The organism is Pectobacterium brasiliense (genome assembly GCF_016950255.1).
Classification (GTDB): domain Bacteria; phylum Pseudomonadota; class Gammaproteobacteria; order Enterobacterales; family Enterobacteriaceae; genus Pectobacterium; species Pectobacterium brasiliense.
On record NZ_JACGFN010000001.1, the window covers coordinates 1,383,203 to 1,844,575 of the forward strand.

359 protein-coding genes, 10 tRNA genes, 2 other RNA genes, 3 pseudogenes and 1 riboswitch (2 of these 375 only partly in view) are annotated in these 461,373 nt (G+C 52.3%); of the genes and pseudogenes, 196 read left to right on the top strand and 178 right to left on the bottom strand.

Annotated features, from left to right (window positions below):
• Positions 1-491 carry the beginning of a taurine ABC transporter substrate-binding protein gene (locus H4F65_RS06295; RefSeq protein WP_010285224.1) on the bottom strand. 523 nt of this gene lie to the left of the window's left edge, so only the first 491 of its 1,014 coding nucleotides appear in the window; the start codon lies at positions 489-491; its stop codon lies off the left edge, out of view.
• 65 nt (positions 492-556) lie between these two features.
• Positions 557-1,579, bottom strand: a complete 1,023-nt coding sequence (locus H4F65_RS06300) for a malate/lactate/ureidoglycolate dehydrogenase (protein WP_039320413.1) — start codon at positions 1,577-1,579, stop codon at positions 557-559.
• 319 nt (positions 1,580-1,898) lie between these two features.
• On the opposite strand from H4F65_RS06300, the gene H4F65_RS06305 reads away from it, so the two are divergent.
• The 4 genes from H4F65_RS06305 to H4F65_RS06320 all read left to right on the top strand — a co-directional run bounded on the left by H4F65_RS06305 (position 1,899) and on the right by H4F65_RS06320 (position 5,888).
• Positions 1,899-2,921, top strand: a complete 1,023-nt coding sequence (locus H4F65_RS06305) for an ABC transporter substrate-binding protein (protein ID WP_039320410.1) — start codon at positions 1,899-1,901, stop codon at positions 2,919-2,921.
• Between the two features lie 53 nt (positions 2,922-2,974).
• Entirely contained in the window at positions 2,975-3,841 is an 867-nt protein-coding gene (locus H4F65_RS06310; RefSeq protein ID WP_010285221.1) for an ABC transporter ATP-binding protein, read from the top strand.
• Entirely contained in the window at positions 3,801-4,667 is an 867-nt protein-coding gene (locus H4F65_RS06315) for an ABC transporter permease (RefSeq protein ID WP_010285220.1), read from the top strand. The genes H4F65_RS06310 and H4F65_RS06315 overlap by 41 nt, the downstream gene beginning before the upstream one ends.
• A 117-nt stretch (positions 4,668-4,784) precedes the next feature.
• Entirely contained in the window at positions 4,785-5,888 is a 1,104-nt protein-coding gene (locus tag H4F65_RS06320; RefSeq protein ID WP_010285218.1) for an iron-containing alcohol dehydrogenase family protein, read from the top strand.
• 81 nt (positions 5,889-5,969) lie between these two features.
• Here H4F65_RS06320 and gltP read toward each other — a convergent pair whose 3' ends face one another.
• Positions 5,970-7,286, bottom strand: a complete 1,317-nt coding sequence (gltP, locus tag H4F65_RS06325; RefSeq protein ID WP_010285217.1) for a glutamate/aspartate:proton symporter GltP — start codon at positions 7,284-7,286, stop codon at positions 5,970-5,972.
• Between the two features lie 318 nt (positions 7,287-7,604).
• Here gltP and H4F65_RS06330 point away from each other — a divergent pair, with 318 nt between their 5' ends.
• Positions 7,605-7,793: a hypothetical protein gene (locus H4F65_RS06330; protein WP_010285216.1), complete on the top strand. Its 189-nt coding sequence runs from the start codon at positions 7,605-7,607 to the stop codon at positions 7,791-7,793.
• Here H4F65_RS06330 and cbl read toward each other — a convergent pair.
• Complete coding sequence (gene cbl / locus H4F65_RS06335) at positions 7,781-8,734, bottom strand: HTH-type transcriptional regulator Cbl (protein WP_010285215.1); 954 nt, start codon at positions 8,732-8,734, stop codon at positions 7,781-7,783. The two genes, H4F65_RS06330 and cbl, sit on opposite strands and share 13 nt — an antisense overlap.
• Positions 8,735-9,095: 361 nt before the next feature.
• Here cbl and H4F65_RS06340 point away from each other — a divergent pair, with 361 nt between their 5' ends.
• Together H4F65_RS06340 and H4F65_RS06345 are read left to right on the top strand one after the other, a co-directional pair.
• Positions 9,096-9,929, top strand: a complete 834-nt coding sequence (locus H4F65_RS06340) for an AraC family transcriptional regulator (RefSeq protein ID WP_010285214.1) — start codon at positions 9,096-9,098, stop codon at positions 9,927-9,929.
• A gap of 123 nt (positions 9,930-10,052) precedes the next feature.
• Positions 10,053-11,030, top strand: a complete 978-nt coding sequence (locus H4F65_RS06345; RefSeq protein WP_010285212.1) for a DMT family transporter — start codon at positions 10,053-10,055, stop codon at positions 11,028-11,030.
• A 35-nt stretch (positions 11,031-11,065) separates the two neighbouring features.
• Here H4F65_RS06345 and H4F65_RS06350 read toward each other — a convergent pair whose 3' ends face one another.
• The 8 genes from H4F65_RS06350 to H4F65_RS06385 all read right to left on the bottom strand — a co-directional run bounded on the left by H4F65_RS06350 (position 11,066) and on the right by H4F65_RS06385 (position 21,036).
• A complete protein-coding gene (locus H4F65_RS06350; protein WP_010285209.1) occupies positions 11,066-11,563 on the bottom strand; it encodes a TlpA family protein disulfide reductase in 498 nt (165 codons plus the stop codon).
• Complete coding sequence (locus H4F65_RS06355; RefSeq protein ID WP_010285208.1) at positions 11,550-12,266, bottom strand: ABC transporter ATP-binding protein; 717 nt, start codon at positions 12,264-12,266, stop codon at positions 11,550-11,552. Before H4F65_RS06355 ends, H4F65_RS06350 begins: the two co-directional genes overlap by 14 nt.
• A gap of 4 nt (positions 12,267-12,270) precedes the next feature.
• On the bottom strand, positions 12,271-13,410 hold the full coding sequence (locus H4F65_RS06360; protein WP_010285205.1) for an ABC transporter permease: 1,140 nt from the start codon (positions 13,408-13,410) through the stop codon (positions 12,271-12,273).
• A complete protein-coding gene (locus H4F65_RS06365; protein ID WP_010285203.1) occupies positions 13,400-14,689 on the bottom strand; it encodes an ABC transporter permease in 1,290 nt (429 codons plus the stop codon). Before H4F65_RS06365 ends, H4F65_RS06360 begins: the two co-directional genes overlap by 11 nt.
• Positions 14,690-14,691: 2 nt before the next feature.
• Positions 14,692-16,089 (bottom strand): Fe-S-containing protein, encoded by a 1,398-nt coding sequence (locus H4F65_RS06370; RefSeq protein WP_010285200.1) that lies wholly within the window; start codon positions 16,087-16,089, stop codon positions 14,692-14,694.
• A gap of 154 nt (positions 16,090-16,243) precedes the next feature.
• On the bottom strand, positions 16,244-16,771 hold the full coding sequence (locus H4F65_RS06375; RefSeq protein WP_010285198.1) for an iron transporter: 528 nt from the start codon (positions 16,769-16,771) through the stop codon (positions 16,244-16,246).
• Positions 16,772-16,890: 119 nt separating this feature from the next.
• Entirely contained in the window at positions 16,891-18,795 is a 1,905-nt protein-coding gene (locus H4F65_RS06380; protein ID WP_039320358.1) for an FTR1 family iron permease, read from the bottom strand.
• A gap of 561 nt (positions 18,796-19,356) precedes the next feature.
• On the bottom strand, positions 19,357-21,036 hold the full coding sequence (locus tag H4F65_RS06385) for a methyl-accepting chemotaxis protein (RefSeq protein WP_039320354.1): 1,680 nt from the start codon (positions 21,034-21,036) through the stop codon (positions 19,357-19,359).
• A 321-nt stretch (positions 21,037-21,357) separates the two neighbouring features.
• On the opposite strand from H4F65_RS06385, the gene H4F65_RS06390 reads away from it, so the two are divergent.
• The 5 genes from H4F65_RS06390 to H4F65_RS06410 all read left to right on the top strand — a co-directional run bounded on the left by H4F65_RS06390 (position 21,358) and on the right by H4F65_RS06410 (position 28,831).
• Entirely contained in the window at positions 21,358-21,570 is a 213-nt protein-coding gene (locus H4F65_RS06390) for a hypothetical protein (protein WP_010286967.1), read from the top strand.
• 2 nt (positions 21,571-21,572) lie between these two features.
• On the top strand, positions 21,573-23,723 hold the full coding sequence (gene fdhF / locus H4F65_RS06395; protein ID WP_010286966.1) for a formate dehydrogenase subunit alpha: 2,151 nt from the start codon (positions 21,573-21,575) through the stop codon (positions 23,721-23,723).
• A gap of 815 nt (positions 23,724-24,538) precedes the next feature.
• Positions 24,539-25,852 (top strand): CitMHS family transporter, encoded by a 1,314-nt coding sequence (locus H4F65_RS06400; protein ID WP_010286965.1) that lies wholly within the window; start codon positions 24,539-24,541, stop codon positions 25,850-25,852.
• Positions 25,853-25,960: 108 nt separating this feature from the next.
• Complete coding sequence (locus tag H4F65_RS06405; RefSeq protein WP_039320352.1) at positions 25,961-26,854, top strand: GntR family transcriptional regulator; 894 nt, start codon at positions 25,961-25,963, stop codon at positions 26,852-26,854.
• Between the two features lie 666 nt (positions 26,855-27,520).
• The gene (locus tag H4F65_RS06410; RefSeq protein ID WP_039320350.1) at positions 27,521-28,831 is read left to right on the top strand and encodes a dicarboxylate/amino acid:cation symporter; all 1,311 of its coding nucleotides are present in this window, start codon (positions 27,521-27,523) and stop codon (positions 28,829-28,831) included.
• A gap of 87 nt (positions 28,832-28,918) precedes the next feature.
• On the opposite strand, the gene hypT is transcribed toward H4F65_RS06410, so the two are convergent.
• Complete coding sequence (gene hypT / locus H4F65_RS06415) at positions 28,919-29,818, bottom strand: hypochlorite stress DNA-binding transcriptional regulator HypT (protein ID WP_010285882.1); 900 nt, start codon at positions 29,816-29,818, stop codon at positions 28,919-28,921.
• Between the two features lie 239 nt (positions 29,819-30,057).
• Here hypT and cuyB point away from each other — a divergent pair, with 239 nt between their 5' ends.
• Positions 30,058-30,774, top strand: a complete 717-nt coding sequence (gene cuyB / locus H4F65_RS06420) for a cysteate racemase (RefSeq protein ID WP_010285881.1) — start codon at positions 30,058-30,060, stop codon at positions 30,772-30,774.
• A 144-nt stretch (positions 30,775-30,918) separates the two neighbouring features.
• Here cuyB and H4F65_RS06425 read toward each other — a convergent pair whose 3' ends face one another.
• Both H4F65_RS06425 and H4F65_RS06430 read right to left on the bottom strand, forming a co-directional pair.
• Complete coding sequence (locus H4F65_RS06425; RefSeq protein ID WP_010285878.1) at positions 30,919-31,863, bottom strand: pectate lyase family protein; 945 nt, start codon at positions 31,861-31,863, stop codon at positions 30,919-30,921.
• 221 nt (positions 31,864-32,084) lie between these two features.
• A complete protein-coding gene (locus tag H4F65_RS06430) occupies positions 32,085-32,897 on the bottom strand; it encodes a MetQ/NlpA family lipoprotein (RefSeq protein ID WP_010285876.1) in 813 nt (270 codons plus the stop codon).
• 263 nt (positions 32,898-33,160) lie between these two features.
• Between H4F65_RS06430 and H4F65_RS06435 the strand changes: the two genes are divergently transcribed.
• The 13 genes and pseudogenes from H4F65_RS06435 (at position 33,161) to H4F65_RS06505 (ending at position 96,902) form a co-directional block, all read left to right on the top strand.
• The gene (locus H4F65_RS06435; RefSeq protein ID WP_010285873.1) at positions 33,161-33,790 is read left to right on the top strand and encodes a response regulator transcription factor; all 630 of its coding nucleotides are present in this window, start codon (positions 33,161-33,163) and stop codon (positions 33,788-33,790) included.
• A 3-nt stretch (positions 33,791-33,793) separates the two neighbouring features.
• Positions 33,794-35,368 (top strand): MASE1 domain-containing sensor histidine kinase, encoded by a 1,575-nt coding sequence (locus H4F65_RS06440; RefSeq protein ID WP_010285871.1) that lies wholly within the window; start codon positions 33,794-33,796, stop codon positions 35,366-35,368.
• Positions 35,369-35,457: 89 nt separating this feature from the next.
• Positions 35,458-36,783 (top strand): MFS transporter family glucose-6-phosphate receptor UhpC, encoded by a 1,326-nt coding sequence (uhpC, locus tag H4F65_RS06445; RefSeq protein ID WP_010285867.1) that lies wholly within the window; start codon positions 35,458-35,460, stop codon positions 36,781-36,783.
• 160 nt (positions 36,784-36,943) lie between these two features.
• A pseudogene (locus tag H4F65_RS06450) lies at positions 36,944-37,980 on the top strand (ABC transporter substrate-binding protein).
• A gap of 198 nt (positions 37,981-38,178) precedes the next feature.
• Positions 38,179-40,257 carry an ABC transporter permease gene (locus H4F65_RS06455; protein WP_010285863.1) on the top strand — a complete coding sequence of 693 codons (2,079 nt, stop codon included), beginning with the start codon at positions 38,179-38,181 and terminating at the stop codon, positions 40,255-40,257.
• Positions 40,258-40,262: 5 nt separating this feature from the next.
• The gene (fbpC, locus tag H4F65_RS06460; protein WP_039320346.1) at positions 40,263-41,321 is read left to right on the top strand and encodes a ferric ABC transporter ATP-binding protein; all 1,059 of its coding nucleotides are present in this window, start codon (positions 40,263-40,265) and stop codon (positions 41,319-41,321) included.
• A gap of 199 nt (positions 41,322-41,520) precedes the next feature.
• Positions 41,521-42,597: a LacI family DNA-binding transcriptional regulator gene (locus tag H4F65_RS06465; protein WP_010285859.1), complete on the top strand. Its 1,077-nt coding sequence runs from the start codon at positions 41,521-41,523 to the stop codon at positions 42,595-42,597.
• A 329-nt stretch (positions 42,598-42,926) separates the two neighbouring features.
• Positions 42,927-46,058: a beta-galactosidase gene (locus H4F65_RS06470; protein WP_010285858.1), complete on the top strand. Its 3,132-nt coding sequence runs from the start codon at positions 42,927-42,929 to the stop codon at positions 46,056-46,058.
• Between the two features lie 135 nt (positions 46,059-46,193).
• Complete coding sequence (locus H4F65_RS06475; protein WP_039320344.1) at positions 46,194-47,456, top strand: MFS transporter; 1,263 nt, start codon at positions 46,194-46,196, stop codon at positions 47,454-47,456.
• A 142-nt stretch (positions 47,457-47,598) separates the two neighbouring features.
• Positions 47,599-47,674: transfer RNA gene (locus tag H4F65_RS06480), tRNA-Asn, on the top strand.
• Between the two features lie 611 nt (positions 47,675-48,285).
• A pseudogene (locus H4F65_RS22000) lies at positions 48,286-74,015 on the top strand (non-ribosomal peptide synthase/polyketide synthase).
• Positions 74,008-95,148 carry a non-ribosomal peptide synthetase gene (locus H4F65_RS06500; protein ID WP_205536105.1) on the top strand — a complete coding sequence of 7,047 codons (21,141 nt, stop codon included), beginning with the start codon at positions 74,008-74,010 and terminating at the stop codon, positions 95,146-95,148. The pseudogene H4F65_RS22000 and the gene H4F65_RS06500 overlap by 8 nt, the downstream one beginning before the upstream one ends.
• An 89-nt stretch (positions 95,149-95,237) precedes the next feature.
• Positions 95,238-96,902 (top strand): cyclic peptide export ABC transporter, encoded by a 1,665-nt coding sequence (locus tag H4F65_RS06505; RefSeq protein ID WP_010281474.1) that lies wholly within the window; start codon positions 95,238-95,240, stop codon positions 96,900-96,902.
• On the opposite strand, the gene H4F65_RS22130 is transcribed toward H4F65_RS06505, so the two are convergent.
• A complete protein-coding gene (locus H4F65_RS22130) occupies positions 96,874-97,203 on the bottom strand; it encodes a DUF1348 family protein (protein ID WP_420850627.1) in 330 nt (109 codons plus the stop codon). The two genes, H4F65_RS06505 and H4F65_RS22130, sit on opposite strands and share 29 nt — an antisense overlap.
• Before the next feature lie 80 nt (positions 97,204-97,283).
• Positions 97,284-97,922 (bottom strand): NAD(P)-dependent oxidoreductase, encoded by a 639-nt coding sequence (locus H4F65_RS06515; protein ID WP_010281471.1) that lies wholly within the window; start codon positions 97,920-97,922, stop codon positions 97,284-97,286.
• Positions 97,923-98,167: 245 nt separating this feature from the next.
• Between H4F65_RS06515 and H4F65_RS06520 the strand changes: the two genes are divergently transcribed.
• Entirely contained in the window at positions 98,168-99,067 is a 900-nt protein-coding gene (locus tag H4F65_RS06520; RefSeq protein WP_039319213.1) for a LysR family transcriptional regulator, read from the top strand.
• A 277-nt stretch (positions 99,068-99,344) separates the two neighbouring features.
• On the opposite strand, the gene H4F65_RS06525 is transcribed toward H4F65_RS06520, so the two are convergent.
• Positions 99,345-99,935 (bottom strand): flavin reductase family protein, encoded by a 591-nt coding sequence (locus tag H4F65_RS06525; protein ID WP_010281466.1) that lies wholly within the window; start codon positions 99,933-99,935, stop codon positions 99,345-99,347.
• Positions 99,936-100,316: 381 nt separating this feature from the next.
• Here H4F65_RS06525 and H4F65_RS06530 point away from each other — a divergent pair, with 381 nt between their 5' ends.
• From H4F65_RS06530 to H4F65_RS06575, 10 genes are all read left to right on the top strand, one after another.
• Positions 100,317-100,649, top strand: a complete 333-nt coding sequence (locus tag H4F65_RS06530) for a TehB family protein (protein ID WP_014914776.1) — start codon at positions 100,317-100,319, stop codon at positions 100,647-100,649.
• Positions 100,650-100,659: 10 nt separating this feature from the next.
• Positions 100,660-100,998, top strand: coding sequence for a DUF1869 domain-containing protein (locus tag H4F65_RS06535; RefSeq protein ID WP_010281463.1), 339 nt, complete (start codon positions 100,660-100,662; stop codon positions 100,996-100,998).
• A 464-nt stretch (positions 100,999-101,462) separates the two neighbouring features.
• A complete protein-coding gene (locus H4F65_RS06540; RefSeq protein ID WP_010281459.1) occupies positions 101,463-103,328 on the top strand; it encodes a beta-glucoside-specific PTS transporter subunit IIABC in 1,866 nt (621 codons plus the stop codon).
• Complete coding sequence (locus H4F65_RS06545) at positions 103,328-104,791, top strand: glycoside hydrolase family 1 protein (protein WP_010281458.1); 1,464 nt, start codon at positions 103,328-103,330, stop codon at positions 104,789-104,791. Before H4F65_RS06540 ends, H4F65_RS06545 begins: the two co-directional genes overlap by 1 nt.
• Positions 104,792-104,885: 94 nt before the next feature.
• A complete protein-coding gene (locus H4F65_RS06550; RefSeq protein ID WP_010281457.1) occupies positions 104,886-105,725 on the top strand; it encodes a PRD domain-containing protein in 840 nt (279 codons plus the stop codon).
• 233 nt (positions 105,726-105,958) lie between these two features.
• On the top strand, positions 105,959-107,008 hold the full coding sequence (locus H4F65_RS06555; RefSeq protein WP_010281456.1) for a Fe(3+) ABC transporter substrate-binding protein: 1,050 nt from the start codon (positions 105,959-105,961) through the stop codon (positions 107,006-107,008).
• On the top strand, positions 106,992-108,689 hold the full coding sequence (locus tag H4F65_RS06560) for an ABC transporter permease (protein WP_010281454.1): 1,698 nt from the start codon (positions 106,992-106,994) through the stop codon (positions 108,687-108,689). The genes H4F65_RS06555 and H4F65_RS06560 overlap by 17 nt, the downstream gene beginning before the upstream one ends.
• Before the next feature lie 21 nt (positions 108,690-108,710).
• Positions 108,711-109,400, top strand: a complete 690-nt coding sequence (locus H4F65_RS06565) for an ABC transporter ATP-binding protein (RefSeq protein WP_010281453.1) — start codon at positions 108,711-108,713, stop codon at positions 109,398-109,400.
• 77 nt (positions 109,401-109,477) lie between these two features.
• The gene (locus H4F65_RS06570) at positions 109,478-109,756 is read left to right on the top strand and encodes a type II toxin-antitoxin system ParD family antitoxin (protein WP_010281452.1); all 279 of its coding nucleotides are present in this window, start codon (positions 109,478-109,480) and stop codon (positions 109,754-109,756) included.
• Positions 109,756-110,076 carry a type II toxin-antitoxin system RelE/ParE family toxin gene (locus H4F65_RS06575; protein ID WP_010281451.1) on the top strand — a complete coding sequence of 107 codons (321 nt, stop codon included), beginning with the start codon at positions 109,756-109,758 and terminating at the stop codon, positions 110,074-110,076. The genes H4F65_RS06570 and H4F65_RS06575 overlap by 1 nt, the downstream gene beginning before the upstream one ends.
• A gap of 102 nt (positions 110,077-110,178) precedes the next feature.
• Here the strand turns inward: H4F65_RS06575 and iolB are convergent, their stop codons facing one another.
• From iolB to H4F65_RS06625, 10 genes are all read right to left on the bottom strand, one after another.
• Positions 110,179-111,015 carry a 5-deoxy-glucuronate isomerase gene (iolB, locus tag H4F65_RS06580; RefSeq protein WP_010281449.1) on the bottom strand — a complete coding sequence of 279 codons (837 nt, stop codon included), beginning with the start codon at positions 111,013-111,015 and terminating at the stop codon, positions 110,179-110,181.
• A gap of 87 nt (positions 111,016-111,102) precedes the next feature.
• On the bottom strand, positions 111,103-111,993 hold the full coding sequence (gene iolE, locus H4F65_RS06585) for a myo-inosose-2 dehydratase (RefSeq protein ID WP_010281447.1): 891 nt from the start codon (positions 111,991-111,993) through the stop codon (positions 111,103-111,105).
• 33 nt (positions 111,994-112,026) lie between these two features.
• Positions 112,027-113,931, bottom strand: a complete 1,905-nt coding sequence (locus H4F65_RS06590; RefSeq protein WP_010281444.1) for a bifunctional 5-dehydro-2-deoxygluconokinase/5-dehydro-2-deoxyphosphogluconate aldolase — start codon at positions 113,929-113,931, stop codon at positions 112,027-112,029.
• Between the two features lie 57 nt (positions 113,932-113,988).
• Positions 113,989-115,122 carry a Gfo/Idh/MocA family protein gene (locus H4F65_RS06595; RefSeq protein WP_010281440.1) on the bottom strand — a complete coding sequence of 378 codons (1,134 nt, stop codon included), beginning with the start codon at positions 115,120-115,122 and terminating at the stop codon, positions 113,989-113,991.
• 29 nt (positions 115,123-115,151) lie between these two features.
• The gene (locus H4F65_RS06600) at positions 115,152-116,183 is read right to left on the bottom strand and encodes an ABC transporter permease (RefSeq protein ID WP_010281439.1); all 1,032 of its coding nucleotides are present in this window, start codon (positions 116,181-116,183) and stop codon (positions 115,152-115,154) included.
• 12 nt (positions 116,184-116,195) lie between these two features.
• Complete coding sequence (locus H4F65_RS06605; RefSeq protein WP_010281438.1) at positions 116,196-117,743, bottom strand: sugar ABC transporter ATP-binding protein; 1,548 nt, start codon at positions 117,741-117,743, stop codon at positions 116,196-116,198.
• Positions 117,744-117,815: 72 nt separating this feature from the next.
• Positions 117,816-118,754, bottom strand: a complete 939-nt coding sequence (locus H4F65_RS06610; RefSeq protein ID WP_010281437.1) for a substrate-binding domain-containing protein — start codon at positions 118,752-118,754, stop codon at positions 117,816-117,818.
• An 80-nt stretch (positions 118,755-118,834) separates the two neighbouring features.
• Entirely contained in the window at positions 118,835-119,821 is a 987-nt protein-coding gene (gene iolG, locus H4F65_RS06615) for an inositol 2-dehydrogenase (protein ID WP_010281436.1), read from the bottom strand.
• Between the two features lie 754 nt (positions 119,822-120,575).
• Positions 120,576-122,507 (bottom strand): 3D-(3,5/4)-trihydroxycyclohexane-1,2-dione acylhydrolase (decyclizing), encoded by a 1,932-nt coding sequence (gene iolD, locus H4F65_RS06620; protein ID WP_010281431.1) that lies wholly within the window; start codon positions 122,505-122,507, stop codon positions 120,576-120,578.
• A gap of 187 nt (positions 122,508-122,694) precedes the next feature.
• A complete protein-coding gene (locus tag H4F65_RS06625; RefSeq protein ID WP_010281428.1) occupies positions 122,695-124,206 on the bottom strand; it encodes a CoA-acylating methylmalonate-semialdehyde dehydrogenase in 1,512 nt (503 codons plus the stop codon).
• A gap of 327 nt (positions 124,207-124,533) precedes the next feature.
• Here H4F65_RS06625 and H4F65_RS06630 point away from each other — a divergent pair, with 327 nt between their 5' ends.
• The 3 genes from H4F65_RS06630 to H4F65_RS06640 all read left to right on the top strand — a co-directional run bounded on the left by H4F65_RS06630 (position 124,534) and on the right by H4F65_RS06640 (position 127,174).
• The gene (locus H4F65_RS06630; RefSeq protein ID WP_010281425.1) at positions 124,534-125,391 is read left to right on the top strand and encodes a MurR/RpiR family transcriptional regulator; all 858 of its coding nucleotides are present in this window, start codon (positions 124,534-124,536) and stop codon (positions 125,389-125,391) included.
• A 47-nt stretch (positions 125,392-125,438) separates the two neighbouring features.
• On the top strand, positions 125,439-125,744 hold the full coding sequence (locus H4F65_RS06635; protein ID WP_010281423.1) for a putative quinol monooxygenase: 306 nt from the start codon (positions 125,439-125,441) through the stop codon (positions 125,742-125,744).
• A 326-nt stretch (positions 125,745-126,070) separates the two neighbouring features.
• Positions 126,071-127,174, top strand: coding sequence for an ABC transporter substrate-binding protein (locus H4F65_RS06640; RefSeq protein ID WP_010281412.1), 1,104 nt, complete (start codon positions 126,071-126,073; stop codon positions 127,172-127,174).
• Positions 127,175-127,290: 116 nt separating this feature from the next.
• Here the strand turns inward: H4F65_RS06640 and H4F65_RS06645 are convergent, their stop codons facing one another.
• The 12 genes from H4F65_RS06645 to H4F65_RS06700 all read right to left on the bottom strand — a co-directional run bounded on the left by H4F65_RS06645 (position 127,291) and on the right by H4F65_RS06700 (position 141,401).
• Complete coding sequence (locus H4F65_RS06645) at positions 127,291-127,743, bottom strand: hypothetical protein (RefSeq protein ID WP_010281407.1); 453 nt, start codon at positions 127,741-127,743, stop codon at positions 127,291-127,293.
• Positions 127,744-127,889: 146 nt separating this feature from the next.
• Complete coding sequence (gene adrA / locus H4F65_RS06650) at positions 127,890-128,951, bottom strand: diguanylate cyclase AdrA (protein ID WP_039319221.1); 1,062 nt, start codon at positions 128,949-128,951, stop codon at positions 127,890-127,892.
• Positions 128,952-129,168: 217 nt separating this feature from the next.
• Entirely contained in the window at positions 129,169-130,005 is an 837-nt protein-coding gene (gene licT / locus H4F65_RS06655) for a BglG family transcription antiterminator LicT (protein ID WP_010281399.1), read from the bottom strand.
• A 94-nt stretch (positions 130,006-130,099) separates the two neighbouring features.
• Positions 130,100-131,524, bottom strand: a complete 1,425-nt coding sequence (locus tag H4F65_RS06660; RefSeq protein WP_010281398.1) for a glycoside hydrolase family 1 protein — start codon at positions 131,522-131,524, stop codon at positions 130,100-130,102.
• Positions 131,525-131,852: 328 nt separating this feature from the next.
• Positions 131,853-133,481, bottom strand: a complete 1,629-nt coding sequence (locus tag H4F65_RS06665) for a S53 family peptidase (RefSeq protein ID WP_010281397.1) — start codon at positions 133,479-133,481, stop codon at positions 131,853-131,855.
• Positions 133,482-133,499: 18 nt separating this feature from the next.
• Positions 133,500-134,057, bottom strand: a complete 558-nt coding sequence (locus H4F65_RS06670; RefSeq protein ID WP_010281396.1) for a chorismate mutase — start codon at positions 134,055-134,057, stop codon at positions 133,500-133,502.
• 388 nt (positions 134,058-134,445) lie between these two features.
• Positions 134,446-136,587: a YjbH domain-containing protein gene (locus H4F65_RS06675; RefSeq protein WP_010281395.1), complete on the bottom strand. Its 2,142-nt coding sequence runs from the start codon at positions 136,585-136,587 to the stop codon at positions 134,446-134,448.
• Positions 136,584-137,366 carry a capsule biosynthesis GfcC family protein gene (locus H4F65_RS06680; RefSeq protein WP_010281394.1) on the bottom strand — a complete coding sequence of 261 codons (783 nt, stop codon included), beginning with the start codon at positions 137,364-137,366 and terminating at the stop codon, positions 136,584-136,586. Before H4F65_RS06680 ends, H4F65_RS06675 begins: the two co-directional genes overlap by 4 nt.
• Positions 137,367-137,375: 9 nt before the next feature.
• Positions 137,376-138,053, bottom strand: coding sequence for a YjbF family lipoprotein (locus tag H4F65_RS06685; RefSeq protein ID WP_039319224.1), 678 nt, complete (start codon positions 138,051-138,053; stop codon positions 137,376-137,378).
• A gap of 75 nt (positions 138,054-138,128) precedes the next feature.
• Positions 138,129-138,419, bottom strand: a complete 291-nt coding sequence (locus H4F65_RS06690) for a hypothetical protein (protein WP_010281383.1) — start codon at positions 138,417-138,419, stop codon at positions 138,129-138,131.
• Between the two features lie 448 nt (positions 138,420-138,867).
• Positions 138,868-140,274 carry an NADP-dependent phosphogluconate dehydrogenase gene (gndA, locus tag H4F65_RS06695; RefSeq protein ID WP_010281382.1) on the bottom strand — a complete coding sequence of 469 codons (1,407 nt, stop codon included), beginning with the start codon at positions 140,272-140,274 and terminating at the stop codon, positions 138,868-138,870.
• Between the two features lie 230 nt (positions 140,275-140,504).
• Entirely contained in the window at positions 140,505-141,401 is an 897-nt protein-coding gene (locus tag H4F65_RS06700; protein WP_010281378.1) for a sugar phosphate nucleotidyltransferase, read from the bottom strand.
• A gap of 244 nt (positions 141,402-141,645) precedes the next feature.
• On the opposite strand from H4F65_RS06700, the gene rfbA (H4F65_RS06705) reads away from it, so the two are divergent.
• Genes rfbA (H4F65_RS06705) through rfbD form a run of 3 tightly spaced genes read left to right on the top strand, consistent with a single transcriptional unit; the run spans position 141,646 to position 143,895 of the window.
• Complete coding sequence (rfbA, locus tag H4F65_RS06705) at positions 141,646-142,515, top strand: glucose-1-phosphate thymidylyltransferase RfbA (protein WP_010281375.1); 870 nt, start codon at positions 141,646-141,648, stop codon at positions 142,513-142,515.
• Position 142,516: 1 nt separating this feature from the next.
• Positions 142,517-143,053: a dTDP-4-dehydrorhamnose 3,5-epimerase gene (gene rfbC, locus H4F65_RS06710; protein ID WP_010281373.1), complete on the top strand. Its 537-nt coding sequence runs from the start codon at positions 142,517-142,519 to the stop codon at positions 143,051-143,053.
• Complete coding sequence (rfbD, locus tag H4F65_RS06715; protein ID WP_010281370.1) at positions 143,050-143,895, top strand: dTDP-4-dehydrorhamnose reductase; 846 nt, start codon at positions 143,050-143,052, stop codon at positions 143,893-143,895. The genes rfbC and rfbD overlap by 4 nt, the downstream gene beginning before the upstream one ends.
• A gap of 42 nt (positions 143,896-143,937) precedes the next feature.
• Here the strand turns inward: rfbD and glf are convergent, their stop codons facing one another.
• The 15 genes from glf to wecA all read right to left on the bottom strand — a co-directional run bounded on the left by glf (position 143,938) and on the right by wecA (position 159,263).
• Positions 143,938-145,089 carry a UDP-galactopyranose mutase gene (gene glf, locus H4F65_RS06720; protein WP_010281367.1) on the bottom strand — a complete coding sequence of 384 codons (1,152 nt, stop codon included), beginning with the start codon at positions 145,087-145,089 and terminating at the stop codon, positions 143,938-143,940.
• Between the two features lie 22 nt (positions 145,090-145,111).
• Complete coding sequence (locus H4F65_RS06725) at positions 145,112-146,026, bottom strand: glycosyltransferase family 2 protein (RefSeq protein WP_010281364.1); 915 nt, start codon at positions 146,024-146,026, stop codon at positions 145,112-145,114.
• Positions 146,027-146,080: 54 nt separating this feature from the next.
• Positions 146,081-147,079: a glycosyltransferase family 2 protein gene (locus H4F65_RS06730; protein WP_010281361.1), complete on the bottom strand. Its 999-nt coding sequence runs from the start codon at positions 147,077-147,079 to the stop codon at positions 146,081-146,083.
• Positions 147,067-148,161 carry an EpsG family protein gene (locus H4F65_RS06735; RefSeq protein ID WP_010281357.1) on the bottom strand — a complete coding sequence of 365 codons (1,095 nt, stop codon included), beginning with the start codon at positions 148,159-148,161 and terminating at the stop codon, positions 147,067-147,069. The genes H4F65_RS06730 and H4F65_RS06735 overlap by 13 nt, the downstream gene beginning before the upstream one ends.
• Before the next feature lie 112 nt (positions 148,162-148,273).
• The gene (locus tag H4F65_RS06740; RefSeq protein WP_039319229.1) at positions 148,274-148,948 is read right to left on the bottom strand and encodes a glycosyltransferase family 32 protein; all 675 of its coding nucleotides are present in this window, start codon (positions 148,946-148,948) and stop codon (positions 148,274-148,276) included.
• A gap of 64 nt (positions 148,949-149,012) precedes the next feature.
• On the bottom strand, positions 149,013-149,927 hold the full coding sequence (locus H4F65_RS06745) for a glycosyltransferase (protein WP_039319231.1): 915 nt from the start codon (positions 149,925-149,927) through the stop codon (positions 149,013-149,015).
• 48 nt (positions 149,928-149,975) lie between these two features.
• Positions 149,976-151,226 (bottom strand): O-antigen translocase, encoded by a 1,251-nt coding sequence (locus H4F65_RS06750; RefSeq protein WP_010281349.1) that lies wholly within the window; start codon positions 151,224-151,226, stop codon positions 149,976-149,978.
• A complete protein-coding gene (locus tag H4F65_RS06755) occupies positions 151,223-152,335 on the bottom strand; it encodes a DegT/DnrJ/EryC1/StrS family aminotransferase (protein WP_010281347.1) in 1,113 nt (370 codons plus the stop codon). Before H4F65_RS06755 ends, H4F65_RS06750 begins: the two co-directional genes overlap by 4 nt.
• 16 nt (positions 152,336-152,351) lie before the next feature.
• Entirely contained in the window at positions 152,352-152,885 is a 534-nt protein-coding gene (locus H4F65_RS06760; RefSeq protein ID WP_010281343.1) for a GNAT family N-acetyltransferase, read from the bottom strand.
• Positions 152,875-153,282: a sugar 3,4-ketoisomerase gene (locus H4F65_RS06765; RefSeq protein ID WP_010281340.1), complete on the bottom strand. Its 408-nt coding sequence runs from the start codon at positions 153,280-153,282 to the stop codon at positions 152,875-152,877. Before H4F65_RS06765 ends, H4F65_RS06760 begins: the two co-directional genes overlap by 11 nt.
• Positions 153,283-153,286: 4 nt before the next feature.
• Positions 153,287-154,162, bottom strand: coding sequence for a glucose-1-phosphate thymidylyltransferase RfbA (rfbA, locus tag H4F65_RS06770; RefSeq protein ID WP_010281337.1), 876 nt, complete (start codon positions 154,160-154,162; stop codon positions 153,287-153,289).
• 128 nt (positions 154,163-154,290) lie between these two features.
• Positions 154,291-156,465 (bottom strand): tyrosine-protein kinase Wzc, encoded by a 2,175-nt coding sequence (gene wzc / locus H4F65_RS06775; RefSeq protein ID WP_010281333.1) that lies wholly within the window; start codon positions 156,463-156,465, stop codon positions 154,291-154,293.
• Positions 156,466-156,481: 16 nt separating this feature from the next.
• Positions 156,482-156,916: an arsenate reductase/protein-tyrosine-phosphatase family protein gene (locus H4F65_RS06780; protein WP_010281330.1), complete on the bottom strand. Its 435-nt coding sequence runs from the start codon at positions 156,914-156,916 to the stop codon at positions 156,482-156,484.
• Positions 156,917-156,924: 8 nt separating this feature from the next.
• The gene (locus tag H4F65_RS06785; protein ID WP_010281326.1) at positions 156,925-158,061 is read right to left on the bottom strand and encodes a polysaccharide export protein; all 1,137 of its coding nucleotides are present in this window, start codon (positions 158,059-158,061) and stop codon (positions 156,925-156,927) included.
• A 125-nt stretch (positions 158,062-158,186) separates the two neighbouring features.
• On the bottom strand, positions 158,187-159,263 hold the full coding sequence (gene wecA / locus H4F65_RS06790) for a UDP-N-acetylglucosamine--undecaprenyl-phosphate N-acetylglucosaminephosphotransferase (RefSeq protein ID WP_010281322.1): 1,077 nt from the start codon (positions 159,261-159,263) through the stop codon (positions 158,187-158,189).
• 648 nt (positions 159,264-159,911) lie between these two features.
• On the opposite strand from wecA, the gene H4F65_RS06795 reads away from it, so the two are divergent.
• Positions 159,912-161,498, top strand: coding sequence for a TerC family protein (locus tag H4F65_RS06795; protein ID WP_010281320.1), 1,587 nt, complete (start codon positions 159,912-159,914; stop codon positions 161,496-161,498).
• 82 nt (positions 161,499-161,580) lie between these two features.
• Here H4F65_RS06795 and dcuC read toward each other — a convergent pair whose 3' ends face one another.
• The 5 genes from dcuC to apbC all read right to left on the bottom strand — a co-directional run bounded on the left by dcuC (position 161,581) and on the right by apbC (position 167,723).
• Complete coding sequence (gene dcuC, locus H4F65_RS06800) at positions 161,581-162,933, bottom strand: anaerobic C4-dicarboxylate transporter DcuC (RefSeq protein ID WP_010281317.1); 1,353 nt, start codon at positions 162,931-162,933, stop codon at positions 161,581-161,583.
• 264 nt (positions 162,934-163,197) lie between these two features.
• Positions 163,198-165,033 (bottom strand): outer membrane assembly protein AsmA, encoded by a 1,836-nt coding sequence (gene asmA / locus H4F65_RS06805; protein ID WP_010281314.1) that lies wholly within the window; start codon positions 165,031-165,033, stop codon positions 163,198-163,200.
• 62 nt (positions 165,034-165,095) lie between these two features.
• Positions 165,096-165,677 (bottom strand): dCTP deaminase, encoded by a 582-nt coding sequence (gene dcd / locus H4F65_RS06810; protein WP_005974037.1) that lies wholly within the window; start codon positions 165,675-165,677, stop codon positions 165,096-165,098.
• Between the two features lie 106 nt (positions 165,678-165,783).
• Positions 165,784-166,425, bottom strand: a complete 642-nt coding sequence (gene udk / locus H4F65_RS06815) for a uridine kinase (RefSeq protein WP_010281304.1) — start codon at positions 166,423-166,425, stop codon at positions 165,784-165,786.
• A gap of 188 nt (positions 166,426-166,613) precedes the next feature.
• Positions 166,614-167,723 carry an iron-sulfur cluster carrier protein ApbC gene (apbC, locus tag H4F65_RS06820; protein ID WP_010281301.1) on the bottom strand — a complete coding sequence of 370 codons (1,110 nt, stop codon included), beginning with the start codon at positions 167,721-167,723 and terminating at the stop codon, positions 166,614-166,616.
• Between the two features lie 223 nt (positions 167,724-167,946).
• Between apbC and metG the strand changes: the two genes are divergently transcribed.
• The 6 genes from metG (at position 167,947) to H4F65_RS06850 (ending at position 177,482) form a co-directional block, all read left to right on the top strand.
• The gene (gene metG / locus H4F65_RS06825) at positions 167,947-169,977 is read left to right on the top strand and encodes a methionine--tRNA ligase (protein ID WP_010281293.1); all 2,031 of its coding nucleotides are present in this window, start codon (positions 167,947-167,949) and stop codon (positions 169,975-169,977) included.
• Positions 169,978-170,258: 281 nt separating this feature from the next.
• Positions 170,259-173,306 carry a formate dehydrogenase-N subunit alpha gene (gene fdnG / locus H4F65_RS06830; protein WP_072013538.1) on the top strand — a complete coding sequence of 1,016 codons (3,048 nt, stop codon included), beginning with the start codon at positions 170,259-170,261 and terminating at the stop codon, positions 173,304-173,306.
• 12 nt (positions 173,307-173,318) lie between these two features.
• Positions 173,319-174,227 (top strand): formate dehydrogenase subunit beta, encoded by a 909-nt coding sequence (gene fdxH / locus H4F65_RS06835; RefSeq protein WP_010286866.1) that lies wholly within the window; start codon positions 173,319-173,321, stop codon positions 174,225-174,227.
• Complete coding sequence (gene fdnI, locus H4F65_RS06840; RefSeq protein ID WP_010286863.1) at positions 174,220-174,855, top strand: formate dehydrogenase-N subunit gamma; 636 nt, start codon at positions 174,220-174,222, stop codon at positions 174,853-174,855. Before fdxH ends, fdnI begins: the two co-directional genes overlap by 8 nt.
• 285 nt (positions 174,856-175,140) lie before the next feature.
• Positions 175,141-176,217, top strand: a complete 1,077-nt coding sequence (locus H4F65_RS06845; protein WP_010286861.1) for a sugar ABC transporter substrate-binding protein — start codon at positions 175,141-175,143, stop codon at positions 176,215-176,217.
• A 14-nt stretch (positions 176,218-176,231) separates the two neighbouring features.
• Positions 176,232-177,482, top strand: coding sequence for an LVIVD repeat-containing protein (locus H4F65_RS06850; RefSeq protein WP_010286858.1), 1,251 nt, complete (start codon positions 176,232-176,234; stop codon positions 177,480-177,482).
• A gap of 54 nt (positions 177,483-177,536) precedes the next feature.
• On the opposite strand, the gene pgl is transcribed toward H4F65_RS06850, so the two are convergent.
• Positions 177,537-178,535: a 6-phosphogluconolactonase gene (gene pgl / locus H4F65_RS06855; protein ID WP_010286855.1), complete on the bottom strand. Its 999-nt coding sequence runs from the start codon at positions 178,533-178,535 to the stop codon at positions 177,537-177,539.
• 248 nt (positions 178,536-178,783) lie between these two features.
• Between pgl and H4F65_RS06860 the strand changes: the two genes are divergently transcribed.
• Positions 178,784-179,146, top strand: a complete 363-nt coding sequence (locus H4F65_RS06860) for a DUF4186 domain-containing protein (protein WP_010286853.1) — start codon at positions 178,784-178,786, stop codon at positions 179,144-179,146.
• A 91-nt stretch (positions 179,147-179,237) separates the two neighbouring features.
• Here H4F65_RS06860 and H4F65_RS06865 read toward each other — a convergent pair.
• Positions 179,238-179,325 (bottom strand) — tRNA-Ser (locus H4F65_RS06865).
• 273 nt (positions 179,326-179,598) lie between these two features.
• Between H4F65_RS06865 and H4F65_RS06870 the strand changes: the two genes are divergently transcribed.
• A complete protein-coding gene (locus H4F65_RS06870) occupies positions 179,599-180,420 on the top strand; it encodes a pyridoxal phosphatase (RefSeq protein ID WP_039319237.1) in 822 nt (273 codons plus the stop codon).
• A 69-nt stretch (positions 180,421-180,489) separates the two neighbouring features.
• Here H4F65_RS06870 and glk read toward each other — a convergent pair whose 3' ends face one another.
• Positions 180,490-181,455 carry a glucokinase gene (gene glk, locus H4F65_RS06875; protein ID WP_010285338.1) on the bottom strand — a complete coding sequence of 322 codons (966 nt, stop codon included), beginning with the start codon at positions 181,453-181,455 and terminating at the stop codon, positions 180,490-180,492.
• Between the two features lie 187 nt (positions 181,456-181,642).
• On the opposite strand from glk, the gene H4F65_RS06880 reads away from it, so the two are divergent.
• From H4F65_RS06880 to H4F65_RS06895, 4 genes are all read left to right on the top strand, one after another.
• On the top strand, positions 181,643-182,887 hold the full coding sequence (locus H4F65_RS06880; RefSeq protein WP_010285337.1) for an MFS transporter: 1,245 nt from the start codon (positions 181,643-181,645) through the stop codon (positions 182,885-182,887).
• A 130-nt stretch (positions 182,888-183,017) separates the two neighbouring features.
• Entirely contained in the window at positions 183,018-184,088 is a 1,071-nt protein-coding gene (locus tag H4F65_RS06885; protein ID WP_010285336.1) for a sugar phosphate isomerase/epimerase family protein, read from the top strand.
• Positions 184,085-185,236: a Gfo/Idh/MocA family protein gene (locus H4F65_RS06890; RefSeq protein WP_010285335.1), complete on the top strand. Its 1,152-nt coding sequence runs from the start codon at positions 184,085-184,087 to the stop codon at positions 185,234-185,236. The genes H4F65_RS06885 and H4F65_RS06890 overlap by 4 nt, the downstream gene beginning before the upstream one ends.
• A 124-nt stretch (positions 185,237-185,360) precedes the next feature.
• The gene (locus H4F65_RS06895; RefSeq protein ID WP_010285334.1) at positions 185,361-186,341 is read left to right on the top strand and encodes a LacI family DNA-binding transcriptional regulator; all 981 of its coding nucleotides are present in this window, start codon (positions 185,361-185,363) and stop codon (positions 186,339-186,341) included.
• A gap of 76 nt (positions 186,342-186,417) precedes the next feature.
• Here H4F65_RS06895 and H4F65_RS06900 read toward each other — a convergent pair whose 3' ends face one another.
• The 5 genes from H4F65_RS06900 to H4F65_RS06920 form a co-directional block, all read right to left on the bottom strand.
• Complete coding sequence (locus H4F65_RS06900; RefSeq protein WP_172644994.1) at positions 186,418-187,281, bottom strand: sugar phosphate isomerase/epimerase family protein; 864 nt, start codon at positions 187,279-187,281, stop codon at positions 186,418-186,420.
• A gap of 237 nt (positions 187,282-187,518) precedes the next feature.
• Positions 187,519-188,577, bottom strand: a complete 1,059-nt coding sequence (modC, locus tag H4F65_RS06905) for a molybdenum ABC transporter ATP-binding protein ModC (RefSeq protein ID WP_039319241.1) — start codon at positions 188,575-188,577, stop codon at positions 187,519-187,521.
• Positions 188,577-189,266 (bottom strand): molybdate ABC transporter permease subunit, encoded by a 690-nt coding sequence (gene modB, locus H4F65_RS06910; RefSeq protein WP_010285331.1) that lies wholly within the window; start codon positions 189,264-189,266, stop codon positions 188,577-188,579. The genes modC and modB overlap by 1 nt, the downstream gene beginning before the upstream one ends.
• A complete protein-coding gene (modA, locus tag H4F65_RS06915) occupies positions 189,266-190,036 on the bottom strand; it encodes a molybdate ABC transporter substrate-binding protein (protein ID WP_010285330.1) in 771 nt (256 codons plus the stop codon). Before modA ends, modB begins: the two co-directional genes overlap by 1 nt.
• Positions 190,037-190,181: 145 nt before the next feature.
• The gene (locus tag H4F65_RS06920) at positions 190,182-190,337 is read right to left on the bottom strand and encodes an AcrZ family multidrug efflux pump-associated protein (protein ID WP_010285329.1); all 156 of its coding nucleotides are present in this window, start codon (positions 190,335-190,337) and stop codon (positions 190,182-190,184) included.
• 196 nt (positions 190,338-190,533) lie between these two features.
• Here H4F65_RS06920 and modE point away from each other — a divergent pair, with 196 nt between their 5' ends.
• From modE to gpmA, 10 genes are all read left to right on the top strand, one after another.
• Entirely contained in the window at positions 190,534-191,325 is a 792-nt protein-coding gene (modE, locus tag H4F65_RS06925) for a molybdenum-dependent transcriptional regulator (RefSeq protein WP_010285328.1), read from the top strand.
• A gap of 40 nt (positions 191,326-191,365) precedes the next feature.
• On the top strand, positions 191,366-192,841 hold the full coding sequence (modF, locus tag H4F65_RS06930) for a molybdate ABC transporter ATP-binding protein ModF (protein WP_010285325.1): 1,476 nt from the start codon (positions 191,366-191,368) through the stop codon (positions 192,839-192,841).
• 198 nt (positions 192,842-193,039) lie between these two features.
• Entirely contained in the window at positions 193,040-194,059 is a 1,020-nt protein-coding gene (gene galE / locus H4F65_RS06935) for a UDP-glucose 4-epimerase GalE (RefSeq protein ID WP_010285324.1), read from the top strand.
• A gap of 185 nt (positions 194,060-194,244) precedes the next feature.
• Positions 194,245-195,291 (top strand): galactose-1-epimerase, encoded by a 1,047-nt coding sequence (galM, locus tag H4F65_RS06940; protein ID WP_010285323.1) that lies wholly within the window; start codon positions 194,245-194,247, stop codon positions 195,289-195,291.
• 138 nt (positions 195,292-195,429) lie between these two features.
• Positions 195,430-195,882 carry a hypothetical protein gene (locus H4F65_RS06945; RefSeq protein ID WP_010285322.1) on the top strand — a complete coding sequence of 151 codons (453 nt, stop codon included), beginning with the start codon at positions 195,430-195,432 and terminating at the stop codon, positions 195,880-195,882.
• 74 nt (positions 195,883-195,956) lie between these two features.
• Complete coding sequence (locus tag H4F65_RS06950; RefSeq protein WP_010285321.1) at positions 195,957-196,310, top strand: copper-binding protein; 354 nt, start codon at positions 195,957-195,959, stop codon at positions 196,308-196,310.
• 12 nt (positions 196,311-196,322) lie between these two features.
• Complete coding sequence (locus tag H4F65_RS06955; protein WP_010285320.1) at positions 196,323-197,582, top strand: TolC family protein; 1,260 nt, start codon at positions 196,323-196,325, stop codon at positions 197,580-197,582.
• Entirely contained in the window at positions 197,579-199,081 is a 1,503-nt protein-coding gene (locus H4F65_RS06960) for an efflux RND transporter periplasmic adaptor subunit (protein WP_010285319.1), read from the top strand. Before H4F65_RS06955 ends, H4F65_RS06960 begins: the two co-directional genes overlap by 4 nt.
• Positions 199,078-202,215 carry an efflux RND transporter permease subunit gene (locus H4F65_RS06965; protein ID WP_010285318.1) on the top strand — a complete coding sequence of 1,046 codons (3,138 nt, stop codon included), beginning with the start codon at positions 199,078-199,080 and terminating at the stop codon, positions 202,213-202,215. The genes H4F65_RS06960 and H4F65_RS06965 overlap by 4 nt, the downstream gene beginning before the upstream one ends.
• Positions 202,216-202,352: 137 nt before the next feature.
• Positions 202,353-203,105 (top strand): 2,3-diphosphoglycerate-dependent phosphoglycerate mutase, encoded by a 753-nt coding sequence (gene gpmA / locus H4F65_RS06970; protein WP_010285317.1) that lies wholly within the window; start codon positions 202,353-202,355, stop codon positions 203,103-203,105.
• Positions 203,106-203,250: 145 nt separating this feature from the next.
• Here the strand turns inward: gpmA and aroG are convergent, their stop codons facing one another.
• Complete coding sequence (aroG, locus tag H4F65_RS06975) at positions 203,251-204,306, bottom strand: 3-deoxy-7-phosphoheptulonate synthase AroG (protein ID WP_010285316.1); 1,056 nt, start codon at positions 204,304-204,306, stop codon at positions 203,251-203,253.
• 296 nt (positions 204,307-204,602) lie between these two features.
• Here aroG and zitB point away from each other — a divergent pair, with 296 nt between their 5' ends.
• Complete coding sequence (gene zitB, locus H4F65_RS06980; protein WP_010285315.1) at positions 204,603-205,565, top strand: CDF family zinc transporter ZitB; 963 nt, start codon at positions 204,603-204,605, stop codon at positions 205,563-205,565.
• A 6-nt stretch (positions 205,566-205,571) separates the two neighbouring features.
• On the opposite strand, the gene pnuC is transcribed toward zitB, so the two are convergent.
• Complete coding sequence (pnuC, locus tag H4F65_RS06985) at positions 205,572-206,297, bottom strand: nicotinamide riboside transporter PnuC (RefSeq protein WP_010285314.1); 726 nt, start codon at positions 206,295-206,297, stop codon at positions 205,572-205,574.
• Positions 206,298-206,355: 58 nt separating this feature from the next.
• Positions 206,356-207,417: a quinolinate synthase NadA gene (gene nadA / locus H4F65_RS06990; protein WP_010285313.1), complete on the bottom strand. Its 1,062-nt coding sequence runs from the start codon at positions 207,415-207,417 to the stop codon at positions 206,356-206,358.
• Between the two features lie 222 nt (positions 207,418-207,639).
• On the opposite strand from nadA, the gene H4F65_RS06995 reads away from it, so the two are divergent.
• Positions 207,640-208,038 carry a YjaA family stress response protein gene (locus tag H4F65_RS06995; protein ID WP_010285312.1) on the top strand — a complete coding sequence of 133 codons (399 nt, stop codon included), beginning with the start codon at positions 207,640-207,642 and terminating at the stop codon, positions 208,036-208,038.
• Positions 208,039-208,052: 14 nt separating this feature from the next.
• Here the strand turns inward: H4F65_RS06995 and H4F65_RS07000 are convergent, their stop codons facing one another.
• The 23 genes from H4F65_RS07000 to sdhC form a co-directional block, all read right to left on the bottom strand.
• A complete protein-coding gene (locus H4F65_RS07000; RefSeq protein WP_010285311.1) occupies positions 208,053-208,769 on the bottom strand; it encodes a DUF554 domain-containing protein in 717 nt (238 codons plus the stop codon).
• A 235-nt stretch (positions 208,770-209,004) separates the two neighbouring features.
• Positions 209,005-209,117: non-coding RNA, RtT sRNA (locus H4F65_RS07005), on the bottom strand.
• 46 nt (positions 209,118-209,163) lie between these two features.
• Positions 209,164-209,239, bottom strand: a tRNA-Lys gene (locus H4F65_RS07010).
• A 45-nt stretch (positions 209,240-209,284) separates the two neighbouring features.
• A tRNA-Lys gene (locus H4F65_RS07015) sits at positions 209,285-209,360 on the bottom strand.
• A gap of 175 nt (positions 209,361-209,535) precedes the next feature.
• Positions 209,536-210,312, bottom strand: a complete 777-nt coding sequence (gene cpoB, locus H4F65_RS07020; protein WP_010285310.1) for a cell division protein CpoB — start codon at positions 210,310-210,312, stop codon at positions 209,536-209,538.
• Positions 210,313-210,321: 9 nt separating this feature from the next.
• Positions 210,322-210,834: a peptidoglycan-associated lipoprotein Pal gene (pal, locus tag H4F65_RS07025; protein WP_010285309.1), complete on the bottom strand. Its 513-nt coding sequence runs from the start codon at positions 210,832-210,834 to the stop codon at positions 210,322-210,324.
• Between the two features lie 40 nt (positions 210,835-210,874).
• Positions 210,875-212,167 carry a Tol-Pal system beta propeller repeat protein TolB gene (gene tolB / locus H4F65_RS07030; RefSeq protein WP_010285308.1) on the bottom strand — a complete coding sequence of 431 codons (1,293 nt, stop codon included), beginning with the start codon at positions 212,165-212,167 and terminating at the stop codon, positions 210,875-210,877.
• 138 nt (positions 212,168-212,305) lie between these two features.
• Positions 212,306-213,481 (bottom strand): cell envelope integrity protein TolA, encoded by a 1,176-nt coding sequence (gene tolA, locus H4F65_RS07035; protein WP_039312154.1) that lies wholly within the window; start codon positions 213,479-213,481, stop codon positions 212,306-212,308.
• Positions 213,482-213,545: 64 nt separating this feature from the next.
• The gene (gene tolR / locus H4F65_RS07040) at positions 213,546-213,971 is read right to left on the bottom strand and encodes a colicin uptake protein TolR (protein WP_010285025.1); all 426 of its coding nucleotides are present in this window, start codon (positions 213,969-213,971) and stop codon (positions 213,546-213,548) included.
• 12 nt (positions 213,972-213,983) lie between these two features.
• Positions 213,984-214,670 (bottom strand): Tol-Pal system protein TolQ, encoded by a 687-nt coding sequence (gene tolQ, locus H4F65_RS07045; protein WP_039275589.1) that lies wholly within the window; start codon positions 214,668-214,670, stop codon positions 213,984-213,986.
• A complete protein-coding gene (gene ybgC, locus H4F65_RS07050; RefSeq protein WP_010285019.1) occupies positions 214,667-215,071 on the bottom strand; it encodes a tol-pal system-associated acyl-CoA thioesterase in 405 nt (134 codons plus the stop codon). Before ybgC ends, tolQ begins: the two co-directional genes overlap by 4 nt.
• Positions 215,072-215,204: 133 nt before the next feature.
• Positions 215,205-215,498, bottom strand: a complete 294-nt coding sequence (gene ybgE / locus H4F65_RS07055; RefSeq protein ID WP_010285015.1) for a cyd operon protein YbgE — start codon at positions 215,496-215,498, stop codon at positions 215,205-215,207.
• On the bottom strand, positions 215,495-215,611 hold the full coding sequence (cydX, locus tag H4F65_RS07060; RefSeq protein WP_010285013.1) for a cytochrome bd-I oxidase subunit CydX: 117 nt from the start codon (positions 215,609-215,611) through the stop codon (positions 215,495-215,497). Before cydX ends, ybgE begins: the two co-directional genes overlap by 4 nt.
• A gap of 16 nt (positions 215,612-215,627) precedes the next feature.
• Positions 215,628-216,767 (bottom strand): cytochrome d ubiquinol oxidase subunit II, encoded by a 1,140-nt coding sequence (cydB, locus tag H4F65_RS07065; protein ID WP_010285010.1) that lies wholly within the window; start codon positions 216,765-216,767, stop codon positions 215,628-215,630.
• 13 nt (positions 216,768-216,780) lie between these two features.
• The gene (gene cydA, locus H4F65_RS07070; RefSeq protein WP_010285007.1) at positions 216,781-218,349 is read right to left on the bottom strand and encodes a cytochrome ubiquinol oxidase subunit I; all 1,569 of its coding nucleotides are present in this window, start codon (positions 218,347-218,349) and stop codon (positions 216,781-216,783) included.
• Positions 218,350-219,079: 730 nt separating this feature from the next.
• A complete protein-coding gene (gene sucD, locus H4F65_RS07075) occupies positions 219,080-219,952 on the bottom strand; it encodes a succinate--CoA ligase subunit alpha (protein ID WP_010285005.1) in 873 nt (290 codons plus the stop codon).
• Complete coding sequence (sucC, locus tag H4F65_RS07080; protein ID WP_010285004.1) at positions 219,952-221,118, bottom strand: ADP-forming succinate--CoA ligase subunit beta; 1,167 nt, start codon at positions 221,116-221,118, stop codon at positions 219,952-219,954. Before sucC ends, sucD begins: the two co-directional genes overlap by 1 nt.
• 202 nt (positions 221,119-221,320) lie before the next feature.
• Positions 221,321-222,547: a 2-oxoglutarate dehydrogenase complex dihydrolipoyllysine-residue succinyltransferase gene (odhB, locus tag H4F65_RS07085; protein WP_010285003.1), complete on the bottom strand. Its 1,227-nt coding sequence runs from the start codon at positions 222,545-222,547 to the stop codon at positions 221,321-221,323.
• Positions 222,548-222,562: 15 nt separating this feature from the next.
• On the bottom strand, positions 222,563-225,370 hold the full coding sequence (gene sucA / locus H4F65_RS07090; protein WP_010285001.1) for a 2-oxoglutarate dehydrogenase E1 component: 2,808 nt from the start codon (positions 225,368-225,370) through the stop codon (positions 222,563-222,565).
• A gap of 275 nt (positions 225,371-225,645) precedes the next feature.
• Positions 225,646-226,362, bottom strand: a complete 717-nt coding sequence (locus H4F65_RS07095; RefSeq protein WP_010285000.1) for a succinate dehydrogenase iron-sulfur subunit — start codon at positions 226,360-226,362, stop codon at positions 225,646-225,648.
• Between the two features lie 16 nt (positions 226,363-226,378).
• Entirely contained in the window at positions 226,379-228,145 is a 1,767-nt protein-coding gene (gene sdhA / locus H4F65_RS07100) for a succinate dehydrogenase flavoprotein subunit (RefSeq protein WP_010284998.1), read from the bottom strand.
• Positions 228,145-228,492: a succinate dehydrogenase membrane anchor subunit gene (sdhD, locus tag H4F65_RS07105; RefSeq protein WP_010284997.1), complete on the bottom strand. Its 348-nt coding sequence runs from the start codon at positions 228,490-228,492 to the stop codon at positions 228,145-228,147. Before sdhD ends, sdhA begins: the two co-directional genes overlap by 1 nt.
• Positions 228,486-228,875 carry a succinate dehydrogenase cytochrome b556 subunit gene (gene sdhC / locus H4F65_RS07110; protein WP_010284996.1) on the bottom strand — a complete coding sequence of 130 codons (390 nt, stop codon included), beginning with the start codon at positions 228,873-228,875 and terminating at the stop codon, positions 228,486-228,488. The genes sdhD and sdhC overlap by 7 nt, the downstream gene beginning before the upstream one ends.
• A 652-nt stretch (positions 228,876-229,527) precedes the next feature.
• Between sdhC and H4F65_RS07115 the strand changes: the two genes are divergently transcribed.
• A complete protein-coding gene (locus H4F65_RS07115) occupies positions 229,528-230,814 on the top strand; it encodes a citrate synthase (protein ID WP_010284995.1) in 1,287 nt (428 codons plus the stop codon).
• Between the two features lie 54 nt (positions 230,815-230,868).
• Here the strand turns inward: H4F65_RS07115 and H4F65_RS07120 are convergent, their stop codons facing one another.
• The 10 genes from H4F65_RS07120 to H4F65_RS07165 form a co-directional block, all read right to left on the bottom strand.
• Positions 230,869-231,294: a bleomycin resistance protein gene (locus H4F65_RS07120; RefSeq protein WP_010284994.1), complete on the bottom strand. Its 426-nt coding sequence runs from the start codon at positions 231,292-231,294 to the stop codon at positions 230,869-230,871.
• Between the two features lie 15 nt (positions 231,295-231,309).
• Positions 231,310-232,101: an endonuclease VIII gene (nei, locus tag H4F65_RS07125; protein WP_010284993.1), complete on the bottom strand. Its 792-nt coding sequence runs from the start codon at positions 232,099-232,101 to the stop codon at positions 231,310-231,312.
• Positions 232,102-232,144: 43 nt separating this feature from the next.
• Positions 232,145-232,792, bottom strand: a complete 648-nt coding sequence (gene pcp / locus H4F65_RS07130) for a pyroglutamyl-peptidase I (protein WP_010284991.1) — start codon at positions 232,790-232,792, stop codon at positions 232,145-232,147.
• Between the two features lie 29 nt (positions 232,793-232,821).
• Positions 232,822-233,559 (bottom strand): 5-oxoprolinase subunit PxpA, encoded by a 738-nt coding sequence (gene pxpA / locus H4F65_RS07135; RefSeq protein WP_010284989.1) that lies wholly within the window; start codon positions 233,557-233,559, stop codon positions 232,822-232,824.
• Positions 233,549-234,493, bottom strand: coding sequence for a 5-oxoprolinase subunit PxpC (pxpC, locus tag H4F65_RS07140; protein WP_010284988.1), 945 nt, complete (start codon positions 234,491-234,493; stop codon positions 233,549-233,551). The genes pxpA and pxpC overlap by 11 nt, the downstream gene beginning before the upstream one ends.
• Positions 234,487-235,143: a 5-oxoprolinase subunit PxpB gene (gene pxpB / locus H4F65_RS07145; RefSeq protein WP_010284986.1), complete on the bottom strand. Its 657-nt coding sequence runs from the start codon at positions 235,141-235,143 to the stop codon at positions 234,487-234,489. Before pxpB ends, pxpC begins: the two co-directional genes overlap by 7 nt.
• 156 nt (positions 235,144-235,299) lie before the next feature.
• Positions 235,300-236,043, bottom strand: a complete 744-nt coding sequence (locus H4F65_RS07150; RefSeq protein WP_010284983.1) for a type 2 GTP cyclohydrolase I — start codon at positions 236,041-236,043, stop codon at positions 235,300-235,302.
• Positions 236,036-237,514, bottom strand: coding sequence for a deoxyribodipyrimidine photo-lyase (phrB, locus tag H4F65_RS07155; protein ID WP_010284978.1), 1,479 nt, complete (start codon positions 237,512-237,514; stop codon positions 236,036-236,038). Before phrB ends, H4F65_RS07150 begins: the two co-directional genes overlap by 8 nt.
• 21 nt (positions 237,515-237,535) lie before the next feature.
• On the bottom strand, positions 237,536-238,495 hold the full coding sequence (locus tag H4F65_RS07160; protein ID WP_010284976.1) for a YbgA family protein: 960 nt from the start codon (positions 238,493-238,495) through the stop codon (positions 237,536-237,538).
• Positions 238,496-238,779: 284 nt separating this feature from the next.
• A complete protein-coding gene (locus H4F65_RS07165; protein ID WP_010284974.1) occupies positions 238,780-238,986 on the bottom strand; it encodes a YbfA family protein in 207 nt (68 codons plus the stop codon).
• Positions 238,987-239,407: 421 nt separating this feature from the next.
• Between H4F65_RS07165 and kdpF the strand changes: the two genes are divergently transcribed.
• The 7 genes from kdpF to H4F65_RS07200 all read left to right on the top strand — a co-directional run bounded on the left by kdpF (position 239,408) and on the right by H4F65_RS07200 (position 248,002).
• On the top strand, positions 239,408-239,497 hold the full coding sequence (gene kdpF / locus H4F65_RS07170) for a K(+)-transporting ATPase subunit F (protein ID WP_039312172.1): 90 nt from the start codon (positions 239,408-239,410) through the stop codon (positions 239,495-239,497).
• Entirely contained in the window at positions 239,497-241,185 is a 1,689-nt protein-coding gene (kdpA, locus tag H4F65_RS07175; protein ID WP_010284972.1) for a potassium-transporting ATPase subunit KdpA, read from the top strand. The genes kdpF and kdpA overlap by 1 nt, the downstream gene beginning before the upstream one ends.
• A gap of 15 nt (positions 241,186-241,200) precedes the next feature.
• Positions 241,201-243,345 (top strand): potassium-transporting ATPase subunit KdpB, encoded by a 2,145-nt coding sequence (gene kdpB / locus H4F65_RS07180; protein ID WP_010284970.1) that lies wholly within the window; start codon positions 241,201-241,203, stop codon positions 243,343-243,345.
• Positions 243,346-243,364: 19 nt separating this feature from the next.
• Positions 243,365-243,940, top strand: coding sequence for a potassium-transporting ATPase subunit KdpC (gene kdpC, locus H4F65_RS07185; RefSeq protein WP_010284967.1), 576 nt, complete (start codon positions 243,365-243,367; stop codon positions 243,938-243,940).
• 102 nt (positions 243,941-244,042) lie between these two features.
• The gene (gene kdpD, locus H4F65_RS07190) at positions 244,043-246,805 is read left to right on the top strand and encodes a two-component system sensor histidine kinase KdpD (protein WP_010284965.1); all 2,763 of its coding nucleotides are present in this window, start codon (positions 244,043-244,045) and stop codon (positions 246,803-246,805) included.
• 5 nt (positions 246,806-246,810) lie between these two features.
• Positions 246,811-247,491 (top strand): two-component system response regulator KdpE, encoded by a 681-nt coding sequence (gene kdpE / locus H4F65_RS07195; RefSeq protein WP_010284964.1) that lies wholly within the window; start codon positions 246,811-246,813, stop codon positions 247,489-247,491.
• A gap of 82 nt (positions 247,492-247,573) precedes the next feature.
• Positions 247,574-248,002 (top strand): EamA family transporter, encoded by a 429-nt coding sequence (locus H4F65_RS07200; protein ID WP_010284963.1) that lies wholly within the window; start codon positions 247,574-247,576, stop codon positions 248,000-248,002.
• Between the two features lie 62 nt (positions 248,003-248,064).
• Here the strand turns inward: H4F65_RS07200 and pgm are convergent, their stop codons facing one another.
• Entirely contained in the window at positions 248,065-249,708 is a 1,644-nt protein-coding gene (gene pgm, locus H4F65_RS07205) for a phosphoglucomutase (alpha-D-glucose-1,6-bisphosphate-dependent) (RefSeq protein ID WP_039319251.1), read from the bottom strand.
• A gap of 47 nt (positions 249,709-249,755) precedes the next feature.
• Positions 249,756-250,292 (bottom strand): replication initiation negative regulator SeqA, encoded by a 537-nt coding sequence (gene seqA, locus H4F65_RS07210; protein WP_010285468.1) that lies wholly within the window; start codon positions 250,290-250,292, stop codon positions 249,756-249,758.
• A 261-nt stretch (positions 250,293-250,553) separates the two neighbouring features.
• Between seqA and ybfF the strand changes: the two genes are divergently transcribed.
• Positions 250,554-251,321, top strand: a complete 768-nt coding sequence (gene ybfF, locus H4F65_RS07215; protein ID WP_010285462.1) for an esterase — start codon at positions 250,554-250,556, stop codon at positions 251,319-251,321.
• 287 nt (positions 251,322-251,608) lie between these two features.
• Positions 251,609-251,890, top strand: coding sequence for a LexA regulated protein (gene ybfE / locus H4F65_RS07220; RefSeq protein ID WP_010285457.1), 282 nt, complete (start codon positions 251,609-251,611; stop codon positions 251,888-251,890).
• Between the two features lie 164 nt (positions 251,891-252,054).
• Here the strand turns inward: ybfE and H4F65_RS07225 are convergent, their stop codons facing one another.
• Positions 252,055-253,722: a methyl-accepting chemotaxis protein gene (locus tag H4F65_RS07225; protein ID WP_010285455.1), complete on the bottom strand. Its 1,668-nt coding sequence runs from the start codon at positions 253,720-253,722 to the stop codon at positions 252,055-252,057.
• Between the two features lie 884 nt (positions 253,723-254,606).
• Here H4F65_RS07225 and fldA point away from each other — a divergent pair.
• Positions 254,607-255,134 (top strand): flavodoxin FldA, encoded by a 528-nt coding sequence (gene fldA / locus H4F65_RS07230; RefSeq protein WP_010285453.1) that lies wholly within the window; start codon positions 254,607-254,609, stop codon positions 255,132-255,134.
• A gap of 331 nt (positions 255,135-255,465) precedes the next feature.
• Entirely contained in the window at positions 255,466-255,915 is a 450-nt protein-coding gene (gene fur / locus H4F65_RS07235; RefSeq protein WP_010285452.1) for a ferric iron uptake transcriptional regulator, read from the top strand.
• Between the two features lie 63 nt (positions 255,916-255,978).
• Here fur and glnS read toward each other — a convergent pair whose 3' ends face one another.
• Positions 255,979-257,637: a glutamine--tRNA ligase gene (glnS, locus tag H4F65_RS07240; protein WP_010285451.1), complete on the bottom strand. Its 1,659-nt coding sequence runs from the start codon at positions 257,635-257,637 to the stop codon at positions 255,979-255,981.
• Between the two features lie 188 nt (positions 257,638-257,825).
• A complete protein-coding gene (gene nagE, locus H4F65_RS07245; RefSeq protein ID WP_010285449.1) occupies positions 257,826-259,322 on the bottom strand; it encodes an N-acetylglucosamine-specific PTS transporter subunit IIBC in 1,497 nt (498 codons plus the stop codon).
• A gap of 358 nt (positions 259,323-259,680) precedes the next feature.
• Here nagE and nagB point away from each other — a divergent pair, with 358 nt between their 5' ends.
• From nagB to H4F65_RS07325, 16 genes and pseudogenes are all read left to right on the top strand, one after another.
• Positions 259,681-260,481, top strand: a complete 801-nt coding sequence (gene nagB, locus H4F65_RS07250) for a glucosamine-6-phosphate deaminase (protein ID WP_010285448.1) — start codon at positions 259,681-259,683, stop codon at positions 260,479-260,481.
• An 18-nt stretch (positions 260,482-260,499) separates the two neighbouring features.
• On the top strand, positions 260,500-261,645 hold the full coding sequence (gene nagA, locus H4F65_RS07255) for an N-acetylglucosamine-6-phosphate deacetylase (protein WP_010285444.1): 1,146 nt from the start codon (positions 260,500-260,502) through the stop codon (positions 261,643-261,645).
• A gap of 97 nt (positions 261,646-261,742) precedes the next feature.
• On the top strand, positions 261,743-262,966 hold the full coding sequence (gene nagC, locus H4F65_RS07260; protein ID WP_010285441.1) for a DNA-binding transcriptional regulator NagC: 1,224 nt from the start codon (positions 261,743-261,745) through the stop codon (positions 262,964-262,966).
• A 203-nt stretch (positions 262,967-263,169) separates the two neighbouring features.
• Complete coding sequence (asnB, locus tag H4F65_RS07265) at positions 263,170-264,834, top strand: asparagine synthase B (RefSeq protein WP_010285438.1); 1,665 nt, start codon at positions 263,170-263,172, stop codon at positions 264,832-264,834.
• Positions 264,835-265,053: 219 nt separating this feature from the next.
• Positions 265,054-265,130, top strand: a tRNA-Met gene (locus H4F65_RS07270).
• An 8-nt stretch (positions 265,131-265,138) separates the two neighbouring features.
• Positions 265,139-265,223: transfer RNA gene (locus H4F65_RS07275), tRNA-Leu, on the top strand.
• 56 nt (positions 265,224-265,279) lie between these two features.
• Positions 265,280-265,354, top strand: a tRNA-Gln gene (locus H4F65_RS07280).
• 35 nt (positions 265,355-265,389) lie between these two features.
• A tRNA-Gln gene (locus H4F65_RS07285) sits at positions 265,390-265,464 on the top strand.
• 53 nt (positions 265,465-265,517) lie between these two features.
• A tRNA-Met gene (locus H4F65_RS07290) sits at positions 265,518-265,594 on the top strand.
• 6 nt (positions 265,595-265,600) lie between these two features.
• Positions 265,601-265,675 (top strand) — tRNA-Gln (locus tag H4F65_RS07295).
• A gap of 538 nt (positions 265,676-266,213) precedes the next feature.
• Positions 266,214-266,321, top strand: a pseudogene (locus tag H4F65_RS07300) (phage repressor protein CI); the annotation flags it as partial.
• A gap of 91 nt (positions 266,322-266,412) precedes the next feature.
• The gene (locus H4F65_RS07305; RefSeq protein WP_010285436.1) at positions 266,413-266,733 is read left to right on the top strand and encodes a hypothetical protein; all 321 of its coding nucleotides are present in this window, start codon (positions 266,413-266,415) and stop codon (positions 266,731-266,733) included.
• 98 nt (positions 266,734-266,831) lie between these two features.
• Positions 266,832-267,353 (top strand): hypothetical protein, encoded by a 522-nt coding sequence (locus H4F65_RS21850; RefSeq protein WP_236146233.1) that lies wholly within the window; start codon positions 266,832-266,834, stop codon positions 267,351-267,353.
• An 18-nt stretch (positions 267,354-267,371) separates the two neighbouring features.
• On the top strand, positions 267,372-268,328 hold the full coding sequence (locus H4F65_RS07315) for a hypothetical protein (protein WP_010285431.1): 957 nt from the start codon (positions 267,372-267,374) through the stop codon (positions 268,326-268,328).
• Between the two features lie 98 nt (positions 268,329-268,426).
• The gene (locus H4F65_RS07320; protein WP_010285429.1) at positions 268,427-269,413 is read left to right on the top strand and encodes a phage integrase; all 987 of its coding nucleotides are present in this window, start codon (positions 268,427-268,429) and stop codon (positions 269,411-269,413) included.
• 294 nt (positions 269,414-269,707) lie between these two features.
• Complete coding sequence (locus tag H4F65_RS07325; RefSeq protein WP_010285426.1) at positions 269,708-270,307, top strand: hypothetical protein; 600 nt, start codon at positions 269,708-269,710, stop codon at positions 270,305-270,307.
• A 22-nt stretch (positions 270,308-270,329) separates the two neighbouring features.
• On the opposite strand, the gene ubiF is transcribed toward H4F65_RS07325, so the two are convergent.
• On the bottom strand, positions 270,330-271,496 hold the full coding sequence (ubiF, locus tag H4F65_RS07330; RefSeq protein ID WP_010285425.1) for a 3-demethoxyubiquinol 3-hydroxylase: 1,167 nt from the start codon (positions 271,494-271,496) through the stop codon (positions 270,330-270,332).
• 227 nt (positions 271,497-271,723) lie between these two features.
• Here ubiF and miaB point away from each other — a divergent pair, with 227 nt between their 5' ends.
• The 9 genes from miaB (at position 271,724) to H4F65_RS07375 (ending at position 281,235) form a co-directional block, all read left to right on the top strand.
• Positions 271,724-273,148, top strand: coding sequence for a tRNA (N6-isopentenyl adenosine(37)-C2)-methylthiotransferase MiaB (gene miaB / locus H4F65_RS07335; protein WP_010285423.1), 1,425 nt, complete (start codon positions 271,724-271,726; stop codon positions 273,146-273,148).
• 341 nt (positions 273,149-273,489) lie between these two features.
• Positions 273,490-274,548 carry a PhoH family protein gene (locus H4F65_RS07340; RefSeq protein WP_014914633.1) on the top strand — a complete coding sequence of 353 codons (1,059 nt, stop codon included), beginning with the start codon at positions 273,490-273,492 and terminating at the stop codon, positions 274,546-274,548.
• On the top strand, positions 274,545-275,024 hold the full coding sequence (gene ybeY / locus H4F65_RS07345) for an rRNA maturation RNase YbeY (protein WP_010285418.1): 480 nt from the start codon (positions 274,545-274,547) through the stop codon (positions 275,022-275,024). The genes H4F65_RS07340 and ybeY overlap by 4 nt, the downstream gene beginning before the upstream one ends.
• A 128-nt stretch (positions 275,025-275,152) precedes the next feature.
• A complete protein-coding gene (gene corC / locus H4F65_RS07350; RefSeq protein ID WP_010285415.1) occupies positions 275,153-276,031 on the top strand; it encodes a CNNM family magnesium/cobalt transport protein CorC in 879 nt (292 codons plus the stop codon).
• Positions 276,032-276,038: 7 nt separating this feature from the next.
• Entirely contained in the window at positions 276,039-277,568 is a 1,530-nt protein-coding gene (gene lnt, locus H4F65_RS07355; RefSeq protein WP_010285413.1) for an apolipoprotein N-acyltransferase, read from the top strand.
• Between the two features lie 406 nt (positions 277,569-277,974).
• Entirely contained in the window at positions 277,975-278,871 is an 897-nt protein-coding gene (locus tag H4F65_RS07360) for an amino acid ABC transporter substrate-binding protein (RefSeq protein ID WP_010285411.1), read from the top strand.
• A gap of 220 nt (positions 278,872-279,091) precedes the next feature.
• Positions 279,092-279,832, top strand: a complete 741-nt coding sequence (locus tag H4F65_RS07365) for an amino acid ABC transporter permease (protein WP_010285409.1) — start codon at positions 279,092-279,094, stop codon at positions 279,830-279,832.
• A 3-nt stretch (positions 279,833-279,835) separates the two neighbouring features.
• On the top strand, positions 279,836-280,510 hold the full coding sequence (gene gltK, locus H4F65_RS07370; RefSeq protein WP_010285407.1) for a glutamate/aspartate ABC transporter permease GltK: 675 nt from the start codon (positions 279,836-279,838) through the stop codon (positions 280,508-280,510).
• A complete protein-coding gene (locus H4F65_RS07375; protein WP_010285405.1) occupies positions 280,510-281,235 on the top strand; it encodes an amino acid ABC transporter ATP-binding protein in 726 nt (241 codons plus the stop codon). Before gltK ends, H4F65_RS07375 begins: the two co-directional genes overlap by 1 nt.
• 48 nt (positions 281,236-281,283) lie before the next feature.
• On the opposite strand, the gene H4F65_RS07380 is transcribed toward H4F65_RS07375, so the two are convergent.
• Positions 281,284-281,766, bottom strand: a complete 483-nt coding sequence (locus H4F65_RS07380) for a zinc ribbon-containing protein (protein ID WP_010284060.1) — start codon at positions 281,764-281,766, stop codon at positions 281,284-281,286.
• Between the two features lie 310 nt (positions 281,767-282,076).
• On the opposite strand from H4F65_RS07380, the gene leuS reads away from it, so the two are divergent.
• The 13 genes from leuS to lipA all read left to right on the top strand — a co-directional run bounded on the left by leuS (position 282,077) and on the right by lipA (position 295,926).
• A complete protein-coding gene (gene leuS / locus H4F65_RS07385) occupies positions 282,077-284,659 on the top strand; it encodes a leucine--tRNA ligase (protein WP_010284056.1) in 2,583 nt (860 codons plus the stop codon).
• A gap of 14 nt (positions 284,660-284,673) precedes the next feature.
• On the top strand, positions 284,674-285,228 hold the full coding sequence (lptE, locus tag H4F65_RS07390; protein WP_010284054.1) for an LPS assembly lipoprotein LptE: 555 nt from the start codon (positions 284,674-284,676) through the stop codon (positions 285,226-285,228).
• Entirely contained in the window at positions 285,225-286,250 is a 1,026-nt protein-coding gene (gene holA / locus H4F65_RS07395; RefSeq protein WP_010284052.1) for a DNA polymerase III subunit delta, read from the top strand. Before lptE ends, holA begins: the two co-directional genes overlap by 4 nt.
• Positions 286,217-286,906: a nicotinate-nucleotide adenylyltransferase gene (gene nadD, locus H4F65_RS07400; RefSeq protein ID WP_010284050.1), complete on the top strand. Its 690-nt coding sequence runs from the start codon at positions 286,217-286,219 to the stop codon at positions 286,904-286,906. The genes holA and nadD overlap by 34 nt, the downstream gene beginning before the upstream one ends.
• Before the next feature lie 194 nt (positions 286,907-287,100).
• On the top strand, positions 287,101-287,418 hold the full coding sequence (rsfS, locus tag H4F65_RS07405; RefSeq protein WP_010284049.1) for a ribosome silencing factor: 318 nt from the start codon (positions 287,101-287,103) through the stop codon (positions 287,416-287,418).
• Between the two features lies 1 nt (position 287,419).
• Positions 287,420-287,890: a 23S rRNA (pseudouridine(1915)-N(3))-methyltransferase RlmH gene (gene rlmH / locus H4F65_RS07410; protein WP_005976291.1), complete on the top strand. Its 471-nt coding sequence runs from the start codon at positions 287,420-287,422 to the stop codon at positions 287,888-287,890.
• Between the two features lie 33 nt (positions 287,891-287,923).
• Positions 287,924-289,828, top strand: coding sequence for a peptidoglycan DD-transpeptidase MrdA (mrdA, locus tag H4F65_RS07415; RefSeq protein ID WP_010284048.1), 1,905 nt, complete (start codon positions 287,924-287,926; stop codon positions 289,826-289,828).
• A 9-nt stretch (positions 289,829-289,837) separates the two neighbouring features.
• Positions 289,838-290,950, top strand: a complete 1,113-nt coding sequence (mrdB, locus tag H4F65_RS07420) for a peptidoglycan glycosyltransferase MrdB (protein WP_010284047.1) — start codon at positions 289,838-289,840, stop codon at positions 290,948-290,950.
• A gap of 13 nt (positions 290,951-290,963) precedes the next feature.
• Positions 290,964-292,082, top strand: a complete 1,119-nt coding sequence (gene rlpA, locus H4F65_RS07425) for an endolytic peptidoglycan transglycosylase RlpA (protein WP_010284046.1) — start codon at positions 290,964-290,966, stop codon at positions 292,080-292,082.
• A 166-nt stretch (positions 292,083-292,248) separates the two neighbouring features.
• On the top strand, positions 292,249-293,460 hold the full coding sequence (dacA, locus tag H4F65_RS07430) for a D-alanyl-D-alanine carboxypeptidase DacA (RefSeq protein WP_010284040.1): 1,212 nt from the start codon (positions 292,249-292,251) through the stop codon (positions 293,458-293,460).
• A gap of 149 nt (positions 293,461-293,609) precedes the next feature.
• Positions 293,610-293,873, top strand: a complete 264-nt coding sequence (gene ybeD / locus H4F65_RS07435) for a DUF493 family protein YbeD (protein WP_005976281.1) — start codon at positions 293,610-293,612, stop codon at positions 293,871-293,873.
• A 176-nt stretch (positions 293,874-294,049) separates the two neighbouring features.
• Positions 294,050-294,733, top strand: coding sequence for a lipoyl(octanoyl) transferase LipB (gene lipB / locus H4F65_RS07440; protein WP_172644995.1), 684 nt, complete (start codon positions 294,050-294,052; stop codon positions 294,731-294,733).
• A 227-nt stretch (positions 294,734-294,960) separates the two neighbouring features.
• Positions 294,961-295,926 (top strand): lipoyl synthase, encoded by a 966-nt coding sequence (gene lipA, locus H4F65_RS07445; RefSeq protein ID WP_010284032.1) that lies wholly within the window; start codon positions 294,961-294,963, stop codon positions 295,924-295,926.
• An 82-nt stretch (positions 295,927-296,008) separates the two neighbouring features.
• Here lipA and tatA read toward each other — a convergent pair whose 3' ends face one another.
• Entirely contained in the window at positions 296,009-296,206 is a 198-nt protein-coding gene (tatA, locus tag H4F65_RS07450) for a Sec-independent protein translocase subunit TatA (protein WP_010284028.1), read from the bottom strand.
• A gap of 245 nt (positions 296,207-296,451) precedes the next feature.
• Positions 296,452-296,556: riboswitch (Fluoride riboswitch) on the top strand.
• Between the two features lie 84 nt (positions 296,557-296,640).
• On the opposite strand from tatA, the gene crcB reads away from it, so the two are divergent.
• Positions 296,641-297,024, top strand: coding sequence for a fluoride efflux transporter CrcB (gene crcB, locus H4F65_RS07455; protein WP_010284026.1), 384 nt, complete (start codon positions 296,641-296,643; stop codon positions 297,022-297,024).
• 81 nt (positions 297,025-297,105) lie between these two features.
• Here crcB and cspE read toward each other — a convergent pair whose 3' ends face one another.
• A complete protein-coding gene (gene cspE, locus H4F65_RS07460) occupies positions 297,106-297,315 on the bottom strand; it encodes a transcription antiterminator/RNA stability regulator CspE (protein WP_005976270.1) in 210 nt (69 codons plus the stop codon).
• A gap of 217 nt (positions 297,316-297,532) precedes the next feature.
• Here cspE and H4F65_RS07465 point away from each other — a divergent pair, with 217 nt between their 5' ends.
• Positions 297,533-298,243, top strand: coding sequence for an aspartate/glutamate racemase family protein (locus H4F65_RS07465; protein WP_010284016.1), 711 nt, complete (start codon positions 297,533-297,535; stop codon positions 298,241-298,243).
• A gap of 207 nt (positions 298,244-298,450) precedes the next feature.
• Positions 298,451-300,337 carry an autotransporter outer membrane beta-barrel domain-containing protein gene (locus H4F65_RS07470; protein WP_052051604.1) on the top strand — a complete coding sequence of 629 codons (1,887 nt, stop codon included), beginning with the start codon at positions 298,451-298,453 and terminating at the stop codon, positions 300,335-300,337.
• A gap of 230 nt (positions 300,338-300,567) precedes the next feature.
• Here H4F65_RS07470 and ypfM read toward each other — a convergent pair whose 3' ends face one another.
• Positions 300,568-300,627, bottom strand: coding sequence for a protein YpfM (gene ypfM / locus H4F65_RS22135; RefSeq protein WP_137739554.1), 60 nt, complete (start codon positions 300,625-300,627; stop codon positions 300,568-300,570).
• A 233-nt stretch (positions 300,628-300,860) separates the two neighbouring features.
• On the opposite strand from ypfM, the gene H4F65_RS07480 reads away from it, so the two are divergent.
• The 4 genes from H4F65_RS07480 to H4F65_RS07495 are packed head-to-tail and all read left to right on the top strand — an operon-like array spanning position 300,861 to position 303,235.
• Positions 300,861-301,238, top strand: coding sequence for an ArsC family reductase (locus H4F65_RS07480; protein ID WP_010284003.1), 378 nt, complete (start codon positions 300,861-300,863; stop codon positions 301,236-301,238).
• A gap of 1 nt (position 301,239) precedes the next feature.
• On the top strand, positions 301,240-302,367 hold the full coding sequence (gene dapE, locus H4F65_RS07485) for a succinyl-diaminopimelate desuccinylase (RefSeq protein ID WP_010284001.1): 1,128 nt from the start codon (positions 301,240-301,242) through the stop codon (positions 302,365-302,367).
• Positions 302,364-303,038 (top strand): M15 family metallopeptidase, encoded by a 675-nt coding sequence (locus tag H4F65_RS07490; protein ID WP_010283999.1) that lies wholly within the window; start codon positions 302,364-302,366, stop codon positions 303,036-303,038. The genes dapE and H4F65_RS07490 overlap by 4 nt, the downstream gene beginning before the upstream one ends.
• Positions 303,039-303,040: 2 nt before the next feature.
• On the top strand, positions 303,041-303,235 hold the full coding sequence (locus tag H4F65_RS07495) for a YpfN family protein (protein WP_010283998.1): 195 nt from the start codon (positions 303,041-303,043) through the stop codon (positions 303,233-303,235).
• 55 nt (positions 303,236-303,290) lie between these two features.
• Here the strand turns inward: H4F65_RS07495 and H4F65_RS07500 are convergent, their stop codons facing one another.
• Complete coding sequence (locus tag H4F65_RS07500) at positions 303,291-304,190, bottom strand: LysR family transcriptional regulator (protein ID WP_039319259.1); 900 nt, start codon at positions 304,188-304,190, stop codon at positions 303,291-303,293.
• A gap of 482 nt (positions 304,191-304,672) precedes the next feature.
• Between H4F65_RS07500 and H4F65_RS07505 the strand changes: the two genes are divergently transcribed.
• The 6 genes from H4F65_RS07505 to H4F65_RS07530 all read left to right on the top strand — a co-directional run bounded on the left by H4F65_RS07505 (position 304,673) and on the right by H4F65_RS07530 (position 310,351).
• Entirely contained in the window at positions 304,673-305,995 is a 1,323-nt protein-coding gene (locus H4F65_RS07505; RefSeq protein WP_010283996.1) for a CitMHS family transporter, read from the top strand.
• Positions 305,996-306,056: 61 nt separating this feature from the next.
• A complete protein-coding gene (locus H4F65_RS07510) occupies positions 306,057-307,397 on the top strand; it encodes an acyclic terpene utilization AtuA family protein (protein ID WP_010283994.1) in 1,341 nt (446 codons plus the stop codon).
• Positions 307,397-307,696, top strand: a complete 300-nt coding sequence (locus H4F65_RS07515; protein WP_010283992.1) for an AtuA-related protein — start codon at positions 307,397-307,399, stop codon at positions 307,694-307,696. The genes H4F65_RS07510 and H4F65_RS07515 overlap by 1 nt, the downstream gene beginning before the upstream one ends.
• 161 nt (positions 307,697-307,857) lie before the next feature.
• A complete protein-coding gene (gene atoD, locus H4F65_RS07520) occupies positions 307,858-308,514 on the top strand; it encodes an acetate CoA-transferase subunit alpha (RefSeq protein ID WP_010283989.1) in 657 nt (218 codons plus the stop codon).
• Positions 308,514-309,161, top strand: coding sequence for a 3-oxoacid CoA-transferase subunit B (locus tag H4F65_RS07525; RefSeq protein ID WP_010283986.1), 648 nt, complete (start codon positions 308,514-308,516; stop codon positions 309,159-309,161). Before atoD ends, H4F65_RS07525 begins: the two co-directional genes overlap by 1 nt.
• Positions 309,162-309,172: 11 nt before the next feature.
• Entirely contained in the window at positions 309,173-310,351 is a 1,179-nt protein-coding gene (locus H4F65_RS07530) for an acetyl-CoA C-acetyltransferase (RefSeq protein WP_010283984.1), read from the top strand.
• An 86-nt stretch (positions 310,352-310,437) separates the two neighbouring features.
• Here the strand turns inward: H4F65_RS07530 and H4F65_RS07535 are convergent, their stop codons facing one another.
• The 3 genes from H4F65_RS07535 to H4F65_RS07545 form a co-directional block, all read right to left on the bottom strand.
• Entirely contained in the window at positions 310,438-312,108 is a 1,671-nt protein-coding gene (locus H4F65_RS07535; RefSeq protein ID WP_010283983.1) for a methyl-accepting chemotaxis protein, read from the bottom strand.
• Between the two features lie 273 nt (positions 312,109-312,381).
• Positions 312,382-312,999, bottom strand: coding sequence for an esterase (gene ypfH, locus H4F65_RS07540; RefSeq protein WP_010283978.1), 618 nt, complete (start codon positions 312,997-312,999; stop codon positions 312,382-312,384).
• Positions 313,000-313,162: 163 nt separating this feature from the next.
• Positions 313,163-313,390, bottom strand: coding sequence for a DUF1272 domain-containing protein (locus H4F65_RS07545; RefSeq protein WP_010283977.1), 228 nt, complete (start codon positions 313,388-313,390; stop codon positions 313,163-313,165).
• 203 nt (positions 313,391-313,593) lie between these two features.
• On the opposite strand from H4F65_RS07545, the gene H4F65_RS07550 reads away from it, so the two are divergent.
• From H4F65_RS07550 to H4F65_RS07560, 3 genes are all read left to right on the top strand, one after another.
• Entirely contained in the window at positions 313,594-316,563 is a 2,970-nt protein-coding gene (locus H4F65_RS07550) for an autotransporter domain-containing protein (RefSeq protein ID WP_236146234.1), read from the top strand.
• Positions 316,564-316,930: 367 nt separating this feature from the next.
• Positions 316,931-317,695 (top strand): AAA family ATPase, encoded by a 765-nt coding sequence (locus tag H4F65_RS07555; RefSeq protein WP_010283973.1) that lies wholly within the window; start codon positions 316,931-316,933, stop codon positions 317,693-317,695.
• A 37-nt stretch (positions 317,696-317,732) separates the two neighbouring features.
• The gene (locus tag H4F65_RS07560; RefSeq protein WP_010283970.1) at positions 317,733-318,104 is read left to right on the top strand and encodes a hypothetical protein; all 372 of its coding nucleotides are present in this window, start codon (positions 317,733-317,735) and stop codon (positions 318,102-318,104) included.
• Positions 318,105-318,153: 49 nt separating this feature from the next.
• On the opposite strand, the gene H4F65_RS07565 is transcribed toward H4F65_RS07560, so the two are convergent.
• On the bottom strand, positions 318,154-319,956 hold the full coding sequence (locus H4F65_RS07565) for an ABC transporter ATP-binding protein/permease (protein ID WP_010283968.1): 1,803 nt from the start codon (positions 319,954-319,956) through the stop codon (positions 318,154-318,156).
• A gap of 74 nt (positions 319,957-320,030) precedes the next feature.
• A complete protein-coding gene (locus H4F65_RS07570) occupies positions 320,031-322,406 on the bottom strand; it encodes a TonB-dependent siderophore receptor (RefSeq protein WP_010283966.1) in 2,376 nt (791 codons plus the stop codon).
• 409 nt (positions 322,407-322,815) lie between these two features.
• Between H4F65_RS07570 and H4F65_RS07575 the strand changes: the two genes are divergently transcribed.
• The 8 genes from H4F65_RS07575 (at position 322,816) to trxA (ending at position 330,931) form a co-directional block, all read left to right on the top strand.
• Positions 322,816-323,337: a sigma-70 family RNA polymerase sigma factor gene (locus tag H4F65_RS07575; protein WP_010283962.1), complete on the top strand. Its 522-nt coding sequence runs from the start codon at positions 322,816-322,818 to the stop codon at positions 323,335-323,337.
• Positions 323,338-323,346: 9 nt separating this feature from the next.
• Positions 323,347-324,315 (top strand): FecR family protein, encoded by a 969-nt coding sequence (locus H4F65_RS07580; RefSeq protein WP_100068799.1) that lies wholly within the window; start codon positions 323,347-323,349, stop codon positions 324,313-324,315.
• Positions 324,316-324,456: 141 nt separating this feature from the next.
• Positions 324,457-325,338, top strand: a complete 882-nt coding sequence (locus tag H4F65_RS22060) for an energy transducer TonB (protein ID WP_010283957.1) — start codon at positions 324,457-324,459, stop codon at positions 325,336-325,338.
• Between the two features lie 78 nt (positions 325,339-325,416).
• Positions 325,417-326,157 (top strand): MotA/TolQ/ExbB proton channel family protein, encoded by a 741-nt coding sequence (locus tag H4F65_RS07590; RefSeq protein ID WP_010283955.1) that lies wholly within the window; start codon positions 325,417-325,419, stop codon positions 326,155-326,157.
• Between the two features lie 14 nt (positions 326,158-326,171).
• On the top strand, positions 326,172-326,594 hold the full coding sequence (locus H4F65_RS07595; protein ID WP_010283952.1) for an ExbD/TolR family protein: 423 nt from the start codon (positions 326,172-326,174) through the stop codon (positions 326,592-326,594).
• 162 nt (positions 326,595-326,756) lie between these two features.
• Positions 326,757-328,121 carry a TldD/PmbA family protein gene (locus tag H4F65_RS07600; protein ID WP_010283951.1) on the top strand — a complete coding sequence of 455 codons (1,365 nt, stop codon included), beginning with the start codon at positions 326,757-326,759 and terminating at the stop codon, positions 328,119-328,121.
• Between the two features lie 34 nt (positions 328,122-328,155).
• On the top strand, positions 328,156-329,601 hold the full coding sequence (tldD, locus tag H4F65_RS07605) for a metalloprotease TldD (RefSeq protein WP_010283943.1): 1,446 nt from the start codon (positions 328,156-328,158) through the stop codon (positions 329,599-329,601).
• A gap of 64 nt (positions 329,602-329,665) precedes the next feature.
• A complete protein-coding gene (gene trxA, locus H4F65_RS07610) occupies positions 329,666-330,931 on the top strand; it encodes a thioredoxin (protein ID WP_010283941.1) in 1,266 nt (421 codons plus the stop codon).
• A 32-nt stretch (positions 330,932-330,963) separates the two neighbouring features.
• On the opposite strand, the gene H4F65_RS07615 is transcribed toward trxA, so the two are convergent.
• From H4F65_RS07615 to dapA, 5 genes are all read right to left on the bottom strand, one after another.
• On the bottom strand, positions 330,964-333,039 hold the full coding sequence (locus tag H4F65_RS07615; RefSeq protein ID WP_039319265.1) for a tRNA(Met) cytidine acetyltransferase TmcA: 2,076 nt from the start codon (positions 333,037-333,039) through the stop codon (positions 330,964-330,966).
• Between the two features lie 17 nt (positions 333,040-333,056).
• Positions 333,057-333,509, bottom strand: a complete 453-nt coding sequence (locus H4F65_RS07620) for a DUF441 domain-containing protein (RefSeq protein ID WP_010286516.1) — start codon at positions 333,507-333,509, stop codon at positions 333,057-333,059.
• A gap of 218 nt (positions 333,510-333,727) precedes the next feature.
• Positions 333,728-334,441, bottom strand: coding sequence for a phosphoribosylaminoimidazolesuccinocarboxamide synthase (gene purC / locus H4F65_RS07625; protein WP_010286515.1), 714 nt, complete (start codon positions 334,439-334,441; stop codon positions 333,728-333,730).
• Positions 334,442-334,588: 147 nt separating this feature from the next.
• Entirely contained in the window at positions 334,589-335,626 is a 1,038-nt protein-coding gene (gene bamC, locus H4F65_RS07630) for an outer membrane protein assembly factor BamC (protein ID WP_010286514.1), read from the bottom strand.
• Positions 335,627-335,642: 16 nt separating this feature from the next.
• Positions 335,643-336,521 carry a 4-hydroxy-tetrahydrodipicolinate synthase gene (gene dapA / locus H4F65_RS07635; protein ID WP_010286511.1) on the bottom strand — a complete coding sequence of 293 codons (879 nt, stop codon included), beginning with the start codon at positions 336,519-336,521 and terminating at the stop codon, positions 335,643-335,645.
• 440 nt (positions 336,522-336,961) lie between these two features.
• Between dapA and H4F65_RS07640 the strand changes: the two genes are divergently transcribed.
• Both H4F65_RS07640 and bcp read left to right on the top strand, forming a co-directional pair.
• Positions 336,962-337,513 (top strand): glycine cleavage system transcriptional repressor, encoded by a 552-nt coding sequence (locus H4F65_RS07640; RefSeq protein WP_010286503.1) that lies wholly within the window; start codon positions 336,962-336,964, stop codon positions 337,511-337,513.
• Positions 337,514-337,575: 62 nt separating this feature from the next.
• Positions 337,576-338,043: a thioredoxin-dependent thiol peroxidase gene (gene bcp, locus H4F65_RS07645; RefSeq protein WP_010286501.1), complete on the top strand. Its 468-nt coding sequence runs from the start codon at positions 337,576-337,578 to the stop codon at positions 338,041-338,043.
• Here the strand turns inward: bcp and H4F65_RS22005 are convergent.
• On the bottom strand, positions 338,025-338,150 hold the full coding sequence (locus H4F65_RS22005; protein ID WP_263866344.1) for a hypothetical protein: 126 nt from the start codon (positions 338,148-338,150) through the stop codon (positions 338,025-338,027). The two genes, bcp and H4F65_RS22005, sit on opposite strands and share 19 nt — an antisense overlap.
• A 62-nt stretch (positions 338,151-338,212) precedes the next feature.
• Between H4F65_RS22005 and bepA the strand changes: the two genes are divergently transcribed.
• Both bepA and arsC read left to right on the top strand, forming a co-directional pair.
• Positions 338,213-339,676 (top strand): beta-barrel assembly-enhancing protease, encoded by a 1,464-nt coding sequence (gene bepA / locus H4F65_RS07650; protein WP_039319270.1) that lies wholly within the window; start codon positions 338,213-338,215, stop codon positions 339,674-339,676.
• A 14-nt stretch (positions 339,677-339,690) separates the two neighbouring features.
• The gene (arsC, locus tag H4F65_RS07655; protein ID WP_010286497.1) at positions 339,691-340,068 is read left to right on the top strand and encodes an arsenate reductase (glutaredoxin); all 378 of its coding nucleotides are present in this window, start codon (positions 339,691-339,693) and stop codon (positions 340,066-340,068) included.
• A 37-nt stretch (positions 340,069-340,105) separates the two neighbouring features.
• Here arsC and hda read toward each other — a convergent pair whose 3' ends face one another.
• The 3 genes from hda to upp form a co-directional block, all read right to left on the bottom strand.
• Positions 340,106-340,813 (bottom strand): DnaA inactivator Hda, encoded by a 708-nt coding sequence (hda, locus tag H4F65_RS07660; RefSeq protein ID WP_039319412.1) that lies wholly within the window; start codon positions 340,811-340,813, stop codon positions 340,106-340,108.
• Positions 340,814-340,912: 99 nt separating this feature from the next.
• Positions 340,913-342,202 carry a uracil permease gene (gene uraA, locus H4F65_RS07665; RefSeq protein ID WP_010286494.1) on the bottom strand — a complete coding sequence of 430 codons (1,290 nt, stop codon included), beginning with the start codon at positions 342,200-342,202 and terminating at the stop codon, positions 340,913-340,915.
• A gap of 216 nt (positions 342,203-342,418) precedes the next feature.
• Positions 342,419-343,045, bottom strand: coding sequence for a uracil phosphoribosyltransferase (gene upp / locus H4F65_RS07670; RefSeq protein WP_010286492.1), 627 nt, complete (start codon positions 343,043-343,045; stop codon positions 342,419-342,421).
• Positions 343,046-343,382: 337 nt separating this feature from the next.
• On the opposite strand from upp, the gene purM reads away from it, so the two are divergent.
• The 6 genes from purM (at position 343,383) to H4F65_RS07700 (ending at position 350,646) form a co-directional block, all read left to right on the top strand.
• Positions 343,383-344,420 (top strand): phosphoribosylformylglycinamidine cyclo-ligase, encoded by a 1,038-nt coding sequence (gene purM, locus H4F65_RS07675; RefSeq protein WP_010286490.1) that lies wholly within the window; start codon positions 343,383-343,385, stop codon positions 344,418-344,420.
• Positions 344,420-345,058: a phosphoribosylglycinamide formyltransferase gene (gene purN / locus H4F65_RS07680; protein WP_010286487.1), complete on the top strand. Its 639-nt coding sequence runs from the start codon at positions 344,420-344,422 to the stop codon at positions 345,056-345,058. Before purM ends, purN begins: the two co-directional genes overlap by 1 nt.
• 284 nt (positions 345,059-345,342) lie before the next feature.
• Positions 345,343-346,449, top strand: coding sequence for an ABC transporter substrate-binding protein (locus H4F65_RS07685; protein WP_039319273.1), 1,107 nt, complete (start codon positions 345,343-345,345; stop codon positions 346,447-346,449).
• A complete protein-coding gene (locus H4F65_RS07690) occupies positions 346,442-348,556 on the top strand; it encodes a TonB-dependent siderophore receptor (RefSeq protein WP_010284159.1) in 2,115 nt (704 codons plus the stop codon). The genes H4F65_RS07685 and H4F65_RS07690 overlap by 8 nt, the downstream gene beginning before the upstream one ends.
• A gap of 167 nt (positions 348,557-348,723) precedes the next feature.
• Positions 348,724-349,299, top strand: coding sequence for a spermidine N1-acetyltransferase (speG, locus tag H4F65_RS07695; protein WP_010284156.1), 576 nt, complete (start codon positions 348,724-348,726; stop codon positions 349,297-349,299).
• A 357-nt stretch (positions 349,300-349,656) separates the two neighbouring features.
• Complete coding sequence (locus tag H4F65_RS07700; protein WP_010284153.1) at positions 349,657-350,646, top strand: IS110 family RNA-guided transposase; 990 nt, start codon at positions 349,657-349,659, stop codon at positions 350,644-350,646.
• A 271-nt stretch (positions 350,647-350,917) separates the two neighbouring features.
• Here the strand turns inward: H4F65_RS07700 and ybbP are convergent, their stop codons facing one another.
• Complete coding sequence (ybbP, locus tag H4F65_RS07705; protein ID WP_010284148.1) at positions 350,918-353,347, bottom strand: putative ABC transporter permease subunit YbbP; 2,430 nt, start codon at positions 353,345-353,347, stop codon at positions 350,918-350,920.
• Entirely contained in the window at positions 353,344-354,075 is a 732-nt protein-coding gene (ybbA, locus tag H4F65_RS07710; RefSeq protein ID WP_010284146.1) for a putative ABC transporter ATP-binding protein YbbA, read from the bottom strand. The genes ybbP and ybbA overlap by 4 nt, the downstream gene beginning before the upstream one ends.
• On the opposite strand from ybbA, the gene tesA reads away from it, so the two are divergent.
• The 3 genes from tesA (at position 353,998) to H4F65_RS07725 (ending at position 356,451) form a co-directional block, all read left to right on the top strand.
• Positions 353,998-354,681, top strand: a complete 684-nt coding sequence (gene tesA, locus H4F65_RS07715) for a multifunctional acyl-CoA thioesterase I/protease I/lysophospholipase L1 (RefSeq protein WP_072014198.1) — start codon at positions 353,998-354,000, stop codon at positions 354,679-354,681. The two genes, ybbA and tesA, sit on opposite strands and share 78 nt — an antisense overlap.
• A gap of 28 nt (positions 354,682-354,709) precedes the next feature.
• Positions 354,710-355,480: an SDR family oxidoreductase gene (locus H4F65_RS07720; RefSeq protein WP_010284136.1), complete on the top strand. Its 771-nt coding sequence runs from the start codon at positions 354,710-354,712 to the stop codon at positions 355,478-355,480.
• Positions 355,481-355,590: 110 nt separating this feature from the next.
• Complete coding sequence (locus tag H4F65_RS07725) at positions 355,591-356,451, top strand: co-chaperone YbbN (RefSeq protein WP_010284135.1); 861 nt, start codon at positions 355,591-355,593, stop codon at positions 356,449-356,451.
• 421 nt (positions 356,452-356,872) lie between these two features.
• On the opposite strand, the gene H4F65_RS07730 is transcribed toward H4F65_RS07725, so the two are convergent.
• A complete protein-coding gene (locus H4F65_RS07730; protein WP_010284134.1) occupies positions 356,873-358,066 on the bottom strand; it encodes a nicotinamide mononucleotide deamidase-related protein YfaY in 1,194 nt (397 codons plus the stop codon).
• A gap of 223 nt (positions 358,067-358,289) precedes the next feature.
• On the opposite strand from H4F65_RS07730, the gene tyrP reads away from it, so the two are divergent.
• Positions 358,290-359,498, top strand: coding sequence for a tyrosine transporter TyrP (gene tyrP, locus H4F65_RS07735; protein ID WP_010284133.1), 1,209 nt, complete (start codon positions 358,290-358,292; stop codon positions 359,496-359,498).
• Positions 359,499-359,699: 201 nt separating this feature from the next.
• Here the strand turns inward: tyrP and H4F65_RS07740 are convergent, their stop codons facing one another.
• Entirely contained in the window at positions 359,700-360,239 is a 540-nt protein-coding gene (locus H4F65_RS07740) for a YfaZ family outer membrane protein (protein WP_010284132.1), read from the bottom strand.
• A 251-nt stretch (positions 360,240-360,490) separates the two neighbouring features.
• Between H4F65_RS07740 and H4F65_RS07745 the strand changes: the two genes are divergently transcribed.
• Positions 360,491-360,700, top strand: a complete 210-nt coding sequence (locus H4F65_RS07745; protein ID WP_010284122.1) for a catalase — start codon at positions 360,491-360,493, stop codon at positions 360,698-360,700.
• 1 nt (position 360,701) lies between these two features.
• Here the strand turns inward: H4F65_RS07745 and menE are convergent, their stop codons facing one another.
• The 6 genes from menE to menF all read right to left on the bottom strand — a co-directional run bounded on the left by menE (position 360,702) and on the right by menF (position 367,991).
• Entirely contained in the window at positions 360,702-362,156 is a 1,455-nt protein-coding gene (gene menE / locus H4F65_RS07750) for an o-succinylbenzoate--CoA ligase (protein ID WP_010284119.1), read from the bottom strand.
• Positions 362,144-363,115: an o-succinylbenzoate synthase gene (gene menC, locus H4F65_RS07755; protein WP_010284117.1), complete on the bottom strand. Its 972-nt coding sequence runs from the start codon at positions 363,113-363,115 to the stop codon at positions 362,144-362,146. Before menC ends, menE begins: the two co-directional genes overlap by 13 nt.
• Complete coding sequence (gene menB, locus H4F65_RS07760) at positions 363,115-363,972, bottom strand: 1,4-dihydroxy-2-naphthoyl-CoA synthase (RefSeq protein WP_010284115.1); 858 nt, start codon at positions 363,970-363,972, stop codon at positions 363,115-363,117. Before menB ends, menC begins: the two co-directional genes overlap by 1 nt.
• 5 nt (positions 363,973-363,977) lie before the next feature.
• A complete protein-coding gene (gene menH, locus H4F65_RS07765) occupies positions 363,978-364,778 on the bottom strand; it encodes a 2-succinyl-6-hydroxy-2,4-cyclohexadiene-1-carboxylate synthase (RefSeq protein ID WP_039319278.1) in 801 nt (266 codons plus the stop codon).
• The gene (menD, locus tag H4F65_RS07770; RefSeq protein WP_010284111.1) at positions 364,766-366,448 is read right to left on the bottom strand and encodes a 2-succinyl-5-enolpyruvyl-6-hydroxy-3-cyclohexene-1-carboxylic-acid synthase; all 1,683 of its coding nucleotides are present in this window, start codon (positions 366,446-366,448) and stop codon (positions 364,766-364,768) included. Before menD ends, menH begins: the two co-directional genes overlap by 13 nt.
• Positions 366,449-366,668: 220 nt before the next feature.
• Positions 366,669-367,991: an isochorismate synthase MenF gene (gene menF / locus H4F65_RS07775; RefSeq protein ID WP_010284109.1), complete on the bottom strand. Its 1,323-nt coding sequence runs from the start codon at positions 367,989-367,991 to the stop codon at positions 366,669-366,671.
• Between the two features lie 342 nt (positions 367,992-368,333).
• Between menF and H4F65_RS07780 the strand changes: the two genes are divergently transcribed.
• From H4F65_RS07780 to rcsB, 3 genes are read left to right on the top strand one after another with little or no spacing between them, the layout of a single operon-like run.
• Positions 368,334-369,503 carry an MFS transporter gene (locus H4F65_RS07780; protein ID WP_010284106.1) on the top strand — a complete coding sequence of 390 codons (1,170 nt, stop codon included), beginning with the start codon at positions 368,334-368,336 and terminating at the stop codon, positions 369,501-369,503.
• A gap of 16 nt (positions 369,504-369,519) precedes the next feature.
• A complete protein-coding gene (gene rcsD, locus H4F65_RS07785; protein ID WP_039319282.1) occupies positions 369,520-372,204 on the top strand; it encodes a phosphotransferase RcsD in 2,685 nt (894 codons plus the stop codon).
• Between the two features lie 8 nt (positions 372,205-372,212).
• Positions 372,213-372,863, top strand: coding sequence for a response regulator transcription factor RcsB (rcsB, locus tag H4F65_RS07790; RefSeq protein WP_005976164.1), 651 nt, complete (start codon positions 372,213-372,215; stop codon positions 372,861-372,863).
• Between the two features lie 37 nt (positions 372,864-372,900).
• On the opposite strand, the gene rcsC is transcribed toward rcsB, so the two are convergent.
• The 3 genes from rcsC to H4F65_RS07805 all read right to left on the bottom strand — a co-directional run bounded on the left by rcsC (position 372,901) and on the right by H4F65_RS07805 (position 380,347).
• A complete protein-coding gene (gene rcsC / locus H4F65_RS07795; RefSeq protein WP_072014191.1) occupies positions 372,901-375,756 on the bottom strand; it encodes a two-component system sensor histidine kinase RcsC in 2,856 nt (951 codons plus the stop codon).
• Between the two features lie 115 nt (positions 375,757-375,871).
• Complete coding sequence (gene gyrA, locus H4F65_RS07800; RefSeq protein WP_010284092.1) at positions 375,872-378,511, bottom strand: DNA topoisomerase (ATP-hydrolyzing) subunit A; 2,640 nt, start codon at positions 378,509-378,511, stop codon at positions 375,872-375,874.
• A gap of 282 nt (positions 378,512-378,793) precedes the next feature.
• Positions 378,794-380,347, bottom strand: coding sequence for an amidohydrolase (locus tag H4F65_RS07805; protein WP_010284089.1), 1,554 nt, complete (start codon positions 380,345-380,347; stop codon positions 378,794-378,796).
• An 81-nt stretch (positions 380,348-380,428) separates the two neighbouring features.
• Between H4F65_RS07805 and ubiG the strand changes: the two genes are divergently transcribed.
• The 6 genes from ubiG (at position 380,429) to H4F65_RS07835 (ending at position 386,810) form a co-directional block, all read left to right on the top strand.
• On the top strand, positions 380,429-381,148 hold the full coding sequence (gene ubiG / locus H4F65_RS07810; RefSeq protein WP_010284087.1) for a bifunctional 2-polyprenyl-6-hydroxyphenol methylase/3-demethylubiquinol 3-O-methyltransferase UbiG: 720 nt from the start codon (positions 380,429-380,431) through the stop codon (positions 381,146-381,148).
• Positions 381,149-381,497: 349 nt separating this feature from the next.
• Complete coding sequence (gene nrdA, locus H4F65_RS07815; protein ID WP_010284084.1) at positions 381,498-383,783, top strand: class 1a ribonucleoside-diphosphate reductase subunit alpha; 2,286 nt, start codon at positions 381,498-381,500, stop codon at positions 383,781-383,783.
• A gap of 122 nt (positions 383,784-383,905) precedes the next feature.
• Positions 383,906-385,036 carry a class Ia ribonucleoside-diphosphate reductase subunit beta gene (nrdB, locus tag H4F65_RS07820; RefSeq protein ID WP_010284080.1) on the top strand — a complete coding sequence of 377 codons (1,131 nt, stop codon included), beginning with the start codon at positions 383,906-383,908 and terminating at the stop codon, positions 385,034-385,036.
• Positions 385,037-385,039: 3 nt separating this feature from the next.
• Entirely contained in the window at positions 385,040-385,300 is a 261-nt protein-coding gene (gene yfaE / locus H4F65_RS07825; RefSeq protein WP_010284079.1) for a class I ribonucleotide reductase maintenance protein YfaE, read from the top strand.
• A gap of 140 nt (positions 385,301-385,440) precedes the next feature.
• Entirely contained in the window at positions 385,441-386,355 is a 915-nt protein-coding gene (locus H4F65_RS07830; RefSeq protein ID WP_010284078.1) for an SPFH domain-containing protein, read from the top strand.
• Positions 386,355-386,810, top strand: coding sequence for an NfeD family protein (locus H4F65_RS07835; RefSeq protein WP_010284077.1), 456 nt, complete (start codon positions 386,355-386,357; stop codon positions 386,808-386,810). The genes H4F65_RS07830 and H4F65_RS07835 overlap by 1 nt, the downstream gene beginning before the upstream one ends.
• Positions 386,811-386,846: 36 nt before the next feature.
• Here H4F65_RS07835 and cueR read toward each other — a convergent pair whose 3' ends face one another.
• Positions 386,847-387,254 carry a Cu(I)-responsive transcriptional regulator gene (gene cueR, locus H4F65_RS07840; RefSeq protein WP_010284076.1) on the bottom strand — a complete coding sequence of 136 codons (408 nt, stop codon included), beginning with the start codon at positions 387,252-387,254 and terminating at the stop codon, positions 386,847-386,849.
• A 117-nt stretch (positions 387,255-387,371) separates the two neighbouring features.
• On the opposite strand from cueR, the gene copA reads away from it, so the two are divergent.
• The 3 genes from copA (at position 387,372) to ybaK (ending at position 391,640) form a co-directional block, all read left to right on the top strand.
• The gene (copA, locus tag H4F65_RS07845) at positions 387,372-390,098 is read left to right on the top strand and encodes a copper-exporting P-type ATPase CopA (protein WP_205536106.1); all 2,727 of its coding nucleotides are present in this window, start codon (positions 387,372-387,374) and stop codon (positions 390,096-390,098) included.
• A gap of 174 nt (positions 390,099-390,272) precedes the next feature.
• The gene (locus H4F65_RS07850; RefSeq protein WP_010284071.1) at positions 390,273-391,091 is read left to right on the top strand and encodes a TraB/GumN family protein; all 819 of its coding nucleotides are present in this window, start codon (positions 390,273-390,275) and stop codon (positions 391,089-391,091) included.
• Between the two features lie 69 nt (positions 391,092-391,160).
• Positions 391,161-391,640 carry a Cys-tRNA(Pro)/Cys-tRNA(Cys) deacylase YbaK gene (gene ybaK, locus H4F65_RS07855; protein ID WP_005976136.1) on the top strand — a complete coding sequence of 160 codons (480 nt, stop codon included), beginning with the start codon at positions 391,161-391,163 and terminating at the stop codon, positions 391,638-391,640.
• Between the two features lie 233 nt (positions 391,641-391,873).
• Here ybaK and H4F65_RS07860 read toward each other — a convergent pair whose 3' ends face one another.
• From H4F65_RS07860 to ushA, 7 genes are all read right to left on the bottom strand, one after another.
• On the bottom strand, positions 391,874-393,256 hold the full coding sequence (locus H4F65_RS07860; RefSeq protein ID WP_010284069.1) for a glycoside hydrolase family 28 protein: 1,383 nt from the start codon (positions 393,254-393,256) through the stop codon (positions 391,874-391,876).
• Between the two features lie 281 nt (positions 393,257-393,537).
• Positions 393,538-394,524 carry a GTPase gene (gene yjiA / locus H4F65_RS07865; protein ID WP_039319287.1) on the bottom strand — a complete coding sequence of 329 codons (987 nt, stop codon included), beginning with the start codon at positions 394,522-394,524 and terminating at the stop codon, positions 393,538-393,540.
• Positions 394,525-394,540: 16 nt separating this feature from the next.
• Positions 394,541-394,744: a YbdD/YjiX family protein gene (locus H4F65_RS07870; RefSeq protein WP_005976130.1), complete on the bottom strand. Its 204-nt coding sequence runs from the start codon at positions 394,742-394,744 to the stop codon at positions 394,541-394,543.
• Between the two features lie 145 nt (positions 394,745-394,889).
• Positions 394,890-397,043, bottom strand: a complete 2,154-nt coding sequence (locus H4F65_RS07875; RefSeq protein ID WP_039319290.1) for a carbon starvation CstA family protein — start codon at positions 397,041-397,043, stop codon at positions 394,890-394,892.
• Between the two features lie 292 nt (positions 397,044-397,335).
• On the bottom strand, positions 397,336-399,387 hold the full coding sequence (locus tag H4F65_RS07880; RefSeq protein WP_039319293.1) for a discoidin domain-containing protein: 2,052 nt from the start codon (positions 399,385-399,387) through the stop codon (positions 397,336-397,338).
• 165 nt (positions 399,388-399,552) lie between these two features.
• Complete coding sequence (locus H4F65_RS07885) at positions 399,553-401,562, bottom strand: discoidin domain-containing protein (RefSeq protein ID WP_039320876.1); 2,010 nt, start codon at positions 401,560-401,562, stop codon at positions 399,553-399,555.
• A gap of 234 nt (positions 401,563-401,796) precedes the next feature.
• A complete protein-coding gene (gene ushA, locus H4F65_RS07890) occupies positions 401,797-403,446 on the bottom strand; it encodes a bifunctional UDP-sugar hydrolase/5'-nucleotidase UshA (RefSeq protein ID WP_010286258.1) in 1,650 nt (549 codons plus the stop codon).
• Positions 403,447-404,114: 668 nt separating this feature from the next.
• Between ushA and ybaL the strand changes: the two genes are divergently transcribed.
• Complete coding sequence (gene ybaL, locus H4F65_RS07895; protein ID WP_010286256.1) at positions 404,115-405,800, top strand: YbaL family putative K(+) efflux transporter; 1,686 nt, start codon at positions 404,115-404,117, stop codon at positions 405,798-405,800.
• Between the two features lie 106 nt (positions 405,801-405,906).
• Here ybaL and hemH read toward each other — a convergent pair whose 3' ends face one another.
• The 8 genes from hemH to H4F65_RS07935 all read right to left on the bottom strand — a co-directional run bounded on the left by hemH (position 405,907) and on the right by H4F65_RS07935 (position 414,353).
• Positions 405,907-406,869, bottom strand: coding sequence for a ferrochelatase (gene hemH, locus H4F65_RS07900; RefSeq protein WP_010286254.1), 963 nt, complete (start codon positions 406,867-406,869; stop codon positions 405,907-405,909).
• 222 nt (positions 406,870-407,091) lie between these two features.
• The gene (gene adk, locus H4F65_RS07905; RefSeq protein ID WP_010286252.1) at positions 407,092-407,736 is read right to left on the bottom strand and encodes an adenylate kinase; all 645 of its coding nucleotides are present in this window, start codon (positions 407,734-407,736) and stop codon (positions 407,092-407,094) included.
• A 263-nt stretch (positions 407,737-407,999) separates the two neighbouring features.
• Complete coding sequence (htpG, locus tag H4F65_RS07910) at positions 408,000-409,883, bottom strand: molecular chaperone HtpG (RefSeq protein WP_172644998.1); 1,884 nt, start codon at positions 409,881-409,883, stop codon at positions 408,000-408,002.
• A gap of 180 nt (positions 409,884-410,063) precedes the next feature.
• Entirely contained in the window at positions 410,064-410,669 is a 606-nt protein-coding gene (gene recR / locus H4F65_RS07915) for a recombination mediator RecR (protein WP_010286244.1), read from the bottom strand.
• The gene (locus H4F65_RS07920; protein WP_010286242.1) at positions 410,669-410,998 is read right to left on the bottom strand and encodes a YbaB/EbfC family nucleoid-associated protein; all 330 of its coding nucleotides are present in this window, start codon (positions 410,996-410,998) and stop codon (positions 410,669-410,671) included. Before H4F65_RS07920 ends, recR begins: the two co-directional genes overlap by 1 nt.
• A gap of 40 nt (positions 410,999-411,038) precedes the next feature.
• The gene (gene dnaX, locus H4F65_RS07925; protein ID WP_010286240.1) at positions 411,039-413,111 is read right to left on the bottom strand and encodes a DNA polymerase III subunit gamma/tau; all 2,073 of its coding nucleotides are present in this window, start codon (positions 413,109-413,111) and stop codon (positions 411,039-411,041) included.
• A 74-nt stretch (positions 413,112-413,185) separates the two neighbouring features.
• Positions 413,186-413,740: an adenine phosphoribosyltransferase gene (gene apt / locus H4F65_RS07930; RefSeq protein ID WP_010286238.1), complete on the bottom strand. Its 555-nt coding sequence runs from the start codon at positions 413,738-413,740 to the stop codon at positions 413,186-413,188.
• A gap of 217 nt (positions 413,741-413,957) precedes the next feature.
• Complete coding sequence (locus H4F65_RS07935) at positions 413,958-414,353, bottom strand: DUF454 family protein (protein WP_010286235.1); 396 nt, start codon at positions 414,351-414,353, stop codon at positions 413,958-413,960.
• A 208-nt stretch (positions 414,354-414,561) separates the two neighbouring features.
• Here H4F65_RS07935 and priC point away from each other — a divergent pair, with 208 nt between their 5' ends.
• Both priC and rsmS read left to right on the top strand, forming a co-directional pair.
• Positions 414,562-415,098 (top strand): primosomal replication protein PriC, encoded by a 537-nt coding sequence (gene priC, locus H4F65_RS07940; RefSeq protein WP_010286232.1) that lies wholly within the window; start codon positions 414,562-414,564, stop codon positions 415,096-415,098.
• A 37-nt stretch (positions 415,099-415,135) separates the two neighbouring features.
• A complete protein-coding gene (gene rsmS, locus H4F65_RS07945) occupies positions 415,136-415,306 on the top strand; it encodes a pleiotropic regulatory protein RsmS (RefSeq protein ID WP_010286217.1) in 171 nt (56 codons plus the stop codon).
• A gap of 56 nt (positions 415,307-415,362) precedes the next feature.
• Here the strand turns inward: rsmS and acrR are convergent, their stop codons facing one another.
• Complete coding sequence (gene acrR, locus H4F65_RS07950) at positions 415,363-416,004, bottom strand: multidrug efflux transporter transcriptional repressor AcrR (protein ID WP_010286215.1); 642 nt, start codon at positions 416,002-416,004, stop codon at positions 415,363-415,365.
• 165 nt (positions 416,005-416,169) lie between these two features.
• Here acrR and H4F65_RS07955 point away from each other — a divergent pair, with 165 nt between their 5' ends.
• From H4F65_RS07955 to H4F65_RS07980, 6 genes are all read left to right on the top strand, one after another.
• Positions 416,170-417,363, top strand: coding sequence for an efflux RND transporter periplasmic adaptor subunit (locus tag H4F65_RS07955; RefSeq protein WP_010286208.1), 1,194 nt, complete (start codon positions 416,170-416,172; stop codon positions 417,361-417,363).
• A gap of 28 nt (positions 417,364-417,391) precedes the next feature.
• Complete coding sequence (locus H4F65_RS07960) at positions 417,392-420,520, top strand: efflux RND transporter permease subunit (protein ID WP_039312320.1); 3,129 nt, start codon at positions 417,392-417,394, stop codon at positions 420,518-420,520.
• A gap of 232 nt (positions 420,521-420,752) precedes the next feature.
• Complete coding sequence (locus H4F65_RS07965; RefSeq protein WP_010282248.1) at positions 420,753-421,001, top strand: type B 50S ribosomal protein L31; 249 nt, start codon at positions 420,753-420,755, stop codon at positions 420,999-421,001.
• A gap of 17 nt (positions 421,002-421,018) precedes the next feature.
• Positions 421,019-421,162: a type B 50S ribosomal protein L36 gene (ykgO, locus tag H4F65_RS07970; RefSeq protein WP_005976091.1), complete on the top strand. Its 144-nt coding sequence runs from the start codon at positions 421,019-421,021 to the stop codon at positions 421,160-421,162.
• A 598-nt stretch (positions 421,163-421,760) separates the two neighbouring features.
• Positions 421,761-422,129 (top strand): Hha toxicity modulator TomB, encoded by a 369-nt coding sequence (gene tomB, locus H4F65_RS07975; protein WP_010282247.1) that lies wholly within the window; start codon positions 421,761-421,763, stop codon positions 422,127-422,129.
• Between the two features lie 53 nt (positions 422,130-422,182).
• A complete protein-coding gene (locus H4F65_RS07980; RefSeq protein WP_005976087.1) occupies positions 422,183-422,386 on the top strand; it encodes an HHA domain-containing protein in 204 nt (67 codons plus the stop codon).
• 459 nt (positions 422,387-422,845) lie between these two features.
• Here H4F65_RS07980 and ffs read toward each other — a convergent pair.
• Positions 422,846-422,942: signal recognition particle sRNA small type (gene ffs / locus H4F65_RS07985), an RNA gene on the bottom strand.
• 185 nt (positions 422,943-423,127) lie between these two features.
• On the opposite strand from ffs, the gene H4F65_RS07990 reads away from it, so the two are divergent.
• Complete coding sequence (locus H4F65_RS07990; RefSeq protein WP_010282239.1) at positions 423,128-423,448, top strand: MGMT family protein; 321 nt, start codon at positions 423,128-423,130, stop codon at positions 423,446-423,448.
• Between the two features lie 19 nt (positions 423,449-423,467).
• Here the strand turns inward: H4F65_RS07990 and H4F65_RS07995 are convergent, their stop codons facing one another.
• Complete coding sequence (locus H4F65_RS07995) at positions 423,468-424,049, bottom strand: YbaY family lipoprotein (RefSeq protein WP_010282236.1); 582 nt, start codon at positions 424,047-424,049, stop codon at positions 423,468-423,470.
• 212 nt (positions 424,050-424,261) lie between these two features.
• Between H4F65_RS07995 and tesB the strand changes: the two genes are divergently transcribed.
• Complete coding sequence (gene tesB, locus H4F65_RS08000; RefSeq protein WP_010282232.1) at positions 424,262-425,125, top strand: acyl-CoA thioesterase II; 864 nt, start codon at positions 424,262-424,264, stop codon at positions 425,123-425,125.
• Positions 425,126-425,264: 139 nt separating this feature from the next.
• Here the strand turns inward: tesB and amtB are convergent, their stop codons facing one another.
• The 5 genes from amtB to H4F65_RS08025 all read right to left on the bottom strand — a co-directional run bounded on the left by amtB (position 425,265) and on the right by H4F65_RS08025 (position 431,370).
• Complete coding sequence (amtB, locus tag H4F65_RS08005; protein ID WP_010282229.1) at positions 425,265-426,551, bottom strand: ammonium transporter AmtB; 1,287 nt, start codon at positions 426,549-426,551, stop codon at positions 425,265-425,267.
• Between the two features lie 39 nt (positions 426,552-426,590).
• Positions 426,591-426,929, bottom strand: coding sequence for a P-II family nitrogen regulator (gene glnK / locus H4F65_RS08010; protein ID WP_002208627.1), 339 nt, complete (start codon positions 426,927-426,929; stop codon positions 426,591-426,593).
• A 360-nt stretch (positions 426,930-427,289) separates the two neighbouring features.
• Entirely contained in the window at positions 427,290-429,068 is a 1,779-nt protein-coding gene (locus tag H4F65_RS08015) for a SmdB family multidrug efflux ABC transporter permease/ATP-binding protein (RefSeq protein WP_010282171.1), read from the bottom strand.
• Positions 429,061-430,830, bottom strand: coding sequence for a SmdA family multidrug ABC transporter permease/ATP-binding protein (locus H4F65_RS08020; RefSeq protein ID WP_010282170.1), 1,770 nt, complete (start codon positions 430,828-430,830; stop codon positions 429,061-429,063). The genes H4F65_RS08015 and H4F65_RS08020 overlap by 8 nt, the downstream gene beginning before the upstream one ends.
• 78 nt (positions 430,831-430,908) lie before the next feature.
• Positions 430,909-431,370: an Lrp/AsnC family transcriptional regulator gene (locus tag H4F65_RS08025; RefSeq protein ID WP_010282169.1), complete on the bottom strand. Its 462-nt coding sequence runs from the start codon at positions 431,368-431,370 to the stop codon at positions 430,909-430,911.
• 266 nt (positions 431,371-431,636) lie between these two features.
• On the opposite strand from H4F65_RS08025, the gene H4F65_RS08030 reads away from it, so the two are divergent.
• The 3 genes from H4F65_RS08030 to queC all read left to right on the top strand — a co-directional run bounded on the left by H4F65_RS08030 (position 431,637) and on the right by queC (position 434,140).
• On the top strand, positions 431,637-432,083 hold the full coding sequence (locus H4F65_RS08030; RefSeq protein ID WP_010282167.1) for a hypothetical protein: 447 nt from the start codon (positions 431,637-431,639) through the stop codon (positions 432,081-432,083).
• 155 nt (positions 432,084-432,238) lie between these two features.
• On the top strand, positions 432,239-433,315 hold the full coding sequence (locus H4F65_RS08035; RefSeq protein ID WP_039319299.1) for a PLP-dependent cysteine synthase family protein: 1,077 nt from the start codon (positions 432,239-432,241) through the stop codon (positions 433,313-433,315).
• A gap of 129 nt (positions 433,316-433,444) precedes the next feature.
• A complete protein-coding gene (gene queC, locus H4F65_RS08040; RefSeq protein ID WP_010282163.1) occupies positions 433,445-434,140 on the top strand; it encodes a 7-cyano-7-deazaguanine synthase QueC in 696 nt (231 codons plus the stop codon).
• 96 nt (positions 434,141-434,236) lie between these two features.
• On the opposite strand, the gene H4F65_RS08045 is transcribed toward queC, so the two are convergent.
• The 9 genes from H4F65_RS08045 to bolA form a co-directional block, all read right to left on the bottom strand.
• Positions 434,237-434,635 carry an acyl-CoA thioesterase gene (locus H4F65_RS08045; RefSeq protein ID WP_010282161.1) on the bottom strand — a complete coding sequence of 133 codons (399 nt, stop codon included), beginning with the start codon at positions 434,633-434,635 and terminating at the stop codon, positions 434,237-434,239.
• Positions 434,636-434,740: 105 nt separating this feature from the next.
• A complete protein-coding gene (locus tag H4F65_RS08050) occupies positions 434,741-435,106 on the bottom strand; it encodes a helix-hairpin-helix domain-containing protein (protein WP_010282155.1) in 366 nt (121 codons plus the stop codon).
• 138 nt (positions 435,107-435,244) lie between these two features.
• Positions 435,245-437,125 carry a peptidylprolyl isomerase gene (ppiD, locus tag H4F65_RS08055; RefSeq protein WP_010282148.1) on the bottom strand — a complete coding sequence of 627 codons (1,881 nt, stop codon included), beginning with the start codon at positions 437,123-437,125 and terminating at the stop codon, positions 435,245-435,247.
• A gap of 268 nt (positions 437,126-437,393) precedes the next feature.
• Positions 437,394-437,666: a nucleoid-associated protein HU-beta gene (gene hupB, locus H4F65_RS08060; protein WP_005976031.1), complete on the bottom strand. Its 273-nt coding sequence runs from the start codon at positions 437,664-437,666 to the stop codon at positions 437,394-437,396.
• A gap of 197 nt (positions 437,667-437,863) precedes the next feature.
• A complete protein-coding gene (lon, locus tag H4F65_RS08065) occupies positions 437,864-440,245 on the bottom strand; it encodes an endopeptidase La (protein ID WP_010282144.1) in 2,382 nt (793 codons plus the stop codon).
• A 192-nt stretch (positions 440,246-440,437) separates the two neighbouring features.
• The gene (gene clpX / locus H4F65_RS08070) at positions 440,438-441,712 is read right to left on the bottom strand and encodes an ATP-dependent protease ATP-binding subunit ClpX (RefSeq protein ID WP_010282142.1); all 1,275 of its coding nucleotides are present in this window, start codon (positions 441,710-441,712) and stop codon (positions 440,438-440,440) included.
• A gap of 163 nt (positions 441,713-441,875) precedes the next feature.
• Positions 441,876-442,499, bottom strand: a complete 624-nt coding sequence (gene clpP / locus H4F65_RS08075; RefSeq protein ID WP_010282141.1) for an ATP-dependent Clp endopeptidase proteolytic subunit ClpP — start codon at positions 442,497-442,499, stop codon at positions 441,876-441,878.
• A gap of 534 nt (positions 442,500-443,033) precedes the next feature.
• Positions 443,034-444,338: a trigger factor gene (tig, locus tag H4F65_RS08080; RefSeq protein ID WP_010282139.1), complete on the bottom strand. Its 1,305-nt coding sequence runs from the start codon at positions 444,336-444,338 to the stop codon at positions 443,034-443,036.
• A 314-nt stretch (positions 444,339-444,652) separates the two neighbouring features.
• Complete coding sequence (gene bolA / locus H4F65_RS08085; protein WP_010282137.1) at positions 444,653-444,967, bottom strand: transcriptional regulator BolA; 315 nt, start codon at positions 444,965-444,967, stop codon at positions 444,653-444,655.
• A 324-nt stretch (positions 444,968-445,291) separates the two neighbouring features.
• On the opposite strand from bolA, the gene H4F65_RS08090 reads away from it, so the two are divergent.
• From H4F65_RS08090 to H4F65_RS08125, 8 genes are all read left to right on the top strand, one after another.
• Positions 445,292-445,870, top strand: a complete 579-nt coding sequence (locus tag H4F65_RS08090) for a lipoprotein (protein WP_010282135.1) — start codon at positions 445,292-445,294, stop codon at positions 445,868-445,870.
• A 59-nt stretch (positions 445,871-445,929) separates the two neighbouring features.
• Complete coding sequence (gene ampG, locus H4F65_RS08095; RefSeq protein ID WP_010282111.1) at positions 445,930-447,417, top strand: muropeptide MFS transporter AmpG; 1,488 nt, start codon at positions 445,930-445,932, stop codon at positions 447,415-447,417.
• A 424-nt stretch (positions 447,418-447,841) separates the two neighbouring features.
• Entirely contained in the window at positions 447,842-448,804 is a 963-nt protein-coding gene (gene cyoA, locus H4F65_RS08100; protein ID WP_010282108.1) for a cytochrome o ubiquinol oxidase subunit II, read from the top strand.
• A 4-nt stretch (positions 448,805-448,808) separates the two neighbouring features.
• On the top strand, positions 448,809-450,800 hold the full coding sequence (gene cyoB, locus H4F65_RS08105; protein ID WP_010282105.1) for a cytochrome o ubiquinol oxidase subunit I: 1,992 nt from the start codon (positions 448,809-448,811) through the stop codon (positions 450,798-450,800).
• On the top strand, positions 450,790-451,404 hold the full coding sequence (locus tag H4F65_RS08110; protein WP_010282102.1) for a cytochrome o ubiquinol oxidase subunit III: 615 nt from the start codon (positions 450,790-450,792) through the stop codon (positions 451,402-451,404). The genes cyoB and H4F65_RS08110 overlap by 11 nt, the downstream gene beginning before the upstream one ends.
• The gene (locus H4F65_RS08115) at positions 451,404-451,736 is read left to right on the top strand and encodes a cytochrome o ubiquinol oxidase subunit IV (protein ID WP_010282099.1); all 333 of its coding nucleotides are present in this window, start codon (positions 451,404-451,406) and stop codon (positions 451,734-451,736) included. Before H4F65_RS08110 ends, H4F65_RS08115 begins: the two co-directional genes overlap by 1 nt.
• A gap of 14 nt (positions 451,737-451,750) precedes the next feature.
• The gene (cyoE, locus tag H4F65_RS08120) at positions 451,751-452,641 is read left to right on the top strand and encodes a heme o synthase (RefSeq protein WP_010282097.1); all 891 of its coding nucleotides are present in this window, start codon (positions 451,751-451,753) and stop codon (positions 452,639-452,641) included.
• A 237-nt stretch (positions 452,642-452,878) separates the two neighbouring features.
• A complete protein-coding gene (locus H4F65_RS08125) occupies positions 452,879-454,243 on the top strand; it encodes an MFS transporter (protein WP_010282095.1) in 1,365 nt (454 codons plus the stop codon).
• Between the two features lie 55 nt (positions 454,244-454,298).
• Here the strand turns inward: H4F65_RS08125 and H4F65_RS08130 are convergent, their stop codons facing one another.
• A complete protein-coding gene (locus H4F65_RS08130) occupies positions 454,299-454,790 on the bottom strand; it encodes a YajQ family cyclic di-GMP-binding protein (RefSeq protein ID WP_010282093.1) in 492 nt (163 codons plus the stop codon).
• Positions 454,791-454,977: 187 nt separating this feature from the next.
• On the opposite strand from H4F65_RS08130, the gene panE reads away from it, so the two are divergent.
• Together panE and yajL are read left to right on the top strand one after the other, a co-directional pair.
• The gene (panE, locus tag H4F65_RS08135) at positions 454,978-455,886 is read left to right on the top strand and encodes a 2-dehydropantoate 2-reductase (protein WP_010282092.1); all 909 of its coding nucleotides are present in this window, start codon (positions 454,978-454,980) and stop codon (positions 455,884-455,886) included.
• Positions 455,849-456,439 (top strand): protein deglycase YajL, encoded by a 591-nt coding sequence (gene yajL / locus H4F65_RS08140; RefSeq protein ID WP_010282087.1) that lies wholly within the window; start codon positions 455,849-455,851, stop codon positions 456,437-456,439. Before panE ends, yajL begins: the two co-directional genes overlap by 38 nt.
• Positions 456,440-456,474: 35 nt before the next feature.
• Here yajL and thiI read toward each other — a convergent pair whose 3' ends face one another.
• Positions 456,475-457,923 (bottom strand): tRNA uracil 4-sulfurtransferase ThiI, encoded by a 1,449-nt coding sequence (gene thiI, locus H4F65_RS08145; protein WP_010282084.1) that lies wholly within the window; start codon positions 457,921-457,923, stop codon positions 456,475-456,477.
• Positions 457,924-458,176: 253 nt separating this feature from the next.
• On the opposite strand from thiI, the gene xseB reads away from it, so the two are divergent.
• Genes xseB through dxs form a run of 3 tightly spaced genes read left to right on the top strand, consistent with a single transcriptional unit; the run spans position 458,177 to position 461,217 of the window.
• Positions 458,177-458,425 (top strand): exodeoxyribonuclease VII small subunit, encoded by a 249-nt coding sequence (gene xseB / locus H4F65_RS08150; RefSeq protein WP_010282080.1) that lies wholly within the window; start codon positions 458,177-458,179, stop codon positions 458,423-458,425.
• On the top strand, positions 458,422-459,333 hold the full coding sequence (gene ispA, locus H4F65_RS08155) for a (2E,6E)-farnesyl diphosphate synthase (protein ID WP_010282077.1): 912 nt from the start codon (positions 458,422-458,424) through the stop codon (positions 459,331-459,333). Before xseB ends, ispA begins: the two co-directional genes overlap by 4 nt.
• An 18-nt stretch (positions 459,334-459,351) precedes the next feature.
• Positions 459,352-461,217, top strand: a complete 1,866-nt coding sequence (dxs, locus tag H4F65_RS08160) for a 1-deoxy-D-xylulose-5-phosphate synthase (protein ID WP_010282074.1) — start codon at positions 459,352-459,354, stop codon at positions 461,215-461,217.
• A gap of 72 nt (positions 461,218-461,289) precedes the next feature.
• Here dxs and pgpA read toward each other — a convergent pair whose 3' ends face one another.
• Positions 461,290-461,373 carry the final stretch of a phosphatidylglycerophosphatase A gene (gene pgpA / locus H4F65_RS08165; protein WP_010282072.1) on the bottom strand. Its footprint extends 453 nt past the window's final position, so the window shows 84 of its 537 coding nt (coding positions 454-537); its start codon lies beyond the right edge, outside the window — the gene reads right to left on this strand; its stop codon occupies positions 461,290-461,292.

Sequence of the window (461,373 nt, forward strand, 5' to 3'; positions counted from 1 at the left end):
GCCGGACGTAGTGGAATAAGGGTAATCTTGCTGCGGTCGAGTTTATTTACCGCGATTGCCGCTTCCAGCGCGTACTGCGCTGTGGAATTTGGCGGATAGGCGACGCGCTTACCTTCGATATCTTTCAGCGTGGCGATACCAGACTTGGCAATCAGGCGTTCGTACGTGGCGATCACACCAGATACACCGACGATCTCCACTGGCAGTTTTCTGACAATACCGGCTGTCGCCGGGCTGGAACCAAAGTTGGCGATATCTATTGCATTACTGGCGAAATAATTCAGCGCATCAGCACCAGAAGCAAACTGCACCCACTTTACTGGCGCACCCAATGCTTTTTGCAGCGAACCATCGGCTTTAGCTAAGACTAATACCTGCGAACCACCGCTGTAGGCCACGCGCACTTCATCAGGCTGCTTTTCCGCCGCCAATACGGATGTCGTGATTAATAACAAGCCACTGACGCCGACAGCACTCAATCTATTTTTCATTATTTTTCCCTATGGAATTAAAAAAATAATCAGTTAAATAAGTTAATAAATAATTAATTAATACATCAGGCCACTTTTTTATTTAAATAAGAGAGCTGTCCCCAACTGACATCATCGACAAAAATACCGTTCTCCCGCCGATGGCGATAGGCTTGCTTTTCTTTATCGCCCGGCAGTAATAATTCATTATCATCACGGGATTGACGCACCCATTCTAATAACGCCGGTATTTCCTGCTGATAGGTGGCCGCCCCGCCTAATTTCTGCGGATCGATTAAAATCGACAGCATACTGTTAATAATCTGCTTGCCCTCGCCTTTCGCCGTGCGCTCAGTTTTCCCACCGGTCAGCGCCGCCCCCAGTAAAGAGCAAACCAGCGAGAGTCCCGATCCTTTATGCTCGCCAAACGGCAACAGCGCGCCCAAGGGTTGTTCCATCAGCCAGCGGGGATCGACCGTCGGGTTACCTTCGTTATCGACGATGCAGCCGGGCGCGACCGATTTGCCCTCATTCCAGGCGATACGCGCTTTGTTACCCGCAATCACGCTGGTAGCAAAATCCAGAATCACCGGATCGTCATGTTCGACCGGAATCCCGGCACAGAACGGGTTCGTCCCGAAGCGCGCCTGCTGGCCCTGCCACGGCAGCACCACTGGTTTGGTATACACATTGGCGAAATGCAGCGATACCAACCCGACTTCTGCGGCCTGTTCCGCCCACGCGCCGATACGCCCCAAATGGTGTGCATTGGCTAAACTTACTACCGCCAAACCGTGCGCTTGCGCACGCGCAATGCCTTCCGTCAGTGCCTGCTTCGCGACCACCTGCCCGAAGCCCTGCTGCCCGTCAAACGAGATCAGCGGGCCGAAATCCAGCGTTTTCTCCGCCAGAGCGTGAGGCGAAAGCCCGCCTTCCCGAATGGCGTCGATATAGCGCGGCAACATACTGACGCCGTGCGAGTCATGCCCTTTCAGGCTCGACTCAACGAGATTATCCGCCACCGTTTCTGCAATTGATGCGTCGACGTCATTCTCTGTCAGGCGGTCACGTAAATAATCGCGTAAATAATGGTGAGTAAAGACAGGCATATTTTTCTCGGTATAAAAAATGACAATTAACATTAACGCCACTATAACGCGCCGATTTTTATCCATAACTGACAAATAAGACTATCTATAGCGAATATTTAGCTAAGGTGGTTATTTACTTGTTTTCTCTTATTCATCACCAATGACAAACACCTTTCTTCTAACTTATTCCAAAAAACACTTTATCAGTGACGCGCCAAGAAAATAGGATGCCTTCTTTCATACCACCTTTATTACGCATTATTTATTGAAATAATAAATGATGGCTTTGAGCTACTTTATTACCGATTCTATTACTATTAAAAATGAGACAACAATGATGAATCACTCACTCCCCGCGAAAAAATCGACACGTTTCACACGCCTTGCTGCCCTGCTTGGCCTAACGCTAACGGCCTTTGGTGCCAGTGCGGAAGGCACAATCAGCATTGCGCAGCAGTTTGGCATTGGTTACCTGATTCTAGATGTGGTGCGCGACCAGAACCTGATAGAAAAGCACGGTAAGCAGCAAGGCCTGGATATCAAGGTAGACTGGCGCACACTTTCTGGTGCGACAGCGATTAACGAGGCGCTGCTATCCGGCGCGCTGGATGTGGCCTCCGCCGGGGTTCCTCCAATGCTGACCGTATGGGATCGCACGCAGGGTCGCCAGAATGTGAAAGCCATCGCCTCACTCGGCTCCATGCCCAACTATTTACTCAGCAATAACCCAGCAGTGAAATCTATCCGCGATCTGAGCGATAAAGACCGTATCGCCGTGCCTGCGGCAGGCGTAGGTTTCCAGTCCCGCACGCTGCAAATCGAAACCGCGAAGCTCTATGGCGCGGAAGATTTCAAACGTTTCGATAAGATTTCTGTCAGCCTGCCGCATCCCGATGCCAGCGCGGCGCTTATCGCCGGCGGTTCCGAAATCAATGCTCACTTTTCCAGCCCACCGTTCCAATATCAGGCGCTGGAGCATGACAATGTGCACAAGATTCTAAGTTCTTATGACGTGCTGGGCGGTCAGGCAACGTTCAACGTGCTCTACACCACGCAGAAATTCCATGATGAAAACCCAAAAACCTACCGCGCCTTCTATGAGGCGCTGAAAGAAGCGTCCCAGATTATCAAAGCAGATAAAGCCGCAGCGGCAGAAACCTATATTCGGGTAGAAAAATCGAAACTGGATCCTGAACTGGTCAAACGCATCGTCGCCGATCCCGAAATCGATTTCACTATCACGCCGGAACGTACCTACGTTTATGCCGAAAAGTTGCAACAGCTTGGCGTGCTGAAAAACAAAGCCGCCTCCTGGAAGGACTATTTTTTTGCTGAAATCCACGACCAACCGGGTAGCTAAGCGGTCAGCACGCCCCATTCGACAAGCATCTCGTCGCTACGCAGGAGAACAATATGACACACCGCTCCCACGATACCGTCGCTCAGCCGCTGTTGCAGGTTGATGTCGTCGGACTGGAATACCGAACCCGCCGCAGTTTAGTTCGCGCCACCCACGATGTGAGTTTCGACGTCTTTCCCGCCGAGCGTTTTGTACTCTTAGGACCTTCAGGCTGCGGAAAATCCAGCTTGCTCAAATCTATCGGCGGTTTTTTGTCTCCGGTAGACGGCGAAATCCGCCTTGAGGGTCAGCCCGTCACACGTCCGGGCCCGGATCGCATCATGGTCTTTCAGGAGTTTGATCAACTGCCGCCGTGGAAAACCGTGCTGGAAAATACGCTGTTTCCTCTGGTTGCCAGCCGTCAGGCAACGCGAGCCGAAGCCGAGGAACGTGCCCGTTATTTTCTCGATAAAGTTGGGCTGGCGAAATTTACCGATGCCTATCCGCATACGTTATCCGGAGGAATGAAGCAACGCGTCGCCATCGCGCGGGCGCTGACCATGCAGCCGAAAGTGCTGCTTATGGATGAGCCATTCGCCGCGCTGGATGCGCTGACCCGACGCAAAATGCAGGAAGAACTGCTGGCGCTGTGGGAAGAGGTGCGCTTCACGCTGCTGTTTGTCACCCATTCGATTGAGGAAGCGCTGATCGTCGGCAGCCGGGTTTTGCTGCTCTCACCGCATCCTGGTCGCGTGCGAGCGGAAATCAACTGCCATCAGTTCGCGCTGAGCGACCAGGGCAGTGAAGCTTTTCAAACCACCGCACAGCGTATTCACCATCTTCTTTTTCCAACTGATACTGACGTGCCTTCACCCGCCACCTCAACACAAGGTAAATCTTATGAGCATCCAGCCCCCCGTGCGGCCCGAGTATCAGCGTGAACTGGCGCCGCTGAAAGACTTCACACTGACCCAGCCTCTGCCGCTGACCACGCGCCTGTGGAACCAGACCTGGATTCGCAAGCTGGTGCTGTTGGCAGGGCTGCTAGTGCTGTGGGAGTTCGCCGCACGCTGGCAAAACAACGATCTAATGCTGCCAAGTTTCCTGCAAACCTTTCAGGCATTTCGCGACGATCTCGCCAGCGGCGAACTGCCACATAAGATGGTGGTTTCCCTCGGCACATTGCTAAAAGGCTATGTCATTGGCAGCCTGCTGGCACTGGCCCTCAGCGCGTTGGCGGTATCCACCCGTTTCGGACGCGATCTCTTAGGCACCTTAACCTCCATGTTCAACCCGCTCCCTGCGATTGCGTTACTGCCGTTAGCGCTGCTGTGGTTTGGGCTGGGAGAAAAGAGTCTGGTATTCGTTCTCGTCCACTCCGTGATGTGGCCGATGGCGCTGAATACCTATTCCGGCTTTCTCGGCGTTTCGGAAACGCTGCGTATGGCGGGTCGCAACTACGGCCTGACAGGCTTTCGCTATATCAATGCCATCCTAATCCCCGCTGCGCTGCCGTCGATTCTCTCCGGTCTGAAGATCGGCTGGGCGTTTGCCTGGCGCACCCTGATCGCCGCTGAGCTGGTCTTCGGCGCATCAAGCGGCAATGGCGGTTTGGGCTGGTACATCTTCCAAAACCGTAACGAGCTTTACACCGACCGCGTTTTCGCCGGACTGGCGTCCGTCATCATCATCGGGCTGCTGGTTGAAGGGCTGGTGTTTTCCACCATCGAAAAGGTCACGGTGAAACGCTGGGGAATGCAGCGCTAAACGTCATTCTGGTTATGCGAAATCTAGCCATTGATAGCCAGAATTGTTCTTTTGCGGCGCTCGATATCGCTGTTACAACTGATTTGTCTTTTCCCACAGAGATGAGAGATCGCGACCATGATTGCAATACAAGCGCCACAAACCTATCTGAATCGTGACGGCGTCATTCGTTCTGTCGGCGACTATGCGGCGCCTTACGCCAGCACAATACTGATTATTACCAGTCCACAGGCATGGAAAACGACGGCGGATGCTGTCGAACGCAGCCTCAATGAGCACGGTTTACGCTATCAGGTCGAATTTTTGCCGGGTGATTGCACCAAACCCGCGATAGAAGCGCTGACCGCACAGGCGCGCGCCTTCAACGCGGAACTGATTTTAGGGATTGGCGGCGGCCGCGTGCTGGATGTCGCCAAAGCCATCGGCGACATTTTGGGGCAGTTGCCCGTCATCGCCGTCCCCACCATTGCCGCTACCTGCGCCGCCTGGTCACCGATCAGCGTGATTTACAGCGAGAGCGGCGCACACAACGGCCCCTTTCCGCTGACGCGACTACCGGTATGGGTACTGGTGGACAGCGAGATCATCGCTCACAGCCCTTCACGTTATCTCAAAGCAGGTATCGTGGATGCGCTAGCGAAGTGGTATAAATTCCAACCTTATTTGCGTCACGGCGATGACGGGCTGGCGTTAGCGCTTAAAGCACAGGCGGCGAAGCTGGCTGTGGAAACATTTAATACGTATGGCGAACAGGCCATCGCGGATAACGAGCAAGGTCTGGTCACGCCGGCGCTGCGCCGTGTGATCGATGCCGTTATCGCGCTAGCGGGCGTCGCGAACAGCATGAAAGATGAGGTGCCACGCATCGGCGTTGCCCATGCCATTCACAACAGCATGACGCGCCTGCCGGAACTGCACGACTGGCTGCATGGTGAGAAAGTAGGTTTTGGTCTGGCCGCACAGGCCTTTCTGGAACACGATAGCGACGCTGACCGAGAAGAACTCTTCACCCAACTGCGCCGCTACGGTAGCCCAATAACGCTAAGTGCCCTCGGCCTGAATGAACACCCACAGCTAGTGGAAAACATCGCGCAGCACGTGAAAATCGCACCGAAAATTGCCGCGCGCCTCCCTTTTGCAACAGATGCCGAACGAATCCAACAGGCGCTGTGGCGCACGCAAACGTTAGAAACCCGCGTGATAGATAGCCACGCGGCATAGTCAGTATTAGATCAAGAAAAGAAACGGGCACCTCGATCGCTCGACGCACCCGTTGCATAGGCTATTTGAAATAGTCCGGGATTATCCCTGCTGGGCAGGCTGCGTGCTTATCCCTTTAAGCTCACGCTCATAAGCCCGCGCTTTCTTCTCATCGAACTGGTTTTCCCACTTGGCAATGACCAGTACCGCCAGCGCATTCCCTACCACATTCAGCGCGGTACGCGCCATATCGAGGATACGGTCAACGCCCGCAATAAACGCCAGGCCTTCCAGCGGAATACCGACGCTGCCCAGCGTTGCCAGCAGTACAACAAACGACACGCCCGGTACGCCGGCAATGCCTTTGGACGTCAGCATTAGTGTCAACACCAGCACGATTTCCTGCCCAATCGACAGTTCGATACCGTACAGCTGCGCGATGAAGATCGCCGCAATACTCTGGTACAGCGTAGAACCATCAAGGTTAAAGGAGTAACCGGTCGGCACCACAAAGCTGGTAATCGACTTCGGCGCACCATAGGCTTCCATTTTTTCGATGATACGCGGCAGCACGGTTTCGGAACTGGCTGTGGAGTACGCGAGGATCAGCTCATCTTTGAGGATACGGATCAAGATGGTGATACGCAGCTTACACAGCCGTGCGACGATACCGAGCACCACCAGCGCGAAGAAGAAAATCGCGGCATAAACCAGCATAACCAGCTTGGCTAACGGCCACAGCGACGCAAAACCGAAGTTGGCAACCGTGACGGAAATCAGCGCAAACACCCCAACAGGCGCGTAACGCATGATCATGTGCGTCACTTTAAACATGGTTTCCGACACGCCGCGGAAGACGTTCAACAGCGGTTCACGGTGATCTTTCGGCAATGAGGATAACCCCAGACCGAACAGTACCGAGAAGAAGATAATCGGCAGCATGTCGCCGTGTGTCATCGCGGCGAAGATATTCGGCGGAATCAGCGACAGCACCGTCCCCACCAGACTGTGCGAACCGCTCTGCACCTGCTCGGTGGTCTTTTGATACTGCGAGATATCAACGGCGGTCAGCGTCGACATGTCGATGCCGTGACCCGGCTGGAAGACATTCGCCAGCGTGATGCCAAGAATAATCGCCACCGTCGTGATAATTTCAAAATAGAGGATGGTTTTGAAGCCGATGCGCCCAAGCTTCTTGGCATCCCCTACGCCTGCAATCCCGACAATCAACGTGGCGATGACAATCGGGACAACGATCATTTTAATCAGGCGGATAAAGATGTCGCCCGCGGGGCTAAGAATATTGCTGATAAGCCACTGGCGGCTTTCTTGCTGTTCATGCAGCACGGCGCCGAGTGCAATACCCAGAACCAACGCGATAAGGATTTGCCAGGCAAGGCTGATTTTTTGTGTTTTCATCGTCATTTTCCGTTTTAAACTCCCCGCCATCACAAACATGGCGCTAGCGCGACTCCGGCGCAATACGAACCGAAAAATCAACGTGGAGGTGACTGACTAGTGAGAAGGATGTCTGATGGATTAACCCGTCATACTTCAAGCTGCATACGCACTGTTCAAAACGCACACGTTTTTGTCCTGCAACTCGAATTATTTAGGGTAAATGTTCTATTGCGATACCAAAATCGTTAACATAATTATTCAATAAAAACGCACAAGTATTTGTATCGCTTAGCAAAAATTCAGACATAAGTTATTGTTATGGCGAGGATGCTACTATTGCAGCACGATCAGATCAAGCAGATTATCGGCACGATAAACCATATTTATGCTAAATCGAGCACAGAAAAAGGTGGGTATCGCGATACAAAAAATCGCGACGAAATCGAAAGGAAAAACCCTGCCCAGTCAAAAAAACGCTGGCTGGGCATCGGGTTAGGAAACTGCGCTATCAATCAGATTTGGTAATCAATCACCGCTTCATCGTTATCCGAGAACACCTTATCTTTAATGTCATCCAGCGACAGTTCTGTATTACACAGCTGAATAAATTTCCAGGCATAGTTACGTTGTAACTGACCCTTTTTTAACCCCAGCCAGACCGTGTTCGCTTCAAACAGATGCTCGGCATTCAACCGCACCAGCCCTTTGTCTCGCACCGGATCGAATGACATATCGGCCACAATCCCCACCCCGAGCCCCAGCTCGACATAGGTTTTAATCACATCCGAATCCTGCGCGCTCAGCGTAATATCCGGCGACATCCCCACCGCCTGAAACGCGCGATCCAGGCGCGAACGACCGGTAATTCCCTGACGATAGGTAATCAACGGCTCCGCATTGAGCATTTCAAGCGTAATCACCGGCTCCTGCGTCAGCGGATGGTGCTCCGGCACAATCACCGAATGGTGCCAGCGATAGTAGGAGAACGCCGCCAGCGAGGGATCGTTAATCAACTGCTCACTGGCAATACCGATATCGGCCTCACCGGAATGGAGCATCGCCACGATCTCATCCGGCGTGCCCTGATTCAGCACCAGACGCACCTGCGGATACAGCGAGCGGAAGGCTTTAATCACCGGCGGCAGGCTGTAACGCGCCTGCGTATGCGTGGTCGCGATCACCAACTGGCCAGTGTCGTTATTGGTGAAGACATTTGCCAGCCGCCGGATATTGCTAGCGTCATTCAGGATACGCTCTGCCACCACCAGCAACTCTTTTCCCGGTTCGGTCATGCCTAACAGGCGTTTGCCGCGACGGATGAAAATTTCAATCCCCAACTCTTCTTCCAACTCGCGGATATGGCGACTCACGCCGGATTGAGAGGTAAACAGCGTATTCGCCACCTCGGTCAGGTTGTAATTGCACCGTGCTGATTCACGAATAATCTTCAGTTGCTGAAAGTTCACCTTTCACTCCCTTGTCCTTTATTACACATAGCAATATTGATGCAAGTAATGAGAGCCAGAACAAATAAGCAAATGGAGTTGATTATATTTTTTTATACTAACGGTATGTGTGTCGCGCTATCTTATCTAACAAGGAATAGAGATAAATAGTAGAATCAAATAGTTAGATAAAACCACTTTTGTCACGCACGCACCGTTAATCAACCATTTCGCTATGATTTATGCCTTTCCGATCTATTTATCCCGGTGCTTTTATTCCCTTCTTCCCGTATTTCTGCTCAGGCTAAATAGGACACACGACTTCAAGCTGACGCGCTATCACTGCTATGATGGCGGTCAGAATCAGAGACAAGGTGGCAGCATGCAGGGTGTACCGGAACATTTTACCGATGAAAGAGACTATGCCCAGTTCCGGCATTTACCGGCGCTGCCCGGCATTGAGCTTTACCATGCGCACATCTGCCGTTATGCCTTTGAGCCGCACACGCATGAGGCGTTTGGCATCGGCACCATTGACGACGGTGCCGAGCGATTCCGCTATCGTGGCGCCAGGCATATTGCGCCTGTCGATTCGTTAGTGTTGATGAACCCTGATGAGCTACATACGGGGGAGTCCGCGACGGAAGACGGCTGGCGCTATCGCATGATCTACATTCCACCCGATGTGTTGGAGAACATCTCCGGCGAGAAAGGCTGGTGGTTTACCGACGTCGTGCGCCACGATCCCGCAACCGCACGCCAGCTGGCGATGACGCTGGCCGCGCTGTGGCAAACGACCGATCCATTGGCAAGTGAGAGCCTGCTGCTGTCGCTGATTGCGCTTTTCCGACCTCACGCGCACATTGCCCAGCGCCAGAGGATTGAGCCGCTGCATCGCTTTGATGTGGTGAAAGCCTATCTGCGCGAGAATTTCGCCCACACCATTACCTTAAAAGAGCTGGCGGCGCTGGTTTCCCTGAGCCCGTATCATTTCCTGCGCCAGTTCAAAGCCCAGTTCCACGTCACGCCGCACCAGATGCTGATGGCAATCCGGCTGTATGAGGCTAAACAGATGCTGACACGCGGTATGGCAGCCGCCCATATCGCCGTCGCCGTCGGCCTGACCGATCAGGCACATCTGACCCGCACCTTCGCCCAGCGCTATGGCGTCACGCCCATTCGCTACCAAAAGCAGGTGTATCCGGTTCGGCGCTAACGCTTTCAGCACGCATGCCGTCATCGCTCATCTGCCGATGAAAAACAGCAATATCCTACAATCATTCATCGCCGACTCCCCCTAGACTGGCGCGATGCACTATTGTGAACAAATGGGTTTATCATGCTGATAGGTGTTTTATTTGCGCTTGCCGCCGGGCTGATGTGGGGGCTGATTTTCGTTGGGCCATTGATCGTACCGGACTACTCTGCGGCCTTGCAGTCCACCGGACGCTATCTGGCTTTTGGGCTGATTGCCTTACCGCTGGCGTGGCTCGATCGCCGTCGTCTGCGCCAGTTGACCCGCAGCGACTGGCTGGAGGCCACGAAGCTCACCATCATCGGTAATCTGCTGTACTACTTTCTGCTCGCCAGCGCGATTCAGCGCACGGGTGCACCGATCTCAACAATGATTATCGGCACCTTGCCCGTGGTCATTTCCGTTACCGCCAATGTGTTGTACAGCAAGCACGATGGCCGCGTAGCCTGGCGTCGGCTGCTGCCCTCGCTGCTGCTGATTGCGGCTGGGTTGGTTTGCGTCAATATTGCGGAACTGAAAGGCACCACCGTCGCATTCGATTTATGGCGTTATGCCAGTGGGATTGCGATGGCCTTTCTCGCCGTGGTTTGCTGGACCTGGTATCCGCTGCGCAACGCCCGCTGGCTGCGCGACCACAAAGGCAATACGCCGACCACCTGGGCCACGGCGCAGGGGCTGGTCACGCTACCGCTGGCGCTATTGGGTTATCTGCTGGTGTGCGGCCATCTGGCGCTAACGGATAGCACCTTTACGCAGCCGTTCGGCCCACGGCCTGAAGTTTTCATCCCGCTGATGCTGGCGATTGGGCTGTTTTGTTCCTGGATTGGTACGCTGTTCTGGAACGAAGCCAGCCAGCGCCTGCCGACGGTGCTGGTAGGGCCGCTGATTGTGTTTGAAACGCTGGCGGGGCTGACCTATGCCTTCATCATCCGGCAATCCTGGCCGCCGCTGCTGACGCTTTGCGGCATCACCTGCCTGATTGTCGGGGTGATCTACGCCATGCGGGTGAAACCGGAACCTGTCGTCGTAGAAGTTCCGATGCCGGTTTCACGGACAGAGTAAACGTACACCTGACACGCTGTGAAAATAGCCGGCCTTTATGTCCGGCTTGCCAGCTTCTGAAACAGCGTGGTCAGCTGCGCTTCATCCCTCGCGCCCTGATGCTGATCGGTCACCTTACCGTTGGCATCAATAATAAATGAGGTTGGCGTGCCGCTGACCTGATAGCGCTCTTTGGTAATGCCCAACTGATCGCGCACCACCGGATAAGTCACCTTGTGGTGCGCCAGCATCGATGTGATATCCACGCCGTCAGGATCGGTGTTAACCGCAACCACCACCACTTTATCGCCATACTCCTTGCTCAATTTCTCCAACGCGCCCATTTCAACCATGCAGCCGCCACAGCCCGACGACCAGAAATTCAGGTACACACTTTTCCCCTGCCAGCGCGACAGATCCACCTGCTGCCCCGCCAGATCGTAGGCCGCCAGCGCCGGTGCCTGCGCCCCGACGCTCACCTGTTCTTCCTTACAGCCGCTTATCGCCACTGCGCCCAGCAGGCAAAGCGCGGTAATCCCGTTACGCCATTTCATGATGATTCACCTCTTCACCAAAATACTTGCCGTGTTGCAGGCGGATAATACGGTCAGCAAACCGACCTAACTCAGGATTGTGCGTCACCATCACAATGGTACGCCCCTGCCGATGCAGATCTTTCAGCAGATCCAGCACCCGCCGTTCATTCTCTTCATCCAGATTCCCCGTCGGTTCATCGGCGAAAATCACAGGAGGCTCATTCACCAGCGCACGGGCGATACACACGCGCTGCTGCTCACCGCCGGAAAGCTGGCTCGGTAAGTGATCGACGCGATGCGCCAGCCCCACCTGTTCCAGCACGCGCTGCGCCGCCGCTTCATCCACCACGCTGTGGTAATGCTGCGCCAGCATCACGTTTTCCAGCGCGGTCAAAAACGGAATCAGGTGGAACTGCTGGAATACCAGCCCAATCTTATCGGCTCGGAACTGGCGTCGCCCTTCTTCATCCAGCCCAGCGGCATCGACGCCGTCCAGCAATACCTGCCCTTCACTCACCGTATCCAGACAGGTGAGAATATTCATCAACGTAGTTTTACCCGAGCCAGACGCGCCCATGATGGCGACAAACTCGCCGCGCGCGATGCGGATATTGATGTTCTCCAGCGCGGTAACCTGACCAAAGCGTTTATAGAGCTGGCGAGTTTCAATCACCGCCTCCGCGGCCTGCGCCCTTTCCTGCGCGTTCACCTCTACAGACATCGAGCTACTCTCCTTTCAAGACTTTGGCTGGTTCGACGTAGATTGCACGCCGGGTAGGAACCACTGCCGCGACAGCAGCAACCAGCAACGATAGCACCAGCGTGAGCGGGAACACGGGTAAACGCAGCGAGATCGTCGCGTTGAATACCGCCATCCCCAACACTTGTGCCAGCAAATAGCCCAATAGCAAACCGCATAACACGGCCGCCAGCGCGATGATGCCGGTTTCCGCCAGCATCTGCCGGATGATGTCTCGTCCGCTCGCCCCCAGCGCTTTCTGTAGCGCAAATTCGCGCGCGCGTTCGCCGACAATCGCCATCAGCGTGGTGTTCACACACAGGGAAGACAGCACGAGAATCACTGCCGATACCAGCCCCATCAGCCCTTTAATTTTATTCAGCACCTGACCTTCCGACGCTGATACTTTCAGAATCGGGCGGATCTCCAGCTGTGGATACTGCTGTTGGAGCTGTGCAGCGAAGCGATCGACCTGCCCCAGATCGTTGCTGACGCTCAATAGCGCATTACTGATCGCACCTTCTTTATCCAGCCACTTTTGCGCCAGATCCAGATTCACGATCAGCATGTTGTCCGTCGCATCGCCGGATTCCACGATGCCTTTGATCTGCAATCGCTGTTTCCCGCCGTCGCCCACCAGCGTGATGCTATCGCCGACTTTGACGTTCAGCCGCTCCGCCAGCTTCACTCCGATCATGGCATTACGGTCATCGAAGCTCACGCCAATCCAGTTACCCGTGACCTGCCAGTACGGTGCCAACTGCCGCAGCGATTCGAACCACACGCCCATCAGCACCACTTTCTCCAGCTCCGTACGTGCCATGCCGTACAGGTAAGGGCTGGACGCATTGATTAACCCAACTGGTGCGTTGTCGATAATCGGCTGAAACGTGCTCTGTGGAATCGTATTGCCCCGCGCCGGGCCGATGTAAAAATTCGCGCCGAAGGTGCGCAGTTCCTGACTCATCTTGGCGTTGATATCGAAATAGACGGCAGACATCGCCGTCACAATCGCCGCCCCGACCATCAGCGCCGCGAATACCACGCTAACGCGCTGCATACGCAGCCGTAGCGCACGGAATACCAGCCGCCAGAACATGCTGTTCATCCAGCCATTAGCGCCCATACAGCACCTCCACCGGATACAGTTTGGCGATCCGGCGTGCCGGGAACCACGTTCCGATGATGGCGATCAGCATTGAGATCACCAGCACGCAGGGAATCACGATCCACGCGAAACTCAGCGGTACGCCGAACAGCATCAGGCCAATGGCTTTCGCCAGCCCCCAACCTGCGACGCAGCCCGCGATCCCGCCCGCCAGCCCGCTCAGCGCCGCTTCGAGATAAAACAGCAGCATGATCTGCCACTGGCGCGCCCCCAGCGCCTTCATCAGCCCGATCTCTTTGGCCCGTTCCATGATGGTGCTGGTCATCAGCGAGGCAATCCCCATCGCTGCCGCTACCAGCGCGGCAAAGGTCACCACCGCCAGGAGCAGTTGGATCTTGTCGATCACCACACCTTCCGAGGCGGCGACCTGCCAGATAGGACGGACCACCGAGCCAGAAATGGCTTCTTCCAACTGGTGCGCAATCGAAGATACATACGCGGTGCAGTACCAGAGGTCATACTCTTCGGCATTCAGCGCTTCCAGATTTTCCCGCGCCCGCCGCGACAGCTCGTTTTCCGGCACGGTCAGCGCCGACACGCGAATGGCCTGAATTTTACCGGCTAACCCCAGCAGCGATTGCACCGTTCCCAGCGGCATCACCAGTCGGCTTTCTTCATCACCGCCGCTGCTCAGAATGCCGCTCACCTCTACCGTTGCGTCGCCTTTTGCGCCGTGCAGCGCGAGTTTATCCCCGACTTTCCAGCCCGTCTGCGCCGCCAGCTGTTTTCCCACCAGCGTTTGCGCCACATTGTCCGTCGTCACCGGTTCCTGCGGCCACTGCCCGGCCACCTGCCAGTAAGGGCTGACGGTCATTTGTCCCGTGCGATAGTCTTCTTCATCCGGTACCGCGACAGGCTGAGAAAAGAAGGTGCCCAGCACGGCAACCGGCTGTCCGTTGATCTCGACATCACCGCTTAACAGCGGCGCAAAGCCGACAATGTTATTGCGCCAGAAGATATCTTTGATGTTCGGCAGTTCGGCCTCATCGAGGAAATCCTGCCCTTCCAGCGGGTTACTACGTTCACCAAACAGCGCGGGCAACGCCGCTTGCCCTGCGGGCTCAATCAGAATATTCGCGCCGTAAGACTTCAGCTCGCGTGCCATTTTGTCGCCGATGTCGATGGACACCGCCAGCAGCGCGGAGATCAGTCCCGCTGCCAAAAACACGGTTAGCACCGCCAGCGATTTACGCCGAATATTTCTGCGCCAGGACTGACGTAACAGTCGCCACAGCATGATTATTCCTCCTCAGCCTGCTCGCCAGCAGCCGCTTTGGCAGTGGCAAATTTCGCGGGACTTTCGCGGAAGCGGTTGTAGTTGGCCTCCGACGAGAAGAAGTACGTTTTACCGCCGTAGCGATATTTATGTTCCGCGTTCACGTTGGTGAGTTTGGAGCCATCAACCGGGTCGATAACCTCCATCGACACCACCGTCGAGAAGTAGTTAGTGCCTGCCGCCAGTGACGCTCGCCCAATCACCAGTTCGTTATCGTCGTTGCTCCATCCTTCAATCGGCACGGGATTACAGCCGCCCGCCTTCCCGATAGAAGGAATGAAGATATGCACGCCGCAGGCGACACAAATCACCTGATTGCCTTCCATCACATAGCCTTGATCGCCGCACAGCAAGCAGGCATCAAACACCACGCCAAGACGCAGGCGATCGGGATAGCGGTTAATGATGAAAAAGCGCACGGCCTTGCCGTCATCGGCAATCCACACGAAGCGATGCAGCTTGCCATCACGCACTTGTTCAATCGGAATATGCACTTTGCCATCGGCCGCCAGCGTCACCGGCTGTGCTTCCGACAGACGAGGCGGCTGTGACGCAACCTTGTCCCAATAGAGTTGAGCCAGCACCACTACTAGCAGCGCCGTAAGCGTCGCCAACAACGTACGGCGCAGTGTGCGATAGCCTGCCGTCGCTTTACGCTTTTCAATCGCTTCATCCGCGGCCAGCATCTGGCGACGCGCATGTCGCAGCGGCCAAACCAGTCCGGCAGCCAACGCCGCCATGAACAATGCACTGAGGTAATTTAATAAATACGCGCTGTTGGTGACGTGCGCCACATAGCTCAGGCGCGGCTTAGTGAGCCCCAGCGCCTGCAATTTCATCAATAGCAGCAGCAGGTTGCCGCTTATCGGCAACAGCAGAAGTGCGACCAGCAGCGCCAGAAGCGGCCAGCGCAGTAAACGAATACGGCGCACGATCATGCCGCACAGCGCGGCACAGAACACCAGCCAGCCAAACGCCAGCAGCACGGCGCTGAAATTCAGCAGCAGATCGGTATTCACAACGTGGGTGGTTGTCAGCGCGGTCAGATTGGGATCGTTGCCCCAATGTACCGCCGCGCCCGACACCAGCAGCGCCTGCCACAGATAGCCAATACGCAGGTGGGAAAAACACTGACAGACAAGAAACAGGATCAAGGCCAGCGCCTGAAGCGCCGTAAACCCCAGCAGAAATGCCTGCCCGTTAGGAAAATGCACGCCAATAAACGTACCGGCGAACAGCGCCAGCAGCGTAGTCCAACCCAGCGCTTTGACTGTCGGCGTGGACCGATGGCTCCAGTTCAGCCCCAGCAATAACGCTATCGGCAGGAAGGATTGGAGGGTCGTGATAAAGAAATAACTCATATACTCCCGTCACCTTTCAAGTTGCAGGTGCGTCGGTTGAGCGTGATGCCGATGGCATCAGTACACGAACCGAAAAATCGCCGCCTCTGCGGGCGCGATAACGACCCACAGAGGCGTGAACATGACCGCGACAGAACATCGCGGACAGAAGACCTTATTCTAAGCCGACGTATTTGAAGTCAAAGCTGACATCAAACGGTTTCCACCAGCGGCCTACGCCCGTTTCACCATCGGTGTGACGGTGCATACCGGCTTTTGATGGCGGATCGATGTGGTAAGTCACTTTGTAGTTACCCACGCCCATCATTTTGATGTTCGCGCCGTAGTGCGGGCCATCGCTGGCAACCATCGGCATGAAAGTGCCTTCCTGCTTCGCACCGGTATCGGTGTTAGTCAGGGTGTAAGCGATGGTCAGGAACGGCATCCACTCACCGGCACCGAAGCCATTCTTGTTACCTTCAGCGGCGTGGATATCGGCTTCCAGATGGATGTCCGCTTTCGCAGCAGGCAGGCCCATCCCACGTGGTTCCATATCGATAGGTTGCAGATAAACAGCGGCAATTTCCATTTCGTTCATGGAAACAGGCTCACCCGCTGGATATTCCTTAAACGCCAGCGCGGCAGGCGCAGTGAAAATACCGGCAATAACGGCACCCGCAATCAGACTTTTTTGCATATTCATCAAACCCATCCTCATCTCAGTCGTCCCTCTTCGCTTAATTCGCTAAGCGATTGGGGTTGTTATGGTTATTTGCTGCTCTTATTGCTTTCAGTATTAATTAACGTCGGACGCTTTTTTTATCAGACAGCAGACGCCCTGCGCCGCATCACCCACAGAGCGATTAACGCCGCGACCACCAGCACACCCTGTGGAATCAGCGTTTCCACATAAGGATAAATCCCCAACCCGCTGATTTCCGGCACGCCGGTCAGCAACGTCGGTTCAAACAGTTTGCCTTCGATCAGTTCCAGCACGCCTTTACCCGCAAACACAAACGCCATCAGGTACATAAAGCAGCCGGTAAACATGAAGAACGGCTTCAGCGGTAGTTTGACGATGGTGTAGCGCATCACGAGATAGGCGATCAGCAGAATCACACAACCGATAGCAAACCCGGCCAGAATCGAGAGATGCCCCGACATGTTGCTGGCATCACCGACCAGCGCGTAATAGAACAACACCGTCTCCGCACCTTCGCGGTACACGGCCAGAAAGCTGGTGAGCCATAGGCCAATCATGGAGCCGCTGCTTAGCGAATGGGACAGCTTGCCTTCGAGATAGGCCTTCCAGTGCCGCGTTTCCACTTTGGACAACAGCCAGTAGCTCATGAAGAACAACATCACGACAGCAATCAGCATCGTAATGCCTTCCAGCAGCTCGCGGCTGGCACCGGAATTGGTGAATACGAGTTGGAAAATGACAGCGGTAATCACGCTACACAGCAGCGCAACGTAAACCGACTGGCGAATCAGCGACAGCTTGTCCTGCTGATTGTTTTTCACCAGATAGGCCACGATCGCCGCCACAATCAGCAAGGCTTCCAGCCCTTCGCGCACAATAATCAGCAGGCTGTAGATCAACAGGCTCCAGTGGGTTTCGCCACCGTCGCCCAGCATGGTCACAGCCTTCGCCAGTTCCTGCTGTAGCGCATCGGCCTGCCCTTGCAGCTGTTCCGCCGGCTGTTTGGCGTTCATCAGGCTCACCAGACGGGTGAAATAGCCTTCCAGCGTCGATTTGAACGCCGCATCGCGAGAACCAATTTTGTTCTCCATGCCGGTGGCTTCAAACAGATCGAAATAGGTGTCCTGCACCGCCATGATGGCGGGTTTGACGTGACCCTGACGATACTGCGCGATCGCCGCGGCAATGGCCTGATTGATATCGTCGGCAACTTTCGCCCAGTTCGCGTCCGGCACGGCACCCGTATCGGCGTTCGCGGTAGGTGCTGCCGTCGCCTGCTGGCTGTCGCGCGTTGTCGGCAATCCCGGCAAGACATCTTCAATATCCTGCAACAGCGTGGTGACCCGATAGGCGACATCCGTCAGTTGATCGGGTTGACTGGCTAGGGTAATCAGCGCGGAGAATTGTTGATTAATGGAAGCCGCCTGCTGCGCTGAGCGATTCTGCCTGACCGACATCTCCATTTCAGAGTTTTTAAACCCCTGATAGTGCGCCTGCTGCACGCTCTGACTGGCCTTTTTGTAATCGCCAGCCTGATATTCGGTCACGGCCTGCGCGAGCTGGTCATCGATGATTTTGAAACTCTGCTGCCAGTACGGCGCGATCTCAGCATTGTCATAGGCACCGTGCTGCTCCTGTGCGACCAGCTTGTGCCCTTCCGACAACACGGGCAGAACGGCATCCAGTTCGCCCTTCAGCCAAGAGATTTTTGCCTGTACCTCGGCCTGCGGCTTTCCTTCGCCAATCATGCGGCGAATTTCACCGAAGGTCGCTTCCAACTGATAGCTTTTTTGCGCGGAAATGTTGATACGGATAGGGCCTTCAAGGTTTTCAAACACCTCGAAATAGGCCATCTGAACTTCGGTGCGGGCATCATCCGGCTTTTGCTGCTCATAGAGCTGAGCCGTTTTATCCAGCCGGGTTTCGATATCTTGAATAAATGAGGCGTAATCGGTCGCGGCAACTGCCACTGAACAACTCAACAGCCAACACAACAGCAGAAGCGTTTTTTGCCAGATAGACATAAGCGTGTGATGAAGCACAAATGATATTTATTCTTATTATCACTTTGAAGCCGCCATCTGTCTTGATTTACGTCACGAAAACATAAGCAACAATCACTTTAATATGTAACAAATAATTTCCATTTTAACGTAATGCCAGAAAATTCCGTTTTATTTCTATAACCCCAGAAAAATACGACTTTTTGATCTCAAAATCGGCAAAAAATCACCAATAAAATAATGCAATCATTATGCCAATAGATTAAATAATCTATCTCAGCGTTGGATGCGCCCGTCTTAAAATAGTATTTCTTTACACTAACGCAGTCAGATTTACAGAGAAAAACGCCATTTTCCCTCTGTAATCCAACGCATTACACGCGTCACGGTTAACGCGTTTCACCGATCACTTTTAGGCGATTACTCTAGCCATTCAAGTAAACGTCGCATTTAAGTCAACCTGGCGTTCAAGCGATAACCCACGAGAAACAGAACCGGGCAGATTCCTTTCCGCCCGGTTCGTCGCCAGTCTCATGGGTTATCTTACGCCCAGCGTCTATCCCGCATTTAACCCGCAACGGATCAGAATTTTTCCCATCCCTCACCGTTGCGACCCTGTGCCGATAGTAGCGGCGTGGTGCTCTGCCCAACCGCGCGATGAGCAGGAGCAGAGACCGCTGCGCGGGAAAAAGACATTGTCGGATCGCAATCCGAATCCAGATCGAACACATCCACCACGGCGGACAGCTCGCTGGTTTGTTCATCCAGACGGGCCGCAGCCTCGGCCGATTGCATCACCAACGATGCATTCTGCTGCGTGACGCTATCCATTTCGTGCACCGCCTGACTAATCTGCGTAATCCCGCGCGTTTGCTCATCCGTTGCCGCTGCAATTTCACCAATCAGATCGTTCACATGCGAAATGGAGGCAATAATTGCCGTCATCGCTTCACCGGACTGTCGAACCTGCCCTGCACCGGTTTCAACCCGTGAAACCGACTCAGCAATCAGCGCCTCAATCTCTTTCGCCGCCTGCGCACTGCGCTGTGCCAGCGTGCGAACCTCACCGGCGACCACGGCAAACCCTCGCCCTTGTTCACCTGCACGCGCGGCTTCAACCGCCGCATTCAGCGCCAGAATATTGGTCTGGAACGCAATGCTGTTAATCACCGAGGTGATATCGGAAATTTGTCGGGAACTGGCGCTAATACCATCCATCGTCTTCATCACGTTGCTGCTGATATTCCCGCCTTTTTGCGCCGTATCCGCCGCCTCCTTCGCCAGCTTACGCACCTGATGCACGTGATCAGTGGTTTGTCGCACCGTGGAGCTAATCTCTTCCATACTGGCCGCCGTCTGCTGCAGTGCCGCAGCCTGCTGTTCCGTGCGGCTGGAAAGGTTATCGTTGCCATCCTTAATGTTCGACGTCCCGTTGTTGATTTCCGTCGTGCTCTGCCGAATGACTGTCACCGTATCACGCAAACTTTTCTGTAATCGTTTGATATCGGGAATCAGCCGTCCCGCACAGTTCTTGCCAAATTCCGCCAGCTCACAGCCCAGGCGGCCCGCCGTTAGCTGCGACAGGTGCGATTTAAGCACGGCAATCGGTATTACCAGATAATTTCTCAGATAATACTCGGTGAAAATCAGCACGATAACCCCAATCAACATAACCACAATAAGCGCATTGCGGTTTTTATCATTGTGTTCATTCACGCTTGGAATCAATGACGAAGCGGTAATGCCGTCCGAATAACGTTTGATATCGTCCCCAAATGTCAGACTGATGGGGGGGTAAACGGATCGGAATATCTGTCGGAACCCTTCGTAATCATTACGTTGCAGTGCTGAATTCATCGGATCAATAGAAGAGGAGATCAGGGTGCTCCAGGTGTTTTTTACTGCATCAACCGTTGCCTGATCGACACCAACGTGCTCCGCCGTCTGGAATTTCTCCAGCGAGTCCTTGGTGTTTTTGATTGCACGCTGTGCCATTTCCAACGTCTGCCTGGCGTTTTCCGGCTCGTTACGTTGCAAATAATCCATGGTTCTTTCCATACGAGTTACGGCCCGAAAATATTGATCGGCTCCATAAACCAGATGAGAATACGTTTTGCGCTGAGTCTCACTTTTATCAAGCAAGTTCGTAACCTGATAAAGCGAGTAAAGACTGAATCCTGATGCCACTCCCCACGCCACTAGCAGGGAAGCCACTATGACCAGCACCATTAATTTTATGCTGACATTTCTTAGAAATTCCATAATGCACTCCGCGACGTTAACAAATATTTCCCGCCCGCATACTCTGTCGGAAAAGTATTTACTTTTTACTCATGACGGTGCCGCCCGTTGTCTCGCGCTCTTATCCCACGCGTTCTAACAGACGTTCTGGAATTCCCTGATTCATGCCCCATTGGATGGGAAATTAAGCTCAAAAAAATTAACGAATAGAATGTGTTATCTTCCTTGAAATGCCAATTTCCATTGTTTTCAACAGCCGACAGGCCTGACTACTCCAGCTCAGTCGGTGGCACATAGAGTTAATATCGTCAAAAACAGTATAGGCATTAACGGATAAAGAGGATGAATACGCAGCCACGTTATTTCCAGACGAATGTCCTATGGAAAAAGGTCGCGGCACTCAACACGTTAGGACGATTTATCATCGCCCTGAGCATGACCACGATCAGTAAATTAATTTTCTTTATCGGTGATTATCGAAGGTTAGATGACTGCATCAACAGCCTGCCGCAGGAATGCAGTTCTTACGATCCAAGACTCGGCTTTGGAGAATAATCATGCAGAAAGTGCTTACCGTCTGCCCGTATTGCGGGTCAGGCTGCAAAATTAACCTGCTGGTAGAGAACGGCAAAGTGGTTGGTGCGGAAGGGGCAAACGGCGTCACCAATGAAGGTGAGCTGTGTCTGAAAGGCTATTACGGCTGGGATTTTCTTAACGATACGAAAATTCTGACGCCGCGTTTAAAGCAGCCACTGATTCGACGTCAGAAAGGTGCGCCCTTTGAGGCCGTATCCTGGGATGAAGCTATCGGCTTCGCCAGTTCCCGTCTGAAGGCGATTAAAGAGAAGTACGGTGCCGAGTCGATTATGCATACTGGCTCGTCACGTGGTCCCGGTAATGAAACCAATTACGTGATGCAGAAATTTGCCCGGGCGGTCACCGGGAATAATAACGTCGACTGCTGCGCCCGACTCTGCCATGGCCCTTCGGTTGCCGGACTACAGGTGACACTAGGCAACGGCGCAATGAGTAACTCTATCTGCGAAATCGAAAAAACCGACTGCATCCTGATTTTTGGCTACAACGCCGCAGACTCACACCCCATCGTGGCGCGTCGGATCCTGAAAGCCAAAGCACGCGGGGCAAAAATCATCGTGTGCGATCCGCGCCATATTGAAACCGCCCGCATCGCCGATCTGTGGCTACCGTTGAAAAATGGCTCCAACATGGCATTGGTCAACGCGTTCGCTAACGTGCTGATTAACGAAGGCCACTACGATAAAGCGTACGTCGCCCGCCATACCGAAGGCTTCGAGGAATTCAGCAAGACCGTCGCGAAATACACGCCAGAGTACGTCGCTGACATAACCGGACTGTCGCCGAAATTGATTCGCGACGCGATGCGAACCTATGCCGCTGCGCCGTCCGCCACCATTCTATGGGGAATGGGCGTGACACAGTGGGGTCAAGGCGTTGATGTGGTCAAAGGGCTGTCCGGCCTGGCCCTGCTGACCGGGAATCTGGGGCGTCCGAACGTTGGCGTCGGACCGGTGCGTGGGCAAAACAATGTGCAGGGAGCCTGCGATATGGGGGCGCTGCCCAATATGTTCCCCGGTTATCAAAACGTCACGGATAAAGCGGTGCTGGCGAAATTTGCCGCTGCCTGGGGCGTACCTGAACTCTCCGATAAAATTGGCTACTCGCTGACGGATCTCCCGCACAGGATAAAAGAAGGGAAGATCCGAGCCAATTACGTGATGGGCGAAGATCCGCTGCAAACCGAGCCGGACCTGTCGATGCTACGCGATGCGTTCAACGAGCTGGACTTGCTGATCGTGCAGGACATCTTCATGACCAAAACCGCTGCGATTGCCGATGTGATTTTACCCGCAACCTCCTGGGGCGAGCACGAAGGGGTCTATACCGCCGCCGACCGGGGATTCCAGCGCTTTTATAAAGCCGTCGAACCACAGGGCGATGTGAAACCCGACTGGGAAATCATCAGCCTAATGGCCACAGCGCTCGGCTATCCGATGCACTATAACAACACGCAGGAGATCTGGGACGAGCTGCGAGCACTCTGCCCGCTGTATTACGGCGCAACCTACGAGAAAATGGCGGGATTGGGCTATGTGCCGTGGCCGTGTCCAACGGAAGACAGCCCGGGCACACCGTGGCTGTACGCCGGTAATCACTTCGATCGTCCCGGCGGGAAAGGCCTACTGCTCACAGCTGAATGGCGACCGCCGATGGAGTTGGTGGATGAAGATTACCCGCTAGTCTTGTGTACCGTGCGCGAAGTTGGCCATTACTCCTGCCGCTCCATGACGGGCAACTGCACCGCATTACAAACGCTGGCGGATGAACCGGGCTACGTGCAGGTTAGCCCTTATGACGCTGAGCGTTTAGGCATCCACGATCAACAGCTAGCCTGGATCTCGTCACGACGCGGCAAGGTGATCTCGCGCGTTGCCGTCAGCGAGCGCATCAATAAAGGTGCCGTCTATATGACCTACCAATGGTGGATCGGTGCCTGCAATGAACTAACGCTGGATCATCTCGATCCAGTATCCAAAACGCCGGAATACAAACACTGTGCCGTTAAGCTGGAAGCCATCGACGATCAGCAGGCAGCAGAGAACTATGTGCAACAGGAATACAGCCAGTTGAAAGATCGGCTACGCAGCACCGCAGAAAACGTCTGTTAATCTCTTACCTGAGCCGTCGCGAACCTCAGCCGTCAGGTAAAAGACGTGGCGGCTGAGGAAAATACATACTCTAAATAATTCGAGTTTCAGGAAGGCGGCAAGCGAAGGAATCCCGATGAGCTTACTCAGGTAAGTGATTCGGGTGACTGAACGTAGCCAACGCACATGCAACTTGAAGTATGACGAGTATAGATGGTTTAGACACCGTTTAACTCTCCTCACCGATAATGCCTTTATTCCCCACCTCATCTTGTAAAATTTCATTAATGAAAACGGATAAATTTCCGTTAATCGATAATAAACTTCTACGCACAACTTAAATTTTCACCTCTCGGTTTATCTTTTAAAATTATGTTGGTTATCACCGACCTCCCCTCCGCCCAATTGTTTTTTATTCCAATTTAGCGCAATTTGCGTTTCATTTTACAATGCTTTAATTTGTTTTTAACAAAAAGAGCCCCTTGTAGCGGCAGTGATCAAGTCGATTAAAAATAATTACTAAACAATCGGTTAGATGGACGCTAGCGGGGATAAAAGGACTATTATTATTGCTCGCATAGAGGTCGTTTATGTTACCGATTACCGTTATCTTATCGCTCCCTCATTATCTGTCCTTTATTATTCGTATCGACCCTGGAAGCTAATCCCCGCCTTTCATTCGTATTCTTCTGAACGTTGCTGACGTCGGGAAATAACCTAATTTCATCCCTTTCGATAGGCAGTTATAAAAAACTGCACGGCTTTTTTGTACCCCAAATTCGCCGAAAGAAAGGCAGTAAGTTATTCAGAATATAATAAAAAACAGGAGATTCACTGTGCTCACTATTCTCGGTTTCTCTATGGTCATCTGCTTTATGTACCTGATCATGACCAAGCGGATGTCTGCGCTGATCGCGCTGATTCTTGTCCCTACGCTGTTCGCACTGGCCGCCGGTTTCTATCAGGGGCTGGGGGCGATGATGCTGGACGGCATCAAAACACTGGCACCAACCGGCGTTATGCTGACGTTTTCTATTCTCTACTTCGGCATCATGATCGATGCGGGGCTGTTCGATCCGCTGGTGCGCTTCATTCTCCGTCTGGTTAAAGGCGATCCGCTGAAAGTGTTGGTCGGCACCGCCGTATTAACCTTGATGGTAGCGCTGGACGGTGACAGTACGACAACCTATATGATCGCGATTGCCGCATTCCTGCCGCTCTATCAGCGGTTGGGGATGAACGTGCTCGGATTGACCTGTCTGGTTAACATCGCCAGCGGCGTGATGAACCTTTCCCCCTGGGGCGGCCCCACGGCGCGTGCCGCCGCCGCATTGCGCGTTGATGCACTGGACGTTTTCCTTCCCATGCTCCCGGCAATTGTTTTAGCCAGCCTGACGTTGGTCGGCGTGGCCGTGTTTCTGGGTCTACAGGAGCGCAAACGACTGGGGATCATTGATGTCAGCAACTTCCAGAATGCGTCGATCAATCTGGGCAACGGCAGCGACGAAGAAAGCGACGCCAACCGCCGCCCTAAAATGTTCTGGCCTAACTTTATTCTGACCACACTGCTTCTGGTGTTTCTGGTGATCGGGATTCTGCCCATTCAGGTGCTGTTTATGGTCGGCTTCGCTATCGCCGTCATGCTCAACTATCCCAAGCTGGAGGAGCAAAAAGCGCGGATCGGCTCACACGCCGCTAACGTGCTCGCGGTGACATCGCTTATTTTCGCCGCGGGGATTTTCACCGGGATTTTATCCGGTACGGGTATGGTGGACGCCATGGCGAAGAGCCTGTTGCAGGTGATACCAGAAAGTTTCGGCCCGTATCTTGCGGTGTTCACCGCACTCATTAGCCTGCCGTTTACTTTTTTGATGTCCAACGACGCGTTCTATTTCGGAATCTTACCGGTTATCGCCCAAACGGCGGTCAACTATGGTATTACCCCAGAAGAGATCGCCCGTGCGTCGATTGTCGGCCAGCCGTTCCACCTGCTCAGCCCGCTGGTGCCATCACTCTACCTGCTGGTCAGTCTGGCAAAAGTGGACATCGGCGATCACCAACGCTTTGCAATCAAATGGGCGATTTTTGTCAGCCTGTCGCTGCTGGTCGGTGGTATTGTCTTCGGCGCATTTCCGTTCTATCACCAGTAAAACAGGATTGCTCCGGCCTGGCCGGAGCTTGCTCTGCTGGCAGGTGAGCCTTACTAACAAGAACATAAAGATTCCTCGTAACACCCTAAACGACATAGCAGGATAGCCATGGCTTTAACTCCCCTACAGACAAGGATTGTCAGACAAATTGTCGCCTATATTCGCCGCGAGCAGCTGCCGCCCGGCGCTCATCTGATCGAATCATCGCTGGCGCAGGTACTGAACACCTCGCGCACACCGGTCAAGGCCGCGCTGCTGTATCTGACGGAAAAAGGCATGCTGCATTACCACCGCAATCGGGGGTTTTATCTTGACCGCCATGCCCATGAATTAGGGCATTTGGTCACCGAATTAGCCGCCAGCAGCGAAGAGCCGCTCTACCGGAAGATTGTCGACATGCGCCTCTCCCGCCGGTTGCCAGAGCAGTTTTCAGAAGTGGATCTGATGCGAGAATGTCAGGTATCCCGCTCCGTACTGCGTAACGTTCTGACGCGTATTCAACAAGAAGGTTGGCTGGAGTTCCGCACCGGTCAAGGCTGGCGAACCACGCCGATTATCGATTCCGTCACGGCCTATGAGGAAAGTTTTACGTTCCGCCTGCTGGTCGAGCCGCTCAGTCTGCTGTCACCGCAGTTTCATATCGATCAGCACACGCTCAACGCCTGCCGTAAGCAACAGGAAGACATTCTCAATGGGGGTTACCTGACGCTCACACCGCATGAAATGTTCGATGCCAATACGCACTTTCATGAAACGCTGCTTGCCTGTAGTGGCAACCGCTTTGCCCACCATAGTTTGCAACGAATCAATCAGTTACGGCGTCTGGTGGAATATCGACAAGGAAGTCCAGCCTTCAATCCGAAGCGATTGGAACAGATTGCAGAGCATCTGGCGATTCTGGATTTCCTGCAACGGGGAGAGATCGAAACAGCGGCAGACTGGATGAAAAAGCATCTGGAAAAAGCGTGCCACGATAAAGTCAGCATCGATCTTTTTCGGTGAAATAACCAACAGAGAGGCCTCAAGTCGTCAGTAACATATGTTTAAAAAATAAAAAACACCATTTTAAACACCCTAAACGCCCAGCCACTTACAAATAGAAACACATAGAACAATAATTAAACGCCAAATCAGCAACAAAAAATAAAACTTAGAACACAAAAAAACAAAGTCACGATTTAAATAATTAAAAAATTATTTTTTTATAAAAATGACATGTATATAAAGTTTTTGTTAATTGTTCTTTTATTTTTACTTAATCTTTAAGTAATTCACCATCTGTTTTATTGATGTACAGCCACATATCATTAGCAACACTACTTCAACACCTTAGCTCATTTGCCTTAACCCGCAAAAAACCAATTTAACTAATTGTTTAATAATGGATTAATAAAGAAATCACGCTTTACGCGATCTGCGCATCACATCCCTATTTATCATTACAAGCGACATGGACATGCATTTTTCGCATGACAAAGATCACAATTACATAACAATCCGCAGAAAAAAAATGTAAAAAACAAGAATCGTTGTAATATCGGCGGGCAGACACAACACCCCAATAACAGGTTCGGGTGAGGAATTGGTGTATTCAGGGAAAGCACCAGCCATTCATCACGCGGCAATAATATTGTGTTGTCTGAATCAATTCATCAACATGAGGTTTATATGCAAAGGCAGAAGTTACTTGTACAGATAGTCTTGGCTATCGTCCTGGGAATATTAATCGGCTGGGCTTGCCATCAATATCTTGACGGCAGTCGAGCAAAAGAAGTCGCATCTTATTTCAACATGGTTACCGATATCTTCCTGCGCCTGATTAAAATGATCATCGCGCCACTGGTCTTCGCTACGCTGGTTTCCGGCCTGGCAAGCATGGGAGGAAACTCTTCTGCCGTTGGTCGTATCGGTATGAAAGCGATGATCTGGTTTGTCAGCGCCTCGTTCATCTCCCTGCTCATCGGTATGGTCTTCGCCAACCTGTTCCAACCTGGCGCAGGCATGAATCTCGAAATCCCCGCACAGCATGTTGCAACAGGTCTGAACACCGACAGCTTTACGCTTAAGAGCTTCATCAGCCATATCTTCCCGAAAAGTATCGTCGAAGCGATGGCGAACAATGAGATCCTGCAAATTCTGGTGTTCTCTCTGTTCTTCGGTTCCGCGCTTGCCTATGTAAAAGGCAAGAACAAGCATGCGACCACGATCATCTCCATGATCGAAGAACTGACCAAAGTGATGTTCCGCGTGACCGACTACGTGATGGCGCTGGCCCCTATTGCTGTCTTTGCCGCAATCGCTTCCGCGATTACCACGCAAGGTCTGGGCCTGCTTTACGACTTCGGTAAACTAATCGGTGAGTTCTACCTCGGTCTGACCGTACTGTGGGGCGTTCTGTTCCTGGTTGGTTACCTGTTCCTGGGCAAAGCCATCGTTACGCTGGCGAAGCTGATTCGTGAACCCACCATGCTGGCTTTCGCCACGGCGAGCAGTGAATCTGCTTATCCGAAAACCATGGAAGCCTTGACCAAATTCGGCGTGCCGAAAAAAGTCACCAGCTTTGTGCTGCCACTCGGTTACTCGTTCAACCTCGACGGCTCTATGATGTACCAGTCCTTTGCGATTCTGTTTATCGCACAGGCTTACAATATCGACCTGAGCGTTACTGAACAAATCCTGATCCTGCTGACGCTGATGATCACCAGTAAAGGGATGGCGGGCGTAGCGCGTGCCTCTATCGTGGTGGTTGCTGCAACACTGCCGATGTTCAGCCTGCCGGAAGCCGGCATCCTGCTGATTATCGGTATCGACCAATTCCTGGATATGGGTCGTACTGCAACTAACGTCATCGGTAACAGCATCTCTACCGCCGTCGTGGCCAGTCTGGAAAAAGATGTCCGCGATGATGATGAGAATGAAGAGGCTACCGACGAAGTCGTCGCCTATAAAGAACCTCAGCAGGCTACGCAAAATAGCTGATGCTGAGTGAGTGAATACGTCATCTATAGCGGCCTTCGGGCCGCTATTTTTTTATCTCTCGTTGCACTGCCAACGCTGTGACGACGTTTATAGCCCAGATGCTGATGATAGCCCTTTCATGTAGCGCCAGAATTTCTCAGAAGCCACATTCAACCGCGCATCGAGGCGATATAGATAAACGCCCATGCGGATCACGGCATTTTCCATGCTCAGGATCGTCAGCTCTTTGTTTTTCAGCTCTTCCTGAATGGAATAGTCCGGCAGCCAGGCGATACCATAACCTTTCTTCGTCATACGTTTGAGCAAGTCACTCATGGAAGAGACGAAATTGACCGTGAACTTATCGCTGTCGACGCTGGATAAGTAGCGGCTGACCTGACGCCCCATGTAGCTCGTCTCGGTATAGTTGAGTAGCGGCACCGATGAGGCACTGACATCAAACAGCGGCTTCCCTGCGCTATCACACGCGCAGACCGGATAAAGCCGAGATTCCAGTATCTTCTCGTGCATGAAGGGCTCTCCCATCAGATCCTCATTATAGAATGAGAAAATGAAGTCACTACGCCCTTCTTTGAGATTCAGCACCGCCTCATCGACATCGATCGATTCGACATAGAAGATTTTTTCCTGCGGATCCGGCACGTCTTTTAACAGCTCCGGCATGATGAAGACCGACAGCGAATGCGCCGCGGCGATGGTGATCTTATTCTTGTAATTATCTCCGCCGTGCAGCTTATTGAGCTGATACTCCAAATCATCCAGCGTATTACGGATATAGGCGTGGAACACGCGCCCCTGCTCGGTTAACTGTAGTGGCAACGCGCTACGGTCGAAAATATCAAAGCCAACCGCCGCCTCCAGAGCCTGAATGCGCCGACTGAATGAGGACTGAGAAATATTCCGTTTCTCGGCAGCCAGCGTAAAACTCCGGTGTTCTTCCAGCACGATAAAATCATACAGCCACTTGGTTTCGATATTATTCAGCATCACCCCTCACTCAAAACGCGCAGCGTCATATTTTCGTTCCCTATGCCAACGTTCTATATCTGCCAACGACCTACATCGCCAATAAAGCTGCTGCCCACTATACACCGTTAAAACCAATAAAAGCATAGGCATGCTAATAGTTATGCAAATCTCACATAGTAGATGGGAATTTAGCAATTCACATTGCCAAACAGTATGCGATTATCCTTTTAATTTCATAATGCTACAGGGTTAACAGCATGAACAGTCTCGTGGGAATTCTTGGTGGTATGGGGCCGGGTGCTACCGTCGATGCGATGCAAAAACTGATCAAAAACACGCCAGCGTATCGGGATCAAGACCATATTCCGATGATTGCGGTGTCTATTCCTGATATCCCTGATAGAACGAAATGCATTCTCCAGCACAGCGCGTCACCGCTGGATAAAATGCTGCAATATATGAAAATTCTCGAAAACGCGGGCGCTGAATGCATCATTATCCCGTGCAATACCGCGCACTATTGGTTTAATGACTTAAAAAAGCAGTGCCGTGCAGAAATGATCAGCATTATTGATGTGACCTGTCAGGCGATTAAGAATGCCAACACCACACGCGTTGGCCTATTGGCAACGACGGCGACGGTGAAAGCAAGAATTTATCAGGACAATCTGACTACCGATAATATTGAGTGCTACACGCCGGATGATGCAGACCAACACCAGGTAATGGAAAGCATCTACGCGTATAAATCCGGTGATATCGACAGAGCCTATAGCCTATTGTCACCGGTAAAAGATCGCCTGTTGCAGGCTGGCGTTGAGAAAATTATTCTGGGCTGTACCGAGCTTCCCCTGATTCTGGAGCAGGAAGTTAAAACGTCACCACAGCACTATGTCGATGCAACGGAAGAGTTAATTAAGAAAACGGTCGAGTGGTATTTTACCCACAGCCCGAGAAATGATATTGCCGCTTAATTCTTTAATAAAGATATCCCAATAAATATGCCACTCGGCATGAATACTTCTGCCGAGTGGCATCGTGTAATACGCTTAATATCTAATGAATATCAATTCATAATATTGCGTATGCAAGAACGAAGATAAATAACCGTTCCGTGGTTATGACGGGAATTTCAGCGCACTGTTTTGCGCGCCGGAATTAGCAACCACCCAGGATTTCGCCGCAGAGGTGCTCATCAAACTGTATGAATAGTTAGATGACGCCGTCCATTTAGCCGCAGGCGATTTACTTGCCACAGCCGCCGGTGAACTGCCATTATCCGTAAAGGTTGAACCATTGCCTTTATCGTCAACCATTCCTTTCTTTTCCGCACCGGAGCCAAATACATTACGCTCAGAAAGTACATTGGCATTCTGCGCAACCGTAAAGGCCAGATTGAATTTATTGACGTAGTTATTGAAGACGTGGAAATAACCATAACGCATCAGGCCGGGTGCACGCACCTGAATGTTTTCGTAATAGTTATGGCAGATAGTCAAACGCGGATAGCCATTGTAAGCACTGTTATTATCATCTGCCGGATGGCCGAAGATGCAACCATATTTATGGTTTGAGAATAAGCAGTTACTGATCGTGATGTAATCCGCCTTCTCACCGATATAAATCAGTTTATCGAGGCTACCATCGTTATCACTCCACGTATGCCCAGGCCATGAACAGTGATCCACCCAATATCCCTTACCGTAGTTCAAATACAGCTGGATATCGTCATTATCTTTGATACCAACATCATGTTTAAAAACCAGATTCTGGAAAATGACGTTGGATGAATTGCTATCAGCACGCAGGTGGATATTGGTCAGTACATTAGCGCCACCGAAAGAACCAACGATGGTTTTATTGCTGCCAAACACCACTTTGGTCAGTGCTGATGCTTTCAGCGATGCACCCAGCACGACAATGGTTTTTGCTGAACCGCTCACAGCAGATTTAAAATCGGCCAGAGAGTTTACCGTAACAACTTTACCACCTGTTCCTCCGGTAACATTTGCCGCTTTTGCAAAACCAATAATCCCATTAAGGTTTGTTGTTGGATAAGCCATAAATTTCCCTCTTTACAATTAGTGAATAGTTATGTCATTCGGTGCGTTAGTTAATAAAAATAAATAACACGCCTTCGACAATTACAGAGTGTATAGAAGGGAATTCATTAAGCTTATTAATCGAGTTTAATAAAAAACAAACCCTGCGAATAATTCATTTTTAATTAATAACCTGCCACCTCTATAATAAAAGAGGTGGCATAATAACAATCTAATTATTACTACCAACCTTTCACTGCCCCGCCGTTAAAAATACGGTTAGCCGCCTGTTCAACTTCATCAGACTGATAGGCCTGAATAAACTTTTTAACGTTTTCCGCCTCTTTATTATTTTCACGAGTCACAATAATATTCACATACGGTGACTCTTTATCCTCAATAAAAATACCGTCTTTCGTTGGCGTTAAGCCGGTTTGCTGAATATAGGTCGTGCTAATAATCGCGACTGTCACTTGCGGATCGTCCAGCAAACGCGGTAGCTGTGCCCCTTCCACTTCCATAATACGCAGGTTGTGCGTGTTGGTCGTAATATCCAACACTGTCGGTAATAAACCCGTATCAGGCTTCAGCGTAATTAATCCAGTTTTTTCCAGTAATAACAGCGCGCGTCCCAGATTCGTAGGATCGAACGGAATCGCGATGGTGTCGCCAGCTTTCAGATCGTTGATATTTTTAATCTTCTTCGAATAACCCGCCATCGGGAAGACGAAGGTATTTCCTACCGCCACCAGCTTATAACCGTGTTCGCGGTTTTGCTGTTCCAGAAAAGGACGATGTTGAAAGACATTCGCGTCCAAATCGCCTTTATCCGTTGCCTCGTTCGGCAATAGAGAACCGCTGAACCCTACCAGTTCGACATCCAGACCATATTTCTCTTTTGCCACTTTCTTCGCGACGTCGGCGACGTCCTGTTCCGCACCGTTAATCACACCGACTTTAATGTGGTTGGCAGAATTGCTTGCGCTATCGCATGCCGTCAACGCCATCGCCGCCGTGACCATTCCCGCCACCAGCGCTATACGCCATTTCGTCATCACTCTGATTCCCTGATATCGTAAATACATTGATGTATAACTCCATTGGTTTGTAACCACATGGAGTTAAAGAGAAAAACAGTATGTTCCTCGATTAACCGAGTCAAATAACTCCGCGTTCTATCAATATGCTTTTCATTATTAGGTCAATAAAGAGGGGAATATCTGTTAAGCCGATTCCATTTTACTTCTCTGCTATTGCTCGCCTCTTGATTCCCCCGCATTATGACGCTTTGATGACCTTGAATTCATACGGCGAAACCATGATTAATGTGGCTTTAGTTGACGATCACATCGTTGTACGGTCTGGCTTTGCACAGCTTCTGACATTAGAAAATGATATTCAGGTTGTTGGACAATATGCTTCAGCGGCACAGGCGTGGCCCCATCTACTCAAACAACCGATTGACGTTGCCGTGATTGATATTGCCATGCCGGATGAAAGCGGCCTGTCGCTATTAACCCGTCTGCGTCAACAGCGTCCTAATTTTCGCGCCATTATTCTGAGCATCTATGACACCACCGCATTTGTACAAAGCGCGCTGGATGCGGGTGCAGGCGGCTATCTCACGAAGCGCTGTGGCCCGGAAGAGTTAGTGCAAGCGGTTCGTGTGGTCAGCAGCGGTGGCCTGTACCTGTGTGCTGATGCGCTGCACGCCATTCGCCATCAGCAGCAGCCACCGAAAGAGCTGCTGGCACTGACCCCGCGCGAGCGGGAAATATTCAGCCTGTTGATCAACGGAATTAGTGTAAAAAGCATCGCTGAACAGCTCGAACTCAGCCATAAGACCGTTCACGTTCACCGTGCCAATATTCTCAGTAAATTACAGTGTGAATCTACGGTAGAACTGGTGCACTTTGCACTGCAACACCAACTGCTGGCTGGGAAATAAATCATGCGTCGCCTGCACGTCATCGGCATGACGCTGTTTCTGGCCTTTTTCTATAGCCTGATTTGGCTGGCGCTGTGGACCATCAGTTTCTATTTGAGCAACAACGGCCAGCAGGCAGCACTGCTGTTACCGCAAGGACTGCGGCTGGCGTTGATGATTTTGCTGCCGCGCAAATACTGGCCGACCTTGCTGCTTGCGGAAATCGCCATCCAGAGCTGGCTTATTAGCGAGCAGCTCATAACGCGTTCGCTGCTGCTACTTTCTCCGTTCATCAGCCTGATTCCGGCCATCATCACGCATAAAATCTGGCATCGCTATACGCTTTATTGGCAACGGCTTCTGCTATTGCTGGCAGCACTGACGCTCAATACCGTTCTGCACGGCATCGCTATCGGCCCCTGGTTACACTCGCAGTTGACGCAAACACTGCTAGCGACGTTTACCGGCGGCGTCCTGCTGATCCCGTTCATCTATCTGCTGTACGAATACATCAAGCAGCAGCACTTGCAGACGTTGCTGGCACAGGAGATCCCCGATCCGCCGTTGCGTACCTCGCTGCTGATTTGGTGCTCGCTGTTTTTTTCTATCGGCGTTTGCCTGCAAATGGCGTTCACACCCGAGATGGAACGCCTGCTGCTGATCTTCGTTTTTCTGCCTAACGTGGTCATGGCGTATAAATTCGGCTGGCAAGGCGGCGTGCTCTCCGCCGTACTCGGCAGTCTGATGATTGCCGTCACGCGTCAGGTGAGCGGTGCCTTCGACGATCTGCGCGAGCTGGAACTCTTTCTCTCTACGCAGGCGCTGCTCGGCATTGGGCTGGGGATCGCGATCAGCCGTCAGCAACAGCTGGCACAGCGGCTCCAGCGCTATCGTCATCAGTTGGAGCAAGAGCTGAAAACCCGGCGGCGACTCATGGAGCGCATCATCCACACCGAAGAGGCCGTACGCAAAGACATCGCGCGCGAACTGCACGATGACATCGGCCAAAACATCACCGCCATTCAGATTCAGGCCATGCTGGTAAAACACAGCGCGCCGGCCGATGCGGCTCAGCATGCTGCCGGACAAATCAGCGAGCTGTCGCGGCGCATCCACCACACCACCCGCCAGCTTCTGCGCCAGCTGCGTCCACCGGTGCTGGATGAAATGGTGTTGGATAAAGCGCTGCATCATCTGGCGGATGAATTTGCCTTTTCGGCTCGCGGTATCCAGTTTCAGCTGGATTATCAGCTCCCCACGCCTCCGCATGATGACGTAGTGGTTTTCACCCTTTACCGGCTGGTGCAGGAACTGCTTAACAACATCAACAAGCACGCCAGCGCCACACAGATTACGGTTCGGCTTTCCCAACAGGATGACCTGATTACGCTCGACGTCATTGATAACGGCGTGGGCATCGCACAAGACAGGTCGCCTCCGACAGGCGGTGGCTTTGGCCTGCGGGGCATCGAGGAGCGCGTACAGGCGTTGGGTGGTCACTGGCTGGTAAAAGCCTCCACCATTGGCGACGCTGCCACGCCGCGCGGTACGCACATAATTGTTAACTTGCCCACAAAATTTAAACAAAAAGACAATTAGCTAGGAATTATTCCTAGCCACCTAAAACCTTGTCTCATCCTTTTTCATTCACATCCCCCTACTCTTCTCTCAACGCGATGGAGAACCCCATGCAGGCACCCATGTTTCCAGCGGGACAGCTTTCACCAACACAAATCAGCCGGCGTTATCGCTACTGGCGATCACGGTTGCTGATTTCCATGGTCATCGGGTACGCCACGTTTTACCTGACGCGTAAAAGCATCAACTTCGTCATGCCGGTGATGCAGTTGGAATTAGGGTTAAGCAAAGGCGATATCGGTCTACTAGGGACGCTGTTTTATCTCTGTTATGGCGCGTCCAAGTTTATTTCAGGCATCGTGTGCGATCGCAGTCAGGTGCGCTGGTTTATGGGTGTCGGACTGATGATTACCGGCGTTCTGAACATTCTGTTCATGTACTGCCAGTCGCTCACGGGTTTGCTGATTGTTTGGGCGCTGAATGGGTTCTTTCAGGGCTGGGGATGGCCGCCTTGCGCCAGACTGCTGAGCAGTTGGTATTCGCGCAATGAGCGCGGCCTCTGGTGGGGGTGCTGGAATACGTCGATCAATATCGGCGGTGCGGCGGTTCCCCTGCTGGCGGGCTATCTGGCCTCTGAATGGGGGTGGCAGGCGGCGCTGCTGGTACCGGGCATCATCGGCATTGTGATTGGTCTGTGGCTGTGTTGGCAGCTGTGCGATAAACCGCAACAGCAGGGATTGCCCAGCGTCGGCGAGTGGCGGCGCGATGCGCTGGAGCTTCGTCAGGAGCAGCAGAGCCCGCCGATGCCAATGCGCCAGATTCTGCGCGATGCGATTTTGCGTAACCGTACCATCTGGCTACTCGGGTTTTCCTACATTCTGGTGTACCTGATTCGCATCGCACTGAATGACTGGGGGAACATCTGGCTGTCAGAGAGCCACGGTTTCAACCTGCTCAGCGCGAACGCCACGCTGTCGCTGTTTGAACTGGGCGGATTGATGGGGGCGCTGTTTGCCGGTTGGGGTTCGGACCTGCTGTTTCGTGGTCAACGCGCACCGATGATTTTGCTGTTTGCATTAGGGTTGTTTTTAACCATGACCGCGCTGTGGCTGGCACCGATTCACCACTATTCACTGCTCGCGGCCTGTTTCTTCAGTATCGGTTTTTTTGTTTTTGGACCACAGATGTTGATTGGTCTGGCTGCGACGGAATACAGCCATAAGGATGCCGCAGGCACGGTGACAGGTTTTCTGGCGTTGTTTGCCTATCTGGGGGCAGCGCTGGCGGGCTGGCCGCTGGCACAGGTGCTGCAACACTACGGATGGTCGGGATTTTTTACTCTGCTGGCGTTGGCTTCAGCCTGCATCGGACTGTTATTGATGCCGCTGCTGATGGCAGGTGTCAGCCGCCGGGAACGTTTGATGACATCAAAATAGCAATAACAATCGATAACTATACCCTAAATAATTCGAGTTTCAGGAAGGCGGCGACACAGCGAATCCCCAGGAGCTTACTCAGGTAAGTGACTGGGGTGAGCGAGGAAAGCCAACGCACATGCAACTTGAAGTATGACGGGGATATACTAAGGAAAACATCATGAAACTGAGTACCTTAACTACCCTCATCGCCGCTGGACTGACCGTTGCTGCTGTTACCACCACCACCGCTCGGGCGGAAGGTCGCCTGGTCATTTACTGTAGCGCCACCAACGCCTTCTGCGAGGAAGAAGCCAAGGCCTTCGGTGAGAAATACAACGTTAAAACCTCCTTTATCCGCAACGGTTCCGGCAGCACGCTGGCGAAAGTCGATGCAGAAAAGAAAAACCCGCAGGCTGACGTCTGGTACGGCGGCACGCTGGATCCGCAATCTCAAGCGGGCGAAATGGATCTGCTGGAACCCTATCAGTCTAAAAACCTTGAGCAGATCATGCCGCAGTTCCGCGACCCCGCCAAACGTAAAGGCAACTACTCGTCAGCCGTTTACGTCGGTATTCTCGGCTTCGGCGTCAACACCGATCGCCTGAAAGAGAAAAACCTGCCCGTTCCACAGTGCTGGAAAGATCTAACCAACCCGGTCTACAAAGGCGAAATCCAGATTGCCGATCCACAAAGCTCCGGTACGGCCTATACCGCACTGGCGACCTTCTCCCAGCTGTGGGGACAGGATCAGGCCTTTGATTACCTGAAAAAACTGAATACCAACGTGTCGCAGTACACCAAATCCGGTATTGCCCCGGCACGTAACACTGCACGTGGCGAAACCGCTATCGGCATCGGCTTCCTGCATGACTACTCGCTGGAAAAAGAGAAAGGCGCACCGCTGACGCTGATCTCCCCGTGTGAAGGTACTGGCTATGAAATTGGCGGCGTCAGCATCCTGAAAGGCGCGCGCGCAATATGGATAACGCCAAGCTGTTCGTTGACTGGGCGCTGTCAAAAGAAGCACAGGAACTCTCCTGGAAGAAAGGCCAGTCCTACCAGATTCTGACCAACACCACCGCAGAAGCCTCTCCGCTGTCTCTGAAGTTGCAGGATCTGAAACTGATCAACTACGACATGGACAAATACGGTGCAGCAGACGTGCGTAAAGAGCTGATTTCCAAGTGGGTTAACGAAGTCAAAATGGGTCAATAATTTCGATTCGTTGCCCTTGATTCATTGACCTTTATTGATTGCAAAAATAATGGGAACACGGCGGCAAAGCTTGCTCGCATTTCGCTTAACGCCGTGTTCTCAGCATCGCTAATTAACCATTACTCAATATTATTCACCAACCAATACCTGTGACGATTCAATCTTATAAAACAACGCTATAAAGCACCAGGGAACCTTATGTCACACACACTAACTCTTTCACCGACGCCTAAGCGGGATCCTGTATTCCTGTGGCTGTCGCTGATTGCAGCAACCTTTTTGCTGCTGCCAGCGTGGAGCCTGGATTACGGCCTGCTGGATGCCTCACGCGATGAACTGCTAGCGGCCTACAGCTGGTCGAGCCTGAATATCAGCCTGCTGTGGTTCCTGCTTCCAGTAGGACTGCTGGTACGTCCACTGCTTACGCCCGGTCGGGAACAGCGTGGCCGCCACCGTTTTGATGCGGCTTACGCGTTGTTCTGTGCCCTTTTCGTGGTCATCAGTGCCACGGTGGAAGGTCGCGGAATGGGCTATGGCACCATCGCACTGTTTGTCGCGCTGAGTGCGATTATTACGCTGGCGCTATCGCGGCTGGACTGGCTGGGTGGCGATCGCTTCGTCATCGGCTCGCTCATCAGCATCATCGCGCTAATTGGCGTCTTTATCCTTTACCCCAGCATCGCAATCTTTATTCCGATGTTCACCAACGACAGTGGGGAATTCGCGCCGCTGGCATTTATGCAGATTTTGGGGCAGACGCACATCTTACGGGTGATCTGGAACTCATTCCTGCTGTCGGTTGCCGTCGGTATCGGCTGTACCTTCTTCGGTATGGTGCTGGCGATTTATACCTCGCGTATTGCCCGCCGCTCCGCGATTATTGGCCGCATTTTCTCCATTCTGCCTATCGTTACGCCACCGTTTGTCGTCGGGTTAGGCGTGACGCTGATGATGGGCCGCTCCGGTTACATGACCGAGCTGATGGTAGATTGGTTCGGGCTGACGAACACCAACTGGCTGTACGGTTTTACCGGCATCTGGCTGGCGCAGGTGCTCGCCTTCACGCCAATGTCATTTATGATTCTGGAAGGCGCGATGAAGACAATTCATCCGTCACTGGAAGAAGCGTCGTACACGCTGCGTGCTAACCGTTACCAAACCTTTCAGCGGGTTTTCCTGCCCTTGCTGAAACCAGCGCTCGCCAACTCGTTCCTGATCGTGATCGTCCAGTCGCTGGCTGATTTCAGTAACCCACTGGTGCTGGGCGGTAACTTCGACGTACTCGCGACGCAGATTTACTTCTACATCACTGGCGCACAGTTGGATTACCAGTCAGCCAGTACGCTCGGCGTTGTCCTACTCGTGTTCTCACTGGGCGTGTTCTGCGTGCAATATCTGTGGATCGGTAAACGCTCCTACGTGACGATTTCCGGCAAATCCTCTCGGGGTGATGTACAGCCGCTGCCCGTTTCGCTGGTGTGGATCGTCAGCATTCTGCTCTATGTCTGGATTGCCTTTAACGTCCTGCTGTACGGCAGCATTTTCTACGGCAGCTTTACCGTTAACTGGGGCGTGGATTACACCCTGACGCTGGCAAACTTCAGCAAGCTGTTCGGACAAGGCTTTAGCGACGGCGCCTGGCCTTCCCTGCTGGATACGCTGCTGTTCGCGGGTATCGCCGCACCGATTACGGCACTGTTCGGGCTGCTTATCGCCTACATCGTGGTGCGCCAGCAGTTCTACGGCAAGAAGGCTATCGAGTTCACCACCATGCTGTGCTTTGCGGTGCCGGGCACCGTTGCCGGTGTGTCTTACATTCTGGCCTTTAACAGCGCGCCGGTTTACTTAACGGGAACCGCGGTGATCGTCATCATGTCGATGGTGATGCGTAACGTACCAGTCGGTATTCGTGCCGGTATCGCTGGGCTAGGACAGTTGGATAAATCACTGGACGAAGCGTCACTCAGCCTGCGTGCAGGTTCGATGCGCACGGTGTTTTATATTCTGCTACCGCTGCTGCGTCCGGCCATTTTGTCTGCGCTGATTTACAGCTTCGTACGCGCGATTACCACCGTCAGCGCCATTATCTTTCTGGTTACACCGGATACTCGCGTCGCCACGTCTTACATTCTTAACCGCGTGGAAGACGGTGAATACGGTATGGCGATTGCCTACGGTTCCATCCTGATTGTGGTCATGCTGGCCATTATTTTCCTGTTCGATTATCTGGTCGGTGAAGCGCGGGTTTCCCGCACGAAAGCCAAGAATAATGCCTAAGCGGAGTGATTACCTTGAATACTGAAAAAAGCTTTGTCGAACTGAAGCACATCACTAAACGCTTCGGCAACAATACCGTCATTGATGATTTGAATCTGGCGATCCCACAGGGAAAAATGGTCACGCTGTTAGGGCCATCAGGCTGCGGTAAAACCACGGTACTCCGAGCGGTTGCTGGATTGGAAAAACCGACAGAAGGCCAGATTTTCATCGATGGCGAAGACGTCACCGAGCGCTCCATTCAACAGCGTGATATCTGCATGGTGTTCCAGTCTTACGCCCTCTTCCCGCATATGTCGCTGGGGGAAAACATCGGTTACGGGCTGAAAATGCTTGGTCGTCCGAAGGCAGAAATCAATCAGCGTGTAAAAGAAGCGCTGGCGCTGGTCGACCTGGCAGGATTTGAAGATCGCTACGTCGACCAGATTTCTGGTGGACAGCAGCAGCGTGTCGCACTGGCGCGTGCGCTGATCCTCAAACCTAAAGTTCTGCTGTTCGATGAGCCGCTGAGTAACCTTGATGCCAACCTGCGCCGCAGCATGCGTGAGAAAATCCGTGAACTTCAGCAGCAGTTCAACATCACCTCGCTGTATGTTACGCACGATCAGAGCGAAGCCTTTGCGGTATCCGACATGGTTCTCGTGATGAACAAAGGCAAAATCATGCAGTTGGGTGCGCCGCAGGAGCTTTATCGCCAGCCGGCTTCCCGCTTCATGGCCAGCTTTATGGGAGATGCCAACATTTTCCCTGCCACCTTCACGGCAGACAGCGTGAATATCTACGGCTACCTCATTCCGCGTCCGCAGGGCTTTGCCGCCGGCTTAAGCGAATCGACCGTCGGTATTCGCCCGGAAGCCATTACGCTCAGCCAACAGGGTGACGAAAGCCAGCGCTGCACCATTACGCAGGTCGCCTACATGGGGCCGCAGTACGAAGTGCAGGTGGACTGGCATGGACAGTCGATGCTGTTGCAGGTTAACGCAACCCAGCTTCAACCGAATCCGGGCGACAGCTACTATCTGCAAATCCATCCTTACGGCATGTTTGTGTTGTCCGAGCAGTAAACATCGAGTAATCCTCCCTCAAACCGGGCGCGCTTGCACCCGGTTTTACTTTTTACAAACATCTAAAACGCCTACGAACGTCAGCGTCTCTTCGGTCTATTTTGATTGTGTCGGAATACATACGCCTGTTACGGATTCCCTGTGCGATTTGTTATGATGATGCTCTTTTACGCATAGAATCACGCACGGAATAGCCGCTATGAAACAGAAACCCATAACCTTAAACGATGTCGCCGAGTATGCTGGGGTTTCCTATCAGACGGTTTCCCGCGTGCTGAATCAAGCACCTCATGTTTCATCCCGTACTCGCAGTAAAGTAGAACAGGCGATGGCGGCACTTAACTACACGCCAAACCGCGTTGCACAGCAGTTGGCAGGAAAAACCATCACCACACTGGGGCTGGTCACTACCGATCTGTCACTGCACGCGCCTTCGCAAATTGCCGCAGCGATTAAGACCACCGCCAGTCAGCTAGGGATTAACATCGTGATGTCCATGCTGAGCAGCCCGGATGTCAACACCTGCAATAATGCCGTTAACGACCTGCTTTCTCAGCGTGTTAGCGGCGTTATCGTGAATGTTCCGCTATCCACGGATGACGTCGCCCACATTAGCCAGACCTGTGCCGACACCCCCGTCCTGTTTATGGATGCCGATCCGCATACCGACATACTCAACGTCATGTTCGATCCCGATCACGGCGCACGTTTAGCCATCACGCATCTGGTACAGCTGGGGCATCAACACATCGCCCTGTTGACCGGACCAATGACATCGATCTCCGCCCGTCTGCGTTATGAAGGCTGGCTAGCCGAGCTGGAAAAACAGCAGCTCACCCCCGCTTCAGTGCTACACGGTGACTGGAGCGCCGCATCCGGTTACCACCAGACGCTAGCCCTGTTGGGAGAATCCCTGTGCGTCTCCGCCATTGTTGTCGCGAACGATCAAATGGCGCTTGGCGTCCTGCGTGCGCTGCACGAGTATGGCCTGCGCGTACCGGAGCAGATGTCAGTGATTGGTTTTGACGATACTCAGGACAGCGCGTATTACACTCCGCCACTGACAACCATTCGCCAGGATTTCAGGCTATTAGGTAAAGAAGGCGTCACCCGTTTGCTCGCCACGCTGCGCGATCCTACCCAGAGCACATCACTACTGTTACCCACCGAACTGATCGTACGCCATAGCACCGCCGTACATTCATCAACCCATGCCTCCCTGCAAGAACTCACCAAAAACCTGTTGGACATTACGCGCCAGCTACAAAGGCTGTAACCCTTTATGTTTGTAACCCCTTACACGACTTGTAACCCTTTACACAGCAGCACCGTTTTCACCATCGATGCACAACCCTAACAAAATAAGATGATAAACAATAAGTTATTTATCACCTCTCGTTTATTTATTGCGTAGCGCTTTCCAAATTCGATGTATCGCCACTCATTTTACAAACGATCTTTGTGATCGCTTCCACTTTATTGCCACGTTCCACTTTACTCGCCCTGACGAGTCGATATGTTATGAGAAATAGAGATTGTGAGCGGATAACAATTTAACTATCCAATCACAGAAACAGACTCAAGACGTTCAGGAGCCAAGCCATCATGAGCGATACCGTTTTACCGTATCCAGTACGCCATCGCGCCACACTGCAAGAGATCCTTGCCCGACGTGATTGGGAAAATCCAGCCTGTACTCACTATCAGCGGCTCCCCGCTCACCCACCGTTCAACAGCTGGCGCAGCGTGGCTGCTGCACAGCAAGATGAGCCTTCTCAGCGGCTTCGTCGCCTGAATGGTGAATGGACATTTAGTTATTTCACCCGCCCGGAAGCCGTACCGGAAAGCTGGCTACAGCAGGATCTGCCGGATTCAAGCACCATTCCAGTACCTGCCAATTGGCAGCTACAGGGCTATGACACTCCGATTTACACCAACGTAAAATACCCGATTCCCGTCAACCCACCCTATGTGCCAGAAGACAATCCTACAGGTTGTTACTCGCTCACTTTTAAAATCAATCACGACTGGATCAGTAGCGGACAAACCCGGATTATTTTTGATGGTGTTAACTCCGCGTTTTATCTCTGGTGTAACGGCCACTGGGTGGGATATTCACAGGATAGTCGCCTGCCTGCGGAGTTTGATATCGGCCGTTATCTGAAGACCGGCGAGAATCGACTGGCGGTGATGGTGCTACGCTGGTCTGACGGCAGCTATCTGGAAGATCAGGACATGTGGCGTATGAGCGGTATTTTTCGCGACGTCACCCTTCTGCATAAACCAGCGATTCACCTCAGCGATATCCAGCTCACTACGCCGCTCAGCGCCGATTTCCGCCACGGCACGCTGGATATTCAGGTGAAGGCAACACTCTCTGAAGCTGAGGCCAAAAACCATCGCGTCCACGCACAGCTTTGGCGTGGTAATAAGCTCATCGGTGGTACGCGGCAGGCATTCGGCTGCAATATTGTCGATGAACGAGGTGCCTATCATGATAAATCTTTTCTCCGCATCGACGTGCCACAGCCCGACCTGTGGAGCGCCGAACTGCCGAATCTGTATCGCGCGGTTATCGCACTGGAAACGGCGGAAGGCGAGCTAGTCGAAGCGGAAGCCTATGATGTCGGTTTCAGAAAAGTTGAAATCCGCTGCGGCCTGCTGCTGCTGAACGGTCAACCGCTGCTAATCCGCGGGGTTAACCGTCACGAACACCATCCGCAGCACGGTCAGGTCATGGATGAAGACACAATGCGGCGCGATATTATGCTGATGAAGCAGCATAACTTTAACGCCGTACGCTGCTCACATTATCCCAACCATCCGCTGTGGTATCGGCTGTGCGATCGCTACGGTCTCTATGTTGTGGATGAAGCGAACATTGAGACGCACGGCATGCAGCCGATGAATCGTCTGTCGGACGATCCCGCTTGGCTGCCAGCCTATAGCGAACGCGTATCAAGGATGGTACAGCGCGATCGCAATCATCCCTGCATCATTATCTGGTCATTGGGGAACGAATCCGGCTACGGCGCAAACCATGATGCGCTCTATCAATGGATCAAACGCCACGATCCGACTCGCCCTGTGCATTACGAAGGCGGCGGCGCGAATAGCCGTGCGACCGACATTGTGTGCCCAATGTACGCCCGCGTTGATGAAGATCAGCCCTTCCCCAGCGTACCCAAATGGTCGATCACCAAATGGATCAGCATGCCAGACGAGCATCGGCCCCTCATCCTCTGCGAGTATGCACATGCGATGGGAAACAGTCTGGGGGGATTCGCACGTTATTGGCAGGCATTCCGCCAATATCCTCGGTTACAGGGCGGATTTATCTGGGATTGGGTCGATCAGGCACTGACCCGTCGCGACGAGCAAGGCAATGATTATTTGGCGTACGGCGGAGATTTTGGCGACATGCCTAACGATCGCCAGTTCTGTCTGGACGGCCTGCTTTTTCCCGATCGCACCCCGCATCCCTGCCTGTATGAAGCCCAGCGGGCACAGCAGCATATTCAATTCACCTGGCAGGCTGAGTCGCCGTGTGAGCTGCGTGTCACCAGCGAATACCTGTTTCGCCATACGGACAATGAGCAGTTGAACTGGTGCATTACGTTAAATGATAAGACGCTCGCAGAAGGTTCTCTGCCGCTGACGCTCGCTCCGCAGGCTACCCAGACACTGACGCTGCTGGAAGCCCTTCCCACAGTCGATCGCGCAGGAGAGCTTTGGCTCAATGTCGAAGTTGTACAGCCTAAAGCCACCGCCTGGTCAGAAGCTAATCACCGCAGTGCCTGGGATCAGTGGCAACTTCCTGCACCGCTTCACCTTCCCGAGTCACCGAGTTCTGAACAGAAGAAACCACCCGTTCTGCAATCATCCGATGCGTACTTTGACATCATTCAGGGCGAACAGCATTGGCGCTTTAACCGCCAGAACGGCTGGCTGGAACAGTGGTGGACGGCGGATGCCCCAACCCTATTAACGCCCTTGCAGGATCAGTTTGTTCGGGCACCGCTGGATAACGACATCGGTATCAGCGAGGTCGATCGCATCGATCCACGCGCCTGGGCCGAACGTTGGAAATCGGCCGGACTTTATCAATTGCAGACGCAGTGTGTGGCGATTCAGGCCGACCAGCTCGCCGATGCCGTGCACATTGTCACCGAGCACGTCTTCCTCCATGCCGGACAAATCCTGCTGCGGAGTAAAAAGCGCTGGCAGATTGATGCACATGGCGTGATGACCGTGGATGTCGATGTTGATGTCGCCACGACGCTGCCGTCACTGGCCAGAGTGGGCTTGAGTTGCCAGTTAGCCGACGTCGCGCCTCAGGTCAGTTGGATCGGGCTTGGGCCTCATGAAAATTACCCAGACCGACAGCTCGCGGCACAGCATGGGCACTGGAATCTGCCGCTGGATGACCTGCACACGCCTTACATTTTCCCAACGGAAAACGGGCTACGCTGCAATACGCGTACGCTGACGTATGGCAAATGGACCATCACCGGAAACTTCCACTTTGGGTTAAGCCGCTACGGGCTGACGCAATTAATGACGTGCACTCACCACCACTTATTAGAAAAGGAAAAAGGCGTTTGGCTCAATCTGGATGGCTTCCACATGGGAATTGGCGGCGATGATTCCTGGAGCCCTAGCGTTCACCGCGATGATTTACTCACGGCGACGCATTATCACTATCGCATCGCCTTGCAGCATCACCAGCCGTATTGATATGAAAAAACAGTATTAAAAAACAACGAAAGAGCGCGGTTATTACCGCCTCTTTCCATCCTGTTTATATCCAGCAAGTATCTATCTGCCGTCAAAATAAACGTTGCGGATATTATGCATATCGGAGAAAGCAACATGTACTACCTACATAATAGGAATTTCTGGATATTCGGCCTGTTTTTCTTTTTCTATTTCTTCATCATGGGGGCTTACTTCCCCTTCTTCCCTATTTGGCTTCATGATATTAACCAAATAAGTAAAAGCGATACGGGAATTATCTTCGCCTGTATTTCTTTTTTCGCTCTGCTATTTCAACCGATATTTGGCTTACTATCCGATAAATTAGGATTGAGAAAACACCTGCTATGGATTATTACCATAATGCTGGTGTTTTTTGCTCCGTTCTTCATTTATGTTTTCGGCCCATTACTAAAATACAATATCGTCTTAGGTTCTATCGTCGGCGGGATGTACCTGGGATTCATTAACAACGGCGGTGCACCAGCTATTGAGGCCTACATCGAGAAAGTCAGCCGCCGTAGCCAGTTTGAATTTGGTCGTGCGCGTCTGTTTGGCTGTCTCGGCTGGGCGCTCTGTGCGTCTATCGTCGGTATTATGTTTACCATCAATAACCAGTTTGTTTTCTGGCTGGGTTCAGGTTGTGCCGTCATCCTCGCCATCCTGTTGCTGCTGGCAAAACCAGAGGCCTCTTCCAGCGCTCTCGTTGCCGATCAGGTAGGCTCCAACCAGAAACCGTTCAACCTGAAAATGGCAGCCGAACTGCTAAAAGAACGTAAAATCTGGTTCCTGACGCTCTATGTCGTCGGCGTGTCGTGCACCTATGATGTATTCGATCAGCAGTTTGCCAACTTCTTCACCTCGTTTTTCGAGACCCGACAAGAAGGAACGCGGGTATTTGGCTACGTCACCACGCTGGGTGAATTGCTGAATGCCACCATCATGTTTTTCGCACCGCTGATTGTGAACCGTATCGGCGGTAAAAATGCCCTGCTCATCGCTGGGACGATTATGTCCGTGCGCATTATTGGTTCGGCCTTTGCCAGTTCCGTGCTGGAAGTGATTGTGCTGAAAACGCTGCACATGTTTGAAGTGCCGTTCCTGATTGTCGGCTGTTTCAAATACATTACTACGGTCTTTGAAGTCCGCTTCTCCGCGACAATTTATCTAGTGTGCTTCTGCTTCTTTAAACAGGTATCGATCATTTTCATGTCGCTCTTTGCTGGCAATATGTATGACAGCATCGGTTTTCATGGCACTTATCTGATTTTAGGCGGCATTGCCCTCTCCTTTACCGCGATATCCCTATTTACGCTGTCAGGAAAAGGGCCACTGTATGCGTTTTCCGATAAACAGAAAGCGCCGCTAAATACCCTCTAGCGATGGCAGGACGCAATAAAATGCCGGTATTTGCCAAAAATATCGGCAGATTGCACATTCTCTCACCGAACAGTGCAATTTTGTGGTTTACGCCTTTGACATGCGCGACACACGCCGTTATCATGCGCCCCGTTCACACGATTCCTCTGTAGTTCAGTCGGTAGAACGGCGGACTGTTAATCCGTATGTCACTGGTTCGAGTCCAGTCAGAGGAGCCAAGTTTAGAAAATCCCGCTTAAGGAAACTTAAGCGGGATTTTTGTTTTTATCCATTTATTCAACGCCTTCACGTGCAAAAATCTTTCCGGTGCACGTTCTGTTTTCCCCCCTGCACCGGGAGAATCTGGTGGTCAGATTTGGGGTCAAGTTGGTTCGATGACGGAGTGACCCCAAAATGTCTCTTAACGATGCCAAAATCCGCCCCTCAAGCCTTCTGTTAAACCTTCTACTCTCTGCGCCTCACATGATTCTCCATATCCTGAGCAAGTCATACCATCCATCGTGACGGTTCATATTTTGCGCATTACTTTTTCACCCAGACAATTAATTAATATTTTTAATTGATAAACCAAAATCCACGTCTATATTTAACTCAAACCCTCAAAAAAACATTCTGTAACATTTGATTTTAAACAGATAAAAACCCACCAAATTAATGACATTAACACAAAATAATGAGCGAAATTATTTCGCTTGGCCGACCTATGCTCAAAAAATAAAATATTAGTTAAATTAATTAATAGCAGACAAATTAAGTCATAAAAAATTTAGTTGGAATGCGAACTTAGTAAAAAAACACAGCCTAAGTGAATCAGAATTGGAGCGCCTCAATGTCATCTATTCAAAACAATTCTCTGAAAAACCCATCCGTCTTAAATAGCGACCATTCCTCCGACTCTAACAAGTTACCCCTTAGTTCCACTCAGCAGGTTGTCTGGCTCGATCAGACGCTTAATCCAGACTCACCTAATTACAACATTGGTACATGGCTACGTATCGATGAGCATCTGGATGAAACGCTTTTTAGTCAGGCTTTTGAAATGCTTGTCTCGCGTCATGATGCATTACATTTGCAGTTAATTCACACTCACGGCCTCCCCTTACAGGCGCTGACGGATGCCTCCTCCACATCAATAAACGTGTACGATTTTTCGCACTATGATGACGCTGAGGAACGAGCACAGCAGCATATCCATGCCACATTTATGCGTCCGTTTGATCTCCGTGGAAAGCTATGGACTTCCGATCTTTTAAGGGTTAGCGATACACACCGCTATTGGCAATTCTGCTGCCATCATCTGATAGCCGATGGGTGGAGCCTGAAATTACTGGTCAATGAACTTGTCGCTACCTACAACCAATTGAAAAAAAATGATAATGCAGGTGAAGTCGCTCCAGCCTACCTTGATTACATCGCTGAGGATTTGATTTATCTTGACTCCAGACATTATCAATCTGACCTGAAATTCTGGTTGGATCGTTATAAAACGCTACCGCCAGCATTAATTCCTGTCTCAAGCCAAAACCAGGAACTGACGAACGAGCTTCCTCCTCCTCATCTTTGGCAATTAAAAAACGAGTATTTTCATAAAATTGAAAATATTGCGGCGGAACATGGATTCTCGGTTCTTCATTTTATGTACGCCATTCTGGCCTGTTATTTTTCCCGCACGACAGAAACAGAAGACATTGTTATTGGCATTCCGATTCATAATCGTAGAAATGCAAAACAAAAGAATACAATAGGGATGTTTTCGTCCGTCATTCCTATCGGCGTGAGTATTAAGAAAGAAGATTCTTTCCTTGATATCATGCGTAACGTGGCGGCAGAACTACGCCGTTGCTATAAACACCAGCGCTTACCGATCACAGAAATTAACCAGAACACACGAATCAGACAAAAAACCGGTCGCGCTCAGCTTTTTGATATTACGTTATCGCTTGAATGGTTTGAATTTAACGTGCACATGGAAGGAACTGAAACGACCTTCCAGACACCACATCGCGCGACGCAGTTCCCTCTCGCTATCAGTATTTATCAGTATAATTTTGAAGATAAAAATAACCCCGTTACCGTAGAGTTCAATTTCGATACTCGCTACCTGAGTCGTGAAGACGTGATGGACATCCAGTCACGCCTGGCTCTGCTGGTTGATGCAGCTATTACTTCTTTGGATATAACGGTTGAGCATGCGCCTATCCTGCCGCCAACAGAACGCCAGCAAATACTTGTGGACTTCAATGCCACCGATGCCGAGTTCCCGCAACACACCTTGATACATGAGCGTTTCGAGCAACAAGTCGAACTAACGCCTGCTACAACCGCAGTTGTCTTTGAAGAACAGTCACTCAGCTATGCGGAACTCAACCGTCGTGCGAACCAGTTAGCGCACCGCCTGCTTACTTTAGGTATTAAGCCAGATGACCGGGTAGCGCTGTGCGTTGAACGCGGTCTGGAAATGGTGGTTGGCCTGATGGGGATACTGAAATCGGGTGCCGCTTATGTACCGCTCGACCCGACTTATCCGGCTGAGCGGCTAGCCTACATGATCGATGATGCCAAACCCGTAGCGCTGCTGACTCAGTCAGACAAGGTAATACAGACTGAAGACATTCCGGTAATCATGCTTGATACTGATAGCTTTGATACTTACGCCACATCGAACCCTAACGCTAAAGCTTTAGGTGTAACGTCAACGCATCTGGCTTATGTCATCTACACCTCTGGCTCCACTGGCAAGCCCAAAGGGGTGATGGTCACGCACAGAAACGTACTCAACCTCGCTAGCGGTCTGAAAACGCTACTCGCATTCGAACACTCTAACCGTATTGCCCTCAATGCCAGCATTGTGTTCGATGCCTCGGTGCAAAACTGGATTCAAATACTGTCAGGTCACACGCTGGTGATCGTCCCCGACGCAATCCGCACCGACGCACGACAGCTCTGGCGCTATTTTTCTCACCATGCCGTAGATCTGTTTGACTGCACGCCCGTACAACTACAATGGTTATTAGATGCTGATCTCGGTACCGATCCTGACTATCAACCAGCACAGGTCTTAATCGGCGGTGATGCCATTACGTCAACAATCTGGTCCCGATTACAGCAGATTCCCGATACCCGGTTTATTAACGTTTATGGGCCGACGGAGTGTACCGTCGATGCCACCGCCTGTCTGATCGATGCCTCGCAGCCGACGCCGACTATCGGCCGTCCTCTCACCAATACAAAAGTCTATATCCTGGATACACAGGGTCAGCCCGTACCTATCGGTGTAACCGGAGAGATCTACATTGGTGGAGCTGGCGTGGCACGCGGCTATCTCAATCGCCCAGACCTCACCGCCGAGCGCTTTATTACTAATCCCTTTGTCGATGAACAGGAGGCTAGACTCTACAAGACCGGCGATCTTGGACGCTGGCGCCACGACGGCAGTATTGCCTATCTGGGGCGTAATGATTTTCAAGTCAAACTGCGTGGCTTCCGTCTTGAACTCGGTGAAATTGAAACACTCCTCATGCAGTGTCCTGGTATCGAGGAAGCCGTAGTCATCGTTCGCAAAGATATACCCGGTGATACACGTCTGGTGGCCTATTTTCAGGCACAGCCGGATACTCAACCTACCCCGGCAGACCTGCGTTTACAGCTTTCACAACGTTTGGCTGAATACATGATCCCCAGCGCGTTTGTCGCATTGGATACGTTCCCGCTCACACCAAACGGTAAACTCGACCGTAAGGCGCTGCCCGAGCCCGATCAATCGGCTATGGTCACGCGTCACTACGAGGCTCCACAGGGGGAAATGGAAACAATGCTGGCCTCTATTTGGCAAACATTGTTGGGCATAGATCACGTTAGTCGCTATGATCATTTCTTTGAACTCGGTGGTCAATCGCTGATGGTCGTCAGTCTGATTGAACAGTTGCGTAATCAAGGAAAAACCCTCGACGTCCGCAGCGCCTTCTCAGCCCCTGTGCTGTATGAAATGGCTCGCGCGATACAGAACCATCAAGATGATACCGCTCTGGTCATTCCTCCTAACCTCATTCGTCAGGATTGCACCACCATTACGCCGGATCAGTTGCCTCTGATAGCGCTTTCGCAATTTGAAATAGACTCCATAACTAGCACAGTGCCGGGTGGGGCCACCAATGTACAAGATATCTACCCCCTTGCTCCGTTACAGGAAGGCATTTTTTTCCACCGCCTGTATCAGCAAACGGGCGATGTTTACCAACTGGACATCGTTGTTGCCTTCGATACCCGAGAACGTCTCGATGTTTTTCTAAATACTTTGCAGAAGGTTATTGATCGCCACGATATCCTTCGTACCGCTATCTGTTGGCAAGGTTTGAGCCAGCCGGTACAGGTTGTCTGGCGTCATGCACCGCTGCCGGTAAATACCTTCGAGCCTGAATCATCAGAGAATATAGCCGCTCAATTGCAGACCTACATCTCTCCTCAGATGCACAGCCTCGATCTGAATCAAGCACCTCTGCTTGCTGCTGATATCGTCTATGATCCGTCACGCAGCGAATGGCTGATGGCATTGAGAGTCCATCATCTCGTCAGTGACCACATGACACTTGACCTGATCATCGAGGAAGTCCGACTTATACTCTGGGGGAAAACGGATGAACTTTCGCCCCCCCAGCCTTATCGTAACTTTATCGCTCATGTGCTTAGCATTCCCAACGCCGTTCACGAACAATACTTCCGTTCTCGTCTGGCCGATGTCGATACTCCTACGATCCCCTTTGGTCTGACACAGGTTCAGGACTATGACGGAGAGATGGCTGAAGCAACGCTCTCTCTGGATCACAACCTAGTAGACGCTATTCACCACCACGCCCGTCAACTTAGTGTCAGCCCAGGCGTCTTGTTCCATGTCGCTTGGGCACAGGTCTTGGCACAAATCAGCGACAGTAGCGATGTTATCTTTGGCTCGGTATTGTTGGGACGCCTACAAGGTTTCACGGGTGCCGATCGTGTAATGGGGATGTTCGTCAATACGTTACCGCTACGTATTCCCCTTAACAATCGCAGCGTACTCGACATTATAAATAGCACTAACAACGAGCTTTTGTCCCTGCTGGAACATGAGCAAGCACCTCTGGCGCTAGCACAACGTTGTAGCAGCGTTGCGCCTCCCATACCGCTTTTCAGCACGCTTCTGAATTATCGCCGAACTCAGGCAAATACGGCAGCGACAACATGGGAAGGGATGACGCTGTTGGCTGAAAGCCGACGCACCACCTATCCATTTAATTTCTCTGTGGACGATCAAGGCGACAGCATTGAGATACTTTCTCAGACCATCGCAGACGTCGATCCCGCACGTATCGCCCGGTATCTGGAAACGGCTCTGCGCGGGCTGGTTGACGCTCTGGAATCCGATCCGCAGCGCCCGATCCTCAGCGTATCGATTTTACCTGAAGAAGAACGCCAAAGACTGCTGGTCGATTTCAACGCCACCGATGTCGAGCTGCCACAGACGCTGATTCAGCAGCTATTCGAACAACAGGTCGCACAGACCCCTGATGCCACCGCTGTCGTGTTCGAAGCACAGTGGCTCAGCTACGCGGAACTCAATCGCCGTGCCAACCGGCTGGCACACCATCTGCTTTCGCTCGGCGTCAAACCCGATGACCGCATCGCCCTTTGCCTCGAACGCAGCCCTGACATGGTCATCGGCCTGCTCGGTATCCTCAAGGCCGGCGCCGCCTACGTTCCGATGGACCCTGCCTATCCGGCTGAGCGCCTCGCCTATATGCTCGACGATGCCGCACCGGTTGTGCTCCTGACCCACTCATCACTGCGTGACGCTTTCCGCCACTCGCTGCCAATCGTGATGCTGAATAACGCCTCCCTGTTCGACGCCTGCCCGGAGACCAATCCTCGGGTTCAGGGACTGAACGCCAACCATCTCGCCTACATCATTTACACTTCCGGCTCTACCGGCAAACCTAAAGGCGTCATGGTCGAACACCGCGGGCTCAGCAATTACCTCCTCTGGGCGCGTGGTTATTACGCCACAGCCGGCACCCTCGACAGTATTGTCTCTTCCCCTGTCGCCTTTGATGCCACCGTCACCAGCCTCTATCTGCCTCTCCTGTGCGGCGGCAGCATGCGGCTTATCCACGACGGACAGGAGCTCACCGAGTTACTGCCTGCGCTGCTTGATGCTCAACCCGGTACGCTGGTCAAAATCACACCGACGCACCTTGCCGCGCTCGGTCAGGAGCTGCAGTCCGCCCGCAAGACCTGCCCGGAACTGCTCTTTGTCGTCGGCGGCGAAGCGCTGTCCCCTGCCACCGTCGCACTCTGGCAGGCGCTCTCTTCCGGCTCCCGCATCATCAACGAATACGGCCCCACCGAAACCGTCGTCGGCTGTATCACTTTTGATGCCCGTACGCCCAATTCACTCACCGACAGCGTCCCCATTGGCCGGCCCATTGCCAATACCCGCATCTATATTCTCGATGCGAAGGGCCAGCCCGCTCCGGTCGGTGTCGCCGGTGAACTCTACATCGGCGGGGCCGGCGTCGCCCGCGGCTACCTCCACCGTCCCGACCTCACCGCCGAACGCTTTATTGCCGACCCGTTCTCCGGTTCGACAGACGCCCGGCTCTACAAGACCGGTGACCTCGGCCGCTGGCTGCCTGACGGCAGCATTGACTACCTCGGCCGTAACGATTTCCAGATTAAGGTACGTGGTTTCCGCATCGAGCCGGGTGAAATTGAAGCCCGACTGCTGCAGTGCCACGGCGTGCAGGAAGCGCTGGTCATTGCCCGTGAAGACAACCCGGGCGATACCCGTCTGGTGGCTTACCTCACCGCACAGCCCGGAGCTGGAATTGTCCCTTCTGTATTACGCAAAGAACTCGCCCTTCATCTGGCCGAGTACATGATACCCAGTGCTTTTGTCGCCCTTGATACCTTCCCGCTCACGCCGAACGGTAAACTCGATCGTAAAGCCCTACCGATGCCAGAGCAATCAGCAATCGCCAGCCGAGGCTACGAAGCCCCTGTCGGTGAGCTGGAAATGGCATTGACTGAAATATGGCAAAATTTACTGGGACTGGATCGCATCGGGCGTCATGACCACTTTTTCGAACTCGGCGGTCATTCGATACTCGCCGTACAATGTGTCACACGTGTACGTCAAATGCTGGGTCTGGACCTTCAGGTACAGAAAATTTTCGCCAACCCCGTGCTCAGCGATCTCGCACAAGAGCTTACCAATACGTCAACGATTGCGGTCACGGCTATCCCGCTTGCCGATCGCAGCCAACCGCTACCGCTCTCGTTTTCTCAGCAGCGGTTGTGGTTCCTTATCCAGCTCGAACCAACAGCCAGCCGAGCCTATAACCTGCCCGCTGCGCTGCGCCTTATTGGACGGTTCGATAAGAAAGCGTTCATCACCGCGCTTGACGGACTAGTCGCCCGTCACGAAAGCCTGCGTACCCGCTTTATCTCATTCAACGGTCAGCCCTGCCAGAAAATTGACCCGGCCACCATTGGCTTCAACTTATCCTGTCTCGATCTGCGCGCATTGGACGATGCGACCCGCGCACAGCGCGTATCTGAATTGGCCGCTCAGGAGTCGCGTGCCCCCTTCAATTTGACGGAAGGGCCGCTAATCCGCGGTCAGTTGCTGCAGTTGGATGACGACACCCATGTGATGCTGCTCACTATGCACCACATCATTTCCGACGGCTGGTCTATCGGCATTCTGGCAAGCGAACTGGCAGCCCTGTATCAGGCTGCGCTGGATGGTAGCGATGCGAACTTACCGCCATTGCCGGTTCAGTACGCCGATTATACCGTCTGGCAGCGTCAGTGGTTGCAGGGCGAGACGCTCAACGACCTGCGTGATTTCTGGCGTAACCAGCTACAGGGCGCGCCTGCTCTGCTGGAAATTCCTACCGATCGGCCTCGCCCCTCAGTACAACGCTATGAAGGCAACATTCTCCCCGTCAGCCTCGATCCAGAAGAGCTGGCAGCCTTGAGAACACTATGTCGCCAGCAGGGGACGACCCTGTTTATGACGCTGCTTGCCGTATGGAGTGTCGTGCTCTCCCGTCTCAGTGGTCAGGGCGATATCGTCGTCGGTACACCACTCGCTAACCGTAAACACAGCGAAACGGAAGGGCTGATCGGCTTTTTCGTCAATACGCTGGCTCTGCGGATTACTCCCAGCCAGTGCCAGACGGTCGGCGATCTCTTTACCCAAATTCGCGAACGGGCGATTGCCGCTTACACCTATCAGGATCTGCCTTTTGAACAAGTGGTGGAAACCCTGCAACCCGCTCGCAGCCTCAGTTACAGCCCTATTTTCCAGGTGATGTTGTCGCTGAATAATACCCCGATGCAGGCCTTGACGCTGCCCGGTCTGGAACTTTCTGCCATTGAGCGCCCACAGCGTAGTACCCACTTTGATCTGACGCTCTCCCTGACCGAAACTGAACGCAGTTTAGAAGGTGGGCTGATCTATTCCACCGACCTGTTTGATCACGAAACGATTGTGCGTCTCAGAGGCTATTTGCGAAATGTTTTGATGGCGATAGCCGATGATGTGGCACAGCCTGTCGCCACCCTGCCCATGCTACCGGAGGCCGAACGCCGGCAGGTCATCGTCGACTTCAACGCCACCGACGCCGACTTCCCGCAGGATGCACTCATCCATCAGCTCGTTGAAGACCAGGCCACCCGCACGCCCGAGGCCATCGCCGTCCTCTTTGAAGACCAGCACCTCACTTATGACGCACTCAACCGCCGTGCCAACCAGCTCGCGCACCACTTGCTGTCACTCGGCGTCCAGCCCGATGACCGCGTCGCCATTTGCGTCGAGCGCTCTCTCGACATGGTCATCGGCCTCCTCGGCATTCTCAAGGCCGGTGCCGCCTATGTTCCGCTCGACCCCGGCTACCCTGCCGAGCGTCTCGCCTACATGCTCGACGATGCCGCCCCCGTCGCCCTGCTCACCCAGGCCGGCCGTCACGAGCTTCAGACCGGTGAACTCCCGCTCATCCTGCTCGATACCGCCGACTTCAGCACGCGGAGTGACCACAACCCCGACATCGCCGGACTCGACGCCCACCATCTGGCCTACGTCATCTACACCTCCGGCTCCACCGGTAAACCCAAGGGCGTCATGAACAGCCATCGCGGACTCTGCAACCGTCTCGTCTGGATGCAGAACACCTATCGTCTCACCCCCGATGACCGCGTGCTGCAGAAGACCCCCTTCAGCTTCGACGTCTCCGTCTGGGAGTTCTTCTGGCCCCTGCTCTACGGCGCACGCCTCGTCATGGCCCGTCCCGACGGCCACAAGGATGCCGCCTACCTCGCGCACCTCATCGAGCGCACCGGCATCACCACCCTGCACTTCGTCCCCTCCATGCTCCAGCAGTTCGTCCAGTGGGCCGATGCAGACTGTGCCTGTGACTCACTGCGCCGCGTCATCTGCAGCGGCGAAGCCCTCCCGGCCGAACTCCAGCAGCGCTTCTTTGCCCGCTTCAACGCCCAGCTCCATAACCTCTATGGCCCCACCGAGGCCGCCATTGACGTCACCTTCTGGGCCTGTCAGCCTGACGACCACCGCAGCTTTGTACCCATTGGCCGCCCCATCGCCAATACCCAACTCTATATCCTCGACGCCCTCGGCCAGCCCGTGCCCCTCGGCGTCGCCGGTGAGCTCCATATCGGCGGCGTCGGCGTCGCCCGCGGCTACCTCAACCGCCCCGACCTCACCGCCGAGCGCTTTATTCCCGACCCGTTCAGCAACCGGCCCGGCGCCCGGCTCTACAAGACCGGTGACCTTGCCCGCTGGCTGCCTGACGGCAGCATCGAATACCTCGGCCGTAACGACTTTCAGGTCAAGCTGCGCGGCTTCCGTATCGAACTCGGTGAAATCGAAGCCCGCCTCATGCAGTGTCCTGGCGTGCAGGAAGCCGTTGTCGTCGCCCGTGAAGACAGCCCCGGCGATACCCGGCTGGTCGCCTACCTCTGCCCGCAGCCCGGCGTCACCCCCGACCCCGCCGACCTGCGTCAGCAGCTCAGCCTGCATCTGGCCGAGTACATGGTGCCCGGCGCGTTTGTCACCCTCGACGCCTTCCCGCTTACCCCTAACGGCAAGCTCGACCGCAAGGCGCTACCCGCCCCTGACCAGTCCGCCGTCGCCACCCGCGACTACGCAGCTCCGCAGGGTGAGGTCGAAACCGCGCTGGCCGCTATCTGGCAGGAGCTGCTGGGGCTGGCGCGCGTCGGCCGCCACGACCACTTCTTCGAGCTCGGCGGCCACTCGCTGATGATCGTCAGCCTGATTGAGCGACTCCGCCGAGCAGGATTGGCGCTTGATGTTCGGGGGGTTTTCTCCACACCGGTGCTCAGTGACATGGCACAGGCGATAGAGGCGCATCCGGATAAGCCGGCTGTGGTGGTGCCGCCCAACCGCATTCCGGCAGACTGCACCGCCATCACGCCCGACCTGCTGCCGCTGGTGACGCTCACCGAGCCGGAGATCGATACCGTAGTGGCTACCGTCGTCGGCGGAGCCGCCAACGTACAGGATATCTACCCGCTTTCGCCTCTGCAGGAAGGCATTCTTTTCCATCACCAACTGCATAAGCAAGGCGATGCTTACTTATTAAGAAATCTGGCAGCCTTTGACACGCGTGAGCATCTCGATAACTTCCTTGCCGCATTGCAGCAGGTTATTGATCGTCACGACATTCTGCGCACCGCCGTCTACTGGCAGGGACTAAGCCAGCCGGTACAGGTGGTCTGGCGTCAGGCAATATTGCCCATCAACCATTTTAAGCCGACCTCATCAGAGGCGGTATTGGCACAGTTACAGGCACATACCGATCCATGCACCCATCGCGTCGATCTGAATCAGGCTCCCTTGTTTAGGGCCGATATCGCTCACGATCCGAAACAAAACGAATGGCTGCTGGCGCTGCGCTTCCACCATCTGGTCTGTGACCATATGACGCTGGCACTGATCGTCGGTGAAATCCGTCAGCTGTTGCAGGGCCAGCAGGATGCCCTGCCAACGCCACTGCCGTACCGTAATTTTATCTACCAAACCTTAAATGTACCGACCTCAGAGCATGAGGCCTATTTCCGCGAACGGCTGGCGGATATCGATGCACCGACAGCGCCTTTTGGCCTGCTGGATGTACAGGGGGATGGCGGCAGCGTCACCGAGGCACATTTGCCTCTGGAAGCCACTTTGGCATCTGCGATTCGCAGTCAGGCTCGCCGTTTTGGCGTCAGCCCCAGCGTGCTGTTCCACGTGGCCTGGGCACAGGTGCTCGCACAGACCAGCGGTCGTGATGACGTGGTATTCGGCTCTGTTCTACTGGGTCGACTCGCTGGCACCGCCGATGCCGATCGGATCATGGGGATGTTTATCAATACGTTGCCGCTGCGAATTTCTCTTGCGGATCGCGGTGCAGCGGAGGTGGTTGAGCACACCTCGCACGATTTAATGACGTTGCTGGAACATGAACAAGCCTCGCTGGCATTGGCACAACGCTGTAGCAATGTGACGCCACCGATGCCGTTGTTCAGCACGCTGTTCAACTACCGCCATAGTTCACAGGATATTGACGATCTTGCCTGGAGCGGCATGCGTTTGCTCACGTCGGAAGAGCGTACCAATTATCCACTCATTCTTTCTGTCAACGACCGAGGTAACGCGTTTAGCCTGGAAGCACAGGCCATTGAGGGAATCGATCCTGAGCGCGTGGTGAATTACCTGATGACGGCAATCAGTGGTCTGACAGCGGCATTGGAAAAGGAGCCCCAGCGACCGATACGCAGCCTATCCGTGCTACCGGAATCCGAACGTCAGCAATTGCTGATTGGCTTTAATGCTACCGGCACGGATAGCCTGCCGCACGCGCTGATTCACGAGCGCATTGAACACGCGGCACGCCAGACGCCAGATGCCATTGCGGTCGTGTTCGGCGAACATACCCTCAATTACGATCAACTCAACCGCCGCGCCAACCGTCTCGCCCATCATCTGCTTACGCTCGGCGTACAGCCGGACGATCGGGTTGCGATTTGCGTCGAGCGCAGTCTGGAGATGATTGTTGGTCTGCTCGGCACCCTCAAAGCCGGTGCCGCTTATGTGCCGTTGGATCCCTCTTATCCCGTCGATCGTCTGACTTACATGCTGGAGGATGCCGCCCCTGTTGCGCTGCTGACGCAAACCGATCTGGTCGCCCTGTTGGATAGCCCTCTGCCCACTATCGAACTCGATAATCTGCCAGCCGCTATCGCGGACGAGGCACCAGACAGTAACCCGACACCGCAGTCGTTCGGCCTGACGCCACATCACCTGGCGTATGTCATCTACACCTCTGGCTCCACGGGTAAACCCAAAGGGGTCATGGTTGAGCATCGTAATCTGTGTAATCTGGTTGATGCACTGTCTGATGCCTTCAATATCACCCGCGACAGCCGCCTGTTGCAGTTTGCTTCTTTCAGTTTCGATGCCTGTGTGTTTGAAGTCGCAACCCCCCTTTCTCATGGCGGTAGTCTGATACTTGCCCCGCGAGAAGCGCTACTACCCGGCGAGGCGTTGCTGACGACGCTACAAACGCAGGCGGTCACGCATACATTATTACCGCCTATTGCGGCCAGTGCTCTACCACCCGATGCCGACCTTCCTATGTTGAAGGCCCTGATTCTGGGCGGAGAGGCTTGCACCGCGGCGCAAGTTAAGCGCTGGACATCGGGCCGGCAGGTGTTTAATGCCTACGGTCCAACGGAGATTACCGTCTGTGCTACTTTGTATCGCTGCGATGGGAGCCACAACGGAGCACCACCGATTGGCAGCCCAATTGCCAACACGCAAATCTATATTCTGGATGAGCAAAAACAGCCAGTTCCCCTTGGAGTAGCCGGTGAAATCTATATTGGCGGTGCCGGTGTCGCACGCGGCTACCTTAATCGCCCGGCATTGACGGCCGAGCGTTTTATTGCCGATCCATTTAGCGATCGTCCAGATGCTCGGCTCTACAAGAGCGGCGACCTTGGCCGCTGGTTGCCCAATGGCGATATCGACTATCTGGGCCGTAACGACTTCCAGATCAAACTGCGCGGTTTCCGTATCGAGCTGGGTGAAATAGAAACGCACTTGATGCAGTGCAGCGGCGTCGGCGAAGCGGTAGTAATTGCCCGTGAAGACAGCCCCGGCGACACCCGACTAGTAGCCTATCTTTGCCCACAATCGGGTGCGGAACCCCACCCGACTGACCTGCGTCAACAGCTCAGCCAGCATCTGGCCGAGTATATGGTGCCTTCTGCCTTTGTCGTGCTTGATACGTTCCCACTCACGCCGAACGGTAAACTCGACCGTAATGCGCTACCCGCACCCGGCCAAACGGCAGTCGCTCGTCATGACTATGAAGCACCGCAAGGCGAGCTGGAGACAGCTCTTACGCAAATCTGGCAAGACCTGCTGGGGCTGGATCGCGTCGGCCGCCGCGATCAGTTCTTCGAACTCGGTGGTCATTCGCTGATGATTGTCAGACTTATTGAACGTCTGCGTAGCCTTGGCTGGACACTCGAAGCCCGAAGCCTCTTTTCTACCCCAGTTCTCTGCGACATGGCGCAGGAAATACTGGAGAACCAAGATAAATCGGCGTTCATCGTTCCGCCTAACCGGATTGCCACAGACGCCACAATCATTACGCCCGCGTTGTTGCCACTGGTCACACTGTCTCAGGAAGAAATCGATACGGTTATCGCGACGGTACCCAACGGCGTAGCCAATGTGCAGGATATCTACCCGCTGGCCCCCTTGCAGGAAGGCATTCTGTTCCATTATCAGTTGCAGGAGAAAGGCGATACCTATCTGTTAAACAGCCTGCTCGCCTTTGACACGCAAGCACGCCTTGATGATTTTCTCGGCGCATTGCAACAGGTGATCGCACGCCACGATATTCTGCGCACCGCTATCTGCTGGCAAGGGCTCCATCAACCCGTGCAGGTGGTTTGGCAACAGGCACCGCTGACGGTAAATACCCTGACGGCAACATCATCGGACGATATCCCAGCACAATTGCGTGCGGCTACCGATCCCAGCAATCATCGGCTCAACCTCAACCGTGCTCCGCTGCTTTCGGCGACGACGGCGCACGATCCGATTCGCGGCGAATGGCTATTGTCGCTGAGCATCCATCATTTGATCAGCGACCATATGACACAGGCGCTGATCATCGATGAAATCCGCTTACTGTTGCAGGATCGGGCGGAAGCTCTGCCTGAACCACTGCCGTATCGCAACTTTATCGCGCAGATCCTGAGCGTTCCACTTTCAGAGCATGAGCAGTATTTCCGCAGTCGACTGGCGGATATTGACACCCCGACAGCGCCTTTCGATCGCGTGGATGTGCAAGGCAACGGCGAAGACATCATCGAAGCGCGTCTTTCACTCAATCCCGTACTGGCTGATACCATTCGCCGTCAAGCTCGCCAGCAGGGAATTAGTTCAAGTGTGCTATTCCATGTTGCCTGGGCACAGGTTCTTGCACTGACAAGCGGTCGTGATGACGTGGTCTTTGGCTCCGTGCTTTCGGGTCGCCTGCAGGGAAGCTCGGGGGCCGATCGAGTGATGGGGATGTTCATCAACACGCTGCCGCTGCGTGTATCGCTCCGTGAGCGCAGCGTACACGATGTTGTTCAGAATACGTCTCATGAGCTGATGGCGCTGTTAGCACATGAACAAGCACCGCTGGCATTGGCTCAGCAATGCAGTCAGGTTATCCCTCCTCTGCCGCTGTTCAGCACGCTATTCAACTATCGTCATTCCCAGAAAGATACCAGCAACACATTCTGGGAGGGCATGCGCCAACTGAGTGGGCGAGAGCGCACTAACTATCCGATCACGCTGTCAGTGGACGATCTGAGCGATGGCTTTAACCTGACCGCAAAAACCGTCATGGGCGTCGACCCTGAACGGATCGTCCACTATATGCTTACCGCGCTTGAGAGTCTGGTCACGTCGCTGGAGAGCACACCGCAACAGGCGGCGCTAAGCCTGCCTATATTACCGGAAGTCGAACGCCAGCAGGTGCTGGTCGATTTTAACGCCACCGAGGCCGACTTCCCGCGTGAGACATTGATTCAGCAACAGTTTGAAGCACAGGCTGAACAGGCACCCGAGGCTATCGCCGTGCTGTTTGAAGACCAGCATCTGACCTACCGCGAACTCAATCGCCGTGCCAACCAGCTCGCGCACCACCTGCTTTCGCTCGGTGTCAAACCCGATGACCGCGTCGCCCTCTGCGTCGAGCGCAGCCCTGAAATGATGGTCGGTCTGCTCGGTATCCTCAAGGCCGGCGCCGCCTACGTTCCGATGGACCCCGCCTATCCGGCGGAGCGCCTCGCCTATATGTTCGACGATGCCGCACCGGTCGCCCTGCTGACCCAGTCCGCACGAGTGGCATCACTCAGCAGCACGCTGCCCACCGTCCTGCTGGATACGCCTGCCTCCAGTGACTACCCGGATTCCAACCCCGTGGTTCAGGGGCTGAACGCGACCCATCTGGCCTATGTGATTTACACCTCCGGCTCCACTGGCAAGCCCAAGGGGGTCATGGTCGCCCACCGGAACGTGCTTCACCTCGCCACCGGTCTGAAAACGTTGCTGGCGCTCGAGCACCCCAGCCGCATTGCTCTCAACGCCAGCATCGTGTTCGATGCCTCGGTGAAGAACTGGATACAGCTGCTGTCTGGCCACACGCTGGTGCTGGTGCCCGACGCTATCCGCGCCGATGCCCATCAGCTCTGGCGCTATTTCGCCCGCCACGCCGTCAACCTGTTTGACTGCACCCCGGTGCAGTTACAGTGGCTGCTCGACGCCGGACTGGGCACCGACCCGGCCTACCAGCCTGCGCAGGTCCTTATCGGCGGGGAAGCCATTTCGCCTGAGGTCTGGTCGCGCCTGCAGGCGCTTTCCGACACCCGCTTTATCAACGTTTACGGCCCGACCGAATGTACGGTTGATGCCACCGCCTGTGTGGTCGACCATACGCAGCCGTTGCCAACCATCGGCAAACCGCTCGCCAATACCCGCGTCTACATTCTGGATGCGCAGGACCAGCCCGTCCCGATTGGCGTCACCGGTGAACTCCATATCGGTGGAGCCGGCGTCGCACGCGGCTACCTCCACCGTCCCGACCTCACCGCCGACCGCTTTATTGCCGATCCGTTCTCTGCCGACCCGGCAGCCCGGCTCTACAAGACCGGCGATCTGGCCCGCTGGCAGCCCGACGGCAGCATTGACTACCTCGGTCGTAACGACTTCCAGATCAAGGTACGCGGTTTCCGTATCGAAGCGGGGGAAATCGAGTCCCGCCTCCTGCGCTGTCCGGGGGTACAGGACGCCGTGGTGATTGCCCGTGAAGACAGCCCGGGTGATGCGCGGCTGGTGGCCTATCTCTGCGCCACGCCGGCGGCAACGCTGACGCCAGCCAGTTTGCGCCAACAGCTTGCCGCCTCGCTGGCGGACTACATGATCCCGTCGGCCTTTGTCACGCTCGACACCCTGCCGCTCACCCCGAACGGCAAGCTCGACCGTCAGGCCCTGCCCGCACCGGATCAAGCCGCCTTCGCCACCCGTGACTATGAAGCGCCACAGGGTGACATCGAAAGCATGCTGGCCGCGCTCTGGCAGGACCTGCTAGGTCTGGATCGTGTTGGCCGTCACGATCGGTTCTTCGCCCTCGGCGGCCACTCGCTGCTGGCAGTGCAGCTGCTGAATCGCCTGGACAAAGCCGGCATCAGCGTCCCGCTGGCCACCCTGTTTGCGCACCCAACGCTGTGCGATCTGGCGGCGGCCATCAGCGGTCTGACCCACGCGGCACCGTCCACGCTGCCCGTGGCCGACCGCACCCAGCCCCTGCCGCTGTCGTTTGCCCAGCAGCGGCTGTGGTTCCTGGCCCAGCTCGATCCGGCCGCCAGTCAGGCCTATCACCTGCCCGCCGCGCTGCGCCTTACCGGCCGGCTTGACCGCCCGGCACTCACAGCCGCGCTCGACGGACTCATGGCCCGTCACGAAAGCCTGCGCACCCGTTTTACCTCCCTCGACGGGCAGCCCGCCCAGCAGATTTCCCCGGATACGCTCGGCTTCAGCCTCGCCTGCCATGACTTGCGTGAATTGGATGCGTCAGCACGCGCCCTGCGCGTGTCCGAAATGGCCGAACAGGAAGCGCGGGCACCTTTCGATCTGACACAGGGGCCGCTGATCCGTGGTCAGTTGCTGCAGTTGGATGATGACACCCATGTGCTGCTGCTGACCCAGCACCACATTATCTCCGACGGCTGGTCTATCGGCATTCTGGCACGTGAGCTGGCCGCGCTGTATCAGGCCGCGCTGGATGGCTGCGATGCGAACTTGCCACCTCTGCCAGTTCAGTACGCCGACTACGCCGTCTGGCAACGTCAGTGGCTGCGGGGGGAGACGCTCGACAATCTGCGGGACTACTGGCGTCATCAGTTGGAAAGCGCACCGGCGCTGCTGACGCTGCCGACCGACCGGCCCCGTCCGGCGGTACAGCGCTATGCGGGCGATCAGGTTCCCTTCCATCTGGATGCGGGACAGCTGCATCGCCTGCATACCCTGAGCCAGCAGCAGGGCACGACCCTGTTTATGACGCTGCTGGCAGCCTGGTCAGTGGTGCTATCCCGCCTCAGCGGGCAGGACGATATCGTTATCGGCACCCCAGTCGCCAACCGCCCCCGTCAGGAGCTGGAGGGCATGGTCGGCTTCTTCGTCAATACGCTGGCCTTACGCACCGAGCCGGGACGCTGTCACTCCGTCGCGGAGCTGCTCGATCAGGTACGCGAGCGGGCGCTGGACGCCTACGCCCATCAGGCCCTGCCGTTTGAACAAGTGGTAGAGGTACTGCAACCCGTTCGCAACCTCAGCTACAGCCCGCTCTTTCAGGTGATGCTGTCGCTGAACAATACCCCGACACAGGCCCTGACGCTGCCCGATCTTGAGCTCTCTGTCGTTGAGCGTCCGCTGAACCGCACCCACTTTGATCTGTCGCTATCGCTGATTGAGACAGAAAACGGTCTCGACGGCGGATTGATTTACGCTACCGACCTGTTCGAGCGGGATACCATCATTCGTGTGGTGGGTTATGTAGAGAATATCCTGATGGCAATGGCCGACGATGTGATGCAGCCGCTTAATTCGCTGCCCATGCTGCCGGAGGCCGAACGTCAGCAAGTTCTGGTCGATTTTAACGCCACCGAGGCCGACTTCCCGCGTGAGACGTTGATTCAGCAACAGTTTGAAGCACAGGCTGAACAGGCACCCGAGGCTATCGCCGTGCTGTTTGAAGACCAGCATCTGACCTACCGCGAACTCAATCGCCGTGCCAACCAGCTCGCGCACCACCTGCTTTCGCTCGGCGTCAAACCCGATGACCGCGTCGCCCTCTGCGTCGAGCGCAGCCCTGAAATGATGGTCGGTCTGCTCGGTATCCTCAAGGCCGGCGCCGCCTACGTTCCGATGGACCCCGCCTATCCGGCGGAGCGCCTCGCCTATATGCTCGACGATGCCGCACCGGTCGCCCTGCTGACCCAGTCCGCACTAGTGGCATCACTCAGCAGCACGCTGCCCACCGTCCTGCTGGATACGCCCGACTCCACGGACTACCCGGATTCCAACCCCGTGGTTCAGGAGCTGAACGCGACCCATCTGGCCTATGTGATTTACACCTCCGGCTCCACTGGCAAGCCCAAGGGGGTCATGGTCGCCCACCGCAACGTGCTTCACCTCGCCACCGGTCTGAAAACGTTGCTGGCGATCGAGCACCCCAGCCGCATTGCTCTCAACGCCAGCATCGTGTTCGATGCCTCGGTGAAGAACTGGATACAGCTGCTGTCTGGCCACACGCTGGTGCTGGTGCCCGACGCTATCCGCGCCGATGCCCATCAGCTCTGGCGCTATTTCGCCCGCCACGCCGTCAACCTGTTTGACTGCACCCCGGTGCAGTTGCAGTGGCTGCTCGACGCCGGACTGGGCACTGACCCAACCTACCAGCCCGCGCAGGTCCTTATCGGCGGGGAAACCATTTCACCTGAGGTCTGGTCGCGCCTGCAGGCGCTTTCCGATACCCGCTTTATCAACGTTTACGGCCCGACCGAATGTACCGTTGATGCCACCGCCTGTGTGGTCGACCATACGCAGCCGTTGCCAACCATCGGCAAACCGCTCGCCAATACCCGCGTCTACATTCTGGATGCGCAGGGCCAGCCCGTCCCGATTGGCGTCACCGGTGAACTCCATATCGGCGGAGCCGGCGTCGCACGCGGCTACCTCCACCGTCCCGACCTCACCGCCGACCGCTTTATTGCCGATCCGTTCTCTGCCGACCCGGCAGCCCGGCTCTACAAGACCGGCGATCTGGCCCGCTGGCAGCCCGACGGCAGCATTGACTACCTCGGCCGTAACGACTTCCAGATCAAGGTACGCGGTTTCCGTATCGAAGCGGGGGAAATCGAGTCCCGCCTCCTGCGCTGTCCGGGGGTACAGGACGCCGTGGTGATCGCCCGTGAAGACCACCCCGGCGATACGCGTCTGGTAGCCTATCTCTGCGCCCGATCTGATGCTGAACTGCACCCAGTGGCGTTGCGCCAGCAGCTTGCCGCCTCGCTGGCGGACTACATGATCCCGTCCGCCTTTGTCACGCTTGACGCCCTGCCGCTCACGCCGAACGGCAAGATCGACCGCAAGGCCCTGCCCGTTCCGGATCAGACCGCCTTTGCCACCCGCGACTATGAAGCGCCACAGGGCGCGACCGAAAGCGCACTGGCCGCACTCTGGCAAGAGCTGCTAGGGCTGGATCGTGTCGGTCGTCACGATCAATTCTTTGCCCTCGGCGGCCACTCGCTGCTGGCGGTGCAGCTTCTGAACCGCATGAACAAGGCTGGGATGGACGTGGCGCTGGCCGCGCTGTTTGCGCACCCGACGCTGTGCGATCTGGCGGCGGCCGTCACGGCCACCTCGCACGATGCGCCGTTCACCCTGCCCGTGGCCGACCGCACCCAGCCCCTGCCGCTGTCGTTTGCCCAGCAGCGGCTGTGGTTCCTGGCCCAGCTCGATCCGGCCGCCAGTCAGGCCTATCACCTGCCTGCCGCGCTGCGCCTTAGCGGCCGGCTTGACCACCCGGCGCTCACGAGCGCGCTCAACGGGCTGGTCGCCCGTCACGAAAGCCTGCGCACCCGCTTTACCTCCCTCGACGGGCAGCCCGCCCAGCAGATTGATCCGGATACCATCGGCTTCAGCCTGTCCAGCCATGACTTGCGTGAATTGGATGCGTCAGCACGCGCCCTACGCGTGTCCGAAATGGCCGAACAGGAAGCGCGGGCACCTTTCGATCTGACACAGGGGCCGCTGATCCGCGGTCAGTTGCTGCAGATGGATGATGACACCCATGTGCTGCTGCTGACCCAGCACCACATTATCTCCGACGGCTGGTCCATCGGCATTCTGGCGCGCGAGCTGGCCGCGCTGTATCAGGCCGCACTGGATGGCAGCGAGGCGAACTTACCACCTCTGCCAGTTCAGTACGCCGACTACGCCGTCTGGCAACGTCAGTGGCTGCAAGGTGAGACGCTCAACGACCTGCGTGACTACTGGCGCAATCAACTGCAGGGGGCACCGGCCCTGCTGGAGCTCCCGACCGACCGGCCTCGACCGTCGGTACAGCGCTATGCGGGCGATCAGGTTCCCTTCCATCTGGATGCGGGACAGCTCCGTCGCCTTCATGCACTGAACCGGCAGCAGGGCACGACCCTGTTTATGACGCTGCTGGCCGCCTGGTCGGTGGTGCTATCCCGCCTCAGCGGGCAGGACGATATCGTCATCGGCACCCCGATTGCCAACCGTCCCCGCCAGGAGCTGGAGGGCATGGTCGGCTTCTTCGCCAACACGCTGGCCTTACGCACCGAGCCGGGACGCTGTCACTCCGTTGCGGATCTGCTCGATCAGGTACGCGAGCGGGCGCTGGACGCCTACGCTCATCAGGCCCTGCCGTTTGAACAGGTTGTGGAAGCACTGCAACCCGCTCGCAGTCTCAGTTACAGCCCTATTTTCCAGGTGATGCTGTCGCTGAACAACACTCCGACACAGGCCCTGACGCTGCCAGATCTGACGCTCTCAGCCGTTGAGCGGCCGCAGCATAGCACCCACTTTGATCTGACTCTGTCGCTTATCGAGACGGAAAACGGTCTCGACGGCGGGTTGATCTATGCCACCGACCTGTTCGACCGGGACACCATCATTCGTGTGGTAGGTTATGTAGAGAATATCCTGATAGCGATAGCCGATGATGTGGCACAGCCTGTCGCCACCCTGCCCATGCTGCCGGAGGCCGAACGCCGGCAGGTCATCGTCGACTTCAACGCCACCGACGCCGACTTCCCGCAGGATGCACTCATCCATCAGCTCGTTGAAGACCAGGCCACCCGCACGCCCGAGGCCATCGCCGTCCTCTTTGAAGACCAGCACCTCACTTATGACGCACTCAACCGCCGTGCCAACCAGCTCGCGCACCACTTGCTGTCACTCGGCGTCCAGCCCGATGACCGCGTCGCCATTTGCGTCGAACGCTCTCTCGACATGGTCATCGGCCTCCTCGGCATTCTCAAGGCCGGTGCCGCCTATGTCCCGCTTGACCCCGGATACCCCGCCGAGCGTCTCGCCTACATGCTCGACGATGCCGCCCCCGTCGCCCTGCTCACCCAGGCCGGCCGCCACGAGCTTCAGACCGGGGCTCTCCCGCTCATCCTGCTCGATACCGCCGACTTCAGCACGCTGAGTGACCACAACCCCGACATCGCCGGACTCGACGCCCACCATCTGGCCTACGTCATCTACACCTCCGGCTCCACCGGTAAACCCAAGGGCGTCATGAACAGCCATCGCGGACTCTGCAACCGTCTCGTCTGGATGCAGAACACCTATCGTCTCACCCCCGATGACCGCGTGCTGCAAAAGACCCCCTTCAGCTTCGACGTCTCCGTCTGGGAGTTCTTCTGGCCCCTGCTCTACGGCGCGCGCGCCTCGTCATGGCCCGTCCCGACGGCCACAAGGATGCTGCCTACCTCGCGCAGCTCATCGAGCGCACCGGCATCACCACCCTGCACTTCGTCCCCTCCATGCTCCAGCAGTTCGTCCAGTGGGCCGATGCAGACTGTGCCTGTGACTCACTGCGCCGCGTCATCTGCAGCGGCGAAGCCCTCCCGGCCGAACTCCAGCAGCGCTTCTTTGCCCGCTTCAACGCCCAGCTCCATAACCTCTATGGCCCCACCGAGGCCGCCATTGACGTCACCTTCTGGGCCTGTCAGCCTGACGACCACCGCAGCTTTGTGCCCATTGGCCGCCCCATCGCCAATACCCAACTCTATATCCTCGACGCCCTCGGCCAGCCCGTGCCCCTCGGCGTCGCCGGTGAGCTCCATATCGGCGGCGTCGGCGTCGCACGCGGCTACCTCAACCGCCCCGACCTCACCGCCGAGCGCTTTATTCCCGACCCGTTCAGCAACCGACCCGGCGCCCGGCTCTACAAGACCGGTGACCTTGCCCGCTGGCTGCCCGACGGCAGCATCGAGTACCTCGGCCGTAACGACTTTCAGGTCAAGCTGCGCGGCTTCCGTATCGAACTCGGTGAAATCGAAGCCCGCCTCATGCAGTGCCCCGGCGTGCAGGAAGCCGTTGTCGTCGCCCGTGAAGACAGCCCCGGCGATACCCGGCTGGTCGCCTACCTCTGCCCGCAGCCCGGCGTCACCCCCGACCCCGCCGACCTGCGTCAGCAGCTCAGCCTGCATCTGGCCGAGTACATGGTGCCCGGCGCGTTTGTCACCCTCGACGCCTTCCCGCTTACCCCTAACGGCAAGCTCGACCGCAAGGCGCTGCCCGCCCCCGACCAGTCCGCCGTCGCCACCCGCGACTACGCGGCACCGCAGGGTGAGGTCGAAACCGCGCTGGCCGCTATCTGGCAGGAGCTGCTGGGGCTGGCACGCGTCGGCCGCCACGACCACTTCTTCGAGCTCGGCGGCCACTCGCTGATGATCGTCAGCCTGATTGAGCGACTCCGCCGAGTAGGATTGGCGCTTGATGTTCGGGGGGTTTTCTCCACACCGGTGCTCAGTGACATGGCGCAGGCGATAGAGACGCATCAGGATAAGCCGGCTGTGGTGGTGCCGCCTAACCGTATTCCGGCGGACTGTACTGCTATTACGCCCGACCTGCTGCCGCTGGTGACGCTCACTCAGCCAGAGATCGACCGGATAACTGATACCGTGTCTGGTGGTGCGAGCAATATACAAGACATCTATCCGCTCGCACCGTTGCAGGAAGGCATTCTCTTCCACCATCTCCTGCAAGAACAGGGCGATACTTATCTGCTCCGCAGCGTGGTGGCCTTTACCCACCGCGAGCGTCTTGATGCGTTTCTCGGCGCACTTCAACACGTCATTAATCGCCACGACATTCTACGCACCGCCGTGTGCTGGCAGGATTTAAGCCAGCCGGTGCAGGTAGTCTGGCGTCAGGCAATATTGCCCATCAACCATTTTGAACCGACCTCACCGGATGAGGTGCTGGAACAGTTGCAGGCCCATACCGAGCCGCGCACACGCCGGATCGATCTCAGTCAGGCGCCGTTGTTTAGAGCCGATATCGCTCACGATGCGAAACAAAACGAATGGCTGCTGGCGCTGAGCTTCCATCATCTGATTAGCGATCATATGACGCTGGCGCTGATCGTCGGTGAAATCCGTTTGTTATTGCAGCATCGGGCTGACGCGTTACCGACGCCGCTCCCGTACCGCAATTTTATCGCCCAGACGCTAAGTGTACCGAACTCAGCACATGAAGCGTATTTCCGCGACCAGCTAGCTGATGTTGATGAACCAACCGCACCTTTTGGGTTACTCAACGTACAAGGCAGCGGCGAGGATATCCACGAAGCCCGTCTGGTGCTGGATTCCACGTTGGCATCCGCTATTCGACAACAGGCACGTTCTCTTGGCGTCAGCCCCGGCGTGCTGTTCCATGTTGCCTGGGCGCAGGTGCTGGCACAGACCAGCGGTCGTGATGACGTGGTATTTGGCTCTGTTTTGCTCGGTCGCCTTGCCGGTACAGAAGAGGCTGACCGAATCATGGGGATGTTCATCAATACGCTGCCGCTGCGAATTTCTCTTGCAGATCGCGGCGCAGCAGAGGTGGTTCAGCACACCTCACACAATTTGATGACGCTACTGGAGCATGAGCAAGCACCGCTGGCGCTGGCTCAACGCTGTAGCGGTGTGACACCGCCAATGCCGTTATTCAGTGCTTTACTCAACTATCGCCATACGCAGGCCGGCTCGACCGACAATACCTTAAGCGACATTCGTGTACTAACGTCAGAAGAGCGCACCAACTATCCACTCACGCTTGCAGTAGACGATAGGGGCGAAGGATTTAGTCTGGTTGCGCAGACACTGGCAGACATCGACCCTCATCGTCTGGTGAGATACCTGATGACGGCAATCAGCAGCCTGGTCGATGCGTTGGAAACAGAACCTCAGCGTTCCATTCTGAGCCTGCCGGTGCTGCCGGACAACGAACGTCAACAGATGCTGGTTGATTTCAACGCGACCGACGTGGATATCCCACGGCATGCGCTTATCCACGAGCTGTTTGAAGCACAGGTTGCCCGCACACCTGATGCCATCGCGATGGTATTCGGGGAAACCGCCCTTAGCTATAACGATCTTAATCGCCGGGCTAATCGCCTTGCCCACCATCTTCTCTCGTTCGGCGTACGGCCCGATGCGCGCGTCGCCATCTGCGTCGAACGCGGTCTGGACATGGTTGTCGGGCTACTCGGTATCCTCAAAGCCGGCGGGGCCTATGTGCCATTAGATCCGACTTATCCCGTAGAACGTCTGCGCTACATGCTCGATGATGCCAAACCCGTCGTACTGCTCACTCAGTCGGCCCATATCGGGATAATGAACGACAGCTTGCCTGTGGTTCTGCTCGATGGCGGAGACACCAGTCCGTTTGATAACGAACCGGATACTCCGACTGAGGCTCGTAAACAAGGGCTAACGCCACGGAATCTGGCCTATGTGATTTACACCTCTGGCTCCACAGGGAAACCCAAAGGCGTCATGGTTGAACATGCCAACATGGTGAATTTCCTCTGTTCGATGCGTAAGGAACCCGGCATAACCCAAGAGGATGTTCTACTCGGCGTCACGTCTCTGTCTTTTGATATCTCCATATTGGAGATCTTCCTGCCGCTATTGAACGGTGCTCGGCTGGTTCTGGCCACGCAGGCACAGGCAGCAGATGCACAACAGCTGGCGATGCTGATCGAACGCCACGCGGTGTCCTTCATGCAGGCCACGCCGTCGACCTGGCGTATGTTACTGGAGTTAAGTGATTTCACCCTGCAGCCGGACTTTAAAGCACTGTGCGGGGGGGAAGCACTGCCTGAAAATCTGGCGACCGCGTTGCTTCAGAAGGTAACGACGCTCTGGAATCTGTATGGCCCGACAGAAACTACGATCTGGTCCACGCTAAATGGCCTGACGGCACCGACACCTTATATTGGTCACCCCATCGCCAATACCCAGATCTATATTCTGGATCCGCAGGGGCGCGTGGTTCCTCTCGGCGTCGCGGGGGAAATCCATATCGCCGGTGCCGGCGTCGTTCGCGGCTATCTTGGTCGTCCCGATCTCACGGCAGAGCGCTTCATCCACGATCCGTTCTCACGTTCGCCAGAAGCCCGGATGTACAAGACGGGCGATCTCGGGCGCTGGCTGCCTGACGGCACACTTGAGTATCTGGGGCGTAACGATTTTCAGGTCAAAGTCCGCGGTTTCCGTATCGAACTGGGGGAAATTGAAACCCGCCTCGTCCGCTGCCCAGGGGTGCACGATGCTGTGGTTATTACCCGCGAAGATAGCCCCGGCGACAAACGGCTGGTTGCCTACCTCCGTGCTCAGCCTGATACGGCGCTTGATCCTGCCGAACTACGCCAGAGGCTAAGCGAAGAATTGGCTGAGTACATGATCCCGAGCGCATTCGTCACGCTGGATGCCTTCCCGCTCACGCCAAACGGCAAACTTGATCGCAAGGCGCTACCGGCACCAGACCAGTCGGCAATAGCCACTCGCGGTTATGAAGCACCTCAGGGTGAACTGGAAACCGCGCTGGCTCGGATTTGGCAAACGCTGCTGGGGCTGGAGCGTGTAGGGCGACATGACCATTTCTTTGAACTCGGAGGGCATTCGCTCCTTGCCGTGCAGCTAAACGCCCGCATACGTGCGGAATTTTTAACCGACATCCCCATCGTTGCCATTTTCCAACATCCGCAGCTATCCGCGCTGGCGGAGGTCATTCTGGCCGCACAAATTCACGCAGCCTGGGGAAATGACACCGACGCTCTCACACACGATCTCGACTCAATGTCAGCAGAAGAATTAATGGCGATTTTAGACGGAGACACGAACGATGAATAAAGAAAACATGAGCATTGAAGAGCTAAAACGCGCCGTTCTGGAGAAAAAAGTTAAAGAACAGCTGAAGCAGCGTGGACATCAACAGCGTCCGTCGATTAAGAAAGTCGATCGGAACATGCCGCTGCCACTCTCTTTTGCTCAACAGCGGCTGTGGTTTATTGGCCAGCTCGATCAAGCAGCCAGTCAGGCCTATCATCTTCCCGCGGCCCTGCGGCTTACCGGCAAACTCGACAAATTGGCGCTCACGGCTGCACTTGATAGCCTGATCGCTCGCCATGAAAGCCTTCGCACACATTTTGCGCTGGTTGATGGTCAACCCTGCCAGCAGATTGCCCCCGAAGAGACACGCTTTTGTTTATCCAGCCTCGACCTGCGCGACCTTGACGAAACGGCACAAGCCCAACGGGTAGCCGAGTTGACCGAGAGTGAAGCGCGTAAACCGTTCGATCTCATGCAAGGTCCGCTGATTCGCGGTCAGCTATTACAGTTGAGCGATGAAGAACATGCTTTGCTCATTACCCAGCACCACATCATCTCCGATGGCTGGTCTCTGGGGATCTTCGTGCGTGAATTTTCTGCCCTGTATCGCGCCGCACTCAGCGGCCACCCGGCACATTTACCACCGCTACCGATTCAGTACGCCGATTATGCCGCCTGGCAACGCGACTGGCTCAAAGAAGATACGCTCGCCGAACAGCGTAATTTTTGGCATAAGCAGTTACAGGGCGCGCCCGCGCTGTTAGAGCTGCCAACTGACCGTCCGCGCCCCGCAGTGCAGCGTTATGTGGGCAGCCATGTGTCTTTCCATCTCAGTGCCGATGTTCTTAATGCGCTCAAAATACAAGGCCATCAACAGGGAACCACGCTGTTTATGACCGTACTTGCCGCATGGAGCCTCGTGCTGTCTCGTCTCAGTGGTCAAGACGACATCGTCATTGGTACGCCGATCGCCAATCGTACCCGCCATGAACTGGAAGGGCTGATTGGCTTCTTCGTTAATACGCTGGCACTGCGTATTGAACTGAACCAGTGTAAGACGCTGGAAGCGCTGCTGGCTCAGGTTAAGGAACAGTCACTTTCCGCTTATGCCCATCAGGATCTCCCATTCGATCAGGTCGTGGAAGTGCTGCAACCCGCACGTAGCCTCAGCTACAGTCCCGTTTTTCAGGTGATGCTGGCCCTGAATAATACGTCGTCACAGAGATTAACGCTGCCCGATCTGGACGTCTCTTTTATTGAACAACCTAAACACAGCGCTCAGTTTGACCTGATGTTATCGATTAGCGAGACAGATAATGGTCTGACTGGCTCACTGGAATATGCCGTCGATCTTTTCGATCGGGAAACCATTGAGCGCGTGGCTGGCTACGTAGTAAATGTACTCACAGCTATTGCCACCGATGTGGAACAACCTCTGTGGTCCGTGCCGATGCTGTTGGCAGACGAGCGCCAGCAGGTGCTGGTCGACTTTAACCCAGCCAACGCCGAGCTGCCAGCTCCCGCGCTGATTCAGGCGCGCTTCGAAGCGCAGGTGCAACGTTCACCCGACGCTACTGCCGTCGTCTTCGAATCACGTTCGCTCAGCTATCAGACGCTCAACCGTCGCGCCAACCAGCTCGCCCATCACCTCATCGGCCTCGGCGTTAAACCCGATGACCGCGTCGCCATTTGCGTCGAACGCAGCCCTGAGATGATTATTGGCCTTCTGGCTATCCTTAAAGCTGGAGCCGCCTATCTTCCGTTAGACTCCGCCTACCCATCCGAGCGCCTTGCCTATATGTTGGAGGACGCCACTCCCGTGGCGCTACTCACCCAGTCGGCACTAACCGCTGTCCTGCCGGACACCGCATTGCCAACCGTACTGCTTGACGCACACGACGTCTTTGATGCGCAGCCTGACCACAACCCCGACGCGAACGCACTGGGCGTCACGCCGGGTCATCTCGCCTATGTTATCTACACCTCCGGCTCCACCGGTAAACCCAAAGGCGTTATGGTCGAGCATGCCAGTGTCACCCGCCTGCTCGACGCAACGCAGGACGATTTCCACTTTGACAACCACGACGTCTGGACCCAGTTCCACTCCTTTGCGTTCGACTTCTCCGTCTGGGAAATATGGGGAGCGCTCACCTACGGCGGCAGGTTGGTCGTTGTTCCAGCCCTGTGTGCTCGTTCACCTCAGGAGTTCTATTCCCTGCTCTGTCGGGAGCACGTAACGGTACTTAACCAGACGCCGGGGGCGTTCCGCCAGTTGATTGCCGCACGGGATGACGCTGACCACACGCTGCGCTGCATCATCTTCGGTGGGGAGGCGCTGGAGCTACATATGCTGGCCCCGTGGATAGCGGATAACCCGGTTGAACACACCCGTTTGATTAATATGTACGGCATCACCGAGATTACCGTTCACGCCACCTTCCGCGAACTGACTGCCGCCGATATCACCGCCGGGCGCGGTAGCCTAATCGGCAAGCCCTTGTCGGACCTGCGCGCCTACCTGCTTGACCCGCACGGTCAGCCGGTACCGGTCGGCGTTGCCGGTGAGCTCTATATCGGGGGAGCCGGCGTTGCGCGCGGCTACCTCAACCGTCCCGAGCTGACCGCTGAACGCTTTATTGTCGACCCGTTCTCTGAAAGCCCGGCTACCCGCCTCTACAAAACCGGCGACCTCGCCCGCTGGCTGCCTGACGGGACGCTAGACTATCTGGGGCGCAACGACTTCCAGGTCAAAGTGCGCGGTTTCCGTATCGAGCTGGGGGAAATCGAATCCCGTCTGGTGCAGTGCCCAGGCGTTCAGGAAGCGGTGGTGCTGGCCCGTGAGGATGTTCCGGGGGATACCCGTCTGGTGGCCTACATTCAGCCTCAGCCCGAAGCGGTACTGGAACCTGCCGAACTACGCCAGCAGCTCTCGACGCATTTAGCCGACTATATGCTGCCTAGTGCCTTTGTCACGCTCGATACTTTCCCGCTCACGCCAAACGGCAAGCTGGATCGTAAGGCACTCCCCGCGCCTGAACGTTCCGCCGTGGTAACACGCGACTATGAGGAACCTGTCGGGGACATTGAAACGGCATTGGCTAAAATCTGGCAAGACCTGTTAGGGTTAGAACGGGTGGGACGGTATGACCACTTTTTTGAACTCGGCGGCCATTCATTGCTGATTGTCAGTTTGATTGAAAAACTGCGTCACCTCGGCTTAAAACTCGACGTTCGTAGCGTATTTACTGCGCCGACACTTATCGAACTGGCTGATGCCATTCAACACGACCGGGGCGAATCCCGCTTCATTACGCCAGACAACCTGATCCCCGACGGTGCGGAACGCATCACGCCTGATATGCTGCCTCTGGTAGCGCTGTCGCAGCAGGAGATTGATGCCATTGCTGACACCGTTTCTGGCGGTGCCGCCAATATTCAAGACATCTACCCTCTGGCTTCTCTGCAGGAAGGCATTCTCTTCCATCATCGCCTGCATCCAGATAACGATCCCTATGTCGTATCGTCGCTCTTGCGGGTCGAAAATCAAACGAAGCTGGATGCGTTTATCGCAGCATTACAATCCGTAATTAACCGACACGATATTCTGCGCACGTCGATCCACTGGACGGAATTGACGCAGCCGGTTCAGGTGGTACATCGCCACGCAACGTTGAATGTGCATCATCTGGAACCAGAAAACAGCGTTGATGTGGTCACCACAATGCGGGAAAGAGTCGTTTCCTCACATACCTCAATGGATTTGTCTCAGGCACCATTAATGCATTTGTACGTAGCGCCTGATTCAACATCACCGGTGCTTTATATCCTGCTTCAATTTCACCACATCATTGATGACAACCTTTCACTGCGTCAGCTACTTGCGGAAACTACCGCGTTTCTGATGGGGAAAGGTGAGACGCTTCCACCCTCATTCCCGTATAGAAACTTTGTGGCTTATACCCGCCAGGAGGATAAAAACCAGGCAGCAGAAGCGTTTTTTCAAGACTATCTGGCGGACATCGACGAAATTACGGCTCCGTTTGGCGTGGCGAATATTCAAGCCAGAGGTGAAAGCGCGGCAGAAGCGCGTCAATCGCTTAGCCCCGCATTTTCACAAACGATCCGTGACGTTGCCCGCCGGTTCGGCATCAGTCCGGCAGCACTGTTTCACGCCAGTTGGGCATTGGTTATTGCCCGCACCAGCGGGCGAGACGATATCGTGTTCGGTACAACATTATCGGGACGTATGTCAGGCCTCGATGGCAGTACAACCGCACTAGGTATGTTTATCAACACGCTCCCCTTCAGAATAAAGCTGGCGGGTATGAGCGTGGCGACGCTGGTCAACACCGCGAATGACATTTGCGCCAGTTTATTACGCTATGAACAAACTCCGCTGTCTACGGCCCAGCAATACAGCGGGCTCGGCTCTATGCCGCTGTTCAGCGCCCTACTTAATTGTCGACACACCAATGACAGAGGTGTCGAAGCGCCGAATTTAAGACAGTTCGGTATAGAGAGCCTGTTTAGCCGTGAACGCACTAACTACCCATTGGGCATCTCAATTGATAATAATCGTGAATGTTTTTCGCTCTCGACCCAAGCCATCAGTCCTATCGATCCGAATAGAGTGAATGCCTATCTGTTGCAGGCAATAGAACAGCTCGTCACCCTATTAACCGATGCGCCAGAAACGCTCGCAGAGGCTATCAATGTATTGCCCGCCTCAGAATACGAGCAATTATCGGTAAGCTTCAACGCAACCCATAGCGATTTCCCAGATGGATCTTTAATCCATCAACGGTTTGAACAACAGGTTACCCAAACGCCTGATGCTATTGCGGTCGTGTTCGACGCGCAGACGCTTAGCTATGACGGCCTTAATCGTCGTGCCAACCAATTAGCCCACCATCTCCTGTCACTCGGCGTGCAGCCGGATGACCGTATTGCCATCTGTGTAGAACGCAGCGTGGAAATGATCGTCGGTCTATTAGGCATTCTTAAAGCGGGTGCGGCTTATGTCCCGCTCGATCCTGCTTATCCAGCCGAGCGTCTGACCTACATGCTTGATGACGCTAAACCGGTCGCACTGTTGACCCAGACAGCGTTGATTGAGACGCTGAACAGCACGTTGCCGCTGGTGATACTGGACGATCCGCAATTCACTGTGTTTAAGCATGCCTCGCAAGATAATGCGGATGTGCTGGGGCTAACGCCACATCATCTGGCGTATGTTATCTATACCTCGGGCTCCACCGGTCAGCCGAAAGGCGTGATGATCGAGCATCGTAGTCTGTGTAACCTTGCTAACGCACAGATTCGCGCATTTGGCATCACTGAAAATAGCCGGCTTTTACAGTTTGCCTCTTTCAGTTTTGATGCCTGTATCTCCGAAGTGACGACCACGCTGTGTCAGGGAGCCTGCCTCGTTCTGGCCTCTCGCGAGGCATTATTGCCCGGCGACGCGTTGATCAATACGCTGAAAAAACAAGCTATTACTCATATGACGCTTCCGCCAATTGCTGCCAGCGCCCTGGATCCTGCCGCAGAGCTTCCTGACTTGACGACACTGATATTCGCGGGCGAGGCGTGTCCTCCGGCATTAGCTAAACGCTGGGCAACGGCGAAGCAAGTCATTAACGCGTATGGTCCGACGGAAAGCTCCGTCTGTGCGACGATCTATCATTACCATCCAACCGAAGACGATTTTCTGCCCATCGGGAAACCGATCGACAATACCCACGTTTATATTCTTGATGCGAAGGGTCAGCTCGCGCCACTCGGCGTCGCTGGCGAAATGTATCTAGGCGGCGTCGGTATTGCGCGCGGCTATCTCAATCGCCCTGAACTGACCGCTGAGCGCTTTATTCCCGATCCGTACTCCGACCAATCTGGTGCCAGAATGTATAAAACCGGCGACCTTGGCCGCTGGCTGCCCGACGGCAATATAGAATATTTAGGCCGTAATGATTTTCAGATCAAACTGCGCGGCTTCCGTATTGAACTCGGCGAAATCGAAGCGCGTCTCATGGCCTGTCCTGAAGTACAGGATGCCGTCGTTATCGTCCGGGAAGATAATCCTAACGATAAACGACTGGTTGCCTATATACGGCCCAATACCGGTGCTGAAATCGAGCCGGCAGCATTGCGCCTGCAGCTCTCACAGCATCTGGCTGAATATATGTTGCCTGCGGCTTTTGTCACACTGGAACAGTTCCCACTGACTCCAAACGGGAAACTCGACCGTAAGGCGCTCCCAGCACCTGACCAACTTTCTGTTGCAACCCGTGGCTATGAAGCGCCGCAAGGTAGCATTGAGATCGCATTGGCGGATAGCTGGAAAACGCTACTGCGGCTGGATCGCGTTGGGCGCTATGACCACTTCTTTGAACTCGGCGGCCACTCGTTAATGGCCGTCAACTTGATAGAGCGGCTGCACCATCTGGGTTGGACAATTGATGTCAGCCGTATCTTCTCTACGCCGGTGCTGTGCGAGATGGCGCAGGCGGTACAAGCGAATCAGGACAAACCAGCGTTCTCGGTGCCGCCTAACCGTATTCCCAAACACTGCTCGGCGCTCACCCCCACGATGTTGCCTCTGGCTACACTCACTCAGGTAGAGCTGGACACCGTTGTCGCTACCGTATCCGGCGGCGCGGCCAACGTGCAGGATATCTATTCTCTCTCGCCGCTCCAGCAAGGCATTTTGTTCCATCATCGCCTGCAAGAGCAGGGAGATGCTTATCTGCTTAACAGTTTATTGGCCTTTGATAACCGCGAGCGGCTTGATACGTTTCTGCATGCCCTGCAACAGGTTATCGATCGCCACGATATTTTGCGTACCTCGTTCTGTTGGCAGGGGCTAACTCAGCCGGTTCAGGTTGTATGGCGTCACGCACCGCTGCTGGTGAGTACATTTGTCCCAGCCTCAGACGACAATATTCTCTCGCAGTTGAAAGCCTACACCGACCCGCGCCATCGTCGCCTTAATCTCAATCAGGCACCGCTGCTCTCCGCTGATATCGCCCATAATCCGGCGACAGGAGAATGGCTATTGGCATTTGGTTTCCACCATTTGGTTGGCGACCATATGACGCTGGATCTTATCGTCAGTGAGATCACCACCCTACTTCAGGGACGCGCAGAGACGTTACCGCCTTCGCTTCCATACCGGAATTTTATTGCCCAAATTCTGAGCGTACCGCCTTCTGTTCACGAGCAGTACTTCCGTTCTCGTCTGGCGGACATCGATACGCCGACCGCGCCTTTCGGCATCTTGAATACGCAAGACGACAGTGACCCTATTGCAGAAGCACGTCTTGTTCTGGATACCCCATTAGCGCAGGCGATTCGCAAACAGGCTCGCCAGCTTGGTATCAGTCCAAGCGTGCTATTCCATATCGCCTGGGCTCAGGTGTTAGCCCATGTCAGCAACAGCGATGATGTGGTGTTTGGTTCCGTATTCCTCGGTCGTTTGCAAGGAACGGCGGGGGCAAGTCGAATTATGGGGATGTTTATTAACACGCTACCTCTGCGTATCACCCTCGCAGACCGCAGCGTACTGGATGTTGTGCAGGAAACCTACCGCGATTTAACCGCGCTTTTGGAACACGAGCAGACGCCGCTGACACTGGCGCAACGCTGTAGCGGCGTCATGCCACCAATGCCGCTGTTCAGTGCGCTATTCAACTACCGGCATAGTCAGCCGGGCACAACGACAGACAGGGTATGGCGTGGTATGCGTTTGCTCACAGCGGAAGAACGTACTAACTACCCTTTCACGCTTTCAGTTGACGATCTTGGCGAGCGCTTCCGTCTGGTTTCTCAGGCTATTGAAGGGGTCGATCCACTGCGCCTCGCGCGTTATCTGGAAACCGCGATTCAGGCGTTAATTGAGGCGTTAGCCACGGAGCCAGAGCGCCCTATTATGACGCTGCCGATCCTACCGGAGGCCGAACGCCGGCAGGTCATGGTCGACTTCAACGCCACCGACGCCGACTTCCCGCAGGATGCGCTCATCCATCAGCTCGTTGAAGACCAGGCCGCCCGCACGCCCGAGGCCATCGCCGTCCTCTTTGAAGACCAGCACCTCTCCTATGACGCACTCAACCGCCGTGCCAACCAGCTCGCGCACCACCTGCTGTCACTCGGCGTCCAGCCCGATGACCGCGTCGCCATTTGCGTCGAGCGCTCTCTCGACATGGTCATCGGCCTCCTCGGCATTCTCAAGGCCGGTGCCGCCTATGTTCCGCTCGACCCCGGCTACCCCGCCGAGCGTCTCGCCTACATGCTCGACGATGCCGCCCCCGTCGCCCTGCTCACCCAGGCCGGCCGTCACGAGCTTCAGACCGGGGCTCTCCCGCTCATCCTGCTCGATACCGCCGACTTCAGCACGCTGAGTGACCACAACCCCGACATCGCCGGACTCGATGCCCACCATCTGGCCTACGTCATCTACACCTCCGGCTCCACCGGTAAACCCAAGGGCGTCATGAACAGCCATCGCGGACTCTGCAACCGTCTCGTCTGGATGCAGAACACCTATCGTCTCACCCCCGATGACCGCGTCCTGCAGAAGACCCCCTTCAGCTTCGACGTCTCCGTCTGGGAGTTCTTCTGGCCCTTGCTCTACGGCGCGCGCCTCGTCATGGCCCGTCCCGACGGCCACAAGGATGCCGCCTACCTCGCGCAGCTCATCGAGCGCACCGGCATCACCACCCTGCACTTCGTCCCCTCCATGCTCCAGCAGTTCGTCCAGTGGGCCGATGCAGACTGTGCCTGTGACTCACTGCGCCGCGTCATCTGCAGCGGCGAAGCCCTCCCGGCCGAACTCCAGCAGCGCTTCTTTGCCCGCTTCAACGCCCAGCTCCATAACCTCTATGGCCCCACCGAGGCCGCCATTGACGTCACCTTCTGGGCCTGTCAGCCTGACGACCACCGCAGCTTTGTGCCCATTGGCCGCCCCATCGCCAATACCCAACTCTATATCCTCGACGCCCTCGGCCAGCCCGTGCCCCTCGGCGTCGCCGGTGAGCTCCATATCGGCGGCGTCGGCGTCGCACGCGGCTACCTCAACCGCCCCGACCTCACCGCCGAGCGCTTTATTCCCGACCCGTTCAGCAACCGGCCCGGCGCCCGGCTCTACAAGACCGGTGACCTTGCCCGCTGGCTGCCTGACGGCAGCATCGAGTACCTCGGCCGTAACGACTTTCAGGTCAAGCTGCGCGGCTTCCGTATCGAACTCGGTGAAATCGAAGCCCGCCTCATGCAGTGTCCCGGCGTGCAGGAGGCCGTTGTCGTCGCCCGTGAAGACAGCCCCGGCGATACCCGGCTGGTCGCCTACCTCTGCCCGCAGCCCGGCGTCACCCCCGACCCCGCCGACCTGCGTCAGCAGCTCAGCCTGCATCTGGCCGAGTACATGGTGCCCGGCGCGTTTGTCACCCTCGACGCCTTCCCGCTTACCCCTAACGGCAAGCTCGACCGCAAGGCGCTGCCCGCCCCCGACCAGTCCGCCGTCGCCACCCGCGACTACGCGGCACCGCAGGGTGAGGTCGAAACCGCGCTGGCCGCTATCTGGCAGGAGCTGCTGGGGCTGGCGCGCGTCGGCCGCCACGACCACTTCTTCGAGCTCGGCGGCCACTCGCTGATGGCCGTCAGCCTGATTGAGCGACTCCGTAATGTGGGCCTGACGCTGGACGTGCGTAGCATTTTTTCCGCACCAGTGCTGAGTGACATGGCGCAGGCGATAGAGGCGCATCAGGATAAACCGGCTGTGGTGGTGCCGCCCAACCGCATTCCGGCAGACTGCACCGCCATCACGCCCGACCTGCTGCCGCTGGTAACGCTCACCCAACCGGAGATCGATACCGTGGTAACTACCGTCGCCGGCGGAGCTGCCAACGTACAGGATATCTATCCGCTTTCGCCTCTGCAGGAAGGCATACTCTTCCACTATCGCTTTCAGGAGCAGGGTGACACCTACCTGCTGTACCACTTGCTGGCGTTCCAGGATCGCGCTCGCCTTGATGCCTTTTTAGATGCGCTTCAGCAGGTTATCGATCGCCACGATATCCTGCGCACCGCCGTCTGCTGGCAGGGACTAAGCCAGCCGGTGCAGGTGGTCTGGCGTCAGGCAGTCTTGCCCATCAACACCTTTGAACCGACGTCATCAGATGACGTTCCGGCTCAGTTGAAGAAACAGACCGACCCACGCACCCGCCGTCTTAATCTGAATCAGGCACCGTTGCTCTCGGCCGACATTGCCCACGATCCGACAACGGGTGAATGGCTGCTAGCCTTAGGATTACACCACCTGATTAGCGATCATATGACGTTGACGCTGATCGTCGGTGAAATCCGCCAACTGTTGCAGGGTCAGCAGGATGCCCTGCCAACGCCGCTACCGTACCGTAACTTTATTGCCCAAATATTAAGCGTCCCGAACACGGAGCATGAAGCGTATTTCCGCGAACGGCTGGCGGATATTGATGCGCCGACGATTCCTTTCGATTTACTGGATACACAGGGAGAGGGAGAAAATATCGCTGAAGTCCGCATGCCGCTTCCTGCGCCATTATCCAGCGCAATATATCAGCAGTCCCGTCGTTTAGGGATCAGCCCCGGCGTGCTGTTCCATGTGGCCTGGGCGCAGGTGCTGGCGCAGACCAGCGGCCGTGACGATGTCGTCTTCGGCACAGTGCTGTTAGGCCGCTTGCAAGGTTCTGCGGGTGCCGACCAGGTCATGGGGATGTTTATTAATACGCTGCCGCTGCGGATTTCTCTTGCCGAACGCAGCGTTTTGGACACGGTACAGGAAACCTATCACGATTTGACAGCGCTGTTGGCACATGAGCAGACACCGCTTGCGCTCGCTCAACGCTGTAGCGGCGTGGCACCACCCATGCCACTGTTCAGCGCCCTCCTCAACTATCGCCATACGCAGATAAATAAAGATACCCGTCCCTGGGAAGGCATTCGGGTGCTGACGGAAAATATACGTACCAACTATCCGTTTACACTTTCGGTGGATGATATCGGGGACGGGTTCAGTTTCCTGGCACAAACCAGCACAGAAATTGATCCTGCGCGAATCGCTCACTATCTGCTCACCGCGATCCACGGTCTGGTTGAGGCATTGGAGAACGAGCCACAGCGCCCGGTCCTAACGTTATCCGTCCTGCCGGAAAATGAACGCCAAAAACTACTGGTCGATTTCAACGCCACTGATGTCGTACGACCTGACTCTGCACTCGCCCACGTGCAGTTCGAAGCACAGGTTAAACGCACTCCTGACGCCACAGCAGTGGTATTTGAGTCGCAATCATTAAGCTACGACGAACTTAACCGTCAAGCCAACCGCCTCGCCCATCACCTACTCTCACTCGGCATACAGCCGGACGATCGGGTCGCGATTTGCGTTGAGCGCAGTCTGGAGATGGTTGTCGGCATGCTGGCGGTACTCAAAGCCGGCGGAGCCTATGTGCCGTTAGATCCGTCTTACCCCGTTGACCGTCTGACTTACATGCTAGAGGACGCGGAACCTGTCGCACTGCTGACGCAAACCGATCTGGTCACCCAGTTGGGTAGCCATCTCCCTGTGATCGAACTCGATAATCTGCCAGCCGCTATCGCTGACGAGTCACCAGACCATAACCCTGATCCAGGATCGTTCGGTCTGACGCCACGCCACCTGGCCTATGTTATTTATACTTCCGGTTCTACCGGCAAGCCGAAAGGAGTGATGGTTGAGCATCGCAGTATGTGTAACCTGCTTAGCGGACAGATAGAGGCTTTGCATATTGGAGCAGACAGCCATGTGATTCAGTTGGCTTCTTTCAGTTTTGATGTCTGTATGCAGGAATGCTGCATGACGCTGCTAGCAGGTGCGACGCTCTACCTTGCCGAACGCGCGGTTATCCTGCCGGGGGCAGCACTTCGTCAAACGCTGGAAGACAACGCGATTACGCACATGCTGATAACACCGACAGCATTGGCGGCACTGGATGGGCTACCGGAAACATTACAGACGCTGGTCGTCGGCGGTGAAATTTGCCCGCCTGCGTTAGTCAAACGCTGGGCAGCCGGACGGCATATGTTTAACGCCTATGGTCCGACGGAAACCACCGTCTGCGCCACGCTTTATCCGTGCAGTATTCAGGATGAAAGAGAACCTTGCATTGGTCGCCCGCTTGCCAATACGCGGATCTATATTTTAGATCCACAAGGCAAACTGGTTCCCATCGGCGCGACCGGAGAAATTTACATCGGCGGCAGCGGCGTCGCACGCGGCTACCTTAACCGCCCGGCATTAACGGAAGCGCATTTTATTGCCGATCCGTTTACCGATGATCCCGATTCCCGCCTCTACAAAACAGGCGACCTGGGTCGCTGGCTGCACGATGGCAACATCGACTATCTGGGCCGTAATGACTTCCAGGTGAAAGTACGCGGCTTCCGTATCGAACTGGGGGAAATTGAAGCACGCCTTATTCAGTGTGCGGGGGTAAAAGAAGCCGTCGCGATTGCTCGTGAGGACGAACCGGGAGAGACACGTCTGGTCGCTTACCTCATTGCACAACCCGGTGTTGAGCTGGTGCCTGCCGACCTGCGTCAGCAATTGGCTCACCATTTAGCCGAATATATGGTGCCCAGTGCCTTTGTCACGCTCGATACTTTTCCGCTCACGCCGAATGGCAAACTCGATCGCAAAGCGTTACCCGTTCCCGATCGGACCGCTGTCGTGACCCGTACCTATGAAGCGCCAGTGGGTGAAAAAGAAACCGTTCTGTCGTCCATTTGGCAAAACCTGCTGGGCTTAACGCATGTCGGACGCCGGGATCACTTTTTCGAACTCGGCGGCCATTCACTGATGGCAGTTAACCTGATTGAGCGATTGCGTAATCTGGGTTACCGGCTTGATGTCCGTAGCGTCTTTGCATCACCCACGCTCGCCGATATGGCGGAGTCGATGCAGGTACAGCAGGAGAGTCATCTCAGCAGCGTTGCGGCTAATCTCATCCCCAACGATTGCAAACAAATTACGCCCGACCTGTTGCCGCTGGTCACACTGTCTCAGAATGAAATAGACGCTATCATCGATAGCGTACACGGTGGCACGGCCAATGTGCAGGATATTTATCCGCTCTCTCCCTTACAGGAAGGCATTTTATTCCATCATCGGTTGCAGGCGAAGGGCGATGCCTATCTACTCACTAACCTTGTCGCTTTCGATACCCGTGAACGCCTCGATGACTTTTTGGATGCACTACAGCGCGTCATCAATCGCCACGATATTCTGCGCACCGCTCTCTACTGGCAGGGATTAAATCAGCCCGTACAGGTTGTCTGGCGTCAAGCCCCGTTGAGCGTGAATACGTTTATTCCTGCGCAAACAGAGCACGTTTTGGCGCAGCTAAAGGCCTACACTGACCCCAGCGTTCGTCGGCTTAATCTGAATCAGGCACCGCTGTTTGCCACCGATATTGTTCATGACGCTGAGCGGAATGAGTGGCTACTGGCACTGACCTTTCATCACCTCATCGGTGATCACATGACGCTGGCGCTGATCATTGAAGAAGTGCGGCTACTATTGCAGAACCGTGGCGACGAACTACCGACGCCGTTGCCCTATCGTAACTTTATTGCGCAAAATCTCAGCGTCCCCACGTCAGCACATGAGGACTATTTCCGCAGCCGATTGGCTGATATCGACGAGCCTACCGCTCCCTTCGGCTTGCTGAATATACAAGGCGACGGAGACAATGTTGTGAAAGCCAGCCAGCTACTCGCCCCGTCGCTCGCCATGGCAATCCGCAAGCAGTGCCGCCAGTTAGGTATCAGCCCGGGTGTTCTGTTCCACGTTGCATGGGCACAGGTGCTGGCGCAAACCAGCGGTCGCGATGATGTCGTCTTCGGATCTGTGCTACTGGGTCGACTCCAAGGGTCGGCTGGCGCGGATCGGGTCATGGGCATGTTTATCAATACGCTGCCGCTTCGCCTCTCACTTGCCGAGCACGGCGTGCGGGATATCGTCCAATCCACCTACCGCGATCTCACCGCCTTGCTTGAACATGAGCAAACCCCGCTTTCCGTGGCGCTCCGCTGTAGCGGCGTGACGCCTCCTATACCGTTGTTCAGTACGTTGCTTAATTACCGTCATAGCCAGACAGGGGCAAATGACAACAGCGCCTGGAGCGGTATAAAACTTCTGGCGACCGAAGAACGGACCAACTACCCAATCACACTGTCCGTAGACGATCTGGGAGAAGGATTTAGTCTGGTGGCGCAGACCGTCAGTGAGATCGATCCCGCACGCATCGTGAATTATATGATGACGGCGTTACGTGGACTTGTTGAGGCGTTAGCCATTGATCCGCTACAGCCCATTCTTGGCTTATCAGTCCTACCGGAAGAGGAGCGTAAAACGCTGCTGGTCGACTTCAATGCGACCGAGGCAGAGCTCCCACGCGAGCTGCTTCATCAGCTCTTCGAACAACAGGCTGCGCGGACACCAGATGCCATCGCTGTCGCGTTCGAAGAACAGTTGCTCAGCTACGCGGAACTCAACCGCCGCGCCAACCAGTTGGCCCATCATCTACGTTCTCTGGACGTAAAACCGGATGACCGCATCGCGATTTGCGTCGAACGCAGCCCGGAAATGGTCGTCAGCCTGCTGGGTGTTCTCAAGGCTGGCGCAGCCTATGTGCCACTTGATCCGTCCTATCCGGCAGAACGTCTCGCTTACATGTTGGATGATTCTGCCCCGGTCGCACTCCTGACACACTCATCACTGCTTGAGTCGTTGCGTTGCGATCTGCCGACAATTCTGCTGGATAACGTTTCCCTGTTCGACGCCTACCCAGAGAGTAATCCAGAGGCCCAGACGTTCGGGCTGACGCCTCACCATCTGGCCTACATCATTTATACCTCGGGTTCGACAGGGAAACCCAAAGGCGTCATGGTTGAGCACCGCAACATTGTGGCCTCGACTTACGCCCGACAGTTAACCTATCCCCCGTTCGAACGGGTATTGCTGCTGTCCTCCATTGCCTTTGACAGCGCGCTTGCCAGCGTATTTGGCACGCTCACGCGCGGAGGAAGCCTGTATCTGCCAGAACAGACGATAACCGTCGATCCGACTGCCATTTTACATATGCTTCATGAGCACCGCATTTGCTGTTTTTTGTGCGTGCCGTCTTTGGCCCTGAGCCTCTTGCAGATGAGCCACAATGAGGAACTGACCTCTCTGCAAGCGCTGATTGTGGCGGGTGAACGCTGCCCGCCGGAAATCCATACCGCGATTGAACAGCTCGGTCTGTCAACCGCACTGTATAACGAATATGGTCCCACAGAAGCTGCCGTGTGGGCGTCCGTCTATCCTGTGGCGTCGTCCGAGACGTCCCACGAGCGATTCACCGTGCCAATTGGTCACCCTATCGCCAATAGCCAGATCTATATTTTGGATCCGCAGGGACGTCCAGCTCTGCTCAACGTCGCTGGGGAAATTTACATCGGCGGCGCAGGCGTGGCACGGGGCTATCTGAATCGCCCAGATCTGACGGCAGAACGCTTTATTCCCGATCCCTTCTCACACAAACCAGAAGCTCGAATGTATAAAACCGGCGATCTCGGCCGCTGGCTGCCGGACGGTAATATCGACTATCTGGGTCGTAACGATTTTCAGGTCAAGGTACGCGGCTTCCGTATTGAACTGGGTGAGATTGAGGCACGCCTCATGCAGCTTCCTAACGTGCAGGAAGCGGTGGTCGCCGCGCGCGAAGACATCCCCGGAGATATGCGTCTGGTTGCCTACCTTCGCTCTCAGCCTGACACCGATCTCAATCCCGCCGATCTGCGTCAGCAGTTGGCCGAACAGTTGGCTGAGTACATGGTCCCCAGTGCTTTTGTCACGCTCGATGCCTTTCCACTTACGCCAAACGGCAAGATTGACCGCAAAGCGCTACCCGCGCCGGATCAATCAGCCGTCGCAACACGCGGCTATGTCGCACCGCAAGGAGAACTCGAAACCGCATTGGCCCAGATCTGGCAAGATCTCTTGGGGCTGGACCGCGTTGGTCGCCATGACCAGTTCTTCGAGCTTGGTGGCCATTCCCTGATGGCAGTCAGCCTGATTGAGCGGTTACGCAATATCGGCCAGACACTGGACGTTCGTAGCGTGTTCTCCGCTCCTGTGCTCTGCGATATGGCACAGGCCATACTAACCAATCGCTCAAAACAACCTCTGGTCGTTCCTTCTGGCCTGATTTCACCGGACTGCACAGCCATTACACCGGAACTGCTGCCGCTGATTTCACTTTCTCAGCGTGATATTGACGCGATTGTCGCGACCGTTCCCGGCGGCGCGGCCAATGTGCAGGACATTTACCCGCTCGCGCCGCTGCAAGAAGGGATCTTGTTCCACTATCTGCTTCAGGAACAGGGAGATACCTACCTGTCGCAAACCGTGATTGCTTTTGATAGCCGTGAACGCCTTGATACTTTCCTCAGCGCGCTACAACGCGTTATCGAACGTCATGACATCCTGCACACCGCCGTCTGTTGGCAGGGACTTAGCCAGCCTGTCCAGGTGGTCTGGCGTCATGCACAGTTACCGATAAACACGCTGGAGATCGACTCGGACGACGATGTGCTCGGTCAGCTACGCGCCCATACCAGCTCGCATACGCGCCGTATCAATCTGAGTCAGGCACCGTTGCTCACCGCGGATATCGCTCACGATGCGGCCAATCAGGAATGGCTGCTGGCGCTAGGCTTCCATCATCTGGTCTGTGACCACATCACGCTCGCCCTGATGATTGACGAGATACGCACAATCTTGCAGGGCCATGATGATGATCTGCCAACGCCGCTGCCTTACCGTAACTTTATCGCTCAGATTTTAAGTGTGCCCATGTCCGCTCATGAAGCGTATTTCCGCTCCCGGTTGGCCGATGTAGAGGCACCAACCGCGCCTTTTGGTCTGATCGATATAAAAACGGCTGGCGAGCATGTGGACGAAACCATGCAGTATCTTGAGCCTGCATTAGCACAAGCAATACGCCACCGGGCAAACCGACTGGGTGTCAGCCCCAGCGTCCTATTCCATGTGGCCTGGGCACAGGTGTTAGCCCATGTCAGCAACAGCGATGATGTGGTGTTTGGTTCAGTCCTGCTTGGGCGTTTACAGGGTACGGATGGCGCAGACAGAGTAATGGGGATGTTTATTAACACACTGCCGCTGCGCATTTCCCTTAACGACCGCAGCACAATTGATGTCGTACGCTCAACCTATGATGAACTCATCTCGCTTCTGGAGCATGAACAAACGCCGCTGGCGCTGGCACAACGATGCAGTGGCGTCATGCCGCCAATGCCGCTATTCAGTACGTTATTCAACTTCCGTCATAGTCAGCACAGTGCAGCTAACAACGACACGGCCACCAGAGTCTGGCAGGGTATGCGTCAATTAACCGTGGAGGAACGCACCAACTACCCGTTAACAGTATCGGTGGACGATCTCGGTAAAAATTTCCGTCTGGTTGCCCAAACCAGTCCAGAAATTGACTCTAGCCGTATCACCCAGTATCTGAAAACCGCGATTCAGGCGTTAATTGAGGCGTTAGCCACGGAGCCAGAGCGCCCTATTATGACGCTGCCGATCCTACCGGAGGCCGAACGCCGGCAGATCATGCTCGACTTCAACGCCACCGACGCCGATTTTCCGCAGGATGCGCTTATCCATCAGCTCGTTGAAGACCAGGCAGCCCGCACACCCGAGGCCATCGCCGTCCTCTTTGAAGACCAGCACCTCACCTATGACGCACTCAACCGCCGTGCCAACCAGCTCGCGCACCACCTGCTGTCACTCGGCGTCCAGCCCGATGACCGCGTCGCCATCTGCGTCGAACGCTCTCTCGACATGGTCATCGGCCTCCTCGGCATTCTCAAGGCCGGTGCCGCCTATGTCCCGCTTGACCCCGGCTACCCTGCCGAGCGTCTCGCCTACATGCTCGACGATGCCGCCCCCGTCGCCCTGCTCACCCAGGCCGGCCGCCACGAGCTTCAGACCGGGGCTCTCCCGCTCATCCTGCTCGATACCGCCGACTTCAGCACGCTGAGTGACCACAACCCCGACATCGCCGGACTCGATGCCCACCATCTGGCCTATGTCATCTACACCTCCGGCTCCACCGGTAAACCCAAGGGCGTCATGAACAGCCATCGCGGACTCTGCAACCGTCTCGTCTGGATGCAGAACACCTATCGTCTCACCCCCGATGACCGCGTGCTGCAAAAGACCCCCTTCAGCTTCGACGTCTCCGTCTGGGAGTTCTTCTGGCCCCTGCTCTACGGCGCGCGCCTCGTCATGGCGCGTCCCGACGGCCACAAGGATGCTGCTTACCTCGCGCAGCTCATCGAGCGCACCGGCATCACCACCCTGCACTTCGTCCCCTCCATGCTCCAGCAGTTCGTCCAGTGGGCCGATGCAGACTGTGCCTGTGACTCCCTGCGACGCGTCATCTGCAGCGGCGAAGCCCTCCCGGCCGAACTCCAGCAGCGCTTCTTTGCCCGCTTCAACGCCCAGCTCCATAACCTCTATGGCCCCACCGAGGCCGCCATTGACGTCACCTTCTGGGCCTGTCAGCCTGACGACCACCGCAGCTTTGTACCCATTGGCCGCCCCATCGCCAATACCCAACTCTATATCCTCGACGCCCTCGGCCAGCCCGTGCCCCTCGGCGTCGCCGGTGAGCTCCATATCGGCGGCGTCGGCGTCGCCCGCGGCTACCTCAACCGCCCCGACCTCACCGCCGAGCGCTTTATTCCCGACCCGTTCAGCAACCGGCCCGGCGCCCGGCTCTACAAGACCGGTGACCTTGCCCGCTGGCTGCCCGACGGCAGCATCGAGTACCTCGGCCGTAACGACTTTCAGGTCAAGCTGCGCGGCTTCCGTATCGAACTCGGTGAAATCGAAGCCCGCCTCATGCAGTGCCCCGGCGTGCAGGAGGCCGTTGTCGTCGCCCGTGAAGACAGCCCCGGTGACACCCGGCTGGTCGCCTACCTCTGCCCGCAGCCCGGTATTGAACTGATGCCTGCCGAGCTACGTCAGCAGCTCTCGACACATTTAGCCGACTATATGATTCCGTCAGCCTTTGTCATGCTGGATACTTTCCCGCTTACGCCGAACGGCAAGCTTGACCGCAAGGCGCTGCCCGCACCTGACCAAACGGCCGTCGTCAGTCATGGCTATGAAGCGCCACAAGGCAAGGTAGAAACGAAGCTGGCGCACATCTGGCAAACGCTACTGGGTCTGGAGCGGGTAGGACGGCATGACCACTTCTTTGAACTTGGCGGCCATTCGCTGCTGGCAGTACAGTTGCTCAACCATATGCGTGAACAGGGAATGGAAGTATCACTCTCCACCCTCTTCTCTCATCCGACGCTGTCCGATCTGGCCTTCGTGGTTGGCAGCGCGACCTTAGCGACATCAGACTCGCCGTTTGATGTGAACCCTGTACCGCTCAGCCCTGAAGGGAATCTCCTGCCGCTATTCCTGATACACGAATCGACGGGAGATCCGTTAGTTTATTCAACCTTCGCCACGCTGCTACCACCAGCCTTGCCCGTCTACGCGCTGCAGTCGCTAGGCCTGCATGCGCTGCCGTCACCGCCAGCGTCTATTGAGGAACTGGCGACGGGCCATCTGAATGCGATCCGTCGTATTCAGCCTCATGGCCCTTATCGCCTTGCCGGATGGTCATTAGGTGGATCGATTGCTTATGAAATCGGGCTACAGCTGATTAATAGCGGCGAGGAGGTCGCGTTTCTTGGCATGATCGATTCCTATAACTTCAATCGGACAGACGCGCAGTCTGGTGAGCCAAAAAGCGTCTATTCCCACAAGGACTTAAGCGACGAACAGGAAAATATCAATATCATCCTCTTCTACTTACGTAATCACATGACGACGGCCGATGAACACGAGTTGGAGGATCTGCGCACGCTGGGAGACATCGAGCTAATCATTGCGCGCTGTCATGAACGTCAATGGCTTCCGTCCGGTATTACAAAAGAGGATATTCTTCTACGCATCAACAGCCAAAGAGCGATCTTGCAGTTGTCTGAACATTACCGGGCTCCGGCTTCAATCCTGCCGGTTCACCTCTACCGTTCAGAACACACCACCGATGACGATATCTGGGGAGAATGGCAGGGCATCGTCGGTAAGGATTCCGTTCTTCATCCTATCGGTGGAACTCACTACACGATAATGCAGCCACCCTTGCTGAATCAGGTTGCCGACTCGTTTAGCGAATTCCTGTTACCGAATGACTATGTGCCAAACATCGTTATCCAGAACGGTACGCCGGGCGCGCCTCCGCTCTTTTGTATCCCTGGGGCGGGTGCCAATGCTTCCAGCTTTATTGAACTGGCGCTGGCGCTGCCGACGCAACAACCCGTATGTGCCTTACAGGCACGCGGCCTGACAGAAATCAACCAACCGCCTTACATCAGCGTAGAGGGGGCTGCACGAGCCTATCTTCAAGGAATACGGCAAAAACAACCTCATGGGCCTTATCACCTGCTCGGGCATTCCTTTGGCGGATGGGTCGCCTTTGAACTCGCATTACAGCTACAGGCACAGGGAGAATCGGTTGCCAGCCTGATACTGGTGGATACCGATGCTCCCGACATTCAGGGGTGCCCGCCAAAATCAATCGATCGCGTTGAGACGATCATGAAATTGATCGACATCTACAACATGATTCTGACGCAGCCTTTAGCGCTGACGCGATCTCAGTTTGTGGATATGGCACAAGAGGAACAGATCAAACAGCTGCACCGCGCTCTGGTAAAAGCCGGTATTTTCTCTACGCACACGACCACATCGCTGTTGCAGGGAATTGTTCAGGTTATGCAAGCCAATCTGAACACGGTGTATACACCACGCACTCACTATGCAGGTGACATCTATCTGGTCAGTGCCAAAGAGGGGGATACCGATGAAAGAACGACGAACGACAGCGAATGGAGGAAGCATGTTACCCAGTTAGACCCGGTATTGATGCCAGGCAACCACATGACGATGCTCTCAATGCCACAGGTAGAACGGCTTGCCGACTGGTTATGGCAAACCCTAAACCCTAGAAAATAGCGAAAGCAGACTGTTGACGCGGCCAGCGTATCAGGCTGGTCGCGAATCTCGGCATCGTGTACGTCTCAATAACGTGTGGACATAATAATATGAAAACGTCGACGACCAAAAAACCAGCGATACAGCTTTTACTCTCACTCCTGTTCGATTCACGATGGATACTGGCGATTGCCACAATAGCCAGCGTCACCAATGGCATTTCCAGCGTTTTACTGATTACCTTAATCAACAAAGCGCTGCTGACACACACCGATGACTATGCACCGCTCGCCTGGTATTTTGCCATATTGACTGTCCTGGCAATTGCCTGCCGTATTCTCAGCGGCGTCATTTTTGCCAGACTGAGCCAGGGAACCATGGCGAAAATGCGCGAACTTATTTCAAGCCGCGTGGCTCGTGCGCCCTTCCGTCAGATAGAAGAACTGGGTGCCTCGCGTGCGCAGTCGATCATCACAGATGACTCCACCAATGTCTCGCTCTTGTTTTTCACGCTACCGAACATTGTGATGCAAGGTTCTATCGTCATCGGCTGTCTGGGATACCTTGCCTGGCTATCGCTCCCTATCTTCTTTTTAGCGCTGGCAATTGTTGTCATTGGCTCGCTGGGCTACAGCCTGGGTGGAAGTACGGCGTTCACCTCTCTGAGAGCCGCTGGACAGGCACAGGATCGCTTGTTTACCCACTTTAATGCGCTATTTTCTGGAGCAAAAGAGCTCAAATTACACGTCTACCGCGCACACGCATTTCTCAATCAGTCACTTGGTAAAGAAATCGACGCCGTACGCAAAAATCGTACCCGCGCCTTCGGTGTTTATGCTTTCGGCGTTGGCTGGATTCTCTTTCTGTTCTACAGCTTCCTTGGTCTGGTCATTTTTTCTCCCACCGTAATACCCGGGCTTGAATCAACCGCGCTGGCAGGCTACGTCATCGTATTTTTATTCATGCTGATGCCGCTGGAAGGATTACTCAATAGCGTTCCAACGTTAAATTCTGCCCGCGTCTCATTACGAAGAATTAGCGCGATATTATCTGAGCTGGACGAGCGCGACGCCATCGATCATACCGTCTCCGCACATGAATTTGGCAATGCAGAAACTATCCGTCTGTCCGGTGTCCTCCATAGCTATTACCGTGAGAAAGAGGACCGCGTGTTTCAGCTAGGGCCTATTGATATGACGCTCAGGAGGGGGGAAATTACGTTTCTGATTGGCGGCAACGGAAGCGGAAAAACGACACTTGCCAAACTGCTGATCGGCCTATATACGCCGGAAAGCGGCACCATTACCGTTGACGGTCACGAGGTCGTTGACAGTAATCGAGCCAACTATCGACAACTGTTCTCCGCCGTATTCTCTGACTTCCACCTTTTTGAATCACTGATTGGGTTGAATGATACCGACTCAACGCTGGACACTCGCGCTAATGCGCTGCTGGCCAAACTGCATCTGGAACATAAGGTCACGGTAGAAAACGGCTATTTTTCTACCCGCAACCTCTCGCAGGGGCAGCGTAAACGCCTCGCGCTGGTCGTAACCTATCTGGAGGATCGCCCTTTCTACCTGTTCGATGAGTGGGCGGCCGATCAGGATCCCTTATTCAAACGCGTCTTCTATCAGGAACTTCTGCCCGAATTAGCCGCGCGTGGTAAGGCGGTATTGGCGATCACACATGATGATCGTTTTTTCCACTTGGCCGATCATTGTATCAAGCTCGAGAACGGTCGGCTCATCGCTGATGAAGGTAATGCTGTTTAGCCATGGGGTCACTCTGGTTCGATAATGGAGTGACCCCCAAATGCCTCTTAACGACTAAAAGAACCGCTTCGTCACGCCTGACGATAAACTCTCCTCGGTTTCGCCAGAATGAATGATGGGTGTAAGCAAGCGAAACACGCTCTGGATTACGTGCATTCCAGACATCTTCCGCAAGGCGGATTTTTTCCTGAGCACCTTCAAGGGTGAATGGTGGGCGATGCCCGTCTGTCGGGGTTACGCATTTCTGAATGTTAGATGTGTACGAAGCCGTCTTATGCCGTAAAGTGCATCTCGATTCGATTTAAGAATCTGTGATATCTGTTTTCCTTTAGCCTGGAGATGCCTATACGCGGCATCTCCAGGAGAGATAAAAAAACAGGGTTATTTATAGGCAACCGTCATAATATTTTTGACGTAGTTGCCATTTTCAATTTCTGCGACAAAAGCTTCAGCATAGTCAGGATAAGAAATACTACTCTGACCCTTCGTATCTTTTTGCAGTGTTTTAGCGGCGACATGATAATGACCTATCTTGGCACCCGGCCCGATTTCTGCTGCTGGTGAGAAGAATGTCCACTCCAGATCGCTTGCTTTATTGATAATCTGGAAGGCTCTGTCGTGTGCCTGGCCGTATGGCCTGTAGTCTTCAGGAAAATAAGGTGCATCAACCAGTTTAGAACCCGGTGCAACCTCAAGGCTGCCAGCACCACCAACAACAATGACACGCTTTATGCCCGCTACCCGTGCAGCCGACACAATCGCTTTCGCCGCTTCAGTAACAGTATCAATATGATCGCCATGTGCTCCATAAGCACTTGCGAGGACATCAGCCCCTTTGATTGCTTCAGCGAAAGCGTGTGTATCAAATATATCAACGACTTTAAATTCAACAGCCTTCAGTGCTTCCGGTGCATTTCGGGGAGTGCGGACAATACCAATGAGCTCATGCCCCTTACGGAGTGCTTCTTTGGCAATTTCAGACCCAATTTTACCGGTAGGCGCTACGAGTGCAATTTTCATGATTATTCCTCTGATAATGAGTAAGTATGCCTTGGTGTTGGTGAAACAATCAGTTGGCGAATTCAGTCTACTGGCTCATTGGGTATGAAAAAACAGCGTAGCGGTGGCTGATTTGTTGCGTAAATCAGTCAAATCGTAGGTTCTAGGTTTAATGTATACGAGCAATTTCACTCAATTGCTTTGCGTATAAAAACAACCTATAAATACCGATTGTTGATGATGTCAGCTTAATTCTGCGAGGTTGTATGGACCGGATTACTGCGATGAAGGTTTTTGTGACAGTCGTAACGCACAAAAGCCAGACCGCCGCCGCAGAGCGACTCGATATGTCGCGGGCAATGGTTACGCGGTACTTGGCCGAGCTGGAAAGTTGGCTGGGTGCAAGGTTAATGCACCGAACAACACGTCGCTTTGGCCTGACTCCAACCGGAGAGGCCTGTCTATTACAGTGTAAAGAGGTTTTGAACCGCATTGAGTTGCTCGAAGCCGAGTCAAAAGTTGATGAAACTGAACCCAATGGGCTGTTACGCATCACCGCCAGTAGCTGGTTATGGCAAACGCATCTTTCTTCAGCTCTGACAGCCTATATGGCGCGTTATCCTGCTGTTAAAATTGACTTAATATTGGGAGAACAGCGCCTTAATCTGGTAGAAGACAGTATCGATCTGGCCATACGAATAACCAGCGATCTTGAGCCAGGCCTAATTGCTAAAAAATTTGCCACCTGCCATACCGTAATTTGTGCCTCTGCTGCCTATCTGACGCGAAACGGAACCCCTGAGCATCCTTCAGATCTTACGGCACATAACTGTCTTACCCATGTTTATTCCACTAAGTTTGAATGGCAATTTCGTCACCAGAACGAATTATACAGTGTGCCGATTAGCGGTAGTCTTTCCACGAACGAAGGTAATGTATTGATGGATGTGGCACTGCAAGGAATGGGTATCGCAAAGCTGCCTTTGTACCTTGCGGCACCCCATCTGGAAAACGGTTCGCTGATTCACCTCCTTCCAGACTACAAATCTCATGAAATGGGTATCTATGGGGTTTACACGTCAAGACAATTCATGTCGAAAGCACTACGCGCATTGCTGGATTTTCTTTCCGCTTATTTTGATATGCCGAAGCGTCAAATAATGTAGATCCACAGCACTGAGGCTCCCATCGACCAGCCACATACAAACGCTTTATCCATTTCAAGCATACAGAAGAAGTCATTTAGATCAGCAGACAAGCGCGAAATACGATTGGCAAAGGTCACCTTGTCAGAGCTGCTGCCGGAGCATCCGTTGCCCTATTCTTCTTTGCATCTGGTATACAAAAGGCAGCAGCACATCGCCAAATTATCAGAACAACGTCGCGTTCCGTCCGATGCTTATCTCAGGGATAAATGATGTCCGCAGCATTCTCTCGATAAGATTAATGTCCGTATTTAAAATTAAAACCTAATGCATCACCCGTGGTGTCGTATTCGCGGAAGTTGTAGATCAGCGGCTTCCATTTTGATGAATCAACAACATCACCTGCTCCTAATAGTTCACTCTCCACCCAGACATTAACAATATCCAGTTCGACAAGAATAAAACGACCTTTGTCCGTCGTGCTTACGGTTTTACATTCCGCCTGGATAGGACATTCAATCACCCGAGGCGGTGTAATATCGGTAGAGGCTTCAGTGTGAAGACCGACTTTGGAGAATTTATCGTGGCAGACCTGAACGCCCCATTTAATCTGACCTTCAGACAACGTATCGCTTCCAGTCAACTTACCCAGTTCTTCAACTTTCTCCCACAGTTTGTAATCCGGAATATTGATGACAACATCAGATCCAGATAATAAATTACTGTAGGTTTTACTTCCTTTCGTAACACCAATAATAATTTTATCGCCGAGAGAAATTGACGACGATATAGAAGCGACATTGACCTCTCCATTGTCATTATCAATCGTCGTAACAAGGAAAACGGGGAAACCATAATAAAATGAACTGAGTTTTACGTTCTTTTTCATTTGAGTTAAACCTCATCATAGAGTGGCGTTATATTTTCTCATTTTTACTCTTTTGATTTATTTTTAACAATAACCCCAATTGAGTAGCGATGACGATGCTTTATTACATTCGACATCCCCAATAAGTAGACCATCAAAAAATAACTTAATGTAACTATTCCTTGATGTTAGTTTTCATTTCAATCCATCGGCGAAGAAAAATAACCGACATGAGAAACGTTGAACCCTGATAATACGGCCTTTCTACGCAATGTTGCGGTATTGTAAAAAATTAATTAGCAGAAAATAATTCACAAACATTAAAAGAGGTATATGATATGCACTATATGGTTTTTTCCTTCCCGCCCTGCAATGTAGCTGGGTAAAGCATGAGGTTTAAACATGGAACGAATTGTTATACCAGCGAATTATGTTCATACCCGTACAACACCTTTCTGGACAAAAGAAACAGCCCCAGCGTCTATCTGGAAGCGCCATTTGGATGCAGGGACGCGGCAAGGCGTTTACCCGCGCTTGTGCGTAATGCAAGGGACGATTCGTTATTATGGCTACGCGGATGAGACAAGCTCTGAACCCGTCGAAACGCTAACTATCGAAGCCGGACAATTTGGCGTATTCCCCCCAGAAAAATGGCACAGAATCGAAGCGTTATCTGATGATACGCTATTTAACGTGGACTTTTATGTCGATCCAAAAATTTTGATAGAAGGTTGAGGTAAACATAATGACAAGTGAAAATAAAGGCTATTCATTAACACTGTTGAACCGCGAAAATAATGAAAAAAAAGAAAAAGTTTATCTTAAACCGATGGCTTTTTATGTGCCAGATTTCGCTGCAGGTGCAGTCGTGGAATTACTCAACGAGCTACCTTCAACCGGTGAAAATAAAAAAGGATTTTTGCTGACGGTCACGAACAATAATAACGGCGTGTCCGTTGATAAAGATCTCGCTACGATCGAAGAATTAAAAGACAAGACGATTTCAGCTGAAGCAGTAAAAGAGTTGGTTAATATCGTACGTGGCTACGATGCGGATGAAGACACTAACGTCTGCGGCTGGTAAAACCGTATAGCCTCATCATACTTCAAGTTGCACGTGTATCGATTTTCCGCAGCGTGGATTATTTAAGCGTTACCTTTCGTACCCCTACTCATTTAAAAAACAGGCGCTGGATGTCTTTTGACTTAACAAGCGCCCCTGTACCCTACCTGCGCTATATACAATCGAAGAAGCAAACTTGGCGAGTTTATCTCGTTCTGTTTTCGATAATCGGTTAAAAAGCACTATGTTTTATGCAACATGCCTGAGATTCATCGGCGCTGTCAGGCTAAATCCTCCATTCTGCTATTGCCATCACACTTACCCATTAAGGCTGCACGATCTGTTTGACTTTCCCGCGTGCGAGGACTTACAACAGCAGCACAGGCGTGTAACTAGTTTTCTAGGCAAGACCTGAAGCTCTCCCACTCAACATCATGGGAAGTGCTTCAGGTCTTTTTTCGTTTCTGGATCAGGGGAATCGTCGTATGAGCCACACAGCAGCAGATAATAACGCGACAGCCTATGCCACTACCGCTGAAAAAATCATCACGTTAGTCGGTGGAATTGACAACATTGAGCACATTGAACACTGTTCTACACGGCTACGGCTCAGTCTGTATGACAACAGCCTGGTAAACCAGAACGAACTGGAAAAGGTGCCGGGCGTGCTGGGCGTTCGGGTTAACGTACAGTGCCAGGTTATCATCGGCGGCGAAGTGATGCAGGTGTACGAGGCGGTGCAGAACCTCGCGGCAGGCCGTAAGAAAACAGATCGCGCCGTGCCAGCAAAAACCAATCGCACCGCTTTTGCTATCGATTTTATCATCAGCATTTTTCAGCCGCTGGTGCCTGCGATTGCCGGTGGCGGCGTGCTCAAATCGCTGTTACTGCTGCTGGATCTGCTCGGTTGGCTCACCAAAGACAGCTCAACGTATAAAGTGCTGGATAATATCGGTTCCGCCCCACTCTATTTTCTGCCGATTCTGGTCGGTATCACCACCGCGATGAAGTTGAAAGTGAATGTGCTGGTTGCCGTTTCCGCGGTCTCTGTGATGGTGCTGCCGGCCATGTCTAAACAACTGGCGGACGGTGCGGAATTTCTCTCCTTCGACCTGAAAAACGTCGCTTACGCGTCGCAGGTTTTCCCGGCGATTCTGTGCGTCATTTTTTATGCGCAAACCGAAAAGCTCTTCAATCGCTACTCGCCGAGCGCTCTGCGCATTTTCCTGTCACCGATGCTGTCGCTATTGGTTACCGTTCCCGTCACGCTGTTGGTACTTGGTCCGCTCGGTTATGAACTCGGTGCGGGTCTGGCTAGCGTGATCCTCTGGCTGTACAGCAAGCTGGGCTTTGTGGCGACAGGATTGCTCGCCGCTGCGCTGCCCTTCATGGTGGCGTCGGGGATGCATAAGCCAATGCTGCCCTATGCCGTTTCCTCCATGAGCCAGTTTGGCAAGGAAATGCTCTATCTGCCCGCGTCGCTTGCGCACAACATTGCCGAATCAGGTGCCTGTATGGCGATTGCGCTCAAGAGCAAAGACAAAACGCTCAAATCAACGGCGATTTCAGCCGGTATTTCTGCCCTATTCGGCATCACCGAACCCGCGCTATACGGGATTACGCTGCTGAATAAAAAAGCGCTCTACAGCGTGATCGCAGGTAGCCTGGTCGGCGGTGCGTTTATCGGTTGGATGGCGATTGAAGCCTTTGCGCTGGTTGGCCCCGGTTTGGCTAGCATCTCCATGTTTATCTCGCCGGAAAATAGCTGGAATATCGTCTATGCCATCGCCGGTGCGGTGCTCTCTTTTGTCATCGCCTTCCTCTCCGCCCTGTTCCTCTGGCGGGAAGAGAAACCTGTCATAGCCGTAGAAGAAAACCATCACGCGGTTACCGAATGCCAGTTCGCCAGCCCGATTGAAGGAAAAGTGATTGCGCTGGACAACGTGAATGATGAGATCTTCTCCAAACGTATTATGGGTGACGGCATTGCCATCATCCCCGAGAAAGGCGTGCTCTACGCTCCGGCGAACGGCACTATTGAGAACGTGTTTGAAACGGGTCATGCCGTCAGCATGCTCACCGACAGCGGTGCCGAACTGATTTTCCATATCGGTATCGATACCATCAAACTCAATGGTCAGGGCTTTCAGCCGAAAGTCACGGCCGGCCAACAGGTTAATACCGGCGATGTCCTCGTTGAATTTGACCTCGATAGCCTCATCGCTGCGGGTTACGATCCCGTCGTCATGATGGTTATCACCAACAGCGAGCGCTTTCGCGTGATACCGGAAGCCACTGACGTCGCCATCCCTCCTCACACCATCATCATGACCTTAAAGGAGTCTGTGTAATGGATAAAAACATCACATTCCCGGAACACTTTTTATGGGGCGGCGCGATTGCCGCGAATCAGGCCGAAGGCGCATGGAATGAAGACGGCAAGGGGCCGTCGGTCGCGGACGCTATTACCTGGAAGCCGAATCTCGACCTGAAGAATTACCATGCCCACATGGCGTTGACAGATGAAAACATCGCCGACGCGCTCAACGGAAAAAATGACGCGTTCTATCCCAAGCGGCGCGGCATCGATTTTTACCACCGCTACCAAGGCGATCTGGCGCTGTTTGCCGAAATGGGCTTCAAGGTGCTGCGCGTCTCTATCGCCTGGTCGCGCATCTTTCCGACCGGAGAAGACCGCGCGCCGAATGAAGCGGGCTTACAGTTTTACGACGATCTGTTCCGCGAGATGCGCAAGCACGGCATCGAACCGCTGGTGACGCTTTCACACTACGAAATGCCGCTGGCACTGAGTGAGAAATACAATGGCTGGGTGCACCGCAACGTGCTGGATGCCTTCGTACGCTTTAGCAACGTCTGCTTCGATCGCTATAAGGATCTGGTGCGCTACTGGCTGACCTTTAACGAGATCGACAGTATTCATCGTCATCCGTTTACCACCGCGGGTATCCGTGAAGAGAAAAGCGCGCCGGGACAGGCCAAGCAGGATATTTATCAGGGGCTGCATCACCAGTTTGTTGCCTCGGCTATCGTCACTCGCGACTGCCATGAAAAAATCCCCGACAGCCAGGTCGGCTGCATGCTGACCAAGCTGACGACCTATCCGCACTCCTGCCGCCCGGAAGATGTCGAAGCCGCGCTGAAAAAGAATCTTGAAAACTATTTTTATGCCGATGTGCAGGTGTTCGGTGAATATCCGCCGCTCATCAAGCGCGACCTTGAACGCCGCGGTATTCACATCACCATGCAACCCGACGATCTGGCCATTCTCAAGCAGCACACCGTGGATTTTGTGTCGTTGAGCTATTACATGTCGCTCACCGAATCCACACAGCCGGACGCCGAGAGAATCCCGGGAAATACCGTGCTGGGCGTGAAAAATCCGTACCTGCCGGCCTCAGACTGGGGATGGCAGATCGACCCTGTCGGGCTAAAAATTTCCCTGCTGGAGCTTTACGATCGCTACCAGAAACCGCTGTTTATTGTCGAAAATGGGCTGGGTGCGAAAGACGTTGTCGAAAACGGCAAAATCCACGATCCTTACCGCGTTGACTACTTCCGTTCACATTTCGAGCAAATGCGTGAAGCGATTGGCGAAGGCGTTGAACTGATGGGGTTCACCAGTTGGGGGGCGATTGACATCATCAGCGCGGGCACATCACAAATGTCCAAACGCTATGGCTTTATCTATGTCGATCAGGATGATGAGGGCAACGGTTCGCTGGCCCGTCTGAGGAAGGATTCGTTCTACTGGTATCAGAAGGTTATCGCGACCAACGGTGCCGACCTCACCTGACAGACGGCGCTGCCGCAGGCGACGTGCGCAATGACAGGAAATGCCTGTGATTGGGAAAACGTAATGAGAAAACCAGCATGATTGGAAGAAAAACGTGATTAAAGTGAAAAAAGCGTTAAATAACAGCATGCTGTTAGTCGACCATGAACAGCAGGAGATGATCCTGTTGGGTAAAGGCATCGGATTTGGTGCCAAACCCGGTTCATTGATTGATGTAACGCACGTTGAGCAGGTTTTCATTCCGCTGGAAAACCTGAAATCACGGCATTTTCTTTCATTGACCGACACCATTCCTGCGGCGTTTTTTGACATCACGCAGGAAATCGTCACGCTGGCGCAAAGTCAGTACGCCGAAAAGCTTAATTCGGTGCTGTTCTTTACGCTGGCGGAACATCTCTATTTTGCAGTTGAACGTAGTAAAACGGGCAACCACTTCATCAATAAGCTCAGTTGGGAAGTGAAACGCTATTACCAAAAAGAGTACGCCCTCGGCGTGCAGGCAAAAGATCGCGTGTCGGCACGCTTTAACGTCACGCTACCCGATGACGAAGCTATCAATATCGCATTCCACCTCATCAATGCCGCCGGCAGCGCCGAAATTGCCGATGCCCACCAGCAAGTGCAGTTGGTGAATCGTCTGGCGGAGATTGTCCGGTATAAGTTAAACAAGAATATTGATGTCAACGCCGTCGATTATCTGCGTTTTATCACCCATCTGCGCTATTTCTCCGAACGGGTAATTGCCCGTAAAATCGCACCGGGACGCACAGACGATTTCTATCAGGAACTGCTGAAACACTATCCTGAAGCGATGGCGATTTCCTGGGCCATCAGGGATTATGTGCAGGAAAAATACCAAATGGCCTTGCCGAAAGAAGAGCTTACCTGGCTGACCATGCATATCAGCCGGCTGGCCGAAAGCCAGACGCCGTAGCACTCGCCTCACTCAACATAATCATCTGGCGCTGTTTTACCCACGCGCAGACCAATAAGACAGCATGCCGTCTCGATGAGGCTGTATGTTGACCCGCATCACGATAACAACGCGCAAGCATTAATGAGATTGCAAACAAGAGTGATTATCATATATAGTTTTTATCACCTGCCGAAAATATCTCCTTATTTTATTAATTTACGCATCACATTCACTCTGGAGAAGATAATAACATGTCAAAAACGCTGTCTGTTCTGCGCAAAAAAGCGCGCCTGCTGACGCTGGCTTCATCCCTGATGGTGGCCTATGCCCTGCCTGCTGTTGCCGCAGATGATTCTCTGACTCTCTACACCACGCGTGAGCCTGGTCTGATTCAGCCGCTGCTGGATGCGTTCACCAAAGAGACGTCGGTTAAAGTGAATACCGTGTTCATCAAGGACGGCATGCTGGAGCGTGTGAAGGCAGAAGGCCAGAACTCACCGGCTGACCTGCTGATGACCGTTGATGCCGGTAACCTGATCGATCTGGTAGAAGCCGGTGTTACACAGCCGATTCAGTCCAGTGCATTAACCGAGGCTATCCCGGCGGCGCTGCGCGACAAAGATAACCAATGGTTCGGTCTGTCGATGCGTGCTCGCGTGCTCTACGCGGAGAAAGGTTTAGCGGTGGATAGCTTCCACTATGAAGATCTGGCCGATCCTAAGTGGAAAGGCAAAGTGTGCCTGCGTGCAGGCCAGCACCCGTATAACACAGCAATGATTGCAGCGATGATCGCACATCATGGTGAAGCCAAAACTGAAACCTGGCTGCGCGGTGTGAAAGACAATCTGGCGCGTAAAGCCACGGGCGGTGACCGCGACGTCGCACGCGACATCCTCGGCGGCATCTGCGATGTGGGTCTCGCGAACTCTTATTATGTCGGCCATATGAAGAACGCCAAAGAAGGCACCGATGCCCGTAAATGGGGCGATGCCATCAAGGTCGTCAAACCAACCTTTGAGAACGGCGGTACGCACGTCAATATCAGCGGTGCTGCCGTTGCACGCCACGCACCACATAAAGATCAAGCCGTGAAATTGATGGAATATCTGGTCTCCGCACCCGCTCAGCAGATCTATGCACAGGCGAACTACGAATATCCGGTTCGTAAAGGTGTCGCGCTGGACTCCACCATCGGCAGCACGATTGGTGAGGTGAATGTGGATAGCATTCCGCTGACTGACATCGTTAAATTCCGTAAACAGGCTAGTCAGTTGGTAGATAAAGTTGGATTCGATCAATAAGACCGGTTCGTCAACCCTGCGCGGCGCCTTCGGGCGGCCGCGCCTCTTTTTTTCTCCGCTTCGCATCGCCGCCGTCATCATTGCACTCGGTGTTCTGGCCCCGCTGGTTTCCCTGCTTTGGCTAGCGGCTGGCGCGGGTGTTGGCCATTGGGATCACCTGATGCGCTACGTGCTGCCCGATGCCGCACTCAACACGCTCATTCTGCTCGTCGGCGTCGGCGCACTCGTCATGGTGATTGGCGCAGGCTGCGCCTGGCTGGTGACCGCGTTTGATTTCCCCGGCAGACAGGTCGTTAGCTGGGCGCTGCTGCTACCGCTGGCGATGCCAACTTATATTGTCGCGTTTGCCTGGCTCGATCTGCTGCATCCTATAGGGCCGATTCAGGAAGCGATCCGCAGTCTGCTGGGTTACGACAGTCCGCGTCAGTTCCGCCTGCCGGATCTGCGATCTATGACGGGCGCGATTCTGCTACTCGGTCTGGTGCTCTATCCGTACGTTTATCTAACCATGCGCGCGATGTTTATCAGTCAGCCAGCACACTTGCTGGAAGCCGCACGCACGCTAGGATTGAGCGCAACGGGCACTTTCCTGCACGTCGCCCTGCCAATGGCGCGCCCTGCGTTGGCCGTCGGCACCAGTCTGGCCTTGCTGGAAACGCTGAATGATATTGGTGCCTCCGAATTCCTTGGGGTGAATACGCTGACCGTGACGGTTTACACCACCTGGGTCACCCGTTCGGATTTACCCGCCGCGGCGCAGATTGCCTGCACGATGCTGACGGTCGTTATCCTGCTGCTGACGCTGGAATATTACGGCCGGAAAAACCAGCGCTACGGCACCAGCCGACAAATGCGCGGCATCATGCCCGCACCGCTGAAAGGCGTACGTGCCTGGTTAGCAACCGGTGTGACCGCATTACCTATCCTGCTCGGCTTCATCGCCCCTGCCCTCTTTCTGGCATGGGAAAGCGCTAAACGGCTGGGCGATAGCGTGACGATCTCCGCGGGTCTGATACAGTCATTGCAGAACTCGCTGCTGCTGGCCGTTGGCGTCACGCTGGTCGTCACGTTCGTTAGCCTGATTATTGCGTGGTATGCCCGTCATTCAGCTATCACTGACCGTTCACAAGAACGCCGCCGCACGATACTGAGAATCGCCTCGCTGGGCTATGCCGTGCCCGGTACGGTACTGGCGATTGGCCTGCTGACGCCCGGCATGGCGACGGATAATTTTCTCGCTGGATTGATAGGCTATAAGGGATTGCCGCTGCTTTCCGTCGGTATCCTGCTGGTAGTCTGCTGCGCCATTCGCTTTATGGCGATTGGGATTGGTGCGCTTGATGCGGGGCTAACGCGCATTCCGCCCGTGATGGAACAGGCATCGCGTCTGCTGGGCGAAAGTGAATTCGTCACCTTTTTCCGCGTACACCTTCCCCTGCTGCGCCCCGCGCTGGTGACCAGTGCGCTGCTGGTGTTTGCCGACGCGATGAAAGAACTCCCCGCCACGCTGCTGCTGCGGCCGGTTAATTTCGAAACGCTGGCGACCGTTCTGTATGCCGAAGCCGCCAGAGGCACCTACGAAGAAGGCGCGATTGCAGCACTGCTGATCGTGCTGGCGGGTACGCTGCCCGTTGTGCTGCTGGCTCGCAGCCAGCTAAAAACGTCGGTTGAGAAAGAATGAAAATCATGAGGAAGAGTCAAGGTGTCTGAGGCTACACTCGTTCTGAATAATGTCCACGTCGCCTACGGGCACAAGCACAATGTGCATCACGTGCTGAACGGTTTTTCTATGGAAGTTACCGCGGGTGAACTGGCCTGTCTGCTGGGCGCATCAGGATGCGGTAAAACCACGGCTTTACGCGCGATTGCGGGTTTTGAGCACCTGACTCAGGGAACGATTCACGTCGGCGGACGCTGTGTGGCGGGCCCGGACGTGCATCTGCCGCCGGAACAACGCAACGTCGGGATGGTGTTTCAGGACTACGCGCTGTTTCCCCATCTGACCGCCGCGCAGAATATTGCTTTCGGCCTGAGAAAGCAGCCGAAGGATCTCCAGCAATCGCGCGTCCGCGCCATGCTTGAGCTGGTCGATCTTGTCTCGCTGGCACAGCGCTACCCGCATGAGATGTCCGGCGGACAACAGCAGCGTATTGCACTCGCGCGGGCGCTGGCCCCGCAACCTGCTGTGCTGCTACTCGACGAACCGCTATCCAGCCTCGATCCCGACAGCCGCAAACGACTGGGACAGGAAGTGCGCGACATCCTGCGCGACGCCGGACAAACCGCGCTCTTAGTCACGCACAGCGAACAGGAAGCCGAACTGATGGCCAGCCACATTGGCTATTTGAAAGCAGGTAAACTCGATAATATTTCGGTGAACCGAGACGTCTGATTCAGGTGGTTCACCCCTGACAAGATGGGAAATAATGAGTATGATTAAATCCTATCGGTATGTTGAAGGGGTAGATAATGAGAACAACACAGCAGATGAGTATAACGTTGCCAAATGAAATGGCTGCGCAAGTGAAAGCACGAGTTGCCAGCGGTGAGTACGCGTCAGAAAGTGAGGTTATTCGGGAAGGACTTCGAGCGCTGATTGCACGCGACAATGCAGTAGAGAATTGGTTGCAGGAACAAGTCGTTCCCGCCTGGAACGCGCTGCAACGCGGTGAAACAGAAAGCCTCAGCAGTAGCGACATGAGGAACAGATTAAAAGCCGAGTTCAGGAAGATGACCGGAGAAAAGTAATGGATTATAGGGTCGAATTCGCACCGGAAGCGGAGGAACAACTCGCAGCATTATACCGCTATATCGCGAGGGTTTCGTCACCCAAAACCGCACTCAGCTATACCGAAAGCATTATCAGTTATTGTGAATCGCTTGAGTTATTTCCTGAAAGAGGAAACCAGCGCAACGATATTTTTCCTGGACTGCGTGTCACTAATCACAGCAAACGAACACTCATTGCTTTTATGGTGGAAAAAGAGAAAAAAACGGTAACGGTTCTGGGCATTTGGCATGGCGGACAGGATTATGAAATCGACCTGCTGTCAGATGAAACTGATTAAATATATTGGGTTAGCGAGCTAACTTTCCCAAGTACATTATGGCAGTAACCTACAGGTTATCTATAAGCCACTGCCCATTTTCACGTTCGTTGGCCTGTATCGCTACGCTTTGCCCTGCCCGTGTTTATCCGCATACTCGGGACTGTTGATCCACTGGTGATCCGCTTCCCAGGTGAAACGCCACTGGCGCATCGGGCCAGCCATCACATTCAGATAGTAGCTGTCATAGCCTGCAAGGGTGGCGACCGGATGGTAGCCGCGCGGCACCTGCACCACGTCCCTATTGTAGACCGCCATACATTCATCTAATGACCGGTCATCGGTATAGACGCGTTGCAGGCAGAATCCCTGTTCTGGGTTCAAACGATGGTAGTAGGTTTCTTCCAGATAGGTTTCCTGCGGCGGATTATCGACATCGTGCTTGTGGCTGGGATAAGAGCTGGTGCAGCCTTCATCGGTGTACACTTCGACCACCAGCAGGCTATCTGCCGCTTTGTCCTCCGGCAAAATATTATGCACATAGCGCTGGTTATTACCGACGCCACGCTGCTCGGCGTCGATATTCTGCGGGGCGATCAACCGGGTCGGATATGTGCCGAACCCCGGTGCGGCGCAAACGGCCAGTTCCAGCGCGGTGTGCGCCGTCACCGTAATCGTCTCTCCCGTCGTGACATAAACCGCATAGGGTTTTCTGCGCTCAAACGGGCTCATTCTGTCGCCAATCTGCTCAAAGCGCTCACCCGGCGTGACAACCGTTGCCTTGCCGCTGACCACCACCAGACAGCGTTCGTTATCGCTGGCGGGCAGCGATAACACCTGCTCAGGTGCCAATTGATATACCTCGAACCCCACGTATCGCCAGCCCGCCGTTTCCGGCGTGATGTGCTGCGTACGGCCATGTTCGTCAGGGGCCCGATGGCGTGATAACAGTCGGGACATCTTTTGCCTCCTTTATCTCCCCCGACTTCACGCTGCCTGTACGTTGGTCTGCTGACAGCGTGACGATGCGGGGGATATCACCACGAATCAGATCAATTCCGCCTGCTGGACGAAACGCTGCAAGTTATTGTAGCCTAGTGTCGCGTACGTCAGCGGGTGCGCGACAGCCGGATCCTGTTCCGCTTCGACCACCAGCCATCCGCTGTAGTTATGGGCTTTCAGGATGCTGAACACCGCCGGATAATCGACGCAACCATCGCCCGGCACGGTAAAGACGCCACTCAGCACTGCGTCCAGAAAACTGGTCTTGCGGTTTTTCACGTCTTTCAGCACGTCTGGACGAATGTCTTTGCAGTGAACGTGATTGATGCGGTGAATCCAGCGCTTCGCCACCGCAACCGGATCGGCACCCGCGAACGTAAAGTGTCCGGTATCCAGCAGCAGCCCGACTTCCGGTCCGGTATGTTCCATCAGATTATCCACGTCTTGCGCGCTTTCAATCACCGTACCCATATGGTGATGATAGGCAATCTGCACGCCCTGACTTTGCGTGTAGCGCGCAAACTCGGTCAGCTTTTTGCCGTATTCCGGCCAGCGTTCTTCGGGGAAACGCGGACGCAGATGGACCGGTTTCTGTTGGTCGCCGTGAATCGCGCCCGTCACTTCGGCAAACACCAGTACCGTCGCGCCGAGGTCGCGCAGCAACGCCAGATGTCCCTGCACCGCTTCAATCTCTTCTTCTACTGAGCGGGTGAGCAGTTCGCCGGAGTACCAGCCGGAGACTAAGCGCAGATCGTGCGCTTGCAAGATCGGCCCCAGCACGCTGGCCTGACGCGGGAATTTATTACCTAATTCAAAACCGGCGAAACCAGCCTGCCGCCCTTCGCTCAGACAGGTTTCCAGCGGGGTGTCCGCGCCCAGAGAAGGCAGATCGTCATTGGTCCAGGTGAGTGGATTAATACCAAGTTGAACGCTCATGTTATGTCCCTTATTCAAACACATAGAAACGGGTTAACCGCGCTGACGCCAGACGGCAATCAGTTGCAGATAGTTATGTTTAACTTGCTCAATCAATTCGGCGTCATCGATCTCGTTACGCAGCCACTTTTGTGCTGGCTGGGCAAACAAGGTACGACCGACAGCAAAACCTTTCACAATCGGGAAGCCTACGGCAGCGCTGAATCCCTGCTGCAACGTTTCCAGCGGCGCATCCAGCCCCAGAATCACCACGCCCCGACAGTAAGGATCGCGCTGCGCCAGCAGCGGTGTCAGTTGCGCCCAGCCTTCGGAGGACAGCGGAGGCAGTTTCCACCAGTCCGGCCGTACGCCGAGGTTGTAGAAGCGTTGGATCGCGCGCAGATAAAGCGCATCACTGTGCGGCATCCCCGCAGGCAGAATGACTTCAAGCAGCAGTTCATGGCCGGATTGACGACAGGCCTGATAGACCTCCATCACCTTCATTTCCTGCTCGCGCCGTAGCGCATGAGCGTCTTCCGGGTGGAAGAACACCAGACATTTCACGACATGTTCTAGCGGCCAGCTCACCAGCTGTGAGCCAATATTGCCGCGCTCCATCATTAACGGGCGCGATCCCGGCAGCTCAATAGGCCGGCCGATCCACCAGCCTTTTCCGGTGATGTCATTCAGCGCATCCTGTCCGAACGTGCCGTCGCACAGCAGACCCGCTTTGCCTTCCAGCCCTGCCTGTTGTGCCGCGTCATAGCTGGCACGCAGAATCAGCTTTTTCAGTGCCGGAATACGGCTGATTTCCGTGCCGCAGTTCAGCGCCATATCTTCCAACTGGCTACGGTGATCGAACGCGATCACGCACAGCTCATGCCACTGTTTACGACGTGTCGTAACACGATGCAGGTGGTTAAGCTCTTCGTCCAAATCAGGACGTGGGACGCTCGCCGCACGGGCTAAATAGTTATCCAGTTCAATCTTGCTTGGCATGGCTGGCGCACAGCCGTGGCGTGATACCACCAGCGCGCCGCAGGCATTAGCGTATGCACAGGCTTTCTCCCAGCCTTCGCCGTTGAGGTAGCCACGCAGCAGGCCGGACATAAACGCATCGCCTGCCCCCAGCACGTTCAGCACATCCACGCGCACGCCTTTGATCGTGATGCCTTTATCCAGATGGTCAGGAATCGCGTCGCTAAACACCGAGCACCCCAGCGCCCCGCGTTTGCACACCAGTTCCGCCTGCGTGTGCTGCCGCACCGTGCGCAGCGCCTGCAAGGTATCCGTGCTGCCGCCCGCAATATGGAACTCCTCCTCGGTGCCGACAATCACGTCGAACAGCGACAGCACCTGCTGCAACTGCTCCGTGACCGCCTGCGCTTCAACAAAACGCGTTTCGCCATCGCCCAGCGACGTCAGCCCCCACAGCACCGGACGGTAGTCGATATCCAACGCCGTTTTCACCCCGTTACGCCGCGCGTATTGCAGCGCCGTTAGCACCGCTTCACGCGTGTTCGGATGAGAGAGATGCGTGCCGGTAATCGCCAGACAGCGTGACGACGCGATGTAATCCTCGGTGAAATCTTCCGGTGAGATCGCCATATCGGCGCAGTTATCGCGGTAGAAAATCAGCGGAAAGGTATCGCGATCTTTAATGCCCAATAGCACCAGCGCAGTCAGACGTTCCTTATCGGTAATCAAATGGCTGGTGTCGCAGCCAACCTGATTCAACTCTTCACGCAGGAAGCGCCCCATATGCTCATCGCCCACCCGCGCCAGCATAGAAGAACGTAACCCCTGTCGCGCCGTGCCGTAAGCCACGTTGCCGGACGACCCGCCCAGATACTTGGCAAAACTGCCCATATCTTCCAGACGCGCGCCGATTTGCTGCCCGTACAGATCGACAGCAACGCGCCCCATGCAAATCACATCAAACGTCTTTTCCTTATTCATAGCGGCCAATCCTGTAAAAATCGCGTAAAAAAAGAAGAAATCACGTCAGCTGACGTATTAGCCCACCTCATCCACATTCACCCAGCGCGCCGTTTCGTGTGACTGCATGATCGCATCCAGAACTCGCGAGACTTTCCAGCCCTCTTCGAAATCCGGCCACATCGGGACGTCAGCCGCAATACCGTCGATCAGATCGCGCACCTCCACCGTTTTCTGATCGTTAAATCCAATACCGTGTCCGGCGCTGGCGCAAAAAGCCGCATAGTCAGGATGCTGCGGCCCGGTCAGCAGCGTTTTAAATCCCTGCCGGTTCTCCGGTTCGTCATGCCGATAGAGTTTCAGCTCCGCCATGCGTTCCTGCGTGTAACTCAGCGTGCCTTTCGTGCCGGTCACGACATAGGTCAGGCCCATTTTTCGGCCGCAGGCGATGCGCGACGTTTCAATCACACCGCGAGCGCCGCTGGCGAACCGCACCATTGCATGCGCCTGATCTTCATTCTCCACCTGTACTAATTCGCTGCTGCCCGGCGCCGTCGGACGCTGCGCAATCACCGTTTGCAGGTCACCACAGACGCTGGCGATATCACCCACCAGATATTGCGCCATGTTGACGATATGCGCCGCCAGATCCCCCAGCGCCCCCAGCCCAGCCGTTTCTTTGAAACAGTGCCAGTCGGCCGGTTTGTTCGGATCGGCCAGATAATCTTCGTTATGCGTGCCGTAAAAATGCACCACTTCGCCAATCTCGCCGCTGGCGATAATCTCTTTGGCCAGCTGTGAGGTCGGGTTCTTCATGTAGTTGAAGCCCACCAGCGTTTTCACGCCCGCCTGCTGCGCGGCGTCAACCATTTCTCGGGCATCACGCGCGTTCAGCGCCAGTGGTTTTTCCGAATAAACGTGCTTGCCGTGCTGGATAGCCGCCATCGCCATCGTCTTATGCAGAAAATTCGGCGCACAGATATCCACCACGTCAATGTCTGGATCCGCCACCAGCGCACGCCAGTCCCCTGTTGAGCGCAGGAAGCCAAACTCCTGCGCCCGTTTGGCCGCCAGATCCGGCGACACTTCTGCCAGCATCGCCTTCACCAGATTGCCTTTCAGCGGGAAGACCGTCGCTGCCTGTGCGTAGGCGATGGCATGCGCACGACCGATATAGCCGGTGCCGATTAACCCAATGCGTACATCCTTCATATCCACCTCGGTGCGAAAAAAGAGTCGGTTCAGATAGCGCCGCGACGGCTCTTGGCGTAGGTGTCGAACGCCACGGCCAGCACGATAATTAACCCGGTAATAATCTGCTGGTAGTAGGCCGATACGTTCATCAACACCAGTCCGTTAATCAGAATCCCCATGATGATCGAGCCGATAATGGTGCCGCTGATCCGGCCGTAGCCGCCCATCAGCGAGGTACCACCGATGACCACCGAGGCGATGACGCGCAGCTCGAAGGTGATCCCCGCGACCGCTTCTGCGCTACCGAGACGGGCGCTGAGAATGAAGCCCGCCAGCCCTGCCAGACAGCCAATCACGACGTAAACGCTGACCAGCACACGCTGCACGTTCACCCCAGCAAGCCGCGCGGCTTCAGTGTTGCCGCCGATGGCGTACACAAAGCGGCCCCAGCGGGTTTTATGCAGCGCCAGATAACCCAGTAAAGCAACCAGTGCGAAGATCCAGATCGGTACCGAAATACCCAGGATCTCGCCTCGCCCCCACCAGCGATAGCCAGGGTCAAAGCCAGCAATCGGCGCACCGTCGTTCATCACCAGCGTTAATCCACGCCAGATCGTCATCCCGCCCAGCGTGACGATGAACGGCGGCAGACGCAGTTTGGTGACACCCAAACCATGCAGGAAACCAATGAAGGTACCCATCGCCAGACAGACGCCCAACGCGACCAGCCAGCTCAAACCGTACCAGGCATCCGGATCGACAGTGGTGAAGTTGTCACCTTTAATGACCGAGGCGGCGGTGATGGCGCACACCGCCAGAATCGAGCCGACGGACAGGTCGATCCCCGCAGTCAGAATGACGAACGTCATCCCCACAGCCATGATGCCGTAGATGGAGACTTCGGTCAGAATGTTGGTGATGTTGCGCTCAGACAGAAAATTGCTGTTCTGCGACTGAAAGAAGATCAGCAGCAGAATCATGAAAATAAATACGCCAAAGCGTTCAAAAAAGGCGATTGGGTCAAAACGTCCACGCGGATTGGACGGCGTAATGCTCTTAGAAAGCGGCTGCTGGGACATGCGTCACCTCCGTTATGCTGCGTGTAATGCGTCGTGGCAAATGGCCATCATCGTCATCAGTTTTTCTTCTGTGGCGTCATCGCCATGAATTTCCCCGCTAATCCGCCCTTCGCTGAGCGTGATAATGCGGTCGGAAATCGCCATGATTTCCGGCAGGTCGGAGGAAATCACAATCACGGCGACGCCCCGTTTCGCCATATCGAACAGCACCTGATGCACCTCAGACTTGGTGCCGACATCGATGCCGCGCGTGGGCTCATCCACAATCAATACTTTGGGATTCAGTGCCATACAGCGGGCAAGAATCACTTTTTGCTGGTTACCGCCCGACAGCTTGCGCACTTCCTGCTCGCTGTTCACCATCTTGATGTGCAGCGCCTGACGGTAGGCCTCAATCAGGTCGTCCTCCTTACGGGTGTCGACAAACCAGCGCCAGCGCATCAGCGATGAGAGATTGGAAAGCGAGATGTTTTCCCTGATCGACAACCCCAGCACCGCCCCCTCTTTCTTACGATCTTCCGGCACCAACGCGATGCCTTGCGACAGTGCATGCAGCGGCGTTGAGGGATAATAGGGTTCGTCATCCAGCACAAATTCACCGGTAGAGAACGCGTCTGCACCAAACAGACAGCGTGCGATTTCCGTGCGTCCCGCGCCTACCAGCCCGGCAATACCGAGCACTTCGCCCGCATGCACCTGGAAGTTGATGTCTTTCAGCGCGATACCGTGCGCATCCAGCGGCGGTTTTTCGCGGCTTAAGCCCTTCACCGCCAGCCGTACCGGCTTATCCTGATGATGCGTTTCCGAAGGCGGACGGCGGTTAAACACCACGTCACGGCCGACCATCAGGCGAATAATCTCCTGCACATTGGTGCTGGCGACATCGCCCGAACCGGTGTAGCGGCCATCCTGAAACACGGTAAACCGATCGCACAGTTGGAAGACTTCGTGTAGCCGGTGCGTGACATACACCACGCTCACGCCACGTCCTTTCAATTCGCGCACCACACGGTGCAGGCTGTCGACTTCACTGTCGCTCAGCGCCGCCGACGGTTCATCCATCACAATCAGCTTGGCGTTCAGCGTCAGCGCTCTGGCGATCTCCACCATCTGCTGCTGTGCCACGCTCAAGCGCGCCACCTGCGTCGTCGGCGCAATGTTCAATTTCAGATAGTCCAGTACCGCTTTCGCCTCGCGATTCACCGCCAGCGCGTCCACGAATACACCGCTGCTCTGCGGCTCGCGTCCCAGGAACATGTTCTCCGCCACGCTCATATTGGGCAGCAGATTAAATTCCTGATAAATGGTGATAATCCCCCGCTTTTGGCGCTCAACGGGCGATTCGAGCGGTAACAGCGTCTCGCCGCCAAACCAGATGTCGCCGCTGGTCTGCGGCTGCGCCCCTGCCAGCGCCTTCAACAGCGTCGATTTACCCGCGCCGTTTTCTCCCAATAGCGCATGGATCTCTCCCGGCTGCACGGTCAGCTGTACGTTGCTCAGCGCCCAAACACCGGAGAAGCTCTTTGCCAAGTTGGTAATGTTCAGTAGGGGTTCCGTCATGTTTACCTTCCTCCCGCAAGGCCGCGCGAACGCGGCCTGCTGAATACCTTTATTGATTACGTAGAAAACGACTTATTTACCCGCTTCGCCAATACGTTCAGCATCGTTCAGGTTATCTTTGGTAATCATGGTCGGTTGGTAGTCTGCCCCGGTGATAGGCGCTTTACTGCGGATGTTATTGGTCAACTGTGTCAACGCAGTGGTCACCGCGTAACCCGGACGTTGATCGGCAGTCACAGCCAGCCAGCCGTCTCGCACGCGAGCCAGCGCTTCCGGCACGGCGTCAAAGCCGGTCACCATCACGTCGCCGGGTTTCAGGCCTTGCCCTTGTAACGCTTCAATCGCGCCCAACGCCATGTCGTCATTCGCAGAGAGGATCACCTGTGGGCGTTTAGGCAGCGAAGGAAAAACGCTTTCCACGATGCGCATCCCTTCGGAACGCATCCAGTTCCCTGTCTGGTCCGCAACGATGTGGTATTTGCTGCCACCCGCTTTCAGGCTGTCGCGAATCCCCTGCGTACGCTCGATGTTAGAAGACGAACCCGGTTGACCGGTCAGCAGAATGATCTCTGCACCATCTGGGAATTTGGTTTTGACATAGTCGGCAATCGCCTGACCGCCTTTATAGTTATTGGCACCAAAGTGCGGCACTTCTTTTTCCGTTTTTACCGAACGATCCAGCGTCACCACGGGCAGCTTGGCATCCTGAATGTCGGTAACAGCGCTGGACACGGCGTTAACGTCATTCGGCGATACAACAAAGCCCTGCGCCCCACGCGTAATGGCATTTTCCAAGTCGGCGGCCTGCTTCGGTGAGCTACCCTGCCCATCCAACACCTGCAAATTCACGCCCAGTTCTTTGGCGGCTTTAACAGCGGTGCGCTGCATATGTACTTCAAACGGCATAGCGAGATTCGGCGTACTGAAAACGATTTGTTCATTTTGGGCCTGAGCAAAACCAGACAGACCCAGTGCGATGGCGATTGCGGAAACGCTGATGATCTTTTTCATATGTCTTTTCTCTGCTTCTGTTATGAGTATGGGTGTAGGGTTGAAAGCAGGTAAAACGCGATGTGCCGATGCCGATACGGTTACACGGCGACCTCCTTGCCTTGAGCCAGTGATTCAAAGGCTTTATCCGCCAGATTCAGCGCACGCTCACCGTCCAGCCCGGAGCATTCCGGCTGCGTGCGGCCATTCAGCACGTCGACAAAGTGCTGCCACTCTGCCGCGTAGGCGGCGTGATAGCGTTGCAGGAAGAAATATTCGGGTTTCGCCGCCAGACAACCGTCGTCGGTCCACTGCTCAACCACGTTTTCGCGGATGTTGCCTGCGCTGAGCACGCCTTTCGCGCCATGCAATTCGAGGCGTTGATCGTAGCCGTAGCCGGAGCGGCGGCTGTTGACGATGGTCGCCATCGCGCCAGAGGCGAATTTGAGCACGATGAATGCGGTATCGATGTCGCCCGCTTCACCAATCGCCGGATCGACCAGATTGCTGCCTTGCGCAAAGACCGACACGGGTTCTTCGCCCATAATGAAACGCGCCATATCGAAATCATGGATCGTCATGTCGCGGAACATCCCGCCGGAAACGCGGACGTACTCGGCAGGCGGCGGCGACGGATCGCGGGAGATAATCAGGAGAGATTCCGGCTTGCCGATGCTGCCTTCGCCAGCCAGCGTTTTGACACGGCGGAATTGCGGGTCGTAGCGGCGGTTGAAACCGACAAACAACGGCACGTTCTGCTGTTTGACGACGGTCAGGCAATCGCGAACGCGGGCAATATCCAGATGCACCGGTTTTTCACAGAAAATGGCTTTGCCATGTTTGGCGGCCAGCTCAATCAGGTCGGCGTGCGTGTCGGTCGCGGACGCAATCAGGACGGCGTGTACCGCCGGATCGTTCATGACCTCATCCACGGTTTGCACTTTGGTGTGGTAGCGTTCAGCCAGCGCCGTGGCATTGGTTGGGTTGGGATCGACTACCGCGTACAGGTTGGTTTCTTTGTGTGCCGCGATGTTCACTGCATGGACCTGACCGATGCGGCCCGCGCCCAGTAAAGCGATGTTAAACATAGGTGCTCCCTTGCTGCCTGAGTGGCGTTTAATGCCAGACTGAAAAAGTGACGGATAACGGCTAGTCGCATTCTCCCCAGCCCCATCATCACCCGCTCTTTACCGCGAATCCTGATAGGTAAAATAAAACATTTATTTCAGTTTTGTATAAATTGAAAATTATGTTTTTGCGCGCCAGTTAACATTTTCATGACATCTTCGCTGTTTTCTGCAACCCCAATCACACATCGAATGAGCATGTCTGTGGCGGTATACCGGAATGTCAGAGGAACAGTCAGACGCTAGCGCACAGCAGGAAGGAAAATGAAACCGTGGTTTGAAAATGAAATGGATATTTCAGATTGATTCAGGAGTATAGGGAAGGATTAGGCAACACTACAGATCGCAAACTTCATCTGCACAGACTGTCTCTTCATCACATTTTATGCAGATTCAGAGACCGTTTCGTGCGCTACAATACAGCCATTCCATGCCACCTCGTAGCACGCGCCCGACACAGGGCGGCTCAGTTGCCGTCGCCCTGTGAACCCTGGCTTTCGGCTAAATTATGTCGCGGCGCGATGCCTTCGTAGGTATCAGGCTTCACGGACCGCTTGCGACACGTTCCCGACGTGGCGCAAGCTTTCGCCGCGTCCATGCGGCTCATCCTAAGCCTGCTATCTCCTCAGCATAATTTTTTACGCCCGATAACGCCCAACCCCACTAGCGCCCCTACATCATTGTAACTAAGAGACAGTGATGCTGGGGAGATCACCTAATATTGCCGTGCGCGGGAAAGCGCGGCTTTCACGTTATTGGCCGCAGATTCAATCTCTGGATTATCCGCAACCTGCGCCGTGCCAGTGCGCCACCAGGATTCGTAGCCGTGCGTCATGGTCTTCGGTAGCACCTTGATGTCGAGCAGCACCGGCCCCGCATGTTGGCGTGATTCCACCAGAGCCTGCCTGAGCGAGGCTTCATCGTGCACTCGCCACGCTTTGCAGCCGTAGCTTTCCGCATTCTTGGCAAAATCCACCGGAATAAGTGCACCGCGCAGTTGCCCCGATTCCGTATCACGGTAGCGGTTTTCCGTACAGAAGCTGCCCATTCCCTGACTCATTTGCAGGTTGTTAATACAGCCAAAACCCGCGTTGTCGAACAGTAGCACGGTGATTTTGATGCCCTCCTGCACCGCCGTTTGCAGTTCGGTGTGAAGCATCAAATAGGAACCGTCGCCGACCATCGCGTAGACCGGCTGTTGCGGTGCCGCAAGGCGTGCACCAATCGCTGCCGCAATTTCGTATCCCATACACGAGTAGCCGTATTCCAGATGATAACTGTCCGGCGTTTTCACCTGCCACACGCGCTGTAGATCGCCCGGCAACGAGCCCGCCGCGCCCACCACAACCGCGTTATCTTCCAGCTCTTCATTCAGTATGCCCAGCACGCGCGTTTGCGTCAGATGGGTATTCAACATCTGGCGATATTCATCCAGTTTGTCTTCCAGACCATCCACCACTTCCGGCACCAGTTCGCCTTTGTCCTGCACGGTAAACAATCGCTGTAGCTCGCGCTCCCATTCCACACGCGCCTGTTCAACGGCCTGCTGCCAGCCGCTACGATACGACGCCGTCGCCAGCCGTTCGGCCAGCGCCTCCAGCCCGACGCGCGCATCGGCGATCAGGGGTAACGCATCCAGTTTTAGCGCATCAAACTCGGCAACGTTAAGCAGTAAAAATTCGACGTTCGGGTTCTGAAATAGCGACTTGGAGCCAGTGGTAAAATCGGTTAAACGCGTCCCGACGCCGATAATCAGATCCGCCTCTTGTGCCAGTCGATTCGCCGCCAGCCCACCCGTCACGCCAATACCGCCACAGTTCAGCGGATGTGAGGAAATAATCGCGCCTTTGCCCGCCTGCGTTTCGCCAAACGGAATCGCAAACTGCTCAGCAAACTGCGCCAGCGCATCATGCGCGCCGGAATAACGTACGCCGCCGCCGCAAATCAGCATCGGACGGCGCTTGCTCGCAATCAGCGCCGCCGCCTCATCCAGCCGTGCCGCATCCGGCGGACGGCGTTCAAGGTGATGGACGCGCTTGCGGAAGAACGATACCGGATAATCCCAGACTTCCGCCTGCACATCCTGCGGTAAACACAGCGTTACCGCGCCAGTATCGGCCGGATCGGTCAGCACACGCATGGCATTAATCAGCGCACTCATCAGCTGTTCAGGACGATTAATGCGATCCCAATAGCGGGAAACGGGTTTGAAGCAGTCATTAGTGCTAATCGACAGATCGTGATATTGCTCGACCTGCTGCAGAACCGGATCCGGCTGACGGCAGGCGAAGAGATCGCCGGGCAGTAGCAGCACCGGAATGCGGTTGGCGGTGGCGGTCGCCGCAGCAGTTACCATATTTGCCGCCCCCGGCCCCACCGATGAGGTCACCGCATAGATTTTCCGCCTCTTGTGCTGTTTAGCGAATCCGACCGCGATGTGCGCCATTCCCTGTTCGTTGCACCCCTGATGCACGGTGAGACGATTCGCCTCCTGCTCCAGCGCCTGACCGATGCCCAGCACATTGCCGTGACCAAAAATGGTCATAACGCCCTGCACAAAGGGGGATTCTTCACCGTCTACGCTGAGGTACTGCTGGTTGAGAAACCTGACCAGCGCTTGCGCCATGGTGATGCGACACGTATCCATTGATCTACTCCTTCACGTAAGGGAGGATTAAAACGACTGATCCCTGCTGCAATATAGAGATACACGGGTATACCACGGGGCGAGGTGTCCCTGCGGGAACCTCATCCCCGTGTTCCCCCTAAAACTACACATTATTGATGCAGCCCATTTTCGACTCTTGTTATCGTTACCAACGTGACATACATCCTCACTCCAGCGTGGGCATGACGAAGCTGCTGGTGTGGTGTTCCAGACGGACACTGGCGGGCCAGCGGCTAGTGACGGTTTTCATACGGGTGTAGAAGCGCACGCCATCATTGCCGTGGACATTCAGCGGCCCAAAAATGGAACGTTTCCAGCCGCCAAAGCTGTGGAACGCCATCGGTACCGGAATCGGTACGTTCACGCCGACCATACCGGCCTGTACCTCTTCGCAGAACTGACGCGCCGTTTCACCATCGCGGGTAAAAATAGCGGTGCCGTTGCCGTATTCATGGTTGTTAATCAGCGTCACCGCCGTCTGGTAATCCGGCACGCGTACTACGGACAGCACCGGGCCAAAAATTTCTTCCTGATAGATCTTCATCTCTGGCGTGACGTTGTCGAACAACGTCGGCCCGATGAAGTAGCCTTGCGGGTGCCCCTGTACGGACAGCGTGCGCCCATCGATACGCAGCGTCGCACCCTGATCGACACCGCTTTGAATATAGTCGGCAATCTTCGCCCGGTGCGGCGCGCTGATCACCGGCCCCATTTCATTTTCCTGCCCGTCAACCAGACCTGGCCCAACGCGCATTGCTTTGATCTGTGCACTCAGACGCTGATGCAGCGCTTCCGTCGTGTCATCACCAACGGCGACCACCACCGACAACGCCATACAACGCTCGCCCGCCGCACCAAACGCCGCGCCCATAATCGCGCTGGCCGCCATGTCCATGTCGGCATCCGGCATCAGGATACAGTGGTTTTTCGCCCCGCCCAGCGCCTGGCAGCGTTTACCGTGCGCCGACGCCGTCTGATAAATGTATTCCGCCACCGGCGTCGAGCCCACAAAGCTCACCGCCTGCACGCGCGGATCGGTCAGCAGAACGTCCACCGCTTCTTTGTCGCCCTGAACGACGTTAAACACGCCGTCCGGCAGACCCGCTTCTTTCAGCAGTTGCGCTAACAGCAGCGAGAGCGACGGATCTTTCTCCGACGGCTTAAGCACAAAGGTATTACCGGTCGCCAGCGCAATCGGGAACATCCACATTGGCACCATCGCCGGGAAGTTGAACGGCGTAATCCCGACGCACACGCCGAGCGGCTGCATGAGTGAATGGCTATCCACTCCGGTACCGACATTCGCCGAGTGTTCACCTTTTTGCAAATGGGGAATACCGCAGGCAAATTCAACGACTTCCAGACCGCGAGTCACCTCCCCCACGGCATCGGAATAGACCTTGCCGTGCTCCTGTGAAATCAGCCGGGCCAGCGTATCCATGCGTTCTTCCAGCAGCGCTTTGAAGCGAAACAATACGCGTGCACGGCGCAGCGGAGAGTGTTTTGACCACGCAGGGAATGCCGCCGCCGCGCTGGCAATAGCCTGCTCGACTTCCGCCTTATCAGACATCACAACCTGGCGAATCTGCTCGCCCGTCGCAGGGTTATACACCGCGGCGTAGCGCTGGCTGTTGCTGGAGGCAATCGCCCCCTGAATGAAGTTAGATACGGTTTCCATGTTTATACCTTTGTGGGTTTTGAGGAGACAAACGGCTGCTATCGGATTACAGTATATGAAATGAATATTCCATTTAACGTAAAAATAAAATAAATGTTGATTATTGTGATCCGCTGCGAGTTTTTATGTAAACTTGAAGACAGCCGTCCATAAAGGCAGGCGAGCAGCCTCTGAAAATAGTCTTATCGATAAAAGGTGTGCCGTCGGAAATGTCGTACAGATAAAACAGCCGTATCCAGAAATGAATTTTCTGTTCCGTTTCAGGCGCCAGTCATGACATCGCCCTAATGGGATAGGTTCTTATACGTCTTTGGGAGATAACCCGATATGCCCATGGCAACCAGCCTGAGAGAATTACAGGAACAGATCCGCGAGCGTTATGATTCGCTCAGCAAGCGGTTACAGCAGGTGGCGCACTATGTGTTGGATAACACCAACAGCATCGCTTTCGATACCGTCGCAGTGATCGCCGAGCGCGCTGACGTTCCCCCCTCAACCTTGATTCGCTTCGCCAACGCCTTTGATTTCAGCGGTTTCAACGAAATGAAACAGCTATTCCGTATGAATCTGGTGGAAGAAACCGCCAGCTATACTGACCGAGCGCGGCTGTTTCGAGCGATGGAAGCTGACGCCGTGCCAGAAACGCCGCTGGATATTCTGCATGAGTTTGCCCGCTCAAACGCGCAGGCGATGCAACAGCTAGCAGCACGTACCCCACAAGAGGATCTGCAAAAAGCCGTCGATTTGCTGGCTCAGGCGGAAACGATCTATATCGTCGGGCTACGGCGTTCGTTCAGCGTCGCCACTTACCTCACCTATGCGCTTAGTCATTTGGAAAGCAGCCCGATTCTGGTTAACGGGTTGGGAGGCATGTTTCGCGAACAGCTCAGCCGTGTCAGTTCACGCGATGTGGTGGTTTCCATCAGCTTCTCGCCCTATTCACAGGAAACCGTGATGGTCAGTGAGATGGCCGCGAAGGCCGGCGCGCGGCAAATCGTGATTACCGACAGTCAGATCAGTCCGCTGGCAACGCTCAGTGACGTTTGCTTTGTCGTGAAGGAAGCGCAGGTTGATGCGTTCCGTTCACAGTCTGCCACGCTGTGCTTGGTGCAATCGCTGATGGTATCGCTGGCCTACAGACAGGGAAACGGTGCAGATCAGAGTGAAAAACAGCAGCGCGGCTAGCCGGAACCATTTAACCAGCAGGACTCACAGAGAGGGAGAGCCATTTTATGCTTAAAGTGATCGCACAGGATTTTATTAAGCCTGAGTGCATTGAGGCAGTCATGCCGCTGTACCGCGAATTAGTAGAGAAAACCCGACAGGAGCCGCTGTGCATCTCCTATGAGCTTTTTATCAATCAGAAAGATCCGGGGCATTTCACCTTTATCGAAACCTGGCCGGATAGAGCCGCGCTGGATATTCACTGTCAGACTGAGCATTTCCAGCGGCTGGTTCCGATGATCAATAGCCACCAGCGTGCCGAGTGCACCTTCCTGCTGATGGATCCGTTCGACAGTACTCTCCCCACCGTTTGAATTAATCTGACTTTAGGTCGCAGGGCGGCCTAATATCGCCGCTATTCCCCCGCTATTCTGCTTCGTTTCACGCCAAATTTTAATTCATTTATTTTGAACTAAAATCTCAATTTTTTCTCATTTAACATTATTCACAACCGGATAATATACGCAAACCCGCAGATAACTGGCAGATTAACCGTTATCTCAGCAGGGTAATGAATATCAAACAAATTAAATAATTTGATAATCATTTAATGATTCTACCTATGCACGCTTATCCTGGCCAACAACTACAAAGGATAAAAAGTGCGTCGGTAGAGACGGCTCTCATTCAGGAGGAATCGATGTTTAAACTAAAACAGGTGGTCGCATTTACGGCGCTAATGGCGACGGCAGCGGCCAGCTATGCGGCAGTAGAGGCCGATAAACGCCCGATTAACGAGCTTTATCAAAATGCGTTACGGGAAGGCGGTATTGTGACCGTCTATGCGGGCGGTGACACGCCAGGTCAACAGGATGGCATCAAACAGGCGTTTGAAAAACGCTTTCCGGGCATGAAACTCAACGTCATTGTGGACTACAGCAAATTCCACGATGCTCGTATTGATAACCAACTGGCGACGAAGACGCTGGTGCCGGATGTGGTACAGCTACAAACCTTGCAGGATTACCCACGCTGGAAAAAAGAAGGCGTGCTGCTGAACTACAAACCTATCGGTTGGGACAAAGTATACCCTGCATTTAAAGACAAAGATGGTGCCTGGACCGGTGTCTTTGTCGATGCGTTCAGCAACGTAGTCAATACCAAGCTGATTGCCGAAAATGCCTGGCCGACAGAAGCCAATGACTATTTACGTCCCGATCTAAAAGGCAGCATTGTCTTAACCTACCCGAACGATGACGACGCCGTGCTGTTCTGGTTTAAGCAGGTCGTGGATAAATACGGCTGGGAGTATGTCGCTAAATTCAAAGAACAGAATCCGGTTTATGTTCGCGGTACGCAGGCTCCCGCAGACGATGTTGAAAGCGGTAAATCAGCGGCAACCTTCTCAACCGACGGCGCACTGGCTCCCGATCAAAACGCGAATTCGCGCTTCGTTCTGCCCAAAAGCGATCCGTTTGTTTCCTGGGCACAGCGTGCCGCTATTTTCAAACAGGCTAAACACCCGGAAAGCGCCAAGCTCTATCTGAGCTGGCTGCTGGATAAAGAGACGCAGAGCAATGTCTGGTATATGTGGTCGGTGCGTACTGACGTGGCACCACCTGCTGGTTATAAACCTATCTGGGAATATAAGAACACCAGTCCACAGGCTTTTGCCGACTTCATGAGCGATCGTGCCGCGGTAGAGTCATTCCGTGCCCAGATCGGTTTATATCTCGGCGAAGTGAAAGGTGAGCCGTCTCCGGGTAACCTGGGACTGCATCCCAAAGAAGCATTACCGCACTAAAGATTTTCCCCGCATGATGTGTACCTAACACATCTGGCCCAGCTTTAGAAAAAGCCCTTATCGCCAAAAAAACGATAAGGGCTTATTTGTCACTTTCGGTGTTCAGCGTTCAGCACTCATTGGCTGGTGGAAGACTGCTGTAAATAATCCGTCAAAAAGTGTTCTGGGTTACCCTGTTCGGACAGCGATTTGCTGTAACCAATGCGCACAGGCTGCGCCTCACCGGGTAAGTAGAGTTCGCCATATCCCTGATTCATGATCAGCACCACGAACTTTTTATGATCAACCTCTAGCCAATAGCGTGTCCCACTGGCTTGCTTTTCAACGTTCATCTTTTGGATTTTGGTATTCCACTGATGATCGATACCGGTAATTTGTACCAACGCCGTGGAGTCAGCCGGCTCACCAATACGTAGCGTCCAGACCTGCGCCCCTTCTGTGCCTTCATAGGCTTTGATCAGCGTCGCAATGGGTGGACGTGGCGTTTCTGCCGCAGCCACACGGGCAAATGAGAAGAGGCAAATCAGTAGAATAAACAATCCACTCAATGTAGTTCGTAGCATGGTCATGATTCAGTCCCTGTTTATGGCACCCGGTGCCCTGTAAAAATACATCGTCTATCGATACCGACGATCCTGAATCCCCGTTAATGAGCAGGGAACAGAGTCTTGAATAGTATCACAACCCCCGAACATCGGCCTGTAGACTGGAATGTTCAAGCAACTTCGGTTCGGCGGCGGCCTTTATTTTTTGCCCGATAGAGCGCCATATCCGCGGCCTTTAACCAGTCCATATATTGGACCATTTCCGGTGAAATCTCCGCAATGCCGACACTGACAAACACCGCCAGCTGCGGGGTCTGGTTCAGGAACTTCAGCGACAAACTCTCCCGAATGCGATTCACGGCGTCCAGCGCCTCTCCCGCGCTGGTTTGCGGTAAAATAACGGCAAACTCATCTCCGCCGAATCGCCCAATGACATCCGTTTCCCGAAAGCCGGATGTCAGTTCACGCGCCAGCAGCAAAATCGCCTGATCGCCGACGTTATGCCCAAAGTTATCGTTAAAGGCTTTAAAATGGTCGATATCAAACAGGACTAACGTCGCCGTACGCTTATAACGCTGGCAAATATCATACTCATGCTTCAGCAGACGCTCCCAGTGATGACGGTTATAGAGGCTGCTCATGCCGTCATGAATACTGACTTCCATCAGCATACGTTTGTGTTCCGCCAGTTTCAGCGCGGTGGCATAGGTCACGTAGCCCAGAGAAATCGGGTAGATCAGCAACATCGGCAGGCAGGCATAAATCTGTATGGGTGTCGTATCCAGCGAAACAGGCACCGCAAACAGCACAAGAGTCAGCGCGCAGCTCACACACAACAATACGATACCCTGCACAAACAGCTTTATCCCACCGCCAGCCGTACAGTTCATCCCAACCATCGCGACAATCAGGGCGCTGGGCAGAAGATTCACGCCCATAAATCCTATCCAGATGCCGCCAAATACCACATCAAGCAATAAATTACGCTTCTCGCACCGCATAGGGTCGCGTGACCGCAGGGACAACATGTAAGCAATGTGAGGCCAGATGAAGGTATTAAGAAAGAGCAGCACCCACAGTAGCGTAGGCACAGACTTGGTCATCAGGACCGAGGATATAAAGAGAGAACAGAGGATCGTACCGACAATCCGTGGAATATAGACTCGCTGGGAAAAGCGTAGCCCTGAGCGACGTACATCTACCGTCAAAAACATTGGCGGTGAGGCTGACATAACGACCCCCATGCGGTTCACGAACAAATAGCGAGAAAAAAGAACATTATGGCTGAAAGCCTGTCAGCAACAGTGAGCAATTTTTGAATTTATTTTGTTACATAACGAAACGAACTGATGCCGTAAGGGTTGGAGAGAGTAGCACGGATGTTAACGGTAGCTGGTCTTACCCGTGACTTTCGTTCCGCTTATTGCCGTAGGGATATCCATCATGTTGTTAAGCTGGAGAAGGCTGCAACCGGTTGATGTGAATAGTCAGAAACATGATCTCATCAGTGGTGAGGTGGCAGGCGTAATTTTTTTCCACATAGTCATACACCTTCATCGCACAGGTATAGGCCCGCGGCATCAATTCGGTAATCCCCTGATAGATAGAATCATCACCGTGGTTCACGGTTTCCCGATTTAACAAACGCAGAGCGAAAAATTTCAGATGCGTAATCAAACGCTGATAATTGAGAGAGTGCTCGTCAAACGTGATGTGAAGATCGTATTTCAGAATGGTCAGAATATCTTTAATGATACCCGCGCTTTGCATCGTGCTCTGCATGTCACTGTTATTCGTCGCATTCGCCAGATGCAGCGCAATAAACCCCGCTTCATCCTCCGGTAAATCGATTCCCAGCCTGCTGCGAATCAGTTCCAGTGCCTCTAACCCAATGGCAAATTCACTGCGATAGAACTGGCGAATATCCCATAACATCAGGTTCTTGATCGTCTGCCCTTTCTTATGACGTTGAATCGCAAAGTTGATGTGATCGCTTAAGGCCAGAAAGAGCGTGTCCTGCACATCAAGTCGCAGCGTTTTTTGCGCCAGAGTAATGATCTGCTGCGTGACCGCCAGACAGTCAGGTGGAATATCCGCCAGCAACTGTGACAGCACATCCGCTATGCCGTCGCTTTTTTTCACGAACTGGCTTTCAATGCGCTGCGGGTCGATAAGGTCACCCACTTTCTTGCCAAAGCCGACGCCTTTGCCAATCGCCACAATTTCCCGTTGGTCATCTGCCAGCACCAGAACGGCGTTATTGCTCAGTATTTTTTCAATGATCATCGCATCAGCCGTCCTGTCTGACGGGAAGGCACGCTGGCCTTCCCTACCGTTTAGCGCCTCAACGTGATATCGACGAGACGTGTTGTTTCATTACTTACGCTTCGGAGCTATCCAGCCCATTGTTTTTAATCACATCAGCATACCAGTATGCGCTTTTTTTACGGATACGCCGCAGATCTTTCAGATCGAACTCTTCACGGTTAACGTAAATAAAGCCATAGCGCTTCGAGCATCCCTGATGGGTGGAAATGAGATCCAACGCCGACCATGGCGTATAGCCGAAGACATCCACACCATCAGTGATCGCAAGCTGGATTTGCTCAATGTGGCGTTGCAGATAGTCGATGCGATAATCATCATGAATCTCACCGTTTTCATCCAGCGTATCAAACGCACCCAGCCCATTTTCCGTAATGATCAGCGGTAAATGGTAGCGATCGTGCAGCTCACGCAGCGTATTGCGGAAGCCTATCGGATCGATCTCCCAGCCAAAGGCATTTTTCTGCAGCCACGGATTGCTTGCCCCGCGATGTACGCCTTCTTCACCCGATTTCAGGTGCTGGTCGCCGCCACGCGCCGTTTCATCCTGCCCGTCATTTTTACTGGCCTCCACCGTTTGCGAGGTATAGTAGTTAAAGGCGATGAAATCGGGCTTGGCCGATGCCAGAATATCCATATCGCCGGGCAGAATCTCCGGCGTATAGCCTTTTTCTTCCATATAGCGCCAGGCCGCGGTGTTGTAGCGCCCGTATACCGCCATATCCAGATACAGCCAGTTGCGGATCGCGTTATAGTTGAACGCCGCCATGACATCTTCCGGCTTCGGTGAGGCCGGATAAATCAACGCAATGTTGGGTGCCGGACCAATTTTTGCGCCGGGCACTTTTTCATGTAGCGCATTCATCGCTTTTGCCTGCGCCACCAGCATATTGTGGTTCTGCTGATAGAGATTCTGCTTCGGATTTTCCAGCGTAGGGTCCAACGTACCCAATGCAGAACCATGCAAAATCATCATGTTTTGTTCATTGATGGTCAGCCAGTACTTCACCTTGTCGCCGTATTCATCAAACAGCACGTTGGCAAAGCGCTCAAATGCATCCACCGTTTCCCGGTTATACCAACCGCCTTTTTCCTGTAACGCCTGCGGTAGATCGAAATGGTACATCGTGACAATCGGCACAATGCCGTAATGCAGCAATTCATCGATAAGATTGTGGTAAAACGCAATGCCCGCGGGGTTTACTTCGCCGCTACCATCGGGAATGACACGGCTCCAGGCGATGGAAAAACGGTAGGTTTTAAAGCCGATATCGGCAAACAGTGCGACATCTTCCTTGTAACGATGATAGTGGTCGCTGGCGGCAGTAAAGTCCGTTGTACCCTCAGGATAGGACGTTCTGGCATCAATCACCGATGGCCCTTTGCCGTCTTCATTCCATGCCCCTTCAACCTGATAAGCCGATGTCGCCGCGCCCCATAAAAACCCCTCAGGGAAACGTTTAAGATGACGGTATTTCACGGTTTTTCTCCTTTTCTCAACGAGACAATTTATTAACAAGACAATTTCTTAACAAGACAATGTCAGCGAGACATCACTGCTGTTATGGGTAGCACGCGATCGGGCTGGATTCAGGCAAAAAAAAAACCTGATACAAGCATGTCTGAATAACATGCGTCGTATCAGGTTTCGCTCAGGCCTTAGCCCGATCACGTCCTTCTTATCGGGTTATATCCGCTAACCGCCCCAGACTCAAACCGAGGTCGGGCGATCTGTGATGAATATCACCGATAATTTCCTCGTCTGAGCAGGGGGTGTCCCCTGTGGCAGCGCTCTCAGGTATGCAGACTCACCGCTCGTGCCCATCATCGCGGTCGTGCACACCATTACCATTGAGCCTCACGAGCCGTTTCAACAGCCTTAGCAATTTCATTCCATCCGGCGACCCCAGCCCGGTGCAAGCGTCCCATCCTTCCGAGGCGACAAATGCCCCATTATTTCCCCGCACGATATCCTTGCAGCTATTACGATTACGGTACAGCAAGGGAGGGATAAACAATGATGCCGAGTGGGTCAACGCCAGCATTCGCGCCAATAACCCCGCCCACAGCGGTGCGACAGCGCTGGTTCCCCCGACTATCCCTTCCCGCCCGTTAACTTCAATCAGATAGCCGGTTTCAGGATCGGCATTGCCGCTGACGTCAGGTACGCCGCGGTGTTGCAAGGGATGATGACCGCCATATTTGTCGACCAGAGATATCCCTAGCTGCCAACCGGGCAACGCGAAGTGCTGGCTAACGCCACCGCCCGTCGCGCTGCCGTCTCGGCTATGCCAGGTGGTTTCTTCCATTGATTTTTGCAAGCGAGTGCCGCCACAGGCTAAAACGTAGGGGCTGGATGCCGGGAAATCGACGTGCAAACCATGGGATTCACCATCCTGTGAACCACGATCGCCAGAGGCCACGCACACGGTAATACCTAGCGCAGCCGCAGTCTGAAAGGCCTGGTTGTACACCTGTAATGATTGCGCAGTCCATTCTGATTCGCTGGAGCCCCAGCTAATCGAAATCACCGACGGCGCATTTTTCTCATCATGAATCGCTGCATTGATCGCCTCTAAAAACCCGGCATCGGTATTCGGAGCAAAATACACCACCACTTTAGCGGCGGGTGCCAACGTACCCGCAATTTCGATATCCATCTGCACTTCGATATCAATCGGGTTCACCTCTTTGTCGCCATCTGCCGAAGCAAGGACATTCTTCGCGCCCCACACACAAACATCGACAATCTGCGGCGGATTGACGCCCATTCGTTTAAAATAGTGCTCCAACTGCGGTAAGCGATATCCGCCCCCCAGCTCAATAATGCCGATGCACTGCCCCGCGCCATCATGTTCCGGGAAGTCGTAGTGTTCCGCCAGTTCAAGTGGTGTATAGCCCGACAGACGTTTTGCCGTAGTCGAGAACGCGTCATTCATGCGCAGGTAACAGTTCGACGCCAGACGCTCATCAAGACCTAGCACGGCGATAACCACACCCTGTAGGTATCCCGGCAGATAAATCCCCCCAGCTCTCCCACGAAACGCCCCGTGCTTGTGGTCATACCGGGCTAAACTTACGCGAAACGCCTGCTCCATTTGCTCGACTGTCCCCGTCAAGAAGACGGTACGGCTGGCAGCGTGTTCACGCTCGATAGATAACCGATAATGTCGCGCAAACGCACGAACATGCTCTATATCGGCCTCATCAGCGCTGAATTTTCTGGCATAGCTTGCTCTCGATAGCGGCTTATTGGCGCTAATGCCACCAAACTGTGGATCGATGCTATCGTGCAGTTCGGCGTAATACTCATCATCTGGCGTCGTAAAACGCAACACCAGCATGACTCTGACGCTTTCATTAACATCGCAGCGTTCGCGGTACGCTGCGTCAGCGATATTTCCGCGTTCACTCCCTTTCAATAATTGGTAAGTCATCGTCTTCTCTCCACTCAGCTATTTGCCGTCTGGTTCAATTTGACTCAATGCCGCATAAATCTGGCGTTTGTCGTTCTGTGACAGATGCTCAACATTAATAGAAGAAAGAAATGTCGCCTCTTGCTGAGGCGAAAAATGCCCGCCATTCGCAAGATAACGTTTAATACTCACCAGAAGCTGGTCGTCAATCGTGAGTAACGTAGGTCTAATGGTGTCGTTCAGCGAAAGCGGCGTCCAATCGCTCTCCGGTGTCGCAAGCCAGTCAGCCATGTAACGATACTGAATCGCTTTGCTGGCATTCATTAATGAAGTCACGAACAGCTGTGTACTCTGAGGGGATAAACCAACAGCAGCAGATTGCTCCCGCGCCTTACTCAAAATACGTTCCTCTTGTTTTAGATCCTCAACGGGCAGGTGTTGACGAGCCTTATACCCCGCAACATCTTTCATCAACACCATCCTTTCCTGAATCAGTTGATAGATACCAAGAGCATTGTCCTGCGCTGTGGCATAGAGAGGAACACACCAAACAGCGCTCATCATTAACGAGATAACAGCGGAAATAGGCAAATTCATTGGGTTACACTCTCCTGTTAGCACTACCATGAAGATCTATGGCTATGTTTTTATTTCACCATTGCGGCAGGAGATAATAGGTTTCGCCATATGAATATTCCATGACGCAACTATTTCAATCATTACCCTCAGGACACACTTCGTCTTAAAAATGCCCCAACTTGTCACGATGTTCGTGGTTAAGCCATTAAATTATCATCAATTTATGGCTAAAGACTCAGAAGCGTCATCCTCAGTACGACATGATTAAGATACAAACGATAACCAAATGAAATAGTTAACCATGGTTACTAAATAACTTTACTCCGTAAAATCAACACGCACAAAAAAGCCCGTCGTGGCGCTTGACCATGACGGGCTTGATTAAGCCTAAACGGATCGGGATCGATTAATGATCGGTCACGCCATACAACGGACTACGGCGTTGGAGCATTTGACCACCGTCACGCGTCAGTGGAACCCAACCGACTGCCCCACGTTTCACCGTCGGTTCAGTGAACAGCAGATCAAACGGTATGGAGACGTAGAAGCCTTTGGTGAAACTTCCTTCACCATATTCAGCAGCGCTAACGTTGGTTTTGGTCGCAAAGGCACCCGCAACAATCCCACTATCAAAGCGGCGAGACAGATCGAGGGTTACCCCTTTGTCCCCTGCCAGATAACGGCCCACACTCACTTTCGCCACCGCGCCTTCCACAAACGGCAGTTCCCAGTAGGCGGTCAGGTGACCTGTGACCACATCGTAATCAGCCATACGCATGATGTCGTTCCAGTCACGCTGTTTGACATAGTTCACATCCATCCCCAGCGCCCAGCTTTTACCGAACGGACGATACAGCACTTCAGATCCGACACCCGCGTACATCATTTCCAGATAACCGCCGTAGACCTGGGTATACCAGTCCTGCGCGGGATTATCCCTGCGGGTCAATTGCAGATTGGTCAACAACAGATCGGAAGAAGTGACGTATTCACGCACCCAGGTTCTGACACGAGGCAGAGCGGCCCCATCCGCCGGCGGCGTTTTATAGTTGAATTTGTCAAAGTTATTCACCAGATTCAGCGTCGCGGTGCCGCCCACACTCCAGTGATCGCTCAGACGGTAGTCCACGTTACCTTTCAGTGCGACCTGATACATGTAGAAGGACTCAGGGCCACCGAAAGACTGCGTGAGCGTAGGATCTAATGAGTACGTCAGGCGATCGGGTTCCGCGAGCAGCACCTGCTGACCGCGAACATCGGATACCGGCTCTTTACGATGCGTTTCAGGTTCGGGTTGACCAAGCGGAACAGCGGCCTGCTTAACCTGATGGAAAGCTTTGGCATCCACTTCCGTGCTGGCAATCGGTAAGCGCTGGCTGCGCTGAACAATGTGATATTCATCAATACCGTTCGGTACATGGTTTGCCAATACCGTCGCCGCGCGCTGTGTTGCCTGATCGCTGTCGCGATATTTTGTCTGATCGGCAACAATCGTGACCTGCTTTTGGTCCGCGTAGATATCAGCGTCCTTAAAACCAGCCTTATCACTCAGCTCTTTCGAAACGAGCTGCCAGTTTGTGCCTTTGCCATCCTGCACCGGCGCATACACGGGTGGTGCATCGTCTAAATAGTTCGGCTTCAGATCGTTGAAATTAGTGCGTAGGGTAAAGCCCCACATCAACGTATTGCCACGCTGCCACGATAAGGTGGTATCTAGCACATCGCCGACGCGATAGACCGCACCGATGTTGAAAGGAGAATCATGTTTGAGCTGTTGTGACTGAGCAGTAGCCGAAGTACGCTCTGCACTGTAATCGTTACCGTCGTATTCCAGTTTTAAGCGCAGAGGATCCCAGGGGGTCTGGTACTCAATACCACCAAACAACGCGGCAGGGCCATGGAAGAAATTACCGACCTCAAACTCTCCCCCGGTACCTGAAAAATCCTCACTACGCTGGCAGAAGCTGGCTTTTAGCGAGCAGGCCGGGTTTTTAATATTGCCGCTCTGGGCCATGTTGCCCCAGCCCATACCCAGCGTAAAATCAAATGGCCCCATACGCTTACTGGCCACCAGATATTCGCTATCGAACAAGCCTGTACCGGCAATATCACGCAATCCGATAGAAACATCCGGCATCCAGTAGCTTTCTTGCCACAAACGGGCTTTGACATCGAATGACTTATCTTTGTAGGTTTGGCTGCCGCTGAAATCAGTATTGGTACTGTAAGGCCGAGTACGGATATCGGTATAGCGCACTGTCGTTTCCAGCCAGTCAAAGAGCTGGAGCGATATGGAGTAGCGCCGATATTCTTCGTTATCACGGTAATTAAGGCTAAACTCGCCCGTTTCCGCCATACGCGCCGTAGGCATCTGTAACAGACCGGTGCCACCGAAATCAGACTGCGATACCCCCGCAGGCTGAAAACGCAGATTCGGGTTTGTCGCAGTACGGCTGCTTTCTGTTTCAGCCGCCATCGCCTGTGCACTCAAGATGCTGCCAATCGCCAACGCCAGACAGCCTAGTTTAACGTTTCTATTCTTTGTCATTCGAGTGGAGTCCGGTTAGCTAGGTAGTCAGCAAGCTGCTCGTTGAGTGATGACATCTCTTGGGGTAATACCGCAGGGTTAAAACCGATAAAGAGCGTTTCACCCGCTGCAGGCTCAATATGCTGACGATTCCACAGCGCCAGCGGCACTTTGCGCCATTGACCATTTCCCGCGATCAGATAACCATAGCTGTTATCCGCCCCCGCAAGGAGTCGCCGTCCAGAGAGATAATTTTCGGCCGACCATCCGGCACGCAGCGCCACTTTCCCCGATGTCTCCAGTTCACCCACGTCAGCGGAGGTATTCACCAGACCGATCAGGGATAACTTGTCGTCATGAGGTGCCACATACAGTGCATATTCCCCCACCAAAGGGCGATTATTTTCTGCATATACGCGCACGCGGTCAGGATCCAAATCTGTGCGGATACGCCCAGCAACATTAATCGGATTAATGGTCTTTCTCAGCAGCCAGGCAGAGATCGCCAGATCGCCGTCCCCAGAATTACGCCAGCGCGTTTCCAGTTCAGCCAGCTTTTGCAGTAAGACATCCCCTTGCGCGCGTACTTTCTGCGTCGTCGCAAAATCAGAAATAAATGCGGTTTGCCAGTTAATATTCTGTGGCCAGGGAACCTGCTCATAAAATTTTTCAAGACGCGTACCGTCATCCAATTTAACGACGGCGATCGTCTGTTGAGGTGATTTCACCGTCAACTGCGCAGACGTCGCGACGCCGGAAACCAGCAGCAACAAGGTAGCGATACGATTGAGTGCCAACATTGCAGCCCCTTATTGTGCGTAGGGTTTTAATACGGTGAATTTTACCAATGCCATATCCGGCCCCATATACTGCTGGCTTTGGACCACCCTTCCGTTGGTCGGATCAAGCCAGTAGCTATTAGTGTAAGATTCGTTCAGCGCGGGGACGGTAACCTGCTCATCGAAGCGCAGCAGCTCACGCGAGGTATCCAGAATGTTTACGGTTTCTTTGCCGCGGGCATGAAAAACGGACGTGGTAGCGTAACCGCCACGGAAGACCTGAGCCCATTCAATCCGGCTTTGCCATGTCATTGGCGTCGATGTCTTCAACAGACCTAATCTCAGGGGATCCTGTTGCAAGTTGTCCACATAGGTAATGTCTTCGCCGAAGCCCTGCGTTTTCACCAGGCGGCCATGTTGGGTCGATACCATATTTTTATCGGCCCCAATCCATTTCAACTGATTTTGTTCGGCAAAAGCGAGCACGACAAACGCCTGAGGCGCTTTCCCCACCTTCAGATAAGCCGAGGCATAGGGCGTATTGGCAACCTGTTTGGCCGTCACATGAGTATCATCCTGCCCGAAAAATGCCAGTTTAAACGTTTTCCCCACCTGCTCCATATTTTGGGAGCAACCGGTTAATAAAATTGAGAAAAGGGGGATAGCAATCAGCGCTTTCATTTCTGCTATTCGTTTTATTCTTGTCATACGATGAAGTTCTCGTTGAACAGCGTAGCCCGTAAAAAGAAAGGCCACCGAAGTGGCCTTAGAATTGAAACGGTATTAACCAGCGGTACCAGTTACGGTTGTTGTTCCCGTAGCGTTGTCGTCATCATTGCTTGCAACAGCAACAGCTACACCAACAGCGACAGCAGCAGCAACACCAACTGCAATCAGAGCAGTAGTACCAGCAGCGGCACCGGCACCTGCAGCACCAGCGGCAACACCAGCGCTTGCGCTGGTCGTCGTGGTGGTCGTAGTACCCGCAGCCGTAGCGCTAGAGACGCCATCAACAGCAAACGCGTTTGACGACATGGCCAGTACAGCAGCCAGCGTGATTAACGTTTTCTTCATTACGATTTCCTTTTTAACATGAAGTACTTCAGGGTGGGGTACCGTCGAAAAGACCATACCCCGTCCTTCATTCCAGCCAGCACAACGGCAAAACTATCTACTTTTGCATCGTTACTGACCGTTACTGGGATCCTCCCAGTAATGCGTTACAGTTCAATGGCGATCAAACCATCTATGAGATCAAACCACCTCTGATAAGCAACACCAGAAAGCAAAACTACAACTCGATTTTTGCAACACTGTTAAAAATAGCAAGATCCCGATGTAATAAACAGCAATGATCTCGGTAAAAAAGCAGATTTCTTTAATGAAATTTACAGTATTGCAGAAAAAAAGTCATAGATATCTTAACGATATCGATGTACTCATTCAGCAATATAAAAAACGCCAGATATTTCCTAATCTGGCGTTTTATTAACAAATAGCACTATCTAAGCATAAGAAACGACTATTCCAGCCATTCGGTATGGAATACGCCTTCTTTATCTGTACGCTTATAGGTATGTGCACCGAAATAGTCACGCTGAGCCTGAATCAGGTTAGCAGGCAACACCGCGGAGCGATAGCTGTCGTAATAAGCAATGGCCGCGGAGAAGGTTGGCGTCGGGATACCTTGCTGAACAGCGTAAGAGACGACATCGCGCAGTGCTTGCTGATATTCGTCAGCCACTTTCTTGAAGTAAGGAGCCAACAGCAGGTTAGCGATATCCGCTTTCTGCTCATACGCATCGGTGATTTTCTGCAGGAACTGTGCACGGATGATGCAGCCCGCGCGGAAAATCTTGGCGATTTCACCGTAGTTCAGATCCCAGTTGTTCTCGTCTGATGCCGCTTTCAGCTGTGAGAAGCCCTGAGCATAAGAAACGATTTTACCCAGATACAGTGCACGGCGCACTTTCTCAACAAACTCGGCTTTATCACCACCGAATGGCTGAGCCGTCGGGCCAGTCAGCACTTTAGAGGCAGCAACACGCTGATCTTTCAGTGAAGACAGGTAACGGGCAAAAACAGATTCCGTAATCAGAGACAGCGGTTCACCCAGATCCAGAGAGCTTTGGCTGGTCCATTTACCCGTGCCTTTGTTAGCGGCTTCATCCAGAATCACGTCAACCAGATATTTGCCTTCTTCATCTTTTTTCTTGAAGATATCGGCAGTGATTTCAATCAGGTAACTACTTAACTCGCCTTTGTTCCACTCAGAGAACGTCGTAGCAAGCTCGTCGTTGTTCAGATTCAGTGCCTGCTTGAGCAATGCATAGGCTTCAGCAATCAGCTGCATGTCGCCGTATTCAATGCCGTTATGCACCATTTTGACATAGTGGCCTGCGCCATCAGCACCAATGTAGGTCACACAGGCTTCGCCATCAGCACGTGCGGCAATCTGTTCCAGAATAGGAGCAACCAGTTCATACGCTTCTTTCTGGCCGCCAGGCATGATGGAAGGCCCTTTCAGCGCGCCCTCTTCCCCACCAGATACGCCTGTACCGATGAAGTTAAACCCTTCAGCGGACAGTTCGCGGTTACGGCGAATCGTATCTTTATAGAAGGTGTTACCGCCATCGATCAGAATATCGCCCTTTTCCAGGTAAGGTTTCAGCGATTCAATCGTTTTATCGGTTGCTTCACCGGCCTTCACCATCAGCAGAATACGGCGGGGTTTTTCCAGGGATTCGACAAACTCTTCAACGGTGTAAGAAGGCACCAGCTTTTTACCCGGATTTTCCGCGATAACTTCATCGGTTTTATCGGAAGAACGGTTAAAAATGGAAACGCTATAGCCACGGCTCTCAATGTTCAGCGCCAGATTGCGCCCCATCACCGCCATACCAACAACGCCAATTTGCTGTTTGGACATTAAAGCAACTCCTGTCTGAAGGATAACCTGCCTGCAACGGCGACAACGCCTCGCATTGCGACCTCGCAAGCAATTTAAAAACAGGTCGACATGGTAACTCAGCTTTGCGTGGGTGGGTAGTGATTGGTTTGATAGCGAAAGCTCATCCAATCGGAACGTATGGCGGGAAAAAGAAAAAACCGCAGAACGATTCAACGATCTGCGGTTTTACAGCGAGTTATCACGCACTATTACTTTTTCAGCAGCGCCTTAATACTTTCTTTAAATTCGGCACCAAACTCAGGATTGCGTAGTCCATAGGACACAAATGCCTGCGCATAACCCAATTTACGGCCGCAGTTAAAGTTCTTGCCGGACATTTGCACAGCATCAACCTGCTGAGTCGCAATCATGTCGGCAATCACATCCGTTAACTGTATGCGTCCCCATGCACCGGGGACCGCTTTTTCCAGCAGTGGCCAGGCATCGGCAGTTAATACATAACGCCCGACCGCAGAAAGATCAGACCCCGTTTCAGAGGGTGCCTCAGGCTTTTCAATCATAGACGTAATCGCTGCGGCATCGCCCGGGTTCACCAGCGGTTTGTCACAATCGACGACAGAATACTCAGGCAACACCTCATAAGGACGATGCTTCACCAGCACCTGGCTCCGCCCTGTTTCTTCAAAACGAGCAATCAGCAACGCCAGGTTTTCCTTTGCCTGATCGGCCGAGCTCTCATCCAGCACCACATCGGGCAACACCACCACAAACGGACTATCGCCAATGATTGGGCGAGCACAGGAGACCGCATGCCCTAACCCCAGCGTTTCTCCCTGACGGACGTTCATGATCGTCACGCCTTTCGGGCAGATGGACTGTACTTCGGCCAGCAGTTGACGTTTGGCGCGTTCTTCCAGCAGAGATTCAAGCTCAAACGAGGTGTCGAAGTGGTTTTCAATTGCGTTTTTCGACGCATGCGTCACCAGAACAATTTCTTTAATCCCTGCTCTCACACACTCGTTGACGATTTTCTCAATCACCGGGCGGTCAACCAATGGCAACATTTCCTTAGGAATGGCCTTGGTCACTGGTAACAAATTCATCCCTAAACCTGCTACAGGGATAATAGCTTTCAATGATGTCATGGATTGACTCTCTTCAATCTGATGGTTTGTATCTGGAGAACGATTTTGTTTTATCGAACACTTTTCACTTAGCAGCGTAATCCCACAACGCCATGCATGACACTAAGATTACACCCAATCTGTGACAAAGCGATCTCAGGTATCTGACTTTTTCTGATACGTCAGACAATTCTGGTGAGGTAGAGTGATATACTAGAACAACTATTTAAAGATAATTTTTAACGAAATAAAGGCGGAGTTATTGATGAAAGGGATCGTGCTTGCAGGGGGAAGTGGTACTCGGCTATATCCGATTACTCGCGGCGTTTCTAAGCAGCTACTGCCAATCTATGATAAGCCGATGGTTTATTACCCTATTTCAGTTCTCATGCTTGCAGGTATCCGTGAAATACTGATAATCACGACCCCCGAGGATATGCCAGCATTTCAACGCCTGTTGGGCGACGGAAGCCGTTTTGGTATTGAGCTTAGCTACGCGGTTCAACCCAGCCCTGATGGACTTGCCCAAGCTTTTATCATCGGTGAAGAGTTTATCAATGGGGAACGCTGTGCGCTGGTACTCGGCGATAATATTTATTTCGGCCAGAGTTTTGGTAAGAAGCTTGAATCCGTGGCGGCAAAAGAAGACGGTGCAACGATCTTCGGCTACCAGGTCACCGATCCCGAACGTTTTGGCGTTGTCGAGTTTGATCAGGATTTCAGAGCACTGTCGATAGAAGAAAAGCCGGTAAAACCGAAATCGAACTGGGCTGTCACTGGGCTCTATTTCTACGATAAGAATATTGTAGAAATGGCGAAGCAGGTCAAACCGTCACACCGCGGCGAGTTAGAAATCACCACGCTCAATCAGATGTATCTAGAGCAAGGCAATCTAAACGTTGAACTATTAGGACGTGGTTTCGCCTGGTTAGATACAGGCACGCATGACAGCCTGATTGAAGCCTCACAATTTATCCATACCATCGAGAAGCGCCAAGGGTTTAAGGTCGCCTGCCTTGAGGAAATCGCCTTTAAAAAGGGCTGGATAACAGCCCATCAACTTGCCGAGGAAGCCGCTGTCATGGCGAAAACTCCTTACGGACTTTATCTCTCACGATTGATTGCAGAAAAATAAGATGCAGATTACCGACTCAAAAATTCATGGGGCAAAAATCATTCAGCCCAAAGTATTTGGCGACGCTCGTGGTTTTTTTCTGGAGACCTTCGAGAAAAAGCGTTATCAGCAGATGCTGAATATTGATGTAGACTTTGTTCAGGATAATCATTCTCGGTCAGGTAAAGGTGTTTTACGAGGCCTGCATTTCCAGAAAACCAAACCACAAGGGAAGCTGGTACATGTGGTGCGTGGAGAGGTATTTGATGTCGCCGTGGATATTCGTCCGGGCTCGCCAACATACGGAGTATGGGAAGGCGTTATCCTTTCTGAAGAAAACAAAACCCAATTTTGGCTACCACCAGGGCTAGCACATGGCTTTGCAGTGCTTTCTGACATCGCTGATTTTGAATATAAATGCACGGATTATTATGATCCCAGCGATGAGGGCTGCTTGTTGTGGAACGATCCTGAGATTGGTATTGAATGGCCAATTTCATCCCCGCTGCTATCCGAGAAAGATAAGTTAGGTAAATTATTCAAGGATCTAGCAAAATGAAAATATTACTGACAGGTGCGAATGGGCAATTGGGTCGCTGTTTTCAGGATCGTTTACCTGCAGAATGGGAGATTTTGGCAACCGATTCTAATGAACTGGATATCACAGATTTAGAACGTGTTGCAGAGGTAGTAAAAAGTTTTCAACCAGATGCTATCGTTAATGCCGCGGCCTACACAGCCGTGGATAAAGCGGAATCAGAGCCTGAGATTGCAGAAAGCATCAACGTGCACGGCCCCCAGAACCTAGCAATTGTAGCGACTAAATACAATGTGCGGCTCGTTCATGTCTCTACAGACTACGTCTTTGATGGTAGTGCAACAGAACCTTACAACGAAGATAGTGCAACAAATCCGCTAAGCGTTTACGGCAACACCAAGCTGGCAGGTGAACAGGCGGTAACAAAAATCTCCCCCGAAGCAATTATTGTGCGTACCGCATGGGTCTTTAGCGAATACGGCAATAATTTCGTTAAGACAATGCTCCGGTTGGCTAAAGAGCGAGACTCGTTGAGTATAGTTAACGACCAGCGCGGCTGCCCAACCTATGCAGGAGATTTAGCGCAGGCGATTATTTCTCTTCTGGAAAAAAATGCTGTGGGTGGGATTTATCACTACTGTGGGGATGAAGAGGTGAGTTGGTATGAGTTTGCTGAATCAATCTTTACTATCGCAGCGGATAAATCGCGTTTGATAGACATCCCATCCTTGAAACCAATCCCAACAACAGACTACCCAACTCCAGCTTATCGGCCTGCATATTCAACGCTAGCTTGTGATAGAGTAAAGAAACTCGGCATCAGTTTGTCTAGATGGGAAAATGCGTTGCAGAAGACCATTTAGAAAAATGAATATCCCCATAGATAATTATGGGGATATTTATCGTCAGATGATGTCAGTAAAAAAAACAGGTATTTTTATTTTTTCTTTATTCAAAGCTATAAACCGCTCAGCCGTGTTTAATGCTTCCTCTATTGTAACATCCATATCCAGATAACGATATGTTCCTAAACGACCAACAAAAGAGACATTTTCCAGTCGTTCAGCTAAGCTAACATATTTACTCAGCAAATCTTTATCATTAACTAAACGAACAGGATAATAGGGAATATCCTTTTCTTCACAATTTCTACTATATTCTTTATAAATGACCGTTTTTAGGTGTTCTTCCCATGGAGCAAAATATTTATGCTCTGTAATACGTGTAAACAACTGGCTATTATCACAATAGTTCATTACCGCACACCCTTGAAAATCTCCATCATGAATTTCTTGTTTGAAATCCAAGGTTCGGTACGGTAAGCGACCAAGTTGGTATTGAAAGAATCCATCAACTGTACCACTATAAAATGTATGTAAATAGTTATCACACTCTTCAGGGGAAAAATTTGTTCCTAGATTTATATGAATATTAGGATGTGTAAGAATGTTATCAATAATAGGCGTATACCCATTATCCGGCATCCCTTGGTACTGATGTGAAAAATAATTGTCATCATAATTAAACCGCACAGGTAATCGTTTTAGGATACTCGCTGGAAGTTCTGTTGGGTTAATTCCCCACTGCTTAATGGTATAACTCTTAAAAAATCCTTCGTATAGCTCGCTACCAACAAATGCCAATGCTTGCTCTTCAAACGTTTGCGGCTCGGTAATATTTTTATTCGCTTTCTCAGAGAGGAGATTTTTCGCACCAGAAGGAGATAAGCATTTATTAAAAAACTGATTAATTGTTAGTAAATTTATTGGTAAAGAAAATACCCTTCCGTTTGTTATAGCTTTTACCCGATTAGTATATGGCTTGAATGATCCAAAACGATTAATATAATCCCACACTATTTTATTATTAGTATGGAAAATATGTGGCCCGTAGACGTGAACCATAACATCAGTTTCTTTATCGCGTTCGGTATAACAATTTCCACCAACATGCTCACGTTGGTCGAATACTTCTACCAAAAAGCCGGCCTCAGCCAATTGACGGCCAATTACAGCACCACTAAATCCGGCACCAACAATAGAAATTTTTTTAGCCATAGTAACTCATCAAATATTTAAATTAAGGTTTAAAACGAGAATCTAAAGGAAAGTCTTTTTTTAATGCATCTCTTAATGCAAAAAATAACGTTGGTAAAGACTTTATTTTCCCAGTGAATATTGAATAAACACTGACAGTAATACATATTGCTAATGAACGAATAATCCCCAGAGGTCTTCTTGCGTAAGTTAACTGAACTTTGAAAAAGTTACGGTACATAAAATAACCTTTCCAAGAAGTTAGAGCCCGGCTCTGAACAAATTTTATTTTTCTCTCCATCCTTGCCAATTTCACACAAATTATTTTATAACCAGCCTGATTAGCTCGGATGGCAAAATCCAAATCATCATAAAAAATAAAAAAATTTTTATTGGGAAATCCAATTCTTTCGAATACACGACGATTTATCAAAGGTCCTTCAAAAGGTATAGTATGTATCTCCTGTATCTCCCAATTTTTATCATAAATATCTGTAATTTTTATCTTCTTAGGATTTAATCGAAATGGATTATTAATTTCATAATCGATACCAGATATTTCAGCACAACTACCATCCGTATTCATTCGCACAGGCTGTAAAATATCCGCAGCACTTCGATATTTAAGTAAATTTGATAAACAGTCTGGAAAAAAAACAACATCATCATCCGCTAACCAGATCCATTCATATCCTGCCTCGTAAGCCAGACGACTCCCAAACTCAAAACCACCTGCACCACCAAGATTTTTGCCTGTGTTATGATAGCTAACTTGAAGAGAATCCCTATTCTCCTCTATAAAAATGGCGACTTCAGTGGCTGTGTTATCACTACTGTTATTATCTATAATATATACATGGGCAGGTTTTTCAATTTGCTCTAAAATAGAACAAAGCATTTCTTTCAACAAAGCCACTCGATTATAAGTAACTAAAACCAGTGCTATTGAGGTATTCATTAAATTACAGCTCCTAATTACTAACAGCATACAAAATAAAATAATCCCATATACTTATGCAGACTTTCTCTTTTTAATAAAGAGGTGTAATGATATGAAAGGTTTTAAAAAAACACCAAGAAAAATCATTTTATTTCCTAACAAACCTAATAGCCTAAACGGAATGCTTTTAATACTATAGTAATAGTCGGGTATCGGGAATGAAAAATTTTCACGATAAAAGGTGGCAATATATTTCATGTTTTTAAAATATTTACCCAATGGCAGTCTCATCGATAACAAAGTCAATGTGAAAAACTGGTTTATAATTATAGTTTTTATATAATCTGATTGTGAATTATCCCATAATGATTTAACTCCCCTCAGGATATCAAGATATTTATCATCCTGAAAAGAAGTGATAGCTCCCGACCTTTGTCTATAAGCATATAATGATTTATTGTAGTGCAGTAGAATTTCTGATCTATCGATGAGCTTAGGAATAAGCGCTACATCTTCAAAAAATAGCCCTTTAGTGAACCGTGCGTTAGCAACGATCTCACGTCGCAATATTTTATTCCAAGCAAAAACGGGCTGTTTAGAATAAAAATCCTTATTAACGTTAAGGATATCTTTTTTATCAAACTCATCAAAAACAACGGTGTTTTTATCACTATAGCATTTTGTATATCTAAAAGAGAAAACATCAAAATAATAGTTACCAATAACATCGATAATATCATTTACAAATGTTTCTTTAACAAAGTCATCAGAATCTATAAAGCAAATAAAATATCCTTTCGCATTATCTAAACCATAATTTCTAGCATCAGATAATCCCCCATTCTCTTTTTCAAAGTATTTTACAAAAGAATAGTTACTTAAAAAAGGAAATATCGATTTGTATGAAGAATCTGTACTACCATCATTTACTATGATAACTTCTACTTTAGATTTATTTTTAGAGCCCACAGAGGAAATTATGCTATATAAACATTCATGAACATATTCCTCTACATTATAGACAGGTATTATTATTGAAAGTACAATTTTTTCATTGTTTAAACTGGACATATTTCTCCAAAAAGGCAAATATTAAAATTATATTTATAATCATTAAGATCAGATATATTAGAGCCCCAAAATATATTAAGAATTGCAGCAAACATTACTGCAATTAAATACAAAAATGCTAATATATTAGGCTTTATTTTTTTTGAGATATAACAAATAGTAACAGAAACGATTACTATCGATAACGGTTTTAAGAAATCACTAAGTCTTGCAAATATAAGTGCATCTATTGACATCAGTCTTAGTAATAAAAATAGATAACAAAACTTCAACGTTCTTTCAAATGAAGAGTCCAAAATTCTAACTGCCGCATTTAACATAGCAAACATGATTACAGTTGTTATTAGCGTGTATATCTTTTCTAAACCAGCTTTAGGCTCAAAAAAATCAGAATTAAAATAAACAAGGAAACGGCTGTTGAAAGCAGAAAGAAAAAGTTTGATAAAATCGGTGAAAAAATTAAAAAATGCAAAGGCGGCAATAATAGGAAATATTATAAATATTAATTTGATACTCACTCGGTCTATTATAAATATTAGTGGCACAAGAAAAATAGCCGCCGAGTGAAACAAAACACCTAGAATTAGATTTATATAACACCAGATATCTTTTTCCTTACGTAAAAAAGCATAGCAAAGAAATAAAGCGGATAAAGAGGAACGAATTTGATTCTGACTTAAGAAAAAATAAAAAGAATAAAAAGACAATATAATAAGAAGAACAAATGTATTAATTTCCACAACATTATAGCTGTAAGCAATTTTAATAACAATCTTATAAATCATATAAGATGATAAAAGTGAATATGTTAAAAACAGGAGTTGTTCATTGGCACCAATATCGCCACATATTTTCGACAATAGCCTAAATGTAGCATCTAAATATACCTCGTTGTCATTTTGTGATTGATGAAAATATAATACATAGGTATTAAAATCAAAACCGACATCGTACCTAAAACCAGATAAAATAGTTACTGGTAATAACAGTAACCCAATCGATAAGTGTTTATTTTTTATAGAAAAGACAATAAGGCAGGAATATGCAAAATATAATAAAGTAAAAAAAATCAACATCCACATATTTTTCACCAACGGGGTAAATTAATGCCACACAACTAATGTATACAATATAATTGGAGACAACAGCATGAGCGAATTATTCTTATAGAAAAATAACTTTAGGATTAATGGGTTATGTAATGCCTTTTAACTTAAAAAACTTACTTCTCACTAACGTTCTTTTTATTTTATTAAAGATTCTCGAATGTAACTTCGGTTTCCAAGAATAATTCCAATGGTGAATAGCATAAGTAGTATTTTTTATATCATCAAAAAAAAGTATCTTTACATCTGAATTAAAAGGGTTATAAGGATAGAAGACGCATTCATCAAATATCTTAACATTTTCATATTTTTTCCTCTCATATACATAATTAAATATCATTGGTATTGGTACAAAATCATTAGTCATGGCACTCCGCAATTCAGTAAAACAATCTGTAATAAACTCATCATTAGGTTTACTTCCAATGACACCACATGATAAAGATGTGCTTGTTTCCTTTCCCAAAAAGCATTCGAAACCTAGAAAATCATGAAATGGTTTTATAATTTCCATATCTATATCTAAATAAATGCCGCCATGTTCTTTAAGAATTAATAGCCGCGCGTAGTCTGCACAAAAAGCCCAAGCCTTTTTTTTATAAGCATTAAAATAAACATCATCATTTATATTTAAATTACTTTCGTTCCATAATTTCACTTCAAAATCAGGATTGTATTTACTCCATGACTCAATACATCTTTTTGCAGTCACAGGCATTGCATTATTACCTAACCAAATGTAATGAAATATTTTAGGGATCAATTACTCACCTCAAAAATGAACATATTTAACGACTAATTCACCATTAATAACTTCATAGATAAATTTATCTAGTTGGGATAACTTTATCGAAGCCACATATGAAAAATTCTATAGGATCTAAAAACCTCAAAAAACGAGGAGGTATCACATATTTTTCTCTCAACCAAAATTGATACTTGTGATGTAAGTAAGCAAAATAGAAACCGTTTTCTTTTCTTAATTGATTTAATCTAAGCAAGTCATCCAATAATATTTTTTTAATGCCTGAAGTCGTTGAGTGAGTTACCTGATTATTATGTATCCGATATAAGACTGCTATTTTATCAATAAAATCTATATCTATATCCAATGTAACCATTTTCATCCAAAGAGGAAGATCCTCTAGAAAAACATAATTCTCATCAAAATTACCAAGACTTCTTAAAACGCTAGCTCTAATAAAAGCACTAGGAGCTACATTATTGAAATGTAAATTTATCACCTTCTTTTTCAGCCAGCCTGATTTCATTCCAATTACAGTTCTTGTATATTTTAAAGGAAATATTTTCTCATCAATAACTGCAGAGTCACTGAAGGTTTTAAATTTACCAAAAACGGCTCCAAGATTATTTTTTTTCTGGTTATGGCATATAAAATCCATATAATTTGATATTGCATCTGGCATCAGAATATCATCAGAACCTATGAATTTTATCCATTCACCATTGCAAAAATTTATTGCTCGATTAAGGTTTTTTACTATACCAACATTTTTATTATTCTTTAATAATAAAAATTCAGTGTTAGGATACTTTTCTTTTAGTATACCTAGCAAATTTTCACAGACTTTTACTGTATCGTCACTCGAACAATCATCGGTAATAATTATTTCAATGTTACCATAAATTTGATTAATACAACTATTCAGCGTATCTTCGATAAAATCGACTGCATTATAAGAAGCTATAACAATAGATACTAGAGGAGTGTTTTCTTTCATATAAAAATGACTCTAAATTATATTATTGATAATATAATTTATATTTAATTAACGAGAGTAGCGATTAAAAAAAGCCATACAAAAAATAAAATAAAATAAATAATTCACGGCATAAGCAATATTTGCACCTTGTGTTGAATAAAAAGGAATCAGTAACCACGCTAATACAAAGAAAGTAAATGAAAATATTACTTCAGAAAAAACAAACCACTTAGTAGCCCCTCTTGATAACATAGGGTATGCATAAAGCCAACTAGTAATTTTTATTACATCACCAATTAATTGAATTGCAAATAACTCCCTAGCTGAGCGGAATGCTTCAGTAAAAAGTAAACTAATTGCAAGATCTCTAAAGAGGTAGACACCAAGAGCCATAATTGCAGCAATAGGAATTATTATTTTTGCAGTTTGATTAATTTCAGCTCGAATATTTTCAACCCCTTTAAGCGTCGATAGCTTAGGTAGGTAATACGTACTTAAAGCAATGGTGATAACCCCTAAATAAACCTCAGAGATTTTCCAAACTGCCTGCCATTGCCCGGCCTCCTCCCAGCCGACATGGCTAATCAGAACATTTCTAACCCCGATTAATGCGATTGGCGCGGTTAAGGCCGTGGTCGTCGCCATGAGTATATAACCACCAATCCTTTTTTTATTCGATGTATCTGTTTCCCCCCACCAATAGCTTAATTTAGCCCATGGCTGCCGTAATACGCTAGGAATAAGAATTAATCCAATCAGTCCTGATTGGATAGCCGCAGCGAACAGAGCACCCTTGATACCAAAATTAATGATTAACGTAATCATTAACGTACATGAAAAAGCTGTAGATATTGCTCCCAATATAACAAAACGTCTATATTGCTGATATCCATTAATTACTGAATTAACCAGCGTACCAAGCGCAGCAACAGGTAATGAAGCAACTGTAATCCAAATGATCCATGCATAATTAGGGTCATTAAGTAAAAAATCTGATAAGGAACGAGCGAAAAAAAAACCGATAGGCATTAAAATGGAAAGTATAATAGCCAGCCACCATAGGCTGGCTTTCCACCATGGCGCACACCCTTCCACACCTTCTTTTTCAAACTCGGCAGTATAACGTACGATACCACTACCAACAGGAGCATTTACAATGCCGTTAAAGCTGGTCACTATGCTTTGAATCTGCCCCAGCATAGCCATACCTGACGGGCCAGTATAAATAGCAACTATCTTGGCAATTACAAACCCACTTCCCATTTTTGCTAATGTCAGTAGCCCGCTAAAAAAGGTCACCGAGAGTAATTTTCTCATCCCTGGTACTCGTTTAGCGCCGTAATAACCTCTTGAACCTCTGTATCAGATAACGTTGGCCCCATTGGTAAACTCAATACCTTTTTATGAATAGATTCAGTAACAGGAAAAGAGCCTTCTCCAAAGCCTAATTCCTGATAAGCATGCTGAAGGTGTGGAGGAGTCGGATAATGAATTAACGTTTGAATACCTTTTTCCGAGAGGAATCTTTGCAACTTATCTCTGTCATCACACCGTATTACAAACAAATGCCACACATGTTCAGAAATACATTCAGGAAGATGAGGTAATGAAATCAATTCATTAATGATGCCAGAACAATAAGCTTTAGCGATTTCCTGTCTTCTGCGATTTGTCTCATCTAAATATTTTAATTTTACCGCCAGCAACGCAGCCTGAAGTTCATCGAGTCTGCTATTTACGCCTTGATAAAGGTTTTCGTATTTTTTATGTGATCCATAGTTTCTTAGTGCTTTTAATGCATCAGCCAATTCATCATCATTGGTCGTAATGGCACCAGCATCACCTAATGCACCAAGATTCTTCCCTGGATAAAAACTAAACCCAGCGGCATCTCCCCATGCTCCCGCTTTCTTCCCATTGAGAAGCGCACCATGGGACTGAGCACAATCTTCAAGAACAAGGAGTTTATGTGTTTTAGCAATCTCCATAATTTTATCCATGGGACTAATCTGCCCGTAAAGATGGACAGGTAAAATAGCCTTTGTCTTCGAGGTAATTGCGGACTTTATAGATTCAGGTGATAGATTATAAGTTACAGGGTCTGGCTCAACTAATACTGGTGTTAAACCATTTTCGGTTATAGCGAGTACCGAAGCAATATAGGTATTAGCTTGAACTATAATTTCATCGCCACTTTTTAGCTTGCCCAGTTCCTTCCATGCTCTAATAGTTAAAATAAGAGCATCTAGTCCATTTGCTACACCAATACAATGCGATGTTCCACAATATGTAGCAAACTCATCCTCAAATTTTGAAAGCTCTTGTCCCGCAATATACCACCCTGAATTTAAAACCCTCAAAAAACTCTCAGTCAACTCACTTTTATATTCTAAGTTAACCTCTTTGAGGTCTAAAAAATTAATCATGATATTCTCCGCAAAATCATAAAAAAGATTTATATTTTTCTTTGAGTTTTAAAAAAGCGTCAAGTGAATAAACAAAAAAGTAATCAAGATTGTTTTCACTTACTACCTTGGCACCGCTTTTCTTGTGAAAATCAACAACAAGATTATTATTTTTTCTAACATCAAAATGACACCCTATGAAACCAAGGTGTGTAAAGCCTATTTCATAAACCAACAGAGCACTTTCGATTGCAGCAGAGCGTGTTTTATTTTCACTGAGGATCCAACTGCCCCAGCAAAAAGATTCATTTTTATTTATGAAATCATATAATCTTACAGTGCCGATAGGCTGCCCTGTATCATTTCGAGTTATTATATAGTAATACTCTTCATTGTTTTTTTCTTTTAACTTATAATTAACCAACCATTCCTTTTGATTATTCACATCACCATGGAAAGATGATATATGTTTATTCAACTTATCATTAACACGTAGCTTATATATAAACTCTGCGTCATCAACTTTTGCTAATCTTAACGATATAGTTTTACTCGATATATCAGACACCATTTTTTTCCACTCCTGATTTGAATACGCTATATTCTCTGATGTAATCAGATTCATCATAAGGCTGATCTGCTAACACCATTAATACGCAATCATCAGAAAAGTCATACATTTCTCGCCAAATGCATGAATCAATAAGAAGTCCTTGGGCAGGGTTATCTAATAATATGTCTACCTTTTCGGCACCATCATCGAGTAAAAAACGACAAGAGCCTCGTACAGCAATAGCGACTTGCTTTAATGCCTTATGAGCATGAAGTCCTCTGCGGACTCCTTCTTTCGTTTTGAATAAATAATAAACGCGTTTTATTTCAAACGGGATATTTTTATCTTGCTCAAGTGCAACTAATGCACCGCGATCGTCGCCATGCGTTTGTAATTGTATCAGTCTTATTTGCATTAAATTAACCTCGGAAATCCTTGACGAGTCTCTCTAGATACTGGCCATACTGATTCTTAATCAGCCTATTCGCTGAGTCCAATAACTGTAAATTAGTTAGCCATCCGTTACGCCAGGCAATTTCCTCCAAACACGCGATCTTCATTCCTTGTCTTTTCTCTACCGTTTCAACAAAAGTAGAGGCTTCGATTAAGCTGTCATGCGTGCCTGTATCTAACCAGGCAAAACCACGCCCTAAGAACTCCACTTCCAGTTGCCCGCGTTCCAGATACATTTCATTAAGCGTCGTAATCTCCAACTCACCTCTTTCTGAAGGTTTTACCTGTTTGGCTAATTCGACGACTTGCTCATCATAGAAATACAATCCTGTCACAGCCCAATTCGATTTGGCTTTTTTAGGTTTTTCCTCAATGGACAGAACCCTCTTATTTTCATCAAATTCAACGACGCCAAATCGTTCCGGATCCATAACCTGATAACCAAATACTGTAGCGCCCGTTTTCTTAGCGGCAGCGCGTTTTAACACGGGGCTAAATCCTTGCCCGAAAAATATATTATCGCCTAACACCAGGCTGCAGCTATCACCGGCCAGGAATTCTTCACCAATAATAAATGCCTGTGCCAATCCCTCAGGTTTAGGTTGGACAGCATAAGAGAGTCGCACGCCAAAAGCATCACCAGTACCCAGCAACCGTTGAAATGCATTCAGATCTTCCGGCGTCGTAATGATTAGAATATCCCGGATTCCAGCCAGCATGAGGACAGATAGCGGATAATAGATCATCGGCTTATCGTAAATAGGCAGCAGCTGTTTGGAAACACCTAGTGTAATAGGATAAAGGCGAGTTCCTGAACCACCAGCAAGGATTATACCTTTCACGGTTAACTCCAGTAGAAAATCAATTTTTTGGATATAAAATTTATGACAGAAGATTTATAAGCGAGGCATAAGAAAGACCGGATGCGAACATCCGGTTGTCACAAAAAAACTCAACTCAGCGATAAATATTAACTATCTTTTTCTGACTTATAGTCATAAGTATAATAGTGATAATTTCCATAGCCGTAATAGCTTGCAGCACGTTTCACAATAGCATTCAGAATAACACCTTTTATCTCCGCGCCATTCTGCTCAAAGCGGCGAATACTGACTTCAATTTCTTTGAGTGTATTCACTTCAAAACGTGCAACTAAGAGGGACGTTCCTGCATGACGGCTAATAATAGCGGCATCCGTTACAGCCAGTATTGGCGGTGTATCCAATAATACAATGTCATAATTCTCCGCAGCCCATGTAATAAATTGCGAAAATCGACTATGCATTAAGAGTTCAGATGGATTAGGTGGAATTTGTCCACGAGGAATAAAGTCCATATTATCCACAGCTGTTTTGCGAATGCTTTTCTCTACGGCTACCTGCCCAGATAAAATGTCCGACAAACCATCAACGCTCTGCGTTCCCATCAGCTCATGGGCATACCCTTTGCGCATATCACAGTCAACAATAAGAACACGTTGGCCAGATTGAGAAATAACAGCACCAAGGTTTGCACTGATAAACGTTTTACCAATTGCTGGGCTAGCACCAGAAATCATCAGCACATTATTTTTTGCCTCCATCATGGCAAAATGCAGACTAGTGCGCAGGCTTCTAATTGCTTCAATAGCGAGATCTGCAGGATTGCCCACAGCCAGAAGTTCTGTCGAGCGCGTATTACCTTTCTTTCCTTTTCCTAATAGCGCCCTGTCTTTCTTCTGTTGCCACTCTGATAAAGGAACGCTGGCGTACACGTTAATGCCCAGTTCTTCCAGTTGTTCAGGACTTTCAATCCCTTTATGTAACATAGTTTTTAAGACAACAAATGCCGTTGATATCACAGCACCAATAATCAACGTTAGTAACACAACAATGAGTTTTTTAGGTTTTACAGGTTTAAGCTGAAGTGCTGAAGCATCAATAATACGAACATTACCAACCGTACTCGCTTTGTTAATGCTCAGTTCCTGTTGCTTATTCAGCAACTGCATATACACTTCTTGCCCAACATTCACATCACGCGTTAAACGCAATATCTCCTGCTGAGTTTTTGGCATCGCACCAACTCGCTTATTAATTTTATCCCGTTCGTCTTCAAGTGTTTTGCGTTTTTCCATTAAGGCACGATAGGCGGGATGCTCTTTGGTATAGAGTTTTGATATTTCTGCTTCTTTAAACGTTAACTCATTGAGCTGAGATTCCACGGATACCATTGTATCCAGAACAGCTTTAGCTTCTAAAGATAAATCAACCGATTCATTCTTCTGTCGGTAACTGTTTAATTTATTATCTGCTTCATCAAGCGTTAAACGTACATTAGGCAGTTGCTCTTTAAGAAACTCTAGGCTTTTCCCGGCTTCTTCAGATTTACGCTCAACGTTTTGCTGAAGATAATTTTGACTGATACTATTGAGTATTTTATTGGTCAACTCAGGATCTTCACCTTCATAGCTCAGCGAAAGTACTCCAGTATCTTTTCCTTTATCTGCAACGGATAAATTTTCTAATACATTATTAATAGCCGTAATAGTATTTAGTTTTTTAAGGCGAAAAACAGTACCCTTTTCGGCTTTAATATCACTAACCAATATAGAAAGACCATTATGTTTTTCTATCTTCCCAACTTTTCCATTAAACGTTACAGCATCCCCTGCTTCTATTGCATAGTTTTGTTCATCAATAATAACAAGACTGATGGTTTCATCTTCCCAGGATTTAGGCACTTCCAGTCTTGATACTGCGATTTTTCCAGACTCTTCTCCCATTAAACGAGCAAAGCCCTTACCAAAAACAGGAAAATATTTTTGCTGCGCAATAATATCCAAAGAGAGATCATTAACCGTCTTGCCCACTACCATACGTGATTTAATCAACTCAATTTCAGCAGCCGATTCTGGTTTAGCATCGGGTAACACGCTGGAAATATCTTTCAGTAAAGAGTTACCTGAACTTTGTTCCACCTGAATGAGAGCATCTGCTTTATAAATCGGCGTGGCAAAGGTCGCATAAAGAATACCAAGAATTGTGAAAACTGCAGTAACACCAATAATTAACCAGCGATTATCCAGCAATGTTCCCAACAAACGTCCTAAATCAATCTCATCCGTACTGGTTTCGGATGCTTTTACTGAAATTTTCTCTGCCATGGGTTTCCCTGACTTGTTAACGGCTTAATGCCTGCACCCATTTCTGGGCAGACTGCTCAAGTTGCAAGTAAACGAATTCAAATGCTTCACGACTTTTGCGGTATGGGTCAGCAATCTCTTGCTGATTAAGCCAGCGGCCAAATAGCATTGTCTTGCCTCGAACTTCTGGTGCGATACGGCAAACACCATCAATATGCCCTTTCTCCATAACCAAAATGAGATCATATTGACGACATAGCGCTGACGTTAATTGCTGCGCTTCATGGCCATCAAGAGAGAGATTATGCTGGCTTGCCACGTCCGCTGCGGTCGCGTCTGCAGGTTTTCCGACTAACGCGCCTAATCCAGCGGATGAAATCTTTTTAGTAGGAAATGCCTGTTTTAATAGTCGCTCCCCAGTAGGGGAGCGACAAATGTTACCTACACAAACAACCAATATAGAATCAAACATAATTATCTCTATGGCCAGGTACGAACTCGCAGTGAACCTTCTGTCAGTTCATTAAACCCAGAAATGGTCGGTACGAGCTGGCTAATAACACGATTCCAACGAACGATCGGTGCCGTCGTAACATAGACAATGTCGTAAGGCTGCAACTGGAATTCAGTCCCCATGACCATTGCAGTGGCATCCTTCGCATTAAGTTGATAGACATCGGCCAGCTTAGGACCTTGCGTTCCTCGTAATGAACGAATAACAAAAATCCCTGTAGCATCAGAAAATGTCTGATCCATCCCTTCAGCGTTGCCAAGCGCCTCAGTCAAGGTCATACCACTACGATCCATTTTGAGCGTGCTTTGCTTCTTAACTTCGCCCATGACAAACACTTTCAAGTCATCATTACGAGGAATGTATAGGATGTCTCCAGGATATAACAGAGTGTTCTGAGACAAGTCACCGTTTTGCATCAACGCTTGAAGAGATATGCGCTTTTCCTGGCCATTATGCGTCAACACGATATTACGCCAGTCTGCATCTTCGCTTAACCCACCGGCCTTATTAATCGCATCCAGAATAGTAAGCGGCACGTTGGTAATAGGTTGCTCACCAGAGGTTTTCACTTCCCCCGTCACATAAGCCTTTTGAGAGCGGAATGCTGCAATGTTGACATCAACCTGTGGAGATTCGATATAAGTTGCCAAGCGCGATGAAATGTCACTGCGAACTTCCATTACTGTTTTACCAGCAACTTTCACTTTACCGATATAGGGATAGAAGATAGTGCCATCAGAATGCACCCAGTTCCCCGTATCTGCGGCAGTGCGATATGTACCAGCAGGTGTCGTCAGTTCAGGGTGATCCCACACGGTGACCATGATGACATCGCCAATACCAATACGATATTCATACTGCTGTAACTCACGTTCTAAAGCAGGGTTAGTTTGCGCAATCAACGGCTTCGGCCGCATCTTATCCACTAAATACGGTGTTAGCGGATAGACATTTACTAATTTATCAATATTAAAATCAGCATCTTGCTGCTCGATAACTTCTTTCCCACTTGTAGAAAGATGGCTACCGGGAATTAGGGTACAGCCGCTGAGCAGGGCTATGGACACCACAGCGGGTATCAATTTTAACTTGTGCTTTATCATCCTGTTTATGCCATCGCTTATGATTAAATGTCGCGCAAATCCCTACAAAATAACTCGTTATTATAGAGGACTTTTATTCGAATAAACCCGCAGAGTGGGACGTAAAAAACAGCTAATTCATTGCATTAGCGCCGTTGCTCCATTTTCTCCGCAACAGCAACGTGTTGAGTACTCCGTCGAAACCACGTCAGTAGACGCCATATTCGGGTAATTGACCAAAAATAGCCAACAAAAATCACCAGAAATGCGCTCAGCATGATAGGCTCCATCACACCACCAAGCTCACCAATAATGCCCACTGCGGCAAGAAACAAAGCCGCCAGAACAATTGCTAGCAAAGATTGTCGAGAGCTCAACCCTGCGCGCATCAAAATATGATGCAGATGCTCGCGATCGGGTTTAAAGGGACTATCACCCCTGCGAATACGGCGCACCATGATCGTCACCATATCCATTAAAGGAACAGCGATCAGCCACAATGCCGTTACAGGGCGGATTATGGCCTCTTTGCCCTGCGTTGCCAGCACTAGCAACCAGATAACCGTAAAGCCGATGAGCGTACTTCCGGCATCCCCCATAAATACTTTAAACTTTAGTCCCCACGGCACACCAAGATTCAATAGGATATAAGGCAATGTCGCAGCTAGCAGGCATAGACTCCATTGAGCTAACTCATGGCGTCCACCAATATAAAAGACGACGGCTAGCGCACCAAACGTAACGCAAGAAAGCGCACCGAGTAAGCCATCAATGCCATCAACCATGTTGAAAGCATTAATCGCGCCCCATACCGCAAATAGAGTAACGGTGTAACCAAAGATTCCCAAAAACAACTCATAGCCGAACAACACATTACCAAGGCTGATAAGGTATAGACCAGAATACATCATCAAACCTGCGACAAGTGCTTGTAGGCCAACGCGCGGGAGAACGGGAAGATCAAAACGATCATCCAAAACACCTACCACTAATAATGCTGTCGCACACACCATGTAAAGAGAGAAGTCGGGGAGCCATGTAGGATCAAAAATATACATAACCCAGAGAGCCATATAGATAGAAACACCGCCAACAAGTGGAATATGACCACGGTGTCTCTTGCGCTCATTAGGTTTATCCACCAGCCCGACTGTTATTGCTACTTTTCTTGCCAGAAACAACGCAATAAACGCAGTCAGGAAAACCACAATGAATTCTTGCATTTTTGCACCATCATCAACCCGTTATATGAATGTTTTGCATCAGACACGCTACCGCCCTTGGCTTATAGCAACCAATGCGCTGTCAAACAACGTACGGACACCATCCTGTGGCTACATCTGCGGTTCCGTAAACCATCTGCTTTTGTGTAAAGACTCCATTTCCTTGTTAGCCAACAGACATAGCTAACAAAATATGACTAATCCATATATTTATTTATAAAAATATAGCTAAATCGACAAAGCCAAATTTCACCCCATAGTATTGACGATGACATAAAGAGCACAAGGGTAAGATGGCCTAAAAGGAGCTTTTCAGAATAAGACTACGCGCATCCCTGTCGTAAAAATCTTGTTAAATCGGCACGCTATTCTATGCGTTGTATGCTCGTACTATCAAATACTAACGTGCAATACCTTATGCATCATTCCTAAAATTTTGCTTATTGTCGATTTTTCAACCGGCCTCACCAACAAGCTACACACCGCTCCGTGTCAAAAAAATGACAATGCCTATCAGAGCACCTATCGGCTCAGAATTTGCTTATAGATTGTGCTTCTCATAAAGAATATCCCTGCAAATTCTGGTTCATCTGTGCATGCCCTGATACGCTATCGAGGTTATGTTCCTTTAAAGGTGAAAAAAGAGATATGGAGTGGATCGCTGATCCAACGATATGGGCCGGGTTGACCACGCTGGTTGTCCTGGAACTGGTTCTGGGCATTGATAATCTTATCTTCATTGCCATTCTGGCTGAGAAACTACCAAAAGAACAACGCGATAAAGCCAGAGTCGTCGGTTTGTTACTTGCCCTGATTATGCGCCTGGGTCTGCTGACGTCCATTTCATGGCTGGTGTCTTTGACTACCCCCCTCTTCACGTTCCTTGGGCACACATTCAGCGCTCGCGATGTCATCATGCTGGTTGGAGGGCTGTTTCTACTCTTTAAAGCCACCATGGAACTCAACGAACGTCTCGAAGGAAAAGATGAGGAGCAGCAAGCCCAGCGTAAAGGTGCACGTTTCTGGCCGGTAGTGGCACAGATTGTGGTACTGGACGCCATATTCTCGCTGGACTCCGTGATTACCGCTGTCGGCATGACCGATCACTTGCTGGTCATGATGTCCGCCGTGACCATCGCTATTTTCCTCATGCTGCTGGCCAGCAAGCCGCTGACCCGCTTTGTCGCTGAACATCCGACCATCGTTATCCTGTGTCTCAGCTTCCTGCTGATGATTGGTTTCAGTCTGGTTGCAGACGCCTTTGGTTATCACATTCCTAAAGGCTACCTCTACGCCGCGATAGGTTTCTCGGTGATGATTGAGATGTTGAATCAGGTCTCCCTGTTCAACCGCCGGCGCTTTCTTTCTTCCTCGGTTCCACTGCGCCAGCGCACCGCGGAAGTAGTTTTGCGTATCTTGCGCGGTAACCATGAAGAAGCTGAACTGGACAATCAAACCTCATCGATGATTGCAGACAACACCCGGGCAGGTCAGGAAGTCTTCAATATTCAGGAACGCCGGATGATAAAGCGGGTATTAGGGCTGGCACAGCGAACCATCAGCAGTATTATGACGTCGCGGCATGACATCGACTCGGTTGAGCTGGATATTACACAGGATGCGCTCGCTAAACTGTTAACGACCAACCAGCATTCCCGACTGGTGGTAACCGACAGCAATACCTCCGACGAACCGTTGGGTATCGTACATGTTGCCGATTTACTCCAGCAGCAGCTAAACCGCGAGCCGTTCAATCCACGTATTCTGATTCGTCAGCCGCTGGTCTTTCCTGAACAGCTTTCACTTTTACAGGCTTTGGAACAGTTTAGAGAAGCACGAACGCACTTTGCGTTTGTCGTTGATGAATTTGGTTCGATGGAAGGGATAGTCACATTAAGCGACGTGATGGAAACCATTGCAGGCAACCTGCCGCGCGAAGGGGAAGATCGCGATGCGCGCCACAGCATTCAGCAGAATGACGACGGCAGTTGGACCGTAAATGGCTATATTCCGCTGGAAGATTTAACAATGTATGTTCCGCTGACGCTGGATGAAAAGCGCGAATACTACACGTTGGCGGGGCTGTTGATGGAGCATGCGCAGCGGGTTCCGCAGGTGGGCGATACACTGTCAATCGATAGCTATCAGTTCACTATTCTGGCGGTGGAAAGTCACCGTATCATTGAGGTCCGAATCACACCAAACGACGAACCACAGACTGATTTTGAAGTGTGATAGCGGCGCTGTCGCTATGCTCAACGCCGCATTTATCTCTACAGCCCCTTTCCGTTCGGTAGGGGCTGTGTTCTATGGTCTATCAGGCTGGCACCATAATTTCGGTGGCAACCACCACCACAATCAGCCCTACCAAAACCGGAACCGATGTACGCTTCACCACCTCGAACGGCGATATTTTCGCCATCCCGGCGACCGCAACAACTACGCCGGATACCGGAGAAATGGTGCGGCCCAAGTTGGAAGCCTGAAGCATCGGAATCGCCAGATAAGCAGGGTTAATACCCATTTGCGACGCCAGCTTTGGAATCAGCTCAACAAACGCATAGAACGGCGCATTGCCCGAGCCCGTTGTCATCGCAGCCAACATCGTGATCGCGACCAAGACCAGCATAATCACCAACCCACCGCTGCCGAATGATTGCGCAAGACCAATCAGGCCGCTGATAAAACCAATCGTGCCAAGCCCCTGGGCAAAGACACCAGCTGCAACTAACAGGATAACGACGCTAGAGAAGGCATCGGCCATCCCACGGTAAGCCACATCCAGCCCATCAAACACTTTTTGCGCACTGAACGAACGGACAAATTCCAGTACTGCGGCCAACACCATACAGATAACCAGTACAGTGATAATGTGGAGTTCCGGCCCCCATTTGCCATCAAACACCAGTACACCCATGATCGGCGTAAACGGCAGAATGGCGTAAAAACGCGGGGCGTCCGTCGTGATCTCGCTGACGTCCAGAATCTCATGGCTGACATTCGCTTTGTTATCCAGATAGCGCTGCCAGAAGAAATGTGCGACGGCCATACACACGATCGCCATGATGGAAATAGGCAGCGTGGCTTTAAAGGCAAAATCCACTAATTTCATCTGTGATGCCTGTGCGGCAAGGACTACGTCGCCTGACGTCGGCGACAGAATCAACGCCACAGGGGAAGCGCAGATTGCAGCAGCGGCACCGCGACTAATGCCAACGTTCACCATGACGGGGAACAACGTTGCCATCAACAGCACACCTAATCCCGTGGCTGATGACACCGCCAACGACATCAGGCAGGCAACAAAATAGGCCGCGATCATCAGTAAATAAGGCGAGTTAATCATTTTCAGCGGGCGGGAAACCAGCTTCACGACGACATCATTAGCACCGATATGCGTCATATAAGCGGCAAATCCACACAGCACCATAATCATCATGCCGAGATCGCCACCGCGGCTCATCAGCAAAATTTTTACGTATTCAACAATATCCGTTGCACTCCAGCCCGTCGCCTTCGCGCTGGCTGGTAATACGTTTTTCCCCAGCATGGCACTGATTGCCAAAAGTAAGAGGCCTCCCACCAGCAACACGCCAGTCGCGGAGTACCCTTTTATAATGTAACGACCAACCAGAATCGTTACAACAACACCAATCAAAAGTTCGAGCATAGTGGGTTTCGATACCTGAGTAATAAATTATCTGACAGAAATTCCCCGGCAGCGGAGTAGCGCCGCACCGAAAACAGGGAGCGAAGTTTACTGCTTTAGAAAATAAAAAAAGAGAAAAATATTAATATGCAGCGTTAAAAAAGAGACACCGGGCACATAGCCCGTCTGGGGGAGGATGACAAACTAAGGGAAAACGTTAGCAAGAAGCTGCCAGTTTGCTGACAGGAATCAACAAACTGGCTAAGCGCACAGCATTTCAGAAAATTAAAGACGATCGAGGAGTTGCTTCAGATCCTTGCCCTTCTGGCTTTGCTGATTTTGGCTGGCCCAATCATTCAGGCGTTTTTTCAATTCGTCTTGCAGGCGTTTACGCAGCAGTTGATCCACCTGTAATTGGTAATTCAATTTGTCCCACTCGCCATAGATGCGTAACGGAATCGCCGTGTTTTTCAATACGCTGACTAGCTGCTCATCCCCCTGCCACCCTTGCGTGATAGAGACATTCAAGTTGACGTCACACGTCTGGGCTGGCAAATCGAATTGGCCAGCACCAGTTAGCGACAGCAGCTCTGAGCGGCCATTGAGATCGGTAAGGCGTAACTTACCCGCGTTCAGTTGTACTTTCCCGGTCAGCTGTTGCAGTTCGGTATAGCGCTCGTAGCGCTCTTGTCCTCGCACATTCCCATTGCTACGCGCAACGGCCATCTGCACCATTTGCTGGATATTCAAACCCTGTAGACGAACATTATTGCCTTGCAGCGTCGCTGTCCCCTGCCACTGCTGGAGCAACGCAGGTAGCGCAACGCTATTACCGCTGAACTGCCCCACCATTGACAATTTTCCACTGACCGTCTCAGCGGGCAGCGCAAATGCGGACATTAACTGTGATAACTCAACATCCTTGAGCTCTGGCCGTAGCGTGATGTTGGTCGATGGCTTCGTCACAGCTTTACCGGGCAATGAGAAATGTCCACCGCCCAGTTCACCGCTCAAGGTCGTCACATCCAGCAGCCTCGGTTGATTGTCTGCCCGTAGCGTAAATTGACGGACATCGAGCCCACGATAGATCAGCGTCGCGGCCTGTAACGACAGACGCGCGGTGAATGTCTGTAAGCCGTCTTCTGGCTTGGCTAACCCACTTTCATTTGAAATCACAGGGGCTGATGATTTAGCCGGCACGACAGCGGCATTGTTCTCTTTTACCGACGCGATCCCCAGCAGGGAATCCAAATCCAGCTTCTCAGACAACAGCTCTAATTCGTAATGAGGGATATCCCCCAGCGTCACGCTACCGGCACCCGACAGTTGGCTATTATTGGTATTGAGTGAAAGCTGGCTAAACGTGATTTTTTCAGGCTGCTGTTGATAACTTGCCTGAACACTCCCCGTTCCGCTGATACCGTTTGCTGGTATTCCTGCCCCCTGAAGCTGGTAATCTAGCTTGGTAATATTGGCATTGACCTGCTGGGGGAAATGCAGCAAATCGACATCTGCGGCAAGGGAGAAGGCAATATCGCGCTGATCGCGATTGATGCGGCTTGATAATTCGATGCTGACCTGACGGTCGCTGTTCTGCTCCATCGCAAGATTAATGTCACGCACGTTAATCTGCTCATTATTGCTGCGTTGCAGAATCAACAAGCTATCGGCGACTTTGATCTTATCAATATCCAGCCGCCAGTGCCGTTCCTCAGATGGGGTTTGCGATCCCGCAGGGGCAATGGGCGCATTGTTAGACTGTTTGGCTTCACTTTCCGGCGTCAGGCGAATAATCGCACCTTTCAGCATCACCTGCTTAACCGCTAGCTTGTGCGACAGCAGCGGCCACAGCTGCACATCAAGACGCATGTTTTCAGCGCTGACAATCGGCGCACTGGATCCCGGCGCACTCAACGACATCCCGCCTGATAATATGCTCAGTTGCGGCCACACATGCCAACGCAGATCGCCATCCAGTTGAAGGCGATAGCCGCTACGTTCCTCAACTTGCTTCACCATGTAAGCGCGGAAGTCATTGGGATTAACCAGTACGACCAAGGCCGTCATTCCTGCCACAACCACCACAAGCAGAATTGCCAGCGTCGTCAGAAATCTTCTCATGCCATCCTCATTGCGAAACGCACGGCCACCTGCTTTTACCTTACAGGCCTGTCGCCAGACGCTTAGTCTTTATCGATCCGGCTCGCTACCGCACCCTGTTGGTCTTTATATTTGGCATCCTGACGGCGGTTGTAAGGACGAGCAGCCGGCCCGGAAAGCGGTTCAAAACTCAGAGCGCCAATCATCATGCCGGGGCGTAATGCCAACGGCAACTTACCTGAATTATAGAACTCCAGCACAATTCTTCCTTGCCAACCTGGATCGATACGGTGTGCAGTGACGTGAACCATCAATCCCAGACGGGCTAACGAAGAGCGGCCATCCAGCCAGCCAACCAAATTATCCGGCAGCGTAACGGATTCAAACGTCACTGCCAGCGCTAATTCTCCCGGGTGCAGGAAAAACGCCTCGCCTTCTGGCAAATTGATTTCATCACTCATGACGCGATCCAGCGCCGCGCTGACTTCATCTTTCGGGCCACTTAAGTCAATGAAGGCCGCGGTGTGTCCGCGGAAGACGCGAAACTGATTTCCCAAACGAACATCAACGGTCGCACCACTGATCCTCTCAGTAGGCGGACGGGGTGTAATCACCAGTCGGCCATCATCCAGCCAGGCTTCAATGTCACGGTCACACAGTCTCATCTTATTCTCCATTCGACGCCGGTATCTATCAGATAAACCTCATCTACCCGTCATGCTTCACATGACCTCCACGTAGTGATGCAACGCGGATTATTTAGGGTATCGACTACTCAAAAAACTGGCTTATCTTGGCTTTCAAAATATCAATCGCAATACGGTTTTTCCCGCCGCGCGGCACAATAATGTCGGCATACTGCTTAGAGGGCTCAATAAATTGCAGGAACATCGGGCGCACGGTCTTCTGATACTGTTCCATCACGGAATCCATTGAACGCCCGCGCTCATTAACGTCGCGGCGCATACGGCGCAGCAGGCAAATATCCAGCGGTGTATCGACGAAAATAGAGAAATTCATCTCACTGCGCAGGCGCGCATCCGTCAGCAGCAGGATACCTTCCAGGATAATGACCTTTTTCAGCTCGATATGCACGGTTTCCTGCTTGCGGGTGTGCTCGACATAGCTGTACTGCGGGACTTCGATCGCCTGACCCGCTTTCAGCATCTGCAAATGCTTGAGCAGCAGACTATGATCCATCGAGCTCGGGTGGTCATAGTTCGTTTTTACCCGCTCTTCCATCGTCAGGTGGCTTTGATCTTTATAATAACTGTCTTCAGATATCACCCCGATATGCTGATCACCAACCTGATCGCGTAATTCTCGATACAAGGTGCTGGAAATAAGACTTTTACCCGAAGCGGATGCTCCTGAGATCCCGATGATGACGCACTGGTGAGACTGATCAGTCATGGTATTAACGACCTGATTAACTTAAATAAAAGAGAGGGGAATGCGCCAACAGGCGCTTTGACGCGGCAATTATAGGGAGTTCCCCCCCTTCATGCCACCCTTTCCGCGTATTGCGCCCGAGGGAAATCGCATGCTGGCGCAGGATCAAGCCGGGACAGAGCCCGGCTGATTACTCTCTGGCGGAAGCGTTACAGCGCCCGGAAAGAAATTTCGCCGGGAATCGTGTCACCCTGCCAGTAAAGCTGAGCGGCAACCTGCCCCGCCAGTTCGCGGTACAGAGAAGTAAACTCGCTGTCCGGCTGGCTGACGACCGTCGGCTCACCGCGGTCAAGGTCTTCACGCAGAGAGATATGCAGTGGAAGCTGACCTAGCAGAGAACAGTGATATTTTTCCGCCAGCTTCTGCGCACCGCCCGTGCCAAAGATCGGTTCCAGATGACCACAGTTGCTACAAATATGTACGCTCATATTTTCAACGATGCCCAGTACCGGCACACTGACTTTTTCAAACATCGCGATGCCCTTCATGGCATCCATCAGTGCGATATCCTGTGGCGTCGTCACGACAACCGCACCAGTGACAGGAATACTCTGCGCCAGCGTCAGTTGAATATCACCCGTACCCGGCGGCATATCTAATACCAGATAGTCCAGATCCGGCCAGAGTGTATCCTGCAGCAGCTGCAATAACGCTTTGCTGGCCATCGGCCCACGCCACACCATAGCGTTATCGTCCGTCACCAGATAACCAATCGAGTTAGTTGCCAGGCCGTGCGCGATAATCGGTGCCATATGTTGGCCGTCCGGCGAGGTTGGACGTTCACTGGCCGAGCCCAGCATGGTCGGAATGGAAGGACCGTAGATATCGGCATCCAGAATGCCCACATTCGCGCCTTCAGCCGCCAGCGCCAGCGCCATATTCACCGCCGTACTCGATTTGCCGACCCCACCTTTGCCGGAGCTGACGGCAATGATGTTTTTCACGCCCTTCACGCCAGCCTGATCGTTAACCCGACGCAGCGTCGCGATATCGTGCGTTAAGCGCCACTCGACCGCCTTTGCGCCTGATAAACGTAATAACTCATCGCTAACCGTTTCCTTTAATACAGCTAAACCGCTCAGCCAGACAAACGGCATCGTCAGGTCGATATGCAACACGTTGTCCAGCAGCGCACAATGGCGCAGTGCATTCAGTGTCGTCAGGTTATTTTTCAGTGTCGGGTGCTGAAAAGTAGATAAAACCCCGGTGACCATCGCACGCAGTGCTTCAGGGCGTTGTTCGGGGACTGTCGCGTTCATTCCGGCTCCTTGAAATTCTCATATTTGACCGTTGAGACCGTATATAGCATACCAGAGCGAGGGAAGCCTGACGCCCTTCGGCATCAAAAACGTGGAAACGCTACGCAAATAAAAATCTGCCATGGGGTTTCCTGCCGTTTTTACTCACGCCAGCGGTTTACGCAGCAAGGCGCTATCGGTTAACATCGATCTCCCTCTATTCACAAAAGAAAGCAAGCTCCTCATGACTCAAGTCGCAAAGAAAATCCTGGTAACGTGCGCGCTGCCTTACGCTAATGGTTCAATCCACCTCGGTCATATGCTTGAACATGTTCAGGCCGATATTTGGGTTCGTTACCAGCGAATGCGCGGCAACCAGGTTCACTTTATCTGTGCGGACGACGCCCACGGCACGCCAATCATGCTGAAAGCACAGCAGATGGGGATTGCGCCGGAACAGATGATTGCGGCAATGAGTCAGGAGCATCAGCAGGACTTTGCCGGTTTCAATATCAGCTATGACAACTACCACTCTACGCACAGCGAAGAGAACCGCGAACTGTCAGGTCTGATTTATGGTCGGCTGAAAGAGAACGGCTTTATTAAAAATCGCACCATTTCTCAGCTGTACGATCCAGAGAAAGGCATGTTCCTGCCGGATCGTTTCGTCAAAGGCACCTGCCCGAAATGTAAGGCAGCCGACCAATACGGCGATAACTGCGAAGTCTGTGGCGCGACCTACAGCCCAACAGAGCTGATCGAACCAAAATCAGTGGTGTCTGGTGCCACGCCAGAAATGCGTGAAACAGAACACTTCTTCTTCGATCTGCCTGCGTTCAGCGAGATGCTGCAAGCCTGGACGCGTTCCGGCGCATTGCAGGAGCAAGTCGCTAACAAGATGCAGGAATGGTTCGATTCTGGCCTGCAACAGTGGGACATCACCCGCGACGCACCCTATTTCGGTTTTGAAATCCCCGATGCACCGGGCAAATATTTTTACGTCTGGCTGGATGCGCCAATCGGCTACATGGGGTCGTTCAAGAACCTGTGCGACAAACGTGGCGATCTGAATTTCGATGATTTCTGGAAGAAAGATTCCGACGCAGATTTGTATCATTTCATCGGTAAAGACATCGTTTATTTCCACAGCCTGTTCTGGCCTGCCATGCTCGAAGGCAGCGGTTTCCGTAAACCGACAAACCTGTTCGTACATGGTTATGTCACGGTCAACGGCGCCAAGATGTCTAAATCACGCGGTACCTTCATCAAAGCAGGCACGTATCTGCAACATCTGGATGCCGACTGCCTGCGTTATTACTACGCGGCAAAACTGTCTTCTCGCATTGATGACATCGACCTCAATCTGGAAGATTTCGTTCAGCGCGTAAATGCTGACATCGTTAACAAAGTCGTGAATCTGGCATCGCGTAATGCCGGTTTCATCAACAAGCGCTTTGACGGCAAGCTGGCGGACAAGTTGGCCGACGCCGAGCTGTACAAAACCTTCACCGATGCCGCCACCAGCATTGCCGAAGCCTATAACAACCGTGAATCCGGGCGTGCCATTCGTGAGATCATGGCGTTGGCGGATATCGCCAACCGCTACGTTGACGAACAGGCACCGTGGGTTGTGGCGAAAGCAGAAGGTCGGGATGAAGATCTGCAAGCAATTTGCTCAATGGGTATCAACCTGTTCCGCGTACTGATGACATACCTGAAACCGGTTCTGCCTTCGCTGGCACAGCGGACAGAAGCATTTTTGAATACGGAATTGAGCTGGGATGCGATTGCCACGCCGCTGTTGAGCCATCAGGTTAGTCCATTCAAGGCGCTGTTCAACCGCATCGATCTGGATAAAGTTAACGCAATGGTTGACGCCTCGAAAGAAGACATGATCGCCGCACAAAAAGTCGTATCTGGCCCGCTGGCAGACAACCCGGTGCAGGACACCATTAACTTTGACGATTTTGCCAAAGTCGATATGCGTATCGCACTGATTAAGCAGGCTGAACTGGTTGATGGTTCTGACAAACTTTTACGTCTGACGCTGGATCTGGGCGGCGAAACCCGTCAGGTCTTCTCCGGCATTCGTGAGGCTTATCCCGATCCGGCTAAGCTGGAAGGCCGTTTAACTGTGATGGTCGCCAATCTGGCACCGCGTAAAATGCGCTTCGGCATATCAGAAGGTATGGTGATGGCAGCCGGTCCCGGTGGGAAAGATATCTTCCTGCTGAGCCCAGACAGCGGCGCTCAGCCAGGAATGCAGGTCAAATAACCGCCCACATCAAGCCGGATTTTTATCCGGCTTTTTTTTGCAACAATTCCTCCACAAACTCCCGCTTATTCCCCTTTGACTGACTCGTCACACCACATTATTTGTAACCATGAAATAACAAAACCGTTATGCATTACAATATATAGCGAATAAAAAATATACCTCTTTATAGGTGTTATGGGGGTTTAAATACTTAAATCTTGATTTTGCGCAAAGCCCACAATTTATGTGTTGTTAAATTGCTCGCAACAAAAATGACACATAATTACACAGGGAAACTAATGCAACTGAATAGAAGAGGTTTCTTTAAAGTTTGCGCGGGGGGGATGGCTGGAACCACTCTCGCGGTATTGGGCTTTACACCCACGGAAGCAATGGCATCAGTACGTCAATATAAGCTGTTACGGGCAAAAGAGACGCGTAACAACTGTACCTACTGTTCAGTGGGTTGTGGTGTGCTCATGTATAGCCTGGGCGATGGTGCCAAAAACGCGAAGCCTTCCATTTTTCATATCGAAGGTGATGCGGATCACCCAGTCAGCCGCGGCTCCCTTTGCCCAAAAGGTGCGGGTCTGGTTGACTATATCCACAGTGAAAATCGCCTGCTCTATCCTGAATACCGCGCGCCGGGTTCAGACAAATGGCAACGAATCAGCTGGGACGACGCGATTGAACGCATTGCACGCCTGATGAAAGCTGACCGTGATGCCAACTTCGAACGCACCAACGCCAAGGGCGAAACCGTCAACCGCTGGCTGACGACCGGTATGCTGTGCTCTTCTGCTGCCAGCAACGAAACCGGTATTCTCGACCAGAAATTTGCCCGGGCACTCGGCATGGTTGCTATCGACTGCCAGGCTCGCTTGTGCCACGGACCAACCGTTGCTGCACTAGCGCCGACATTCGGCCGTGGCGCAATGACTAACAACTGGGTTGATATCAAAAACGCCAACGTCATCATCGTCATGGGCGGCAATCCAGCAGAAGCGCACCCAGTCGGTTTCAAATGGGCCGTTGAAGCGAAAACGCACAACAATGCGAAGCTGATTGTGGTCGATCCGCGTTTTAACCGCTCCGCTGCCGTTGCCGATCTCTACGCACCGATTCGCGCAGGTTCAGATGCCGCCTTCCTGTTAGGTATCGTTAACTACCTTATTACGAACGATAAAATTCATCGCGAATACGTGGTGTCTTACACTAATGCCAGCCTGATCGTACGTGATGACTTTAGCTTCGACGAAGGCTTGTTCAGCGGCTACGACGAACAGAAACGTCAATATGACAAATCCAGCTGGCAGTATGAGTTAGATGAGTCCGGTTTCGCCAAACGCGACAACACGCTGTCCCATCCGCGCTGCGTCTGGAATCTGCTGAAAAAACACGTCTCCCGCTATACGCTGGAAATGGTGACATCCCTGTGCGGTACCTCAGCCAAAGATTACGAAGAGATTTGCCGTACGCTGGCTGAAACCTGTGTACCGAATAAAACTGCAACCTTCATGTATGCTCTGGGTTGGACGCACCACACCAACGGCGCGCAAATTATCCGCTCCGCTGGCATGATCCAGCTTCTGTTAGGGAATATTGGTATGGCAGGCGGTGGCATCAACGCCCTGCGCGGCCACTCCAACATTCAGGGGTATACCGATCTGGGTCTGCTGTCGTTAAATCTGCCGGGTTATATGCCACTGCCGTCAGAAAAACAGCCGGATCTGAATACCTATCTGAACCAAATCACACCGACCGCCGCACTGCCCGATCAGGTTAACTATTGGAAAAACACGCCAAAATTCTTTATCAGCATGATGAAGAGCTTCTACGGCGATCACGCGCAGGCCGCAAATAACTGGGGTTATGACTGGTTGCCGAAGTGGGATCGTAGCTACGACGTCATGGTGCAAACTGAGCTGATGGTGGAAGGCAAAATGAACGGCTACATCGTTCAGGGCTTTAACCCCGTTGCGGCGTTCTCCAACAAGAACAAAGCGACCGAAGCGCTCTCCAAGCTCAAGTACATGGTCATCATCGATCCTTTGGTCACGGAAACGTCCACATTCTGGCAGAACTATGGCGAATTCAATGACGTGGATACGAAGTCCATTCAGACTGAAGTCTTCCGTCTGCCGTCTTCCTGCTTTGCCGAAGAGAATGGCTCTATCGCCAACTCCGGCCGCTGGCTGCAATGGCACTGGGCGGCGGCTGAGCCACCAGGAGAAGCCCGTCACGACGGTAAAATCCTCGGTAAGCTGCTGATGCGCCTGCGTGAACTGTATAACGAAGAAGGCGGTGCTTACTCGGATCCGTTGATGAACATCAACTGGAACTACAAAGACCCAGAAGATCCGCATCCAGAAGAGATCGCCCGCGAAGGCAACGGCATGGCGCTGGCGGATATCTACGACGACAGCGGCAAACTGATCCTGAAAAAAGGCCAGCAGATCGCTGATTTCTCACAGTTGCGTGATGACGGTACTACGTCCAGTTTCTGCTGGATTTACGCCGGGAGTTGGACAGAAGCGGGTAACCAGATGGATAAGCGCGACAACGCCGATGCCGGTCTGGGCTGTACGCCGAACTGGTCATGGTGTTGGCCGCAAAACCGCCGCATTCTCTACAACCGAGCCTCTGCCGACCTGCAAGGGAAACCGTGGGACAGCAAGCGTAAATTGCTGGAATGGACCGGCCAGAAATGGCAAGGCATTGATGTACCTGACTTCGCCGCAACCGTACCACCGGGCAAAGACACCGGGCCGTTCATCATGCTGCCGGAAGGTCTGGCACGTCTGTTCTCCGTGGACAAACTGGTAGACGGGCCGTTCCCTGAACACTACGAGCCGATCGAATCACCTATTGGCACCAACCCGCTGCATCCGTCAGTGATTTCCAGCCCGGTTGCGCGTTTGTTTGCGCGTGATGCGAAAACCATGGGCACCGCGAAGGACTTCCCTTATGTGGCGACCACGTACTCAATTACTGAATTGTTCCGCCACTGGACAAAACACGCACGTCTGAACGCAATTGTGCAGCCGGAACAGTTTGTTGAGATCGGTGAAAATCTGGCGAAGAGCAAAGGCATTAAAGCAGGCGATGAAGTCAAAGTCTCCTGTCAGCGTGGCTACATCAAAGCCAAAGCGGTGGTAACGAAGCGTATCAAAACGCTGCAAATTGCCGGACGCAGCGTGGAAACCGTTGGTATTCCCTGCCACTGGGGCTTTGAGGGAACCACGCGTAAAGGGTTCCTGGCTAACACACTCACCCCGAGCGTCGGCGACGCTAATTCACAAACGCCTGAGTACAAAGCGTTTTTGGTTAATGTAGAGAAGGCGTAAGGGTAGCCAACTATGTCAATGCAATCACAAGATATTATTAAACGTTCGGCCACCAACGGCTTTACACCGCCTCCGCATGTGCGTGATGACAAAAGCGAAGTGGCAAAACTGATCGATGTCACCACCTGTATCGGCTGTAAAGGCTGTCAGGTGGCCTGTTCAGAGTGGAACGATATTCGTGACGACGTCGGCCATAACTTTGGCGTTTATGATAACCCAGCGGATTTGAGTGCCAAATCCTGGACGCTGATGCGCTTTTCCGAAGTGGAAGAGAACGATCGTCTGGAATGGTTGATCCGTAAAGATGGCTGCATGCACTGTAGCGATCCGGGCTGTCTGAAAGCCTGTCCTTCCGCTGGTGCAGTGATCCAGTATGCCAACGGTATCGTCGATTTTCAGTCCGAACACTGTATCGGCTGCGGCTATTGTATCGCCGGCTGCCCATTCAATATTCCGCGTCTGAATAAAGAAGATAACCGCGTCTATAAATGTACGCTGTGCGTCGACAGAGTCAGCGTTGGCCAAGAGCCTGCCTGCGTGAAAACCTGTCCAACCGGTGCTATTCGTTTCGGTACGAAAGAAGAGATGAAGCATCTGGCAGAAGAACGCATCGCCGATCTGAAAAGTCGTGGTTATGCGAACGCAGGCCTCTACGATCCGCAGGGCGTGGGCGGTACGCACGTGATGTATGTTCTGCACCACGCAGACAGGCCGTCGCTCTACAACAATCTGCCGGATGATCCGCAGATTTCTACGCCGGTCAACCTGTGGAAGGGCATTCTGAAGCCGCTATCTGCGTTAGGGTTTGTCGCCACGTTCGCCGGGTTAATGTTCCACTACATCGGTGTGGGTCCGAACACAGAAGAAATGGATCATGACCACGAGGGAGAAGATAAAGAAGGGGGAGACAAACATGAGTAAATCAAAAATGATTTTGCGCACCAAGTTTATCGATCGCATCTGTCACTGGATTGTGGTGATTAGCTTTTTCCTGGTCGCACTCTCAGGTATTGCTTTGTTTTTCCCTACCCTGCAATGGCTGACACAGACGTTTGGTACGCCACAGATGGGACGTATTCTGCATCCGTTTTTTGGCGTGCTGATTGTCATTTGCCTGATCCCGATGTTCTTCCGCTTTGTTGGCCATAACATTCCGAAGAAGCGTGACTTGCCGTGGTTCCTCAACATTATTGAAGTGTTGAAAGGCAATGAGCATGAAGTCTCTGAAGTGGGTAAATACAACCCAGGCCAGAAAATGATGTTCTGGAGCATCATGGGGCTGACGCTGGTACTGTTGATCACCGGGGTAATCATGTGGCGTCCTTACTTTGCTCACCTGTTCCCGATTGATGTCGTGCGCTACGCCATTCTGATTCATGCCGTTGCGGCTATCGTCCTCATCCATGCCATCCTGATCCATATGTACATGGCATTCTGGGTTAAAGGGTCGATCAAGGGCATGATTGAAGGCAAGGTCTCCAAGCGCTGGGCGCGTAAACACCACCCACGCTGGGCGCGTGAAATGGAAGAGAAAGAAACGAAAAAATAATTCAGGTTCTTTTCATTTCATCACCGCCTCAAATGCCCGCCTCGCGGGCATTTTTCTTTTTATCCGCAGTCAGTACGAATCGTTATAACTTAAACCCAAAAGTCATAATGCTCCCCTCTTCCTCGTCTATCGCTCAACGGCTATGATGCAGTATCATTTTTAAATAGACATCCAGACATAAAGACAGCTATAAAGTAGTGACGCAGAAAACATAACAATACTGCCATCGACACAACACACTTTCATCAACACAAGACCCCTTTATAAAACGCCATGGAGCTGATAATGAAGAAATTTACGCCCGCCTTGCTTGCACTGAGCTTACTGACTGCGTTACCGGCACTGGCTAATCAGAATGCCACCATTACTCCCGTTCCGGCCGCTATCGCCAATCATGACGGTCCGGTTCGCATCGCGGTTATCCGCAACTTGGGTTCCGACGACAACACCACGCAGTTTGTTTCCGGCGTGCTTGAAGAAGGTAAAAAACTGGGCTTTAAGGTCAGCACCTTTCTGAGCAACGGCGATGATGCCCGTTTTCAGGATTTCGTGAATCAGGCGATTAGCCAAAAATATGATGGCATCATCCTGTCACAGGGCCGCGATCCCTACTCTACCGATTTGATTAAACGTATTGTCGACAGCGGCATTGCCGTTTCCGTGTTTGATACCGCCGTGAATGGCGAAATTCCGGGCGTGACCGTCACCCAGCAGGATGACGCCTCCCTGACTAACGAATCACTTGGCCAACTGGTGAAGGATTTCAACGGTAAAGCCAACATTATCAAACTGTGGGTTGCCGGCTTCCCGCCAATGGAGCGCCGCCAGCTCGCTTATCAACAGATCCTGAAAGCCAACCCCGGCATCAAGGAACTCGAATCGATTGGTGCCGTGTCCTCTGACGTTCAGGGCGATACCGCTAACAAAGTCGGCGCGGTGCTGGCGAAATACCCGAAAGGCAAAATCGATGCCATCTGGGGATCGTGGGATGCCTTCAGCCAGGGCGCTTACAAAGCGTTGAAAGAAAACGGTCGGACTGAAATCAAACTGTACAGCATCGACATCTCCAATCAGGATTTACAGCTGATGCGCGAAGCGAGCAGCCCGTGGAAAGTCAGCGTGGCTGTCGATCCTAAGCTGATCGGTAAAGTGAACCTGCGTCTGGTTGCCAACAAGATTGCTGGTGAAGCAACACCTGCAACCTATGAGTTCCGCGCTGCCGCGATTCCACAGGCGCTGTTAGCCAGCCAACCGGGTGCAGTCAACGTCGCTGGATTGGCGAAAATCATCCCAGGCTGGGGCCATACGGATGATTTTATCGCACCGTGGTTTGCTACACTGGAAGCCAAACAGGCGAAATAACACGGAGATAACTCATGGCATCGACTCCTCTGCCCACCCCCGATTACAGCCGTAATATGCGGCTGATTGGACACAGCGATCAGGGTGGCAGACCCGACGGCGTGCAGGTGATGGTTCATCGCGGTTACGCTTACATCGGGCATATGGTTTCACAAGGCGTGTCGATTGTGGATGTGCGCGATGCCAGAAATCCCAAACCGGCGGGGTTTATTGCTGCCCCGCCCGGCACCTGGAACATCCACCTGCAAACGCACGATGACCTGCTGCTTGTCGTCAACGCACGCGATTTGTTTGCCGACGCCAGCTTCGCAGAGGAAAAAGTCTATTACACCCGCTCCGTCGCCGACACGGTCAGTACCAAACAGCAGGGTAAAAGTTGGAGCGCCGGATTACAGATTTTCGATATCTCAACGCCGGATAAACCGCGCGAAATCAGTTTCCTGCCGCTGGACGGCATCGGCATTCACCGCATCTGGTACGTGGGAGGGCGCTGGGCCTATGTCTCCGCGCTGCTTGATGGCTACAGCGACTACATCTTTCTGACTATCGATCTGGCCGACCCACAGCGTCCGGAAGTTGCGGGCCGCTACTGGCTACCCGGCATGCACACCGCCGGCGGAGAAACCGCAAGCTGGCCGGAAGGTAAGCGTTACGCCCTTCACCATGCCATCATCAGCGGCGACACCGCCTATGGCAGTTGGCGTGATGGCGGGTTGACGCTGCTGGACGTGAGCGATCGCACTAATCCACAGCTCATCAGCCACCGTAACTGGAGCCCACCGTTTGGCGGCGGTACACACACGGCGCTGCCGTTGCCGGATCGCGATCTGCTGATCGTGTTGGATGAAGCGGTATTGGATAATCAGGAAGATGGCGAGAAATTGATTTGGGTGTTCGATATTCGTGAGCCGAGCAATCCGGTGAGCATCGCCACCTTTCCGCAGCCGAAAGAGGCAGACTATGTGAAGAAAGGCGCACACTTTGGCCCACATAACCTGCATGAAAACCGGCCAGGCAGCTTCATCAGTTCGTCACTGATTTTCGCCACGTATCAAAACGCAGGGGTACGCGCTTACGACATCAGTAACCCGTATCAGCCGAAAGAAACCGGTGCGCTGGTGCCTGCTGCGCCAGCCAAAATGATCGACAAACGCCCTGGCAGACCGCAGATTATTCAGTCCTGCGATGTGTTTGTTGATGCTGACGGCATCATCTACAGCACGGATTACAACGCCGGTTTATCGATCATCGAATACCGGGGTTAAGCGAAAAAAAAGCCCTGCGGATCAATGCAGGGCTTAATGTTGTGCGTAGCTAACTTAGTCCAGCGCCAGCACCGACACCCACATTGGCCCCTGACCGACGGCGTAACGCGCCAGCGGTTGCAGATCGCCCGTGGTCTGGTCGATGTGATACACCTCAATGTGCTGAGATTTCTGCCCTGCTGAAATCAGTAACTCACCGGTGTTGTCGATATTGAAACCGCGCGGCTGCGTTTCGGTCGGCTGATGTCCGGTCAGCGTTAACGTGCTGCCGTCTTTTGACACCTGGAAAACACTCAGCAGGCTGGCAGTACGATCGCTGATGTACAGGAAGCGACCATTCGGCGTAATGTGAATATCTGCCGCCCAGCGCGTATCGCTAAAACCTGCTGGCATAGCATCCAGCGTTTGCACTTTCTGCAACTCGCCGCTGGCTGCGTCCAACTGATACACGTCCACCGAGCTGTCCAGTTCATTCACACAATAGGCAAAGCGTTGATTCGGGTGGAAAGCCATATGGCGTGGACCGGCACCCGCTACCGTCTTCAGTTCAGCCTGACGGTGCACGCTCAATTCGCCAGCCGCACCCAGATCGTACAGACGAATGCGGTCTTCTTTCAGGCACGGTGCCCACACGACAGAATTGGTTGGATCGATGTTGGTAGAGTGGCACCCTTCCAGTCCGTCCAGTTGCTGGATCGGCTCACCGACGATGCCGTCAGCACCAATCGGGCTAACGCTAACGCAGGCACCGCTGTAAGACGCGCTGAACAGGAAACGTCCGTCGTTATCGGTAGACAGATGTGTCGGGCTGCCCGGTAAAGATGCGACACCCGCTTCCGTCAATTTACCCTGTTCATCAATACGATAGCTCAGAACCCTGAAATCAGGACGAACCCCGACATACAGGTGACGCTTGTTCGGTGCGATCACCATCGGCTGAACCTGTCCTGGAACGTCAACGGTTTGCAATAATGTCAGATTTCCCTGAGCACCGAGTTGCCAAACATGAATCTGCTGGCTTTCCGGGCTGGCGACATAAACCACTTGCTGCATCGTATTCTCCTTATTTTTCACGCGAATGTGACGGCACAGGAAGGCTCAAAAGAAGTTCATCAGAAGGATAATGAATCTGCTCAACCTGACGCACGGCATACCATAAATGACCAATCACTCTATTCTACAGAGACATCGCAAGGCTACTATTGATTTAAATAATGGCTGATTTAAGTAATGATTGATTTATAGGGCAGCGTCCGCACGTCCCTATTTTTGCATCGTTCATATTTTACGGACTTTAGGTTATGACCACGTTTGATTCACTGTTTTCCCGGCTGTCGCGTTCCCCTTTCCGCCAGCGTTTTAAGTTGGGTGCCAAAGAAAGAGACTATTGCTACAGCAAAGGTAAGGAAACGATCGCCACCCACGCCGCCGATTTTGTCGCGCACAGGCTAGCACCGGCGGATCCGGCCAATGATGGTAAACAGACACCGATGCGCGGCCATCCCGTGTTTATTGCACAACATGCCACTGCAACCTGCTGCCGGGGATGTCTGGAAAAATGGCATCACATCGCCCAACATCAGCCGCTGAGTGGCGAAGAGCAACGCTATATTGTTGAGGTAATTCTGTACTGGCTGGAAAACGATTTGATTAGCAGGCGCTAAAGGTGCAGCGATAACGAATAACGTAGAAAATATGACTGCAAATTGTCAGAGATAGCTAGGAAGGGAGAGAAGGAATAAGAAAGATTTAGAGTGGCGGAGGAGTAGAGATTCGAACTCTAGAACGCTTTCGCGTCGCCGGTTTTCAAGACCGGTGCCTTCAACCACTCGGCCACTCCTCCGCAATGACGCGCACTATAAACAGTACGCCGCACATTGTAAAGCAGCGTTGTGATCAACTGCTTAAAAAATAGATGATAAGCCGTTGAAAGCATAGAAAATCAACAATGGCGCTGTAAAACCGTTCGTTTAGCCTTATTTCCCACCGCCGCACAGAATCCTTCGTCATCAAATAAACCTCAGACACTTTTATCTCGCCGTTGTCTGTCTATTTTTCGCCATGTCCTTTATCGTAAGGGTAATTTGATACCCACATTTTTATTTGCGAGATAACGATGACCTACCGAGTAATTGCACTTGATCTTGATGGTACGCTACTGAATCAACAGAAAAAAATCCTGCCCGAATCGCTCAGCGCACTCGCGCTGGCCCGTCAGCAAGGCATAAAAGTGATGATCGTCACCGGACGCCATCACTCGGCAATTCACCCTTTTTATCAGGGATTGCAGTTGGATACGCCCGCCATCTGCTGTAACGGCACCTACGTCTATGATTACCAGCAGGGCCAGGCATCGCATACCAATCCGCTCTCTGTCGAACAGGCAAAAAATGTCATCACGCTGCTAGAAGAATTTGATATTCATGGGCTGATGTATGCCGATGACGACATGTATTACCAGTATCCGACCGGGCACGTAGTCCGCACGCTGGCATGGGCTGCGAACCTGCCGGAACAACAGCGTCCTCGTTTCGCTCAGGTAGAAAATCTGGTGCGTCAGACCGAAACGTCCCACGCTATCTGGAAATTCGCGACCACGCACGCCGATGTTCCCACACTGAACCATTTCGCCGCAGAAGTAGAAAAGCAGCTCGGACTCGCCTGCGAGTGGTCATGGCAGGATCAGGTTGATATCGCCCAAACTGGCAACAGCAAAGGCAAGCTGCTCCAGCAATGGCTTGGCGAACAGGGCATTAGCATGAAAGATGTCGTAGCATTCGGCGATAACTTTAACGATATCAGCATGCTGGAAGGCGTAGGATTGGGTGTCGCGATGGGCAACAGTGCCGATGAGATCAAGGCGAGAGCCGATCTGGTGATTGGCAGCAATGAAGAACCTAGCATCGCCGATGTCATCCGCACGCGTGTTCTGGCATAACCGACGATGAAGCAATCAGGAAAAGCGACCGCTCTCGCTTGCCTGATTGCGTTCGACTCGCAAACAGACTTACAGCGCGCTACCCAGCACCTGCCGCAGGTACGCCCCCGCCCCCATTAATCCCGGCTGCTCATGGGTAATCAAATACACAGGGATATCCTGCATATAGCCTTTGAACCGCCCTTTGTCTTCAAAAGCCGCCCGAAAACCGGAAGCTTTAAAGAACTCAAGAAAGCGCGGAACGATGCCGCCAGCAATATACACGCCACCAAATGTGCCTAAATTTAACGCCAGATTGCCGCCGAAGCGTCCCATGATGACGCAGAAGAGTGACAGCGCGCGGCGACAGTCCACATCCGTATTGTCGACGGCACGTTCGGTAATATCTTTCGGCTCCAACGCCTCCGGCGTGCGGTCATCAGACAGCACCACGGCACGGTAGATATTTACCAGCCCCTGTCCGGAGAGTATGCGTTCAGCAGAAACATGCCCGAGCGACTGGCGCAAAACTGAGAGAATTTTGTCTTCTTCATCGCTATTCGGCGCGAAGTCCACATGACCGCCCTCACCCGGCAGGCTAATCCATTGATTAGCGGCATGTACCAAATGAGCGACGCCTAACCCCGTGCCTGCGCCATACACAGCAATGGGTTTACCTGGCACAGGCTCCCCGCCGCCAAATTGGAGTAAATCCGCGTTAGTCATCACCGGTACCGCCATAGAAACGGCGGTAAAATCGTTGATAACCTCAAAATGGCGCAGACCCAGACTCGCTTTCATTTCTGCGATGGAAAATGCCCAGGTGTGGTTAGTCATTGCCACCCAATCACCGGTAATCGGGCAGGCAATCGCGATACAAGCATCCTGTACCGTGACCTGTCGCGAATCGAGATAATCACGAATGGCCCCTTCCAGCGAAGGAAAATCTAGCCCGGAATAGGTCTCGGTTTGCGATAATTCCCCCGTTGTGGCATCACACAATGCCAAACGCGTATTGGTGCCACCGACATCGCCCACTAACACAAAGTGCGTCATTCTTCTTTTCCCCTCAAGCAAAGCAGATTCCCGATCATTGCGCGAAAACAGCCAGCTACGCTATGGCTATATAACTTTCTAGTGATAAGGATCTCATTTATGGCTAAAAGCTGCGGTTAAGTTAAAAGTAATCGATTACATTTGAAAAACACAAATTGTAATCGATTACTTTTAAGAGGGATACCACATGGTTTCTTCATCTGAAAACACAGCTACCAAATCGTTACAGCCGGCCTTCGTGGTTCCCAGACTGTCACTCATGATGTTTTTAGAGTTCTTCATCTGGGGCTCATGGTCTGTCACCCTGGGCCTGGTTATGACACAGCACAACCTGGCCGCCATGATTGGCGACGCCTTCTCTGCCGGACCTATCGCCTCAATCCTGTCGCCGTTTGTACTGGGCATGGTGGTTGACCGCTTCTTCCCCTCACAAAAAGTCATGGCGCTGCTGCACCTGATCGGCGCGGTCATCCTGTGGTTTGTGCCTACCGCGTTAATCAACGAAGACGGCTCACAGCTGCTAATCCTGCTGTTCGCCTACACGCTGTGCTTTATGCCAACGCTGGCGTTAACCAACAACATCGCGTTCCATAATCTGACTAACAGTGAGAAGAGCTTCCCGGTTGTGCGAGTCTTCGGCACCATCGGTTGGATCGTCGCCGGTGTCTGCATCGGGACGGCGGGCATCTCCGCAAGCGTCAATATCTTCTACGTCGCGGCCGCTTGCTCTGCCATTCTGGCTGCCTACAGCCTGACGCTGCCGCATACCCCAGCGCCGGCAAAAGGCTTGCCGCTGGCAGTGCGCGATCTGTTCTGTGCTGATGCATTTGCGCTGCTGAAGAAAGGCCACTTTCTGGTCTTTGCCATCTGCGCCATGCTGATCTCTATTCCACTGGGTACCTACTACGCTTACACCGCATCCTTCCTGAGCAATGCAGGTATCAGCGACGTCAGCACCGCCATGTCGTTTGGTCAGATGTCCGAAATCGTCTTCATGCTGATCATTCCGCTGCTGTTTAGAAAGCTGGGCGTGAAATACATGCTGTTCATCGGCATGTTGGCGTGGTTCGTACGCTATGCCCTCTTCGCGATGGGCGTGAATGAAGAAACACGCTGGTTGCTCTACATCGGTATCCTGCTGCACGGTATCTGCTACGACTTCTTCTTCGTCATTGGCTTCATCTACACCGACCGCATCGCGGGAGAGAAAATCAAAGGGCAGGCACAAAGTATGGTGGTCCTGTTTACCTACGGTATCGGCATGCTGCTGGGCTCGCAGGTTTCCGGTGCACTCTATAACCGTCTCTTCAACAACGGTACGTTAAACGCGCCTGAAATCTGGGCGACCTTCTGGTGGATCCCTGCGGTTGCCGCAGCCATCATCGCCATCATTTTCCTCTTCTCCTTCAAATATAAAGAAGAGCGGGCCTAATTATTTAAGACAGATTATTTAACGAGAAAATGGGATGAGGTCGCCTATGGCACCTCATCCCACTGCATTCTCCGCTATCGCAATCGTGCAACGGTATTCATGACCACACCCGTTGCCAAAGGAGGTAATAATGAAGACGTTAAAAGGACCGGGTATTTTTCTCGCCCAGTATATTGGCGATCAGGCTCCCTTTAACACGCTGGAAAATCTGGCGCAATGGGCAGCCGAATTAGGCTTTAAAGCGCTACAAATCCCCTGTAATCACCCGCACATTTTCGATCTGTCTACGGCCGCCGACAGCCAAACTTACTGTGATGATGTGAAAGGACTGTTGGCGCAGCATGGGCTGACCATCAGCGAACTGTCGACCCATCTGGAAGGACAGCTCGTTGCTGTCCACCCTGCGTATGACGATGCATTTGACGATTTCGCACCACCGGCTTACCGCCGCAATCCGCAGGCTCGCCAAGAGTGGGCTATTTCGGCAATCAAGCAGGCAGCAAAGGCCTCTTCACGCTTAGGACTAAACGCCCACGCGACGTTTTCCGGTGCGCTGGCCTGGCCCTATTTTTACCCCTGGCCGCCGCGTAAAGAGGTCATGATTCAGGAAGCCTTTAAAGAACTCGGTCGCCTGTGGACGCCGATCCTCGACTGCTTTGACGAGCACGGCGTGGATGTGTGCTACGAGCTTCACCCAGGAGAAGATTTACACGACGGCGTAACCTTTGAACGCTTCCTTGATGTCGTCAATCATCACCCACGCGCCAACATTCTTTACGATCCTAGCCATATGCATTTGCAGCAGATGGACTACCTCGGCTTTATCGATCGCTATCATGCACGAATCAAAGCGTTCCATGTGAAAGATGCGGAATTTAACACGTCGAGCAAAAGCGGCGTCTACGGCGGCTATCAGTCATGGGCTGAACGCGCCGGGCGCTTCCGCTCACCGGGAGATGGTCAGATCGATTTCGGCGGCATCTTCAGCAAACTGGCCCAATACGACTACGACGGCTGGGCGGTGTTGGAATGGGAATGCTGTCTGAAAGACAGCAATTGCGGCGCGAAAGAAGGAGCGGCGTTCATCAACCGCCACATTATTCCCGTCGCAGGACGCTCTTTTGACGATTTCGCCGCAACCAGCGACGATCGTCCGTTAGTCAGAAAAATGTTGGGATTAAAAGAGGAGAACGCAGAATGATTCGCGTTGGCATTATTGGTTCCGGTTTTATTGGCCCAGCACATATTGAGGCGATTCGTCGCCTTGGCTTCGTTGAGGTAGTGGCACTGGCGGAAAATTCGCTCGATCTGGCACAGCAGAAAGCGCGTCAGCTCAACATTCCTCATGCCTACGGCAGCGTCGCTGATTTGCTAAATCATCCCGGTATTGATGCGATCCATAACTGCACGCCGAACCATCTTCATGCGGCGATCAATAAACAGATTATTCAGGCAGGCAAGCACGTCTTTTCGGAAAAGCCGCTGTGTATGACCAGCGAGGAAGCGCGTGAACTGGTGGCGCTGGCGGAAGAAAAAGGTGTTGTTCACGGCGTCAGCTTTGTCTATCGCCAATTTGGCATGGTGCAGCAGGCTGCCAGCATGATTAAGTGTCAGGAAATCGGACGCGTCTTTGCGGTACACGGCGGCTATCTGCAAGACTGGATGCTGCGCGACACCGACTATAACTGGCGTGTTGAACCGGAGTACGGCGGCGTTTCCCGCGCGGTGGCCGACATCGGCTCGCACTGGTGCGACACGGTACAGTTTATTTCCGGCCGGAAAATTGTCGACGTCTTCGCCGATTTAGCCATCGTCCATCCGATCCGCAAATCCAATCGGAACGGTGCGGCTACGTTTTCGTCATCTGATGCACCGCCAGAGTACGACGATAAACCGGTCAAGACTGAAGACTACGCGACCGTGTTACTGCGCTTTGAAGACGGTAGTCGCGGATCCTTTACCGTTTCTCAGGTCAGCGCTGGCCGAAAAAATCGCCTGACGTTTGAAGTGAATGGCAGTGAACAGTCGCTGGCGTGGGATCAGGAAACGCCGCAACAGCTGTGGATCGGTCATCGTGATAAACCGAATCAGGTGTTGTCGGACGATCCTGGATTACTGAACCCGGAAGCCGCCGCTGCGGTCCACTTCCCCGGTGGGCATATCGAAGGCTGGCCGGATGCGTTCAAGAACATGATGGCGAGCTTTTATACCTATCTGCGTGACGGCAAACAGCCGGGCGTCGATCCATGCAACTTTGCCACCTTCTACGACGGTGCGAACATCATGTTCATCATTGACGCCATCGTGCAAAGCCATCAGCAACAAACGTGGGTGAAGGTCGCCAATTAAGGCATCAGACCGTTCATTCTCCCACGGTATTCATCCCGCAGGTGCGACGCCTGCGGGATGCAGCCAGAGATATTTATGGTAATCTGCTCAGCCAAGCATAAGTAGCGTGAGTGCCTTCTGAATTATGTCGATTCAAAAAATAGCACGGATAGCTGGAGTCTCGGTTGCCACCGTTTCACGGGTGTTGAACAACATTGATAGCGTGAAGCCGCAAAATCGGGAACGTGTTCTCAATGCGATAAAAAGCAGCAATTATCAGCCGAACTTACTGGCCCGGCAGCTACGTACCGCGCGCAGCCAGATGTTATTGGTCATGGTTTCCAACATTGCCAACCCTTTCTGTGCCGATGTGGTGAAAGGCATTGAGGCGGAAGCGGAAGAAAACGGCTACCGCATTCTTCTGTGCAATTCAGGTGCCGATATCGTTCGCGCCCACTCCAGCCTGCAACTGCTGTCCGGTAAAATGGTCGATGGCGTGATCACCATGGACGCCATTTCAACGCTGTCTGCGCTCCAGGATATGATTGGCACCGCGCCTTGGGTGCAGTGCGCCGAGCATGACGATACGTCCGCTATTTCATCCGTCGGGATTGATAACGCCGAAGCGTCCCGTTTCGTGATTAATCACTTTATTGGCAAAGGCCGCCGCCGTATCGCCATGATTAACCACGACATGAATTACCTCTACGCCCAGCAGCGAGAGAAAGGCTATCGCGACGTTATCGCGGAGAATGGGTTTGATTACGGCAAAGTCGAATACGCCAGTACGCTGAGCTATTCAGGCGGAAAAGCCGCAATGAACGCGCTGCTTAACGATCCGGATCGGCCAGATGCCGTCTTTGTGGTGTCCGATACGTTGGCTGCGGGCGCACTGTCGGCAATCTGTGAGGCGGGATTGAGCGCGCCGCAGGATATTGCGGTGATCGGTTTTGACGGTTCAGAGCTGGGTTACATCACCTCGCCTCAGCTCAGCACTATTCAGCAGCCGTCCGCACATATCGGCAGAGAGGCCGTGAAATTGCTATTACAACAAATCGACCAGCCTGCCAGCGAAACAGAAAAGCGCTTACTGGAATGGACGTTTGTCGAACGGGCATCCAGCTAACTGACTCAGAATATCCGGTTCACCATCCCACATTTTGCAACCTGCGGCTCGCTGACCGCAGGTTGATAGCGCTTCCTTACTTACTTTTTATCTTACTCAGCTTTTCATACAGCGACTGGTAAGCCGCGGAAACAATGGCCTGTGGATCTTTCGGTAAGTCATGTTCAGCAACAAACCACTGAGCACCAGCCTTAGACGCAGCAGGGAGAATCTCTTCCCACGCCAAAATGCCCTCACCCGGTGGGGCAAAGTTCATTTCATCATCGCGGATGCCGATTGATGTATTGTCTTTCGCGTGAATTGAATAAATGCGCCCTTTGTACTGGCGCAGGAGACGCACAGGATCCTGTCCTCCGCGCGATACCCAGGCGACATCCATTTCCAGCATCAGATTCTCTGGTTCTGCCGCATCCATCATGATTTCCAGCGCGGTTTTACCGCGATACTTCTTCATCTCGAAATTATGGTTGTGATAAGCCAGCTTCATGCCCTGCTTCTTCAGCTCACGTCCAAGATCGTTCATTTCCACACCAAAGCGCTTCCAACCCTCTGCGCTATCCGGTCGGTCTTCTACATTTAGCCACGGCACGATAATCATGCTGTTGCCGATGGCTTTGTTAAAGGCTACAACCTCAGCCATATTGCTTTTCAATTCGCCAAACTGAACATGCGCAGCAATGGCTTTCAACCGATACTTGCCTAATAACCCCTTCATTTCTGACGCACTAATGTCATGCGTCCCCACCAGTTCAACCGCCTTAAACCCGGCGTCTCGCGCCATGGAGAATTGCTCGTCGAGCGTATTCAAGCTGCGCAGCGTATACATCTGCAACGCTATTTTTTGGTTTTCTGCTGGACGCTCGGCAAGCGCCAAACCCGATGAAACTATCAACAATAGCGGTATAGCGAATGCACGGCGCAACAACGTCATACAAGGCATGTCCTTCTCCTATTTTTATCCCGTAGCACAGGTGAAAACAAAAAGTAATCGATTACTTTTTATGATGAAAAAATAACAACGCGGGGATAATTTATCTGACTACCTTGTTTACGCGGTAGAAAAAACGAATTGAAAATCACTCTCAATACTCATTTTGTTATCTTAGTCACAGAATATCGACTGATTTACGAGATAGACCGAGCGGTATGAACGGCTGTTCCATCGCTCGGCCTGTGCTTACGCCGTGATCGACACGCTCTTAATCTGCGCGTAGATCGCTTGCCCAGGATGAAGTGCGAGATCGTCGCGTGCCCACGGAGTAATACGGGACCACAGCGTCTGCTGGCCGACCGCCAGTTTCACTTCAACCTGTTCGTCGACATCAATGCACTCCACCACGCTGGCTCGCAGCACATTACGGATGCTGCTTTTTTCCGGCGGCTCCAGCACCAGAGAGACATCGGCAGCATTCACGCGAATGCGCAATGCGGCGTCCTGCGGGAGTTCGACTTTTCCAACCCACACCTGCTGGTCGCCTAATGCCAGCGCCGTCATCGCGTAATGCTCATGCTGAGCCAACACGCGCGCACTCAGAATACTGCTCTGTTCGTCTTTCGGTAACCACGGGCGTAGCGCGCTGCTGGCCCATACCTCTTCCAGCAGCCCCTGCGCTTTCACTTTGCCTTTATCAAGCACCACGACATGATCGGCTAACCGAACAATCTCTTCCAGACTGTGGCTGACATACAAGATCGGGATATTGACTTCTTTCGCCAGACGTTCCAAATACGGCAACAGCTCGCGCTTTCTGGGTAAATCCAGCGACGCCAGCGGTTCATCCATAAGCAGCAGTTCCGGTGCGGTCAGCAACGCCCGACCAATCGCAACACGCTGTTTTTCGCCACCGGACAGCGTCCGTGGATAGCGATTCAGCAGCGGCTCAATGCCTAGCAAATTGACGATGTCATCGAACTGCGATTCCATTGTCTCAGCCATGCCGTAGCGCAGATTACCGCGCACGCGATAGTGCGGAAACAGGCGAGCATCCTGAAATACATAGCCGATTCGCCGCTTTTCCGGTGGTAAAAAAACACGCTGCTGCGTATCCACCAGCACATGATTATTGAGCACAATCCGCCCACCATCCGGGCGAGTCAAGCCAACAACGGCGTTGATCAGCGAGGTTTTCCCTGCCCCGGATACGCCGAAAATCGCGGTGATGCCGTTCGCTGGCAGTTCAGACTGAACGCGAAGTTCGAGACTACCCAGCTGTTGATGAAAATCGAGTTGCAGCATTATCCCCCCAACCGCTTGCGGCTCCAGTTTGTTAGCCATTCCGATGCTAACAGCGCAGCCAGCGATAAGACGATGGCAATGATACACAGCCTTGCTGCATCAGCCTCCGCGCCGGGCGTTTCAATCAGGGTATACATCGCCAGTGGAATGGTTCGGGTTTCGCCGGGGATATTAGAAACAAACGTAATGGTCGCGCCAAATTCGCCCAGCGAACGGGCAAACGCCAATACGGTTCCAACGATAATCCCAGGAAAAGAGAGAGGTAATGTGATGGTGAAAAACACGCGCCACGGCGAGGCACCCAGTGTTCGAGCGGCCTGCTCCAGATGCGTATCGACGGCATCAAGCGACAGCCGGATCGCCCGAACCATTAGCGGAAATGCGACAATCGCCGACGCTAACGCGGCACCGCGCCAGCTAAAACTAAAGCTGAAGCCGAACCAGTCATAGAGCCAGGAACCGATTACGCCGCGTCTTCCCATCGCCACCAGCAGCAGATAACCAATAACCACTGGCGGCAGCACCAGTGGTAAATGGATAATGCTATCCAGCAGTGATTTACCGGGGAACCGACAGCGCACTAAAATCCACGCCATCAGTATCCCAAACGGCAAGCTGCATGCCACGGCCACAACGGAAACTTTGAGGCTCAGCTCAACCGCCTGCCATTCGTAATCACTCAGCATCATTAACGCGGCGCGAAGCCGTAACGTTTAAATACCGCTGCCGCTTCTGGCGTTTTCAGGTAGTCATAAAAACCGGTAACCGCCGCGTTTTTATGCTCTTTGACTATTGCCATTGGATATTCGACAGGCTTGTGGCTCGTCGCAGGGAATGTACCGATGACCTTAACTTTGTCGCTGGCAACCGCGTCAGAACCATAAACGATACCCAACGGGGCTTCTTCACGCTCCACCAGCGCCATAGCTGCACGTACGTTATTGGCGCGCGCCATCAGCGGGGAGAGTTCATCCCAGGCTTTCAGATTTTGTAAGGCTTCTTTGGCATAGATCCCAGCAGGCACATGATCCGGGTCGCCAACGGCCAGACGTCCGCCTTTCAGCAGATTTTTCCAGTCGGTTTTATCGTCAATCTTAATCTCTTTTTGCGCACTCGCCTTCGGCGCAATCACCACCAGCTCATTGCCCAGTAGCGTGTGACGCGTAGCGGTGTCTATCAGGTTTTTATCCTGCGCGTAGTCCATCCACTGCTGGTCAGCGGAGATGAACAGATCGGCAGGCGCACCTTGCTCAATCTGGCGCGCCAGCGTTGAGGATGATGCGTAAGACGCCACAACAGCGACGTTTTTCTCTTTCTGATATTGCGTGGCGATTTCCTGCAACGCATTCGTCAATGATGCGGCGGCGAATACAGTAACTTTATCTTCTGCTGCCGCAGGCAGCGCCATTCCTGCACTGAAGGTGAGTGCGGCAAACCATTTTAACCATTGCTGCTTCATTCTTGTCTCCTGACAATTATCGTTGTGTAAATAATGATATAACGAATTATGAAGCAGTGTCATGCGCTTTAAAGAGGTAGATGCGGGAGGTAGAAAAGAAATGTCCGGCCAAAAGCCGGACATCAAAATAGGAAAGGATCGTGAATCAGTGCTGATTCTTTGCGCGCTGACCGTCGGAATGACCGATGCGGGACAACACGTTAAACACTTCGCCCAGGCAATAAATTGCACCCATGATAACCACCATCATCACAGGAACCATGGCAACTGCAAACAGCAGGCTCTTCAACAACTCCAACATGCTTACCTCACTTATTGCAACGGTTACCGCTACTTTAGCCCGTCTAACGCGCTATTTCACTGTAAGCCGAGATCGTCATAATTGACACGTAGTCTACCGCAGTAATAGAAAATAGTGCGTCTATTTGTGCGATTTGCCCCTGATGAAGAAAATAGCGACAATACAGAGAATTAAACTCACCAACGGTGCCCTCACTATGCAGGCTGAAATTCTTCTCACCCTGAAACTCCAACAGCGTTTATTCGCCGATCCGCGGCGCATTGAATTGCTCAAGCAAATTCGTCATACCGGTTCAATCAGCCAGGGCGCCAAGCTGGCGGGGATTAGCTATAAAAGCGCATGGGATGCCATCAATGAGATGAATCAACTGGCCGAACAGACCATCGTCGAACGAATGACCGGCGGCAAAGGCGGTGGCGGGGCTCAGCTCACCCGCTACGGTGAACGTCTTCTCCAGCTGTACGATTTGCTCGCGCAGATTCAGCAAAAAGCCTTTGATGTCTTGCAGGAAGACGGTCTGCCGTTAGATAGCCTGCTGGCAGCTATCGCGCGTTTCTCACTGCAAACCAGCGCCCGTAACCAGTTTTTTGGAACCGTGCTCGCACGCGGTGAAGAACAGGTGCAACAACATCTGGATCTTTTACTCGCCGATGGTAAAACAACGATCAGCGCCCTGATTACACAACAAAGTGCCGAGCGCCTGCAATTACAGAAAGGGAAAGAGGTGTTGGCACTGATTAAAGCACCGTGGATCGATGTGTACGCCGCTACGTCCGCCGCGCCTGATGTTGATAACGTCTTATCAGGGCAAATTCAGTCCATTCAGCACGGTGTGGAAAACAGCGAAATTCTGATTACGCTGACCGGGGGAGAAACCCTGTGTGCCATGGTGCCGAATGTCTTGCTTGAGCAGCAAAAACTGCAACAGGGAGCGGATGTGAAAGCCTGCTTCAATGCGGACCGGGTTATTATCGCCACACTTTGTTAATGTCGCTTTAGCTCTATCGCCGTCTGATGAAGGATAGAAAATGTCATTGTTAAAAATCACTCAGGGGCTGTTTCGTCTCAGCGACACCCGCATGCTGCATTTGGACGAACTGACGCTCGAACAAAACCAGTGCTGGGCCTTTGTTGGGGCCAACGGAAGTGGTAAATCTGCACTGGCGCGGGCACTATCCGGCGAACTGCCAATATTGCGTGGTGAACGAACAACGGAATTTCAACACCCCGTCCGACTGTCGTTTGAACAATTACAAAAACTGGTTTCTGACGAGTGGCAACGCAATAACACCGATCTGCTCAGTGAAGGTGAAGACGACACTGGCCGCACCACGGCAGAAGTGATTCAGGATAGCCTCAACGATCCCGCGCGTTGCCAACAGCTGGCGCACCAGTTTGGTATTGCGCATTTGCTGGAGCGCCGCTTCAAGTACCTCTCTACGGGGGAAACCCGTAAGGCGATGCTGTGCCAAGCGCTGATGCCTCAGCCCGATCTGCTGATTCTCGACGAGCCTTTCGATGGGTTGGACGTTGCCTCCCGCCAGCAGCTTGCCGATGAGCTGAGGAAACTGGCAGGCGCCGGTTATACGCTGGTACTTATTCTGAATCGCTTCGACGACATCCCTGACTTTATCAATCATGTCGGTGTGCTGGCAGACTGTACGCTGACCCGCGTCGGCGAGCGTGAAACGATCCTCTCTGAAGCGCTGGTGGCCCAGCTCGCGTTTAGTGAAAAACTGTCGGGAAGTTCACTGCCAGAACCGGAAGATCCACAGCGGCATATGACGCTTCCCGCTGGCGAGGCACGCATTAGGCTGCGTAACGGCGTGGTCCAGTACAACGACCGCCCTATTCTGCACGAGCTAACGTGGGAAGTGTTGCCCAGTCAGCATTGGCAGATTGTCGGGCCAAATGGCGCAGGGAAATCGACGCTGCTCAGCCTGATTACGGGCGATCATCCGCAAGGCTACAGTAACGACCTCACGCTGTTTGGCCGTAAGCGCGGCAGCGGTGAAACCATCTGGGACATCAAGCGCCACATCGGTTACGTCAGCAGCAGCTTCCATCTGGATTACCGCGTCAGCACCAGCGTGCGCAACGTTATCCTGTCAGGCTTTTTTGACTCTATCGGCATTTATCAGGCCGTTTCCGACCGCCAGCGCCACCTGACCGAACAGTGGCTCACGCTGCTTGGGCTCAATGGCGCTATCGCCGATACCCCGTTTCAGTCGCTCTCCTGGGGTCAGCAGCGTCTGACGCTGATTGCCCGCGCGTTAGTCAAACACCCCGCCCTGCTCATTCTTGATGAACCGCTACAGGGGCTTGATCCGCTCAATCGCCAGCTGGTACGCCGCTGGCTGGATATTCTGATTGGCGAGGGCGAAACGCAGCTACTCTTTGTCTCTCACCACGCGGAAGACGCGCCCGAGTGCATCACACATCGGCTCACTTTCGTCCCGCACAACGACATCTACCGCTACCAGATTGACGCGTTATGTAAATAATGTCTAAAAATAGGGATGATAACGCTACCACAAAATAAAATGTAGGGTAGAAAGCCTGGCTCATTTACACTATAGCCTATGCTTCACTCAGTTTACTCGTAAAGAAACCATCAATAACAGAGGCAGATTCTCGCTGTAGATCACCTTTTTCAGCATCTAGCCATGTTATTTTGCAGTATTGCGATAATAGAGGTCATTATGAACGTTCTTGTTACAGGTGGTAGCGGTTACATAGGGAGTCATGCTTGCGTACAATTGCTGGCTGCCGGGCACACTCCCATCATTCTCGATAACTTGTGCAACAGCAAGGCTAGCGTCGTTAAAACCATTACACGCTTAACCGATAAGACACCCGTTTTTTATCAGGGCGATATCCGAGACAGCGCGCTGCTAGACGATATTTTCGCTAAGCATTCCATTGATTCTGTCATCCACTTTGCCGGCTTAAAAGCCGTGGGCGAGTCAGTGCGTGAACCGCTGAGCTACTATGACAATAACGTCTACGGTACGCTCGTGCTGGTAGAGGCGATGAAGAAAGCAGGCGTGAAGAACCTGATTTTTAGCTCCTCCGCCACTGTCTATGGCGATCAGCCTCGCACGCCCTATCAAGAAAGTTTCCCCACAGGGCACCCTGCCAGCCCTTATGGCCGTAGCAAGCTGATGGTCGAGCAAATCCTGCAAGACTTACAGCATGCAGAACCGGAATGGAGTATTACGCTGTTGCGGTATTTCAACCCGGTTGGCGCACATCCATCGGGTGAGATGGGTGAAGACCCACAAGGTGTGCCCAATAACCTGATGCCTTACATCGCTCAGGTTGCTGTCGGACGTCGCGACTCGCTGGCGATTTTCGGTAATGACTACCCTACCGCTGACGGCACTGGCGTGCGAGATTATATCCACGTCGTCGATCTGGCTGACGGCCATATCGCTGCCATGAACACCCTGCAAAATCGTGCTGGCGTGCATATTTATAATCTGGGCGCAGGCGTAGGCTACAGTGTATTGCAGGTCGTCGAAGCCTTTAGTCAGGCCTGTGGCAAACCGCTAGCTTACCATTTTGCCCCACGTCGTCAGGGCGATCTGCCTGCTTATTGGGCAGATGCCGAGCGTGCAGCGAAAGACCTTAACTGGCGAGTCACACGCTCATTGCAAGAAATGGCGCAGGACACCTGGCGCTGGCAGTCCAGCCACCCTAATGGGTACGACGAAGAATGACGGCGTTTTTTCACGCCGAGTGACAGATAAGGGAAGATAAGCAGAACTGATTCATACCGTTGACAAACCCATTTACGGAATGAGAACGGCGTACTTTGTCAGCACACTCCTTTCTGCTTAATTCCCCAACATTGCAACCATCGGCCAATCCTCTTTACCTTCTCAGGCCTCTACAGGAGCAAGTCATGTTGAATGAAAGTCTTAGCACGCTGGCACCCGATGGTCAGCCGTTTCAATTAACGACCTTGCAGAATCAGGCAGGCATGCGCGTGTGCCTGATGGACTGGGGTGCAACCTGGCTTTCCTGTGAGCTGCCGCTACCAGAGGGTGAGGTGCGAGAAGTCTTATTGGGCTGTGCCTCACCCGAGCAGTATCCGCGACAAAGCGCTTATCTCGGTGCATCGATTGGCCGCTATGCCAACCGCATAGCCAAAGCCACATTCAGTCGAGAAACCGAAACGTTCCATCTGGTTCCAAACCAGAACGAGCACCAGTTGCACGGTGGCCCGGAAGGCTTTCATGCTCGCCGCTGGCGAATTGCCAGTCAGGATGCCGCGCAGGTGACGTACCAGTTGCACTCACCGGATGGCGATCAAGGATATCCAGGGCATCTCAACGTACAGGTGACCTACGCGCTGACCGAACATAATTCGCTGGAAATCTCGTATCAGGCGACCGTAGAGAAAGCCTGCCCCGTTTGCCTGACCAACCACGCGTATTTCAACCTTGATGGCGATCTGACTGACGTCCGTAAGCACCAGTTGCAGTTGTTTGCCGATTATTATTTACCGGTTAATAGTTCGGGCATTCCTAACGCCGATCTGACACCGGTAAACGCTACCGGAATGGACTTCCGCCAGCCAAAAGCACTGGAAGAAGATTTCCTGCGCGACAGCGATCAAATGGCCGTCGGCGGCTACGATCACGCCTATTTATTGCATCGCACCTGCGGTTCCAGCGAAAGTCCGGCTGCCAATTTATGGTCATCCGATGGCCGCGTGCTAATGAGCGTTTTCACCAGCGCTCCCGCCTTACAGCTCTACAGCGGCAACTTTCTTGCCGGAACGCCCTCGCGAGACGGCGGTCAATATGAAAACTATGCCGGTGTCGCACTGGAAAGTGAATTCCTGCCGGACAGCCCGAATCACCCCGACTGGCCGCAGCCCGACTGCTGGCTGAAACCGGGGAAAGTCTATCGCTCGGATACCACTTACCAGTTTCTCATACAGTAACCGAACGGCAAAACATAATTAACCCATTGATAACATTGGCAGATAACTTTCTGCCAATTTACAAAACTATGCTATTCCCCGCTTGCCCCCTTCCCGCTCAGACGCATACACTGCCAAAACGTCCAAAAGGGAAACGCCATGTCCGCATCATCACGGTCTCCATTATTCATTCATCATCTGCGCCATAAAGGCAGGTGGGGATGGCTATTGGCGCTGTGCTGGTTTTTCCTGAATGCACAACTGGCTATCGCAGGGCATCAATGCGATATGACGATCGGCCAGACATCCCCCGCACTCCAGCATCAAGCACATCTGCAACAGGCTGACGTTCAGCCGTTATCATCTCATGCTCAGCATACGGCTAAAGCATCTTACGTTGCCGACCAGCAAACGCCGCTGTGTGAAAAACACTGTGTGCCGGATAGCGTGAAGCAGGATAATAGCTCGCTGGTATTATTAGCGCTGCCGGTCAGTGGCGAGCTAGTCTTAGCGGATAATCCTGTCACCCTTAGTTCGACATCTGATGTCTGGCTCTCGCCTCCTGCGGTCGGCCCCCCGGCTGAAATCCGTTTCTGCCGATTCAGAGAATAACCCAAGCGATTGATAACCCCTGCGCCAGCGCGCGCAACATCTTGTTTATCAATTATTTTTATTGGGATTATTTTATGCGTATTACTTATATGGCTTTGATCAGCAGCCTGATTTTTTCTGTTTCTTCCTTCGTCTTCCCCGTGTGGGCAAACGACCACCAGCATCACGCGATGATGCCGACCATGCCCCCTGCGGCCACAACAGCCGTTTATCAAACTACCGGGATTGTTAAGCAGTGGAACGCCAGCAGCGTCACGCTCTCTCACGCGCCGATTGCCGAGCTCAAATGGCCTGCCATGACGATGGCCTTCACGCTGCCATCCAGCGGCGAAATAACGCCATTGCCTGTCAACACACCCGTTACGTTCAGCTTTATCCAGAACGATAGCGGCTACATCCTGACCGCGATTACACCACAGCAACCTTAACCGGAGTACAGCATGAACTTATCCAAACACGACGCCGCGCGCGCGTGTCTGGCGATGTTGCTGTGGCTGCCTGCCGTCGTCTTTGCGGCAGATCTGAGTCTTGAACAGGCCTTACAGGCGGCGGAGCGTTATTCCGCTGACCTGTCGGCCAATCAACACCAGATTAATGCGCTCCAGAACATGGCCGACTCTGCTACGCAACTTCCCGATCCGAAGTTGAAATTTGGCGTCGAGAATTTGCCATTAGGCGGCAACAACGGTAGTCGACTCACGCGCGAAGGAATGACGATGCAGCGTATCGGCGTCATGCAAACTTATGTCAGCAGCCGTAAGCGCGATAGCAAGGCGCAGGCTATTCGGGTTGAAGCCGATGCGTTGCAAAGTAACAGCGCAAGCATTCGTGCCCGCCTGCAACGGGAAACGGCACAGGCATGGCTGGATCTGGCGCTCTCCCAAAAGGCGTTGACCGAAGTGACCGCGCTGGTCAACGAAAGCCAGCGGCAGATCGCCTCACAAAAAGCGAGTGTGGCTGCGGGCAGTGAAGCCAGTAGTGTTCTGGATGCCCGCCTGACGCTGGCGGCCATGCAGGACAGACTGGCCGATGCCGAGCGAGATACCCGCATCGCGCACACCCGACTGGTGCAGCTTACCGGCATGCCGGATATCAACGTGCACGGTGAACTGCCTCGCTTTGAACGGCTACCCGCCTCACCGGAGGTACTAGGCGACGCCATTCATCAACATCCAGAAATGCAACAGGCGCAGCGTGAAGCTGAACTGGCTCAGGCTCGCTCCGCACAGTCAGCCGTTGCCGCCATCCCCAATGTCGATGTTGAAGTCTATTACGCGAAGCGCGGAGATGATTACGACGACATGGCAGGCATGATGGTGACGGTCGATCTGCCGCTGTTCACATCCAAACGTCAGGATAAGGACTACGCCGCAGACGTATCACGCAGCATGGAAGCGCGCGACAAAGTCTTGCTCACCGAACGAGAACATCAGGCGCAGCTCGATACGCTGATTGCTAAATATCAAGCGGCACAGTCACGCTGGCAGCGTCAGCACAACGACGTTCTTCCGCTGCAACAGCAGCGCATCAAACTGATTCAGGCTCAGTATCAATCCGGCAGCAGTAACCTCTCTGCCGTACTGGATGCCCGCCGAGCGCTGCTCGAAAGCCGGATCGCCGTTCAGGATACCGCACGGGAGATGGCCCAATATTGGGCTGCCATCCGCTATCTGACGCCACAAGGAAACCCTACGCGATGAGCAAAACAGTCACAAGCAAATCTCTGATATTTAGCCTGATGACGCTGGCTATCCTCAGCGCAGGTGGCGTGGGCTATCTGGTGGGTAAACAGCCAACGCCACAGTCTTCTTCCGCCGCAGCGTCAGCACGTACCGTCCTCTATTGGTACGATCCGATGGTGCCGGATAAACGCTTCGATAAACCAGGGAAATCGCCTTTTATGGATATGGAACTGGTGCCCCGCTACGCCGATGAAGCGCAGGATGACGGTGGTATCACCGTCAGCGCACGCCAGCAGCAAAACCTCGGTGTTCGCACGGCGCGCGCTGAAATGCGCGAACTTTCCAGTAGTAGCACGGGTTACGGTACCGTCACGCTCAACGAACGCGGATTCCACTCGCTGGTGGCACCCAGCGGCGGCATTGTCGAAAAGCTCACCGTCAGTGCGCTACAACAGCAGGTGAAGAAAGGCGAAACGCTGGCGACATTGTGGAACCCGGCATGGGCGGCGGCGCAGCGCGAATATCTGGCGGTACGGCAGTTGGGCGACGACATGCTGACTCAATCGGCTCGCCAGCGGCTAGCACTGCTCTTCATGCCGGAAGCGATTATTCGGCAGGTCGAGCGTAGCGGTAAGCCGCAGGATAGGATCGCGATTACCGCGCCGGAAGACGGCTACGTGAATAAGCTAGAGGTGCGGCAAGGCATGCAGTTAAGCCCAGCGCAGCCTCTCTTTGAGCTTGCCAGCCTGAATCCAGTGTGGGTGGATGTCGATTACCCCGAATCGCAAACCGCGCAGCTCACTCTCGGCAGCGACATCATCGCGACAAGCAACGGCTGGCCGGGTAAAACCTTCCACGGCAAGATCAGCGAACTGCTGCCCGTATTAGATAGCGCCACACGTACGTTAAAAGCCCGCGTGGTGCTGGATAACCCGCAACAGCAGCTTAAACCCGGTATGTACCTGACCGTGCAGCTCTCTCAGCCGCAGGCACAGCCGCGTCTGGCGATCCCACAGGAAGCGCTATTGGTCAGCGGTAGCCAAAACCGGGTCTTACTGAGTGATGGCACTGGTCATTTTACCCCACGTAACGTCACAGTGGGCGCGTCGCTCGGCGACTGGGTCGAAATCCTCAATGGACTGAAGGCAGGTGACAACGTGGTCACTTCCGGTCAGTTCCTGATTGATTCCGAAGCCAGCCTGCGCAGCGCCCTACCGCAGTTTGATGCGGAAAAGTCGACAGCCCCAGAAACGTCGGCTGCGCCCGTTGGCTATCACACTCAGGGAGTCATCAGGGCGATAAACGGCAATCAGGCCACCATCGAACACGAAGCGGTTCCGGCACTCAACTGGTCGCCGATGACGATGGATTTCACGCTACCACCGTCAGGGCTACCGCAGGGAATGGGAATCGGCAGTACCGTGCGTTTCCAGTTCAACATGGACGACAGCGGGATTCACGTCCTGAACTTTTTACCCGCTGACGATCCGCATGCCAGCCATGGAGGCCATCCATGATTGCCTACATCATTCGCTGGTCGCTCAAAAACCGTCTTCTGGTTTTACTGGCAGCGCTATTCATGGCTGCGTGGGGCCTGCTATCGCTACAAAAAACGCCGCTGGATGCTCTGCCCGATTTATCGGACGTACAGGTCATCATTCGCGTCAGCTATCCGGGAAAAGCACCACAGGTGGTGGAAAATCAGGTGACCTACCCGCTGACCACAACCATGCTTTCCGTTCCGGGGGCCAAGACGGTACGGGGCTTCTCCATGTTCGGCGATGCCTACGTTTATGTACTGTTTGAAGATGGCACCGACCCTTACTGGGCGCGTTCTCGCGTGCTGGAATATCTCAGCCAAGTGCAATCCAGCCTGCCAGCCGACGCCAAGACTTCACTCGGCCCGGATGCCACTGGTGTCGGCTGGATTTACGAATATGCGCTGGTGGATCGCAGCGGCAAATACAGTCTGGCCGACCTGCGTGGCTTTCAGGATTGGCTGCTGAAATATGAGTTGAAAACGGTGCCTGATGTGGCGGAAGTCGCCAGCGTGGGCGGCATGGTCAAACAGTATCAGATCGTCGTCGACCCGGAACGCATGCGGACACTGGGCATCACCCACCAGCAGATCGTCAGTGCCGTAAAGGCTGCCAATCAGGAAAACGGCGGTTCCGTGCTGGAATTAGGCGAAGCAGAGTACATGGTGCGCACCACTGGTTACCTGAAAAGTATGCAGGATTTTAACCACGTGGTGATTACTACCCGCAATGGCATTCCCGTGCTGTTGCAGGATGTGGCTACGCTCAGAGAAGGGCCGGAGATGCGGCGCGGCATCGCCGAGTTGAATGGCGAAGGTGAAGTGGCCGGCGGCATCATCGTCCTGCGCTATGGCAAGAATGCGCTGAATACGCTGCATGCTGTCAAAGCACGGTTACAGGAAATACAGAAAAGCCTGCCCGCGGGTGTAGAGATCGTCCCAACCTACGATCGTTCGCAGTTGATTGAACATGCCATCGATACGCTTAGCTTCAAGCTGCTGGAAGAGTTTGTCGTCGTAGCGATTATCTGCGCCCTGTTTCTGTTTCACTTCCGCTCGGCGCTGGTGGCGATCATCAGTCTGCCGCTGGGGATTCTGGGGGCGTTTATCATCATGCGCTATCAGGGTGTGAACGCCAACATCATGTCGCTGGGCGGTATTGCGATTGCCATCGGCGCGATGGTAGATGCCGCGATTGTGATGATAGAAAACATGCATAAAGTCATTGAGCAGTGGCGGCATGAGAATCCTGGGAAACAGCCGCAGAATAACGAGTGGTGGCAGTTAGCGGAGCGGGCTGCGGTAGAGGTCGGGCCTGCGCTATTTTGCAGCCTGCTAATCATTACGCTGTCGTTTGTGCCCGTGTTCTCACTGGAGGCGCAGGAAGGCCGCATGTTTTCACCGCTGGCCTTCACCAAAACCTATGCCATGGCCGTCGCCGCCGGATTAGGGATTACGCTGGTGCCGGTATTAATGGGATATTTCGTTCGCGGCAAGATACCGGACGAACAGGCGAACCCGATTAACCGCTGGCTGATTGCAGCCTATCACCCGGTGCTGCAAAAGGTGCTGAGCTATCCGAAGACCACGCTGCTGGTCTCCGGCCTGCTGTTGCTGTTGACGCTCTTTCCACTCAGCCGTCTGGGAAGCGAATTCATGCCGCCGCTGGATGAAGGCGATCTGCTGTATATGCCTTCCACTCTGCCCGGTATCTCCGCGCGAGAAGCGGGTCGTCTGCTGCAACAAACGGACCGGCTGATTAAAACCGTGCCCGAAGTCGAATCGGTTTTCGGCAAAGCAGGCCGTGCCGAAACGGCCACCGACCCCGCCCCGCTCACCATGCTGGAAAGTACGATTCGGCTGAAACCGCGCAACCAGTGGCGCGAAGGCATGACCATGGACAAGCTGGTGGCCGAGTTGGATCGTACCGTCAGCCTGCCGGGTATCGTCAATGTGTGGGTGCCACCGATTCGCAATCGGCTGGACATGCTGGCCACCGGCATCAAAAGCCCAGTGGGTATTAAGGTTAACGGCAATAATCTGGCAGACATCGAACGCACCGCCGCACAAATAGAGCAGGTGGTGAAGCAGGTTCCGGGCGTGACGTCTGCACTGGCGGAACGGCTGGCGGGCGGGCGCTATATCGATATTGATATCGACCGGCAACGCGCTGCGCGCTACGGTGTGTCCGTCGAGGAACTTCAGTCGGTGGTTTCTACACTCATCGGCGGGCAAAATATCGGCGAAACGATTGAAGGTCGCCAGCGTTATCCCATCAATATCCGCTACCCGCGTGAATTACGCGATTCACTGCAAAAATTGCGTGATCTGCCCATCGTGACGGCAAATGGCAGCAGAGTGATGCTGGCAGAGCTGGCTGATATTCGCGTCAGCGAAGGGCCACCAATGCTGAAAAGTGAAAACAGTCGCCTGTCGGACTGGATCTACGTCGATCTCCGCGGCCGCGATCTGAAATCCGCCGTTGAAGACATGCAGCAGGCCGTTACCCAGCAGGTCACGCTGCCGGAAGGCGTTTCACTGAGCTGGTCCGGTCAGTTTGAGTATCTGGAACGCGCTACCGAGAAAATGAAAGTCGTCGTGCCTTTTACGCTGCTGATCATTTTTGTGCTGCTGTATGTCACCTTCAACCGCATCAAAGATGCATTGCTGATCATGGCAACCTTACCTTTCGCGCTGATTGGCGGCGTCTGGCTGCTCTATATCCTTGGCTATAATCTTTCTGTAGCCGGTGCTGTGGGCTTTATTGCACTGGCGGGCGTGTCGGCGGAATTCGGCGTCATCATGCTGCTCTACCTCAATCATGCGGTAGAGAAACACCGCGTGGCGGGCCAGGCGCTGTCACGCCAGCAGTTGATGGATGCCATCCACGAAGGGGCGGTTCTGCGCGTACGGCCAAAAATGATGACCGTCGCAACGATTATGGCAGGGCTGCTTCCCATCATGTGGGGTGGCGGCAGCGGATCCGAAATCATGCAGCGGATTGCCGCACCGATGATCGGCGGGATGGTGAGCGCTCCTCTGCTGTCGATGCTGGTGATCCCTGCGGTCTATCTGTTATTGCACAAGGGGGATTCCGGTTTGCTGAAACGGTAAAGCCAGAGCGTGATTTTACGCAAATAACCTGCGGATAAATCACGCTTGCCCTCGACTATCGATTGCCGATAACCGTTCTCCACCCCTATAATGAAATTAGTTATCACAGAAATCTTAGGATAGGAAGGAGTTTAGCTATGGCTGTAACTAAGCTGGTACTGGTAAGACACGGTGAGAGCCAGTGGAACAACGAAAACCGCTTCACAGGCTGGTACGATGTCGATCTATCCGACAAAGGCCGTTCAGAAGCCAAAGCCGCAGGTCAGCTGCTGAAAGACGAAGGTTTTGCCTTTGATTTCGCTTATACCTCCGTGCTGAAACGTGCCATTCACACACTGTGGAATATACTGGACGAGCTGGATCAAGCCTGGTTGCCAGTTGAGAAATGCTGGAAACTGAATGAGCGTCACTACGGTGCGTTGCAGGGTCTGAACAAAGCCGAAACCGCTGAGAAATACGGTGATGAGCAGGTTAAACAATGGCGTCGTGGTTTTGCAATTACGCCTCCAGAGTTAACGCGTGATGACGAACGTTTCCCGGGCCACGATCCGCGTTACGCTTCTCTGAGCGACAAAGAGCTGCCACTGACTGAAAGCCTGGCGCTGACCATCGACCGTGTTGTGCCTTACTGGAACGAAACTATCCTGCCACGCGTCAAAAGCGGTGAGCGTGTGATCGTTGCGGCTCACGGTAACTCACTGCGTGCGCTGGTGAAATATCTGGATAACCTGGGCGAAGACGAAATTCTGGAACTGAATATCCCAACTGGCGTGCCGTTGGTTTATGAGTTCGACGAGAACTTCAAGCCAATCAAACGTTACTATCTGGGCAACGCAGACGAAATCGCTGCAAAAGCTGCCGCAGTAGCGAATCAGGGTAAAGCGAAGTAATTTACCCCTGAATGAGAAAAACCCGGCCTGTGCCGGGTTTTTTTATGGCGCATAATTCAACGTGTTTCCTGACAAACTATCGCCAACGACGTTGAAAAACGTCCCCTACGTTTTTATAGCGTGCCAGGTAGCACGCTATTCGATATTACTTGTTACGGCGTTCGCGTACAGCAGACGCTAACTGACGCAGCAGGGATTCAGTGTCTTCCCAGCCAATGCAGGCATCGGTCACACTGCGACCATAAACCAGCGGCTCACCGCTTTCCAGATTCTGGTTGCCTTCGACCAGATGGCTTTCCACCATCACGCCCATAATCGCTTTGTCGCCCTGAGCGATCTGCCCACTGACGTCAGTACAGACATCCATCTGCTTTTTGAACTGCTTGCTGCTGTTCGCATGGCTGAAATCGATCATGACCTGTGGTGTCAGACCCGCTTTTTCCAGACCGATCTTCACATCTTTCACATGCTCAGCGCTGTAGTTCGGCGTTTTACCGCCACGCAGAATGATGTGGCAATCATTGTTACCGCTGGTGTTCACGATAGCCGAGTGGCCCCATTTGGTCACAGACAGGAAGCAGTGTGGCGCGCTGGCGGCGTTGATCGCGTCAATCGCGACCTTGATCGTCCCGTCGGTGCCGTTTTTAAAGCCGACAGGGCATGACAGGCCGGATGCCAGTTCACGATGTACCTGAGATTCCGTCGTACGTGCGCCGATAGCACCCCAGCTCATCAAATCCGCTAGGTATTGCGGGGTGATCATATCCAGAAACTCACCCGCTGCTGGCAAACCGATATCGTTAATTTCCAGCAGCAGCTGACGTGCAATGCGTAAACCGTCATTGATCTGGAAGCTGTTATCCATGCGCGGATCGTTGATCAACCCTTTCCAGCCAATCGTGGTGCGTGGTTTTTCAAAATAAACCCGCATAACCACTTCCAGATCGTCGCTCAGCTCGTTACGCAGCGTCAGCAGACGCGCGGCATACTCTTTTGCTGCTTTCGTGTCGTGGATCGAGCAAGGACCAATGACCACCAGCAGGCGGTCGTCATTGCCGTTAAGAATTTTATGGATGGCAGTACGCGCGAACGATACCGTTTCTGCTGCCTTCTCCGTGGCTGGAAACTTTTCTAGCAAAGCAACCGGCGGCAAAAGTTCATTAATCTCTTTAATTCTTAAATCATCATTTTGGTAATTCATAAATAAATCCATCGGTTCCGAAACGGTATGTTAGTCCCATCCAATACGCGCCATCCCGCCTATACGGGTAGCATGAGAAGCGGGATGTTTCATATTGAAGATTGGTTATTATATGTCAAGCTGGTGTTGTCAGGGCGCTGAAATCAGCGGAATTTACGCGATCAAATGCTCTCAGATGCCGCATCCGTCCTATTTTCATCAGAAAATAGCTCAACTGACCGATCGGGTGAATGACAGAATAGGTTTTCTCTGTGGGTTTCAGTAAAGTGGGATAAAACCGCAACTCAGGGTGATCTATGGCACATAATCACAGCCACACGGAATCCGGCAACAGTAAACGTCTGCTGGCCGCGTTTATCATTACCGCCACGTTTATGGTGGCAGAAGTCATTGGTGGTCTGCTGTCCGGCTCCCTCGCGCTGCTGGCAGATGCAGGCCATATGTTGACGGACGCCGCCGCGCTGTTCGTCGCGCTTGTCGCCGTACGTTTCGCACAGCGTAAGCCCAATGCGCGCCATACCTTTGGCTATTTGCGACTCACGACCCTCGCCGCCTTTGTGAACGCGCTGACGCTGATACTGATTACTGCCTTCATCTTCTGGGAAGCCATTCAGCGCTTCTATGATCCCCAGCCCGTTGCCGGTGTGCCTATGCTGCTTGTCGCTGTTGCCGGTTTGGTGGCAAATATCGTGGCATTTTGGCTGCTACACCACGGCAGTAAAGAGAAAAATATTAACGTCCGCGCGGCAGCCCTGCATGTGCTGGGCGATCTACTTGGATCCGTTGGTGCGATTGCCGCAGCCATTATCATTCTTTATACCAACTGGACGCCTATCGACCCGATTCTTTCTATTTTGGTGTCATGTCTGGTGCTGCGTAGTGCGTGGGCGTTATTGAAAGAGAGTATTCACGAGTTGCTGGAAGGTACGCCCGGACAACTTAGCGTTGAGGTTCTACAGAAAGATCTGACGCTGAATATTCCCGAAGTCAGAAACATCCATCATGTCCATTTATGGCAGGTTGGCGAAAAACCGATGATGACGCTGCATGCACAGGTGGTTCCACCTCACGATCACGATGCGCTGTTAAGACGGATTCAGGAATATTTACTGAAGCATTACCAGATTGAACACGCGACGGTTCAGATGGAATATCAACGCTGTGATGATGACCACTGCTCTTTTCATCAGGAAAGCCATCATTCGGCTATTCATTATGGTGAAAAGTATGATGCAGAAGGCCACCACCACAAGCATTAAATTTGACTACACGCCGTGTGAAACCGCGCTGGCGCGGTTTTCCTGCGCGCTCTTAATCCACAGCCAAGAGCCGTTCAGCGCAATCAGCGTCAGGATGGCGTACTCTACCGCCATCGCATACACGCCCTGATAAGCAAAAATCACCACGCTTATCACATCAATCACCACCCACAACAGCCAGTTCTCGACGTATTTACGCGTCATCAGAATCATCGCCACGATCGACAGCACCATCATGGTGGAATCCCAGAATGGGAACGCATCTGGCTGGAGAGTCGGCATCTGTACAGACAGCCCTAACCCCTGCATACCGGAAACAGCGATGCGCGTCAGCACTGCAAACACCGCGTCAATATAGAACGTCATCAAGCCAATCGCGACAACACACGCCACCGACCAGCCAATCAGTTTCTGCACTGGCAGCCAGCGGATACGTAACTCCACTTCCTGCGAATCCGTCTTACGCGTCCAGGCATACCAGCCATAAATATTGGCGGCAAAGAAGAAGATTTGCAGTAACAGGCTGGCGTAAAGCTGAATCTGGAAAAAGATCACGGCAAACAACGTGACGTTAATCAACCCAAACAGATAGTTGATGGTTTTTTCCTGACTCGCGAACCAGATACACAGCAGGCCAAACAGCGTACCAATCGCCTCAATCCAGGAAAGATCGTATCCCCCTTCCCCCAAAGGGATATGAATTAAAATATTGCTGGTACTAAAAAAATCCATCTCATCACCCTGTCTCAATTATTGTAAAAAGTCTCTATGACGATGCCCAAGATCTCCGTCAGGCATTCCCTTTCACACGCAATTTTAGCGAAGCCGCAAAATCCAGCATGCGATTCAGCGGGATTAACGCGCCTTCTCGCAGGGCTGCATCAACATGAATCTCATGAGCATCACCGCCTTGCTCCAGACCATTAGCAATCGCTTCCAGTCCATTCATCGCCATCCACGGACAATGGGCGCAGCTGCGACAGGTAGCGCCTTCACCCGCTGTCGGCGCTTCCAGTAATGTTTTCTCTGGGCAAGCCTGCTGCATCTTGTAGAAAATACCGCGATCGGTCGCCACAATCAGTTCGCGCTGTGGCAGCGTTCCCGCCGCCTGAATCAACTGGCTAGTTGACCCCACGGCATCAGCCATCTCTACCACACTCTGTGGCGATTCTGGATGGACCAAAATTGCCGCATCGGGGTACAAAATCTTCATGCGCTTCAATGCCTGCGTTTTAAATTCGTCATGCACAATGCACGCACCCTGCCAGCATAGTACATCCGCCCCTGTCTGCTTTTGTACATAGCTTCCCAGATGGCGATCCGGTGCCCAGATAATCTTTTCTCCCAGGCTATCCAGATGCTCGATCAATTCCACCGCGATGCTGGATGTCACCACCCAATCCGCACGTGCTTTCACTGCCGCGGAGGTATTGGCATACACCACCACCGTTCGGTCCGGGTGCGCATCGCAAAAACGGCTGAACTCATCGACGGGACAACCGAGATCGAGCGAGCATTCTGCTTCCAGCGTGGGCATCAGAATCGTCTTTTCCGGGTTGAGTATCTTGGCGGTCTCTCCCATAAAGCGGACACCTGCCACCAGCAGCGTTGATGCCTTATGGGTGCTGCCGAAGCGCGCCATTTCCAGCGAGTCCGCTACACAGCCGCCCGTTTCTTCCGCCAGCGCCTGAATTTCAGGATCGGTATAATAGTGCGCGACCATGACAGCATTTCTTTCCCGCAGCAGCGTTTTTATCCTGCTACGATAGTGCTGTTTTGCATCAGCCGATAAGGGTCTGGGCTTCGGCGGAAAGGGATAAATGGTCTCATTGCTATCAAAAAGGATACTCATTATAAATTTCCACGATGACAACTCGGGTTGTAACATCAGATACTCATTAATCATCAGCACTGAAGTTTTTTATCCTAAACAAAATACCGAAATACTGCCCTGAAGTCGCGGTGTTTTTTCAATAAAACCCTCAAATTTGTTTACTATGCTTAAAAACGTGAGATGAAATGCGTAAGTGGCATGACTTGTAGAAAGTAGAAAAGAGACAAGGAGAGAAATGGCATGGCCAGCCTCTATATCAGAATCTATCGCAATACCCTGACCGTCAGAAACGTGGACACGAAACAAGAGGTGACAGAGCAATCAGAAACGCCTTTTACCACCACACGCTTACTACTCGGACAGATGATTCCGGCGATGAAGCTATTGGCTCGACTCACGCGTAAAGTGGCATCCAAACGATTAATCGATCTGTTCGCCTCACACAAGGTCATCATCCATGCCATGGAGATGAATGAAGGTGGACACAGCCAGGTCGAGTTTGCCAGCTACATCGAGCTAGCCAAGAGCATCAGCCCGCAAGGAAAGCATATTTATGTCTGTAGCAAAAGCGTGCCGCTTACCGATCAGGAAGTGACACAAATCTTTAGCGGCGACATGCCTTTGATCGTCAGCCGCTAATCAGATGCTGCGCTTTAGGCGAAGAAGCGATGCCAGTACAGAGAGATAGGAATAACCAGAACCAATGCAGGCAGGAAATTAACCACCGCAAATGATTTGATCTGCGCGATCCTCAGCCCTACTGCAATCATGATAATGCCGCCACAGGCAGAAAAATCACCCATCGTGATATCTGTCATAAAGGGCATAATCAATTTGGCGGAGAAGAACAGCAGCGTCTGGACAATAATTTGCGGTATCGCAATCGACATCACAGCAAGGCCAAGCGTGATGGAGAAAATCAGCGCGGTGAAAATATCCAAAGCAGATTTGATGATTAGCAGTTGATAATCGCCGGTTAGTCCTTCCGTCAACGCACCAACCACACCGGTCCCACTAGCACAAAACAGGACGATTAACGCGGTAAAGTTCTGAGTGTAGACATCCTGCGGCAAGCGGTGCTCCTGTGCAGGCAGCACGCGGTTTAATCCTTTCTGAATCATCATACCAGCCCACTGCACACCGGATTCCATACGTAGCAGCTCGCCTAACGCCACACCAATCACGATAGCCAGCGCCACCGCAGGCAACTGCTGGACTTTAACAACCAGCGTGATTCCCATTGCAATCGACACCATCGCAAACGCTGGCGGAAGGCCATCTTGCAAACGCTGAGGGATAAAACGACGTAAAGCAATACCCAGCCCGCTACCAATCAAGATAGCGGCACCATTAATCAACGGACCAATCATATATCTTCCTAAACAGGGCTACACGCGCTTCCCTGTGGCAATGACTCCATCCCTGCTCGATAGGATTAAAAAACAGTTCCTGACGGGTTATATAGTCCATAGAGAGGGGGAAAAACCTAATATACCGCAAAGCCTTACCGAGTAGGGAATGATGATGGGTTTTATCTCATCGATACGGTGTACACGATCGTTGTATCAACGTGGATTTATGCGAGGAAGGAATGCTACTGCTGAAAGGCGAGTCGTACAGGACACTCGGCTTTCGGGGTCAACGCTAACGCGTTGCTGTCACGCTTCGTTCGGCTCGAACCTGAGCGCAGGTTCTCACCTACACGACACGTGCGATATATGACTTAAAATGAATTTATTCGAGAAAGGAATGCTACTACTGAAATGGTGGGTCGTGCAGGATTCGAACCTGCGACCAATTGATTAAAAGTCAACTGCTCTACCGACTGAGCTAACGACCCGCAATGCGGAACTGCTTTGATACATACTAAAACTACATTTGAAATTGGTGGGTCGTGCAGGATTCGAACCTGCGACCAATTGATTAAAAGTCAACTGCTCTACCGACTGAGCTAACGACCCAATTTCATGCTGCTTTAGCGTTTTGCTATTTGCCTTGGCAACGGCGGCACATATTACTGATTTAAATTTTCGGCGCAACCTATTTTCTTAAAAAACTGTTTGATTGCCTACTCTTAAGACGTTTAGGCACAAAAACCGCTCATGATGCGCAATTTTTGTGCCAATTAAGACGGGGTTACGATCCGGCTAAACGCTTTTGCGCCTGCTTTGCACTTTCCGTATTGGGGTACATTTTTACAACCTGCTGGTAAACGGCCTTGGCTTTATCTGCCTGACCTTTTTCCTGCATGATCACCCCAACCTTCAGCAAGGCTTCAGAACTTTTTGGTGACTTGGGATAATTTTTAACAACGTTGGCGAAATAGTACGCCGCATCGTCCTTTTTCCCCTTGTTGTAATTCAACTGACCAAGCCAATAGTTAGCATTAGGTTGATACGTTGAATCGGGGTACTTCTTGACGAATGCCTGAAATGCGCTGATAGCCTGATCGTACTGTTTTTTCTCCAGCACGAGCGCGACTGCTGCATTGTAATCAGTATTTGCATCCCCTGTACTGGCCGGTGCCGCCGTATTGGCAGCACCGGTATCAGTCCCCGCCGCAGCAGCTGGCGTGCCATCTGTCGTCGGTGTAGAAGGTGATTGCGAACTTAATCCATCAATCTGCTGATAGATCTGTTTCTGCCGTTCAACAACCTGATTCAACTGATACTGACTTTCCTGAATCTGCCCACGGAGGCTATCAATATCACGCTGATTATCAGAGAGCTGCTGTTGAAGTTGGGTTAAAAGCTGACTGTGAGCGTTAGAAATACGCTCCAATTGAGTGACGCGGTCTTCGACCGAGCCTGAGCCGACATTACTGATTGGCGCTTGGGCAGTAGCGGCCCAAGGGACCGCTACGCCAACCAGTAACGACAGACCCAACAGGTGACGTCTGAAGTTACTGCTCATGCGATTCTCTTAATATACCAGAACGGCACGACGGTTTTTGGCATAAGCCGCTTCGTCATGGCCGAGAACAGCTGGTTTCTCTTTACCGTAAGAAACGATAGAGATCTGATCGGAAGAAACGCCTTTACCTTGCAGGTACATTTGTACCGCGTTGGCACGACGCTCACCCAGAGCGATGTTGTATTCTGGCGTACCGCGTTCGTCCGCGTGACCTTCGATAGTCACTTTGTAAGACGGGTTGCTACGCAGGAATGCAGCGTGTGCGTCCAGCATCTGAGCGAATTCAGAGCTCACATCGTACTTGTCCAGACCGAAGTAAACGATGTTGTTGCGCTGTAATTCTTGCATCTGCAAACGAGCTTGCTCAGAAGAAGACATGTTGCCGCCGTCCATCATGCCGTTGTTACCAGCAGTACCCATGGAAGATTGGTCATTGTCCGCATTCTTGTTGGAGCTACAAGCGGCCACTGCCAGTACCGGCAGAGCCAACATCAGGCCTTTCAGCACTTTATTGAATTGCATTTCTTATGTCCTTTGACGAGTTTATTGTACATATCTGTACTTATAGATACGGCGACCAGGCAGGGAATTTAACCTGTCCATCAGTAGCCGGAAGACGCGCTTTGAAACGTCCATCTGTCGAAACCAACTGTAGCACTGAACCCAGCCCTTGTTTGGAACTGTAGATCACCATCGTGCCATTCGGTGCGATACTTGGCGTTTCGTCCAGGAACGTGTCCGTTAATACTTGTACGGCACCCGTTACCAGATCCAGTTTGGAAATATGCTGAGCCCCACCATTCGAGCTCACCGTTACCAAAAATTTCCCGTCGGCGCTCACATCGGAGTCCTGATTCTGAGAACCTTCCCAGGTCAGACGCTGTGGCGCGCCGCCGTTAGCATTCACTTTATAAACTTGCGGACGACCAGCCTGGTCTGAAGTATAGGCCAAGGTCTGACTGTCTGGGAACCAGGTTGGTTCCGTGTTATTGCTGCGACCATCGGTCACCTGGCTGATTTGCCCCGATCCCAGATTCATCACATACAGATTCAGGCTACCGCTCTTAGACAGTGCGAACGCCAACTTGCTGCCATCAGGAGAGAAAGAAGGTGCACCGTTGTGACGCGGGAAGGAGGCAACCTGACGGATTGCACCATTTGCCAGCGTCTGAATAACCAACGCAGAACGACCACTTTCAAACGTTACATAGGCGAGCTTGCTGCCGTCTGCGGACCAGGCCGGAGACATCAGCGGCTGTGGTGAGCGGTGAACCACAAACTGGTTGTAACCATCGTAGTCGGCAACACGCAGTTCATAAGGGAACTGACCACCGTTCGTCTGAACAACGTAAGCGATACGGGTACGGAACGCACCTTTGATACCACTCAGTTTTTCAAACACTTCATCACTGGCGGTGTGCGCAGCATAGCGTAACCACTGTTTGGTCACTTTGAACTGGTTCTGCGCTAATACGTTACCAGGGTTACCGGAAGTATCAACGAGCTGGTAAGAAACCAGATAGCTGCCATCAGCACTCGGTTGAACCTGACCAACAACAACCGCATCGATGCCCAGCGCCGTCCATGCAGCAGGCGTCACTTCGGATGCTGTTGCAGGTTGCTGAGGCATACGGTTTGCGTCGATCGGGTTGAATTTGCCACTGTTACGTAAGTCAGCACCCACGATGCCGCCGACGTCTTCAGGCGCAGCACCCGGACCCGCCCATTTGAACGGAACCACGCCGATAGGACGTGCAGAGTCTACCCCTTGGGTAATCTCTATACGTACTTCCGCGTGAACAACCGCAGTCCACAGCATTAAAAAGCTTAATGCAACTTTCAGTACTTGCTTCATCTCATCTCCCTTATCCAGACGCGAAGTCTACGATAAATTAGCAGAATTTTAACAAAAACAAACCAATGTCAACAAAACAACATAACCTGGTTTATTTACCATCGTAATAATCTTAAATCTATTGGGTAAACAGCCCGGTTACTGCGGTTTAAAGTCTATCGGCGCATTTTTGAAAGCCTCATAAACTTCTGGACTTGGTGGCTTCGGTATTCTGGCCTGTTTGGCAGCCGCAATAGCCGCCTGACATAACGCCGGATCGCCGCCTTCAGCAGTGACATCAGTCAAAAAGCCATCTGGCGCCAGCTTAATCCGTAACGTACAGGTGCGCCCTTTATAAAGTTGCCAGTCATAAAACTTGCTCTGAATGGCTGAACGTACCTGACTACCATAGCTATCAAGCGCTGCACCTGATGCACCGCTCTTCTTATTGTTACCGGTGCCCGCAGGTGCACCGCCGCCAGACTTCGGCGCATTTTTCGATGAAGCCAGTCCGCCCAGCAAATCATCAACGGCGCTTTCCTGCTTAGCGGCCTCTGCTGCCGCTTTCTTTTTCTCATCAGCCGCTTTCTTAGCCGCAGCTGCAGCTTCTGCTTTCTTCGCTGCTTCAGCATCGGCTTTTTGCTTAGCGGCTTCGGCTGCTGCTTTTTGTTTAGCTTGTTCAGCCTCAGCAGCTGCTTTTGCTGCTTCTGCTTTAGCGGTTTCTGCTGCCTTCTGCTTGGCAGCTTCAGCCGCTTTCTCTTTAGCCTCTTCTTCCGCCTGCTTTTTGGCAGCAGCGGCCGCAGCAGCTTGTTTCTTCGCTTCGTCTTCCGCTTTCTTCTTAGCGTCTGCCGCAGCTTTCGCCTGTTGTTCAGCTTCGGCCTTCGCTTTTGCCGCTGCCGCTTCGGCTTGCTTCTGCTGTTCTTTTGCCTGCTGAGCCGCCGCTTCAGACTGCTTACGCTGTTCAGCCTGCTCCTGAGCCTGCTTTTTCGCCTCTTCCTGCGCTTGCAGACGCTCTTTTTCCAGCTCTTTCAGCCGCTGCTGTTCAGCCGCTTGCTTCTGTTGAAGCTCTTCGGCCTGCCGTTCAGCTTGCTTTTGACGCTGCTGTTCAGAACGTTTTGCATCCGTCTGCTGCTGCTGTTGGCGGTTATACTGCTCCACCACTGCGCTCGGATCGACCATGACGGCATCAATTGACGAGCCTCCGCCGCCTCCGCTGGCATCCATCGTTTGCGTCGACGAACTCCAAAGCAGCAAAGCAATCAGTATGATGTGCAAAACAGCCGAGATAATAACGGCGCGTTTCAGCTTATCGTTTTGTTCGTTTGCCTTTAGCACAAGCGATTCCCAAAAACAGTGTTGCCAGAAATAGGCTTAACGATCATTACCGTGATGCGCTCATTTAAATCGGTTGTGTCATCAAACCAACGGATTTTACGCCAGCCTGATGCAACAAATTCAACGCTTTAATGATCTCATCGTAAGGAACATCCTTCGCGCCACCAATCAAAAAGACCGTCTTGGGATTGGTTGACAGCCGTGATTGCGCTTCCGCAACCACCTGCTCTGCCGGAAGCTGCTCCATACGGTTTTGTTCAACAACAAGGCTATATTGCCCTATGCCTGAAACCTCTACGATCACGGGCGGATTGTCATTGCTGGAGACCGTTTTTGAGTCGGTCGCATCCGGTAGATCCACCTCAACGCTCTGCGTAATAATCGGCGCTGTCGCCATAAAAATCAGCAACAGTACCAACAGCACGTCCAGTAGCGGGACAATGTTGATCTCGGATTTCAGCTCACGACGGCCTCTGCGTACTCGTGCCATGATCCCCCCTGATTACTTGCTGTTGTCGCTGGAGAACGCCTGACGGTGCAGGATAGCGATGAACTCTTCCGTAAAGTTGTCGTAGTTCTGCTCCAGTTTACCCACCCGCAGGCTAAGACGGTTATACGCCATGACCGCAGGGATCGCCGCAAACAGGCCGATTGCCGTTGCAATCAAGGCTTCGGCAATACCAGGAGCAACCATTTGCAAGGTTGCCTGCTTCACTGCGCCCAGCGCGATGAAGGCATGCATAATTCCCCAAACGGTACCGAACAGACCGATATACGGGCTGATAGAACCCACGGTTCCCAAAAAGGGAATATGCGTTTCCAGCGTTTCCAACTCACGATTCATTGAAATACGCATTGCACGGGACGCCCCTTCCACTACGGCTTCCGGCGCATGGCTGTTGGCACGATGCAACCGTGCAAATTCTTTGAAACCTGAATGGAAGATTTGTTCAGTGCCCGTCAGGCTATCGCGACGAGTTTGACTTTCCTGATAGAGGCGGGACAGTTCGATGCCCGACCAAAATTTGTCCTCGAATGCTTCGGCCTCACGCGTCGCCGAATTCAGAATTCGGGTACGTTGAATAATGATCGCCCAGGAAGCGATAGAAAAACAGATTAAAATCAGCATGATTAGTTTGACCAGAAGGCTTGCCTTCAGGAACAAATCAAAAACGTTCATGTCAGTCACTGCTTGAACTCCGCGACAATAGACTTAGGAAGCGCAATCGGCTTCATTTGATGTGGATCGATGCATGCGATCAAAACTTCAGCATGGCTTAGCAGGGTGCCATGAGCATTGAGGATACGCTGGGCGAAAGTCATAGAAGCACCGCGTAGCGAGATAATCTCGCTTTGCACTTCCAGCATGTCGTCAAGGCGCGCAGGAGCAAGATACTCCACCGTCATCCGACGAACAGCAAACGCGACATGCTCACTTAGCAAGGCTTGCTGGTGAAAGTTGCGTTCACGCAACGCCTCGGTTCTTGCCCTTTCATAAAAGGCAACATAGCGCGCATGGTAGACAACGCCACCTGCATCAGTGTCTTCAAAGTAGACTCGAACTGGCCAGCGAAACAACGAATTACTCACTCTACATCCCAGTAATGCATTAAACCTCGCTACTATACGCAAGAGAAATGAGGTTTGGAATGGATTGTGACAGCGGAAAGAAAATAATTATGGGCTGCAAGCAACCCATAACTAAATGGAATAGGAGGCTATTTTAGCCGAAGAAATAGTACAATCCTGCGCACAGGATCACAAAGGCGGGAAGTGGTGCGAAAAACGCGCGCCAGAGCAGGCGATGTGGACGAAAACCAACGCCATGAACAACGCCAGCGCAAACGGCCCAAATCAACAGCAGACCCTGCCAAACCGCCAGTTCACTAGTCCGCGCCGCGAAGCGCGTCGGATCCCAGAATACACAGCCAGCCAGCAGTAACGCCATGATAAGGGAAAGAGCCCTTAACGGGCTCTTATCCATCAGGCGATAGAGTTTATCGACCAGATCACTCATTGCTTATCTTCTTTAGCCGCTTTGCTTGCCTCACTCTGCTCAATAGCCAGGGCCGTGATAATCCCCAGTGAGCAAGCAAGAAGCGTTCCGAGTATCCAGGCAAAATACCACATAAATTAAGCTCCTTACTTAGTACATAGAGTGAGTGTTTTGCTCAATCTGCTCTTTGGTAATGCGACCGAACATCTTGTAGTAACACCATGCGGTATAAGACAGCACGATAGGAACGAAAATTATCGCAACCACTGTCATGACTTTCAGCGTCAGCAGGCTTGATGTTGCATCCCATACCGTCAAGCTGACGTTAGGCACAGTCACTGACGGCATGATGAACGGGAACATAGCGATCCCTGCGGTCAGAATCACACAAGCGATAGTCAGAGAGGAGAACAGGAATGCCCAAGCCCCTTTCTCTGCGCGCGCCATAAGGGTAGTCAGCACTGGCAGCACTACGCCCAGAACAGGGATAGCCCACAATACCGGATGGTTATTGAAGTTGATCAGCCAGGCACCTGCCTGCTGAACGACTTCTTTACGCAGCGGGTTAGATTCGGCCGCGGTGTTAATCGCAGACGTCACCACATAACCATCAATACCGTAAATGACCCATACGCCAGCCAGAGCAAACGTCACCATCATCACCAGCGCGGAAATCTGCGCGGCAGACTTGGAACGCACGTGCAGGTCGCCCGTGGTCCGCATCATCAGATAGGTTGCACCCTGAGTCAGGATCATTGTCAGACTAACCACACCAGCCAACAGGCCAAACGGATTCAGCAGTTGGAAGAAGTTTCCGGTGTAGTACAGGCGCAGATATTCATCAACGTGGAACGGTACACCCTGCAACAGGTTACCAAATGCCACACCAATCACTACTGGTGGGACAAAGCTACCGATGAAGATGCCCCAGTCCCACATGCCACGCCAGCGCGGATCTTCGATTTTTGAACGGTAATCGAAGCCGACAGGACGGAAGAACAATGAGGCCAGCACCAGAATCATGGCAATGTAGAAACCGGAGAACGCGGCAGCGTAAACCATCGGCCAGGCAGCAAACAGCGCACCACCGGCGGTGATCAGCCAGACCTGGTTACCGTCCCAGTGCGGCGCAATGCTGTTAATCATGACGCGACGTTCGGTATCACCACGTCCCATCAGACGCACCAGAATGCCCACGCCCATGTCAAAACCATCAGTGATAGCGAAGCCAATCAGCAAAATACCGATCAACAGCCACCAGATAAAACGTAAGACTTCATATTCAAACATAGTGGACTCCTGTTTACCGTGCTTCCTGCGCAGCCGCTATAGGTTGTTCAAAATGGTAGCGCCCTGTTTTCAGGCTGCTTGGCCCCAGACGTGCGAATTTGAACATCAGATACATTTCTGCAATCAGGAAGAGCGTATACAGACCACAGATCAGCCCCATGGAGAACAGAATATCCCCTGCGGTTAGTGATGACGTCGCAACGGCTGTCGGCAGAATCTCACCGATAGCCCAAGGCTGACGGCCGTATTCAGCCACAAACCAGCCGGCTTCGATAGCAATCCACGGCAGTGGAATACCGTACAACGCCGTACGGAGCAGCCAACGTTTCTGACCAATTTTGTTGCGCAGAACACTCCAGAAGGACAGGCCGATGATTAACAGCATCAGAACGCCACAGCCCACCATGATACGGAAAGAGAAATACAGCGGTGCAACGCGCGGGATAGAATCTTTAACAGCTTGTTGAATCTGCGTTTCTGTCGCATCAGAGACTTTCGGCGTATAGCGTTTCAGCAGCAAGCCATAGCCCAGATCCTGTTTAGCTTGATCGAACGCTGCTTTTACTGCCGGGTCGGTGTTGCCCGCGCGTAATTCTTCCAGCAACTGGTAAGCCTTCATACCATTGCGAATACGCACTTCATGCATCACCAGCAGTTCTTTCAGACCCGTGACTTCTTTGTCAGTAGAACGCGTGGCAATGAGCCCCAGAGCATAAGGGATCTTGATGGCATAGTTATTTTCCATCGTATCCTGATTGGGAATGCCGATCAGCGTAAAGGATGCCGGTGCGGGTTGCGTTTCCCATTCCGCTTCAATTGCCGCCAGTTTGGTTTTCTGTACGTCACCCATTTCATAACCGGATTCATCACCCAGTACAATAACGGACAAGACAGAAGCCATACCGAAGCTTGCTGCGATAGCGAATGAACGCTTGGCAAACGCAATGTCACGGCCTTTCAGCAGATAGTAAGAACTGACACCCAGAATGAACATCGCGCCCGTACAGTAACCTGCCGCTACCGTATGAACGAATTTCACCTGAGCTACCGGGTTAAGTACCAGATCGGCGAAGCTCACCATTTCCATACGCATGGTTTCGAAATTGAAATCCGATGCGATGGGGTTCTGCATCCAGCCATTGGCAACCAGAATCCACAGTGCGGAGAAGTTAGAGCCCAGCGCGACCAGCCAGGTCACGGCCATATGCTGCACTTTTCCTAAACGGTCCCAGCCGAAGAAGAACAAGCCAACAAAGGTCGATTCCAAGAAGAATGCCATCAGGCCTTCAATCGCTAGCGGCGCGCCGAAAATATCCCCGACGTAGTGAGAGAAATATGACCAGTTGGTCCCGAATTGAAACTCCATGGTCAATCCGGTAGCGACCCCTAGAGCGAAGTTAATTGCAAATAACTTGCCCCAGAACTTGGTCATATCTTTATAGATTTGTTTGCCGGACAGCACATATACCGTTTCCATAATCGCCAGCAAAAACGCCATCCCCAGCGTTAATGGTACGAATAGAAAATGGTACATTGCAGTTAAGGCAAACTGTAAACGTGACAGTTCGACTACATCAAACATTTTGACTCCTTGCTCCTCGCAGGAAGGGATTAGCTTGCAAACGCTGACAAGCCGCCAAACATCCGGCCATTACACCCAAAAAGAACACAACAAGAATTGCTTTAACACAGGCTGTAATGAACGCTAGAAATACCGTTCACCAGGGCAGTCGCATCGCGATACCCTGACAGCAAGCTCAAGATAAATCACAAGTATTACAAATCGCGTACCCCATAGGGAGGTAGCCGTATATTACGCCTGTAATCCCCTACAATAAATAGGTTTTTACGTGACCCAGACTAGGTTTTTGGCTTCAAATCAACTTTTCCACTAAACGACGTGAAAGACGATAATTGACCTCGCGCAATTTAAGCCTATTTCAGAAATTATATCCAGAGGCGTTTTTTGATCTAAAACAATTTAACGCTTTTCTCGTGATTGTCGCGTTGCATTAATTTCCTTATTACACTCATTGTTAATGCAATGTGACTTTTAGGTTTAATTAAAATTAATTCAGCAATGTATTCTTTACTTTGGTGCTCGATTATTCACATACAATAAAACGAGTTATCTTTATTCTTTTTTTTGTATGATTTCTCTTATTTTATTACTTATACTTTTGTTTATTTACTGTTTTATAATTGTTGTAGATGTTAACAACATTTAGCCATATTTGATCCTATTGAATTCCATCATTTTTTACGTAAAAAAGCCACCCGAAGGTGGCTAGAATGTTTAATCGAATAATCGATTAACGCGATAATATCGCTTTTACTGCATCGCCGATATCCGCCAGGCTGCGAACGGTTTTAACACCCGCCGCTTCTAACGCTGCAAATTTATCGTCAGCGGTGCCTTTACCACCGGCGATGATGGCGCCAGCGTGGCCCATACGCTTACCTTTCGGTGCCGTCACACCCGCGATGTAGCCGACAACCGGTTTCGTCACGTGCTCTTTAATGTAGGCAGCCGCTTCTTCTTCCGCCGTACCGCCGATTTCACCGATCATCACGATGGCTTCCGTCTGCGGATCCTGCTCAAACAGCTTCAGAATATCGATGAAGTTAGAACCTGGGATCGGGTCGCCGCCGATACCCACACAGCTTGACTGACCCAGACCCGCATCGGTCGTTTGCTTCACGGCTTCATACGTCAGGGTACCGGAACGAGAAACGATGCCCACTTTACCCGGCAGGTGAATATGGCCCGGCATAATACCGATCTTACATTCGCCCGGCGTGATCACACCTGGGCAGTTCGGACCGATCATCCGTACACCGCTCTGGTCGAGTTTCACTTTCACCGTCAGCATATCCAGCGTCGGGATACCTTCGGTGATACAGATGATCAGCTCGATACCTGCGTCAATCGCTTCCAGAATGGAGTCTTTACAGAACGGAGCAGGAACGTAGATAACGGATGCCGTTGCGCCCGTCGCTTCTACCGCTTCACGCACCGTATTAAATACGGGCAGACCCAGATGTTCCGTGCCGCCCTTACCCGGCGTCACACCACCAACCATTTGCGTACCGTAAGCAAGTGCTTGCTCAGAGTGGAATGTCCCCTGACTACCGGTAAAACCCTGACAGATAACTTTGGTATTTTTATTAATCAGAATGGACATTATTTACCCTCCACAGCTGCAACAACCTGCTGAGCAGCACCCGTCAGGCTGGTCGCGGCAATAATATTCAGGCCGCTATCCGCCAGTTTCTTGGCACCCAGCTCCGCATTGTTTCCTTCAAGACGTACCACAACCGGTACGTTAACACCCACTTCGGCTACGGCGCCGATGATGCCGTCAGCGATCAAATCGCAACGTACGATGCCACCAAAGATGTTAACAAAGACAGCTTTTACCTTGTCGTCAGACAGGATGATTTTGAACGCTTCGGTAACACGTTCTTTCGTCGCACCGCCGCCAACATCGAGGAAGTTCGCAGGAGCACCGCCGTGCAGCTTCACGATGTCCATCGTGCCCATCGCCAGACCGGCACCGTTGACCATACAGCCAATGTTGCCATCCAGCGCAACATAGTTCAGTTCCCACTGTGCCGCATGCGCTTCACGGGAATCTTCCTGACTTGGGTCGCGCATTTCACGCAGCTCAGGCTGACGGAACAGGGCATTGCCGTCCGCGCCCAGTTTGCCATCCAGACAGATCAGATCGCCCTGCTTGGTGATAACCAGCGGGTTGATTTCTACCAGCGCCAGGTCGCGCTCCAGGAACAGCGTCGCCAGACCCATGAAGATTTTGGTGAACTGAGCAACTTGCTTACCACTTAAGCCCAGTTTGAAAGCCAACTCACGGCCTTGATAAGGCTGTGGGCCTACCAGTGGATCGATCGCCGCTTTATGAATCAGCTCCGGCGTTTCTTCTGCCACTTTTTCAATTTCTACGCCACCTTCGGTGGACGCCATGAACACCACGCGACGCGTGCCACGGTCAACAACTGCCCCCAGATAAAGCTCTTTGTCGATATCCGTTGCGGCTTCAACCAGGATCTGATGAACCGGCTGACCCTGTGCGTCAGTTTGATAAGTAACGAGTTTTTTACCCAGCCAGTTTTCAGCAAAGGCGCGGATATCTTCTTTATTGCTGACAACTTTAACGCCGCCCGCTTTACCGCGACCGCCTGCATGAACCTGACATTTTACGACCCACGGACCCGCACCAATTTTAGACGCGGCTTCTTCCGCTTCGCGCGGAGTGGTACAGGCATAGCCGGTCGGTGCCGGTAAACCATATCGAGCAAAGAGTTGTTTTGCCTGATACTCGTGTAAATTCATGATGTTCTATCCATTTAGGTTTGGAGATAAGTCGGCAGACGGTTTTTCATCACCGAATCTTTCGGTAGAGAAAAGCGCCATTAACTCTCTGATATATTTGGATAACGCCGTTGAGAAAAAACGGCCTGCATAGCACATAATCTGGTATACCGTTTCGAGCGGAAACCGTCAGGGTTACCCGCCCGAAAGCCTATCTGTCGGACTAAACGTCTAACAGCAGACGCGCTGGATCTTCCAGCATCTCTTTCACCGTCACCAGGAAGCCAACGGACTCACGGCCGTCAACCAAACGGTGATCGTAAGACAGCGCCAGATACATCATCGGCAGAATAACGACCTGACCATCAACCGCCATCGGACGATCTTTAATGGCGTGCATACCCAGAATCGCACTCTGCGGTGGGTTGATGATTGGGGTAGACATCAGAGAGCCAAAGACGCCGCCGTTGGTAATGGTGAAATTACCGCCCAGCAGTTCTTCAACCGTCAGTTTGCCGTCACGGCCTTTCACGGCCAGCTCTTTGATACGCTTCTCGATGTCGGCCATGCCCAGCGCATCCACATCACGTAGCACTGGCGTAACCAGACCACGCGGGGTAGACACCGCGATGCTGACATCGAAGTAGTTGTGGTAAACCACATCTTCGCCATCAATAGACGCATTCACTTCTGGATAACGCTTCAGCGCTTCGACCACGGCTTTGATGTAGAAGGACATGAAGCCCAGACGCACGCCATGACGCTTCTCGAATGCCTCGCCGTACTGCTTACGCAGATCCATGATTGGCTGCATGTTGATTTCGTTGAACGTCGTCAACATTGCCGTGCTGTTTTTCGCTTCCAGCAGACGCTCTGCAACACGCTTACGCAGGCGCGTCATCGGTACGCGTTTTTCGCTGCGCGCGCCCAGAGCTGGTGCCGAAGAAGCCGCTGGCGCTTCAGACTTAGGCGCTTTATCAGACTCTTTCTTCTGAGCAGCCAAATGCTTATCTACGTCTTCACGGGTAATTCGACCGCCTACGCCGCTGCCTTTGATAGCAGAGGCATCGAGATCGTGCTCTGCAATCAGGCGGCGGATCGCCGGGCTGAGCGCGTCGCTGTTCTCTTCTTCCAGCCCAGCCGTATGGCGCTGTGCCGGTGTTGATTCTTTGCTTTGTGATTTCTCGCTGGTTTCTTTACCAGAGCTGTCGCCACGACGAATGCGGCCCAGCAGTTGGCGAGACGTCACTGTCGCGCCTTCCTCTTCCAGCACGGCATCCAGAATGCCAGCTTCAGAGGCAGGAACTTCAAGTACAACTTTGTCAGTTTCAATTTCAACCAGTACTTCATCGCGCTCGACGCTATCGCCTGGCTTTTTATGCCAGGTAGCAACGGTGGCGTCAGCGACGGATTCAGGCAGGTCGGGTACATGAATATCTACGCTACTCATTATCTATCCTTTTATTTAATCAACGTTCAGCGCGTCATCGACCAGATCTTGCTGTTGTTTCTGGTGTACGGACATATAGCCAACGGCGGGTGATGCAGACGCCGGGCGTCCTGCGTAACGTAAAGAAGCCCCAAACGGAATCACTTCACGGAAATGGTGCTGACTGCAATACCAGGCTCCCTGATTCAGCGGCTCTTCCTGACACCACACGAAATCGTGAACATGGGCAAACGATTCCAGCGCAGCTTGAACGGCCTGATGCGGGAACGGATAAAGCTGTTCGATACGGACGATCGCGACATTCTTTTGCTCGTTCTTACGGCGCTGTTCTACCAAATCATAGTAGACCTTACCGGAGCAAAGCACGACACGCTTCACGGCTGCCGGATCTAATTCTTCTACTTCACCAATCGCTGGCTGGAAGGAACCATTTGCCAGTTCATCCAGTGAAGAGATCGCTAGCGGATGGCGCAGCAGAGATTTCGGTGACATGACCACCAGCGGACGGCGCATACCGCGCAGCGCCTGACGGCGAAGCATGTGATAAACCTGCGCTGGCGTTGACGGAATACAGACCTGCATATTTTGCTCAGCGCACAACTGCAGATAGCGTTCCAGTCTGGCAGACGAGTGCTCAGGGCCTTGACCTTCGTAACCGTGCGGCAGCAGCATGACCAGACCACACATACGGCCCCACTTCTGCTCACCGGAGCTGATGAACTGGTCGATAACAACCTGTGCACCGTTGGCGAAGTCACCAAACTGCGCTTCCCAGATAGTCAGGGTGCGCGGTTCTGCGGTCGCATAGCCGTATTCAAACGCCAGAATCGCCTCTTCAGACAAGACGGAGTCCCAGACGTTAAACTCGCCCTGTCCGTTATGCACGTGGTTCAACGGCGTGTAGCTGGAACCATTTTTCTGGTTATGCACGACAGCATGACGATGGAAGAACGTACCGCGACCGCTGTCCTCACCAGACAGACGAATCGGAATGCCTTCATCGACCAGCGTAGCGTAAGCCAGCGTTTCTGCCCCGCCCCAATCAAACGGCTTGTTGCCCGCCGCCATTTCGGCACGGTCAGCATAGACCTTGGCAACACGAGGATGGATTTCAATCCCTTCCGGCACTTCACTGATACGCTTCGCCAGCTCCTGCAAGCGTTTCATTTCCGTTGCGTGCGGATAAGGCTCATCCCACTCATGGTTCAGATACGGCGTCCAGGTAAAGGACTGCATATCCATCTGACGCCATTCTTCCACCACGCATTCACCGGCATCCAGCGCATCGCGGTACAGGTTGACCATTTCGGTGGCATCTTCCAGCGTAATGGATTTTTCCTGCTCCAGACGATCGGCGTATACCTTACGCGGCGTCGGGTGTTTCTTGATCTTCTGGTACATCATCGGCTGCGTTGCACTTGGCTCGTCAGCTTCGTTATGACCATGACGGCGATAACAAATCAGATCGATGAACACATCACGCTTAAACTCATTACGGAAATCCAGCGCCAGACGCGTAACAAACGCCACCGCTTCCGGGTCGTCTGCGTTAACGTGGAAAATCGGTGCCTGCACCATCTTGCCGATATCGGTACAGTATTCGGTTGAGCGAATGTCCAGCGGGTTAGAGGTGGTAAAGCCGATACGGTTGTTGATTACAATACGCAGTGTGCCGCCAACTTCGTAGCCACGCACCGTCGACATGTTCAGCAGTTCCTGCACCACGCCCTGACCGCTGATTGCCGCATCACCGTGAATAGTGATAGGTAAAACACGCGGACCGCTCTGGCTATTCAGACGATCGAGACGCGCACGTACAGACCCTGTTACTACCGGACTGACGATTTCGAGGTGAGATGGGTTGAACGCCAGCGCCAAATGCACCAGACCGCCAGCCGTCTCGAATTCAGACGAGAAGCCCTGGTGATATTTCACATCACCGGTACCGAGGTGTTCTTTATGCTTGCCAGCGAACTCGTCGAACAGATCCTGAGATTTTTTGCCCAATACGTTGATCAGCACGTTGAGGCGGCCACGGTGTGCCATCCCCAATACGACTTCGCGAGTATCGTTTGCACCCGCATGGCGAATCAGCTCTTTCAGCATCGGAACCAGTGCATCACCGCCTTCCAGCGAGAAACGCTTGGCACCAGGATATTTGGCACCCAGGTAACGCTCCAGCCCTTCGGCTGCGGTTAACTCTTTCAGGAAACGGCGTTTCTCTTCCAGAGAGAATGACGGTTGCCCCATTACCGATTCGATACGCTGCTGAATCCAACGTTTCTCTTCCGTACTGGTCATATGCATATATTCCGCACCGATAGAACCGCAATAGGTGCGTTTCAGCGCGTCATACAGGTCTTCCAGCTTCATGGTGTCTTTGCCGATGGCAAAAGAGCCCACGTTGAAGGATTCCTGTAGGTCATCCTGCGTCAGGTTGTGGTAATCCAGATCCAATTCTGCAACGGGTTCCTGCGGGCGCAGGAAGATCGGATCCAGGTTAGCTTGCTGATGTCCACGGAAGCGGAACGCATTGATCAGCTGCAATACCTTGACCTGCTTAGCATCAATATCGGGGTCGGTGACTGACGAGGTAAAGCGCGAAGAGTCTTTCGCCAGGCGGCGGAAATATTCACGCGTTTTGGAATGGAGTTGATCCGGTTTGACCCCACTCGTAGGCAATTGCTGGAAGATCGAGCGCCAGCTATGTTCGATCGAGTCAGGATCGGTTAAAAAATCTTCATAGAGTTGCTCTATGTAGGACTGATTCGCACCCGCCAAATAGGAGGAATCCAGCCAGGCCTTCATCGCGCCGTTCTGCATCATGATCCCTTAAGCTAATAAGCTTCAGTTTTCGCCGTGGTTAACATGTAATTAGTGTCCGTATATCGTTTGCCGTACAAACGGTTCACTTGTCGTACTTCGGTACGCGCTTAGGGTATCCGTCCCCCCTAAGGAACCTTTAAAAACCGGTTCGGGCGCGTAAGCCGGTTTTTAAAGGTTTCCTGCGCTCCCTCTGAAGAATAGCAACTTCAGAGGGAGATACATGTTTTACTACTTAATCTTTATGCAATAACACGTTACGTACTGACTAACCGTTACGCGCTACGGTGCAACAACATCGATTTAATATGACCAATAGCCTTGGTCGGGTTCAACCCTTTCGGACACACGTTGACGCAGTTCATGATGCCGTGGCAGCGGAAGACGCTGAATGCATCGTCCAGATCGTCCAGTCGTGGCTGGGTTTCCGTATCGCGGCTGTCAATCAGGAAGCGATACGCTGCCAGCAGCCCCGCGGGTCCGACAAACTTGTCCGGGTTCCACCAGAACGACGGGCAAGACGTTGAACAGCAGGCGCACATGATGCATTCATACAACCCATCCAGCTTGGCACGTTGTTCAGGCGATTGCAGATGCTCACGCGCCGGCGGATTTTTCCCATTATTCAACAGGTAAGGCTTTATTTTCTCATATTGAGCATAGAACTGTCCCATGTCCACTACCAAATCACGAACAACCGGTAATCCAGGCAAAGGACGGATAACAATTTTGCTGTTTCCGCGACGTAACGCAGAAACTGGCGTGATACAGGCCAGCCCATTTTTGCCGTTCATGTTGACGCCATCAGAACCGCAGACGCCTTCACGGCAGGAACGACGGAATGACAGCGTCGGATCCTGCTCTTTCAGCAGCATCAGCGCATCCAGCAGCATCATGTCGCGGCCTTCTTCCGCCTCCAACTGGTAATCCTGCATCCGCGGAGCATCGTCAACATCCGGGTTGTAACGATAAATAGAAAATTCGAGTTTCATCGTTTTATCTCCGCAATTAATAAGTACGTATTTTCGGCGGGAACGCCGGACGCAGTTTAGGCTGCATGTTCACCTCACGGCGCGTCATGCTGTCGGTTTGCGGCAGATACAACGAATGGCACAGCCAATTCTCATCGTCACGCTCTGGGTAGTCGAAGCGGCTATGGGCACCACGGCTTTCAGTACGGAAGTTAGCAGACACCGCCGTCGCATACGCGGTTTCCATCAGGTTATCCAGCTCCAGACACTCGATACGCTGGGTGTTGAACTCGCTTGACGTGTCATCCAGACGCGCATTTTTCAGGCGTTCACGAATCACTTTCAGCTCTTCCAACCCTTTCGCCATCGCATCTCCTTCGCGGAAGACCGAGAAGTTGTTCTGCATACAGGATTGCAGCGCCTTGCGGATTTCAGCTGGATCTTCCCCTGAACGGGTATTGTTCCAGCGGTTCAGACGGTCGAGAGAGGCTTCAATATCGGATTCGCTGGCATCACGGCTTTCGCCCTGCTCGTTCAACGACTCTTGCAGGTGAATACCCGCCGAACGACCGAATACCACCAGATCGAGCAGCGAGTTACCGCCTAGACGGTTAGCACCATGAACCGAGACGCAGGCGATTTCACCTACGGCAAACAGCCCTGGAATCACCACATCTTCGCCTTTCTCATTCACCGTCAATGCCTGACCGCTCACTTTGGTCGGAATACCGCCCATCATGTAGTGGCAGGTTGGGATAACCGGAATCGGTTCTTTCACCGGGTCGACGTGAGCAAATGTGCGAGACAGTTCCAGGATGCCCGGCAGACGGGATTCCAGAACATCTTTACCCAGATGGTCCAGTTTCAGCTTGGCATGTGGTCCCCACGGGCCTTCACAGCCGCGGCCTTCACGAATTTCGATCATGATGGAACGGGCAACAACGTCACGACCAGCCAGATCTTTCGCGTTTGGCGCATAACGTTCCATGAAACGTTCACCGTGCTTGTTCAACAGGTAACCGCCTTCACCACGACAACCTTCTGTCACCAGCACACCCGCACCCGCAATACCGGTCGGGTGGAACTGCCACATTTCCATGTCCTGCAACGGAACGCCCGCACGCAGTGCCATGCCCACGCCGTCACCTGTATTAATGTGCGCGTTGGTAGTGGACTGGTAAATACGGCCTGCGCCGCCGGTCGCCAGCACGGTCGCTTTCGCTTTGAAATAGACGACTTCACCGGTTTCGATACAGATCGCCGTACAACCGACCACCGCGCCATCCTGATTCTTCACCAGATCGAGGGCATACCATTCGGAGAAAATAGTGGTGTGATTTTTCAGGTTCTGCTGATACAGCGTATGCAGCAGGGCATGACCGGTACGGTCTGCGGCAGCCGCAGTACGTGCGGCCTGCTCGCCGCCAAAATTCTTGGATTGACCACCGAACGGACGCTGATAAATGCTGCCATCATCCAGACGGGAGAACGGTAATCCCATGTGTTCCAGTTCCAGAATCGCTTCCGGACCGGTTTTACACATATATTCAATAGCGTCCTGATCGCCAATGTAATCCGACCCTTTTACGGTGTCGTACATGTGCCATTCCCAGTTGTCCTCATGGGTGTTACCCAGCGCAACGGTAATACCGCCCTGCGCGGACACAGTATGGGAACGGGTTGGGAACACTTTCGATAACAGGGCACAGGACAGGCCCATTTGGGAAATTTGCAGCGCGGCGCGCATACCTGCGCCACCCGCACCTACAACAACTGCATCAAATTCTCTGACTGGCAAATTCATCACGCACCCCACACCACAATAGTTCCATAAATGACGTACACCAACAGCGCTACGACAATCGCCAACTGTAAAGTCAGGCGTAAGGCCAGCGGTTTAATGTAGTCGGTCAGCACTTGCCACATCCCTATCCAGGCATGAACCAGAATGGAAAATAACGTTAGCAGTGTGAATACTTTGGTGAGAGCCATTGCGAAGAAACCACGCCAGATTTCATACGTGATGTCGCCAGCCGTAGCAATAAAACCAATAATATAAATTACATACAGAACAATGACGATGGCGGAAGCGCGAATCAGTAACCAATCGTGTACGCCATTGCGTCCTAACGCAGAAGCATTGCTTACCATACGAGGACTCCAGCCAGAATTGAAAGCACGACAGTAATAATAAAGGAGATATTTGCAGAACGTTTACCTGCGGCAAAGTCTTCTTCTATATAGCCAAAATCCATCAACAGGTGACGTATACCACCAACAATGTGATAAGCCAACGCGACGAGGATGCCCCAAACGATAAACTTGACGATGAAGCTATCCATAATTTCCGCAGCGCGCAGGAACCCTTCCTCTGAAGAAAGAGAAGTGCCTAACAGCCACAGTAAAATACCGACAGCGACAAAGGTGATAACGCCGGAGACGCGGTGAAGAATAGATGCTATCGCAGTAACGGGAAACTGGATCGTCTGCAATTCCAGATTGACAGGTCTTTGTTTTTTCACGGATTTGCCCACACAGCTTTTATTATTGTTTCTTCCTCCGGGCCTGATGTGAGGTCAGACAGTATGAAAGTTACAGCCCTGAAAAGTGGGTTTACGATACGCGCTCAAACATCGACATTCCGGTGTCTAAACAGCGCATGATCCTTTCATACTGGGTGCTCCTACTGCAGGGTGATTCCGGAGACCTGGCGGGAGTATAGGTCCTTCACATTCCCATTACAATTCCCATACAAACTGTTTGGTGACATTTGCCCCGAACAGTGATTTAGATCACGAATTTCACAATTTATATAAAATTAATTATCTGATTTGACAAAAGTTCAACATTTCAATTACAACTAGGGGATTGAATTCCTTATGATGTGTTAAAGCACAACGGCGACACTTCCACACTGGCGTAACTTATGTAACAGTGGGGAGAGTCCACGTAAAAGTCATAGGTAATGACTACAATCTATTCAGAGCATTGTTAATTGCCTGAAGATCGCTAATTACCTGGAGAACGAATTTTTCATCCTGAATGCGGCTATCCGCCTTACTCTGTATCCTATTTGACGACTGTGTCACGACAGAGTTTCACCGGACATTTATTCGCCCGGTGCACAGGCATGACGGTATTTCTTCAGTGAGAATATTTAAAATTAAAGCGCTAAGGAGACTGTAAATGGCTGATAAGAAAGCAACTCTTACTCTAGAGGGTAAAGATCCAATTGAGCTAAATGTCCTATCAGGTACATTGGGGTATGATGAGATTGATATTCGTCCCCTCGGTTCTAAAGGTTACTTCACATTTGACCCCGGCTTTACCTCTACCGCATCTTGCGAATCCAAGATTACCTATATCGACGGTGACGAAGGCATCTTGCTACACCGTGGCTTCCCTATTGCCCAACTGGCTGAAAAATCGAATTATCTTGAAGTTTGTTACATCCTGCTGTTCGGTGAAATCCCGACGGTAGAACAGTATGAAACCTTCAAAACCACCGTAACGCGTCACACCATGATCCATGAGCAGATTACTCGTCTGTTCCACGGTTTCCGTCGTGATTCACATCCAATGGCCGTATTGTGCGGTGTCACGGGTGCACTGGCGGCGTTCTATCACGATTCACTGGACATTAACATTGAGCGCCACCGCGAAATCGCGGCCTACCGCCTGCTGTCCAAAATGCCGACCGTTGCAGCAATGTGCTACAAATACTCACTGGGTCAGCCGTTTGTTTATCCGAAAAACAACCTGTCCTACGCGGGTAACTTCCTTCACATGATGTTCTCTACGCCTTGCGAAGAATATGTTGTGAATCCGGTGTTAGAACGTGCCATGGACCGTATCCTGATCCTGCATGCCGATCACGAGCAAAATGCCTCGACGTCTACCGTGCGTACTGCTGGCTCGTCTGGTGCGAACCCGTTTGCCTGTATCGCCGCGGGGATCGCCTCGCTGTGGGGACCGGCGCACGGCGGCGCGAACGAAGCCTGCCTGCGTATGCTTGAAGAAATCAGCAGCGTGGAGCACATCCCTGCGTTTATCGAGCGTGCAAAAGACAAGAACGATTCCTTCCGCCTGATGGGCTTCGGTCACCGTGTGTACAAAAACCACGATCCGCGCGCTACCGTCATGCGTGAAACCTGCCATGAAGTGCTGAAAGAGCTGGGCAGAAAAGACGACCTGCTGGAAGTGGCGATGGAACTGGAAAATATCGCGCTGAACGACCCGTACTTCATCGAGAAGAAACTGTACCCGAACGTGGACTTCTACTCCGGTATCATCCTGAAAGCGATGGGGATTCCGTCTTCCATGTTCACCGTTATCTTCGCGATGGCGCGTACCGTGGGCTGGATTGCACACTGGAACGAAATGCACGACGACGGCATCAAAATTGCCCGTCCACGTCAGCTGTACACCGGCTACGACAAACGTGACTTTGCATCCAATCTGAAACACGATTAATCCATTCCGCACGCATAAAAAAGGCCGGATTTTCCGGCCTTTGTTACAATTGCACTAAAGGGATGACTTACAACCTAAACTTTGCGTGAATCGCAATAAATAACCATCCGGATCCTGTACCAGAAAATTACTTTCCCCGTGATACACCTCATGATCGCGATACCAGCACGTATCCACCGGCCTGCGTAGCGTATAGCCAGCACGTTCAATCGCCGCCGCCAGCACCTGAACATCCGGGCACTCAATCGATAAATTCATACCGCGGCCAAACGGCGGTTCTAGCGGTTCCACACGCCAGGGCGATTCGATTAAGTAATCCTGTTCCAGCATCAGTTGGCTCCCATGAAATGAAAGGAATGCGAACTTATCTTCAGGCCTGTCGTACTCAATCTGAAATCCCAAAACATGGCAATAAAACGCCAGACTCTTTTGTAAGTCAGAGACAATCATTTCTGGAATTAACGTATTCATCTTGCGCATAAATAACTCACATTATTACTTCTGGCAGTGCGAGCACCAATAGAACGGGCGTGATGACAGCATCGTTCTTTCGATGATCCCGCCGCAGCGCTCGCAGCGTTCCCCTTCTCGATGGAAAACCTTGAACGAAAAAATCGCCCCGTGATGTCGATCCTCATCAACGGTACCGCGCGTGTTGTAGGACAAACGGGGAATCTCCAGCAGCGCTCGACTTAACGTCTGTAACTGTTCCTCATTCAACTGCGCTGCCGTGTGTTGCGGCGCAAGCTGTGCCTGCCAGAGAATCTCGACGCGCAGATAATTCCCCAGACCGGCGAGAAAAGCCTGATCCAGCAGCAGCCCACTGAACTGGCGACGGCGAAAGCGCGGTAATAACAGACGCTCACACACCTGTTCTGGCGTCAGAGAGAGATCCAAAACATCAGGGCCAATACGTTGCAGGAAAGGATGCGTCGAGAGCGTCTCCGGCGTCAGCATTTCAATATCGGACGCACTGTAAAGCAGAATAGCGCGATCCTGCGTTTCCAGCCGGACACGCAAATCCCGTTTCGTTTCCGGCGATTCACCAGCATTCACGACTCGCCACACGCCATACAGTTGGTTGTGGCTATACAATACCCGATCGTTGCTAAAATAGGTCAGCAGCGCCTTCCCGTGCGTGTCGATCTGCCTGACCTGCTGCCCGACCAATTCTGTCTCGTATGGCTTCAGTTCTGGAAATGCAAACCAGACACGCGTCAGCGTTTTTCCCACAACGGCCTCGACCAGTTTATCGGCCGCCCGGCGAATTTCCGGTCCTTCCGGCATACCTTACTCCCTGAAAATCATGCGTATTGCGCGATTAGCCACACTAGTGCAGAGCACCGCCAGTCACCGCCACATCAACCTGCTGCACCAGCGACTGCTTGATCATCACCTCCAGCGCCGCCGTGACTAACGGCGTGGGCATGCTCGGTTCACCGGGATGTCGCGCGGCCTGCTCCGGCGAATAGGGAATGTGAACGAACCCGCCACGAACCACATCGCCCTGTTGATGTAACTGATGTAAAAGCCCGTACATCACATGGTTGCAGACAAACGTGCCTGCGGTTTGCGATACCGAGGCGGGAATGCCCGCTGCACGCAATGCCTGTACCAGCGCTTTCACTGGCAGCGTCGAGAAATACGCCGCGGGACCCTTTTCCACCACGGGCGTATCAATCGGCTGGTTACCTCGGTTATCGGCAATGCGGGCATCATTAATATTAATCGCCACGCGTTCGACAGAAATATCAGCACGGCCGCCTGCCTGCCCTACCGCGATCACCACTTCCGGCTGCCATTCGGCTATCGCGCGGTAAAGCTGTTCCAGCGACAGGTCGAAGACGCAAGATAAACGGCAGGCCACTACGCGCGCACCGCCAACTTCCCGCTGATGAAGGACTTTTACCGCTTCCCAGGAGGGATTAATCGCTTCGCCTTCAAAAGGCTCAAACGCCGTGATCAAAACGGTTTTCATCGGTTTCCCCGTCATATAAAAAGTAATGATTATGCCGCAGCAACAGCGATCTGATGCTGGCTAAAACAGTGTCGCAGCTTGCGGGCAAACAACAGCGCGTGTTGTCCATCGCCGTGAATACACACGGTATCCGCCTGCACGTTCACCCAGGAACCGTCAATCGCTCTGACCCGCTGACGTTGAATCATCTCCAGCGTTTGCGCCAGCGCCAGTTCATCGCTGTTAATCAATGCCCCCGCCTGAGTGCGCGGCACCAGCGATCCGTCAGGCAGATAGCAGCGGTCGGCAAACACTTCCTGACGCGTATCCAGTCCCAGTCGTTGTCCGGCACGAATTAACTCGCTCCCCGCCAGCCCGACTAAGCGTAACGCTGGATTCACTACTTTCACCGCCTTGGCTATCGCATCGGCCAGTGCCGGTTCACATGCCGCCTGATTGTAAAGCATGCCGTGAGGCTTAACATGCGACAGCGTGCCGCCTTCAGCGGCGACAATCGCGCTGAGTGCGCCAAGCTGATACACCACCTGTGCAAAGACAATTTCCGCGGGCACATTCATCGCCTTGCGGCCAAAATTTTCACGATCGGGAAAACTCGGATGTGCACCCAGTGCGACGCCATAGCCGATTCCCCAACGCACGGACTGACGCATGGTTTGTGCATCACCGGCATGAAACCCACAGGCAATATTGGCAGAGGTCACCAGCTTGAGTAGCGCTTCGTCGTTCTCACTGCCTTCGCCCAGATCGGCATTCAGATCAATAATCATGCAGCCTCCACGCCAGCTGTTCGAGGTAACGTCGCTGTTCTTCGGCCGCTTTTTGCGCCTGTGCCTGCGTACAGTGAATAAAATGTATCGGTTCACCGAGCCGGATTTGCGCTAAATGGAATAAATCGGCTTCAATCACCGTCGCAATTCGCGGGTAACCGCCGGTTGTCTGGGCATCCGCCAGCAGTACGATAGGGCGACCATTGTGCGGAACCTGCACCACGCCCGGCAGCAACCCATGCGATGGCAGCTCGCGCGGTTTGCTACCCGGCAATGCGGCGCGCTGTAGTTCAGCACCCAGCAAACGGTAACCCATACGGTTACTTTGCGGGCTCAGTTGCCAGGACGTTCGCCAGAACAGCTCCTGCATCTCTTCGCTGAATTCCTGATATTCCGGCCCCGGCAAGGCCCGCACGCGATTGCCGAACAGCAGTTGCTTGATACCAATTTCTCGCGTCAGTTCGCGAGTCGGCGTTCCCAGCGGAAGTTCATCGCCATCCCTCAGCAAGCGTCCGTCAAAGCCGCCAAAACCAGCTTTCAAATCGGTACTGCGCGACCCAAGCGCTTCCGGCACATCCACCCCGCCGGACAAGGCCAGATAGCTGCGCATTCCGTTACGCGGCATGCGCATTTTCAACGTTTGTCCCGGCTTCACGGCGAAACGCCAGCCGGTCCAGAGCGGCTTGCCATCGAGGTCAGCATGACAGTCCGCACCAGTCAGCGCCACCCAGCAGGCGGTGGTGAATGTTGCGCTAAACTTGCCCAGCGTAATTTCCAGCGCAGCAGCATTCTCCGCGTTGCCCACCAGCAGGTTGGCCATTGTCAGTGCAGGCAGATCGAGCGCGCCCGACTGGCTGATACCCAAACGGCGAAAGCCGACACGACCACCATCCTGCACCGAAGTATGCAAGCCGGCATGAATAACCTTCAGCATACGCCCTCCTTCTGTGGCAGAAACCGAACGTTATCGCCAGGTCGCAGCAGCGTTGGCGGCATCGTTTGTGGAGTAAACAGCTTCAACGACGTGCGGCCAATCAGCTGCCAGCCACCCGGCGTCGCCAGCGGATAAATCCCCGTCTGCGCGCCACCAATCCCGACCGATCCCGCCGGCACGCGCAGGCGTGGTTCGGCGCGACGCGGCATATGCAGCTTCTCGTTTAATCCACCGAGGTAGGCAAAGCCCGGCTGAAAGCCCAAAAAGTAAACCACATACTGCGCGGCAGCGTGTGCTTCCACAACCTGACTCACTGTCAGGCCACTGTGAGCGGCAACTTCCGCCAGATCTGGCCCCGCCTCTCCGCCATACACAACAGGAATGTCGATATCGCGTGGATCAAACACCAGCGATTCACTCTCTTCCCACCAGCGCTGCAAACGTTCAATCGCATCCAGCGCCACCTGCTGGGGATGCGCCAGCAGCACCGTCAGATTGTTCATGCCCGGAATCGCTTCCAGCACCTCTTCATGATGGTTCAGGCGCTCGGCCAGCCCCCATATCCGCTGCTGGCTCTCCAGCGACATTGGCGGTTCCAGTTCCAGAACGACAGCCCTCTCGCCCAGAAGATAACACCGTGCTCGTTGCAATCTTTCCTCCTGAATCGCGTTTTTTCCGTCATGATGAACATGGCTAAATGATTAGCGTTGCTTACTGATAAATTTTCTTCTCAACAGCGAAGCAACAACGATGCCAATATCGAAAATGTGACATCATTCCTGTGCGATACCAAGACTTTCAACCCATCACGCCGGGTTAGGAATATCAATAAATGTCACATCAAAACCATGTTGTGCCGCCAGCCATTCGCCCAATGCTTTGATGCCGCCGCGTTCGGTAGCATGGTGTCCGGCAGCAAAGAAGTGCAGTCCCATCTCGCGCGCGATATGAATCGTTTGTTCAGACACTTCACCGGTAATAAACGCATCGACCCCGAAGCGGGCCGCTTGTTCAATAAAACCCTGACCGCCGCCAGTACACCAGGCTACGCGCTGTATCTGTTGCGGTGCATTATCCCCACAATGCAGCACGCTACGCCCCAGCCGTTTTTCTACACGGCGGCAAAAAGCGTCTGCTGTCATGGGCTGTGCCAGTTCGCCATACGGCACCAGCGGTTCGATCGCGCCCTGCACCTGAATCTCCAGCAGCGCCGCCAGCTGTGCGTTATTCCCCAGTTCCGGGTGTGCATCCAGCGGCAGATGGTAGCCGTACAGGTTGATATCATTAAGCAACAGCGTTTTCAGTCGGTTACGCTTCATACCACAGACAATCTGCGGTTCGTTTTTCCAGAAATAGCCGTGGTGAACCAGAATCGCATCGGCCTGCTTTTCTACCGCCGCATCCAGCAGCGCCTGTGAGGCCGTTACGCCCGTCACAATACGTTTTACGTCCGCACGCCCCTCAACCTGTAAACCGTTCGGTGCGTAGTCCTGAAACGTCGCCGTGCTCAGTTTCTCGTTAATGATTCTTTCCAATTCCACATTACGCATACTTACTTTTCTCTTCTCGATCGTTATCCGCCATACCGATATTTTTGGCCGCCTCAAACGCCGCCAGCGTATCCTGACGTGCAGTTTTGTGGTCGACGATGGGCAGCGGATAGTTCAGCTGATGGTGGTGTTTGTCAGCCCAGCGATGGGGCTGATGAATATCTTTATCCGGCACGGCGGCCAGTTCGGGCAGCCAGTGACGAATAAACCGACCTTCAGGGTCGAAGCGCTCGCCCTGCGTTGTCGGGTTAAAAATACGAAAATAAGGTGCTGCATCGGTGCCTGTCGACGCCGCCCACTGCCAGCCGCCGTTATTCGCCGCCAAATCGCCATCCAGCAGTTGGGACATAAAGTAGCGTTCGCCTTCGCGCCAATCGATCAGTAAATCTTTGACGAGAAAACTGGCACAAATCATACGCAGGCGATTGTGCATCCATCCCGTTTCATTTAGTTGACGCATCGCTGCATCCACGATCGGGTAGCCCGTTTTCCCTTGCTGCCAGGCGGCTAAATCCTCCCGCGATTCTCGCCATTTCACCCACTGCGTCCACGCGGTGAACGGTCGGTGTTTACACAACTGCGGCCAGGACACAATCAGGTGGCGGTAAAATTCACGCCAGACCAGCTCGTTAAACCAGGTAAACGCCCCGCCCTCACGCCGTTCCAACATCTCTGGGCATTCGGCACGCAGACGGTTAAAGCATTGGCGCGGCGATACGATCCCAAGTGCCAGATACGGAGAAAGTTTGCTGGTGCCGGGCAGCGCAGGAAAATCCCGCTGCTGGTCGTAATCCTGCACCTGCTCGCGGCAAAAACGGCGCAGTTGCTGTAATGCCGCACGTTCGCCGCTGGGGAAATCGTCGCCATCCACCTCACGCTGCGGGTAGCTGAACGGTGCCAGTTCCACCATGTTATTGATCGGCTCACCGCGCGCGTCCGGTGCCGGTACGCACGTCGTATCCGACTCAAGCAGACGTTTGATAAAAGCCTGACGAAAGGGCGTAAACACTTTGTACATCTCGCCATTACCCGTCAGCACACTACCAGGCGGTAACAACAGACTGTCATGATAACCGTGACAAACAACGCTATCGGCCAGCCGATCTTTCACCTGCTTATCACGCAGCCGCTCATTGATTTCATACTGGTAATTGTAGAAAAGATCGGTCGCCTGCTGCTGCGCACAAAACTGTACCAGCCAGTCAACCGACGCTGCAAAGTCAGCACATTCGTGGTAATGCAGCGGGATGCCTTTCTCGGCTAGCGCCTGCTGCACCAACCTCAGGTTCTCCAGCAGAAAGGCCGCCTGACGCGGTGCCATATCGTGCTTTTCCCACTGCACCGGCGTGGCGATAAAGACCGCCAGCACGGTGGCGTTCGGATCCTGACAGGCCGCGTACAGCGCCAGATTATCGGTAACGCGCAGATCGTTGCGTAGCCAGACTACATGTGTAACTGCATGCGTGGTCATGAAATTCCTCGGGCGGTCAAACTAGTGTCCATAACGCAGGCGTAATGCCTCGGGGTACGGCTCAAAGTAACGCTGCTGAGCCAGATACGCATCGGGGTATTCCGCCATGTAATGTTTTAGCAACGTGATAGGTGCCAGCAGCGGCTGCAAGCCCTGTCGATAGCGATCGATGAGATGTGCCAGTTCCTGTCGCTGTTGAGAATTAAGCTGGCGTCGGAAGTAGCCCTGCACATGCATCAACACGTTGGTGTGATTACGCCGCGTCGCAGGCTTCGACAGTAGCTTCATCAACCGCTTCCGATATTCAACGATGTAGTCTTCCAGCGATTCCCACTTATCGATCCCCGCAACAAACGGCCCTAGCTCGCGGTATTCCGGCTGGGAATGCGCCAACAGCAGGAGTTTATAGCGGCTATGAAAGGCAATCAGCGCACCACGGCTCAGCCCGTTTTGCCATAGCTGATTCAGTTCGTGTAACGCATAAACGCGCTCAATGAAATTCTCCCGCAAGCCGGGATCCTGCAAGCGTCCGTCTTCCTCAACCGGTAGCCAAGGCATTTGCCGCATCAGCTCCTGCGTAAACAGGCCGATACCGCTTTTACGTGCATCTTTTTGCGCTTCATCGTAAACCTTCACGCGCTCCATACCGCAGCTCGGCGATTTGGCACAGACGATATAACCGCATAAGTGCTGAAGCAGGCTGACTTTGTCAGCGGAAAACGCCGCCATCTGCTGGGTGACATCCAGTGGCGAACCATTGCTGGCGCGCAGCGTGATATCGCTTTCCCCTTTGCGCACCAGCCTGAGCGCCGGACGCGGCACCGGTAACCCAATCGCCATTTCCGGGCAGACCGGTTCAAAACGAAAATAGGGTGCCAGTTGTTCAGCGGCAAACGTCAAACGCTTGTGCCCGCCATCAAATCGCACAGGATTACCGAGCAAACAGGCGCTGATACCAACAGGAATGAGTTCGAGCGTCATGATTTATCCTTACGCTTGTCAATATGGTTTACCTTGATGGCATTCTGCAAACCCTCTGACCAGCATAGCGGATTTCACCACGATTCTGTGCAGTCGCAGCGAAGAATAAAGGAATAAATCATGAGATTGGGGAGAAATAACGGCAGGACAGGCAGAAAGGGAAATGGGTAAATCTCGTCAAAACATCTTTAAACCGATCCTTCACCGGTTCATTTTTCGTGTTTATCTGCCATTCCCGTTTTAGGGATACAGCAGATAAACACGAGAGACCTTATACGCAGGCCTTAATAAAAATCGCAGGCGACGGCTTCGGACTGCGCCATCCACACGGGTTTATCGCTGGTTTTCAGCCAGACGCGGTGTAAATAGCTGTAAAAACGCGCCCGATCGCGACGGAACAGCATCACCGGTAACGCCAGCACGCCGATGGCAACCACGGCGGCGCGACGCAGGAGAATACGGTGTAAGGGATAAGTAGTATAAAGCGACATAACGATCCTCCTCTGGGATAAGCACCTTTGTTCAGCGGCGCTTTTCATAACGATAAAATAAGAACTGTGATATTGGTTAAAATTTTACCGCCTTTTCTGAAAGTTTACTACTCATCTGACCAGTAAAAGATGAAATAATCGCCAATTTTTTCGTCATCACGTCATTAAGTTACAACAACGTTAAAAACAAACTTATCATTAGTTAATTTATGGTTTTAGATTGGATCACTTTATCCCTTTCTCTTGATACCACCTTCCCACCGCAAACGATGTTGTTGGCACCGTAGTGCCATTACCGCTTCCACCGTCTACTTTTCAGCCCATTTTTATACTTTTTTTACGCCTACAGACGGGAAATTTGCACCTTCTTTTCCTGCGTTTTCCTACCCTGACGCTGTCTATTTTGTTCTGGAGGTGTGTTGTGACGCTTAGCATCGTCTTAGGCGGCCTGATCGTGCTGCTGTTACTGGTGTATCTGGTTTATGCCTTGTTGAAGGCGGAGGAATTCTGATGGCCGCTGACGCTTTTTTACTGATCTTTGGTCTGTTGCTCACGGTGCTGATTGTCGCTCAGCCGCTGAGCAGCGGACTGGCCCGTCTGATTGAGGGCGAAACGGGTGCGCTCTTGCAAAAGTTTGAATCAGGAGCGGCGCGCCTTTTCGCTTTCGATACGACGGAGATGCGCTGGCAGCAGTATGCGGCGGCTATTCTGACGCTTAACCTGATCGGCATTGCCGTCCTGTTTGTCCTGTTAATGGCGCAGGGGACTCTGCCGCTTAACCCAGAAAATATGCCGGGGTTGTCGTGGCATTTGGCGTTAAACACGGCAATCAGCTTTGTCACCAACACCAACTGGCAGGCTTACAGCGGTGAAAACACGCTGAGCTATCTGAGCCAGATGGTTGGCCTAACGGTACAAAATTTCCTGTCCGCTGCCAGCGGCATCGCCGTCGCTTTCGCGTTAATCCGCGCATTTTCCCGTCGCTGCGTCGACACGCTAGGCAACGCGTGGCTCGATCTGTTTCGTATCACGCTGTATGTGCTGCTGCCGCTGTCCCTGCTGCTGGCGCTGTTTTTTGTCAGTCAGGGCGTGTTGCAGAACCTGCTGCCTTATCAGCATCTAACCACCCTAGACGGCGCAGCCCAAACGCTGCCGATGGGGCCCGTTGCTTCACAGGAAGCCATTAAACTGCTCGGCACCAACGGCGGCGGTTTCTTTGGCGCTAACTCGGCGCACCCGTTTGAAAACCCGACCGCGCTGAGCAACATCGTGCAAATGCTGGCGATCTTGTTGATTCCTACTGCGCTGTGCTTCGCCTTTGGCAAAGCCGTGAGCGACAAGCGTCAGGGCCACGCGCTGCTGTGGGCGATGGCGCTGATCTTTATCGTCGCCGCTGCCGTCGTGATGAAAATGGAGGTCAACGGTAACCCGCATCTGCTGGCACTAGGCGCGGACAGCGCCGCGAATCTGGAAGGTAAAGAGACGCGTTTTGGCGTTCTGACGTCCAGCCTGTATGCGGTTGTCACCACGGCGACCTCGACGGGCGCGGTAAACGCGATGCACGATTCTTTCACCGCCCTCGGCGGCATGGTTCCCATGTGGCTGATGCAGATTGGCGAAGTGGTGTTCGGCGGTGTCGGTTCTGGCCTATACGGCATGCTGCTGTTCGTACTTCTGACTGTCTTTATTGCCGGCCTGATGATTGGCCGTTCGCCGGAATATCTGGGCAAAAAGATCGAAGTCTATGAGATGAAGATGACGGCGCTGGCGATTCTGATTCCTCCTGCGTTAGTGCTACTCGGCACCGCGCTGGCGCTGAGTACGGAAGCCGGACGCAGCGGCATTCTGAACCCCGGCGCACACGGCTTTAGCGAAGTGCTCTATGCCGTGTCCTCCGCCGCGAACAACAACGGCAGCGCGTTTGCCGGCCTGAGCGTCAACACACCGTTCTATAACGTTCTGCTCGCTGTCGCCATGCTGCTGGGCCGCTTTGCCGTCATGCTGCCGGTGCTGGCTATCGCCGGTTCGCTGGTCGTGAAAAAGCGCCAGCCGGAAAGTAAAGGCTCATTGTCTACTCGTAGTCCGCTGTTTATCGGCATGCTCATCGCTATCGTCCTGCTGATTGGCGCACTGACGTTTATCCCTGCACTGGCGTTAGGGCCAGTCGCTGAACATTTACAGTTCGGCCTGACTCACTAAGGCTGGAGACTTTTTATGACTCGTCACACGATGAATCATCAGGCAACACAGGAACCGGCCTCTGCCCAGCAGGGCGAGGCTTCCCGCCACGTTGGCAAACGTAAACAGCAAGCACTGTTTGACAGAGCGTTAATCCGTTCGGCGCTGAAAGATGCGCTGAAGAAACTCGATCCGCGCGTGCAGTGGCGCAATCCGGTCATGTTCGTGGTGTATCTCGGCAGTATGCTGACGACCCTCGTCTGGCTGGCGATTCTGGCAGGTAAAACGGAAGGAAACGCCGTGTTTACCGGGCTGGTATCACTCTGGCTGTGGTTTACCGTGCTGTTCGCCAACATGGCCGAAGCACTGGCGGAAGGTCGCAGTAAGGCGCAGGCAAATGCGCTGAAAGGCGTTAAGAAAACCAGTTGGGCTAACAAGCTCGCCGCGCCGCATCACGATGCCAGCTCGGAATCGGTCCCAGCCGATAGCCTGCGCAAGGGCGATATTGTGCTGGTGAGCGCGGGTGAAACCATTCCGTGCGACGGTGAAGTGCTGGAAGGCGGCGCGTCCGTCGATGAAAGCGCCATCACAGGGGAGTCCGCGCCGGTAATCCGCGAGTCCGGCGGCGATTTCGCCTCCGTCACCGGCGGCACACGCGTGCTGTCCGACTGGCTGGTGATTCAGTGCAGCGTCAATCCCGGCGAAACGTTCCTCGACCGGATGATTGCCATGGTCGAAGGAGCACAGCGCCGGAAAACGCCGAACGAGATCGCGCTGACCATTCTGCTGATCGAACTGACACTGATTTTCCTGCTGGTAACGGCCACACTCTACCCGTTCTCCTGGTTTGGCGTGCAGGCCAATAACAGCGGCGATGTTGTCGGCGTGACCGTGCTTGTCGCCCTGCTCGTCTGTCTGATCCCCACCACCATCGGTGGCCTGTTGTCGGCTATCGGCGTGGCAGGGATGAGCCGGATGCTGGGTGCTAACGTGATTGCTACCAGCGGGCGTGCCGTCGAAGCGGCGGGCGATATTGACGTTCTGCTGCTGGATAAAACCGGCACCATTACGTTGGGCAACCGTCAGGCTTCGGCTTTCCTGCCCGCACCGGGTGTGACCGAACAGGCGCTGGCTGACGCCGCGCGTCTTGCCTCCTTAGCCGATGAAACGCCCGAAGGCCGCAGCATCGTGGTGCTGGCTAAGCAGCGCTTTACTCTGGCGGAACAAGACTTAACGTCGCTGGACGCGACTTTTGTCCCCTTTACGGCTCAGACGCGCATGAGCGGCGTCAATGTTGGTCAGCGCACCATTCGTAAAGGTGCCGTCGATGCCCTGCGTCGCTACATTGAAGCGAACAACGGTGACTTCCCGCATCAGGTCGAAGAAGCCGTCTCCAACGTCGCTCGCAGCGGAGGGACGCCGCTGGTCGTTGCAGAAGGCAAGCGCGTGCTTGGCGTGGTGGAGCTGAAAGATATCGTGAAAAGCGGCATCAAAGAGCGCTTTGCCGAGCTGCGCAGTATGGGGATCAAAACCGTGATGATCACCGGCGACAACCCGCTCACGGCAGCGGCGATTGCCGCAGAAGCTGGCGTCGATGATTTTCTGGCGGAAGCGACACCGGAAACCAAGCTGGCGCTGATCCGCCAGTATCAGGCCGAAGGTCGACTGGTGGCAATGACGGGCGACGGCACGAACGATGCCCCCGCGCTAGCGCAGGCCGATGTGGCGGTGGCCATGAACTCCGGCACGCAGGCAGCAAAGGAAGCGGGCAACATGGTTGATTTGGACTCCAATCCAACCAAGCTGATCGAAGTCGTGCACATCGGTAAGCAGATGCTGATGACACGCGGCTCACTGACCACGTTCAGTATCGCCAACGATGTGGCGAAGTACTTCGCCATTATCCCAGCTGCGTTTGCTGCCACTTATCCGCAGCTCAATGCGCTCAACGTGATGCAGTTGCATTCCCCCACTTCGGCCATGCTGTCGGCGGTGATCTTCAATGCGCTGATTATCGTGTTTCTGATCCCGCTCGCGCTCAAAGGGATTCGCTATCGCCCCATGAGCGCCGCGGCGCAGTTAAGCCGCAATCTGTGGATTTATGGTCTTGGCGGGCTGCTGGTGCCGTTCCTCGGTATCAAGCTGATTGATATGTTGCTGACTGGGCTGAATCTGGCTTAAGGACTGACGGGTATACGCTATGCGCTATTTACGTTCCTCTTTGTTTTTATTCTTATTATTACTGCTGGCTACCGGTCTGGCCTACCCGCTACTGACAACGGTGCTGGCACAGTGGCTGTTCCCAACACAGGCAAACGGATCGCTGATTTACCGTGAGAATACCGCCGTGGGGTCATCTCTGATCGGGCAGACGTTCAGTCGGCCTGGCTATTTTCAGGGGCGTCCGTCCGCCACGTCAGATGCGCCTTATAACGCGCTGGCGTCCGGTGGTAGCAATCTGGCCGCCAGCAATCCGGCGCTGGACAAACAGATCGGCGAACGCGCCGCTCACTGGCATCAGGCGGTTGGCAATCAGCAGCCGGTGCCTGCTGAACTGTTGACGGCATCCGGCAGCGGTCTGGATCCGCAGATTTCCCCAGAGGCCGCGCGCTATCAGGCGATCTACATCGCGCAGGCCAGAGGAATGTCGCTCCAACAGGTGCAGCAACTGATCGATCGCTTTACCGAAACGAGTAGACCTGCGTTCATTGGGCAGCCGGCGGTCAATGTCCTGTTGCTGAATCTGGCACTGGATAAGGAAAAACCCCTGCCTTAATCGGCAGTGCGTTACTATTAATGATTATACGGGGAGCCAGACTCCCCGCCGTCTTTGCTGCGGCCTGACCACGGTTCAGGCCGCGCTAATAAGGGATAGAACATGATTGACGGTGAAGATCGTCGCCCGGATCCCGATAGCCTGCTGGCTCAGGTCGGTGCGCCACCGCGCGGCAAGCTAAAAATCTTTTTTGGTGCCTGCGCGGGCGTCGGGAAAACCTATGCCATGTTGCAGGAAGCCCAGCGGCTACGCGCTCAAGGATTGGATATCCTTGTCGGCGTGGTCGAAACCCACGGCCGTAGCGAAACCGCTGCGCTGCTGGATGGCTTACCGCTGCTGCCGCTCAAGCATTTTCGCCACCACGGCCGCCATACTGTCGAATTCGATCTGGATGCGGCGCTGGCGCGCTGTCCGGCGCTGATTCTGATCGACGAACTGGCGCACAGTAACGTCAACGGCTCTCGCCACCCAAAACGCTGGCAGGACGTGCAGGAACTGCTCGATGCCGGTATCGACGTCTTTACGACAGTGAACGTTCAGCATCTGGAAAGCCTGAACGATGTGGTCGGCGGCGTCACGGGAATTCGGGTACGGGAAACCGTACCGGATCCTATCTTCGATCAGGCCAGCGAAGTCATTCTGGTGGACTTGCCGCCGGACGATCTACGTCAGCGCCTGAATGAGGGCAAAGTGTATCTGCCGCTGCAGGCCGAGCGCGCCGTCGAGAATTTTTTCCGTAAAGGTAATTTGATCGCCCTGCGTGAGCTGGCGCTGCGGCGCATGGCGGATCGGGTTGACGATCAAATGCGCGCCATGCGTGCCGGGAAAGGACGCGAACAGGTCTGGCATACGCGCGATGCCATTCTGTTATGCATCGGCCACGGCACGGGTAATGAAAAACTGGTGCGTACGGCTGCGCGGCTGGCGGCACGGTTGGGCAGCGCCTGGCACGCCGTTTACGTCGAAACGCCGCGTTTGCACCGCTTGCCTGAACCGCAGCGGCGCGCCATCTTGCGGGCGCTCAAGCTGGCACAGGATTTAGGGGCAGAAACCGTTACGCTATCTGAACCCGACGAAGAGCTTGCCGTCCTGCGCTATGCGCGTGAACATAATCTCGGTAAGATCGTTATTGGCCGCCACGTAGAGCAGCGCTTCGGCTGGTGGTGGCGCACCCGCTTTGCCGAACGGCTCGGCCGACTGGGGCCGGATCTCGATCTGGTCGTGGTGGCCGTGCAGGATGACGCGCCAGCCACACCGATTAAAACGCCTGATGCCCGCGGGATAGTAGAAAAATGGCGTATGCAGCTGTTTGGCTGCGGGCTCGCCACGCTGCTGTGCGCCTTTATCACTCTCCTCGCGTCATGGTCGCCGTTCGCCATGCTGGAGCCGGTCAATCTGGTGATGATTTATCTGCTGGCCGTAGTGATCGTCGCGCTCTTCTTTGGCCGCTGGCCGTCGGTGTTCGCCGCCGTCATCAACGTCGCCAGTTTTGATCTCTTCTTTATTCTACCGCGCGGCACGTTTGCCGTGTCGGATGCGCAATATCTGGTCACCTTTGCCGTGATGCTTGGCGTCGGCCTGCTGGTCGGTAATCTGACCGCTGGCGTGCGCTATCAGGCCAGAGTCGCCCGCTATCGCGAGCAGCGCGTCCGCCATCTGTATGAGATGTCCAAGGCGCTGAACCGCAGCCTGTCCAGCGCCGATATTGTCAAAGCCAGCCAGCATTTTCTCAGCACGACGTTTCAGGCCAGAATCGCGGTTCTACTTGCAGACAGCCTGCATCATACTTCCGCTGAACTCACGCAGCCTGCGCGGGACGGTCAGCAGTTGATTGTCGATCGTGCTATCGCCCGCTGGAGCTTCGATCATCGCGCGCCGGCCGGAGCGGGAACGTCCACCCTACCCGGCGTGTCGTATCAGATCCTGCCGCTCGCCACCACACAGCAAATCTTCGGCGTGTTAGCGATCGAGCCCAATAACGCCCGCCAACTGATGATCCCCGAACAGCAGCGCCTGCTGGAAACCTTTACCGTGCTGATCGCCAATGCGTTGGAGCGTCTGCATCTGATGCAAAGTACGGAAAATGCCCGGCTGGATGCCGAGCGTGAGCAGTTGCGTAACTCGCTGCTTGCCGCGCTCTCACACGACCTTCGCACGCCGCTGACTGTCCTTTTTGGTCAGGCCGAGATTCTGACGTTGAATCTGGCGAGCGAAGGATCGCCTTATGCTCAGCAGGCCAACCAGATTCGCCAGCACATTTTAAACACCACGCGGCTGGTGAATAATTTGCTCGATATGGCGCGTATTCAGTCGGACGGCTTTAACCTGCGCAAAGAGTGGCAAACGCCGGAGGAACTCATCGGCAGTGCCCTGCAACAGCTGGAAAGCGCGCTGGCGAAAAACACCATTCAGGTTAATCTACCTGATGAGATGGTTCTGGTTTATTGTGATGCGGGGCTGATGGAACGCGTGTTCATTAACCTGCTGGAGAATGCGCTAAAGTACGCCGGAGAGCAGGCCACGATCGCGATTTCGGCGAGCGTTATTCCCACCAGCCTTATTGCAGAGAACACAGCCTCGCAGCCCGGTACGCAGGAAAATGCGTTGGAAATCATCGTGCAGGACAATGGCCCGGGGATTGAGCCTGGTCAAGAAAACATGATTTTTGATAAATTTTCCCGTGGTCACAAAGAGTCGTCGATTCCCGGCGTGGGGCTGGGGCTGGCGATCTGTCGGGCAATTGTGGAAATTCACGGCGGCCGTATCTGGGCAACGAATGCGGAAAGCGGCGGTGCAGCTTTCCACTTCACGTTACCACTATCGGCACCGCCGGATCTCGAGCCGGAAGATATTGAGGAGCACTGAATCCATTGCAGGCCACTATTCTGATCGTTGAGGATGAAAAAGAGATTCGTCGTTTTGTTCGTCAGGCGCTGGAAGGCGAAGGCTGTCGCGTGTTTGACGCAGAAACGATGCAGCGCGGTTTGCTGGAAGCGGCCACGCGTAAGCCCGATCTGATTATTCTCGATTTGGGCCTGCCGGACGGCAACGGTATCGACTACATCCGCGATTTACGCCAGTGGAGCAGCCTGCCCGTGATTGTGCTGTCTGCCCGCACCGACGAGCAGGATAAAATAGACGCGCTGGATGCGGGTGCCGATGATTACCTGACCAAACCGTTCGGCATCGGCGAACTGCTGGCACGGTTGCGCGTCGCGCTGCGGCGTCATAGCAATACACAGCAGGAAACGCCGCTGGTGAGCTTCGGGAATATTACTGTCGATTTACTTAATCGGCAGGTGAATCGCGACGGTCAGGAACTGCACCTGACGCCCATCGAATTTCGCCTGCTGGCAACGCTGCTCGCCAACCCCGGCAAAGTGCTGACGCAACGTCAACTCCTGACGCAGGTTTGGGGGCCGAACGCCGTCGAGCACAGCCACTATCTGCGCATTTATATGGGGCACCTGCGCCAGAAGCTGGAAAGCGATCCGGCAAGACCGCGCCATCTCTTGACTGAAACCGCTATCGGCTATCGTTTTATGCCGTAAAATCATCTTCCTGTATTAGGCAACGTCCGTGGGGAACCTCTCCCGCAGTACGTGCCTGTCTTTTCTTCAGGAATACACCGTCATGAGTAGTTGGTTAATTTACGCCTTGCTGTCTGCTGTATGTGCCGCGATGGTCGCGATATTTGGCAAGATCGGTCTGCAAAATTTGGACGCCAATACGGCGACCGCAATTCGTGCCGTCATTATGGCACTTTTCCTGGTGGGCGTGGTGGTCGCACAGGGTAAGCTGGCGCTGGTCGGTGAGATTGTCGCCAATAAGAAAGCGCTGTTGTTCATTGTGCTCAGCGGCGTTGCTGGTGCGCTGTCGTGGCTATTTTACTTTGTGGCGTTGAAGAACGGTAACGTCGCACAGGTCGCGCCGATCGATAAGCTCAGCGTGGTCTTCGCGGTCGTGCTGGCAGTCATTCTGCTGGGAGAGAAAATTTCGCTGATGGCGGGAGCCGGCGTGGCGCTGATTTCCGTCGGAGCGCTACTGGTCGCGTTGGGATAAAGGCGTTCTGCGTTTTCTGTCCGTACAAGATAAAAAAGGCGCTGCAAGCAGCGCCTTTTCACTTATTTAGCCGTTGCGAGTACCGCACTGACAATTTCTACCGCTTCTTTCTCGATTCGCTCGCGGTGTTCCGCCCCGAGGAAACTTTCACAGTAGATCTTGTAGGCTTCTTCCGTACCGGAAGGACGTGCAGCAAACCAGCCGTTTTCCGTCATCACTTTCAGGCCGCCAATCGATGCACCATTACCCGGCGCAGCGGTCAGGCGTGCAGTAATCGGATCGCCCGCCAGCGTGCTGGCTGATACCTGCTCAGGTGACAGCTTAGACAGCACCGCTTTTTGCGCATGCGTCGCGGAAGCCTGAATACGGTTGTAGCTCGGCGCGCCAAAACGCTGTGCCAGCTCATCATAGTGCTGCTGCGGGTTTTTACCCGTCACGGCCGTAATTTCCGCCGCCAGCAGACACAGAATGATGCCGTCTTTGTCCGTCGACCACGGCGTGCCGTCAAAGCGCAGGAAAGACGCCCCCGCGCTCTCTTCACCACCGAAGCCAAAGCTGCCGTCATACAAACCATCAACGAACCATTTGAAGCCAACCGGCACTTCCACCAGCTTACGACCCAAATCTGCCACTACGCGATCGATCATCGCACTGGATACCAGCGTTTTGCCGACAGCAACAGATTGTCCCCACTGAGGACGGTGCTGGAACAGATAGTTGATCGCTACCGCCAGATAGTGGTTCGGGTTCATCAGCCCGGAAGGCGTGACAATACCGTGGCGGTCATAGTCAGGATCGTTGGCAAACGCCAGATCGAATTTGTCACGCAGCGCCAGCAGCCCAGCCATGGCAAACTCTGACGAGCAGTCCATACGGATCACCCCATCGTGATCCAGCGACATAAAGCGGAATGTCTGATCGACGGCATCGTTCACCAGCGTCAGATCCAGCTTGTAGTGCTCTGCGATACGCTGCCAGTAGGCAATGCCGGAACCGCCCAGCGGGTCGACACCCAACTTCAGACCCGCACGTTGGATCGCCGCCATGTCCACCACGCTAGCCAGCCCTTCGACATAGGCCTGAACCAGATCCTGTTCATGGACGTGTCCGCTGTTCAATGCCTGATCCAGCGTAATCCGCTTCACGTCACGTAGTTCATCCGCCAGCAGCGCATTCGCACGCGTCTCAATCACGCTAGTGAGGTTGGTATCTGCCGGGCCACCGTTTGGCGGATTATATTTGATCCCACCATCTTCCGGCGGGTTGTGGGACGGCGTAATCACAATGCCGTCCGCCAGCGCACCGCCCTGACGATTGTGAACCAGAATCGCGTTAGACACCGCAGGCGTTGGGGTAAAACCATTATCCAACTGAACGATCACATCCACGCCGTTGGCAGCCAACACTTCCAGCACGGAGATAAACGCTGGCTCGGAGAGCGCGTGAGTATCTTTACCGACATAGCACGGGCCGCTGATGCCTTGCTTTTTACGCTCTTCTGCAATCGCCTGCGCAATCGCCAGAATATGCGGTTCATTAAAGCTATGACGCCCCGCGCTACCGCGATGGCCAGACGTACCGAATTTCACCGCGTGCGCTGTGTTGCCGACTTCCGGGCGCAGCACATAATATTGTGACGTTAACTGTGCCACATTAATCAAATCGCTCTGCTGGGCAGGCTGTCCGGCCCTTGGGTGATTAGCCATTGGCGCTTCTCCCTAACGCTGTAGTTAGATAAGTGGTTAATAGATAATTAGATAGTGCCGCACACTTTTTCTGTCAGTTCCGCTGGGAACTGCATCGTCAGCATGATGTGCTCAACCATGCTGCGTTTACGACCGGTATTCGTGTTGGTAATCACCCAGTATGGCGTGCCTGGAATATGTTTGGGCTTGGTGTGTGTGCCATGCTGAAGCAACGTTTGCTGGTCGCCCGCGAAATAGACGCGGGTGCGGCCATGAAGAGATTCTGTCGCGGCAGCAAATTCCTGCGGCGATAAGGTATACAGCGTGGACAGAACCAGCATAAAGCGATTGATGGCTTTATTCTGTTCAGCGTATTCATCCGACAGCAGCAGCTCACGCAGGGTTCGTACCCGGTCGCGCGGGCTCGGTGCAGCGGCAGGCTGAGACGTCGTCGTTGCGGCACTCGCTACCGCAGGCGTTGTGACAGGTTGCCCAGCGGTAAATTTCAGCATGCGCCGTAAAATATCTGATGCGCTCTCACCAATATGCTGTGTGTGGCTGGCAATATAACGATAAAGCTCTTCGTCGACTTCAATAGTTTTCATCTTTATCCAGTGCTGTTTTTACCCATTACCATGCAAATTACAGAGACATTTTCCCTTCTGTAACCCGACATCGATGGATAGATGACTCAAATCAAAAGGATTATACAGGCGTTCAAACATTATCGAACAGCGGCATAATGGGACAATAGCAAAAGTCAGACTATGCCCCAAAGCCTTTCATTCCTTGCTGCCCCTTCAGTGACAACATTCATTCTAAAGTCATGATACCCTAAGCCCATGTCTCTCTGAATGAACTTCACCATGAAATTGAATCATCGCTGGCAAAATGCGCACCAGCCCACAGATAACCTCCCTGTCGTCCTGATTCATGGCCTGTTTGGTACATTAGATAACCTTGGCGTATTGGGCCGGGATTTGCAAAACACGCATGACATTCTGCAAATCGATTTACGTAATCACGGTTTGTCGCCGCGTTCATCACAGATGAACTACCCCGCGATGGCGCAGGATGTGCTGGCATTACTGGATGAACTGAACATCGAACGCGCTATCGTTATTGGGCATTCAATGGGCGGAAAAGTCGCTATGGCGCTCAGCGCGCTCATTCCCGAACGGTTGGACAAACTGGTCGCCATTGATATCGCACCGGTGGATTATCAGGTGCGCCGCCACGACACTATCTTTGCCGCACTGCGTGCCGTAACGGAAGCGGGTGTGACATCACGAGCAGAAGCGACAACACTCATGCGCCAGCACATAAAGGAAGACGGCGTGATTCAGTTTTTGCTGAAATCCTTCCAACAGGGAGAGTGGCGTTTTAACGTGCCGGTGCTGTGGGATGAGTACGAAAACATCGTTGGCTGGCAAGAGGTTCCGTCCTGGCAAGGACCCATCCTGTTCATTCGCGGCGGCGATTCTCCCTATCTGGACGATTCCTACCGCGATGCGCTATTGCGTCAATTCCCGGCGGCGCGTGCGCATGTGATCAGCGGTGCTGGACACTGGGTTCATTCAGAAAAACCCGATGCGGTTTTGCGCGCTATCCACCGTTTTCTGGACACGAATTAACCAGACGGCACTGACACTGGCGGATTCATGATAACGGCGGCAGTTAACCGTTGTCGCCGCCAGTGCGGCTAGGGTATGATGGCGCACGCAGTAGAGGGACGGCTGATTCAGCCACAAGCATTGTAACCACTTCATCAAAATGCACGCATCACTCCCAACATGTTTCACAGATAGAAAACCGCCACCTGACACCTGTAGCAGGATGAGAATAGGCATCGGTTGTATCTTTTGAACAAGACGGGCAGCGCGGTGTATTTTGGTCCGAATACCTTGCAGTATCATTACTTATGGCAAAAGAACAAACGGATCGCACCACACTGGATCTGTTCGCAGACGAGCGTCGTCCGGGCCGCCCCAAGACCAACCCGCTCACGCGTGACGAACAACTAAGAATTAACAAGCGTAATCAACTACGTCGCGATAAAGTTCGTGGGTTGCGACGTGTTGAATTAAAGATTAACAGCGATGCCGTCGATATCCTGAACAGCCTTGCTGAAGAGCGGAACATTAGCCGCAGTGAGTTGATTGAAGAGATGCTGCTGGCGCAGCTGGCCGAACAGCAATCCTGATGGGCACAGCGCGACATTCAGATAACGCGGTGTTAATAACGTAGTATTCAGTAATGCAGTATTCACATCTTGTGCGGCGCCATTTCTGACGCCGCCTGAACGTTAATCCAAGATTAAACACGCCATCCCAGATTAAGAGCCTATATCAGGCTCTTGAACGACGCTTAAAACTTTTCCCAGTTGTCGTTACTGGCTGGCAGTGCTTTGCCTGCACGCGGGGCAATCACCTGCGTTTTCTGCACGGGTTTTGCGGCCACTTGCAGTTTTGATTGCGCATCGGACAGTTGGAACAGCGACACAGTCTGGTTCAGCAGGGCCGCTTGTTCTTCCAGTGACAACGCGGCTGACGAGGCCTGTTCAACCAACGCGGCATTTTGCTGCGTTACGCTGTCCATTTCCGCCACGGCTTGACCAACCTGAGCAATCCCTTTGCTCTGCTCTTCCGAGGCCGACGCAATTTCACCCATGATATCCGTCACGTTCGTCACCGCACGAACGATATCCTGCATGGTGTCACCCGCGTCGCTAACCAGATTTGAGCCGGTATCCACACAGCGAACAGACTCAGAAATCAGCCCTTCAATCTCTTTCGCAGCCTGCGCACTACGCTGCGCCAGGCTGCGGACTTCGCCCGCCACCACGGCAAACCCGCGGCCTTGTTCACCCGCACGCGCGGCTTCTACCGCCGCGTTCAGCGCCAGAATGTTGGTCTGGAACGCGATGCCGTTAATCACGGTGGTGATCTCTGCAATTTTTCTCGAGCTGCCGGAGATTTCCGCCATGGTTTTCACCACGTTCTCAACGATTTCACCGCCCTTCTTCGCCGTTGTTGAGGCTTGTAATGCCAGTTGGCTGGCGTGGTTGGCGTTTTCGGCGTTCTGTTTCACCGTTGCAGTCAATTGCTCCATGCTCGCCGCCGTTTCTTCCAGTGCGGAAGCTTGCTCTTCGGTACGTGAAGACAGATCGTTGTTGCCTGCGGCAATCTCAGAAGCCCCTTGATAGATGGAATCCGTGCTGTTTCTGATCGTGCTAACCGTGCTAGCCAAACTCCCCTGCATGTCACGCAGCAGTGGGAACAGGCGGCCGACGCAGTTATTACCAAAGTCCAGAATCGGTTTGCCCAAGTGGCCGGAAGCAATCACACCAAAGTGATAGCGCAGATCGTTTAACGGACGAACCAGACACACCACCAGATAGCGGTCAGTCAGGAACAGCATGATCAGGCCGATAATCAACCCGCTCAGCAAAATGTTCTGTCCAATCGTGGTGATTTGTTCAAAACGAACACCTGCGGCATCAAATTTCTCTGCGCTGGCGTGACTGAATGCAGAGAGAGAGGCACCAAACTGACGACTCAATGGCGGCACAACGTTCTTGGCCTGATTTTGGTAGTCATCCAGCGCGTTGGCAGCGGCCTTCTGGTAAAGCGGTTCAACGCCCTGAGTCACCAGGTTATTCCAGTCACGGCTGACCGCCTGTACCAGCGCAGCATCCAGACCCGCATGATCGATAGCATTAAACGCCACCAAATCAGATTTCAGTTTATCCAGCGCGACAAGTGCAGAAGCCTGCTCTTTATCTGCGGTAGCATTATCACCACTGCGACGAGCGTCAACCGCACGCGCCAGACGGGTTACCATACGGAAATATTGATCGTTGCCCTGGTTGATAAAATTCATGTTCTGAACCAGCAAGGTGCTGGTTTTCGAGGTCGTCGTCATCTCTTTAAAAGAGAACATGGTGTATATGGATACACCACCCCAAAGAACACAAAAAATGCCTAGCACCCACAGCATCGCGGTTCTGATGGCAATATTTTTTATAAGTTTCATAGCTAACTCCAAATCAGGAAAATGGTTAAAAAGATTTTTATCGCTCATCAACCGATATGAATCAGAAAATTCACACCATGAAACAAGTCACTTCTCCCTAGCGTTCACATTTCACCGAGTTGAAAACTCAAAAACCACGCTAACTCATCGGCTAAATGCCGAGAATATTTAGCATTCTCGCTATATTTATTAATATAATTTTTCATTCTGAGACTAAACGCACCTATTTTTATAGATATAAGTATTTTAATCATAGAGTTGCAAGCGAATGCGCCGCCGCCCGCGTCATGCGGGCGTTGGCATGGGTATGTCATTAGGCGAAAAGGCAATTTGAACGCAACTTCATTTTATTCTTTAACATCAAAAGAATAAAACCATCTCTTATAGATCCCCATCGATTCAGCTGCAAATGGTTATAATTACTATTTCCATTTATTAAGAATATTCCCGCGAAATGTTACAAATTTTCAACTCTATAAAACATTATCTTTTGTACGCGTTTTAATTCCCCACGAATAGTAATGAGCCATTACGCGATCTTTATTCTTCACAAACAGAAGCCTGCTTTTAATTACAATTGAAACAAACCATAAAATAAAAAGCAAATTCATAAAAAATGAAACGCTGTTATAAATAAATATCCGCAACTCTATTAAGGGAATGTGCGCGTAATCTCAAACGATAACATAATCCCTACTCATTATAGGGAGTTTAGTATCAGCAGAGATGTTTTCGTTTTCTGACTTACCTCGCATTCCACACACTCTTGATTTACGCATCCTTACCGATACGAGTTTCTCCCGATGTGAGTGTCTGTTATTATTAACAGATAAGTGGGTGAAATATTACACCATACCATTAGGAATCAAGAGGTTATTCAATTCATGGCACTCATCGGAATATTCTTTGGCAGTGATACTGGCAACACTGAAAACATCGCCAAAACGATTCAACAGCAGTTAGGCACCAACGTCGCTGATGTTCATGACATCGCCAAAAGCAGCAAAGAAGACCTCGAAGGTTTCGATATTCTGCTGCTGGGTATTCCAACCTGGTATTACGGTGAAGCTCAGTGCGATTGGGATGACTTCTTCCCGTCGCTGGAAGAAGTGGATTTCACAGGAAAATTGGTTGCCCTGTTTGGCTGCGGCGATCAGGAAGACTATGCAGAATACTTCTGTGATGCCATGGGCACCATCCGTGACATTATTGAGCCTCGCGGCGCGACGATTGTCGGCCACTGGCCAACAGAGGGCTATTACTTTGAAGCCTCTAAAGGGCTCGCCGACGACAATCACTTCATCGGCCTGGCTATCGATGAAGACCGTCAGCCTGAACTGACCAGCGAACGCGTAACAACGTGGGTGAAACAGATCAGCGATGAGCTGAACCTGAAAGAACTGGTTGGCTAAGCCATTTCGGCTCTGATAATCCCTATCAGAGCCGAAAACAGCATTGATAGGTAAAACCTTTCATAATAATTGATACATTTTTTTAACTTCTATCAGTAAACCTGTACAATAATCCCATCGGCTTTGTATGTGCATCATCATTTCCTCATTCATCAACAACGAATTGCGTTGTATACCAATAGTGTGAATGGGGACAATATTGTTAACATTCCCTTGTTTTCATTTTGTATGCGCGGTTCTATAATTGAGACGCTTTTGCATTTTTTTGAGCCGACCGATGTCATAGGCTAGGCAGCCTCCATTGATAAGTAAGCAACAGGATTAAACCCGCATGACTGACAACAATACCGCATTAAAGAAGGCCGGCCTGAAAGTCACTCTTCCAAGACTGAAAATACTGGAAGTGTTACAGGACCCTGTCTGCCATCACGTCAGTGCGGAAGATTTATATAAGAAACTGATTGATATGGGCGAAGAGATTGGTCTTGCTACCGTCTATCGCGTACTCAACCAGTTTGATGATGCGGGTATCGTAACCCGTCATAACTTCGAAGGTGGCAAATCCGTCTTTGAATTGACGCAGCAGCATCATCACGATCACTTAATTTGCCTCGACTGTGGCAAAGTCATTGAATTCCGCGATGAATATATCGAAGCACGTCAGCGTGAGATCGCAGAAAGACACGGCATTAAACTGTCCAACCACAGTCTTTATCTTTATGGGCATTGCAGTGAAGGGGATTGCCGAGAGGATGAAACCCTGCACGATTCAACACGATAAATCGACCGCATAAAAAAATAAAACCGCCGAGGCGGTTTTATTTTTGTCTTCTTACCGGTGGCCTTAGCCTACCCAGGTATCACGTAGCCCAACCGTGCGGTTAAACACCAGATTTTCTGCACTGGAGTAAACGCGGTCAGCACAGAAATAGCCTTCACGCTCAAACTGATACGCTTTCTCTGCTTCTGCCTGCGCCAGGCTTGCTTCTACAAAACCTTGCGTAATTTTCAGTGAATCAGGATTAATCGTCGACAGGAAATCTTCCGCCGCACCAGGGTTTGCCACACTGAACAGGCGATCGTACAAGCGGAATTCAGCTGGTACCGCGTGTGCCGCAGAAACCCAGTGGATAACGCCTTTCACTTTACGACCATCAGACGGATCTTTGCTCAGCGTTTCCGCATCATAGCTACAGTAGATCGTGGTGATAGTACCCTGCTCGTCTTTTTCAATGCGCTCTGCTTTGATCACATAAGCGTTACGCAGACGCACTTCTTTACCCAGCACCAGACGCTTGTACTGCTTGTTGGCTTCTTCACGGAAGTCAGCACGATCGATGTAAACTTCGCGGCTGAATGCGACCTGACGTGAACCCATTTCTGGCTTGTTCGGATGGTTTGGCATCGCGACAAACTCTTCGTGCTCGGCTGACAGATTCTCGATCACGACTTTGACCGGATCCAGCACCGCCATGGCACGCGGCGCGTTTTCATTCAGGTCGTCGCGGATACAGGACTCAAGCGCGGCCATTTCCACGTTGTTATCCTGCTTCGTTACGCCGATACGCACACAGAATTCGCGGATAGAGGCTGCGCTATAACCGCGACGGCGCAGACCAGAGATGGTCGGCATACGCGGATCGTCCCATCCTTCAACGACGTTTTCCACAACCAGCTGGTTCAGCTTACGCTTAGACATAATCGCGTATTCGAGATTGAGGCGGGAGAACTCGTACTGACGCGGATGGCAAGGAATGGTGATGTTATCCAGCACCCAGTCATACAGACGGCGGTTGTCCTGGAATTCCAGCGTACACAGCGAATGCGTGATCCCTTCCAGCGCATCGGAAATGCAGTGGGTAAAGTCATACATCGGGTAGATGCACCACTTGTTGCCCGTCTGGTGGTGATCGGCAAATTTAATGCGATACAACACCGGATCGCGCATCACGATAAAGGACGATGCCATATCGATTTTTGCACGTAGACAGGCCGTACCTTCCGCAAACCCACCGTTACGCATTTTTTCAAACAGCGCCAGGTTTTCCTGCACGGTGCGATCGCGGTAAGGGCTGTTTTTGCCCGGTGCCGTCAGCGTACCGCGGTATTCGCGAATCTGCTCAGGCGTCAGTTCATCAACGTAAGCCAGCCCTTTACCGATCAGCTCAACCGCATAAGCGTGCAGTTGATCGAAATAATCAGAAGAATAGCGAACGTCGCCGCTCCATGAAAAACCCAGCCACTCGACGTCACGTTTGATCGACTCAACGTATTCGATGTCTTCTTTTACCGGATTGGTATCGTCAAAACGCAGGTTGCATTGCCCCTGATAGTCACGCGCGATACCAAAATTCAGGCAAATAGACTTTGCATGCCCAATATGCAGATAGCCGTTCGGCTCTGGCGGGAAACGCGTCTGAATATGGTCATGCTTACCGGACGCCAGATCTTCATCGATAATCTGACGGATAAAGTTGGTTGGGCGGGCTTCAGCCTCACTCATTCTTCATTCCTCAATGCTAAAACGACGTATAACCAACAATGATCCAACAAGCTACGCTGGGAAACAACCGTTAGTTTCATTTAATTATTCATAACGAAAAAAAAGGGCGAGATTACTATCTCGCCCTATCTATTTCATCGGTATAACACCGCGTTACACGATCAACATCGTCGTATTACGCCTTGTCATTATATCTTGTCATACTCTGCTTTCAGCGCGGTCGCTATCGATTCAGCCTGCGTACCTACCACAATCTGTACGCTCTGCTTATTCAGACGAATAACGCCCGCCGCACCAAGACGTTTTGCCTGTGCATCATCAACCAGAGAGGAATCAGCTACGTTCAAACGCAGACGTGTGATACAGGCATCAATGCCCGTCAGATTGGCTTTTCCGCCAAGTGCCTGCAAATAGCCCCGCGCCAGCGTCGCCGTATCGCTTGATTTCTCGCCCGCAGACGCCGTGCTCACGTCATAGCCATCGGCTTCACTACCGCTCACAGCCAGCTCACGCCCCGGCGTTAACAGATTGAAGCGAGTGATGGTAAAGCGGAACACCACGTAGTAAATGACGAAGAATACCAGCCCTTGGGCAAGCAGCATGTACCACTGAGTGGCCAGCGGGTTACGTGAGGACAGCACCATATCGACCAGACCCGCACTGAAACCAAAACCGGCAATCCAATGCATGCTGGCTGCGATAAAGACGGAAAAACCGGTCAGCAGCGCATGCAGGAAATACAGCACCGGCGCAACAAACATGAAGGAGAATTCCAGCGGCTCGGTGATCCCGGTAAAGAAGGAAGCAAATGCCGCCGCCAGCATAATCCCGGCCACTTTGCTTTTGTTTTCAGGGCGTGCGCAGTGATAAATCGCCAATGCGGCACCCGGCAAACCGAACATCATAATCGGGAAGAAGCCTGCCTGATAACGTCCGGTGATCCCCACGACGGCTTTACCAGAATCGATAGACTGTTGGCCGGCCAGGAAGTTAGGAATATCGTTGATACCCGCGACATCAAACCAGAACACGGAATTCAGCGCATGGTGCAATCCAACAGGAATCAACAAGCGGTTAAAGAAGGCATAGACCCCAGCGCCGACCGACCCCATCTGTTGAATGTGTTCACCGAACGACACCAGCGCATTGTAAATCACCGGCCAGACGTACATTAAAATGAACGCCACCAGAATCATCAGGAAAGAAACCAGAATCGGAACCAAACGGCGTCCGCTGAAGAACGACAGCGCTTTAGGCAATTCAACCTGACTGAAGCGGTTATACAGCTCGGCGGACATGACACCGACCAGAATCCCGATGAACTGGTTTTCAATCTTGCCAAATGCGGCGGGTACCTGTTCAACAGGGATCCGTTGGATCATGGCAACAACGGCCGGTGAACACAGCGTGGTCAGCACCAGATAACCGACAAAACCGGTCAATGCCGCCGCACCATCTTTATCTTTCGACATACCGTACGCGACACCGACAGCAAACAGTACGGCCATATGCCCGATAATCGCCTCACCCGATTTGATGAGGAGAGCCGCCAACGCGTTCTCGCTTCCCCAGCCAACCGGATCAATCCAGTAACCTATCCCCATCAGGATAGCGGCAGCAGGCAGCGTCGCGACAGGCACCATCAATGCCCGACCGACTTTTTGTAAATAGCTCAGAGTACTCACTTTTCCCTCTCTTACCTTTGCGAGGTAATGAAATGTTGTGGGGCAAACAAACCTGCCAATAAATTTCACTGCCGAAGAACGTCGCTGTCGAAAACGTCATTGTTGAAAAAACGTGGCAGCGGTGGTTCTTAGGGGGAGTGTAAGAAAAATAATTCGCTACACAAATTAAACCCCGTAATTATGTGATAAAAATCACCAAAAAACTGCATACAAAAAGTTTATACCTGAATAAAACCCCAACTTATTTCAAGATTAAAAAAAACGGAGTAGACTAATTTTAATGCATAGACAAAACGCGCAACTGGCGCGATTTGCGCAATAACGTATTTAATTCCACTAAAAAATCAGGAGAGCGCCGATGAGACTCATCCCTTTAACCACCGCCGCCGACGTCGGAAAATGGGCCGCCCGCCACATCGTTGAGAAAATTAACGCATTCAAGCCCAGCGCAGAGCGCCCTTTTATTCTGGGATTGCCGACGGGCAGTTCACCGCTGGAGGCCTACAAATCGCTGGTCGCCATGTACAAAGCCGGTCTGGTGAGCTTCAAACACGTTGTCACCTTCAATATGGATGAGTATGTCGGCCTGCCGACCGACCATCCAGAAAGCTATCATACCTTCATGCATCAGAATTTCTTCAATCACGTTGATATTCCGCGCGAAAACATTAACCTGTTGAACGGCAACGCAGAAGACACCACAGCAGAATGTCGCCGCTATGAAGAGAAAATAAAGTCCTACGGGAAAATTCATCTTTTCATGGGCGGTGTGGGTAATGACGGACATATCGCCTTCAATGAACCCGCCTCATCTCTGGCCTCCCGCACCCGCATCAAAACGTTGACAGAAGAAACCCGTATCGCCAATTCCCGTTTCTTCGGCGGGGACGTCAGTCTGGTACCTAAATTTGCCCTGACCGTAGGCGTCGGTACGCTGCTGGATGCCGAAGAAGTGATGATTCTGGTGACAGGTCGTAACAAGGCACAGGCGCTACAGGCTGCGGTAGAAGGCAACGTTAACCATATGTGGACCATCAGCTGTCTGCAACTTCACGCCAAAGCCATCATGGTTTGTGACGAGCCTTCAACAATGGAGCTAAAGGTAAAAACCGTTAAATATTTCCGTGAGTTAGAAACGGAAAGCATGAAAAATATCTAACCGATGCGGGAGTCGATGATGTACGCATTAACCCATAGCCGGATCTTCACCGGCCACCAGATTCTGGATAATCACGCCGTCGTGATTGCCGATGGGCTGATCGAGCGAATCTGCCCACTTGCCGAGCTTCCTGCCGGCATTGAACAACACGACCTGAGCGGTGCGTTCCTCGCCCCGGGTTTTATCGATCTGCAGTTGAACGGCTGCGGCGGCGTGCAGTTCAACGACTCGCTGGACACGATCTCCGTCAAGACGCTGGAGATCATGCAGCAGGCGAACGAGCGTTCAGGCTGTACCAGTTTTTTACCTACGCTGATTACCTCCAGCGATGCATTTATGAAGCACAGCATCGATGTGATGAGAGACTGGCTAGCGCAGAATAAGTATCAGGCGCTTGGGCTGCATCTCGAAGGTCCGTGGCTGAATGTGCTAAAGAAAGGCACGCATGACCCTGCTTTTATTCGCAAACCAACGCAGGAGTTGGTCGACTTCCTGTGCGCCAACGCGGATACCATTACGAAAATCACGCTAGCACCGGAAGAAGTCGAACCGTCGGTTATCCGCCAGCTAACAGCGGCGGGCATTATTGTCTCTGCCGGGCATTCCAACGCCACGTGGGAAGAGGCTAAGCAAGGTTTTGCCGCCGGTATTCGTTTCGCTACCCACCTGTTCAACGCCATGCCGTACCTGACCGGTCGCGAGCCCGGATTGGTCGGCGCGATTTACGACGCCCCGGAAGTCTATTGCGGTATTATCGCGGATGGACGACACGTTGACTGGGCCAACATTCGCAACAGTAAACGTATCAAGGGCGATAAGTTGGTGCTGGTGACCGACGCCACGGCACCGGCCGGCGCGGATATTGACCAGTTCATTTTTGCTGGTAAAACCATATACTACCGTGATGGTATTTGTGTCGATGAACACGGCACCCTGAGCGGTTCGGCACTGACCATGATCGACGCCGTACGTAATAGCGTCGAACATGCGGGCGTCGCGCTGGATGAAGCGATTCGGATGGCAACGCTCTACCCTGCGCGCGCCATCGGCGTGGATAAGCAGTTAGGCAGTATTGAAAGCGGTAAAGTGGCCAACCTGACCGTCTTTGACCGTGACTATCACATTCTCAAGACGTTTGTTAACGGTAACCCTGTTTGGGGATAAAACGAGAAACGCCTTGGGGTAAAGCGGAAATACGTTGGGGTAAACTGAGATAAGGTTTACCCCAACGTTGAGTTAAACCTAAGCGAGTAACTTCTTAATGACCACAGGCGGACAAGCGCAGATAGGGAATGTCGATCTGGTTAAGCAATTAAACAGCGCGGTGGTTTACCGCCTGATTGACCAGCAGGGTCCGATCTCGCGGATTCAGATAGCAGAACAGAGCCAGCTTGCCCCCGCCAGCGTGACCAAAATCACCCGCCAGCTTCTGGAACGCGGGCTCATCAAAGAAGTCGATCAACAGGCCTCCACCGGTGGCAGACGCGCCATTTCGATTATCACCGAAAACCGTCCTTTCCATACCATAGCGGTACGCCTTGGTCGCTATGACGTCACCATTGCGCTGTACGATTTGCAGGGAAAAGCGCTGGAAGAAGCGCACTACGATCTGCAAGAAAAAACGCAGGAGTCGCTAGAAGCCGCGCTCTTTCACGTTATCAGCGGCTTTATCGCCAGCCATCAGCGCCGTATTCGCGAGCTCATTGCGATCTCGATTGTGCTGCCGGGGCTGGTTGATCCCGTTGCGGGCATCGTCCGCTATATGCCACACATCAGCGTGAATAACTGGCAACTGGTCGAAAATCTGCAACGTCATTTCAACGTCACCAGCTTTGTCGGTCACGATATCCGTAGCCTAGCGCTGGCAGAACACTATTTCGGTGCCACCCACGATTCACTGGATTCTATCCTGGTACGCGTCCATCGCGGCACAGGCGCGGGTATTCTCGTCAACGGGCAAATTTTTCTTGGCAGCAACGGCAACGTGGGCGAGATCGGCCATATTCAGATCGATCCACTTGGCGATCGCTGCCACTGCGGCAATTTCGGCTGTCTGGAAACCGTCGTCGCCAACGCCGCCATTGAACAACGCGTACAACACCTGCTGGGTCAGGGCTACCCCAGCAAGCTTTCTATCGATAGCTGCACGATTTCTGCGATTTGCAAAGCGGCAAACCGTGGTGATGCCCTCGCCCGTGAAGTCATCGAACAGGCCGGACTCAATCTGGGCAAAGCGCTATCCATCGCCATCAACCTGTTCAATCCTCAGAAAGTCGTGATTGCTGGTGAAATCACCGAAGCAGAAAAAACGCTGCTTCCTGCGATCCAACGCTGCATCAACGCGCAGGTGTTGAAAGAATTTCGTCACAACCTGCCGATTGAGATATCCAGCCTCAACCACCTTTCCGCTATCAGCGCGTTCGCTCTGGTCAAACGGGCGATGCTGAACGGCGTGCTGCTACAGCAATTGCTCGAAAATGCCTGATTCCCTTTCTGGCCGGATTATGTAATCCCTAAAAATCCGGCCTTTCCCTTCTATGAATTTGACGAATCAACACCAAAAAACCGAATAAATTAACGAAACACCACGTTGATGGCTTTTTTCATTAAACAATATTGAATTCCTATGGCACTTTGATGCTAAATCAATGGCACTGAGTTCGAATCTGTCATTACTGGGAGTCATGTATGTGTTCTATTTTTGGTGTGCTTGATCTGAAAAGCGATCCTGTTGAACTGCGTAAGAAAGCGCTGGAGTTATCCCGTTTGATGCGTCACCGCGGGCCAGACTGGTCCGGCGTTTATGCCAGCGACAAAGCAATTCTGGCTCACGAACGTCTGTCTATCGTTGACGTCAACACGGGCGCACAGCCGCTTTACAACGCCGAGCGCACCCACATTCTGGCCGTTAACGGTGAAATTTATAACCATCAGGCATTGCGTCAGCAATACGGTGACCGTTACGCGTTCCAGACTGGCTCCGACTGCGAAGTGATTCTGGCGCTGTATCAGGAAAAAGGTCCAGAATTCCTGGATGAACTGCGCGGCATGTTCGCCTTTGCCCTGTATGACAGCGAAAAAGACGCCTACCTGATTGGCCGTGACCACCTCGGCATCATCCCGCTGTATATGGGTTACGATGAGCACGGCAACCTCTACGTCGCTTCTGAAATGAAAGCGCTGGTACCGGTTTGCCGCACCATCAAAGAATTCCCGGCTGGCAGCTACCTGTGGAGCAAAGACGGCGAAATTCGCGAGTATTACCAGCGCGACTGGTTTGATTATGACGCAGTAAAAGACAACGAAACGGATAAAGAAGCGCTGCGCGATGCGCTGGAAGAAGCGGTGAAAAGCCACCTGATGTCTGACGTGCCCTACGGCGTGTTGCTCTCTGGCGGCCTGGATTCCTCCGTTATCTCTGCAATCACCAAAAAATATGCGGCACGTCGCGTAGAAGATGACGAACGTAGTGAAGCCTGGTGGCCTCAGTTGCACTCTTTCGCCGTCGGTTTGGAAGGTGCGCCAGATTTGAAAGCCGCGCAGGAAGTCGCTAACCACTTGGGTACCGTGCACCACGAAATTCATTTCACCGTGCAGGAAGGGCTGGATGCGATTCGCGACGTGATTTATCACATCGAAACCTATGACGTCACCACGATTCGCGCCTCAACGCCGATGTACCTGATGTCCCGTAAAATTAAAGCAATGGGCATCAAGATGGTGCTGTCAGGCGAAGGGTCTGACGAAGTGTTCGGCGGCTATCTCTACTTCCACAAAGCGCCAAACGCCAAAGAGTTGCATGAAGAAACCGTGCGTAAGCTACTGGCACTGCACCAGTACGACTGCGCCCGCGCGAACAAAGCGATGTCCGCCTGGGGTGTGGAAGCTCGCGTACCGTTCCTGGACAAAAACTTCCTCGATGTCGCGATGCGCATCAACCCACGCGACAAAATGTGTGGCAACGGCAAGATGGAAAAACACATCCTGCGCGAGTGCTTTGAATCCTACTTGCCGCACAGCGTTGCATGGCGTCAGAAAGAGCAGTTCTCTGACGGCGTAGGCTACAGCTGGATTGATACGCTGAAAGAAGTAGCGGCTCAGCAGGTTACCGATCAGCAGTTGGAGACAGCACGCTTCCGCTTCCCGTACAACACGCCAGGCTCCAAAGAAGCGTATCTGTACCGTGAAATCTTCGAAGAGCTGTTCCCGGTTCCAAGCGCAGCAGAATGTGTACCGGGTGGCCCGTCAGTCGCCTGTTCGTCAGCTAAAGCGATTGAGTGGGATGAATCTTTCAAGAAACTGGATGATCCATCAGGCCGCGCGGTAGGCGTACACCAGTCCGCCTACAAATAATTCGATTTAATTTCTTCAATCAACGGGCCTTTCATGGCCCGTTTTTGTACGCTTAATTCACTGGGAATGCGTGCTTTTTGGCGTTTTTCTCACCATACTGTTCACAACCCAAACAAACGACACATTGAGGGCACTTTTCGGGAAAAAACTAGTTGACGCAATTAGGCCAACTACGCATAATGCGCCCCGCAACGCCGATGAAGGTGACGCGGAAAAGATGGCTACGTAGCTCAGCTGGTTAGAGCACAGCACTCATAATGCTGGGGTCACAGGTTCGATTCCCGTCGTAGCCACCATCTTTTTTGCGGGAGTGGCGAAATTGGTAGACGCACCAGATTTAGGTTCTGGCGCCGCAAGGTGTGCGAGTTCAAGTCTCGCCTCCCGCACCATATCATCTTCTCGGTCTGACATCGCTTTTCGAAGCCTGTTAGTGTTTTGTAGTGATTGGGGTATCGCCAAGCGGTAAGGCACCGGTTTTTGATACCGGCATTCCCTGGTTCGAATCCAGGTACCCCAGCCATTTCAAAACATATGCTGAAAAATTCGTTGTCCTGTTGGGGTATCGCCAAGCGGTAAGGCACTGGTTTTTGATACCAGCATTCCCTGGTTCGAATCCAGGTACCCCAGCCATCTACTTGATAGTAGAAGATTTGTTGAAGTGAAGTAACATTAGCAATAGATTTGGCTACGTAGCTCAGCTGGTTAGAGCACAGCACTCATAATGCTGGGGTCACAGGTTCGATTCCCGTCGTAGCCACCATATTTTTGGGGTATCGCCAAGCGGTAAGGCACCGGATTCTGATTCCGGCATTCCGAGGTTCGAATCCTCGTACCCCAGCCAAATAAAGCTGGTAAAACAGCAAAGAAACGGGGCGACAGTCGAAAGATGTCGCCCCGTTTTCTTATACGTGGCGACAAAAACGTTAACACTCATCCTACTGTTACTCCCCTTCTCTGTTTTGAATACTAAGATCCCCCCTCAATAGGCGGAAACAACACTCTACTCTTCTACTTGGCTCCAAGCATTTCCCTAAAGCTCGTCAGAAAGCCATAGCGCCACGCAAGATAAATTCCTAAGCCCCAGACGATGCGCTACCACATCTCGCGATACTAAGCCCCTGAGTGCGTTTCACGCTAAGTGAAGAATCCCCTGTATCCAACGTATGTCAAAATCCTACCTGGAAGTGATTCGGGAGGACTCCCCGTTCTTGTCATGATCGTAGTTCGCAGATAAGCCTATTTTTCATACGAATACCAAAAGAATTGAAATTGTAATATTCAGAAACATAGGGCATCATTTGCAGCCAAGCACGATTTAAAGCGTATGTTCTTCAAAACTGAATTTCTGGCTGACGTGATTGTTGTACCCGTTAAATGCGATCATGTCTAAGTTTGATGAAGTAACAGATAGAAAGTGGCTGGTTGAGATTGAAGGTAAAACAAGCGTCCGCGATCTGACCCGTATCCCTGTAGGCAAAGTGCGCGTTAGCTAGGTTGGTATGGCGTTTGATCGCGGGATTGATAAGATTGGTGTTTTATCGAAAGTAACAACTATTATTTTAAATAAGGAATGTTTTAATGGCTGAAACGTTATTGGCTGATGAATTAAAAAATAGAGTAGATAATTTACTAGAAAACAGCATGTTAGATCTTAATACGCATAGAATTCTCACCTCTTTACTTGATAATCACAAATTTGATGCTGTAGATAATATAATAAATACTATAATAAAACATACAGATACATCTAATAAAAAAAACATCATTAACCATAAAGAGAACATAAACGAAAACTTAATAAATAATAAAAAAATATTATTACTTTCACAGGAAAATGCAAGTCTTGCGGAGATACAAAAAAATCATATAAAAGAAATGGGGGAAACGTTAAGATTATAAAAGAAAAAGAAAAAGAAATTAAAAAAATTACTGAGGAGAATAAAGAACTAAAAGAAAAAACACAGCAATCCAGGATAGACGATAATATATCTGGCTATGTGGATTCTGTAAAAAACAAACTTAATTCAGATGATAAATTTTTTATAAAAATGTCTCACGTTTGGTCTAGTTGTGGCGCATTATTTTGCATAGGGGCAATTGCAGCAGCATTTTGTACATTCGTATCTGGCATCGATACGCTTTTAAAAAATGAAGAATTGAACTCAGTAAGTATATTTTACTTATTTACACGTGGACTATTAGGGATCGGCTTGCTTTCATGGCTTTCCTACATATGCTTTAACAATTCAAGACGATACACTCACGAATCAATTCGGCGAAAAGACCGCCAACATGCGTTGATGTTTGGGCAAATTTTCTTACAGATTTTTGGCGGCACAGCTTCAAAAGAAGACGCGATCCACGTATTCAAAGATTGGAATATGTCCGGTGATACTGCATTTTCTGGAAAAACAGAACAGCCTCCATCCGTTCATGGATTGTTAGCACAGATAAAAAATATGTTGCCAGAAAAATCTGGCAAGGCTAGTGATTCAACTAAAAAAGAAGATAATAACTAATAAAAGGGAAGAGGTTTTATGTCGTTTCGCTGGTTAAAATTAGATGAAAGAAGACTATCACAACAATGGATTTTTAGATTAGCAATAGCCATACCGTTTTCAATAAGTTTCTTATTGTGTATTCCATTATGGTTTGAAACCACCTTCGATTTCTCATCTACTGGATATGCGAAATTCCTTTCGATATTTTCATTACCTATAGGTGTGTTGTCTTTATCTATTCCTCTGGTTGCTATTGTGGCTCATATACATAGGACTATTCAAACAGAGAAACAAATAAATCTTATAAATCAGAAAAACACAAGCGATAAATTTTACGCACATTACAAATATATCACAGATTCATTTTCATCAATAAAAAGCAGCAATATAAATTTAAATGGGAAGGAAGTTATAATAGAGATATCAAATGTTAATTCGTTATATCGGGATTTTTTCCCAAATTCATCCCCCGAAAATGGAACTGTTATAAAACAAAAATCAGTTCATACGATAAAAATATTTAAATCACTTAACGAAATAGACAAAGAGTTATATAAAATAGAATATGAAAGAAGTGATAAGTCTGATCCAAATTTTGTACTTTTTAATATTTTAAACGAAATAATATCGTTATCTAGTAATTTAAGCATCGACATACACAAGATAATACCAACTGAGAACACTAGAAAATTATTGCTTATGAAGAATGATAAGAAATTCAAGATGATCACTTGTTTTCTAGATGAAGCGGAATTAAAGAACTATTTGAAATGTATATATGTTATAAATATTACCATCATGGATTTATTAGATATAAAATTCGATTATTATCCTAGTCTTTCTAATTATGCACTTAGTAATAAAAAATATCATTTCACATCATCTTTTGACGTCATGAAAAAAACAAATGAGCCATATCACTCTTTCGATATAGGAGATGGCGCCTTTACATCAGAAGAATTCGACGATTTTAATTCATATTTAACCCAATAAACACGCTTTTAAGACAATGTTGATTTAACTTAAAACCAAACATTGAATACTATTTTTATATACAGCAAAAATATCCCCCTCAGTTAACAGGGGGCTGTATGGCAGTTCGTAAACAAGCATCAGGAAAATGGCTGTGTGAGTGCTACCCGCACGGACGTGAAGGCAAGCGGGTACGCAAGCAATTTGCCACTAAAGGTGAAGCCGTCGCCTTTGAACGCTTCACCATGGAACAAGCAGAAAACAAGCCGTGGACAGTAGAGAAACGCGACACGTGTAAGCTGTCTGACCTGATTGATGTGTGGTACCGCGCCCACGGCATTACGCTGAATGATGGCGAAGGCAGAAAGAGTATTCTGGATTGTGCCGGCGCCTCATTGGGCGATCCTGCCCGTGATTTCTCCGTATACCGTGAAAAGCGGCTCAACGGCGAAATATCTCACAATGGCCGTGAGGCAAAAATCAGCCCTACCACCGTTAACCGTGAATTATCGTACTTTAGGGCGCTGTTCAACGAGCTGGCGCGACTCGGTGAATGGAACGCAGCGAATCCGTTAGAAAGCGTGCGACCGTACAAAACCTCTGAAAGCGAAATGGCCTTTTTACAAAAAGACCAGATCGCCAGGCTGCTGCACGAATGTGAAGCCAGCAAGGCCAAAGACCTGTTATTGATTGTTAAGCTGTGTCTGTCTACCGGTGCGCGTTGGTCAGAAGCAGAAGAATTAACCCGTTTTCAGCTTTCCCCCTACCGCGTGACGTTTACCAAAACCAAAGGCAAACGTAACCGTACCGTGCCGATCAGCGAAACGCTGTATAACGCACTTCCAAGGAATAACGGGCGATTGTTCAGCGGCTGCTATAATGCATTCAGGAAAGCAATGGAACGGGCTGATATTGTGCTACCTGCTGGCCAGTGTTCTCACGTTCTGCGCCATACGTTTGCCAGCCACTTTATGATGAACGGCGGCAACATTCTGGTGCTGCAACGCATCCTCGGCCACACCGATATTAAGATGACAATGCGTTATGCCCACTTCAGCCCCAACCATCTGGAAGACGCACTACGCCTGAATCCGCTGGCTTCCTGAATGGCGGAAAAAATGGCGGCAGCGCAAATACATAATACTGTACAAAAACACACATAAAATCCATAACCCAATGTATTTAATGTAATTAATTGAGTTCATTAGGCCATGCTACGGATTCTGATTCCGGCATTCCGAGGTTCGAATCCTCGTACCCCAGCCAAATAAAGCTGGTAAAACAGCAAAGAAACGGGGCGACAGTCGAAAGACGTCGCCCCGTTTTGTTATGTCTGGTATTAACATCATCCGGTGCTAACATATGCAAACCAATCATTCGATTTTCCCAAAAGGGCGGGCATGAAGGTTTTATCGACATCCTCTGTTATTCATGGTTTCAGCCAATTGCGGCGATCCGTGATACGCACGCAGTTAAGCAAACTGCTACTCAGCGTGGCATTGCTGTTTTGCTTCATCACACCGACTGATGCTGCTAGCGTCCCTTCTTTTAAGATGTCTTCGCAAACGTTCGCTGACCGAATGAATGCCAATCTGAAGAAACTCAATATCCCTCTCGAATTGACCGTTAAGTTGGAAAAGGGAACGTCCGTCGATGATTTTCAGCACATTTTTAATGAGCACGTCGGATTAATTGGGTCGGTAGAGAGTAAAAGCCAGCAGCTTAATGGACTTGTGATACTCAACGCCGCGTCAGAATCCCCCGATGCAACAAGACAGAATCTGCAAATCGTTGCTGCCGCGTTTTCTGCTTTATTGGGTGAGAACACGTCATCAGGTGAAAACAGTCTCGAAAGCCCTGAGATGACTGAGATGATGTTCGGCCTGCTTCAGGATAGCCAGACCTCAGGTAAAGGTGTTAGGCAGATAGGGCATGTTCGCTTTATAGCAACAACTAATAAGGACACCGATATTATCTTCACCGCCGAGCCTATGCTGTAGCGGGCGGCGTCCTCATTACTCATCAGACGCCAATGGCATATTTCAATGCGCGCTGTTTTAACACCCCAGCGCGCTGTGCAACCATCAGCGCCATATTGCGCGCAAAACTCAGCGGTGGTAACGCATTACTGAACACGTTATAGAAGAGATCCATCCCGCTTTGCATCATCAGATTATCCGGCATACGGCGGCACTGATAGCGGCGTAACACGCGCTCAGAAGCCCATTCTTCTCCTGCATTACGCGCATTAATCAACACGTCCAGCAGCGCCTCAACGTCGCGATACCCCAGATTAACCCCCTGCCCCGCCAACGGATTGATGGTATGCGCGGCATCACCCAACAGCACCAAGCCTGGCTTGATATAGGTTTGTGCATGGCGTCTGACCAACGGGAATGACCCGGCGGAGAGCGCTTTGACCGTGCCCAATCGCTCAGGAAATGCGGCCGCAATTTCTTTATCCAATTGAGCAAGCGGCATCGCCTGAAGCTGACGAATACGCTGCGGACTGTCATACCACACCAGCGATCCCCACTGGTCAAACAGCGGCAAAAATGCACGCGGGCCGCTCGGCGTAAACTGCTGCCAGGTCACATCCTGCTGGGGCTGCGAGGTCTCAACGCCGATCAACATACAAGACTGACGGTACTGCCAGCCGTTGATACCAATCCCCGCCCACCAGCGAACCTGAGAATTCGCGCCATCAGCTCCCACCACCAGCGAAGCCGTCAGTTGCTGCCCATCAGCAAGCTGTAAGCACCAGCCATCATCGGTGCGTTGCAGGTTCTGCGGCGTAGCCGGGCAATAACATTGGCAGCGTTCCTCTTCCTGTAAACTTTCCCAGAGCGCCCGTTGCAACACGCGGTTTTCCACCATAAAACCCAGCTCGGGCAGGTGAATGTCGGCAGCATCAAAAACGACTCTGGCATTCGCCCATTCCCAGGTTTCCAATCGACGGTAAGGCGCGCTGCGCATCTGCTGAACCCGCTGCCATGCACCCAGTTCTTTCAATAGCGCAACCGACGCATAGCCAATCGCCGAGATCCGTAAATCTGGCGGACTGGCGGCATCAAACGGTGTCGGCATTTCCTGTTCAACCACGGCAACCTGAAATCCTTGCTGTGCCAACCCAAGCGCCGCGGCCGCGCCGACCATGCCACCGCCAACCACAATCGCATCGTAATGCATATTGGCTTTATCCTCTCTGGTTCTGGTTTATTCACACCAGTAAAAATGCATGAAAATAGTGTACTGGATTTGCGGGTAACTTTTCAGAAAAGCCGCATTTTTATAGAAAGTAAGGAGTTATCAAATCAGCGTGGTTTCCGGTGCTGGTCACAACGTCGGCGAGCGATTACAATACCCACCCCAAATGAGGGGAATCTTTCTTATCCGCACTGAGTAATGGTAAGTCGATGACAAAAAAACTGCATATTAAAACCTGGGGCTGTCAGATGAATGAGTACGATTCATCAAAGATGGCTGATTTACTGGGAAGTACGCACGGCTATGAGCTGACTGAAATCGCTGAAGAAGCCGATGTTCTGCTGCTCAATACCTGTTCTATCCGTGAAAAGGCGCAGGAAAAGGTCTTCCATCAACTTGGCCGTTGGAAAACGCTGAAAGATCTCAATCCAAACCTGATTATTGGTGTCGGTGGCTGCGTGGCCTCACAGGAAGGCGCGCATATTCGTGAACGTGCGCACTACGTTGACGTTATTTTTGGCCCGCAAACCTTGCACCGCCTGCCGGAAATGATTAATCACGTACAGGGCACCCGTAGCCCCATCGTGGATATCAGTTTCCCTGAAATCGAAAAATTCGACCGCCTGCCAGAGCCGCGAGCCGAAGGGCCAACCGCTTTCGTCTCCATCATGGAAGGCTGCAATAAATATTGCACATTCTGCGTTGTGCCTTATACCCGCGGCGAAGAAGTCAGCCGCCCGTGCGATGATGTATTGTTTGAAATCGCTCAACTGGCCGCGCAAGGCGTACGTGAAGTTAACCTTTTAGGACAGAACGTCAACGCCTACCGCGGCGAAACCTATGACGGTGAAATCTGCTCCTTTGCTGAGCTGCTGCGTCTGGTTGCCGCTATTGACGGGATCGATCGCGTCCGCTTTACCACCAGCCATCCGATTGAATTCACAGATGATATTATCAGCGTCTATGAAGATACTCCGGAGCTGGTCAGCTTCCTGCATTTGCCAGTACAAAGCGGCTCTGACCGCGTGCTGACAATGATGAAACGCCGTCATACCGCGCTGGAATACAAAGCCATCATCCGTAAACTGCACAACGCACGTCCTGGCATTCTGATCAGTTCTGACTTTATCGTCGGTTTTCCTGGCGAAACGCAGGCTGACTTTGAACAAACGATGAAGCTGATTACCGATGTGAATTTCGATATGAGCTACAGCTTTGTCTACTCTGCCCGTCCGGGAACACCGGCTGCGGATATGGTCGATGACGTGCCGGAAGAAGAGAAAAAACAGCGTCTGTATCTTCTGCAAGAGCGCATCACCCAGCAGGCAATGCGGTTTAGCCGCCTCATGTTGGGCACCGTCCAGCGTATTCTGGTTGAAGGCACCTCACGTAAGAGCGTGATGGAGCTGTCTGGTCGTACGGAAAACAACCGCGTCGTCAACTTCGAAGGCACGCCGGATATGATCGGTAAATTCGTCGATGTGGAAATCGTTGATGTTTATACCAACTCGCTGCGCGGCATCGTGGTGCGTACCGAAGATCAAATGGACCTGCGCGTACATGAATCACCGTCTTCCGTGATTGCGCGTACCCGCAAAGAGAATGAGATCGGCGTCGGGTTCTATCAGCCGTAATCGATGTAGCTTTCAGTCTCAGCATGATTAATGGGTGGCTTTGCCACCCATTTTTTATGGCAGGCTATCCCTGCCTGCCACCCTCCGGGCCGTTGCTTCGCAACGTTGAAAAACGTTCCTGCGTTTTTTATAGCAGGATTATCATTCAATAATCCGCGTCAATTTCATGCCGCTTACATTTGCTTTTGCGAGGCGGCATCCCAATATAATGATTGTGACTTGCACCATCGGGTATTCACGATGAATAATTCATTCATATGGCTGACATATCAGGCCGTCTGACAACTGTTCATTTTGTGCAGGCAGAAAGCGCCAGCGCAGTAACGCTCAAGAGGAATAATTTGAACGTAACGACAAAAGAAATTGCCCTTGAACCCGCAGATAACCAACGCCTGCTCAGCCTTTGCGGCCCGTTTGATGACAATATTAAGCAGTTAGAGCGCCGCTTAGGCATCGAGATCAATCGCCGCGATAACCAGTTTAAGCTGGTCGGTAAAAACCTGCTGACGCAAGCTGCCGCCGATATCCTGCAACGTCTGTATGTCGATACGGCCCCAGTACGTGGCGTCATCGGTGATATCGATCCAGAGCAAATCCACCTGGCGATTAAAGAATCCCGTGTGCTGGAACAGTCTGCGGAACATGTTCCTGACTATGGCAAAGTGGTCAATATCCGCACCAAACGCGGCGTAATCAAACCACGCACGCCGAATCAGGCGCAGTATGTCGCCAATATTCTCGATCACGACATCACATTCGGTGTTGGCCCTGCGGGAACGGGGAAAACCTACTTAGCCGTCGCTGCCGCCGTGGATGCACTGGAGCGTCAGGATATTCGCCGTATTCTGTTAACGCGCCCAGCCGTCGAAGCTGGCGAGAAATTGGGCTTCCTGCCTGGTGACCTGAGCCAGAAAGTCGATCCTTACCTGCGCCCACTTTATGATGCTCTGTTTGAAATGCTGGGCTTTGAGCGCGTAGAGAAACTCATCGAACGCAACGTCATTGAAGTCGCGCCACTGGCTTACATGCGTGGCCGAACGCTGAACGATGCCTTTATCATTCTGGATGAAAGCCAGAACACCACCATCGAACAGATGAAAATGTTCCTGACACGCATCGGGTTCAACTCAAAAGCGGTCATCACTGGTGACGTCACGCAGATCGACCTGCCGAAGAATCTGAAATCCGGCTTACGCCACGCGATAGAAGTGCTGGCCGATGTGGAAGAGATCAGCTTTAACTTTTTCCACAGCGAAGACGTGGTGCGCCATCCGGTGGTTGCACGGATTGTGAATGCCTATGAAGCGTGGGAAAATGCCGAACAGAAACGTAAAGACGCCTTAGCGGAACAGCGTAAGCGTGAAGCACAGGCTGCGGCATCAGATCAGGAGCAAAAATGAGTCAGGTGATTCTGGATTTACAAATCGCCAGCGAGCAAACACAGGGGCTACCGGAAGAAAAAGACTTTCAGCGCTGGCTGGAAGGCGTTCTGCCACAGTTTCAAGAAATCTCTGAAGTCACGATCCGTATCGTGGATGAGGCCGAAAGCCGCGACCTGAATAACACCTATCGCGGTAAAGACAAGCCGACCAACGTGCTGTCGTTTCCTTTCGAGGCACCGCCTGAGGTTGAGCTTCCTTTGCTTGGTGATTTAATCATCTGTCGTCAGGTTGTCGAACGTGAATCCGCAGAGCAGGAAAAAACCGTAGAAGAGCACTGGGCGCACATGGTTGTCCATGGTAGCCTGCATCTGCTAGGGTATGACCATATCGAAGACAGCGAAGCCGAAGAAATGGAGGCGCTGGAAACCGAGATTATGCAAAGTATGGGCTATGCCGATCCTTATCTTGCAGAAAAAGATGGCCTCACCGAATAAATAGAAATACATTTTATCTAGCCCGAGATCGGGAAGATATCGGGTACTAATCTGCTCCACGTCAGCCGCTGTGTCGATTCCAACGGCTGGCAATAATCCCTTAACAAGAGTGATGTTAATTAAAACGCATGAGCGACGACCATTCTCAAAACAGCGATGCACCCAGTCCCAAAAAGGGCTTCTTTTCTCTTATTCTTAATCAGCTTTTTCACGGCGAGCCAAAAGATCGTAACGGTTTACTCACTCTGATTCGTGATTCCGAACAGAATGAACTGATCGATCCTGAAACACGAGATATGCTCGAAGGCGTCATGGATATCGCCGACCAGCGTGTACGCGACATCATGATCCCTCGCTCGCAGATGATTACGCTAAAGCGCGATCAAACGCTGGAAGAGTGTCTGGACGTGATTATTGAATCCGCCCACTCTCGTTTCCCCGTTATTAGCGAAGATAAAGACCACATTGAAGGCATCCTGATGGCGAAGGATTTGCTGCCGTTTATGCGCAGCGATTCCGAGCCTTTCAGTATGGATAAAGTTCTGCGTTCCGCCGTGGTTGTGCCGGAAAGTAAACGCGTTGATAGAATGCTGAACGAGTTCCGCTCACTGCGCTATCACATGGCGATTGTCATCGATGAGTTTGGTGGCGTATCCGGCCTGGTCACGATTGAAGATATTCTTGAGTTGATTGTCGGCGAAATTGAAGACGAATATGACGATGAAGAAGACAGAGATATCCGTCAGCTTAATCGCCAGACCTACACCGTTCGTGCGTTAACCGATATCGAAGATTTTAACGAAGCGTTCGGTACACGGTTCAGCGATGACGAGGTCGACACCATTGGCGGCTTGGTTATGCAGTCTTTCGGCCATCTTCCTGCCCGTGGCGAAACCATCGACATAGAAGGTTACCTGTTTAAGGTTGCGATGGCGGACAGCCGCCGTATTATTCAGGTTCATGTCAGAATCCCTGACAATGCCCCTCAACCAAAATTGGAAGAATAATTTGGCAATGGTTGTCGCTTCTTTTCTACAACGCCAGCGGGTCAAAGCCCTGCTGGCGCTCTTATTTGGTGCCTGTGGCACGCTGGCATTTTCTCCCTTTGATTTCTGGCCTGCGGCGATTATCTCGCTCATGGGCCTTCAGGCACTGACGCTCAACCGTACGAGTCGTCAGTCAGCCTGGATAGGATTTTGCTGGGGATTAGGTCTGTTCGGTAGCGGCGTTAACTGGGTTTACGTCAGCATCGCGCAGTTTGGCGGAATGCCGGGTCCTGTCAATGTTGCGCTGGTCATTCTGCTCGCTGCCTATTTGTCGCTCTACCCTCTGCTGTTTTCTGCCCTACTCTCACGCCTGTGGCCGAAAACAACGCTGTGGCGTCTGGCGCTTGCCGCTCCCGTGCTCTGGCAGTTAACCGAATTTCTACGCGGCTGGGTACTCACCGGTTTTCCGTGGCTGCAATTCGGCTACAGCCAAATTGACGGCCCGCTCAAAGGTATCGCGCCTATTCTGGGTATAGACACTATTACCTTCCTATTGATGAGCCTCAGCGGGCTACTCGTTTATGCCATCAATCAACGAAAAATCGCACCGGCAGCCATTGCCATCAGCGTTTTTGTTTTGTCATGGCCGCTGCGCAACGTGCAGTGGTATACCCTGCAACCTGAACGCGCCGTCAATGTCGCACTGGTACAGGGCAACATCCCTCAGGCCATGAAGTGGGAACAAGATGAGCTGTTGAATACGCTGAAAATCTATCTGGATAACAGCCTGCCTTATATGGACAAGGCCCCTATCGTTATCTGGCCAGAAACGGCGATTCCTGATATTGAAAGCCGTCAGGGTGCCTATTTGAAGCAGATTGACGACATTCTGCGTAGCCGTAATAGCAGCCTGATTACAGGTATCGTCGATATCCGGCGTGAGGGGAATAAAACCGATTTTTATAACTCAGTCATCGTTTTGGGTGACAAAGATCCGTATCACTACCCCACAACGAACCGTTACAACAAAAACCATCTGGTACCTTTTGGCGAGTTTGTCCCGCTGGAAACGTTGTTACGTCCACTCGCACCGTTCTTCGATCTCCCTATGTCGTCGTTCAGCCGCGGAGACTACGTTCAGCCTCAGCTTTCTGTGCACGGCTTCAAGCTCAACGCCGCCATTTGTTATGAAATCATCTTAGGCCAGCAGTTGCGTGATAACTTCCGTCCAGACACCGATATGCTGCTGACCATCTCGAACGATGCCTGGTTTGGTCATTCAATCGGTCCGTGGCAACACTTCCAGATGGCACGCATGCGCGCGCTGGAATTAGGGCGTCCTCTGGTTCGTAGTACCAATAACGGCGTCACAGCGGTGATTACCCCCGATGGCAATGTCAGCGCCAGTCTGCCGCAGTTTACGCGTGCGGTCCTCAGCACGCAGGTCGTGCCAGCAACGGGGATAACGCCGTATGCACGCTTCGGTTCCTGGCCGCTCTGGATCATTACGTTACTGGGCGGTGTCGCTGCCGTTTTCTTCGGTTTGCGTCGCCGATAACCAGCCACTTTTCACATCCCTAAGGGCATGCTTTTGCATGCCTTTTTTTATTTATGGCACGGTATTTGCCTCTTATTACCCTGTAAAGGGTTGTTTCTGTATTTTTTTGGATATTACGTCGGCTAAAGCTCTCTATTGGGGCAAGTAACGCACCAAATTGGTGCCACCCTCTGACATTGCTGTTATTTGGTGCGGCGGATATCGCAAAAAACAAACATTTCTATTTCAATCTATTTACAATCAGCTACTTTTTAACTGTATAGACAGTAACTTCGCGCTTTAACGGTGCAGCGTTATCACAAAGAAGTCGCAAAGCATTATGAGTGATACAGCAATACGATGTTAGCTTGAAGACAATGTTAACTTGAAGATGACGGGTATATAACGACAGCAAAGGAGTTAGAACATGCAAATGCGTAAACTGGCATTATCATTGCTTCTGCTTGGCACCGCCGCCAGCGTAGCTCAGGCTGAAGATCTGGCCGGTACATTGAAAAAGGTCAAAGATAATGGCGTGATCGTCATTGGACACCGCGAATCGTCCGTGCCTTTTTCTTATTATGACAACACGCAAAAAGTGGTCGGCTACTCTCAAGCCTACTCTGACAAAATTGTCGAAGCGGTTAAGAAAAAACTGGATGCGCCTAATCTGCAGGTCAAGCTACTCCCTATCACCTCTCAGAACCGTATCCCGCTGTTACAGAACGGTACTTTTGATTTTGAATGTGGTTCAACGACTAACAACCTGGAACGTCAGAAACAAGCCGCGTTCTCTAACACCATTTTCGTGGTCGGTACGCGTCTGTTAACTAAAAAAGATTCTGGCGTAAAAGACTTCCCAGATCTGGCGGGTAAAACCGTCGTCGTGACTTCCGGCACCACCTCTGAAGTTCTGCTGAACAAGCTGAATGAAGAAAAACAGCTGAAAATGCGTATCATCAGTGCGAAAGACCATGGTGACTCCTTCCGTACGCTGGAAAGCGGCCGTGCTGTCGCCTTTATGATGGATGATGCGCTGCTGGCGGGTGAACGTGCGAAAGCGAAAAACGCCGATCAGTGGGATATCGTCGGCAAAGCGCAGTCTGAAGAAGCCTACGGCTGTATGCTGCGTAAAGACGATCCGCAATTCAAGAAACTGGTTGATGACACCATCGCTGAAGTTCAGGCCTCCGGTGAAGCTGAAAAATGGTTCGATCGCTGGTTCAAACAACCGATCCCACCAAAAGATCTTAACCTGAACTTTGCACTGTCAGACGAAATGAAAGCGCTGTTCAAAGCGCCAAATGACAAAGCGCTAAACTAATTAATAATGAGAATTAAGGGCAGAGCTATCTGCCCTCTGATTGCTGATTCGTGGCAGGACAGACAGGCATGTGATGGTCGTTCCCCATCACATGTTGCCCCGAGAAATTTCGATAAACAGGAAAATAAACAATACACCTGTAGTTTGAAACAGAACGGGAATATGGCCGCTCATCAATCTTCAGGGTAGCTTCGCTACCCTTTTTTTACCGGAGTTCGTTATGTCAATAGATTGGAACTGGGGCATATTTCTACAAGCCGCCCCCTTCGGCAACACAACCTACCTCGGGTGGATTTTGTCCGGTCTGCAAGTCACCGTCACATTATCTATCTGTGCCTGGATTATCGCTTTTCTTATTGGTTCTTTATTTGGAATCCTGCGTACCGTCCCAAATCGTTTCCTTGCGGGCATTGGTACCTGCTACGTCGAACTATTTCGCAACGTCCCACTGATTGTCCAGTTCTTTACCTGGTATCTGGTGGTTCCTGAACTGCTTCCCGTCAACATCGGTATGTGGTTTAAGGCAGAACTCGATCCCAATATTCAATTCTTCCTGTCATCAATGATTTGTCTGGGGCTCTTCACCGCGGCGCGCGTTTGTGAGCAGGTGCGTGCAGGGATTCAATCGCTACCACGCGGCCAGAAAGCTGCCGGGCTGGCGATGGGCCTGACGCTGCCGCAAACCTACCGCTATGTGTTACTACCGAATGCGTACCGTGTGATTGTTCCGCCGCTGACGTCAGAGATGCTGAACCTGGTAAAAAACTCGGCTATCGCTTCCACGATTGGTCTGGTTGATATGGCGGCACAGGCAGGTAAATTGCTGGACTATTCCGCCCACGCGTATGAATCCTTTACCGCCATCACGCTGGCGTACGTTGGCATCAATGCCATCATTATGTTGATTATGCAGGTCGTTGAGCGAAAAACCCGTTTGCCGGGCAATATGGGGAGCAAATAAATCATGTATGAATTTGACTGGAGCTCAATTGGGCCAAGCATGCCGTACCTGATTCAGGGGATGGTCGTCACACTCAAAATTACGCTAACGGCGGTGGTCTTCGGGATTATCTGGGGCACGATTCTGGCGGTGATGCGCTTGTCGCCGATCAAGCCTATCAGTTGGTTCGCCAAGTTGTATGTGAACCTGTTCCGCTCCGTTCCGCTCGTCATGGTGCTGCTGTGGTTCTATCTGGTGGTTCCTAGCTTATTACAAAATGTGCTTGGGCTATCGCCGAAAACCGATATTCGACTGATTTCAGCTATGGTAGCCTTCTCGCTGTTCGAGGCAGCCTATTATTCGGAAATCATTCGTGCGGGTATTCTCAGCGTGTCACGCGGTCAATCCTCCGCGGCGTTAGCATTAGGCATGACGCACTGGCAATCCATGAAGCTGGTTATTCTGCCGCAGGCATTCCGCGCGATGGTGCCGCTGCTGCTGACGCAGGGGATTGTTCTGTTCCAGGATACCTCACTGGTTTACGTGCTCAGCCTCGCTGATTTCTTCCGTACCGCCTCAACCATCGGCGAGCGTGACGGAACACAAGTTGAAATGATCCTGTTTGCCGGGTTCATTTATTTTCTCTTCAGCATTACTGCCTCAATGCTGGTCAGTTACCTGAAAAAAAGGACGGTTTGATGATTTCCCTGAAAAATGTTTCTAAATGGTACGGCCAATTTCAGGTGCTAGCCGACTGCTCCACAGAAGTAAAAAAAGGTGAAGTCGTGGTCGTCTGCGGGCCTTCTGGCTCTGGTAAATCAACCCTGATCAAAACCGTAAACGGTCTGGAACCGATTCAAAAAGGTGAAATTACCGTCAATGGTATTGCCGTTAACGATAAGAAAACCAATCTGGCCCAGTTGCGTTCCAAAGTCGGGATGGTGTTCCAGCACTTTGAACTGTTCCCACATTTATCAATTATCGAGAACCTGACGCTGGCGCAGGTGAAAGTGCTGAAACGTAATCGTGAAGAAGCCAAAGCTAAAGCGCAGAAGCTGTTGGAACGCGTTGGGCTAGCGGCGCACGCCAACAAATACCCAGGGCAGCTTTCCGGTGGTCAGCAACAGCGTGTCGCCATCGCGCGTGCGCTGTGCATGGATCCTATCGCGATGCTATTTGACGAACCGACATCCGCACTCGATCCAGAGATGATCAACGAAGTGTTGGACGTTATGGTTGAATTGGCGCAGGAAGGCATGACCATGATGGTCGTTACGCATGAAATGGGCTTTGCCCGTAAAGTGGCGCACCGCGTGATCTTTATGGATGAGGGCAAAATCGTTGAAGACACCCGCAAGGATGATTTCTTCAATAACCCACAATCCGAACGCGCGAAAGACTTCCTGGCGAAAATCCTGCATTAATAATCAGATACAGCGTGCCGCAAGGCACGCTTATTTACCCCAACAGCTCTACGGCTGAAACGGCTGGCGGTGGAACAGGTCATGTGAGCATTTCGGGCAGAGTGGCAACACCTCCGGCGTGTAGAATGCAATATGATGATGGCAGTTCTCACACACCAGATTACCTAGCCCCACCACTTCACCGCTGTGATACACCCCGTGATGATTCACATCTTTGAAGATCTCACGCCACTCTAGCTGCGTTTTATCCGTAATATCCGCCAGCTCCTGCCACAGGCTTTCCTTAATAACTCGCATAAAAACGCTGTCGGTAAACTCACCCTGACTCTCGTTATAGCTGCGGGCAAACTCTTCCAAGTCGCGCTGAACAGCCTGAATAACCTGCTCGATTTCTTTCTGCGTCAGCTCCGAGCTTTCCTGCAAGGTTTTGCGGGCACTCAGCACCAGACTGTCGAGATCGCGTTCACCATTGTTCAGCCGGGCCGTCACTGAAGCCATTAACTCGCGGTAGTAGCGGGCTAGTTTATTCATGCTTCCTCCTGAATTAAGCGGGTTGAAAGGTGATAAAGCACGACTATTCGCTGTCTGGCACATCAGGCCAAAAACCGATACGTTGCCTATCTCTCTCTATTTTAGATTATTTTTTCGGTACGCCTGATAAATTGTCGCCAATTTGCGCAACGCTTCGCAGTATGTCGCTCACAGATCAGAAATATTCCTCAGTCGGGCGCTGGGTGTTGTTGCCCGCGCCGCTTACGGCTATGCTATGCGGATCTTTTGTTATGAATCAGAACAGGCTACTCACGTAGCGATTCTTCACTAAACAGGACCCCTGGCAGCCATGCAAGAGCAATACCGCCCAGAAGAGATAGAAGCGGACGTCCAGCTTCACTGGCAAGAGAAGCAGACATTTAAAGTCACCGAACAGCCCGGCAAGGAAAAATACTATTGCCTTTCCATGCTGCCTTACCCTTCTGGCCGACTACATATGGGCCACGTCCGTAATTACACCATCGGCGACGTGATCTCCCGTTATCAGCGCATGCTGGGCAAGAACGTTCTGCAACCGATCGGTTGGGATGCCTTTGGTCTGCCGGCAGAAGGCGCAGCGGTTAAAAACAACACCGCGCCAGCTCCCTGGACCTACGCCAATATTGACTACATGAAAAACCAGCTCAAACTGCTGGGCTTTGGCTATGACTGGGATCGTGAAGTCGCGACCTGCAAACCAGACTACTACCGCTGGGAACAGTGGTTCTTCACCAAATTGTACGAGAAAGGTCTGGTTTATAAAAAAACCTCCGCCGTTAACTGGTGCCCGAACGACCAGACCGTACTGGCGAACGAACAGGTTATCGACGGCTGCTGCTGGCGTTGTGACACCAAAGTCGAACGCAAAGAAATTCCACAGTGGTTTATCAAAATCACCGCTTACGCAGACCAACTGCTGAACGATCTGGATACGCTGGAAAGCTGGCCTGAGCAGGTCAAAACCATGCAGCGTAACTGGATTGGCCGTTCTGAAGGTGTGGAAATCACCTTTGACGTGGCGGACAGTGCCGAGAAACTGACTGTTTACACCACGCGCCCGGATACGTTCATGGGCGTGACCTACGTGGCCGTTGCCGCAGGTCACCCTCTCGCCGCACAAGCTGCCGCAGCGAACCCGGCGCTGGCCGATTTCATTGCAGAATGCCGTAATACCAAAGTTGCCGAAGCCGATATGGCGACGATGGAGAAAAAAGGCATGGCCACTGGCCTGTATGCGATTCACCCGCTGAACGGTGAGAAAGTCGCTATCTGGGTCGCCAACTTCGTCCTGATGGAATACGGTACAGGCGCAGTGATGGCCGTTCCAGGCCACGACCAGCGCGACTGGGAGTTTGCCACCAAATACGATCTGTCTATCAAGCCAGTTATTCTGAACGCTGATGGTAGCGAGCCCGATCTGTCCGCTCAGGCGATGACAGAGAAAGGCAGCCTGTTCAACTCTGGTGAGTTTGACGGTCTGGATTTCGAGGCTGGGTTCAACGCTATTGCCGATAAGCTGGTAGAAAAAGGCATCGGCGAGCGTAAAGTCAACTATCGCCTGCGTGACTGGGGTGTTTCCCGTCAGCGTTACTGGGGCGCACCAATTCCAATGGTGACGCTGGAAGACGGCACCGTCATCCCAACGCCAGAAGATCAACTGCCAGTGATCCTGCCGGAAGATGTCGTGATGGATGGCATCACCAGCCCGCTGAAATCTAATCCGGAATGGGCGAAGACAACCGTTAACGGTCAGCCAGCGCTGCGTGAAACCGACACGTTCGACACCTTTATGGAATCTTCCTGGTACTACGCGCGCTACACCTGCCCGCAGTACGATCAGGGAATGCTGGATCCGGCTGCTGCCAACTACTGGCTGCCCGTTGACCAATACGTTGGCGGTATCGAACACGCCATCATGCACCTGATGTATTTCCGCTTCTTCCACAAACTGATGCGCGACGCTGGTCTGGTGACCTCTGATGAACCCGCCAAACGCCTGCTGTGTCAGGGCATGGTGCTGGCCGATGCCTTCTACTATCTGGGCAATAACGGCGAACGCATCTGGGTATCTCCGACCGACGTGACCGTTGAGCGTGATGAGAAAGGACGCATCGTCAAAGCCGTCGATAACGAAGGCCGTGACGTGGTTTACGCGGGCATGAGCAAAATGTCGAAGTCTAAAAACAACGGCATCGACCCGCAGGTCATGGTAGAGAAATACGGTGCAGATACCGTTCGCCTGTTCATGATGTTTGCTTCTCCGGCGGAAATGACGCTGGAATGGCAGGAGTCCGGCGTAGAAGGCGCAAACCGCTTCCTGAAACGCGTCTGGAGACAAGCCTTCGAGCATACCGAGAAAGGTGCGGTAACGGCTCTGGATATCGCTACACTGACGGAAGATCAGAAATCACTGCGCCGCGATCTGCACAAAACAATTGCTAAAGTGACCGATGATATCGGCCGTCGCCAGACCTTCAACACCGCGATCGCCGCCATCATGGAGCTGATGAACAAGCTGGCGAAAGCTCCGCAGGACAGCGATCAGGATCGCGCGCTGACGCAGGAAACCATGCTGGCCGTCGTTCGTATGCTGTATCCGTTCACGCCGCACGTTTGCTTCACGCTGTGGCAGGCGCTGCAAGGTGAAGGCGACGTTGATACTGCGCCGTGGCCGGTTGCTGATGAGAACGCGATGGTGGAAGATTCCAAGCTGGTCGTTGTTCAGGTTAACGGTAAAGTACGTGGTAAAATCACCGTTGCCGCTGACGCAAGCGAAGAACAGGTTCGCGAACGCGCTGCACAGGAACCGCTGGTCGCGAAATATCTGGACGGCGTCACGGTTCGTAAAGTGATTTATGTCCCTGGCAAACTGCTTAACCTGGTTGTGGGTTAAGGCAAGGAGGAACTGTGCGACATCGTCTATTCACGTTGTTGCTGGGGCTGGCGGTGTTAATCACCGCTGGCTGCGGTTTTCATCTGCGCGGCACGACACAAGTGCCTGCGCAGTTACAAACACTGGTGCTCGACAGCAGCGATCCTTATGGTCCGCTAACGCGTGCAGTACGTGAGCAACTCCGTCTCAGCGATGTGAAAATCGTTGACGATGCGACGCGTCAGGATATCCCGTCTCTGCGCGTACTGGGCTCAAGCGAAACGCGCGATACCGTCTCTATTTTTCAGGACGGTAAAACAGCGGAGTACCAGATGGTGCTAACGTTGCAGGCGCAGGTGCTGATGCCGGGTGAAGATATTTATCCGCTCAGCGTGACGGTGTTCCGCACGTTCTTTGATAACCCGCTGGCCGCACTGGCGAAAGATGCCGAACAGGACATCGTCCGTCAGGAAATGCGTGAGCAGGCTGCCCAGCAGTTGGTGCGTAAGTTGCTGACCGTCAATGGTAGTCAGGAAGTCAAAAATCGGTTGCAATCTACCGATTCCACCGCTGCCGCCACGCGTTCATGATTCGGCTTTACCCCGAACAACTCACCGCGCAGCTCCATGAGGGGCTGCGCGGTTGTTATTTGGTCTTTGGTTCAGACCCACTGCTGCTGCAGGAAAGTCTCGACAGCATCAAACGGGTCGCTCAACAGCACGAATTCAGCGAGCATTTCAGCTTCATTCTGGATCTTCATACTGACTGGGATGCGATTTTCAGCACCTGTCAGGCGCTCAGCCTGTTCGCCTCGCGCCAATCGCTCTTACTGGTTTTGCCGGAAAACGGCCCAAACGCCGCGATGGGTGAAAATCTGGTTAAGCTTTCTGGATTATTGCACCCCGATATTTTGCTGATTCTGCGCGGTCATAAGCTGACCAAAGCGCAGGAAAACAGCGCCTGGTTCAAAGCGCTGGCGCAAGACAGCGTCTATATCAATTGTCTGACGCCGGAACAGGCACAGCTCCCTCGCTGGGTTGCTCAACGTGCCAAGTCCATGAAGTTGACGCTGGATGACCAGGCCACACAGCTTATTTGCTATTGCTATGAAGGCAACTTGCTCGCGCTGTCTCAGGCGTTAGAGCGGCTGGCGCTGCTTTATCCCGATGGCAAGCTGACCCTGCCGCGTGTGGAAAGCGCAGTCAATGATGCCGCTCACTTCACCCCGTTCCACTGGCTTGATGCGCTGCTGGCAGGCAAAGGCAAACGCGCCTGGCACATTTTGCAGCAGTTAAAACAGGAAGATTGCGAGCCTGTCATTTTACTGCGCACGCTACAGCGTGAACTATTACAGCTGTTGGCGCTAAAACGGCGCATGTCAGACACACCGCTGCGTACGCTCTTCGATCAGCAAAAAGTGTGGCAAAACCGGCGTGACCTGCTCACTCAGGCACTACAGCGGCTTTCTCTTCAACAGCTACAGCAGGCCGTACGCTTGCTAACGCAGGTGGAAATAACCTTAAAGCAAGACTATGGTCAGTCCGTTTGGTCTGAACTGGAATCGCTTGCCATGCTGCTGTGCGGCAAAGCCTTGCCGGAGGCATTCATCTGAATACGTCACCCGCAGCGCCATCCCTGACCGCGTTTTTTGGCGGCACATTTGACCCGATTCATTACGGTCACCTTCAGCCAGTGACCGCACTGGCAAAGCTCGTGGGGCTGACTCAAGTCGTCCTGATGCCCAATAACGTTCCGCCGCACCGGCAGCAGCCCGAAGCCAGTTCCCGGCAGCGTTTTCATATGGCTGAGCTGGCTGTTGAAGGCAACCCGCTATTTACCGTGGACGATCGTGAACTGCAACGGCAAACGCCCTCCTATACCATCGATACGCTGGAAGCGCTGCGGGCTGAAAAAGGCCGAGATGCGCCACTGGGCTTTATCATCGGACAAGATTCGCTGCTAACGCTGCACCACTGGCACCGCTGGCAGGATCTGCTTAGCGTCTGCCATTTGCTGGTATGCGCTCGGCCCGGCTATCGCTCGACGTTAGAAACGCCCGAACTACAGCAGTGGCTGGACGATCATCTGACGCACACGCCGGACGATCTTCATCAGCAACCGCAGGGACGGATTTTTTTAGCAGACACGCCGCTGGTCACCATTTCCGCCACGGACATTCGCCAGCGTCGCCAGCAAGGTCTGGACTGTCGCGATTTATTACCTCCCGCCGTGCTCAGCTACATCGACGAAAGCGGCCTGTACCAATAACGCCGCTTTTCCTGCCCATCAGCCACGGGCTTTATACCACTCGGTAAAAGTGCGTGATATACTCCGCGGCTGGTTTCAATCACCGGAAAAAGCGGAAATTCTCGGCAATTACTCGGTGATTCACCTTTTTCCTAAACAATTCAGCGCCACACGCGTTCGTCAGTTGCTGACAAAACGCCATTGAGGGGGAACCTTTGCAAGGCCAAGCACTCCAAGACTTCGTTATTGATAAGGTCGATGACTTAAAAGCCCAGGATATTGTTGCACTTAACGTGCAGGGTAAGTCCAGCATCACCGATTACATGGTTATCTGTACAGGTACCTCTACGCGTCATGTCGCTTCTATCGCCGATCACGTCGTGCAATCTTCACGCGCCGCGGGTCTGATTCCACTCGGAGTAGAGGGCGAAAGCGCTGCTGACTGGGTTGTTGTCGATTTAGGTGACGTGATGGTTCATGTCATGCAAGAAGAAAGCCGTCAACTGTACGAATTAGAAAAGCTGTGGGGCTAGTATGAAACTGCAACTGGTCGCCGTTGGCACCAAAATGCCCGACTGGGTGCAGACTGGTTTCACCGATTATCTGCGCCGTTTCCCAAAGGACATGCCTTTCGAATTACTCGAAATTCCGGCGGGGAAACGGGGTAAAAATGCGGACATCAAACGCATTCTGGAGCGCGAAGGCGAACAAATGCTAGCCGCAGTAGGCAAAGGCAACCGCATTGTTACGCTGGACATACCAGGGACTCGCTGGGAGACGCCACAGTTGGCGCAACAGCTAGAGCGCTGGAAACAGGACGGGCGCGACGTCAGTTTGCTGATTGGCGGACCAGAAGGACTTTCGCCGGAGTGCAAAGCCGCAGCAGAACAAAGCTGGTCACTCTCGCCATTAACGCTGCCGCACCCGCTTGTTCGTGTACTGGTGGCGGAGAGCCTGTACCGTGCATGGAGCATTACGACTAATCACCCTTACCATCGGGAGTAAGGCGATACGATGAAACCTGTGAAATAACGCTGGATGAAAGTAGAACGTAAACCCTTTCGTGATTATACGGCTGAGTCCGCCCTGTTTGTGCGCCGTGCTTTGGTAGCCTTTCTGGGCATTTTGCTGCTTTCCGGTGTATTAGTCGCTAATCTTTATCATCTGCAAATTGTGCGCGTTGATGACTACCGCACACGCTCTAATGAGAACCGCATTAAGCTGGTTCCTATCGCGCCCAGCCGCGGCATCATCTATGACCGTAACGGCACCCCGCTGGCGCTGAACCGCACTATCTATCAGTTAGAACTGGTACCCGACAAAGTCGACAACCTTAAAGATACGCTCGAAGCCCTGCGCCCCGTCGTCGATCTGACCGATGACGATCTGGAAAACTTTGAAAAAGAGCGTAAGCGTTCACGCCGTTTTACTTCCATCCCCGTAAAAGCTGGGCTCGATGAGATTCAGGTCGCCCGCTTTGCCGTCAACCAATACCGCTTCCCCGGTGTTGAAGTTAAAGGCTACCAGCGCCGCTATTATCCTTACGGCTCGGCTCTGACGCACGTCACGGGCTATGTCTCCAAAATCAACGATAAAGACATAGAGCGGCTAACCAAAGAAGAAAAAATTGCCGATTATGCCGCCACACGTGACATCGGTAAGCTAGGTATTGAACGTCATTACGAAGATCTGCTGCACGGCAAGCCTGGCTATGAAGAAGTTGAAGTTAACAACCGCGGCCGCGTGATCCGCCAGCTCCACGAACAGCCACCGCAGGCCGGGCGTGATATTTATCTGACTTTGGATCTAAGCCTGCAAATCTACATCGAGAAACTGCTGGAAGGCAGCCGTGCTGCCGTGATTGTCACCGATCCACGCGACGGCGGTATTCTGGCGATGGTTTCCACGCCCAGTTACGATCCCAACCTCTTTGTCGACGGGATTTCCACCAAGAATTACACAAAACTCCAAAGCGATCCCGATCGTCCGCTGATCAACCGTGCGACACAGGGGATTTACCCCCCCGCCTCCACCGTTAAACCTTATATTGCGGTCTCTGCTCTCACGGCAGGCGTGATCACAACGAACACCAGCTTGTTCGATCCCGGCTGGTGGCAATTACCCGGTTCCGAAAAGCGCTTCCGCGACTGGAAAAAATGGGGACATGGTCGCCTTAATCTCACCAAATCGCTGGAAGAGTCCGCGGATACCTTCTTCTATCAGGTCGCTTATGACATGGGGATCGATCGTCTATCCGAATGGATGAACAAATTTGGTTACGGCGAGAAAACCGGTATCGATATTTCGGAAGAAAGCAAAGGCAATATGCCAACGCGCGAGTGGAAATTAGGACGGTTCAAAAAACCCTGGTATCAAGGGGATACGATTCCGGTCGGGATTGGTCAAGGTTATTGGACCGCAACGCCTATCCAAATGAATAAGGCGCTGGTGACGCTGATCAACGACGGCCAGGTCAAAACGCCGCACCTGCTTTATAGCTCGCGGGAAAATGGCAAAATTGTGCCTTTCCGGCAGACAGAGAATCAGCAAATTGGCAACATCCACTCTGGCTATTGGGAAGTGGCGAAGGATGGAATGTATGGCGTAGCTAATCGGCCTAACGGTACTGCCCACAAAAGCTTTGAGGATGCGCCTTATAAAATTGCGGCCAAATCCGGTACAGCACAGGTTTTCGGCCTGAAAGAAAACGAAACCTATAATGCGCACAAGATCGCAGAACATCTGCGTGACCATAAATTAATGGTTGCGTTTGCCCCCTATAAAGACCCTAAAGTAGCGATGTCGATTATTCTGGAAAACGGTGGCGCAGGCCCGACCGTTGGCACCATCACCCGCCAGATCCTCGATCATATTCTGCTGGGTGATAACAATACCGATTTACCCAGTGCGCCTCCTGCACCACCGGGTAGCGAGAGTGAGTAACAGACAGTCATGACCGATAGCCAACAAAAGGGATCGTTCTGGGCGAAAATCCATATCGATCTGCCGTTTCTTCTCTGCATCCTGGCACTGCTAGGCTATAGCCTATTTGTCTTATGGAGCGCCAGCGGACAAGACGTCGGTATGATGGAGCGAAAAGTCGTTCAAATCGTGCTGGGGTTTACGGTGATGATCGTAATGGCGCAAATCCCTCCGCGCGTATATGAAGGCTGGGCCCCCTACCTCTATGTGTTTTGCGTGATTTTGCTGCTCATCGTGGATATTTTTGGGCAGATCAGTAAAGGCGCACAGCGCTGGCTGGATCTGGGCTTTATCCGTTTTCAGCCGTCAGAAATTGCCAAGATAGCCGTACCGCTGATGGTCGCACGTTTTATCAACCGTGATATGTGCCCGCCGTCGTTAAAAAATACGGCAATCGCGCTGGTGCTAATTTTTGTCCCTACGCTGCTGGTTGCCGCACAGCCGGATTTAGGCACCTCAATTCTGGTCGCGCTATCAGGGCTATTTGTGCTTTTCCTCGCGGGTATGAGCTGGCGTTTGATTGGCATCGCCGTCCTGCTACTCGCCGCTTTTATTCCTATACTCTGGTTTTTCCTGATGCATGATTATCAGCGCGCCAGGGTCATGATGTTGCTCGATCCAGAAAGCGATCCGCTCGGAGCCGGGTACCATATTATTCAGTCGAAAATTGCGATAGGCTCAGGCGGGCTGTCTGGAAAAGGCTGGCTGCATGGCACCCAGTCTCAGTTAGAGTTTCTGCCAGAGCGCCACACCGACTTTATCTTTGCCGTGCTGTCAGAAGAGCTCGGGTTAATCGGCGTGTTGGTCCTGCTCGCCATGTATCTGTTCATGATTATGCGTGGCTTGGTCATCGCCGCGAATGCGCAAACCTCGTTCGGCCGGGTGATGGTCGGCGGGCTGATGTTGATTCTGTTTTTCTATGTGTTCGTCAATATCGGGATGGTCAGCGGTATACTTCCCGTCGTTGGCGTGCCGCTGCCGCTAGTCAGCTACGGCGGGTCGGCGCTGGTCGTCTTAATGGCGGGGTTCGGTATCGTCATGTCGATACATACTCACCGCAAACTGCTATCTAAGAATTTATAACACGAGGTGAGCAATGCGTAAGGATTGGCTTTGGATCGGCGTAGCAACTCTGGCGCTTGCGGCCTGTACCACAACGGAACAGCGGCAGCCTGTGCCGCCCGTGACTCAGGTTTACAGCGGCCCGACGGAAGAGATCGGTGGTGCAGAACCGCGCTATGAACCCTACAATCAGGGTACGCTGCAAGACTACAGCATCAAAGGCAAGAGCTATAAGATTGTCAAAAATCCGCAAAATTTTAGCGAGACAGGCTTAGCCACATGGTACGGCGAAGAAGCCAGCGGTAACCGCACATCTATCGGTGAAACGTTTGATCCTAATGCGATAACCGCCGCCCACCCAACGCTGCCTCTGCCAAGCTATGTCCGCGTGACCAACCTGAGTAACGGCCGCCGTCTGGTTGTACGCGTAAACGACCGCGGGCCGTATACGCCGGGCAGAATTATCGATTTGTCGAAGGCCGCAGGCGATCGGCTGAATATCTCGAACAATACCAAAGTAAAAGTGGACTTCATCAACGTCGCACCAGACGGTACGCTCTCCGGTCCCGGAACCGTGGGCACCACCGTCGCTAAGCAAAGCTTCGCCCTGCCGGAACGCCCAAGCTTCGGTGCCAGCGGGCTGGGCACACCGATGATGGAAACGACGTCACCAACGCCCAACAACGCCGTGCGCCCGATCAGCAATAGTAGCCTGAGTGCACCAGCAGACAGCGCACAGCCGCAGAGTAGCGCGACGTCGCACAGCGGTGGTTTTCTGGGCGCGCCTTCCGCCCTGCGCGCTGGCGTGGTTGAGTCCAGCGTGACGCCAGCGGTAGCGCCATCGTCATCCGCTGCGCCAATGAACGTCGCGCCAGCTGCAACGGTTGTCGCGCCCGCGGCTGTAACGCCATCTGCCACGGGTCGCTATGTGGTTCAGGTCGGTGCATTGAGCGATCAACAACGCGCACAAACCTGGCAGCGCAGCCTGAGCGAACGCTTCCACGTGGCTGGGAAAGTCACGGCGAGCGGTGGCCTGTATCGTATTCAACTGGGGCCGTTCCAGAATCGTCAGCAAGCCGCTGAACTTCAACAACGTTTGTCAGTCGAAGCTCAGCAGCAGTCGTTTATTACCGCCGCACCCAGCACCCTCTAGTAACAGATAATCGGCAGACTCACGCAGCGAAAACGGCGGCTATGGCATTGAACATACCGCCCTTTTGCAAAATCACGTAACGTAATGTCTGATGCCTGCCTATTTCCCATCTGATATAGTGTGGCTCGTTTTTTAACTCATACCCACGGATGTTGTTGTTCCAATCATGAATACTGTAAACACGTCTCGTTTTACTAAACGTACTGCGCTTGGCGCACTGCTCGCCATTAGCGCCTCTTCTTTTGCCTATGCCGAAGATATCAATCTTAAAACGATGATCCCCGGCGTCCCGCAAATCGATGCTGAATCCTACATCCTGATTGATTACAACTCTGGGAAAGTGTTGGCGGAAATGAATGCCGACACGCGCCGCGATCCGGCCAGCTTAACGAAAATGATGACCAGCTACGTGATTGGTCAGGCCATTAAATCAGGAAAAATCAGCCCGAACGACATCGTTACCGTCGGTAAAGATGCCTGGGCAACCGGCAACCCGACCTTCCAGGGCTCTTCCCTGATGTTCCTGAAACCGGGCGACCGCGTTCCTGTCTCCCAGTTAAACCGCGGCATCATTCTGCAATCTGGTAACGATGCCTGCGTCGCGATGGCCGACTACGTTGCCGGCAGTCAGGATGCCTTCGTTAACCTGATGAACGGTTACGTGAAAGCACTGGGGCTGAAAAATACCAATTTTGAAACCGTGCACGGTCTTGATGCGCCGGGTCAGTTCAGTTCGGCACGCGATATGGCTCTGATCGGTCAGGCGCTGATCCGCGATGTGCCAGAAGAATACGCGACCTACAAAGAGAAAGAGTTCACGTTCAACAATATTCGCCAGCCTAACCGCAACGGTTTGCTGTGGGATTCCAGCCTGAATGTTGACGGCATCAAAACGGGCCATACCTCATCAGCAGGCTTTAATCTGGTCGCCTCTGCAACAGAAGGCCAGATGCGCCTGATTTCTGCGGTACTGGGTGGACGTAACGCCAAAGGCCGCGAATCAGAAAGTAAGAAACTGCTGACCTGGGGCTTCCGCTTCTTTGAAACCGTCGCGCCATTGAAAGCAGGCAAAGAATTCGCTTCTGAGCCCGTCTGGTTTGGCGACAGCGACCGCGTTGCGCTGGGTGTTGAGAAAGATGCCTACCTGACTATTCCGCGCGGCCGAATGAAAGATCTGAAAGCCAGCTATGTTCTGGACAACACGGAACTGCATGCGCCGTTAGCCAAAAATCAGGTTGTGGGTTCCATCAACTTCCAACTGGATGGCAAAACCATCGATCAGCGCCCGCTGGTGGTCATGAATGAAGTGAAAGAAGGCGGGATCTTTGGCCGCATGATCGACTACATCAAACTGATGTTCCATCACTGGTTCGGCTAATCCCCCTTGTGTGGGGCCAAAACGTCCCCATATAAATACCATCCATAACTCCCGCAGAACGCGGGAGTTAGCTTTTTTAGTATACTGTACTGATGTCAGTGCTAATACCGTCGGAATAATGCCGACGTATTACCCTCTCTGGAGCGCAAATGAAAACCAAATTAAACGAACTGCTTGAATTCCCCTGTGTTTTTACCTACAAGGTCATGGGTGAGGCAAAACCAGAGTTGGTCGATCTGGTCGTTGAAGTGGTACAGCGTCATGCGCCAGGCGACTACACGCCGCAGATCAAACCCAGCAGCAAAGGGAATTATCACTCCGTTTCCATCACCATCACTGCGACACACATTGAACAGGTGGAAACGCTGTACGAAGAACTGGGCAACATCGACATCGTGCGCATGGTTCTCTAAAACATAGAATTCTGTAAAGCATAGAGTTCTGTAAGACCTAGGGTTCTGTAAAAGTCATACGGTAATCAAAACGGGCGGGAAAATTGGCGAGTGCGGCAGGGTTTTGTGATTTTGCAAAGTGCTGTTCGCTGAGGCTTCCCGCCGTTATAATCCCCCCACCTTTCCTTAACCTGAAGATGACACACTTGCTACAGGATAAGATCATCGTACGCCAATTTGACGTACAGCCGTATGAACCCGTCTCTCTGGCGATGCATAATTTCACCGACCGACGTGATGATAAAACCCCAGATGAAATCTGGCTGGTTCAGCATCCTCGCGTATTTACGCAGGGTCAGGCAGGCAAAGCCGAACATGTCCTCATGCCCGGTGATATTCCCGTGATTCAGAGCGACAGAGGCGGTCAGGTGACTTACCACGGCCCCGGTCAGCAGGTCATGTACGTGTTGATTGACCTGAAGCGTCGCAAACTCGGCGTTCGTCAGCTCGTCACCGCCATCGAAAACACCGTGATTGGCACACTGGCACATTTCCAGATTGAAGCTCATGCGCGCCCTGATGCGCCCGGCGTTTACGTAGGCGAGCGTAAAATCTGTTCGTTAGGACTGCGTATCCGCAAAGGCTGTTCTTTCCACGGGTTGGCGCTCAATATTGCCATGGATCTCTCCCCTTTCCTGCGTATCAACCCGTGTGGTTACGCCGGAATGGAGATGACGCAACTCAGCGATCTGGTGCCGGGCATCACGTTGGATGACGCCGCCCCTGTGCTGGTGAACACCTTTTTGCAGTTAGTCGGCTACTCCGCACCCGAATTTGTTTCGTGGAATCTGGACGTTCAGGGTGAGCCGCTTCCTGGTTAACGCATGTTATCCTGTTAATAAAAATCAGTCAGTTAGACGATCGTTTTTTGATAAATTACATTTTATTCACATAATTTCTTCATTTTGATCGCGCAAAGGCTGATTGTGGTTAGGCAAGATGATATAATTTTTATAGTTTTTTAAAAAAAAGTTTAACTAAAAACATAATCCTTTGAATTTGAATTACAAATTTAAAGAAACGATTCAGAACTGGAACTTACGCAAACATGAGTAAACCGATTCAGATCGAACGCGGCGTTAAATACCGCGATGCCGATAAGATGGCGCTAATCCCGGTACGTACCGTCGTTACCGAACGCCAAGAGCTTCTGCGCAAACCTGAATGGATGAAGATTAAACTTCCGGCAGATTCAAGCCGTATTCAGGGAATCAAAGCGGCCATGCGCAAAAACGGGTTGCACTCAGTTTGCGAAGAAGCGTCCTGTCCGAATCTGGCGGAATGTTTCAACCACGGTACCGCCACCTTCATGATTCTGGGTGCTATTTGTACCCGTCGCTGCCCGTTCTGTGACGTTGCCCACGGCCGCCCGCTTACGCCGGATGCCAATGAGCCAGAGAAGCTGGCACAGACCATTCATGACATGGGCTTACGCTATGTCGTGATCACTTCCGTTGACCGTGATGATCTGCGCGACGGCGGAGCCCAGCACTTTGCAGACTGTATCAGCGCCATTCGCCGCAAAAACCCGAGTATCCGCATCGAAACGCTGGTGCCAGACTTCCGTGGCCGTATGGATCGCGCGTTAGAGATCCTGACCGCCACGCCGCCAGATGTATTCAACCACAATCTGGAAAACGTACCGCGCGTTTACCGTCAGGTTCGTCCTGGTGCAAATTATGAGTGGTCACTGAAGCTGCTGGAAAACTTCAAGAACGCGCATCCAGATATCCCAACCAAATCTGGTCTGATGGTTGGATTGGGGGAAACCAATGCGGAAATCGTGGAAGTGATGCGTGACCTGCGCCGCCACGGTGTGACGATGCTGACGCTGGGACAATATTTACAGCCGAGCCGCCATCACCTGCCAGTACAGCGCTACGTCAGCCCGGATGAATTCGATGAGATGAAAGCCGAAGCGATGGCGATGGGCTTTACCCACGCTGCCTGCGGTCCATTTGTTCGCTCGTCCTACCATGCCGACTTACAGGCAAAGGGCATCGAAGTAAAATAAGCGCTCATACATATTTACACATTTTTTGTGTGGCATAAAAAACGGACGGCAATTGCCGTCCGTTTTGCTGTGTGAGATGCGATCAGGATTCTTTACGAGATGAATCATGCAGCGCTGCCGTATCATCCGTCTTTGCTGGCTGCTCGTCACTCATCGCCTTCTTGAAGCCTTTAATCGCCGCGCCCAAGTCACCGCCGAGGCTACGAAGTTTATTCGTACCGAACAGCAGAATGATTAACGCGCCAATCACCAACAGCTTGGCAATACTGATACCTTCCATACAAACCTACCTGATTTAGATGCTGGAGACGCCAGCGAACGAGAACGATTTTTATTGAAAATAATTCTTTACTCTATGTCCTCTATCTAAGACCTTATGCGGCATGACACAATTTGCATCTGTAACAAATTGCATCTATAAAAAAGTAAGACGCGGCAAAAGCACTTTCGCCCGTATTCAGATGGCTTTACAACTTTCGCCTCGGCAGCACTACAAAAGTCCCTTCTGACGGCGTAGACTTTCCCTACTAAAGCGGAGATGACATTCCTCCCTACCCTCGCGCAGCCAAAACGCTGACAGCCTTAAAAACAGGGTACAACCGCCACTCGGCTAATGATGTCTACGTCCACCTCGCAGAGAGGGCGTAGCGTCCTGCCCCATACTCTCCGAGACCACAAAAGCAATTCAGGCAAAACAACCCAAGAAAGGTTTCTATGTTCAGTACATTACTCGCGGTATTTATTGGTGGCGGAGTCGGTAGCGTGGCGCGCTGGCAGCTTGGCGTGAAGTTTAACAATCTGTATCCAACGCTGCCGCTGGGCACTCTGCTTGCCAACGTGATCGGGGCTTTTGTTATTGGCGGCGCACTCGCTTTCTTCCTGCGCCATCCTCATCTCGATCAGGACTGGAAAATATTGATTACTACCGGGCTGTGCGGCGGTTTAACGACGTTTTCGACCTTTTCCGCAGAAGTCGTCATGTTCCTGCAAAGTGGGCAATTGGCGGCAGCGGGGCTACACGTCCTGTTGAATCTGGCGGGTTCGTTGCTCATGACCGCACTGGCGTTTGCGCTGGTCACGTGGGTGACAACACACTGAGGTCACGTGGAAATTGATAGCACGTGGAAAATAAAGCAAAAAAAACCCGCCATCGGCGGGTTTTTCACGAAATCGGTATAATTAAATAGCGTTAACGTTAGCAGCTGAAGGACCTTTAGCACCATCAGTGATTTCGAACTCTACACGCTGACCTTCAGCCAGAGTTTTGAAACCGTTGCTCTGGATGGCAGAGAAGTGTACGAACACGTCTTTGCTACCATCTTCAGGAGTGATGAAACCGAAGCCTTTAGACTCATTGAACCACTTAACACTACCTTTAATCTTAGACATCAAACTTACCTTTACATGAATGAAAGACACAAAATCTGTGTCAGGTACAGTACAACAATAGATTGGCCTTTTGTCCAGTTGAAGTTGGATAAAAAGTGATAAAAGTCGCTAAAAATGTATACCGCGCAACTCAGCTGTCCTATTTTAACCCGATGCAGAACGCAGAGAGTTCAGTTCGGGCCAATTCATCACTTTTTACGATATGAAGGAAGGCATCATGGTAAGCAAAACGCTGGGTCTGATCGGGGGCATGAGCTGGGAATCCACCATCCCGTATTACCGCATTATCAACGAGTATGTGAAAAGCCAACTTGGCGGCCTGCACTCCGCAAAAATCATCCTGCACAGCGTCGATTTCCACGAAATCGAACGGTTGCAGTCACAAGGTGATTGGGAGCAGTCAGCCGCTGTACTCAGCAATATCGCAGTAGGATTACGTCAGGCGGGAGCAGAGGCGATCGTCATCTGTACCAACACCATGCATAAAGTGGCCGATGACGTTGAACACGCCTGTCAGCTTCCTCTTTTGCATATTGCCGATGCCACCGGTGCCAGCCTGAAACAGCATGGATTGAAGAAAGTCGGTTTGCTTGGAACCCGCTACACGATGGAGCAGGATTTCTATCGCCAGCGCATTCAGGAACGATTTGGCGTGGAGGTGATAGTTCCTGACCATGAGGGAAAAGAAGCCGTTAATCGCATCATTTACGATGAATTGTGCCTGGGAAACATTAACGACGCATCGCGGCAGATCTATAGGGACATTATCCAGCAGCTTGAACAACAAGGCGCGGAAGGCATTATTCTGGGTTGTACGGAGATTCCGCTGTTAATCAGCGCCCAAGATGCGAAGGTTCCTCTTTTTGATACCAGCAGGCTCCATGCGATTGCCGCTGCGAAATTTGCGCTTAACCAGCCATCAACTTGAACCAGACTGAAATAAAAAAAGTCCAAAAACAGGCCATTCACTGAGATATATCTCATAACATAGAATATGAGATATATCCTATGTATTGCTATCGCGGTATTAATACCCTTCCTCAGTTTTATTACAATAAATACGTATATTTCCCACTATCATTAATTTACTCCATAAAGATAATTTATTTTCCATCATGACAGGAGCATAAAACTGATGAAGCCGATCCGGAAATCAATGACGGTTGATAGCCGTAGTAACCACATGAATAAGATGAATAGACCATTGTGGCGAAAATCAAAATCATTTTTATTTCTCATTATTTCTGTATTATTCTTTTACATATATCCTGCAGGAGCAGAAACATTTAACAATACCGTTGTTTTTGGCGACAGTTTAAGTGATGCGGGTAATCTCTCACAAGCCATTGGGATTGGTGTTTCACGATTCACAACCAACCCAGGAGAAACCGCTGTCATGTATGTAGCAGATGGTTTAGACCTGCCTGCTACCGCATCATCTTCTGGCGGCAACAATTATGCCTGGGGGGGTGCTGGCGTCCTTAATAATTACCAGTTAGGCCTTATTTTTTCACCCACTATCCAATCTCAAGTTAACAATTATCTGAAAAACAATAAGGTTAGCGCATCAACTCTTTATCAAATGTGGGGGGGAGCCAATGATATATTTTCGATTTACGAATCAGCCCCAGGCACAGCAACAGCGAGAATTATTCCTGTAGCAAATACTGAAGTATCATTGCTAAACGATTTATACCATGCAGGCGGAAAGTATGTTGTCGTTTATAACCTGCCTAATCTTGGGGAAACGCCAGATGCAAAAAATAGAAATTTACAAAAAAAATATCAAGAAGTGGTAAATCAATATAATCAGACCTTAGATAGCGGTCTTGCAACATTGAGTAAGAACGGGCTTAATATTATTCCCGTAAATGTTTATGCGCTCCTGTCTGAAATAATGTCTAGCCCATCAACTTATGGCATTATCAATACCACGAACGCAGCCTGCAATACATCATCATCATTGACCTGTAATACGCAAAACTACACGAGAGGAACCGAGCAGACCTATCTTTTTGCTGACAATGTCCACCCGACAACGGGTGTCAACAAAATGCTCGCCAACGTCGTTTTATCTGAAATTTCAGCGCCAGGTAAAATTTCATTACTGAGTAAAGCCCCGCTGATGGCAACAAAATCTCAGTACAATTTGTTACGCAAAGAAATCATTACCGATACCTCTGACGGTGATACGCGGGTATTCCTTAATGGTGATTATCGCCATCAGGCCAACTCAACCAACGATCCCTTTTCAAGCAGTAGTAATAACCGTTTTGCTTCAGTCGGCGGCGACGTGAAACTAAATGATAATCTTAACGTCGGGGCACTGGTCACTACCTCTAACCAAAAGACAACGCTTAATGATGCAGGCTACACGTTATATGACCACAGTGTCGCGCTTTACCAGGTCTACCACACCGACCATCTCTGGATGAGCGCCTTCGTCAATGCAGGCACTTCGAATTTTGATGATGTTTATCGCACCATTCACATCGGCCCGGCGATGCGCACAGAATCAGGTTCAGCGAAAGGACGCCATTTTGGTGGTGGTATTGATGCTGGCTGGTGGTTTGATCTGGGGACCTCCGTCAAAACAGGGCCTTTTGCCCGCCTGGAACGTCAGTCTATTGAGATAGAGGGTTATAACGAACGTGGAAATGATAGTTCCGCCATGTGGTTTTCTGAACAGCGCCGTAACGCTCTGGTTTCCAGTCTTGGGTGGCGAACTCAGGGCCATTTACTCGCCGTTGGTTTGGATGTTAGTCCTTACGTAGAGATGGCATGGAATCACGATCACATGGCAGATAATGTGCGTCCAATCACCGCTGGGTTGAATTCCATGAGTGGTCACTTCACCATGTCGAGCGCACCCTCAGAGAAAGACTGGGGCGTGGCAGATGCGGGGGTCATGGTCAATCTTACAGCCAATCTGCATACATGGTTGCAATATTCCAATGAGTTTGGTGGTAATCCTAGAAAAGGCAACTATGGTGCCAGTGTAGGCATGGAATATACGTTCTGATAATGCAGCGGCGTATTTATTCTTACAAAAGTGGTAACGGAGTCCTCTTCGCCTCGCTACCCTCATGTAATCTAAGGGAAAAATGAGCGACAGCAATAATACCCTCTTTTATTTACTCAGGTTTCCTCTTTTTACATAGAAAAAAAGCAGTATTGAGAGACTCAATACTGCTTTATTCGTATGATTTTATTCCTGGTATGGTATGCAATGACTAACAGTACTTCTCGTTATTATTTACGTAACATTGCTTCAATAAAATCTTTCCAAGTACTTACTTCTACTTCTACCATGCGAACCTCTTGGTGATTAACAGCGACGCATTATATGCACACTTTTTAATCAGGAAAAAGTGTTATGAAAGTATAAAAACTATACTCCCTCACATTTCTGCTACACAGTTCACAGTAGATCTCCCCGCCTTTTTTCGGCATGCTGGGCTATCGCACGATTAGGCTCAGTCAGGCCGTGCTGTCCTGAACAGCAATCGTCATGCAACCCAATAAGCAGAAAGGATTTTATCCCTATGGCGCTGACCATGTATGGCATCAAAAACTGTGACACTATAAAGAAAGCGCGCCGCTGGCTGGACGATCAACAAGTGGCGTATCGCTTCCACGATTACCGTGCCGATGGTCTGGATGAACAGCTGCTACAGCGTTTTATCGACCAACTGGGGTTTCAGGCCTTACTCAACACACGCGGAACGACCTGGCGTAAACTCAGTGAAGACCTGCGTGAACGGATCAACAGCGATACCAGCGACAGCGCAGAGGCCGCCAAAAACCTGATGCTGGAACAGCCAGCGGTGATTAAACGGCCGTTGCTGATAACCGACGACGGCCACGCGCTACTTGGTTTCAGTACCGACAGCTACCAGAAATTTATTGCGGAGAACAAATAACGTGTCTTGCCCAGTCATAGAGCTCGCTCAACAGTTAATTAAACGCCCTTCCCTCAGCCCGAATGACGAGGGTTGCCAGGCGCTCATGATTGAACGCCTGACGGCGATTGGCTTTACCGTCGAAGCGATGGATTTTGGCGATACCCAGAATTTCTGGGCATGGCGCGGCACAGGAAAAACGCTGGCCTTCGCCGGACACACCGATGTGGTTCCCAGCGGCGATGAAAGCCACTGGCAGCATCCACCGTTTGAACCCATCATTCGTGATGGCATGTTGTACGGTCGCGGCGCGGCGGACATGAAAGGTTCACTGGCTGCAATGGTGATTGCCGCTGAGCGCTTTGTCGCCGCCCATCCTAATCACCAAGGGCGTCTGGCGTTCCTGATTACCTCGGACGAAGAAGCCAGCGCCGTTAACGGCACCGTGAAAGTCGTTGAGGCGCTGATGGCACGCAACGAGCGATTGGACTTCTGTCTGGTCGGCGAGCCGTCCAGTACGCATGTTGTGGGTGATGTGGTCAAAAATGGCCGTCGTGGTTCTATCACCGCGAATCTGCGCGTACACGGCGTGCAAGGGCACGTAGCTTATCCTCATCTGGCGGACAACCCCGTTCACCGTGCAGCACCGGCACTCAACGAACTGATCGCCACCGAGTGGGATCAGGGCAACGATTTCTTCCCGCCGACCACGATGCAAATCGCCAATATTCAAGCAGGCACCGGTAGCAATAACGTCATCCCCGGCGAGTTGTTTGTGCAGTTCAATTTCCGCTTCAGCACCGAATTGACGGATGTGTTAATCCAGCAGCGCGTGGCGGAATTACTGGATCGCCACCAGCTTAATTACACCATCGACTGGAAGCTCTCCGGCCAGCCATTCTTGACCGCACGCGGCGAACTGGTCGATGCCGTGGTGAATGCCGTCAAACATTACAACGAGGTTACCCCAGAGCTGCTGACCACCGGCGGTACCTCTGATGGCCGCTTCATTGCTCGCATGGGCGCACAGGTCGTTGAACTGGGCCCCGTGAACGCCACAATCCATAAAGTGGACGAATGCGTCAGCGCGGCAGACCTTCAACTGCTGAGCCGCATGTACCAGCGCATTATGGAGCAGCTCATCGCATGATGACGCCAGCTACGTTAACCGGTAAAAGCGACCAACATCTGGTCGCTTTACAGGGTCGTCATCGCCTGCAACCGGAGGCGGTAACCGCGTTTCGGGCGCTACAACAGGCGGCAAAAACGGCAGGATTTAACCTACAGCCCGCTAGCACATTTCGTGACTTCGAGCGCCAACGTCAGATCTGGAATGGCAAATTTCGCGGCGAGCGTCCCGTCATGGATGTCAACAGCCAGCCGCTGGACGTGTTATCTCTGGACGAAGGCGAGCGCTGTGAAGCGATTCTGCGCTGGTCCGCCATGCCCGGTTCCAGCCGCCACCATTGGGGCAGCGATCTCGATATCTACGATCCCGATTTATTACCCGCAGGCCGTTCGCTCCAGTTGGAACCGTGGGAATATGAGGAAGGCGGTTACTTTGCTGCACTGAATACGTGGCTGAGTGCGCACATGCATGAATACGGTTTTTATCGACCTTATGCGCACGATCTCGGCGGTGTCGCAGCCGAACTCTGGCATATCAGCTATTATCCATTAGCACAGTATGCGGAAGAGCAGCTTACACCCGACCTCATTCTTGCCGCCTGGCAAGATGAAGACATTGCAGGCTACCACTGGCTCAGCCAGAACTTGCCGCAGCTGTTTACCCGTTATATTCATAATGTTGATGAGGCGTAACCATGGCATGGCTGGCTGATTACTGGTGGATAATTCTGATTGTCCTGATAGGCATGCTGATTAATGGCATCAAAGAATTGCGCAACGTTGACCATACGCGTTTTCTGCTCAATAAACCGAAATTGCCTCCACACCGTGACAACAACGACAAGTGGGACAAGGAAGAAGACGACGACTGGCCGAAGAAAAAACCCTGATACCTATCCTCGCAAACCGCCTGCACGCGAGCTAAGCGGCGGGCGGTTTCGATTCTCACGCGGCGGGAACAAAACTTTCCGCCCGCTCCAGAAGAAAATCATAAAACTCTTTCGCACACACTGAAAGCTGACGCTCCCTATCCGTAACCAGATAGATACCGCGCTGTAGCGATAAATCCCGAAACGGGATAATCGCAATGTCTTTGTGCTGAAACTGGAACAGTGTCAACCCCGTCACAATACTCACGCCATAATTTGCCGCCACCAGCCCCATCATGGTGGTCAGCTGACGTACTTCCAGCACGTAATTAAAACCTTCCGGCTCGATAAGCTGATCGGTGTACTGCCGGATACTGGTGCCTTTGCAAAACCCGACAAACGGATATTGCGCTACATCGGCCACATCAACACTGTCGCGCTGCGCCAGCGGGTGGGAGTTCTGGCAGATCAGGTAAAAACTGTCGGAAAACAGCATGCGAGAGCTGAATGTTCCCGGCGACGGCTGCCCTGCTGTCAGCGCCAGATCGGCGCGCCCATCCAGCACCGCCTTCAGGCAGCGATCCCACTGCGTATCCAGCAGTTCAACCTTAATCTTGGGATAAGCGCGGTGATATTGCGCCAGCACCTGAGGCAACCATTCCACCGCCATTGAAGGCAATACCGCCAGCACAATCTTTCCCTTGTAGCCCGTGGCATACGACTTGATCTCACCGACGGCATCATCATGGGTCTGCACCAGCCGACGGGCAATATCAATGAAATGAAGGCCATCGGCATTGAGTTGCACCTTACGTGTATCGCGATCAAATAGCCGATAGCCGACCTCTTCCTCCAATCCGGCGATTAATGAACTAAATGCTGGCTGAGAGAGATTTATTTTCTGAGCAGCACGCGTGAAATTATCAGTTTCCGTCAACGCGATAAAAGCTCGTAATTGTTTTATCGATAAGTTCATAGTGTTTTTATATAAATAAAATGAAGTCTCCTGTAAGAAAGCGACAAACTCAATAAAAAAAATCGGCAAATACCATTTTTATGATCCTTCCCGCATTTATTTAATTCCATTCAAACAACGCCCACTATTCATAAAAAAGAATATTCTGGATAAACATCACAAATCATAAAGAACAATTAAGTAAAAAGGATTAACTATGCAAACCAAATCAATGAATTAACCATTAATAAGGAAATCAAAACGATTCATACCATTAACAAATAAAATAAACCTATCAGATTTACGAATAAAACCATTTCGATTACGAGTTAGTATAAAGAGGGATGAGAGTGATAAAAATAGTGCAGACAAAAAATCAAATGACTCTGAGATAAGCATTCATTTTTTATTTGTTAATTATCACATGGATTGTTATTGAGTTGTTTAATTTATTGTAAATAAAACAGATAGACAACGTACAATTATACTAATGAGGAGTTTTTATGCTGGCTCTCATCGGGGTACTAACCATAGCCACCCTGCTATTTTTCATCATGACCAAACGAATGTCGCCTCTGGTGGCGCTTATCGTGATTCCGGTTCTTGGCGCGCTCGCAGCAGGCAGCGGCACCGATACCGCGAAATACGTGGTAGACGGCATCACCAAACTCGCCCCAATGGCGGCGATGTTTGTGTTTGCCATCGCCTTTTTCGGTGTCGTCACCGATGCCGGCATGTTTGATCCTATCATCAAAGGGATCTTACGCATGGTCGGCACCAGCCCGGTAAAAATCATTATCGGCACGGGCGTATTAGCACTGATCGCGCACCTGGACGGTAACGGTGCCGTCACCTTCCTGATCACCATTCCCGCAATGCTGCCGCTGTTTAATAAGCTCGGCATGGATAAGCGTATTCTGGTCGGTATTACCGCGCTCAGCGCAGGTGTTAACTTCCTGCCATGGACCGGGCCGATGATACGCGCCGCCGCCGCGTTAAACACCACCACGCACGACCTGTTTATTCCGCTTATCCCAGCACAACTTTGCGGTCTAACCTTCATGGTGCTCATGGGCTATTACTGGGGCAAGAAAGAAGAGAAGCGTCTGGGGTTAGCGTCAGGGAATCCGCTGGCTGGCGGCTCACCGTCCATCACGGCCGAAGCGCATGTGAAAGAACTGACCGATGCGGAAAAAGTATTGCGTCGTCCTAAGATGTTCTGGGTCAACATCGCGCTGGTACTTGCCGTTATCGGCACCATGGTGTTTACCAAAATTTCCCCCACGGTCGCCTTCATGATCGCGCTGACGCTAGCGCTAATGTTCAACTACCCCAATGTTGAAATGCAGAAAGAGCGCATTAATGCCCATGCCAAAGCGGCACTGATGATGGCCAGCATCCTGTTTGCTGCGGGTGCGTTCACCGGCATCATGAGCGGCACCGGTATGCTGAAAGCCATGTCGCTCTCGGCGGTCAGCTTTGTGCCGGAATCTTTTGCCTACCACATCCCGTTTATCGTCGGCCTGATCTCTATGCCGCTGAGTCTGGTGTTTGACCCTGATTCGTACTACTTCGGCATCATGCCAGTCATTGCCCACACCGTGGACATGCTGGGTGTACCACCGATTCAGGTCGCGCAGGCTTCCGTATTAGGACAGATGACCACAGGCTTCCCGGTTAGCCCGCTGACGCCAGCCACCTTCCTACTGGTCAGTCTGGCGGGTGTCGATCTCGCCGATCACCAGAAGTTCTCTATTCCTGTGCTCTGGGCCGCCAGCGTCATCATGACGTTCGCCTGCGTCATCTTCGGGGTCTTCCCCTTATAGGGCACGTACGGTTTCCCATTGATTACGCCAACAGACACATTTCATTGATAAAGGTAAGTTTATGAAGACAATTCGTATTGGTTCAGGCGCTGGCTATGCTGGCGATCGCATCGAACCGGCCGTAGAACTGGCTCAAAAAGGTGACATTCAATATCTGATATTTGAATGTCTGGCGGAACGCACTATCGCTATCGGCCAAAAGCAGAAGCAGCAGAACCCTGAAAAGGGCTACAACGAACTGCTGGCTGACCGCATGCACGCCGTGCTGCCGCTCTGTCTGGAAAAAGGCATCAAGATCATCACCAACATGGGCTCGGCTAACCCTGTCGCAGCCGGTCAGCGCGTATTGGAAATCGCCAAAGAGATTGGTGCAGACAAGCTAAAAATCGCCGTCGTGACTGGTGATGATGTGCACTCAGTGCTGATTGCACAGGATTCCAAGCTAGATGAGATGGGTCAGCCGGTTTCACGCTGCGGCAAAGACATTATTTCCGCGAATGCCTATCTGGGCGCGGATGCGCTGGTAGAGGCTCTGCGTCAGGGTGCAGACGTGATTATTGCCGGACGCGTTTCCGACCCGTCGCTGTTCCTGTCCGCCATGATGTATGAATTCAACTGGGCAGCCGATGACTGGGATCATCTGGGCAAAGGCACCTGCCTCGGTCACCTGCTGGAATGTGCAGGTCAAATCACTGGTGGCTACTACGCCGATCCCGGTGTTAAAGACATCCCTCATCTTGATCGTTTGGGCTTCCCAATCGCAGAGATTAGCGAAGATGGCAGCGCCGTGATTACCAAAGTTGAAGGTTCCGGTGGCCGCGTCTGCGTGGATACCTGCAAAGAACAGCTGCTGTACGAAATCCACCGCCCGGATAGCTATATCACCCCGGACGTGATTGCCGATTTCAGCCACGTCACGTTTACCCAAGACGGTGAAAACCGCGTACGCGTACAGGGTGCCACTGGACGCGCGAAAACCGACACGTTGAAAGTCTCCGTCGGCTATCAGGATGGGTTCATCGGCGAAGGCGAAATTTCTTACGCCGGTCCCGGTGCCGTCGCGCGCGGCCGTTTAGCGCTGGATATCGTCAAAGGGCGCTTTGCGGTGTGCCAGATCGCTTTTCAGGAAGTGCGCTATGACCTGATCGGTGTCGATGCCCTGCACGGTGCGCAACGGTCGCAAAGCAGCGAACCGTATGAAGTGCGCGCGCGCGTCGCAGCACGCTGCACCTCCAGAGCGCAGGCGGTCAAAGTAGGTAACGAAGTTGAAACGCTCTATACCAACGGCCCGGCAGGCGGCGGCGGTGTTAACAAAGCGGTGAAAGAAATACTGGCGATGGATTCTACCCTACTGTCTCGCGCCTGCGTCACACCAGCCGTTGATTATCTGGAGATTAAATAATGAAACTGCGTGAAATTGCTCATTCCCGTACCGGCGATAAAGGAAATACCTCCAATATTTCGCTGATTGCCTACCGGGCAGAAGACTATGACGTGCTGAAAGAGAAGATCACGGCCGAGAAGGTAAAGGACTGGTTTGCCGATATCGTGACAGGTGATGTGGTTCGCTATGAGCTACCCGCGATCGGCGCCCTGAACTTCGTGATGTACGGTGCACTGGGCGGTGGCGTTACACGTTCACTGGCGCTGGATATGCACGGCAAAGGATTAAGCTCGGCCATACTGGATATCGATATTTAATCCGATAACAGAGAGCAGGTGGAGGTTATTTACTCCCCTGCTCCCGCTAAATAAATGACATGTGCCGCAATAATTAGCAGGTATTTATTTATCTGTGGGAATTCGTGCGGCCATTTTCCAGAGTCATCATTTAAGAGCCATCATTTAAGAGTAAATACGCAATGAATAATAAAGTCATTGATGCCAGCCATTTCCGTTCTTATTTATTTGACGGAATGACAATTATGTTCGGTGGTTTTATGGGCGTCGGAACACCGAAATTATTGGTAGATGAGATCATTAAATCCGGCGTCTCTGATTTAACCCTGATCGGAAATGATACCGGCTTTGTCGATACCGGCGTTGGGCCGTTAATTGTCAGCGGTCAGGTAAAAAAACTGATTACCTCACATATTGGTACGAACCCGGAAACCGGGCGTCGTATGCTCGCCGGTGAACTGGACGTAGAGCTGGTGCCGCAAGGAACGCTGGCAGAACGTATTCGCAGCGGCGGTGCGGGCTTAGGCGGTTTTCTGACGCCAACGGGCGTTGGGACCATTGTCGAAGAGAATAAACAAAAAATAACCATTAACGACATTACCTATTTATTAGAACTGCCCATTAAGGCCGATCTCGCCATCTTGCAGGCCAGTATTTCCGACACCAGCGGAAACCTTATTTACCATCTCACCGCCCGTAATTTTAACCCGCTCATTGCGCTCGCCGCGAAGAAAGTCGTGGCGCAATGCGAGCAGGTTATTCCGGTTGGTCAATTAGCACCGGAATGTATTGTCACCCCAGCGGCGCTGGTCGATCACCTTTATTTGGGAGAAAAATAATGGATGCGAAAGAATTAATCGCTCGCCGCGTCGCGCTGGAGCTGAAAAACGGCGACGTGGTGAATTTGGGTATTGGTTTGCCCACCAAAGTCGCGAATTACGTACCACACGGCATTGAAGTCACCTTCCAGTCGGAAAACGGCTTTTTAGGGTTGGGAGCAATCACCGAACCGGACAGCAATCTGGTTAATGCCGGTGGCCAGGCATGCGGCATGGTGCCAGGCGCAGCCATGTTCGACAGCGCGTTTTCCTTTGCGCTAATTCGCGGCGGCCACGTCGATGTCTGCGTGCTGGGTGGCTTGCAGGTGGATGAGCACGGTAGCCTCGCCAACTGGATGGTGCCGGGGAAAATGGTGCCCGGCATGGGCGGCGCGATGGATCTGGTTGTCGGCGCGAAGAAAGTCATTATCGCCCTCGAACACTGCGCCAAAAATGGCGATGCGAAGCTATTACACCAGTGCACCTACCCACTAACCGCCGCCAATAAAGTCAGCATGGTCGTCACTGAACTGGCTGTCTTCCAGTTTATCGACCAACAAATGGTGCTGACCGAAATCAGCCCTGACATCACCGTGGACGAACTGCGCCAAAAAACCGAGGCGAACTTCATCGTGTCCGCCGATTTAACTCCCTTCAGCATCCATTAATCGAGGCGACCATGAACGACTCCGTTGTTATTGTTAATGCCAAGCGCACCGCAATCGGTAAATTCGCAGGCAGTCTGGCCAACACATCCGCTATCGAGATGGCGTCAGCCACCATTCGTGACTGTCTGTCGACGCTGCCGGACACGCTGGCGGTTGATGAAGTGATTCTCGGCAATGTGTTACAAGCCGGTCTGGGACAAAACCCGGCACATCAGGCGAGTCAGGCTGCCGGTCTCTCTTTTGAGACCCCCTCGCTGACCGTCAGCAAAGTCTGTGGTTCCGGCCTGAAGGCCGTCGTGCTCGGCGCGCAGTCTATTCTGTCCGGCGATAATCAGGTCTGCGTAACGGGCGGGATGGAAAACATGAGCGCTGCGCCTTACCTGCTGGAAAAAGCACGCCACGGTTACCGCATGGGGAATGGCAAGCTCGTTGACATCATGATTAACGATGGCCTGTGGTGTGCGTTTAACGATTACCACATGGGCACCACGGCGGAAAATATCGCCGAGCGCTATCAGCTTACCCGTGAAGAGCAAGATCGGGTGGCGCTGGCGTCCCAGCAGAAAGCCGTCGCCGCGATTGAGGCTGGCCGTTTCAAGGCGGAAATTACTCCGCTGTCACTGCGTAACAAGAAAGAGACGCGGATCTTCGATCGGGACGAATTCCCTCGTGCGGATACCACGCTAGCGTCGCTGGCAGCGCTACGTCCGGCATTTTCCGCGAACGGCACCGTCACCGCAGGCAATGCGTCCGGCATTAACGATGCGGCCGCGACGCTGGTGTTAATGCGTGAGTCCGAAGCGAAAAAACAGGGGATTACCCCGCTGGCACGTATCCGCAGTTGGGCGTCAGCCGGTGTACCGAGCGAGGTCATGGGGCTGGGGCCAATTCCCGCGACGCAGAAAGCGCTACTCAAAGCCGGGCTGACAATCAGCGATATCGACCTGATTGAAGCCAACGAAGCCTTTGCCGCGCAGTTTCTAGCCGTACAGCGCGATCTCCATCTCGATCCAGAAAAAGTGAACGTCAACGGCGGTGCGATTGCGTTAGGTCACCCTATCGGAGCAAGCGGCGCACGCATTCTTGTCACGCTGGTGCACGCGCTGCACAGCTACAACAAAACGCTGGGATTGGCGACGCTGTGCATAGGCGGCGGGCAAGGTATCGCGATGATCGTCGAGCGCGTTTAAACGGGATTATTTCCACCAACATCAATGCAGGCCATAATGGCCTGCATTGATTTGTTTGTGTTATACGTTTCAACCCTACTACTCAGTTAAAACGTTTCCCAATTCGCATTTGCCGAGCCAGCAGATGCAGATTTGGGTAGCAGAGATCTCGGTAATGCAGCAAGAGACGGCGCACTCTCGGCACGATATTCCTGTGCTGCCGATTGATTAATTTTGAACACCGCCACCGCATCCTGTAAATATCTGGCCTGCTCTTCCAATGCCGCTGCGGCAGAAGCGGATTCTTCCACCAGCGAGGCGTTTTGCTGGGTGACGCGATCCATTTCATTGACCGCCTGTCCAACCTGATCGATTCCCCGACTTTGCTCATCGGACGCCGAGGCGATTTCCCCCATGATATCCGTTACCCGGCTCACCGCACCGACGATTTCTTTCATCGTGTCACCTGCGTCTTTCACCTGCAAAGAGCCGGTATTGGTGCGGCTAACCGAATCATCAATCAGCGATTTGATCTCTTTGGCGGCCTGAGCACTGCGCTGTGCCAGCGTTCGCACTTCCCCCGCCACCACAGCAAAGCCTCGCCCTTGCTCCCCAGCTCGAGCCGCTTCTACCGCCGCATTCAGCGCCAGAATATTAGTTTGGAAGGCGATGCTATCAATCACGCTGGTAATGTGAGCAATTTTTTGTGAACTGTCGGCGATCTCATTCATCGTCTTCACAACATTGTCGACGACAGTGCCGCCTTTATTGGCCGTCTCCGACGCATTTTTTGCCAGCAGCGTAGCCTGACGCGCATTGTCTGAGTTCTGCTTCACCGTTGAGGTCAGTTGCTCCATGCTAGCCGCGGTTTCCTGTAGCGATGCGGCCTGCTGCTCCGTGCGCGAAGACAGATCGTTGCTACCCACCGAGATTTCACTGGCTCCAGAATGGATGGAGTGGGAGCTGTCGCGCACCAGACTCACGGTACGGATTAATGACTGCTGCATATGATGTAGCCCCACCGCAAGCTGGCTCATCTCATTGCGCCCAGTTGTATCAATAGGATGTGTCAGATTGCCCTCGGCAATCGCGCTGATATGCTGCATGAGCGTGCGCAGCGGATGCAAAAGAATACGCTGCAACCCGATCCAACTGAGGATAATCACCAGCACGACGACGACGGAAAGTGCGCCCAGAAGCCACAGCATCGTTTCAAATGCCGCGTGGTTTTCCTGTAGCCCGTCATCTGACAGCTGGTTTTGCGCCGCCCGCCACGTAATATAGGCGTCCTGCATGGCCACGTTCAGCGGCGTGGCACCGCTACTTAATTTCATCGCCGCCCCCGCTAACCCACCGGAAAGCGAATCCACAATATCATTCAGTAGCTTGTCGTAAGCGGTATAGCTCGCCTCAAGTTTTTTGGATAATGCGTCATCCAACCCGGGCGTATTAGGCAGAGACAAATAGTGTTTATAACTACTCTCTGAGGCGGCCAATTGCGATTTTGCTTGCTGTAAAAGAGCCTGCATAGCCTCTTTATCCGCATTCCCCATCATCATGTTTTGTATAATAGAACCGATAGCGATGCGCGTCTGATTCATCATAATCCATGCATCAGTAAAGGCAGCTACATTCTGGTTAGAGCGTTGGGAAACCAGGAATCCCTCTCTGTCATTAGTCAATGCACGAACGGATAGTGCACCAGTTAAAAATTGAGATATCCCCAACACAAACAATAAGATAACAAGGATGGTAATGACTTTAATACGTTTAAACATGGCACACCCTCTTTTTCCATAAGGATGCGATACTTATATCTGAAAAAATAAGATAAATATTGAACACTCAACACAAATAAAAACATTACCTATATTATTTAACATTCAAATATGGATTATATTCTTTTTAATATGGATAAATTCTCATTCCATAAAATATATTCTCTCATTTGAATAACGGCAGCGCCGAAAATTCATTTCGCACACCGTACGTAATGATAACGAACGCTGCCATATCAGAAATTACCAATAAGATAATCTGATGGAATATGTTTATTTCAGATAAGCCAGCGCCTGCTTCAGCATTTGTTCATCAATGCCGTGCCCGACAGCGGGGGCAACATCCAACGTAAACGACGTCCCCAGTTCCTGAAAACGCTGAGCGGCAGCATGAGCATGTCCAACCACAATCACGCCGTCCGCTTCACCGTGAATGAGGTGTACTGCAACATCAGCAAAGGCTTTTTCTGGCAGCACAGCAAAGCGACCGCTGAACGCGATAATGTGCCCAGCCAGCAAGGATTCAGACTTCAACGCTTCCAGCGACATAATGCTGCCCTGCGAGAAGCCCACCAGCACGGTTTGTTCCGCACTCACGCCGCTTTGCACCTGCCAGTGGCGTACCGTCTCAATAAAACGCGGCAGGTTTGCTTCAATACGAGATAACCGATTCTCTTCCGTGACACCCTGAACAGAGAACCACTGCCGCCCGTCACCATAGCCAGTACTGAACGGCCCGGCAATACTGACTACCATCGCCTGCGGTAAGGCGGCAGCAAAATAGCGCCCAATCTGTGCCATGCCTGCGGCGGTATCACCCACGCCATGAAACAGCAGGATTAATCGATTTGCTTCTGAGGGTTGCTGAACAACAACATAATCTTGATTCACATTTCTCTCCTGAAGGCATGCGCCGAACACGTCACCTGCCGATATTCGTCATAAAGTACGGTTAGCTCTCACTATACGCCGCGCAATAACAGGAGAAATCGGGAATTACTGAAGGAGATGTTCCATTTTTTGCAACGACAAAGGGAATATCCGACCCACCCTGTCAGTGCGGTTTGATAATACGGATCGTTGAAGCCGGATCGTTTACCAGACAGCGTGCCGGACGCACCGGCCGTTTGACCAGTTCGCCGCCGCAGTTCGGGCAGGCGTGGTGAAACACGGTATCCGCACAGTCAGGACAGAACGTGCATTCGTAGGAGCAGATATACGTTTCGGCATCCGGCGGCAAATCACAATCGCAGTGCTCACAGTTGGGGCGCAATTCCAGCATCGGCTTATCCTGATTTAATAAAAAATTATGTCGCTCTCGCTGTCACTTTTCTGTGGCTATTGCACAAAGATCAGTGAAGGAGAATGAGGCTCTTTTCTACCAGAAACCGTCCTTCATGCAAATGGGGTTTATTCAGCAGAATAACGTCTCTCATTAACGGCAATTGACTTTCCAAATCCCTGTTTTTCTTGGGAGGCGGCTCTATGTTCTCAATAAATACAGGGAAAAAAACAATGGCGATGGCAGCACAGCTATTTTCGTTAAAAAGAACAGTTTCGTTAAAAAGAAAAACATTTCGGCAATCCATCATCGCAGCCAATATCAGTATCGCATTGCTGATGTTGGCAGGTTGTGGCAGTAGCGGAGGTGGCGGCGGTGAAACCGCCAACGTCACGCCAACCTCGCCATCCCCAACGACGCCGACAACCCCAACCACACCGGAAACACCGACAGTATCCGCCGTTAAAGTGGGGATTATTGATTCTGGTCTGGAAGCGGCTCGGCCAGAGTTTAATTACGGCAACCTGCACTTTTCCTCTTTTGTCGGCGGCTCACAGCTTAACGATAATCAGGGCGTTAACGGCCACGGTACGTTGGTGGCATTAGCGTTAGCGGGTCTGGCAACAGAAAACTATGTGGGAGGCGTAGCACCAGACAGCGAACTCTATATTGCACAAACGTCGTTGAATAATCGCTTTGACTATCAAAACACCGCGTCTGCCGTGAATTGGCTGCTCAATTCAGGCGTGAAAATCATCAATATGTCCTATGCGGCAGATGAGCGACTTACCACCACCGCCGAGCTGAATAATGCCAGTAACAACTTTAGCTATCTCTTAGTCCGTAACGAACTGAAAAGCATCGTCGATGCCGAGGCACTGAGCATCGTCGCCACGGGGAACAATGCCACCTCCACACCGTCCCCCAATACCCAGATCCCACTGATTTTTGACGATGCCTCGCTGCAAAAAGGGATTTTGGCTGTCACTGGCTACATTCCTGAATGGGTGGGGCAAGAAGGAACAGAACGCCCTGCTGAACTGTATCTTTTTGATAAGTGCGGCAATGTCGCGGCCTACTGCATGAGTGCGCCAGGCTATGTGGATTATCCCGTTGCGGGCAGCAGTTCGTCAGAACGTTCGCACGGTACCTCTTTTGCTGCGCCACGCGTAGCGGGCGGTGCCTCTCGGGTACAGGCTGCTTATCCATGGATGACAGGCTACAACTTGCAACAAACACTACTGACAACCGCGACCTACCACACCGATGGCTATACCCGATACGACGCGGAGAATTCTTACTATGAAATCATCAGGGACAGCGAGGGTAACGTCACAGGAAGTATTTTCCATCCCGCCTATATCAGCGTCGCCGATACCGCCAACGGCCGCCCTTATAACGATACCTTTGGCTGGGGCGATCTGGACGTTGATAAAGCCGTAAAAGGCCCGGCGATGTTTTATGCCGATAACTTCACCGCTCGTTTAACTGCGGGCGATTACACGTTCGCTAACGATATCCGCGGCGACTACGGCCTGATCGTCAACGGCACCAACAATGCGGGAGGCGTTCTGCATTTAACCGGCAGTAACACCTATAGGGGCGATACGCTGATTACCGCCAACAGCCTGTACGTTGACGGATCAATCGCGGGTAACGCCAGCGTATCCGGCTTCGGCACGCTGGCAGGAAAAGGCCGCATTGGCGGTAATGTGAGTAACACCGGTACCGTTGCTACCACCGCAGAAGGCGGGCTGACCGTCGCAGGTAACTATACTCAGGGCAGTAGCGGCCTGCTGAGCGTGACGCTGGCAAATCCGTTTACCGTAGAAGGAACGGCTACATTAAATGGTGGATTACGCGTTGGCCTGCCCAGCAACACCTACATTGTCCAAACGCAGGAAACGCTGCTGCACAGCAATCAGGGCATCAGCGGCACATTTAGCACCACCGACCTCGGGCTATTCCTGACGGGAAACCTGACTTACGGCAGCAACGATCTCACCGGCGCATTCAGTCGCCTCAACACCGTAGATGCAGTCACCAGCAGCGGCTTGCAAAGCACCGCGCAGTTACAGACTGCCGCCAATATTGAATCGGCGCTACAGGTTGCTGACCGCTGGTCAGCCTTATCCTCAACCAGCGAGCAGCAATCAAGTTTGCTGGCAAAAGCCGCCGCCTTCCAGCAGTTAGGCAGCGCAGGTGCCGCAGCCATCGCGCTGGATTCGCTGTCCGGTCAGGCGCATGCATCCAGCAATGCCATTTTGTTTAACAGTCTGGATTACCAGAATCAGCTCCTGAATAATCGGTTAGATCTGTTAGGAAGCGGGAAAAACTACGGCCTGTGGATTGAAACCGGCAAGCTGCGTGGCGACCTGAAACAGTCCGGCTATCTGGGTAGCCATTACGATATCACCCTGACGGCCATTGGTACGGATACCGACTTCAACACCTCAGGATTGCGCGCTGGGATTGCCTATACCAACAGCCAAATCAAAGCCGACTACGACGGTAGCGGCGGCAGTAGTGATAATGAGCTGCACGGAGTCATGACCTACGCGCGCTACAACCTCACGCCGGAATGGTTCGTTCAGGGCAACCTGAGCTATCAACACGGCCGCGATAAGCTGAAGCGTTCTATCCTGCTGAATAATGTCGAAGCCGTTTCCAGCAGCACCTCAAGCGATAGTTGGCAAAGCCTGCTCAAAACGGGATACGAATTTGCACTCAACGATATCTTTAGCGTTCAACCCTATGCAGGACTCAAATACAGCTACCTGTCTACCGGCGGCTTTACGGATACCGGCAGCGCACTGGGGCTGACGGGAGAAGGCAACGACTATTCGCGTACCGTTGGTCTGACAGGGCTTAACCTGCGCGCCCTGCTGCAATGGAATCAGGGATGGTGGAGCAGCGTCGGCCTTAGCGGTGAGTATCAACATGCGTTTACCAACCCATCGCTCGATGTCTCAGCCCGCTGGAGCGGACTGGGCCGTGAAGGAGAGCGCCTCGATATTCCGGGCATTCGACTGGACAAAGACTCGCAGTGGGCAGGCGTGAGGTTGGACGTAGGTAAAGCGGCGGATGCGCGTTTCTTCCTGCGTGCTGACAAACATTTTGCCGATCGCGGTAACGAAGAAGTGTTGCGCGGTGGCGTCGACATTTCCTTCTAATCATCCATGACGCTGGCGGTATCTCCATCGGCGTCAATTTGATATCCACGTCATCGTTCAAAAGAGCGAGTGATTTAAACAGAAAAACCCATCTTCTCGTGGCGAATTAATGATTATTGTCATGTGCTCCATATAGCTATATTTTATCTATTCTATGCCAATTTAATTATGAAACATCAAATAGGTCGCAGGCGATAAACCACGTAAAATAATAAAACGATAGCGTTAGCCCGTTAATTAACGCATGAATCACCAGTGCCCCTTTTCTGATAGGCGGCCTTATTACGCTGAAAACCTTTCATCGTTCTCATAAAAACACACCATCCAGAAACGAGTAAATTCGTCTCAGTATTATGGGGAAAATAAAGTGGAGCAGAATAATAAACCCTATTTGCAGCGCATCTATTTTCATCCGCAAAAAACACTCGACCCGCAGGCTTACCCATTAACCATTCCAGCGATAAACGATCTCGAAAAAATCCGCTTTCATCCCGATGTCACCTTTCTGGTCGGCGAGAACGGCTCTGGTAAATCGACGTTGCTCGAAGCCGTGGCAATCGCGATGGGGTTCAACCCGGAAGGCGGCTCACGTAATTTCAATTTCAACACCCGCGATTCCCATTCCAACCTGAGCGACTATCTCCGCATCGTCAAAGGCATAACACGTCCGCGTACCGGCTATTTTTTACGGGCAGAAAGTTTTTTCAATGTGGCGACAGAAATAGAAAATATCGATCCCGGCCTGATTCAGCTGGCTTACGGTGGTGTTTCGCTCCATCAGCAGTCGCACGGCGAATCATTCATGGCGCTGTTAAACCACCGCTTCGGTGCCAACGGGTTTTATCTGCTGGACGAACCAGAAGCTGCGCTGTCTCCTACTCGGCAGCTCACCGCTCTGGCGCGCATCCATCAGTTGGTGAACGCAGGGTGTCAGTTCATCATCGCTACCCACTCACCTATTATTCTGGCCTACCCTAATTCAGTGATTTATCAGTTCAATGAAAACGGTATTCAGCAGGTGGCATGGCAGGATACGGAGCATTATCAAATCACGCGACAGTTTTTAAATAACCCACAGGGCATGATGAAGATATTACTCGCCGATGAAGACGGCACCGGTGAAAACGCTTAGCATGTCGCCATATTTTCTAAAACCAAGGAAATGAGCGATGGCAGGTGACAACAATGAAATGTATCGACTCGTGAGCGAGCTATTGCGCAGCATCCAACATGGCGATCCGGCTATTTTAGTGGATTTTGGCGTGAGCCCTGCTATTTACGCAGAGATTCTTGAGGAGTTGGATAGCGCGGGGGAAAACCTGGCGGAGTTGACGATTCCGCCTTATGACATCGCCTTTACCCCTGATAGAACGGGTAGGACACCGCTGTGCAGCTACGTGATGGATGCAGCCCCTCAGCAAAAGAGAATAGAGTGTCAGCTCTGGTCTGAAGAGAAGAAAACTGACCTCACATTAATTGCCGACTACCCAGACAATCAGAAGAAAGCCCCTCTGGTTTTCCGACTCTTAGAGACGCAATAACTCCGCCCATGTTCGAGCGGAGTTATTTCATTGAAGACAGCAGAAAATATCACTCCCCGCGCCAGGCAAAACCACGTTCACTAAATGCCCTATCAGAATCTGGATGCGGCAGTGCATCCTCGCCCACATAAGCATCCTTCTCATGCCGACTGTCACTTTCGGCTAACGGTGTCAGGTGTAGATGATGAGTATGCAAAGCCGCCAGCGATTCCCGATGCGCCACGCTGATAATAGCGCTCTCAGGTAAGGCAGTGACTAATGCCTGATACACCTGCTGCTCGGTTTCAGGATCGAGCGCACTGGTGGCTTCATCCAGAAAAATAAAATCGGGCCGATGCAACAACGCGCGGGCTATCGCCATTCGCTGCTGCTCACCGCCGGATAACCGCTGCTGCCAGCGATCTTCATCATCCAACTGCGAGGCCATGTCCGATAATTTGCTGTCGATGAGCGCCTGTCGGCACTGCTCGTCGGTAAAATCCCGCACGTTGCTGGGGTAGCACAATGCCGCTTTCAGCGTTCCCGTCGGGAGGTAGCTTTTCTGCGGTAAAAACAGCGTGCGGCAGTGGTGAGGCCGTGTAATCACCCCACTACCGTGCTGCCATAGTCCGGCACAGGCGCGTAGCAGCGTGCTTTTACCCACACCAGATGCACCGTTAATCATCCAGCGCTCACCGGGCAAGACCTGCCAGTCATCTAACGCTGTCAGCGCACGGCCATCCGGCGTTAACAACCGCAGATTCTCACAGGAAAACCCAAGACCATCATGTTCCGTCACCCGAATAGGCGATGACGTCCGCACACTTTTGTTCAGCGCAGCTTCCATATCCTGCAAACGCCTCGTCAGCGCCAGCCAGCGCGTGAATGACTGATACGCCTGCATAAAATAGCTCAGCGTCGCCCCCAGAGAACCATAAGCCATCTGAATCCGCGTCAAATCGCCGAAGGTGATCTCTCCACGTAACAGCTGTGGCAGCGCCAATAGCGTCGGTAACGGTGAAAGAAAATGGCTAAACAAACTCTGACCAAACGACACCTTAAAACCACGCAGCAGCACAGACAGCGCATTGTCACGCACGCGAGCAAACCGCTGGGCCAGCCGTTCACCTTCCCGCGTCCCTCCCTGATAGAAGGCAATCTGTTCGGCGTTTTCGCGTAATTGAACGCCCAGAAAGCGGAAGTCACCTTCCGCATTCTGTTGGTTCATATTCAGTTTTATCAACGCCTTACCCAGCCAGTGCGACAGCGCAACCTGAAGGATATATTCGATATAGAGGGCGTAAACCATATAGCCGGATATCGCCCAGTCGCTGCCCATAAACGAGAAACGCAGTACCCCAGACACCGACCACAGCAACGCCGTGTACGTGACGGTACTGATGACGACCGAGATAAGGCTGAGAAAAAAGTTCAGCGAGGCCGATACCAGTTCGTTAACGTCATCGGCGATACGCTGATCGATATTCGACAGCGCACCGTCTCTCTCTATTTCGTAATAAGCCGATGTCCCCGTCCAGCGCCGGATATAGTGGAGCGTCATCCAGGTACGCCAGCGCAACGCCAGATAGCCCTGACTGAGCACGTTTACCCATCTCAGCATCATGGCGCTCAAACCGAGGATGAAGCTGAAGATAAACAGCGGTTTTATTTGCTCCCAATCCAGCCCAATCAACGCATCGGTGAATTTCCCCGAGACTCGGTTCGCCTCCACGCTGATGTAGGCCGTACCCAGATTGATACTAATAATCACCGCCAGAATAAACAGCGCCAGATATTTCTCTGGCGTCTGCCAATAGGGCATCAGAATCTGGCCGATGCCCGGTCTGGTCGTGCTCGTCTCACTTGCGTTCATGTGCCGTTTCTACCTGCTGATTCGTGTGAATGACCGTTCTCGTTATTTGTCTAACAGATTGGCCGAACGGATTATCAGAACGAATATGTCCCAGTGAGACGCCATGTCCGCCCTTCTTTCACCCCGATATACAGCGGCGTCGTGCTGGTGTAATAGATATCGCGATCGAAGACGTTATTGACGCCCAGCGTCAGCGACCAGTCAGGCTGGCGGTAAAATACCGATGCGTCGGTTGATGCCGAACTGCCGATGTTGAAAGCATTATTGCTCGGGCCATTCTGCGTTCTTGATGAACCGCTGATACCGACTGATGCACCAGCCCCTTGATAGCGTCCAGATTGCACTTCATAAGACGTCCACACATTTCCAGAGTGGCGCGGCGTAATCGTGCTACGAACGGTAGTAGGATCCTTATTATCCGAGTAGGTATAGCTGGCCGTGACATCCCATCCCGGCAACAAAGAACCATTCAGATCCACGTCAAAACCTTCACTTTTGCGTCCCGTGGTCGCAATGGGGAAACCGTTTCTATCCGTTACTGCCAGGTTTTTTTGCTCAATGCTGAATACGGCTGTCGTCAGCGTGAGGTCGTCATCAAGCAGGTTAAACTTCAGCCCCGCTTCTTTAGACTGCCCCGTCGTTGGCGGGAGCTGAACGCCTGAACGCGAAACCTGCGCGCTGCCGCTAAAGCTATTCAGCAGGTTGGCGTAAATCGTAACGTCCGGTGTGATATCGAAGCTAATGCCGTAATTGGGAATCCATTTGGTCGCGGTGTACGTCGATGCTCGCGTTCCCACCAAATAGCTGTTGTTCCATGTTGACCGCTTCACCGCCAGTTGGAAATGCAGGCGGTCAAAGACATCGATCTGATCCTGGAACAAGAAACCGCTTTGAATCAGCTTGGACGTGTACGTCCGGCTATTTGGTTCACCGATGCTCGGGAACACCAACGAGTCCGGGTTATACACATTCCCATTGGTCATCAGGATAAAGCTGCCGTCATAGCTGGCGTAACGTTCATGCTTATAGTCATGACCGAGCAACAAGGTCTGCGTGACGGGCCCGGTTTCGATTTTCCCGCGAATATCATTTTGCTGGCTCCACGTCTGATTGGTGGACTTATAGGCCAACGGATGGCTGATCTTGTTGCCATTGGCGGCGATATCCAGCGTTTCGTTCATCTTCATCTGCGAAGCCGTACTCTGGAAACCCGCTTTACTGTTAAAGGTCCAATCGCCGACGAGTTTTTGCTCCAGTTCATAATAGGCATTCGTCGTTTTCATCTTGTTATGATCGTCTTTATCTCCCAGACGATATTCCGGCAGCTTCTGTATTCTTCCGTTAGCGTAAATCGTTCCGGCAGGTCCTGATTTACGCGCCTGATTCACTTCTGCGCCAACGGTGATCCGCGTATTGTCATTTTTCCAGGTCAGCGCTGGGGCTAAATAATCGCCGTGGTTACCGTGGTAGTCAGGAAAGGAGTGCTGAGATTTCATGGTTGAGGCATTCAAACGGTAGCTGAACGCTTTATCGTCCGTGAGCGCGCCGCCCAGATCGATAGCCGTTTTAAATTCCCCGTAGCGCGCCGCCTCGACTTTGAGGACATGCAACGGTTCGGTTACCGGTTTTTTACGCACAACGTTAATCGTTCCCGCGGCAGAGCTACTCCCCGCCAACACCGACTGCGGCCCTTTCAGCACTTCAACACGTTCGATCCCCTCAATCGCCGTACCTTGACCAATACCGGCGTTGCTGGAGCCAGACAGGCCATCCGTCGCACCGGACGTCACCGCATAGCCACGCATCCAGTACGTAGGCGTACCGCGGTTTGACTGAATGGTGACCACGCTGCCCGAGTTTTTTAACGCTTCTTCCAGCGATGTGGCCTGACGAGCGGTAATCAGCTTATTACTGATTACCTGAACCGACTGTGCCGTTTGCTGCAACGACGTGCTGGTGCGTAATGCCGAAGAGGAGGTGCCGGGGTTCAATACGGTTTCATCTTCGCTGCCTGCGCTGACGGTAATCGCAGGCAGCGTTTTGTCACTCGCCTGCGCCACTTCCGCATCATTAGCGCGGGAAGAAACTATGGTCAGCGTGCCATTATCCGTCGTCGTCAATAATAAGGGCGTGCCTTGCAGTAAGCGTAAAATAGCCTGACGCGTTGAATAGTTGCCATTCAGCGCGGCGCTCTGGTAATTCGCCACCAGCGCAGGATTAAAAGAGAGTGTCTGCTTGCTTTGATTGGCGATTGCCAATAGCCCTTTTTGCAGGTCGCCCGCAGGAATAGAAAATGCCACGGTGTCATTTTCACCCGCCGCATATGCAGCCACAGGAACGGTCGTCGCCCCCACGAATAACGCAGAATTCATTGTCAGCATAGTAGTGAAGAATAAGCGCTTCTTAACACTCAGCCCCAGAGCAGGAGAGGCAGCATTACCTTTTTTCATTTTTCCCTCGTCAATTGCTTCAAAAAATCAGTTTTTATTGGTCTTCGTATGATTTGTGCAATGACGATGAAAAAGTGACAGCAGGAAAGTCATTTTTCCCGTAATTATTTTTTCTCGGTAGAAAACAGATTGATTTGGAAAAACCTTTTCTCTGTATTTTTAAATATAAAAAATGAATCACTCTTCTGAATCATCTTTTTTATCTCCCACTAAGAAACATCCAGAAATAGCGATTTACCCATTCCAATCAGTAACAGAACATTTCTAACTAACGATAGAAAAAAAACGTGGTTTGACTCCTGCAAATTTTGACTTAAAAACAGCACAGGACGCACCGTTCCTTTTGTTCTGCGGCCCTGGGGTATCCCGGTTCAAGCATTGTTGTGATTTACGCGATTTAAGGATGCCCATGTACACAGAGGCTGCTAAAAAACCCGACTTACTGTCGCTGATATTTCGCAGCGATTATCGCTGGCTAACGGACAAATTACGCCGCCGTATTGCCTACGGCTGTGAAGCGGAAGATGTCGCCTCAGAGGCATTTCTACGTTTAGCCTCGCTACCAAACCTTGCCAACGTACAAGAACCGCGCGCGATGCTCACTACGCTCGCCAAACGCGTACTGTATGAAAACTGGCGTCGCCGCGATCTGGAAAAAGCTTATCTCACCGCGTTGGCAAGTAAACCTGAATTTCACCATCCATCGCCGGAAGAGCAACAGCTGTTGATGGAGGCGCTGCTCACTATCGATCAGGCGCTGGATGGGCTATCCACCAAAGCACGGCAGGCATTTCTGTTCAGCCAGCTTGATGGCATGACCTATACCGACATTGCCGTGCAGCTCGATGTCTCCGCCAGTATGGTGAGAAAATATATCGCCAAAGCGCTGACCAACTGTTATCTGGCCACGCAGGACAGCAGTGACTTATAGGTGAACCGCATGGCAAGACGACACATGGATGACCCGATTGCCGAACAGGCGATTGAATGGATGGTGCTGCTGCGTTCCGGCGAAGCAACACAGACCGACTACGATGAATACCGCCGCTGGCGGTATGAAAACCCTCTACATGAACGAGCCTGCCAACGTATCGAGCAAACGCTGGGGAAATTTCAACCGCTTCTCGCCGCACTGCCTCACGAACCGATTCGCCAGGCGCTATTAGCCCCATCAAGTCGACGCAAAGTTCTGCAATATGGGCTGGGCATGGTGGCTGTCGCCTCGCTAAGCAGCCTGCTACTTAACCAACATTACCCCCTGTCACCGCTTTTGTCCGATGTGAAAACCGCCACAGCACAGCGTCAGCAGGTTCCACTCAGCGATGGCAGTACGCTCATGTTGAACGCGCGTACCGCCGTCGATATCAATGTGGAACCAGAAAATACCCTTCGTCAGGTCGGCATTCTCAATGGTGGTGTCTTCGCGAAGATTAAGTCGGACACACAGCGCCCTTTTATTATTGATACCAAGATGGGCAATATCGTCGCGCTTCAGGCCAATGTGAACGTACGTTATGAAAGCGGCGGCATCCACGTCGGCGTGTTGGATAACATCGCCAAGGTGACTAACCACGCAGGGCAAAGCCTGAGCCTTCACGCGGGGCAAGGCGTCTGGTTCGATCATTCAACGCTCTATCAGGTTGCCGTCACGCCGGAGGCAGAAAGCGCCTGGATGCAGGGGCGGCTGGAAGTCCGCGATCGATCGCTGGCGTCGGTTATCAACGCGCTGCGTGATTACACTCCCGGCATTATCCGGTTGGATCCCGCTATCGCCGATCTGCGCGTCAGCGGTAATTTCCCGTTAGATAACCTGAACTACACGCTGGATTCTCTGGCGCAAACCATGCCCATCGCGATTGTGCATACCACGGATTACTGGATACATATCCGCGCCGCCAAACCGGCATAAACAATAAGCCATCAAAAAATTTCACGCACGTGGTGACACTTTTCCTGCCTCGTTGCACATCGTTAATAGAGGTCATCACAATCCCGATGTCAGGACGGCATACAGCGTCCGACAACGTAAGCAAGAGCAGCAGAGGAAAACGTGCAACAGGCATCTGTGCAACACCTTTCGTTAAACGCGCGCATTGATGCGGCACCTGCCGCACGGCATGACGTCGCATCCACACAGCCATCGCTCAGTATGACGGTGGCGGCACCCGCCCGGGGAGAAATGGGGAAGATTGCGCTCAGCTTTCTGACGGTCGCGCTGATCCATGCGGGTGTCGCTGCCTTACTCATCACTCGAACCACCGAATACACACCGATCAACCTGCTCAATCCAGCAGCCAGTATCAGCATTCAGGCCACGATGGTTGAAGCACCGGAACCCGAATCGATTCCCGAACCGTCGCCGGAGCCCCCCGTGCTGACATCAGAACAGGGTGAACGTGAAATTGCGCCCGTCCCTGAAAAGCCCGTCGTTGAGAAACAGCAAACACCGCCGCCTACGGTCAAAAAAGAGGTTCACCAGCCGCCGGTTAAGCCAGTGGTAAAACCGCAGCCCGTTCGCCCAAAAACCACCGCCGAGCGTCAGCCTGCGGCGCGTCCTGTATCGGAACCGTCTTCCACCACACCGGAAGCGACGCCAGTCCCGCAGACGACCGCCAGCAAGGGCAACCTGATGCAGAACAGCCCTGGTGCTCAGCCTAAACAGGTCGCATCCGTTGGCTGTATCGTTCCGCAACCTGACTACCCTCGCCGCGCCAAGCGTCTCCAGCAGGAAGGCAACGTGCTGGTTCGTCTGGTGATTAGCCCAGAGGGGCGATTGATTCGACACGACATTGCCCGCAGCAGCGGCTATGACGCCCTCGATCAGGCCGCGATTGAGGCCGTGGCGCAGGCACGCTGTACGCCTTACCGCGAAAATGGACAGGCCATTACCGTCATGACGATTCAGCCCGTTAATTTCCGGCTGACTCACTAAGAAAGCACCCGAGTTGAAATAGCGCATTCGCCGTTTCGCAAACACGCCCGAATCAGGTTATTGCATAGGAGGTCACACATGAACACGTTAGATATCCACCATTTCTGGCAGCAGGGCGATGTCGTCACCCACTCGGTAGCCATCATTCTGCTGATCATGTCGCTGCTGTCATGGACGGTCATGCTGCTCAAAGCACGGCAGTTGCTCGCATTGAACAAGAGCGTGCAATACAGTCGGAATACCTTTTGGCAGGCGACCAGCCTGCAAGAGAGCGTCGAGAAATTCGGTAAGCAGCGTTTTAACCCGTTCCGCGATCTGGTGATCGAAGGACATGCGCTGCTGAAACACCCACACAAATTCTCTTCCACGCTAGGCGGACACGTCGATCTCAGCGACTGGCTGGTGCGCGGCCTGAGCAACACGCTGGACACCAACTCAGGCAAACTGCAATCCGGCCTCGGCACGCTGGCATCTATCGGCAGTACCGCGCCGTTTATCGGTCTGCTGGGCACCGTGTGGGGCATTTTTCACGCGCTACAAACCATTAGCACCATCGGCCAGCCCGATCTGGCTCAGGTTGCTGGTCCCGTCGGAGAAGCCTTGATCATGACGGCGTTTGGCCTGTTCGTGGCGATTCCCGCCGTATTAGGCTTCAACGCGATCAACCGCCGCAATCGCATCGTCCTGCATGCCATGAATCGCTTTGCGCACGATCTGCACGCTTACCTGCTGACTGGCGCGCGCGTGGATACCAGTATTACCGACCTGAATAGCGCGGCACGGTATGAGCCGACTCACCCCGTTGAGCGCTCCGCCTGAAGAGGAACATCGCCATGAGTATGTCATCTCCGTTTGAAAGTCAGGAAGACGCCCTGCTTAACGACATCAACATGACGCCGTTTATCGATGTCATGCTGGTGCTGCTGATCGTGTTCATGATTACCCTGCCGGTCATTAATCATGCCGTCAAAGTGGAGCTACCGCGCGCCAGCGTCGAGAAAATCAAGAAAGATCCACAGGCTGTGGATATCGCAATTACTGCAACCGGACAAATTAACTGGAATAAAGAAGCCGTTGATGATGCCCAACTGATCGCCAAACTCGATGCGGCCTCAGCCGAAGGCACTCACCCAAATATACGGCTGTTTGCCGATCAGGCCGTCGAATATGGTCGAGTGGCGTATGTCATGACCAATGCTCAGCAGCGTGGCCTGAGCAAAATCGATTTCGTCCTGCAACCCGTCAAAGCACCCTGACCTCCCTTTTCGCTCTGGTGCTGACAGCCGCGCCAGCACCAGAGCGCATCATCTTCTCCATCATCCAACACCTCAGCGTAAAAAAGTTTCGTCTCGCGGTGACGCTTTTCTTTCTTCGTTGCACATCATGAGTAGAACACTGTTACGCATGGATACCGAATAATGCCTTCTCTTGATGAATCCCCCGTTCTTGCTACGCCGCAGACCGACACGCTTCAGTCGCTGGCCGGAGACGTACTGGACTTCGCGGCCACAAAAGGCGCGAGTCAGGCGGTCGTCAGCATCTCGCAGGGAAACCGCCGTACGATCCGCGTCAGGAACGGCGATATTGATACGCTGACGCAAAACCAAAGCCGCTTCCTGTCCGTTACGGTCTACTTCGGCCAGCGCGCAGGCACCGTTTCTTCGACCTTGTTTAGCAAGGAAGCGTTGCAGGATGCCGTGGACGCTGCCAGCACGCTGGCAAAATATGCTGATGAGGATCCGTGTAGCGGTCTGCCGGAAGCGCAGCATTTCGCCCGTGAGATTTACGATCTTGCGCTGCACAACGCCGATACGCTGACAGTTGAGCAAGCGCTGTCGCTGGCGCTACGCGCCGAGCAGGCCGCCAATACCACACATGAACATGGCTACAGCGAGAGCACGGAAATCACCTCACAGCAGGGAGATTTTATTCTGGCGAACTCTGCCGGTTTTTCGGCGGGCTACCCGACGTCGTTACACACCCTGTGGAGCCATGCGATTGCGCGTAACGATACGCAACGCCAACAAGGTTTCTGGCACACCACCGGCAGAGCACCGTCGCTGCTGGCCTCGCCAGAGGCCATCGGGCATACCGCCGCACAACGTGCGGTGGCACAGCTAGGAGCACAGAAACTCTCAACCCGCCGCTGTCCAGTGCTGTTTGATGCCCCAGTGACGCACAGCCTGATTCATCATCTGGTCGGTGCGCTGAGCGGTGCGGCACTTTATCGCTCCACATCATTTCTGGGTCAGTGCCTCGGTGAAACCATCACTGCACCGCACCTGAGCCTGTATGAAAATCCGTTTATTCCCGGTGCACTGGCTAGCGCCTGCTTTGATGCCGAAGGCGTCGCCGCGGCTCCGCGGCATGTCATCCACGACGGCATTGCACAAGGCTATTTTCTCTCAAGCTACAGCGCTCGACGTCTGGGGCTCACGACGACCGGACACGCAGGTGGAGCCTATAACCTGACCGTCAGCAGCAGCCAAAGTCGCAATGACGATGACTTGCCAGCGCTGCTGCGCCAGATGCACACAGGGCTGCTGGTGACCACGCTATTGGGGCACGGACTGAACCCAATGACGGGCGACTATTCGCAGGGCGTGGCGGGCTTTTGGGTCGAAAACGGCGAAATTCAGTATCCGGTCGAAGAGATCACGATTGCGGGCAACCTGAAAACGCTGCTCCTGCACTGTGTCGCGCTCGGGGCGGACATCCACACGCAGGGCAATCTCTCCTGCGGTTCCCTATTGATTGAAGAGATGCAGATCGCCGGGCAGTAATCCCACATCGCGTCATAGAAACAGGATCACCATCATGGCAATACACGCTTCCAGAGCGCCAGTCTCACCTGTGCTGTCGGCATTTTCGCTGGAAACGACGGAGATAACGCACGCGCTGAACCACATCATGCAGCGTCAGGTGGACTATGCCGATCTCTATTTTCAACGCCGCCAGCAGGAAGGCTGGCAGTTAGAAAACGGTATCGTGCGCCCAACAGGATTTAGTCGCGATCAGGGCGTTGGCGTCCGCGCCGTCAGCGGCGAGAAAACGGCGTTCTCCTACACTAATGACCTCCGTCCGCAGGCGATTCTACAAGCGGCCAATACCGTAAGAGAAATCAGCCGTCAGGGACAGAACGCTAGTGTGGCACTACCCGTATCGCTGCCGCACGGCATTACCACGCTCTACCCGTCAGACAATCCCTTACTTGCCGTAACCGAAGAACATAAACGTCAGCTTCTGCTCTCGATCGACAGACAGGCGCGCGCCCGCGATCCCCGCGTGACGCAGGTAACGGCTTACCTGAATGCTTCGCACGAAACCATTCTGATCGCCCGACATGACGGCAGGCTCGCCACCGACGTTCGCCCACTGGTGAATCTGGTCATCAATGTCGTCGTCGAACAGCAGGGTCGCCGAGAGAACGGTTCCAGCGGTGGCGGGCGACGTCTCGACTACCGATTCTTTGCTGACGAGACGGTCAGCCAGTGGGTTAATCAGGCCGTCGATCAGGCGCTGAATAATCTGGATGCCAGCCCGGTGCCAGCAGGCACTTACAGCGTGATCCTCGGTGCTGGTTCACCCGGTATTTTGCTGCATGAAGCTATCGGGCACGGGCTGGAAGGCGATTTTAATCGCAAAGGCAGTTCCGCATTTTCTAGCCTATTAGGAGAACGCGTTGCCGCGCCGGGCATTACCGTCGTGGATGACGGCACGCTCGCCAACCGGCGGGGTTCGCTGCATGTGGACGATGAAGGCACGCCGTCGCAGTGTACAACGTTAATCGAAGACGGCATCCTGCGCGGCTATTTACAGGACAGCCTCAACGCCAGACTGATGAATACCGCCCTGACGGGCAACGCGCGTCGGGCTTCCTACTCCATGCTGCCGCTGCCGCGCATGACCAACACCTACATGCTAGCTGGACAATATCCCGCCGAAGAAGTGGTCGCATCGGTCAAAAACGGCCTCTACGCCGTCGGCTTCGGCGGCGGGCAGGTTGATATCAGCAGCGGGAAATATGTCTTTTCCACCACGGAAGCTTACCTGATTGAAAACGGACGCGTCACTCGTCCGGTTAAAGGTGCCACGCTGATTGGTCACGGGCCAGAGGCGCTGCTGCACGTCGCGATGGTGGGCAACGATCTGGCTTTGGATGACGGCAATATCGCTTGCACCAAAGAAGGCCAATCCCTGCCCGTCAGCGTCGGCCAGCCAACGCTTCGTATCGACAACATGACCGTAGGCGGCTCGCAGTAAGCCGTGCGTCACGGTTCATTGCCCCTACTCAATTTACTCACGATTTTCTCTGAACGGAGACACCATGTCAGACGCCATTATCACTGCCAGCGACACCTCGTTGGATGCGTTGCTCACGACTAGCGACAAACCCATTTTGCTCGATCTGTGGGCACCCTGGTGCCAGCCGTGTAAAACGCTGGCTCCTTTGCTGAACACGATTGCCGATAACACGCCAGACAACCTGACCGTCGCTAAGCTGGATGTGGAGCAGTATCCGGCATTCATGCAGCGTTTTGGCGTGCGCGGCATTCCTACGCTGCTGCTGTTTAAAAATGGGCAAGAGATTTCACGACAGATCGGCGTGAAAACACTGGCACAGCTACGCGGCTGGCTGGAATCGCACGAGATTGCGATACAGAACACCGTACAGCCGCTGGCAGACATCCGCGTTACGTGGAGCACGTTCTATGGTGATGCTTCGCTACACACTTTCCTCCACCAGCGGCTACGTCAGCATGCGGCGGACGGCAATATCGAACACGCGTTTTCCCCCTATTGGCAGGACAACAAAGGCTCAGTCTCTGCTGCACTGGCACACAACGCAGACATTCGCATCTTTGAACGCATCACCGGACTACCTGCCGCGCTCGGCTTACTGCTGGAAAAACTGCCGAGCACCACACCAGAACAGGTTGATGCCCTCTTTGCGGCGCTTGCTCCGGGAAAAACGGTAGATGGCGTTGCGCTGCAATGGCTGCACCACTGGTTAAGTCACGAAGGAAATCCGTGGTCTGACTGGCTGGCAGATAAAACCGTAGATGGCTTGCGCCAACAGTGGGTTCAGGCAATTTCACGACTGCTAGCAGGTGAAGCCGTGGCAGAAAGCGAATGGACGGCACTGCACCAGCAGGCAATAAGCTGGGAAGAAAAAGCGGCTACCGAACTGGGCCTGGAAAAGAATGTTGCAACAATACTCGCCAGCCTATCGCCGCCGCCTGCCGCGTCCGACGCTGATAGCTGGCGCAGCATCAGCATCACTCTTGGCTTCGCGCTGGCGCAGATCCTGCAAATTAAAGACGGATGGAGCAGAGAAGAACGCGCAACGCCAGATAGACGCTTCCGCTGGTTTCAGGCACAGGAAGACGCCACGCCGAGCAAAAAGCTAACGGATGAACAAATTACCACGCTGCGTGAGCAGTGGCTTCAGGAAAACCCAGATTTTTCCGCGAAAGAGGACGCATTTTATCAGCGCTATCCGCAGCTGTCAGAAGCGCAGAAAATCCTCTTACAGGAAACGCTATGGGAATTGCTTCGTCGTGCGCCCGCCTTCAAATCACAGCTGGACTGATTCCATCGTCAGCCTCTCTGTAGTACGGCGTCTCAGGGATGAGACGCCCCTCTCGTCAAACGAGTAGAAAGCCCCCACTCTCTCCAGCGCTCACACCGCTGCGCATCAAGATCGACCAGTGCATTGGCGGCTTCTTCGCGCCAGCGTTTCAGGAGCGCTTTCCTGCCGGTTAGCCCCAGCGTCATGGCTATCTGCTCGCTTTCACCCGGCTTTTCCGCCAGCAGGCGTAGCGCAGGCAGCGGCAATGCGGTGTGAACCAGCAGGCGGCAAAGCGCGGAGAAACTAGCCTCCATCGGCCGATGCGCAAACGCAAAACCCGCCAGCTCACGCCAGTCATCTTCATCCAGCTCGGTATTTCCTGTCTGCGGTAGTGCGAGGTTAAGCGGAATCAAGCGCTGTAACCAATGCCAGTCACGCGCCAATTGCTGACTTCCCTGCTCCGCCAGTCTATGCCCTGCTTCACTCAGCGGCAGCACCGCCATCGCGCTGTAGCAGCCGCTGCTGGCTTCAAGATGGCTGCCAATACGCACCAGTTGAAACCCACACGACTGCCAGAACGCCCACAGCTCTGACTGATAACCGAAGCTAACCGACAAATAATCCAACGCCTGTCGCTGTGCCTCACGCCTCTGCTCTGCAATGAGCGCCCGGCCAATCCCTTGTCGGCGACATGAGGATGCCACTGCAATCCGGCTCACCCGGCGTGCACGTAGCGTCGGCGCATGCCATAAGCCAGCGTGTGCCGCCAGCGACTGTGCCACCAAATTACCGCGCGGGCGTCGCCGTCCTGCCCACACCTCATGAGCCAGCGAGTCCGACAGCCCGCCTTCCTCCACCAGCCACAGCACACCACACATCTCGCCCGCCACCTGTGCGCTGGCAATATGCATGCCCGGCGCATCCATCAGGCGGCGCAAATCCAGCGGCGAAGTACGATAATGCGCACTGCACAAAAGCGTGTAGCACCATGCCAGACGCTCAGGGTGTATTAGCCAGTCGTCGGCACGTTCGATTCGACTTTCCAGCGCAGAAGAAGGAATAGCTCGAACGGGCTGTTGCAGGGAATGAAACGCGTCGGGCTCGTTGAATAGCAGCGCCCGATCCAGCACCCGCTCTAGGGGATCGTTCGCGACCCAGCGCAGCGGATCGTCCAGCGTAAACGCCCGCCACTGCGGCAGCGTCGCACAGAACTTCAGCAGAAATCCCCGTCCGGTGCCTTCGTACCCCTGTACCGTCGTGGTCATCAGAATGCGGGAAAAATACGGTAACAGCGCGGAGAGCACGGAAGACGGAATCGCCGCCGCCTCATCAATTAACAACCAGTCGATATTGGGAGCGCCATGAAGGCGACAGTGTGCCAGCAGCGCATCCGGTGCCCAGAACTGCGCATCGGTACGTGCGTGCTGTTGCAGAATCTCCGCCGCTGCGCGGGAAGGTGCGGTAATCCAGCAGGTTCCGCGACTGCGCTGCGTCAGCATGCCCGCCAACGCTGATTTCCCCCGCCCGCGTGGTGCGGTAATCACAAACACGCCAGATTCTGCGGCATTCAGCTCATGCAGAATCTGCTGCTGTTGCGCTGTCGGTTCACCGTTCGCAGGCTGCCAGTCCGATCGCGCGGCCAGTGGCCGAATCACGACGTCCTGATCCTGCTGCCAAAGAACAACGTCCTCATCGGCCAACAGCTGGCGTTGAAAATGCTGGATAAAGTGCGGGGTAGCAATCGGCTGTTCTTGTTCGCTCCAGCGCAGGCTGTCTTCATCCGGCTGCATCGGCCATGTCTGCCACGACGGCACCAGCATAATCAGCCAGCTACCGACCTGTAGCGTGCCTGACAGCATCGCCAGCGCCTCGACGTCCACGCCTTTGCGCGCATCAAACACCGCGTGAAGAAACTCCTGCCCTAGCAGCGTCCGCACTCGACTGGCTGGCAGCGCGGTGACGGAATCAGGCGCGGACTCGCCGATCCACAGCCAGTCACCAGACGATTGGTGGCTGAGCGCCAGCGCCTGTTCTTCACACCAGTTCGGCTCGCCGCTCAGCACCAGCAATCGCCGGAGGCCATAGCGCTGCTGCTGGCACTGGCTGTGGAGAAAATCACGCAACATCATCACATGCGCCAGATGAATCAGGTCTTGCCAATCAGCAGGGAAAGCAGCCCTGCGGCAATCAGTGGACCAACGGGAACGCCGCGAAACAGCGCCACGCCCATGACCGTGCCCACCAGCAGCCCTGCCACCACGGAGGGCTGGTTACTCATCAGCGACACGCCGCGTCCGCCAAGCCAGGACACGGCAACACCAATGAGAATCGCCAACAGAGATTTCCAGTGCAGGAAGGAATGCATGACTTCACTGGCGGTAATTTTTCCGCTGGCAATCGGTGCCATCACGCCAATCGTCAGAATGACGATACCGATGCTCAGGCCGTATTTTTCCACCCACGGAAAATAGCTGTTCAACGGTGTGATACGTACCGCCAGCAGAACCAAAATCGCCAGCGTGACGGTCATGTTGTGGCTGATGATACCCAGCCCCGCCAGGACGAGCAGAATTAACAATGTTGGATCGAGATAGGTCATGGATGCGAGTCTGTCGAAAGTAGTCAGATTGTGCGTTAAGCAAACCGCGATGATAGCATTAATCGGGGTCATGGCAGGAATCGAAGTAAAGGCCAAGTGAGCAAATCATTCGGGCAGAGACGAGAATAGAAAGGCAGCTTTTCGAGAGAAAAATGGGCAAAACATTCAGGCCGTCAGCCTATCGCCGACTGGCGACCCGAACGTAAACGATTGCGCAGTTAGTCTAATTTTACGCCGATACGGTGCGCAACTTCTTCATACGCTTCAATCAAGCCACCGAGGCTCTGACGGAAACGGTCTTTATCCATTTTGTTCAGCGTTTCTTTGTCCCACAGGCGGCTACCGTCTGGTGAGAACTCATCACCCAGCACAACTTCACCTTTGAACAGACCGAACTCCAGCTTGAAATCGACCAGAATCAGCCCGGCGTCGCCAAACAGTTTGCTCAGCACGTCGTTCGCCTTGTAGCTCAGCTCTTTCATGCGAGCCAGATTCTCTTCATTCACCCAGCCGAACGTCTTGCAGTAAGATTCGTTCACCATCGGGTCATGCATCTCATCGTTTTTCAGGAACAGATCGAACAACGGTGGGTTCAGCTCGATACCTTCTTCGATACCCAGACGTTTTACCAGCGATCCCGCCGCGCGGTTGCGCACGACACACTCGACCGGCACCATGTCCAGCTTTTTCACCAGCACTTCATTGTCAGACAGCAGGCTCACCATTTGCGTTGGGATTCCAGCTTCTTCCAGTTTGCTCATGATGAAATGGTTGAATTTGTTATTCACCATTCCTTTACGGTCAAACTGCTCAATGCGTGCACCGTCTCCTGCTGATGTATCATTGCGGAACTCCAGCACCAGTAGATCGGGATCTTCGGTGGTGTAGACGGTTTTCGCCTTTCCACGATACAGCTCAGCTAGCTTTTGCATCTTTAATTACTCCACACAGTGAGGGTCAACAAGTACGACCCGATATTTAACGCTTCCCCGAACGGTTGCCGATAGCGCCCGTCAATTCGGGTAGAGATTGTTGAATGAAGAAGGGCCGGATAATCCGACCCTTGGTTTACTTATGCGTTATTTACTGAACGCCGCCTGGAATACGGCCACCAGTGCATCATTCTGAGACTGGGTTAGCGTATGCCCTTTGGAGTCGATAAATTGCAGACTGCTACGGTTATCTAAATCGCCGACCTGCAATTTGTAATCGCCGTTAGGCAGTTCAGGATTTTTCGCACCCAGGTCATCCCAGGTTCCGCCGCTCGGTGCACGATACGTCACGGAGACAGACCCCTGCGGACGGCTGCGATCGTTAACCTTCATGCCGATTTTGTCCAACGCGACAGGCAGACGATCCCACACCACGGTATACGGACCGCGCACAATCAGCAGTGGCAAGCCAGTGTCATCCGCCCCGCTCTGCACATCCAGCGAACCAATGGTACGGTTTGCCAGCGCGTTTTCGCGTGCGGTTGCCTGAGTATCCAGACCATTACTGAGCACATTCAGCATCAGGCCGGTGTAGCGCTGAGCCTGATCGCCCTCCGTCACCGGCTGACCGTTCAACTGTAATCCCAGCAGTTTCACGATCAGTGCGACCTGATAACCCTGCTGCTGCACGGAAATCTGATAACGCCCTTGATACGGAACGTCTTCATCTTCACGCGGCCATGAGATCCAGTCGGTCGTCAACGTTTGGCTGGCATCCTGACGGCTGGCAATGGTGAACGCCTTGTCTTGCAACACGCGGATAACCTGAGACCAGAGCTGGCTGTTTTGCGCGCTGTTTTCTAACAACAGCGTTGCCGTATCTCCTGAGATCTGGGTACGGGAACCATTCAACAAAGCCAATGGCTGCACTGGAGGACGGATATCCAGTTCCTTGCCGACCGCACCATTCAGGGTAACTGGCGGTATATCGAAATCCCCGTTCTGCACCGGTAAAATCATCCCGGCAGGCGTATTCAGCGCGTGTAGCGCCGGTGCCTTCAGATAGGATTCATCGCCACTGACCTGACGCTTATAGCGCTGATCGCTGGAACAAGCCGCCAGCAACATCACGAGTGATATGCCAACAACTTTCGCCACCATAGACTTTTGTAATGAATAACTCATTAAATCTCCCTAACGATTACAGCAAACCCGCTTGCTTAAGTGCTTGCCCCATCACCGTACGACCGGAATCGGTCAGCGGTGTCATCGGCAGGCGCAGCGTATCGGTCGCCATGAGTCCCAATTCCTTACAGGCCCACTTCACCGGAATAGGATTGGGTTCAACAAATAATTTCTGATGCAGTGGCATCAGGCGCTGATTTAAACGGCGCGCTTCAACAAAATTGCCCTGTGCCGCCAGCTTGCAAAGTTCCGCCATTTCACGCGCAGCAATGTTCGCCGTTACGGAAATCACACCGTTACCACCGAGTTGCATAAAGTCCAGACCGCTGGCGTCATCGCCGCTCAGCAAAATGAAGTCTTCACTAACCAGCTCTTGGATCTGGCTTACCCGACTTAAGTTCCCCGTCGCTTCTTTAATTGCGACAATATTTTTCACTTCGGACAAACGGGCAACGGTTTCCGGCAGCATGTCGCAGCCGGTGCGGGAAGGTACGTTATACAGGATTTGCGGCAGATCGGTATGCTCGGCAATCGCTTTGAAGTGCTGGTACAGGCCTTCCTGCGTCGGTTTATTGTAGTACGGTGTGACCGTCAGGCAGCCAACAACGCCGGTGCCATGAAAGCGTTTAGTCAGTGAAACGCCTTCAGCGGTAGCATTCGCACCGGTTCCAGCGATGACAGGAATACGTCCGTCGCTCAGTTCCAGCGTCAACAGCACGACATCGCCATGTTCGTCATGGCTCAGCGTGGCTGATTCGCCCGTTGTGCCGACAGAGACAATCGCCGATGTACCGCTAGCGACATGATAATCAATCAGTTTTTTCAAGCTCGCCCGATCGACAGCGCCTTTGGCGTCCATCGGCGTAACTAGCGCAACAATACTTCCCGTAAACATTGGCCATCCCCTCCACAAACAAGTGCTTCATGGTACTTTTGACCTCTATGCAAAAGCAAGCGGACAAGGGCGTTGTAGGTGCCTGACGCAGGTTTTTTTATGACGCAGCAAACGAAATTAAAAATGCTTCTGATGTTTTGGGGAAATAGGCTAGCAAGGATAGCCAACATGGCTCCCGTTTTTTACGGCGGGCTATCCCTGCCCGCCACCCTTCGGGCCGCCGCAAGCGGCGTTAAAAATTGCTCCCATTTTTTACGGTGGGCTATCCCTGCCCACCGCCCTTCGGGCCGCCGCGAGCGGCGTTAAAAATTGCTCCCGTTTTTTACGGCGGGCTATCCCTGCCCGCCGCCCTTCGGGCCGCCGCAAGCGGCGTTAAAAATTGCTCCAGGCAATTTTTTATGTTTACCATGTGATTAATGGGAAAAAAGACAGGAAGCATGATGTTGCCAAGCTCACAAGAACACTATCTGGTTATTACCGCGCTGGGAGTCGATCGCCCCGGTATTGTCAATGCGATTACGCGCCACGTCAGTAGCTGTGGCTGCAACATCGAAGATAGCCGTCTTGCTATGCTGGGCAAAGAGTTCACCTTCATTATGCTGCTGTCCGGTAGCTGGAACGCGATAACGCTGATTGAATCAACCCTGCCGCTGAAAGGCGCGGAGATGGATTTGCTGATCGTGATGAAGCGGACGGAGTCACAGGCTAGCCAACCAACCCCTTCTACTGTCTGGGTGAAGGTTGACGTTGCCGACTCCCCTCACATCATCGAACGTTTTACCGATTTGTTCGATTCTCACCAGCTAAACATTGCTGAGCTGGTTTCCAAAACCCAGCCTGCCGAGGGTGACAAACCGCCGCAGCTGTATATTCAGATTGCCGCACACAGTTCTGCCACGCTGGATAGCTCAATTATTGAGCCAGCTTTTCATCAGCTATGTACAGAATTGCACGCACAAGGCAGTATTAGCGTCGTTAACTATGCCCAATAGCATAACGCTGAAAGATTATGGGTATATCCACAGCATGAAGAGAAACAAGACGGAGAGTCGTGATGAACACACTGAAAGCCGGTGATATTGCACCGAAATTTAGCTTGCCCGACCAAGATGGCGAACAAGTAAATTTAACCGACTTCCAGGGACAGAAAGTGTTGGTGTATTTCTACCCTAAAGCGATGACGCCAGGATGCACCGTTCAGGCCTGCGGCCTGCGCGATAATATGGACGATTTGAAAAAACATGGCGTTGAAGTTCTCGGTATTAGCACGGACAAATCAGAAAAACTGTCCCGCTTCGTCGAGAAAGAAGTCTTAAATTTCACGCTGCTTTCTGATGAAGATCATCAGGTTTCAGAAGGATTTGGCGTTTGGGGAGAAAAAACCTTCATGGGGAAAACCTATGACGGTATTCATCGCATCAGCTTCTTGATCGACGAAAACGGCAAGGTAGAGAAGGTTTTTGACGACTTCAAAACCAGCAACCACCACGACATCGTTCTCGATTATCTGAAAAACGCCTGACTCGCGGTTTTCAGCTCGTCCACCGGCACCGTCATACGTGCCGGTTTTTCCTGCCATTCTCTCTCTTCACCACGTTTTTCCCGCTCGGGCATTTCTTTGTCTGCCATCGCTGGCTAAGATAGTCAGCAGAATGTTTTCACGTTAGCTGTTGATAAGGTTATCTTCCGTTATGTCTATTCGGTTAAGAAAAACGGTCATGTCCGTCCTGTTTGGGACATTACTGGCTGGCAACCTGCTTCCTGCTCAGGCCGACACGCAGGATCGGCTGCCGGATATCGGCACCACCGCCGGCGGTACGCTCAGTATCAATCAGGAGCTGGCAATGGGCGATTTTTACGTCCGCCAACTGCGGGCGGGTGCGCCGCTTATCAACGATCCGCTGCTGTCCAATTACATTAACCAGCTAGGCAACAGATTGGTCAAACAGGCCGATTCGGTGCGTACGCCGTTCCATTTTTACCTAATCCGCAATGATGACATCAACGCCTTCGCCTTCTTCGGCGGCAACGTGGTACTGCATTCCGCGCTGTTCCGCTATGCCGACAGCGAAAGCGAGCTGGCCTCAGTGCTGGCACATGAAATCTCTCACGTTACCCAGCGCCATCTGGCGCGCAGCATGGAATCACAGCAGCGTAGCGCCCCGCTCACCTGGGTGGGCGCACTCGGTTCTATTCTGCTGGCGATGGCCAACCCACAGTTGGGGATGGCGGCGCTCAGCGGTACGCTGGCGGGCGCGCAGCAGGGCATGATTACGTTCACGCAGTCAAACGAACAGGAAGCCGACCGCATCGGTATTCAGGTATTGCAGCGCGCGGGCTTTGATCCGCAGGCCATGCCGAATTTCCTGCAAAAGCTGGCGGATCAATCACGCTATGCTTCCAGGCCGCCGGAAATGTTGCTGACTCACCCCTTGCCGGAAAGCCGCCTGTCCGATGCCCGCAACCGCGCTAACCAGATGCGCTCAACGCCGGTGCAATCTTCTCAGGATTTCCTGTTCGCCAAAATACGCACCTTTGGTATGTATGGCTCACCGGAACGTCCGCTGAACAACGATCTGCTGGAGCAATGGGAAAAAGGCAACGTGCGAGAGCAACTGGCCGCGAAATATGGCCGTGCGATACAGCTTTATCAGGCGAAGAAGTACGATGAAGCCCGTAATGTGCTGCAACCGCTGCTAAGCAGCGCGCCTGAAAATCCGTGGTTTCTGGATATGATGACTGATATCGATCTGGGACAAAGCCGTGCGACACAGGCTATCGCCCGTTTACAAAACGTGCCCGGAATGCAGGCGAACCCAGTACTTCAGCTTAATCTGGCGAATGCCTATGTGGAAGGGAAACAGCCCGCTGCCGCCAGCAAAATACTGTATCGCCACACCTACACACACCCTGACGATTCAAACGGCTGGGATCTGCTGGCGCAAGCCGCAGCAGCCCAAGGACAGCGGGCAGAAGAACTGGCCGCGCGAGCGGAGAGTCTGGCCCTCAGCGGCCAGCTCGATCAATCCATTCGGTTACTGAGCAACGCGAGTTCACTGGTTAAATTGGGAAGTCTGGAACAGGCGCGTTACGACGCCCGCATTGACCAGCTCCGCCAGTTGCAGCAGCGCTTCCGCCAGTACCAGAAATCCTGATAAGGAGTATGACGATGACACCGTCCTCAACCCAAACACCTGTGACGATTTACCACAACCCGCGCTGCTCCAAGAGCCGCGAAACGCTGGCACTGTTGCAAGAACACAATATTACGCCCAACGTCGTGCTCTATCTCGACACGCCGCCCGACGCCGCAACGCTGGCTCAGCTTATCAAGCAGTTGGGCTTTACTGGCGCACGAGAATTGATGAGAACCAAAGAAGAAATTTATCAGCAGTTGGGGCTGGCCGACGCCTCACTAACGGAAGCGCAGCTGATTCAGGCGATGATCGATAATCCGAAGCTCATCGAGCGACCTATCGTCGTGGCACAAGGTCAGGCACGTATTGGCCGTCCGCCGGAACAAGTGCTGGAAATACTGCCGCGGTAAGCGATCCTCAACGACGATCGTTAGTAAAGATCGTCAACTACAGCCCGAGGATCTCTTTCACAAAAGGAATGGTCAGCTTGCGCTGTGCAGTGATGGAAGCATGGTCGAGCTGATCGAGCGTCATAAATAACGTACGCATTTCCCGATCCAGACGCTTAAGCAGAAAACGGCTGACGTCTTCCGGCAATTCGAACCCGCGCAGTCTGGCACGCAGCTGTAGCGCCTCCCCTTTTTCGTCATCCGACAGCGGCTGCAACTTGTAGATTTGTCCCCAATCAAGGCGAGAAGCCAGATCGGGCAGACGTAAATTCAGCTGACGCGGCGGACGATCGCCAGTAATCAACAGCCGGGCACGCCCTGTTTCCTGAATGCGGTTATACAAATTAAACACCGCCATTTCCCACTCTTCATCGCCCGCAATCGATTCGATGTTATCGATACACACCAGCGCCAGTTGCTCCATCCCTTCCAGCACATCGGGTACAAAGTAGGCACGTTTATCCAAAGGCACATAGCCCACCGCACGTTCCAGACGCGACAATTCGGCGCAGGCAGCATGCAGCAGATGGCTGCGCCCGCCCCCTTCGCGTGACCAGAAATAGATGTAGCTACCATGCTCCTGATACAAAGCATTATTGACGGCGGCAAGAAGAGACGCGTTTTCACCCGGATAGAAACTGGCAAATGTTTCGTCATCGGGTAAGTAGAGTGGCAATGAAAGCTGTGCCGGCGTGTTCAGAATCACCTCAAGCAAAACGGGCAGGAAACGGATCGAGTTTATCACAGAAACCGGCCCCTGTTGAGGACGCGATACGCACGGCCTCAACAGGGCGAAATAACGCGGTTATGAACGCGCGTCGTTCTCTTCCGGCGCATCGAGAATCTCTTCCTCTTTGCGGAACAGGCTGATGACCTTAAACACCAGACTCATGCCGATACCGACAACCGTCGCCAGCGCCATGCCCTTCAGTTCAGTCGAGCCCAGATGCACTTTCGCGCCGCTGACACCGATGATCAGAATCACGGAGGTCAGGATCAGGTTCTGCGCTTTGTTGTAATCCACTTTGGATTCAATCAGCACGCGAATACCGGATGCACCTATTACGCCATACAGCAGCAGCGACACGCCGCCCATAACAGGAACTGGTACAGCCTGAATCGCCGCCGCCAGTTTACCCACGCAGGAGAGAAGAATCGCCAGGATCGCCGCACCGCCGATCACCCAGGTGCTGTACACTTTGGTAATCGCCAGTACGCCGATATTTTCGCCGTAAGTCGTGTTCGGCGTAGAGCCAAAGAAGCCGGACAGCACGGTAGAAATGCCGTTGGCGAACATGGAACGGTGCAGCCCCGGTTCACGCATCAGGTCTTTCTTCACGATATTCGCCGTCACCACCAGGTGACCAACGTGTTCCGCAATCACCACCAGAGCCGCAGGCAGAATAGCCAGAATGGCAAACCACTCAAAACGTGGCGTATAGAATGTCGGCATCGCGAACCAATGTGCTTCACGAATCGGAGTCAAATCCACCACGCCCAGCGCGAACGACAGCGCATAGCCCGCCAGTACCCCGATCAGAATCGGGATGATCGCCAGAAAGCCGCGAAACAGCACCGAACCCAGAATGGTGATCGCCAGCGTCGCCAGTGAAATCGTCACCGCGGTAGAATCGACAGAAGTGCCATCGGCAGGCAGCAACCCAGCCATTCCTGCTGCGACACCCGCCAGTTCAAGACCGATAACGGCGACAATCGCCCCCATCGCCGCAGGCGGAAACAGCACATTCAGCCAGCCAGTGCCCGCTTTCTTAACAATCAGCGCCACCAGACAGAACAACACGCCGCACATAATGAAGCCACCCAGTGCAACTTCATACCCAAGCGGCAACAGCAGCAAAACCGGGGAAATAAATGCGAAGCTCGATCCCAGATACGCCGGGATTTTTCCCTTACAAATGAATAAATAAAGCAGCGTCCCCACACCGTTGAATAACAGTACGGTTGCCGGATTGATCTTGAACAGAATGGGTACCAGAACGGTAGCGCCAAACATCGCGAACAGATGCTGGAAACTCAACGGGATGGTTTGTAACAAGGGTGGTCGTTCACTTACCCCGATGGCGCGACGAGTCATCTTCAATATCCTCTGTAATGTTGCTATTTATGTGTGCAGGTAGACCCACACTTCTTATGACAGCCAGACGCATCCCGCCCCACCGTAGTGAAGCAGGAATATGTTGACTGCTGATGTATAAAAGAACCGCGTGTGACGTAACACAGGCCGTGGCGCGCCATAGGAAATACTTAGGTTTACGCCAAAAAAAAGCCGACTATCAAGTCGGCTTACCTGTTATTTCGTACCAAATATTTTATCGCCCGCATCACCCAGGCCCGGCATGATGTAACCCTGCTCGTTGAGGCCTTTATCGATGGATGCCGTGTAAAGCTCAACATCTGGATGGGCTTTTTCCAGTGCGGCAATCCCTTCTGGAGCAGCAACCAACACCAGCACCTTAATGCTGTGACAACCCGCTTTTTTCAGCAGATCGATCGTCGCGATCATTGAGCCACCGGTTGCCAGCATAGGGTCAACCACCAGCGCCATGCGCTCTTCGATATTGGAAACCAGCTTCTGGAAATAAGGAACAGGCTCCAGCGTCTCTTCATCACGGTAGATGCCGACAACGCTGATACGCGCGCTAGGGACATTTTCCAGCACGCCTTCCATCATCCCCAACCCTGCACGCAGAATCGGTACGACGGTAATTTTCTTGCCCTTGATCTGATCGACTTCAACCGGACCGCACCAGCCATCAATGGTGACTTTTTCGGTTGCCAGGTCAGCCGTCGCTTCGTAAGTCAGCAAACTTCCCACTTCGGAAGCCAGCTCACGAAAACGCTTCGTGCTAATATCGTTCTCACGCATCAAACCCAGTTTGTGTTTGACGAGTGGGTGTTTCACCTCGACGATCTTCATCATTATCTCCCCATCGGCTAGTGGACGGACAAAAACGCCAAACGCGTTTTTAAACACCGCTTGCGGCGGCCCGCAGGGCGGCGGGCACGAGAGCCCGTCGTAAAAAAAATCGCGGGATTATACCGCCTTTTTTACTTAGCGCCATATGATTAAGCCTGATCCAGATCAACCGAGGAGAGAAATTGTCGCCATTGACGAAAAATAGCCAGCCAATGACTCATCACTCGCAAACGATTGCCTACACTGTTAGAATTAGCGCGCACTATTTTTACCACAGTATGTTTTCTAAATACCGTGTTTTCTGAATACGACCCGTAACCTTCGTGGGGACTCAGCAGTGACCGACAAAACCTCTCTCAGCTATAAAGACGCAGGCGTGGATATCGATGCGGGTAATGCATTGGTAGACCGTATCAAAGGTGTAGTGAAACAGACCCGTCGCCCGGAAGTTATGGGTGGATTGGGTGGTTTCGGTGCCTTGTGCGCCTTACCGCAAAAATACCGCGAACCGATTCTGGTTTCCGGCACTGACGGAGTCGGCACCAAACTGCGCCTGGCGATGGATCTAAAACGCCACGATACGATTGGTATCGATCTGGTTGCAATGTGCGTGAACGACCTGGTCGTTCAGGGCGCTGAACCACTGTTCTTCCTCGACTATTACGCCACGGGCAAGCTGGATGTTGACACCGCTGCCAGTGTGATTACCGGTATCGCGGAAGGCTGTAAGCAATCAGGCTGTGCGCTGGTCGGTGGTGAAACCGCCGAAATGCCGGGGATGTATCACGGTGAAGACTACGACGTTGCCGGCTTCTGCGTCGGTGTCGTAGAAAAATCAGAAATTATTGACGGCAGCAAAGTGCAGAACGGCGATGTTCTGGTTGCCCTCGCTTCTAGCGGCCCGCACTCAAACGGCTATTCGCTGGTGCGCAAAGTGCTCGAAGTCAGCAAGACCGATCCAGAGCAGTTCGAGCTGGAAGGCAAATCACTAGCCGATCACCTGCTGGCTCCGACCAAAATCTACGTGAAATCTATACTGTCCCTGATTGAGAAAGTCGATGTCCACGCCATTTCTCACCTGACCGGCGGCGGCTTCTGGGAAAATATCCCGCGCGTGCTGCCAGAAGGCATGCAGGCGACAATCGACGAATCCAGCTGGCAATGGCCTGCCGTTTTCAACTGGCTGCAACAGGCCGGTAATGTCAGCCGTCACGAAATGTATCGTACTTTCAACTGCGGTGTTGGTATGATCATCGCACTGCCAGCCGAACAGGCAGACGAGGCCGTTGCATTACTCAACAGCAGCGGCGAAAACGCATGGAAAATCGGCGTCATTACTCAAACCGATGCCGGAGACGCAGTGGTTATTAACTGATGAAAAACATCGTTGTGCTGATTTCAGGTCATGGAAGCAACTTACAGGCGTTGATTGACGCCTGTAAGAACGGACGCCTTAAAGGAAAGATCGTCGCCGTATTCAGTAATAATGCGGAGGCTTACGGGCTAGAACGCGCACAGGATGCGGATATTCCTACGTGCGTCCTGAACCCTGAAGACTTTGCCGACCGTGCTGCATTTGATGCCGCACTGGCAAACGAAATTGAGCAATATGAGCCGGCGCTGGTGGTTCTGGCAGGTTACATGCGGATTCTTAGCCCGGAATTTGTTGCCCAGTTTGCCAGCAAAATGCTGAACATTCACCCTTCCCTGCTGCCCAAATATCCTGGCCTGCATACACACCGCAAGGCGCTGGAAAATGGCGATCGGGAACATGGGACATCCGTCCATTTCGTCACTGATGAACTGGATGGCGGCCCACTGATTCTGCAAGCGAAAGTGCCTGTATTCAGTGACGACACGGAAGAAAGCCTGAGCGAGCGCGTGAAGACGCACGAGCATACGATTTATCCGATGGTCATCAACTGGTTCCTGAACGGCAGACTGGTGATGCGTGATAATGAAGCCTGGCTGGACAGCGTGCGTATTCCACCGCAGGGCTACGCTGCCGAGTGATGTTGTCAGCTCATCGCTTCATCATAGAGTAAGGCTCCCCTGCGGAGCCTTACTTTTTACTGCGTCTTCTTATTACGTCTTCTTTTCTACATCCACTCATTAATTATCACCCTTTTCCCTTCCCTCTCCGCGCTTTAAATATTTACTAATCTTTACGGAATAATCACTAAGACTCAGATAAAAAAGAACATTTCCATCAACCGGCATTACACGCACTCTTCATCGGTTGAAAACGGAAATGACAATGATTATCTTTCCCCATCTTAAATTTTGTGAACTCCCTCATGCGCACCGTTTTACTGCTTTGCCTGCTTTTTCTCAGCCCGCTCTTGCAGGCAAAAACCGTCACCGACATTTTAGGCCGACAGGTCACGATCCCAGACAATCCTCAGCGCATCATTCTTGGCGAGAGCCGCATGCTGTATACGCTGGCGTTGCTCCAACCTGATAATCCGGCAAAACATGTCGTCGGCTGGCCGGGAGATATGGCGCGCTACGATGCGCAGAGCTGGTCACGCTATACCGAAAAATTCCCACAGCTGAGCCAGATCCCCCAGTTAGGTAACGGCAGCCTGCAAGCAATGAACGCGGAGATGCTGCTGCCGTTAAAACCCGACCTGGTCATTCTTCCACGGCTGGCAAAAAATGCGGCTAATGAAGACCTCCTGCAACAAACGCTGACCCGTGCGGGGATCCCTTTCATTTATGTCGATCTGCGTGTCGATCTGCTTAACAACACGTTACCCAGTATTCGTCTGCTCGGCGAGGTATTGAACCAATCCCAGCGCGCTGCGGCCTTCAGCAATTTCTATCAGCAGCATATGGACGTGGTTCGCCAACGTATTGCGCGCCATCACGGTAAAAAACCGACAGTCATGTTGCATCTGCATTTGGGAAGACGAGATACCTGCTGCACCACGGCGGTCGGCGGCAGCTTAGGTGATCTGCTGACTTTCGCTGGCGGCGAGAATATTGCCAGCGGCACCATCAATAGCGTCTACGGAGAGCTGAGCCCGGAGCGCGTTCTGGCCGCCAATCCTGACGTCTATATCGCCACCGGCATGGCAGGGCCGGAGGGCAAACGTTTCTCCAGCCTGATGCTCGGACCTCTGGTTAATGCAGAGCAGGCGAAAGAGAGCTTCGACACGCTTATCCGTCAGGAACCTATTTTGTCTCACCTGCGCGCCGTGCAAACGGGCCATGCCTGGAGCATGTGGCACAACTTCTACCTCAGCCCGTACCACGTCGTCATGGTCGAGATGTTTGCCAAGGCGCTCTATCCAGATCGGTTTGCCGATATCGATCCGCAACAAACACTACAACAACTTTATCAGCAGTTTTTACCTATTGAATTTTCAGGGATTTATTGGAGTAAGGTTTCACATGAATAAAAAGACCACGTTACGTCACGGCTGGCCGCTGCTGGCACTGTTGCCGTTTAGCATTCAGGCCGCCATCGTTGATGGCAAAGCAGACACGATGGTGGTAAACGCCACCACGGGCGATCAGGCAGGAAAAGAGGCCGGCTATCAGCCGCATAAAACCGTGACCGGCACCCGTACCGATAGCCGCCTGCTGGATGTCCCGCAGGCCGTCAACGTCGTCCCGACTCAGGTGCTCGACGATCGTGCGGTACGCAACATTGATGAAGCGCTGTATAACGTCAGCGGCATCACCCAGTCCAATACGCTGGGCGGCACACAGGATGCCATCATCAAACGTGGCTTCGGCGATAACCGCGACGGTTCAATCTTTCGTGATGGCGTGCGCTCCATTCAGGCACGTAACTTTACGCCCAGCAGCGAACGCGTCGAAGTGCTGAAAGGTCCGGCTTCCATGCTCTACGGCATGGGCGAACCCGGCGGCGTGATCAATATCATCAGTAAGAAGCCCGAACTGGTACAGAAAACGCACATTGAAGGCTGGGGAAGCAGCTTCAAAGGTGGCGGCGGGCAGCTGGATGTCACCGGCCCGTTAGGTACGTCCGGTCTGGCTTACCGTATGGTGGTCGATCACGATGAAACTGATTACTGGCGCAACTTCGGGCGTAACCGCCAAACGACAGTGGCTCCCTCCCTCATGTGGTACGGCGAAGACACCACCGTGCGCGTAGCCTACGAACATATGGAATACCTGACACCTTTCGATCGCGGCACTCTTATCGATCCGAAGACGGGCAAGCCGGTTAATACGCCACGCGATCGCCGCTTTGATGAAAGCTACAATGCAACACGCGGCGATCAGGACAGCGTCACCATGCAGGTTGACCGTAATCTGAATGACCGCTGGAAAAGCAGCCTCACCTATTCGTATAACCGCAACCGCTACAGCGACAATCAGGCACGCGCCACGAAATACAATGCCAACACGGGAATCCTGACGCGCCAGCCAGACGCGACGGGTTACGCACATAGTCAGGCACAAATCGTCCAGCTCACGCTGAACGGCGATGTGGACTGGGGGCGTATCAATCACCAGTTACTGTTTGGGTTTGATTATGAAGCGGATAGGACATTCCGTGGCGATATGATTCGCGGCACCGCTACGCCAGGGTTCAACATCTATAACCCGGTATACGGCCAGTTGCCTGCCTCTACCGCCGTCAACGCAAAAGACAGCGACCAGCGTGAGAATATCGACAGCAAAGCGCTCTTTATGCAGGATGCTATCCGCCTTAACGACCGCTGGCAATTGTTGGGTGGTCTGCGTTATGACACGTTCGATGTCATGGCGGGTAAAGGGCGTCCTTTCCTCACCAACACAGACAGCTCATACCACCGCGTCGTACCACGTGCAGGCATCATTTACAGCCTGACGTCATACTCATCGCTCTATGCCAGCTACAGCGGGTCATTTAAACCCAACAGCAATATTGCCAATAATATCGGTGCCCTTCCGCCTGAAATCGGCAAGTCTTACGAAATGGGTGCCAAGTTGGATCTGCCTAATCGTATTACCGGTAACGTGGCCTTGTTCGACATTGAAAAACAAAACGTGATGGTCAAGGTCGATGACAATCTTTACCGCACAGCAGGAAAAGTACGCTCACAGGGCGTTGAACTCGATCTGGCGGGCAGTCTAACGGATACCCTGAGCCTGCTTGGTTCTTATGCCTACACCGACGCCCGTGTTACCGCTGATCCAGAAAACACCGGTAAACGCATGCCTAACGCTGCACGCCATACCGCCTCGCTGTTCCTGACGCAGGACTTCGGCAACATTGGTTTGGCGGCTGGTGACGATCTTCGTGCTGGCGCAGGCGCGCGCTACGTCAGCCGTCGCGCGGGTGATGCAGCAAATACCTTCTATCTGGATGATTACACCGTCGCCGATGCCTTTGTTGCCTATAGTCTGCCGCTCAACGGTTACAAGGTGAAATGGCAGCTCAACGTGAAGAACCTGTTCGACCAGACCTATTATCCATCCAGCGGTAACAATCTGCGCGTCGCCATCGGTGAACCGCGTCAGGTGGTACTGCGCGCCAGCGTCGATTTCTGATGCACTTTCGCCCCGCGTCTCACCGATGCGGGGCACCTTGCTGTGCTTCATTCCACATTCAGCGTTCAGTACCAGCCTCTCCACCGCTATACTAGCGTTGGCATACTCATGCCAGCGTGACCTAAGTAACCACGGCTCACGTCCCTTTTATCAATTAAGGATTCACTATGTCCGGTACGAGCAATTCCGTTCGGCTACGACCGCTGGAGCGGGACGATCTCACTTTTGTTCATCAGTTGGATAACAATGCCAGTGTGATGCGTTATTGGTTTGAAGAGCCTTACGAGGCCTTTGTCGAACTCAGCGATCTGTACGACAAGCATATTCATGACCAGAGCGAGCGGCGCTTCATTATTGAACACGAGCAGACCAAAGTCGGTCTGGTTGAGCTGGTGGAGATTAACCATATCCACCGCCGCGCGGAATTTCAGATCATTATCGATCCCGCGTATCAAGGCCGCGGCTACGCCAGCACGGCAGCCAAGCTGGCGATGGATTACGGTTTCTCGGTATTGAACCTCTATAAGCTGTATTTAATTGTGGATAAGGAAAACCAGAAGGCGATCCACATCTACAGTAAGCTGGGGTTTGAGGTCGAAGGCGAACTGATCCACGAGTTTTTCATCAACGGTGAATACCGCAACACGATCCGCATGTGTATTTTCCAGCATCAATATCTGGCGAAACACAAAACCGTGACGGGAACCGGCGGCGAAGCACCGGGAAGTTCTATCAGTCAGTGAGGTAAAAAGGCCAGCTCGCTGGCCTAAAGCGATTTACATCCTCTTTTCGCACGTCTCTTAAGCTCGTTTTATGTAGGCTTGGAGACAATTTCGTGCGCAATGATACCGGCATTTTCATGCTACTTCATAGCACGCGCCCGACGCAGGGCGCTTGTATCTTTCTCACGTAGTGATTAGCTATCACTACATGAAACAGAGTGAGCTTCCGCAGGGCGCTAAGGTTATCAACCTTGTGATTGAGTTTAAGCCCTCTGTTTCACCTTTCACGCCAGCATTAACATTGAACGGTTACCTAGAGCACTGACTCTGAATGTACAAGCGGAACGGGCGTGACGGCTTCAGTGAAAGGGGGACATTATGTATTACGTCGGCATTGATATCAGTAAACGTTTTATCGATGTGTGCTTATTGGTTGATGGCATTAAAGGTAAACGGAAGACGAAAGCGTTACCCAATGACCCCAACTCAGCACACGCTTTGGCTCAATGGTTAATCCTGCAAAAATGTGACCCGAGTCAGGCTCATATCATCATGGAAGCCACTGAGGTTTATCACGAACACCTCGCTGATGGCCTTCACCAGTCGGACATTCTTGTCTCCGTGATAAACCCTCATCGGGTGCGTGAATTCGCCAAAGGAATGGGGATATTGACGAAGACGGATAAAGTGGATGCCTATGTTCTGGCGTGCTATGGCTGCCTGAAACAACCAGAAAACTGGCTCCCGCCTCCGCAAGAAATAAGGAAACTCAAAGCCTTGTTACAGCACAGGGATAGTCTGCTGAATGATAAACAACGCATAGAAAATCGACTGAGCGCGTTAAAATCTACCACGGCCCCGGAAGAAATCCTGACCTCGCTGGAGTCGATTGAGCGAAATTTGAAGGATGAGCTGGCAAGGATTGAACGCCTGATAGCGGAGCATATAGATAAGCATCTCAGGCTAAAAAACGACCTGAAACTGCTGAAATCGATTGATGGAGTGGGAGAGCAAATCGGGTGGAATATGTTAGCCATCATCCGGGGCAATAACTTCAGGAGCGCGGAACAGGTGGCGGCATACCTGGGCGTTATTCCGGTTGAACGTCGTTCTGGCACGTCAGTGTGTGGCAGGGCCAGACTGTCGAAAATAGGGCCGCCGGGTATCCGGGCAAAACTGTATATGGGAGCCATAGCGGCTATCAGTTGGAACAGTCATGTGCGAGGCCTCTATGAAAGACTGCGGCTAAAAGGAAAAGCGAAGATGGTGGCGATAGGAGCGGCAATGAGGAAACTGGTCCATCTGTGTTATGGTGTGCTGCATACGCAGCAGCCCTATGATAAAAATCATGGGGCGGTAGCTGGTTAGAGGACTTGACTAACAACACGGTTACTCAATCGCCGCCGCCCTGCGAACCCAGGCTTTCCAGCTAAATTATGCCGCTGCGCGGTGCCATCGGTGTTCATGACCGCTAATCGAGCCGTCAGTGACGCGTTCCCGACGCGGCACTGACTTTCGCGACGTCCTGTCGCTCACTCGACGTTCATGCCCACCGCTGCATAATTTTTTACGCCGGATGATGAGCAAAATCATCACGCTATTGTGTTTATTGCCTGAAGCTAGCTCAGTAAATACATTTTTATCCCGCGAACTGCCGGAACAGTGCTTTACCGCGTAAGAGTCGTAGCCCCAGCCAGCCGCCGCAGAGCGACAGCAGGAACGCCGCGATTAACGGCAGTGCTATCCACATCCCGATATTCGGTTCCCAGGCAAAGTTAAAGACCTTACGCTGCAACAGCCACAGGGCCGACTCTGCGCCAATCGCCGCCGCCGTTCCCGCAACCAGGCCCAGCACCGCGAATTCACACCACAGCGTGGTACGCAGCAGGCGTAGCCCAGCTCCCAGCGTTCGATACACCATCAGTTCCTGACGTCGCTGACGCATCCCGACCTGAATCTGAGCCAGCAACAGCAGCACGCCACAGAACAGTACCAGAATGACCATAATCTCCAGCGCGCGACTCACCTGCTGCAAGACCTGCCCAACCTGACGCAGAATACTGCCGATATCCAGCACGCTCACCGTCGGGAACTGGCGATTCAGTTGCGTAATCATCTTCTCGTCGCCATCGTAGCGGAAGCTGGTCAGCCAGGACTGCGGCTGGTTATCCAATGCCCCCACGGGGAAAATAAAGAAGAAATTCGGACGCAGGCTTTCCCAATCCACCTGACGGAAGCTGGTCACCGTGGCGCTAAACGGCTGCGTGTCGCCGGTAAAGGTCAGCGTATCACCAATTTTGATCCCCATCTCTTTGGCTTCTTTCTCTTCCATTGAGACTTCGCCCGTCTTCGGCGCTTCGCCCTCTACCAGCACATTGTGTTGCGGGATCCCGTTCATCCAGGTCAGATTCAGCTCACGGTTCACTGTGTTACCACCCGGATCGTCCTCGTGGATCACTTCCGTCGCGACCTGCTGATTAATCTCCGTCAAGCGCGCACGAATAATGGGGAAGAACTGCTCCGGCATCACCTCATGCTGAGAAAGGAAATCCCTTATCTGTGGCACCTGATCTGCCGTGATATTCAGCAGGAAATAGTTCGGGCTACCCGGCGGCAACTGCTGCTGCCAGCGTTCCAGCAAATCACCGCGCATCACCAGCAATAGCGCCAATAGCATGAAGGACAGCGAAAACGCGGCCAGTTGACTGAGCGTCGACCACGGCTGACGCAGCAGGCGATTAATCGCCAGACGCAACGCCAGTCGTTTAACCGTCAAACGCCGTAGCAGCAGCAGACCGCCCCAGCCAATCACACCCAAAAGTAGCGACAGCACCGCCACGCCACCAAGCAACGACCACAACAGCACACCGCCACCGGACAACACGGCTAGCAGCCCGACGACAATAATCAGGACGATCGGCAGGTAATAGCGCAGCTGCCACACGTTCGCCACCACATCCTGACGCAACACGCGCAGCGGCTGTGTCGCCAGCAGTAGTCGATAAGGACGCAGCCCAACCAGCAGTGAGATCAGCACCAGCGATCCCAGCGCCCATATCCACGGCCACAGACCGGAGGCAGGCAGTGTCGCAGGCAGAACCGGCGCCAGCATTTTCATCAGCAGAGCCTCAAATCCCAGACCAAGCACGCTACCGCAAACCGCCGCCAGACCAAGCACGGAAAGCCACTGCCCGATGATTAATCGCCTCAGCGCCTGTTTGCCTGCCCCCAGCGTTTTCAGAATGGCGACCAAATCATAGCGGCTGCGGCAGTAGTGCCCCATCGCCACCGCGACCGCGGCAATAGACAGCAGCAGCGTCAGCAGCGCCGACAGCAACAGGAACTGCTGCGACCGCTTTAACGACTGGCTCAGCGCCCCTTCAGAATCCTCCATGCCATACCAGCGCTGATCAGGCTTGAGCTGTGGCTTGATGAAGTTGCTGAACTCACTAATTTGCTTCTCATTGCCAGAAAACATGTAGCGCCAGGTAATGCGGCCCCCCGGCTGAATCGCCCCCGTTTTCTCGACATCGTCCAGATTCATCAGAATACGCGGCGCGGTCTCAAACGGATTGAAGCCGGAATCCGGTTCCTGAATCAGTTCACCGCTGATGCGCAGCGAGGTATCGCCAACATCCAGCATGTCACCGACTTTCAGATCAAGTAAGGCCAACAGTCGTGGAGCCACCAGCACCGTTCCCGCTTCCGCATGTAGCCCTTCAGGACGAGTCTGCAAATTGCCGTACAGCGGATAACGTTGGTCCGTCGCTTTAACCTGTACCAGCTGCGGCATATCGCCCGCAAACGTCATGGTCATAAAGGAAATCTGCCGGCTGAGCGTCAGCCCGCGCTGCTGCGCCTCCTGAAGCCAGGAGTCCGCGACAGGCCGCGACGCACGCAGCACGCGGTCGCCTGCCAAAAAATCACGGCTCTGCTGACTGAGCCCTTTCTCCATGCGGTCGCTGATCGTACCTAGGGCAAGCACGCAGGCCACCGCCAGCGTTAGCGCTAACCAGACAATCAATAAGGAAGGAGAGCGCCATTCGCGCCAGAACCACCGCCAGATCATGCGTCCTCCCGCAGCTTGCCGTCGACTAACCGCAGACGTCGCTCGCAGCGTGCCGCCAGTTGTTCATCGTGTGTCACCAGAATCAGCGTGGTGGCATAATCACGATTGAGGGAAAACAGCAGATCAACGATGCGTTCACCGGTTTTACGATCCAGATTCCCGGTCGGTTCATCGGCAAACAAGACGTTAGGACGACCGCTGAACGCGCGCGCCAGCGCCACACGCTGCTGCTCACCGCCGGAAAGCTGAGCGGGAAGATGATGTAAGCGCTCACCCAGCCCAAGCTGTTGTAACAGTTGCTCAGCCTGACCACGGCTGTGGCTGTCGCTTTCACCGCGCAGCAACGCGGGTAACTGTACGTTCTCCAACGCATTCAGCGTCGGCACCAGCATGAAAGACTGAAAGACAAAACCAACATGCTGAGCACGCAGCGCCGCACGGCCTTCTTCATCCAATGCGTTGAGTGATTTGCCCATCAGGCTCACGTCGCCTTCTGTGCCATCATCCAGCCCGGCCAAAATCCCCAGTAAGGTCGATTTCCCCGAACCAGATTCCCCAATCAGGGCAATTGTCTGCGCAGGTTTGACAATAAGCTCAACTCCGGTAAGGATGGAAAGCCGATTTTCTCCCTGACCAACGTGCTTACTAAGATGATGAACTTCAAGAATGTTTTCTACGTGCGCAGTTTCGCTTGGCGTAGCACTCGCTGGGCTGGTCTTCGCAAACATGTTTTCGTCCTTTTGCTTCTGGGATTATGCAGCGTACGCGCTTTCGCCGCTGACACATTATTAATTCTGGGCGATAGCCTCAGTGCGGGCTACCAGATGCCAGCCGCTAACGCGTGGCCAACGCTATTGAACACGCAGTGGCAGACACAGAAAAAAGGCGTCACGGTGGTTAACGCCAGTATTAGCGGTGACACCACCGCACAAGGGCTGGCGCGACTTCCTGCCCTGTTGAAACAGCATCAGCCACGTTGGGTGTTGATTGAACTGGGCGGCAATGATGGGCTCCGGGGATTTCCGGCAGCCAATATCGAGCAGGATCTGACGAAAATCATCACGCTGGTCAAACAGGCTAACGTCCAGCCGCTGCTCATGCAGATCCGTTTGCCGACCAACTATGGCCGTCGCTACACCGAGTCATTCAGCAATATCTACCCCAAATTGGCGGAGCAGTTTGCGCTTCCTCTGCTGCCTTTCTTTATGGAGCAGGTGTATCTTAAACCGGAGTGGATGATGGAAGATGGCATCCATCCAACCCGGGATGCCCAACCGTTTATCGCAGAATGGATGGCGAAGCAGCTGGAACCCTTAGTTAACCATGAGTCTTAATAAATAGGCTTTTGAATTAGGTAAAGTTATGCAAAAAACGGTCTTCATTACCGGTTGCTCCAGCGGCATTGGCCTGATTGCCGCTCAGGATCTGCAAAAACGTGGCTATCGCGTGATTGCAGCCTGCCGCCGTACAGAGGATGTCGCTCGTCTGACCGCGCTAGGCCTGGAAGCGATTACGCTCGATCTGGATGACAGCGCCAGCGTGGAACAAGCCGCGGCAGAGGTGATCAGGCTGACCGATAACCGCCTGTACGGTTTGTTTAATAACGCCGGATACGGCCTGTATGGTTCGTTGAATACCATTTCGCGCCAGCAGCTTGAACGGCAGTTTTCCAGCAACCTGTTCGGCACGCATCAGCTCACGCAGCTGTTATTACCTGCGATGCTGCCGCACGGTGAAGGCCGCATCATCCAGACCAGTTCCGTGCTGGGACTGGTATCAACGCCGGGTCGCGGTGCGTATGCCGCCAGCAAATATGCGCTGGAAGCCTGGTCAGATGCGCTGCGTATGGAATTACACGGCTGCGGCCTGCACGTCAGCCTGATCGAGCCCGGCCCGATCAGTACGCGCTTTACCAGCAATGTCGCACAGACGCAGACGGACAAACCGGTGACCAACCCCGGCATCGCCAAGCGCTTCACGCTGCCGCCGGAAGCGATATTACCGAAGCTCCATCATGCGCTGGAAAGCTCACGGCCTAAATTACGCTATCCCGTGACGCTGGTGGCTCACGCCTTAACCTGGCTGCGTCGTTTGCTACCGGGGTGTCTTCTGGATAAGGTATTACGAGGATAAGGTCGCAGAGGGTGATGTATTACACGCTCACTTCTGCACAAGGCTTGTAAGTGACACCGACAGGCCCCATCTAAGAGTCAAATGAATTCAAGAAGTAAGAGAGACTACTCATGTTAGAACAACAAGCGACTATCGTTGACGTCAATGAATCCAACCTGCATCAGGTGTTGGAACAATCCACGACACTGCCAGTCCTGTTTTACTTCTGGTCGGGGCGTAGCCAGCACTGCCTGGAGCTGGAACCGGTGTTGGACAAGCTGGCGCAGGAATACGCCGGGCAGTTTGTTCTGGCGAAGGTTGACTGTGATGCAGAACAGCGCGTAGCCGCCCAGTTTGGCCTGCGCTCAATCCCAACCGTGTATCTGTTTAAAGACGGGCAACCGCTGGACGGTTTTCAGGGGCCACAGCCGGAAGAGGCCATTCGTGAGTTGCTGAAACGCGCACTGCCGAAAGAAGAAGAGCTGAAAGTCGCACAGGCGCAGCAGCTGATTCAGGAAGACAAACTGCCGGAAGCAATGCAATTGCTGAAAGACGCCTGGCAACTCAGCCAGCAGCGCAGCGACATCGGTCTGATGCTGGCAGAGGTACAGATTCAGATCAACCGCAGTGAAGATGCGGAAGCCGTGTTGGCCACCATTCCTTTACAAGACAGGGATACCCGTTATCACAGCCTTGTTGCCCAGATTGAATTACTGAAACAAGCGGCAGATACGCCAGAAATTCAGCATCTACAGCAGCAGTTGGATGCCGATCCGCAAAATGCGGAGCTGGCGGTACAGCTGGCGCTGCAACTGCATCAGGTTGGACGCAACGAAGAAGCGCTCGAACTGCTAATGGGCTTCCTGAAGAAAGATCTGGCCGTCGCTAACGGCAGCGCACGTAAAACGCTAATGGACATCATGGCCGCCCTCGGCACCGGCGACGCCCTCGCCGCCCGCTACCGTAGGCAGCTTTATTCGCTGCTGTATTAATTCTCTTGTGAAGAAGGCCAGAACGTTGATTCTGGCCTTTTTATTTGCAGGCGAATAGTTTTATGCTGAATTGCTGTGATAGTTTCGGACATGCTAACCCGGCGTAAAAATTGCGCTGAGGTGATCGTTACCGCCGAGTGAGCGGCATGGATGCCGCGAAAGCCGGTGCCGCGTAGGGAACGCGTCACCGGCGGCTCGACAAGCGGAAACGAGCGCCGAAGGCACCGCACAGCGGCGCAATTCACGCCAAAAAGCCTGGGGTCACGGGGCGAGCGGCGCTTGAGCCGTCCCGTGTCGGGCGCGTGCTACGAGGTAGCATGAAAATAACGGTATCATCGCGCACGAAACTAGCCCCGAAAGCCGAATAGAAGTGTAGCTAAGAGGCAGGTTAAGGGTAAGATCCTCGGAAATTCCCCGCTGACTACAGCGTCTTCAGCACCGTGATCCAACCGTGTCCGCCGTAGACGGACCAGCCGTTTAGCCAGCGGCGCAGCATGTTCATCGCCAGCATCGCAACGACTTCCTGATGCGTTTTCAGGCTGTAGCGCTGTACGTTGAACTGTATCGTTTGGGCGAAAGATCCTTCCGGCGTATGCATCGCCAATGACAGCTCCGCATCATTCCGGTTACCCACAACCAGCGCTAACGACGCCCCCTGACGCTCCGCCAGATGACGTGCATAGTCCGCTAGCCCAGACAGGTTGGTATCATCAACATTTGCCAACAGTTCTCCACCCGCCAGCGGCGTATTTGCCGACTGGAGCTGCCAGTTGAGCAATCCTGCCGTGAAATGTTCACTCACTGCCAGCGTCATATCACGTTCGGCCAGACGCCGTGCCAGCTGTGCCGGTAACCCCTCGGTTCCTTCGAAGATGGTATTTTCCCCTGCCACGGTGCGCACCGTTTCCCACAGTTGCTCCATGTTTTCCTGCTGTGCAGCAGGGCCGGTTAGCTTGAGCTCGATAATCGGCATAGAAGAGCGGTAGCCCAGCACCACGCCCGGCGGTAACGCCATGCCGTCCAACTGGCTTGCCAGATCGCTCTCGGATCGGCCAAAGGTGGTCAGGCGCAGGCACAGCGGGGCATCAGCGACAGCAAAACGCTCACGCAGGCGCGGCATAATTTGCTGATCGACCATAACCTTAAACTCAGACGGCACGCCCGGCGTAAAAAACATCAGGCACTTGTTCAATTGCAGCGCAAAACCACAGGCGGTACCCACCGGGTTATCTACCATTTCCGCGCTGGCGGGGATTTGCGCCTGTTTGCGGTTGCTCGGTGCCATCACTCTACCGCGCTCGGCAAAGAACGCCTCCATACGCGCCAGCCATTCCGCGTGCTCAACCAGCCCTTCTCCTGCTGCGGTAGCCGCTGCCAACGCGCTGAGATCGTCGCTGGTCGGCCCTAAGCCGCCGTTCACAATCAGGATATCGGCTACCTGGCTACGCTGCGTTATTGCCGTCACCAGCGCATCGAGATCGTCCCCCACCGTCATCCGGCTGGTCATCGGTAATCCCTGCTGAAACAGATAATCCGCCAGCCAGGCCGCATTGGTATCAATAATCTGACCATGCAGCACTTCATCGCCGGTACATAACATCTCGACCCTAAGCATTTTTTTTTATTCCTCGTGACGATCCTGAAACCACTTTAAAAAGTCGGATGAACAAACACAATATTTCTTTCAGCCCGCCCCAAAATAGGCCACCGCCGCCGAGCCTCACTCCAGTGTAAAAATAAAATTACACCCCTCGTAACGGCGTTTTGACAGAAATCACTGAATACTCTACCCTGCTGCCAAAAATATCTGGATAGCCACGCTATTTATAGAGGAATAGGTGAAAAATCGTACTCTTGGCAGCATTTTTATCGTTGCAGGCACCACTATCGGAGCTGGAATGTTGGCGATGCCGCTAGCAACCGCCGGCGTCGGGTTTGGTACTACATTGATGATATTAATCGGTTTGTGGGCACTGATGTGTTACAGCGCCTTATTGCTGGTTGAAGTGTATCAGCATCAGCCCTCGCACACTGGGCTAGGCACGTTGGCAAAAATCTACCTCGGCCGCTGGGGACAGTGGATCACCGGTTTCAGTATGCTATTTCTGATGTATGCGCTCACGGCTGCGTATATCAGCGGCGCAGGCGAGCTGCTCGCTAGCAGCATTAGCCAGTGGAGTGGCTACTCACTTCCATTGTCCGCAGGCATTCTGCTCTTTACGCTGGTTGCTGGTGGCGTCGTTTGTATCGGTACCTCCTCCGTCGATTTATTTAACCGTATCCTGTTTAGCGGCAAAGTGCTGATGCTCGTCATCATGCTGGCTGTCATGGTGCCGCATATTCAGCGCGTCAATCTCTTAACGCTGCCACTGCAACAGGGTCTGACGCTCTCGGCATTGCCCGTTATCCTGACGTCGTTCGGCTTTCACGGCAGTATCCCCAGTATCGTGCACTACATGGGTGGCGACAGCCGTAAGCTGCGCCGAATATTCCTTATCGGTAGCGTGATACCGCTGATTGCCTATATTTTCTGGCAGCTCGTGATGCTGGGCAGCCTCAGTTCTTCAACATTCAACGCTATTTTGGCCGATCAGGCGGGATTGAATGGGTTGATGCAGGCTATTCGCACGCTGGTTGCCTCACCGCACGTTGAACTGGCCGTCCACCTGTTTGCCGATCTGGCACTGGCGACCTCTTTCCTCGGCGTGGCACTTGGATTATTCGATTATTTAGCCGATCTGTTTAAACGTAAAAATAGCATCATCGGGCGTGCGCAAACGGGCTTGCTGACCTTTATTCCCCCGCTGGTGTTTGCTCTCTTTTATCCGCAAGGTTTTGTGATGGCGCTAGGCTATGCGGCGATTGCGCTGACCGTGCTGGCACTGCTTATTCCCGTACTGCTGAGCTGGCAGGTACGCAAACAGCGTCCTGAAATACGTGCAACGCGCGGTGGCTCGCCGGTCCTGGCGCTGGTCTTCACCAGCGGCGTAGCGATTATCCTGATCCAACTGGCGATGGTGGCAGGCTGGCTACCGTCAATCAGCTAATCTTTTTCAGCGACGCCTAGGCATAAAAAAAGAGCGTGAACTCAACATTCACGCTCTTTTTTCTTTCGAACCACGATACCCTAAATAATTCGAGTTGCAGGCAGGCGGCGACGCAGTGAATCCCCAGGAGCTTACACAAGTAAGTGACTGGGGTGAGCGAGGAAAGCCAACACACCTGCGGCTTGAAGTATGACGGGTATATTAGAAGCTCAGACCAACGCCAATATAGGCAGAATCCGCCAGTCTGTTATCCGGGCCGTTCTCACGCGCCATATTGATGTAGCGGTAACCGACATCAACGCTCAGCGGTGCAAAGACCTGCCAGCGTACGCCTGCTTTTGCTTCCACATAGTGGTCGATATGGCTGGAGAAGGCATCCGGTGAATAGTAACCTTCGCCATACAGCGAGAACTGACGGCTCAGCGGCCACTGCACGCCACCGCCCAGTGCGACGCCATAGCCATCATTGCCGTGATCCTGATTCAGGTACAGCGCTTTACCACCCAGCGTCAGTTTGAGTGGACCAACAGGAATGGTGTATCCCAGGCCGAAGCCGTATACATCATTGTTGTTGTCGCCGTGGGCATAGCTCACATTGCCCGCAAGCCCAGGGATGCCCAGACCGAAGCCCGCATTGGCACCAACGTAATCGCGACCTGCTTCCCCGGAAAGGCTAATGGCATGTACAGAAGCACTTGCAAGTAACAAGCTTCCCGCACAGGCAATCACAAACTTTTTCATTTTCAATATCCTTAAAAACCGTCGTTAAACGCGCGTGTAAAGGTGTTATCGTTGCCGATTCTACCCGAAACGCCCCCTCACTCCAGCATGAAATTGCCCAGAGCTGCGATTTATTCTTTTAATAATCATGAAAGTTTTCCTTCAGTGCTGCTGACAATAGCAGCAATAAGCGCCGCCTATTTGCGCAAAAAAGACAAAGTGAATAATAGTAATCATCATGGATGACGATAAAAAAGCAGAAGGAAACGATGATGAGAGAAGGAAAATTAGCCACAGAAAAGCGCGCGACAACGATGGATACTCCTCAGGCGGTGGGTTCCGACAGGCACAGCCCGATGCGGTTTCAGGACATGTGGTTTCTGGAGAAGCTGGCGCTGTTTGATCGTGAAACCAGCGCCAATAATCAGACCAATCATCCGCGAAAAGTGGCGACATCCGGCACCAGCGCACCGGACAACTAACCTACGACCGAGCTGCGCGGCCTGTTGTGTTGGGCGAATGGTGCATGGCATTGGCCCAGCTTTTCACCTGCTGGCGAGAAAGCTTAATCCCACCATTTTTCAGTTCAACGGGCAGCGCATAATACGCGACCGGACGCTGAAATCCGGCAAGCTGTGGCTGTAGCCAATCGCGTATTGCATCAAGCGTCGTGGCTTGTGCCACCTCCAATACCGCAACAGGACGGTGGCCGAACTCCGCATCGTCAACAGGCACAATGCAGGCCTGTTGAACATCAGGATGCGCCAACAATACGGCTTCGATATTCTCGGGCTGAATCCCTTCCCCACCGCTGAAGAATTGGTTATCCAGACGTCCCAGAATGTGCCATTCATCCTCGGAAAATCGCCCGCGATCCCGTGTATGGAACCAGCCGTCATCATCGACCAGTGGAATCAGTTTCCCATCGCGCCAATAGCCTGCGGCAAGCGTGCTGCCACGCAGCAGAATTTCATCCTCCGCCAGCCGAATCTCTCGCCCGTGCAGCGGCATGCCGACGCCCGAACGCCCGTCAGCACGTTTCGCGCAGACCGTGGACGCCAGTTCCGTCAGGCCATAGCCACACCAACAGCTAACGCCTCGCGCTTCCGCCTGTTGCGTCAGCGCCTGCGGAATCATCGCGCCACCGAGCAATACGGCTTTCAGTGCCGAAGGGAATGTCCCCTCTGACAACAGCCGCCACAGTTGCGTTGGTACCAAAGAAGCATGGGTGCAATCGCGCAATGCACTATCCAGAGGCTGATGTGTGCGGACAACGAGCGTTGCCCCAGTCGCAAGCCAGCGCCAGACGATGCCCTGCCCGGAAACGTGAAAGAGCGGAAGTGACAACAGCCAGCTGTCGCTGGAGGAGAATGCCATCATCTGCACCACACTTTCCGCGCTGGAGAGATGGGCAGCAAATGAATGCACCGCTGCTTTTGGCATCCCGCTGGAGCCAGATGTCAGCGTCAGCGTCGCCAGCCGATCGGCCTGCCAGCGTAATCGATCTATGCAGTGAATTTCTTCGGTATTGTCTGATGACAAAGAAAGCGTGCGTATCGCATTCGGCCACGGTTTATCATTCAGGCACAGACCATACGCCACATTCAGCGTAGGCAGCAGCGCCTCAGTTAGTGCATCAGGTAACTGTGGATTCAGCGGCAGAACGCGCACGCCGCACTGTAACAGCGCCAAATAGCTGAACAGCATCTGGACACTATTTTTCCCGCGTAGCACGACCGTACTGTCGGCCATCACACCCTGCTGTGTGAAATGCGCTGCCAGACGATCTACCCGCAGAGCAAGCGACTGCCAGCTCCAGCGGGTTTCGTCGTCAATCAAGGCGACAGACTCATTCAACGAAACAGGTTCATTCAACGAAACAGGCTGGGGCGTCTGGTTAGCCCAGTGTCGCCAAGGCCAGTCAGTCAGGATTGCCATACCACGTCCAGTTGCTCAGCAGCCAGCAGCGGTAGCGCACTCTCCGGCCAGCATTGAATCACCTGCGCCTGCATCAGATCCAATGTGTCCAGCCCAGGGATCGTATCCGGCGTCAGCCAGTGCGCCAAACGTGCCAGCTGCGTTAACCCCAGACTGGATTCAATACTGGAGCTGATCACCGCCGTTAATCCAGCCTGATGCGTTTCCTGCACCAGTTGCTGGCAGCGAGCAAGGCTACCGACCAGCGTAGGCTTGATCACAATCGCGCTCACACCCGGCTCGGCTTCCACCCGAAAATCCGCCTCGCGCACGCTTTCGTCCCAGGCAATGCTAATGCCCGTTTCCCGCGCAAACTCACGAGATTCCTCACGGGTTTTGCAAGGCTCTTCGAGAAACGCAATGCGCGAACGCAATGACGGCGCGACGTAGCGGGCAAAACCGTCCGCTTTGGCACGCGTCCAACTGCGGTTGGCATCCAGACGGAGTTTCAGATCCGGCAGGGCTTCCAGCAGTACGTTAACGATCATGCCATCACGCACCGCTTCATACAGCCCGACTTTGATCTTCGCCACTTTCTCGCCCGGCATCGCCTGTAGCATGTCAAACAGCTCGTCAGGATCGCCGCTGCACAATGGCGCTTTGCGATAGTCCGCCGCCTGCGGCAGTCGCTGATCCAGCTCGGCCTGCGCACAGCTCAAGCCAAAGGCAACAGAAGGCGGAAGATCGTCAGAAAATGCTGCCCCTGCCGCCCACGATTTTAGCTGTTCAAGCGTGGCTGATTCCGCCTCTGCCAGCGTTTCCACGCTGAATTCCGGCAGCGGCGCAATCTCGCCCCAGCCTAATCGCTCGCCGTCTTGCAAGCGAACGATAAGCCCATCGCGGGTTTTCAGACGCTGATTGCGCAGCACCACCCCGGCTTCCATCGGCACGCTGTAACGATAGAGAGTGACCTGACGCATTACGGATTCCGTTTGAATTTGCTGAAGTCAGGCTGGCGTTTTTCGTTGAACGCGTTACGGCCTTCCTGCCCTTCGTCCGTCATGTAGAACAGCATGGTGGCGTTACCCGCCAGTTCCTGCAAGCCAGCCTGACCGTCGCAGTCTGCATTCAGTGCTGCTTTCAGGCAACGCAGCGCCATCGGGCTGTTTTGCAGCATTTCACGGCACCAGCGCACCGTCTCTTTTTCCAGCTCGGCCAACGGAACCACGGTGTTAACCAGCCCCATATCCAGCGCTTGCGCCGCATCGTACTGGCGGCACAGGAACCAGATTTCACGCGCTTTCTTCTGGCCCACGATGCGTGCCATGTAAGACGCGCCCCAGCCGCCGTCGAAAGAACCGACACGTGGACCCGTTTGACCGAAGATGGCGTTCTCTGCCGCAATCGTCAGATCACACATCATGTGCAGAACGTGTCCGCCACCGATGGAATAGCCTGCTACCATCGCGACAACCGGCTTCGGACAGGTACGGATCTGGCGCTGGAAATCCAACACGTTCAGGTGATGCACACCGCTGTCATCCTGATAACCGCCGTAGTCGCCGCGTACTTTCTGATCGCCGCCGGAGCAGAATGCCTTATCGCCAGCGCCGGTCAGAATGATCGTCCCGATGCCGTCGTCGTGACGGGCATTATCGAGCGCCTGAATCATCTCTTTTACCGTTTGCGGACGGAATGCGTTGCGAACCTGAGGACGGTTAATCGTGATTTTGGCAATGCCATCGATGGATTTATGGTAGAGAATATCGGCGAAGTCGCCGCTGCAATCGTGCCATTCAATCGGTGCGTAAAGCAGGTCTTCACTCGGATAAAGCATAGTTATCAATCCTTAACGTGATGCAAAAGAAAAGAGCGAACCCGCTCGGCATAGGCCGTTGGATTCGCCTGATGAGCATTATGACCCGCCTGAGCCACGCTCAGTAACGGCAGGCCGTATTGCGCCGCCAGCGTTTGAAACTTCACGTCGCTGGCACCGCATAAGTAAACAAAAGGTATCGACAGGTGCCGGAGGCGTTCCGCCAAAAAGGGCTGTCGCCCCAGCGAGGTCGCTTCAAGCATTGCCGCAACGGACGCACCGTGATTCGCGCTGCGGCGCGCGATCAGCTGTTCACGCTGCGCTGAATCCAGATCGGCAAACACCGCCTGCTGATACCAATCCTGCAAGACCGCTGGTAGCGGCTCCTGACGAAAGCGCTGCGCCCAGCGTGCATCGTGCTGGATACGCTCCGTACGCAGCTCCGGCGTTGCCAGACCGGGATGACCGCCTTCGACCAGCAGCCCCAGCATGCCGTCATGCTGTCCGTTGCAGGCGTGATACATCGCGATACGCCCACCGAGCGAATAGCCTAGCAGCCAGTAGTTCTCAATGCCTTGATCCAACAGCGTCTTGCTTAACTGGCGGCTGATATCAGCAAAATCTGTTGTGGAAATCGTTCGCGATGCACCGTGTCCGGGTAAATCCACCAGCAGCACCGGCCAGTCGCGGCAAAACGGCAGAACGGGCAGCCAGTCTTCGCCACTGCCTAATAAACCATGCAGGCACACCAGCCACGGTTGCCCAGAAGCCACCGCGCCATGCGTCACCTTCCGGCAGCTTAGCCCTTGAAACTCTAGTGCGCCCACGTCGCCACCTGCGCGACCAGTTCATTAAGCGTTGCTGCGCCGTCCTTCGGTTCAACTACCACTTCCAGCAGCCTGACGCCGCCCTGAGTCCAGCAATCCGCCACCGTATTCGCCAACTGTTCCCAGCTCTCGGCACGCACGTAATTCAGGCCAAACATCGCGGCCGCGTGCCCGAACTCCACATCTTGTGGCATGCAGTAAAATGCTTCGCGCTGTGCAACTGGCGTCGGCAACAGGGAAAATATCTGGCCGCCGTTATTGTTCACCACAATCAGCACCAGCGGCGCGGGAGACTGACGCAGCAGCGCCAGCGCATTCAAATCGTATAACGCGGAAAGATCGCCGACGATGCCCAGCGTGGCTTTTGACGTGGAACGCTGTACACCGGCCAGCGTAGAGATCAGGCCATCGATGCCGCTGGCACCGCGGTTACCGTACACCGGGTATCCCTGCGGGAGTTGCGCCAACGCATCGATCAGGCGTACCACAAGGCTGTTGCCGACAAACAGCTGTCCGTCCGGCGGCAGCAGCGTCGGTATGCGCTGCGCCAGTTGCGCTTCACCAAAACGGGAAGCCAGATGCGCGTCGATCTGCCGCTGCGTTTTGTCGGCAATATCCGCCAACACATCCGCCCACGGCGCTTGTTTATGTGCCGGATGCGCAGACAACCATTCTCCCACGTCCGCCACCAGACGACGCCCGCGATGGTGAGCCGGATCCAACCGTCCCGGCAAATCGTCAATTAACCAGAATTCTTGCGGCTGGCACTGTTCCTGCCATTGCAGCAGGCGCTTACCGGTCAGGCTGCCGCCGAACTGCAAGACAATTTCCGCCTGCCGCAGACGAGCCGCCGCGTCAGGATGCGCCAGCCAAATATCCGCACAGGGTAACGGCTGCCCGCTTTGCGACAGGACGTCACCAATCAACGGCCAACCCAGTTCGTTCGCCCACTCAGCGAGTCGCGCGCCTTGTTCTGGCGTCACGCGACCGGCGAGGATAACGCCCCGCTTCTGTCGCCACTGCGGCCAGTCCGGCTGCACCGCTAGCGTACTCTGGCGCATTTCACGCAGCCAGGGCTCACGGCTGTTCCACCAGTCACCCAGCGTCATTAACCAGTCCTGATACGCCGTGCCGTCATCGGCACCGTACAGCGGTTCAGCAAAGGGGCAGTTAATGTGCAACGCGCCGTGCGTCAGTCGCGCCATTGCACTATCCACAGAGGAAACCAGCCAACTAGCCGGAATGTCGGGCGTGGGGCGCGGTAAATCCAGCGCCAGCGTGGGGTGTGAAGCATACAGTGCATGTTGGCGAATCGCCTGATTTGCACCGCAGTCAATCAGTTCCGGCGGGCGGTCGGCTGTCAACACCACGAGCCGTTCGCCGGTCAGCCCAGCTTCGATGATGGCGGGATAAAGGTTCGCCGCGGCGGTGCCTGACGTCACGATAATCGCAACCGGTTCACGCGAGGCTTTTGCCAGCCCCAGCGCCAGATGCCCAAGCCCCCGCTCATCGAAATGCGTGTGGCAAATCAGCGCGTGATTGTCCGCCGCAGACAGCGTCAGCGGGGTGGAACGAGAACCAGGCGCGATGCAGACATGCCGGACACCGTGGCGGGTCAGCGATTCCAGCAGTAATGTAGCCCAGCGGCGATTAAATACACTTGTTGACATGTTGTACTCAACAACTCAGGTTGCAGGTTATTCCCGCCATCTTCCCGTGTACTGGCCGTAGGCTCACAGAAAATGATGGATATAGGCAAAATACGAATGATCGAACTGTTGTCGGCCTGGTTGCCCTTCAGCAAACATCGAGATCAGCCTTATTATATTTTTTTTTATCACGCTGACTTTGATATAAACCAGTACCTCGCACAACAACCATAAAACAAAACTATGACATATCACCGTCTAACAGGGATCTTAGCCCTGCTGCTTTGTTTTCTAACTCCTGCCATTCTTGTTCTGGATCAGAACCCGCCACAATTCCGGCTCCGGCATAAAGCGTTAAAACATGATCCCGCACTTCGGCCGAACGTAGTGCCACGCTGAATTCAGACTGCTGACGCGAAAGGTAACCTGCGGAACCCGCATACCAGCCGCGTTCAAACGGTTCATGTTCAGCAATAAAACGGCGAGCCTCTTTCCTCGGCAGACCCGCGACGGCAGCCGTGGGCTGTAACGCATTCAGGCTCGCGCTATCGGATGCGGTGCGCAGCGTGGCGTGGATGGTACGGCGCAGATGCTGTACTTTACGCAGGCGTACAATTTCCGGCGGCATCACATCCAACGACAGCGCGGACTGCTGTAATCGCTGACAAATATCATCCACCACCAGCATGTTCTCGCACTGATTTTTGGTGTCATTCATCAGCCAATCGGCCAGTTCCGTGGCTTTGCGCGCATCGCGATCGCTTGCCACCGTCCCCGCCAGCGCTTCCGTTTCCAGTTCGCTACCCCGACGACGATAAAGCCGCTCCGGGCTGGAACCGAGAAACGCATGACGCGCATCGTGCGCCAGCATGAAATGGAAACAGTGGTGATTTGCCGCTCGGCTGGCGGCCATAAAGGTGGTGGCCTGTAGCGGCTGCGTCAACGTTAGTGTGGTTGCCCGCGCCAGAACCACTTTTTCCATCAGCCCGGCATTGATGTCATGCAGCGCTCGCTGGAGCAAATCGATCCATCCCTGACGCTCCGGCTGATGCCCGACGGACTGCACTTCCGCATGCAAAAGAGGCTGCGGAGCGGGCGGCAGAAGCAGGTTAATAAACGCCGAGGCTTCAATGGCATCCTGCTGCAATGACGTGTCACTGAACAGGTTAATACTCAGGCTGAGCGTATCATCCTGACGCCGCAGTTCCGCACGGGGCAAAAACAGGTAGCCGGGTGAAGAAGCACCGTCCTCTTTCGTTTGATTAAACGCGTTCAACCCCCAGATGCGAACATCGGGATCGCACTGCTGCTGAACAAGGAATGCCTCAGCATCCTGAATGTGGCGAAACCCGCACACGTTGCCGCACACGGCGGCTTCTTCACGATCCTGACGATGCTGCCAATAGAACTGGGGGTACACTGGCTGAGTCGCCAGCCACGGCAATAGCTCAGACGCGTCGCTGAGGGTCAACGAACGCGTTATTTGTCTGAAACCTGCGCGTTCAGGCTGTGGCTCGCGCAAATCCTGCTGCAGATGCCGCAGCAAGTCGGAAAGTTGTTTCACCGTTACCCCGGAGACCTAACACAAAGTAGGGGATTATACGGGAAAAAAACACGTCGTGGGTGAGAGGTTACGCAAGACCATAACGGTGAGCACGGACTAAAATCGCACCAAACGGCAAAACGGGTCGCGCGCATCGCTCTAAAATCCTATTCCATCATCATTATTGCTTCAATTGACCGATTCTTTTGCCGATTATCTAATCGGCATTTTTTTGCCCGCTACACTGCTCCACCGCCCCCTTCTTCCCTCGCACCAAAACCGTACACCACGATTCTTTCCATTCAGACCGCTAACTATGGTAAAAATAGGCCTTTGTTACGTCGACCGGATAGCCTCATCAGGATGAGTACAACGCTGAATTCCAACCCGTTATGCATTAATCAGAATATGCCAGGCAAGAAAGCACAGGCAGCCACGCGCATCGTTTTCTTTGTTGCGGGCTTTGCTATGGCTTCCTGGGCACCGCTGGTGCCCTTTGTCAAAACGCGGCTGGCTATCAGTGATGCCTCTTTGGGGATGTTGCTACTTTCTCTCGGTATTGGCTCACTCTTAGCCATGCCGCTGACCGGTTTCCTCACCAGCAAACTCGGGTGCCGCAGCGTTATTTTGCTGGCAAGCGCGCTGCTTTGCCTGGTATTGCCCGCGCTGACGCAGGCAGAAACGCTGCCCCTGATGGCGATAACGTTGCTCTTTTTCGGCGCGTCCATGGGGATGATTGATGTCGCGATGAATATTCAGGCCGTCATCGTAGAACGGGCCAGCGGCCGGGCGATGATGTCAGGCTTTCATGGTTTCTTTAGCATCGGGGGGATTGTCGGTGCAGGCGGCGTCAGCGCCCTGCTGTGGCTTGGCCTGTCTCCGCTGATGGCAATTCTGGCGATTGTCGCACTTATGCTGCTAGCGATGGCAACGGCGCATCAACACCTGCTGCGCACTACAAATCAAGATGAAGGCGGCCCACTGTTTGTCATCCCGCGCGGCTGGGTGATGTTCATTGGCTCACTGTGCTTCATCATGTTCTTAGCCGAAGGGTCCATACTGGACTGGAGCGCGCTCTTTTTAACGGTTGAACGCAACCTGAGCGGCGCGCAGGCGGGCATGGGCTATGCGGCGTTTTCCGTTGCGATGACGCTGGGCAGACTGAACGGCGATCGTATTGTTAACGCGCTCGGCCGCTACGCGATTCTGACCGGTGGCAGCCTCTGCGCCGCACTTGGTCTGGTGTTAACGATCAGCATTGATAATGCGATCACCGCCATTCTGGGCTTTGTGATGGTGGGTATCGGCGCATCGAATGTGGTGCCGATCCTATTCAGCGCAGCGGGGAATCAAAAGATCATGCCGCCGAATCTGGCCATCGCCTCCATTACTACCGTAGGCTATGCAGGTATTCTGATCGGCCCGACCATTCTTGGCTTTATTGCACAGTTCAGCAATTTGGCTACCGCATTCGGGTTTGTCGCACTACTATTGCTGGGCGTTAGCGCCAGCGCGCGTGCCGTTATCCGCTAATCAGGAACGTTAATTGATGCCAGCCATGATCCTGCGTTATTTTTCACTCCTTACCGTGCTCTCGCTCCTGATTACCGGAACGTTTGGCTATAACTACATCAACGATTTGCTGGCGGACAAAAAACACTCGCTGACGACCATTGCTCAGGGCATACAAAAACGCGTCGATACCTATCGTTTTTTCACCTATCAAATATACGGCAGCCTGAACAGCGAACCCGCCGCTAGCGACACCAACATTACCGCCATTAATTTAATGCCGAATGTTTTCTACGTAGAAAAAAACGGTCAGAAAACGGACGCGCTGATTTTTGGGCAACACGATAAAGGGACACTGACCTCGGTTCGCCGGATATCACGTTATCTTGATATTCTCTGGGGAGCGGAGAATAGCGTCTATTCCATGTATTACCTGAATGGTATCGACAACAGCCTGACGATGATTTCCACGCAGACGCTGAAAGATATCTCCTCGCAGTTCCGTGGTAATTATATTACGGTCATCGCCGAAGCCCGCCGGACAGAAATGCTGCAACAGGCGAATGTCTTAGACGAACGCGAAAGTTTTTCCCCGCTGCGTAAATTACGCTTCTATAACGACTACTATTTTACGCTGCGCACCACATTCAATCAGCCAGGCCATCTGGCGACGATTCTGGCGTTCGATTTACCGATTAACGATTTAATCCCAGACACCATTCCGCGTGAGCATCTCATGCTGAAGCCGGATACGCCGGCGGCCAGCAATATGGACAACAATAATGGCGAAGGCACGGCAGACGTTCAGCTTCATGGCTCGAATCTTGAAATCTCCGCCACGCTCGTGAATGCACCGATAAAAATCGTTTTTCAGATGCCAGTAAAAGCCCTGATTATTGATTCATTGCGTAATAACATCTGGCTTCTGCTGCTGAATCTGGTTCTGCTGAGTTTGTCCGTCGTCGGCTTTTATCTTTTCCGTCGGCAGTATGCGCAACCCGGCGAGGATGTCTCTCGCCAGTTGGAAAAGACGCTGAATATTTACCGCGAAACCACGGGCAGAATCCCAATGGGCGTGCTGGTTTATGATTTCAGCAACAATAAAGTCGTCATACAGAATGAGCGCGCAGAGCAGTTGCTTCCGCACCTGAGCCTGCAAAAAATCACCAATATGGCGGACGAGCATCAGGGCGTTATTCAAGTCACGATTAATAATGAGATGTATGAAATACGCCAAATCCGCAGCCACTATTCGCCTGACTATTGCCTCTTCCTACTGCGTGAACAGGATAAAGAGATTCTGGTACAGCGCAAACTGCTGCTCGCCCAGCGTGAATACGAAAAGAATATTCATGCCAGAAAACGGTTATTCCAAAACCTGCTCAGCGAATTCAAACAGCCGCTGATTTCACTACGGCAGCATATTCATGCGCTACGCCACAGCGAGACGGCAACCATACCGACACCCACGCTGGATCAGCTAACGGCAGATACCCGCTGCGCGATTGAGCTGCTGGAAAATATTGCCTTGCACGAAAAACTGGAAGCGCAGGAATGGAATGTGGTCAACGAAAGTTTTTCACTGCTGACGGCTATCGACCATGTTCTCCTTGAGCTGCTGCCACGATTGAATCAAAAAGGTCTGACCCTATTCCATCATTACAATCTGGATATGAATCAAACCTACGTGGGCGATGCCGAGCTGTTGAAAAAGACGCTGACGCTGTTGCTGAATTATTCGGTGACCAATACGGATTACGGCAAGATTACGGTATCGATTGATAGAAAAAATAATGAGTCGGATACGCTGATTATTCAGATCAGCGATACGGGAACGAATGTTTCAGGCAAAGAGCAGGAAAATATTCGACACCCTTTCCTGCATCCTGCGGCGTCCGATCGTTTCGGACAAAATTCAGGATTGACCTTATTTTTGTGCAATCAACTCTGTAATAAACTGGGCGGCGCGTTAACTATCAACAGTAAGGCCGGATTAGGCACGCACTATATTCTGACGTTAAAACTGGAGCCGGAAGCGCTTCCCGTTGAGGAAGAAAAACTGCTGGATGGTATTACCGTTCTGCTGGATGTGACGTCTGATGAAGTACAGCATATTGTCGGCAATATGCTGACGGGCTGGGGTGCGAATTATCTGGTTAGCGATGAACGCCAGATTAATCAGGAAGCGGATATCTGCATGACTGACGACCCGGAGAAAAAAGCAGATTATACGCTGCTGTTGAGTCATGACGATGACACAGTAACGCCTTTGGGCCCGCGTCGTTTGCGGGTGAATTATAATATCAGCCACCTCCTGCTGGAGGCATTACTTAAGCTGATTGAGCTACAACTGGAAACATCACCCGATGCGCTACAGGAAGGGGAACCGGATAATGTCGAATTTTACGCCGCACAATTAGCAGCAAGCGACTATTATTCGCTGTTCGTGGAGACAGTACCGGATGATTTAAAGAGGCTGTATACTGAAGTGGAAGCAGGCGATTTTCCGTCGCTTTCGCAGACGGCACACCGGCTGAAAGGCGTGTTTGCCATGCTTAATCTGCATCCTGGCAAGCAGTTGTGTGAACAGCTTGAACAGCATATTACCGCGCATGATAGTGAACAGATTGAGGCTAACCTTCATGAAATTGAGAGGTTTGTCAGTGCATTACTATCCCCAGTAGAACCTAAAGGGCAGCAAGGTAGCCAACAAGATGAGTAACCAAAACGATGAGTAACTTAAACGTAATTATTGCCGACGACCATCCTATTGTCCTTTTTGGCATCAAAAAATCGCTTGAGCAGATTGAATGGGTCAATGTGGTTGGCGAATTTGAAGACTCAACAGCGCTGATCAATAACCTACCTAAGCTGGACGCTAATGTTTTAATCACCGATTTATCCATGCCAGGCGATAAATACGGCGATGGTATTACCCTCATTAAATACATTAAGCGCCATTTTCCTCACCTTTCTATTATTGTTCTTACCATGAATAATAATCCGGCAATTTTGAGCGCGGTGCTGGATTTGGATATCGAAGGCATCGTACTGAAACAAGGTGCGCCGACCGATTTACCCAAAGCGCTGGCTGCCCTGCAAAAAGGGAAGAAATTCACGCCGGACAGCGTATCCAAAGTGCTGGAGAAAATCAGCGCCAGCGGCTACGGCGACAAACGCCTGTCTCCGAAAGAAAGTGAAGTGCTGCGCTTGTTTGCAGAAGGCTTTTTGGTTACCGAAATCGCCAAAAAACTGAATCGCAGTATCAAAACAATCAGTAGCCAGAAGAAGTCAGCCATGACTAAGCTGGGCGTCGAGAACGATATCGCCCTGCTGAATTACCTGTCCTCCGTTAACGGCGGCGCGACCCAGGTAGACTAAGGATGTCCTCTCCTGCACCGGCAGCCGCTGGTGCAGGTTATTCCTCAGAGATTCTCGCCTGACGCACCACATTACTGTAATGCGCCAACGCCTGTTGCAACGTATCCAGCGTAACCGGTTTTGACAAACAGTGGTCCATCCCAGCCCCAAGGCAACGTTCTCTTTCTTCCGCCAACGCATTTGCCGTTACACCGATAACCGGGAAACGTAACCCCTGCTCGCGCATACGTCGTGTGAACAAATAACCATCCATATTCGGCATGTTGACATCCGTCAGTACGATATTGATGTGGTTTTTACTCAATACGCCTAGTGCGTCTACGCCATCATTTGCCGTCATGGCCTGATAGCCCAGAGAACTGAGCTGGTCCGCCAGCAGTCGACGGTTGATGGGGTGATCGTCAACCACCAGAATCATAATGTCGCCATTCTCAGCCCGTACGTAGCTGGTCAGCGGCGGTGAAATCTCGATGCGATGTCTATCCTCGCTTTCTGAGCGATAGATTTTCTCCAGCAAATCTGGCAGATGTTGAGGCGTGGACGTCCCTTGCACCCAGTGCCCATCGCTCACTTCCTGCGCTACCCCGGTATGCGAGCCATTCATCACGATATGCGCCCGAACGTTAACGTCCTCTTCTGACGCGTAATCGCTAATCATCACATCATCAGGCGACACGGTTTGATTCTGATAGCGCGCCACCTGCAACCCCTGATCCTGCAACAGCGTCAGAAGATAAGCCTCCAGCCGGGCATTGCGTATCCTCAACCAGCACGTTTTCCCTTGCAGGCTGGCGTTGATCGCCGCTGGAGCATAGTGCGCTTTGTACAGAGGAATTCTGACGCCAAACAGGCTGCCGAGCCCAGGTTCTGACTCGATGGTAATGTCTCCATCCATCAGATTGACCAGCTTTTCACAAATCGCCAGCCCTAATCCCGTGCCCTGAAAATGGCGCTGAACACCGCTCCCTGCCTGGAAGAACGGGTCAAACAGCTTCACCGCCTCGCGAGGTTGAATACCCACGCCGGTATCACGCACCACAAATTCCAGATAGCCATCGCGGCAGCCGACTTCGAAAATGATGCAGCCCGTGTCTGTAAATTTGATGGCGTTACTCAGCAGGTTAGATAACACCTGCTGCAAACGTACGGGATCGCCGAACAGGCTGACCGGCACATTGGGATCGATAAAGCAGTACAGCGTCAGGCGTTTCTTGACCACCAGCGGGAGATAGTTGCTGGTGATGTGGCTGATGACTTCATGCGGCGCAAACTCACACGCTTCAATCTTCAACTGCTCCGACTCAATCTTGGAAAAATCGAGGATATCGCTGATGATTTTCAGCAGCAGTGAGGAAGAGTTGTTCATCGCGGCAACCAGACGATTGGCATCCTGCGGCAGCGATTTGGTTTGCAGTAAATCGAGGTTACCAATAATCCCGTACAGCGGCGTACGCAATTCATGGCTGACGGTGGCAAGGAACATCGATTTAGACTGGCTTGCCTGCTCGGCGGCATTCGCCATTTCCTGTAGCGATTCTTCCATTTTAACGCGCGCGCTGACGTCCAGCAGCACACAAATCGCCACGTTTTCATTACGATAGCGCGAATGGACAAAGCTGATTTGCAGGTGATGATTGCGGCTGGTCATGACATCCACAAACTTGGACTGCTGCTCGCAAATGATGCGGGTAATGCGCAGCCTATCCTCGTGGGTAAGCAAGTTGAGATAGTTGTGCGCCAGTTCGTTACTAAGGATGTTCGTGCCGTCATTAATACGCAGGATACAAATACCTACCGGTGCCGATGCGACAATCTTGCGGTTGAATTGCTCGTTTTCTTCCAATTGGAACGCATTCACTTCCGCCGGCAACAGCATTTTCCGCTCAAACACCAGCGCCAGTACAAACAGCAAGATAGCCGATAGCATATTTAGCACCAGCATATTGATCATCAAGGCGCTGATATGGGAGAGCAGCACCTTCAATGGTAGCGAATACACAATGCTGAATGACGTCGGCGGCAGCGATTTCTTCAGAATGAGTTCATCATACCCATTCACATAGCCAAAATAATTATGATCGGAGGGATAGCCGTCTACCGACGAAGCGTAACGCTCTTTATCATCGGAAAACTGCAAAACAACCTGATTATATTGATCCAGCAGCCGGGCACTGATCGGAAATTTACCTATGGTGACAAAGTCATCCAGACGGATCGTCTGTTCAATCCCCATGATGACTTCCAGCTTGTTATCCACATAAATCGGCGTCAGCGCATATAAATAGCCGACATCGGGGATCGAAGCTCGGGTAATCCAATAGACCGTTTCATCGCGTCCGCTTTGGGTGCGACTCTTCTTCTGATCCTGAAACCGATCCTGCACATTTTTAAGCAAGTTATCACGGTCGAGTGACTGGTTACGGATGCCAAAATCAACCATACAGCGCCGATCGCCACCGACAAAAAAGACCCGGTTAAGATCGTAGACGGCAGAAAAATTATCCTGCCAGCCGTTGAAAAAATGGCTCAATGAGAGCAGCGCCGCATTCCCGCCATATTGCGTGGAACAGGTTGCGCCGGGAGCCAGCGCATAAACGGAGACACCGGGGCCCCCTTCAGTTGGCGGCTCTGCCTTTTCTCTTGCCAGCATCAGGCGATTTGCCGCCAGATACTGGAGTTCGCGCACAATATCCGACGCGTGTCGGATGTAACCCTGCGACTGATCAAAGCTGAGGTTATACTCCTGCCGCAGCTCTGATTCTTTTTCATTCAATACTTTAGTGACATAAAAAACGGATATCAGCGCGCCCAATACCCACAGCATGACCGCCAGAACCCGAAATAAATAGCGGGACACCTTTAATGTGGTCTGGAATGAGGCGAGATATTTCAAATGGATACCGTTGAATAATGGAAGAACCAGTTGGCTGATACACTACCGAGAGTCGATAAAAAAAGCCAGCGCATCGCGCTGGCTTACTCTACTCATTTCGGTTTAATGAAAAGGCTTATTCGTCATCTTCAGCGATATCATCATCGCCATCAATGTCGTCGATAGCATCATCGTCTTCGGCAACTTCGCCTTCAACTTTTACCACGCCATCCAGCTCTTCATCTTCTACTGGCTCGGCAACGCGTTGCAGGCCGACAACATGTTCGTCTTCCGCCGTACGAATCAGCGTGACACCCTGCGTGTTACGCCCAACGATACTGACTTCAGACACGCGCGTCCGCACCAGCGTTCCCGCATCGGTGATCATCATGATCTGGTCTGCGGCATCAACCTGAACCGCGCCAACCACTTTACCGTTACGTTCGCTGACCTTGATAGAGATAACCCCTTTCGTCGCACGCGACTTGGTCGGGTATTCGCTCACGGCAGTACGCTTACCAAAGCCATTTTGCGTGACGGTCAGGATATCGCCTTCGCCGCGAGGAATGATCAGAGAAACGACACGATCTTCGCCTTGTAGATTGATACCACGGACACCCGTTGCCGTACGGCCCATGGAACGCACCGCCTGCTCGGAGAAGCGAACCACTTTGCCTTCCGCAGAGAACAGCATCGCTTCATCGCTACCGTCGGTCAGGTCAACGCCAATCAGCTCGTCACCTTCATTCAGGTTAACCGCGATGATCCCCGCACTACGTGGACGGCTGAATTCCGTCAGCGCCGTTTTCTTCACGGTACCGCTCGCGGTTGCCATGAAGATATGGCGGCCTTCTTCGTATTCACGCACCGGCAGAATCGCGGTAATACGCTCATTCGGCTCAAGCGGCAGCAGGTTGACGATCGGACGACCGCGCGCACCGCGGCTGGCTTCAGGCAATTGGTACACCTTCATCCAGTACAAGCGACCACGGCTGGAGAAGCACAGAATCGTGTCGTGGGTGTTAGCCACCAGCAGGCGATCGATAAAGTCTTCTTCTTTAATACGAGCAGCAGACTTGCCACGACCACCGCGACGCTGGGCTTCATAGTCGCTCAGTGGCTGATACTTCACGTAACCTTGGTGAGACAGCGTAACGACAACATCTTCCTGGTTGATCAGATCTTCGATGTTGATGTCAGCGGTGTTCGCCGTGATTTCCGTACGACGTTCGTCGCTGTATTGCGTTTTGATCGCTTCCAGCTCTTCGCGGATGACTTCCATCAGGCGCTCAGGACTATTGAGGATATAAAGCAGCTCGGCAATTTCCGCCAGCAACGCTTTATATTCATCCAGCAGCTTCTCGTGCTCCATGCCGGTCAGCTTCTGCAAACGCAGATCCAGAATCGCCTGCGCCTGCTGTTCCGTCAGGTAGTAGCGACCGTCACGGATACCGTATTCCGGCTCCAGCCACTCTGGACGCGCAGCATCATCGCCCGCACGTTCCAGCATCGCAGCCACACTGCCCAGTTCCCACGCCTGTGCGATCAGCGCAGCTTTCGCTTCAGCAGGTGATGGAGCACGGCGAATCAGTTCGATAATCGGATCGATGTTCGCCAGCGCAATCGCCAGACCTTCCAGGATATGGGCACGGTCACGGGCTTTACGCAGTTCAAAAATGGTACGACGCGTCACCACTTCACGGCGGTGGCGCACAAACGCAACCAGAATGTCCTTCAGCGGCATGATCTTCGGCTGGCCCTGATGCAGAGCGACCATGTTGATGCCGAATGACGTCTGAAGCTGCGTCTGGGAATACAGATTATTCAGTACCACTTCGCCCACGGCGTCACGCTTAATCTCGATGACGATACGCATACCGTCTTTATCGGATTCGTCACGCAGTGCGCTAATGCCTTCGATACGTTTGTCTTTGACCAGCTCGGCAATTTTCTCGATCAGGCGCGCTTTGTTCACCTGATACGGAATTTCATGCACGATGATGGTTTCACGTCCGGTTTTCGCGTCCGCTTCTACCTCAGCACGCGCACGGATATAAATTTTGCCGCGCCCGGTGCGATAGGCTTCTTCAATGCCGCGTCGGCCATTGATGATCGCCGCCGTTGGGAAATCTGGGCCTTTGATGTGTTCCATCAGCCCTTCAAGGCTGATGTTTTCATCGTCGATATACGCCAGACAGCCGTTCACGACTTCCGTCAGGTTGTGCGGTGGAATGTTCGTTGCCATCCCGACTGCGATACCGGAAGAACCGTTAACCAGCAGGTTGGGAATACGCGTAGGCATGACGTCAGGAATCTGCTCGGTGCCGTCATAGTTCGGCACAAAATCGACCGTCTCTTTTTCCAGATCGGCCAGCAGTTCATGAGCAATTTTCGACATGCGAATTTCGGTATAACGCATTGCCGCAGCGGAGTCGCCGTCAATCGAACCGAAGTTGCCCTGACCATCGACCAGCATGTAACGCAGTGAGAAAGGCTGCGCCATACGTACGATGGTTTCATAAACGGCAGAGTCGCCGTGTGGGTGGTATTTACCGATGACATCCCCGACGACACGGGCGGATTTTTTATACGGTTTGTTCCAGTCGTTACCCAGTACGCTCATCGCATACAGTACGCGGCGGTGTACCGGTTTCAGTCCATCACGAACATCTGGTAATGCACGCCCGACAATAACGGACATCGCATAATCCAGATACGAGCTTTTCAGCTCTTCTTCAATGTTGACCGGTGTGATTTCTCTGGCAAGGTCGCTCATGGAGCCGCTATCCCTCTATTTAGGCATCTACCCGTGTTCAGAAAAGTGAACCGTTCAGATAAGGTGAACTGTTCAAAAGGTGAAAAATTATATCACAAAGCGCCGTTTCGGGGAAACTCCCCGAATATAACCCTACAGGTGGACTAACTGAGAAACGTAAAGCGAATCACGTGATACAACGTAGTACCCAGGCGACGACGCATTCAGCGCATTGATGCTGGCAAATCTGGCATGATAAAGGGGTGAAAATAAACACCCCCTATTATTTATTACGTTAAGCAATCATTTAGCAGAGAACAGATAATCTACCGTCAAGTTAGACATCGCACGAACCCCTGTCAGCAGGGCAGCCTCATCGACATAAAATAAAGGCGAGTGGTTTGCGGGAGCCGTCACGGGATCGGTGCCTGGCGGCGTGACACCCAGGTTGAAGAATAAACCTGGCGCTTTTTGCTGATAAAATGAAAAATCCTCGGATGCCGTCACCTTATCCGGTACTGCGAATTTCCCCGGTCCTGCAACCCGCTGTAAGGTGGACGACATTTGCTTCGTCAGCTCAGCATCGTTGTTAACCGCATCATATAGCTCCATGATGTTAATAACGCCCTTGGCACCAGCGCTTTCCGCAATGTGCCCGACAGTATGCTGCAATCGATGATGGATATCTTTTCGCATATCTTCGTTATAGCTGCGAATTGACCCCGTCATTTTCACCTCTTCAGGGATAATATTGGTTCTGTTGCCCCCATTGAAAGTTCCCACCGTAATGACAGCGGGTTCCTTCATGATATTACTTTGCCTGCTAATAATCGTTTGAATACCCATCACGATCTGTGACCCTACCACGATAGGATCAACGCCCTGCCAAGGTAATGCACCGTGCGTTTGCTTACCTTTGACATCAATACTAAAGGTATCCGCAGCCGACGTTACCGCCCCTGGGCGCCACGCTAGCCAGCCAGTTGGCAAGACGCTGGTCACATGTAGTCCAAAGATGGCATCGACTTTCGGGTTGTCCATTACCCCTTCCTGCACCATCATTTTAGCGCCCCACGATCGCTTTCCATCTGGCTCGAAATTCGCAGGACCTTCTTCAGCCGGCTGGAAAATGAATTTTACTGTACCGGGCAATTTATCCTTCATGCCTGCAAGCACTTCTGCCGTTGCCATCAGTATCGCGGTATGCGTATCGTGACCACAGGCATGCATCAGATCGACTTCTGTTCCCAGATAACTCCCCTTTGCCTTAGATGAAAACGGCAGGCCGGCTTGTTCTTTTACTGGAAGCGCATCCATATCTGCTCTAAGCGCCACTACTCGGCCGGGTTTTCCACCCTGAAGTGTACCGACAACACCCGTAACTGCGACTCCCGTTTTTACATCCATACCCAGTGAGCGCAGGTGTTCGGCTACCCGCGCAGCGGTCCGAGTCTCTAGATTGCCCAATTCAGGATGTTGATGAATATCCTGTCGCCACGCGATGAGCTTTTTCTCGATTGCTTGCGACCTTTTTTCTATTTCATCGTGTAACGCACCCAACTCATTGTCACTGACCGCAAACGCATCGGTAACCGATGGAGACGACTTGTTTACACTCGCCAGGCTTGATGGCTGAAGACTCGTTAACCCTAAGAAAAATAAAGAAATGAGCAGAGAGACTTTTTTGGGGCGGGAAACGTTAAATCGATTCTTCATGGCTATCCTTAAAATCAGCTCCTTTAAACGGGTATATATTTCTTTTTTCCGTATCATGACACCATGATCTACATCAAATGCCAATGCCAGGTGCGGAGCCAACAGCGCCGCCATGCGACATAAAAGATAAGCTAGCCACATTGGTGACCACCCTACCTTAGCAGTGACATTTTTCGGTATCATAGACCCAGTCCAAGATTGAGCTAACGAAGGCCAGAACACATGAATGTAGAAAATCAAACTCCGAACGTTGACCATCAGGAGATTGCCAAATTTGAGGCTATCGCTTCACGCTGGTGGGATTTAGAAGGTGAATTCAAACCCTTGCACCGCATTAACCCGCTGCGTCTGGGCTATATTTCGCAACACGCCGAAGGCCTGTTCGGCAAGAAAGTGCTGGATGTCGGCTGCGGCGGCGGTATTTTGGCCGAAAGCATGGCGCGTGAAGGCGCGGACGTCACCGGGCTCGATATGGGCGCAGAACCGTTGCAGGTCGCACGTTTGCATGCACTAGAAAGCGGCGTCGCCGTCGATTACGTGCAGGAAACGGTAGAAGCGCATGCACACGCGCATCCGGGCCTCTACGATGTCGTCACCTGTATGGAAATGCTGGAGCACGTTCCCGATCCGCAATCCGTGGTGCAGGCCTGCGCCAGATTGGTCAAACCCGGCGGGCACGTCTTTTTCTCCACCATCAACCGTAATGCGAAAGCGTGGATGATGGCCGTTATCGGTGCCGAGTACGTGCTAAAAATGGTGCCACGCGGCACGCACGACATTAAGAAATTCATCCGCCCGGCGGAACTGATGCACTGGGTTGACAGTACACCACTGCGTGAAAAGCATATCACCGGGCTGCATTACAACCCGCTGACAGACCATTTTAAACTGGGTCCAAACGTGGACGTGAACTACATGCTGCACACTCGGCACGACAAATAGAATCGATTAAGAATACTCTTAAAAATTGCGTGGTTTTTCACCGCGCAATTTTCCAGGTTTTACCTGAAAAACCAACAAAATGACCACGACTTATTTTTTTTACAGAATATTGACATCCTCTTAGCCCTTACAAAATCAGGATTTCGAGAAACCAACGGTTCGGCAACCTGAAATCAACATCAAAATCAAGCCTTGTACTCAAACGAATCCAGACTAGAATACTCACGATGTAGTAGCCACTTATCAAAAAATATCTATATCTAGTATTTATCCACAGAGTTAGTCACAGAGGCAATTCTGTGAATAAACAGGGGATATTTTTTATTTTCACCAACAGGTAAATCCCAACATGAACCAGAGCTTGCTCGTTACCAAACGCGATGGCAGTAAAGAAAAAATCAATTTGGATAAAATCCACCGCGTCATTACCTGGGCCGCAGAAGGTTTACACAATGTCTCCGTTTCTCAGGTCGAACTGCGTTCACACATTCAGTTTTATGACAGCATCAAAACCTCTGATATCCATGAAACCATCATTAAGGCCGCAGCCGATCTGATCTCACGCGAAAGCCCGGATTATCAATATCTGGCCGCGCGTCTGGCAATATTCCATCTGCGTAAGAAAGCCTACGGCCAGTTTGAGCCGCCTGCTCTGCTGACGCACGTCACCAAGATGGTAGAACTGGGCAAGTACGACAAACACCTGCTGGAAGACTATAGCCAGGAAGAATTTGCCCAGATGGACGCTTTCATCGATCACTGGCGTGACATGAATTTCTCCTATGCGGCGGTGAAACAGCTGGAAGGGAAATACCTGGTACAAAACCGCGTCACCGGTGATATCTACGAAAGTGCCCAGTTCCTGTACATTCTGGTCGCCGCCTGCCTGTTCTCCGGCTACCCACGCGAAACGCGTCTGGATTACGTTAAACGTTTTTATGACGCGATCTCTACGTTCAAAATTTCTCTGCCGACGCCAATCATGGCGGGCGTGCGTACGCCAACGCGTCAGTTCAGCTCTTGCGTGCTGATCGAATGCGGCGACAGTCTGGATTCCATCAACGCGACCTCCAGCGCGATCGTAAAATACGTTTCCCAGCGTGCCGGTATCGGCATCAACGCGGGCCGCATCCGTGCGCTCGGCAGCCCAATTCGCGGCGGTGAAGCATTCCACACTGGCTGTATTCCTTTCTATAAACACTTCCAGACGGCAGTGAAATCCTGCTCTCAGGGCGGCGTACGCGGCGGGGCCGCCACGCTGTTCTATCCGCTGTGGCATCTGGAAGTGGAAAGCCTGCTGGTGCTGAAAAACAACCGTGGCGTAGAAGGCAACCGCGTTCGTCACCTCGACTACGGCGTGCAGCTGAACAAACTGATGTATCAACGTCTGGTAAAAGGTGAAGACATCACGCTGTTCAGCCCATCTGACGTACCTGGACTGTACGATGCCTTCTTCGCCGATCAGGATGAATTCGAGCGCCTGTATGTGCAATATGAGCAAGATGCCAGCATCCGCAAACAGCGCATCAAAGCGGTCGAACTGTTCTCCCTGATGATGCAGGAACGTGCTTCTACGGGCCGCATCTACATTCAGAACGTTGACCACTGCAACACGCACAGCCCGTTCGATCCGCAGATTGCGCCCGTTCGCCAGTCCAACCTGTGTCTGGAAATCGCACTGCCGACCAAGCCGCTGAACGACGTGAATGATGAAAACGGTGAAATCGCGCTGTGTACGCTGTCGGCTTTCAACCTCGGTGCTATCAACAGCTTAGACGATCTGGAAGAGCTGGCGACACTGGCCGTGCGCGCGCTGGATGCCCTGCTGGATTATCAGGATTACCCGATTACCGCGGCAGAGCGTGGTGCAATGGGTCGCCGTACGCTGGGTATTGGCGTGATCAACTTCGCGTACTATCTGGCGAAAAATGGCGTGCGTTACTCCGACGGCAGCGCCAACGGCCTGACACACAAAACGTTTGAAGCTATTCAGTACTATCTGTTGAAGGCGTCGAATGTGCTGGCACGCGAACAAGGCGCCTGCCCGTGGTTCAATGAAACCACCTATTCGCAGGGTATTCTGCCTATCGATACCTATAAGCGCGATCTGGATGCGATCTGTAACGAACCGCTGCATCTCGACTGGGAAGCACTGCGTAATGACATCAAAGCGTACGGTCTGCGTAACTCCACGCTGTCCGCGCTGATGCCGTCTGAGACGTCATCTCAGATCTCCAACGCCACCAACGGTATTGAACCACCGCGCGGCCATATCAGCGTCAAAGCGTCCAAAGACGGCATTCTGCGCCAGGTTGTGCCAGAGTACGAAACGCTGAAAGATGCTTACGAACTGCTGTGGGATATGCCAAATAACGACGGCTATCTGCAACTGGTGGGTCTGATGCAGAAGTTTGTCGATCAGGCGATCTCCTCCAATACCAATTACGATCCGTCACGTTTCCCATCAGGTCGAGTACCGATGAAACAGTTGCTGAAAGATCTGGTCACGGCCTACAAATTCGGTGTTAAAACGCTGTATTACCAAAACACCCGTGACGGCGCTGAAGACGCACAAGACGACCTGTTAGCAGAACCACAGGATGACGGCTGCGAAGGCGGCGCGTGTAAGATTTAAGCCAATAATGAAAGGCTGCCGATGCAGCCTTTCATCTTTTATAGCAGGCGTCGCAGCTCGCCCCTTATGGGCCTTCACACGCGGCGTTAAAAAATGCTCACGGCATTTTTTTGGAGAGACTCATGGCCTATAGCACTTTTTCACAGAACAAAAATGACCAACTGCTCGAACCGATGTTCTTCGGTCAGTCAGTTAACGTGGCGCGTTTCGATCAGCAAAAATATGAAATTTTCGAAAAGCTGATCGAAAAACAGTTGTCCTTCTTCTGGCGTCCAGAAGAAGTCGACGTGTCCCGCGATCGCATCGACTATCAGGCACTGCCCGATCATGAAAAGCATATCTTCATCAGCAACCTGAAATACCAAACGCTGCTGGATTCCATTCAGGGACGTAGCCCGAACGTGGCGCTGTTGCCGCTGATTTCTATCCCTGAGCTGGAAACCTGGGTGGAAACCTGGGCGTTCTCGGAAACCATTCACTCACGCTCCTACACGCACATCATTCGTAATATCGTGAACGATCCGTCGCTGGTATTTGACGATATCGTAACGAACGAAGAGATTCTGAAACGTGCCAAGGATATCTCCGGTTACTACGACTCGCTGATTGAGATGACCAGCTACTACCATCTGCTGGGTGAAGGGACACATCAGGTTAATGGCAAGACCGTGACCGTGAATCTGCATACGCTGAAAAAGCAGTTGTATATCTGTTTGATGAGCGTGAACGCGCTGGAAGCGATTCGCTTCTACGTCAGCTTCGCCTGCTCCTTCGCTTTTGCAGAACGCGAACTGATGGAAGGCAACGCCAAAATCATCAAGCTGATTGCCCGTGATGAAGCGCTGCATCTGACCGGCACGCAGCACATGCTGAACCTGATGCGTTCTGGCCATGACGACCCAGAAATGGCGCAGATTGCCGAAGAGTGTCAGCAAGAGTGTTATGACCTGTTCGTGCTTGCTGCTCAGCAAGAAAAAGAGTGGGCTGAATACCTGTTCCGCGACGGCTCAATGATTGGCCTGAACAAAGATATTCTGTGCCAGTACGTGGAATACATCACCAACATCCGCATGCAGGCGGTTGGGCTACCGCTGCCGTTCCAGACGCGCACCAACCCCATCCCGTGGATCAACGCCTGGCTGGTGTCCGATAACGTACAGGTCGCGCCACAGGAAGTTGAAGTCAGCTCCTATCTGGTCGGTCAGATCGATTCAGAAATCAGCGACGACGATCTGAGCGATTTCCAGCTGTAATCGATGAGCAATCCAACGATCACGCTGCGCACATCCGGTGCGCAGTTTTCCTGTTCAGACGACGGCCCTTCCCTGCTGGATGTGCTGGAATCTAACCGCGTCAGCATTGAATATCAGTGCCGCTCAGGCTATTGCGGTTCCTGTCGGCTGCGTCTGGTAAAAGGCAGAGTAGCGTATCGGCAAACCCCGCTGGCCTGCATCCAACAGGATGAAATCCTCCCCTGCTGCTGTATGCCGCAGGGCGACATCGAACTCGATATTTAGCCCCCTTCTCCCCATAGGCTAATCACCCTATCGCTCGCGCTGGCGGGCGTATTTCCTGCCCGCATTCATACTCAAGTGAGTTACACTACCCGCTGAAATCGTCTTTTGACTGAAATAAAACAACCTGGAGGTTTTAAAACATGCTCACCGTCATTCCTATTTTGATCTTTGTTGCACTTATCATCGTCTGGTCAGGCATCAAAGTCGTACCTCAGGGATATCAATGGACTGTGGAACGGTTTGGTCGCTATACCAAAACGCTGATGCCGGGGCTGAATCTGGTCGTGCCGTTTATGGATCGCATCGGCCGCAAAATTAATATGATGGAACAGGTGCTGGATATTCCCTCTCAGGAAATTATCTCTCGCGATAATGCCAATGTAGCCATTGATGCCGTCTGCTTTATTCAGGTAATTGATCCCGCACGCGCCGCCTATGAAGTTAGCAATCTGGAACAGGCTATCGTAAACCTCACCATGACCAACTTCCGTACGGTGCTGGGTTCCATGGAGCTGGATGAGATGCTGTCTCAGCGCGATAGCATTAACACCCGCCTGCTGCACATTGTCGATGAAGCCACTAACCCGTGGGGCATTAAAATAACGCGTATTGAGATCCGTGACGTGCGCCCGCCAGCAGAACTGATTGCTGCGATGAACGCGCAGATGAAAGCGGAACGTAACAAACGCGCCGATATTCTGGAAGCCGAAGGGGTACGTCAGGCCGCTATCCTGAAAGCCGAAGGGGAAAAGCAGTCACAGATCCTGAAAGCAGAAGGCTTGCGTCAGTCTGCGTTCCTGGAAGCAGAAGCACGTGAACGTGCGGCGGAAGCAGAAGCACAGGCGACCAAAATGGTGTCCGAGGCCATCGCAGCAGGTAACATTCAGGCGATTAACTACTTTGTTGCACAGAAATATACTGATGCGTTGCAGCAGATTGGTTCTTCTAATAACAGCAAAGTGATCATGATGCCGCTGGAAGCCAGCAACCTGATGGGGGCCATCGGTGGGATTACGGAGCTGATTAAAGACAGCAAAGATAGCCGAGGTCAATAATGGGCATTGAACTGGTGATGGAAAATGCGCACTGGTTCTGGCTGTCGCTCGGCGGCCTGCTGTTAGCCGCCGAAATGCTGGGTGCCAGTGGTTATTTACTGTGGAGCGGTTTATCGGCGGTATTGGTTGGGCTACTAACGTGGGTCATGCCGATGGGCTGGCCATGGCAGGGAACGATTTTTGCCATTCTGACGATCGTCACGGCACTGCTCTGGTGGTATTGGCTGCGTAAACGGACGCTGTCACGCCCGCAATCGACACTCAACCAGCGCGGACAGCAGCTGATTGGCCTGCGTGCTACGCTGACCGATCCGGTGATCAACGGTTTCGGGCGGGTAAACATCGGTGACAGCAGTTGGCGCGTGAAATCAGAACAGGATCTGCCCGTCGGTACGCCTGTTGAAGTGATTGCCATTGATGGTATCACGCTGCATGTGCGACCGGTTGAGCGCTAGCATAACGCATTATTGGGGGAGCCTGTCTCCCCTTTATCACTCTTTTCTCTTTTGACAACAACCCGCCAGATTATTGATTATCGGACAGTCTGCTCCCCCATCCCCCGGGCACTGTTCTGCCAGCGCCAGTAAATGTTCACGCATCGTTTTCAGCTCTTCGATATGCATCTCGATTTCCTGCACTTTCTGCAAGGTTCGCGCTTTGACATCCGCACTTCGCCGCAGCGGATCGTTAAATAACGTCACCAGCTCTCGGCATTCATCCAGATTAAAACCAACCTGACGCGCCTGACGCAGCAGCGTCAGTTCTTCGACATGATGATCATCGTAGCTGCGGTAACCATTTTCAGAACGCAGCGGCGTAGTCAGAAGTTCTTTCTCTTCATAGAAGCGAATGGTTTTACTGCTAAGACCGGTTTTTTTCGCAACATCACTGATATTCATGATTTCCCCCTTGACCCTCCCCTTGCTAGAAGGTTTACCTTACCCAATAACTAGTAGAAATCAGATTGCTGGTCAACGTCTTTCGCCGCCGGCTGTGATCACGGGAGAAAAATTACTATGTCACAAACTGTCTTGTTGTCATTGCAGGGACTGACCTGCGGACACTGTGTCCAACGCGTTAAAAAAGCATTGGACGCGCTGCCTGCGGTCGAACAAACCGACGTCACCCAACAGTACGCCAGCGTCAGCGGCGACGTTGATTCGCAAACGTTGATCGACACCATTGAGCAAGCTGGCTACGAAGCACAGCTTGCTACTACACCAGATGTGTCCCTCCAACTTTCCGGCCTGAGCTGCAACCACTGCGTCGCCGCTACGCGTAAAGTGCTGGAAGCCATTCCAGGCGTCGTGGCAACGGATGTCACCAAAGAGCAAGCAACCGTGTATGGCAACGTTGAAGCCACGACACTAATTAGTGCCATTGAAGAAGCCGGCTATCACGCCAGCGTGCAGGAGAATGTTCACCCAAAAACTGAGCCGCTGGCACAGGTAGCGACAACGCCGGAAGCGCTGCCAGCGGCCGAGAATATTCTTCCGGCAACGACAATACACGCCACCCGCGATGACGACAGCGTGCAGCTCCTGCTTCAGGGCATGAGCTGCGCCAGCTGCGTAAACCGTGTACAGACGGCGCTGCAAAACGTCAGCGGCGTCACGCAGGCGCGCGTCAATCTGGCCGAACGCAGCGCGTTGGTCAGCGGTCATGCCGAGCCGGAAGCGCTGATTGCCGCCGTTGAGCAAGCGGGCTATGGCGCGGAAATTATTCAGGACGAAGAAGAACGCCGCGCGCGCCAGCAGCAAACGGCTCAGCAGGCGATTCGTCGTTTCCAATGGCAAGCCGCGCTGGGGTTACTGCTTGGTGTTCCGCTGATGCTGTGGGGCGTGCTGGGCGGTAGCATGAGTCTGACGCCAGAAAGCCAAACACCGTGGCTGGTCATCGGTATTTTGACGCTGGCGGTGATGGTGTTCGCTGGCAGTCACTTTTACCGTAACGCCTGGCGTAGCCTGAAAAATGGCACGGCTACCATGGATACGTTGGTCGCGCTGGGAACCGGTGCCGCCTGGCTTTACTCTATTACCGTTAACCTGTGGCCGGACCTTTTCCCGATGGCGGCGCGTCACCTTTACTACGAAGCCAGCGCGATGATCATCGGTTTAATCAACCTCGGTCACGCACTAGAACAGCGCGCTCGTCAGCGATCTTCTCGTGCGTTGGAACGTCTGCTGGATTTAACGCCCCCCACCGCCCGCGTCGTGACGCCGGAAGGTGAAAAATCCATTCCGTTGTCCGACGTGCAGTCCGGCATGACGCTGCGCCTGACAACCGGCGATCGTATTCCTGTCGACGGTGAGATTTTGCAAGGTGAAGTGTGGGTGGATGAAGCCATGCTGACCGGAGAACCGATCCCGCAATCCAAAACGTCCGGCGATACGGTTCACGCAGGCACGCTGGTTTCCGACGGCAGCGTCCTTTTTCGTGCAGACGCAATCGGCAACCAAACCACCCTATCGCGCATCATCCGACTAGTCAGGCAGGCGCAAAGCAGCAAACCCGCTATCGGCCAGTTGGCGGATCGTATTTCTGCCGTGTTTGTTCCCGTCGTCGTGGCTATCGCGCTTCTCAGTGGCGCGATCTGGTTCTTCGTGGGGCCGCAGCCGCAGGTGGTCTACACGCTCATTATCGTCACGACCGTTCTGATCATTGCCTGCCCCTGTGCACTTGGGCTGGCAACGCCGATGTCGATTATTTCCGGCGTCGGACGGGCCGCAGAGTTTGGCGTGCTGGTGCGTGATGCCGATGCCTTGCAGCAGGCCAGCAAGCTGGATGTGCTGGTGTTTGACAAAACCGGCACGCTAACCGAAGGGCAGCCGCGCGTTGTAGAGGTTCATACCTTCGGTGACGTGACGGAAGCACAGGCGCTGGCCTGGGCGGCTTCGCTGGAGCAAGGCTCAAATCACCCGCTGGCAAAAGCGATTCTTGAACGCGCAGAAAATCTGCCGCTCACCCCAGCCGAGAAGTTCCGTACGCTGCGCGGTCTTGGCGTCAGCGGCAAGATCGGCGACGCCGACCTGCTGCTGCTGGGGAATCCAGCTCTACTTAAACAGCATCAGGTCGATATCACCGAAGGTGAAGCGCTGATCAATGAACAGGCTCAGCGTGGCATCACGCCGGTATTGCTTGCGGCGGATGGTCACATCATTGCGGTGTTATCCATCCACGATCCGCTGCGAACGGATAGCGTCAGCGCCTTGCAGCGCCTCCACCAGCAGGGCTACCAGCTCGTCATGCTAACGGGGGACAACCCGCTCACGGCGAAGAGCATCGCGAAAGATGCGGGTATCGATCAGGTGATTGCCGGGGTGCTGCCAGACGGCAAAGCAGAGGCCATCAAAAAACTACAGGCTCAGGGCAAACGTGTGGCGATGATTGGCGATGGAATCAACGATGCTCCGGCACTAGCACAGGCCGATGTCGGCATCGCGATGGGCGGCGGCAGCGATATTGCGATTGAAACCGCCGCTATCACGCTGATGCGCCACAGCCTGCACGGCGTCGCCGATGCGCTGGCGCTCTCCAATGCCACGCTGCGCAATATGAAGCAAAACCTGCTGGGCGCGTTTATCTATAACTCGTTGGGGATTCCCATTGCTGCGGGCGTACTCTATCCGCTGACTGGAACGCTACTCAGTCCGGTAGTGGCCGGTGCCGCTATGGCGCTCTCCTCCATCACGGTGGTCAGCAACGCCAACCGCCTGCTGCGTTTTAAACCTAAACGTCAGTAATGCAAACGCGGCACGTCTCAACAACGTGCCGCGTTTTCCTTATGCCAAATATCGTCACGATTTTTACCGCTGCAATCAGGCCAATTCCACCGCGCTCACTCCAGCTTCGGTATACCTTGTATTGTTCCGCATCTAGCGTTTAGCATAGTTATTCCACATCAGGAGACGGAATCAATGGGGCAACTGCTGCGCAGAATCGCGACTTTTCTTGGCTTTATCTCACCGCTGGCTTATGCCTACCCGGCGATAGACGTTCAGCTTGCCAATGAACGGCAGCTGCATCTGGTCGGTAGTATTCATATGGGTAGCAAAGATATGGCACCGCTGCCCGATACGCTGCTGCAACAGCTCCGGCAGGCGACCGCGCTTATCGTCGAAGCTGATATATCCGATTCACACTCCCCCTTCGGCCACAGTGACGCCGAGCCGCCGCTCATGCTGCGCCTCAGCCCGGAAAACTATCACCAACTGCAAAAAATTTGCGAGTCGCTCTCTTTCGATGAGAGCAATATCAGTACGCTTCCAGCCTGGCAGGCCGCGCTGATGCTGCAAGCAAGACAGGCGCAGTTGCTGGGCTTACGTCCCGACTATGGCATCGATTATCAGTTGATTAACGCCGCGAAATCTCACGGTATTCAGGTTATCGAGCTGGAAGGACAGCAGACGCAGGTTGATTTATTACAACAACTGCCGCAGGGCGGCCTGCTGTTGCTAGAGGATACGATTAAACACTGGCGCACCAACGCGCATTTGCTACAAACGATGGTCGGTTGGTGGCTAGACAGCAGGCCCGGTAAATATACGCCGGATATCCCCGCGACGTTCAGCAATGAAATGACCGACCTGCTGATGGGGCAGCGTAATCGCCGCTGGCAACAGCAGCTTCAGGCGTTGCCACCCGGCAATTATGTTGTGGCCGTAGGTGCACTGCATCTGTATGGCGATGAGAATTTACCCACGCTGCTCAAAAACGGTCATACCGCAATTCCATGAAAAACACATTATGGCGCGTAACCGCGTCCGCAAGATAAAGCCCGCTACAGGGTTAAGGATAGTGAAATCATGACACCCGCAGTCAATCTGCTCGAAAAGAACAAGGTCGCCTTTACGCTACACAGCTACCACCACGACAGCGACGAAACCAATTTTGGCGAAGAAGCGGCCAGAAAGCTGGGGCTGAATAAAGAACAGGTATATAAAACGCTGCTTGTTTCTCTGAATGGTGATGCGAAAAATCTCGCCGTGGCCGTCACGCCAGTCGCCGGCATGCTGGATCTCAAGAAAGTCGCTCGCGCGCTGTCGGCCAAAAAAGCCGATATGGCCGATCCAGTCATCGCTCAGCGCGTAACAGGTTATCTGGTAGGTGGAATCAGCCCGCTGGGGCAAAAGAAACTGCTGCCGACCGTGATTGATGAACCAGCTCGCCAGTTCGGTACTATTTTCATTTCCGGTGGTAAACGTGGATTGGATATTGAGCTGTCAGCCGACGATCTGGCACGCCTGCTGCGCGCCACCTTTGCCGATATCGCCAAGCATGATTAGTGCACGCCATTAAACGAACATAACCAGCCAAGCGATGTAGCATCAAAACGAAGCAGATAGCAGAGGACTCCACGGCCAGTGTGTCCCCTGCTACCGCTTCATATACTCGTCATACTTCAAGTTGCATGTGCGTTGGCTGCTCTCAGTCACCCGAATCACTTACTTGAGTAAGCTCATCGGGATGCCTTCCCTTGCCGCCTTCCTGAAACTCGAATTATTTAGGGTATAATCTATTACTGATCGACTTTCGCCCCTTTATCCAGCTGCATCACCGGGCCTTCTTTCACATTCAGCGTCAGGCCTTTGGTTTGCAGCTCCGCATTCCTTACACGAATGCCTTTATCCGCATCAATCCGCACGTTATCAAAGTGGAAACCACTGAGCGGCGCTTCTGGTACGCCGATAATGTACGCGGCGGCCTTGGTCTTACCGGTCGACTCCAGATTCTCGATCGTCACATTGCTGAAATGCGGCGTCTTGTACTGATCAAACAGCTGCTCTGGATCGGTATCCGGCGGGTAAATTTGCTCACCCATCGTGAAGCCGCCTTCGGCCAGCATCTTGTCTACTTCAGCCTGCACAATCGGCGCAGCTTTGTAGTAAGCGGCAAAGACCAGCGGGATCTCGACATCCACCATTTTGGTATTACGGTAGGTGATGTTTTTCACTTCACCGCCTTTACCGCGCAAGGTTTTAATACGAATACCGTACATGGAACCTTCGAACTGGTTATTTTCGACCAGCACGTTATTCACGCCACCGGAGGTTTCGCTGCCGATAGAGATGCCGCGCCCCTGCTTCAGGATGTTGTTGGCAATATAGATGTTATCCACGACGCCATTCGGGAAGCGGCTATCCGGCTTCTCGGCTTTTATCGCGATATGGTCATCATTACAGTCGATATAGTTGTTGGTGATACGGATATTCTGGCTGTCGATTGGGTCGATAGCATCGGTATTTGGCGCATGCCACGGCGACAAAATCCGAGTACCGTTCACATCCACATCATGCGAGTAACGCATCACAACGTGGAAACTCGGGGAATGCGTGAGCGTAACGCCGTCCACCAGCACGTTACTAGAGCTTTTGATATAAATCAGACGTGGACGATCGGTGCCGCCTTTCTTACCGGTTGCGCGAATATTCTCACGCCAGCGTTCCCACCAGACAGCACCTTGTCCATCAATCGTGCCCTGCCCAGTGATAGCCACATTCTGTGCATCGGCAATACTGATAAAAGGAAGCCAACCATTTTCCGCTTCAGCGTACTTAGTTTTTTCCGTCGCGCGATACGCCGCTTCTTCGGTCGACGCCACGATGGTCGCATCTTTTGCCAGATCTAGTCTGATGTTACTTTTCAGGAACAGCGGATCGACCAGATAGTTACCACGAGGAACGTGTACCGTTCCGCCACCGGCCGCAGCACAATCATCAATGGCTTTCTGGAAAGCCTGGGTATTCAGTGCGATCTGTAGGCGGTGGCCTTCGGCCCCGTATTGCGTTACGTCACAGGTTTTATCGGGAAATTTCACTGAACTGGCCGCTTGTGCGATACCCGCTTGAATACCCAACGTGATGCAGGAAGCCATTAATGACAGGGCAAGACCACTACGCATACTTAACCTCACTAAAAAATGAAATATCGTTTTAATAAAATACCACTCCTATTCCATTAAAAATCGAGAGGTGATCACGTTTTAGATGTATTCGTAATAATTACAATAAGGTAGGATTTTTTTAGTGCAATTGCCCTATTCACACCAAGAAAATTTACGTATGGCAGAGGCCGACCTTGTCAGGCTGTGCATCACGTAAACCATGCAAGGGAGGCAGAAGAAAGTAGGACCGAGGGAAATCGTGCTGGCCTGAGCGACCAGCACAGAGAAGATAAATAGCGTTATGCCGTCAGGCGAGCGAAAGCGTCACGGATTTCCTGTTCAGGTAAATCCACACCGATAAACACCAGCACGCTCTTTCTTTCTTCATCAGGCTGCCATTCTCTGTCCCAGTCAGCGCTATACAAGCGCTGAACGCCCTGAAACAGCAGGCGACGGTCATCACCGTTGATGGCCAGAATACCTTTATAACGCAGCAGATTATCGGAAAATTGCAGCAGCAGGTTTTCCATCACATCGGAAACAGACTGAAGCTCAACCGCCTTCTCGAGATACACAACAATCGATTGCACGTTATTTTGCGTGGGAGCAACAAAGCGAAATACGGGCGTTTTCACGTCCAGCTTGTCGCTGAGGACAAAACCGTCGATGTTAAACAGCACGCTCAGATCGATATCGCCATGTACCACAGGGTAGATCGGTGCACGCGCATTGATACGCTGGAGGCGCGGTAGCAGCGTTTCGTCTTCGGCTGCCACGTCGGTTTTGGTTAGCAGTATGCGGTCAGCATAGCCAATCTGCGACTGGGCGATGGTGAACTGATCGAGCTGTTGCTGCGCATGTACGGCATCCACCAGCGTGATAATCCCGTCCAGAACAAAGCGTTCACAGATAACGTCATGCGAGAAGAAGGTCTGCGCCACCGGCCCTGGATCGGCCATACCGGTGCATTCAATGATGACGTGATCAAAATCCAACGTGCCGTTATCCACGCCATCGACCAGATCGAGCAGCGCATCGGCCAGCTCATTAGACTGCGTGCAGCAGATGCAGCCGTTGCTCAGCGTCGTAATCTGGCTGGCCCGTTCGCCGATTAACGTATTATCAATCGGGACTTCGCCGAATTCGTTTTCAATCACGGCAATCTTGTAGCCGTGCTCGGCATTCAGAATATGCCGTAATAAGGTCGTTTTTCCTGCACCGAGAAACCCGGTCAGAATGGTGACATACACGGGTTTAGTCACATCAGATGATAAAGGTTGAGTCATAACAGGTCCCAAGTCGTTAACAGCAGCGCATCCCGCCTTTGCCATCTCCACCGTAACGCGCCTGCTGGCGTTCGCGGAAGAATTCTTCGTACGTCATCGCAGGTTTATCGGGATGATTAGTCTGCATATGCTGCACATAGGTATCATAATCTGGCATACCGACCAGCATACGCGCCGCCTGGCCCAAATATTTTCCTGCTTTTCCCAGATTGCCAAACATCATTACCTCCAGACCATCGCCTGCAATAGCGGCTAGATAAAAAATACCCTGTATAACGTTATACATTATACAGGGTATCTGTACCCGTCATCTTTCACGTTCAGCCTTGCTAGCTGTCTCGCAAAATCTGACGGGCGTGAATCGCTTAGTGGCCGGAAGAGACTTTCACGCCACCTTCAGGAACCGGAACATACGGGGTTTCCTGATCGGTACGCTCAGCCACTTTACGTGCAGCCAGTGCCGCTTTAATACCGTACGCAATAATGCTGTACACCACGATCAGGAACAGAATGCTCAGACCGGCGTTGGTATAGTTGTTAGTCACGATATGGTTCATGTTCGAAATCTGCTGCGCGCTTAGCTCGGCACCGCCTTCCGCAATTTTGCCCTTGAACATGTTAGCCATGTAGAAGAAGCCTTCCAACTGAGGATTGTCGCTGAACAGTTTCAGACCCAGCGCCCAGGTAGTACAAATCAGCAGCCAAATCGCCGGAACCAGCGTTACCCAGATGTACTGCGTACGTTTCATCTTAATCAGGATAACCGTACCCAGAATAAGCGCCACGGCAGCCAGCATCTGGTTAGAGATACCGAACAACGGCCACAGGCTCTTCACGCCGCCCAGTGGATCAACCACACCTTGATACAGCAGGTAGCCCCACAGACCGACGCAGCCCGCCGTACCGATCATACCAGCAACCAGAGAATCGGTTTTCTTCAGGAACGGAACGAAGTTACCCAACAGATCTTGCAGCATGAAACGACCAGCACGCGTACCCGCATCCAGTGCTGTCAGAATGAACAGCGCTTCAAATAGAATACCGAAGTGATACCAGAAGCCCATGTCTGCACCAGGAATGATCTGGTGGAACACGTGTGCGATACCGACAGCCAGCGTAGGTGCACCGCCTGCACGGTTCAGAACGGAAGGTTCACCTATGTCTTTCGCCGTTTGCAGAATCTGCTCAGGAGAAATCACGAAGCCCCAGGAGCTCACGGTCGCCGCCGCGTGTGCGGATACGTCCTGCAACTGTGCCAGAATCATCGGCGCATCTGCTGTACCCAGACGGTGCAGATCCGGCATCGTAATACCCAACGCCGCCGGCGGGGTATTCATTGCGAAGTACAGACCCGGCTCGATGATAGACGCCGCAACCAGCGCCATCACTGCCACGAAAGACTCCATCAGCATGGCACCGTAACCGATGAAACGCGCATCGTTTTCGTTAGCCATCAATTTCGGCGTAGTACCGGACGCAATCAGCGCGTGGAAACCAGATACGGCACCACAGGCGATAGTAATAAACAGGAACGGGAACAGCGTACCTTTCCAGACCGGACCAGTACCATCCACAAACTGCGTTACCGCTGGCATTTTCAGGTCAGGATTCAGAATTACGATACCAATCGCCAGACCGACGATGACACCAATTTTCAGGAAGGTCGCCAGATAGTCACGCGGTGCCAGAATCAACCATACTGGCAGCAGTGCGGACACGAAGGCATAGCCAATCAGCGTGTAGGTGATGGTCGTATCTTTGAAGGTCAGCGCCGGGCCCCAGTACGGGTCATGTGCCACTACGCCACCAAACCAGATTGCCAACACCAGCAGCACGATCCCGATCACCGAGATTTCACCGACTTTACCCGGACGGATAAAGCGCATGTAAACGCCCATAAACAGCGCGATCGGCACCGTAGAACACACGGTAAAGACGCCCCACGGACTTTCTGCCAGTGCTTTCACCACGATCAACGCCAGCACGGCAAGAATGATGATCATGATAAGGAAGCAGCCGAACAGCGCAATCGTACCCGGTACCGGGCCTAATTCCTTCTTAACGATTTCGCCTAACGACGCGCCGTTACGACGGGTCGAAATAAACAGAACCATGAAGTCCTGCACGGCCCCCGCCAACACCACGCCACCCAGCAGCCATAAGGTGCCCGGCAAGTAGCCGACCTGCGCGGCCAGCACCGGCCCAACCAGCGGCCCTGCCCCTGCGATAGCGGCAAAGTGGTGCCCGAACAGGACGTTACGGTTCGTCGGCACATAGTTAAGACCGTCGTTATTCACAACGGCGGGGGTTGCTCTGGTCGGATCTAACTGCATGACTTTTTGTGCGATATACAGGCTGTAGTATCGATAAGCCACGAGGTAAACGGCGACAGAAGCAACAATAATCCATAATGCACTGATATGCTCACCGCGGCGTAGTGCGACTACGCCAAGGCAGGCAGCCCCGATGATTCCAAGAATCATCCAGGGGATGTGTTTAAGAATGGAACTGCTCTTCATAAGACATCCTTCAATTAAAAATCACAATCGTTTGATTTTGTTAGCTTTAGAAAAATAAACCCTGGTAATGCGTCGTGCGATAACGCGGGTTATCGCGTATTTCAGATAAATGAAAATAATGGCTGCACATTACGCCATCGCGTACGCGCGTGGGGCGGGTATTTGGGTAGGCGGCAGAATAGCGAGCTAAGCGGTTAGAATGACGCAGTAAGTGGCTGGGGATAAATTGGGTGGTATAAAACGAAAAGGCCGCGACGTTCGCGACCAGTGGAGTGTTGAATGTGGAGAACGATTACGGAACCTGATACGCCAGTTTGTAATTACCTGCCGTCGCGGTGCGGAATGTCACGCTGTCCGTGCGCCAGCGGATTTCCACCTCCGAAGGTGACTGTACTTTCCAGCTTGAGGCGTCGTTGACGTTCAATATCAGTCGGTCAATGGTCGCGACATCTGCCGCGGGATCGGTAATATCGAGTGCAAATGCAAACGCGAGTGAGTCCGGCACGCCGTTATTGGATGAGAACAACTGCGTCCACTGCGCCGCAGTAACACCGCCGAGCTCGGCTGACGTCATACCGTCCGCAATCAGTGCTTCTGCGCCTGTGGTATCGGCTGACAGCGTACCCACATCAACCCACGTCCCGTTCCGCAAGACATGCCAGTTCACCAAATCCCGCGTGACAGCGACACGCACCTTGCCGTTGCCCGTCTGCGTTGCGGTTAGTGTTGCGGCATTGATCTGGCTGTAGCTGACCAATGAAGCCAACGCTGACTGGGTCAGGATCTGTGGGTGTGGAGTGTATTTCGTCTCAATATTCATTTGCGAATTTGAGATTACTTTCACTGGGCTAGTAAAGGATGACGGTAGGTTACTGACGCTACTAATTCCCTGGGCACTAATTTTTTCCGCAGTTAACTCACCGTCAATCTCTTTCAATGAGCCATTATTGACACCGTAATTTTTACCGCCGTAGTTAATTACAAATTTATCCAGAGATTCATAAATCTCCAATTCATCAACAGCGACGAATGATGATAAAACTCCATAGTTCGCAAGCGTGATATGAATACGATAATATTGATAGCTGATATCGTTATTAATGGCATACGTGCGTTTCTGATCAGGAGTATTCTGGGTATCATTTGTAATCGTATGTAATACTGCCCACGTAATCCCATCATGGCTCCCCTGAAACGTCCACGTACGCGGCGAATTTGAATACCCAGACTGATTGCGGGTCACAACGGAATAGCCTTTAGCAAGCGCGGGCGCAGGGAGCTTTACGCCGACCCATTGTGGTGATGAGACGGAAGGTGCACCATCGCTAGTCCATGAATCAGTCCCCCCAACCTGAGATCGGTTAAACGCTTTATATATTGCAGATCCAGCTCCTGGGTCTCTACTGTTTGAGCTTGCAATTGCTTCATAACCTGCTGGCGCGTTATTAGCGGTCATTACAGGAATAATGCTTTCCGCGGTTACGAGTGCTGTCGATGTTTTCTGAAGAATGCTTATCGATTTTCCATCCGCTTTTATTTCGGCAGAGTAAAATTCGCCATCTGATGTTAACTGATAATTTGAACCAGTATAAAGGCTGGCTATACCATCAAAAATAACATCATTTGTCGCGTTGTAATTCGGCTCACTCGATGCATTGAAATCATCAACAACGTAAGTCTGATTTGCTGCACCGGCTTCTTCTTTCAGCGCATACGCCGCAAGATTAAACTTATTTTGTGGACTAATGCTGAATGCGTGGTTTTGCCCTGCCGTTGCGCCCTGACGCTCGGCAACGATATAACCCGAACCGCCGCTACCGGAACCACCAGCAGCACTGATAATGGTTTTCTCATTCACCGGGTTATAGCTCAGCGTCACACCCGCCCCGGCTTCCAGCGAGGAATGGATAAGCTGCTTCGTTTTTTGCGTGTAGTCGGTGATGTCCGCTGTGGTGTGCGTGTGATCTGCGGCCGCAATGCCCATTTGCGCTGGCGTCAGTGAAATATCGCCGCTGCCCAGCAGCGACTGGCCAAAGAGCGTGCGGATAGTGGTGCCAGAAATTAATGCATCCTGCTTTGCATTCCAGACTGCTTTTTCATCGGGCGTGGCAAATTTTCTGGTGGCAGTTTCAGTAATCTGATCGGCGGTATAGTCGCCGGGCTGTGCGGTTACGACACCGGTACGCCCGAATACGGAGGCAACACCCGAAACACCGGGCTCCTGACCGCCACCGCTATCTGAATGACAGCAAGAGTGAGGATTAAGCTGAATAGGCGGATTAACAGTACATGTTGATTTACCCGTACTGTCACAGACATTAATTTCAATATTTACGCTTTGCATTATGTTGATGACTCCGTTGGTGAGGGTGCATCAGGAGTATCGTTTATTTAACCCGCGTATTATTTTAAAGCGATTTACTAACTCACTGTTCATTTATCTATAAAACCCAGAATGAAAAAAGGCCGCAAATATGCGGCCATCCAAACGATATAATCTGAAAAATAATTACGGAATCTGATACGCCAGCTTGTAATTACCTGCCGTCGCGGTGCGGAATGTCACGCTGTCCGTGCGCCAGCGGATTTCCACTTCCGCAGGCGACTGCACTTTCCAGCTTGAGGCGTCGTTGACGTTCAATACCAGTCGATCAATGGTCGCCACATCGGTGACCGGATCGGTGATATCGAGTGCAAACGCAAACGCGAGTGAGTCCGGCACACCGTTATTGGATGAGAACAACTGCGTCCACTGTGCAGCAGTAATACCGCCGAGCTCGGCTGGCGTCATACCGTCCGCAATCAGTGCTTCTGCGCCTGCGGTATCGGCTGACAGCGCGCCAACATCAACCCACGCCCCGTTCCGCCACACATGCCAGTTCACCAGATCCCGCGTCACAGCGACACGCACTTTACCTTTTCCCGCCTGCGTTGCCGTTAGTGTTGCGGCATTGATTTGTGACCAAAAACCAGCAGAAAGTCGAGCACGCTGAATGGATATCTGGGACTGTGGCGTGTAACGAACGTCAACATGTATCCCTTCCCCTGAATATATATTGCCTGATGGATATTGTTGGATATTTCCTGAGACTGTAAAGCCATCACGAATAAAATCACTAGCGCTGGCTGGAACCGGAACATTAGACAACACGCCATTTTTCACGGTAAACCATTGTTCACCATCTTTCAGTAACATCTTTGAGCCCGTGAACAACGATAATTCTTTGATACAAACAAAATTATCACCGCCATTTGATGCCGTGAACAATAATCGATACGACACATATCGCCCTGGCGTAGATACTGTAAACCGGCGAACAGCGCCCGATGTGTTATTTTCATCATTTGATACAGTATGTAGAGTGATCCAATCGTTATCGTTGTTGCTACCCTGTAATTGCCACGATCTGGGATTTGACAGTCCAGCATATACACGGTTTGTGATTGCATATTCAGTAATAAATTGATGGCTAGGGAATGTTAAGCACAACCACTGTGGATTACTGTTTGTCGGCCTCTGATTTGATGCCCAGCAGTCACGCACGTTATTTTGGCTGGAGTCATTTCTATCAAATGCAATATATGCAGGATATGACGGAGAATATATTGAGGACGCAGATGCAACATAACCACGATCCGAATCGGCAGTCATTGCAGGTACAATTGATCCACTTGGTAAACTAATTGAGACCGCACGATTACCTGCTTTAATCGCTGATGAATAAAACTCACCGTCTTTAGCAAGTTCAACGCTTCCGCCAGTATCTGGATGCATCGTACCATCCCAAATAACTGCGTTCGTCGCGTTGTAATTAGCCTCACTCGATGCATTGAAATCATCAACAACGTAAGTCTGATTCGCTGCACCCACCTCTTCTTTCAGCGCATACGCCGCGAGATTAAACGTATTTTGTGGACTAATGCTGAATGCGTGGTTTTGCCCTGCCGTTGCGCCCTGACGCTCGGCAACGATATAACCCGAACCGCCGCTGCCGGAACCACCAGCAGCACTGATAATGGTTTTCTCATTCACCGGGTTATAGCTCAGCGTCACACCCGCCCCGGCCTCCAGCGAGGAATGGATAAGCTGCTTCGTTTTTTGCGTGTAGTCGGTGATGTCCTCTGTGGTGTGCGTGTGATCTGCGGCCGCAACGCCCATTTGCGCTGGCGTCAGTGAGATATCACCGCTGCCCAGCAGCGACTGACCGAAGACCGTGCGGATAGTGGTGCCAGAAATTAATGCATCCTGCTTTGCATTCCAGGCAGCTTTTTCATCCGGTGTGGCAAATTTTCTGGTGGCAGTTTCAGTAATCTGATCGGCGGTATAGTCGCCGGGCTGTGCGGTTACGACACCGGTACGCCCGAATACGGAGGCAACACCAGAAACACCGGGTTCCTGACCGCCACCGCTATCTGAATGACAGCAAGAGTGAGGACTAAGCTGAATAGGCGGATTAACAGTACATGTTGATTTACCCGTACTGTCACAGACATTAATTTCAATATTTACGCTTTGCATTATGTTGATGACTCCGTTGGTGAGGGTGCATCAGGAGTATCGTTTATTTAACCCGCGTATTATTTTAAAGCACTTTACTAAACATAAGATTATTTAATAAATTAAATCAGAAAGTTAGACTTAATCTCTTTTGGGAATTAAAGGTTTAACTGCGGCATGATTATCTCAGGATAACCCTAAAAAAATGGCGGTTTATGTCATCAGTGAGGAGACAAGAACCGCCACCATTACTTGTTATTTATAAACGATCTCACCTTTCGGCGCGTAAGCTTCCGCATCCAACGGTGAATGCTTCTCGATATACTGCTTCAGCACTTCAGCGTCGACAAAGCCGGTGTTCACATAGCTCGGTAGATTATCAAGGCGTGGATAACCATCGCCACCCATCGCATTAAAGTTCAGCGTTGCCATACGGTAAACTTTATCTGCCTGCAACGGCTCGCCTTTGATTTTCACGTTCTGCACGCCCTGCCCGTCTGCTGTCAGGCTGACGTTGAGGAATTGCGCGTAGGCACCGGAATCCACCTTTTTATTGGCGGCTACGGCCAGATACTTCTCGACGTCGCTGCCTTTCATATCCACATAAACCAGCGTGTTGGCAAACGGTTGAACCTTCAGTACATCTTTATAGGTGATATCACCGGATTCGATCGAATCGCGTACACCGCCGCCGCTCATGATGGCAAAATCAGCCCCTGCACGCTCAAGCTGTGCAGACAGCAGCACGTGCGCCAGATTGGTCTGACGGAAACGCACCTGGTTGCGATCGCCTTCCAGCTTGCCTTTCACGCTACCGATCTTGATGCCCAGCTGTGCCTGCCCTTTTTCCTGGAACGGCGTCAGCATTTTCATGACGTCAGAATCTTGCGTGATTTCATGCGTATAGAAAACACGCTCAGTCTTGCCGTCTTTCTCTACCTTTTTCTTCAGGTTGATCGGAATCAGTTGATAGTGCTCAAGCTTCAACTCGCCATTGCGGAATGTAAAATCGGCACGGCCGACATACTTACCCCACTCATGCGCCTGAACAATCCAGGTGCCGTTCTGCCGATCGGGAGCACAAGGCGTGCCCGGCACATAATCCACCTGTTTTTTATTTTCCTGCGCCATACAGACCGGATCCTGCGAGTGGCCGCCGACAATCATGTCCAGATAGCCAGCAGGCAGGCTACGCGCCATTTCCACATCCCCCGGCGCATTAGAACCGTGATTACCGTCGTCATAGTGCCCCATGTGCGTCGCGGCAATAATCACATCCGGCTTTTCGCTCTTACGCAATTGCTCAACAACCTGCTTCGCTTCCGTTGAAGGGTTACGGAATTCGATATCGGTAAAATACTCAGGATTGCCTAATTTGGCCGTATCGTCCGTTGTCAGGCCGATAACCGCGATTTTCACACCTTGCTTGTCGAACAGAGCATAAGGCTTAAATAAGCGCTGACTGGTGCTTTTTTGGTAAATATTGGCCGATAATAGCGGGAATTTCGCCCATTTCTCCTGCTGACGCAGGACAGAAAGCGGATTATCGAATTCGTGGTTGCCGAGCGCCATTGCATCATAGCCGACCATGTTCATACCACGGAAATCTGGCTCTGCATCCTGCAAATCGGACTCAGGCACACCGGTATTAATATCGCCACCGGAAAGCAGCAGTACGCTGCCACCTTTACTCGCCACTTCCTGACGGATCTGATCGACCAGCGTTTTTTGCGCCGCTAGCCCATATTCACCGTGGTCGTTATGCCAGAAGTGGCCGTGATGGTCATTGGTATGCAAAATGGTGATGGCGTACGTTTTGTCTTTTTCCCAAGCCATTGACATTACAGGTGTTAGCGCGAGCGATACCGCCATCGCACATCCCAGAGCTTTTATTGAAAAGCGCATGATAAATCTCCGTTTATTTTAAAGACCCAGTGGAACCACTGAGAAATTCACCACACAAATTAGCACAGCAAGATGAACAATGCGCGAGGCGTATTCACGCTGTCCGCCAGCAATGTGCGATAGCCGACAAAATCAGATGAGGTATAGCAGAGAGAGTGATATCACGCTGGCTTAGCACTGTCGTCACGCCGTCACGAACTCTTGCTAATATGAATGCTTCATCGGAATAATCCAGCATCACACCGTTTATCCTCTGTTTTCCGGCATTTTACGCCGGTGGATAAAATTATTCCGCTGAATACACAGAAAAGCAGTAAGGCATTACTGCCAAGAACATCACGCCATCAGAATAATTACGCATGTTTATCAATGCTTATCGCGAGAAACCATCCTTAAATCTGTGTTACACTACCTTTAACTAGAGAAAGTGATATTTTTCATAAAATACCACTTTTATCCAAGCAACATTTCTCTATATGCAATAGAATTTGTGTATACCCAGAACAATTGGCGTTGCAGCCAGACAGCAAACAAACGAATCCCAATACGCTTTTCGGTACATAATAAAAGTAATAAGGGTACGTGAGCGCTGCTAACCACGCTGTAACTTCAAAGCAAGAAGGGTAAATCCGCTCAATGACGTTTCACCTATGGCACAAGGAGTTGGGATGCATGCTGCAACACCGCTAATTTCTACTATCGCTGGGGGGCTGGTTCTTGCCTTCCTCCTTGGTATTCTGGCACACCGCCTGCGTATCTCTCCCCTTGTTGGTTACCTTGCCGCAGGCGTTCTTGTCGGTCCTTTTACCCCCGGTTTCGTTGCCGATACTTCACTGGCATCAGAACTCGCTGAACTTGGCGTCATCCTGCTGATGTTTGGCGTCGGCCTGCACTTCTCGCTGAAAGACCTCATGGCGGTAAAGTCCATCGCCATTCCTGGCGCAATAGCCCAGATTGCCGTGGCGACGCTGCTTGGAATGGGATTATCTGCCATGCTGGGTTGGAGCCTGGCGAGCGGCCTGGTTTTCGGCCTCTGTCTGTCCACCGCCAGTACTGTGGTACTGCTACGCGCACTCGAAGAACGACAGCTTATTGATAGCCAGCGTGGTCAAATCGCCATCGGCTGGCTAATTGTAGAAGATCTGGCGATGGTCCTTACGCTGGTTCTGCTACCAGCCTTCGGCGACATGATCGGGGCTGAGCATGCCAACACCAGCAAACTGCTGACCGATTTGGCCTGGACCATCGGTAAAGTTATTGCATTTATTACCCTGATGATTGTCGTAGGCCGTCGTCTGGTACCGTGGGTATTGGCAAAAAGTGCCAGCACCGGCTCGCGCGAACTTTTCACACTGGCAGTGTTGGCAATGGCACTGGGTATCGCCTTTGGCGCAGTGAAGCTGTTTGATGTCTCCTTTGCTCTGGGCGCATTCTTCGCCGGTGTAGTATTAAACGAATCTGAACTCAGCCAGCGTGCAGCACACGATACGCTGCCACTACGCGATGCCTTCGCCGTGCTGTTCTTCGTTTCCGTCGGTATGCTGTTTGATCCGATGATCCTAGTGAACGATCCACTTTCTGTGCTGATCACGCTGGCCATTATCGTGTTCGGTAAGTCCGCCGCTGCTTTCGCGCTAGTTCGACTCTTTGGCCACTCCAAACGGACGGCATTAACCATTTCCGCCAGTCTGGCGCAAATCGGGGAGTTTGCCTTCATTTTGGCTGGCCTTGGTATCGTGTTGGGATTGCTGTCCGAAGAAGGACGGAATCTGGTACTGGCTGGCGCCATTCTCTCCATCATGATAAACCCGCTGCTGTTTACGCTGCTTGAACGCTATCTCGCGAAGCATGAAACAATAGAAGAGCAGATCGTGGAGGAAGCGATTGAGGAAGAGAAACAGATTCCTGTCGATATGTGTAATCATGCGCTGCTGGTTGGTTATGGTCGTGTTGGTAGCCTGATTGGCGCTAAGCTGCATCAGGCAGGGATTCCCATCGTCGTCATTGAGAATTCACGTACCCGTGTTGATGCACTGCGTGAGCAGGGAATTAAAGCCGTATTGGGCAATGCGACCAAGCCTGAAATCATGGATATTGCGCGTCTGGATTGTGCCCGTTGGCTACTGTTGACCATTCCGAACGGCTATGAAGCGGGAGAAATCGTCGCGGCGGCTCGTGAGAAGCGCGCCGATCTGGAGATTATCGCTCGCGCGCACTATGACGATGAAGTCAGCTACATTACCGAGCACGGTGCCAACGAAGTGGTAATGGGTGAGCGGGAAATCGCCAACAGCATGATCACGCTATTGAAGCTGGATGAGATCCCTCCTACACCTCAGGCGTGCCCTATCTAAGTGGCTACACCCTGAATACGAAAATGGCGGGCAAATATAAGCCCGCCATTTTTTTACGTTGTGCGATATACCTGCCAAACGTTGCCAGATAAAAACGTTCTTACCCCTACTCTACTTTACTCACTAACTGTTCCAGCAGATCGATGTGCAGCGGATCGTCATTGAGCGCGGGAATATAGTGGAATGCCTCTCCGCCAGCATGCAGGAAGATCTCACGGTTCTGCTCCTGAATCTCTTCCAACGTTTCCAGACAGTCAGCGGCAAAACCGGGACACATAATCTGAATGTGTTTGATTCCCTGCGCGGGCAGCCCCTGCATGGTTTCATCCGTATATGGCGTCAGCCAGGGTTCACGGCCAAAACGCGACTGGAAGGTCATCATCACTTTTCCTTCCGGCAGCCCCAGCGCAGCAATCAGCGCTTCCGTAGTTGCCCGACAGCGTTGTGGATAATCATCCCCTTCATTGGCATACCGCACGGGGATGCCGTGATAGGAGATCACTAATCTGTCGGGTTCGCCGTGTTCAGCAAAAGACTGCTCGACACGGTGCTTCAACGCCGCAATATAAGCAGGATGTTCGGCATAATCACGGATAAAGCGAATTGCAGGCAGTTGGCGATTATCACGCAGTTGCGCGGCTAACCCATCCCACACGGCTGCAGTGGTTGAGCAGGAATACTGCGGATACATCGGCAAGACCACCAACTGCGTGACACCCTGCGCCAGTAACTTATCCAGCGCCGAACGCAGGCTGGGTGAACCATAGCTCATCCCCAGCTCAACGGGCGTTTCCGGCATGCGTGCTGCCAGCGCCTGCTGCTGTCGGCGGCTAATGACCAACAGCGGCGATCCGCCTTCCATCCAGACCGATTGATAGAGCTTCGCCACTCGCGGTGAGCGGGTTGGCAGGATGATGCCGCGTAGCAGCGGCCACCATAGCAGACGCGGCGTATCCACTACACGTCGGTCGCTTAGAAACTCCGCCAGATAACGCCTTACCGCCTGCGGCGTCGGGGCATCGGGCGTCCCTAAGTTCACCATCAGCACGCCGTATTTCTCTTGTTTCATCGCCGTCTTCCTTTTATGGAGAAGCAGGCTTTCTCTCAGCCCGCCAGTGCGTAACATCAAATGCCTATTGTAGCGAAAAAAAGCTAAACAAATACGGGTAGATAGCAGGGATAACGCCGATGCTATCAATAGAGGAAACAAAGCAAACGAGGATTTCAGAACGAAAAAATGCCAGACGATCGTCTGGCATTCAGATGTTTGGGTATGATTCGTGTAGAAAAATTAGCCCAGAATGGTTTCCAGTTCTGCGCGAACTTCTTCCACTTTACGCGTGCCTTCCACTTTGAAATAGCGCGTGTTACCTGCTTCCGCTTCTTTCTGGTAGTAGGAAACCAGTGGGGCAGTCTGCTGATGGTACTCAACCAGACGTTTACGTACGGTATCTTCCTGATCGTCTTTACGAATAGTCAGATCTTCGCCCGTCACGTCGTCTTTGCCTTCAACCTTAGGCGGATTGAATTTTACATGATAGACACGACCGGACGCCGCATGAACGCGACGGCCAATGATACGATCGATGATCAGTTCGTCAGGAACTGCAAATTCGATAACGTAATCCACATTGATGCCTGCATCTTTCATCGCATCAGCTTGTGGAATGGTGCGTGGGAAGCCATCCAGCAGAAAACCGTTACGGCAATCCTCCTGGGCGATGCGCTCTTTAACCAGAGCAATGACCAGTTCATCAGTGACCAGTTTACCTGCGTCCATGATTTCTTTAGCCTGCTTGCCCAATTCAGTACCCGCTTTTACCGCTGCACGCAGCATGTCACCCGTGGAAATCTGCGGAATACCGTATTTCTCCATGATGAATTGAGCCTGAGTACCTTTGCCTGCGCCCGGAGCGCCCAGCAGAATAATACGCATCGCGTAAATCCCCTTGCTATGTAATATTTATAAAATAAATTTGAAAAACGCTAAACCATACCATTCCAGACGCTTATGCTCAAGGAACGGGCTCGCTTCAGCAACGCGCAGGCAGATGAAAAAAAGCAAGATACCTAAAAATACGGTTTGCCGTCTGCCCAATGTTGCCATTCAGTGTAGACGAAGAAACGCCCAATAACGGAAGGAAACGTAAAATCGGGGGGAAGACCCCGGTTGATACCGGGGTCTGGAGGATATCACTATCAGGCACTTAACAGCTGATTCATACGGCGGATGAACAGGTTCGGATCGTCCAGTGTACCGCGTTCGGCCAGCAGAGCCTGATCCAGCAGCAGCTCGACCCACTCGCCAAACTCCGCTTCATCAGAAACGTCAGCCGCACGTTTGATAAGCGCGTGCTCCGGGTTCAGTTCAAAAATGTACTTCACTTCCGGTGCTTGCTGGCCTGCCGCAGCGAACAATTTCGCCATCTGCGTACTCATCTCGTCCGCATCCGTTACGACAATCGCAGGCGTATCGGTCAAACGGTAGGTGAAACGCACATCTTTAACGCGCTCGCCCAGCAGGGTTTTCACACGCTCAACAAACGGCTCCAGCGCTTTCTGTGCTTCTTTCTGCGCATCGTTTTCTTCATCAGCCAGTTTATCCAGCGTATCATCCGCTTTGCTGACTGACTGGAAGGATTTACCGTCGAACTCGGTCAGGTAGCTCATCATCCACTCGTCAATACGCTCGGACAACAGCAATACCTCAATACCTTTCTTACGGAACAGCTCCAGATGTGGGCTGCTCTTTGCCGCTGCATAGCTGTCTGCGGTGATGTAGTAGATCTTGTCCTGACCTTCCACCATCCGGCTAACGTAGTCTTCCAGCGATACCGTCTGTGCGGAGCTGTCGGATTGCGTGGTGGCAAAACGCAGCAGTTTCGCGATCGCTTCGCGGTTGCTGCCGTCTTCCGCCGGACCTTCTTTCAGTACCAGACCAAACTGCTGCCAGAACGTCTGGTATTTTTCCGCGTCGTCTTTCGCCAGTTTATCCAGCATTTGCAGCACGCGTTTAGTCAGCGCATTACGCAGGTTCTGCGTCACACGACTGTCCTGCAAAATCTCACGGGAAACGTTCAACGGCAGATCGTTGGAATCAATCAGGCCACGCACAAAACGCAGGTAGTTCGGCATGAACTGCTCGGCGTCATCCATAATAAAGACGCGCTGAACGTACAGTTTCAAACCATGTTTATGATCGCGGTTCCACATATCCCACGGTGCACGCGCTGGGATGTACAGCAGGCTGGTATATTCCTGCTTACCTTCCACACGGTTGTGGCTCCAGCTCAGCGGATCGGTAAAGTCATGGGAGATGTGCTTATAAAACTCGTTGTACTCTTCATCGCTGACTTCTGATTTGCTGCGCGTCCACAGGGCCTGCGCCTTGTTAATTTTTTCCCAGCTAACGGTGGACTCACCGCCTTCTTCTTCGCTTTCTGTCTGAGATTCGATTTCTACTGGCAGCGCGATATGGTCGGAATATTTGCTGATGACAGAACGCACACGCCAGTCATCCAGGAACTCATCTTCACCGTCGCGCAGATGCAGAGTAATTTCCGTACCGCGATCGTCTTTGGTGATGTCGGCGATGGTGTAATCACCTTCCCCGGCAGATTCCCAGTACACGCCCTGATCGGCATTCGCACCCGCAGCACGGGTACGCACGGTCACTTTATCCGCCACGATGAAGGCGGAGTAGAAACCCACACCGAACTGGCCAATCAGTTGGCTATCTTTAACCTGATCGGAACCCATAGATTCCAGAAAAGCCTTGGTGCCGGATTTCGCAATCGTACCAAGATTATCAATGACTTCGTCACGGCTCATGCCGATACCGTTGTCAGAAATCGTCAGCGTACGTTTTTCTTTATCCGTAGACACCCGCACGCGCAGGTCGCCATCGCCCGCATACAGTTCTGGTGCAGACAGCGCACGAAAACGTAATTTGTCTGCCGCATCGGAGGCGTTGGAGATCAATTCACGCAGAAAGATTTCTTTGTTGGAATAGAGCGAATGGATCATCAAATGCAGGAGTTGCTTAACTTCGGACTGGAACCCGCGAGTTTCTTGGCCTTTCATACTCATTGTTGCTTACCTCAATCCTAATATTATTCAGGCTGATTAAACTGACGATAAGTAGCAAGTGGGGATAAACCAAGGTGATTTCAAGGGGTAAATTTCAGCGAAAAAAGAAAACGGTGAGAGGAAAGAGGAAAACAAGACTGCGGCTGCCAGATAATGATACTGGCAGCCGACAGATTAAAACCGGAAAGGCTGACGACCTGCAAGCGAATGGGAAAGTGTGGTGCCATCGACCATTTCCAACTCACCGCCAACGGGAACACCGTGTGCAATGCGGCTGGCCATCACGCCGTGTTGTGCGCACAGTTCAGCGATATAGTTTGCCGTCGCATCGCCTTCTACCGTCGGGTTAGTCGCCAGAATCACTTCGCTTATCGATTCCACCTGCAGGCGCTCTTCCAGCCGCCCCAAACCGATATCGTCCGGACCAATGCCATCCAGCGGCGACAAATGTCCCATCAGTACAAAGTACCGACCAGCAAACTGCCCCGTCTGTTCAATGGCGTAAATATCAGCCGGGCTTTCTACCACGCAAATCTGCCCGTTTTGCTGGCGGCGCGGATTCGAGCAAATCGCACAAACGTCCTGCTCGGTGAATGTCCGACAATCGCTACAGTGACCGATTTCGGACATCGCCCGGGTCAACGCCTGCGCCAGACGCATACCGCCACTGCGGTTACGTTGCAGCAGTTGAAACGCCATGCGCTGCGCCGACTTGGGCCCAACGCCCGGCAGGCAGCGCAGCGCTTCCATCAATGACTCAAGAAGCGGACTGGTCTGCATCAGAACGGCATCTTGAAGCCCGGCGGCAGTTGCATACCGCTGGAAACCGCTGCCATTTTCTCTTTCTGCGTTTCCGCGATACGACGAGCGGCATCGTTGAACGCCGCAGCGATCAGGTCTTCCAGCATCTCTTTGTCGTCTTCCATCAGGCTTGGATCGATCTCAACACGGCGGCAGTTATGCGCACCATTGATCGTGATTTTCACCAGACCCGCGCCCGATTCGCCCGTGACTTCCAGATTTGCCACTTCTTCCTGCATCTGCTGCATTTTTTCCTGCATCTGCTGGGCTTGCTTCATCAGGTTGCCAATTCCACCTTTACCAAACATAGTTTTCTCTCTATCACGTCGGGCTGCGTACTCGCAGCGGTTAAACAGGGCGGATACTTTCTTCGTCCAGTTCCGCATCAAAGAAACGCCGCAGCGTTTGAATCGTTGTATCGGCCAGAATTGACTGACGCGCCTGCGCCAGCTTCTCTTCATAGATAGCCTGACGCCACTCCAGCGGCGTCCGCACCGCCGGATTGTCGTCTTCAGTAATCAGTAATTCTACAGGATGCCCATAGTGAGCCGTCAATGCGTCCGCCAGCGTCTTTTGCGCCGCCGGCGAATTCAAATGCCGTTGGGATGAACGCAGATGCAGATGGACCTTGCCTGCCTCTTCGCTCTCTTTAAACGCATTGAGTGCCAGCTGTTGTACCAGCTTTGGTAGCGTCAGGCGATGGATTTCCGCCGCCCAGGCATCTCGCTCCAGTGACTCTTCCGCCAGTCGTGCCACCAGTTCCGGCGTTTTTTCGTGCTCTAATGCCGAACGCAGCGCTTTTGGCGTGGCAACGTCGACCTTCTCTTCTTCGACTTTATTCTGCGCCCGCCAACGATACGCTTCCGGCTTTTTGGGCTCGGAGGGAGACGTTTTCGCGTTTTGCCGTTGAATGCTGCGCTCAGTCACCGAAGCTAATCGCTCCAGCGCTGAGGTTGCCGGCCGCGTGTTGTCAGACGCTGCCGGATCAGCCTTTTTTGGTGGCGTACTCCCCTGTTTTCGCAGGAGCTGACTGCGAGCCTGTAACAGTTGAGAAGTCGCATCAGGCAGCTCGCCCTCACCATATTGATCCGCAGACCCCGTTGAAGCAGGCATTTCTCCTAACGGCGGCGCATAGGCAGACGCATCCAGCGGTGGTTCGGGAGAATAAGATGGCGGCTGCACGTTTTCATGCGGCTCACTGCTTGGCTGAATTGGCGCACGAACCGTCGCCGATGCTGTAGCACCTGGCTGCTGTAACGGAGGCTGAATAGAAGACGCACGCGCAACCTGAGCAGGCGCGGTGCTTACGGGTGCCACGGGTTCAGCGATAACCTGACTGGGATGAAACGCCAGTGCTCTCAGGAGCGTCATTTCAACGCCCATCCGACGATCTGGCGCGAAAGGCAATTCTTTGCGACCAATGAGCATCGTCTGGTAATAAAGCTGCACGTCCGCCGGTGGCAGCGCACGCGCTAGCTCCCGCATACGAGATTCAACCGCAGCGTAATCATCACCCAACGCTGCGGGCAGTAGTTGAACCATCGCAATGCGATGCAACAGCGTCTGAGTTTCTACCAGCAGCGACTCCCAATCCACACCCCGCGCCGCGACCTGGTCTAGCAGCGACATGACCTGTGCACCATCACCTTTCGCCAGCGCCTCAATGAGTGCCAACGGCTGTTCATCGTCCAGCGTACCCAGCATTTGGCTGACGGAAGCGGTCGTGACCTGACCTTGCCCCATGGCAATGGCCTGATCGGTCAGACTGAGCGCATCACGCAAGCTCCCATCGGCAGCACGAGCCAGAAGCTGTAGCGCACGCGGCTCACTGACAAGATTTTCTGCCTGTAATACCTGCTCCAGATGCGCGCGAATTTGTTCAACATCCAGCGCTTTGAGATGAAATTGCAAGCAGCGCGACAGGATGGTCACCGGCAGTTTCTGCGGATCAGTAGTCGCCAGCAGGAATTTGACGTGCGGAGGCGGTTCTTCCAGCGTTTTCAGCAACGCATTAAAGCTGTGACGCGATAGCATGTGTACTTCGTCGATCAGGTACACCTTGAATCGCCCACGCGCAGGAGCGTACTGCACATTATCCAGCAGATCGCGCGTGTCCTCGACTTTAGTGCGAGACGCGGCATCGATTTCGATCAAATCGACAAAACGGCCCTGCTCGATTTCACGGCAGTTGTCACACTGACCGCAGGGCGTTGCCGTCACGCCCTGTTCGCAATTCAACCCTTTTGCCAACAAACGGGCAATCGACGTCTTCCCGACACCGCGGGTGCCAGAAAACAAATACGCGTGATGAATTCTGCCTAGGGAAAGGCCGTTAGCCAACGCGGTCAGGACATGTTCCTGACCGACAACATGGGTAAAGGTTTGGGGACGCCACTTACGGGCAAGAACCTGATAGCTCATCAATACCGCAACAGTCGAGTTATTGAGGCGATCATGCTAACACAGCCACGCCGCTATCGGCGAGACTGTTATGATTAATGTCCGGGGAAGTCAACCAGGCTATAGCAGGTGACGCCCATCTCGGTCAGGCGCTGCTCGCCGCCCAGATCGAACAAATTGATGATAAACGCAGCATCATTGACCGAACCGCCCAGGCGACGGATCAATTTCACCGTGGCCTCAAGCGTACCGCCAGTTGCCAACAGATCGTCGATCACCAGCACATTGTCGCCGGCGGAGATCGCATCTGCATGAATTTCCAGCGTATCTGAACCGTATTCCAGTTCATAGCTCTCACTGATAGTCGGACGTGGCAGCTTGCCCGGTTTACGCACGGGAACAAACCCTACGCCCAGCGCCAACGCAACCGGAGCGCCAAACAGGAAACCACGCGCTTCCGTACCAACAACCTTCGTCACACCAGTGTTGCGGTAGCGGTTTGCCAGCATCTCAATACTGGCTGCATAGGCCACAGGATCTTCCAGCAGGCTGGTGACATCACGGAACAGTATGCCCGGCTTCGGATAATCGGGGATGCTTTTGATACTGTTTTTAATTAATTCTGCCTGCTGCTGCGCTGTTACGGTCATCATAGTTGTGCCTGATAAAACGTTCTGAACATACAAATGCCGGTCACCACAAGGCTTTCATCATCGCATGAGGTGATGAAGAGGCATTATGACAAAGAGGAAAATGGCGACCCGCGCACGAAAACGGTCAAATTTAGTCAAAGTGACGGGTAAATGCAACTATCCGCACTCTGGGTGCGTATTTTTTGTATTCCCGTCACAGAGGCCGCCGATTACGCTATCTTTTCGGATCTGCGCCCTGCGTTTGTTGTTCTGGATCAATCACGGGTAAACGAAGCATGAAGGTCAGCAAAATAGCCAAAATGACCAACAGCAAGATCCTGACCCAAACCAGCTTAACCAGCCAGAGCGACAGCGCGAACGTTAACAGAATCATAGTGACAGCCTTCCATTTTGCCCCCGGCGGCAACGCCCGATGTTGCTGCCAATGACGCAGATAGCTGCCAAACCAGGAGCGGTATAGTAGCCAGTCATGGAAACGCGGGGACGAGCGGGCAAAACACCAGGCGGCCAGTAGCAAGAAAGGCGTTGTCGGTAATAAAGGCAACACGACGCCCAACGTTGCCAGCACAACGGAAACCCACCCCACTATCATCAGCAACACGCGATACATATTCACCTTTATACTTTGTGCACTACTACTATGCGTTGTCTACTCAATATGCTTTGTCTACGACAATATCCATCACACTTTATCACCACCTTGCCCGATGAATTAGTTAAGATATCCTCATGCAGTGTATTAAGGCGACACAGACCCACTGTGCCGATCTACCACGCGCCGACTCGCTGAATCATCAGCCTTACCGTAAGGGAAAAAAGTGAACACGCATCGATTGCTGCAGGCGCTTGAACAACAAATTAACACGCTGGCGAAAGAGCTTGAACCGCTGGCGGATAAAGCCGTGCCACAATCGCGCTTTGATCGTCAGCTTTTCAGCAGCTACGGTACACGACTACGTGACTATCGCGCCGAAGTTGAACAAAACCTGCACGCGATAAAGCAGTTAGTTGCAGAACAGCGCACCGATCGCGTGGCATTTCTGGCTGAAAAGCTAGTCAGCCAGATAGCCGCATTGCAGCGTGAGTTGGCGACACAGTCATTGCGCAGGCAAGAGCAAAATGCAGCCCCACAGCCGGAAGATGTGTATCACAAGCTGGCGGAACATCAGGATTATGAACGCCGTTTACTTTCCATGATTCAGGATAGAGAAAGCCTGCTCACTACGCAGACGCTCTTCAGCGAACAACAACGATTACAGAAAGAGCTGGCGGCGCTGGAAGGACGACTGTCACGCTGCCGTCAGGCGCTGTCGCGACTGGAGCGTCAGATAGAACGCCGGGAACAAGGACTATAGCGCGGCGGCTACGCCGAGGAAAAAGAGGAACGGATTTATGTCACTTGAAAACGCCCCACCCGACGTCAAGCTGGCGGTCGATTTGATTATGCTGCTGGAAGAAAACCAGATCGAACCGCGTATCGCGCTGGCCGCATTAGAGATTGTGCGCACCGATTTTGAAAAGAAGCTATCACAAGAAGAAGATGCAGCTAAATCCTCTGCCTAAAGCAAAAATAACTCAGCACGTAGAGGCAACAGGAGCTAGCGCCGTCGTTCAATAGCTTACTCGGAGGGTTTACGTAGCGCCGGGCTAAAATGCAACATATCGATAAAGGCATCCACCAGCGACGGGGCTTCCTGATTGAGATCGAAACTTTCCGGCATAAATAGCCAGTTCTCCATCACACCAGAAAAATAGGCACGCAGCGCAATTGCCGCACGACGAGGATGAATATCCGTCGGTAACATTCCCAGACGGATGCACTCAATCAGATTTTCTTCAATATCGACATAGCAGGAAAGATAGAGCTCTTTGCGCGCGTTGTACGATTGCAACATTTCACCGACAAACTCACATTTGTGAAAAACGATTTCCATAATGGAACGCCAGTGCGTATCACTAACCGTTAAACGCAGCATATAAATCAATAATTCACGCATCACGCGGAGTGGATTATCAGGAAATTTTGTCTGATACTCTATTTCAAACTCACTGATCTTTGACTCTGCTAACGCCCAGATCTCATCAAAGATTTCGGCTTTGTTCTTAAAATGCCAATAAATAGCACCGCGGGTCACACCAGCAGCAGTCGCAATGTCAGACAATGAAGTCGCAGACACACCATGCTCAGAGAACACTCTTAACGCAGTATCCAGTATCTGTTGCCGGGTTTCCTGAGCCTGTTTTTTGGTTTTTCGTGCCATGATAATTTGGTTTTTCGTGCCATATCGCTGTATTTGAAGGAAAGTGAGATTTACATACATTCAAGTATGTATGTAACATAGCATGAACATAAGACTATAGCAGCAATGGGTTTTTGAGCTTGTGATCCATTGGTCAATTTCAAATCGGACACTTGAGGTTTATCTATGAACAAAAACAGAGGGCTAACGCCTCTGGCGGCAGTTCTGATGCTTTCCGGCGGCTTAATGCTCGCAGGATGTGATGACGGCAACAACCAGCAAGGCGGCGCACAGCAGCAGATGCCTGAAGTGGGTATTGTTACGTTAAAGACGGAAGCACTGAATGTCATGACCGAACTGCCGGGCCGAACAAGTGCTTACCGCATTGCTGAGGTTCGCCCACAGGTTGGCGGCATTATTCTCAAACGCAACTTCGTTGAAGGATCTGACGTTAAAGCTGGCGCATCGCTGTATCAGATCGATCCTGCAACATACCAGGCAAGCTACAACAGCGCCAAAGGCTCACTCGCTCAGGCTCAGGCTCAGGCAGAAATTGCCCGTTTGACCGTTAATCGCTATAAGCCGCTGCTAGGCACCAACTACGTCAGCAAGCAGGATTACGATCAAGCCGTCGCCACGTCCCGTCAGGCTGATGCTGCCGTTCAGGCTGCTAAAGCGGCAGTGGACACCGCACAAATCAATCTGGCTTACACCAAAGTTAACTCGCCAATCGAAGGCCGCGTGGGTAAATCCACAGTGACGGAAGGCGCATTGGTGGGCACAGGCCAAGCAACGGCATTAACAACCGTACAGCAGCTTGATCCAATCTATGTTGACGTCACGCAGTCCAGTAATGATTTCCTGCAACTGAAGAGAGAACTGGAAAACGGTACGCTGAAGCAGAGTGAAGGCAAAGCCAATGTTCGCCTGCTGTTGGAAAACGGTACTGAATATGCCGAGGCAGGTACATTAGAATTCTCTGATGTTACGGTAGATGAAACCACCGGTTCCATCACACTGCGCGCCATTTTCCCTAACCCACAGCACAATCTTCTTCCCGGAATGTTTGTACGCGCGCGTCTCGATTCCGGCGTTAACCCAACGGCCTTGTTAGTTCCTCAGCAAGGTGTTACCCGCGATCCACGTGGTCAGGCCACAGCGATGGTGGTTGGAGAAGGCGATAAAGTAGAACCTCGCACGCTTAAAACCAGTAAGGCAATTGGTGACAAATGGTTAGTTACCGAAGGTTTGAAAGCGGGCGATCGCGTTATCGTCACGGGTCTGCAAAAAATCAGACCCGGTGCACAGGTGAAAGCTAAAGAAGTCGCTTCAGAAAATCAGCAGACGCCGCAAGCGTCAGCAGAACCCGCGAAGTCTTAAGACGTTCTAACAGGAGCCGGTACAATTCATGGCTAAGTTTTTTATAGATCGACCCATTTTTGCATGGGTACTCGCCATCATGGTGATGCTGACGGGGTTGCTGGCAATTGTTAAATTACCGATTGCCCAGTATCCGACGATCGCACCACCCGCGATTGACGTAACAGCAACTTATCCAGGGGCCGATGCATCAACGCTGCAAGACTCCGTTACGCAGGTTATCGAACAGAATATGAACGGTATCGATAACCTGATGTACATGTCATCAAGCAGTGATTCCTCAGGTACAGTCCAGATTACGCTGACTTTTGAGGCCGGTACCGATCCGGACATCGCACAGGTTCAGGTACAGAACAAACTACAACTGGCCATGCCGCTGCTGCCGCAGGAAGTACAGCAGCAAGGGGTTAACGTTCAGAAATCAAGTAGCAGCTTCCTTATGGTTGCCGCCTTCATCAGTGAAGACGGTAAAATGTCGCAGGAAGATATCGCTGACTACGTAGCTGCTAACGTTAAAGACCCTATCAGCCGTACATCCGGCGTAGGCGACGCGCAACTGTTTGGTTCCCAGTACGCGATGCGTATCTGGCTGGATCCGAACAAGCTTAATAACTATCAGTTAACCGCAGGTGACGTCAGCGCAGCAATTCGGGTTCAAAACAACCAGATCGCAGCAGGACAATTGGGGGGCGCTCCACCGGTTCCCGGTCAGCAGTTGAATGCCTCGATCATTGCGCAAACCCGCCTGAACTCAGCAGAAGAGTTTTCTAAAATACTGCTGAAAGTTAACGCGGATGGATCTCAGGTTCGCCTTAAAGACGTCGCACGCGTTGAGTTGGGAGCAGAAGGCTACGACGTTATCGCACGTTTCAATGGTAAACCTGCTGCTGGTATTGGTATCAAACTGGCAACCGGTGCGAACGCGCTGGATACCGCAACCGCTGTAAAAGATGCATTGACGAAAGCGGAAGAGTTCTTCCCTTCTGGCCTCAAAGTGGTTTACCCATATGATACAACGCCCTTCGTTAAGATCTCGATCAACGAAGTAGTGAAAACGCTGGTGGAAGCCATCGTACTGGTATTCCTGGTGATGTATCTGTTCTTGCAGAACTTCCGCGCCACGCTGATCCCAACTATCGCGGTACCGGTCGTCTTGCTGGGGACGTTTGCTATCCTCTCTGCGTTTGGTTATTCCATTAACACCTTGACGATGTTCGCGATGGTTCTCGCCATCGGGCTTCTGGTGGATGACGCCATCGTCGTCGTGGAAAACGTGGAACGTGTCATGGCGGAAGAAGGTCTACCGCCTAAAGAAGCGACAAAGCGCTCCATGGAGCAGATCCAAGGCGCGTTGGTCGGTATTGCACTGGTACTGTCCGCGGTATTCGTTCCTATGGCGTTTACCGGTGGTTCGACAGGGGCAATCTACCGCCAGTTCTCCATCACAATCGTTTCTGCGATGGTGCTGTCGGTTCTGGTCGCATTGATTTTGACGCCTGCGCTTTGCGCAACACTGCTAAAACCGATTGCCAAAGGCGATCATGGTGAGAAGAAAGGCTTCTTCGGCTGGTTCAATAGACTGTTCGAGAAAAGCACTAATCACTACACCGATAGCGTGGCAAATATCCTGCGCAGCACAGGCCGTTATCTGGTCATCTATCTGCTGATTGTTGTGGGTCTGGCACTCTTGTTCTTACGTTTGCCGACGTCCTTCCTGCCAGACGAAGATCAGGGGGTTCTCCTGAACATCGTTCAGTTGCCTTCAGGTGCGACGCAGGAAAACACGCAGAAAATCATGGACAGAATGACGCAATACTATCTCGAAAATGAGAAAGGTAACGTCAAGTCTGTGTTTACCGTGACGGGCTTCGGGTTCTCAGGTCGCGGGCAGAATGCCGGTCTGGCCTTCGCCAGCCTGAGTGACTGGAGTGAACGAAGCGGCGCAGAAAATAAAGTCCAGGCGATTGCAGGCCGAGCTAACGCAGTCTTCAGCCAGTACAAAGAAGCTATCGTGATTGCAGCCAACGTTCCTGCGATTATCGAACTAGGTACCGCAACAGGTTTCGACTTCCAGTTGATTGACCAGGCTAACCTTGGGCATGCAAAACTGACGGAAGCGCGTAACCAGCTGCTAGGTATGGCGGCACAACATCCAGATACGCTGGTACAAGTTCGTCCTAACGGGATGGAAGATACCCCGCAGTTCCGTCTCGATATCGATCAGGAAAAAGCACAGGCGCTTGGTGTGTCACTGTCGGATATCAGTTCAACATTGGCAACCACGCTGGGTGGATCCTACGTGAATGACTTTATCGATCGCGGTCGTGTGAAGAAAGTTTACGTTCAGGCCGATGCACCTTTCCGTATGCTGCCGGATGACATCAAAAACTGGTACATTCGCGGTAGCAATGGACAGATGGTGCCATTCTCTGCATTCACGCAGAGCCACTGGGAATATGGTTCACCACGTCTGGAACGTTATAACGGCCAACCATCCATGCAGATCCAAGGTGAAGCCGCGCCAGGTAAGAGTACCGGTGAAGCCATGGCATTGATGGAAAGTTTCGTGACCCAATTACCGCAAGGTATCGGCTACGAATGGACGGGGATGTCCTATCAGGAGCGGTTATCAGGCAACCAGGCACCTGCTATCTATGCCATTTCATTGATTGTCGTGTTCCTGTGTCTGGCAGCGCTTTATGAGAGCTGGTCAATACCGTTCTCCGTCATGCTGGTTGTTCCATTGGGGATCATCGGTGCGTTAATTGCAGCGAATATGACAGGTCTTGAAAACGACGTTTACTTTAAGGTGGGCCTGTTGACAACCATAGGGCTATCGGCGAAGAACGCCATATTGATTGTCGAATTTGCTAAAGATCTGATGGAGAAAGAAGGGAAAGGACTGATTGAAGCAACGCTTGATGCCGTTCGTATGCGTTTGCGTCCAATCCTAATGACGTCACTTGCCTTTATCCTCGGTGTAATGCCGCTGGTTATCAGTAGTGGTGCAGGCTCCGGTGCACAGAACGCCGTTGGTACTGGCGTAATGGGCGGGATGATTACAGCAACCGTGCTGGCTATCTTCTTCGTTCCGGTGTTCTTTGTTGTTGTCCGCCGCCGTTTTGGCAAGAAAGTAGACGACACAACAGCACACTAAGGCTGAACATCCATCGATATCTCCCCTAAAAGGCCGCCTAGCGGCCTTTTTTACTTTCCGGCTCTTTCCTCTCAGCTCATTCTCACCAAACGAGCACAGTGCCGTTTACATCTTTATCCGCCTCTATAGTGACTTAGAGAATGCTGCGGCCTTGCAACAACATAATGGTTGATCCTGATGTCAAAAAAGCGCAACATGATAGATATGTTATAACATAACAAATGAGGCAGCTATGAAAGCAGGTATTCATCCTGACTATCGCACGGTGGTATTTCATGACACCAGCGCGGATGTTTATTACAAGACGGGATCAACGATTAAAACCGATCGAACCATTGAACTGGAGGGGTCCAGCTACCCTTACGTCACCATTGACGTTTCTGCGGCATCGCATCCCTATTATACCGGGAAGCAAAAAGAATATTCTAAAGAAGGCAGCACGGCGCGCTTCCAGCAGCGCTTTGGCAACTTCTTCAAGTAATCAGAGAGGGCTATAAAATGCAGGTGCTTAGTTCGCTACGTTCAGCAAAGAATCGTCATAAGGATTGTATTGTGGTCCGCCGTCGCGGGCGAGTTTACGTTATATGCAAATCCAACCCGCGCTTTAAGGCCGTACAAGGCGGAAAAAAGAAAAAAGGTTAATCTTTCTCAACTTCATCCCGATACAGTCGATGTTATGACGCTAACAAGACTGCACGGGATGATTCGCATGAAAAAACTGCTGAAACAATAAGATAACGAGTGCCAAAAGCCCTTATCCGCTGAGCAATCTCTTCGCATTCCTTCTGCCATTTCTCATATTTTCAGATAGAAATAATTAAATAAGCCGCAGACGAGTTTATTCTATGCTCATTGTTACAACAAAAAAATTTGAGGATTAATCAAAATAAATAGCAGTGAAAACCTTCCCTATTATCCGCGAATTTTACGAACGCTTTTGCTATAGTCATATATAGAATGACGTAACCTTAACCACCATGGTATAGCTATACTTAAGGTTAAGTCATGAGATGTTGGTATTTACGCCGACCCTATTTCGCGACATAGTAGATACTGGGAGGGACGATAATCACTGTTTTCTCATTCATTACAGAACAAATCACAATGGTTCCACGCCCTGTCTGTAACAACATGAATACGAAACAACGTTAACGTTTTATCTTGTAAGTTTCATCAGTCTACCTGTTTACCAGGTGTTAACCGCAGTAACACTGAATAACGGCTTAACGGAGGGATTGATATGGATGAGTACACACCAAAACATTATGATATTGCCCAACTCAGATTCTTATGTGAGAATCTGTGTGACGAAAGTATAGCGACGTTAGGCGATAGCAGTCACGGCTGGGTCAATGATCCAACATCTGCGATCAATCTCCAATTAAATGAACTTATTGAGCATATCGCTACGTTTATTCTCACATTTAAAATAAAATACCCTAACGAAAGTGAACTTTCAGAGCAGGTTGAAAAGTATTTGGATGATACTTACGTCTTGTTTAGCAACTATGGTATTAATGATGCTGAACTACGGCGTTGGCAGAAGTCCAAAGCAAAATTATTCGGAATGTTCTCAGGGGAGAACATCTGTACGCCTGCTAAAACTTAAGCAATAATTTATTTATATTTTTTAACCACCAGGTACTGCTTGCATAGGCCATTATGAAAAAAATCGACTATTTGATGCGTTTGCGTAAATGCACAACCATTGACACTCTCGAACGCGTTATTGAAAAAAACAAGTATGAACTCTCTAATGATGAACTAGAGATGTTCTTTTCCGCAGCTGATCATCGTCTGGCTGAACTGACGATGAACAAACTCTACGACAAAGTCCCTACTGCAGTATGGCGATACGTTCGTTAATTCCTAACGAAACGCATACAAAAACTGACATTAATTACACTGCGCCGATATATTATCGGCCTTTGTTTTTATTATCTTTTGACGTATTAATTGCGTAAGACTTGTAACAAATTGTATTTTTCTTATTAAGTAAAAATGAATTATTTCTCACCCTTTACGCTTATTTCCCCGACACTCATCGTTTATAACAATCGCATCGATAGCACCCACGAATAGTATATCCCGTGATGAAAAGAGAGGATGTAATAATTACCGCAATTATTACTCACCAAGTAAAGATACACGGTCATCCTCTCGAAAAAACAGCGATCGGTAAATGACACCTATCGAGCAAAGAATGGTGGCTCAACGTTTATGTATGTCAGAAAACGGGTTTATGGTAGAGAATGTAGTTTATGTGAAGGAAAATGAAGACCAGTCTGGCGATGAAACGGCTAGCGAGGGCAGAAATGGTGGAGGCCCTGCCAGCTACATCCCGGCACACACGTCTCCTGCTGCGGCTGCTTCCTTCCGGACCTGACCGAATCCACAGGTTAGTGTTGCGGGAGAACCGACAGGGCCTCCATTGACGGCTTTATAACGGCTTGCACATGATAATCGCAACGTGTCACAAAGCGGTGGGCATTATCGGCGATGGGATAGGCAATTGCAAGCTAACACCGACTAACCGTTGTTTTCTTACCCACCCCACTGTGCCACTATGATGTTCAATCGGTTTAGGAACAGCAGGAACACCCGCGGATGTCAGAAGAAAACGATAATTTCCGCCAGCGCGTTTTTCAAATCGTCGCGGCAATCCCTTACGGAAAAATAGCGACCTATGGCGACATCGCGCAGTTGGCCGATTCACCCAGAGCATCTAGGCAAGTCGGCGGAGTATTAAAACGTCTGCCGAAAGACAGCAAACTCCCCTGGCATCGGGTAATCAATCGTAAAGGCGAAATATCGCTGGTCGGTGGAGACTATGTGCGTCAAAAGTCAGCACTACAGGCGGAGGGCATCATTTTCAATCGTCAGGGAAAAGTTGATCTTGCAAAATATCGCTGGCAATACGCGCCATAGCGGCGCGTATCCAGATGAATTACCAGATGGCCTGTGGTGCCATAGATGACGAGTCAGACTGTCCCTGAAGCATATGAGGAGTCTGATTTGTCGGGTTAGACATCATTGATCCCTGATTTTTCGCGGGTAAGGGAACAGAGGCGACAGGTACCAGCACCAAATCGGCGTTATTTACTCCGTTGCTAATAACCGGCAAGACGTTCTCCGTCACCATCACGATACGATTGTCTATCGCAACGGCTGCGCTGAGTAAGATACGCGCGTTGGGCTGAATATCAGCCGGGTTATACGGTAACTCGAATCGGAAAGGTGCCTGCTTTCCTTCTGTACGCGTCACACGCTGAGTGATCACTTTTGAAGGTGCATCCGCCAGCGATGCATCAGATACCGTAACGGTTAAAACGGCGTTATGAGGGAGTGCAATGCGCTGACGAATATTCACCGTACCGGTTACCGCTGGCATTGCAACAGCCGGGCGCTGTGAAGAAACAGACGTGACAGGTGCGCCAGTTTGAGGAGAAACGCCATAATCATTCCTCTGTGCACATGCAACCAGAGTCATCGATAACGTGATACCGCCTAATATATGCCATAATTTCATTCGGTCAGTCTCCTTTATTATTGTCAGACTACCGGTATCGAAAACCGGTACTCATAAATAGTATGATTCACCCAACACAATAATGATGGTGCAAAATTCTGATATTTTCCTGAAATCCACACATTCATTGCAGTAAAAAAACCATAAAAAAATATTTTATACCTTAAAAACAAACAGATAATTATTTATTCGCATTCATTGGGGCCGATATTATGAGTCAATCACTACAACACCTTCTCGACCTCCTGCATTTAGAGAAACTCGAAGAAGGGCTATTTCGCGGACAAAGCGATGATTTAGGGCTGCGTCAGGTCTTTGGTGGGCAAGTCGTCGGGCAGGCCATGTCGGCCGCCAAACAGACTGTCCCCGTCGAGCGCAACATTCACTCTTTCCACAGCTACTTTTTGCTACCCGGCGATAGCCAGAAACCGATTATTTATGACGTTGAAAACCTGCGCGATGGCAACAGCTTCAGCGCCAGACGCGTTAGGGCTATCCAGAATGGTCGCCCTATTTTTTATATGACGGCCTCATTTCAAAGTCATGAAGAAGGGTTCGAGCACCAAAATGTGATGCCAAACGTCACACCGCCAGAAGATCTGAAATCCGAGCAGGAAATCGCACAAGATATGCAGCACCTTCTGCCACCCCGCTTTCACGATAAATTTATTCAGGCCAGCCCGATTGAGATACGCCCGGTTAAATTCCATAACCCACTAAAAGGCGAAGTAGACGAGCCGGTGCGACACGTCTGGTGTCGTGCCAGTAGCACGCTGCCGGACGATAAGCGTATTCACCAATATCTGCTCGGCTATACGTCTGACTGCAATTTCCTACTCACGGCCTTACAGCCTCACGGCGTTGGCTTTTTGGAGCCGAGTATGCAGGTCGCTACCATCGATCACTCAATGTGGTTCCACCGTGATTTCCGGCTGGATGACTGGCTGTTATATACCGTAGAAAGCACGTCAGCATCCGGTGCTCGTGGTTTCGTTCGTGGGCAATTCTATACTCGGGAAGGCGTGCTGGTTGCATCCAGCGTGCAGGAAGGCGTCATACGTCGTCGCCAGCCGTAAACCTTGCGGCAAACTCGTAACGTAAAAAACCACCTCATCTGGAGGGGGGTGGTTTAAGACTGATAATAAAACAGGCGTGGAGTCTCCCCCACGCCTGCATACTGTATTCTGACTATCTCACTGATTAATTTACGCGATCTTATTGGTTGTAAGCGCTCTCGCCATGGCTGTTTACGTCCAGACCTTCGCGCTCTTGATCTTCAGGTACACGCAGGCCGACAACCATATCCGCGATCTTGAAGGCGACAAATGCCACCACGCCAGACCACACCAGACAAACAATCACGCTGAACAGCTGGACCCAAATCTGGTGTGCCATCGTCACGCCTTCCGCATAGCCAGTACCGCCCAGTGATGCAGAAGTGAATACGCCAGTCAGGATACAACCAACGATGCCGCACACGCCGTGAACACCGAACACATCACATGGGTCATCCACACGCAGCCATCTTTTCAGTACCGTTACACCCCACAAGCCTGCAACACCACCGGCCAGACCGATGATCAATGCACCACCCACGCCAACCGTACCCGCAGCTGGCGTGATTGCCACCAGACCCGCGATACAGCCAGAGCATGCGCCCAGCAGAGAAGGCTTACCACGGACCATCCACTCACCGCCAACCCATGCCAGAATTGCAGCGGCAGTCGCGACAACGGTGTTCAGGAAAGCCAGAGCGGCGATACCGTTCGCAGCCCCCGCAGAACCCGCATTGAAACCAAACCAGCCGATGTACAGGATCGCCGTACCGATAAACACCATCGGCAGGTTATGCGGTTTGAAGGCCTCTTTGCCAAAACCAGCACGTTTGCCCAGCAGGTAAGCACCAACCAAACCAGCAACTGCGGCGTTGATGTGAACCACCGTACCGCCAGCGAAGTCCAGCGCACCATCCGCCGCCAGATAGCCACCGCCCCATACCATGTGCGTCATCGGCAGGTAGGAGAACGTCAGCCACAGCGCAACAAAGATCAGGACAGCAGAGAAACGAATACGCTCAGCAATCGCCCCGACAATCAGCGCCACGGTGATACAGGCAAAGGAAGCCTGATAAGCCACGTGCACGAACTGATAGAAGGTGCCACTGATGGATTCAATCCCGATGCCTTTCAGCATAAAGGTGCTGAAACCACCGAAGAAGGCGTTACCTTCGCTGAAGGCCAGGCTATATCCGTAAACGACCCACAGGATACAAACCATCGCGAACGTTACGCTCACCTGCGTCATCATGGACAGAACGTTCTTAGAACGAATCAGGCCGCCGTAAAACAGTGCGATGCCCGGTATAGTCATAAAGAGTACCAGTGCGGTACAAATCATAATAAAAGCGTTGTCCGCTTTATCAATCGTCGGTGTCGCAGCCATTGCCCAGGACGGGAGTAATGCCGCCACACCGAGACCTAATGAAGAGAGTCGTTTTTTCATTTTCATCCATCCCTATTTACGTATCTACGCTAGGTGTTGTTAAAGTGCGGCTTCGTCAGTTTCACCCGTACGAATACGGATAACCCTTTGCAACTCGGCGACAAAAATTTTGCCATCACCAATTTTTCCGGTGTACGCGGCTTTGCTGATGACGTCGATCACTTCATCCAACTGGTCGTCTGCAATCGCGATATCAATTTTTACCTTGGGTAAAAAATTAACGCTGTATTCTGCGCCGCGGTATAGCTCCGCGTGCCCTTTCTGACGACCAAATCCTTTCACCTCAGTGACGGTAAGTCCCTGGATGCCGACAGAAGATAACGCTTCACGTACATCTTCCAGCTTGAATGGTTTTATCACCACAGTAACCAGTTTCATTTATCTTCCCCCTAGCCATTACGTTCAGGCTTTCGCCCGTCACTTGTTCGATTACATGCTCTATGAAGTCGGTCTACGTCATGACTAAAGCAAAGGGTGTGCCATAAATGATTTATCTGGCACAAATCAGGAAAAAGAACGCTATTAACGATAAGAAAGGGCAAAAAGAAAACCCGGTGGGAAAGAAATGCAGGAAGAATCGGGCAAGAATTGCACTAATTTAGTGCACGAAGAGTATTTTCAGTGCAGTGCGGGGGAAAACCAGAATCACGATGCCTATTGATGGTGCGAAGCCATGAATAGACTGTCAGTCTGCACCACACAAAGCGGTGCAGACCGAGATACTATCCCAGATCAGTTTCAGTGCGTAGGACAAGCCTCAGTGCTGGTGGCTGCAAGATCCTCTCCGGCGAGCTGCAATTGATACATTTGATAATAGCGCCCCTGCTGTTGCAGCAGTTGCTCATGCGTTCCACGCTCAACGGTTTGCCCATGATGGAGCACCATAATCGTGTCGGCCTCAACGATAGTGGAAAGCCGATGGGCGATGATAATCAAGGTTGTCTGTTCCCTGATAATGCGCAGCGCCTTTTGCACCGCCTGCTCCGTACCCGAGTCAATATTCGCCGTCGCTTCATCGAGAATCAGGATTTTAGGCGTTTGCACCAGTACCCGCGCAATCGCCAACAGCTGCTTTTGTCCGGTAGACAGGTTATTCCCCTGCTCGCCAATACGCGTATGCAATCCTTCAGGGAAAGCCCGAACCAGTTCGGCAAGCTGCACCACTTCCAGCACGCGCCAGACGGCCTCTTCGCTGATATCACGCCCCAGCGTCACATTCACAAACATGGATTCCGCCAGCACAACCGGATCCTGTTGCACCATTGCCACATTTTGGCGCAACACCGCATGAGAGAGCGTCGACAGCGGGCGGCCATCAAGTCGGATCTCACCCTCATCCGGTGCGTAATATCCCATAAGCAAACTGGCTAGCGTACTTTTTCCACTGCCGGTATGCCCGACCAACGCAACGAATCCGCGCTCTGGTATCGTCAGAGAAATATTCTGTAGCACGCGTTTTTCTGTGCCATACGAGAAAGAAACATCGTCAATATCGACGCGCCCGGTCGCCAAAGGACGCTCATCATCGCCGTAGCGCTGCTTTTTGCCATCCATCAGTTCAAAGATACGCTCACCGGCGACAACCGCCTGCTGTAACATCGTTTGCTGAGTTGTCAGTTCAATCAGCGGTTCATTCAGACGGCCCAAATAGTTGATAAACGCGTACAAGACCCCGACGCCAACCGATCCCATTGAGCTGAAACCGAATTGGATTAACAAACCACACAGTACCATCGCAGCAAACAGGCTCAGCAACGGCCTCAGCAGGAAACCTTCCAGACGCAGAGCCTTCATCCGCGCTTCATAATGCTCATGGCTGGCGGCCCCCAGTTTCTTGCCAAAGCGGGCCTGCTGGCGAAACTGCTGAATCACGCCCATGCCGTTAATCACTTCATTGAAGCCATCATTGATGTCAGCCAGATAGCTCCTCACCTTGCGGACAATCGGCGTACTAAAGCGATGGTACAGCACCATGACCGTCGCTACCGCAGGGAAAATCATCAGTGCAACCAGCGCCATCTGCCAGTTCAGACTGAACATCGCCACCAGCATCGCCCCCACCAACGCCGCACTGCGTAATACCGTTGACACCACCATGACGTACAGGTCTTTAACCACTTCGGTGTCATTGGTGACGCGTGAAATCAATTGCCCTACGGGTTGCGTATCAAATGTACTCAACGGCTGGCGCAACGCCGCATCCATCACATCAATGCGCAGTTGCTGGACGACACCGACCGCAACGCGGTTGAACAGCAGCGTCTGGAAATAGTGCAGCGAGGCCGCCAGAATTTGCAGCAGGATATAGGCCATTGCCAGGCCCGCCGCAATCGCCAGCGGGAACTGGCCTTTTGCTACCAAATCGTCAATAAAATAGCTCACCAACACGGGGCCTGAGACTTCAGCGATTGCAGCAATCCACAGCATCAGTACGCCCTGTAACAGCGGTTTTCGCCAGGGGGAACCATAGGCCAGCAGACGTTTCAGGGTTGGCCAAAACTGTTGAGGACTATTCATTTTTCGTTCCTTCCAACTGCGGCACATCATCCAGCGCCGCCTCCAGCTGTTGATAACGGTGCATATCCCGATACCAGCCGGGTTGTGCCGCCAGCGTCCGATGTGTGCCACGCTGCACCGTTTGTCCCTGCTGCAACACCACGATTTCATTCGCTTCGGTTAGGGCTGACAGACGATGTGCGCTGATGATCAGCGTCCGCTTTTCGCCCCATGTTTTGAGATTCTGCAAAATCTGGTGTTCCGTTCGTCCATCAACCGCAGACAGCGCATCGTCCAGCACCAAAATTTCAGCATCCAGCAGCAGTGCTCGGGCAATCGCGATCCGCTGTTTTTGACCGCCTGATAACATCACGCCGCGCTCTCCGACCTCCGTCTGGTAACCCTGAGGTAAACGCAGAATGTCGTCATGAACGCTCGCAAGCCGTGCCGCCTGTTCAATCTCTTGTTGGGTAGCATCAGGTCGACCCAGTGCAATGTTTTGCGCCACGGTATCGGAAAACAAAAAAGGCATTTGCCCCACCACGGCAAAACGGCTGCGCAGTTCATCCAACCGAATGGCGCTCAATGGACGACCGTGATAACGAATCTCTCCCGATTGGGTATCGAAGTGACGCAATATCAACGCCAGCAGCGTACTTTTCCCCGATCCGGTCGGCCCACATAGCCCCAGCATATTGCCCGGTGCCAGCGTAAACTGAATATGTTGTAAAGCATCACGGGTATTATCTGGGTAACGAAACGCGGAAATATTCACTTCCAGTACGCCCCGCTCGGCAGGCAATGATTCCTCACCGTCTTTCACCACGAGATCTTCCGCAAGCAGTTGACGAATACGGCTATATGCCGCGCTACCACGCTCAACAATATTAAACATCCAGGCCAGTGCCAGCATCGGCCAGATCATCAACCCCAGATACATGACAAAGCTGGTCAACAAACCTAACGTCAGCGAACCGTTAATCACCATCCAACTGCCGCCGCCAATCGCCAGCAAATTCGACAGCCCGACGGCAATATAAATCGTGGGATCGAAGCGGGCATCAACGCGGGCAACGTGCATATTTTTGGCACCGGCGTCCGCCGCAACCTGCGCAAAACGCGAGGACTGATAGTTTTCCAACCCGAAGGCTTTAATCATCCGAATGCTGGTCAAACCTTCCTGCGCCTGATCGTTAAGCGAAGAAAACGCGGCCTGTGCGGATTTAAAACGGTTATGCAGTTGGGTACCGTAGCGCTTGATGAAAATCGCCATGACCGGCATCGGAAGCAGCGCCAGCAGGGTCAGTTCCCAACTGATTTGAGTACACATGACAACCAGTACGGCACAGCCCATCACCATCGAATCGACCAGCGTCAGCACGCCTTCTCCGGCGGCAAAGACCACGCGATCGACATCGTTAGTCGCACGCGCCATCAGATCGCCGGTACGGTGACGCTGGTAAAATGCCGGATGCTGACGGCTTAATTGACGATAAAAATCCTCTCGTAGTTCAACCGCCAACTGGTATGACGCACCAAACAGAAACACTCGCCACACGTAGCGCAGCAGATAGACCATGACGGCAGTCAGCAGCATCACGCCAATCCACTTCATCATTTCGGTCATCGACATGCCGTGCTGCGTTACACCATCGACAATCACACCGACCAGTTTAGGGGGCAGCAATTGCAGGATGGCAATAGCAATCAATAGCGCAACAGCACCCAGATAGCGCCGCCATTCACGGCGAAAATACCAACTCAGTTGAGCAAACAATCTCACGCGATTTTTATTCCAATAGCCAGACGGGTCATGACAGACTCAGACAAGTGATTATACAAAAGACGGATGGATGATGAATCACAGGGATAAGGGCAATGCCGTGGTATGTTTGATTCGTTCCATAGCAAAACTAGATGTTACATCGACCAGCCCGGGAATTCCATTCACCAGCCGTTTATAGAAATCATCATAGCTTTTCATATCAGCGACCTGAACCTGCATCAGGTAATCGTATTCGCCAGCCATACGATAGAAAGCCAGCACCTCCGGCATATCGGACACCACGCGGGTGAAAGTCTGATACCAGTCGCGGTTATGCTGCTGCGTCTTCAATAAAACAAACGCTGTAAGCCCTAGCCCCAGACGTTCATTATCCAGCAGCGCCACCCGAGCCCGGATGATCCCTTCCTCCTCCAGGCGCTTCAGACGTTTCCAGCACGGCGTGGATGTCAGATTAACCGCCTCGGCCAGCGTCTGTAGCGAAAGCGTGCAATCCTGTTGCAGCATATTCAACAGTGTGCGATCAATTTTATCCAACATAGGGCCACTCCATAGAAAACTTTTCTCTACTTTCCGCCATTCGGAGAGAAAAGCAATGTTCTTTCCGCCCCAAATTGGCTTCAACACTCGCTGACAACACCAGAAAACCATATCACCATTCGATAATGAAAAAACATAACGAACTGTATAATATGGTAATTCATTACCTTTTACAGAGAGTGATACGATAAACAGGCTGGTTGAGCTCTACGATTTGTGGCGATATCGACCAACAGCATATTTTATGCCAATCAGGAGTGGCGAAAATGATGACAACAGATAAAAAGAGTAAATTCAGCACGATTGGGATGGTGCTTGGTGCATTGGCACTGCTTATTGCCGTTTCCTACTTTTGGGCAGGGCCATCAACGCCCGAAGTCACCATTGAAGAACAAATCGCAGAGAAAATTGTTTCTATCCGAGACACGACCCTAAACAGGCTGATGGGGAAAGCCCCCTCGACACAACAACCCGAATCCCCCTTTAATGAACGACGACTCGTTATTACCGCAACATCAGCATTAGGCTGTCTCGCGATTATTTTTGCCGTTTTCGGCTTCGCTCGCCGTGAATCTGCCAGACCGTGCATAAGCGCGGCAATGCTCGGCATCGCAGTAATCGCATTCCCTTTCATTATTAGTGCCATCAATATGGCATTTACTTTAATGGCTCTCGTAGTAATAGCCACTGCGATTGCTATGATTTTTGGGTAACGATGCCATCGTATTTTAATAGAAAGACAAACTCCAAAAATAAATTAAAGGGGTTAATTTTTCTATAAAATCGGCCATAAAGAGATAAAAAGGTAATTTTTTTATCCTAAAAACTCGTTACTCTATTCGCATCACTGCCTAACTGAGTTTTCATCATGACCAATGCCTGGGTTAAAAATGCCATCAGCGCTATCGAAGCAGATTTTCAGCGTTCGGCTGACACGCATCTTATCCGTCTGACCCTGCCGGATTATCCCGGTATCTATTTTTACCTCAAAGATGAAAGCACACATCCCAGCGGCAGTCTGAAGCACCGTCTGGCTCGCTCCTTGTTTCTCTACGGGCTGTGCAACGGTTGGATTAAAGAAGGCACGCCGATTATTGAAGCGTCATCCGGCAGTACGGCCGTGTCAGAAGCCTATTTTGCGCGCTTGCTTGGCCTGCCATTTATCGCCGTCATGCCTTCCTGCACCGCAAAAAGAAAAATCGAGCAAATCGCTTTCTATGGCGGGCGCTGCCATTTTGTCGAACAGGCAGGACAAATCTATGCGGCATCTGAGCAGCTCGCGCAAGAGATGAACGGCCATTATATGGATCAGTTCACCTACGCAGAACGCGCTACCGACTGGCGCGGCAACAACAATATTGCCGACAGCATTTACCGCCAAATGGCACGTGAACCGCATACCGTGCCGAATTACATTGTGATGAGTGCAGGAACTGGCGGTACGTCAGCCACGCTCGGACGCTACATTCGCTATCAGGGGCTGGATACACAACTGGTCGTCGTCGATCCAGAAAACTCCGTCTTCTACGACTGTTACCAACAGCGGGATCGCTCCATCACTGGCCCGTGCGGCAGTCGGATCGAAGGTATCGGCCGTCCGCGTGCTGAACCGTCTTTTATTCCTGACGTCATTGATAGCATGATCAAAGTGCCGGATGCCGCCAGCATCGCAACGCTGTTCTGGCTGGAAAGCGTGTTAGGCCGCAAAGCAGGCGCCTCCACTGGCACCAACGTCTGGGGAATGCTGCAACTGGCCAAAGAGATGGTGAAGCGAGGTCAAAAAGGTGCGATTGTGACTCTGCTCTGCGACAGCGGCGAACGCTATCTGGACACCTACTACAACAGCAGTTGGGTAGAAAAAAATATTGGTGACATTAGCCCTTATCTCAATGCGCTGAACAACCCAGCGATAGCTCACCTTTCCCCTGAACCCAGCCTGGCGTAACGACAGCCGAGCTATTTTTCAGGTAACAGGTTTTTTCAGATAGCATAGCTTTTCAGGTAAAATAGCGACTTTACACCGCTGTGCGTTGCAGACGTATTGCGGTTAACGTCGCGTTAAGGTGAATAAAGAATGAAGCGTGCTGTTGTCGTTTTTAGCGGTGGACAAGATTCCACAACCTGCCTGATTCAGGCTCTGCAAGATTATGATGACGTCCACTGCATCACCTTCGATTATGGGCAACGCCACCGCGCGGAAATTGATGTCGCTAGGGAACTCAGTCAGAAACTGGGGGCAACAGCGCATAAGGTTCTCGACGTCGGCTTACTGAACGAACTCGCCACCAGCAGCCTGACGCGTGACAGTATTCCAGTCCCCGATTACGATGCCAATGCGCAAGGCATCCCCAATACCTTCGTTCCGGGAAGAAACATTCTTTTCCTGACGCTCGCGGCTATCTACGCCTATCAAGTCGGTGCCGAGGCCGTCATTACTGGTGTATGTGAGACCGATTTTTCCGGTTACCCTGATTGTCGCGACGAATTCGTCAAGGCACTGAACCAAGCTATTGTTTTAGGTATTGCCCGCGATATCCGTTTTGAAACCCCGCTGATGTGGCTTAATAAAGCCGAAACCTGGGCGCTGGCGGATCATTACCAGCAACTCGATACCGTTCGTTACCACACGTTAACCTGCTATAACGGCATCAAGGGTGATGGGTGTGGTCAATGTGCCGCCTGCCATTTGCGAGCAAACGGTCTCGCGCAATATCAAAACGACTCCGTGGCTATCATGGCATCGCTGAAGCAGAAAGCAGGGTTACGCTGAGACTTCACGTCGCTACGCAGAACCCTACATGCAGAACCATCACGCCATGTAAAAACAACAGGCCACACCGTACAGGTAGTGGCCTGTTGCTTCATGTTAACGGCGAATCTCGTTTAGGTGTTCCAGCAGTTCTCCCTCCAGCGGCAGTGATTTTTGCGTCGATAAATCGATGCAGACAAACGTCAGCGTGGCATCGGCCACGTTGCTTTCATCAGACACTCGGGTTATCTTCTGGCTAATCACGCCACTTTTCGTATTCATCTGTAGTAGTTCGCTATCAATACGCAACACGTCACCGAGAACGGCAGGCTTGCGATAGTTAATATTGATGTTCACCACGACGAAAGCGATATTGTTGCTATGCATCCAGCCAAAAGCAGGCAACGTTTCCAGCCATTGCCAACGCGCCTCTTCCAGAAACTCCAGATAACGCGCGTTATTAACGTGCTGATAAACATCAATGTGATAACCACGAACGGTAATGAAAGTCTGCATAGCGGTAATACTCCTGTGATAAAACTAACAACTGGTATGACCTGATAATTAGCCTAGCAGAGGTTCGCAGCCCAGAGGAAGTGCTCGACCGGGCTGCGACTGACATCACAGTTTTAAGCGAGAGAGATTTCGTTCAACCAACGCAGCCCCAATTCCCGGGACCTCAGTTAATTGATCGATCTGGGTGAAAGGACCATTTTGCTCACGATAGGTCACGATCGCCTCCGCCTTTTTAAGGCCGACGCCGTTCATTATTTCCGCCAAATCGGCGGCGCTTGCTGCATTAATGCTTACCTTATCCTCATCACCATCAGGAAGCGTTGCTTTTTCCGCTTTCTGATCTGCTGGCGCAGACTTCACCGCTGTTACCGTACTGTCGGCGGCTTTAGGTGCCGCCTGACTTAGTAATGGCAACCCAGACAAGCTCATCCCAATGATTAAGCACAGTGCTTTTATTCCTGATTTCTTCATGCTGTTTCCTCCTTGTGTGTGACAGCACGGCTACCTTGCCGCAGACCCATCAACACCGCAAACAGCAGAATTTAAATGTGGAAAAGGCCGCGAAAGCGGCCTTTTGTTGTTGCAACGATTTGCAAATTTTTGCGGAGCTTATTGCTGTTCTTGCGCCGCATTGCCCATCTTGATTTTCGCTTCACTACGTAAGCTGGACAGCAGAGAATCAAACAGCGCGCCCAGAGAACCTTGCTGAACCTGGCTAGCAAACTGTGTTTTCTGCTCATCGTTTAGCTGATGTGGCGTCACGCTATCCAGCGCGACCAGCACGACATTACCAGCTTGATCCTGAGTAATCGCATAAGATGGCTTATCTTTCTCTGGGTGTGGCATAGCAAAGATTGCTTCGGCCGTTGCATCACCCTGAGAGATAGAAGACATCGTTTTTGCCTCACCAAAGCTCAGGCCCGCAGCTTTAAGCGCCTCATCTTTACCTTGCTTCAGCTCAGCCAGAATTTTTTCAGCGTCGACACGAGTCTGCTGTTCAGCCTTCTGACGTTTCAGCGTCTCTACAATCTCGGTACGAACCTGATCCAGAGGGCGAGTACTTTCAGGCTTGTGCTCAGTGATACGCAGAACGAAAGCGCGATCGCCATCGACGTTAATCACATCGGAGTTGTTGCCCGCAGTACCGTTCTCGCCCAGCAGCGCACCGCTAAAGATAGCCTGCGTTACCGGTTGGAAGTTCAGCGCAGCGGGAACTTTCTCACGCGTGAACCAGTCGGTCTGCGTGGCTTTCACACCGGCTGCTTCTTCTGCTGAAGCCAGAGACTCGTTGTCATTGCTGGCCGCTTCGCTGACTTTTTGTTGCAGCGCATAGTAACCATCCTGCGCTTTCTCGTGCTTCACTTTCTCAGCGATCTCGGCACGCACTTCGCTCAGCGGTTTGACCTGCTGCGGCTGAACATCATCCAGACGCACAATCAGATAGCCAACAGATGATTTAATCGCTTCGGAAACCTGACCTTTCTCTGTCAGTTTTGCCTGCTTCAGCTCATCAATCATGCTGTTTTCGTCCATCCATCCCAGATCGCCACCGTTGCGGCGCGAGATAACGTCCGTTGATTTTTCTTTCGCCAGCGTAGCGAAATCACCACCTTGCTTCAGTGCATCCAGAACAGACGCTGCATCGGCCTCATTCTTCACCTGAATAACGCTGAATTTCTTGCGCTCAGGTTGAGAATAGCCGCTCTTGTTCTGCTCGTAGAAATCGTTGATGGCAGCATCGTCTACTTTCACGCCGTCCATGATGCTTGCCGCATCCAGCGTGATATAGCTGACTTTGAATTCTTCTGGTGCGATGAAATTCCCTTTGTTTTGATCGTAATAACTCTGGATCTCATCGTCAGCAACCGTCTGTGCTTTCGCCTTGGCAGCAATATCAATGGTTGCAACACGGACAACGCGATCCTGTGCAGCCAGTTTCACCAGATTATCGATCTCCTGCGGCAGCAGGAATGCGGTATTGCCAAAGCCGCGAATCAGTTGCTGTGAAGTCAGTTGCTTACGCAGCATCTGAGCATACATATCCGGCGTTACGCCAAGGCGACGAACCTGATCCAGATACTTTTCATTATCAAAACGGTTGTCGGTCTGAAACGCAGGAACGTCAAAGATCGCCTGTTTGATTTGCTCATCACTGATGTTCAGTCCCAGCTTGTTGGCATACTGATCCAGCAAGGTTTCATCAATAAGTTGGGAGAGTGCTTGCCTACGCAATTGCTGCATGTAGCCGTCATTACTCGCCAGAAGAGAGAAATTCTCTCCCAAGGTTTCCTGCTGACGACTGCGTTCGTTCTGTACCGCCTGCTCAAGCTGTGCGCGGGTAATTTCCTGCCCGTTCACCTTTGCAGCGTAATCTCCTGAACCACCAATAAGATAATCACCAACGCCAGTTAGAACGAATGATGCGATGATCAAAGCAAGAATAATTTTGAGCACGACGTTATTCGCGGCCGTACGTAAATTGTCCATCATAATGTGACAACACTCCGCTGTAGAATGGATAAAACTCCCTGCGCTGGCCGGAGCCATGCATCCTTGCGATTGCTATAGCCCAATACAAGGCTAGGGCGCACTTAAGCTTATTGCCCGCCACGTCTGCCATGTGTCGGGTATGTATAGTCCTAATAAATAAAAGGCACATCATAAAATGATGCGCCTCGTATCTTACCCTACCAATATCATTGCGTCAGGTATTGTTTGGCACCCAAAGTGGTTATCCGCCAAACCTGTGACGTAATAATCAGTTAACGGCGTCTTTCAGCGTTTTACCAGCACGGAATCCTGGTACTTTCGCCGCAGGGATACTGATTTCCTTACCAGTTTGCGGGTTACGGCCGGTACGAGCAGCACGTTCACGCACTGAGAAAGTACCAAAACCAACCAAAGCAACATCATCCCCTTCTTTCAGGGATTCGGTAACGGAACCAATAATTGCATCTAACACACGCCCTGCTGCCGCTTTGGAAATATCAGCATCTGCGGCAATTTTGTCGATCAATTGTGACTTGTTCACTCTGTCATCCCCTCTGGAATTCTCTTATCGCGCTTCAATGTCCCAAGACGCGACACGTAACTTATTATCAATGCTGTCATGCTTAGCCAGTTACGGCTAAAACTAACAGTGCTCTAACTTAGCGGTACAAAAAAAAGCTGGCAAGCACGATTTCACTCACCAGCCCTGATTTTCTCAAGGGTTTTTGCGACAGGTCACTATTTTGCCTTGGCTTTGGTCTTGGCTTTAGGCGTCGAGACCACTTGCATGCCAGAAGGCGCATTCTGCAACGCTAACGCTAACACTTCCTCAATACGTTTCACCGGATGGATTTCCAGATCGGCAATCACGTTCTGTGGGATATCCTCCAGATCGCGCTTGTTGTCATCAGGAATCAATACCGTCTTGATACCACCACGGTGTGCAGCCAGCAGTTTCTCTTTCAGACCACCAATCGGCAGTACCAGACCACGCAGGGTAATCTCGCCCGTCATCGCCACATCAGCACGCACCGGGTTACCGGTTAAACAAGAAACCAGCGCGGTACACATCGCAATACCCGCACTCGGACCATCTTTCGGCGTCGCACCTTCTGGAACGTGAACGTGGATATCACGCTTCTCGTAAAAATCAGCATTGATGCCTAATTTTTCCGCTCTGGCACGAACCACGGTAAGCGCAGCCTGAATCGACTCCTGCATGACCTCACCCAGTGAACCGGTATAAGTCAGCTTACCTTTGCCCGGTACGCAGGCCGTTTCAATCGTCAGCAGGTCGCCACCCACTTCCGTCCAGGCCAGTCCGGTCACCTGCCCTACGCGATTTTCATCGTCCGCACGACCATAGTCAAAGCGCTGTACCCCAAGGAAATCCTTAAGGTTATCGCCCGAAATCTGGATATGCTTAGTGGATTTATCCATTAACAGCGTTTTTACTGCTTTACGGCACAGCTTGGAGATTTCACGCTCCAGACTACGTACGCCAGCTTCACGCGTGTAATAACGGATAATGCCAACAATCGCGCTGTCTTCTACCGACAGCTCGCCATTTTTCAGTGCATTACGTTCGATCTGTTTCGGCAGCAGATGCTGTTTGGCGATATTCAGTTTTTCGTCTTCGGTATAGCCGGAAAGACGAATGACTTCCATACGGTCAAGCAACGGTGCCGGGATATTCATGGAGTTAGACGTCGCAACAAACATCACATCGGACAGATCGTAATCGACCTCCAGATAGTGATCGTTAAACGCCACGTTCTGCTCCGGATCGAGCACTTCCAGCAAGGCTGAAGCCGGATCGCCACGCATGTCAGAAGACATTTTGTCGATCTCATCCAGCAGGAATAGTGGGTTTTTCACACCAACTTTTGCCATTTTCTGGATCAGTTTGCCCGGCATGGAACCGATATAGGTACGGCGGTGACCGCGGATTTCCGCTTCGTCACGCACGCCACCCAGCGCCATACGCACATACTGACGTCCGGTCGCTTTGGCAATAGACTGACCGAGCGAGGTTTTACCCACGCCAGGAGGCCCCACCAGACACAGAATCGGCCCTCTGATCTTGCTAACTCGACTCTGTACTGCGAGATATTCGAGGATGCGTTCTTTCACGCGATCCAGACCATAATGGTCGGTATCCAGCATTTCCTGCGCTTTCAGCAAGTCTTTCTTCACTTTGCTGCGCGCATTCCACGGCACCTGCACCATCCAGTCGATATAGCTGCGCACCACCGTCGCTTCCGCTGACATCGGTGACATCATTTTCAGCTTTTGTAATTCTGCTTCGGCTTTCTCACGCGCGTCTTTCGGCATTTTCGCCGCGTCAATCTTGCGTTTTAACGCTTCGTGTTCATCCGGCGCGTCATCCATCTCACCCAGCTCTTTCTGAATAGCTTTCATTTGCTCATTCAGATAGTACTCACGCTGGCTTTTTTCCATTTGCTTCTTAACACGGCCACGAATCCGTTTTTCTACCTGCAACAGGTCGATTTCGGATTCCATCATCGCCATCAGGTACTCCAAACGTTCAGTGATATCGAACATTTCAAGTACAGACTGCTTATCAGCCAGTTTCAGCGGCATGTGCGCAGCAATGGTGTCAGCTAAACGCGCGGCATCATCAATGCTGTTCAGAGATGTCAGCACTTCCGGCGGGATCTTCTTGTTCAGCTTGATGTATCCCTCAAACTGATTGATCGCCGTGCGCATGAGCACTTCCTGCTCGCGCTCATCAATTGCTGGGGAATCAAGATATTCTGCGTGTGCAGCGAAATGCTCACCGCTGTCAGAAAGTGTCGTAATACGCGCACGCTGTAACCCTTCGACCAGCACTTTTACCGTGCCGTCCGGCAGTTTCAGCATTTGAAGAATTGAGGCTACCGTCCCTACCGAGAAAAGATCGTTAATACTTGGCTCATCCGTTGAGGCTTCTTTCTGTGCCACCAGCATGATCTTCTTATCATGATCCATTGCGGCTTCAAGGCACCGAATCGATTTCTCCCGACCAACAAACAACGGAATGACCATGTGCGGATAAACCACCACATCGCGCAATGGCAATACGGGGATTTCTATGCGTTCGGAACGCTCAGGGTTCATAGAGCTCTCTCTTAGTTTCGTTTCCGCCAGGTTATGGGAATCTCGTGAAACGCGGTTTTCACGGGTTTCATCAAATAGGTATTTGAGTATATGGGGATAAATGTCTCACATTCAACGACCAGCATGCGTGTAAAAAACAAATGGGGGATAAAATCCCCCATTTTTATTTTTTGATGCGGCCAAATTGATTAATTATTCGCCGGATGCCTGCTGTGTCTCAGGCTTGCCATAGATCAGCAATGGCTCAGATTGGCCCGCAATCACGGATTCATCAATGACGACTTTATCCACGCTTTCCAGCGATGGCAGGTCATACATGGTATCCAGCAGAGCAGCTTCAACGATAGAACGCAGACCACGTGCACCGGTTTTACGCGCCATCGCTTTCTTGGCAATCGCCGTCAGCGCTTCATCGCGGAATTCCAGCTCAACGCCTTCGAGGTTGAACAGCGCCTGATACTGCTTGGTCAGCGCATTCTTCGGCTCGCGCAGGATCTGAATCAACGCTTCTTCGCTCAGTTCTCTCAGCGTAGCAACCACTGGCAGACGGCCGATAAACTCAGGAATCAAACCGAATTTAATCAAGTCACCCGGTTCAACATTGCTTAGCAGCTCGCCTTCTGTTGCTTTGTCAGCCGATCCTTTAACCGTCGCATTAAAGCCGATACCGCGACCTGTATCGGTACGTTGCTCGATCACTTTGTCCAGACCTGCAAACGCGCCGCCGCAGATAAAGAGGATCTTAGAGGTATCAACCTGCAAGAATTCCTGCTGCGGATGTTTACGCCCACCCTGCGGTGGAACCGCGGCGATCGTGCCCTCGATCAGCTTCAGCAGCGCCTGCTGCACGCCTTCACCAGATACGTCACGAGTGATCGACGGGTTGTCTGACTTACGAGAAATCTTGTCGATTTCATCGATGTAGACAATGCCACGCTGCGCTTTCTGCACATCGTAATCGCACTTCTGCAACAGCTTCTGAATGATGTTCTCGACGTCTTCACCGACGTAACCCGCTTCGGTCAACGTAGTAGCATCCGCCATGGTGAACGGGACATCCAGGAAGCGCGCCAGCGTTTCAGCCAACAGCGTTTTACCGCTCCCCGTAGGGCCGATCAGCAGGATGTTACTTTTACCCAGTTCGATCCCGTTGCTGCTGTCACCATTACGCAAGCGTTTATAGTGGTTATATACCGCAACGGCCAATACCTTCTTGGCCTGCTCTTGGCCGATAACGTAATCGTCAAGGTGGCGGCGAATTTCGTGTGGCGTCGGCAACGCACTGCGCTCACGGTGGGGCGCCACTTCCTTAATTTCTTCGCGAATAATGTCGTTACACAAGTCAACACATTCATCGCAGATATACACCGACGGCCCGGCAATCAGCTTACGCACTTCATGCTGGCTTTTGCCGCAAAAAGAGCAGTACAGTAACTTTCCTGAACCGTCTTTGCGCTTATCTGTCATGAGTTAAACCTCTTTTTCGTCTTTTGCCCGCAGGCCAACCACAGCGATACCGCTACAACGAACGCCGATACTTATAGCCAATACGCGTAAAATAACCCCGCACAACAGACTATCGGTCGAACACTGATTTTTAGCTACACCAGACCGCTAATATGGCGAATTATTACCCACGGTTAGTGAATACGGAGTCTACCAAACCGTAGTCTACTGCCTCACTGGCAGAGAGGAAACGATCGCGCTCGGTGTCTCTCTCTATCGCTTCAAGAGGCTGACCCGTATGTTTCGCCATCAGCTCATTCATCTTGGCTTTCACTTTCAGTATTTCTTTGGCATGGATTTCAATATCTGTTGCCTGCCCTTGGAAACCGCCCAATGGCTGGTGAATCATGACGCGCGAGTTAGGCAAGCAAATACGTTTACCTTTGGCTCCCGCAGTCAATAGGAACGCGCCCATAGAACAGGCCTGTCCCATACAGATCGTGCTGACATCTGGCTTGATAAACTGCATGGTGTCATAAATGGACATACCGGCAGTAATGACGCCACCAGGGGAATTAATGTACAGATAAATGTCTTTTTCTGGGTTTTCGGCTTCCAGAAACAGCATCTGTGCCACAACCAGGTTCGCCATGTGATCTTCGACCTGACCAGTCAGGAAGATTATCCGTTCTTTTAGCAGACGGGAATAGATATCGTAAGAACGTTCCCCACGCGAGGTCTGTTCAACCACCATCGGCACTAACGCCATATGAGGTGCTTGTCTTTCTTGTTCGCCACTGTATGACATTCACGTCTCCTAGATAAAATGCGTCCGGCACTCTTAGCGTTGTTCAATCATTGCATTGTTCAATCATCGTATTACTCAATTCTACTAGAGATAGAGAGGGATGACTATGGAACCCTGCCCCACCCCAGTTGAACAACCCATACGGCCGAGAATCCTTACCTGCTGTGCCCACTTTTCCTCTTCAGTGAGTGGGGGCACACGCATTGTATTTCAAGCTTACACTATCAATCGTTCTCTATTAAAGCGCCAATCATTTTATTCTTAACACGTTATCGGCACGACAACGTTGCGGTTTAACTCGTTGCCTGACCTAACAAATTCTCTGCATGAGTCAATAATAGTGCAATTTCAGGCGCCCCTCTCTCGCCGATTCACTGGCGGAGGCGAAGGCGCTAAACGCCGGCGTTAAGTACCACCTAAACGATAATCATCAGTATTGCGAACGCTATAAGCAAAAAGCCCGCGCCATAAGGCACGGGCTTTGATAGGGAAGCATCCCCGCTACGCAATAAACAATGTTGATATCAACAAGGTTTATGCCGTAGTTGTTTGATTCATCAGTTCGTTGAAGCTGACTGATTTCTCAACGACTTTCGCTTTAGCAAGTACGGTTTCTACCGCTTGCTCTTCCAGAGCAACGTTACGCATGTTGTTGAGCAGCTCTTTGTTTTTGCTGTAGAACTCGATAACTTCCTGCGGATCTTCGTAAGCAGAAGCCATCTCTTCGATCAACGCATTAACGCGTGCTTCGTCAGCTTTCAGCTCATTGGTGCTGATAACTTCGCCCAGCAGCAGACCGATAACAACACGACGTTTAGCTTGCTCTTCGAACAGCTCACGCGGTAATTCCTGCGCTTGCTTCTCGTTGCCGCCAAAACGCTGTGCAGCCTGACGGCGCAGAACGTCGATTTCGCCATCGATCAGTGCAACTGGCACATCGATTTCGTTGGCGTTGATCAGTCCGTCCAGAACCTGAGTTTTCACACGGTTACGCACCGCGCCTTTCAGCTCACGTTCCATATTTTTACGAACTTCAGCACGCAGACCTTCCTGAGAACCATCAGCCACGCCGAAACGTTTGATGAATTCTTCAGTCAATTCAGGCAGCTCACGCTCTTCAACTTTCTTCAGGACGATAGCGAACTGAGCCGCTTTTCCTTTCAGGTTTTCAGCGTGGTAATCTTCTGGGAAGTTCACGTCGATAGTGAATTCTTCACCCGCTTTGTGTCCAACGACGCCATCTTCAAAGCCTGGGATCATGCGGTTCTGGCCCATTGCCAGAACGAAGTCGGACGCTTTTCCGCCTTCAAAGACTTCACCGTCGATAGAGCCAGTGAAATCGATCGTTGCACGATCTTCCGCTGCCGCAGCGCGGTCGGTTTCTTTCCAGGTTGCCTGTTGCTTACGCAGCGTGTCCAGCATGGTATCAACGTCAGCATCGGTCACTTCAACAACCGGTTTTTCAACTTCGATCGCATCCAGACCTTTCAGTTCGATTTCCGGGTACACGTCAAACTCAACAGAGTAAGTGAAGTCGCCGCCTACCGCATATTCGCCAGGGATATAGTTAGGCGCGCCAACCGGATTAATTTTTTCTTTGATGATCGCGTCAACAAAGTTGCGCTGCATCAGGTCACCCAATACGTCCTGGCGCACGGAGGCACCATAACGCTGAGCAACAACATTCATCGGCACTTTGCCTTTACGAAAACCGTCAATACGTACTTTTTTGGCCGCGTTGACCAGCTCGCTCTTCACCGCACTCTCAATGATGTCAGCAGCAACGGTAATCGTTACGCGACGTCCCAGACCTTGAGTGGTTTCAACTGAAACTTGCATCTTGTTACCTCAAAAAATCACAGTGATCGGTCAACCCCAAAACTATTCTCGCGACGAAAACTCTCACGACAGCAGGGCTGATTCAGCGCTGGCACCAAGGCGCACAGGCTTAAATAAACCTCGCAGAACCGGGAAATTGCCAACCCCGTCCCTGTAGTCAGAAGCGTCCCGAATACATTCAGGAAAAATAGACGCAGCATTATAGCGATATAGAGGGGATGAGTCGAGAACGGCGGGCAGACTATTACAGCAACGGATTCACACTTTTGTTAGTAACCCGCCCCGATATGTCAGGAACGGGCCATATTAATGACTTAAGAAAGGATGCCAGCGCCACCGCAAGGCGGTGAAGAAGGGACGGCATTTTGCAAGCTGATCCACTCTTTTGTCGTATACGTATGTAACGCGAGTGCATGCACCGACCCCGCCAGTTCAGCGGCCAGTACGGCATAGACTGCGCGATGCCGTCCAATCACGCGTTCGCCCGTGAATTTATCGCTGACCAGCACAACTTTAAAATGACTTTCCGCGCCCGCAGGCACGTTGTGGCGATAGCTCTCATCAGTCACTTCTAAATGAACAGGTTCAAAACCCACACGCAGCTTTTCTTCTATCGTTTCACGCATCATACGACTACCCTTTCGGCTTGGGGAAAATGTGATATCAACGCGACATTGCTGCCATTCACCGATGTCCGAATCAGTATAACCTTAGCGTTTTTTCAATCTGTTATGCGTAAGAGCGGCATGACAAAGAAGAAAAAGGGTCGCTAAGGGTGGAGATATCATCGGCGGTATTGATGTGATAAAAACGTTTTTCTGGGTCAACGGCATGAAAAAGATGAATTTCAGGACAATTTACCTGCTATCGGCTCTTTTTCCTGCCTGTGGCGATGATATGATATCAACAATATTTGTCAGCTCACCACACTAATCATTACTGAGAAAATACGAATGTTAAAAAAATTATTTTTCCCTCTTCTGGCCGTCATTCTGCTTGCAGGATGTGCAGCAAAAAGCAACACGCTGAACATCAGCCCCAAAATCAGCCTGCCTTCCCAGGACCCGACGCTGATGGGCGTAACGATTAGTATCAATGGTGCAGACCAACGCGCCGATCAGGCTCTGGCGAAAGTGAATCGCGATGGCCAACTGATTACGCTGACGCCTTCTCGCGATCTGCGTTTCCTGTTGCAAGAAGCGCTGGAGAAACAAATGACCGCACGTGGTTACATGATCGGTACGGGCGGCCCGGTAGCCTTGCAGATCGTGGTTAACCACCTGTACGCCGATGTCTCCGAAGGCAACCTGCGCTACAACATCACCACCAAAGCGGATATCTCCATCATTTCTCAGGCGGCAAATGGCAACAAGCAGGTGAAAAACTACCGCTCAACCTATACCGTTCAGGGCGCGTTTACTGCCAACAATCAGAACATTACCAATGCCGTTAACACGGTGTTAGGCGATGTCATCAACGACATGGCGCAAGACACGACTGTAAGTGGCTTTATCAAAGAAAACGCCCGTTAATTTCTGTACGCCGCTTCCCTTGCTCCTGAACGCTCACGGAGCAAGGGAAAGGACTCTTCATGTTTAGTCGCATCATTGCTTTATTCAGCCAACGTAATTCGCTTTTTATGCTGTTGCTTGGCTTCGCTTCCGGTTTACCACTGGCATTGACATCCGGCACATTGCAAGCCTGGATGACTGTCGAGAATGTCGATCTGAAAACCATTGGTTTCTTCTCTTTGGTTGGTCAAGCCTACGTATTCAAGTTCCTGTGGTCCCCGCTGATGGACCGCTACACCCCACCGTTTCTCGGCCGACGCCGTGGCTGGCTGATACTCAGTCAACTTCTGCTGATTGCTGCCATTATTGGTATGGGGTTTATGAACCCGGCTCGCGATCTCTGGTGGCTGGCTGCGCTGGCAGTTCTGGTCGCGTTCTGCTCCGCTTCTCAGGATATTGTTTTTGATGCCTATAAGACGGATTTACTTCCTCCAGAAGAACGCGGTACGGGCGCAGCCACCTCGGTATTAGGTTATCGTCTGGCGATGCTGGTTTCAGGTGGACTGGCGTTGTGGATGGCCGATCGCTATTTCGGCTGGCAGGCCACCTACTGGTTAATGGCAGGACTCATGCTGATCGGTGTGTTCGCGACCCTGCTAGCACCGGAACCACTGAATAGCCAGCCAGCGCCACGCAGCATGGAGCAAGCGATTGTTGCCCCTTTGCGCGATTTCTTCGCACGCAACAACGCCTGGCTCATTCTTCTGCTTATCGTGTTATACAAGCTCGGTGACGCCTTTGCGATCAGCTTGACGACAACCTTCCTGATACGCGGCGTTGGCTTCAATGCAGGTGATGTCGGGCTGGTTAATAAGACGCTTGGGCTCTTCGCCACCATCGTTGGAGCGATTTACGGCGGATTATTGATGCAGCGGATCTCCTTGTTCAGAGCGTTGATGCTGTTTGGTATTCTTCAGGCCGTGTCCAACGCGGGGTACTGGTTGCTGGCTATCACCGCCAAAAGTCTGTTCACCATGGCTACCGCTGTTTTTCTGGAAAACCTCTGCGGCGGTATGGGGACAGCAGCATTTGTCGCACTATTGATGACGCTGTGCAATAAGTCGTTCTCAGCCACACAGTTTGCTCTTCTTTCTGCCCTTGCCGCCGTCGGACGGGTTTACGTTGGTCCTATCGCAGGCTGGTTTGTCGAATCCTATGGCTGGGCATGGTTCTACCTGTTCTCGATTTTTGCCGCGTTACCGGGTCTGGCCATCCTGCTGATCTGCCGTGAGACGTTGGAGTTTACCCAGAAAACCGACACCTTTCAGTTACGCACAAACTTCCAGAATTATTACAAGAAAGCCTTACATATGTTGGAATTGGGTGCGATTGTGCTGGCATTGTGGCTCATACTGCTAATCAGCAATGCGCTGGAATGGTCCTCATTGCCTCTGTTGGCAGAATACCTGCTCGCCGCAGGCGGCGCACTCGCTCTGCTGGGCATTTTCTTCGGTAGCTTGCTGGATTATCTGTCACTTCGGCGCGCGTCCAAACAGTCCGCGCACTAACGATATTCGTTCAGGCAGCGCTCATCTGCTGCCTGAACCTATTACATCGTTCCTTTATTTAATTATTTTTCTCATAATATCTTGCTAGAGGGAATTTTATTTCCTCGTAAAAATCCCTCAGAACTAATTTCATTTGTTATCAAACACGCAGGTTGAGCAAAAAATTTCTCCAAACTAAAAATAGAAAATAAGCGTTACGGTGAGTTGTAATTTCTTATTATCCCTCCATACTCTTATCTGGGTAGCCTCTTAATTTGCTGTTTTTCAATACCATTTTTATTTTGGCTATCTTTGTGACATTAAGGGCAAAAAACAGCAACAAACGGCTGACATAACCTTAATCATGTTTACAGTGCAGTAACCTTCCCGTAAAATGCCCGCTCGCGTAAAATGACAATAGAGCCCTTGTTATTGAGGTCGCTAGATGAGACTCAAGAAATACAATACAATTTTTGGGATGCTGTCTTTATTTGCAGCCACTGCTCTACTGAGCGGTTGCGATATGGCGCTGATGAACCCCAAAGGAGAGATCGGGTTAGAGCAAAGATCGTTAATACTGACTGCCATCGGGCTGATGTTGATCGTTGTGATTCCCGTTATCGTTATGACGATAGCTTTTGCCTGGAAGTTCCGTGCTTCCAATGAAAAGGCAAAATATACCCCGAACTGGTCACACTCCAATAAGATTGAAGCTGTAGTTTGGACTGTGCCAATTATCATTATCGTCATTCTTGGCACGATTACCTGGAAGACGACCCACTCGCTTGATCCCTATAAGCCACTGGTGTCAGACGTCAAACCTATCAATGTCGAAGTTGTTTCGCTTGACTGGAAATGGCTGTTTGTTTACCCGGACTTGGGTATCGCGACGGTTAACGAACTGGCTTTCCCTGCCAACGTACCTGTTGCGTTCAAGATTACATCCGACTCCGTGATGAACTCCTTCTTCATCCCTCGCCTTGGTGGACAAATCTATGCCATGGCCGGAATGCAGACGAAGCTCCACCTGATCGCTAACGAACCGGGCAAATATGACGGTATCTCTGGCGGCTATAGTGGTAAAGGCTTCTCTGGTATGAAGTTCACCGCGATTGCTACACCAACTCAACAAGAGTTCGACCAGTGGGTTGCGAACGTTCGGTCGTCCCCTAAGACACTGAATACCATGGATGAATTCAACACTTTGGCTAAACCAAGTGAATTCCATCCTGTCGAATACTTCTCCAGTGTCCAGCCGGATTTGTTTAATAATCTTATTCGCAAATTCACAGGCAGCGGCATGAACATGCAACATCATGGTGAAGGCATGAAGCACGACGAAAACATGCAACACGGTGAGGGTATGAACATGGGCGAGCATAGCTCGCACAAAGGAGCCGAGGGATAATACGATGTTCGGAAAACTTACACTCGATGCGGTTCCGTATCACGAACCCATTATTATGGTCACCGTGGCGGCGATCATCGTTGGCGGCCTTGCGCTGCTGGCGGCAATAACCTATTTCGGTAAGTGGAAATGGCTGTGGGCCGAATGGTTCACCTCCGTCGACCACAAGAAAATCGGTATCATGTACATCATCGTCGGTCTGGTGATGATGATACGTGGTTTCGCCGATGCAATCATGATGCGTGGCCAGCAGGTGCTGGCCTCTGCCGGGCAAGAAGGCTTCCTAAACGCTCACCACTACGATCAGATTTTCACCGCGCACGGTGTCATCATGATCTTCTTCGTGGCGACACCGTTTGTCGTTGGCCTGATGAACCTTGCGGTTCCTTTGCAGATCGGTGCACGTGACGTTGCTTTCCCCTTCCTGAACTCCCTCAGCTTCTGGCTGTTTGTAGCGGGCGTTGTCTTGATCAACCTCTCCCTCGGGGTAGGTGAGTTCGCACAGACGGGTTGGGTGGCGTATCCGCCGCTTTCAGGGAAGGAGTACAGTCCCGGCGTCGGGGTCGATTACTGGATATGGAGTCTACAGATATCCGGTGTAGGTACCACGCTGACGGGTGTTAACTTCTTCGCTACCATTCTGAAGATGCGCGCGCCTGGCATGACGCTGATGAAAATGCCAGTATTTACCTGGACGGCACTGTGTACCAACGTGCTGATCATTGCCGCATTCCCAATATTGACCGTTACCATTGCGTTGCTGACGCTTGACCGTTACCTCGGCACCCATTTCTTTACCAATGATATGGGTGGCAACATGATGATGTACATCAACCTGATTTGGGCATGGGGTCATCCTGAGGTTTACATTCTGGTGCTGCCGATATTCGGTGTTTACTCCGAAGTGGTTGCCACCTTCTGTAAGAAACGTTTGTTTGGCTACACCTCACTGGTGTGGGCAACCATTGCGATTACGGTTCTGTCGTTCATCGTTTGGCTGCACCACTTCTTTACCATGGGGTCCGGCGCGAACGTCAACGCCTTCTTTGGTATAGCCACCATGATTATTTCAATCCCAACCGGGGTTAAAATCTTCAACTGGCTGTTCACTATGTATCAAGGCCGTATTCAGTCTCACTCCACGATGCTGTGGACCACGGGCTTCATCATCACCTTCACCATCGGTGGGATGACCGGCGTACTGCTGGCCGTACCGGGTGCGAACTTTGTCCTGCACAACAGCCTGTTCCTGATTGCTCACTTCCATAACGTGATCATCGGCGGCGTGGTGTTTGGTTGCTTCGCAGGTATCACTTACTGGTTCCCGAAAGCCTTTGGTTTCACCCTGAACGAAACCTGGGGTAAACGTGCGTTCTGGTTCTGGATTATTGGCTTCTTCGTTGCCTTCATGCCGCTGTACGTTCTCGGCTTCATGGGGATGACGCGTCGTCTGAGCCAGCAAATCAACCCTGAATTCCACGCCTTGCTGGTTGTGGCCTCCATCGGTGCGGTATTGATTGGTATCGGTGTACTGTGTCAGGTGATCCAGTTCTACGTCAGTATCCGTGACCGTGACCAGAACCGTGACCTGACGGGCGACCCGTGGGGTGGACGCACGCTGGAGTGGGCAACGTCTTCTCCTGCGCCGTTCTACAACTTCGCTATCGTGCCACACATCAACGATCGTGACGCATTCTGGGAAGCGAAAGAGAAAGGTGAAGCTTACAAGCGCCCTGCCAGCTATGAAGAGATTCACATGCCGAAGAACACCGGCGCTGGTGTGATTATCTCCGCATTCAGCCTGGTATTCGGTTTTGCCATGATCTGGCATATCTGGTGGCTTGCCATCGCTGGCTTCGCTGGCATGATTGTGACCTGGATTGTGCATAGCTTTAATCAAGACGTGGATTACTACGTGCCGGTTAAAGAAATTGAGCAAATTGAGAATCAGAATTTTGATCAACTCAGTAAGGCAGGCGTGAAACATGTCAACTGAAACTCTGACTAACCACAATACAGCCCATGCAGAGCATGGGCACCACGACACAGGCGCGACCAAGGTATTTGGTTTCTGGGTCTACCTGATGAGCGACCTGATTATTTTCGGGTCACTGTTCGCAACCTATGCGGTACTGGTTAACGGTACTGCGGGTGGCCCAAGCGGGAAAGAGCTTTTCCAACTGCCTTTCGTGCTGGTGGAAACGTTCGCGCTGTTGTTCAGTAGTATTACCTACGGCATGGCGATGATCGCCATGAACAAGGGCAACAAATCTCAGGTTAATACCTGGTTAGGCGTGACCTTCCTGTTCGGTCTGGTGTTTATCGGGATGGAAATCTATGAGTTCCATCATCTGATCGTGGAAGGCTATGGCCCGGATCGCAGCGCGTTCCTGTCCGCCTTCTTCGCACTGGTCGGTACCCACGGGATTCACGTAACAGGCGGTCTGATTTGGTTGGTCATCATGATGATTCAGGTCTCTAAACGTGGCCTGACTGCAACCAACAAAACACGTCTGATGTGCCTGAGTCTGTTCTGGCACTTCCTCGACGTGGTATGGATCTGTGTCTTCACCGTTGTTTATCTGCTGGGGGCGATGTAATGAGTCATTCAACAACCGATCATTCAGGTGCCAGCCACGGCAGCGTTAAGTCATACGTGATAGGTTTTGTTCTGTCTGTGATTTTGACAGTGATTCCTTTCAGTATGGTCATGAGCGGCACTGCCTCGCATAGCGCCATCCTTTTCACGGTGGTGGGATGTGCAGTGGTTCAGATTCTGGTACATCTGGTGTATTTCCTGCACCTGAATACGTCCTCAGAAGAGCGCTGGAACGTGGTGGCTCTTGTGTTTGCCGTCCTGATTATCGCGATTGTCGTCGTGGGCTCCATCTGGATTATGATGAGCGCACACCACAATATGATGATCCAGTAACAGAGCCGTAAAAGATGATTAAGCAATACCTGCAAGTTACTAAACCAGGAATTATTTTCGGAAATCTGATTTCCGTTATCGGTGGATTTCTCCTTGCGGCCCAAGGCCGCATTGATTATCCCCTGTTTTTCGCCACCCTCGTGGGTGTGTCGTTAGTCGTTGCATCTGGCTGCGTGTTTAACAACGTCATTGACCGCGACATCGACAAGAAAATGGAGAGAACCAAAAATCGGGTTCTGGTAAAGGGACTGATTTCGCTGAAGGTAACGCTGGTTTACGCATCGCTGTTAGGTATTGCGGGCTTTGCTCTGCTCTACATCGCGGCTAACCCGCTGGCCATGTGGCTGGCGGTGATGGGCTTCGTCGTGTATGTCGGTGTGTATAGTCTGTACATGAAGCGGCATTCTGTTTATGGCACGCTGATTGGCAGCCTGTCTGGCGCGGCACCACCGGTTATCGGTTACTGTGCCGTCAGCAACCAGTTCGACGCTGGCGCATTGATTCTGCTGCTGATCTTTAGCCTGTGGCAGATGCCGCATTCCTACGCGATTGCGATTTTCCGCTTCAAGGATTATCAGGCCGCCAATATCCCGGTACTGCCTGTTGTGAAAGGCATCTCCGTTGCGAAACACCACATCACGCTGTACATCGTGGCGTTTGCAGTAGCAACATTGATGCTGTCTCTCGGCGGCTATGCCGGCTATAAATATCTGATCGTTGCCGCAGCAGTGAGCGTCTGGTGGTTGGGTATGGCGCTGTCAGGCTATAAAAATGCGATTGATGACCGTGTATGGGCAAGAAAACTGTTTGTTTTCTCCATTGTCGCGATTACGTCACTGAGCGTCATGATGTCCGTGGATTCAATGGCACCCGCGCATGAAATCATGCTGACCTACCTGCGTTAATCACAAGCAGCGTTACATGCATTAAGAAAAACAGGTGGCTTGTCCGCCTGTTTTTTTATGTCATATTTTCTGCACGTCCCCTTCGGGCCGTCGCCAGCAATGTTGGAAAATGCTCCCTGCGTTTTTTTCTTTTCTCCTCTCCTACTTTCTCCTACGCCAAATCACGTAACAAACCTATCGTTTACTGTCTGACCAAGAACGCACTAAAATAGTGTCAATTGCTTTTCAGAGGTACACATGAACGATAATAAAATGACCCCTGGCGAATTACGCGCCACATGGGGCTTGGGAGCCGTTTTTTCACTGCGCATGCTTGGCATGTTTATGGTGTTGCCTGTCCTGACAACTTACGGCATGGCCTTACAGGGTGCCAGTGAAGCGCTGATCGGTATTGCCATTGGCATTTATGGCCTGATGCAGGCTATTTTCCAGATTCCCTTCGGCCTGGCTTCTGACCGCATCGGCAGAAAACCTCTGATCGTTGGAGGATTGTTGATTTTTGCTCTCGGCAGTGTCATCGCTGCACTGAGCGACTCTATCTGGGGCATTATCCTTGGCCGAGCACTACAAGGCGCGGGGGCAATCTCCGCTGCCGTTATGGCGCTGCTTTCCGACCTGACGCGTGAGCAGAACCGAACGAAAGCGATGGCATTTATCGGCGTGAGCTTCGGCGTCACCTTTGCTATCGCGATGGTCGTTGGTCCTATCGTTACCCACGCCTTCGGCTTACAGGCGCTCTTCTGGGGCATCGCGCTTCTGTCACTCGCAGGGATTGTCATTACTCTGACGCTGATTCCTTCCGCACCTGAGCACGTTCTGAATCGAGAATCGGCGATGGTGCGCGGCAGTTTCCGCAAAGTGCTCAGCAATAGCCGCCTGCTGAAACTGAATATCGGCATCATGTGTCTTCATATTTTATTGATGTCGAGCTTCGTCGCCCTCCCCCGAGTCATGGAATCTGTGGGGTTAGCACCGCAGGATCACTGGAAAGTCTATCTGACCACGATGCTGATCTCTTTTGTCGGCGTCGTGCCTTTCATCATTTATGCTGAAGTGAAAAGACGAATGAAGCAGGTCTTCATCGGCTGCATCGTGGTCCTGATCGCCGCAGAGGTTGTCTTATGGTCGGCGGGCAACCATCTTTGTCAAATTATCATCGGCGTACAGCTGTTCTTCCTGGCCTTCAACGTCATGGAAGCACTGCTGCCCTCGCTGATTAGCAAGGAATCACCTGCGGGATATAAAGGCACCGCGATGGGCGTTTACTCCACCACACAGTTCATCGGTGTAGCCATTGGCGGGAGCCTCGGCGGCGGACTGTTTGAGCTTTATGGCGCTTCTGCCGTCTTTATGGCTGGCGCGGCCATTGCGACCATCTGGCTACTCGTCAGCTTCACCATGCAAGAACCGCCTTATCTCAGCAGCCTGAGAATTACACTGCCTGATTTAGCGCTGCGCGATAGTGAATTGGAACAGAAAATACGTACCCAACCCGGCGTTGCAGAAGTTGTCGTCGTGCCGGATGAGCAGAGTGCTTATGTGAAGATCGACAACAAAAAGACCAATCGGCAGCAGTTAGAACAGTTGGTAGGACAGAACTAAATAGAAAGGCCAGCTTTTGCTGGCCTTTCTGTTCATCGGCGGCTGACTAAAAGTATCAATCGCGGAAGTTGGTAAACTGGAACGGTTGCCCCAGATTTCCGCCGCGAATCAGCGCCATCACACCTTGTAAGTCATCGCGTGATTTACCGGTTACGCGCACCTGTTCACCCTGAATCTGCGCCTGCACTTTCAGCTTGCTGTCTTTAATCAGCTTGATGATTTGCTTCGCCAGCGTCGTTTCAATACCTTGCTTCAGCTTCGCTTCCACGCTGTACGTTTTTCCGCTGTGTTCCATTTCTTCTGGGATCTCCAGCGAACCGCCTTCAATACCGCGCTTAACCAGTTTTTCACGCAGAATATCAACCAGCTGTTGTACCTGAAAATCAGACTCGCTGGCCACTTTGATACTCTGTGATTTCTCATTCAGTTCAAAGCTGGCCGGAACATTACGAAAATCCCAACGGGTGCTCAGATCGCGTGTCGCATTTTCCACCGCGTTACGGACTTCCTGCATATCAATTTCCGAAACAATATCGAAAGATGGCATAATTCGCTCTCCTGACAAATTTGGCTGGCGAGCATAATAACCGCTCTTCTGCGATAAGCAAGATGCCAGACACAATCCCGATTTTTACTCGGCATCCGGCAAACCGGCCGAATAACTCAAGATCGTGACATGAATGATAGCCTATGATGGCAGAACGACAGCGCCCGCATCAAATAGGGAGACGTACATGAAAATCACCGTTCTTGGCTGTGGCGCGCTGGGTCAGCTTTGGCTCGCCGCGTTACATCAGCAAGGGCATGATGTCCAGGGATGGCTGCGCATTCCGCAACCGTATTGTCCAGTCAATGTCACTATGCTGGACGGTCAGCACTGTAATCTCAACCTGACAGCGAACGACCCCGATCATCTTGCCCAAAGCGAACTTCTGCTGGTGACGCTAAAAGCCTGGCAAGTTTCCGATGCTGTTATCGCGCTATTGCCGCAGCTCAACCCACAGTGCACGATTCTGCTTTTACACAATGGAATGGGCACGCGGGAAGAATTACCGTCGTTGCAGCAACCACTGGTGCTCGGTATCACCACCCACGCTGCCCGACGCGACATCAATAACGTCGTACACGTTGCGGCAGGCACTACGCATATTGGCACATTTAACGGTGACAGCAGCCAAAGCCATTTAGCTGAAGTGCTGCATCAGGCCTTGCCTGATGTGGCCTGGCACACCAACATTAGCGCCACCTGCTGGCTGAAACTGGCGGCTAACTGCGTCATCAATCCACTGACGGTGAAATATCACTGCACTAATGGCGAGCTTTCTGCGTATCCAGAACTGATTGTGTCACTTTGTCAGGAGGTGGCCAGCGTCATGGAACGGGAAGGCTTCCATACATCGGGAGATAGTCTGCTGCTCTACGTGAATCAAATTATTCAGAACACTGCGGCAAACACCTCATCGATGTTGCAGGACATCATCGCTCAGCGGCATACCGAAATTGATTACATTACCGGGTATTTACTGCACCGTGCGCGTCTCCACGGTCTGACACTCCCTGAAAATGCCCGTCTGTTTGACTACATTAAGCAAAAGGAAAATGATTATGACCGCATCGGCACTGGTGTGTCTGGCACCTGGTAGTGAAGAAACTGAGGCCGTCACGACCATCGATTTGCTTGTCCGGGCAGGTATTCAGGTCACGCTTGCCAGCGTAGCCAGCGATGGCAATCTTGAGATCGTCTGCTCGCGTGGAGTAAGGCTACTGGCGGATGCTCCACTGGCTACCGTCGCCGATCGGCCTTTCGATGTGCTGGTGTTACCGGGCGGCCTGCAAGGTGCGGAGTGCTTCCGCGATAGCCCAATACTGGTGGAATGCATTCGACAAGCGCATCTGGAAGGGAAAATTGTCGCCGCGATGTGTGCAACGCCTGCGCTGGTGCTGGAATATCATCAGCTGTTCCCCGTCGGAAACATGACGGGCTATCCTGCGTTTAAGGATAAGATTGCGCCAGAAAAATGGATGGAAAAGCGTGTCGTCTACGATCCGCGCGTGAATCTGTTAACCACTCAAGGGCCAGGCACCAGCATGGATTTCGCTTTGAAGATCATTGATTTGCTGCTGGGAAAAGAAAAAGCCGCCGAAGTCGCCGCACAGCTCATCCTGCCGCCGGGTATTCATAACTATCGCGATTAACGTAGATGAAAAAGGCGCTTGCGCGCCTTTCTATATTACGGACGGTATACCTTCACATTGGTAAAACCTTGCTCACGCAGGTACAGCGCCTGCAAGCGGCTCATCACGCCACGTTCACAGTAAAGCAGATAGGTTTTGCTCTGATCCAAATCGCCAAACTGTGTACCCAGCTTGTAGAACGGTAAAGATTTGATTTCGATCTGATCCAATTCAAGCGGCTTATCGTCCTGTTCATCTGGAGAACGGATATCCAGCAGCACGTCGGTTGGCGCAAATGACGCGACCGTTTCGACCTCGACCACGTCTTGCTTGGTCTGCTCGGCGATCTCACGGATATCAATATTCCGGGCTTCACTCACCACACGATCCAGGATAGCGAAATCAAAGTGACCTTCTTCGGCCTCAATCTTCGCTTTCACCGCCTTCACCGTCGGGCTTTTAGAGATCACACCGCAGTATTCCGGCATCGTTTTGGCGAAATCTTCCGTCCCCAGTTCGCGCGCCTGTTTGATAATGTGTTCTTTATCATGAGAAATCAGCGGACGCAGAATCAGCGTGTCGGAGGCATTATCGATCAAACGCAGGTTGGTCAGCGTCTGGCTGGACACCTGCCCTAACGCTTCACCAGTCACCAGCGCCTGAACACCGTAACGTTCGGCAACTTTGGAGGCCGCGCGCACCATCATACGCTTCAGCACGACGCCCATCTGGCCGTCATCGACCTTCTCGAGAATTTCACCCACGACAGGATCGAAGTCGATAGCAATAAAGCGCACCCGATGTGAGCTTCCAAAACGGTTCCACAGATAATGTGCCACCTGTTTCACACCAATCTCGTGTGCTGCACCGCCAAGATTGAAGAAGCAGTAATGCACGCGGCATCCGCGACGCATCAACATATAGCTGGATACACCAGAGTCGAAACCACCGGAAATCAGTGATAACACATCTTCCTGCGTACCAATCGGGTAGCCACCGATCCCTTCATAGCGACCTTTAATCAGCAGCAGACGATCCTGTTCGATTTCCAGATGCACGGTGATCTGAGGCGCAGTGAGGTTGACTCGCGCAGTCTCAATATGCTGGTTCAAACCGCCGCCAACATAGCGCTCTACGTCCTGTGAGCTAAACTCATGCTTACCGCGGCGTTTTACCCGCACACAAAACGTCTTACCTTCCAACCGTTCACGATACAGGGTCAACGCCTGTTCAAAGATGTTATGCACGTCGGTGTAGGCGTGGTCTTCAACTTCCAGAATATGGTGAATACCTGGAATTCTCGTCAGCGCATCACGAATCGTTTCACGCTGATTTTCGTCTTTAGCCCGAACTTCGATATGATCCCAGTGACGGACAACCGCCAGCGTTTCATCATAGTGTTTTAATACGTTGCGAATGTTTCCGGTTAGAATCTTGATAAAGCGCAACCGCACAGATTGGCTCTTGATGGTGATTTCCGGGAACAATTTAATGATAAACTTCATGGTGGCTGTCGTTACTTGGTCAGAAAGGTGTAAATAAATTCACCCTGGGCACTAAAATCACGTTATCGGTAAAATCAGCCAGAACAGAGATGATTTTACCAATAGCATCCAAGGCGCGGAGTATATCATTATATGCAGATATACTGTGCGTTTTAACCGTATAATCGTCGCGCCATCTGCGGATGACCAAACGTAACACCACGCTTTGCCGCCACAAGCCAACGGCGTATAACACCAGGATTCCGAAACCATTATGCCTAAGAAGACCGAGCAGCCAGTCAGCTTTGAAAGCTCACTGAACGAACTGGAAAAAATCGTTACCCGCCTCGAATCAGGCGAACTGCCGCTGGATGATGCGCTAAATGAGTTCGAGCATGGCATCCAGCTCGCTCGCCAGGGTCAGCAAAAACTGCAACAGGCGGAACAGCGCGTACAAATCCTGCTGAGTGACGATCCTGAAGCGCCGCTGTCGCCGTTTACGCCGGATAATGACTCACTATGACCGATTTCAGCACGAAACTGAATGCGCATTACCAACGCACTAACCGTATGTTGGGGCATTTCATCGCCGACCTCCCCTTTCAGAGTAGTCCACTGGTCAATGCGATGGAGTATGGCTCACTCTTAGGAGGCAAACGCCTGCGCCCGTTTCTGGTTTATACTACTGGCGAACTGTTTGGCATGCCGTTAGAGAGTCTGGATGCCCCTGCCGCGGCAGTCGAATGTATCCATGCCTATTCATTGATTCATGACGATCTGCCGGCAATGGACGACGACGATTTACGTCGTGGACAGCCGACCTGCCACATCAAATTTGGCGAAGCTAATGCCATTTTGGCCGGCGATGCATTGCAAACGCTGGCGTTCTCCATTTTGGCCGATGCACCGATGCCACAGGTCTCTGACCGCGATCGGCTGGCGATGCTCTCAGAATTGGCTCACGCCAGTGGCGTCGCAGGCATGTGCGGTGGTCAGGCTTTCGATCTGGAAGCGGAAGGTCATCAGGTCGATCTGGCCGCGTTAGAACGGATTCACCGCCACAAAACCGGTGCCTTGATTCGCGCTGCTGTCCGACTAGGCGCACTGGCCGCCGGTGAAACAGGTCGCGATGCTTTGCCCCATCTGGATCGCTACGCTAACGCGATTGGGCTCGCTTTTCAGGTTCAGGACGATATTCTCGATGTTGTTGGCGACAGCGCAACAACAGGAAAACGTCAGGGTGCAGACCAACAGCTAGGTAAAAGCACCTATCCCAGTTTACTGGGGTTAGATAACGCACGAAAAAAAGCACAGGAGCTCTATCAGGAATCACTGGCATCGCTTGACGACCTCGTCGCATCCAGCTCAATTCCTCTGAATATTGCCCCATTACAAGCGCTGGCGAATTTCATCGTTGAACGCGATAAGTAATTACCTAATGAGTCTCTAATGAGTTTTGATACCGCGAAGTACCCTACATTGGCGTTAGTGGAAACACCGGATGAACTTCGGTTGTTGCCGAAAGAGAGCTTGCCAAAGCTGTGCGATGAGCTGCGCCAATATCTGCTGGACAGCGTCAGCCGTTCAAGCGGCCATTTTGCTTCAGGGTTAGGGACGGTTGAATTAACGGTTGCACTGCATTACGTCTATAACACCCCTTTCGATCATCTGGTGTGGGATGTCGGCCATCAGGCTTATCCGCACAAGATCATTACCGGCCGTCGCGATCGTATTTCAACGATCCGCCAAAAAGGCGGCTTGCACCCTTTTCCATGGCGTGATGAAAGCGACTATGACGTATTAAGCGTCGGGCATTCATCCACATCAATCAGTGCCGGACTGGGCATGGCCGTTGCGGCCGAGCGTGAAGGCAAAGGCCGCCGTACCGTTTGTGTGATTGGCGACGGCGCAATTACCGCAGGCATGGCCTTTGAGGCGATGAACCACGCGGGCGACATCAAATCCGATCTGCTGGTTGTGCTGAACGACAATGAAATGTCGATTTCAGAAAACGTCGGCGCACTGAACAACCATCTGGCGCAGCTGCTATCCGGCAAGCTCTACGCCAGCCTGCGCGAAGGCGGTAAAAAGGTCTTATCCGGCCTGCCGCCTATCAAAGAGCTGGTGAAACGCACCGAAGAACACCTTAAAGGCATGGTCGTGCCGGGCACGCTATTTGAAGAGCTGGGTTTTAACTATATCGGCCCAGTTGACGGCCACGACGTTCAGGCGCTGGCGCATACGCTGAAAAATATGCGCAGCCTGAAAGGCCCGCAGCTCCTGCACATCATGACGAAGAAAGGCAAAGGTTACGCTCCTGCCGAGCAGGATCCGATCAGCTGGCACGCGGTGCCAAAATTCGATCCGGCCAGCGGTACCTTGCCGAAAAGCAAAGAAGGTGCCCAACCCACCTATTCCAAAATCTTCGGTCAATGGTTGCAGGAAACAGCCGCCAAAGACAGTAAGCTCATGGCGATCACGCCCGCAATGCGCGAAGGTTCGGGCATGGTGCAATTCTCCCGCGACTATCCACAGCAATATTTTGACGTCGCGATTGCCGAACAGCATGCCGTCACGTTTGCTGCTGGTCTGGCTGTCGGTGGTTATCACCCGGTTGTCGCCATTTACTCCACTTTCCTGCAACGTGCCTACGATCAGGTCATCCACGATGTGGCGATCCAGAATCTACCCGTTCTGTTTGCTATCGATCGCGGCGGTATTGTTGGTGCGGATGGACAAACGCATCAGGGCGCGTTCGATCTCTCTTTCTTACGCTGTATCCCGAACATGATCATCATGACGCCCAGCGATGAAAATGAGTGTCGCCAGATGCTGCACACGGGCTATCACTACCAGAAAGGCCCTACGGCGGTGCGCTATCCGCGCGGAAACGGTACGGGTACTGAACTGACGCCACTATCAGAACTGCCAATCGGTAAAGGCGTGGTGCGCCGTCAGGGCGAAACGATCGCAATCCTGAATTTCGGGACGCTCTTGCCAGAAGCCCAGATTGCGGCAGAGAAGTTAAACGCTACCCTCGTCGACATGCGTTTTGTAAAGCCACTCGATGAAGCGTTACTTGAAGAGCTGGCGCAGTCCCACAGCACGTTTGTGACACTGGAAGAGAATGCGGTCATGGGCGGTGCAGGGAGCGGCGTGAATGAATTCCTGATGGCGAAACGCCTTGCCGTTCCGGTGCTGAACATTGGGCTACCGGACGTCTTTATCCCGCAAGGTTCTCAGGAAGAAATCCGTGTCGATCTGGGTCTGGATGCCGCAGGCATCGAGCGCAGAATCACGCAGTGGATGGAATAAGCCGCTAACGATAACCGGGGCACATATATGGCCCCGGTTCAATAATATCAGTCGTTCAATCACACAATAGCGTCAGAATATCGGCCAGTGATAGCCGATAAAGTAGATAATTCCCGCAGAGATCACCCCCGCGACAATATCATCGATCATGATCCC

Coding starts and splice junctions, on each gene's coding strand:
- H4F65_RS06360 (WP_010285205.1), bottom strand. CDS start 13,410: ATGGGCGCTAATGGCTGGATGAACAGCATGTTCTGGCGGCTGGTATTC.
- kdpA (WP_010284972.1), top strand. CDS start 239,497: ATGGCCGCTGACGCTTTTTTACTGATCTTTGGTCTGTTGCTCACGGTG.
- H4F65_RS06410 (WP_039320350.1), top strand. CDS start 27,521: ATGCAAAGGCAGAAGTTACTTGTACAGATAGTCTTGGCTATCGTCCTG.
- wzc (WP_010281333.1), bottom strand. CDS start 156,465: ATGGCAGAGAAAATTTCAGTAAAAGCATCCGAAACCAGTACGGATGAG.
- iolD (WP_010281431.1), bottom strand. CDS start 122,507: ATGGATACGTGTCGCATCACCATGGCGCAAGCGCTGGTCAGGTTTCTC.
- H4F65_RS22005 (WP_263866344.1), bottom strand. CDS start 338,150: ATGGCAGACAAAGAAATGCCCGAGCGGGAAAAACGTGGTGAAGAGAGA.
- H4F65_RS06520 (WP_039319213.1), top strand. CDS start 98,168: ATGGACCGGATTACTGCGATGAAGGTTTTTGTGACAGTCGTAACGCAC.
- H4F65_RS06745 (WP_039319231.1), bottom strand. CDS start 149,927: ATGAAAGAAAACACTCCTCTAGTATCTATTGTTATAGCTTCTTATAAT.
- uhpC (WP_010285867.1), top strand. CDS start 35,458: ATGCAGGCACCCATGTTTCCAGCGGGACAGCTTTCACCAACACAAATC.
- nadA (WP_010285313.1), bottom strand. CDS start 207,417: ATGAGTATCCTTTTTGATAGCAATGAGACCATTTATCCCTTTCCGCCG.
- H4F65_RS07495 (WP_010283998.1), top strand. CDS start 303,041: ATGGCATGGCTGGCTGATTACTGGTGGATAATTCTGATTGTCCTGATA.
- rsmS (WP_010286217.1), top strand. CDS start 415,136: ATGTCACTTGAAAACGCCCCACCCGACGTCAAGCTGGCGGTCGATTTG.
- rcsB (WP_005976164.1), top strand. CDS start 372,213: ATGAGTAACTTAAACGTAATTATTGCCGACGACCATCCTATTGTCCTT.
- adrA (WP_039319221.1), bottom strand. CDS start 128,951: ATGTCAGCCTCACCGCCAATGTTTTTGACGGTAGATGTACGTCGCTCA.
- H4F65_RS06370 (WP_010285200.1), bottom strand. CDS start 16,089: ATGAGTTATTTCTTTATCACGACCCTCCAATCCTTCCTGCCGATAGCG.
- H4F65_RS07595 (WP_010283952.1), top strand. CDS start 326,172: ATGAGTATGTCATCTCCGTTTGAAAGTCAGGAAGACGCCCTGCTTAAC.
- H4F65_RS07730 (WP_010284134.1), bottom strand. CDS start 358,066: ATGCTTAGGGTCGAGATGTTATGTACCGGCGATGAAGTGCTGCATGGT.
- H4F65_RS06635 (WP_010281423.1), top strand. CDS start 125,439: ATGCTTAAAGTGATCGCACAGGATTTTATTAAGCCTGAGTGCATTGAG.
- clpP (WP_010282141.1), bottom strand. CDS start 442,499: ATGTCATACAGTGGCGAACAAGAAAGACAAGCACCTCATATGGCGTTA.
- H4F65_RS07720 (WP_010284136.1), top strand. CDS start 354,710: ATGCAAAAAACGGTCTTCATTACCGGTTGCTCCAGCGGCATTGGCCTG.
- H4F65_RS06380 (WP_039320358.1), bottom strand. CDS start 18,795: ATGTCTATCTGGCAAAAAACGCTTCTGCTGTTGTGTTGGCTGTTGAGT.
- modA (WP_010285330.1), bottom strand. CDS start 190,036: ATGAAGCAGCAATGGTTAAAATGGTTTGCCGCACTCACCTTCAGTGCA.
- H4F65_RS06350 (WP_010285209.1), bottom strand. CDS start 11,563: ATGAAATGGCGTAACGGGATTACCGCGCTTTGCCTGCTGGGCGCAGTG.
- H4F65_RS06955 (WP_010285320.1), top strand. CDS start 196,323: ATGAACTTATCCAAACACGACGCCGCGCGCGCGTGTCTGGCGATGTTG.
- acrR (WP_010286215.1), bottom strand. CDS start 416,004: ATGGCACGAAAAACCAAAAAACAGGCTCAGGAAACCCGGCAACAGATA.
- xseB (WP_010282080.1), top strand. CDS start 458,177: ATGCCTAAGAAGACCGAGCAGCCAGTCAGCTTTGAAAGCTCACTGAAC.
- H4F65_RS06725 (WP_010281364.1), bottom strand. CDS start 146,026: ATGAATACCTCAATAGCACTGGTTTTAGTTACTTATAATCGAGTGGCT.
- ybbP (WP_010284148.1), bottom strand. CDS start 353,347: ATGATCTGGCGGTGGTTCTGGCGCGAATGGCGCTCTCCTTCCTTATTG.
- dcd (WP_005974037.1), bottom strand. CDS start 165,677: ATGAGACTGTGTGACCGTGACATTGAAGCCTGGCTGGATGATGGCCGA.
- H4F65_RS06595 (WP_010281440.1), bottom strand. CDS start 115,122: ATGAAGGATGTACGCATTGGGTTAATCGGCACCGGCTATATCGGTCGT.
- H4F65_RS06845 (WP_010286861.1), top strand. CDS start 175,141: ATGAAGAAATTTACGCCCGCCTTGCTTGCACTGAGCTTACTGACTGCG.
- ispA (WP_010282077.1), top strand. CDS start 458,422: ATGACCGATTTCAGCACGAAACTGAATGCGCATTACCAACGCACTAAC.
- ubiG (WP_010284087.1), top strand. CDS start 380,429: ATGAATGTAGAAAATCAAACTCCGAACGTTGACCATCAGGAGATTGCC.
- H4F65_RS07590 (WP_010283955.1), top strand. CDS start 325,417: ATGAACACGTTAGATATCCACCATTTCTGGCAGCAGGGCGATGTCGTC.
- H4F65_RS06430 (WP_010285876.1), bottom strand. CDS start 32,897: ATGACGAAATGGCGTATAGCGCTGGTGGCGGGAATGGTCACGGCGGCG.
- H4F65_RS06300 (WP_039320413.1), bottom strand. CDS start 1,579: ATGCCTGTCTTTACTCACCATTATTTACGCGATTATTTACGTGACCGC.
- ybfF (WP_010285462.1), top strand. CDS start 250,554: ATGAAATTGAATCATCGCTGGCAAAATGCGCACCAGCCCACAGATAAC.
- H4F65_RS07725 (WP_010284135.1), top strand. CDS start 355,591: ATGTTAGAACAACAAGCGACTATCGTTGACGTCAATGAATCCAACCTG.
- adk (WP_010286252.1), bottom strand. CDS start 407,736: ATGCGTATTATTCTGCTGGGCGCTCCGGGCGCAGGCAAAGGTACTCAG.
- H4F65_RS06680 (WP_010281394.1), bottom strand. CDS start 137,366: ATGTTGGCACTCAATCGTATCGCTACCTTGTTGCTGCTGGTTTCCGGC.
- atoD (WP_010283989.1), top strand. CDS start 307,858: ATGAATAATAAAGTCATTGATGCCAGCCATTTCCGTTCTTATTTATTT.
- H4F65_RS06540 (WP_010281459.1), top strand. CDS start 101,463: ATGAGCCACACAGCAGCAGATAATAACGCGACAGCCTATGCCACTACC.
- hemH (WP_010286254.1), bottom strand. CDS start 406,869: ATGAAACAAGAGAAATACGGCGTGCTGATGGTGAACTTAGGGACGCCC.
- H4F65_RS06355 (WP_010285208.1), bottom strand. CDS start 12,266: ATGTCTGTAGAGGTGAACGCGCAGGAAAGGGCGCAGGCCGCGGAGGCG.
- fdxH (WP_010286866.1), top strand. CDS start 173,319: ATGTCAATGCAATCACAAGATATTATTAAACGTTCGGCCACCAACGGC.
- yajL (WP_010282087.1), top strand. CDS start 455,849: ATGACCGCATCGGCACTGGTGTGTCTGGCACCTGGTAGTGAAGAAACT.
- lnt (WP_010285413.1), top strand. CDS start 276,039: ATGGTTGTCGCTTCTTTTCTACAACGCCAGCGGGTCAAAGCCCTGCTG.
- H4F65_RS06605 (WP_010281438.1), bottom strand. CDS start 117,743: ATGACGGAACCCCTACTGAACATTACCAACTTGGCAAAGAGCTTCTCC.
- ampG (WP_010282111.1), top strand. CDS start 445,930: ATGTTTAGTCGCATCATTGCTTTATTCAGCCAACGTAATTCGCTTTTT.
- kdpB (WP_010284970.1), top strand. CDS start 241,201: ATGACTCGTCACACGATGAATCATCAGGCAACACAGGAACCGGCCTCT.
- ybfE (WP_010285457.1), top strand. CDS start 251,609: ATGGCAAAAGAACAAACGGATCGCACCACACTGGATCTGTTCGCAGAC.
- H4F65_RS08130 (WP_010282093.1), bottom strand. CDS start 454,790: ATGCCATCTTTCGATATTGTTTCGGAAATTGATATGCAGGAAGTCCGT.
- tolB (WP_010285308.1), bottom strand. CDS start 212,167: ATGAAGCAAGTACTGAAAGTTGCATTAAGCTTTTTAATGCTGTGGACT.
- pal (WP_010285309.1), bottom strand. CDS start 210,834: ATGCAATTCAATAAAGTGCTGAAAGGCCTGATGTTGGCTCTGCCGGTA.
- H4F65_RS07505 (WP_010283996.1), top strand. CDS start 304,673: ATGCTGGCTCTCATCGGGGTACTAACCATAGCCACCCTGCTATTTTTC.
- tig (WP_010282139.1), bottom strand. CDS start 444,338: ATGCAAGTTTCAGTTGAAACCACTCAAGGTCTGGGACGTCGCGTAACG.
- menC (WP_010284117.1), bottom strand. CDS start 363,115: ATGCGTCAGGTCACTCTCTATCGTTACAGCGTGCCGATGGAAGCCGGG.
- leuS (WP_010284056.1), top strand. CDS start 282,077: ATGCAAGAGCAATACCGCCCAGAAGAGATAGAAGCGGACGTCCAGCTT.
- nagB (WP_010285448.1), top strand. CDS start 259,681: ATGAGACTCATCCCTTTAACCACCGCCGCCGACGTCGGAAAATGGGCC.
- H4F65_RS07860 (WP_010284069.1), bottom strand. CDS start 393,256: ATGCGTAGTGGTCTTGCCCTGTCATTAATGGCTTCCTGCATCACGTTG.
- H4F65_RS07570 (WP_010283966.1), bottom strand. CDS start 322,406: ATGAAAAAAGGTAATGCTGCCTCTCCTGCTCTGGGGCTGAGTGTTAAG.
- dcuC (WP_010281317.1), bottom strand. CDS start 162,933: ATGCTCGAACTTTTGATTGGTGTTGTTGTAACGATTCTGGTTGGTCGT.
- speG (WP_010284156.1), top strand. CDS start 348,724: ATGTCCGGTACGAGCAATTCCGTTCGGCTACGACCGCTGGAGCGGGAC.
- H4F65_RS06530 (WP_014914776.1), top strand. CDS start 100,317: ATGGAACGAATTGTTATACCAGCGAATTATGTTCATACCCGTACAACA.
- bolA (WP_010282137.1), bottom strand. CDS start 444,967: ATGATGCGTGAAACGATAGAAGAAAAGCTGCGTGTGGGTTTTGAACCT.
- miaB (WP_010285423.1), top strand. CDS start 271,724: ATGACAAAAAAACTGCATATTAAAACCTGGGGCTGTCAGATGAATGAG.
- H4F65_RS06850 (WP_010286858.1), top strand. CDS start 176,232: ATGGCATCGACTCCTCTGCCCACCCCCGATTACAGCCGTAATATGCGG.
- H4F65_RS06640 (WP_010281412.1), top strand. CDS start 126,071: ATGTTTAAACTAAAACAGGTGGTCGCATTTACGGCGCTAATGGCGACG.
- gltP (WP_010285217.1), bottom strand. CDS start 7,286: ATGAAAACACAAAAAATCAGCCTTGCCTGGCAAATCCTTATCGCGTTG.
- rcsD (WP_039319282.1), top strand. CDS start 369,520: ATGCCAGCCATGATCCTGCGTTATTTTTCACTCCTTACCGTGCTCTCG.
- htpG (WP_172644998.1), bottom strand. CDS start 409,883: ATGAAAGGCCAAGAAACTCGCGGGTTCCAGTCCGAAGTTAAGCAACTC.
- sucC (WP_010285004.1), bottom strand. CDS start 221,118: ATGAATTTACACGAGTATCAGGCAAAACAACTCTTTGCTCGATATGGT.
- H4F65_RS06305 (WP_039320410.1), top strand. CDS start 1,899: ATGAATCACTCACTCCCCGCGAAAAAATCGACACGTTTCACACGCCTT.
- H4F65_RS06785 (WP_010281326.1), bottom strand. CDS start 158,061: ATGATAAAGCACAAGTTAAAATTGATACCCGCTGTGGTGTCCATAGCC.
- dapA (WP_010286511.1), bottom strand. CDS start 336,521: ATGTTTACGGGAAGTATTGTTGCGCTAGTTACGCCGATGGACGCCAAA.
- tomB (WP_010282247.1), top strand. CDS start 421,761: ATGGATGAGTACACACCAAAACATTATGATATTGCCCAACTCAGATTC.
- H4F65_RS06405 (WP_039320352.1), top strand. CDS start 25,961: ATGGCTTTAACTCCCCTACAGACAAGGATTGTCAGACAAATTGTCGCC.
- ybeD (WP_005976281.1), top strand. CDS start 293,610: ATGAAAACCAAATTAAACGAACTGCTTGAATTCCCCTGTGTTTTTACC.
- hypT (WP_010285882.1), bottom strand. CDS start 29,818: ATGCTGAATAATATCGAAACCAAGTGGCTGTATGATTTTATCGTGCTG.
- H4F65_RS07885 (WP_039320876.1), bottom strand. CDS start 401,562: ATGCAAAGCGTAAATATTGAAATTAATGTCTGTGACAGTACGGGTAAA.
- H4F65_RS06610 (WP_010281437.1), bottom strand. CDS start 118,754: ATGAAAAAGATCATCAGCGTTTCCGCAATCGCCATCGCACTGGGTCTG.
- tesA (WP_072014198.1), top strand. CDS start 353,998: ATGATGAACTTCAAGAATGTTTTCTACGTGCGCAGTTTCGCTTGGCGT.
- H4F65_RS07780 (WP_010284106.1), top strand. CDS start 368,334: ATGAGTACAACGCTGAATTCCAACCCGTTATGCATTAATCAGAATATG.
- recR (WP_010286244.1), bottom strand. CDS start 410,669: ATGCAGACCAGTCCGCTTCTTGAGTCATTGATGGAAGCGCTGCGCTGC.
- asnB (WP_010285438.1), top strand. CDS start 263,170: ATGTGTTCTATTTTTGGTGTGCTTGATCTGAAAAGCGATCCTGTTGAA.
- pxpC (WP_010284988.1), bottom strand. CDS start 234,493: ATGCTGAAGGTTATTCATGCCGGCTTGCATACTTCGGTGCAGGATGGT.
- copA (WP_205536106.1), top strand. CDS start 387,372: ATGTCACAAACTGTCTTGTTGTCATTGCAGGGACTGACCTGCGGACAC.
- H4F65_RS07740 (WP_010284132.1), bottom strand. CDS start 360,239: ATGAAAAAGTTTGTGATTGCCTGTGCGGGAAGCTTGTTACTTGCAAGT.
- pgm (WP_039319251.1), bottom strand. CDS start 249,708: ATGGCTAATCACCCAAGGGCCGGACAGCCTGCCCAGCAGAGCGATTTG.
- bamC (WP_010286514.1), bottom strand. CDS start 335,626: ATGAGTTATTCATTACAAAAGTCTATGGTGGCGAAAGTTGTTGGCATA.
- amtB (WP_010282229.1), bottom strand. CDS start 426,551: ATGAAAAAACGACTCTCTTCATTAGGTCTCGGTGTGGCGGCATTACTC.
- H4F65_RS06600 (WP_010281439.1), bottom strand. CDS start 116,183: ATGTCCCAGCAGCCGCTTTCTAAGAGCATTACGCCGTCCAATCCGCGT.
- clpX (WP_010282142.1), bottom strand. CDS start 441,712: ATGACAGATAAGCGCAAAGACGGTTCAGGAAAGTTACTGTACTGCTCT.
- H4F65_RS07600 (WP_010283951.1), top strand. CDS start 326,757: ATGCCTTCTCTTGATGAATCCCCCGTTCTTGCTACGCCGCAGACCGAC.
- licT (WP_010281399.1), bottom strand. CDS start 130,005: ATGATCATTGAAAAAATACTGAGCAATAACGCCGTTCTGGTGCTGGCA.
- H4F65_RS07360 (WP_010285411.1), top strand. CDS start 277,975: ATGCAAATGCGTAAACTGGCATTATCATTGCTTCTGCTTGGCACCGCC.
- apt (WP_010286238.1), bottom strand. CDS start 413,740: ATGACCGTAACAGCGCAGCAGCAGGCAGAATTAATTAAAAACAGTATC.
- cspE (WP_005976270.1), bottom strand. CDS start 297,315: ATGTCTAAGATTAAAGGTAGTGTTAAGTGGTTCAATGAGTCTAAAGGC.
- modC (WP_039319241.1), bottom strand. CDS start 188,577: ATGCTGCAACTCGATTTTCATCAACAGCTGGGTAGTCTCGAACTTCGC.
- H4F65_RS06735 (WP_010281357.1), bottom strand. CDS start 148,161: ATGTGGATGTTGATTTTTTTTACTTTATTATATTTTGCATATTCCTGC.
- tolR (WP_010285025.1), bottom strand. CDS start 213,971: ATGGCACGAGTACGCAGAGGCCGTCGTGAGCTGAAATCCGAGATCAAC.
- H4F65_RS07120 (WP_010284994.1), bottom strand. CDS start 231,294: ATGCGCAAGATGAATACGTTAATTCCAGAAATGATTGTCTCTGACTTA.
- H4F65_RS07830 (WP_010284078.1), top strand. CDS start 385,441: ATGCTCACCGTCATTCCTATTTTGATCTTTGTTGCACTTATCATCGTC.
- H4F65_RS06670 (WP_010281396.1), bottom strand. CDS start 134,057: ATGAATTTGCCTATTTCCGCTGTTATCTCGTTAATGATGAGCGCTGTT.
- H4F65_RS07615 (WP_039319265.1), bottom strand. CDS start 333,039: ATGATGTTGCGTGATTTTCTCCACAGCCAGTGCCAGCAGCAGCGCTAT.
- H4F65_RS06685 (WP_039319224.1), bottom strand. CDS start 138,053: ATGACAAGAATAAAACGAATAGCAGAAATGAAAGCGCTGATTGCTATC.
- H4F65_RS06885 (WP_010285336.1), top strand. CDS start 183,018: ATGAAGACGTTAAAAGGACCGGGTATTTTTCTCGCCCAGTATATTGGC.
- sucD (WP_010285005.1), bottom strand. CDS start 219,952: ATGTCCATTCTGATTAATAAAAATACCAAAGTTATCTGTCAGGGTTTT.
- ybeY (WP_010285418.1), top strand. CDS start 274,545: ATGAGTCAGGTGATTCTGGATTTACAAATCGCCAGCGAGCAAACACAG.
- H4F65_RS07990 (WP_010282239.1), top strand. CDS start 423,128: ATGTCAGAAGAAAACGATAATTTCCGCCAGCGCGTTTTTCAAATCGTC.
- lipB (WP_172644995.1), top strand. CDS start 294,050: ATGACACACTTGCTACAGGATAAGATCATCGTACGCCAATTTGACGTA.
- glnK (WP_002208627.1), bottom strand. CDS start 426,929: ATGAAACTGGTTACTGTGGTGATAAAACCATTCAAGCTGGAAGATGTA.
- gltK (WP_010285407.1), top strand. CDS start 279,836: ATGTATGAATTTGACTGGAGCTCAATTGGGCCAAGCATGCCGTACCTG.
- H4F65_RS06795 (WP_010281320.1), top strand. CDS start 159,912: ATGGAGTGGATCGCTGATCCAACGATATGGGCCGGGTTGACCACGCTG.
- wecA (WP_010281322.1), bottom strand. CDS start 159,263: ATGCAAGAATTCATTGTGGTTTTCCTGACTGCGTTTATTGCGTTGTTT.
- crcB (WP_010284026.1), top strand. CDS start 296,641: ATGTTCAGTACATTACTCGCGGTATTTATTGGTGGCGGAGTCGGTAGC.
- fdnG (WP_072013538.1), top strand. CDS start 170,259: ATGCAACTGAATAGAAGAGGTTTCTTTAAAGTTTGCGCGGGGGGGATG.
- H4F65_RS07480 (WP_010284003.1), top strand. CDS start 300,861: ATGGCGCTGACCATGTATGGCATCAAAAACTGTGACACTATAAAGAAA.
- H4F65_RS08015 (WP_010282171.1), bottom strand. CDS start 429,068: ATGAATAGTCCTCAACAGTTTTGGCCAACCCTGAAACGTCTGCTGGCC.
- H4F65_RS08125 (WP_010282095.1), top strand. CDS start 452,879: ATGAACGATAATAAAATGACCCCTGGCGAATTACGCGCCACATGGGGC.
- H4F65_RS06310 (WP_010285221.1), top strand. CDS start 2,975: ATGACACACCGCTCCCACGATACCGTCGCTCAGCCGCTGTTGCAGGTT.
- upp (WP_010286492.1), bottom strand. CDS start 343,045: ATGAAGATCGTCGAGGTGAAACACCCACTCGTCAAACACAAACTGGGT.
- kdpD (WP_010284965.1), top strand. CDS start 244,043: ATGATTGACGGTGAAGATCGTCGCCCGGATCCCGATAGCCTGCTGGCT.
- H4F65_RS07560 (WP_010283970.1), top strand. CDS start 317,733: ATGGCAGGTGACAACAATGAAATGTATCGACTCGTGAGCGAGCTATTG.
- H4F65_RS07870 (WP_005976130.1), bottom strand. CDS start 394,744: ATGTTTGGCAATCTGGGAAAAGCAGGAAAATATTTGGGCCAGGCGGCG.
- menE (WP_010284119.1), bottom strand. CDS start 362,156: ATGGCAATCCTGACTGACTGGCCTTGGCGACACTGGGCTAACCAGACG.
- H4F65_RS07465 (WP_010284016.1), top strand. CDS start 297,533: ATGGTAAGCAAAACGCTGGGTCTGATCGGGGGCATGAGCTGGGAATCC.
- rfbD (WP_010281370.1), top strand. CDS start 143,050: ATGAAAATATTACTGACAGGTGCGAATGGGCAATTGGGTCGCTGTTTT.
- dxs (WP_010282074.1), top strand. CDS start 459,352: ATGAGTTTTGATACCGCGAAGTACCCTACATTGGCGTTAGTGGAAACA.
- odhB (WP_010285003.1), bottom strand. CDS start 222,547: ATGAGTAGCGTAGATATTCATGTACCCGACCTGCCTGAATCCGTCGCT.
- H4F65_RS07315 (WP_010285431.1), top strand. CDS start 267,372: ATGTCGTTTCGCTGGTTAAAATTAGATGAAAGAAGACTATCACAACAA.
- H4F65_RS06555 (WP_010281456.1), top strand. CDS start 105,959: ATGTCAAAAACGCTGTCTGTTCTGCGCAAAAAAGCGCGCCTGCTGACG.
- H4F65_RS07510 (WP_010283994.1), top strand. CDS start 306,057: ATGAAGACAATTCGTATTGGTTCAGGCGCTGGCTATGCTGGCGATCGC.
- tldD (WP_010283943.1), top strand. CDS start 328,156: ATGGCAATACACGCTTCCAGAGCGCCAGTCTCACCTGTGCTGTCGGCA.
- H4F65_RS07880 (WP_039319293.1), bottom strand. CDS start 399,387: ATGCAAAGCGTAAATATTGAAATTAATGTCTGTGACAGTACGGGTAAA.
- H4F65_RS06860 (WP_010286853.1), top strand. CDS start 178,784: ATGACCACGTTTGATTCACTGTTTTCCCGGCTGTCGCGTTCCCCTTTC.
- purC (WP_010286515.1), bottom strand. CDS start 334,441: ATGCAAAAGCTAGCTGAGCTGTATCGTGGAAAGGCGAAAACCGTCTAC.
- H4F65_RS06455 (WP_010285863.1), top strand. CDS start 38,179: ATGTCACACACACTAACTCTTTCACCGACGCCTAAGCGGGATCCTGTA.
- dacA (WP_010284040.1), top strand. CDS start 292,249: ATGAATACTGTAAACACGTCTCGTTTTACTAAACGTACTGCGCTTGGC.
- gndA (WP_010281382.1), bottom strand. CDS start 140,274: ATGTCCAAACAGCAAATTGGCGTTGTTGGTATGGCGGTGATGGGGCGC.
- H4F65_RS07955 (WP_010286208.1), top strand. CDS start 416,170: ATGAACAAAAACAGAGGGCTAACGCCTCTGGCGGCAGTTCTGATGCTT.
- corC (WP_010285415.1), top strand. CDS start 275,153: ATGAGCGACGACCATTCTCAAAACAGCGATGCACCCAGTCCCAAAAAG.
- H4F65_RS07960 (WP_039312320.1), top strand. CDS start 417,392: ATGGCTAAGTTTTTTATAGATCGACCCATTTTTGCATGGGTACTCGCC.
- H4F65_RS07920 (WP_010286242.1), bottom strand. CDS start 410,998: ATGTTTGGTAAAGGTGGAATTGGCAACCTGATGAAGCAAGCCCAGCAG.
- H4F65_RS07375 (WP_010285405.1), top strand. CDS start 280,510: ATGATTTCCCTGAAAAATGTTTCTAAATGGTACGGCCAATTTCAGGTG.
- H4F65_RS06385 (WP_039320354.1), bottom strand. CDS start 21,036: ATGGAATTTCTAAGAAATGTCAGCATAAAATTAATGGTGCTGGTCATA.
- H4F65_RS07325 (WP_010285426.1), top strand. CDS start 269,708: ATGAAGGTTTTATCGACATCCTCTGTTATTCATGGTTTCAGCCAATTG.
- H4F65_RS06960 (WP_010285319.1), top strand. CDS start 197,579: ATGAGCAAAACAGTCACAAGCAAATCTCTGATATTTAGCCTGATGACG.
- H4F65_RS07850 (WP_010284071.1), top strand. CDS start 390,273: ATGGGGCAACTGCTGCGCAGAATCGCGACTTTTCTTGGCTTTATCTCA.
- H4F65_RS07500 (WP_039319259.1), bottom strand. CDS start 304,190: ATGAACTTATCGATAAAACAATTACGAGCTTTTATCGCGTTGACGGAA.
- H4F65_RS07200 (WP_010284963.1), top strand. CDS start 247,574: ATGAGTAGTTGGTTAATTTACGCCTTGCTGTCTGCTGTATGTGCCGCG.
- H4F65_RS06945 (WP_010285322.1), top strand. CDS start 195,430: ATGTCCGCATCATCACGGTCTCCATTATTCATTCATCATCTGCGCCAT.
- H4F65_RS06570 (WP_010281452.1), top strand. CDS start 109,478: ATGAGAACAACACAGCAGATGAGTATAACGTTGCCAAATGAAATGGCT.
- yjiA (WP_039319287.1), bottom strand. CDS start 394,524: ATGACTCAACCTTTATCATCTGATGTGACTAAACCCGTGTATGTCACC.
- H4F65_RS06340 (WP_010285214.1), top strand. CDS start 9,096: ATGCAGGGTGTACCGGAACATTTTACCGATGAAAGAGACTATGCCCAG.
- H4F65_RS07805 (WP_010284089.1), bottom strand. CDS start 380,347: ATGTGGCTAGCTTATCTTTTATGTCGCATGGCGGCGCTGTTGGCTCCG.
- dnaX (WP_010286240.1), bottom strand. CDS start 413,111: ATGAGCTATCAGGTTCTTGCCCGTAAGTGGCGTCCCCAAACCTTTACC.
- pgl (WP_010286855.1), bottom strand. CDS start 178,535: ATGCAGCAAGTGGTTTATGTCGCCAGCCCGGAAAGCCAGCAGATTCAT.
- ppiD (WP_010282148.1), bottom strand. CDS start 437,125: ATGATGGACAATTTACGTACGGCCGCGAATAACGTCGTGCTCAAAATT.
- H4F65_RS06700 (WP_010281378.1), bottom strand. CDS start 141,401: ATGACATCATTGAAAGCTATTATCCCTGTAGCAGGTTTAGGGATGAAT.
- H4F65_RS07490 (WP_010283999.1), top strand. CDS start 302,364: ATGATGACGCCAGCTACGTTAACCGGTAAAAGCGACCAACATCTGGTC.
- H4F65_RS08045 (WP_010282161.1), bottom strand. CDS start 434,635: ATGCAGACTTTCATTACCGTTCGTGGTTATCACATTGATGTTTATCAG.
- H4F65_RS08035 (WP_039319299.1), top strand. CDS start 432,239: ATGACCAATGCCTGGGTTAAAAATGCCATCAGCGCTATCGAAGCAGAT.
- kdpC (WP_010284967.1), top strand. CDS start 243,365: ATGCGCTATTTACGTTCCTCTTTGTTTTTATTCTTATTATTACTGCTG.
- gpmA (WP_010285317.1), top strand. CDS start 202,353: ATGGCTGTAACTAAGCTGGTACTGGTAAGACACGGTGAGAGCCAGTGG.
- H4F65_RS07685 (WP_039319273.1), top strand. CDS start 345,343: ATGCGCACCGTTTTACTGCTTTGCCTGCTTTTTCTCAGCCCGCTCTTG.
- panE (WP_010282092.1), top strand. CDS start 454,978: ATGAAAATCACCGTTCTTGGCTGTGGCGCGCTGGGTCAGCTTTGGCTC.
- H4F65_RS06320 (WP_010285218.1), top strand. CDS start 4,785: ATGATTGCAATACAAGCGCCACAAACCTATCTGAATCGTGACGGCGTC.
- H4F65_RS06895 (WP_010285334.1), top strand. CDS start 185,361: ATGTCGATTCAAAAAATAGCACGGATAGCTGGAGTCTCGGTTGCCACC.
- galM (WP_010285323.1), top strand. CDS start 194,245: ATGTTGAATGAAAGTCTTAGCACGCTGGCACCCGATGGTCAGCCGTTT.
- rfbC (WP_010281373.1), top strand. CDS start 142,517: ATGCAGATTACCGACTCAAAAATTCATGGGGCAAAAATCATTCAGCCC.
- cuyB (WP_010285881.1), top strand. CDS start 30,058: ATGAACAGTCTCGTGGGAATTCTTGGTGGTATGGGGCCGGGTGCTACC.
- H4F65_RS07150 (WP_010284983.1), bottom strand. CDS start 236,043: ATGCGTAATGTGGAATTGGAAAGAATCATTAACGAGAAACTGAGCACG.
- H4F65_RS06900 (WP_172644994.1), bottom strand. CDS start 187,281: ATGCCTTGTATGACGTTGTTGCGCCGTGCATTCGCTATACCGCTATTG.
- H4F65_RS07115 (WP_010284995.1), top strand. CDS start 229,528: ATGGCTGATAAGAAAGCAACTCTTACTCTAGAGGGTAAAGATCCAATT.
- H4F65_RS06365 (WP_010285203.1), bottom strand. CDS start 14,689: ATGCTGTGGCGACTGTTACGTCAGTCCTGGCGCAGAAATATTCGGCGT.
- modE (WP_010285328.1), top strand. CDS start 190,534: ATGCAGGCTGAAATTCTTCTCACCCTGAAACTCCAACAGCGTTTATTC.
- H4F65_RS06345 (WP_010285212.1), top strand. CDS start 10,053: ATGCTGATAGGTGTTTTATTTGCGCTTGCCGCCGGGCTGATGTGGGGG.
- seqA (WP_010285468.1), bottom strand. CDS start 250,292: ATGAAAACTATTGAAGTCGACGAAGAGCTTTATCGTTATATTGCCAGC.
- cydA (WP_010285007.1), bottom strand. CDS start 218,349: ATGTTTGATGTAGTCGAACTGTCACGTTTACAGTTTGCCTTAACTGCA.
- H4F65_RS08025 (WP_010282169.1), bottom strand. CDS start 431,370: ATGTTGGATAAAATTGATCGCACACTGTTGAATATGCTGCAACAGGAT.
- H4F65_RS07980 (WP_005976087.1), top strand. CDS start 422,183: ATGAAAAAAATCGACTATTTGATGCGTTTGCGTAAATGCACAACCATT.
- modF (WP_010285325.1), top strand. CDS start 191,366: ATGTCATTGTTAAAAATCACTCAGGGGCTGTTTCGTCTCAGCGACACC.
- H4F65_RS06475 (WP_039320344.1), top strand. CDS start 46,194: ATGTACTACCTACATAATAGGAATTTCTGGATATTCGGCCTGTTTTTC.
- menD (WP_010284111.1), bottom strand. CDS start 366,448: ATGTCAACAAGTGTATTTAATCGCCGCTGGGCTACATTACTGCTGGAA.
- H4F65_RS08030 (WP_010282167.1), top strand. CDS start 431,637: ATGATGACAACAGATAAAAAGAGTAAATTCAGCACGATTGGGATGGTG.
- cyoA (WP_010282108.1), top strand. CDS start 447,842: ATGAGACTCAAGAAATACAATACAATTTTTGGGATGCTGTCTTTATTT.
- H4F65_RS06465 (WP_010285859.1), top strand. CDS start 41,521: ATGAAACAGAAACCCATAACCTTAAACGATGTCGCCGAGTATGCTGGG.
- H4F65_RS07515 (WP_010283992.1), top strand. CDS start 307,397: ATGAAACTGCGTGAAATTGCTCATTCCCGTACCGGCGATAAAGGAAAT.
- H4F65_RS06440 (WP_010285871.1), top strand. CDS start 33,794: ATGCGTCGCCTGCACGTCATCGGCATGACGCTGTTTCTGGCCTTTTTC.
- H4F65_RS06425 (WP_010285878.1), bottom strand. CDS start 31,863: ATGGCTTATCCAACAACAAACCTTAATGGGATTATTGGTTTTGCAAAA.
- H4F65_RS06525 (WP_010281466.1), bottom strand. CDS start 99,935: ATGAAAAAGAACGTAAAACTCAGTTCATTTTATTATGGTTTCCCCGTT.
- ykgO (WP_005976091.1), top strand. CDS start 421,019: ATGCAGGTGCTTAGTTCGCTACGTTCAGCAAAGAATCGTCATAAGGAT.
- purN (WP_010286487.1), top strand. CDS start 344,420: ATGAAAAACATCGTTGTGCTGATTTCAGGTCATGGAAGCAACTTACAG.
- glk (WP_010285338.1), bottom strand. CDS start 181,455: ATGACGCACTTTGTGTTAGTGGGCGATGTCGGTGGCACCAATACGCGT.
- H4F65_RS06575 (WP_010281451.1), top strand. CDS start 109,756: ATGGATTATAGGGTCGAATTCGCACCGGAAGCGGAGGAACAACTCGCA.
- H4F65_RS06590 (WP_010281444.1), bottom strand. CDS start 113,931: ATGAATAAGGAAAAGACGTTTGATGTGATTTGCATGGGGCGCGTTGCT.
- fdhF (WP_010286966.1), top strand. CDS start 21,573: ATGCAGAAAGTGCTTACCGTCTGCCCGTATTGCGGGTCAGGCTGCAAA.
- nagA (WP_010285444.1), top strand. CDS start 260,500: ATGTACGCATTAACCCATAGCCGGATCTTCACCGGCCACCAGATTCTG.
- gyrA (WP_010284092.1), bottom strand. CDS start 378,511: ATGAGCGACCTTGCCAGAGAAATCACACCGGTCAACATTGAAGAAGAG.
- H4F65_RS06545 (WP_010281458.1), top strand. CDS start 103,328: ATGGATAAAAACATCACATTCCCGGAACACTTTTTATGGGGCGGCGCG.
- apbC (WP_010281301.1), bottom strand. CDS start 167,723: ATGAACGCGACAGTCCCCGAACAACGCCCTGAAGCACTGCGTGCGATG.
- H4F65_RS07470 (WP_052051604.1), top strand. CDS start 298,451: ATGAAGCCGATCCGGAAATCAATGACGGTTGATAGCCGTAGTAACCAC.
- glnS (WP_010285451.1), bottom strand. CDS start 257,637: ATGAGTGAGGCTGAAGCCCGCCCAACCAACTTTATCCGTCAGATTATC.
- H4F65_RS08110 (WP_010282102.1), top strand. CDS start 450,790: ATGTCAACTGAAACTCTGACTAACCACAATACAGCCCATGCAGAGCAT.
- H4F65_RS07575 (WP_010283962.1), top strand. CDS start 322,816: ATGTACACAGAGGCTGCTAAAAAACCCGACTTACTGTCGCTGATATTT.
- trxA (WP_010283941.1), top strand. CDS start 329,666: ATGTCAGACGCCATTATCACTGCCAGCGACACCTCGTTGGATGCGTTG.
- H4F65_RS07965 (WP_010282248.1), top strand. CDS start 420,753: ATGAAAGCAGGTATTCATCCTGACTATCGCACGGTGGTATTTCATGAC.
- H4F65_RS07000 (WP_010285311.1), bottom strand. CDS start 208,769: ATGATTGGTCCGTTGATTAATGGTGCCGCTATCTTGATTGGTAGCGGG.
- ushA (WP_010286258.1), bottom strand. CDS start 403,446: ATGCGCTTTTCAATAAAAGCTCTGGGATGTGCGATGGCGGTATCGCTC.
- H4F65_RS06470 (WP_010285858.1), top strand. CDS start 42,927: ATGAGCGATACCGTTTTACCGTATCCAGTACGCCATCGCGCCACACTG.
- menB (WP_010284115.1), bottom strand. CDS start 363,972: ATGCTTTATCCGAGTGAAGACCTGCTTTACGCACCGATTGAATGGCAC.
- H4F65_RS06755 (WP_010281347.1), bottom strand. CDS start 152,335: ATGATTAATTTTTTAGACCTCAAAGAGGTTAACTTAGAATATAAAAGT.
- tesB (WP_010282232.1), top strand. CDS start 424,262: ATGAGTCAATCACTACAACACCTTCTCGACCTCCTGCATTTAGAGAAA.
- H4F65_RS06730 (WP_010281361.1), bottom strand. CDS start 147,079: ATGTCCAGTTTAAACAATGAAAAAATTGTACTTTCAATAATAATACCT.
- H4F65_RS07545 (WP_010283977.1), bottom strand. CDS start 313,390: ATGCTGGAATTGCGCCCCAACTGTGAGCACTGCGATTGTGATTTGCCG.
- H4F65_RS07225 (WP_010285455.1), bottom strand. CDS start 253,722: ATGAAACTTATAAAAAATATTGCCATCAGAACCGCGATGCTGTGGGTG.
- galE (WP_010285324.1), top strand. CDS start 193,040: ATGAACGTTCTTGTTACAGGTGGTAGCGGTTACATAGGGAGTCATGCT.
- H4F65_RS06870 (WP_039319237.1), top strand. CDS start 179,599: ATGACCTACCGAGTAATTGCACTTGATCTTGATGGTACGCTACTGAAT.
- zitB (WP_010285315.1), top strand. CDS start 204,603: ATGGCACATAATCACAGCCACACGGAATCCGGCAACAGTAAACGTCTG.
- arsC (WP_010286497.1), top strand. CDS start 339,691: ATGACACCGTCCTCAACCCAAACACCTGTGACGATTTACCACAACCCG.
- H4F65_RS07305 (WP_010285436.1), top strand. CDS start 266,413: ATGGCTGAAACGTTATTGGCTGATGAATTAAAAAATAGAGTAGATAAT.
- H4F65_RS07640 (WP_010286503.1), top strand. CDS start 336,962: ATGTTGCCAAGCTCACAAGAACACTATCTGGTTATTACCGCGCTGGGA.
- thiI (WP_010282084.1), bottom strand. CDS start 457,923: ATGAAGTTTATCATTAAATTGTTCCCGGAAATCACCATCAAGAGCCAA.
- yfaE (WP_010284079.1), top strand. CDS start 385,040: ATGAGCAATCCAACGATCACGCTGCGCACATCCGGTGCGCAGTTTTCC.
- H4F65_RS06750 (WP_010281349.1), bottom strand. CDS start 151,226: ATGAGAAAATTACTCTCGGTGACCTTTTTTAGCGGGCTACTGACATTA.
- H4F65_RS06890 (WP_010285335.1), top strand. CDS start 184,085: ATGATTCGCGTTGGCATTATTGGTTCCGGTTTTATTGGCCCAGCACAT.
- H4F65_RS06760 (WP_010281343.1), bottom strand. CDS start 152,885: ATGGTGTCTGATATATCGAGTAAAACTATATCGTTAAGATTAGCAAAA.
- H4F65_RS07550 (WP_236146234.1), top strand. CDS start 313,594: ATGTTCTCAATAAATACAGGGAAAAAAACAATGGCGATGGCAGCACAG.
- H4F65_RS07935 (WP_010286235.1), bottom strand. CDS start 414,353: ATGTATCGCGTGTTGCTGATGATAGTGGGGTGGGTTTCCGTTGTGCTG.
- H4F65_RS06920 (WP_010285329.1), bottom strand. CDS start 190,337: ATGTTGGAGTTGTTGAAGAGCCTGCTGTTTGCAGTTGCCATGGTTCCT.
- H4F65_RS07530 (WP_010283984.1), top strand. CDS start 309,173: ATGAACGACTCCGTTGTTATTGTTAATGCCAAGCGCACCGCAATCGGT.
- H4F65_RS07620 (WP_010286516.1), bottom strand. CDS start 333,509: ATGACCTATCTCGATCCAACATTGTTAATTCTGCTCGTCCTGGCGGGG.
- bepA (WP_039319270.1), top strand. CDS start 338,213: ATGTCTATTCGGTTAAGAAAAACGGTCATGTCCGTCCTGTTTGGGACA.
- iolG (WP_010281436.1), bottom strand. CDS start 119,821: ATGTTTAACATCGCTTTACTGGGCGCGGGCCGCATCGGTCAGGTCCAT.
- cyoE (WP_010282097.1), top strand. CDS start 451,751: ATGATTAAGCAATACCTGCAAGTTACTAAACCAGGAATTATTTTCGGA.
- holA (WP_010284052.1), top strand. CDS start 285,225: ATGATTCGGCTTTACCCCGAACAACTCACCGCGCAGCTCCATGAGGGG.
- aroG (WP_010285316.1), bottom strand. CDS start 204,306: ATGAATTACCAAAATGATGATTTAAGAATTAAAGAGATTAATGAACTT.
- tatA (WP_010284028.1), bottom strand. CDS start 296,206: ATGGAAGGTATCAGTATTGCCAAGCTGTTGGTGATTGGCGCGTTAATC.
- lon (WP_010282144.1), bottom strand. CDS start 440,245: ATGAACCCTGAGCGTTCCGAACGCATAGAAATCCCCGTATTGCCATTG.
- H4F65_RS06880 (WP_010285337.1), top strand. CDS start 181,643: ATGGTTTCTTCATCTGAAAACACAGCTACCAAATCGTTACAGCCGGCC.
- mrdA (WP_010284048.1), top strand. CDS start 287,924: ATGAAAGTAGAACGTAAACCCTTTCGTGATTATACGGCTGAGTCCGCC.
- asmA (WP_010281314.1), bottom strand. CDS start 165,033: ATGAGAAGATTTCTGACGACGCTGGCAATTCTGCTTGTGGTGGTTGTG.
- H4F65_RS06780 (WP_010281330.1), bottom strand. CDS start 156,916: ATGTTTGATTCTATATTGGTTGTTTGTGTAGGTAACATTTGTCGCTCC.
- nrdA (WP_010284084.1), top strand. CDS start 381,498: ATGAACCAGAGCTTGCTCGTTACCAAACGCGATGGCAGTAAAGAAAAA.
- H4F65_RS06535 (WP_010281463.1), top strand. CDS start 100,660: ATGACAAGTGAAAATAAAGGCTATTCATTAACACTGTTGAACCGCGAA.
- H4F65_RS06375 (WP_010285198.1), bottom strand. CDS start 16,771: ATGAATATGCAAAAAAGTCTGATTGCGGGTGCCGTTATTGCCGGTATT.
- fur (WP_010285452.1), top strand. CDS start 255,466: ATGACTGACAACAATACCGCATTAAAGAAGGCCGGCCTGAAAGTCACT.
- H4F65_RS07525 (WP_010283986.1), top strand. CDS start 308,514: ATGGATGCGAAAGAATTAATCGCTCGCCGCGTCGCGCTGGAGCTGAAA.
- modB (WP_010285331.1), bottom strand. CDS start 189,266: ATGATGCTGAGTGATTACGAATGGCAGGCGGTTGAGCTGAGCCTCAAA.
- H4F65_RS07320 (WP_010285429.1), top strand. CDS start 268,427: ATGGCAGTTCGTAAACAAGCATCAGGAAAATGGCTGTGTGAGTGCTAC.
- H4F65_RS06765 (WP_010281340.1), bottom strand. CDS start 153,282: ATGCAAATAAGACTGATACAATTACAAACGCATGGCGACGATCGCGGT.
- iolB (WP_010281449.1), bottom strand. CDS start 111,015: ATGTCCCGACTGTTATCACGCCATCGGGCCCCTGACGAACATGGCCGT.
- H4F65_RS06690 (WP_010281383.1), bottom strand. CDS start 138,419: ATGAAGAAAACGTTAATCACGCTGGCTGCTGTACTGGCCATGTCGTCA.
- H4F65_RS08115 (WP_010282099.1), top strand. CDS start 451,404: ATGAGTCATTCAACAACCGATCATTCAGGTGCCAGCCACGGCAGCGTT.
- sdhD (WP_010284997.1), bottom strand. CDS start 228,492: ATGGTAAGCAATGCTTCTGCGTTAGGACGCAATGGCGTACACGATTGG.
- nrdB (WP_010284080.1), top strand. CDS start 383,906: ATGGCCTATAGCACTTTTTCACAGAACAAAAATGACCAACTGCTCGAA.
- sucA (WP_010285001.1), bottom strand. CDS start 225,370: ATGCAGAACGGCGCGATGAAGGCCTGGCTGGATTCCTCCTATTTGGCG.
- iolE (WP_010281447.1), bottom strand. CDS start 111,993: ATGAGCGTTCAACTTGGTATTAATCCACTCACCTGGACCAATGACGAT.
- H4F65_RS08050 (WP_010282155.1), bottom strand. CDS start 435,106: ATGAAGAAATCAGGAATAAAAGCACTGTGCTTAATCATTGGGATGAGC.
- H4F65_RS07380 (WP_010284060.1), bottom strand. CDS start 281,766: ATGAATAAACTAGCCCGCTACTACCGCGAGTTAATGGCTTCAGTGACG.
- cyoB (WP_010282105.1), top strand. CDS start 448,809: ATGTTCGGAAAACTTACACTCGATGCGGTTCCGTATCACGAACCCATT.
- H4F65_RS06645 (WP_010281407.1), bottom strand. CDS start 127,743: ATGACCATGCTACGAACTACATTGAGTGGATTGTTTATTCTACTGATT.
- H4F65_RS08090 (WP_010282135.1), top strand. CDS start 445,292: ATGTTAAAAAAATTATTTTTCCCTCTTCTGGCCGTCATTCTGCTTGCA.
- H4F65_RS07160 (WP_010284976.1), bottom strand. CDS start 238,495: ATGACGCTCGAACTCATTCCTGTTGGTATCAGCGCCTGTTTGCTCGGT.
- H4F65_RS07875 (WP_039319290.1), bottom strand. CDS start 397,043: ATGAAGAGCAGTTCCATTCTTAAACACATCCCCTGGATGATTCTTGGA.
- H4F65_RS07700 (WP_010284153.1), top strand. CDS start 349,657: ATGTATTACGTCGGCATTGATATCAGTAAACGTTTTATCGATGTGTGC.
- ybbA (WP_010284146.1), bottom strand. CDS start 354,075: ATGTTTGCGAAGACCAGCCCAGCGAGTGCTACGCCAAGCGAAACTGCG.
- rlpA (WP_010284046.1), top strand. CDS start 290,964: ATGCGTAAGGATTGGCTTTGGATCGGCGTAGCAACTCTGGCGCTTGCG.
- sdhA (WP_010284998.1), bottom strand. CDS start 228,145: ATGAATTTGCCAGTCAGAGAATTTGATGCAGTTGTTGTAGGTGCGGGT.
- H4F65_RS06505 (WP_010281474.1), top strand. CDS start 95,238: ATGAAAACGTCGACGACCAAAAAACCAGCGATACAGCTTTTACTCTCA.
- bcp (WP_010286501.1), top strand. CDS start 337,576: ATGAACACACTGAAAGCCGGTGATATTGCACCGAAATTTAGCTTGCCC.
- H4F65_RS07535 (WP_010283983.1), bottom strand. CDS start 312,108: ATGTTTAAACGTATTAAAGTCATTACCATCCTTGTTATCTTATTGTTT.
- H4F65_RS07565 (WP_010283968.1), bottom strand. CDS start 319,956: ATGAACGCAAGTGAGACGAGCACGACCAGACCGGGCATCGGCCAGATT.
- cydB (WP_010285010.1), bottom strand. CDS start 216,767: ATGTTTGAATATGAAGTCTTACGTTTTATCTGGTGGCTGTTGATCGGT.
- H4F65_RS06315 (WP_010285220.1), top strand. CDS start 3,801: ATGAGCATCCAGCCCCCCGTGCGGCCCGAGTATCAGCGTGAACTGGCG.
- glf (WP_010281367.1), bottom strand. CDS start 145,089: ATGGCTAAAAAAATTTCTATTGTTGGTGCCGGATTTAGTGGTGCTGTA.
- ybgE (WP_010285015.1), bottom strand. CDS start 215,498: ATGAGTGATCTGGTCGATAAACTCTATCGCCTGATGGATAAGAGCCCG.
- pxpA (WP_010284989.1), bottom strand. CDS start 233,559: ATGATTATTGATCTGAATGCCGATCTGGGCGAAGGCAGTGAGAACGAC.
- rlmH (WP_005976291.1), top strand. CDS start 287,420: ATGAAACTGCAACTGGTCGCCGTTGGCACCAAAATGCCCGACTGGGTG.
- H4F65_RS06435 (WP_010285873.1), top strand. CDS start 33,161: ATGATTAATGTGGCTTTAGTTGACGATCACATCGTTGTACGGTCTGGC.
- nei (WP_010284993.1), bottom strand. CDS start 232,101: ATGCCGGAAGGACCGGAAATTCGCCGGGCGGCCGATAAACTGGTCGAG.
- cpoB (WP_010285310.1), bottom strand. CDS start 210,312: ATGAGCAGTAACTTCAGACGTCACCTGTTGGGTCTGTCGTTACTGGTT.
- H4F65_RS06625 (WP_010281428.1), bottom strand. CDS start 124,206: ATGGAAACCGTATCTAACTTCATTCAGGGGGCGATTGCCTCCAGCAAC.
- H4F65_RS07580 (WP_100068799.1), top strand. CDS start 323,347: ATGGCAAGACGACACATGGATGACCCGATTGCCGAACAGGCGATTGAA.
- uraA (WP_010286494.1), bottom strand. CDS start 342,202: ATGACTCGTCGCGCCATCGGGGTAAGTGAACGACCACCCTTGTTACAA.
- cueR (WP_010284076.1), bottom strand. CDS start 387,254: ATGAATATCAGTGATGTTGCGAAAAAAACCGGTCTTAGCAGTAAAACC.
- pnuC (WP_010285314.1), bottom strand. CDS start 206,297: ATGGATTTTTTTAGTACCAGCAATATTTTAATTCATATCCCTTTGGGG.
- phrB (WP_010284978.1), bottom strand. CDS start 237,514: ATGACCACGCATGCAGTTACACATGTAGTCTGGCTACGCAACGATCTG.
- fdnI (WP_010286863.1), top strand. CDS start 174,220: ATGAGTAAATCAAAAATGATTTTGCGCACCAAGTTTATCGATCGCATC.
- H4F65_RS07095 (WP_010285000.1), bottom strand. CDS start 226,362: ATGAAACTCGAATTTTCTATTTATCGTTACAACCCGGATGTTGACGAT.
- ybaK (WP_005976136.1), top strand. CDS start 391,161: ATGACACCCGCAGTCAATCTGCTCGAAAAGAACAAGGTCGCCTTTACG.
- H4F65_RS07365 (WP_010285409.1), top strand. CDS start 279,092: ATGTCAATAGATTGGAACTGGGGCATATTTCTACAAGCCGCCCCCTTC.
- cydX (WP_010285013.1), bottom strand. CDS start 215,611: ATGTGGTATTTTGCCTGGATACTCGGAACGCTTCTTGCTTGCTCACTG.
- H4F65_RS07690 (WP_010284159.1), top strand. CDS start 346,442: ATGAATAAAAAGACCACGTTACGTCACGGCTGGCCGCTGCTGGCACTG.
- pcp (WP_010284991.1), bottom strand. CDS start 232,792: ATGAAAACCGTTTTGATCACGGCGTTTGAGCCTTTTGAAGGCGAAGCG.
- H4F65_RS07995 (WP_010282236.1), bottom strand. CDS start 424,049: ATGAAATTATGGCATATATTAGGCGGTATCACGTTATCGATGACTCTG.
- lipA (WP_010284032.1), top strand. CDS start 294,961: ATGAGTAAACCGATTCAGATCGAACGCGGCGTTAAATACCGCGATGCC.
- H4F65_RS07165 (WP_010284974.1), bottom strand. CDS start 238,986: ATGTCGCTTTATACTACTTATCCCTTACACCGTATTCTCCTGCGTCGC.
- H4F65_RS06500 (WP_205536105.1), top strand. CDS start 74,008: ATGAATAAAGAAAACATGAGCATTGAAGAGCTAAAACGCGCCGTTCTG.
- metG (WP_010281293.1), top strand. CDS start 167,947: ATGACTCAAGTCGCAAAGAAAATCCTGGTAACGTGCGCGCTGCCTTAC.
- H4F65_RS06965 (WP_010285318.1), top strand. CDS start 199,078: ATGATTGCCTACATCATTCGCTGGTCGCTCAAAAACCGTCTTCTGGTT.
- H4F65_RS07745 (WP_010284122.1), top strand. CDS start 360,491: ATGAGAGAAGGAAAATTAGCCACAGAAAAGCGCGCGACAACGATGGAT.
- H4F65_RS06390 (WP_010286967.1), top strand. CDS start 21,358: ATGAATACGCAGCCACGTTATTTCCAGACGAATGTCCTATGGAAAAAG.
- ybaL (WP_010286256.1), top strand. CDS start 404,115: ATGCATGCTGCAACACCGCTAATTTCTACTATCGCTGGGGGGCTGGTT.
- H4F65_RS06630 (WP_010281425.1), top strand. CDS start 124,534: ATGCCCATGGCAACCAGCCTGAGAGAATTACAGGAACAGATCCGCGAG.
- H4F65_RS07835 (WP_010284077.1), top strand. CDS start 386,355: ATGGGCATTGAACTGGTGATGGAAAATGCGCACTGGTTCTGGCTGTCG.
- nagC (WP_010285441.1), top strand. CDS start 261,743: ATGACCACAGGCGGACAAGCGCAGATAGGGAATGTCGATCTGGTTAAG.
- H4F65_RS06665 (WP_010281397.1), bottom strand. CDS start 133,481: ATGACTTACCAATTATTGAAAGGGAGTGAACGCGGAAATATCGCTGAC.
- rfbA (WP_010281375.1), top strand. CDS start 141,646: ATGAAAGGGATCGTGCTTGCAGGGGGAAGTGGTACTCGGCTATATCCG.
- H4F65_RS06950 (WP_010285321.1), top strand. CDS start 195,957: ATGCGTATTACTTATATGGCTTTGATCAGCAGCCTGATTTTTTCTGTT.
- fldA (WP_010285453.1), top strand. CDS start 254,607: ATGGCACTCATCGGAATATTCTTTGGCAGTGATACTGGCAACACTGAA.
- H4F65_RS06675 (WP_010281395.1), bottom strand. CDS start 136,587: ATGACAAAGAATAGAAACGTTAAACTAGGCTGTCTGGCGTTGGCGATT.
- ubiF (WP_010285425.1), bottom strand. CDS start 271,496: ATGCATTACGATGCGATTGTGGTTGGCGGTGGCATGGTCGGCGCGGCC.
- queC (WP_010282163.1), top strand. CDS start 433,445: ATGAAGCGTGCTGTTGTCGTTTTTAGCGGTGGACAAGATTCCACAACC.
- mrdB (WP_010284047.1), top strand. CDS start 289,838: ATGACCGATAGCCAACAAAAGGGATCGTTCTGGGCGAAAATCCATATC.
- H4F65_RS06995 (WP_010285312.1), top strand. CDS start 207,640: ATGGCCAGCCTCTATATCAGAATCTATCGCAATACCCTGACCGTCAGA.
- H4F65_RS06515 (WP_010281471.1), bottom strand. CDS start 97,922: ATGAAAATTGCACTCGTAGCGCCTACCGGTAAAATTGGGTCTGAAATT.
- udk (WP_010281304.1), bottom strand. CDS start 166,425: ATGACTGATCAGTCTCACCAGTGCGTCATCATCGGGATCTCAGGAGCA.